The sequence below is a fragment of the Pseudomonas sp. AC355 genome (genome assembly GCF_979258205.1).
Window position 1 is genome coordinate 1,414,865 of sequence record NZ_OZ409843.1, and the last position, 459,773, is coordinate 1,874,637.

Consider the following 459,773-nt stretch of genomic DNA (forward strand, 5'->3'; position numbering starts at 1 on the left):
CCATGCGTTGGATCTGCTCAGTTGGATTTCCCCCCGTGCCGGCCAGTTAGAGTTGCACGGAATTCAGGGCGTGCGCTCCGACTTTTCAATCTCGGGCACCAATGTGCTCGACAGCGTACAGCTCACTGCAAGCATGGGCGAGGCGCGGGTTACAGGCTTCAGCAGCTTCGTAAATATCGTCCGCCAACGAACCGTGGATTTCAGTTTCGTGGACCACCGCTCGCAATTGATCCATGCGCGGCTGGTGCTCGACACACCGTGCTGGGACCACGACCAATTACGAATCTGGACGCGTAATGCCGACGGATCTGAAGCTCTTCTGCACGCGTTCACCACCGCTCCCGACACGCCGGGACTGGAGACCCTGCACAAGCTGTCGAGGTTGTGTCTGCAAGCCGTGCGCGCTGTGAGCATGAAGGAACCTCCGCGACAAGGCTTTGCAGATTTGAGCACCGCCCTGGCTCTCCAGCGCTTGCTCAACACCATAGAAATCGAAGCGAAAACGGCTCCGCCGGCCCGATATGTCCGCGGCGGTGAACGCGCGTTGCTGGCTGAAGACAGCAACCTCGAAATTCTTGGCTGAACATATTTTCAAGGAGCAAGACGATGTGTGGAATAGCAGGTTGGCTTTCGTACGGCCAAAACATGGAAACACAGCGGACCACCCTACAACGCATGACCGACACCATGGCCCGACGCGGTCCGGATGCCGGTGGGCTATGGATCGACGGGCCAGTAGGCCTTGGTCACCGCCGTTTGTCAGTCATTGATCTGGAAGGTGGTCGCCAGCCGATGGTAGCGATCCATGGTGGTCCCCATGAAGTAGCCGCCATCACCTACAGTGGCGAGGCCTACAACTACCGCGTGCTGCGCGCGGAGTTGCAACGCCTTGGGCATCGCTTCGAAAGTGTCAGTGATACTGAGGTAGTACTACGGGCATACGTCGAATGGGGCGAAGCCTTCGTCGAGCGACTCAACGGCATGTATGCATTTGCCATCTGGGATCGGCGTACGCAGGAGCTGCTGCTGATTCGGGACCGGATGGGCGTCAAGCCTTTGTATTACTACCCGACCCAGGATGGCGTTATCTTCGGCTCTGAACCGAAGGCATTGCTCGCCAATCCGCTCGTGCCACGCAAAGTGCGTGCAGATGGCCTGCGCGAAATATTGGAAATGGTAAAGACGCCAGGTCACGCCGTCTTTGACGGTATGCGTGAAGTTTTGCCAGGCGAGATCGTGCGCGTTAACCGACAGGGTCTGAGCCGACGCCAATACTGGAAACTGGAAGCGCGCGAGCACAGCGATTCGCTGGACAGCACCATTCGCCATACCCGTGACTTACTCGAAGACATCATCGACATCCAGATCGTCGCTGACGTACCACTGTGCAGCCTACTGTCCGGCGGGCTCGACTCATCAATCATCACTGCATTGGCCTCCAAAAAACTCCAGGCTGCCGGAAAGGAGAACATCCGCTCTTTCTCTGTCGACTTCACCGAGCATGGCAACGGATTCACTGGCGATGCGGTACGCGGCACACCCGATGCACCTTTTGTGCGCGACTTGGTAGAGAAGATTCATTCCAGCCATCAGGAGATCATCCTCAACAGTGGCGAGTTGGCCGATCCAGCGTTACGCGCTCAGATTGTCAGGGCATTAGATCTGCCGCCAGCTTTCTGGGGTGACATGTGGCCGTCGCTCTACCGGCTATTCGAGGAGGTACGCAAGCACTCGACCGTTGCTCTCTCTGGTGAGAGTGCAGACGAGGTATTCGGCGGCTATCGCTGGTTTCACGACCCAGAAGCTATTCAGGCGGACACATTTCCTTGGCTGACTTCGGTGACCGGCAAGTACTTTGACGGCAAACCCTTGTTCGACCCAAGCCTTCTGCACCGTCTGGACATGGGGAGTTTCCTGCGTGACAGCTACGCCCAGGCTATCGCAGAAGCCCCGGTACTACCCGGGGAAAGCGCGCAGGACGTACGCATGAGACAGATGAGCTACGTAAACCTGACCCGGTTCGTACAGACCCTGCTCGACCGAAAGGACCGTATGAGCATGGCCGTCGGCCTTGAGGTAAGGGTGCCCTTCTGTGATCACCGTCTCGTGGAGTATGCCTTCAACATCCCTTGGGCGATGAAAGCCTTCGATGGTCGAGAAAAGAGCATTTTGCGTGCTGCGACACGCGACCTGCTGCCCGCATCAATCAGCGATCGCGTTAAGAGCCCCTATCCCTCAACTCAAGACCCTGCTTATGAACTGGCGCTTCGTGAAGCGCTCGCCGCTGTTCACGCTAACCGCAACGCACCGGTGACGCCGCTGCTTGACGATGCGCAGGTTCAGAGAGCGTTGGCCAAGCCGCTAGGCACCATCTCTCCCATGTACGAACGCATGGGCATGGAGCTGGCGGTCGGCCTCAATACCTGGCTAACCGAGTACGAGGTCAGCCTCGAACTCTAGCCCCGAACCGGTTACGGCTCTGGACGGGGCCGTAGCCACTCCTTTTGAGTCCAAGTGCGCCACGTGGCGCTATCGAGTATGAGTATGCCTACTCCGAACCAGTCACCCATTTATCTCATCGCCTTGGGGGCTTTCGCCCTCGGAATGGCTTCCTATGTCACCGCCGGCTTGATCCCGATGATCGAGGATTCCTTTGCGGTCTCCGTTGCGGTTGCGGCCCAGTTGGTCACGTCGTTTACCCTGGCTTACGGCCTAGGCTCACCGATATTTGTGGCGTTGACGCCACCACACCGCCAACGCACCGGCCTGTTGGTTGCACTGGGCATTTTTGTGATCGCTAACGTAGCAAGCGCGCTGTCTGAGAATTTCACCGTGCTGATGATCTGGCGCGCGGTTGCGGGGATCGGCGCAGGCGTCTACCTAGCAATGGGGATTGGGGCGGCCGCAGCAGTCTCCACTCCGGAGCGGCGCGGTAAGGCAATCGCCATCATCATGGGCGGTATGGCAAGCGGCGTCGTGCTCGGCGTCCCCCTCAGCCTGCTCATCGCCGAACGACTGGGATGGGAAGCCGCGCTCTGGCTGGTCAGCGTTCTTGGACTAATCGCTTTCATCGGCTTGCTACTGAAACTCCCTGCCCTGCCCGCGGCAGCATCCAGTTCCTTGAGTCAGAAGTTCGCGATCCTGGGAGATGGCCACGTGGCAGTCATCTTGCTGGTTTCGCTGCTGGCGGCCATTGCTAGTCTGGGCATGTACACCTTCATCGCACCGTTGCTGGCTGACCCGAACTACGGGGCAGTTCGTTCAATCACGCCCTATCTGTGGGTGTGGGGAATCGGTGGTGTATTAGGCAGCTTCCTAGTCGGACCGTTGGTAGACCGTTTCAAAGGATCATTGCTCACCTTTGCCATCATGGTGATCCTGGCTGTCTCGCTGTTTGTACTCCCCTTCGCGGCCGCGCTGAGTTCCTGGCTGGTGATGCTGCCAATTGTGATATGGGGGGCAGTCGGCTGGGCCCTGCAAGTACCGCAAAACAATGAGCTCATTCTGGCGCGCCAAGCACACGGCGATGACAACCTCGCGATTGCTCTGAATGAGTCAGCGCTATATCTCGGCAGCGCGATTGGCGCAGCAGCAGGCGGCTTTGTATTGCTCCTGCAAATGCCAACCTGGACGCTGGCCGCATGCGCCGGTGCGGTCGCTAGCTTGGGCGCCCTGCTGCAAATCATCAATCTACGCCGGCGCAGCAGTGTCGTGGCCGGCGTGCACCCTCATCAAAGCTGATAAACCATAAAGGAGGTTTGGCCGTGGAGCTGCGCCATCTTCGCTGTTTCATCGCCGTCGCAGAGGAATTGCACTTCGCTCGCGCAGCCGCGCGTCTGCACATCGAGCAGTCTCCACTCTCTAGGATCATCAAGGAGTTGGAGTATCGCCTTGGCGTGCAGCTGTTCGAGCGTACGACACGTCGCACGCGGCTGACCTGGGCTGGAGAAGTATTACTCGAAGAGGCTCGACGCATTTTTGCAGTTGTCGAGCAGGCTCAGGCTAGCGTCAAAAGTGCAGCGGCGGGTTTTCGAGGCCGAATTCGCGTTGCACTGTCTGACGGTATCCCCCAGACCCGACTCGCGGCACTGTTGGCGCAGTGCCGCGAGGAGGAGCCAGAGGTTGAGATCTGTCTGTCCGAAGTCGCTGTCAGCGAGCAGCTCAAAGGACTCGATGACGGACTTTTTGACGTGGGCTTGGCGCAGTACGAAGAGGTTGGTGAGGGGCTAATTGCCGAGCCAGTGTGGTTCGATCCTGTGGTTGTGACCGTACCCTCTCGTCACCCGTTGCTGACCTACAAGCGCATTCCATTAGAAGAGGTCGTGCGATACCCATTAGTGCTCTGTGATCCCAAGGTCTGCGAAGGATTCTGGAACCAGCTGCAGCGAATACTGGCAACAGTCGACACCCAGCTAACCATTGCTGATCAGGTGCCTACCCTGGATCTGATGATGGCCTTGGTGGCTGCCGGGTATGGACTTGGTTTCTCCAGTCAGGCTCGTATCACTGAGCTCAATAACCCTGACGTTGTTGCTCGGCCCCTTGCTGGTTGCCCCGCGCTGCTGACCACATACCTGATCAGGCCCCGGAGGGAGCCAGCCGAGCAGCTAGCTCGCTTCATCGACCGAATCAACCCGACTGAAACTCAAACCCTACTGGGTTCAAACCTCCCGCAACAGGAGATCGCCTGATGAACAAAATCCCGCTGTTAGCGCTTACGTTTATGTTAATCGCATGCGAGAAGCCACTACCGTTCGAGTCGGCGGAAGTGCTTGCGGAGAATCGTGAGCGCCTCGAGGAGCTAAACCAACTCTGTAAGGGAGACCGCGACAGAGTGGGCAACGCTCAGTGCAACGAAGTCACCAAAGCTCAGCATATTCGCTTCATGGGTAAGGGGACGCCCTATACGCCCTACCCGGTAGAACTCTTTGGCAACAAGACCGAAGCTGGCTCTACCAACAAGGCTAACCAAAACTGATCGGTAGATGAACATCGCATCAACCAAGTGAAGATGGGGCCTTGGCTGAGGCCAGCTACGAAGTAGCCGATGACCCTATCGCCGTGGCAGAGAGGTCAATTCAGCAGGCAGTTCGCGCCCTTGTTGAAATTCAGTTCAAAAGAGAAATGTGTGCGGTGAAAATGAGCGAATGACAACGATACGCACAGGACTCCGCTCCCTTTTTCGAGCAGGTCGAAAAAGGCTCTGAGGTAGTGCGGGGATCGGCCAGAGGCGGTCGTCAGACATCTAAGAAATCAGGGGTGATCAACAAAGCAGACTTCGGCTGGTGATGAAGGCATTCACATTTTCGAGAAAGGAGTCTTCATGGGTTTGGTATCTCAATTGCTCGAACCCAAAAATTGGTCGAAGATGCGCTACATCAGCTACAACCCATCCATCGTGCGGATGTGCGCCGCGAGCTGCGTTACGCATGATGTCAAACATTGAGATTGAAATGGAGAAGGTATTGTTGGAGGCAGCCGCCTGCTTGGATCGTCGCGCGGCAATGGGGTCTACCATCGCAATGGTTGTCTTTGTCGTCACACTGATTTGCTGGTCGCTGGCCGTGCCGTTCTTTTTTCTTCCTCACCTGCCCTCAAGTAACTTGACCACTGTCTTGATTCTATTGGCATTGGGTGTGATCACAAGCGGAGGCATCACCTTAGGCGCGGTTAAGGCAGTTGGCGGGGAGGTTTTGGAACTCCGCGACGTGATCGGCGAATTTTCGAAGGACAGGATCAACATTGGGAACGAGTGGGTCAAGGCAGCGACGGACTTCCGTAAGGTCAAAGTGAGCAGATACAAAGGTGGTTGCATGTACGTCGTTCTGCTTGACATAAACGGGGGGAGCTGCGGATTTTTCCATCAGGCAAAGACGCACCCCCGCTAATGTATAAAGTTGAATACTGTCGCCTTTGCGAGCGAATTCGCTCTATTTTCACCAACCTGTGACCGCCGATTTGCTTGTGTATGACGCAGGCTGCCTAATACGCGGTGAATCGCCCTTGATTTGTAGACGGCAGCTGACCGCTTTTGGCCGATTGCAGCCGGTGACGACGGGCAGCTACTGGTCAACAGCAGCCATTCATGAGCGACCGATCCTGGCGACAACAGCTGAGTTTAGAAATTGAGTCAATTAAGAAAAACGCTGAGCAGATGTTCCGCCTAATCCATTAATCAGGCTGTCATGTCGCGGTTTGTGGCAACTATCTCCTCGTGCGTAAACTGACTATCGGGAGCCATAAATGTTGTGATCAGTGCGTCGCGGTTTTGCGGTGCTCTTGCCCTGTCTGCTGCGCACAAGGCCACTTTGAGCTCTGGCAAGGTCAATTCGGTACAGTAGGCTGGTGTCCCTGGTTGCTGGCGCCATGAGTTTTCAAGGCTACCCGCGGCAAGCGCGACAAAGCCTGTATCTTCAACAAGATTCTGGGCTATTGCCTCAGCGTGAGGGTCATTCCCGGCTACAGGTATAGCGATGCGTGTTGACGCCCCGGCTGGTTGGCCAGATTGGGCAAGAGTCGCTGCGAGGGCTGCGTTCCAAGCCTTGATGACTGGGCGTCCAATCTGTTCGCTGACCCAAACGCTCTCGGGCTTGCCTTCGTCCACTTCTTTGATCACCCCGTCTCGCCCAGGATAATAATTGGACGTATCAATAACGACGACCTTTGCGGGAATATGACTTAGGGTTTTTCGCAGCTCCGGGTACTTTGCGAAAGGGACGGAGAGGATAACGGCATCCACATCGGACACAGCCTCTTCTTTGATCACCGCTTGCACACCGATTTCATCGGCAAGGTTCTGAATGGTCTGGGGACTCTTAGAGTTTGCCAATTTTACTTCGTGGCCGCATGCAGCGAGCTTACGAGCAAGGGTAGCGCCAATGTTACCTGCGCCAATAATTCCGATTTTCATATCAATAACCTCCTCACCCAACATCATTCACGTTTCAGCTTGGCTGATGCAGGAATGGACTGTATGTGTGTTTGACTTAGCGTTTCAGGAATGAAAAGTAACGCTGTCGGTAATAGGGACTCGATCCATATGCATGCGATTCCCTGGAGCAGTTTCATCCGGGTATCCGAATGACATTCCGAACAGCAGTTTCATCTGTTCAGATATGCCTAGCACCTCTCGGATGGTATCGGCATAGAAACCCAGCGAGGTTTGCGGAATGCCGCCTAGCCCTCGGGCAGCAAGCGACAGCAGGAAGGTTTGCCCATACATGCCAATATCGCCAGCAGTTCGAACGTTGTCACCAAACACAGGCATGAATAAAAAAGCAGCCTGAGGGGCACCAAAAAAGGACAAATTCAAAGCCGCTGCTCGTCGCCGCCCCTCCTTGTCCTCACGCATAACGTTCATGGCGTCATAGTAAGCTTTGCCCTGTGCATTCTTGCGATCCCTATAAGGGCCATAAAATGCACTCATATCAAACGAAAAGTCAGGCGTGAACTCCCCAGCATCGTTTTTCGCGTGAAGTATTTGTGAGAGCTCTGCCAACTTCTGGCTACGGACGATATGAACGTCCCATGGCTGGGTATTGCAATTAGAGGGCGTGCACTGGGCATCTTTCAGAACATCCTGAACGACCTGATCAGGAACAACGGTCTTTAAAAAACCACGAAAAGACCGCCGGGTACGGGCCGTCCTTTGAAACGACAGTGTTTCATCAAGTGCTGTATCAGCATCGAATCTAACCATTGAAGTCATCATGAGTCATCTCCGAGCAGATATGAATTTTTAGTCAGAAACGGGATGAGCGAGCGCATCAAGGGTGTGGCGAAGATCATCAATACTCTGATCATCAAGCTTGCAAGCTGACTTGATTTTGCTAGTGACTCCCCGGATGTCTGCTTCCAGCAGGCGGCTATCAGCCGTTAGTTCGATCATCACGCGGCGCTCGTCGGCGGTATCGCGTGTGCGCGTGACGAGCCCGGCAACCTCAAGCCGTTTCAGCAATGGCGTTATCGTTCCAGCATCCATTGCCAGACGCGTTCCGAGTGCCCCTACTGAAAGCAGCGAGCCGTTTAGAAGTTCCAGAATGACCAGGTACTGAGGGAACGTCAGGCCCAGCGGCTCGAGAAGGGGCTTGTGTAATCGCACCATGCGATTCGCAGCCGCATAAAGCGAAAAAGACAGCTGGGTACCAACCCGCTTACGGCCAGGAGTCATTAGATAGCTCACTATTGTATAGTGCACTATACAATCTAGAGAAATGTCCCCTATGTCAACCTGCTGCGCCATCAACCTACCGGTGGTTTGTACCCGGCAAGCATTTTTAATACCTCATCATGTGAACCGCTCGCTTCGGCAAAACGTAATGGCTTGGCGCGCTCGACGACGAGTTCGCGTGGGGTCGGAGATATCTCTAGTAGCTCGCAGATTTCGTCCAGAAACTCTTCCAAACGCATCGCGTGCTCGTCGTTTTCTTGTCCAAGCAAAGTGGTACGGACACCCGGCGGCGCAAGCTCGATAACCTCTACTGATGTGGCCTCCAACTGCACGCGAAGACTTTGAGTAAACGAATGAACTGCCGCTTTGGTTGCGCTGTAGGTCGGTGTTGCAGGCAGCGGGACGAATGCCAAGGCAGAACTGACATTGATGATCGTGGCGCTGGGTTGCTTGGTCAGCTGAGGTGTAAACGCGTACGCCATGCGAATTGTGCCAAGTAAGTTCGTGGTCACGATATCTTCGGCTGTGCTCAGGTTTTGCGGATCAGTCAGATCCTCCCAATGCATGATGCCAGCGTTGTTTATGAGAACGTTCAGGTCAGGGTGACTGATCGCAAGCGCTTCGCTGTTGCGCTGGATGGATTGTGGATCGCAGACGTCCAGCAATACGGATTCAATGCCTGGATGTTCCGTCACGATCTTGTCGAGCAATGCCTTGCGGCGACCCGCGATGATGACTTTGTTGCCAGCTTTGTGAAGCCTCAGGGCCAGGCCGAGACCTATACCCGAAGTACCGCCAGTAAGCAGAATCGTGTTGCCAGTGCCGTTCATAGTAAACTCCCGTAAGGATGCTTAAGCGGACAAATGTCCACTTGCAAAATTTAGCGGACAGCTGTCCGCTTTACAATGCTACGGAGGAAAATTTTTTACTCATGAATGACGACGTGGTGATGCGCTCTGACGCAAAAAAAAACCGCGAGCGGATACTGGAGGCGGCGGTGGTAGAGCTGACTATCGATCCTGCGGTTGCCCTGAGCACCATTGCGAAGAAAGCCGGGGTGGGACAAGGAACGTTCTATCGCCACTTCGCGACTAGAGAGAGCCTGGTATTCGAGGTTTATCAATTCGAAATGCAGCAAGTGGCGTCCTTGGCTGAACAGTTGCTCGCCGCAAAACCACCCAAGCAGGCACTGAGAGAATGGATGGACTGCCTCGCTGAATATGCGATGACAAAGGCAGGGCTGGCGACCGCGATACGGCAAGCCGCCTCTACTTACGAGTTTCCAGGGAAGTCGGGATACGCCCCAGTTCAGGCAGCAGCGGAGTTGCTTTTGAGGGCCAACGAAAAGGCGGGGACGATTCGTAGCGGCGTAACTAACGACGACTTCTTTCTGGCCATTGCCGGCATATGGCAGATAGATTCCCAAGGCGAATGGCGCTCTCGTCTTGCCAGATTGATGACGCTGGTTATGGATGGTCTATGCGCGGGTAGCCCGGAAAGCTTGAAGCAGAAAAACGCTTAATTTCACTAGGTTTTTCATCGGGCCATCCCAGTGGTGAGCATCTCTGCAACTGCAAAACCTATGGCTGCTTTAACCTGTGAAAACGTCGAGACGATCAGGCAAAACCTGCATCGTGATCGTCGCTGATTGCTAACCAACCTGACGCCTGGCTAGACCTGAATCGGCTACTGCAGCCCAGCCCAGAACGCCTCTGCATAGGGGCTCAACGGAGCAACGGGCCGTGTAAGATGAATCTCCAGCGGAATATCCCAGCTCTGATCCAAAGCACGATGCAGCCGCCCATCCAAGGTCTCCTGCTCGGTGAGACTTTTGGGCAGCCAGGCGACCCCTTTGTTCTCCAGAGCCATTGACATCAGAACTGCCGCCAAATGGCTGCTAAAGAGTGGCTTGAGGTGCAGGAACTCCTCTTTTCCTTGAAGCCTGTGCGAAACGATACGCCCCAGCCCTGATTCATCGGTGTATGCCAGGTAAGGCAATGATGCCGGCGAGGAGTCGAAATTCGCGGATCCTCCTGCCAAGGGAAGGAGAGTGTCGCGACCAATTTCCTTACTGACGAACTGGTCTGCAGGTAACCGTGGGGGAACATCCGAGTGGCGGTGGCAGAGTAAAAACTGCACTTGGCCATGCACCAACATTTGCTCGCAAGTAGCCATGCTGTGGGAGTCCAACCGAACGGCTTCAATCGGTGCTCCTTTTTCCGCGCTTCTGATCCAGCGCGGAAAGAAGGTGAACGACAATGAATGAGTTGCCGCAAATTGAAGCGTTTTAGCCGCCGTACCAGCGACTTCTTGAGCCTCGGCTCTGATCCGATAGAGCCTGCTGGCAGCATCCTGCGCGCTGGCCAGAATATGCCTGCCAGCTTCGGTCAACGTGGCGCCCTGAGGGGTACGGATGAAAAGATCGACCCCGATCCAATTCTCCAATGAGCGTATTCGCCGGCTAAATGCTGGCTGAGTGATGTGTCGAGCATCAGCGGCACGGACGAAGCTGCCGTACTCGGCCAACGCTTCAAAGTCTTCCAACCAAACAAGTTCCATAGGGCAATGCCGTCTCAGCATAGGGCGCGGCATTAATAGCATTGGGCGCGCTTCCTCGCCAAGTTTACCTTGGCCGCGTCAACAACAAGAGGAACGCGCCATGCGCATCGTAGACATCCGCGAAAAAACCGTTTCCATTGCCTCGCCTATTGCCAACGCCTACATCGATTTCTCCAAAATGACCTGCTCGGTTGTTGCGGTCATTACCGACGTCATTCGTGATGGCAAGCCAGTCATCGGCTATGGCTTTAACTCCAACGGCCGCTACGGCCAAGGCGCGTTGATGCGGGATCGTTTCCTGGCCCGCATTAGCGAAGCGGATCCAGAATCGCTGATCGACAAAGAGAACAATAACCTCGACCCGTTCGCCATCTGGAAAACCCTGATGACCAACGAAAAGCCGGGTGGCCATGGCGAGCGTTCAGTAGCTGTTGGGACCATCGATATGGCTGTATGGGATGCCGTCGCCAAGATCGAAGGCAAGCCTTTGTATCGCCTGCTGGCTGACCGTTATCGTGATGGTGTTGCCGACGACAAGGTATGGGTTTACGCGGCGGGCGGTTATTACTATCCCGGCAAAGACCAGTCCAAGCTCAAGGCAGAGATGCAGAGCTATCTGGATCGCGGCTACGACGTCGTAAAAATGAAGATCGGGGCCGTGCCTCTGGATGAAGACATCCGTCGCATCGAGGCCGTACTCGAAGTCGTTGGTGACGGCCGTCGCCTGGCCGTTGATGCCAACGGTCGCTTCGATCTGAAAACCGCCATCGCTTACGCCGAGGCCATCAAGAAGTACAACCTGTTCTGGTACGAAGAGATCGGTGACCCGCTCGACTACGCCTTGCAGGCCGAGATGGCTAATCACTACGACCTGCCGATGGCCACTGGTGAAAACCTGTTCTCACACCAGGATGCTCGCAACTTGCTGCGTCACGGCGGTATGCGCCCTGATCGCGATTTCGTGCAGTTCGACTGCGCACTCTCTTACGGCCTGGTGGAATACATGCGCACCCTGGACGTAATGAAAGAACTGGGCTGGTCGTCGCGCCGCGTAGTGCCGCACGGCGGTCACCAGATGTCGCTGAACATCGCTGCTGGTTTGCACCTGGGCGGCAACGAGTCCTATCCAGATGTGTTCCAGCCATTCGGCGGTTTTGCAGATGGCATCAAGGTAGAGAACGGCTATGTCGGTCTGCCTGATGTACCGGGCGTAGGCTTCGAAGCCAAGTCCGCACTGTATGCCGTCATGCGTGAACTCGGCGAAGGCTAAGTTCCGCCAACGAATGCCCCGCCACGTTCGGGGCATTCGTGCATCTGGCGTCAGCCCTGATGCCAGCCACAACGCCCATCACAAGAATAAATGAGGTGCACTCGTGGAAACGTCCAAATCACGCTGGTACAGCCAGCTCTATGTACAGGTGCTCATCGGCATCGTCATCGGCGCTTTGATCGGTTACCTGGAGCCGCAATTCGGCGCCAAGCTGCAACCATTTGCTGATGGATTCATCAAGCTCATCAAGATGCTGCTAGCCCCGATCATTTTCGGCACCGTTGTAGTCGGCATCGCCAAAATGGGCAGCATCAAGGAAGTCGGTCGAATCGGCGTAAAAGCCCTGATCTACTTCGAGATTCTATCGACCATCGCACTGGTGCTTGGGCTGATCGTGGTCAACGTCGTGAAGCCTGGCGTTGGCATGAACATCAACGCCGAAAACCTCGACGGCAGTGCCGTCAGCAAATACAGCCAGGCGGCCAGTGAGCAAGGCGGCATGGTCGACTTCTTCCTCAACATCATTCCGCAGACCTTCGTCGGCGCTTTTTCCCAAGGCATCATGCTGCAGGTCATCCTGCTTTCCGTGCTGATGGGCGTCGCCCTCGTGCAGATGGGCGAGACGAGCCGGCCACTGATCAACACGATCGATCTGTTCCTGCAGGGGCTGTTCAAGATCGTTGCAATGGTCATGCGCCTGGCACCACTTGGCGCCGGTGCCGGCATGGCATTCACAATCGGCAAGTACGGCATCGGTACGCTGCTTTCTCTGGGGCAATTGCTGGTGGCGCTGTACGTGACCACGCTGCTATTCATCGTGGTGATTCTCGGTGCGGTAGCGCGATGGTCGGGGCTGCCGATGATGCAGTTTCTTCGCTACTTCAAGGATGAAATTCTGATCACTCTGGGCACCTGCTCGACCGAAGCAGTGCTGCCAAGAATGATGGCCAAACTGGAGAAGCTCGGCTGCAAGAAATCGGTAGTCGGCATGGTGCTCCCAACCGGCTACACCTTCAACGCTGACGGCACCTGCATCTATCTGACAATGGCTGCAATCTTCATCGCCCAGGCGACCAATACCCCACTGACCTTTATGGATCAGATGATTCTTCTGGGGGTGTTCCTGCTCACCTCGAAAGGCTCGGCCGGCGTTGCTGGAGCAGGTTTCGTAACATTGGCGGCAACCCTGACCACGATCCACTCCATTCCCCTGGTGGGCTTGGTGCTGCTCTTGGGCATAGACCGCTTCCTCAACGAAGCTCGGGCGGTCACCAACTTGATTGGTAACGGCATCGGCACCATCGCCATTGCCAAGTGGGATGGATCATTTGACAAGTCCGTTGCTGATCGCGAAATCGCGGCGATGGATGAACAGAGAGCGTCCACCCGCAAAAGCATAGTGGCGCCAAAGTAGGTGCTCAATACTGCCGGTCGCTCTGCTTCTACGGGAGCCTGGGCGCCCGGCAGTTCTTATATCCCGGGGGCTCCCCCACAAAACCGCTAAAGGCGATGGAGCAGACAGATGGCTCAAAGATCCCACTCCGAGTTGCGCAAGGAATTTCGCGACTTGCTCAACGGTAGCGTTTGCTTCAACGCCGCCTCGGTGTTCGATCCGATTTCGGTGCGTATGGCGACAGACCTCGGTTATAAAGTCAGCATCCTGGGTGGCTCAGTCGCCTCTCTTCAGGTGTTGGGTGCACCCGACCTCTCGCTCATCACCCTCGATGAATTCGCCGAGCAGGCATCTCGTGTCGGCCGCGCGAGTCAGATTCCTGTGATAGCTGATGCGGATCACGGCTATGGCAATGCGCTCAACGTCATGCGCACTGTCACAGAACTGCAAAAAGCGGGCGTAGCGGCGCTCACGCTCGAAGATACCCTGCTACCCAAGCAGTACGGCACGCAGATGGGTACGTTGATTGACCTGGAAGAGGCGGCAGCAAAGATTTACGCCGCCCGCTTCGCCCGGTCGGACGACGCCCTAAGCATCATCGCGCGCACCGATGCAGCGGCAACAACGCTCGAGGACTCTATCCAGCGGACGACTGCGTATCAGGCAGCCGGCGCTGATGCGATCTGCTTTGTCGGGGTCAAAGAATTCAAGCACCTCAAAGCGCTGACAGAACACCTGACACTGCCGATCATTCTGATCACCTACGGCAACGCAGAGCTCAACGATTTTGAAAGGCTGAGCGACGCGAATGTCCGCGTGGTGGTAAATGGTCATAAGCCTTATATGGCCACCATAAAAGCGGCCTATGACGCGCTGCGCATAGAATGCGGCCAGGAAAGTCAGGATCTCTCAATCCAGCAATTGCTCTCGAAGTACACCCTGTCGGAGAGCTACAGCGAGTGGGTGAAGACTTACCTGAAAGCAGGACTCGGTAGCCAATGAACTAATGGCCCATTGAGAACCCTGAATTGTCCCTAGTTTCGAGGTACCGCTCTAACTTCAATGGAGGTCTAATAAGCTGCCGAGGACGGTTCGCTTATGGCCGGTCACGGACAGCTGCAATTCGCCAGAGGTTGGGCCGCTTGTGATTGGTATGGCACAACCAACAACGCAGCCGCAGGCATGATGTTCCCCAGTATGCTGCTGGCCATAGCATTCATCATGACCCAACTGATGCGCTTATCAGGATGACGAGCAAATGGTTGACATAGCAGCGCAGTCCTGAGAACGCAACGACCTTGCAGGCACTCGTCATGCCCAACCACCGCAAGGTGGCTGGGCATTTTTGCATTAGAAGAAAAGCGCCTGACACCTTCATAGCGCTTCATGGCTGGCAGAGACTGATGAGAATCGATTGAACGACAACAAGCCGACCATTAAAGTGACCGGCCTGACCGAGGCAGCCACTCCCGATGAATACGGCACAACTGATCATTCCCAGGCTTGTCGAGCTACTCACGCAGGAGCAGTTGCCGGTGGGCACACACCTCGCTGCACAGAAAATCGCCGACCGCCTGAATGTCTCTCGCTCGCCAGTGAACGATGCACTGCAGTCACTCTGCGAAACCGGCCTGCTAGTCAGGATGAAAAACCGCGGATACTTCCTCGCTCAGGATCCTGCCAGCTATGGCCTTGGCGTCGAAGCGCCAACACCCGATTTGCTCGGACAGACCTATTTCACGCTGGCAGACGACCTGCTCACGGGGAAACTGCCGATGACTGCTTCTGAAGTAGCGTTGAAGGCCCGCTACCAGCTGACCGGTGCCCAGTTGCAGACACTGTTGACGCGTATCTCTAACGAAGGCTGGGTAAATCGCAAGCCAGGTTACGGTTGGGAATTCTCATCAATGATGACGACCCCAGACAGCCTGCTTCAATCCTACCGGATGCGCCTTGCGCTTGAGCCTGCTGCCCTGCTTGAACCTGGCTACCACCTCGACCAGTCGATCATCGAACGCTGCCGCGCAGTTGAGCTGGATTTGATCAATGGCGGCATCAACACTGCCAGCGCTGATCAGTTGCATGATCGTGGAGTGCGCTTCCATGAAGCGCTAGTAGAGGCCTCTGGTAACTCGTTTTTTATCGATACGATTAAGCGAGTCAACAAGGTGCGCCGTCTTCTTTCCTATCGCTCGATGAAGAACCGCACCCGTTATATTGAGCACTGCGAACAGCATTTGGAGATTCTATCGCTGCTCGAGAGAAATAAGACGCAGCAGGCTTCCAACGCGTTGCGCGCCCATCTGCAGGCCACGCTGAGAAACCTTAGCGACATCAACGATATTTTGCGGCCCGAGAACGGTTAGCCTCAGGCCGGCTGTTCATTTCATGGCTGAGCAGGTGCCACCGACGCACCCTGGATAGCATGCCGCTCCAGCGCCTGCTCAACGAAACCCGAGACCTTCATCTCTTCCACGAAAGCGGCCAGGAACTGGTGCGCTTCCTCACCACGGCTGCGCGGCAGCCCCATGGCCTGGCGAATCACCATGAAACGCCCTGGCAGCAGCCTTACACCACCGAGGCGCGCCGCATCGACCTCCAGCTGCTGACGTACGCCGGCTGCGATCTCATGACCGTGGGCGAGAAAATGCTCGACCACCGCTGGCGATGTAGGCGCACGCTCAATGGTCGCTTGCTGCAGCTCGCGGCTCAGGTATAGGTCGTAGGCACTGCCCTTACCGACGGTCACCCGATGCCCTGCACGATCCACTTCATCGTTGCTCTGCAACGGCGAGTCGGTGGAGACCAGATAGGCGCCCTCGATCATCACGTAGGCATCGGTGAAAGCGATGTGCTCGCCACGCTTCGGGTCGATCGCGAAGAAACCGAAATCGGCCTGCTCGGCCTCGACCGCCTCTACCGACTTGCCGGCGGCATCCCACACAACCAGCTCGAGCTCAAGCCCCAGGAGGGCGGCAAGCGCGTGGGCGAGGTCGACGGAAATCCCACAAGGCTCGCCATTCACAGTATTGCGCCCGGCGAGAATGGGGTTACCGAGATTGATCGACGCACGCAGGCGGCCCGTAGGGGCAAAAGCATTTAACAGCGAGGGAGAAAGGCTCATTGCAATGTCTCTCGAATACTCAATGGGGAATGAAATCAGCCCCGTAAACGGGGCCGATCAACGATGTCACGCTTCGCTCAGTCTCTCAGCTTGTGCCAAGGTCTTTTTCAGGATGGTGGGGATTACCCCGCCCTCGCGCAACAACTCAACTTCCAACTGGGTCTCTACCGCGGCGGTGGCCTGCAGTTCGACACGTTCACCATTACTTCTGATGATGGTCACCGCAATCGGGCAACGCGGCTGCACCTCTTGCGCCTCCACGTGGATGCGGTCGCCGGCCTTGATCTGCAGTACATCCGGGCCATGGCCTGCCGGTAAACGCAACGGCAGTACGCCCATGCCAATCAGATTCGAACGGTGAATACGCTCGAAGCTGAGCGCAAGCACCGCGCGGATGCCGAGCAGGCGCTGCCCTTTGGCAGCCCAGTCACGGGAGGATCCGGTGCCGTAGCGCTCACCCGCCACCAGCACGATGGATTCACCTTCGTCGCGGTAGCGCTGCGCCACATCCCAGATAGGCATCAACTGCCCGGACGGCGCATGCAGGGTATGGGCGACTGGCGCGTCGGGCACCAACAGGTTGACCATCGACTTGCTGTGGAACGCAGCCCTCAGCATGACCTCCCAATTGCCGCGCCGCGAGGCGAACACGTTTAAATCATCACGGGAATCGCCCCGTTCGACCAGAAAATCTGCGACTAGGCTGTTCGGCGGAATCGCACTGGCCGGAGAAATGTGATCCGTGGTGATGTCGTCACCCAGCACCAACAATGGCGAGGCCGTGTAGTCGCCAAGCTGAGAGCCGTACTGTAGCGATGCGAAAGGTGGCCTGCGCAGTGTGGTCGAGGCCTCTTCCCACGGGAAAAGCGGGCTATCACCGACTTTGAGCTGGTGCCAGAGAGGATTGAGCTGCGCCTGCTCAAAGCAGCGTTTGAAGTCGGTCGGCTCCAGGGACAGAGCCAGCGCCTCGGTGATTTCCTGATGAGTGGGCCACAACTGCTCAAGAAATACCGGCTGACCGTCGGCCGTGTGGCTGACCGGCTCGTTGGCCAGATTACGAGTGGCATCGCCTGCCAGGGCATAAGCCACCACCAGCGGTGGCGACATCAAAAAGCCAAGATCCAGATCCGGATGGATGCGCCCGGTGAAATTGCGATTGCCGGAGAGCATGGCCACCGGGTGGATACGCCCGGCCTTGGCCTCTTCGACGATCACCTTGGGCAGCGGGCCTGGGTTGCCGATGCAGGTGGTGCAGCCATATCCGACAATATTGAAACCTGTGGCCGTCAGGTCATCGAGAAAGCCGCCCCGTTCGAGATAAGCAGCTGCCGCTGGAGAACCCGGGCCCAGCGAGGTTTTAACCCAGGCTGGCACCTTCAGGCCCAGTGCCCTGGCCTTGCGCGAAACCAGCGCTGCAGCAATCAGCAATGCCGGGGCGGAGGTATTGGTGCAACTGGTGATGGCCGCGATCGCCACTGGATGCGGCGGCATGTCTGACGGGCCGGTGGGCTGGAAACTCAGTTTGGCGAGGGCTGCCGGAATATCCGAGTAGGCCATCAGATCCTGCGGGCGGCGCGGGCCGGCGGCATGCATGCCGATGCTGTCCAAGTCTATGTGCAGCAGCTTGGTGTAGCGAGGCCGAGCCTCTGGATTGAACCACAGGCCGGTGCGCTGCATATAGACCCGCACCAGTTCGATGGCCTGCTCGCTGCGGCCGGTCTGGCGCAAGTAGTCGAGGGTGTGTTCGTCGACGGGAAAGTAGCCGGTGGTGGCACCATATTCCGGCGCCATATTGGCGACGACCGAACGCTCGCCAGCCGTCAGTGTTGACAATCCCGGGCCGAAGTACTCGACGAACTCGCCGGATACGCCCATGCCGCGCAGTAGGTGTGTGGCGGTCAACGCCAGGTCGGTAGCCAGCACACCAGGGCGAAGACGACCGGTCAGCTCGACACCGATTACATCGGGAATGCGCAGCATGGTCGGCATGCCAAACATCACTGTCTGCGCCTCTAGACCACCCACACCCCAGCCCAGAACACCGATGCCATTGATCATCGGTGTGTGGCTGTCGGTGCCGATCATCATGTCAGGCATCACCCAGCTTTCGCCATTGATCTCGCTGGTGCACACCACCGTAGCCAGTTGCTCGAGGTTGATGGTGTGCATGATCCCCGTGCCAGGCGGGTTGATGCGTACGCCATCGAGCGAGCGCGAGGCCCAACGCAGAAAGCGATAGCGTTCCTGGTTACGGCGGATTTCGTGACTCATGTTGACGTCAGCCGCATCCGGGCGGCCATAGACCTCCACCGCCAGCGAGTGGTCGATGGACACGTCGACCGGCAGCATCGGATTGAGCAATGAAGGATTAGCCCCCGCCTCTGCCAGCTCATCGCGCATCGCAGCAATGTCAACCAACGCAGGGGTACTGGTGGTGTCGTGCATCAGCACGCGCGCGGGGCGAAAAGCGATTTCAGATTCGCTGCTGCCGTTTTCCAACCAATCGAAGATGGCCTGGACGTAGGTATCGCGCTCAGCCCCTTCAGTGTTGCGTACCACGTTCTCCAACATCAGGCGTAGCACGACTGGCAACTGCCCCAGGCGCTCTTCACAGACTGCAGGCAAATCGATGAACCGATAGCGTTCCTGGCCGATCGCTAACTGCTCGCTGGGATAGTTCTTAATATTTTTCATAGATACCCAGATTACATTTTTCATGCTAGAAATGTAATTGTATTGAGGTTGAAAGCAGACAGCAACCGCCTGCTATCAGCCCGATAAACGAATGCTCATTGAAAGGAAACGCTGCCTGTGAGGGCAAAAATGCCGCGGCACGCTGGAAGCCAAAGGCCTTTGAGCAGCGCTAAACAATAAGAATCCACTGGAGAAATCCGATGACATCCTCGCTCATCGCTCTACCGGTCGGTCAGTCGACTGCCGACCAGCCGCCACCCGCAGTTCTCGCTAGTCGACTGAAAAGCCCCCTACACGTAGTCGCCCTATTCACCTGAAATTTCCAGGAGGACTTCACATGTCCAAACGTATCGCGTTCGTCACCGGCGGAATGGGTGGTATCGGCACCGCCGTATGCCAGCGGCTGCACAAGGATGGTTTTGTCGTGGTTGCGGGCTGCGGCCCCGACTCGCCGATCAAAGATGAGTGGCTGAAGAAAAACAGGAAGCAGGGTTTCGACTTCATCGCAAGCGAAGGGAACGTGGCGGACTGGGACTCCACGGTTGAGGCGTTTGACAAGGTTCGCAAGGACGTCGGCCCAATTGACGTGCTGGTCAACAATGCCGGTACTGCCTGCAACGTAGTGTTCCGCGACATGAGTCCCAATGACTGGGAAACCGTCATTGATACCAACCTCAACTCGCTGTTCAACGTCACCAAGCAGGTGGTCGACGGCATGGTTTCGCGGCGCTGGGGGCGAATCATCAATATCTCGACGGTGAATGCCCAGCTCGGACACATCGGCCAGGTCAACTATGCCACCGCCAAGTCCTCCATCCGCGGCTTTACCCGCGCGCTGGCCAGGGAGGTCGCGCACCGTGGCGTCACCGTAAACACGGTTTCACCCGGCTACATCGGCACCGAACGCCTCAAGTCCATCACCCACACCCAGCTGATGGACAAGATCGTCGAGGACATCCCCATGAAGCGCCTCGGTAGGCCAGAAGAGATAGCGGCGATGTGCGCCTGGCTCGCATCAGACGAGTCCTCTTTCGCCACCGGCGCGGATTTCGCGATCAACGGCGGACTGCACATGACGTGACGCGCCACGCGTCCCACTGTGCTTCAACGACAAGAACAAAACTGATCAGGAGATAGCAATGCTGTCATTCTTCGGCTACGGCATGATCGTGGTTTTCATGACATTGATCATGACCAAGCGCCTCGCGCCCTTGGTGGCCATGACCATCATCCCCATCGTCTTCGCCATGATGGCCGGCTTTACCGGCGACATGGGCACTATGATGATCGAGGGGTTACGCAAGGTTGCACCAACGGCCGTCATGGTCATGTTCGCCATCCTGTATTTCGGCATGATGTTCGACACCGGCCTGTTCGACCCCATCATCAGAACGTTCATCCGCCTCATCAAAGGCGATCCCGCCAAGGCCGTGGTGTTCGCCACCCTGCTCGCCGGCATGGTCTCGCTGGACGGTGATGGATCAACCACCTACATGATCACGCTCACGGCGATGCTGCCGCTATTCAGGCGGCTGGGGCTCAACCCCCTGATTTTGCCCTGCGTAGTGATACTCGCGGCCAGCGTGACCAACCTGCTGCCCTGGGGCGGCCCACTAGCTCGTGCGGCGGCCGCGCTGCAGGTAGAAACTACCGAGCTGTTCCTGCCGCTGATCCCTTCGATGATCATCAGCTTCGGCGGTGTTGTGCTGCTCGCCTTCTATCTAGGCATACAGGAGCGTCGGCGTCTCGGCATCTTGAAAATGCCGGGTAACGGCAATGGCCGTTATGCGCAAGGAGCCGACGAAGACATGTCGGATCTGCTCACACTGAGCGCTGAAAACGCAGAGCTGCGCCGACCAAAGATGTTCTGGCTGAACGCCGTACTGACCCTGGCACTAATGACCTGCCTGGTGATCGAGCTGTTGCCGCTGCCCATTCTGTTTATGGTGGCGTTCTCCATTGCGTTGGTCATCAACTATCCGGGGATCGATGATCAGCGCCGACGCATCGCAGCCCATGCACCAACCGCCCTCAACCAGATCGCAATCTTTCTGGCGGCAGGCATCTTCGCTGGCATCCTGTCTGGAACGGGGATGGTGAAAGCCATGTCGGACACGCTGCTTTGGGCACTGCCAGAAAGCTGGGGCGCTTATCTCGCGCCGATCACGGCGCTACTTAGCATTCCCGGCACGTTCTTCATGTCCAACGACGCGTTCTACTACGGAGTGCTGCCGGTACTTGCACAGGCCGCCGAGGTGTACGGTATTTCCGCAGCCGAAATCGGCCGCGCCTCGATGGTCGGCCAACCCGTGCATCTACTGAGCCCGCTGGTAGCGTCCACTTACCTGCTTGTTGGCCTTGCGGGAGTCGAATTCAGCGACCATCAGAAGTACACCTTCAAGTGGTCGCTGGCGCTGTCGCTGCTGATCATGGTGTCGTCGATGCTTCTGGGCCTGTTCCCGCTCTACTCGGTAGCGGAATAGGTCGAAGCCAGCCTAAGCAAGAAGCAGCTGCGGCTGTCTGCCAGCTGCTTACAACGCCCCGGCTACCGGGGCGTTGTTAACTCTAGCTCTCGTAAGACTGGTGGCTGGGGAAATTAGATCACCACAGCCTCTCACATTCGCCTCATGCGGGAGGCGGCTAGTGAGGACTCCCACCATGCTCTCGTGCCTGCTTGATATCTCTCGAGGGGGGCGCACCGAAACGCCGTGCATACTCGCGGCTGAATTGCGCGACGCTTTCGTAGCCGACCCTCAGCGCAGCGGTGTTCACATCGACCCTGTCGGTCAACATCAGGCTGCGCGCGGCTTGCAGCCGTAGAGATTTTTGATACTGAACCGGGCTGGTGCCTGTCAGCTTGCGAAAGTTGTGATGCAGCGTAGAGCTGGCCATTCCCGATCGCTCGGCGAGATCGGCAACGTGCAGCGGTTTGTCGTAGTGATGTTTAAGCCATTCAATGGCTCTGACGATGCCCTTGTCTCGATAACCGTCGCGAGTGACGCTGCGCAACCACTGCCCCGCGCCACCGAGCAGCAGCCGAACGCAGATCTCGCGCTTGACGAGATCCGACATCAAGCCAGCTTCGAGCGGCCGCTCGGTCAGTGTGCAGAGTCGTGAGAAAGCGTCGAGCATCTCACCCGACGCTGCACCCGATGCAAATCCCCGCGCCTCGGAAGCCGCTTCCTGCCGTGGTGTTTCCAGGGTCTGGATTACCTCATTGAGCATGGAAAGATCGAGCTTCAACACAACGGACAGATAAGGTGTTTGCTCGCTAGCTGCAGTCACTCGAGCCAACGTGGGTATGTCCACCGAGGTAACGAAAAACACCCCCTGACTGAACTCGGAGGCCTCCTCACCGAACGTGATCTCCTTCGCGCCCTGCAGAATGATGGCCACGCAGGGCTCGTAAATGCAGTACGTGGGCGTACCCAGTTCGGCCATTCGATAAAAGGTCAGGCCTGGAATCGATGTCGTGCAAACCTCGTTCAAGCCTATCTGCCGGGTGACTTTTTCGATAAGCCCCCGCAGTGCCTGGGCGCGTTCGTTGAGCTGAGCGGATTCGCTCGAGGTAGGGGAATGCACGTGCCCGAAATCGAACTGCGAGAAGGAACCGCTCGTCATCACATGCGCCCCTGTTAACGGATTTTTCGAGTCTGCTGAGAGTGCGTGGCCAGCACAAGCGTATCGGCAGGATTGTGCAAAAGATGAGGCGCATTAGGGTCACCCGGCCACCCCTCGTTGCTCTAATTTCTAGCACCAATACCGGCTTCGATAAATCCGTGGACACTCAGTCGCGAAAGGAAATTTGGATGGACAGACGAGATTTTCTTACCTATTCGGCGGCTGGCGCCGTTGCGGCTGCTCTGCTGCCGGCCTCGAGCGTCGGGAGCTCGGCGGTTCCAGCAACCGTGCCCACCTCCCTGACCGAGCGCGGAAGCGTGATGCGTACGCAGGGGCAGCTCGTACGTGCTGACCTGCCCGTCAATTCGCCTTCGCACGCGATGAGATACATGACGTCTCAGCGCTTTGGTATGGGCGGGACGCAGATCGGCAATATCTTCGCGCCGATCAGCGACGAGCAGGCGGACGTAGTTCTGCAGGCGGCCTGGGGCGCTGGCGTCAGGCTCTACGATACCTCGCCCTTCTACGGGTTTGGCTTGAGCGAATACCGCCTGGGCCGCTTTCTGCGCGGCAAGTCACCAGACGACTACGTGGTGTCCACCAAGGTCGGTCGCGTACTCACGGCTGCGGGTGGTCAGCGGGCAGACCATGCCATCTGGAAGTCTCCCGCTCCGTTCAACTATCGGTATGACTACACCGCAGCAGGTACACGACGCTCCGTGGAGGACAGCTTGCAACGCCTTGGGTTGCCCCGTATCGATATCGTCTTCATTCATGACGTATCACCAGATAACACCGAGCTGGAGGGCGGCTGGGAAGCGGCGTATCGAATCGCCCGCACGGGGGCGATGGTCGAGCTTGAAAAGATGCGTGAAGAGGGCCTCATCAAGGCATGGGGCTTCGGCGTCAATACACCTAACGCCGTGGTACAGGCACTGACTAGTGATGACCCGACGCCAGACATCGTGCTGCTTGCCTGCCAGTATTCACTCTTGGATCACAGCGATGCGCTGCAAAGCACCTTTCCAGCATTGCAAAAGAAAGGCACCAGCGTCGTGGTTGGAACACCACTGAATGATGGATTTCTGGGCGGTCGCAGCCGCTACAACTTCAGCGTGGATCTACCTGCCGGTGCGGTGGAAAAGCGCGCGCAGATCATGGCGGTTGCTAGCCGACATGGCATTGATATCCATACCGCCGCCCTACAGTTCGCAGCGGCGCATCCGCAAGTGTCCGCGATCATTCCAGGTGCACGTTCGCCGGGGCAGATAGTTTCCAATGTCCAGGCGATGAAAGTTGGTATTCCGGCAGCCTTCTGGGACGAACTGAAGGGTCAGAGCTTGATCGATGCCCAAGCACCGGTACCGTCCTGATTCGTATTATTGGCGAGCTCGTGGCATAACGCATTCGAAGGCGCTCATCAGCGAAGCATCACGAGCGAATCGCAGCGGTAGCGTAAGGGACACAGTGCGAGCGGAAGAACACCTGAAACGGCCCTCCATCGCCAATTAGGAGAAGTGGAGGGCATTTCAAGGATCTACGGAAAGCTGCTCTCTACGTGAGGCACAGTCGCTGCGTTACCTATTGGCTATCGGAGATCTTCTGAGCGAAGTTCACATCGAAGTAATCTCGCCACGCAACGATCTGATCGCCGTCAAGCTCAAGTATGCCCATTACCTTGGTTGCTCCGATCTCGCTGCCATCAGCGCGCTCGAACCGGTCGAGTCGTTCGGTGAGCACTCTGTTGCCGTCTGCAGCGATGGCGAGCATTTCAAAACGTACGGTCGCGATACCTGATGCCTTCTCTAGTGCATCAATGAATGCAATCGCTTCGTCGATACCGGTAGTGGTGGCGACACCTTCATTGACCCAAACGGTACTGGGTGTGAACCACTGCTGGATGGCAACTCTGCCGCCATTCTCGGGATAAGCGGCAAAGAAAGCGGTGACATTTTCGATCGGTGTAGGCATGACGGCCTCCTTTGAATTGATGCGACTGTTGCTACAGCAGCTGCCCTCCGGAAATGTCAAAAATCGTCCCGTTGGCCCAAGCCATGTCATCGGACAGGATGGCGGCTACAGCACCACCGATATCGTCCGGCAGACCGACACGGCCAAGCGCGATGCCTTGTGCCACGTATGCGTTCACCTCCTTGTTGTCACGTACTGCACCACCGCCGAAGTCGGTTGCGATAGCGCCAGGGGCAATTGCATTGACCCGAATTTGCCGCGAGCCAAGCTCTACGGCCAGATAACGGGTCAGAACTTCGATCGCGGCCTTTACTGCCGCATACACGCTGTAGCCCGGCAGAGTAAAACGCACGAAGCCGGAGGATACGTTCAGGATGCGACCACCATCTTCCACGATCGGTAACAGCTTCTGGGTCAGAAAAATTGGCCCACGAAGGTGAGTGGCAACCAGTGACTCGAACTGGCCTTCGGTCGCGTCAACGAAGTTCGAAAAGAGCCCATTGCCGGCATTGTTGATGAGGAAGTCGAAGCGCTCACGGCCGAAGTCGTTCTTCAGCGTATTGGTCACTGAACTCACGAAAGCGGGATAGCTGCCGGTCTCGGTGATGTCGAGCGGCAGAATCGCGGCTTTGCTGCCCAAAGCTTCTATCTCTTGTTTCAGCGTCTCGGCCTCCGCAGAGCCGCTGCGATAGGTGCCGATTATATGGACGCCGCGCCTGGCGAGGTGAAGCGCTATGTTGCGGCCAAGGCCCCGGCTGGCGCCGGTGATGAGTGCGATCTGATTGGTCATGGGATATCTCTGCTAGGTTGGGCGCGCCTTGCGGCGCTTTCTTGACCTGCCCAAGATAGGTAATGACCAGCCTGTAACCCACGCCCAATAGGCTCAATTCATTGCCTGATTGTCTCAACCGTCTTGCGTAGCGTCTGGCCATCAGCATAATCGGCCCATGAACGACGATCTTGCCCCGCACCTCAATATCGCCCTGCGCCACGCGCCACCGGGTTTGACCATCACGCCGATCCCGCGTGTGGATATCTGCGTGGGCCAAGGCTCGACAGACAAGGCGCCCTGTCTGTATCGCTCGATGATTTGCTTCATCCTGCAAGGCTCCAAGCGCGTTGCGATCAACGACAACCTGCTGAGCTACGACAGCGAGCAATATCTCATCAGCGCCCTGGATCTGCCTTTGATCGGGCAAATTATCGATGCTCAAGGAGGGCAGCCCTACGTGGCGATATCGCTCGTGCTGGATCCGGCCATATTGGCTGAACTGGCCGCGGCGATGCCGCCGGTACGCGAGAGCGAGCAAAAAGGCATTGGCATCGCGATAAACCCAATGACCGCTTCGCTTCGCGACACATTACTTCGCTTGCTGTCGTTGCTCGACACACCTGACGACATCTCGATTCTCGGCCCCATGGTCGAACGGGAATTGCTCTATCGTCTCTTGCAGGAACCGCAGGGAAGGCTGCTGCGGCAGATCGCTCAACCTGAGGGCGCTCTGGGTGGCATCCGGCGGGCCGTTGCCTGGATCAGGGATCATTACAATACCCGGCTTCGCATCGAGGCGTTGTGCGATGCAAGCGGTATGAGCCGGGCGAGCCTGCATCGCCATTTTCTGTCGATGACCGGCCTCAGTCCTGTCCAGTATCAGAAACAGCTCAGATTGCAGGAAGCTCGTCAGCTCTTGCTTGCTGGCGAACATCGCGCGGCTGATGTGGCGTTTGCCGTCGGCTATGAAAGTGCGTCGCAGTTCAGCCGCGAATATCTACGCCAATTCGGCGCATCGCCTGCACGCGACGTGCGAGATATCCGGCAGGCAATAGGCAATTCAATCAGGGTGTAGATGGCAACCACCAAACGTCTCTATAGCAAAGGCCGGGCCGCTGGGCATCTATATTTGGACGAGGTACCGATACCACACAGGAGCCGCAACTTCCGCTTTTGGCCGATTGCAGCCGGTGACGACGGGAGGCTACCGGCCGATTTTGTTGAAAAAGTCGGCCTTGGTTACCACGGCAGAAAAGTTGGCGCCTGAGATTGAAATCCTAAAATTCGGCAGAGGTTTGTGGGCTCAGATTTAACGTAGCGACGCGCAGAAAAGGCATTTTCATCGGTCACTATTGGGGCAGTTTAGGCAACGCGACTTTTTCAACAGAATCGGCCAGAAGCGGTCAGTGAGTAGTTAGAGGCGCCCTTACCCTGCTTGGCCTAGATCTGATTAGCCAAAACTGCAGAACTTAATTTTCCAGGCGGCAACTGCAACCGTAAGCGTGTCAGGTTCGCCTCGTCATCCACTTCCAACTCCAAGCTGCCTTGCTGGGCCTCCGCTAGTAACTTTGCTGAGTAGGTGCCCAGCCCCGTACCGCTAGATTTGCCATGGCTCGCGTACTTTTCGAAGAACCGTGACCGAAATGCCACGGGTACCGCTGGCTGGTTCTCCATTACCAATTCAACATGGTCGGAGGGTGTCAATATGAGCCGCACGCGGCTTTTCTCGGGGGCCGCCTCACAGGCATTCTTCAGCAGGTTGTTTAGTAGCGAAAAGCACAGTAATTCGTCTCCGCTAGCTAGCACTGGTGTCGATTCGTTGGTGTTTTCCGCCAATACTTCAATTGTTAGTTTTTTTGCCTGGTAGGTCAGCCTGGCCGAGTCGCATAGGCGCCTTACTAGAGGCAGCAGTTCGACCGCGACCGGCTTCAGTTCGAAACGACCGGTCTCGATCTTGTAAATGTCGCCAGCCATGTCGATCATTCCTAGCAGGTTCTGGCCATCGGTTTCTAGGCTGTGCAGCATCTGCGACTGGCGCGGCAGCAGGTTGCCCCCTTCAAGCAGGCCGCGGGCCAAGCCGAGAATATTGCACAGAGGCGCTTTCAGATCATGGCGTGAAATACTGCTGGCCTCCTCGCGCAAGCGCTCCAGCTCCAGCATGGTGTCGTACTCCTGTTGCAGATCGTTGCGTTGCTCTACCAGGCGTAACAGATTGACCACCCGAAGATGTAGCGACGTGGGATCAACCGGCTTACTGACAAAATCCACTGCGCCCAGCTCAAGCCCACGCAGCTGTGCTGCCGGATCGCTCATGGCCGTGATGAAAATGACCGGGATGCGGCTAGCGTTGGGATGGCTGCGTAGGTGCTGGGCCAGTTCGAAACCGTCCATATTCGGCATCATCACATCCAGAAGAACTAGGTCTGGCGGGGACTCAGAAGTACAGATGGCTAATGCACTGCGTCCGTCGCGCGCAGCCAATACGCGATACTCGTTCTGAAACAGCCCAGCAATCAGTGCTAGGTTGTCCGGTACGTCATCGACCACCAGCAGCGTGGGACGACGCTCCTCAACTTTTGGCTCTTGGGCCGGTTCAGCATTCACTGGTGGCGAATGCAGCCGAGGACGGTGACTCATGGCACGCGTTACGCGCTGCGAAAGGTCATTGGCGGTATAGGGTTTGATCAGTATGTTGCTGACACCGGCAGCGATGGCCTCGGTAATTTGGGAGCGAGAGCTCTCTGCGGTAATCATGATGAAGGGAAGCATGGCCAACTTGGGGTCACTGCGTACCCTGCGCAACAAAGTGAGGCCATCCATGACCGGCATGTTCCAGTCAGAAAGAATCACGTTTACCTTACGCGCTTTTAGTACTGCGAGGGCCTCTGCACCATTGGTAGCAGTGAGGATGTGTCGTGCCCCTAGACGCTCCAATTGGCTACTATTGACCCTGCGCATGGTGTCGGCATCGTCGACGACTAAGAATACGGTATCGGCGGTGATCATAATGCGTAGGGCTCCAATTCGGCGGATCGGGAAACGCCAGTCAGGCGCCTGTTGCTGACTCGCCCTGCAACAACGCCAGGGCTCGGTCAAAGTCAAATAGCTCAACCTGTTGAGCCACTAGCGCAAGGCGCTTAGCCATGAGCTGATCAAGCGGCTGTCGGCGCAGCTCCTCAAGAACCGTCACGGCAGCCGTGTCGCTCTCACCCAGCAAACGCGCTAGTAAGGTCAGTTCCCGCTCCAACTCAGCGTCGTTACACCGAACAGCGTTCTCCGGGCTCGCAGGGCCATTGCCCAGAGCGGTTAAGGCCGCCAGGATCGGCGCCAGGCATCGCTGCACCTCGGCCACTAAACTGCGAATTGTCAGCTCCTGATCGCCGGACTGGCAGGCTCCCTCAAGCGCGCCTGCAGCCTGGGCCACAGTCTTGGCGCCAATATTACCGGCGGTGCCCCGCAGGCTATGGGCGAGTCGGCCGGCAGCGCTGGTGTCCGGATCGGTTAAGGCCGCTTGGAACTGCTCAACGAAGCCAGTTTGGGTATCACGGAATTTTCGCAACAGGCGCAGGTAGAGATCACGACGCCCCATACAGGTGCTCAAGCCGGCCGCGATGTCGATGCCCTCGATATGCTGCGGCAGGTCGTCCAAAGCCGGCTCCGGCAATGACGGTGCCGGCTCATGGCGAGAAGTCTTGGGATGGATCCACTTGGCCAGAGTGGCGAACATGCCGTCGACGTTCAGTGGTTTGGATATGTGGTCGTTCATACCACAGGCCAGCGCACGCTCGCGATCACCCTCCATCGCGTTGGCAGTCATAGCCAGTACCGGTAATTCCGAGAAACGTGCCTGCTCACGGATTCTGCGAGTGGCGGTATAGCCGTCCATTACCGGCATCTGGCAGTCCATCAGCACACCGTCGAAGTCGGCATCGGCAACCAGGATGTCCAGAGCTTCCTGGCCATGGCGCGCCAGGCGCAACTGTATCCCAGCGCTCTCCAGCAGCTCCCACGCGAGCTCCTGGTTCAGCTCATTGTCCTCCACCAGCAGCAGCCGTGCGCCGCGTAGTCCGGCAACAGTATTGGCACTCTGCTCGGAACGCTCGCTCGTCCGGGTCTCACCCTGGGGCTCCCGGCCCAACACTGCGCCGATGGCTTCGAGCAATGACGATGGGGTAACCGGCTTGGTCAGCACAATTGGCAGTTGGATGCCCTGCCGCTCGGCCTCATCGCGGGCGTCGTCACGGCCGAACGCGGTAACCATGATCACTGACGGCGTGAGGCGCAGGTTGCCAGAACGCATTCGGCTCACCGTTTCCATGCCGTCCATACCAGGCATCCGCCAGTCCATCAGCACTAAGTCGTAAGGCAGCTCGCGCGCCTCGGCATCGGCCAATAGACGAAGGGCCATACTGCCGTTCTCGGCGACATCTACCTCTAGGCCGAAGCTGCGCGCCATACCCGATAGGATTTCGCGGGCGCTGGCGTTGTCGTCCACCACCAGAACACGCATACCCGGCAATTCGTCTGCCCTGAACATGCGCCGTGGCTGTACACCATGTTGTATGCCTAGGCGCACCTGAAAATGGAAGGTAGAGCCCAGTCCCGGCACGCTCTCCACCCAGATTCGTCCTTGCATCAGCTCCACCAGCTTCTTCGAAATGGACAGACCTAACCCGGTGCCTCCGTACTTGCGTGTGGTCGAACTGTCGGCTTGGCTGAACGACTGGAACATTCGCTCGCACTGCTCGGGCGTCATACCGATACCGGTATCACGCACCCAGAAATGCAGCTCAACCTGCTCGTCGTTCACACCAATCTGCTCTGCGCCGACCACAATCTCACCGCACTCGGTGAACTTGGCGGCATTGTTGCCCAGATTGATAAGCACCTGTCCCAGGCGCAGGGGATCGCCAACCAGCGCAGTAGTCAATTCCGGTTGGGTATGGAACAGCAACTCCAGCCCCTTGTCTTCGGCCTTCAGGCCGACCATGCTCGCGAAGCTGTCGAGTACGTCCTCCAGACGGAAAGGAATGTGCTCAAGGCTCATCCTGCCCGCCTCGATCTTGGAGAAGTCGAGGATGTCATTGATGATGCCTAGCAGATTCTCCGCCGAGCGATGCACCTTCTCGATGTAGTTGCGCTGTCTGCTGTCCAGTTCGGTGCGCAGCGCCAGGTGGCTCATGCCGATGATGGCATTCATCGGAGTACGAATTTCATGGCTCATATTGGCGAGGAACTCGCTCTTGGCTCGAGTGGCCTCCTCAGCCACCGCCCGCGCCTCGACCAGTTCGGTGATGTCGATGTTGACACCGGTCGCACGCAGTGGCGTGCCGTCCGCGGCACGAGTGAAACGGCTGAGCGACTTGAAGGTGCGTACCGCGCCGTCGTTCCGCCGTACGATGCGGAAGTCCAGTTCAAAGCGGTCGACACCGCTGATAATCGCCTCCGCGTAAGAGGCATCAGCAGCTTCTGCATCATCGGGATGTAGCATTGCATTCCAGTGCGCCATGGTCCCACCGAATTCGCCAGCTTTGAGCCCGAACATATGCTCCAACTGAGGCGTCCAGTAGTCGTGACCAGTAACCAAATCAACGTCGAACAGGCCAATGTCACCCGCCTCCTGAGCCAGGCTCAAGCGGTCACTTGCCGTGCGCAGCTTGGTTTCCATCGCACGGCGCTCACTGACGTCACGCACCGATGCGCAGACGCAAATACCACGCCCCTCGAGGCTAGGCAGATGGGAGAGGCCAATCTCCACCGAAAATTGGCTGCCGTCTTTGCGCACGCCGCGCAGGTCATCTAAGTTACCGCCCATCTGACGCGTGGTGCCGCTAGCGATGAAACCGTCCCGCAAACCAACATGCCGTTCGCGAGCAGCATGCGGCACCAACCGCTCGACAAAAGCCCCGATTAGCTCGCCGTGTTCATAGCCAAATAGAACGTCGAGTTGCGGATTGGTCATCATGATGCGGCCGTCGGCACCCAGTACCAACATGCCGTCAGGCGACGCCTCAATGATGCCGCGATACCAGGCCTCGGTCGCTCGCAGTGCTGCCTGCTGGGCCTCCAACTCCTGAGCCTGGCGCTCCAGCTGCTGCGCTTGATTTCCCATCTCGTCTGCTTGGCGACGCGTCTCTTGCAGCAATGCCTGAGCGGCTTCGCTACGTTCCATGATCGCCAACGCACCAGCCAACCTAGGCAGCACCTCCTGCAGCAGCAGTTCCTCGTCCTCGTCCAGAGGATGGAACCCGGCTAGCTCCAGCACGCCGAGTAGGCGCTCGCCACGCATTATCGGCTGTACCAGTAGATGGCTGACTCGAGCCTCGCCCAATTGGGAACGCACATGCCAAAAGGATTTTGGAAGATCGTTGAGCTGACGCGGTTGGTGATCACGGGCACATTGGCCTACAAGCCCTTCTCCGAGCTCCACCTCTACGTACGGCGGGCTCTGGCCATCCAGGGCGTAGCCTCCTAGCAATCGCAGCTGTGAAGCGCCCTGATAGAGGACATACAGCGCCCCCTGACACATGCCCAACTGCGGGACTATGCGGCTGAAGAAGGCCTGGGCCAGATCCTGCGGCGTTTCCGCTTGCTGTAGGTCGATCTGCAGCAAGGAAGCGTGCCCCTTGATCCAGCGCTGACGCTCAAGCTGACGCGACTCAAGCTGGAGCTTGGCTATGGCACGCGCCAAGTCGCCGGTCTCGTTTTGCAGGTTTGTATGGGGAATCTGCTGATCAAGCTTGCCGGAGGCCAGCTCGTCCACCGCAACGCGTACCCGGTTGAGAGGCAGGCGAATCGATCGGCTCACCAACCACGCAAGTATTAGTGCCAGCGTTGAACCACCCAGCAACAGTGCGTAAGTGACATTGCTGCTGCGCACTGCATAATCGGCGAGGTATTTCGCCGTATCGTGGATATCGGCGCTCTTATTTTCCGCCACACGATCCAACAGCGCGTCACTTTCCATCTCTAGATCGATGAACTCCTGGCTATTGAGCACAGCCATGGCCTGGCCCATATAGCCGCGACCTACCAGCGCGAGCGCATCATCACCGCTGTCCAGCAGGCGTTGCAGGGAAGCCTCGAACTCAGCCAAGCCGTTCAGGCTAGTCTGTCGGCGCAGGGTGGGGCGTGCCTGAGTTACAGCCTCCTGCAAGCGCTTCTGCGCATCGTGCATGTGGGTCAATGCAGCTATACGAATTTCCGCATTGTTGGTGCCGACCGCTCTTTGCAGGGCCTGCATCACATGAGGCAACTGCACCCGGGCCTCCTGCACCAGTTCTATCCCCACCAAGTCTTGCTGATACAGCTGCTGCATCTCGTGCTTAAGAGAGTTCTGAGTACGTAAGCTCTGCACACCAAGCAATAGGATCATCGCGAGCAGCGTGGTGAAGCCAATCAGCAGCTTGCGCCCCAGTGGAAGACGTTCCAGCAGGTCGAATAATCGGGTCATTTATCGTCTCTTCGCAGGGCTGCACTGTACTCAAGGCTGCTGGGCAATGCTCTCTAGCGTTGCCAGCTGCTTGGCCATGTCTTGGTCGGTATCAGAGAAGCGCTCGGATATTTCCCGAAAGCGCTCTGCGTTAGCCACAAAGACGTCGCAGATATCTGGATCGAAATGCGAGCCGCGCCCTTCGCGAATGATGCCGACTGCCTGCTCATGGGGCATACCTGGCTTGTACACGCGACGGCTGATCAGGGCGTCGTACACGTCCGCTACAGCCATTAAGCGGGCGCTGATAGGAATATCGTCTGCGGCCAGCCCCTCTGGATAGCCACTGCCGTCCCATTTTTCCTGGTGGCTGTATGCGATTTCCTTGGCAAGACGTAAAAAATCAACCTTCACTCCCAGCTGATTCTCGGCATGCTGGATGGCGTCGCGCCCCAATGTGGTGTGAGTCTTCATTACCTCGAATTCTTCCGGGGTGAAGCGCCCAGGTTTGAGCAAAATGTGATCAGGGATTCCGATCTTGCCGATGTCATGCAAAGGCGCAGACTTGAACAGCAGCCTAATGGTGTCCTCATCAAGAAACTGCCGAAATCGTGGATGTTCGCGCAGCAAATCCGCCAATAAACGGATGTAGTGCTGAGTACGGCGGATATGGTTGCCGGTCTCGTTATCACGGGTCTCGGCAAGCGAAGCCATTGCATGGATGGTGACGTCCTGAATAGCCATCACCTCACGGGTACGCCGCTGCACCTCCTGCTCAAGAAAATCGTTCTGATCGCGCAGGAAGTCGGCAGCCGCCTTGACCTTGAGTTGAGTATCGACTCTTGCCAGAACTAACGGTGGGCTGATCGGCTTGGTTATGTAGTCGACAGCACCCATCTCAAGGCCGAGGATCTCATCCTCTATGGTGGCCATGGCGGTAAGGAAGATGATTGGAATACCGCAAGTTCGCGGGGAATTCTTTAGGCGCTCTGCCACCTCGTAGCCGGACAGCCCAGGCATCATTATGTCGAGCAAAATCAGATCCGGTAACGGGTCGTTTTCAAGAATACGCAACGCCTTCTCGCCGCTATTGGCTGCTTTGATGCGGTAACGATCCTTGAGCAGATCGACCATTAGCATCAGATTGTCGGGGGTGTCGTCGACCACCAGGACGGTAGTTGGCTGAGGAATATCGTGCAGGCTATCCATGGGGTTTCGGCTCCCTTGCCAATCGAGGAGAGCTCAAAAAAGCCGCTCCGTTTTTGGGAGCGTAGCCGAGAAATATGCAATCGTTACTACGCTCCGCCGCTTCTAAATAACTTTAGTCGCAGATGTCTGACGTCCGCTTCTTACCGAGGCTGTGTAAAAACGTTTTAGAGCAATTTTGACGATCAGAGCCAGAACGAGAAATGCTTTTCTATACAGCAAAAAACGCAGCGGCCAGAACAGTTCGTGATCACTGAGCAAACAAGGTCTGCTCTCGCGACCTGGATACATCAAGCCCAGCTCCGTAGCGAGGGCTGCCTTTTTCCGAGCACGTTACATGCCTCCGACCATCTATCAACTCGCCAATACGCTTGTATTGTAAAAAGCTGGGTGAAAGCTATTGGCCTTGATCCGGCCATGTATGGCACTCACACCATGAGACGTACGAAGGCATCACTGATCTATCGCAGGACGAAGAACCTGCGGTTGGTTCAACTGCTGAACGGCCATACGAAGCTGGAGAGCACTGTTCGATATCTAGGGATTGAGGTCGATGATGCCTTGGAGATTGCTGAACAGCCCGAAGTTTGACTATGCAAAGCGACGGTCGAAGCCAGACCGTCGCTAACCCGGCCAGAAGCAGTCATTGCCTCGCCTTAGGAGATAATGCGCTGATCGCAATTCGGCAGGTACCCAAGAAAGCGAATAGGCTCTGGGGGCGACACTGATCGGTCGCCCTGATCAAGAAGCCAGTACCCCACGTCATGCCACGCCCCATGCTTGTATCCCACCTGGGGGAATGTGCCGATATGCCGGAAACCTAGCCGCTCATGAATCCCGACGCTCCCTGCATTTGGCAGTGCAATTCCCGCATAGACGGAACGGCAGCCCATCCCCTTGAGCATCGATAATAAGGTTGCGTACAGCCGCCGCCCCACCCCCTTACGGCGCGCGTTTTCAGCGATGTACACCGTCACATCGGCGGCCCAGCGGTACGCTGCTCGGGCACGGTGTTGGCTGGCGTAGGCATAGCCGATCACGACTCCTTCTTGTTCAGCCACCAAGTAGGGATAGGTCTCAAGGGTCGCAAGTATCCGCCCGCGCATTTCCTCTACTGAAGGCGGCACCTCTTCGAACGAGATAGCGGTGCCGAGCACCACAGGGGCATAGATGGCCTGAATTGCTTCGGCATCGGCTGCGGATGCCACCCTCACATTGATCATGATCCGGCACCTCAGATTGAACGTTGGTTAACGCGGGCAGATAGCTGCTCAGCCGATTCCTTGCGCTCGGAATAACGATCCACGAGGAAGTCTTTCTGATCACGCAACATAAGGGTGAACCTCATCAGCTCTTCCATCACGTCGACCACGCGGTCGTAGTAGGCAGATGGCTTCATTCGATCATCCTCGCCGAACTCCATGTAGGCCTTGGGCACCGAGGACTGATTAGGGATGGTGAACATCCTCATCCATCGACCCAGAACGCGCAGCTGGTTGACCACGTTGAACGACTGCGAGCCACCGCATACCTGCATAACGGCGAGTGTCTTGCCCTGGCTGGGCCTGACCGCACCCAGCGCGAGCGGAATCCAGTCAATCTGCGTCTTGAATACAGCGGACATGGCGCCGTGTCGCTCCGGTGAGCACCAGACCTGTCCCTCAGACCACATCACAAGATCACGTAGCTCCTGCACCTTGGGATGCTCAACCGGCGCGTCATCAGGCAGCGGAAGGCCCGATGGATCGAAGATGCGGGTTTCTGCGCCAAAGTGCTGAAGTAGCCGCGCAGCTTCTTCGACCAACAGCCGGCTGAAACTGCGCTCGCGGGTGGAGCCATGGAGCAACAGGATTCGCGGCTTGTGCTGACTGGGTTCGATGCGTTTGGAGAACTGGCCGATCAGGTCGTGTTTGACGTTGGGGAGTTCAACGGTCATGGATGGATTCCTCAGAGTTGGCCAATACGATCCAGCTCGCGCTTCAGCTCGTCACGGCTCAAGGCTCCAAAAGGCAATTCTAGGAAGGCGCGACAACGCCGTTCAATCTGCGCAAGCGTCGCACTGAAGGCTGCTGAAATCTCGGTTTCGTCGCCCTGCACATCTGAAGGATCTTCCAGCCCCCAATGCGTTTTGAGCGCCGGGCCGAAATACACAGGGCATGCCTCACCAGCCGCCTTGTCGCAGACGGTGATGACGATATCGGGCGGGCTCGCCTCGAAAGCGTCGTTACCCTTGCTGCTCAAGCCTGCGGTAGAGATAACTGCCTCTTTCAGCGTTTGCAGACTGCGCGGCAATACTTGCCCCTTGGGAAAACTACCGGCACTCACAGCCTCGAATCCCTGGGGCGCGATGTGGTTGAACATCGCTTCAGAGAGGATGCTCCGGCAACTGTTGGCCGTGCACATGAATAGAACTCGCATGCTAACTCCTACCGCCATTGGCGGGCTCAAAGGCTCAACCGCAAGGCGAGCGCAGAAAGGGTGATGAGCAGAACGGGGAAAGTGAGCAAGGTGCCAACCTTGAAGTAGTACCCCCAGGTGATTCGGATGCCTTTACGTTGAAGGACATGCAGCCACAGCAAGGTGGCCAAGCTACCGATGGGCGTGATCTTCGGGCCAAGATCGCAGCCGATCACGTTCGCGTAGATCATCGCCTCGCGTACTAAGCCCGAGGTGGCGCTCGCATTGATGGACAGCGCACCGATTAGTACGCTGGGCATGTTGTTCATGACCGATGACAGCAGGGCTGATAGCAGCCCGGTGCCGAGCGCTGCGGCCCAGACGCCATGCTCGCCAAGTCGGTTGAGTACGGCTGTGAGGTGGCTGGTGAGACCTGCATTACTCAGCCCGTAGACGACCAGGTACATGCCCAGCGAGAAGACCACGATTTGCCAAGGCGCCTCACGCAGTACCCGGCGAGTCGAGATCACATGTCCTTTGGATGCAACCGCAAACAGGATCGCTGCACATACAGCAGCGACTGCGCTGATTGGCACGCCTATCGGCTCCAGCGCAAATAGGCCGAGCAGCAGCAGCCCGAGCACCCACCAGCCACAGATGAAGGTGCTGCGGTCTCGCACCGCGGATCGAGGATCTTTCAGATCGGCCAACGAGTAAGTGGCTGGCACCTCACGGCGGAAGTACAGGAAAAGCACCAGCAGCGTCGATGCCACGCTGGCCACGGTGACCGGCACCATGACGGAGGCATATTCGGCAAAGCCCAGTTTGAAGAAGTCAGCAGAAACGATGTTGACCAGATTGGAGACCACCAGCGGCATACTCGCGGTGTCTGCAATGAAGCCTGCAGCCATGACAAATGCCAGTGTGGCGCCCGCCGAAAAACGCAGTGCCACCAAAAGCGAAATGACGATGGGGGTGAGGATTAGCGCGGCACCGTCATTAGCGAATAACGCTGAAACCGCTGCTCCCAGCAACACTGTAAATGCAAAGAGGCGCCGTCCGTTGCCATTCGCCCAACGAGCAACGTGCAAGGCCGCCCACTCGAAGAAACCTGCCTCGTCCAGCAACAGGCTAATGATGATGATCGCGATGAATGTTGCGGTCGCGTTCCATACCACCGCCCAGACAGTCGGGATGTCCTGAAACGATACCGCACCAACCAGCAGGGCCAGGGCGGCACCGACAGTGGCGCTCCAGCCAACGCCTAAGCCGCGTGGCTGCCAGATGACCAGGATAAGGGTGAAGACAAATACAGCAGCTGCGACGACCATCTCAAAGGCTCTCGGCAAGAACTAGCAGCAACTGGTGGCACGCTCGGGGCGTCCATTCATCTTGCTCAGGCGGGCCGTGCTGTCGCCCAGCCACGCAGCGTTGCCTTCTGACGTAATGCGAAGCACGTCTTTGAACCACTCTGGAAGACTGGGATTAAGCCGGTAATACACCCATTGTCCCTGCCGGCGATCAAGCATCAGGCCGGCTGTCCGGAGCTGCGCCAAGTGACGGCTGATCTTGGACTGGTTATCTTCCAGGGCACACATCAACTCGCAGACACAGAGCTCTCCGTGCTCAGAGATTAGGAGGGTGGTACGAGCGCGGGTCTCGTCTGCGAGGCACTTGAAGGCTTCGGGTGGGGTCAGCATGGCGACTCGTATAAATGGAAAACCGAATATGCGTATATCCACATGTTACATTGATCGCATTGCTAGTGCCATAAACGATTTTTTGAAGAGCGCGTAACAGCCTGAAATGCTGTTTGATTGAGGTTCGCATGTCCCCGAGATATAGTTCTGTTGATTGGCGTGTGCTGCGTGCGCCCGGGATTAGCCCCGTATACGGAGAACGATTAGTCGTTTTCCGTGAGGCTTTCCAGAGACATGCAGCAGTCCCAATTTTCATGGCAACGCCCCGCTTCTCTGAAGATCCGCTGGGCACGTCCTGCCAACTCAACACTCCGCATTCCTACCGCTGACCAGCGTATTTCCTGGCCAGTGCTTAGCTGTGTCCGCCGTTTAACGGCTGCGTGCTCTGTGCGATACAGCGCCAGTTTTCATTCGCTAAAGGAGAACCCTGCATGACCCAATCGTCATCCCCCCTAAGGCAGTCGGCGCTCAAGCGCTTTCTGGCCAGCGAGGCAGCCGGTGGCGTACTGCTAATGATCGCAGCCGCAGCCGCCGTGATTGTTGCCAACAGTCCCTGGGCCAGCACCTACCTGCATCTTCTCCACGTTGAAACAGGCCCTACGCTCAGCGACAAGCTTGGCCCTATGACACTACACCTGTGGATCAATGACGGCCTAATGGCCATCTTCTTCCTGCTGGTTGGCCTGGAAATCAAGCGCGAGCTGGTAGATGGGCGCCTATCTTCCTGGGAGCAGCGCCGATTACCGGCTTTGCCAGCTCTGATGGGTATGGCAGTACCGGCAGTGATCTATCTGACGCTAACCCAGGGCGACCCTCTGTTGACTAATGGCTGGGCCATTCCTGCCGCTACCGACATCGCTTTCGCCATCGGCGCCCTGGCTCTACTAGGGCCCCATGCACCGCTATCCCTCAAGCTGATGCTGGTTTCCGTGGCCATCATCGATGACATGGGCGCAGTGGCCATCATCGCAATCTTCTACACATCCTCAATCAACCTCATGGCGCTGCTCGCAGCAGCAGTGATCATCGGCGTGTTGTTCGTGCTCAATCGCATGCGAGTGATGGTGCTATGGCCGTATCTGATCGGCCTGGCCCTGCTTTGGTACGTGACGCTTCTCTCAGGAGTGCATGCCACCATTGCAGGCGTCGTGGGCGCGTTCCTGATTCCCTACATACCTACACCTGGAGAACCGGACGCCGCTGACTCGCCCTTACACCGTTTGGAGCATGGCATCGCACCATGGGTAGGCTTCTTAATCGTCCCCGCCTTCGGCTTCGTCAACGCAGGCGTCTCCTTCGCAGGCCTTTCCATGGCGGACGTCATCGCGCCGCTGCCGCTCGGCATCGCAGCAGGGCTGTTCATCGGCAAGCAACTAGGGGTGTTCGGCGGCGTTCTGCTGGCGGTGAAGTCAGGGCTGGCGGCCAAGCCGCGCGGCTGCACTTGGCTGCAGATCTATGCCATATCGATGCTCTGCGGGATTGGCTTCACCATGAGCCTCTTCATCAGCGGGCTAGCTTTCCCAGGCCACCCCGAGTTCGTCGAAGAATCCAAAATCGGCATCATGCTGGGCTCGCTGCTATCCGCCGCTGTGGCCTGCCTGATCTTGCGATTTGCACCCAAAGCGCAAGATCAGTTGCAGGAGGAACAGCAGCAGAAAATTGAGATTCGCCAGGATGGGGACGTCCAGCGGATGTGATCCCGCTGCCAAAAAGGCCTGTCGCAGACGGGTCTTTTTTAGCGGGTTCTACGAAAGTTTGGTAGCGCCATAATAGCCGGCGAAGCTCATCAGCAACGAGCCCAGCACGTGTGTGGTTATGGTGACCGCCGCCCACCCTAAGCGCTCTTGCTAAAGCATGAACATCACTTCGGCAGAAGACGCGGAAAAAGTCGTCAGCCCACCACAGAACCCCGTGGTGAGCAGGAACTTCCACGCTGGGTCAAGGTTCGGAAAGCGGCCAAAGAACGCCATCGCCATTCCGATGATGAATCCGCCGATCAGGTTGACCAGCAGGGTGCCCAGCGGGAGGTTCGGAAACAGATGGTTGAGCTTCATCGACAAAACCCAACGGCCAACACAGCCGAGAGATCCGCCAATGATGACGGCAAGTAGAGAGCTATACATAGAGGCTTTCCAGAAGAGGAGTTGATACTGGAAAGAGCGCAATAGCCTACGGCCCTTTCCAGGGTTCGTAGGCATCATTAGCCAGAGGCGGTTAAGGAGGAATGCCATCTCCTGAGCTAGATCTTAATCTCAAATACACGCTAGATAAAGCGTCGCCAATGTCCACTTTTGGCCGGTAGTAGCCGTACGGAACTGGCAGCAATCCACCAATACCTGCGTATTTCCCCCTGTTTAACGGGCCAAAGGTAGCCCTGCGTAGGGGACCAATCGAAGCCGGCATTGCTAGCCATTCAGAGGTCTCGAGATGGGTGCATGACAATTAACCTAATTGCTTACAGATGAACGCTCCGGCGCACCTGGTTTTAGCGACCTCGCGAGTTCAGTTCCTAATCTTTCCTTTACGCTCTGAATCGTCCCCGAAACGGTCTTTGACCCTGCCCCTCGCAGCACCGAATCTCACGCCCACGGCACCCTTAGGTGCCGTGGATATCGCAAAGGAGATGAGGTTCGGCAATGCGAGGCACGACGGTACTGTACGGCCAGGTACTGATAGTTTTGGGCATCACCCTTGCGGGGGTGTGGATCGCAACCCAGTGGACGGCCTCCCAACTGGGTCACCAGCCACGCCTGGGATCGGCATGGTTCGAACTGGGTGACATCCCCATCTACCATCCGTGGCGATTGCTGGAGTGGTGGTTCTTCTTTGATGCCTACGCACCGGAAATCTTCAATGCCGGCGGTGCCATAGCGGCCAGTAGCAGCTTGCTGGCTCTGGCCGTTGCCATCGTCATGGCCATCTGGCGTGCGCGTCAGGCCGGTCGTGTCACCACCTACGGCACTGCCCGCTGGGCCGACGCGGATGAGGTGCGAGAGGCTGGGCTAAGCCAGTCGGCCGGGGTATTCCTCGGGCTATTCGAGCAAACCTACTTGCGTCATGAAGGTCCTGAGCATGTATTGGCTTTCGCCCCAACCCGCTCAGGTAAAGGCGTGGGACTGGTAGTTCCTACTCTGCTTTCCTGGCCGGCGTCCGCGGTCATCCACGATATCAAAGGCGAGAACTGGAGTCTGACTGCAGGGTGGCGTTCACGCTTTTCACACTGCCTGCTATTCAACCCAACAGATCCGGCATCAGCCGCCTACAACCCTCTCCTCGAAGTTCGCCGCGGCACCCACGAGGTGCGCGATGTACAGAACATTGCCGACGTACTGGTCGACCCTGAAGGTGCACTAGAACGCCGAAACCATTGGGAGAAAACCAGCCACGCGCTGCTGGTCGGCGCCATCTTGCACGTGCTCTACGCAGAGCAGGACAAGACACTCCGCGGCGTGGCCAACTTTCTTTCCGATCCAGCCTGTCCATTCGAAGTGACCCTGCACAAGATGATGGTCACCCCGCACCTGGAAAATGCACCACATCCGATCGTTGCGTCTGCAGCACGGGAGGTTCTGAACAAGAGTGAAAATGAGCGCTCGGGTGTATTGTCCACGGCGATGTCCTTTCTCGGTCTCTACCGAGACCCGACCGTTGCACAGGTCACATCACGCTGCGATTGGCGGATCGCAGATCTAATTTCCGCCGAGCACCCGGTGTCGCTGTATCTGGTCGTCCCCCCATCCGATATTAGCCGTACGAAGCCGCTCATACGCCTGCTCCTCAATCAGATCGGACGGCGACTGACCGAGTCGCTCGAAGCTAATAACAGCCTCGCACGTCGGCACAAGCTGCTGCTCATGCTCGACGAGTTTCCGGCTCTGGGTCGCTTGGACTTCTTCGAATCTGCGCTCGCCTTCATGGCCGGCTATGGGCTGCGTGCATTCCTGATTGCCCAGTCGCTCAACCAGATCGACAAGGCCTACGGCCAAAACCACTCGATTCTGGACAACTGCCATGTTCGGGTGACGTTTGCGACCAACGATGAGCGCACCGCAAAGCGCATTTCCGAAACCTTGGGTACCGCAACAGAGCTGCGCCTTCAACGCAACTACGCCGGCCACCGTCTAGCCCCCTGGCTGGGCCATTTGATGGTGTCCCGTCAGGAGACAGCCAGACCCTTGTTGACGCCTGGGGAAGTGATGCAGCTTCCAGCCGAAGAGTCCGTCGTGATGCTCGCAGGCCATGCGCCGATACGGGCCAAGAAGTTGCGCTACTTCACCGATGACAACTTTCAAACGCGCGTGCTGCCGGCACCTCAATTGGAGCCTGGACGATATGCCGATGCACCTACACCTCGTGCTGATGACTGGAGCAATTTGCAGCTGCCCGAGGCGCAAGAGGCCCAGCCGATCGGCGACTCCACCCGCTTGGCGCCAGTCGAAGGCAGCCACCTGGATTACCAGCACGACCTGATCGAATCACGCCAGCTGCAGGCTTCGGCTGACGTCTCCAGTGATCTTTTCCTTCTCGATGAAGACGACATGCCTTGTGCATTCCCATGCCAGCCAGATCCAGACTTTCAACGTTCGGCAAGGCTGGCTGCCCTTGATCCTGACGATGGAGTTGCCTTATGAGTCGCGCCCGTTTGAACCTATTCATTCAGCCCGAGCATGCAAAACGCCTCAATGAACTCGCGATCAAAAAGGGCGTATCCAAGTCCTCGATCGTGGCCACTGCCCTCGCCTCCTGGCTTGCGCCCCAGGCTGGCGAGCAGCGTGACACGGCCATAGACAAACGACTGGATCGTCTGTCACGACAATTCGAACGCCTGGAACGCGATCAGAACATTCTCGTTGAAACCATGGCGCTCTACATCCGCTACTACCTGACGGTCAGCACACCGGTGCCCGAGGCACACCTGGAGGCAGCACGTGCACAGGGCAAGCTGCGCTTCGCTCAGTTCGTAGAGCAATTGGGCCGTCACCTTCAGCGAGGCCGCAGTCTGGTCACAGACCTGCAAACGGCTGAGCCTCAGAGCACTCATCACCATGGCGGTAATCATCAATGAGCAGCGCAGCCTTCTCCGTAGCGGCTGCCGCTGAAGCCTCACTGGATCGCCGCACCCGCATGCTGCGTACCGCGATGGGCCCGCTGATCGCTGCCGCGCTCGATGACCCCGACGTGGTTGAAGTGATGCTCAATCCCGACGGGGTGCTCTGGTCAGATCGACTTACCCAGGGGCGCGTCCGTCTGGGCACGCTGCCCCCTGAGGATGGTGAACGGATCATTCGCTTGGTGGCTGCGCACGTTGGCGCCGAAGCACACCGTACAAAGCCATTGCTCAGCGCTGAACTGCCAGAGACGGGTGAGCGATTCGAAGGCGTCCTCCCCCCGTGGCAAGTGCCCCAACCTTCGCCTTGCGCAAACGCTCCTGCGGCGTCATCTCCCTGGGGCAGTACGTAGCTGATGGAATACTCAGTTGCGATCAAGCGCAGTACCTGCAGGCAGCGGTGCGCGACCGGCAAAACATTCTGGTCGCAGGTGGTACGGGTACCGGCAAGACGACGCTCGCCAACGCCCTGCTCGAGGAAGTTGTCAGCACCAATGATCGCGTCCTGGTGCTTGAAGACACCATCGAACTGCAGTGCCCAGTCCATGACCACGTTGCTCTGCGAACGAAACCCGGACTCGTATCCATGGCGGATCTGGTGCGGAGCACGCTGCGCTTGCGACCTGACCGGGTCGTGGTGGGTGAGGTGCGCGGAGGTGAAGCGCTGGATCTGATAAAGGCCTGGGGAACTGGCCACCCGGGTGGTATCGCAACCATCCATGCCGGCTCTGCTCAAGGTGCCCTGCTTCGTCTCGAGCAACTGATTCTCGAGGTTGCGCTCACAGCGCCCCGCGCGTTGATCGCCGAGACGGTCAACCTGGTGGTTTTCCTGTCCGGCCGCGGGCGAAGCCGGCACGTCCAGCAGATTGCCCGTGTCATGGGACACGACAGCCACGGTTACCAGCTCGCGTCCATCGACACCCTACTTCGTACCCGTGATAGCCAGGGAGAACGGTCATGACACGTCTCTTCGCTCATGCTCGCCAGCGCATCTTTCACGCCTTGCTGGGAGCCATGATCTACCTCAGTCTGCCAGCAATAGCCCTTGCTGCCGGGTCAGGCATGCCGTGGGAAGGGCCGCTGCAGTCAATCCTCGATTCGGTACAGGGGCCTGTCGCGCGAATCATCGCGGTGATCATCATCATCGCCACGGGGCTGGCCCTTGCGTTCGGCGATACCAGCGGCGGGTTTCGCAAACTGATCCAGATCGTTTTCGGCCTCTCGATCGCCTTCGCGGCTTCGTCGTTCTTTCTCAGCTTCTTCAGCTTTGCAGGGGGAGCGACGGTATGAACGGTGAACGTATGACCGGCCTCGAAGTGCCGCTGCACCGCTCATTGTCCGAGCCAATCCTGCTCGGCGGCGCACCACGCAATGTCGCGATCCTCAACGGCACACTAGCAGCGGTGGTAGGCCTGGGCCTGCAGCTATGGATTCCTGGCTTGGTGCTATGGGTCGTCAGCCATTCGCTTGCGGTCTGGGGCGCGCGGCTGGATCCCCAGTTTCTGCCGGTCTTCGCAAGGCACATCAAGCAGCGCGCGTTGCTGGACGTGTGAGTGCAAGACGATGATGAATCTCTCCGAATTCCAGCGCCGCCCCGCCCAACTTGCGGACTGGTTACCTTGGGCAGGACTCATAGCCCCTGGCGTCGTATTGAACAAGGACGGCGCGTTTCAACGCACCCTACGTTTTCGTGGCCCCGATATGGACAGCGCTACACAGGGTGAGCTGCTGGCCCTTTCAGCTCGACTGAACAATGCGTTGCGCCGGCTTGGCTCAGGCTGGGCGCTGTTCATCGACGCTGAGCGTCTCGCGGCGAGCGATTACCCCCAGAGCTCGTTTCCCGATGCTCTGTCCTGGCTGGTTGACCACGAGCGCCGGGCAGCATTTGAAGCGCAAGGCAGCCACTTCGAAAGCGCCTATCACCTGACGCTGCTGTATTTGGCGCCGGAAGAAACGCACTCGCGCGCGGCTGGCTTGTTGTTCGAACGGCAGACTCAGCAGCGTGTTGACTGGCGCGAACAGTTGGCAGGTTTCATCGCCGAGAGCGATCGCTTCTTCGATTTGCTGGACGGCGTGATGCCGGAACTCGCCTGGCTCAGTGACAGCCAGACACTGACTTATCTGCATGCGACCATTTCGACACATCGCCAACGACTGGCGGTTCCCGACGTCCCGTTCCACCTTGATGCCTTACTGGCCGACAGCCCCCTGACCACAGGCCTCCAGCCGCGGTTGGGCGATCAGCATCTGCGCGTACTGTCTGTACGCGGTTTTCCATCGACGACCTGGCCTGGGGTGCTCGACGAGTTGAACCGCCTGGGCTTCGCCTATCGATGGGCGACCCGCTTCATCTGTTTGGAAAAGGATGAGGCCGAACGGGAGCTGGTTCGTCTGCGCCGCCAGTGGTTCGCCAAACGCAAAGGGGTCTTGGCGCTGCTGCGCGAAGCCATCTTTCAGCAGGAGAGCCCGCTGGTCGATAACGACGCGGCCAACAAGGCAGGCGATGCTGACGCGGCCTTGCAGGAACTTGGGGAAGACCACGTTGCGTTCGGCTACGTCACCACCACCGTAACGGTCATGGACGAGGACGCTCAGCTCGCGGATCAAAAGCTACGGCTGGTCGAGCGCGTGATTCAGGGTCGCGGCTTCGTGACCATTGCCGAGAGCCTCAATTCGGTTGAGGCCTGGCTGTCATCGATACCCGGCAACGCCTACGCCAATGTCCGGCAACCGCTGATTTCAACGTTGAATCTGGCACACCTGATGCCGGTCTCGGCAGTCTGGGCCGAACCGGTACGTAATGAGCATCTGGATGGGCCGCCACTGATGATCACCCGCACCGCTGGTGCGACGCCCTTCAGGTTGGTAAATCATGTCGGTGATGTGGGCCATACGTTGGTCGTGGGCCCCACCGGCATGGGCAAGTCGGTGCTGTTGGCCACGCTCGCCCTGCAGTTCCGTCGATACGCAGGCTCGCAACTCTTGATGTTCGACATGGGCCGCTCCCTGCGAGCGACCGTACTGGGCATGGGGGGTGAGCACTACGCGCTGAGCAACGATGCAGGCCTGGCCTTCCAGCCTCTGGCGCATATAGATCAGGCCGGACACCGGGCCTGGGCCGCCGAATGGCTGGCGGCGCGATTTCTCAAAGAAGGCGTAGCCATCAATCCAGAGCAGAAGTCAGCGCTCTGGACAGCGCTGGACAGCTTGGCCGGCGCGCCTGAGGCCCAACGCACGCTGACTGGACTGTCGGTGTTGCTGCAAGACAACAATCTGCGCCAAGCCCTGCAGCCGTACGTCCTGGGCGGAGCCCACGGCCAGCTACTGGACGCGGATAGTGATCGTCTCGGCTGCGCCGATGTGCAGTGCTTTGAGATGGAGGAACTGATGCACAGCGAGGCGGCGGTGGCCGCTGTGCTGAGCTATCTGTTCAAGCGGTTCGAGCATCGATTCGACGGCTCGCCAACGCTTCTGATCCTCGACGAAGCCTGGTTGTTTCTTGATGAGCCGCTGTTCGCCGCGCGCATTCGTGAGTGGCTCAAGACCCTGCGCAAGAAGAACGTCTCGGTGATCTTCGCGACACAGTCGCTCGCGGATATCAAGGACTCCACTATCGCGACAGCAATCATCGAGAGCTGTGCCAGTCGCATCTTCTTACCGAATCCCCAAGCTCGAGAGCCTCAGATCCGCACCATCTACCAGGGCTTCGGACTTAACGAGCGGCAGATCGACATCGTTGCCGAGGCAACGCCCAAACGTGAGTACTACTACCAGTCCCGCCTGGGCAATCGCTTGTTCGATCTGGATCTGGGCCCCTTAGCGCTGGCCTTCGCTGCCTCTGCCAGCCCGGCACAGCAACATGAAATGGATCGGATCCAGCAGGACGCCCAGTCCCCGGACTTCGCTGAAGCATGGCTTCGGCATTGCGGCCTGGATTGGGCCGGCGACTTGTTCGCTCATCATTCCCAAGTAAGCACGGAGTACACGTCATGAGATGCCTAACCCGCCGTTTTCAACGCGCCGCTCTGCTGGTGACTGCCCTGCTCGGCTCAGTGTCGAGCCAGGCCATGACAGTGGTCGATCCTGCCAACCTGATTCAAAACACACTCACTGCAGTGCGCACGCTGGAGATGATCAACAACCAGATCAGCGAGTTGCAGAATCAGTCCCAGATGCTCAAGAACCAGGCCCGCAATCTGTCACGCCTCGATTACAACGCGATGGATCAGTTGGCTGCGAGCTTGGCCAACACCGAGCGCCTGATCAGCCGGGCACAGGGGCTGGCGTATGAAATTAAACGCCTGGATCAGGAGTTCTCGCGCCTCTACCCAAACCAGTACTCAGCCGACAACAGCAGTGAAGAGCTTGCCCTTGAAACGAGAGAACGCTGGAAGAAGGGGCTCGACAGTCTTCAGACCGCGATGCGCGTGCAGGCGCAGGTGCGGCAAAATCTTGGGCAGGATGAAGCCACTCTCGCCAATCTCGTGAATCAGAGCCAATCCGCCGAAGGAGCGCTGCAAGCTTCTCAGGCGACCAACCAGTTGCTGGCCCTGCAGGCCAAGCAGTCCATTCAGTCCCAGCAGCTGCAGATCACCCAGAACCGGGCTGTTGCCACCGAGCTTGCACGTCAGGCCGCCGCGCAAGAGAAAGCACGCGAGCTAAGCCGCCGGTTCATGGGGAGCGGGACGCCCTATACCCCTCACCCCGTCCAGTTCTACCGGTAGTGAGCTGCGTTATGAAGGCCCCAACGCTACTGCTGTATCTGGTCGCTTTGACAGCGTGCAGGTACGACCACTCGCCGACTGCAAAGCCTGAGGATCCCGTGGATCGTTTCTACTGCGGCTGCGCCCCGGACGGCGAGTTCCTGGATGCAAGCGAGCTGCCGGACATTCCACCGAGCTTCGATGAGGTCGTGCCATGAATGACGTCAGCGTGATTGACCGATTTCTCGACGTGTTCGCTCAGTACATTGACTCAGGCTTCGGCCTGCTCGGTGATGAGGTCGCATTTCTTACGCTGACCCTCGTGGCGATCGACATGACGCTGGCGGGACTGTTCTGGGCCATGGGCGGTGAAGACGTAAGCGCCAAATTGATCCGCAAGACGCTCTACGTGGGCGCCTTCGCCTTCATCATCGGCAACTTCAATGCCCTGGCGAAAATCGTCTTCAACTCCTTTGCGGGACTGGGCCTTCTTGCCTCAGGGTCTGCGCTGAGCCAAGACGAGTTCCTGCAACCGGGGCGGCTTGCAGCGACTGGCGTTGAAGCCGGAGCACCACTGCTGGAGGAGATCAGCCGACTGAGCGGCTTCCCGGAGGTGTTCAGCAATATCCACAGCATCCTGGTGCTGTTCCTGGCGTGGCTGGTGGTCATCATCAGCTTCTTCTTTCTGGCCATTCAGCTGTTCGTCACGCTGATCGAATTCAAGCTGACCACCCTCGCCGGCTTTGTTCTGGTGCCATTCGCCCTGTGGAACAAGACGGCATTTCTTGCTGAGAAGGTGCTCGGCAACGTAGTCGCCTCCGGTATCAAGGTTCTGGTGCTGGCGGTGATCGTCGGCATCGGTACTGGGTTGTTTGCCGAATTTCAGGCTGTCCCCGATGAACCCTCCATCGATAACGCGCTGGTGATCATGCTCGCTTCGCTGGCGTTGTTCGGCCTGGGTATTTTCGGGCCTGGGATTGCCACGGGATTGGTCTCCGGAGCACCACAACTGAGTGCTGGTTCGGTCGCCGGTACCGCACTCGGAGCAGCAGGGATGGCAGCAGGCGCAGCAGCTATGGCGTCCGGTGTGGGCGGCGCTGTAATGGCAGGCGCTCGAATGACTTCAGTAGCCGGCCGCAAGGCGATGAGTGCTTCGAACTCCCTCACGGGGGCATCTATTAGCTCATCTGCGGCGCAGTTGAATGCTGGTTCCGGATCATCGGCAGCCGCCACCACTCAGCCTGACTGGGCGAGGCGCCTGCAACGCCGACAGCAGCTTTCACAGGCAGCTACCACCGTTGCCCACACCCTGCGTGGCGGCGACGGCGGCGGCTCCTCATCGGGTCCGGTTGTACGCGACCCATCGAATTCGTGAAGGAGGACACGGATGCGATTCAAACGTCCAGGGGTTCGCTACAGCGACACCCCAATACCCGTAACCCCTTACCAGAGAGCCGGACAAGCCTGGGATCTGCGTATGGGTAGCAGCCTGGCGCAGGCCCGGAATTGGCGCCTCATGGCATTCGGCTGCCTGAGCTTGTCGTTGGTGATGGCGTCAGGACTCGTCTGGCTTTCCCTGCAGTCGCGGGTGACGCCCTACGTCGTGGAAGTCGACACGCTCGGGCAGGTACGCGCTGTTGGTGAAGCCACCAGTCCCTACCAGCCCCAGGACGCCCAGATTGCCCATCATCTGGCGCGGTTTATCGGACTGGTCCGCTCTCTTTCCATCGACCCGGTGGTCGTGCGGCAAAACTGGCTGGAGGCCTATCACTTCACCACCGACCGAGGCGCTGCAACCCTCAATGACTATGCCCGAAGCAACGATCCATTCACGCGGGTCGGCAAGGAATCGGTAGCCGTCGAAGTGACCAGCGTCGTGCGTGCCAGCAATGAAACGTTCCAGGTGCGCTGGGTCGAACGCCGCTACGTGAATGGGGCCCCGGCCGGGTCAGAACGCTGGACGGCAATGATTTCGCTAGTGCTGCAGCGTCCCCGCACGGAGGAAAAACTGCGGCGTAACCCGCTGGGCATTTATGTAAACGGGCTGTCTTGGAGCCGAGAACTGGACACCTCGGAAGGAGTGAAGAAACCATGAAAATGTCTTCGAGCCTCTGCCTTCTAGTCGTACTGATGACGCTGTTATCAGGCTGTGCGGGCCCTCAGAAGCCACCCAGAATTGTGCTGGACGAGCCCGTTGAAGCTAAACGAATACCGGATCCGCCTAAGCCTGTTGAAGTCGTGGAAGTACCCAAACCTCTTGCGCTACCGGCGCAGCTCAAGCCGCTGCCGGAAGCCGGCAAACGCAAGCCGGCAAACGAGCCAGTCGACGAAAAAGCCCGAGTCTCGCGTGCCAACCGGGACGCACGGGTGGCGCCTACGCAGGAAGGCTACATCAACGCCATCCAAGTCTGGCCTTACTCGGATGGGGCGCTGTACCAGGTGTATACCAGCCCCGGTCGGGTGACCGCGATCAACCTGCAGGTTGGAGAGGAACTGGTAACCGTTGCAGCTGGGGACACCGTACGCTGGATCCTAGGTGATACGGCTACAGGCCAAGGCGATAGCCTACGCGTCAACGTATTGATCAAGCCGACCCGCACTGGTCTCAAGACCAACCTGGTGATCACCACAACGCGGCGCACGTACCTGATCGAGCTGACCTCGACCGAGCAGGCGTGGATGGCATCAGTATCCTGGGATTACCCAAAGGATCAGATGCTGGCTCTGCAACGTCGCGCCGGCGAAGCCAAGGTCGCCGAGCCTCTGGATACAGGCCTTGCACTGGAGCGCCTGCGCTTTCGTTATGCAATCAGTGGTGATGATCCAACGTGGAAACCACTGCGCGCATTCGATGATGGTAGCAAGGTGTATATCCAGTTCCCGGCGGGCATTTCCAACACCGATCTTCCACCACTTTTCGTGATCGGCGCCGAGGGCGATGGGCAGCTGATGAACTACCGCTTCCGCTCTCCGTATTACATCGTGGATCGGCTTTTTGGCGCCGCCGAGCTCCGGCTGGGCGCAGACAAAGGCGACATCGTGCGCATCGAGCGCAACGATGGGGTGGCACGGGGAAACTGAGCCATGACCGACGAGATCAACCAGCCCTCCCCCTCGTTGCCACCGAAGGAATCACCCGAGTCTCTCGAGCTGCGCGCACAGCCAAGGCCGATCACTCGCCTGAATCCGCGCGTGCTTGCCGCGATCATCGGCGGCCTATCAGCCACAGTGCTGGGCGCGATGCTTTGGTCGCTGCAGCCCCAACAGCAGCGCAAGAACCAGGAGCAGAACGAGCTGTACAACGTTGACCGGGTGGCACGCTCAGAATCGCTCGAACAATTGCCTGCGGATTACTCGCAGTTACCGCCGACGCCCGTGACTCCGACAGACGTGCCTCAATTGGGCCCACCACTGCCAGGCGACCTTGGTGCCCCCATCTTGAAAGCCGAACAACGCACCCACGGCTATGAGTACGACCACACGGCGGCCGACAACGCTGAGGCGGAGCGTCTAGCGAGACTGAAGGAGGCCGAGGAAGCAGCATTGTCGTCGGTATTCTTTCAGACCAACAGATCGGGTGGATTGGGTGGTGCATCGGCTGACCCTCAGCACACTACGCCGAGTGGTTTGGCCTCAATAAGTACCGGCTCAGCTACAGGGTCATCGGTGCATGGCAGGGACAAGCGGACTCTCAGTAAATCCGTAAATACAGAAATCAGTAAGTCCGGTTTGCTGCAAGAACCCGCCTCGCCCTACCAGGTGATGGCCGGCACGCTCATCGCTGCGGCACTTGTCACCGGTATCAAGTCAGACCTGCCAGGTGATGTGATTGCAACCGTCACTGAGCCGGTCTACGACAGCGCAACAGGGCAGCACGTACTGATACCACAGGGCTCGCGCTTACTCGGCCGTTACAACAGCCAAGTCAGCTATGGACAGAGTCGCGTACAGGTCGTGTGGCAACGCGTAATCCTACCCGACACCTCCTCGTTCGAGCTCGACGACTTGGTCGGCAGCGATGCCGCCGGGTATGCAGGCCTCGAAGACGGCGTCGACTGGCACTGGGACAGGCTCGTCGCGGGCGCTGCGATGACCAGCTTGCTGGGCGTGGGCGCCGAACTCGCCGCTCCTGGAAATCGAAACGACGGTGACCGGATCATCATTGCAGGGCGCGATAGCCTTCAGGACACGGTGAACCAGGTCGGTCAGGAAGTCACTCGGCGCAATCTCGACATACAGCCCACCCTCACCCAGCGGCAAGGCCTGCCGCTGCGCGTGATCGTCAACCGCGATCTGGTACTGCGCCCCTATCAACCCTTGTTCACCCAGCAGAGGAACCGCAATGAGTAACGCCAAGCTGCGCCTCGGCCCACTACCGAAGACCGAGAGCCTGAAACTGACATTCACCTGCCCTGCGAGCCTGAAGTGCGACCTGGAACGCTACGCACAGATGCATGCCCAGACCTACGGTGAACCCGTTGATGTGCTCGCGTTGATCCCACATATGCTCGAAACATTCATGGCAAGAGACCGAGCGTTCCGGAAAACAAGCTCTCGAGCAATTCGCAGCAGTTGATCACGACGGTTGCATTTCGCGCCCTAGATTGCCAGGGGAAACATCCATCTCGCGGTTGAAAACCGTGACCTAATACATCACACTTTAGCCATGATCATTAGCTTTCGTCACAAAGGTCTACGCATTTTTTTTGAAACAGGCTCCACCAAAGGCATCCGAGCCGACCACGCCAAAAGGCTGGCTCGGATGCTCAGTTTTATGGATAGAGCCTGTGCGCCTGCGGATCTGGATATACCGGGTTGGCGGTTGCATCCCCTCAAAGGGGAAATGGAAGAGTTTTGGTCACTCACCGTCAACGGTAACTGGCGAGTGATCTTTCGTTTTGAGGGCAGCGACATAGAACTCGTCGACTACCTCGATTACCACTGAACAGGAGGGCTTAATCATGGCCATGTTCAACCCACCGCACCCCGGTGAAACGTTGCTCGAGGACGTGCTCCCCGAACTTGATATCAGCATTGCGGAGCTTGCGAGACGGCTTGGCTTTGCACGTGAAACGCTGTCGCGGATCCTGCATGGCCGCGCGCCTATCAGTCCGGATCTCGCAGTTCGCTTGGAGCTGGCGGGTATCGGCAAGGCTCGCACTTGGCTTAGCGTGCAGACCGACTATGACCTCTGGCAAGCCCTGCATCGAGAGCAGCCTCCGATCGAGCGGTTCGCAGCGATTGCTTAGACGTTTTGACCACGCCCAGTTCGTAAAGCCCGGCTTCGCTCGCATCGCACGCTGGACATCGCCTTAGACGATGCACTTACTAACATCGATTGTTCTGCTCACAGGCCGCTTGTAAAGCCCCTGCGTCCGGAAAGGCTGGTAACGAATGTGAGTGTGGATCTTCGTCAAAAGGACACTCGTACTAAGTTGTTCTGAATGAATTAAAAAATCAGTAGCCCTCAAATCGGTCTCCGCCTTAGATCCATCCAGGACGTAAAGACAATGGATCATATTTGAACCAATAAATACCTAAATCACATATAATTGATCAGATGTGAACCATTAAATAAGGTTGTCCATTGGCTCTAACCCATTCTCTGCTCGCTCCAGGCGAACTGGCCCAGAAGATTGGTGCCAACGCCCGAGAAGCGCGACTCGCACAAAACCTCTCCCGCAAATCCTTGGCGAAGATGGCGGGTGTGTCCGAATCGACCATCAAGCGATTTGAGTCCAATGGGCAGATCACCCTTGATGCTCTGGTGCTCATCGCTACAGCACTTGGTGCCACACGCCAAATCGCTGACCTGTTCAAGCATGAGCGGCCTGTCTCGCTTGAAGAAATAAAACAAACAGGACGTACCCGGGGGCGCCAATGAAATCCATCAACGTCGTAGAGGTATTGCTCGCAGGCACACCGGCCCGGCGCAAAGTCCATACGAGTTGAACCAGGTTACGTGGATCCCAAGCGACGCAGTTGCTGTGCCAATGCGAACTCTTGGTGTGTCTTAATCTGATGGAAAGGTGGCAGCAAGTTTTACCCGATAAGAGTGAGATCCATACAGCGTCGCGGGCCATACCCGTTTTACAAACCTGTGGTCAGGTAGCTGATATCGATGTGCTTTACCGAGACGTCAGAGCACAACTTTCAGACATTGCCGAGGGTTGTACAAGGAAAATCCCGTCGTCCCTTTCTACGCCAGGCTGCGACACAGCCGGTTTTCATTCAACGATCTGCCCCATAGGCTAAAGGCACCAAACCGCTTGTAGGAAGGAGCAATGAAAACCCTCTTACTTTTGATGGCTCAGTACGACGGTCAAGCCGTGATACCAATCGACTGGGTATGCAGAGACTTTCTCGGTCTTTCAGTCGACAAGTTCAAGCGCAAGCGCCTTATGGGTGAAATCGATCTTCCTGTGATGAGGCTTGGCACCAGCTCGCAGAAGGCCAACCTGGCCGTGCACCTAGAAGATCTCGCTGCCTACATCGATAGGCAGCGAGAAGCTGCACTCAAAGAGCAGAATCAGTTGGGGGTGCGGCGGCGCCTCGCCTGAAGCTTAACCCCTGGGGCGGATGTAGCTTCAGGGGTTACGACCCTGATTCCGAGTTCTACGGGAGCCTCAACAATCTTGTCCAACCAGCCCCAGCCCTCGTAAGGATCACCCACCCCCTTCAGATGCGTATAGCGGCGCATGGCATTCCAATCGCGGTGGCCCGATACACTGGCAACTCGCGGAATGTCCCAACCCATTTCAAAAAGCCGACTCACCCCATCATGGCGCAGATCGTGGAAACGCAGATCCTTGATCGCCAGGAAGTGGCAGGCACGGGTGAACGCTGCAGAAATCGAAGTTGAGTCATAAGGGAATATCTCACGGCAGGCCTTGGGCATGCTCTGAACGATTCTCCAGGCCTCATCCGGGAGATGGCACCAGACGTCATTACCAATTTTCTGGCCAGGGTTTTTCATGTCTCGAATGAGCACAGCCTGCCGCCGAGCATCCAGATCCTCCCAGCGGATCCGAGTAATTTCTTCCTGCCTGCGTGTCGAGAAAATTGCGAACGCCAGGACCTTGGCCATATTGATGGAGCGTGGTCTGCGCCGTTGAATATCAAAGAAGTGGTTGAGTAGCTTATCCAATTCGTCCTGGGTCGGCCTACGGTCACGCTCTTTACTGCGGCTGACCATTCCCAGCTTCCGGAGCACCTTTCGGGCATCGGGCATGGCTGTGGCATCGATGAGATAGCCCCAAGCGGGTTTGGCCACTGAGAGCACGGCGCCAACATGCGCAAGATCGTTACCGACGGTCTGCGCCTGAACGCTGCCGCCGTGTTCACTCATCCGCCACTGCGCATATTCAACCAATTTCTGGCTTGTTAAGTCGGCACCAGCCACATCACCCAACCAAGATTCACTAACTGCCTTCAAGGTCGCCCGCTTGGTTTTCCCAAGTGGGCGGATTCGCTCGTACTCATCCAGGTAGCGATCAATGATCGTTTTCAGAGGGACATCCTCGCCCTTGGTTCGATCCAGAGCGCCCGGTGACCCAAGCTCCGCCTCCCGACGAGTCAACCATGCACGTGCTACGGCCTTACGATCGAAGGTCTGGGTTTCTTGATAGACTACGGCCCCGTTGCGACGCAGCCGAATCTGCGCCGTGTACGTGGGTTTACCGTTTTTTTTAACGCGCTGAGTGATGGTTCCCAAGTTGCCTCCCACCAGTGCTACAAAAAAAATCTCAGTGCTACATTTTAGCACTGAAGGCCAAAAAACGGCCAAAAATAGCCTTTTTTAGCACTGAAACGACATGAGCCAATGCCTTCAGAATTAGCCTCAAATCCAGTAAATACGGGCGCTCAGCCCTCCCGCCGCTTTTCCGTGGCGCCGATGATGGATTGGACGGATCATCATTGCCGCTACTTTCTGCGCCAGCTGTCGCAGCACGCGCTGCTGTATACCGAAATGGTCACCACTGGCGCGTTGCTGCATGGCGATACCCGCCGATTTCTGCAGTACGACGAAACCGAGCACCCGCTCGCGCTGCAGCTGGGCGGCAGCAATCCGGCCGATCTGGCGGCCTGTGCGCGGCTTGCCGAGCAGGCGGGCTACGACGAGGTAAACCTGAATGTCGGCTGCCCCAGTGACCGGGTGCAGAACAACATGATCGGCGCCTGCCTGATGGCCCATCCGGCGCTGGTGGCCGAGTGCGTCAAGGCGATGCGCGATGCGGTGAGCATTCCCGTGACGGTCAAGCATCGTATCGGCATCGACGGGCGTGACAGTTACGAGGCGCTTTGCGATTTCATCAGCCAGGTGCGTGACGCCGGTTGCCGCAGTTTCACGGTGCACGCACGGATCGCCATTCTTTCCGGCCTGTCGCCCAAGGAGAACCGTGAAGTGCCGCCGCTGCGCTACGACATCGCCGCGCAGCTGAAACAGGACTTCCCCGAGCTGGAGCTGGTGCTCAACGGCGGGATCAAGACCCTGCAGGCCTGCCAGGAGCACCTCGAGACCTTCGATGGCGTGATGCTTGGCCGTGAGGCGTACCACAACCCTTACCTGCTGGCCGAGGTCGACGGGCAGTTGTTCGGTAGCGAACGGCCACCCATCAGCCGGCATGAAGCCATGCAGGTCATGCGCCCCTATATCGAACGGCACATGGCTGCCGGCGGCCTGATGCACCACGTCACCCGCCATATGCTCGGCCTGGCGCAGGGCTTTCCAGGGGCTCGCCGCTTCCGCCAGTTGCTTTCTGCGGACATCCACAAGAGCGATCAGCCGCTGGCCATTTTCGACCAGGCTGCCGAACTTCTACAGGGCCGCTAACGGGTCGCCGAAAGCGACCTGTTGTGCCACCAGTTGAGCACTACATGATGCTCAGGTAAGGTCATGGCACCGCGAATCGACAAGGCCCCGCCATGACCTCCAAGCTGGATCAACTCAAGCAATTCACCACCGTGGTTGCCGACACCGGTGACATCGACGCTATCGCCCGCCTCAAGCCGGTGGACGCCACCACCAACCCTTCCCTGCTGCTCAAGGCTGCCGCCCTGCCGCGTTATGCCGAGCTGCTCAAGCAGGCGGTCAGTGCCAGCAAGGGCGATGTCGATCTGGCCAGCGACCGTTTCGGCGTGACCGTTGGACGGGAAATTCTGCAGGTAATTCCGGGGCGCATCTCCACCGAGGTGGACGCCCGTCTGTCCTTCGACACCCAGGCGACCCTGGCCCGTGCCCGGCGCTTGGTAGAGCTGTATGAAGAAGCCGGCGTCACCCGCGAGCGCATCCTGATCAAGATTGCCTCCACCTGGGAAGGCATCCGCGCTGCCGAGCAGCTGGAAAAGGCTGGCGTGCAGACCAACCTCACCCTGCTCTTCTCCTTCGCGCAAGCGCGCGCCTGCGCCGATGCCGGCGCCTTCCTGATCTCGCCGTTCGTGGGCCGTATCTACGACTGGTACAAGAAGGCCGAAGGCCGCGATTACATCGGTGCCGAAGATCCGGGCGTGCAGTCCGTGGCGCGCATCTACGACTACTACAAGGCCAACGGCCACAAGACCGTGGTCATGGGTGCCAGCTTCCGCAACATCAGCCAGATCGAACAGCTGGCCGGCTGCGATCGCCTGACCATCAGCCCGGAGCTGTTGCAGCAACTGGCCGACGACAATGGCCCGCTGCAGCGCAAGCTCAGCGCGGAGATTTCCGGGCAGAGCGAAACGCACATCGGCGAGAGCCAGTTCCGCTGGGAAATGAACGAAGACGCCATGGCCACCGAGAAACTCGCGGAAGGCATCCGCCAGTTCGCCCGTGATCAGGAAAAACTGGAAAAGCTGCTGACAGCCAACATCTGAGCCTGAAATGAAAACGGGGCGCCGACTCTATCGGCGCCCCGCTCTCGGCAGCAATCAGCGGTCAGGGATGCTGTTCGAGGGCGCTGACCAGGTCATGGAAGGCCGCGCGGTTCGATTCGTTCAAGCCCATCAGAATCCGGTGCGCTTCCAGCACGCGAGCACGCACCACGTCCTCCGACTGATCCTGCGACGGCAGATCGGCCAGACAGTCCGGGCACTCGTAGGGCTGGTTGATGATGTTGAACACCTGATCGAAGCCCATCGACTGCAACAGACGGGTGATGTCGGCGTGGGTGGTCACCACCGTTGGCAGCAGCCCAACCTTCTGCCGCGACAGAATCGATAGCTTGGCCAACAGCCCTAGTGTGGTGCTGTCGATACTGCGCGTTTCCGTCAGGTCGATGACGATGGCGGAGAAATTCAGCGCGGTGAAAATCTTTTCGATCGTGGAGTCCAGCGCCGAACACAAGGTCAGGCGCACTTCACCGATGAACTTCAGGACGAAGGTTCCGTCCTGCTCGGCAAACTGGATTCTACCGGGGCTTATCCCAGGATTCATGCAAGGTTCCTGCTTAACACCAGCAAGGCGATATCATCCGGCATCTCCGCCAGATTGGCCAGTCCAAACACGCTGCGCAACCCGTCCAGGGTTCCACCTGCTTCGCTCACCAGTTTCGGCAGCAAGGCTTCTTTTTCCTGCAGGGTGTCGCCGTCCAGCAAATCGAGAATGCCGTCCGACAACAGAGTCAGGCTGAACGATTCCGGAAGGTCGATCACCAGATCGGTGTAATCGGCTTCCTTGAACAGGCCGACGGGCAAACCACGGCCTTCCAGATAATGGGCTTCGCCGCCGCTGTACATCACGGGCAGCGGCAGATGGCCGCCGATGCTGTAGGTCAGGCGATTGTGCTCTTCGTCGATCACCCCGCCCAGCATGGTCACGTGCTTGCCCAGTTTGCAGTTGATCAGACCACGGTTGATGTGGCCGAGTACGTCCGACGGCTTGAACTCCGGCAACAGGCCATTGCGCCGCGACTCGTAGAGCAGGCGCGTGGTCATGAACTTGAGCAGCACGGTGACGAATGCCGAAGAGGCGCCGTGACCGGAAACGTCCGCCAGATAGAACGCAACACGCCGCTCGTCAACACGGAAGTAATCGACGAAATCGCCCGAGAGGTAGAGCGAGGGAATGATCTGATGGGCGAACGACAGCCCTTCGTTTTCCCAGGGCGTGACGGGCAGCATGTTCATCTGCACCTGGCGCCCGGCGTTCTGGTCTTCCTGCAGCAGGTGCAGGCTGGCCTGCAGCTCGCGGTTGGCGGTTTCCAGCTTTTCCCGGTAGCGCTCGTTCTCCTGGCGCAGATGCACGCGATCCAGCGCACGGCGTACCGAGTGCTCGAGCACGGCGAGGTCTTCGAGAGGCTTGATCAGGTAATCGGCGGCACCGAGGCGCAAGGCTTCGACCACGTCGGTCATCACCCCGGCACCGGAAACCACGATGATCGGCGCGGAGATTTCCAGGGCATTGATCCGACGGATAAGCTCGAGACCATCGACCTGGGGCATGCGCAGGTCGCAAATGACCAGATCCGGCCGTTCGCGCTCGAACACTTCGAGACCTTGCGAGCCGTTGCCGGCGAGCAGGATGTTGAAGCCGCTGTCTTCCAAGTAGGCTGCAATACTGGCGCGGACGACTTCGTCGTCATCGATCAGCAGCAACGTGGCACTGGTTTTGTGCATGGGGTGTCCAGGCAAACTGCGCCGGGGATGGTTAGCGTAAACGCAGCCAACAACCTGCGCGGGTACACGGTTCGCGTCAAGGCGCAGACGGTACTCCCATCCTCAACACGATTCAACAGGCGCCGTTCGCGACCGAGCGACTTTACACCTGAAATCAGTGAGGGTTATAAGAACCGCAGCAGAGCCCTACCACAATGAGGATAGCTTGATGAGCCAAAGTGATCGTGATTACGAGGAAAAGCGCGATTACATTCGCATGCGCCTGGAAACCCAGGTGACGCTCCACCATGGCGGTCAGGCAATCCCGGCATTGTGCCGCGATCTGTCGAGCACTGGCATGCAGCTCGAGGCGCAGTGCCACGTGCAGGTTGGAGATAAGGTGCGCGTGTTGATCCCTTCCGGGCACGACGAACTGAAGGGGCTGGAAACCGAAGCGGAAGTGGTGCGGGTGACCAACCAGGAAGGTGGCCGACAGATTCTCGGTCTGGCCGTGATATCGATGAACTGAAACACGCTGTAACGCGATGGAGCCCGCCTCCATCGCGTCGTTACGCCTTCTGCCTTCGAGCGCGACTAGCCGGCTCTCGACATCAGCGCCTTGCCATCAAAAATCGTCTTCCACCTCACCGTCACGCACGCGGAACTCACGGTTCTGCAGATAGGCGTTACGGATGAAGATGTACTTGTCGCCACTGATCATGCGCTCGGCATCCAGCAGGCTGGCACGGGTGTCGACCACGTTGATGCCACGGGTGACGTTACGGCTCGGCACGTGATCCATATAGGGATAAGGGGTCAGCAAGCTGTCCGGGATCTTGCTCGGCGCATCGCGCAGCGAGCTCGGCCCGAGCAGCGGCAGTACCAGATACGGGCCGCTGCCAACGCCCCAGGCGCCGAGCGTCTGGCCGAAGTCTTCATCGCTGCGCTGCAACCCCATGCGGCTGGCCACGTCGAAGAAGCCGAGAGCGCCGATGGTGGTGTTCAGCAGCAAACGGCTGGTATCCACGCCAGCGTCGTGAGCCTTGCCCTGCAGCAGGTTGTTGGCCAGGTTGCCGACATCGCCCACGTTGCGGAACACGTTGTGCACACCGGTCTCGAGGAATTGCGGCGTGACGGCCTGATAGCCTTGAGCCAGGGGTTTGAGGGCGTAGGTATCGACGGTATCGTTGAAGCGGAAGACGGGGCGGTTGAACGACTCCCAAGGGTCTTCCGTCGCCGCCTGACTTGCGAGCGGCAGCACCATCAGGCCGGCACAGGCCAGCATTCGCCCAAAGCTCCCGATCAAATCCGATCCAATCACACGCATTACTGTTCTCCTAGGCTAATGAGCACGGTCTCTCCGGCAGCAGCGGCGTAGTATAAAGCCGCGAGCGGGCAATAGGCAGAGCACCGATGCCCGGCCACCCTACCCGACCCTGAGCCACTTCACATCACTGACGTTTGCCGGGCGTCGGGCCGCTCACTGCCGTCACGCCATCGTCATATTGGCTTGTCATGGTAAGCGCGATAATAGCCAGGGAACGACATCGCATGCCGCAGCCAGCGCTCTCCGCAGTTACCCCCTCCTTCACCGCCGTGCTGTTCGGTCTGTCCGGCTGCCTGGTTGATTTCGGCGCGCGCAGCGCGTCGTTGGTCGGCACTCGCCACCTGACGCTGATCCGTGAAGCTGGCGGCCCGACGCGTGCATTCGAAGCCGCCAGCCCGCGGGAGCTGGAGAGCTGCGCCGAGCCGACGCCTGGCGCTCTGGCAACCCTGCGCAGCCTGCGTGAACAACGCGTGCCCTGCGCCTGGCTGGACGAACTTCCCGAAACCCTCGCCATGAAACTGACGAGCCAGCTACCCGAATGGCTGGTGGCCTCTCCAGCCTGCTCGCAGCGCAGCTGGCCTGCCCCTGATGCCTGCTGGCAGGCGTTGAGCACGCTGCAGATCGATCGTCTGGATGGTTGCGTACTGGTCAGCGGTGAACCTCGCCTGCTGCAGGCGGGCCTGAATGCGGGCTTGTGGACGGTCGGCCTGGCCGCCTGCGGATCCCTGGGCGGCCATGCCCTCTGCGACTGGGAAATACTCGACGCAATGCAACGTGATCGCCTGCGCGCCGATGCGACCCTGGCGCTGTACCGGCTCGGCGCCCATTCAGTGATCGATCAGTTGACCGACCTGCCCGCGTGCCTGGACGATCTGCAGATTCGCCGCAGCAAGGGCGAAAAACCCTAGCGATGGCATTGCGTCAGATCAGGCGCAATGGCGCAGGCGGGATTATCCTGAAGACGAAGTAATGACCTTTCGTCATGACGCACGGTCAATTGTCTTGCCTATCAAGAAAGGGAGAATCTCCATGCCTGCGAACCATCTGCAGCAGCAACTGGAAGAGCTGCACAAGCAACTGGCGCAGAATCCGCCGGTAAACGAGGAAGACCGCGAGTCGCTTTCGCTGCTGGCTCGTGACATCGAACTGCAGCTGGCGGCTCAACCAGTGACCACACCTGATGCCTCGCTGGTCGATAGCGTCAATCTAGCCGTGGAGCGCTTCGAAGTGAGCCATCCAACCCTGGCTGGAAGCCTGCGCAATATCATGCAGAGCCTCGCCAACATGGGTATCTGACGCCAACGCCGCAAATAAAAAACCAGCCTCTTCAGGCTGGTTTTTTATTAATTGCTTACTGCCTGACCAGGCGCCGATTATCCGGCAACTGCGCCAACGTGGTTCGGTAGGGATTGATATCCAACCCACCGCGGCGCACATACCGTGCATAGACGGTCAGGTACTCGGGCTGCAGCAAGCGCTGCAAATCCAGAAAGATGCGTTCCACACACTGCTCGTGGAAATCGGCGTGCTGACGGAAACTGACCAGATACGCCAGCAGGCTCGCCGGCTCCAGCGCGGCGCCGCGGTACTCGACCACCACGCTGCCCCAATCAGGCTGACCAGTTACCGGGCAATTGGACTTGAGCAGATGGCTGTGCAGGCTCTCTTCGACGATACGTGACGTATCGCAAGCCAACAGCTCGGGACGGGGAGCCTGGTAATCGCTGATACTGATGTCCAGGTCGTCGATGCAGGTTCCCGGCAGAACCGCCAGACCTTCCTGCGCCACCTCGTTCAGGCTGCGCACCCGCACACCCACGGGCTTGCCGGCCGTGGCCGACAGATCACTCTCCAGCACGCTCACCAACTCGGCCTCACTGGCGAACACCGACTGATTCAGCGAGTTGAGGTAGAGCTTGAAGGATTTCGACTCGATGATGTTCGGCGAGTCGGCGGCAATGCTGAACTCACCGATCGCCACCACCGGCTTGCCGGACGGCAGCAGCCAGGACAGCTCGAAGCAGTTCCAGTAATCCACGCCACGATACGGCAGGGTGTCTGCGCTCAAACCGAGTTCGGCCCACTTGGCCGCTCGCGGGATGGGAAACAGCAGTTCGGGCGAATAGGTGGCGATGTACTCGCTGCTCTTGCCTAGCGGCGAATGTTCCACGGAATGCATGACGGTTTACCTGCAAGGCAATGGGTGCGGCGGCTTGATCGCCGCCGTACAGGAATGGATGGGCCGATCAGCCCAGCTCGGCAACCAGCTTGGCCAACGCGGCAGCCGGATCGGCGGCCTGGCTGATCGGGCGACCGATCACCAGATAATCCGAGCCGGCGTCCAGTGCCTGACGCGGCGTGAGAATGCGGCGCTGATCGTCCTGCGCGCTGCCGGCTGGACGGATACCCGGCGTGACCAACTGCAGCGCCGGTTGCGCTGCCTTGAGCGCAGGCGCTTCGAGGGCCGAGCACACCAGGCCATCCATACCTGCTTTCTGTGCCAGCGCAGCCAGGCGCAGCACCTGTTCCTGAGGCTCGATATCCAGGCCGATACCAGCCAGATCCTCACGTTCCATACTGGTCAGCACGGTCACGCCGATCAGCAGCGGTACCGGGCCGTTGAACGCATCCAGCGTCTCGCGGCAGGCGCTCATCATGCGCAGGCCACCGGAGCAATGCACATTGACCATCCACACGCCCATTTCTGCGGCAGCCTTGACGGCCATGGCAGTCGTGTTGGGGATGTCATGGAATTTCAGATCGAGGAACACATCAAAGCCGCGCTCGCGCAGCGTGGCGACGATATCCGACGCACAACTGGTAAACAGCTCCTTGCCCACCTTGACCCGGCACAGCTTGGGATCGAGCTGATCGGCAAGCGCTAGCGCAGCCTCTCGGGTCGGGAAATCCAGGGCGACGATGATCGGGGTCTGACAAACGGACATGGGGCAATTCTCGAGCGAGCCAAATTCGGCGCGTATTGTAGCGCAAGCTGCCGCCAATTGGCGCTGTACTGCCATTGCAACAGCACAGCGCCCTTGCCACCCATCACGCGCGACAATCGCCAGCACAGACGACGAAAGCCCTACTTTCCAAGCGGGTCATGCCAGAACGGCTGGCCGACTTCGCGCAGTATTTCGCCACGATTCAAGCCCAGGTCTTTCAGTGCGGCATCACTCAACATAGCCAGTTGCCGCCGCTCACGCGCCAGCTGCCGCCAACGCAGAATACGGGCCATCAGGCGAACCAGCCGAGGCGCTAATTGCCATTCCAGCCGTTTTGTAACACCACAATCTGCACATGCCTTGTGACTGTTCATCTGATCGCACTCCGGTTGAATTGGCGTCAGTCTCCAACTGGCGTTACGATCAATCCAACGAATGTTTCTTATGCATTACATCTCGGAGATTGATGGATGGCGCACTACCCCACGATTGACAGTGAATTGCTGCGCACCCTTGTCGCCATTGCCGATCACGGTGGTTTCACACGAGCAGCCGAAGTGGTTAATCGTACGCAATCGGCAGTCAGCATGCAGATGAAACGCCTGGAAGAGGACGTGATTGGTCGAGCACTGTTCCTACGCGAGGGACGCCAGGTAACCCTGACAGCAGAAGGCGAAGTCCTGCTGGGCTACGCGCGACGCATTCTGCAACTGCACACCGAAGTGCTCAGTACGCTGCGCGAGCCGCATATGGTTGGCAGCCTGCGCATCGGCACACCGGATGACTATGTTATGCGGTTCATGCAGGGCATCCTGAAGCGCTTCGCACAAACCTACCCACTGGTGCAGGTCGAGATGCATTGCGAGCCCTCGTTCGCACTGCTGCAACGCCAGGATCTTGATCTGACTATTGTCACCCGTGAGCCCGGGATGGAAGTCGGCCAACTGCTGCGCCAGGAACATCTGGTCTGGGCTCAGGCGGCTGACGCGCATTTGCACGAACTCGACTCGCTGCCTCTGGCAATGTTCAACAGCCAGTGTTTCTGCCGATCATGGGCGTGCAATGCACTGGATGCGCAGTCACGCAATTATCGTATCGCCTACAGCAGCCCCAGCCTTTCGGCAATCATGGCCGCAGTAAGCGCCGGACTGGCGATCACCGCACAACTGCACAGCTTGGTAACCCCGGATCTACGCATTATCGGTAGCGCTGAAGGCATGCCAGAGCTGCCAATGGCCAGCGTGATGCTGCTGCGCAACGAGAAAACCCGCTCCCCTGCTAGCGAGGCCCTGGCTGAGCAGGTGGTAGAGGGTTTCAGGCTTTGATGCCGAGCATCAACGCGCAGACCAACAGGAACGCGGTGAACAGCATGCGTAACTGGCGCTCCGGCAAGGCATGGGCCAGCCGCACGCCCCAACTGATGCTGAGCAGCCCACCGATCGCCAGGGGAATGGCCAGAATCCAGTCGACATGACCATGTAAGGCGTAGGTCGCCAGGGTCACGCCGGTGCTGGGCGCTGCCAGGGCAAGCGACAAACCTTGCGCCACCACCTGGGAGGTACCGAACACACTGGTGAGAATCGGCGTAGCAATAACCGCCCCGCCCACACCGAACAATCCGCCAAGCAGGCCGGAACCGCTACCCAGCACCGCCAGCCACGGCCACGGGTGGCGCAACTGGCCGGAGGCCGCTGGCGGCCGCAGGAACATGCGCAGCAGGTTGTAGAAGGCCAGCGCCACCAGAAACGCGACGAACGCGATGCGCATCGACTCGGGGTCAAGATTGACGGCCCAGCCCGCGCCGAACAGCGCGCACACGAAGCTGCTCAGGGCCAGCGCCAAGGCGTGGCGCAGATCGATCCGGTTGCGCTGGTGGTAGCGCCACAGCGCCAGCAGCACGTTGGGCACCACCATTACCAACGCAGTGCCCTGGGCCAACTGCTGATCCAACCCAAACAGCACCCCGAGCACCGGAATCGCGATCAAGCCCCCACCGATACCGAACAGCCCGCCGATGGTGCCCAGCAGCAAGCCAAGTACGATATTGAGAGCGAATGCGAGCAGATCCATGGGGCAGTCCTTGAGCGAGGTGTGCGCATCGTACCCGCTGCTGATTGGCGGGGTAACGCATAGCCCGGCATAATGGCTGTGCGAGTCACGCAAAGCGGGAAAATCGATGAATCCAGATGCCCTGACCGACCAACTCAGCCTGTTCCTCGACGTGCTGGAGAGCGGCAGCTTCTCCGCTGCAGCCAGGCTGCATCCCCTTACGCCCTCCGCGGTGTCACGACGCATCGATGCGCTGGAGCGCTCGCTCGACTGCAGCCTGTTCAGCCGCAGCACCCACGCGGTGCGCGCAACGCCTGCGGGCCTGGCCTTTGCTGAACGGGCCAGAAGGATTCTCGCCGAGCTGCACCTGGCGCGCGCCGAAGCGGTATCGCTGAGCAGCGCCCCCGAAGGCCTGATCCGTATCGATGCCCCTGCCCCGTTCGGCCGCCGCCACCTGGCCCCGGCTATTGCCGACTTCCTGACCGCCTACCCGGGGCTCGACGTGCAACTGCGGCTGATCGACAGCTTCATCGACCTGCACGGCGCTCACCTGGGCGAAGTGGATCTGGTGCTGCGCATCGGGCCGCTGGCCGACACACGCTTGGTCGCCACGCCACTGGCACCGATGGTACGCGTGGTCTGTGCAAGCCCGGCCTACCTGGAACGCCATGGCGTGCCGCGTACACCTGCCGAGTTGCTGGAGCACGACGGCCTGGACTGGGATGGCCTGGCACCCGCGTATGCCTGGCGCTTCGAGCACCAGGGCAAGCTGGCGATGTTCCGCCCCCGGCGCCTGCGCATGACTGCCAACAATGCCGAAACCCTGGTGTTCAGTCTGCTCGCCGGCCTCGGCGTGGCGCATCTGCCCACCTGGCTGGTCAGTGAATACCTGGCCCGCGGCGAACTGGTCGCGCTGTTTTGCGAGAACGGCCTACCGCCCCCGGAACCCAGCGGCATCTATGCCTTGCGGCTGGAGCGCGATACCGACTCTCGCAGCCGCCTGCTGCTGGAGTTTCTGAAGAACCGCTTCGGGCCGATTCCGCCCTGGGACATTCCCCTGCAAAGCAGCTTGCAGCGCGGCGCCGGCAACTGACGCAAAAAACGCGGCCGAAGCCGCGTTTTCACGATTGCTGGTGTTACGCCCAGCGGCTGGCGCTGGACACCCGGCTCAGAAGAAGCCCAGCGGATTGATGTCGTAGCTGATCAGCAGGTTCTTGGTCTGCTGATAGTGGTCGAGCATCATCTTGTGGGTTTCGCGCCCGACCCCGGACTTTTTGTAGCCGCCAAAGGCAGCGTGCGCCGGGTACAGGTGGTAGCAGTTGGTCCATACGCGGCCGGCCTTGATGCCGCGCCCCATGCGGTAGGCGCGGTTGATGTCGCGCGTCCACACGCCGGCGCCCAGGCCGAACTCGGTGTCGTTGGCGATGGCCAGGGCTTCGGCTTCGTCCTTGAAGGTGGTCACGCCGACCACCGGGCCGAAGATTTCCTCCTGGAACACGCGCATCTTGTTGGTGCCCTTGAGCAGGGTTGGCTGGATGTAATAACCGCTGGCCAGGTCGCCCTCGAGTTTTTCGGTGGCGCCGCCGGTGAGCAGCTCGGCACCTTCCTGCTGGGCGATCTCCAGGTAGCTGAGGATCTTGTCGTACTGCTGCTGCGAAGCCTGAGCGCCAACCATGGTCTCGGTATCCAAAGGGTTGCCGCGCTTGATGGCCTTGATCTTCTTCATCACCTCGACCATGAACGGCTCGAAGATCGACTCCTGCACCAGCGCGCGGGACGGGCAGGTACACACCTCGCCCTGGTTGAAGAAGGCCAGCACCAGACCCTCGGCGGCCTTCTCGATGAACGTCGGCTCGGCCTGCATGATGTCTTCGAAGAACACGTTCGGCGACTTGCCGCCCAGCTCCACGGTGCTTGGGATGATGTTGGCGGCGGCGCATTTCATGATGTGCGAGCCGACCGGGGTGGAACCGGTGAAGGCGATCTTAGCGATGCGCGTGCTGGTGGCCAGCGCTTCGCCGGCTTCACGACCATAACCCTGAACGATGTTGAGCACGCCCGGCGGCAGCAGATCACCGACCACTTCGGCGAACAAGGTGATCGACAGCGGCGTCTGCTCGGCGGGCTTGAGTACCACGCAGTTGCCGGCAGCCAGCGCCGGAGCCAGCTTCCACGCGGCCATCAACAGCGGGAAGTTCCAGGGGATGATCTGCCCGACCACACCCAGCGGTTCGTGGAAGTGATAGGAGGCGGTGTGTTCGTTGATCTCTGCCGCGCTGCCTTCCTGGGCGCGGATGCAGCCAGCGAAGTAACGGAAGTGATCGGCGGCTAGCGGCACGTCGGCGTTCAGCGTTTCGCGCACGGCCTTGCCGTTGTCCCAGGTTTCCGCGACGGCGAGCAGTTCGAGGTTGGCTTCGATACGGTCGGCAATCTTCAGCAGAACCAGCGCGCGATCCTGCACCGAGGTTTTGCCCCAGGCATCGGCGGCGGCATGGGCGGCGTCCAGGGCCTTGTCGATGTCCTTGGCGTCGGAGCGAGGGAATTCACCGATCACCGAGGCATCCACCGGGCTGGTGTTGGTGAAGTACTGGCCACCGACCGGGGCGACGAATTCGCCACCGATGTAGTTGCCGTAGCGCGGTTTGAGGGTGATGACGGCGCCTGCGGTACCGGGTTTGGCATAAATCATGTGAGTTACCTCTACTTTTTATGGATGCCTGTCCTCTGAGGCGAGAGACAAGTCTTGGTTCGATTCGAATGGCGCTTGGCGCGCCGAACGGACTTCGGCGGATGCCGATAATCGGGCAGTTTCCGCAGAGAGGCGCGGCAGAGCACGCAGTTGCCTGGCGCTATCAGGGTAGACGCTCGCTACGGCTTTCGCCGCGGCGTACCTTTGGGAAGATTCAGTGAACATTGCGCCAATCCAGCCAGTCACCTGTTCACAGTAAGAAGTCTAGGAGACGGCAATGAAAAAGCTCACGGGATCGGCACTTTTGCTCGCTGCCTTGTTCGTCACCGGCGTGCAGGCTGACGACGGTGGCCCGTCGCTGCAGGAGCAGCGCCAGCAGATCGGCGATGACATGATTCGTAACCGCACCGGTGCACCTCCGACCAGCGCAGACAGCATCAACCAGCCAGCCACCGATCAGAATCAGCAGCAACAGCCCAACCAGATACCCGACCAGCAGGCACCGCGTAGTACGGTCAACTCACCGGCCAGACAGAATCGCTCTGCAGAACCAGCGGGCAACACGACCAATGAGCGACAGCCGTCGAACCAGACACCCGGTGTGCGGGCAAGTGATGGGCAGAACTCGCCGCCGATTCAAGGTGGCTCGGTAAACACGCCAGCCACGCCGAGTGCACCAGGAGCCGCTGGCAGCTCAGGTGGATCGGCAACAGGCGGAGCGAGCAATTAGGCGAGAATCCGCCAAACCGAGCGCATTTCTGGCGAATCAGGGGCGGGAAATCGCCACCTAACTCACAGAAATGTGACAAACATATTGATACAGATCACTAGTTCATTGACCTGCACCCTTTCCGGCATCGGTTTTGCTTACTGCCCGCCGCCTGCGACGAAAGCGCGCACTTCAAGGTAAATCACCCGGCGTTTCAAAAAATCACCGGGACTGACCGGTTTCGCAGAACGGAACCTGGCAGCACGCAACAGGCGATGCAGCTTCGCTACCCAAGGCTGTACCAGAGTCGGTCGTGCCGTCATGCAATCACATTAATGAAATGGTCTGTCTAATGAAAAAACTCCTGCTGTCCCTACTGTGCTTGAGCGCGCTCGGCTGCGCCAAGCAGCCCGAACCGGAAAAATCCGTGGACGTCCTGCTGATCGGCGGGGGCATCATGAGCGCAAGCCTCGGCACTTATCTCAACGAGCTGGAGCCGACCTGGAAGATCGACCTTTACGAGCGCCTGCCTCAGGTCGCCAGTGAAAGCTCCAATCCGTGGAACAACGCCGGTACTGGTCACTCGGCCCTTGCCGAGCTGAACTACACCCCGGAAAAGGCCGATGGCAGCATCGACATCAGCAAGGCCGTGGCGATCAACGAGTCGTTCGAGATTTCCAAGCAGTTCTGGGCCTATCAGGTCGATCAGGGCGTTCTGAACAATCCGAAGTCGTTCATCAACAACGTGGCGCACATGAGCTTCGTGTGGGGCGACAAGAACACCGAGTTCCTGAAGAAGCGTTATGACGCACTGCAGCACAGCTCGCTGTTCCGCAACATGGAGTTCTCCAACGATCCTGCGCAGATCGAGCAGTGGATTCCGCTGGTAATGGAAGGCCGTCAGCCCGGCGAAAAACTCGCCGCCACCCGCGTGCAGACCGGCACCGACGTGAACTTCGGCGAGATCACCAATCAGCTGCTCGATTCGCTGTCGCAGAAGAACGATGTGTTCAACGTCCATGTGCAGCAAGAAGTCCGCGACATCACTCGCGCCGACGACGGTACTTGGAACGTCACCATGGCCGACCTGGCCAACGACGAGAAGCTGAGCACCGTCAACGCCAAGTTCGTGTTCATCGGTGCCGGTGGTGGCGCCCTCAAGCTGCTGCAGAAGTCCGGTATTCCGGAAGCTGACGGCTATGCCGGCTTCCCGGTTGGTGGCTCCTTCCTGGTGACCCGCAATCCAGAAGTGGCAGCTCGTCACCAGGCCAAGGTCTATGGCCTGGCTTCGGTCGGTTCTCCGCCCATGTCGGTTCCGCATCTGGATACCCGCGTCATCGATGGCGAGAAAGTCATCCTGTTCGGGCCATTCGCGACCTTCTCCACCAAGTACCTGAAGAACGGTTCGCTGCTGGACATGTTCGGCACCATCACCACCCACAATATCTCGCCGATGGTCAATGCGGGCATCGACAACTTCTCGCTCAGCACCTATTTGGTCGGTCAGCTGATGCTCAGCCAGGAAGACCGCATGCACTCGCTGCGTGAGTACTTCCCGGAAGCTCAGGACAAGGACTGGGAACTGGTACAGGCCGGTCAACGCGTACAGATCATCAAGAAAGACCCTGAACTGGGCGGTATTCTGCAGTTCGGTACCGAAGTGGTCAGCTCCGAAGACGGCTCCATCGCAGCCCTGCTCGGCGCTTCGCCAGGCGCGTCCACCGCTGCGCCGATCATGCTTCACTTGATGGAAAAAACCTTCAAGGACAAGATCAAGACTCCGGAATGGCAGGCCAAGCTGAAGGAGATCATCCCCTCCTACGGCCAGACCCTGAACAACAACCTGGAACTGACCAACAAGACCCGTGCCTGGAGCAGCGAGCGTCTACAACTGACCTACGTCGAGGTCAAGCCGGAGCAGCAACAGGCTGAAGAGCCAGCCGAGGTCGAGGCGCCAGCCGAAGCCCAGTAATCCCCCTGAACGAGCGCCTCCACGCAAGGCGCCCTGCAGAAACGACAACGGCCCATCAAGGGCCGTTGTCGTTTCTGCGATTCACTCAAGCTAAGCGCGCCGGCTTGAACTTCAGGCTCACGCCAGTTCGGCGCTACGCCCGTTGGCGATGAAGCGCAGCATCCATTCACCGACCGTACGCCCGTGGTGGTCTTCGTGCAGGCTGTCCACGGCCACGCGGTACACCGACTCGCCAATGTGTTGCTGGCGGATATCGAGCAATGCGCGCGAGTACTCGGGCACGAACTCCGGATGCCCCTGGAAGCACAGTACCTGATCGCCGATGCGGTAGGCAGCGTGTGCACAGAAAGGGCTGGATGCCAGCAAAGTTGCGTTTTCCGGCAGGCGGGTTACCTGATCCTGATGGCTGATCAGCAAGGTCACCTCATCCAGCAATGGCGTCATCCACTCCGGTTGCTCGGCCAGTTGATAACGATGGATACCCACACCCCAGCCACCACTCGCACGCTCGGCCTTACCGCCAAGCAGCAGCGCCAGCAACTGGTGACCGAAACAGATACCGAGCAGCTTGTCACCGGCCTGATAACGCTCGAGCAAGTAAGCCTTGAGGGTCTCGATCCACGGATCGGTGGCGAATGAGTCGGCCTTGCTACCGGTGACCAGATAGGCATCGAAACGCGAGCCAGCCGGCGGATAGTCGCCGTTCATCACGTTGAATACGTGAAAGCTGGCAGCGATGGCCTGGCCGGCGAAAAGACGTTCGAACATCCTGCCGTAGCCCTGATACTGATCGACCAGCTCGGGGCGCAGGATGTCGGTTTCCAGAATGCAGATCTGCAACGACATGGGCGGTACCTGAAAAGAATGATGACGCCACTAAAGCGTGCCTGCGCCCGCCGATCAAGGCAAGAGGCCGAGTGCCGTTATCAGCGCCCTGTCAGCAACCTCAACTGCCATACAGACGAATCGCTGAGCGCAAACAGTTTTCCTGAACCACAAGCGCAGCGACACACTCTAAGCTTCAACGCCTGAAAACGGGCGTAATCTTCCCGAAGAAAAGGAGTTTTACGATGCTCAAGAAGACCCTGACTGCCCTCACCGCTGCCGCTGCCCTGAGTGCCGGTTTCGCCATGGCCGATCGTCCTGGCGCTGACTGGATCAGCATCGAGCAAGCCCTGAGCAGTGCCAAGCAGGCTGGCTTCACCCAGGTTCACAAGATCGAAGCTGACGACGCCGGTTACTGGGAAGGCGAAGGCATCAAGCAGGACAACAAACTGTACGAATTCCGTATCGACGGCAAGTCGGGCAAGGTCATCCGCGAGCAGTTGGACAATTAAGCTGCCGCAGCATGGAAAACCGGCCTGATGGCCGGTTTTTTGTAGGTCAGCCGTTCGATTCCAAGCATCCTGACGAACGGTAAATATCGATTTTCAGAGAAACATCGAGCCGCGCGCCCTCTGGCGCAGGGGTATGCGAAAGAAACAAAGGGTTCCATAACTGTGCGGCACTCTCCGGCACTATGTTAGGAACCAACTGATATAAAAAAACAGAACATCCGCTCTACAGTGAAGACATGCACCGCCGGGTCTTGCCGGGGTGATTACTGGGGACGCGGCACTCACCGGCCCACACGACAACAATCAAAAAAGGTAACGGCCATGTTCAAGACGCCCAAATTCCGTCAAGCCGGACTTATCCTCTTTGCAACTGCGGTGCTGTTGATCCTGCCCAACATGAGCAGAATGATCGGTTGATACGCGGTCAGTTAACCAGCGGCATCCACCAGGCCAGAATCAGCGGCAGCAAGCCGACTGCCAGTACGGTCGAGCACATCACCAGACTGGCAACCTGTTCGGGCGAGCGATTGGCACGCACCGCGAACAGATAGTTGAATACCGCGACCGGCATCGCCGATTGCACCACCAGCACGGCGTGAGTCAGCGGCTCCAGCGCCAGCGCGGCGCCGATCCCCCAGCCAACCCCTGCCCCCAACAGAATGCGCAACCCACCCAGCACAAGCCCGGAACCCAGGTGATGCAGGCGAATGCTCGCCAGCGAAACGCCAAGGGTCAGCAGCATCAATGGAATCGACATACCGCCCAGCAGGCTGACGGTATTGTCCAGCCAGAGTGGCAGTTGCAGATCGAAGAAGATCATCGGCAGCGCCAGCAGCAGGCTGATCATGATCGGGTTACGCAGCAGATCGCGAACCGACGCCGCATTGCCCGACAACGCGATGCCCACGCTGAACTGAAAGATCGACAGGGTCAGAAAGAAGGCCACGGCCAACGCCAGACCGTGCTCGCCGAAGGCGTAGAGGCTGATCGGCAGCCCCATGTTGCCGGTATTGGGAAACAGGAAGGCAGGTACCAGCACCTTCCACTCCTGCCTGAACAGCCTGCTGCACAGCCAGCCAAACAGCCCCATGCAGCCGGTCACCAGCACGCAGCCCAGGGCCATGCTGGTGAACGCGGAGGGGTCGAGGTCGGCACGGCTCAGCGTCGCCAGCACCAGGCTCGGCGTGCCGATGGTCAGCACCAGCCGAGCGATGAATTCCGTGGGGTAGCTCTGGCCACTACGGGCCCAGGCGTAGCCAATGCCGGAGACGATGACCACGGGTGCCAATACAGCGAACAGCTCGGCCAACATGGCCATTCCCCTTGGGCAAAGGGTGCATCCTAGAAGCGATGAGCGACTCATCGCAAGTCGTACAAGTGCTGATCGACATCAGCATCGCGCTAGTAGGCCGCGATGCTGCGAAGCACGACCACGGATCGAAGGAGCAGGCCGGCAATCAGCCCCCTGCCCTCACGCCATCACTGCTCCTGAGCGAGGATCAGCGGTTCCACGTCGACCCGCGCCATCATCCGCTCACCACCGCCGCCACGGCGCATGCCGCGTACCGGGCAGGCATCGAGGTAATCCAGCCCCACCGCCAGTTTCAGGTGGCGCTCTGGCCGTGCCAGGCAGTTGGTCACATCGAAGCTGTACCAGGCGCCGTCCAGCCAGGCTTCGGCCCAGGCATGGCTGGCCAGGTGATCGCGACTATCGGTGAACAGGTAACCGGACACATAGCGCGCCGGGATACCCAGGCTGCGCGCACAAGCGATGAAGGCGTGGGCATGATCCTGGCAGACACCTTGGCGGCCAGCGAAGGCCTGCGCAGCGCTGGTTTCCACCTCAGTGACGCCCGGCAGGTAGCTGATATGGCCATTGAGGCCATGCATCAGATCGATCAGCGCACTGCGGTCACGCCGACGCGCGCACTGCACGGCGGCAAAATTACGCAACGCCTCGTCGGCTTCAGTCAGCCGTGTGAAACGCAGGAATGGAAAGGCAGACTGGCTTTCGTGTTCGGCGTCGCTGGACTCGTCAATTTCGACTTGGCCGCGGGCGCCGATGACGATCGATTCGTGAGGTTCGTCCAGCGTCAGCACGTGCAGAATGTTGCCATACGGGTCTCGTTGCGCCCGTACCGGGCGGGGCAGATCCAGCTGCCAGCTGAGTACCTGCTGGCGTTCGCTGTCGTGGGGCGTGAGGCGCAGGTACTGAATGCTGGCACGAACCTGATCTTCGTAGTGATAGGTGGTGTTATGACGAATGGACAGTCTCATGCGACCTCCAGATAGGACGTGTGAATGACGCGACCGAGATCGTGGACCTGCCCGATGAAATCGGTCAGCCAGGCGTGCAGGCCCTCTTCGAGTACCTCGTCGATGCTGGTGTAGCGCAACCGTGCGTCGAGTTCGGCGGCCAGGCGCTGTGCCGGTCGGCCGTTCTCTCCAGGCAGGTTGGCGAGCATCAGGTACAGCTCGTCCATGCAGGCGCGCAGTGAACGTGGCACCTCGGGACGCAACAACAGCAGTTCGGACACTTTGCGGGCGCTCGGAGAGCCCCGGTAAACCTCGGCGAATGCCTCGAACGATGACAGGGCGCGCAGCAGCGCGCTCCACTGGTAGTAGCTATGCGCGGGTCGGCCGTCCACCTCGTCGATGTCCTCGCCGAGCAGCTCGTAGCGCGAATCGAGCAAGCGCAAGGTGTTGTCGGCGCGCTCGATGAAGGTGCCGAGGCGGATAAAGCGATAGGCTTCGCCGCGTACGATGGTGCCGAAAGTAGCGCCGCGGAACAGGTGCGAACGCTCCTTGACCCACTCGCAGAAGCGGTTGATGCCGTAACGCCCGAGGCCCTGATCGGCGATGCCGCGGATCTCCAGCCAGGTTGCGTTGATGTTCTCCCACATGTCCGCGGTGATGCGCCCACGTACAGCATGAGCATTGCTGCGCGCTGCACCCAGGCAGCTGTAGATACTGGCCGGGTTCTGCGCATCCAGCGCAAAGAAATGCAGCATGCGCTCGGCATGCAGGGCACCGTGGCGCTCCTGATACTCTTCCAGCGTGCCGGTGATCAGCAGCGGCATCGCCAGCTCGTCCAGCCCGTCGCGGCGGCCGTCCTGGGGCATCAGCGACAGCGAATAGCTGCCATCGAGCATCCGCGCGAGGTTTTCGGCACGCTCCAGGTAGCGGGACATCCAATACAGATCGGAGGCAGTTCTCGATAGCATGCTCAGTCCTCCACTATCCAGGTGTCCTTGGTACCGCCGCCTTGCGACGAGTTCACCACCAGCGACCCCTCACGCAGGGCCACACGGGTCAGCCCACCGGGCACCAGGCGGGTTTCCTTGCCGGATAGGACAAAAGGGCGCAAATCGATGTGTCGCGGCGCAATGCCGTTCTCGACGAAGGTTGGGCAGGTCGACAGGCACAGGGTCGGCTGCGCGATATACGCCTCCGGCCGGGCGATCAGGCGCAGGCGGAACGCTTCGATCTCCGCCTTGCTGGCAGCCGGCCCGACGAGCATGCCGTAACCACCGGAACCCTGCGTTTCCTTGACCACCAGATCCTTGAGGTTGGCCAGCACGTGGGACAGCTCGCTGGGCTTGCGGCATTGCCAGGTCGGTACGTTCTTGAGGATCGGTTCTTCATCGAGGTAGAAGCGGATCATCTCGCCGACGTAGGGGTAGATCGACTTGTCGTCGGCCACACCCGTACCAATGGCGTTGGCCAGCACCACGTTGCCGGAACGGTAGGTAGACAACAGGCCGGGCACGCCGAGCATCGAGTCGGGGTTGAAGGCCAGCGGATCGAGGTACGCATCGTCGAGGCGGCGATACACCACGTCGACCTGTCTGGCGCCCGAGGTAGTGCGCATGAACAGTTTGTCGTCACGCACGAATAGATCAGCGCCCTCCACCAGTTCAACGCCCATTTCACGGGCCAGAAAAGCGTGTTCGAAATAGGCGCTGTTGAAACGCCCCGGCGTCAGCACCACCACCGTCGGGTTATCCAGCGGGCTGGAAGTCTTCAGGGTGTCGAGCAGCAGGCTCGGGTAATGGTCGATGGGGGCGATGCGTTGGTTGGCGAATAGCTCGGGGAACAGGCGCATCATCATCTTGCGGTCTTCGAGCATGTAGCTGACACCGCTGGGCGTGCGCAGGTTGTCCTCAAGCACGTAGTAAGTGCCATCGCCATCACGCACCAGGTCGACGCCAGCGATGTGCGCATACAGGTCGCGGTGCAGGTTCAGCCCCTGCATCGCCATCTGATAGCCCTCGTTGGCCAGCACCTGTTCAGCAGGAATCAGCCCCGCTTTGATGATGCGCTGATCATGATAGAGATCAGCGAGAAACATGTTCAGCGCCTGCACGCGCTGGATGCAGCCACGCTCGACGATCCGCCACTCGCTGGCGGGAATGCTACGCGGAATGATGTCGAAAGGAATCAGTCGCTCGGTGCCTTGATCGTCACCGTAAAGCGTGAAAGTGATACCGGCGCGGTGAAAAAGAAGATCCGCCTCGCGGCGCCGTTGAGCCAGCAACTCTTTCGGCGTATCCGCCAGCCAGCGGGCAAAAGCTTGGTAATGCGGACGACATGCGCCATCCGCCAGGTGCATCTCATCATAAAAGGTGCGGGCCATGCCGTACTCCTTGCCACCCGTGTCAACCTATACGCTGCAAACGTCGAGCCAGCGCGTTTATTCCTTTAAAATCAATGACATAAATTTAAAACAAAACCCTATCGCACCACTTTGACGCACATTGATGCTCACTGGCTGGCGGGTGTGCTCCATAGCGTTGCACGGCCTGGGCGCAAGCGGTACTCGAGCATCCGCCTTCGGCAGCCGCGCCTCATGAAAACGTAGACAGGCGAGACGGCAAAGCATTGCACTTTTATCTCATGCCCTTCCGTCCTGAAAAACCATCGCGAGAGAAACATCGGCGTCGCCAGACGATCCCAGAATCAGGTGCCGTGTTTTGATGCGGCTGACAATTAACGTCCTTGAACAAGGAGCGCCCGATGAACAGCAGCCTCGTACCTCCCTACATCCTCGACCGTATCATCGGTCACGGCACCGAACGTCAACGCGACTGTGCGCGCAGCACGCTCAATCATGTCAATTCATTGCGGCATAACAACGGAGCGCCGCAGCTCGCCACCCGGCAAGCCGAAAGCAGCGCCGCGCAAGCAGGACAGCCGCAACGCAGCATTCACGATGCCGGGCAAGACATGCGCCTGCCCGGTGAGCTGAGCCGCAGCGAAGGTCAGGCCGCAACAGGCGACGTGGCGGTAGACGAAGCTTACGAGGCACTGGGCGCGACCTATACTTTCTTCTGGGCGGCACTGGGACGCCACTCCATCGATGGCAAGGGCTTCCCGCTGGTAGGTACCGTGCATTATGGACAGGCTTACGAGAACGCCTTCTGGAACGGCGAGCAGATGGTCTTCGGTGACGGCGACGGCGAGATCTTCAACCGCTTCACCATCGCGATGGACGTGGTCGCACATGAGCTGACCCACGGCGTCATCGACAGCGAAGCCGCCCTCGCCTACGTCAACCAGTCCGGTGCGTTGAACGAATCGCTGTCCGACGTGTTCGGCATTCTCACCAAGCAGTACAGCCTGCAGCAGACCGCTGAACAGTCGGACTGGATCATCGGCGCGGGTCTGCTGACCGACGCGGTGAACGGCCAGGGCCTGCGCTCCATGTCGGCGCCAGGCAGCGCTTACGATGACCCGCTGCTCGGCAAGGATCCACAGCCAGCGCACATGCGTGATTTCGTCGAAACACGTGAAGACAACGGCGGCGTCCACATCAACTCCGGGATTCCCAACCGGGCCTTTCACTTGGCAGCTGTCGCCCTCGGCGGCTTCGCCTGGGAAAAGGCCGGCCTCATCTGGTACGACACGCTGTGCGACAGGCGCTTGAGCAACGACGCTTCGTTCGTGGACTTCGCCAGCCTCTGCGTGGATCGAGCTAAGCAGCGCTATGGTCAGGGTTCCCAGGAAGCGATCGCCGTGATCAAGGCCTGGAGCGACGTTGGCGTCGAGGCCGCATCATGAAAAAACTGCCGGAACTGGGTAACAGCGCCGTCGTGCGCATTTCCCGTCAGGGGGGCTTCGCGGCGATCAGTGCACTGAGCCGCCCGCGGGAAATCGATTTCGCCCAATGCGACCCCGCCCAGCGCGGGCAGGTCTGCTCCGTGCTGGAGAACTGCCTATCGGTGGCGAGAGCCGAAGTTGGCAAGGGCGACCAGCGTTTCTATCGCATAGAACTGCAGGTAGCACGTCAGCAAGAGCCAGGCGAACTGGTGCTGCAGATCCCCGAAGAGCAGGCTCCTCGGGGTCTGGTAAGACTGTGGGAGAAAGGTGCTTGAGAGACCTGGCAGCGGGACGCTGCCAGGAGTTTGCCGAACGAATCGATAGACGCGGGCTTCAGCCCCTGAGAGTGTCGGCCTTGAGCTCCTGGGTGACGCCCCAGCCGTCCAGCTTGCCACCCAGGGGTGCTACCACCGCCTGCATGTCCTGCTCGAAATCATCGATACCTGCATAGGTGACATGCATCACCTTGCTCACCTGCAGGTGCCAACCGCCCTCGTCACGCTCGGTCACCAGAGCGTGCAGCGACTCGCCACGAAAATTTCGTGTCGCCTTCATTGCATTGTTTTCATCGGGGAAAATTGCGTAAAACTCGATGGGATGGACACTGGCAAAATCGAACCCCCCTTGCTTCATCCGACCTAGAACGCCACCACTGACATCATCGTGCAAGACTGTGCTCATAACGTTGATCTCCATCAGGTGAAAGGTTGGATCGCCGAACCAACGGCTCCCATGTGCCTGGTCTGATTGGTCGGCGCGGACCGTAGCGATTGATCCTGTTACTGAGGATAGACCGCTCAGCAGCTCGCGTCGTTCTGTCGCAGCACCATGCTATACCCATTTATGACACCCATGCCCGTTTTGCAGGTGTGTTTCGAACAGGGATCGCCGTGCTGCCTCCACGGGCCAGACACACGAGGTATCAATCATGAGTACGCTACAGTGCACCCACCGCGACCACTACATCAGTGCCGAGGTCATGGAACACCCGGGCATTCCAACCCCATGGGCCGGCGGCTGCCGGATCACTGCACCGGACGGACGTACCACGCGGCGCATGGCGCTGCCGATGAACGGAGCCTTCCTTGAGGATCTGAACAAGGCCCAGCACGCCTCGATCGCACACGGCAAATGGCTGGTCGATCAGTATCTCGATAAAGAACGGGATCTTTTTCCCGATAGCGCGGCCAAACATCACGCAGCATGAGGCCGTATCGAATGGCCCGCATACGCAGCGGGCCATTCCATTTCCTAGCTAAAGCGCGCAAGCGCCCATTCCAGCCGGTCTCATGCCCAGATAGATTCTGGCCGCCCCTGCGGTCGCTCCCATTCGAGACGAAGGTTGGATTTCATGGCGAAACACACGCTTTTCATTTCTACAGTTTTGATGACCAGCATTCTGGCGCTGACTGCCTGCAGCGACGCCGACAAGATACCCGCCAAGACCGCCTCCGCCACACAGAGCAGCCCGCCAAAGCTGCAGGAAAAAACGGATCTCAGTCCATTCGCCGGTTTTGCCAGCGCTCGCTTCGGTAGTGATGAGGCGGCGGTACGTGCGGCCTGGAAAGGTTCTCTGCGTGAAGGCGGCGGTACCTCCGACACCTGTCGTCAGCTGTTCCAGGATCCGCGCCCTGCCAACGGTTTTGGCACTTCGTTCATGTTGGATAACGGGCTTTTCGTGCGTTATGACATCGATACGCGCGAACGCAAGGCACCACGCGGCCTGCAGGTCGGTAGCAGCGCCCAGCAGATCCGCGCGACCTTTCCCGGCCACTTCGAAGAGCAGCCACACAAGTACGTGAAGGGTGCCAGCAACTTTATCGTCAAGCCGTTCATCGACAGTGAAGCGCGGCTGGTTTTCGAGACCGACCCCAATGGCCTGGTGACCCGCTGGCGTATCGGCATGCCGCCGGCCGTGTTCTACGTGGAAGGCTGTAGCTGAAGTGACAATCGGGCGAGACGCTGATCTCGCCCTGCCCTCGCAGCACCGATGAAAACCAACGCATCGGGAACCCGAGCGTTTGGATGGCGGACAGTCCCCTAGATCGATGGCGTAGCTACCATTCGCCGGCAAGCCGGCTCCTACAGGATCGCGTGCCCCCCCCTCCCCGTAGGAGCCCGCTTGCGGGCGATTCGGTAGCAGGCGTTCAGCACAATTGCTGGCGTGAGCACCCATCGTGCAGGCGCCTAGCTACTGTAGGAGCCGCGCCCCCGCAGCGAATAGCGGCCACACCGCAGATCTTCAGTATGGCCACCATCAGGTTCGCGCCGGGGCGACGCGCTTATAGGGTTGGCGTCAGCAGGCTACGGCTTGTCAGGCATGCCATCTTCCACGCCAGCGGTGTTATCCAGCAGGCTCTTGGTGGCGGTCTGCAGGAAACCCTCGAGGCGCTTCTGCAGCAGCTCGTCGACCGGCCCTTCGATGCGCTCGGCGGTCGGCTTGGCACCCAGGCTGTAGCGATACAGGCGCGGCTCGAAGTCCTTGGGCTGCACCAGTACTTTGTCGGTGGTGACGATGGCCACCGTCTGGTCGCCGCCCGATGGTTTGATCACGCCAATGCCACCGTCGCCTTCCGGCAGGTTGAGCAGGTCACGCCCCCAGCACTGGTGACGCACCTCGCCGCCCAGGCGACCCATGATGGTCGGCACGATGTCGACCTGGGTGCCCACGGTATGGCTGACCTTGCCGAACTTCTCCTGAATGCCCGGCGCGATCAGCAACAACGGCACGTTGAAACGCTGCAGATCCATCTCGGTGACCTGATCGAAACCACCGAAGCCATGGTCACCCACCACCACGAACAGGGTTTCCTTGAAGTACGGCTCCTTGCGCGCCTTCTCGAAGAACTGCCCCAGAGCCCAATCCGAATAACGCATCGCCGTACGGTGCAGGTTCTCCTTGCCATCGATCAGCACCGGCTCAACCGGCAGATCCTTGGGCAAGGCGTAAGGCGTGTGGTTGGAGAGGGTCTGCAACAGCGCATAGAACGGCTTGTCTCCATAGTTGGTCTTCAGCTCCAAGGCACCGCGATCAAACATGTCCTGATCGGATACGCCCCAGGTTGGATCCATGAACACCGGATCGACGAAATCCTCACGGCCAATGAAGTCAGTCATGCCCTGGTTGCTGAAGAAGCCGGACTGGTTGTCCCACTGGAAATTGCCGTTATAGACATACAGGTTGTCGAAGCCGCGGCCACCCAGCAGTTGCGGCAGCCCGGAGAACTTGTGGGCGCCTTCCGGCGTGCGCATCAGGTACTCGAAGCCCGGTAGATTGGGGAAGCAGGCCATGGTGGCGAACATGCCCTGATGGGTATGAGTGCCATTGGAGAAGAAGCGGTCGAACAGCAGCCCTTCCTGGCTCAGCTTGTCGAAGTAAGGGGTGATGTTACCCGGCGCGCCGAGTGCACCGACGGAGTGCCCGGCGAAGCTTTCCATCAGAATGACCACCACATTGCGGATCGGCAGCGTGCCGTCGGCGGGCGGCGTGTAGACGCGACGCATCGCGGCGCTATCGGCGTCGACCAGCTTGTCGTCCGGGGTCAGCAACATGTCGCGGGTGACCTGACGGGCCTGGTCGTCTTCCATGGTCGGCTGCCAGGTGTTGTCGCGGTGCGGGCCGAAGGTAGCCTGAGCAGCGGTGAACAGGGTCAGGGTACCGTTGAGCCCCAACTGGTTGGCGAACATCGATTCGGTGGTATAGGCATCGCCCCAACGCAGCGGCGGGCCCTGGCGCAAGTGGCCACGGGCCGCGATCACCGCGATCAGCAGGCACAGGAAGAACACCGAAACGCGCCAGTACCAGGCCACCTTCGGACGTGCGACCACAGCGCCATGCGGCGCTTTTGTGCGGCTGGCACGGTCGAACAAGGTGAACATCCACCACAACAGGCCGGTGATGACGAACCAGGCGATCAGGTAACGGGCAACCGGAAAACCGTTCCAGAGCATGCTCATCACGGTGGCCTGGTCTTCCTGCAGGTACTGGAATACCAGGCTGTTCAGACGCTGGTGAAATTCCTTGTAGAAGTCCAGCTCGGCCAGGCCGAGAAACAGCGTGATGCTGGCGAAGACCGTCAGCCAGACGCGCTGCCAGACGCGCGCAAGCATCGCGCGGGTGCTCAGCAAGGCGATCAGCAACGGCGCGCAGGCATAAACCACCACACGCAGGTCGAAACGCAGGCCGTTGTAGAAGGCCTCGGCAAACTCTGCAACCGGCGTATCGCCGATCAGGTCGCGGTTGTAGGCCAGCAACGCGGCGCGCAGACTGGTGTACATCACCAGCAACGCCAAGGCGCTGAACAGGGTAAAAAGCAACTGGCTACGTAATGGCTGAAAGGAATGCGAGGCGCTAGGAGGGGTGCCCTGAACTGCTGTAGGGGTCATGTTCAATCATCCACAAAAGACTTATTCCGCCCAGCTCGCCGCAGATAACAGCGACTGGTGCCGCACGAGTGTGTTCGTGTGGATGTGAAAATTTTGTCGATAAGGATTCTCAGCGAACCTGCAGCTCTGTTTGAAAGTCATTTGCACGCTGACAAGATACCGCCCCGGGGTTATCGTCAGCGCCATGACACCGAGCCAAACCATCAGCCTCCCGTATCTCGCGCCCTGGAACTGGCAGCAGTTCCATGAGCACTTCAAGTTACGGGCGATACCTGGACAGGAGCTTCTGGGCGATCGCGACTACTGCCGCAGTTTTCGCCTGGCTGACGTTACCGGCTGGTTCCGGGTCAGCGCCCTGCCCGACCAGAACGCGCTTGAGCTGGCTTACAGCACCTCGGCCGAAGCCTGCCTGCCGCAACTGACCCTGCGCGTGCGACGGATGTTCGATCTGGATGCTGACCCGGCCATCATCGCCGCCCACTTCGCGGCAGATCAGCACCTTGCACCGATGCTCGCGCGCAATCCAGGCCTGCGCTTGCCCACCGCTTTCGATGCCTTCGAACAGGCCGTGCGGGCCATCGTCGGTCAGCAGGTCACGGTCAAGGCGGCGGTAACAATCACCGGGCGTCTGGTCAGCCGACTCGGCGAATCGCTGGCAGACGCACCAGCCGGTATCGACCGCCTGTTCCCGACACCCGCCGCCATCGCTGCTGCCAACCTCGACGCCATCGGCATGCCCGGCAAGCGCGTGCAGACCCTGCAGCACTTCGCCGCCCAGGTCGCCAGCGGCGAGTTGCGCCTGGACATCAGCCAGGGCGCGAGCGAGCTGATCGCGCGGCTTTGTGCTCTACCCGGCATCGGCCCCTGGACCGCCGAATACATCGCCTTGCGCGCGTTCGGCGACGCGGATGCCTTTCCCGCCAGTGACCTGGGCCTGCTGAAGGCGCCGATCTGGGGAGCAGGAGGTATCACCGCTCGCCAGTTGCAGGCCCATGCAGAGGCCTGGCGCCCCTGGAGGGCTTATGCCGCGGCCCATCTCTGGCAAGACTATTCAGGAGGCTGAAGATGTTCTATCGCTACCAGGAAAGCCCCATCGGCCGCCTGTTCATGGTTGGTGACGGCGCCGGCCTGCAGCAATTGCTCATGGACGTGGAACGCACGCCCTGGCAGATCGGCGATGACTGGCGCGAGGCTGGCTCGGAGCTGGATGAAGCCAGCCGCCAGCTCGACGAATACTTCAGTGGCCGTCGGCAGCGCTTCGAGTTACTGCTCAACCCTCAGGGCACGCCGTTTCAGCAGTTGGTGTGGCGCGCCTTGCAGCAAATCCCCTACGGCCGCATCGACAGCTACAGCGCACTGGCCCAACGCATTGACAGACCCAGGGCAGTACGCGCCGTCGGTACCGCCAACGGCGCCAACCCGATCTGCATCATCATCCCCTGCCACCGCGTCATCGGCCGCGATGGTAGCCTGACCGGCTTTGCCGGCGGCCTGCCACGTAAACAACTGCTGCTGGAGCTGGAGGGCGCAGTGCCGCGACCACAGGCCTCGCTGTTCGACTAGAACGACTCAGTCTTCCAGGCGCGGAAAAGAGGCGGCGATGGGATCGCCACTGGGCTTGTCAGCAGCGCCGCTACCGGACGACAGGCGCACAAGCGCGCAATGGGGAAACTCACCCAGATCGAACCAATGAGGCATACCGACGGGCACCGAAACCAGCGCGTTTCGCTCACCCAGCAGCGCATACACGTAGTCGTCGACATGCAGACTCAGCAGCCCCTGCCCGCCCAGGAACAGGTAAAGCTGCGCGCCGTCGGAGATGATTTCCTGGGGCGGCTCGGCGGGATTTTCGCCTTCCTTGGGCCAGCGGCGCTGGTCGATGCTGATCACGTCCACGTGCCCCAGATCGTGATCGCGCTTGAGCTGCTGCAACGGGCTGTCCAGCGCAGCCAGGATGTCGTCCGCCGAAGTACCGGGCTGCAGCTTGACGTCGAGATCGGCCAACCTGAAATCGATGCCGGCGGCGGCCAGGGTGCTGCTGATGTCCTCAGCGTGGCCCAATATCTTGTTGGGAATACCGGGACTGGACTGATGATGAACGCTCAGGCGGCTCATGGAGGAAATCCTTTAATAAGTGCTCGCTACCCTGTGGGCAGCTTGATTTGACCAGCGATCAGAGTCGCGCCGGATCGGCCGTGCGTCTGGCCATGATAACGGCTGCAGCCAGTGCGGCCAGCCCCGCCAACGCGAATGTCCACTGCGGGCCCAGACCATTCCAGCTGTAACCGGCATACAAAGCACCCAGGGCACCGCCAATTCCGGCCAGCGACGCGTATAGCGCTTGCCCCTGCCCTTGCTGACGTGCGCCAAAACTGCGCTGCACGAAGGCGATGGCAGCAGCGTGGAAACTGCCGAATGTTGCCGCATGCAGAACCTGGGCGAACAACAGCACCGGCAAATCATCAGCAAGAAAACCCATCAACAGCCAACGCAGCGCGGCAATGGCGAAGCTGGCGACCAGCACTTGGCGCAGGCTGAAATGCTTGAGCAGACGCGCCATGACCATGAACATCAGCACCTCGGCGACCACTCCCAGCGCCCAGAGCATACCGATCAGCCCGCGGCTATAGCCGAGTTGCTCCAGATGGATGCTGAGGAAGGTGTAGTACGGCCCGTGGGACAGCTGCATCAGCGCTACACATAGATAGAAGGCCAGCACACCGGGCTGCTTGAGTTGCTGCAGAAAGCCGCCGCGGCTCGCCGATTGCGACGACACCAGTGGCTGTGCGTCTGGCACCCAGAAGCTGCTCAGGGCGATGCCAGTGATGATCAGCAGCAACGCCCAAGGATAAACGTCCAGGCTGAACCAGTCGAAGGCCTTGCCCAACCCAACCACGCTGAGGATGAAACCGATCGAGCCCCACAGGCGGATCTGCGTATAGCGCGCCGACTGCTCGCGCAGATGGGCCAGGGTGATAACCTCGAACTGCGGCAGCACCGCGTGCCAGAAGAACGCATGCAAGGCCATCACCATGGCCAGCCAGGCGTAACTCTGGCTGACGAAGATCAGGCTCAGGCTGAGCAGCGTACACAACGCACCGAGGCGAACGATCAACAAGCGCCTGCCGCTGTAATCGCCCAGCCAGCCCCACAGGTTCGGCGCGATGCAACGCATCAGCATGGGGATGGCCACCAGCTCGCCGATCCGCGCTGGCGAGAAGCCCAGATGGGCGAAGTACAGGCCAAGGAAAGGCGCGGTGGCGCCCAGCAGCGCGAAATAGAACAGGTAGAAGCCGGACAGGCGCCAGTAAGGGACTGCCGGAGTCAATCCCGAACATCCTTGCTATCGAAGAATTGTCGGATCAGTGCACTGCTTGCACCCGGTTCACGCAGCGTGACCACCGTACCGTTTTCATCCACGGTGAAATGCCCCCTGAAGGCCTCCGGCATCGCTTCGTACTGCCGGTTGACCTGCTCGAGGGTATCGCGCAAGCAGGCGTAGCCATAAAGCTCGACCAGATACGGCAACGCGTTGCGCCCCCTGAGTAGTTCGTACTCCTGATAGTTGTAGGGCGTGGACTGCTGTCTTTTAGCCAAGGTCTGGCGAAAGCCTTCAAGCAATCGCTGCAGCTGGCCCTCTTCGGAGCGGCGCGCCAGGCCACGAAGGGCATAGACCTTCATGTCCAGGTAGCGCTCCTTTCGATAGGCCAGGGCGAAAAAGTCTTCGAGCGCCTGAAAATCAAAGTCATATAACAGCCTGAGTATCTGCTTGCGCACATCGAGCTGTTTGCTGCTGGTGTAGAGCGCAACGAGGTACGCAGCGCCCTCCTCGTCGATCTGGGCCGGCTCCAGCGTGAACAACGCATCACGAACCTCCGAGATGCGTTTGCCGGTAACGCTGCGTAGCACCTCGGGAAATTCGCTCATGCCGCCCTCACCTGCATGACGCCGGGACGCGAGCTCACAGCTGCGGCAGCACCGGCGTATTCACGCGCACATCGGCGTTCTGACCGCGATGGCGCAGCAGGTGATCCATCAGCACGATGGCCATCATCGCCTCGGCGATCGGCGTGGCGCGGATGCCTACGCACGGATCATGACGTCCCTTGGTGATCACATCCGCCGGGTTGCCGTCGATATCGATGGAGCGACCTGGCGTGGTGATGCTGGACGTCGGCTTGAGGGCCAGATGAGCGACGATCGGCTGGCCGCTGGAAATACCGCCAAGAATGCCGCCGGCGTTGTTGGATAGGAAGCCTTCGGGAGTCAGCTCGTCACGGTGCTCGGTACCGCGCTGCGCCACCGAGGCGAAACCAGCACCGATTTCGACACCCTTGACCGCGTTGATGCTCATCAGCGCGTGGGCCAGTTCGGCGTCCAGGCGGTCGAAGATCGGCTCGCCGAGCCCCGGCATGACGCCCTCCGCGACCACGGTGATCTTCGCACCGACCGAATCCTGGTCGCGGCGCAGCTGATCCATGTAGGCCTCCAGCTCTGGCACCTTGTCCGGATCGGGACTGAAGAAGGCGTTCTGCTCGACCGAATCCCAGGTCTTGAACGGAATTTCGATAGGGCCGAGCTGGCTCATGTAGCCGCGAATCACGATGCCCTGGCTGGCCAGGTACTTCTTGGCGATGGCACCTGCAGCCACGCGCATGGCGGTTTCCCGTGCCGAGCTGCGGCCACCGCCGCGGTAGTCGCGAACGCCGTACTTGTGGTGGTAGGTGTAGTCGGCATGGGCCGGGCGAAACAGATCCTTGATCGCCGAGTAGTCCTTGGACTTCTGGTCGGTGTTACGGATCAGCAGGCCGATGGAGCAACCCGTGGTCTTGCCTTCGAATACGCCGGAGAGGATTTCCACCTCGTCGGCTTCCTGGCGCTGGGTGGTGTGGCGGCTGGTACCCGGCTTGCGGCGGTCGAGGTCGCGCTGCAGGTCGTCCAGGGAAATCTCCAGCCCGGGCGGGCATCCGTCGACGATGGCGACCAGCGCAGGGCCGTGGCTCTCGCCTGCCGTGGTGACGGTGAACAGCTTGCCGAAGGTATTGCCGGACATTGCGCGAGGCTCCACATCAGTTCGATCAGCAGCCTGCGTCTAAAAGGCAGGCCCAAGAGGAAAGCCGCTGAGTATACTCCGTCGCACCTGCGGAGATCACCCGCGAGCGAACCTTTGGCCATTTGCCAGCGTCCAACGAATCCCATTACAGACACGTTCTCATCATGCTGCGAGCCCTGCTTTTGACCCTATCTCTCTTCACCGGCCTGGTTCAGGCTGCCCCCATTCTGCGTGAACAGGTCAGCCTGGATACCGGCCAGGGCGTGCTGCATGGCTCGCTGGTGCTGCCGCAACGTACCGAGGCCGTACCGGTGGTGCTGCTGGTGGCCGGCTCGGGGCCGACCGACCGTAACGGCAACAATCCGGGTGGCGGGCATAACGATGCGCATCGCAAGCTGGCCCAGGCGTTGGCTCAGCAAGGCATCGCCAGCGTGCGTTACGACAAGCGCGGCATCGCCGCCAGCTTTGCTGCGACGCCGCACGAACGCGACCTGAGCGTGGAGCGCTACGTCGCCGACGTGGTTGCCTGGAGCCACAAGCTGCATGAGGACAAGCGCTTCAGCCAGGTGATTCTGGTCGGCCATAGCGAAGGCGCGCTGATCGCCAGCCTGGCAGCCCCTGAATCCGATGCCGCTGCACTGGTGTCGATTGCCGGCAGCGCGCGCCCCATAGACCAACTGCTTCAGGAGCAACTGCGCGACCGTTTACCGCCGCGCCTGCGCGCCGAGAGCGATGCCTTGCTGGTCGCCCTGCGCGAGGGTCGTCAGGTTGCAGAAGTGTCGGACGAGCTGACCGTGCTGTACCGCACCAGCGTGCAGCCCTACCTGATTTCGCTGTTCCGGCAGAATCCGGCTGCCGCCTTTGCCAAGGTGCGCGTACCGGCACTGATCATCCAGGGGGATCACGACATCCAGGTCAGCGTGCAAGACGCCGAAGCGCTGCATGCCGCGAACCCGGCCGCCGAGCTGCAGATCATCACCGGCATGAACCATGTGCTGCGCATCGTGCCGATGGACTTCGAGGCGCAACTGGCCTCCTACGACAACCCTGATCTGCCGCTGGCCCGTGCCCTCACCGCCCGTATCGCCAGTTTCATTCAGGGCTTGCCGCCTGTAGAAACCAGCGTCGCTGCCGATACCCACTAAGCCGACGCTCAACTTCGCGGCGGTTTTTTGAGGAATGCCCCATGACCGACAGCGAAACGCCAGCCGTCGCCGCACCTGAAGAGGAACAGGCCGAGTCGTCCCATCCGTGGGCCACGCTCGGCCCGGAGCACTTTCGCCTGTTGCGCCTGGCGCCCCTGCCCATCGACCGCCATACCGGGGCGCGGCCGCTGCGTTTCGTGCAGCTGGGCCGGGTCGAACGGCACAGCAAGGAACAGAGTCTGCTGCGCCTAACCCTGCAATTGCCGGGGCAGAAGGTGCGCAAGGAACAGAACGTACTGGAACTGTGGCTCGACCACCGCGCCAAGGAAGCCCGTTTCGGCCCGGACAGCGGCCTGAGCCTGGAGCCGCAGAACCGCGGCCTTGGCCGTTTTCTGCTGGCTCAGGCAGCCGCCTGGGCCAAACAGCACTGCGCCCATTACACCCTTGAAAGCGGCCCACTACCGAGCCGCGACGCGCTGAGCGAAGAGGCCCGTGCACGCCGCGATCATTGCCTGAAGGCCCAGGGCTTCGCCGTTGACTATCAGGACGGTCAGCTCAAGGCGCATTACAGCGCATCGCGCCTCAGCGCGCTGCACAGCGACTGGAATGGCGAAAAGGTCAGGTTCATCGAACAGCTGGACGCCGCACAGATGCTTCAGCAGGCGGATCAGAATCTGCACGAGCAGGATGTGCAACTGCGCAAGCAGCATGAGCGCCTGGAGCAGCTCAAGCGCGAGGACGGCGGCCTGCGCTTCACCATCGCCTGCCTGGTAGCCTTCGCCCTGTTCCAGGCGGGCCTGCTGATCTGGATCGCGACGCACTAGAAACGCCACAGCCGACGCGCATCTGTAGTGAACGGCAGGCCACAAAAAAGGCCGTTACCCCAAAGGGTAACGGCCTTTTTCATTGCAACTGAAGCGTGATGATCAAACCCGGAAGTGGCTGACCATCTGCTGCAACTGGCTACCCAGGCGGGCCAGCTCGACACTCGACGCAGCGGTTTCTTCACTGGCTGCGGCAGTCTGCTCGGAGATGTCGCGCACGTTGATCACGCTGCGGCTGATCTCCTCAGCCACCGCACTTTGCTGCTCGGCAGCGGCGGCGATCTGCTGGTTCATCGACTGGATGTTGGACACCGTGCGGGTGATGCTTTCCAGCGAGCCACCGGCCTTGCGGGTCAGCTCCACCGTGCTGTCAGTCAGGTCGCGGCTGCTCTGCATGATGTTGGCCACCTGTTGAGTGCCCTGCTGCAGGCCGGCAACCAGGCCCTCGATCTCTTCGGTGGACTTCTGGGTACGTTGCGCCAGGCCACGCACTTCATCGGCGACCACCGCAAAACCACGGCCTGCTTCACCAGCACGAGCGGCTTCGATAGCGGCGTTGAGTGCCAGCAGATTGGTCTGCTCGGCCACCGCCTTGATCACGTCCATCACGCTGCCAATCTTGTTGCTTTCCTTCTGCAGATGGCTCATCGCCTCGGTGGAGCGCGTCACTTCGGCAGCCAGGCGCTCGATCTGCGCGATGGCTTCGGCCACTACGCGATCACCTTGTGCGGCCTCGCGGTCGGCGTCCGATGCGGCGCGGGATGCGTCGGCGGCGTTGCGCGCGACTTCCTGCACAGTGGCGGACATTTCGTGCATCGCGGTGGCGACCTGGTCGGTCTCGACCTTCTGGCTGTTGACGCCGGCGCTGGTCTGCTCGGTGACTGCCGACAATTCCTCGGCAGCGCTGGCGATCTGGGTAACGCCGTCACGGATGCCACCAATCAGATCACGCAGGGTGGTGCCCATACGCTGGATGCCCTGCTGCAGCACGCCGATTTCGTCACGACGAGTTACGTGCAGGGTCTGGCTCAGGTCACCACCGGCGATGCGCTCGACCGCGACCAGGGTTTCCTGCAGCGGACGGGTGATCTGCCGGGTGATCAACCAGGCGGCGAGAATACCGACCAGCAACGCCAGCACGGTTGTGCTCAATTGCAGGGTGCGGGCAGACGCCGTTTCACTGTCACGACGCTCCAGTTGAATCGCGGTGAGCTCCTTGCTGATTTTGACGATTTCGTAACCTTCTTCGGTCAGCTCCTTGCGCGCCACGGCGATGGTCTCGGTCGCGGTCTTGAACGCCATGACCGCTGCAAGGTAGTTGTCCAGCCCGGTAGCGACCAGGCTGACACGCTGGGAATGCTCGGTTGAGAACGCCTGACGGAATTGATCGAGATCCTTGATGGTGGTCTCGATCTGGGTGATAGCGGTACGTTCGGCGTCCGCATTGGGGGCGCCGGTGTAGCCGCGTACCTGGTAACGCACCAGTTGCCAGTCTTCCTTGGCCTTGGTGATCGCCTGGAACTGGGCAGCGCGGGTTTCATCGTAAGGCGGCAGGTTCAATACGGCGGTATTGATCTCGTCAATCGCCTGACCGGCAGTCACTGCATTGCGGGTCATTTCCTGGCGCGCGTCATTGCTCGCACGGTAGCCGCTGCGCATCTTGTTCAGCGACAGCTGATAGGCGTCGATCTGCGCGCCCTGGGCTTGCAGCAAGCGGACGTTGTCGGGGCTCTTGAAGCTCGACAGTACCTGGGCATGCTGGGCCTTGAAGCCATCGAGGGATTTCTGCACGGTCTCGGCGACGGTTTCGTCGCCGTTCGCCAGCATGTACTGCAGGCGAGTCACACGCAGTTCGGTCAGCGTGTCGTTCAAACGCGCAATGTCCGACGTCCAGTCACTGCGCTGAATCAAGCTGCCCAGACTGGTCCATCCAGCAAGAGCAAGTACACAGGTAAGGGCCAGCACGAGGCCAAAACCCAAGGCAAGTTTCAAAGTTACGCTGATGTTCGCGAACCAGCTGTTCATAGTGTTCTCCGACCTTTTTAAGGGGGTTAAGCAGCTGGAGATTTATTCTTGGACCAGTCTGAAAATTTAAGCGGCACGCATTCTATCGGCGGCAAAATAAATAACTAGAGCGGCACCATGCAGATGGTGAAGCCAAAAAGATAAAAACCTAGTCACACACTAGGTTATTGAGCATGAATTTTTTATTTATCAGATAGATAGATTGAATATCTGGCGGTGAGTCAGTTTTTTATCCGTGACATCAGGCCGCAGATCAGCCCTGGTTCAGGCGCCAAACAGCACCGTCCAGCGCACCATAGATCACCCGCCCTGGCGTCGCATTGATCGCCATGCCACCGGTAAATTCACCAAAGGCCGGCAGCAGCGTGATGCTCTGCTCGACGCTGAAGCACGGCATGCGCACGCGGTCACGCCCCCGGCCGCGTAGCACGAACACTGGATGCAGATGCCCGGCCAGCACATGCAGGCCGGGGCAATCCAGGGGCTCATGACAGAGCGCGAAAGGCCCCATGCGCCAGGGCTCGCTGACCACCTCGATGGCCAGATCAGCCGGTGGATCACCGGCGCTACGATCATGGTTGCCACGTATCAGCACGATCTGCAGCGCGTCATGTCGTTTGCGCCACGCCTGTAATGCCGTCAAGGTCGTGCCGGCTCGCGCCGGGCGTGCATGCAGAAGATCGCCCAGAAATACCAGGCGGCGAACCGGGTAGCTCGCCAGCAGGTCATCCAGCCGCTGCAGATTGCGAGCCGTGGTGCCCCGCGGCACCGGCTGCCCAAGGGTGCGATAGGTGGCGGCCTTGCCGAGATGTGCATCGGCGATCAGCAGGGTCTGCTCGGTGGGCCAGTAGATCGCCTTATCCGCCAGCAACCACAGCGTTTCACCGGCGATCTCTACGGCAAGGTGAGGCGTCCCGCTCATGCCTCACTGCCCTTGGACTTGCGGCGCGGACGGCCATCCTTGCGCTGGCGTTCGCCACGACGTATGGCTGGCTCGACCTCGATCAGCGGTTTAGCGACAACCTGCCCGCCCGGCCCTGCGGCACGCTCCAGTTCGCCGAGCATACGGGCGATGCGGTCGGCGAGCTTTTCAGAGCTGTGTCGCTCGCGAAAACGCTCGACCATCAGCGGAAAGGCCAGCGGGGTCGCGCGACGCAGCTCATGCAAATTCAGACGCGCCGCGCGCATATCGGCCAGGGTGCGCTGCAGTTGCCTGACATCCAGCTCCTGGCTGAGGACTTCATCGTGTGCCTGGGTCAGCAGCAGGTTGTCCGGGTCGTACTGGCGGAACACGTCGAAGAACAATCCGCTGGAGGCCTGTACCTGGCGCAGGCTCTTGCCCGCGCCAGGGTAGCCGCCGAACACCAGGCCGGCGATGCGGGCGATCTCGCGAAAACGCCGCTGGGCCAGCTCGCTGGCGTTGAGGCTGGCGAGCACGTCGTGCAGCAGGTCGTGATCGTCGAACAGATCAGTGCCGAGCAGCCCTGCCCAATCAACCTCGCTGGCACACAGCAGCTCCAGGCCATAGTCGTTGACAGCAATCGAGAAACTCAGCGGCTGTCGCTGGCCTAGGCGCCAGGCCAGCAGACTGGCCAGTCCCAGGTGCACGTTGCGCCCGGCGAAGGGATACAGGAACAGGTGCCAGCCTTCCCGCGAGTGCAGGGTTTCGGCCAGCAAGGTGCCTGGCGCCGGTAACGCGGACCACTGCGCCTGCACCTCCAGCAGCGGTCGCAGCATGCGCATTTCCGGGCCATCGAAACGGCCCTGCGCCGCCTCACCGAAACGCACCACCACGGCTTCGGCCAACGCACTGGAGAGCGGCATACGTCCGCCATTCCAGCGCGGCACGCTGGCCTTGCTGGAATTGCTGCGGCGTACATAGGCCGTCATGTTTTCCACCCGCACCAACTCCAGGGGCCGCCCGCCGAACAGAAACACGTCGCCCGGATGCAAACGGGCTATGAAGCCTTCCTCGACGCTACCGAGCGAACCACCGCCGCCGCCTTTGCTCCACCATTTCACGGTAACGCTGGCGTCGCTGACGATGGTGCCCACGCTCATCCGATGGCGGCGCGCCAGACGTGGGCTAGGCACTCGCCAAACGCCCTCTTCGTCCGGTTCCACGCGCTGATAATCGGGATAGGCACTGAGCGACTCCCCACCCTGCCGCACGAATGCCAGGGCCCAGCGCCACTGGGCATAGTCAAGGTCGCGATACGCCCAGGTGCTGCGTATCTCTTGCAGCAAATCATCCGGACGAAAACCGCCACCCAGGGCCACGCTGACCAGATGCTGAACCATTACATCCAGCGGCTGGTGGGGGGATTCACGTGCTTCGATACGCCCGGCTGCGACGGCGTCTTGCACGGCAATGGCTTCGATCAATTCAAGGCCGTGAGTGGGAACAAGAGTAATCCGAGAGGTACGCCCCGGCGCATGACCGGAACGCCCAGCGCGTTGCAGCAGACGGGCGACACCCTTGGCCGATCCGATCTGCAGAACCCGCTCGACAGGCAGGAAATCGACTCCCAGATCCAGGCTGGAAGTACAGACCACCGCTTTCAGCTTGCCCTGCTTGAGCCCTGCCTCGACCCAATCACGGACTTCCCGGGCCAGCGAGCCATGGTGCAACGCGATCAATCCAGCCCAGTCCGGTCGCGCGTCGAGCAATGCCTGATACCAGAGTTCGGACTGCGAACGGGTGTTGGTAAACACCAGGGTGACGCTACTGCTTTCCAGCTCCTCGACGACCTGAGGCAGCAGCCGCAGGCCCAAGTGCCCGGCCCAGGGAAAGCGCTCCATCGCCGCCGGCAGCAGCGTATCGATCTGCGGCCTGGCGCCCTGCTCACCGCGCACCAGACGACCGTCGCCGTCAGGTAGCAGCACCTCCATGGCATGGGGCTGGTTGCCGAGGGTGGCCGACAGCCCCCAGACGATCAGTTGCGGGTTCCACTGGCGCAGTCGCGCCAGCGCCAGTTGCAGTTGCACACCGCGCTTGTTGCCGAGCAGCTCGTGCCACTCATCCACCACCAGCATGCCGACATGGGCGAACTGCGCCTTGGCGTCAGCACCGGTAAGTAACAGCGTCAGGCTTTCGGGCGTGGTCACCAGCGCGGTGGGCAGACGGCGTGCCTGACGCTGCCGTTCGGCGCTGCCGGTATCGCCGGTGCGCATGCCCAGCGTCCAGGGTATTTCCAGGCCATCGAGCGGCGCTTGCAGGGCACGTTGCGTGTCAGCGGCCAGCGCACGCATTGGCGTGATCCACAACACGGTAAGAGGCGCAGCCGGTGGCGCGCGCTTGCCACTGGCAGGCTTCTTGGCAGCATTCTTGCCCGCGAATCGATTGATAGCAGCCAACCACAAGGCATAGGTTTTACCCGCACCAGTCGAGGCATGCAGCAGGCCGCTCTGCCCATCGGTCACTGCCTGCCAAACTTCCTTCTGAAAGTCGAATGCCTTCCAGCCATTGCGCCGCAGCCAGCTACTGGCCAGGCTCATTGCAGCAATTCCTGCAGCAGCGCCAGGGTATCGGCCTCCTCCACCGTCTTGTCATGACGCCAGCGCAACATGCGCGAAAAACGCACGGCGATGCCGCTCTTGTGGCGGGGGGAACGGGCGATGCCTTCGAAACCCAGTTCGAACACCAGGCTCGGCGTGACGCTACGCACGGGGCCGAACTTCTCCACGGTGGTCTTGCGCACGATGGCGTCGACCTTGCGCATTTCCTCGTCGGTCAACCCGGAGTAGGCCTTGGCGAACGGCACCAGTCGGCGTTCGGGGTCACCCGGCGCGCCGTCCCATACGGCGAAGGTGTAATCGCTGTACAGGCTGGCACGCCGGCCATGGCCACGCTGGGCGTAGATCAGCACGGCATCGACGCTCAGGGGGTCGATCTTCCACTTCCACCAGACGCCGACGTCCTTGCTGCGCCCTACCCCGTAAGCCGACTCCCGCGCCTTGAGCATCATCCCTTCCACGCCCAGCGCCCGTGAGCCCTCGCGCTGCTCGGCCAGGGCCTGCCAGCTCTCGCCATGCAGCAGCGGCGACGGCATCAGCCGTGGGCTCGCGCAATTGGCGACCACCTGCTCCAACTGAGCGCGGCGCTCGTGTTGCGGGCGGCTGCGCCAGTCGTCGCCCTGCCACTCCAGCAGGTCGTAAGCCAGTACGGCGACTGGTACCTCCTCGAGCAGCTTGCGGCTCAGGGTTTTACGACCGATGCGCTGCTGCAACAGGGCGAAGGGCTGAATGCCGTATTGCTCGAGCTGTTCCTCGACCTGATCGTTGAGACGCTCGGCAGATTGCTCGGCAGCATGGGCCATCAGCTCGCCCTGCCGAGCGGTGGCCTCCGGGGCGTGGCGCCAGACCACCAGTTCGCCATCGACGACAGTGCCGTCCGGTAGCGATGCCGCTAGCTCCTGAAGTTCGGGGAAGCGCTCACTGATCAGCTCTTCACCCCGTGACCACACCCATAATTGGCCGTCACGCTTGACCAGTTGCGCCCGAATGCCGTCCCACTTCCATTCGATCAGCCAGTCGGCGGGCGAACCCAGGCTGGCGTCGAACTCCTCCAGCGGGCGCTGCAGCGGATGGGCGAGAAAGAAAGGGTACGGCTGGCCACCGCGCTGAGCGTGTTCGTCATCCGACTCGGCAGCGATCAGCCGCTCGTAGGAGGCGGCCGTGGGCCGGTGCGACAAGTCGGTATAGCCGACCAGACGCTGAGCCACGCGCTTGGCATCGACATCGGCAATGGCAGCCAATGCGCGGGTGACCAGAAGCTTGGAGACACCGACACGAAAGGCGCCGGTGATGAGTTTGATGCTGACCATCAGCGATGGCGCATCGAGCTGAGCCCACAATGCGTCGAGGCGCATCGCCAATTCGTCCGTTGGCAGTCCGCGCAACGGCAGCAGTTTTTCTTCCACCCAGACGGCCAGCCCGTCCTGGGAGGTCGAGGTCGCTTCAGGCAGCAGCAGCGCGATGGTTTCCGCCAGATCGCCGACCGCCGAATAGCTTTCTTCGAAGAGCCACGCTGACAGGCCGGCCCGCTGCATGGCCAGTTCGCGCAACTGCCGTGACGGCACCAGCTGCCGTGGCCTACCGCCGGCGAGAAAGTACACCGCCCAGGCGGCGTCTGCAGGTTCGGCGTCACGCAGGTAATCCTGCAGCGCCGCCAGTTTGGCGTTGCTCGAGGTGGTGGCATCGAGGCGCGCATACAGCTGCGCGAAGGCGATCACGGGGCAGGCTCCGCTGCTGCGTCGTCTTCCTCGCCATACTCGGTATCGAACGCCTGGGCATCCAGACCCTGCTCACGCAAGTGACGAACCAGAATGTTCACCGAACCGTGAGTGACCATGACCCGCTCGGCCCCGGTCTGCTCGATGGCCCACAGCAGGCCAGGCCAGTCGGCGTGATCGGAGAGCACGAAACCGCGATCGACACCACGCCGCCGACGGGTGCCACGCAACAACATCCAGCCGCTGGCGAAGGCATCGCTGTAGTCACCGAAACGCCGTATCCAGGTGCTGCCACCCGCCGAAGGTGGCGCCAGGATCAACGCCTGGCGCAGTAGCGGATCGCCCTTGGGCACCTCGCCGGCATAGCGCGTTTCCGGCAGGTAAACCCCGGCATCGCGATAGACCTGATGCAACGGCTCCATGGAGCCATGGCCCAGGATCGGCCCGATGCTCGCGTCGATACCGTGGAGGATGCGTTGCGCCTTGCCGAACGCATAGCAGAACAGCACGCTGGCCCGGCCGGCTTCGCGATTCTGCCGCCACCAGTCATTGATGCCGGCGAATATCTGCGCCTGAGGCTGCCAGCGGTAGATCGGCAGGCCGAAAGTGGATTCGGTGATAAAGGTGTGGCAGCGCACCGGCTCGAAGGGATCGCAGGTGCCGTCTGGCTCGACCTTGTAATCGCCAGAGGCGACCCAGACTTCGCCGCGGTATTCGAGGCGTACCTGGGCCGAGCCCAGCACGTGGCCGGCAGGATGAAAGCTGAGGGTGACGCCGTGATGGTCGATGGTCTCGCCATAGGCCAGGGTCTGCAGGTTGATATCGCGCCCCAGGCGGGTGCGCAGAATACCTTCACCCGGAGCGGCCGCCAGATAATGGGCGCTGCCTCCGCGGGCATGGTCACCGTGGCCGTGGGTGATGACAGCGCGCTCTACCGGACGCCAAGGGTCGATGTAGAAGTCTCCGGGAGGACAATACAGGCCTTCTGGCCGTGCAATCACCAGATCCAAGCAGGCGACCTCCGGAAATGGAAAGACGGGAGTAAAAGGTGTGCACCGGGAAGTAGCCAGAGCCATCAGCGGCAGTCGCCGCCGACGGCGATGCCTGCGTCAGTTCAGTGACGCAGGCGCTGGCTCATATGTAGCCGAGTAGCAGCAGCACCAGCACGATGACCAGCACCAGCCCAAGCCCACCCGTGGGACCGTAGCCCCAGCTGCGGCTGTGCGGCCATGCCGGAATGGCACCAACCAGCATAAGGATCAGAATGATCAGCAGTATGGTTCCCAAGCCCATGGCTATCTCCTTGCGTATCTGTCGGCGAACCACTCGACGTGGTGCGCCTGGCATCAGAAGCCTGTGCAGGCATCCGTTCGGATGCAGGGCATGGCGCTGCGGCGAAGCCAGCGTCTGGCAGAGCGCTCGTCGCAGCGCCATGCCCTACACCTTTTACGACTTGGCACGGAAACGGAAAGTGCAAACTTTAAATCGGCGCCATGACTGCGGTGCGGCAACAACCGTTAGCGCCGAGGTCGATGCTCCTGCGAGATTGCGCCAGACAATCATATTGCAGGCACCGCAATACTGTAGGAGCTGCGCCGCCCGCGACGAATCGTCAGGGCAACATCAAAACCGCAGTACGGCCACTATCGTTCGCGCCGAGGTCGACGCTCCTGCGAGATTGCGGCGCAGGTTGACTATTCGGACAGAGCGAAGCGTGCAGCGCGTTCAATCAGCTCGGCATCGGGCCGCACGCCGGTGTACAGGGCGAACTGCTCGACGGCCTGCAGGACGATCACCTCACCACCGGTGATGACCGACTTGCCCAGCGAACGGGCCAGACGAATCAATGGGGTTTCCACCGGCACGGCGACCACATCGAAGACCCACTGCGCAGCGGCAACGGCGCGCTCATCGAAGGCCAGTTGCTCGGCCTCCGCGCCACGCATGCCCAGCGGCGTGACGTTGACCAGCAGATCGGCCGGCTTATCGCCCAGCGTCTCACACCAACTCATCCCGCACTGTTCTGCCAGCGCCCTGCCCGCTGCTTCGTTGCGGGCAACGATGAGGCCATTACCAAAGCCGCTGTCACGCAATGCGCAGGCCACAGCCTTGGCCATACCACCATTGCCGCGCAGGGCGTAACGGCTGCTCTTGGGTACGCCGTGTTGCGCGAGCAGATGCACCACGGCGCTGTAATCGGTGTTGTAGCCCGTCAGGTGGCCGTCATCCGCGACGATGGTGTTGACCGACTGCAGCGTCGCTGCCGACTCGTGCAGGGCATCGAGGTGTTCGATGCAAGCTTCCTTGAACGGCATCGACACCGCGCAGCCGCGTACGCCCAGCGCGCGGATACCGCCGATGGCAGCCGGCAGGTCGGTGGTGGTGAACGCCTTGTACAGATAATCCAGTTGCAGCTCCTGATACAGATAGTTCTGGAAGCGCGTACCGAAATTCCCCGGCCGTCCGGAAAGCGACATGCACAGGCGGGTGTCCTTGCTGATGCTGAGTGTCATGCAAACAACCTCAGAGCTGGCTCAAAGTCTGCTACGCGCTTGCATGGCTCCAGCACGAGAGACGTTGGCCTGGCGCTTAGAAAATGTAATCGGTGGTCAGGAAGTTCGACGAACGCTGACGGATGATCTCGCTGACCAGCGCCTTGTTATCGTCCGTGAAACGGGTCGCCACCAGGGTGCGGATCGAGAAGGTACGCAGGGCGTCATGTACCGACAGCGTACCTTCGGCGGAATCCTTGCGACCGTTGAACGGGAAGGTATCCGGGCCGCGCTGGCACTGGGCGTTGATGTTGATGCGCCCGACCTGATTGGCGAAGGCATCGACCAGGCGACCAATCTGCTGCGCATCGTTGCCGAACAGGCTCAGTTGCTGACCGAAATCCGACTGCAGCACGTAGTCGATCACCTGCTCGACATCGCGATACGGCACCACCGGCACCAGCGGGCCGAACTGCTCTTCGCCGTACAGGCGCATCTCTGGCGTCACTGGGCAAAGCAGCGCCGGAAAGAAGAAACTCTTGCGGCTCTCACCACCACCCGGATTGATGATCTTCGCGCCTTTGGCGACGGCATCGGCCATCACCGTTTTCAGGTACTCGACCTTGCCCGGCTCAGGCAACGGCGTCAGCGCGACCCCCGCCTCCCAGGGCATGCCGGGCTTGAGTTTGGCCAGGCCGGCGCTGAATTTATCGAGGAATGGCTGCAGCACATCTTCGTGAACGAAGAGAATCTTCAGTGCCGTACAGCGCTGACCGTTGAACGACAGGGCCCCCGTCAGCGCCTCGCTCACCGCATTGTCCAGATCGACATCGGCCAGCACGATGCCCGGATTCTTGGCGTCCAGGCCCAGTGCCGCGCGCAGGCGATGGGGCTTGGGGTGCAATTTCTTCAGATCACTGGCGCCCTTGTGGGTACCGATGAAGGCGAACACGTCGACCTTGCCACTCTCCATCAGGGCGCTGACCGTTTCGCGCCCGCGGCCGTAGATGATGTTGATAACGCCAGGTGGGAAGCTGTCGCGGAACGCTTCCAGCAACGGGCGCATCAGCAACACGCCGAACTTGGCCGGTTTGAACACCACAGTGTTGCCCATGATCAGCGCCGGAATCAGCGTGGTGAAGGTTTCGTTCAGCGGGTAATTGTACGGCCCCATGCACAGCGCTACACCCAGGGGCACGCGGCGAATCTGCCCCAGGGTGCCCTGCTCCAGTTCGAAACGGCTGGAGCGACGATCCAGCTCTTTGAGCGCACCGATGGTGTCGACGATGTAATCGCAAGTACGGTCGAACTCTTTTTCGGAGTCCTTGAGGTTCTTGCCGATCTCCCACATCAGCAGCTTGACCACCGCAGTACGCTGCTCGCGCATACGGGCCAGAAAGGCTTCGACATGGGCGATGCGCTCGGCGACTCGCAGGTTGGGCCACTGCCCCTGACCATGATCGTAGGCTGCGACGGCGGCATCCAGCGCGGCCAGGGCCGCATCAGCGTCGAGCAGTGGTGTACTGCCGAGCACCACCTGGCGCTCGCCATCGTCCTCGGCGAGATGGATCGGGCTGCGTACTTGCGCCAGCGGCCCCTGCCAGTGGCGCAACTCGCCACCAACCAGGTATTCACGCTGCTCGACCGGGGCATCGGGGCGGTAGGCTTCGGGGATATCGTGCAGACGGGGGAACAGCGCAGCGGGGTCGAATGGACGGGACATGAGAGCTCCTAAGCGGAGGAAGCCCGGCCCCACGGCGCGGGCTACAACGAGATGAATTGGCTCAGTTCAGCAGCGCCAGGGCGTCGGCGCTCGCCTGGCGTACCTTGTCCCAGCCAGCGGAGCTGTCCAGCATCCAGCTGCCGCCGACGCACATCACGTTGGGCAGGGCCATGTAACGCTGCATGTTATCGGGGCTGACGCCGCCAGTCGGGCAGAAGCGGATGTCTCCGAATGGGCCACTGAGCGCCTTGAGCGCAGCGGTTCCGCCACAAATTTCCGCAGGGAACAGCTTGAAGCGGCGATAGCCCAGGGCGTAACCGACCATGATCTCCGAGGCACTGGCGACACCGGGCAGTAGCGGTATCGGACTGTCCAGTGCCGCACGCAGCAGTTCGTCGGTAGAGCCTGGGCTGACGATGAACTGGGCACCGGCCTCCTCCACCGATTCCAGCATGCGGCGATCCAGCACCGTACCGGCGCCAACGCACAGATGCGGGCGTTCTTCGCGCAGGCGGCGGATGGCGGTCAGGCCGTGCACCGAGCGCAGAGTGATTTCCAGCACCTGCAGGCCGCCGGCATCCAGGGCATCGGCCAACGGCAGAATGTCTTCCTCGCGGGCGATGGTGATCACCGGCATGATCCGCGCCCGTGCGCAGAGTGCATCGATGCTGGCAATCTTTTCAGCCATGGTGGGGGCTGGGCGATTGATGGCGTGTGTCATGTCTTTTGATCCTTTTGGCCTACGGGCACCAGTAAATTTCTAAAGGCGCGCCAAGAAACGCGCTGATCGGCATTTTTTTCTGATCACGGTGTTCTAGCGCCTGCTCCAGCACGCGCAACTTTCCCTCTCCCTCAATCGACAACAACTGCAGTCGAGCGGCCTTGAGCAGCGGCAGCGTGAGGGTCAGGCGCTGGTGTGGCACCGCTGGAGCGAGCATCGGCAAGCAGCGGCGTGAGCCATCTGCCTGCAGCGCTTGATCGAGATTGGGGCTGTTAGGGAACAGCGAAGCGGTATGCCCGTCGGTGCCCATGCCCAGTACCAGCACGTCGATGGGCGGCAGGTCGTTCAACGCCTGTTCGGTGAGCGTCGCCGCCTCTTCGAGGCTGCCCGCGCTGTGGTACAGGCCGAGCAGTCGCGCTTCGGCGGCTGGCCCCTGAAGCAAGTGCCGACGCACCAGTGCCTCGTTGCTGTCTTTGTGGGCAACCGGCACCCAGCGTTCGTCGGCCAGGCTTACCAGCACCTTGTTCCAGGGCAAGGACTGCTGCGCCAGCGCCTTTAAGAAGACGATCGGGCTACGCCCGCCCGACAGCACCAGCGTAGCGCTGCCATGGCTGTCGATGGCATCGCGCAGCGCGCCGGCCACTCGGTCGGCCAGAGCTTGGGCCAAGTGCTGCGAATTGTCGTGGCTGCGGGCAACCACGCCCGCGGGGAATTCGAGGTCAGAGATCGCCATACCAGGCCCTCCCGTCGCGAGTGATCAGGGCGATGGAGCTCATCGGCCCCCAGCTACCGGCGACGTACGGCTTGGGTGGGTCGCCAAGTTTTTTCCAGCCGGCGATCAACTGATCGCACCACTGCCAGGCGTGTTCGATTTCATCTTTGCGCACGAACAGGTTCTGGTTGCCACGCATGACCTCCAGCAGCAGCCGTTCATAGGCATCGGGAATGCGTGAGCTGCCATAGGTTGCCGAGAAATTCAGTTGCAACGGGCCGCTGCGTAGCTGCATACCCTTGTCCAGTCCCTGATCCTTGGTCATCACCTGCAGAGAAATACTCTCGTCCGGCTGCAGGCGGATGATCAGCTTGTTGCCTATCAACTGCCGCTGCTCGGGAGCGAAGATGTAGTGCGGCGGTTCCTTGAAATGAATGACGATCTGCGACAGCTTCTGCGCCATGCGCTTGCCGGTGCGCAGGTAGAACGGCACCCCGGCCCAGCGCCAATTGCGTATGTCGGCACGCAGGGCGACGAAGGTTTCGGTGTCGCTATGGGCGTTGGAGTTTTCTTCCTCCAGATAGCCCGGCACCGGCTTGCCATCGCTGGTTCCGCCCACGTACTGGCCACGCACCACATGACGGGAAAGCTGCTCGGCGTTCATCGGTTCGAGCGCCTTGAGCACCTTGACCTTCTCGTCACGGATGGCATCCGCCGAGAGATCGCCAGGTGGATCCATGGCGATCAGGCAGAGCAGCTGCAACAGGTGGTTCTGGATCATGTCGCGCAGCTGGCCGGCCTTGTCGAAATAGCCCCAACGGCCTTCGATACCGACCTTCTCCGCCACGGTGATTTCCACGTGGGTGATGTGGTTCTGGTTCCACTGGGTCTCGAACAGGCTGTTGGCGAAGCGCAGGGCGATCAGGTTCTGCACCGTCTCCTTGCCCAGGTAATGGTCGATCCGATAAACCTGGGTTTCCGGAAAGTAGGCCGCCACCGCATCATTGACCGCACGGGACGATTCCAGATCGTGGCCGATGGGCTTCTCCAGCACCACGCGGGTGCCTTCGGCCAGACCGACCGCGGCGAGGTTGGCGCAGATGCCGCCATACACGGAAGCGGGCGTGGCGAAATAGGCGATCAGCTGACGCCCGCTACCGACCGCTTCGGCCAGCTGCGGGTAAGCATCAGGTGGCAGGAATTCCATGCTCAGGTAGCGCAGGCGTGCCTGGAAACGCTGCATCACTGCCTCGTCCAGTTCCTTGGCGGGCAGGTAGCGGCGCAGGTGGCTGTCGATGGCGCTCAGGTGCGTGGCGGGATCACCGCCCTCGCGCGCCAGGGCAAGCAGCTGGGTATCCTCGTGCAACAGCCCGGCGCGATCGAGCTGATAGAGGGCAGGAAATAGTTTACGCAGTGCCAGGTCGCCCAGGGCGCCGAACAGAGCGAAGGTACAAGGCTCAACGGGAATCACGGACATGATCTTTTTTCTTCTATCAAGTTACCCTATTGATAGCGGTTAACCGCCAATTTCGCAACTGGAAATGTAGTAATAAAAACAACATTTTTATAGACTGCGGCTTGCTGATAGCCAGTAGACAAGAGCAGGCATAGGATTAACCCGATATTTCATCGGACAAGGATAATAATGGATCGCGTGCGCAATCTTCTCGAACAGATCCAGGGCCGCCTCGACAGCCTCAACAAGGCCGAGCGCAAGGTAGCCGAAGTGATACTGCACAACCCACAGCAGGCCACCCGATTAAGCATCGCCGCCCTCGCCCAGGCCGCCCAGGTCAGCGAACCCACGGTGAACCGCTTCTGTCGCTCGTTCGGCGTCAACGGCTACCCCGAACTGAAAATGCAGCTTGCACAGAGCCTGGCCAGCGGCGCGGCATACGTCAGCCGTGCCGTAGAAGCCGACGACGGCCCCGAGGCCTACACCCGCAAGATATTCGGCAGCGCTATCGCCTCGCTGGACAGCGCCTGCCAGAGCCTCGACCCGAACCTGATCAGCCGCGCCGTCGACCTGTTGATCCAGGCCAGGCAGATCCATTTCTTCGGCCTTGGCGCATCGGCGCCGGTGGCCCTCGATGCCCAGCACAAGTTCTTCCGCTTCAACCTCGCGGTGTCCGCCCACGCCGATGTACTGATGCAACGAATGCTGGCTTCGGTGGCCCATACCGGCGATCTGTTTGTGATCATTTCCTACACCGGCCGCACCCGCGAACTGGTCGAGGTGGCGCGCCTGGCGCGGGAAAATGGCGCCTCGGTGCTCGGTCTCACCGCCGCAGGCTCGCCGCTGGCACAAGCCTGCAGCCTGAGCGTGCATATCCCGCTGCCCGAAGACACCGACATCTACATGCCGATGACCTCGCGGATCATTCAGCTCACCGTGCTCGACGTGCTGGCAACCGGCATGACCCTGCGCCGTGGTGCGGATTTCCAGCCGCACCTGCGCAAGATCAAGGAAAGTCTCAACGCCAGCCGTTATCCGGCCAGCGAAGATCAAGGGTGAGCGACATGGCGCCATTCGTAGGGTGAATGGAGCGGCGCTAAACCGCGACCGCCGACCCACATCAAGTCCAGAGCGCCGCGTAACCCACCACGCGGTCGACCCTGATACCGAATGGTGGGCTACGGCGCCCAAGAATCTGGTCGCTCCCAATGATAACGACCAGCGCCTCCACCCACCCTACGAGCCTGCAAGCTAGCGTTGCGCGACTGCGAAATCGTAGTCAGCTTTTACTTGCGGCTTGTCGCTTGCAACTCGAAGCTTTACTTCCACCAGTACTCCACCTGAACCCCGAAATTGGAGCCATTGCGTGCGCTGCCGAAAGCGCCGGTGTCGGACAGTGCCGAGCCTTCCGCCAACAAATTCGCCGCTTCCTGCGCGGCGCGGTTCCAGCTGGCGTAGGTGTAGTAGAGGCGGACTTCCGGGCGCTCGAAGAAACCAGGGCCGGCCGGCGACCAAGTCGGTGCGACGGTGAACTTGGTCAGCTTGCGGGTGCCGCCGGAGGCGTCCACCTGGTCATGGCCGATCTCGCCGACCAGTTTGAACTGCTGCGTGAAGGCATAGCTAGTACGCCCACCCACCGACCACCAGTCCTGATCCTCTCCGTCATCACGCTTGTCCTTCTGGTAAACGGCCTGAACCTGTCCACCCAGACGCGGCGTCACCTGGAAGTCGAAAAACTCGACGACACGCCAGCTCTTGGCGCCACCATCGAGCGTCGGATCGCCGGTGTAGCCCAGGCCGGTTCCTGGCCCCTCGCCATATTGCAGCGCAAGCTTGTTGTCGCCTCCGAGGCCGAGGAAGTTCTTCTGCACGTGCTGCCCGGTCACCGACCAGCCGCTGTTCGCATCTTCAACGGAAGATGCCTTGTCGATGTAGCTGACCCCCACCTCGATCTCGCCGCCCGGGTTGGTCACGAAGCCGCCGACGTTGAAGTCGTGGCGGTTGATGTATTCCTTCTGGTCGTAGCTGTCCTTGCGCGAGAACACGTAGCTGTACTTGTAATCACCGATCTTCATTTCGTCGATACCGAAACCGGTGGCGCTCTGGTTCCAGTAGTAGAAGTCGGAGATATGAATATCGTTTCGCTTGTAGAAACGGCGCCCGGCCCACAACGAACCGCCATTGAGCGCCGGCATGTTGCTCCATTCGGCGTACATCTGGTTCATCCGCGCGGTACCACGATCACCAGTGAATTTCGGCGTGTGGCCATACTCGTTGAAGAGCTGCGCCATGCCCTCGATGCTCAGCACCGAGCCATCGTCCAGGCTGAACAGATCCTGGCGCAGATCCAGCTCGGCGTAGTGTTCGCACTCGTTGCCCAGGCGATACTTGGAGCGCGCCCCCGGCAATTGGAAGCATGACTGTCGGCCATTGCCGTCGGCAGTACCGGCACCGCTGCGCACGTAGCCGGTGAACTCCAGCGCCATTCCCGTGGCCGGTAGCGTCAGGGAACCCAACGCCATGGCCAGACCGAAACCCGTCGATCGTTTCATACCCTCTCCTGCTGTTTTTATTGTTGTTACCGCTTCATTTGCCGGCATCAGGACAACCGAGGCCATGACGGCACTCGCGAGACCGACTCCTTTTCAACGATTCTTTAACTGGGTGACATTGCTCTGTGGAGCGATATGGGCTTGCGGGCGTACGCGCTCGCCGCTGTCGGCGTCGAACAGCAGTACCCGCGAGGCGTCGATCTGCAACTCGATGCTTTGGCCGATCTCCGGCGCCTGATCCGGCGCCAGGCGGCAGCACAGCTTGGCGTCATTGACGCTGACGAAGACCAGAGTGTCCGGCCCGGTGGGTTCGGTGACCTCGACCACGGCAGGCAATGAAGCCTCCTGCCCTTGCTCGCTGGCCGGCTGAATCTGTTCGGGGCGGATACCGAGCAGCAATTTGCGTTGCTCGACACCCTCGGGCAGATGGCCGAGCTGCAATTCGCAGCTACCGGACGACGAAGTCAGCGTCGCCCACACCTGGCCGGCGCGGCGCTGCAATTGCACGGGCACGAAGTTCATGGGCGGCGAGCCGATGAAACTGGCCACGAACAGGTTGGACGGATCGTTGTAGATCTGTTGCGGCGTGCCGAATTGCTGGATCACGCCCTCCTTCATTACCGCCACCTTGTCGCCGAGGGTCATGGCCTCGATCTGGTCGTGGGTGACGTAGACCGTGGTGGTTTTCAGGCGCTGGTGCATCAGCTTGATTTCGGTGCGCATCTCCACCCGCAACTTGGCGTCGAGGTTGGACAGCGGCTCGTCGAACAGATAAATCTTCGGCCGTCGCGCCAGCGCACGGCCCATGGCCACACGTTGCTGCTGGCCACCGGAAAGCTGCCCCGGCTTGCGTTTGAGCAGATGCTCGATCTGCAGCAGTTTGGCGACCCGCGCCACTTCCTCGTCGATGGCCGCCGGGGCCATCTTGCGCATCTTCAGGCCGAAGGCGATGTTGTCGCGCACGCTCATGGTCGGGTACAGCGCGTAGGACTGGAACACCATGGCGATGTCACGATCCTTGGGGCTCATGCCGCTGATGTCGGCGTCATCGACCAGAATCGCGCCGTTGCTGATGCTCTCCAGCCCGGCGATGCAGTTCATCAGGGTGGACTTCCCGCAACCCGAGGGGCCGACCAGAATCAGGAACTCCCCGGCATCGATCTTCAGGTCGATGCTCTTGAGCGTGTCCGTCAGGCCACTGCCGTAGGACTTGTTGACGTTGCGCAATTCGAGCGTTGCCATTTACTTCTCTCCATTTTGAAAGCGTCGCGAGCGAAGGTCAGGCAAGGCGGAGTCAGGTGAGGAAGCGGAATTTAGGCCGCTAAATGAGCATTCCGAACCTGAATCCAACGCCGCATGACCGAGCGCAGTAGCTTTCAACCCTTTACCGCGCCGGCCGTGAGGCCACGCAGGAAGTACTTGCCCGCCACGATGTACACCAGCAGGGTCGGTAGCCCGGCGATCATCGCCGCGGCCATGTCCACGTTGTATTCCTTGGCCCCTGTGCTGGTATTCACCAGGTTGTTGAGGGCCACGGTGATCGGCTGGGAGTCGCCACTGGCGAACACCACACCAAAGAGAAAGTCGTTCCAGATCTGGGTGAACTGCCAGATCAGGCAGACCATGATGATCGGCAGCGACATGGGCAGCAGGATGCGTCCGAAGATGGTGAAGAAGCCCGCGCCATCGAGGCGCGCCGCCTTGACCAGCGCATCCGGCACGCTGACGTAGAAGTTGCGGAAGAACAGCGTGGTGAAGGCGATGCCGTAGACCACGTGGATCAGAACCAGGCCCGTGGTGGTATTGGCCAGGCCGAACTTGCCGAGGGTGAACGAGGCTGGCAGCAACACCGTCTGGAACGGCAGGAAGCAGCCGAACAGCAACAGACCGAAGAACAGCTGTGAGCCGCGAAAGCGCCACATCGACAGCACGTAACCATTCAGGGCGCCGACCGCAGTGGAAATCAGCACCGCGGGCACGGCGATCTTCACCGAGTTCCAGAAGTAGCCGCCGACCACGTCCCAGGCCTTGACCCAGCCGATCAGGGTGAACGCATCAGGCCAGGACAGCAGGTTGCCAGCACGCACGTCCTCGGGGGTCTTGAAGCTGGTCAGCAGCATCACGATCAGCGGCACCAGGTACAGCGCCGCGGCGAACAGCAAGGTGGCGTAGATCGCCACACGGCTTGGGCTGAAGGCTCTAGTCATGGCCGTTTGCCCCGCAGTTCCGAGTAGAGATAGGGCACCAGAATCGCCAGGATCGCGCCGAGCATCATCATCGCGCTGGCCGAGCCGATGCCCATCTGGCCGCGGCTGAAGGTGAAGTTGTACATGAACATCGCCGGCAGATCGGACGAGTAACCGGGGCCGCCCGCGGTCATCGCCGCCACCAGGTCGAAGCTCTTGATGGCGATGTGGGCGAGGATCATCACGGCACTGAAAAACACCGGCCGCAGGCTCGGCAGGACGATGCGCAGGTAGATGGTCGGCAGGCTCGCGCCGTCTACCTGAGCCGCACGGATGATCGATTGATCGACGCTGCGCAGCCCGGCCAGGAACAACGCCATGACGAAGCCCGAGGCCTGCCACACGGCGGCGATCACCAGGCAGTAGACGACCCGATCCTGATCCACCAGCCAGTCCAGGCGAAAGCCTTCCCAGCCCCAGTCGCGCAGCATCTTGTCCAGCCCCAGGCCGGGGTTGAGCAGCCATTTCCAGGCGGTACCGGTGACGATCATCGACAGCGCCATGGGGTACAGGTAGATGGTGCGGATGAAGCCTTCGCGGCGAATGCGCTGATCCAGCAGCACGGCGAGCAACACGCCGATGACCAGGCTGATGCCGATGAACATGCCGCCGAACACCATCAGGTTCTTGCTTGCCACCCACCAGCGGTCGTTGTCCATCAGCCGCACGTATTGCTGCAGGCCGACCCACTTGTAGCTGGGCATGAAGCTGGAATTGGTGAACGACAGCACCAGCGTCCAGAGGATGTAGCCGTAGAAGCCGACCAGCACCACCAACATGCTCGGCGCCAGCACCAGCTTGGGCAGCCAGCGCTGCAGCGCGTCGAAGGGTGAAGCCTTGCCGATTACCGTCGTGACACTCATCGGGCATTACCAGTGTGGAGATGAAATTCGGGTCGAACGCCGCCTGCGACTGGGCCGAGGCCTGGTCGAAGGAGGCTTTGCTGATTGGGAAATGGGCCGGTTAACCGGCCCGGATCAACCTATTGGGCGGATTTGATCGCCGCGTTGATCTGCGCGCCGGCCTTGCTCGGGTCGGCGTTCTTGTCACTCATGAAGTTGGTGACCACATCGAAGATCGCCCCCTGCACCGCCAGGTTGGTGGCCATGCTGTGGGCCATGCTCGGCTCCAGCTTGCCGCTCTTGTCGGCCGCCTGGAAATCCTTCATGGAAGCCTGGGCGCAGCTGTCGAACTTGCTCATGTCGAGGTCGGAGCGTACTGGGATCGAACCCTTGTTCTCGTTGAACACGTACTGGAATTCGGGCTCCAGAGCGATACGCGCCAGGGCGTGCTGGGCGGCGATATCGCCTTCCTTCTTGAGCTTGAACATGGCCATGGAGTCGATGTTGTAGGTGTAGCTGCCGGCTGTGCCTGGCATCGGCACACACTGGTAATCCTTACCCGCGACCTTGCCGGCGGCCGTCCACTCGCTCTTCGCCCAGTCCCCCATGATCTGCATCCCGGCCTTGCCATCGATGAGTTCGGCAGTTGCCAGGTTCCAGTCACGGCCCGCGCGGTTGTCGTCCATGTAGGTGGAGAGTTTTTTCAGCGCGGTGAACACTTCGGTCATCTGCGGGCTGGTGAGGGTCGCTTCGTCGTTCTCGACGAATGCCTTGTGGTAGCCCTCGGCGCCCATGATGCCAAGCACCAGGCCTTCGAATACGGTGCTGTCCTGCCACGGCTGACCGCCATGGGCCAGGGGCACGAAACCGGCGGCCTTGAGTTTGTCGCCTGCGGCATAGAGTTCATCGAGGGTGGTCGGTGCCTTGTCGATCCCGGCCTTCTTGAATACTTCGGGGTTGATCCACAGCCAGTTGACGCGATGGATGTTCACCGGCACGGCGACGTAATGGCCGTCGTACTTCATGGTGTTGGAGACGGTTTTCGACAGCAGGCCATCCCAGTTGTTGGCCTTGGCGACGTCATCCAGCGGCGCGAGCAGATCCAGCGCGCCCCACTCCTGCAGATCCGGCCCCTTGATCTGCGCGGCACCGGGCGGGTTGCCGGACACCACACGGGTCTTCAGCACGGTCATCGCGGCAGAACCTGCGCCACCGGCCACGGCACTATCCTTCCAGGTGTAACCGTCTTTCTCGACCAGCTCACGCAGAACCTTCACGGCCGCAGCCTCGCCGCCGGACGTCCACCAGTGCACGACTTCGACCGTACCTTTGGAGTCGGCTGCCAGGGCAGTGAGTGGCAATAGCGAGGCGAGAGAAACGGCAGTAGCGAGACGAGTGATCGCGTTCATCGAAGTACCTTTCTTGTTGTTAGAAGCAAGTCGTGGCGCTTGCGTTGGATGCAGTGTAATCAGGCTTTGCCGGCAGCCAGGTAACGAAGGGACGTGCGAATGTCACCACCTCGTTACATCGCCAGCAATGCCGTGGCCAGGCTCGGTGCCAACGGCAATCGCGGCAGCAAAACGGCCTGGTAAGCGTGATAGAGATCGGGCTTTCCAGGCCAGATACTGGCCGCTGGCTGGTTGTCGCTGTCGAGTTCGTGATGCCAGCTGCCATTTTGCAGGTCGATGAAATGGCTGCAGGTGAATTCCCAGAAGCGTCGATACCACTGTTCGTAGAGGGGGTCACCAGTGCGTCGCAGCAACGCCGCGGCAGCAGCACTGGCCTCGGCTTGAACCCAGTGCAGCCGCGCCCGTACCACCGGCCGCCCCAGCCAGTCGAGGTTGTAGACCAGCCCAGGCGCGCCATCGGCATGCCAGGCATCGCGGCACGCACTGGCGAACAGCCCACGGGCATCCTCCAGCAGCCAGTCTGGCGCGTCGAGTCCGGCTCGGATCAACGCTGCCTCGAGGTGCAGCAGCAAACGCGCCCACTCGAAACTGTGGCCTGGCGTGCTGCCATAGGGCCGGAACGGGTCTGCACGGTTATCGGCGTTGTATTCAGGTTGGGCCTGCCACTGCCGGTCGAAATGCTCGATCACCATATAGCCACGGGAAGCGGCATGCTCGTGGATCAGGCGCTCGACGATGCGCAGCGCGCGCTGCAGCCAGAGGGCATCCCCGGTGACATCTGCCAGGGCGAGAAACGCCTCGGTGGCGTGCATGTTGCTGTTGGCGCCGCGATAGGCCTCTTCCTGTGACCAATCGCTGCTGAAGCTTTCACGCAGCGCACCCTCCTCCTCGCTCCAGAAATGCCGTTCGAGGATGTTGATCGCCTCGCCCAGCAACGCCTCGGCTGCAGGCCTGCGGGCAGCCTGCGCGGAGCTGGCGGCCAAGGCCACGAAGGCATGCAGGTAGGCGGACTTGTCACCCCTGCGACTGGCATCGGCAAACCAGCCGCCAGCCTGTGCGTCACGCAAGGCGCCCTGTAACGCAGCGATGCCGTGGTCGACCAGATGGACATAGCCGGGCACGCCCTGGATGTGCGCCAAGGCAAAACAGTGGGTCATCCGGGTGGTGTGAATCAGCTCGGCGCTGGCGCCCGCCGGCAGGCGACCATTGGAGTCCAGAGCAGCGAAGCCCTGCTCGACACAAGAAGCGGCGGCGAACGGCAACAGGCGCATGCCTTCAGCGTTCAGCCAGGCCCGGTGAGCCGGTTGCACCAGCCAGCTATCGGAGGGCAATGCAGGTGTTTTCATTGTTGTTATTCCATGTAAACGAGGGGGCTAACTAGCCGTAGCCTGGGTTGAGCGCAGCGATACCCGGGAACTGCAGCCACCCGTGTTACGCCTTCGGCTGACCCAGGCTACAAAAGCCAATTGCCAGCATCAGTGGCGCATCCGCCCACAAATCGTTAAAGAGTCTACTGGCAGCTGCGTCTTGCCCAGGTAACGAAGGCTGGTCGCTTTGTCACCGCCTGGTGACATTCAATCCGGCGAACGTGGCAGTTGTAGCGTCACTCGCAAGCCGCCCTCTCGCAGATTCTGCAGGCTCACCTCACCGCCGTGGCTGTGGGCGATATTGCGCGCGATGCCCAGCCCCAGGCCGTAGCCCTGCTGCTGCCCGGCCAGACGGAAGTGCGGTTCGAACACCTGTTCCAGACGCTGTTCGGGAACGCCAGGCCCTTCATCGTCGACATGCAGCACATAGGCGCCCTCGTCATCCTCGACGTGCAGATGAGCCGTGTGGCCGTACTTGAGGGCGTTGTCGATCAGGTTGCCGATGCAGCGCCGCAGGGCCAGGGGCTTGCCCGGATAGAGCGCCTTGGCTTCGCCATGCAGCGTCACCCGACCGTTGCCGGCCGGAGCCAGACAGGGCTCGACCAGACAGTGCAGCAGAAGGTTGAGATCTACGGGCTCGATGTTTTCGTGGATGTCGGTGTCCTTGACGCACTGCAGTGCGCCCTTGACCAGCAGCTCCAGCTCGTCGAGATCGCGGCCGAACTTGGTCTGCAACGTCTCGTCGTCGAGCAGCTCGACGCGCAGACGCAGCCGCGTGATCGGTGTGCGCAGATCATGGGAAATGGCGCTGAACAGTTGAGCCCGCTCGGTCAGGTAGCGGCTGATGCGCTCGCGCATGGCATTGAACGCGCGGCCCACCTCGACCACCTCTCGGCCGCCTCCTTCCAGCACCGGCTCGACGTCGGCGCCCAGGGACATATGCCGAGCGGCTCTCGCCAGACGCTTGAGCGGTCGACTCTGCCAATGCACCAGAATGCCAATGAACAGGAGCAGGAAACCGCTGCTGAGCAGGATGAACCACAGCTGCTGAGTCGGCAGCACCGGCTCCTCGAGGCTGGTATAGGGTTCCGGCAGCAGCGAGGCGATGTACAACCACTCGCCGGGCGCCATCTGGATCTGCGTGACCAGCACTGGCGGATTGACCGGTTCCAGGGTCAACGCGTAATGCGCCCAGGAACGTGGCAACTCGTCGAGCTTCAGGCCGCCATTGAAGATGCGCAGATCATCCGGGCTGACGAAGGTCACAGAAATGTCCACGCTGTTGCCAAGCGACTCGCGCAGCACCTCGCTCACCGCCTGGGTCACTGCCTGCTTGCGCGGCGTGATCGGCAGCAGATGCATCGACAAGGGCCGGTCATTGAGGCTGACGACGAAACGCGTGCCGCCCATGCTGCGCAGCTGATCGAGCACCATCGGCCGGTAGGCGACCGGCAGCGAACGAAAGTAACGGACGCTGGCCGACATCGAGTGGGCCAGACTGCGCGCCGTGGTCACCAGCCCTTCGAGCTGCGTCGCGCGTAACTGGGACAGCCAGATGGCGCTGGACAGTGTCTGGGCGACCAGCACCGAGAGCAGGGTCAGCAACAACATGCGCCCCAGCAACGAACGCGGAATCGGCAGCAGCCGACGCCAGTCAGTGCGCATTGCCGGCCTGGGCGGTGACGGCAGCGGCCAGTTGGTAACCACTGCCACGCACGGTGCGGATCAGACGCGGGGGTTTGTCGGTGTCCCGTAGGCGCTGGCGCAGACGGCTCACGGCCATGTCGACGATGCGCTCCAGCGGCATCATCTCGCGACCGCGGGTGGCGTTGCCGATGGTGTCGCGGTCGAGGATTTGCTGCGGGTGATCAAGAAACAGCTTGAGCAGCGCAAAGTCGGCGCCGGACAACAGCACCTCTTCGCCATCGAGGTGGAACAGCCTATGACTGACCATATCCAGGCGCCATTCGTCGAAGGCCAGCACGTCCGTTACGCGTTCCTGGGAAAAGTGCACGCGGCGCAGCAGCGCCTTGATACGCGCCAGCAGTTCACGGGGGCTGAACGGTTTGCCGAGGTAATCGTCAGCGCCCAGCTCGAGGCCGATGACCCGATCGGTCTCGTCGGAGCTGGCAGTCAGCATGATGATCGGCACCTGGGCGAAACGCTGGTGCCCACGCGTCCAGCGGCACAGGCTGAAGCCGTCTTCGTCGGGCAGCATGACGTCGAGAATCACCAGATCCGCGCCACCTTCGCACAGCGCCTGACGGAAGCTGGCGCCATCCCCCACGGCATGTACCTGCAGGCCGGCACGCCCCAGGTAGGTTTGCAGCAGTTCACGAATCTCCTGGTCGTCGTCGACCAGCAGGATGGATTTTCCAGCTCTCACATCGATAATCCTTATTGTTGTTATCAGCGATGCTTGGACACGCTATTTGTCTGCTAACTCCGTAGGAGGTGTTGCTGTGCAGCCACCCCTGCGCCTACCAGGCCAGGGTATTCGGCAGTCACCAGCCAGACCGGCAGGCCCTCGAAATAATCGCTCATGCAGCCTTTGTCTCGCAGGCTGCGGGAGAAGCCGCTGGCCATGAAGAAGTCGGCGAAACGCGGCACCATGCCGCCAGCGATGAATACACCGCCACGGGCGCCCAACGTCAGCACATTGTTGCCGGCGACGCGACCGAGCAGACAGCAGAACAGCTCCAGCACTTCGACCGCCAACGGCTCGCCTTCCAGCGCAGCGCTAGTCACCTGCACTGCACTCTGCAGCGAAGCGGGCTGGTCGTCCACCGCACAGGCAGCGCGGTATAACGCCAACAGCCCATTACCACTGAGCGCGCCAGCCTCGGCGCTGACGTGACCGAGCTGGCGATGCAACGCCTGCCAGATCAGCGCCTCGCGGGCGCTGCCGACCGGCAAGTCGACGTGGCCGCCCTCGCCCGGCAGCGCATGCCAGCTGCCGTCCGGCAAGGCCAGCAAGGTACCGACGCCCAGGCCGGTGCCGGCGCCAATCACCACCGCCGGTCGCTGCGGCTGCGCCACGCCAGGGCAGACGGTGATGTACTCATCGTCCTGCAGGCGGGTCATGCCCAGGGCCATGGCGGAGAAGTCGTTGATCAGCAGCAGCTTGCTCACACGCAGTTCGGCGCAGAACGCTGCGCGGTCGATGCGCCACGGGTTGTTGGTGAAGCGAAACGGATCGACCTCGACCGGGCCGGCACAGGCCAGGCAGATAGTTTCCACTTCGCCGAGCGCCAGGCCTTCGGCCGCCATATAGGCCTGGATGGCCTGCTCGACGGTGGCGTGATCGGCGGTGGCCGATACGCGCACCGACTCCAGGCGTTCGTCGCGCCAAAGAGCGAAGCGCGCGTTGGTGCCACCAATGTCGCCAACCAGCGCCAGACTCATCGTAGCGAATCCAGTTCGGCGGTGAAGGCGCTGGCGCCCTCTTCTGCCGGGCTGAACGCGGCACGCATGAAGGCGAACAGCTCACGGCCGCAACCAACACCAGTGCCTTGCGGGCGCGGCGCAGAATCGCGGGCAGCCCATTCGATCTCGTCGACCAGAATCTGCAAACGGCCTTCCACGCCGTCGACGCGAATCACGTCACCGTCGCGCACCCGAGCCAGCGGCCCGCCGTCCCAGGCTTCCGGGCTGACGTGAATGGCTGCCGGCACTTTGCCGGAAGCACCGGACATACGTCCGTCGGTGACCAGCGCCACCTTGAAGCCGCGATCCTGGAGGATGCCCAGATACGGCGTGAGCTTGTGCAGCTCCGGCATGCCATTGGCCTTGGGGCCCTGAAAGCGCACCACAGCGATGAAATCGCGCTCCAGCTCGCCGGCCTTGAAGGCTTCGGCCAGGTCGACCTGGGTCTCGAATACCCGCGCCGGGGCTTCGACCACCTGATGCTCCGGTGCCACCGCCGATACCTTGGCCACGCCGTTGCCGAGGTTACCCTTGAGCACGCGCAGCCCGCCTTCCGGCGAGAAGGCTTCCGGCACGCTACGCAGGATATTGCGATCCAGACTCTGCTCCGGGCCCTGACGCCACACCAGGCCGTTGTCGCCGAGGAAAGGCTCCTGGGTGTAGCGCGACAGCCCATGCCCGGCAACGGTGTAGACGTCCTCGTGCAGCAGGCCGGCTTCGAGCAGCGTACGCACCATGAACGGCACGCCGCCGCAGGCATGGAAGTGGTTCACGTCGGCCTGTCCATTGGGGTAGACCTTGGCCAGCGTCGGGGTAACGGCGGACAGGTCGGCCATGTCCTGCCAGGTCAATTGAATACCGGCGGCGCGGGCGAAGGCTGGAATGTGCAGCGTGTGATTGGTCGAGCCGCCCGTGGCGTTGAGCGCCACCACCGAGTTGACGATGGCCTTCTCGTCGATGATCCGGCACAGCGGCGTGTACTCGCCGCCCTGACGGGTCAGGCGCACTACCTGATGCGCGGCCTCTGCAGTCAACGCGTCACGCAGCGGCGTGTACGGGTTGACGAAGGAAGAGCCCGGCAGGTGCAGGCCCATGATTTCCATCACCACCTGATTGGTGTTGGCAGTGCCATAAAAGGTGCAGGTACCGGGGCTGTGGTAGGACTTCATCTCCGACTCCAGCAGCTCCTCGCGGGTCGCCTTGCCTTCGGCGTAGAGCTGGCGGACTTCGGCCTTTTCCTTGTTGGGAATGCCCGAGGGCATCGGCCCGCCTGGCACGAAGATCATCGGCAGGTGGCCGAAACGCAGGGCGCCGATCATCAGCCCCGGGACGATCTTGTCGCAGATGCCCAGCAGCATCGCCGCATCGAACATGTTGTGCGACAGCGCCACGGCGGTGGACATGGCGATCACCTCGCGGCTCGCCAGGCTCAACTCCATACCCGGTTCGCCTTGGGTCACGCCGTCGCACATCGCCGGCACGCCGCCCGCCACCTGCCCGACCGAGCCGACGGCGCGCAGCGCCTGCTTGATCAGTTCGGGGTAGTGTTCGTAGGGCTGGTGGGCGGACAGCATGTCGTTGTAGGCAGTAACGATGCCGACGTTGGCCTCGTTCATCAGCCGCAACCGCTGCTTGTCTTCGCTGGAACCACAGCCGGCAACGCCGTGGGCGAAGTTGGCGCATTGCAGCGCACCGCGGTGTGGGCCTTCACTATCGGCGGCGGCCATTTGCGCCAGGTAGCGTTCGCGAGTCGCGCGGCTGCGGGCGATCAGGCGGTCGGTTACCTCGAGAATGCGGGGATGCATGGTGTCGACTCCAGGCTAACAGGTAGCAATTCGAATTGTATTTTTATCAAAATACTGACAGCTAAAACGCTTGATTTCTACTTTCATGAGAATAATCTTGTTTTTAAAACAACATATAAGGATCAGCGCTCATGACATTGCGAATTGCCATCAATGGTTTCGGTCGCATCGGCCGTAACGTCCTCCGTGCACTCTATACCCAGAGCTACCGCGAAAACCTGCAAGTCGTCGCGATCAACGATCTGGGTGACAGTGCAATCAATGCGCACCTTCTCAAATACGACAGCGTACACGGCATTTTCGATGCGTCCGTCGAGGTCGACGGGCAGAACCTGATCATCAATGGCGATCGCATTGCCGTCAGCGCGATCCGCAACCCGGCGGATCTGCCCTGGAAGGATCTCGACGTCGACGTGGTGTTCGAGTGCACCGGCCTGTTCACCGACCGCGACAAGGCCGCCGCACACCTGACTGCCGGCGCGCGCAAGGTGATCATCTCCGCACCCGCCAAAGGCGCTGACGCCACGGTGGTCTACGGCGTCAATCACGACAGCCTGCGCGCCAGCCATCAGATCATCTCCAACGCCTCCTGCACCACCAACTGCCTGGCGCCGGTCGCCCAGGTGCTGCAGCGCGAGCTGGGCATCGAGAGCGGGCTGATGACCACCATCCACGCCTACACCAACGACCAGAACCTGTCCGACGTTTACCACAGCGACCCGTTCCGCGCGCGCTCGGCCACGCAGTCGATGATTCCCACCAAGACCGGTGCGGCCGAAGCCGTCGGCCTGGTGCTGCCGGAGCTGGCGGGTCGCCTGACCGGCATGGCGGTACGGGTGCCGGTGATCAACGTCTCGCTGGTCGACCTGACGGTGCAGGTGCAGCGCGACACCAGCGCCGAGGAAATCAACGCCCTGCTGCGCGCGGCCAGCCAGCAATCGCCGGTACTGGGCTACAACGAACTGCCGCTGGTGTCCTGCGACTTCAACCACAACCCGCTGTCGTCGATCTTCGACGCCAATCACACCAAGGTGAACGGCCGGCTGGTCAAGGTACTGGCCTGGTACGACAACGAGTGGGGCTTCTCCAACCGCATGCTCGACACCTGCCTGGCCGCCCACGCGGCCAAATAAGGCAGCGCTCACCAGTGCGGCGAGGCATCGAAGCGGATTACGCTCGGTAAATCGCCGTGAGCGGATTACAATTGCCGCCCGCTTGAACCTCAATGCCGGCCACTGACGCCAGATCGCTCTGGTCGGCGTCGCCAGCCGCGCCGGCAGGCAGCAGGTACATTGTCATCCGAACATCACTGGAAGCCGCATGGACTCTAGACGTAACACTCTCGAACAGCATTACACCGCGATCCTCGGCCAACTCGGCGAAGACGTCTCCCGCGAAGGCCTGCTCGACACGCCCAAGCGCGCCGCCAAGGCCATGCAATACCTCTGCAACGGCTATGAGAAGACCCTGGAAGAAGTCACCAACGGTGCGCTATTCAGCTCCGACGCCAGCGAGATGGTGGTGGTGAAGAATATCGAGCTGTATTCGCTGTGCGAGCATCACTTGCTGCCCTTCATCGGCAAGGCCCATGTCGCCTACATCCCCAATGGCAAGGTGCTGGGTCTCTCCAAGGTCGCGCGCATCGTCGACATGTACGCCCGCCGCCTGCAGATCCAGGAAAGCCTCAGCCGGCAGATCGCCGAGGCAGTCCAGCAGGTTACCGGTGCCCTTGGCGTGGCGGTGGTTATCGAAGCGAAGCACATGTGCATGATGATGCGCGGCGTGGAAAAGCAGAACTCCTCCATGGTTACCTCGGTGATGCTTGGCGAGTTCCGCGAAAACGCCGCGACCCGCAGCGAATTCCTTAGTCTGGTCAATAGCTGAGAGCAAACGATTCAGTGCCTCGAACGCTAGTGGCGTCACCGCGATATCGGCGGCGCCTGCACCATTCGCCGCGGGGTCGCGGCTCCTACCAATTGGGTGAGCGCACCTTCCCTGTAGGAGCGTCGACCTCGGCGCGAAACGACGGTGGCGTCACCGCGATATCGGCATCGCCCACACCATTCGCCGTGCGGTCGCGGCCCCTAGATGCCCCTGATAACCCGCCTCAGGTTTTCTCCACGAACTGCAGCTCGGCCAGCCGCGCGTACAGCGGGTTGCTGGCGACCAGTTCAGCATGCTTGTCCAAGGCAACCAGTTGCCCCTGATCGAACACGGCGATGCGATCCGCACTCTTCACCGTGGCCAGGCGATGGGCGATTACCAGGGTGGTGCGGCCACGCATCAGCTCAGGCAGCGCCTGCTGGATCAGGTGTTCACTCTCGGCATCGAGGGCGCTGGTGGCTTCATCCAGCAGCAGAATCGGCGCATCCACCAGCAACGCACGAGCAATCGCCAGGCGCTGACGCTGCCCACCTGACAGGCCCAGCCCGGCATCGCCCAAGTGGGTCTGGTAGCCCTGCGGCAATCGCTCGATAAACTCATGGGCATGGGCCGCACGGGCAGCGGCTTCGACTTCTGCGCTGCTGGCATCCAGACGCCCGTAGCGGATGTTGTCTTCCACGCTGCCGAAGAACAGCGCCGGGTGCTGGGAGACCAGCGCGAAGTTCTCGCGCAGCACCTGGGGGTCGAGCCGCTCGATCGGCAGGCCATCGACCAGGATTCTCCCCTGCTGCGGGTCGTAGAAGCGCAGCAGCAGATCGAACAGCGTTGACTTGCCCGCCCCGGAAGGCCCGACGATGGCCAGGGTTTCTCCGGGCACGACAGTCAGATCGATGTCCTGCAAGGCGAGGCTGTGCGGGCGGGTCGGGTAGGCAAAGGACAACTTCCGTACCTCGATGCGCCCCTGCACGGGCTGCACCGGAATCAGGGCACCTTCGATCGGCGCATGGATCTCGTTGCGCGCGCGCAGCAATTCGCTGATGCGCTCGGCGGCGCCGGCGGCACGCTGCAACTCGCCGATCACTTCGCTGAGGGTGCCGAACGAGGAGCCGACGATCAGGCTGTAGAACACGAACGCAGCCAGCTCACCGCCGCTGATGCGCCCGGCGATCACGTCCATGCCACCAACCCAGAGCATCACCCCGACGGCGCCGAGCACCAGCACGATCACCACAGTAATCAGCCAGGCACGCTGAGCCACGCGTTTTCGCGCCGTGTCGAATGCGGCCTCGGCGGACAGGCTGAAACGGCGGCGATCTTCGGCCTGGTGGTTGTAGGCCTGCACCGTCTTGATCTGCCCGAGCACTTCACTGACGTAACTGCCGACATCGGCGATGCGATCCTGACTGAGCCGCGACAATTCCCGGACGCGGCGGCCGAACAGCAGAATCGGCGCAACCACAAGCGGCAACGCAGCGAGCACGATGGCGCTCAACTTGGGGTTGGTGATGACCAGCAGGATCATGCCGCCAACCATCAGGATCAGGTTGCGCAACGCCATCGACAGCGACGAACCGATCACCGATTGCAGCAGCGTAGTGTCGGCCGTCAGCCGCGATTGGATCTCCGAGCTGCGGTTATGCGCATAGAACCCCGGATGCAAGCCGATCAGGTGATCGAATACCCGCTTGCGGATATCCGCCACTACCCGCTCGCCGAGCCAGGACACCAGATAGAAACGCGTGTAGGTGCCGACCGCCAGGGCCAGCACCAGCACGAAGAACAGCAGGATCGAGTGGCGCAGCGCTTCCGGCGATTGCGTGGCCAGCCCCTGGTTCACCAGCAGTTTGATGCCCTGCCCCATGGACAAGGTAATGGCTGCGGTAAACAGCAACGCCAGCAGCGCGCCGGCCACGCGCCCACGATAGGGGGCGATAAACGCCCACGACATGCGCAAGGCCTCACGGTGGCGAGAAGACAAAAACAGGTTCATGGCGGGCTCGAAGGCTGATGGCAGAAGGGCTCTAGCCCATCAGATGGGGCCGCGAGCTGCAAACATCAAGCGCTGGGGCTGATCTTGGCGGCAGCCTGCTGTTGAAATTAATATATGGAACTCAATTCCAAAAATAATCATAAGCCGCCAGGAGCCTAAAAATGCCCGCCGCAACCCCCGCCCCGCTCCCTCAAGAATGCGACCTGTTGGTGGTCGGCTCCGGCGCCGCCGGGCTGGCTGCCGCAGTGACCGCCGCCTGGCACGGCCAGAAGGTCGTGCTGGTGGAAAAGGACGCGGTATTCGGTGGCGCCACCGCCTGGTCCGGTGGCTGGGCCTGGGTACCCCGCAATCCGCTGGCGCGTCGGGCCGGGATTGAAGAAGACATCGAGCAGCCGCTCACTTACCTGCGTCACGAACTTGGCGAGCACTTCGATGGCCAACGTGTCGAGGCCTTTCTCGAAGCCTGCCCGCATATGGTGGCGTTCTTCGAACGGCATACGGCCCTGCAATTCGCCGATGGCAACGCGATTCCCGATATGCACGGTGATACGCCGGGTGCCGCCACGGGCGGCCATCAGGTGATTGCGGCCCCTTACGATGCACGTGAGGTGCTCGACCTGCTGCCGCGCCTGCGCAAGACCATGCAGGAAACCTCGTTCATGGGCATGCCGATCATGGCGGGTGCCGATCTGGCCGCCTTCCTCAGCATGACCCGCTCGCCAAAATCGCTGTGGCACGTGATCCGGCGTTTCAGCGCTCACCTCTACCACCTGGCCCGCTACGGCCGCGCCATGCATCTGGTCAACGGCGTCGCACTGGTCGCACGGCTGGCGCGCTCAGCCGCCGACCTTGGCGTACAGTTGATCGATTCGGCGCCGGTGGTTCGTCTGCATCAGCAGGAGGGCCGAGTCACTGGCGCCACGATCCTGCGCAAGGATGACGAGCACTTCATCAGTGCCCGCGCGGTGGTTCTCGCCGCTGGTGGCTTTCCCAACGACCCACTGCGTCGCCAGCAGCTGTTTCCCCGCGACGCCAGCGGCCAGGACAACTTGGCGCTGCCTCCCGCATCCTGCTCGGGCGATGGGCTGCGCCTAGGCGAAGCACTGGGCGCCCAGGTCGACACCCGGCTGAAGTCGCCCGTCGCCTGGGCACCAGTTTCCAGAGTGCCGCGCGGCGACGGTAGCAGCGGCCACTTTCCGCACATCATCGAGCGTGGCAAGCCGGGTATCATCGGCGTGCTGGCCAATGGCAAACGCTTCGTCAACGAGGCTCACGGCTACTACGACTACGTTTCGGCCATGGTCAAGCAGGTGCCGGATGGGCAGGAAGTCTGTTCCTGGCTGATCTGCGACCATCGCTTCCAACGCCGCTATGGCCTGGGCTTCGCCCGCCCGGCTCCCGTGCCGCTGTGGTCGGCACTGCGCAGTGGCTACCTGCAGCGCGCTGCCAGCGTAGAACGACTGGCGCTGCAATGCGGTATCGATCCGGTTGCCCTGTCGACCACGGTGGCAACCTTCAATCAGCACGCACGCGCTGGCGACGATCCCGAGTTCGGCCGCGGCAGCACCGCGTTCAATCGCAAGCAGGGTGACCCGCTGCATCCGGGGCCGAACCCCTGCGTCGCGCCAATCGAACAGGGCCCCTTCTATGCAGTCAAAGTACAACCTGGCTGCTTCGGCACGTTCGCCGGCCTGAAGACCGACGCATCGGCCCGCGTCCTCGACGCCGAAGGCCTGCCGATCAGCGGCTTGTACGCTGCTGGCGCGGACATGGCCAGCGTGTTCGGAGGCCACTACCCCTCAGGCGGCATCAACCTGGGGCCCGCCCTCACCTTCGGCTACGTCGCCGCGCGCCATGCTGCTGGCATCAGCGCCTACGAATAGTCACTCGTTGTCATCAGGAGTATTCACATGCAGGCCATCCGCAATCGCTACCAACTGAACATGCCGAAACTGGGGCTGGGCACCTGGCCCATGCGCGACGACGAATGTACCCGCGCGGTGCATCAAGCCCTGCAGATCGGCTACCGACATATCGACACCGCCACGGCCTACGAGAACGAAGCGGCAGTCGGCAAAGCGCTGGCAGAGACAGAGGTCGCCCGCGAGAAAATCCACCTGACCACCAAGGTCTGGTGGGACAAGCTGCAGCCCGATGCCATCCGCGCCTCGCTCGCCGATAGCCTGCAGGCGCTGCGCACCGAGTACGTCGACCTGTTCCTGATCCACTGGCCAGGCAACGCCGGAAGCCTCAAAGGCGATGACCTGCACCGCGCTCTGGACACCCTGGCGGCGCTACGTGACGAAGGCAAGACGCTGAACATCGGCGTCGCCAATTTCCCGCTGCCGCTGCTGCGTCAGAGCATCGAGGAGTTCAAGGCCCCAATCGCCGCGATTCAGGTGGAATACCACGTGCTGCTCGATCAGCAACCGATGCTCGACTACGCCCGCGAACACAACCTGGCGTTCACCGCCTACTGCCCGCTGGCACGGGGCGAAGCCGCGCAATTGCCGGAAATCCGCCAGATTGCCGCCAAGCACGGCGTGTTCCCCAGCCAGGTGGTACTGCAATGGCTGCTCGCCCAGGACAACGTGGCGGCGATCCCCAAGGCCAGCGGCGTAGAAAACCAGCGGGCCAACCTGGCCGCTCTGGATATCCGCCTCGACGACGAAGACCGCGCGCTGATCGCCAGCCTGCCCAAAGACCGTCGCCTGGTCAGCCCAGACTTCGCACCGCAGTGGTAAGCCGATAAGCAAAAGCCCCGCGTCTGCGGGGCTTTTGCGTAGCCTGGGTCGAGCGAAGCGATACCCGGGAAATACTCGAATCGCCTGGTGGAAGAAAACAGCATCTTCCACCCTACGGAAACTTGCCTACCCTTTGTTCAGCGACTCCACGCCAACTTCGTCCCACAGCTCTTCCGCGAGATGGAAGGTCGCGTTGGCCGCGGGGATGCCGCAGTAGATCGCGCTCTGCATGATCAACTCCTTGAGTTCCTCGCGGGTCACGCCATTATTCTTGGCAGCCTTGAGGTGCAGTTTCAATTCACCTTCGCGGTTCATGCCGATCAGCATGGCGATGGTGATCAGGCTGCGGGTATGGCGTGGCAAGCCCGGACGCGTCCAGATATCACCCCAGGCATGCCGGGTAATCATTTCCTGAAACTCTTCGTTGAACGGCGTCAGCTTTTCCAGGCTGCGGTCGACGTGGGTATCACCCAGCACCGCGCGGCGCACCTGCATGCCGGCTTCGTAGCGTTGTTTCTCGTCCATCGGTAACTCCGGTCTCTAGAGTGGATCGGGGCGCCTCGCTCACACCCCATCGATCCAGCATTCAGGCTGGATCAGTAGCGGGCAGTCATTTGGCTTGCAGAAAATCCAGCACACGCCGGGTGAACAGTTCGCCTGCCTGCACGCTGGAGAGGTGCGCGGCGTCGAACTCGACCAGCTCCGCTCCGGCGATACGTTCCTGCATGAAGCGGCCGTGCTCCGGTGTGGTCACCGCATCGCCAGTACCGCAGACGATCAGGGTCGGCGTCTTGATCGCAGCGATCTGCTCACGGTAATCGGCATCACGCACCGCCGCGCAGTTGGCCGCATAGCCCTGGGGCGAGGTCTGCGCCAGCATGGTGACGATGGGATCGACCTTCTCCGGATGCTCGGCAGCGAACGGCGGCGTGAACCAGCGCTCGATGGAGGCATCCCGTAAATCGCGCATGGCCTTCTCGCCGCCCTTGAGCACGGTGTCGATGCGGGTGCTCCAGATCTCATCGCTACCAATCTTGGCGGCGGTGTTGCACAGCACCAGACGCTGCAGGCGCTCGCCGGCGTTGATGCCAAACCACTGACCGATCAAACCGCCCATGGACAGGCCGCAGAAATGCACCTTGCCGATGTTCAGCGCGTCGAGCAGCGCCAGGACGTCACGGCCGTTCTGTTCGATGCTGTAGAAGCCCGAGCTGACCAGCGACTGGCCATGACCACGAGTGTCGTAACGCAGCACGCGAAAATGCTCGGTGAACGCCGGGATCTGCGCGTCCCACATATGAAGGTTGGTGCCCAGGGAATTGGACAGCACCAGCACTGGCGCTTCCGCCGGGCCTTCGAGTTTGTAGTTCAGGTCGCCATCGGCGAGGGATACCACAGGCATGACAATCTCCTAACAGGAAGCGGTTGTTTGACTTTGTGCCACGGCACGTTCGACCCAGCGGCGCGCCTGGCCCAGGTAATGCGCAGGGTCGAGCAGGCGATCCAATTCTTCTGCGGACAGCTGGGCAGTGACCTCGGCATTGGCGCCAAGCACCTCACGCAGATGAGCGCCCTCCTTCACCGCCTGTTTGCAGCACTGCTCGACCAGATGGTGAGCCGCGTCACGACCGATGCGTTGCGCCAGGGCGATGCTCACCGCTTCGGCCAGTACGAGGCCACGGGTCAGGTCGAGGTTGCGCGCCATACGCTCGGCATCCACCTCGAGCCCCGGCACGACGAGCAGCGCTTGCTGCAGGGCACCGGACACCAGGCAGCAGAGCTCCGGCAGGGTTTCCCACTCGGCATGCCACAGGCCGAGGCTGCGCTCGTGCTCCTGGGGCATGGCCGCGAACATGGTGGCGACCAGGCCGGGCGCGCGGGTGGCGGCGCCGATCAGCACCGCGGCGCTGACCGGGTTGCGCTTGTGCGGCATGGTCGAGGAGCCGCCCTTGCCCGGCGCAGAGGGTTCGAACAACTCGCCGGCTTCGGTCTGCATCAGCAGGCTGAGGTCGCGGCCCAACTTGCCCAGGCTGCCGGCGATCATGCCGAGCAGGCTGGCGAACTCGACCAGACGATCGCGCTGGGTGTGCCAGGGCTGCTCCGGCAGTTGCAGGCCCAGCTCAACCGCCAGCGCTTCAGCCACCGGCCAGGCCTTGTCGCCCAGCGCCGCCAGGCTGCCGGACGCGCCACCGAATTGCAGGCACAGCAGGCGCGGCTTGATCTCCGCGAGGCGCTGGCGATGGCGGTCGACCGCCCCCAGCCACCCGGCGATCTTCATTCCGAGGGTCACCGGCGTGGCGTGCTGCAGCCAGGTGCGCCCGGCCATGGGGGTCGCCGCATGCCGCTCGGCCTGTTCGGCCAGCAGTCGGCTCAGGGCGTCGAGGTCGTTTTCCAGCAGCACGATGGCGGCGCGCAGTTGCAGCACCAAGCCGCTGTCCATCGCGTCCTGACTGGTGGCGCCAAGATGAACGTAGCGCTCGGCCTCTTCACTCTGCGCAGCGATGCGTTTGCCCAGCGCCTTGACCAGCGGAATCGCCGAGTTGCCGGCGCTGCCGATGGCGATGGCCAGGGCGTCGAAATCATAGAGTTCAGCCCTGCAGGCAGCCTCGATATCGGCGACCACTGCCGCAGGAATCACGCCGACCGCAGCCTCGGCCCTGGCCAGCGCCGCCTCGAAGTCGAGCATGCCCTGCACGCGGCCATGGTCGCTGAACACCTCGCGCATCGGCGCACTGGTGAAGTAGGCATCGAACAACTGGCTGCAGGGCCTTGAACTCATACTGCTGAAACTCCGTGGTCAATGATCATGGTGTAGGTAACTGGCCTGGCGCGGCAGACGCAAGCTGACCAGAAAGGCCAGCACCATCATGCCCGACACGTACCAGTAGAAGGTCTGCTCCAGGCCAATGGACTTCAGGCCCAAGGCCACGTATTCGGCAGACCCGCCGAACAGCGCATTGGCTACCGCGTAAGCCAGGCCAACGCCCAGGGCACGCACTTCCGGCGGGAACATCTCGGCCTTAACCAGGCCGCTTATCGAGGTATACAGGCTGACGATGGCCAGGGCCACAATGATCAGCAGGAAAGCCATCACCGGGCTGTGCACGGTCTGCAGCAGCGCCAGGATCGGCCAGGTGAAGATCGCCCCCAGGGCACCGAACCAGAGCATTGAGGTGCGCCGACCGATGCGGTCGGACAAGGCGCCGAACAGCGGCTGCATGATCATGAACAGAAACAGCGCAGCGGTCATGATGCCGCTGGCGGTCTTGGCGCTCATGCCTGCCGAATTGACCAGGTACTTCTGCATGTAGGTGGTGAAGGTATAGAAGATCAGCGAGCCACCGGCGGTATAGCCAAGCACGGTGAAGAACGCAGCTTTGTGGTGCTTGAACAGGTAGGCGATGCTGCCCGACTCCTTGTTGCCGATCTGATCCTTCTTGGCGGTCTCGTCCAGCGAACGGCGCAGGTAGAAGGCCACCACCGCAGCCAGCGCACCGATCACGAACGGGATGCGCCAGCCCCAGGCACGCAGCTCATCTTCAGTGAGCAGTTGCTGCAGGATCACTACCACCAGCACGGCCAGCAATTGCCCGCCGATCAGGGTGACGTACTGGAACGACGCGAAGAAGCCGCGCTGGCCCTTGAGCGCCACTTCGCTCATGTAGGTCGCCGTGGTGCCGTACTCCCCGCCCACCGACAGCCCCTGGAACAAGCGCGCCAGCAACAGCAGCAGCGGTGCCATAGCGCCGATGCTGTCATAGGTCGGCATGAAGGCGATGGCCAGCGACCCCAGGCACATCATCAGCACGGAGATCATCATCGAGACCTTGCGGCCGTACTTGTCAGCAACTCGGCCGAACACCCAGCCACCGATTGGGCGCATCAGAAAGCCGGCGGCGAATACACCCGCGGTGTTGAGCAACTGGACGGTGGGGTCGTCGGACGGAAAGAAGGCCGGCGCGAAGTAGATCGCGCAGAAGGCATACACGTAGAAGTCGAACCACTCGACCAGGTTGCCGGAGGAAGCGCCAACAATGGCGAAGATGCGCTTGCGGCGCTCTTCCGGGCTGTAGTTCGGGGCTTCGTACACCGTGCTGGCATCAGAACTCATCATGGATACTCACTGGTAAGGAACGGGACGGTTCCATACTCCGACTTATATGTAACCAAATGATTCGAGCATTATTGTCCGGCTGGTTGCTTACCACGGTATCGGACACAGCAGCGTGGAGCCCTGTCCGATACCGAAGCAAACAAACTCTGGGACCTATAGGCATATCGCCGGATTGTTAGCGGTCGTCGATTTTGGTGGGCTAAAGCCCACCCTATGAAAGACAAGCACCCGACGTAACCGTAGGGTGGGCTTCAGCCCACCAATCAGCGCATAAGCAAAGCCATATTGGCCGATCTACACGTTTCTAGACGCGCTCGATGGCCAACGCCAGGCCCTGGCCGACCCCCACGCACATGGTTGCCAGGCCGAGCTTGCCACCGGTCTTTTCCAGGTGGTGAACGGCAGTCAGCACCAGGCGGTTTCCGCTCATGCCCAGTGGGTGGCCAAGAGCGATGGCGCCGCCATTCGGGTTGACCTTGGAGCTGTCGTCCGGCAGGCCGAGGTCACGGGTGACCGCCAGGCCCTGGGCGGCGAACGCCTCGTTCAGCTCGATCACGTCGAAGGCGTTGATATCCAGGTTCAGGCGGGTCAGCAGCTTGCGTACCGCCGGCACCGGGCCGACGCCCATGACCCGAGGAGCCACGCCACCGCTGGCCATACCGAGCACCTTGGCGCGGGCCTTGAGACCATATTTCTGCACCGCTTCGGCAGACGCCAGAATCATCGCAGACGCCCCGTCGTTTAGGCCCGAGGCATTGCCTGCGGTCACCGTCTTGCCTGGGCCATTGACCGGCTTGAGCTTGGCCAGCGCCTCGGCGGTGGTATCGGCGCGAGGGTGTTCATCGGCGTCGACGATGCTCTCGCCCTTTTTGGTCTTGATCACCACGGGCACGATTTCCTCGGCGTAGTAACCACTTTGCTGCGCCACTGCGGCGCGCTGCTGGCTGCGCAGACCGAAAGCGTCCTGATCGGCACGGCTTACGCCGTAATCCTCGGCCACGTTGTCACCGGTCACCGGCATCGGGTCGACGCCGTAACGCTCCTTCATCGCCGGGTTGACGAAACGCCAGCCCAGGGTGGTGTCCTCCAGCTTCTGGCCACGGCCAAAGGCGCTGTCGGCCTTGCCCATCACGTATGGCGCGCGGGTCATCGACTCGACGCCGGCAGCGATGGCCAGCTCCATTTCGCCCGAAGCGATGGCGCGGAAAGCAGCGCCCACCGCTTCCATGCCTGAGGCGCAGAGGCGGTTGAGGGTCACGCCAGGCACCGTCTCCGGCAGGCCAGCGAGCAGCAGCGCCATACGGGCAACGTTGCGGTTGTCCTCCCCCGACTGATTAGCGCAGCCCATGAACACTTCATCGACCGCCGACCAGTCGACCTGCGGATTACGTTCGATCAGTGCCTTCAGTGGAATGGCTGCCAGGTCGTCGGCACGCACGGCGGACAGTCCGCCATTGAGCCGACCGATCGGCGTGCGCACGGCATCGCAGATGAATACGTCGCGAGTCATTCGTCACTCCCCTTCTGCCCATGTGCAGCGGCGGTACGTGCTTCGAGATCGCGCAGCGCGGCCAGTTCTTCGGCTTTTGGCGCTTCGGTGGTGGTCAGGTTGTCGGCGAAACGGATCTGCCAGCCGGTATTCTCGACCACCTGCTCGCGGGTCACGCCCGGATGCAGGGAGGTGACGATGAATTCGTTGCTGCCCGCTTCCGGCTCCATGATGCACAGGTCGGTGATGATCGCTACCGGACCATCGCCTGGCAGGCCAAGACGCTTGCGGTGATCGCCGCCTTCGCCATGGCCGACCGAGGTGATGAACGCCAGCTTGTCGACGAAGGTGCGATGACCCTGCTTGAGGATGATCAGCACCTTCTTCGCGCTGCCAGCGATCTCGGGCGCACCACCAGCACCCGGCAGACGCACTTTCGGCGCATGGTAATCACCGATCACCGTGGTGTTGATGTTGCCGAACTTGTCGACCTGAGCCGCGCCGAGGAAGCCGACATCAATACGGCCGCCCTGCAGCCAGTAGCGAAAGATCTCGCCAGTCGGCACAACGGTATCGGCAGTCTCGGCCAGCTCGCCATCACCGATGGACAGCGGCAGCACGGTGGGCTTGGCGCCGATCGGGCCGGACTCGTAAATCAGTACCACTTCCGGCGCATGGGTCAAACGCGCCAGGTTGGCGGCCTTGGAAGGCAGGCCGATGCCGACGAAGCACACGCTGCCGTTACCGAGGCGGCGCGCGGCGGCCACGGTCATCATTTCATTGGTGTTGAAGTCGCTCATCACTTGGCCTCCCCGTTAACCTTCGCCTGGTACTGCGCAAAATCCTCGGTGCCATGGATGTATTCATCGATCCAGGCTGTGAAGGTTTCACGGTCGCGAGCAATGGCATCCCAGGCCTGATAGAAGCGGTTGTCACGCTCGTAGTAGCCGTGGGCATAGGACGGATGAGCACCGCCAGGCACCACGCAGACCGCAGTCAGTGCCCAGGTCGGCAGTACGCAGGCGTTCATCGGCGCCTGCAAGTCGTCGACGATTTCCTCGACGGTGACGATGCAGCGCTTGGCAGCCAGAGCGGCCTCTTTCTGCACGCCGAGAATGCCCTGAATCAGCACATTACCCTTGCGATCGGCCTTCTGCGCGTGGATGACGGTTACGTCAGGACGCACGCTCGGTACGGTGGCCAGGCTCTCGCCGGTGTACGGGCATTCGATGAATTTGATTTCCGGGTTGACCTTGACCAGATCCGAGCCTTGATAACCGCGCAGCACGGCGAACGGCAGGTTGGACGCGCCGGCGACATAGGCGTTGGCCATGGCGGCGTGGCTGTGCTCACTGATTTCCAGTTTGTGCGGCCAGTGCTTCTCGACGGCGTCGCGCAGGCGGTGCAGGGAGCCGACCCCCGGATTGCCCCCCAGGAGAAGATCAGGCGCTTGGCGCAACCCGCACCGATCAGCAGGTCATAGACCAGATCCGGCGTCATGCGCACCAGAGTCAGGTCTTTCTTGCCCTGACGGATCAGTTCGTGGGAAGCCGCGGTGGGAATCAGATGTGTGAAGCCTTCGAGGGCGATGGTGTCACCATCGTGAACGAAGCGCTCAACCGCCTCGCGCAGGGAGAGAATTTCAGCCATGGTCGTTCTCGTCTTATTGCTCTGGAAACCGTGGGGCGGCTATTGCGCCGTGTGGATACAAAGGTACCCAGCCCATAGCGAGCTAACAATCCGATAATCGATTAGACGTTCGATAATCGAACGAAACTTGCCTGGGGTTTAATCGCTCCTATGATCCAACCGGCAGATGCGTCGCCCAGCTATCCGTGAGCGCCCATGGCGTACCAGGCGCGACTCCCTCAGCGGTTGCGCCTGTAGGTCTCGGAAGGCAGTTCGCCAAAGCAGCGACGATAGGATTCGGCAAACCGCCCCAGGTGCAGGAAGCCATGATCCAGAGCGATTTCAGTCACGCTGCGCACCTTGCACGCTGGATCGAGCAATTTAGCGTGAATGCGCTCCAGCTTTCGCTGGCGAATGTAGTCCTTGGGCGTGATGCCGGCATGGCGTTCGAACAGTGCATACAGTGAGCGCTCGCTGACTCGAGCGACGGCCAGCAACTGATCGACACCAATGTCCTGAGTCAAATGCTGTTCGATGTACTCCACGACTTGTTCGAACGAAGTGGCCTGGGTCTGCGGCTGAACCCGTTGCACGTTATTGTCCAGCAGGGCCAGCAGCTTGCTGGCGACGATACGCACGTAATGCTCCTGCACCTGAGGCATGCTGGCAGCCGCTTCGGCCTCCTCGCAGATCAGCATCAGTAGGCTGGCAAAGCCCTCCAGCTCACGCATGTCATGTCGTGCCGCACTGAAGCGGATACCACTTTCCGGCAACATCCAGCGTTGCTCCAGACAAGTATTTTCGAACAGGCTGACCGGCAGTTTGACGATGAATTTTTCGCAGTCCGCCGAATAGGTGAGATCCACCGGATCGTCCGGGTTGATCAGCAGCAGTTCGCCCGGCACATAGAAATGCTCCTGATCGCGACATTGCGAGCGGCAGTGTCCCTTGAGCAGAATTTGCAGGTGGTAGATGGTCTCCAGCGCTGGCGAGGTGACCCGCACGCTGCCGCCATAGCTGATGCGGCACAGGTCGAGGCTGGAAAACTTGCGATGGCTGAGGCTCGCCTCGGGAAATCCGCGGGTGGGCAGGCGTATGCAATGGGCACCCACATGCTGATTGACGTAATCCGACACCGAATAGGGGTCGGCGCGTTCAAACACGCTGCTGCGCTCGCTCAGCAATGAGTTGCTCATCATCAGGCCTCTTGTTTCTCTTTATTTTTCTTAGAGGGGCTGACCGCCGGCGACCGGCAATCCGCTAATCACTCGGCGATTCTAACCATCCCCCGGTGCCGCGATACAACGGCGAGACAAAGGGTTACATCTTGCAGGCCAGGCGGGGTGAAACGGCTATCCAAGCGTGTCAGCCAAACGCGATTACCCCCTGTCGCAGGGGGTAACGCTGGCTCGCCAGGCTTCAGGCTGGGCCTGATTAGCTACTTCAAACCTCCAGCGCCCGCACTCGCTCGTGGCGTTGCTGGGCCTTGGGCTCGGCGGTGGACTGCAGGGTGAAATCAAATTCGATTTCGGCGAAGCGCCCTTCCACACCATGGATCTTGGCACGCGCGGCGTCATCGAAGAAGTCGATTCGGGCGATCAGCTCATCACGGGTGGCGTAGGCGAAGTCGTCGTGCAGGTACTTGTCGCCATCCAGGTTGATCTGGGTGGTGAGGTGACGATGGCCCTGCGCCGAAATGAAGAAGTGCACGTGCGCCGGACGCTGGCCATGGCGACCTAGCTGGTCGAGCAGTTGCTGGGTCGGGCCATCGGGCGGGCAGCCATAGCCGGAAGGTACGATGCTGCGGAAACGATAGCGGCCTTCGGCGTCGGTCTCGATGCGGCGGCGCAGGTTGAACTCCGATTGCGTAGGGTCGAAGTACGAGTAGGTACCACCGGTGTTGGCGTGCCATACGTCGACGATAGCGCCAGCCAGCGGCTTGCCATCGGTGTCGAACACCCGGCCCTGCATGAACAGCGGCGTGCCTGCGTCCTTGCCGTCGTCCAGACGGGCTTCGCCCTTGCTCAGCGGCGCGCCAGCCACGTACAGCGGGCCTTCGATGGTGCGCGGTGTGCCGCCGGTGTGGCCGGCCTGCTCGTCTTCGGCGTCCATCAGCATGTCGAGGTAATGCTCGATACCCAGCCCCGCGACCACCAGACCCGCTTCCTGGCGAGAGCCGAGCTCGTTGAGGTAGTTCACTGCTTTCCAGAACTCTTCCGGGGTGATCTGCAGGTCTTCGATGATCTTCGCCGTGTCGTTCAGTACACGGTGAATCACCGTTTTCATGCGGGCGTTGCCGCCGTCATTGGTGAAGCCGGCGGCTTCCTCGAAGAACTTCTGCACTTCAACGGTCTGGGCGATACGAACGGTCATGGCGTTTTTCCTCATCTTGTTATTGTCTGGATCGGATCAGGCGAGCGAATGGCGCCGATCAGCGATCGTCATCGTGGATCGAGGATGGGTGGCGACACAGCGCCATGACCTCGATGTCCATGTACGGGTACAGCGGCAATTGCATCAGCGTGTCATGCAAAGCCTGGGCATCGGCCACGTCGAAAATGCTGACATTGGCGTAAAGCCCGGCGATGCGCCAGAGGTGACGCCAGGTGCCGTCGCGCTGCAGGCGCTGGGCCAACTCCTTCTCGTCAGCCTTGAGACACGCGGTCTGCTCGGCGGGCATGTCGGTCGGCAGTTTTACGGTCATGCGTACGTGAAACAGCATGGCTAGCTCCTTTGGGATTCAGGTTCAGCGGCGGCAGAAACGCTGCAGGCGCTCTTCGTCGAGCTCCACGCCAAGGCCGGGCGTGGTCGGAATTTTCAGTTCGAAATCGCGGTACACCGGCACGTTGACCAAAATGTCCTCGGTCAGCAGCAGCGGGCCGAACAGCTCGGTGTGCCATTCCAGCTTGCTCAGCGTGGCGAAGGCATGGGCCGAGGCCAAGGTGCCGACGCTGCCTTCGAGCATGGTGCCGCCGTACAGGGCGATACCCGCCGCTTCGGCGATATAGGCGCTGCGCAGCACGGCACGCGGGCCACCATTCTTGGCGATCTTCAGGGCGAACACCGGTGCGGCGCCGCCACGGGCCAGATTGAAGCTGTCTTCCACGCTTTCGATGGCTTCGTCGGCCATGATTGGCGTCGGGCTGCGGGCACTGACGCGCGCCTGGGCCTGCACATCCTGGCGGGCAATCGGTTGCTCGATCAGGTCGACGCCGGCATCACCGAGCGCCTGGCAGGCACGAATGGCCACTGCCTCGCTCCACGCCTGGTTGACGTCTACCCGCACGCTGGCCCGGTCGCCCAATGCGCGCTTGATCGCCGCCACGTGGGCGATATCCAGCGCTGCATCGCGGCTGCCGATCTTCAGCTTGAAAATCCGGTGGCGACGCAGGTCGAGCATGCGCTCGGCTTCGTCGATGTCCTTGGTGGTATCACCGCTGGCCAGCGTCCAGGCGACTTCCAGGCCGTCACGCACCCGACCACCAAGCAGCTCGGCAACCGGCAGACCAAGGCGCTTGCCCTGGGCATCGAGCAACGCGGTTTCCACTGCCGAGCGAGCAAAAGTGTTGGCGCGCACGCTGCGGTCGATGCGCAGCATGGCGGCGTTGATGTTGCCAGCCGGCTGGCCGATCAGCAGCGGTGCGAAGTAGGTATCGATGTTGGTCTTGATGCTTTCCGGGCTTTCCCCGGCATAGGCCAGGCCACCAATGGTGGTGGCTTCACCGACGCCTTCGATGCCATCACTGCAGCGCAGACGCAGAATCACCAGGGTCTGGTGCTGCATGGTGTGCATGGCCAGCTTGTGCGGGCGAATGGTCGGCAGGTCGACGATCAGGGTCTCGAGGCTTTCGATCAGCGGGAGGCTCATGGGCGGTGATCCGTGTGCAAGGGGCAACGGGCAGGCGCCAGCGAAGCGATGCGCTGGGGCGCCTCGTTCACGAGGCCGGACGGCAGCAGAGGAGCAGAAGAACAAAGGATGCGAGTGAGCACGAGCATATCCTTCAGGTTTTATTTTTGTCTGGGCACAGATTGACCTCAGCAAATCAGGCAGTCCAATATTGAATCGGTCTGGTTTCATACCTTGGAGGTATCATGGAGCTGCGCCACTTGCGTTACTTCCGCGTGCTCGCGGAAACCCTGAATTTCACCCGCGCAGCCGAACGCCTGCATATCGCTCAGCCGCCGCTGAGCCGACAGATTCAGCAATTGGAGGACGAGCTGGGCGTGGCGTTGATCGAGCGCGGCAGGCCGTTGCGCCTGACCGAGGCCGGGCGGTTCTTCTATGAACATTCCGTGCAGTTGCTCGAGCAGTTGGGACGCGTCAGCGATGACACCCGACGTATCGCCGAAGGGCAACGCCGCTGGTTCGGTATCGGCTTCGCGCCGTCGACCCTGTATGGCGCGCTGCCAGAGCTGATCCGCCAGCTGCGTGCTGAAGCGGCCATCGAACTGGGGTTGTCCGAGCTGACCACCTTGCCCCAGGTGGAAGCGCTCAAACGCGGCCGTATCGATATCGGCTTCGGGCGCATTCATATCGAGGATCCGGCCATCGTCCAGGAAGTGATTCGCCAGGACCCATTGGTCGCCGCCCTGCCCGCCGGCCACCGACTGCTGGCCGCTCCGGCTTCGCTGGAGGAACTGGCACGCGAACCCTTCGTGCTTTACCCAGCGTCACCTAGACCCAGCTACGCCGACCACGTACTCGCCCTGTTCGCCCGTAACGGCCTGAAGATTCGCGTGGCACAAATGACCAACGAGCTGCAGACGGCCATTGGCCTGGTAGCAGCCGGCATCGGCATCAGCCTGGTGCCAGCCTCAGTGCAGCGCCTGCACCGCGATGACATCGGCTACACGCCGCTGCTAGACGCAACGGCTACCTCGCCGATCGTGATCAGCTACCGCAAGGACGACGACTCACCGCTGCTCAAACGCTGCCTGAAGCTGGTGAAGAATCTGGACAGCGAGTAAGAGCGATTGACGCACCGAGCCCTTCAGCACAGCCGTAATGGCCACTAAGCAACCCGCTGTGGGAGCGCGCGGGGACGCCTAGTCCATGCGCGCGAAAAATCGCGGGCTTGGCCCGCTCCCATGGGTACTGCAAAGAGGCCGATTTTGCGTACCCCTGTTGATCTTGAGGGATTGCCGGCCGCTAGTTGCAGGTACTCAGAGCAATGTCCAGGTGTACGAAAGGATCAAACGGTTCTCGTCGATATCGCTGCGATAGTTGGAGCGTGCCTCGACGTTACGCACGCGCACGCCCACCCCTTTGAGCACCCCGCTCTGCACCACGTAGCCGATATCCAGATCGCGCTCGCGATCCTTGCCTTCGAAGCCACGGCCGGTGTCGACATTATTGCCGCGGATATAGCGCACCGTGGTGGTCAGGCCGGGTACGCCGAGCGCGGCAAAGTCGTAGTCATAACGCGCCTGCCAGGAGCGCTCGTCGGTGTAGGCGAACTCGTAAGTCGGCACCTCGTTGCCCAACGGCGTGACGTTGGCGAATACCCGCGGGAACGGGTTGTCGCCGAACATCGCCTGGTAGCCGACATAAAAGGTATGCCCGCCATGCTTGGCCGAAATCAGCGAGTAGAACGCCTGGTTGTCGATATCGCCGAGCAGCCGGTCACCGTCTTCCTGGCTGTCGAAATAACCAAGGTTGGCGCCCAACGTCCAGGAGCCCATTGGCTCGCTGTGCTTGAGGCCGGCGAAGCGCTGGTTGTAGATGTCCTCGAGTTGCGCGAACCACAGGCTGGCGGTGGTGCGTTTGTCGTTGAAGGCGTAGTCGGCGCCCACATAGTTGAACGCATCACTGCTGACCTGGCGCTGCGGCACGTGGCCGAGCATGGCCTGCAGTTTGTCGTCGCCAGCCTCGTTGCGCAGGCTGGTGGAGCGCAAGTGGCCGCCCTGCAGGGTCAGGCCGTCGATCTCACGCGACACCAGCGAGGCGCCCTGGTAACTCGGCGGCAGCAGGCGAATATCGCTGAAGGTCAGCACCGGCAGGTTGGGTTGCAGTTCACCGACGCGCAGTTCGGTCTGCGAAAGGCGGGCCTTCAGCGCTACCCCCAAACGACTGTATTCATCGGCCGCCTCGCCGTTGTCGCGCACCGGCAATAGCCCGGTATTGACCCGATCACGACTGCTGTCGAGCTTGATACCGAGCAGCCCCTGGGCGTCCAGGCCGAAGCCGAGCACGCCGGGCGTGTAGCCGGACTTGAAGTCGAGGATGAAGCCCTGGGCCCACTCCTCGGCCTTAGATTGCCGGTTGGCGCCGACGATGTCGGAAAAATCCCGGCTGAAGTAGTAGTTACGAGCCTGCAACGTGGCGCTGGCGCCGTCGACGAAGCCCTCGTTGGCGGCCTGCACGGCAACCGGCAGGCTCAGAACGCTCAGGGAAAATACGCACAAGGTAGTTGGATGCTTACTCATGGTTGCTCTGCTCTTGTTGTTATTGCATGGGTACAGCGGCGCCCCACGCCAAACAGCGCGGAGAGCCGGATCAGGGAAATCGGGGTTCAGCGCGTCGCTTGGTCGGGCCTTGAGCGCACTGCCTGCTCGGCGCCGGGCGCGGTTTTATGGGCCAGCAGCCAATGAGCGAACAGCCCGAAGATCAGCCCCCAGAAAGCCGCCGACAGACCGAGAAAGGACATCCCCGAGGCAGTGACCAGAAAGGCCACCAGCGCCGCTTCGCGCTCTTGCGGTACCGCCATGGCGCCAGCCAGAGAGGCCGCGATGGCAGCAAATAGGGCAAGCCCTGCCAGTGCCGCCACCAATGCCTGGGGAAAGGCGGTGAACAGGCTGACCAGCGTTGCACCGAACAGGCCGAACAGCAGGTAGAACAGGCCACCCACCACACCGGCCACATAGCGGCGCTCAGGCCACTCATGGGCTTCACGGCCAGTACAGATCGCCGCGGTAATTGCCCCCAGCGCCAGGCCATGGCAGGCAAACGGCGCCAGCAGCAAGCTGCCCAGACCGCAGCCTGCCAGCAATGGCCGCGCCGGCACCTGGCCGTAACCGCTGCTGCGCAGCAAGGCCATGCCAGGTATGAATTGCCCGGTCAGCGCCACCACGGCCAGCGGCACGCCGATGTTGAGCATCGCCATAGGGGAAAACTCCGGGGTGATCCACACCGGCGTGGCCAGGCCGATCACCCAGGCATCGGCACTGAGCTCGCCACGGCCGATCACCAGGCCGACGCCGACCAGCAACACCGCCAGCACCGCGTAGCGCGGCGATACGCGCTTGCACACCAGGTAGGTGACGAACATCGCCAGCACCAGCAACGGCTGCTCCTGCAGCGAGGTGAACAGCGCACTGCCGAAGCTGAACAGAATGCCCGCCAGCATCGCTGCACACACCGACAGCGGCAGCCGCGCGACCAATTTGTCGAAGGCGCCGCTTAGGCCCACCACCAGCACGATCAGGTTGGCGACCAGATAGGCGCCCACCGCTTCGCCGAGGCTCACCTGCGGCAACAGGCTGACCAGCAACGCCGAGCCCGGCGCTGACCAGGCGATCACCACCGGCGCCCGGTAGCGTAGGCTGAGCACGATGCCAAGCACACCGCTGCCGATACTGATCGCCCAGATCCATGACGACAGCACCTCGGCTGGCAAGCCTGCCGTGCGAGCGGCCTGGAAGATGATCACCAGTGGCCCGGCATAGGAAATAACCGTGGCGATAAAGCCGGCGACCAGCGCCGACAGCGACATGTCCTTGAACAGCTTCATTGCATCGCTCCGTCAAGCGGGCGGCCGCAGCCGCTCCCCGCCGCTCTGCAGATGCAGAGAGACGGAGAAGGGTCAGGGTGCGGGTGGATATGGCGCTCAGGCCTTGCTGGGTTGCAGGCTGAGCTTGTCGACACTGGCGCTGTTCAGGGCGAACACCAGCATGGCCAGGGCCGCGATGGCGCCAGGGATGGCAAAGGCCATGAAGTTCAGTTGCAACGGCAGCTCGATGCCCATCAGCGCGCCACCGAGCAGCGGGCCGACGATCGCGCCGTTACGGCCGATGCCCGAGGCCCAGCCAAGGCCGGTGGAGCGGATCGACAGGCCGTAGAGCTGGGCAGTGCCGGCGTACAGCAGGATCTGCGTGCCGATGGTGGTCGCCCCGGCGATGAAGATCAACAGGTACAGCATCAGCGTCGGACTCTTGAAGCCAAGCAGGCTGATCGACACGGCAGCGGCGATGAAGAAGCCGACCTTGACCTTGGTCAGGTTGAAGCGGTCACCCAGCCAGCCGCCGAGAATCGCCCCGGCCATGCCACCAAAGTTCAGGGCCAGCAGGAACGACAGGCTCGAGCCCAGGCTGTAACCGGCGTTGGCCATCAGTTTCGGCAGCCAGGAACTCAGTGCGTAGACCATCAGCAGGCAGCAGAAGAACGCCACCCAGATCGACAGGGTGCGCACCGCCAAACCGTTGCGAAACAGCTCCAGCACGGAGACGCCGCCGCCCTTGCGCTCATTGATGTTCAGATGCACATCGGCACCCAGCGCCTGGGCAGGGGCGAGACGATTTAGCAAGGCGCGGGCCTTGTCATGCTCGCCCCGGCGCACCAGAAAGCCGATCGACTCCGGCAGGTAGTAGAGAATCACCGGCAACAGCAGCAGTGGCAGCGCGGCAGCGAAGAACATCGACTCCCAGCCGAAGCGCGGCAGCATGAAGATGCCGACGCCGGCCGACAGCATGCCGCCGAGCGAATAGCCACTGAACATCACCGCGACCAGGGTGCTGCGCATTTTCTTCGGCGCGTACTCGTTCATCAGCGCCACCGCATTGGGCATCAGACCGCCACAGCCAAGGCCGGCGATGAAGCGGCAGATGCCGAACTCGGTCGGGTTGCTGGCAAAGCCGTTGACGATGGTCGCCACGCTGAATAGCGCGAAGCAGATGGCGATGCCCTTCTTGCGGCCGATCTTGTCGGCCAGGCTGCCGAACAGCAGCGCGCCGAACATCATGCCGAACAGCGCGTAGCTGCCCAGTGCGCCGGCCTGCAGAGGCGTGAGCCCCCACTCCTTCATGATCACCGGCAGCACCACGCCATAGATGAACAGGTCGTAGCCGTCGAAGATCAGCAGCAACCCGCACAGGCACATCACCAGCCAGTGAAAGGAATTGAAACGGGCATTGTCGATTACGTCGTTGACGTCGATGTTACGCATGGCATGGGTCTCTTATTGTTGTTGTGAAGCCGTGGCCGGCGTTGCCGTCCTGTTGAAATCGTGTAAAGCCGTTAGCCCAGATCACCGCCACCGACCGGCAAGGTCACGCCGGTGATGTAAGACGCCTCGTCGGAGGCCAGAAACAGGATCGCGCCGACCTGCTCATCCAGCGTGCCGTAGCGCTTCATCAGGCTGCTCTCTAGGGTCTGATCGACTATCTGCCCATACCAGGTCTTTTCCTGCTCGCTCTGCTCGGCGCTGTTACGCGGGATGCGCCGTGGCGGCGCCTCGGTGCCGCCCGGGGCAGTCGCGTTGACGCGAATACCCCGCCGGGCATTCTCGAACGCCAGGCAGGCGGTCAACGCGTTGACGCCACCCTTGGCCGCGCCGTAGGGCACGCGATTGAGGCTGCGCGTGGCGATGGAGGAGACGTTGACGATGGCACCACAGCCCTGCTCCAGCATCACCGGCAACGCGGCGTGACAGCACCATAAGGTCGGGAACAGCGAACGGCGCACCTCAGCCTCGATTTCCTCTTCGCGGTAATGCTCGAAAGGCTTCGCCCAGATGGTGCCGCCCACGTTGTTGATCAGGATGTCCAGGCGGCCAAAACGCTCGACGGCCTGCTTCACCACCTGCTGACAGTCGCCATAGCGCTCCAGGTCAGCGGTCAGGGTCAGCAGCTCGGCGCCCTGCCCCAACTCGCTCCGCAGTTCATGAACCAGCTCGGCACGATCAACCGCGACGATGCGCGCGCCTTCGGCAGCCAGGCGCTCGACCACCCGCCGACCGATCCCCTGCGCTGCTCCGGTGACCAATGCCATCTTGTTGTCGAATCGCTTGTGCATGGCGCTCTCCTCAGGCCGACAGGGCTTGTCGATCGGTACTGACCACCTGGGTCGGGGTGAATTTCTCGTAATGGAAACTCGCTGGCGTGACGCCCTGCTCGTTGAAGTGAGCGCGCACGGCATCGACCATCGGCGGCGGCCCGCACAGGTACACGTCGACATCGCCGTCGTTGAGCATCGCCGCGCTCATGTGCTGAGTGACGTAGCCCTTGCGCGGGTGTTGGGACTGCGCTTCGGCCACGCAGGTGATGAACACCAGGGCCGGCAAACGCTCGGCCAAAGCCTGCAAGCGCTCGACCAGTACCAGATCGAGATCCCGGGTCACCCCGTAAATCAGGCTGATTGGCTGCTCACAGCCGCGCTCGGCCAGCACTTCGAGCATCGACAGAAATGGCGCAAGCCCGGTGCCGCCAGCCAGCAACAGCAGCGGACGACGCACCTCGCGCAGGTAGAAGGTGCCCAGCGGCCCGGTGAACTGCAGGCGCTCGCCTGGCTGCGCCTGATCCAGGTAGGCGCTCATCAGCCCGCCCGGCACGCGCTTGATCAGAAAACCGAAGCGCGACTCACCGGGCTTGTTGCTGAACGAATACGCACGGGTCTGAGTACCGCCAGGTACGCCGATATTCACGTACTGCCCCGGCAGGAAGCTCGGCGCCGCTGCGCCGCTGGCAATATCGAACGCGACCTCCAGGGCCGCATCGGCGTGCGGGGTGATCGATACCAGTTCGCCTTCGAAGCTGCCCGTGCCGGTCTTGCAGGCAGTGGATGGCACGGGCACGGCGATCACGCAATCCGAAGCTGGCACCATCTGGCAGGTCAGCACCAGGCGTTGCTCGGCTTCGTCTTCGCTGAGGGCGTCCTCGATGTAGTCCTCCCCCTGGTCATACTCGCCGTTCTCGCAGCGGCACTTGCAGGTGCCGCACACGCCGTCGGAGCAATCCATGGGCAAATTGATGCGGTTACGATAGGCCGCATCCAGCACCTTTTCGTTGGCCTTGCAGTCGATGAAGCGTGTAACCCCATCTTCGAAATTCAGGGCGATGGTGTACGTCATGGCAATACCTCGGCGCTGCCACCGGGCACAGAAGCTAAGCGGCAGCGCATCGACTCAGATGTGGTAGATGTCGAGAACCTGGTGCACGTAATCGTTCTTGAGCACCACTTTCTTGCGGGTGATCAACGGCTGATCGCCACGCATGTCCAGGTGGTAGAACGAGGTGCCGAAGTAGACATCGGTGCTCTTGTAGCGATGGCTCAGGGTCTGCCAGTTGAAGCGCACCTGAACCTGCTCGGTGCTCTCCTCGAGCACCTCCAGGTTGGCGATGAAGTGCGCGGTGCGCGGCTCGGGCGTGCTGGCACTGGAGCGCTCGGTCTTGATGCGGAACACCCGATCCTCCAACCCCTCGCGGCTGGGGTAATAGATCAACGAGATCTCCCGCTGCGGGTCTTCGGTCAACCCGTCGTTATCGTCCCAGGCCGGCATCCAGAACACCGCCTTGCTCGAATAGCACTCCAGCCATTCATCCCACTGACGGTCGTCGAGCAGACGCGCTTCGCGGTAGATGAAGTCGAGGATCAGCTGGCGATTGGCGCTCATGCTACGTCCTCCGCGTCGGTGGCGATCAGGTTGGCGCGCTCGCTGGCGATGGCCTTCTGCATTGCTTGCGCCCAGTAGGCGTGCTGGCGCACGAACAGCCCTTCGTCCTCGGATTTCACGCCACTTAGCAGCGGCTGCATGCCCATGGCTTTGGCGTTGTCGTCGGCGCCTTCGATCCAGTGGCTGGCGCCACGACTGAGGTCGTTCCACTGCGCCGCCTGGCCGGCGTAACCGGTCTGGCAGGCGCGAAACTCTTCCAGATCGTCGGGCGTACCCATGCCGGTGACGTTGAAGAAGTCTTCGTACTGACGGATACGCAGCGCACGGGCCTGATCGCTCTCGCCCTTGGGTGCGAAGCAGTAGATGGTCACTTCGGTCTTATCGACGGCGATTGGCCGCACCACACGAATCTGCGTGGAGAACTGATCCATCAGATACACGTTCGGGTACAGGCACAGGTTGCGGGTCTGCCCGACGATGATATCGGCGCGGGTGTCGCCGAACTTGGCGGCCAGGGCCTCACGGTGCTCGAACACCGGGCGCACGTCCGGGTTGATCAGCCGCGTCCACAACAGGATGTGGCCATACTCGTAGGCATAGAAACCGCCGACGCTTTTCGACCAGCCGTTGGCATCCACGGTACGGGTGCCTTCGGCTTCATAATTGCGACGCTGCATGGTCGCCGAGTAATTCCAGTGCACAGAACTGACGTGGTAACCATCGGCGCCATTCTCGATCTGCAGCTTCCAGTTGCCATCGTAGAAATACGACGAGTTGCCGCGCAGCACTTCGATGCCGTCCGGCGCCTGATCGACGATCTGGTCGATGATCACTCGGGTTTCGCCCAGGTAGTCTTCCAGCGCCGGAACTGCCTCGCTGAGGCTGCCAAACAAGAAGCCACGGTAACTCTGGAAACGCGCCAGGCGCGTGAGGTCATGGGAGCCTTCGCAGTCGAAGCTCTCCGGGTAGCCGCCGGTCTTTGCGTCTTTCACCTTGAGCAGTTTGCCGGCGTTGCTGAAGGTGCCGAACCGTGGAATGGGCAGGTGAACGAGCCCTTGTTGCCCTGCTTGCGCCGGCACAGAACGGCACCACGATGCGCACAGGCGTTGATCAAGCCATGCAGCTCGCCCTGCTTGTCGCGGGTGATGACGATGGGCTGACGGCCAATATGGGTGGTGAAGTAATCGTTGATCTCGGGAATCTGGCTCTCGTGGGCCAGGTAGACCCAGCCGCTCTCGAAGACGTGCTTCATCTCCAGTTCGAACAGGTCGGGGTCGGTAAAAACATCGCGTCGGCAACGGAAGATCCCCTTGGCAGGATCCTCCTGGACGGATTCGGCAAGCTGCCGGGCAAGGCGTTCGAATGTGCCGGTCATGGGTCGTACCCTCCGTTGTTCTTGTATCAGGCATAGCCAGATTAAGAGTGGGTACGAGGCGGCAATAGCCGTTTACTGCAGATCGCTATCCAGATACTGCAAAGGCCCACTTGCAGCGTGCTTCAGACTCAAAGGAGCATTTTCTACGGGCACAAAAAAGGGCGACCGAAGTCGCCCTTTTTCTGGATTACCTGAACTTAGTTCTGGTTTTCCATTTGCGCACGAATCAGATCACCAATGGTGGTCGGACCGGAAGTTTCAACTTCCTGCTTGCTACGCATTTCCTTGATTGCTTCTTTCTCGTCTTCAACGTCTTTCGACTTGATCGACAAGCTGATCAGGCGGCTCTTGCGATCCACGCTGATGATCTTGGCTTCAACTTCTTCGCCTTCTTTCAGAACGTTACGCGCGTCTTCAACGCGGTCACGGCTGATTTCGGAGGCTTTCAGTGTCGCTTCGATGCCTTCGGCCAGGGTGATGATAGCGCCCTTGGCGTCAACTTCTTTGACGATACCGCGAATGATGGTGCCTTTGTCGTTAACAGCAACGTAGTCGGAGAACGGATCTTCTTCCAGTTGCTTGATGCCCAGGGAGATGCGCTCACGCTCTGGGTCAACAGACAGGATGACGGTTTCCAGCTCGTCGCCCTTCTTGAAACGACGTACGGCTTCTTCGCCAACTTCGTTCCAGGAGATGTCGGACAGGTGAACCAGGCCGTCGATGCCGCCGTCCAGACCAATGAAGATACCGAAATCGGTGATCGACTTGATGGTGCCGGAAATCTTGTCACCCTTGTTGAACTGACCGGAGAAGTCTTCCCATGGGTTGGTTTTGCACTGCTTGATACCCAGGGAGATACGACGACGCTCTTCGTCGATGTCCAGAACCATGACTTCCACTTCGTCGCCAACCTGAACGACTTTCGACGGGTGGATATTCTTGTTGGTCCAGTCCATTTCGGAAACGTGTACCAGGCCTTCCACGCCTTCTTCCAGCTCTGCGAAGCAGCCGTAGTCGGTCAGGTTGGTCACACGCGCAACAACGCGGGTGCTTTCCGGGTAACGAGCTTTGATAGCAACCCATGGGTCTTCGCCCAGTTGCTTCAGGCCCAGGGAAACACGGTTACGCTCGCGATCGTACTTCAGAACCTTGACATCGATCTCGTCGCCAACGTTGACGATCTCGGACGGGTGCTTGATACGCTTCCAGGCCATGTCGGTGATGTGCAGCAGGCCATCGACGCCACCCAGATCCACGAATGCGCCGTAGTCGGTGAGGTTCTTGACGATACCTTTGACCTGTTGGCCTTCCTGCAGCGATTCCAGCAGCGCTTCGCGCTCGGCACTGTTTTCGGCTTCCAGGACGCTACGACGGGAAACGACAACGTTGTTGCGCTTCTGGTCGAGTTTGATGACTTTGAATTCGAGTTCTTTGCCTTCCAGGTGAGTGGTATCACGCACCGGACGGACATCAACCAAGGAACCTGGCAGGAACGCACGGATGCCGTTAACGTCGACAGTGAAGCCGCCTTTAACCTTACCGTTGATAACGCCCTTGACCACTTCCTCAGCGGCGAAAGCTGCTTCCAGGACGATCCAGCACTCGGCACGCTTGGCTTTTTCGCGGGACAGCTTGGTTTCACCGAAGCCATCTTCAACCGCGTCCAGCGCAACGTGAACTTCGTCACCGACCTTGATGGTCAGCTCGCCTTGTTCATTGAAGAACTGCTCCAGAGGGATAACGCCCTCGGATTTCAGGCCAGCGTGAACGGTAACCCAGTCGCCGTCGATGTCGACCACGATGCCAGTGATGATGGCACCCGGCTGCATGTCCAGGGTTTTCAGGCTTTCTTCAAAAAGTTCTGCAAAGCTTTCGCTCATGTTGATTCCTGTTGGATCGGGCGGGGATTCGCCCTGCTCCGCATTCCAGACAATGCGGGTTTATTCATATAAAAGAAGGCCTACGGGACTAGGACTGGTATCCCCGTATGCCTCCCCTGCGAGCCGAAAATGGCTCTTTTCAACCGGCGAGGTCGCGATTGGCGACTTCGCTCAGAATTTTTTCAAGCACCTGCTCGATGGACAATTCGGTGGAATCCAGCTGGATCGCGTCGGCTGCCGGCTTGAGCGGAGCCACCGCACGCTGGGTATCGCGCTCATCGCGCGCCCGAATCTCATCAAGAAGACTCGCGAGGTTAACATCATCGCCCTTCGCCTTCAACTGCAGGTAACGTCGATTGGCACGCTCCTCGGCGCTGGCGGTCAGGAAAACCTTCAGCGGCGCCTCTGGAAAGACCACGGTTCCCATGTCACGACCATCGGCCACCAGGCCCGGCGCTTCGTTGAAGGCGCGCTGACGCTGCAGCAGCGCATCGCGCACCGCTGGCAGTGCCGCGACCTGGGACGCACCGGCACCGATCTGCTCGTTACGGATAGCGTCGGTCACCTCCTCGCCTTCGAGGATGATGCGCTGCGGCTTGCCGTCACCGGCAGCGAGAAACTGCACATCGAGGTGCGCAGCCAGCAACTTCAGTGATTCCTCGTTGCTCAGGTCGACGCCGTGGTTGCGTGCGGAGAACGCCAGCAGGCGATACAGCGCGCCGGAATCCAGCAGGTTCCAGCCCAGTTGCTTGGCCAGCAGACCAGCAACCGTGCCCTTTCCCGAGCCACTCGGCCCGTCGATAGTGATGATCGGCGCATTGAGGCTCATTGCTGCCCCTCCACTGCCACGCGCATGCCAACCTGTTCCGCCAGGGCGAGGAAGTTGGGGAACGAGGTAGCGACGTTGGCGCAGTCGTGGATATGGATTGGCGCCGTGGCGCGCAGCGAAGCGACACTGAAGGCCATCGCGATACGGTGATCGCCATGGCTGTGCACCACGCCACCACCGATCTGACCACCCTCGATGATGATGCCACCTGGGGTCGGCTCGCACTTCACGCCCAGACTGATCAGACCATCAGCCATAACCTGGATGCGGTCGGATTCCTTGACGCGTAGCTCTTCGGCGCCACGCAGGATGGTACGGCCTTCGGCGCAGGCCGCAGCGACGAACAGCACCGGGAATTCGTCGATGGCCAATGGCACCAGATTCTCGGGAATCTCGATACCCTTGAGCTTGGCACCACGCACACGCAGGTCTGCAACCGGCTCGCCGCCGACCTCACGCTGGTTTTCCAAGGTGATGTCACCGCCCATCAGACGCAGGATGTCGATGACGCCAGTACGGGTTGGGTTGATGCCGACATGCTCGAGCACCAGTTCAGCATCCGGGGCAATGGAAGCTGCCACCAGGAAGAACGCTGCCGAGGAAATGTCCGCAGGCACTTCGATGCGCGTGGCGGTGAGTTTGCCACCGGCCTGCAGGGAAGCCACCGGCCCGTTGGACTCGACGGCATAACCGAAGCCGCGCAGCATGCGCTCGGTGTGGTCACGGGTCGGCGCCGGCTCGGTGACGGTGGTCACGCCCTCGGCGTACAGGCCAGCCAGCAGCAGGCAGGACTTAACCTGAGCACTGGCCATCGGCAAGGTGTAGGTCAGCGCCTTGAGTTTTTGGCCACCACGGATGGTCAGTGGCGGACGACCGTCCGGGCCGGTTTCGACCACGGCGCCCATTTCACGCAGCGGATTGGCCACGCGATTCATCGGACGCCTGGACAGCGACGCATCACCGGTCATGGTCACGTCGAATGGCTGACCCGCCAGCAGGCCGGACAGCAGACGCATGGAGGTGCCGGAGTTGCCCACGTAGATCGGGCCGGGTGGCGCCTTCAGGCCGTGCAGGCCAACGCCATGGACGGTCACGCGGCCATGGTGCGGCCCTTCGATGACCACGCCCATGTCGCGGAACGCTTGCAGGGTCGCCAGGGCGTCTTCGCCCTCGAGAAAGCCTTCGACTTCGGTAGTGCCTTCGGCCAGCGAGCCGAGCATGATCGAGCGGTGGGAGATGGACTTGTCGCCTGGAACGCGGATACGCCCACGGACATTGCCACCAGGATTAGCCAGGAAAACCAGATCGTTCGAGTGCATAGCGTCCACATAGGCCCGACGGGCCAGTATTTTGCTGAAATGTTCGCGGGCCACACGGGCGCGAGTGAATACGCCCAGCAGATGATGCCCGTCCCCTGCGTCGACCGCGTCGCGCAAGGCGTCGAGGTCGTCGCGAAATACATCCAGAGTGCGCAGCACCGCCTCGCGGTTGGCGAGGAAGATGTCATGCCACATGACCGGATCACTGCCAGCGATTCTCGTGAAATCGCGGAAGCCGCCGGCAGCGTAGCGGAAAATTTCCAGATTCTCGTTGCGTTTGGCCAGCGAGTCGACCAGACCAAAGGCCAGCAGATGCGGCAAGTGGCTGGTGGCGGCGAGTACCTGATCATGGTGCTCGACCTGCATGTGCTCGACGTCAGCCCCCAGCTCGCGCCACAACTGATCGATCCGTTGCAGGGCCAGCGCATCGGTCTGCGCCAGCGGCGTGAGGATCACCTTGTGACGCTTGAACAGCTCGCCGTTGGCTGCCTCGACGCCACTCTGCTCGGAGCCGGCAATCGGATGGCCCGGCACGAAGCGTGCCGGCACACCACCGAAGACAGCGTCTGCAGCGCGCACCACATTGCCTTTGGCGCTACCGGCGTCGGTCAGCACGGCATCACCCAGATCCAGCTTGGCCAACTCACCGAGCAAACGCTCCATAGCCAGGATAGGGACGGCCAACATGATCACGTCAGCGCCCTGACAAGCGGCAGCCAACTGCTCCTCGCAGCGATCGACCACGCCCAGCTCGACAGCCATACGGCGCGCCTGCGGATCCAGATCGACGCCAACCACCTCGCGACACACACCACGGACGCGCAGGCCCTTGGCAAAGGAGCCGCCGATCAGCCCTAGCCCGACCACGACCAGGCGTTCAACCAGCGGCTTGGTCATCGGCGTCTTGCGTTCGGTCACGCGTTAAGCACCTTACGCAGCGCTTCCAGGAAGCGGGTGTTCTCAGCAGGCAAGCCGATGGACACGCGCAAGTGGTTGGGCATGCCGTAGCTGGCTACCGGCCGCACTATCACCCCTTCGCGCAACAGACCCTGATCGATCGCAGCGGTATCACGGCCAAAGTCGATGGCCAGGAAGTTGGCCTTGGACGGAATCCAGCCCAAACCCAGCTCGCGGCAACCTTCCTGCATTTGCAGCATGCCTGCGGCGTTGATTTCACGGCTGCGCGCCAGGTAGTCGGTGTCGTCGAACGCTGCACAGGCGGCGGCCAGCGCGAAGCTGTTGACGTTGAACGGTTGACGCACACGGTTCAGCACATCGGCGACCTGGGCCGAACTAAGCCCGTAACCAACGCGCAGCGACGCCAGGCCGTAGGCCTTGGAGAAAGTGCGCGAGACCAGCAGATTGGGGTGACCAGCGAGGAAGTCGAGGCCGTTGGGAAGCTCGTCGCCATCCGCATATTCGATGTAAGCCTCGTCCAGCACCACAAGCACGTTTTCTGGAACGCCGGCGAGGAAGTCGCGCAACGCCTGAGTGCTGAACCAGGTACCGGTCGGGTTATTGGGGTTGGCGATGAACACTACACGAGTATTGGCATCGATGGCCGCCAGCATAGCCGGCAGGTCATGACCGAACGCTTTGGCCGGCACCACCTTACTCTGGGCACCGACGGCCTGCGTGGCGATCGGGTACACGGCGAACGCGTGCTCGCTGAACACGGCATTCAGGCCCGGAGCCAGGTAAGCACGAGCAACTAACTCAAGGATGTCGTTGGAGCCGTTACCCAGAGTCACCTGAGCGGTGGAGACACCACAACGCTCGGCCAGCAGGGTCTTCAGGGTGAAGCCATTACCGTCGGGGTAGCGAGTCAGCTCGTCCAGTTCAGCACGAATTGCAGCCAGCGCCTTCGGGCTTGGGCCGAGCGGGTTCTCGTTGCTGGCCAGCTTGACGATGCTGGCCGGATCCATGTTCAGCTCACGGGCCAACTCGTCGACCGGCTTGCCTGGCACGTAGGGGGAAAGTTTCTGCACGCCTGGCTGGGCCAGGGAGATGAAATCACAGCTCATAAACGGGCCTCAGGCTGCAGGCCCCAGGCTACGGGTACAAGCCTGATTCCGCCTGTAGCCCGCAACCTGCGGCCTGGAGCCGCAGTTAAAGTACTGCTTTGGGGTAGGAGCCCAGCACTTTGAGCGCCACGGCTTCCTGATTGATTTTTTCCAGCACGTCCTTGATCAGCGGGTCGCGGTGGTGGCCGACGAAATCGATGAAAAAAGCATAGGTCCACTTGCCACTGCGCGACGGGCGGGTTTCGATGCGTGTCAGGTCGATACCGTTCTGATGGAATGGCACCAACAACTCGTGCAGTGCGCCCGGCTTGTTGCGCATGGAGACGATCACCGAGGTCTTGTCGTCGCCCGTCGGCGGGACTTCCTGGTTGCCGATGATCAGGAAGCGCGTGGAGTTATCCGGGCGATCCTCGATCTTCTCGGCAAGCCGGGTCAGGTCGTACAGATTGGCTGCCATATCACCAGCAATGGCCGCCGAATTCCATTCACTCTTCACTCGGCGCGCGGCATCGGCGTTGCTGGAAACCGCCACGCGCTCGACGTTCGGATAATGCGCATCCAACCACTTACGACACTGCGCCAGAGATTGGGCATGGGAATAGATGCGGGTAATCCGGTCGGTCTTGGTGGCGTCGCCGACCAGCAAATGATGGTGGATACGCAGCTCCACTTCGCCACAGATCACCAGGTCGTGTTCGAGGAAGCTGTCGAGGGTGTGGTTGACCGCACCTTCGGTGGAGTTCTCCACCGGCACGACACCGAAGTTGACCGCACCAGCCACCACTTCGCGGAATACCTCATCGATGGCAGCCATCGGCTGGCTGATCACCGCGTGACCAAAATGCTTCATCGCCGCGGCCTGAGAGAAAGTGCCTTCCGGCCCCAGGTACGCGACTTTCAGCGGGTTTTCCAGAGCCAGACACGAAGACATGATCTCGCGGAACAGTCGTGCCATTTCCTCGTTGCCGAGCGGGCCACGATTGCGTTCCATGACCCGCTTGAGCACCTGCGCTTCACGCTCGGGACGATAGAACACCGGCACTTCGCCGACCGGCAAAGCCGCCATCTTCACGCGCGCCACTTCTTCGGCACAACGCGCGCGGTCACTGATCAGCTCGAGAATTTTCTCATCGAGGCTGTCGATGCGTACGCGCAGAGCCTGCAATGCCTGATCCGAGGCTACATCCGTCATCAGCCGTGCTCCTTCTCGAACTCCGCCATGTAAGCGACCAGCGCCTCGACAGCATCCAGGCCCACGGCGTTATAGATGGAGGCACGCATGCCACCCACCGAACGGTGGCCCTTGAGGTTGAGCAGACCACGGGCGTCGGCACCGGCCAGGAATGGCTTGTCCAGACGCTCATCAGCCAGACGGAACGGCACGTTCATCCACGAACGGGCATTGCTGGCAATCGGGTTGCTGTAAAACTCGCTGGCGTCGATCACGCCGTACAGCAGCTCCTTCTTGGCCTTGTTGCGCTGTTCCATGGCAGCCACACCGCCCTGCTCTTTCAGCCACTCGAACACCAGGCCGGACAGGTACCAGGAGAAGGTCGCCGGCGTGTTGTACATCGAGCCGTTGTCGGCAGCGATCTTGTAATTGAGCATGGTCGGGCAGGCACTGCGCGCACGGCCGAGCAGGTCTTCACGAATGATCGCCACCACCAGGCCGCTGGGGCCGATGTTCTTCTGGGCGCCGGCGTAGATCAGGCCGAACTTGGAGATATCAATTTCACGCGAAAGGATATCGGACGACATGTCGACCACCAGCGGTAAGTCGCCGGTCTCGGGAATCCAGTCGAACTGCAGGCCGCCGATGGTTTCGTTGCTGGCGTAATGCAGGTAGGCGGCGTCCTTGGACAGCTGCCACTCGTTCTGCCCGGGAATGGCGAAATAATCGTAGGCCTTGGCGCTGGCAGCGACGTTTACGTTGCCGTAGCGTCGGGCTTCCTCGATGCTCTTCTTCGACCAGATACCGGTATCGATGTAATCGGCGGTACCGTCTTCAGGCAACAGATTGAGCGGGATTTCCGCGAACTGCTGGCTGGCCCCGCCTTGCAGGAACAGCACCTTGTAGTCGGAGGGAATGGTCAGCAGATCGCGCAGATCCTGCTCGGCCTTTTCAGCGATGGCCGTGTATTCGTCGCTGCGGTGGCTCATCTCCATGACGGACAGGCCTTTGCCCTGCCAGTCGAGAAGTTCGGCCTGGGCACGCAGCAGAACGGCTTCGGGAAGCGCGGCCGGGCCGGCGCAGAAGTTAAAGGCTCGCTTGCTCACAATTCACTCTCGCTTGACTGTCTGGTTACAGCACTACATCTATCTGGCGAAATGCTGCCTGCAGCACCGTGGTGCTGCAGGCAAAGCGGCGCGCTTACGCGTCGCGCTCTTCCCCTTGCTCGTCGCCCTCTGCTGCCGGCTCTTCGCCAACAACGGCGTCATCGGCTTCATCGATTTCGGCGACGACGATAGGATTGCCCTCTTCGTCCAGCGCCTCTTCGATGTCCTCTTCGGACGGCTCCTGCACACGCTCCAGGCCAACCAGTTTCTCGTCCTTGGCCAGTTTTATCAGGGTCACACCCTGGGTGTTACGGCCGGAACTGGAGACTTCGTCGACGCGGGTTCGCACCAGAGTGCCCTGGTCGGAAATCAGCATGATTTCTTCGCCGTCCTGCACCTGGATGGCGCCGATCAGCTTGCCGTTACGCTCCTTGGTGATCATACCGATCACACCCTGGCCGCCACGACCGCGACGCGGGAACTTGCTCAGCGCGGTGCGCTTGCCGAAACCGCGCTCGGAGGCAGTGAGGATCTGTGCGCCCGACTCGGGAATCAGCATGGAGATCAGGCTCTGATCCTTGCCGATACGCATGCCGCGGATACCACGGGCGCCACGGCCCATAACACGCACCACGCCTTCGGCGAAACGGATCACCTTGCCGGCACTGGAGAACAGCATGACTTCCTTGGCACCGTCGGTAATGGCGGCTGCGATCAGGGTGTCACCTTCTTTCAGCTTCAGCGCAATCAGGCCGTTGGAGCGTGGGCGGCTGAACTGCACCAGCGGGGTCTTCTTCACAGTACCGAAAGCGGTGGCCATAAAGATGTAGGCACCCGTCGGCTCGGCCACCAGCTCGGCGGTCTCGCCTTCGACTTCCTCTATCTCGGCCGCTTCAGCGACTTCTTCGGCCTCGACCACTTCGCCTTCGATCACCGCATCATCGCCGTCATCCAGCTCGTCATCGGCGCCACCGCTCTGCTGTTGCAGAGCTTCGAGGTCGATCTGCAGCATGGTGGTGATGTACTCACCTTCGTCCAGCGGCAGCAGGTTGACCAGTGGGCGACCGCGAGCGGCACGGGACGCTTCGGGAATTTCGTAAGTCTTGAGCCAATACACCTTGCCCTTGCTGGAGAACAGCAGCAGCGTGGCGTGGCTGTTGGCAACCAGCAGGTGAGCGATGTAGTCCTCATCCTTGATGCCGGTCGCCGACTTGCCCTTGCCGCCGCGGCGCTGCGCCTGGTACGAGGTCAGTGGCTGGGTCTTGGCATAGCCACCACGGGAAATGGTCACTACACGCTCTTCTTCGGGAATCATGTCGCCGAGGGTCAGATCTAGACGCGAATCGAGGATCTCGGTACGGCGCTTGTCGCCGAACTCGGCCTTGACCGCTTCCAGCTCCTCACGAATCACTTCCATCAGGCGTACAGCGCTGGTGAGGATGCGGATCAGCTCGCCGATCTGGGTGAGAATTTCCTGGTATTCGGCCAGCAGCTTCTCGTGCTCCAGGCCGGTCAGGCGGTGCAGGCGCAGGTCTAGAATGGCCTGGGCCTGTTCCGGCGACAGGTAATACTTGCCGTCGCGCAGACCGAACTGCGGCTCGAGGGTCTCCGGGCGGCAGGAGTCGGCGCCAGCGCGCTCGACCATGGCTTCCACGGCGGTTGACTCCCACGCAGTGGAGATCAGTGCTTCCTTGGCTTCGGAAGGCGTCGGCGAGGCCTTGATCAAGGCGATGACCGGATCGATGTTGGACAGCGCGACGGCCTGACCTTCAAGGATATGGCCACGCTCACGCGCTTTACGCAGCTCGAACACGGTGCGCCTGGTCACCACTTCACGACGGTGCAGGACGAAGGCGTCAAGCATGTCCTTGAGGTTGAGGATCTTCGGCTGGCCGTCGATCAGTGCCACCACGTTGATGCCGAACACGCTCTGCATCTGGGTCTGGGCGTAGAGATTATTGAGAATCACCTCAGGCACTTCGCCACGGCGCAACTCGATGACCACGCGCATACCGTCCTTGTCGGACTCGTCGCGCAGCTCAGTGATGCCTTCGATTTTCTTCTCTTTAACCAGCTCGGCGATCTTCTCGATCAGGCGCGCTTTGTTCAACTGATACGGCAGTTCGGTGACGACGATCTGCTGACGACCGCCAACCTTGTCGATATCTTCGATCTCGGCACGCGCACGGATATAGATGCGCCCACGGCCAGTACGATACGCCTCGATGATGCCAGCGCGACCGTTGATGATTGCCGCAGTCGGGAAGTCTGGGCCGGGGATGTACTGCATCAGGTCATCGACCGTCAGCTCCGGGTTGTCGATCAGCGCCAGGCAGCCGTCGATGACTTCACTCAGGTTGTGCGGCGGGATGTTGGTCGCCATGCCCACGGCGATACCGCTGGAACCGTTGACCAGCAGGTTGGGGATCTTGGTCGGCATGACCGCTGGGATCTGCTCGGTACCGTCGTAGTTGGGTACCCAGTCGACGGTTTCCTTGTGCAGGTCGGCCAGCAGCTCGTGGGCCAGCTTGGTCATGCGCACTTCGGTGTATCGCATGGCCGCGGCGTTGTCGCCGTCCACGGAACCGAAGTTACCCTGACCATCGACCAGCAGGTAACGCAGCGAGAATGGCTGAGCCATACGGACGATGGTGTCGTAAACGGCGGTATCACCGTGCGGGTGATATTTACCGATCACGTCACCGACCACACGGGCGGATTTCTTGTACGCCTTGTTCCAGTCGTTACCCAGCTCGCTCATAGCGAACAGCACCCGACGGTGCACGGGCTTCAAGCCATCGCGTGCATCCGGCAAGGCACGCCCGACGATCACGCTCATCGCGTAGTCGAGGTAGGACTGCTTCAGTTCGTCTTCGATGTTGACCGGGAGGATTTCTTTGGCCAGTTCGCCCATGAGTAGCCTGGTTCCTTTTTCTGGTGAAATTCCACCCCTCCATATGGATTGGGGCAGAGCGCGTTGCTATGGCCTCAGGCCAGCAACGACTCACGGCAAATCAATACGTTATGCCATGTATTCGAACGGTGACGGCGACCGCTGGCGGTGCCCCTGAAAACTGCCGGAGCTTACCACAAAGCATGCCTCGCACCTATCCCTGAAGGCGCATGAAGCCAGGGGATCAGTGCAGGCGCTTGCGAGACATCAATTGGGCGATCTTGGCGGCGTCCGGACGCTCGATCACGCCCTTCTCGGTCACCAGGAAATCCACCAGATCGGCGGGTGTCACGTCGAAACGCGGCTCAACCTCGTCCACACCAGCCACCTGATCGCTCTGCGGATAGGCAAGCGGCGCATGGCCGAGCTCGTGAAAAGACTCTTCGCCGCTCTCGGCCTGCAGGTCGATGACGCCACTGGGTGCCACCACCATCAGCCGCACGCCGTGATGCATGGCAGCCACCGCCAGTTGATAGGTGCCAATCAGCGCAAGGGCGTCTCCGTTGGCGGCAATCCGCTCGGAACCGACGATGGCCCAGGTGATGCCGCGCTCTTTCATGAGATGGGCCAGCGCGGCATCCGCACTGAGCACTACGGCGATGCCCTCTTCGCGCAGCTCCCAGGCCGCCAGCCGAGCGCCCTGCAACAATGGCCGACTTTCACCCAGGTAACAGCGCTCCAGCAGACCTTCGAGCTGAGCGCCACGGATCACCGCCAGCGCCGTACCAAAACCACCGCTGCTCATCGCCCCTGCGCAGCCAATGCTGAGCAGGTTCTGGGAATTGCCCTGAAAGCCGCGAATAAGCTCCACGCCCAGCTGCGCCATCACCAGGCTGGCCTCGCGATCACGCTGATGGATGCCGTGGGCCTCGTCTTCCAGCACCTGCAGCGGCTCCGCACCAGGCCGCGCGCGCGCCAGCCGATCGTGCATCTGCTGCACTAGACGCTCGCCGTCGAGGACATTCAGACCCGCGCCAGACAGGCACTGAACATCGGCCTGCAGCCCGGCGTGCCAGTCGCCCCCTTCATCGGCGCGCTGGCGAGCGCCCAGCACCAGGGCATAGGCACTGCAAATGGCCACGGCAGAAGCGCCCTGCACCGCGCCACCAGCCAACATCTCGACCACCGCAGAGACCGAATGGCAGGCATGCCAGACCTGTTCACCAGGCAGGCGGCGTTGATCGAGCACATGCAGAGCACCCTCGCGCCAGACAAAGCCCACGACCTGCTCGGCAGCCAGCAAACGCTCGCGCATTACCCACTCCATCCTCGAAAGCCGGCCAGTATACGCCGCAGCAGAGGCCAGCCGCACCCGCGCAGAGCGCCGGGCACCTTCAAGACCGGGACATTCCTCTATAGACTCGGCGTTTTCACTGACGGAACCCACCCATGGCCGACGCCCCGCTCGACCTTTTGCTGCTGCCCACCTGGCTCGTGCCGGTCGAGCCTGCGGGCGTGGTACTGCATGATCATGGCCTGGGCATTCGCGACGGCAAGATCGCGCTGATCGCGCCACGTGCCGAGGCCTTGCGGCGCGGCGCCACGGAAATCCGCGAGCTGCCCGGGCGCCTGCTGACACCGGGCCTGGTCAACGCCCACGGCCATGCAGCGATGACGCTGTTTCGCGGCCTGGCCGACGATCTGCCACTGATGACCTGGCTGGAAAAGCACATCTGGCCGGCAGAAGCCAAGTGGGTCGACGAGCAGTTCGTTCAGGACGGCACCGAACTGGCGATTGCCGAGCAGATAAAAAGTGGCATCAGCTGTTTCGCCGATATGTACTTCTTTCCGGAGATGGCCTGCGAGCGGGTGCACGCCAGCGGCATGCGCGCACAGATCAGCATTCCCGTGTTGGATTTCGCCATCCCCGGCGCCCGTGACGCCGACGAGGCGCTGCGCAAGGGCGTGACACTGTTCGATGAAATGAAGCACCACTCGCGCCTGAGCGTCGCCTTCGGCCCTCACGCGCCCTATACGGTCAGTGACGCAAACCTCGAAAAGCTGCGCATCCTCGCCGAAGAGCTGGACGCCGGCATTCATATGCACGTGCACGAAACCGCCTTCGAAGTGCAGCAGAGCCTCGAACAGCATGGTGAACGCCCGCTGGCCCGCCTGAACCGCCTCGGCCTGCTCGGCCCGCGCTTCCAGGCCGTGCACATGACCCAGATCGATGACGACGATATCGCCCTGCTGGTCGCCACCAACAGCAGCGTGATCCACTGCCCGGAATCCAACCTCAAGCTGGCCAGCGGCTTCTGCCCGGTCGAGAAGCTCTGGCAGGCCGGCGTCAATGTCGCCATCGGTACCGACGGTGCCGCCAGCAACAATGACCTCGATCTGCTCGGCGAAACCCGCACTGCCGCGCTGCTGGCCAAGGCGGTAGCCGGCTCGGCCAGCGCCCTGGACGCCCACCGCGCACTGCGCATGGCGACCCTCAATGGCGCCCGCGCCCTGGGCCTGGATGCTGAGATCGGTTCGCTGGAGCTTGGCAAGGCCGCCGACATCGTCGCCTTCGACTTGCGCGGCCTGGCCCAGCAACCGGTCTACGATCCCGTTTCGCAGTTGATCTACGCCACCTCCCGAGACTGCGTCGAGCACCTCTGGGTCGCCGGCAAGCCGCTGCTCGAAGACCGCAGGCTGACGCGCCTGGACGAAGAACGCATCATTGCGACCACGCGACAGTGGGGAGCGAAAATAGCCGGGCGTCCGACCCATTGATCACAAACTACGGCAAACTGTCACACGTCAGAGGCCAGCAGCGCGCCGAGCAAAGCTGGCAACATGCACGCACTGCGCGTCATGTCATACGCATTCGCTTTATTCAGGGAATACCATGAGCAACGTCGACCAAGCTGAAATCGCCAAATTCGAAGCCCTCGCCCATCGCTGGTGGGACCGGGAGAGCGAGTTCAAGCCCTTGCACGAGATCAACCCACTGCGCGTCAACTGGATCGACGAACGTGCGGGCCTGGCAGGCAAGAAGGTGCTCGACGTTGGCTGCGGTGGCGGCATTCTCAGCGAGGCCATGGCGCAACGTGGCGCCACGGTGACCGGCATCGACATGGGCGAAGCGCCGCTGGCGGTGGCCCGCTTGCACCAGCTGGAATCAGGCGTGGAAGTCGATTACCGGCAGATCACCGCCGAAGCCATGGCCGAAGAGATGCCCGGCCAGTTCGACGTGGTCACCTGCCTGGAGATGCTCGAGCACGTGCCCGACCCGTCCTCGGTGATTCGCGCCTGCCACAAACTGGTCAAGCCCGGCGGCCAGGTGTTCTTTTCCACCATCAACCGCAACCCCAAGGCTTACCTGTTCGCGGTGATTGGCGCCGAATACATTCTGCGCCTGCTGCCGCGCGGCACCCATGACTTCAAGAAATTCATCCGTCCATCGGAACTGGGCGCCTGGAGCCGCGACGCCGGCCTGCAGGTCAAGGACATCATCGGCCTGACCTACAACCCGCTGACCAAGCACTACAAGCTGGCCAACGATGTAGACGTCAACTACATGGTGCACACCAGCAAGGCAGATTGATTCTGCCGGGCAGCCAGCGCACGCCCACTCGGGCCGTACGCTGGCTGACCTCAACGCCCTGCGCTCATTCGACCGACTTGGCCAGCGGCGGCTCTATCGCCAACGCCTGAACCCAATCCACGCACGCCTGAATCGCCAGGGCCACATCGCCCACCTCGACGGCTTCAGCCGGATGATGGCTGACACCTCCCGCACAACGTACGAACAGCATGCCGACCGGCCAATGCTCGGCCATGGCGATCGCGTCATGGCCTGCACCACTGGGCAGCGACAGGCTGCGCCCCTGAACCTCGGTCAATACCCGCGCCAGGGAAGCCTGCATGGCGTAATCGCAACGGGTCGCCGGTATGCCGTAGTACTGGCTCGCATGGAACTGCAGCCCGCGCTGCCGGGCAATCGCCTCACCCTGGCTCAGCAGGTCGTCGAGCAAATCCGCCAATGCCTGATCCTCTGGGCCACGCACGTCCAGGGTCAGGGCGACCTCACCGGGAATCACATTGACCGCACCAGGGTGGCACTGCAGGCTGCCCACCGTGGCCACCAACTGCGGGTCACGCTGCATGGTCTGCGCCTCGATGTAGACCATCCACTGCGCCGCAGCAGCCAGGGCGTCCTTGCGATGACTCATCGGCACGGTACCGGCATGGCCGGCCATACCGACGAAGCGGCAATTCAGGCGGCGCGCACCATTGATGGCCGTCACCACGCCCAGCGCCAGCTCTTCGCGTTCCAGGCACGGGCCCTGCTCGATATGCAGTTCTAGATAGGCGGCGAAGTCATCTGCTTTGCGGGCTGCGCTGGGGATCTGCGCCGCATCCAGGCCAACAGCGGTCATTGCCTGGGCGACACTGACACCATTGGCATCTGCCTGATCGACCCAGTCTTGCGGCCAGCTGCCGGTCAGGCCGCGGCTACCCAGCAGAGTGATACCGAAGCGCGTGCCCTCTTCGTCGGCGAAACCGGCGATCTCGATGGCCAGCGGCAGACGTATGCCGCGGTCATGAAAGTGCTGCACGGTCTCGATGGCGACGACCACGCCGAGCATGCCGTCGTAGCGACCGGCGTTGCGCACGGTATCCAGGTGCGAGCCGAGCAATAATGCCTGCGCGCCAGCACTCTGACCTTCGTAGCGCCCGCAGATATTGCCAACGGCGTCCTGCCAGACGCGCATGCCGGCTGCCTGCATCCACTCGCCCACCAACGCGTTGGCACGCAGGTGTTCTGTCGACAGGTACACACGGGTCAGGCAATCGGCAGACTCGCTGATCGCCGCCAGCTCGTCGCAACGTGCCATGACCCGGGCACCCGCGCTGCTTGCCGCCAGCTTTTCCAGGGTGCTCATCAGCAGCGCTCGCGGTAGTGATCCCAGGCCGCCTGCATCGCAGCGCCCTGGGTCGTACGCAGGCCGAGACGGTTGAGTACCGCCTCCAGTGCGCTGAGGGTCTGCATCACGCAGTCCTTGCGGGCGTTGTAGCCCATGGTGCCGATGCGCCAGACCTTGCCAGCCAGCGGCCCGAACGAAGTACCGATCTCGATACCGAAGTCCTCGAGCATCAGTTTGCGCACCTGGTCGCCATTGACCGCCTCGGGAATCACCACGCCAAGGACGTTGTTCATCTTGTATTCGAGGTTACCGAAGGTCTCCAGGCCCATGCCCTGGATGCCCTTGAGCAGAGCATCACCATGCAGCTTGTGACGGGCGATCCCCACGTCCAGACCTTCCTCGCCAATCACCCGTGCGCACTCGCGGGCACCGAACAGCGCCGAGGTGGCTTCGGTGTGATGGTTGAGGCGCTCGGGGCCCCAGTAATCGAGGATCATGCCGAGGTCGAAATAGTTGGAGTAGATCATCTCGTCGTCGCCGTCCTGATGGGCAGCGGTACGGATGCCGGCCTCCACGCAGGCGCGGCGACGAATCATCTCCACCATGCGCGCACTGAGGGTGATCGGCGCGGTGCCGGATGGCCCGCCAAGGCACTTCTGCAGACCGGCGGACACCGCATCCAGCCCCCAGGCATCGGTTTCCAGCAGGTTGCCGCCCAGCGACGCGGTAGCGTCGGTATAGAACAGCACGCCATGGCGCCGGCAGATGTCGCCCAGCTCGGCCAGTGGCTGCAACATGGTGGTCGACGTATCGCCCTGCACGGTCAGCAGCAGCCGTGGTTTCACCTGCTTAATGGCATCCTCGAGCTGCTGTGGGGTGAACACTTCACCCCAAGGCACCTCGATGGTGTGAACGTCGGCACGGCAACGCCGGGCGATTTCGCAGAGCAGGTGGCCGAAGCGACCGAACACCGGCACCAGCACCTTGTCGCCAGGGCGAATCGCCGAGACCAGAATGGCCTCGATGCCGGCTCGCGAGGTACCGTCGATGACCAGAGTTGCAGCGTTGGCGGTACGAAAGACGCCGCGATACAGCGCCATCACCTCGTTCATATAGTGGGTCATGGCCGGGTCGTACTGGCCGATCAGTTGGCTGGACATGGCGCGCAGCACACGGGGATCAGCATTGATCGGGCCCGGCCCCATCAACAGGCGCTGGGGCGGATTCACTGGCAGGAAAGTCGTGTTCATCTGGGATTTCTCGTTCTAAAGACGCTCAGTTCAGTCCACGCACGGACGAAATGAATTGCTTGAGTTCGGCGCTCTGCGGATTGGCGAACAGCTCGCGGCTGGGGCCTTGCTCCCACACGCGCCCCTGGTGCATGAACACCACGCGGTCGCCAACTTCCTGGGCGAAGTTCATTTCGTGGGTGACCAGAATCAGCGTCATGCCCTCCTTCGCCAGTTGCTCCAGCACCTTGAGCACTTCGCCGACCAGCTCGGGATCGAGGGCCGAAGTGATCTCGTCGCACAGCAGCACCTTGGGCGACATGGCCAGCGCACGGGCGATGGCGACCCGCTGCTGCTGGCCGCCTGAGAGGTTGGCCGGGTAATAGTCCATGCGATCACCCAGGCCGACCTTTTCCAGCATCTGCGCGGCCAGCTCGCGGCACTGGGCATCGCTCTTCTTCAGTACCCGACGTGGCGCCAGCATGACGTTTTCACGGGCGGTCATGTGCGGGAACAGGTTGAAGTTCTGGAACACCATGCCGACCGAACGGCTGATCTCCCGCGCTTGGGAATCACGGTCGGTGACGGTCATGCCGCCGAGCTTGATGCTGCCGTCCTGATAGCCTTCGAGGCCATTGATGCAGCGCAGCAAGGTGCTTTTCCCCGAGCCGCTGCGACCTATGATCGACACCACCTCACCCACCTCGATATCGAGATCGACACCTTTGAGTACGTGGTTGTCGCCGTAGTACTTCTGTACCTGATCAATGGTGATGAGCGGCATTGAATTTCTTCTCCAGATACTGGCTGTAACGCGACAGCGGATAACACATGAGGAAGTAGCCCAGCGCCACCAGACCGAACACCTTGAAAGGCTCGTAGGTGACGTTATTGAGAATGGTGCCGGCCTTGGTCAGCTCGACGAAACCGATGATCGACGCGAGCGCCGTGCCCTTCACGACCTGCACGGCGAAGCCCACAGTCGGCGCGATACCGATGCGCAGCGCCTGGGGCAGGATGACGCGAAACAGGGTCTGACCGAAATCCAGCCCCAGGCAGCGGCAGGCTTCCCATTGGCCCTTGGGCAGCGCACGGATACTGCCGTGCCAGATATCCACCAGAAATGCACTGGTATAGAGCGTCAGCGCCACCGAGGCAGCCGTCCAGGGCGATACGTCGATGCCTAGCAGTGCCACGCCGAAGAACGCCAGGAACAGCTGCATCAGCAGCGGCGTACCCTGGAACAGCTCGGTGTAGCCGCGAATCAGCCAGTGCGGCCAAACGCGCTTGGACAAGCGCGCCATGACCAGAGGAATTGCCACCAGGGTGCCGCCGATGAATGCAGTGAGGGACAGCAGAACGGTTCAGCGCGCGGCCAGGAGCAGATTGCGCAGGATGTCCCAGTCGGTGAAGGTGGTCATCATGGCTGATCTCCAAACCATTTGCGGCCGGCAGCAAGCAACAGCTGACGCATCGCGATGGACAGCGCCAGGTACATCAACGTGGTCACCAGATAGACCTCGAAGCTCAGGAAGGTGCGTGACTGGATCAGGTTGGCGGCGAAGGTCAGCTCCTCATGGGACACCTGGGAAACCACGGACGAGCCGAGCATGACGATGATGCACTGGCTGACCAGTGCCGGATAAATGCGTTTGAGCGACGGCGGCAAGACCACCTGAACGAAGGTTTGCGTGCGACTCAGCCCCAATACGCGCCCCGCCTCCCACTGCCCACGGGGCGTGACTTGGATGCCGGCGCGGATGATCTCGGTGCTGTAAGCCCCCAGATTGATCAACATGGCCAGCAGCGCAGCCTCGCCCGCCGTCAGTTTCAAACCCAGGGCCGGCAAGCCGAAGACAATGAAGAACAGCTGCACCACGAACGGCGTGTTGCGGATCAGCTCGACATAGACGCCCCACACGCGGCTGAGAATGCTCGGACGGCCGCTGCGCAGTGCAGCGCCCAGGATGCCCAGGGCCACGCCGCCCACGGTCGCCATCACCGTGAGCTGGATGGTCACCCAGAGGCCGGAAAGCAACTCCGGCCAGTAGGGCCACAGGGCAGAAAAATTCAGCTGCGCCATCATCGCGAAATCCTTATGCGCCCAGGTTCGCCGGCAGCGGCGCCTTCAGCCACTCTTCGGACAGACCGTTGAGCGTGCCATCGGTCTTGGCCTGCTCGATCAGCGCGTCGACCTTGGCCTTCAGCGCGGCTTCGCCTTTGCGCAGGCCGATGTAGCAAGGCGAATCCTTGAGCATGAATTTGGCGACGGGCGCCCGATCGGCGTTCTGACGCTCGATGGCGGCAACCACCAGGTTGCCGGTGGCAACGAACTCGACCTGCCCGGAGAGATACGCGGACAAGGTGGTGTTGTTGTCTTCGTAGCGCTTCACCTGTGCACCACTCGGTGCCACCTCGGTCAGCACCATGTCTTCGACGGCTCCACGGGTGACGCCAATCGATTTGCCAGCGAGCTCCTCGGCGTTCTGCAGGGCCTTGTCCTTGGCGCCGAAGACGCCGAGAAAGAACGGCGCGTAGGCAGCGCTGAAATCAATCACCTGCTCGCGCTCGGCATTCTTGCCAAGGCTTGAGATAACCAGATCGACCTTGTTGGTCTGCAGATACGGAACACGGTTGGCGCTGGTCACGGGCACCAGTTGCAACTTAAGTTTCATTTCCTTGGCCAGATACTTGGCCATGTCGATGTCATAGCCCTGGGGCTGCAGATCGGTGCCCACGGAACCGAAGGGTGGGAAATCCTGCGGCACGGCAATGCGGATCACACCGCGCTTCTCGATCTCCTGCAGCTGATCCGCCAGCGCAGTGGTGGCCTGAGTCAGCAGCAGACCGGCAGCCAGTATCGCGATCAATCCTTTCTTCATTTTCGTCACCCGTTAACGTCAGCCATGAAACGAAAGATTCGTTATCCATGATTCTGCAACCAACGTGCCACGGCGTTTCAGGCTGTCGATTTTTTCTACGCTCATCCCTACTTCTGCAGATAAAGCCGCGCATGACGTGCTTTGTGAGGAGATAAGCCGTAGTGAGGTCGACGAGTAACGAGCAAACAGAATGCCTTCCTCGCCAGAGATGCGCCACAAAAAAGGGCGCCAAAACGGCGCCCGAATCGATTTAACGCACCAGTAAAGGGCGCTAGCGCTGTTCCAGTTCATCAAGTCGCCCATAAAGTGCGGCAATCTGATGAATTCTCTGCCGCCCCTCGGTCAGTTGCTCATGCAGCACGGCATTGACCAGCAGGTTGATCAGGCTGTTGGCGCCCGCATAGCTGTCGAAGGCCGACACGCTGTCCAGCGGCGTGCACAGCTGCCACCGGGCCAGCTCAATGATCCCCTGGGCCTGCGGCTCGCAGATGACCAACGTCGGAACCTGCTGCAACTGCAGGGCCTGCAGCAGCGGGCGGATTATCCGCGGACGGCGCCGGAAGGCCAGCACCACCACCATATCCTCGGCGGTCAGATCCACCAGTTCCTCAGACAGCGTCTGCCCAGGCTGGGGCAGCAACTGAACGCCACTACGGATTTGCAGCAGCTGCTGGCGCAGATGCAACGCCACCGGAAAGGCGTTACGCATGCCGATGACGAAAACCCGCCTGCTGCTACCCAGTGCCTGCACCACTTCGGTGAACTGCGCGGCATCGATAGCGCCCACCCATTGGGTAAGGTTGGCCATCTCCTGCTTGTAGTGCCGGGCCAGCAAGGTGTTGCCCTGCACCACATCGCGGCTGTCGGCGACCGGCATGCCACTTTGGCGCAGCGTGCGCTGTTCCTCGCGCATGTCCTTGTATTTTTCATAGCCCAGGCGCTTGAACAGCCGGCTCACGGTCGCCTTGGAGACGCCGGCAAGGCGAGCCAACTCGGCGCTGTTGTAGCTGACCAGATCGTCGTAATGGTCGAGCACGAAGTCAGCGATTCGCTGCTCCTGGGGCGCGAGCTGCGAATAATGGCTGCGCAGACGTTCATCGAGTTGATTCATGGTGGCGCCTTGTAACTTTCGTTTCATTCAGCCGATCATATAGGAAGTCACCCGCCTGCTTGAAGTCGCAACGCAGAAACTCGTCAACCCGCGCCCGGAGGCTGTGCCGCTGCCTCCGAGAGGAGATCACCATGACACAGATCACGCCCGACTGGGCAGCGTACGTCGCGCAGATGGAACAGGTTCTGACCCTCGAATTGGACGACGCCCGCCGCCATGAATTGCTCACCCAGTTCAGCCGCATCGCGGCAATGGCCAAGCCGCTGATGGATTACCCGCTCGACGACCGCCTGGAAGTCGCGGGAGTCTACAAAGCATGAATCCAGCACTCCTATCAATTGCCCAGCTGCGCAATGCCCTGGCGTCTGGCGAGCTCAGCGCTCGTGAAATTGCCGAACACAGCCTGCAGGCTATCGAACGACACAACCCGGCGATCAACGCCTGGACGCAAATCACCCAGCAACGTATGAAAGACGAAGCAGACGCCCTCGACCGTCTGCGTCGCCAGGGCTCGCCCCTGCCCGCCCTGGCGGCTGTGCCCTACGCGGTGAAGAACCTGTTCGACGTGGCAGGCTTCCCGACTCTGGCCGGAGCGCGCCTGTTCCAGAGTCGCCCAGCAGCAATTGTCGACGCCTGGGCGGTACGCCAGTTGGCAGCCAGCGGCGGCCTGCTGTCGGGCATGCTGAACATGGATGCTTACGCCTATGGCTTCACCACGGAAAACACCCACTTCGGCGCAACCCGCAACCCCCACGATCTCTCCCGCATCGCGGGAGGTTCTTCCGGCGGCTCGGCAGCCGCCGTCGCGGCCGGACTGGTGAATTTCTCACTGGGCAGCGACACCAACGGCTCCATCCGCGTACCGGCCTCGCTGTGCGGGATATTCGGGCTGAAGCCCACCTTCGGCCGCTTGTCGCGCAGCGGCTCACACCCGTTCGTGGGCAGCCTCGACCACATCGGCCCGCTGGCACGCAGCAGCCGCGATCTGGCCGAGGTTTACGACGTGCTGCAAGGCCATGACCCGCAAGACGGCTTTCAGGCCACGCAGGATCGCCAGCCAGTATCAGCGCTGCTGAACCGCGATCTGGACGGCCTGCGCTTCGGCGTGTTGGGTGGTTACTTCCAGCAGTGGTGCGACGACAGTGCTCGCGATGCCGTGGCCCAAGTAGCCAAGGCCCTCAATGCCAGCGAAGAAGTCATCCTCGCAGAGGCCGAACTGGCACGCACCGCGGCGTTCATCATCAGCGCATCGGAAGGCGGCAACAGCTACCTGCCGGCGCTGCGCAGCTCGCCGGAGTCCTTCGAGCCGCTGTCACGGGAGCGCCTGCTGGCCGGCGCGATGATCCCCGCTGCCTGGTATGTGCAGGCGCAACGCTTCCGCCGCCATTTCCGGCAGCAGGTACTGCCGCTGTTCGATGGCGTCGATGTGTTGATCGCACCGGCGACACCGACCACTGCGACGCCCATCGGTCAGGAAACCATGCGTATCAACGGTACCGATCTGCCGACCCGCGCGAGCATGGGCATGCTGGCTCAACCGATCTCCTTCCTGGGCCTGCCGGTGGTCAGCGTGCCGCTGCGTACAGCGGGTGGCCTGCCGATCGGCGTGCAACTGATCGCCGCCCCGTTCAAGGAAGAAGCTTGCCTGCGTGCCGCCAGCGCGCTCGAGCGTGTGGGCATCGCCCACGCCGCCCCTGCCAACCAGGAGTAACTCGATGAATACTGAACAGATAGATCTGCCGGACGTTCTGGCGGAGGTCACCCATGCCTTCCAGCGCTACGAAAAAGCCCTGGTCGGCAACGATATCGGGGTGCTGGACGAGTTGTTCTGGCACGACGAACGCACGGTACGCCTGGGCGCCGGCGAGAATCTCTACGGCATCAGCGAAATCCGCGAGTTTCGCTCTGCGCGGCCTGCGGCGGGGCTGTACCGCGAACTGAGGAACACGGTCATCACCACCTACGGCGACAGCTTCGCGGTGTGCAGCACCGAGTTCACCCGTGAAGGCAGCGACAGGATCGGCCGCCAGCAGCAGAGCTGGGTGAAGCTGGCCGGCAACTGGCGCATCGTGGCCGCGCAGGTCAGCCTGATGAGCTGAGCGGCTGCACGCTGCGACAAAGTGACATACAGTGGGAGTGACTGTGCAGCCCAATCAGGCTTCGGAAACTGGCAACATGCTGCTTTAGCCTGTTGCCTCATGCCACGCGGGCAACACCTCAACGCTAGACTCGAATCCCCAAGGAGGCCTGATGCGCTTGCGCGCGGTTCTTTTCGACATGGATGGCACGCTGCTCGACAGCGCGCCGGATTTCATCGCCATCTGCCAGACCATGCGCGCCGAGCGCGGCCTGCCGCCGGTGAATGAGAAGCTGATTCGCGATCACGTCTCGGGCGGCGCCCGGGCGATGATCCTCAATGCATTCGACATCGCCCCTGCCAGTGACGGCTTCGAAGCGCTGCGCCTGGAGTTTCTCGAGCGCTATCAGGATCACTGTGCTGTGTTTACCCGTCCCTACGACGGCATCGAGACGCTGCTCGAAGATATCGAGCGCGCCAAGCTGATCTGGGGCGTGGTGACCAACAAGCCACTGCGCTTCGCCGAGCCGATCATGCAGCGCCTCGGGCTAGCCGAACGCTCCTCGATACTCATCTGCCCTGATCACGTGACCCGCAGCAAGCCGGATCCCGAGCCGATGATTCTCGCCTGCTCGACCCTCAAGCTCGATCCGGCCAGCGTGCTGTTCGTCGGCGACGATCTGCGCGACATCGAGTCCGGCCGCGACGCCGGCACCAAGACCGCAGCGGTGACCTACGGCTATATCCACCCTGACGACAACCCGCGTCACTGGGGCGCAGACGTTGTAGTCGACCACCCACTGGAACTGCGCAAGGTGCTCGATCAGGCATTGTGTAGCTGCTGACAGCGCAAGGCGTTCCATTGATCGCGATCAGCAGCCAATCACCCGCCGTTGTTTAGGATGAGCCCGCCGCACCGTCGGCGAGTCTTCTGTCCGCCAACTTACAACCAGAAATCTGAAGGACTCCCGCCATGTTCGATTACAGCGCCCGCCCTGACTTGCTCAAGGATCGTGTGATTTTGGTCACCGGAGCAGGACGTGGAATTGGCGCAGCGGCGGCGCGTACCTATGCGGCTCATGGCGCCACCGTACTGCTGCTCGGCAAGAGCGAAGACAACCTGGCGCGCACCTACGACGCCATCGAGCAGGCAGGCCATGCAAAGCCGGTGGTCATACCATTCGATCTGGAAAGCGCCCTGCCGCATCAGTACGACGAGCTGGCGGCCATGGTCGAGAAGGAGTTCGGCAAACTCGACGGCCTGCTGCACAACGCCTCGATCATCGGCCCGCGTACGCCGCTGGAGCAGTTGTCCGGCGAGAATTTCATGCGCGTCATGCAGGTCAACGTCAACGCGATGTTCATGCTGACCAGCACGCTGCTGCCGCTGCTCAAGCTGTCTACCGATGCCTCGGTGGTGTTCACCTCCAGCAGCGTGGGCCGCAAGGGTCGGGCGTACTGGGGCGCCTATGCTGTATCCAAGTTCGCCACTGAAGGACTGATGCAGGTGATGGCTGACGAGGTCGACGGCATAACCGCGATTCGCGCCAACAGCGTCAATCCGGGCGGTACCCGCACAGACATGCGCGCTCAGGCTTACCCGGGCGAGAACCCGGAAAGCAAACCGCTGCCCGAGGCCATCATGCCGGTCTATCTGTACCTGATGGGCCCCGATAGCAAGGGCATCAATGGCCAGGCTTTCGACGCGCAATAGCGCGAAAGCGAACCGTGCTTCCAAGAACACAGTGTGCAGCCTTCGAGGCGGTACACGGCGCTTCAGGTAGAAGGGGTTATACCTACTCCCCCGATATCGCTGCGCTCAACCCAGCTACGTCTGGTCTTTGTTTACAGGGAGACTCTTGTGGGAACGGGCTTGAACAGTCCTGCTCCCCAAATCTGCAGCCTAGGTTACGCTTTCCTAACCCAGGCAACAGAAGCACTTCAGGACATGCGTAGGGTGGAAGACGCTCCATCCTTCCACCACGGGCCCACCACCACGCCAAGGCCATACGGTTGCGTCTTCCGTAGCCTGGGTCGAGCGCAGCAACACCCAGGATGCCCATTAAAGCTCAAGCCTCGCTGTGCAATCGATCGTTGTAGGAGGCGGCTTGCCGGCGAAGCTCGTGCCCGTGGCTCGCCGACTCCTACGCTCGACCTGCTGCAGCGGTCTTTTTCCTTCGCCGCAAAGACGAAACCCCAGACCTCTGTCGAGATCTGGGGTTTCTAGTAGAAGCTTGACGATGACCTACTCTCACATGGGGAAACCCCACACTACCATCGGCGATGCATCGTTTCACTACTGAGTTCGGGATGGGATCAGGTGGTTCCAATGCTCTATGGTCGTCAAGCAATCCGGTTGGGGAGTCGATGTTTAGGTCGCTTCCCCGAATTGGGTATGTGATATCAGTTGGTATTGCGTGTTCTTTTACAAATTTTCGGCATTACTGTCGACTTCTACCGTCTAACAGCCAAATTGTTTGGGTGTTATATGGTCAAGCCTCACGGGCAATTAGTACTGGTTAGCTCAACGCCTCACAACGCTTACACACCCAGCCTATCAACGTCGTAGTCTTCGACGGCCCTTTAGGGAACTCAAGGTTCCAGTGAGATCTCATCTTGAGGCAAGTTTCCCGCTTAGATGCTTTCAGCGGTTATCTTTCCCGAACATAGCTACCCGGCAATGCCACTGGCGTGACAACCGGAACACCAGAGGTTCGTCCACTCCGGTCCTCTCGTACTAGGAGCAGCCCCTCTCAAATCTCAAACGTCCACGGCAGATAGGGACCGAACTGTCTCACGACGTTCTAAACCCAGCTCGCGTACCACTTTAAATGGCGAACAGCCATACCCTTGGGACCGGCTTCAGCCCCAGGATGTGATGAGCCGACATCGAGGTGCCAAACACCGCCGTCGATATGAACTCTTGGGCGGTATCAGCCTGTTATCCCCGGAGTACCTTTTATCCGTTGAGCGATGGCCCTTCCATACAGAACCACCGGATCACTAAGACCTACTTTCGTACCTGCTCGACGTGTCTGTCTCGCAGTCAAGCGCGCTTTTGCCTTTATACTCTACGACCGATTTCCGACCGGTCTGAGCGCACCTTCGTACTCCTCCGTTACTCTTTAGGAGGAGACCGCCCCAGTCAAACTACCCACCATACACTGTCCTCGATCCGGATAACCGAACCAGAGTTAGAACCTCAAGGTTGCCAGGGTGGTATTTCAAGGTTGGCTCCATGAGAACTAGCGTCCCCACTTCAAAGCCTCCCACCTATCCTACACAAGCAAGCTCAAAGTCCAGTGCAAAGCTATAGTAAAGGTTCACGGGGTCTTTCCGTCTAGCCGCGGATACACTGCATCTTCACAGCGATTTCAATTTCACTGAGTCTCGGGTGGAGACAGCGCCGCCATCGTTACGCCATTCGTGCAGGTCGGAACTTACCCGACAAGGAATTTCGCTACCTTAGGACCGTTATAGTTACGGCCGCCGTTTACCGGGGCTTCGATCAAGAGCTTCGCGTTAGCTAACCCCATCAATTAACCTTCCGGCACCGGGCAGGCGTCACACCCTATACGTCCACTTTCGTGTTTGCAGAGTGCTGTGTTTTTAATAAACAGTCGCAGCGGCCTGGTATCTTCGACCGGCATGTGCTTACGGGGTAAACCCTTCACACTCACCGGCGCACCTTCTCCCGAAGTTACGGTGCCATTTTGCCTAGTTCCTTCACCCGAGTTCTCTCAAGCGCCTTGGTATTCTCTACCTAACCACCTGTGTCGGTTTGGGGTACGGTTCCTAATTACCTGAAGCTTAGAAGCTTTTCCTGGAAGCATGGCATCAACCACTTCATCGTCCTAAAGGACAACTCGTCATCAGCTCTCGGCCTTGATCTCCCGGATTTACCTAAGAAATCAGCCTACCACCTTAAACACGGACAACCAACGCCGTGCTGGCCTAGCCTTCTCCGTCCCTCCATCGCAGTAATTAGAAGTACGGGAATATTAACCCGTTTCCCATCGACTACGCATTTCTGCCTCGCCTTAGGGGCCGACTCACCCTGCGTCGATTAACGTTGCGCAGGAAACCTTGGTCTTTCGGCGTGGGAGTTTTTCACTCCCATTGTCGTTACTCATGTCAGCATTCGCACTTCTGATACCTCCAGCAAGCTTCTCAACTCACCTTCACAGGCTTACAGAACGCTCCTCTACCGCTCATCCTAAGATGAACCCGTAGCTTCGGTGTATGGTTTGAGCCCCGTTACATCTTCCGCGCAGGCCGACTCGACTAGTGAGCTATTACGCTTTCTTTAAAGGGTGGCTGCTTCTAAGCCAACCTCCTAGCTGTCTAAGCCTTCCCACATCGTTTCCCACTTAACCATAACTTTGGGACCTTAGCTGACGGTCTGGGTTGTTTCCCTTTTCACGACGGACGTTAGCACCCGCCGTGTGTCTCCCGTGCTGACACTTGCTGGTATTCGGAGTTTGCATCGGTTTGGTAAGTCGGGATGACCCCCTAGCCGAAACAGTGCTCTACCCCCAGCAGTGATACACGAGGCGCTACCTAAATAGCTTTCGAGGAGAACCAGCTATCTCCGAGCTTGATTAGCCTTTCACTCCGATCCACAGGTCATCCGCTAACTTTTCAACGGTAGTCGGTTCGGTCATCCAGTTAGTGTTACCCAACCTTCAACCTGCCCATGGATAGATCGCCCGGTTTCGGGTCTATACCCAGCGACTAAACGCCCTATTAAGACTCGCTTTCGCTACGCCTCCCCTATTCGGTTAAGCTCGCCACTGAATATAAGTCGCTGACCCATTATACAAAAGGTACGCAGTCACCCAACAAAGTAGGCTCCCACTGCTTGTACGCATACGGTTTCAGGATCTATTTCACTCCCCTCTCCGGGGTTCTTTTCGCCTTTCCCTCACGGTACTAGTTCACTATCGGTCAGTCAGTAGTATTTAGCCTTGGAGGATGGCTCCCCCATATTCAGACAAAGTTTCTCGTGCTCCGTCCTACTCGATTTCATTGAAAAGAGATTTTCGTGTACGGGGCTATCACCCACTACGGCGGAACTTTCCAGAACCTTCCACTAATCTCTAATCAACTTAAGGGCTAGTCCCCGTTCGCTCGCCACTACTAAGGGAATCTCGGTTGATTTCTTTTCCTCAGGGTACTTAGATGTTTCAGTTCCCCTGGTTCGCCTCATGCACCTATGTATTCAGTGCATGATACCCAGCTTATGCTAGGTGGGTTCCCCCATTCAGAGATCTCCGGATCAAAGTCTGTTTGCCGACTCCCCGGAGCTTATCGCAGGCTACAACGTCTTTCATCGCCTCTGACTGCCAAGGCATCCACCGTATGCGCTTCTTCACTTGACCATATAACCCCAAGCAATCTGGTTACTGCCTATAACGTGAAGACGACATTCGCCGAAAATTTGCACTTGAGAACAACGCAAATTTTACCTTGACCAAATTAATTACCAGTGAAAGTAATTAATCAGTCACTTCTATCACATACCCAAATTTTTAAAGAACGATTTTTCTGACTGGTCAAAGACCAGAAATCAACACTCATCTGCCTAAACAGGAATGCTCATTTCTGAACTCTATTCACATCAACGTCGAAGGCTGTAAATGGTGGAGCCAAGCGGGATCGAACCGCTGACCTCCTGCGTGCAAGGCAGGCGCTCTCCCAGCTGAGCTATGGCCCCAATACTTCCAAGGCCTGCACCCTCAACAATTGGTGGGTCTGGGCAGATTCGAACTGCCGACCTCACCCTTATCAGGGGTGCGCTCTAACCAACTGAGCTACAGACCCAATCGTCTTTCGCAATGAATCAAGCAATTCGTGTGGGTGCTTATGAATAAGCTGGGATCTTTCGATTAAGGAGGTGATCCAGCCGCAGGTTCCCCTACGGCTACCTTGTTACGACTTCACCCCAGTCATGAATCACACCGTGGTAACCGTCCCCCCGAAGGTTAGACTAGCTACTTCTGGTGCAACCCACTCCCATGGTGTGACGGGCGGTGTGTACAAGGCCCGGGAACGTATTCACCGTGACATTCTGATTCACGATTACTAGCGATTCCGACTTCACGCAGTCGAGTTGCAGACTGCGATCCGGACTACGATCGGTTTTATGGGATTAGCTCCACCTCGCGGCTTGGCAACCCTTTGTACCGACCATTGTAGCACGTGTGTAGCCCAGGCCGTAAGGGCCATGATGACTTGACGTCATCCCCACCTTCCTCCGGTTTGTCACCGGCAGTCTCCTTAGAGTTCCCACCATTACGTGCTGGTAACTAAGGACAAGGGTTGCGCTCGTTACGGGACTTAACCCAACATCTCACGACACGAGCTGACGACAGCCATGCAGCACCTGTGTCTGAGTTCCCGAAGGCACCAATCCATCTCTGGAAAGTTCTCAGCATGTCAAGGCCTGGTAAGGTTCTTCGCGTTGCTTCGAATTAAACCACATGCTCCACCGCTTGTGCGGGCCCCCGTCAATTCATTTGAGTTTTAACCTTGCGGCCGTACTCCCCAGGCGGTCAACTTAATGCGTTAGCTGCGCCACTAAGTCCTCAAGGAACCCAACGGCTAGTTGACATCGTTTACGGCGTGGACTACCAGGGTATCTAATCCTGTTTGCTCCCCACGCTTTCGCACCTCAGTGTCAGTATCAGTCCAGGTGGTCGCCTTCGCCACTGGTGTTCCTTCCTATATCTACGCATTTCACCGCTACACAGGAAATTCCACCACCCTCTACCGTACTCTAGCTTGCCAGTTTTGGATGCAGTTCCCAGGTTGAGCCCGGGGCTTTCACATCCAACTTAACAAACCACCTACGCGCGCTTTACGCCCAGTAATTCCGATTAACGCTTGCACCCTCTGTATTACCGCGGCTGCTGGCACAGAGTTAGCCGGTGCTTATTCTGTCGGTAACGTCAAAACAGCAAAGTATTAATTTACTGCCCTTCCTCCCAACTTAAAGTGCTTTACAATCCGAAGACCTTCTTCACACACGCGGCATGGCTGGATCAGGCTTTCGCCCATTGTCCAATATTCCCCACTGCTGCCTCCCGTAGGAGTCTGGACCGTGTCTCAGTTCCAGTGTGACTGATCATCCTCTCAGACCAGTTACGGATCGTCGCCTTGGTGAGCCTTTACCTCACCAACTAGCTAATCCGACCTAGGCTCATCTATTAGCGCAAGGCCCGAAGGTCCCCTGCTTTCTCCCGTAGGACGTATGCGGTATTAGCGTTCCTTTCGAAACGTTGTCCCCCACTAATAGGCAGATTCCTAGGCATTACTCACCCGTCCGCCGCTGAATCAGGGAGCAAGCTCCCGTCAACCGCTCGACTTGCATGTGTTAGGCCTGCCGCCAGCGTTCAATCTGAGCCATGATCAAACTCTTCAGTTCAATACTGCATGGGTTTTGAGAAAACCCTAAACTTGGCTCAGCAATCGCAGACTCTTCATTTAAGAAGAAAAAACTCTCTATTACGAGTGTTTACCTGTGATGCTGATAATCTTGCGATCCTCAGTCTTAGCTCACAAGCACCCACACGAATTGCTTGATTCAATTGTTAAAGAACGTTTGGTTAAGTCTTTCGTCTCAACCGAGGCGCGCATCTTACAGCAGCCTCATTTCCTGTCAAGCTGTTTTTGAAGAACTTTTTCTTTCTTCTCAACACCTTGCAGCGCCCAACCAGATCATCTTCTCTCCAGCGGGAGGCGCATTCTACAGCGTTACAAACCGCTGTCAACACCCTCTTTACCGCCTTCGATCAAACCTGATCGAACCATCAACAGAGCCACTCAAACCACCCTGTCGATGCCGGCGCATTCTACTCGAATTCGCCGTCCGTGCAACCCTTATTCCCTTCTAACTTCCTGATTAACAAGGAGTTTTCAGATCAGGCTGCGCCGGAAGTGGTGCGCATTATAGGCAGCCAGAATCTCAGGTCAACCGTTTATTTCAGGTTTTTTACGTAAATAGCCAAAGCGCGATAATCGAACGCTTTGTCCCGGCTATCTATACGACTGGATTGACCTAATTAACCAGTTAGTACATTTTTAACGGAGCTTTATTAGCGATCCCACAATAACAACAGGAAGCACCATGCCTCCCATCATCCTTATCCTCAATGGTCCGAACCTAAACATGCTCGGTACCCGTGAGCCAGACACCTATGGCCACGAGACCCTGGCCGACATCTCCCGCCTCTGCGCCGACACTGCCGAACCGCTCGGCTTGGCTACCGAGTTTCGTCAGACCAACCACGAAGCCGAACTCATCGACTGGATCCACAAGGCCCGCGGCCGCTGTGCAGGCATCGTGATCAATCCTGCCGCCTGGACGCACACGTCAGTGGCCATCCGCGACGCACTGGTCGCCAGCGAACTGCCGGTAATAGAGGTGCATCTATCCAACGTGCATAAACGTGAAGCCTTCCGCCACCACTCCTTCGTCTCATCGATCGCCCTCGGCGTGATCTGCGGCCTGGGCAGCGGGGGCTATCGCGCAGCACTGCAACACTTCAGCCAACTCATTAAAGGATGATGCACCCATGACCACCCATACACCGAGCATCCTCGCCGGCCTCATCGGTGCAGGCATCCAGGCTTCGCGCACACCCGCCATGCACGAGCATGAAGGCGACGCCCAGGGCATTCGCTACTTATATAGGCTGATCGACCTGGATCAGTTGCAACTCGACAGCAGCGCCCTCACCGATCTGTTGAGCGCAGCCGAACGCATGAGCTTCACCGGGCTCAACATCACGTTCCCCTGCAAGCAGGCGATCATTCCGCTGCTCGACGAACTCTCCGACGAGGCCCGAGGCATTGGCGCGGTGAATACCGTGGTCTTCAAGGACGGCAAACGGATCGGCCACAACACCGACTGCCTGGGTTTTTCGGAAGGTTTCCGACGCGGTCTCGGTGACGTGAAACGCGGCCAGGTGGTACAGATGGGTGCCGGCGGCGCAGGTGCCGCAGTGGCTCACGCACTATTAAGTGAAGGCGTCGAGCAGTTGACCATTTTCGACGTCGAGCTCGAACGCGCCCAGGCGCTGGCTGCCAATCTCAACGAGCACTTCGGCTCACCACGCGCTCAGGCCGGCAGCGACCTGGCTTCTGCAGTGGCAAGCGCCGATGGCCTGGTCAACACCACCCCGATGGGCATGGCCAAGCTTCCGGGCATGCCCATTCCCAAGGCGCTGCTTCGCCCAGCTCTGTGGGTAGCCGAAATCGTTTACTTCCCACTAGAAACCGAGCTGCTTCGTGAAGCCAGAGCCATTGGCTGCAGAACCCTGGACGGCGGCAACATGGCGGTATTTCAGGCGGTGAAAGCATTCGAACTGTTCAGCGGCGTTGAAGCGGACGCGCAACGCATGCTCGACCACTTCCACAGCATGAACAGTTGATCACTACGGGCCGGCCATAAATGATGGCCGGCCCCCGTTCAGCGAGTGATATAGCGCAACACCGCTTCGCAGATCATGTTCTTGTGACGCAGCTTGACCTGCTCATCCGGTAGATCGATCTGGAAGATCTCCCCGAACGTATGCCGGTTGGATACGCGATAGAAGCAGAACGAGCTGATCAGCATATGCACGTCCAGCGTATCCAGCCCTTCGCGGAACAGCCCTTCCTTCTCTCCCCGCTTAAGCGTTTCGCCTAGCGTCAACAGCACCACATTGCTCATCCGGCGGATTTCCGGTGACTGCTTGACGTACTCGCCGTAGTGGATGTTCTCGATACTGACGATGCGCACGAAATCCGAGTTGCGATCATGGTGGTCGAAAGTGAATTCGACCAGCCGGCGGATTGCATCAGGTGGCGGCAGTTCATCGAGATGCAGACGTCGTTCGGTGCTGCGTATATCGCCATACAGCTTGGAGAGTACTTCGACGTAAAGCTGTTCCTTGCTGCCGAAGTAGTAATAGATCATGCGTTTGGAAGTGGCCGTGCGCTCTGCGATAGCGTCGACACGAGCACCTGAAAGTCCCTGCTGTACGAACTCGGTAATAGCGGCCTGCAGGATGTTCTCCCGGGTCTTTTCCGGGTTGTTCTTACGTGGTTTGCGGGTCGCCGTGGCCAGTTCTTCGGCCGCAGGCTCAAGGGTAACGGTCATAGAGGTACTCATCGTGGCCTTTCTTATTGTTCATCCTGCACATGGACGGCGGGTAAAGGCTACAGCCGATACCCGCGTCTGAACATACAGGTCAGAGCTTCGCCTGACGCACGCTACCACTGCGCGATTTGGCCATTGCCGCAAGGCGGACAGCAACGTTGGCGGCACCATAGCCGACATAGCCATTCTTGCGCTGGATGATTTCGAAGAAGAAACGCTCTTCGAATGCCTCGGTATAGACGTGGAACAGCTCGCCGCCCTGGGCGTCACGGTCATAGAGCACGTTGTAATACGCCAGTTCGCTGAGGAACTCGTCGTCGAAGTCGAAGCGTGCGGCCAGATCGTCGTAGTAGTTGAGCGGAATGTCCAACAGAGGAACGCCTGCTTCCTTGGCCCGCGCCACTTCCTTGAAGATGTCTTCACAGGAAAACGCAATGTGATGCACGCCTGAACCGCGGTAGCTGGAAAGTGCGTGAGCGATGGCGGTGTTGCGGTTCTCGGAGATGTTCAGCGGCAGGCGCACCGAACTGCAGCGGCTACGCAACGCGCGGCTTTTCACCAGGCCGTAGGGGTCGGGCAGAACGACTTCGTCATCGGCCTCGAAGTCCAGAAGGCTCTTGTAGAACAGCACCCAGCTGTCCAGGTTGTCAGCCGGCAGCGCCAGCGCCATGTGGTCGATGCGCTCCAGGCTGCCGGTTTGCACGGCGCTTGGATCGAGCTTGAAGTCGCTGTCGTAAATGCTCTGCCCGGCTTCGGCCTGATCGACCAGATAGATGAGGCTGCCATCGGGGGCACGCATCGCCGGAATTTCCCGCTCGTTCGGCCCGACCAGCCCACGATAAGGATGGCCACGATAATCGCGAGCGCGCTGTAGTGCCGACGCACCGTCCTTGACCTTCAATGCGGTGGCACACAGAGACGGGCCGTGGGCTTCGAAGAATCCATGCGCAAAGGAGTACGGCTCGGCATTGAGGACGATATTGATGTCGCCCTGGCGCAACAGGCTGACGTCCTTGGAGCGGTGCTCGCCGGCCTTGGCGAAGCCCAGCCGCTCGAGCCAGCCCGAAAGCTTGGCACCGGCCGCTTCGTCGACCGCGAACTCGAGGAATTCGACGCCGTGATAGCGACTGGCTGGCGGCGTGGAGAAGAGCATATCGAGGTTCGGTGCCTGCTCGTCTGCGGCCAGCAGTTGACGGGTTTTCTCTTCGAGATAGAGCAGCGAGCGCAAGCCGTCCACGGCGTTAGCGCGCGGCGGCGCGGCGCGGAAACCGTCGTTGAAGATTTCCAGCGACAGCGGGCCGTTGTAGCCGGTGCGAATGATCGGCGCGAGGAAGCCCGGCAGGTCGAATTCGCCCTGGCCAGGGAAGCAACGGAAATGGCGGCTCCACTCCAGCACGTCCATCGCCAGGATCGGCGCATCGGCCATTTGCACGAAAAATATCTTGTCACCCGGAATATCGGCGATCGCCGCTGGATCACCTTTCAGCGACAAGGTGTGAAAGCTGTCGAGGATGACACCGACGGCAGAATGGTCAGCCTGGCGTACCAGGTTCCATACCTGCTGGTAGGTATTAACGTGGCGGCCCCAGGCCAATGCTTCGTAGCCAATACGCAGGCCACGTGCGCCAGCGCGCTCACCCAGTAAGCGCAAGTCGTCGACCAGGATTTCCTCGTCACCGAGCGAATCCGCAGCGACGTTACTGCACACCAGCACCAGGTCGGTGCCGAGCTCCTGCATCAGATCGAACTTGCGCTCGGCGCGGTCAAGATTGCGCTGCAGACGATCACGGCGGCAACCTTCGAAATCGCGAAATGGCTGGAACAACGTGATCGCGATGCCAAGGTCGGCGCACATCTTGCGCACGTCGCGCGGGCTACCCGCGTAGTACAGCAGGTCGTTCTCGAAAATCTCCACACCGTCGAAGCCCGCAGCCGCAACGGCCTCGAGTTTTTCCGGCAGGGTTCCGCTCAGGGAAACAGTGGCAATCGAGCGATGCATACTTCAGCTCCTTGTAAATAACGATCTCTGCGGATCGCGTGGTGGCCTCGGCCAAGCTCCAGCAAGCGTAGTCGACGAGACGTTGTGTACGTCGTTCTACCAGCCGGTAACTCGATTTTTCGGGGGCTGCAGCGATTATTCGCGCGCACACGGGAGGCGGCAATTCAAAGTGTACGAACCAGTTAGTATTCTGTGCGTTTATCGAACATAAGGCCGTTAATCGAATTGACGGCCTTTCTTCATTTGCAACACCATATTTCTCACCGCGGCGCTGTCACATCCAGGCGCAGATCACTCAAGCGGCCGTGCATCACCCATAACAATTTCAATAAGAGTACGACCATGCTCACTTCCCACTCCTTGCGTACCCGCATAACATTCGCACGCTTTTTGGCTGGCACTCGGCCAACAGCAGCTCCCGCGCACGTCCGACCCTGACCAGCGACACTCCGCTCGATAATCCTGACAGCGGGCTGACCAAGCCAATCCAAGGCCGGTCGCCTAAGCCGGTGTTCGATCCGCACTCATCCTGACGGTTCGTTCAGCGCTCTAATAACAACGGAGACAATGATGGCTAAGCCCTCGAGTTCACAAGCCAAGAAAGCTACAGCCAGCGGCTGGGTCGGTTCCGCGCTGGAGTACTACGACTTCTTCATCTACGCCCAGGCGGCAGCTCTGATCTTCCCGCAGATTTTCTTCCCCAACACCGACCCGAAGATGGCCATCGTTGCCTCGCTGGCAACCTACGGCGTGGGTTATCTGGCGCGCCCGGTCGGTGCTTTCGTCCTTGGTCACTGGGGTGACACCCGTGGCCGCAAGAACGTGCTGCTGCTGTGCATGTTCCTGATGGGCATCTCGACCATGGCCGTTGGCCTGCTGCCGACCTATCACGACATCGGCTTCCTGGCTCCGGCCCTGCTGGTGGTGCTGCGCCTGATCCAGGGCTTCGCCGTCGCGGGTGAAATTTCCGGGGCGAGCTCGATGATTCTCGAACATGCGCCATTCGGACGACGAGGTTTCTACGCCAGCTTCACCCTGCAGGGTGTACAGGCTGGACAAGTACTTGCCGCTGCCGTGTTCCTGCCATTGGCGTACTTCATGCCGTCCGAGGCGTTCAACGACTGGGGCTGGCGTATCCCGTTCCTGCTAAGCGCCTTCGTACTGCTGGCGGGTTTCATCATCCGCCGCGAAGTCCATGAGACCCCGGCCTTCGTCAATGAAGAGAACAAGCAGAAGATCGCCAAGTCGCCGATCTCCGAAGCGTTCAGCACCAGCTGGAGAACCATGTTCCTGGTCATGGTGATGGCGTTGATGAACGTGATCCCGGTAGTGGCAACCATCTTTGGTGCGGCTTATGCGGTGCAACCGGCGTATGGAATCGGCTTCGACAAGAGCGTGTATCTGTGGATTCCGGTGGTGGGCAATATCGTCGCGGTGCTGGTGATTCCCTTCGTCGGCAACCTGTCCGACAAGATCGGCCGCCGCCCGACCATGATCACCGGTGCACTGGGTTCCGGCCTGCTGGCCTTCGGTTACCTGTACGCCATCAGCATCAGTAACGTGCCGCTGGCCTTCATCATGTCGCTGCTGATGTGGGGCGTTGTGTACCAGGGCTACAACGCGGTGTTCCCAAGCTTCTACCCGGAGCTGTTCCAAACCCGCTACCGCGTATCGGCTATGGCCATCGCGCAGAACGTCGGCACCATGCTGACGGCTATGCTGCCAGCAGTGTTCGCCCTGCTCGCACCGCCCGGCTCGGACAACATTCCGATGCTGATCGGTGGCCTGGCATTCGGCATCACCTGCCTGTGCGCCATCGCTGCATTCATCGCCCCGGAAACCTACCGGATTCCGATGGCCGACCTGGGCAAGCCAGGCGCCAAGCCGATGGACAAGGAAGAATACGAAGCTGCACGCAAGAACAGCTTCAATAACACCGACCACTGAGTCGATTGCCCCGCGCAAAACAAGAAGGCCCGCAAGGGCCTTCTTCATTTCATGCAGGCCAAAATAGTCTGCGTGCCCTACCCACTCAACGCTTTCTACGCTGCTGGTACGCGGCGGCCAAGCCGCTCAGGCAGATGATGGCGATACCAACCTTGGCACTGGTTTCCGGATCATGACCGAAAATCACCAGGCCAAGCAGGCCAGCAAAGACGATCTGGCAGTAGCCGAACGGTGCCAGCAGTGCCGGGGCGGCGTGACGAAACGCCTTGGTCAGCATCAGATGAGCAAACATGCCGCAAGCACCCAGTGCCAACATAAGTGGCAAATGGCGCCACTCGGGCAGTTGCCAGAAGAATGGCACCAGGCAGCTCATCAGCAAAGTATTGAGCAATCCGGTGAAGAAGTTGCTGGTCGTCGGCGTGTCGTACTGGCTGAGCATGCGCGTCAGCAACTGATAGGCCGCGAAACAGGTCGCGGAACAAAGTGGCAGCAGGATCGCCGGCGTGAACAGTTCGCCGCCTGGATGGACGATGATCAGCACCCCACCGAACCCGACCAGCACGGCAGCCCACTGACCACGGCTGACCCGCTCGTTGAGTAACGGCACCGACAGCGCGGTGACCATCAGCGGAGCGAGAAAGTTGACCGCCGTCGCCTCAGCCAGCGGGATATACAGCAGCCCCGTGGTGAAGAACAGACTGCAGCCCAGCAGACAGATAGCCCGCAGCGCCTGTAGGCCGGGTCGCTTGCTACGCAGCACGCGCAGGCCGGATTGTGGCAGGAAGATGCCGGCCATCAGCAGCGTGTGCACGACATAGCGCGCCCACACCACCATGACCACCGGGTAGATGCCAGACAGGTATTTCGACAGCGCGTCATGGCTGGCGAACAGGAAAGTCGCCAGCACCACCAGGCCGATGCCTTTGAGCGGATGGTTGACGCCTGAAAGCGAACTCGGGGTACTCATGCGGACTCTCGTGATTCAGCAGACATCATCATATTCGGTAGCTGACTAACTATTTAGCCAGTCCTGCACCCGCTCACCGACCTACCTCTGACGCGGTCGATCTCAGTATGGGCTATGGGTGGGATGGCAACCGTGCCAGTAACGCCCGTGTTTTGTCGATAGCCGCCTGCGCCCGCGACTCAGCGCTGACGCCCTGCTCCAGCAAATGCCGCGTGGGGATTTCAAGACTCAATGGAACAGTTGCCGGTAGACAACGCAACAGTCCCGCCAGGTCACAATCTCCGTCACCGGGGAAACGTCGTTCGTTGCGCGCCTGGCGCAGAATCTCCGCCATGTCATCGGGCCGCGGCCCGGCGACGTCGCACAGTTGGGCATAACGAAGACGCGATGGTTCCACCAACAGCAAATCCTCCAGGCGCGAAGCCGAGCGGTCGAAATGAAAGGCGTCGACCAGCACACAGCCATTGTCACGCCCGGCGCGCTGCATGATCCGCACGGCCTGTTGCAGGTTGGCGACGTCCGTCCAGGGCATGAACTCCAGATGAGGGTGCAGACCGTAGGATGCCGCGCGATCGCACAGTTCGGCGAAGTTGTCGGTCAACCGCGCTTCGTCGGGGTCGTTGCCGGCCACCAGCACTTCGCTCGCACCAAATTCACCACCGGCTTCGAGCACCGCCTCGAAATCGCTACAGCGGGTTTGCGGCTTTAACCGCAGGATCTCGATATCCAGCACCTGCACACCGGTATCACGCAGACGCTTGAGTGTCTGCCTGCGTAGCTCGAGGTCGGCGAGCAACGGAAAATGGTGCTCCTCCTCGGTCGCCGGAATCAGCCGCAGCCCGACATGACTGTATCCGGTACGGGCTGCCACCTCGACCATCTCTGGCGGAGACAGCTCCAGAACGGTAAGACTGGCCAGGGAAAAGATGCGCTCGTGGTTGTTCATGGACGTTCTCTCGGCGGCGGCGAACCGCATTGATCTGGAATGCGCTCAGAAGCGCTCGGGCGTGCAGGCACTGGCATCACAAGCGGCCCGGCAGATGGCTTCGTAAAGAGCCAGAGTGCGACCGGCATCGGCGGCACTCACCAGTGGCTGCTCCTCGCCGCGGGCAACGGCAATGAAATGCACGAGTTGTCGGCGCAGCGCCTCATCGACACCGAAGGGCTGCTCCTGCGTTTGCAGCGGCTCGTGCCAGCCAGCGCCCACCGTGCCGTACGACCAATATTTGAGCTGGGGAATGCTCAGTGCACCGCCGGTACCGGCAAGCAGGTAACACGGCTGATCAGGCTGCCTGGGGTACACCGGATTCTCGCCGGCGGTGAGTTCCCAGCTCCAGGGCGCCGCTACCGCATCGGAGCCGGTCAGGCTGCCCAGCGCGCCATTGGCGAAGCGCAGGATCACCGCCGCGCTGTCCTCATTGGCGAAGCCGCGCACCGCACTGCTGGTGATGGCCTGCACCTGCTCCACTTCACCACAGAGGTGGCGCAACAGGTCGAGGTCGTGAATCAGATTGGTCAGCAGCATGCCGGCGCCGGGCTCGCGGCGCCAGGCAACGTCGTAATAACTGTCTGGTTTCTGTAGCTGCCATAGCGCCGTCACCGTGGTCAGCCGCCCCAGAGCGCCGTCCTGCAGCAGTTGGCGGGCTTTGGTGATCAACGGATTGTGGCGACGATGGTGGCCAACCAGCACCGGCACACCACTGTTCTCGACTGCCTCCACCAGCTCGCGCACTTCGGTCAGGCTTACTCCGACCGGTTTCTCCAGCAGTACCGGCAGGCCCGCTTCGATGCAGCGCAAGGCAGTAGACACGTGCGCAGCGTTGGGGTTGGCGACGATCACCGCCTGGGCCAGGCGCCGGTCGAGCAGGGTTTGCAGGTCGCTGAAACAGGGTACGTCGAACTCCTGCGCCAGCTGCGCAGCCTGAGGCCCCGGATCGACGATGGCGCAGAGCGTTGCCTCAGGTAATTGACGCAAATGATGGAGATGTTGCCGGCCCATGATTCCGGCGCCGATCAGGGCGATGCGCAGTGGCGGTTTCAAGACACGAGTCCTTTTCTGATTATTTTGGATAAGCCTATCGCTCACCGAAATAATTTAGAACCCGGTTCCACTATTAATCAACACCCACCTCACTCACGGGGCGTTAATCGAACGCTATCGCTGCATGCTCACACGAACAGCCCCGACGCCTGGCTGGCAGCGCACAGCTCTGCAGCGAACTCGATCAGGCTCGGCGCCAGTTCTTCCATGCGTTCGACCGGCATGCGCGCGCTCGGCCCGGCAATGCTCAGCACGCCGATCACACCGGCATGCTGCGGGTGAGTGATCACCGCCGCCAGCGCACAGGTGCCGAGCGAGGATGTTTCCACCACAGCGGCATAACCCCGTTCACGTGCTTGATGCACATAGCCCAGCAATTGTTCATCGCTATGCGGCGCGTTGGGCCCGAACTCCGCGTCTTCGGCGATCTGCTGTCGCGCCACCAGCGCCAGCGCTTCGACGTCCGTCATGCTGGCCAGCCAGGCGTGGCCAGAAGCGGTATAGCGCAGCGGTGCGTCACGCCCCATGTCCGGGTCATAACGCAAACCAGAGCGAGCGCCCTGGGATTTGGCGATCCAGGTCTGTCGCTCCCCCTCGATCACGCCCAGGCGTACCAGTTCGCCGCTTTCTCGTGCCAGACGATCAAGAAGCGGCTGCACGATGTCCGCACCACTGCTGGCCAGGTAACGAAATCCCAAGGCAACCAATTTGGTCGACAACCTATAACGGCTGCTCTGTGCGTCTTGCCGCACGTACCCGAGGCGCACCAGCTCGGTGAGCATGCGGTGCGTGGCGCTTTTGGGAATCTGCAGTTGCTCGGCCAATGTCTGCATTGGCACGTCGCCGGCGCCCGCCAGTGTTTCCAGCAGGTTCAATGCCCTTTCTATCTGGCTACCGGCCATAGTGGGATCCTTTGATGATTTTGCGCGATTCTAAAAGACATTCCCGTGGATACGGAACCGCTGCGATTCGCAGACCTGAGCCAGCCAAGCCATCGCCAGGCCCAAGGGTTGGCTGTGCCGTGCAACACAGGCCATAATCACGACGCAATATTTGTACTAACTGGTTCGTTCTTGTTCGGTAACCGAACGACAACACCTTTTGTGAATTGAAATAGACGGGATCACCGCACAGTATGCGATCCACGTCTTACGGAGTTTCCGCGCTAAAGTCGGCAACCCTATAAAAAGCACAAACGCTGAACCTATAAATATAAAAAGGTCGCCCTCCATGCCACAGCTCTTCACTGTGTTTGTCCGTGCGCAACAAATGACCCTACGGGCCATCCGCACACTTGCCAACTCGCCTGGCGAAGATTGGTCATCGCTTTCTCCCGCCGCTATCAATCTGCTCATGCCCATCGCACCCTGCCGGCCCGACACCGTGCAGTCGAGGCCTACCGACGCTCGTATCTGATTCAGATACGCCCCCCCAACGTGGGCAGCATGAACTGCTTCTGGAGTGACCTATGACCACATCGAAAAAAGTACCGGTGGGTGAACGCACCTTCTGTGTGCTGCTGGTGATTTTCAGCATCGCCGTGCTGTATCAGGCCTACCTGATTTCCGGTTTTTCCTCGATCAGCTCGCCGGGTGCCTTTCCCCTCGGGGCCGGTGCAGTGCTGCTGATCGCCGCACTACGCGTGCTCTACGAGCTACGTGGCAAACCGACTCAGGGAGAAGGCTGGGCGGCGTCGGCGAAACGCTTCAGCCACGAACATTTCCCGCGACACATCGTCGTCTTCACCCTGCTTTCGGTGCTTTATCTGGCCGCAATCCAGTGGGCAAGCTTCTACATCAGCACCTTCGTATTTCTGATGCTCTGCATCGTTTATCTGCGGCGTGGCAAGGTGCTCTCGGCGCTACTGGCCAGTAGCATCTCGGTGTTGGCCATCTACCTCCTGTTCACCCTGGCGTTCAGCGTCTACCTGCCCTGAGATAAGACTTCCATGAGCGATACTTTTTCTTACCTGTTGATGGCCTGGATGGACCCCAACCTCCTGATGCTGACGGCCCTCGGTACCTTCGCCGGCATCTACATCGGCGCCATTCCCGGTCTGTCGGTAACCATGGCGGTCTCTATCCTGGTGTCCTTCACCTTCTCATGGGATGTGAATGACGCTTTGGCGCTGATCGTCGGCATTTTCATCGGTGGCGTTTATGGCGGCTCACGTAGCGCTATCCTATTGAACATTCCTGGCGAGCCTTCATCCGTGGCAACCTCCTTCGACGGCTACCCATTGGCCAAGCGAGGTGAAGCCGGGCGCGCCATTGGCCTGAGCACCGTGATGTCGGTGATCGGCGGGATTGCCGGCACCGTGGTACTGGCCTGTGCGGCACCGGTTCTCGGTGAACTGGCACTAAAATTCGCCCCACGCGACTACTTCCTGATCGCGGCCATCGGCCTGATGCTGGTTGGCAGCTTGGCCGAAGGCAGTCTGGCCAAAGGCATCTTCGCGGTTGCCCTGGGCGCGATCATCGGCATGGTCGGTATGGATCCGGTCACCGCTCAGGGACGCTTCACCATGGGTCAGATAGATCTGATGGGCGGCATCCACTACGTGGTAGTGATGATTGGCCTGTTTGGTGTAGCCGAGGCGCTCTATCAACTGCACAACCTTAACACCGCAGTGGTCAAGCAGAACGTCAGCAAGATCATTCCGCCGATCGCGATGATCCTCAAGTTTCTGCCGCTGTCGCTACGCACCTCGGCCATCGGTGTAATGGTAGGGGCATTGCCTGGTGTAGGTGGCGATATTGCCGCATTGATGGCTTACGACCACGCCAAGCGTACCGTGAAGAATCCAGAAACCCCTTTTGGCGAAGGCGCCTACGAAGGTCTAGTCGCTGCGGAAACCGCAAACAGCGCAGCAGTAGGCAGCGCCTACGTACCGATGCTGACGCTGGGTATGCCGGGTGATGCGGTAACCGCGGTGATCATCGGTGCGCTGGTTATCCACGGCCTCAACCCCGGCCCGATGCTGATGGTGGAAAACCCGCACATTTTCTGGTTCACCGTCGGCAACCTGGCGCTGGCCAATATCTTCCTGCTGATTTTCGGCATGATGGGCATCAAGCTGTTCGCCAAAGTCGTCGAACTGCCCAAAGCCGTGCTGATTCCATTGATTCTGGTGCTCTGCACCGTCGGCTCCTACTCGCTGAACAGCAGCATGACCGAGGTCTATTGGATGTTCGGTTTCGGCGTACTCGGCTACTTCCTCAAAGCGTTTGGTTTCCAGATGGGGCCAATCATCCTCGGCGTCATTCTCGGCCCCCTGATGGATACCTCTTACCGCCAAGCTATGGCTTCGGTAGGCGACAATCCGCAAGAGCTGCTCATGGAGATGGTCAGCAGCCCGGTTTCACTGATTCTCAGCGCTGCCCTGCTGCTGGTGCTACTCAGCAACACCCCATTGCTCGGCTGGCTCAAACGCAAACGCAAGGCCGCATCGGTTCAACCCTGATACACCGCGTCACGCATGCCCGGAAACGGATATATAAAAACAACCAATGGAGAGTCTCCAACATGCTTAAGCAACTACTTACTGGCGTCGCATTTTCCCTTAGCGCCCTGACGCTTGCCCTGCCCGCCTATGCCGATTACCCGGAGCGCAGCATTCAGGCAGTGATTCCCTGGGGTGCTGGCGGCGCCACGGACAACGTGATGCGTAGCCTCTCACCCTACGTGGAGAAAGAGCTGGGTACCAAGCTGATTCTCAACAACCGCCCTGGCGGCACCGCAGTAATTGGCAGCAGCTATGTGCTGCAGCAAAAACCTACCGGCTACACCCTGCTGCTGGGCGCCGAAAACCCACAGCTGTATCCGGTGCTTGGCCTGGCCAAGTTCGACTACAGCGACTTCTACCCGGTCAACATCATTGGCCAGAACGTCGTGGTGATCGCTACCAACGCCGACAGCCCGTTCAACTCCATGGCCGACCTGCTGGCTGCGGCCAAGGAAAAGCCAGACACTCTGCGCATGGGCTCCACCGGCGCCGGCGGCCTGCCAAGCACCGTTCACGCCATGGTCAATGCCGTTGGCGAACTGAAAGTGCGTGAAGTGACCTTCGGTGGCGATGGCCCCGGCATTACCGCATTGATGGGCAAACACATCGACTTCATGCCGCTGAGTCTGGCTGCGGCACAGGAGCTGGTACGTTCCGGCAAACTCAAGGCACTGGCTGTACTGGCTGCCGAAGAGGTGCCTGAGCTGCCTGGCGTCGAGCCGATCACCAAAGCCCTGCCAGAGATTGGTGAGTACCTGCCGTGGGGCCCGTTCTGGGGCGCCTTCGTGCACAAGGACACACCGGATGACATCAAGCAGAAACTGGTCGAAGCCTACGGCAAAGCCGTTGCCAATGAAGAGTTCCAGGGCTTCCTGAAGAACTACGGCGCACAAAGCCTGAACCTCAACGGCGCCGAAGCCGAGCAGTTCCTCAAGCGCTGGCAGTCGGTTACCGCCTGGTCGATGTACAAGGCCAAGGCTATCGAGATCTCGCCAGATAGCGTTGGCATCCCGAAACCCTAAGCAGTTCGACCGGGCGGTCTACACGCCGCCCGGTCACTCTAACGCTGTACGCGAAAGACCTTGGGTGCAACGCCCGTTTCGCGTTTGAAGAACCTGGAAAAGTACGCCGGCTCGGAAAAGCCCAGGCTGTCAGACACCTGATGGACGTTCATATTGGTGTACACCAGGCAGCGCTTGGCCTCCAGCACCAGCCGCTGATTGATCATCTGCAATGCGGACTGCCCCGCCAAACGTCGACACAGCGCATTGAGATGCGCCGCGCTGATGCCCAATGCCTGGGCATATCGCTCGATCGACCAATGCTGACGCAGCTGCGCCTCGAGTAACGTGGTGAAAGCGTCGACATGCTCTCGCCCCCGATCGCGCTCCGGGCTCTGGGGTTTGGCCATGGCCAGCCAGCGGCGATGCAGCGCCACCAGCAGCAAGGTGATCAAAGCCTGCAGTCGCAGATCCCGCCCTGCAGCATGAAGTGCGTACTCCTCGGCGATCGCCTCGAACATGCCATGCAGCTCATCCACCCCATCGTTCAGCGCGTAGCACACGGAACGCTTCATCAGCTGACTGTCCAGCCCCAGGCTTATCTGCTCAACCAGCGGCTGAGCCAGGCTCAGCACATAGCCCTGGGTATCCTGGGAGAAACGAAAGCCATGGACGCTCAGGGCAGGCACCAACAGCAACGTTGGCGTGGCCACCCGGTGAATGCTGCCCTCCACTTCCAGTTCCGCGCAGCCCGCCTGAATGAACAGCAGCTGAACCAGATCGCCATGCCGGTGGGGCTTGATTTCCCAGCCGTGCAAACGACTGCGCTCGGGAATCGACTCGCAGTGAATCAAGTCCGGGGTCGGCCAGGCAGTGGTTTCCCCGTACAGCTTGAATATCGGCACCTGTACCTCGGAACGCTTCAGCATGCGGCCTCCTTCAACCACGAAAAATCCATGAATTCACTCCGATAGTGCCTTCAAAGCCTGCTGCTATCTACCAAAAATACAAACGTGCCCAAGCCTGGTTTCGTATCGACGAAACCAGGTCGGCAGGCGCCGAGCCACAGGAGAACAATAATGAAAACACAAGTCGCCATTATCGGCGCCGGTCCCTCAGGGCTGCTGTTGGGCCAACTGCTGAGCAATGCTGGTATAGACAATCTGATCGTCGAACGGCAAAGCCCCGACTACGTACTAGGGCGCATCCGAGCAGGAGTGCTGGAACAGGGCATGGTCGACCTGCTGCGCGAAGCCGGAGTTGCCGAACGTCTGGATCGCGAGGGCCTGGTACACGATGGCTTCGAGCTCGCCTTCAACGGCCGCTGCGAACACATCGACCTCAAGGGGCTGACCGGTGGCAAGAGCGTCACGGTCTACGGCCAGACCGAAGTGACCCGCGACCTGATGCAGGCCAGGCAAGCCAACGGCGCCGTTACCCTTTACGAGGTCGGCGACGTCGAGCCCAAGGATATGGACACCGATCAGCCTTACCTGACCTTCACACACCAGGGTCAGCCTGTGCGCCTGGACTGCGATTACATCGCCGGCTGCGACGGCTTCCACGGTGTATCCCGGCAATCCATTCCGGCGCATAAGCTAAAGGAGTTCGAGCGGGTCTATCCCTTCGGCTGGCTCGGCATTCTGGCTGACACACCGCCGGTCAATGACGAACTGATCTACGCCAATCACCCCCGCGGGTTTGCCCTGTGCAGCATGCGCTCTGCCACCCGCACCCGTTATTACCTCCAGGTAGGGGCCGACGAGCGAGTCGAGGACTGGTCAGACCAACGTTTCTGGGACGAACTGAAAACCCGCCTGCCCGAGGCCGTCGCACAGCGCCTGGTAACCGGCCCGTCGATCGAGAAAAGCATCGCGCCGCTGCGCAGCTTCGTGGTCGAGCCCATGCAATACGGACGCCTGTTTCTGCTTGGCGACGCCGCCCACATCGTGCCGCCCACCGGTGCCAAAGGCCTGAACCTGGCCGCCAGTGACGTCAACACGCTGTATCGCATTCTGCTCAAGGTCTATCGCGAGGATCGCCCGGAGGCCATCGAGCAATACTCGGCAATTTGCCTACGGCGCATCTGGAAGGCCGAACGCTTCTCCTGGTGGATGACCTCGATGCTGCATCGTTTCCCCGATACCGATGATTTCAGCCGGCGAATGCAGGAAACCGAGCTCGACTACTTTGTTTCTTCGGAAGCGGGCCGCCGAACCATTGCCGAGAACTACGTCGGCCTGCCGTATGAAGACGTGAGCTAGACGGGCACCGCCTGCTTTTCACCGCGACGTTTGCCCTTGCATGCAATTCGTTCGTTAATCGCCCATTAAGACGATTAGCGAATTGAACCAAAACGTTCGACCTCGCAACATGGCGGCAGCGAGCCATGGAGGACGGGATCGAGCGGGCTGAGAGGCCACCCAAGCGTTACCCAGTTGCCACCCATCAAAAATAAGAAAAGGAATACGCAATGCTCAAGCTTTCAAAAGCTCTCATGACTCTATTGGCCGCCAGCGCGATCAGCTTCCAGGTACACGCAGACGAAGCCGAAGTAACGCTCAAGATTCATCACTTCCTGCCTGCTCATTCGGTGACCCAGGCCGACTTCCTCAAACCCTGGGCCGAGAAAGTTACCCAGGAATCCAACGGCCGCATCCAATTTCAGTTCTATCCGTCCATGCAACTGGGCGGCACTCCGCCGCAGCTGTTCGACCAGGCCCGCGATGGCGTCGCCGATATCGTCTGGACCCTGCCAGGCTACACCAGCGGCCGCTTCCCCCTGGCGTCGGCCTTCGAACTGCCGTTCATGAGCCGCTCCTCCGAAGCCAGCAGCCAAGCTATGTGGGACTTCCTCGAAGCTCACGGGCAAAAGGAGTTCACCGGTGTCCACCTGCTGGCAACGCACCTGACCGATGGTGCCCTGCTGCACACCGTGAAAAAGCCGATCCGCACCCTGGCGGACTTCCGTGGCCTGAAACTGCGCTCGGCCAACCGCGTGTCGACCAAACTGATCTCGATGCTCGGCGCTACACCCGTCGCCATGCCGGTGCCACAAGTACCGGAGGCCCTGTCCAAAGGTGTGGTCGATGGTGCGGTACTGCCTTGGGATGTGGTGCCGGCACTGAAGCTGCATGAGCTGGTCAAATACCACACCGAAATGGCGCCCGGCCAGCCGGCGCTGATGCACACCGCCCTGATACTGGCGATGAACCCCGCCAAGTACGCCAGCCTGCCCGATGACCTGCGCCAGATCATCGACAACAACAGCGGCCGCGAGTTGTCGCGCCAAGCCGGCCACATCTGGGACACCAACGTGATTGCCACCGGCCACGAGTTGGCCGAGTCGCGCGGCAACGAGATCTACGTACTGCCCGCCGAGGAACAGGCCAAGTGGGTCGCCATCGGTAGCAAGCTGGATCAGGACTGGATCAAGGAAGTGGAAAGCAAGGGCAACGAGAACGGTGCAGCGCTGCTGCAAGAAGTCCGCGAACGGGTAGAGAGCTACAACGCCAAATTGGCCAATTGAGTCCATCCCGTCGTTGTCTTGGCCGGTGCAGGCGCACCGGCCCTTGCGGAGTTTCCTCATGATCGAAAACCATGCGTCCCCGGAGCAGGCTCATCGCACTCGGCCGCTAGGCCAACTGCTGGATACACTGACCCGACTCCTGGCGTTGGCAGGTGGTCTGGTACTGGTGGCCATCACCCTGCTATCGGCCTACAGCATCACCATGCGCAGCTTGTTCGATACGCCATTGCTCGGCGACGTGGAACTGGTACAGATGGGCTGCGGCATTGCCGTGGTCAGTTTCCTGCCGCTCTGTCAGTTACGTCGGGCCAATGTCATTGTCGACGCCTTCACCCTGAAATCATCCCCTGCCGTACGCCGCGTCCTGGACACCCTGGGCTGCCTGTTGATGGCTGCCTGCGCAACCGTGCTCGCCTGGCGCTCGCTGGTCGGCACGCTCGATACATACAGCAACGGCGAAGAGTCGATCATCATGGGCATCCCTATGTGGTGGTCGATGACCCCATTCGCACCGGCCTTTACCTTGCTGGCGATTGTCTCGTTGTATACCGCCTGGCTGGACTTCCACGGTGAAGGGGATCCGTCATGAGCAGCGTTGCACTGGGCGGGATTTTCCTGATTTTTCTCCTGATCCTGCTGGCCATACGCATACCGATCGCCATCGCCATGATGCTTACCGGCATCGCCGGTTACATCTCGATCAGCGGCCTGGATCCGCTACTCAACTACCTGAAGACCGTCGCCTATGCGCGCTACACGGTCTATGACCTGTCGGTGATTCCGCTATTTTTGCTAATGGGGCAGTTCGCCTCACGCGGTGGCCTGGCCACTGGCCTGTTTCGTGCGGCGGCGGCCATGGTTGGTCACTGGCGGGGTGGCCTGGCGATTTCCGCTATCGGCTCCTGCGCCGGGTTTGGCGCGGTATGTGGCTCCTCCGTCGCCACCGCGGCGACCATGGGCCAAGTGGCACTGCCGGAACTGCGCCGCTACAAGTACTCCAACTCGCTGGCTGTGGGTTGCCTGGCTGCTGGTGGCACCCTGGGTATTCTGATTCCGCCCTCCGTGGTGTTGGTTATCTATGCCATCCTGGCCCAGCAGAATATCTCCACGCTGTTCATGGCCGCCTTTGTCCCCGGCATTCTCGCCGTCATCGGCTACATGATCGCCATCGCTATCTACGTGCGCCTATACCCCGATTCTGGCCCGGCGCAAGAACGTGCGACGTGGAAGCAACGGCTGGTCGCGCAGAAAGGCGTGTGGCCCGTACTGCTGATCTTCCTGGTGGTACTCGGTGGTATCTATGGTGGCTGGTTCACCCCCACCGAAGCCGCGGCAATTGGCACCGTAGGCACTGGTTTCTTCGCTTTCACCCTGGGCAAGATGAAGCTCGGTGAGTTCAAGGAGGTGTTACTCGGCACCGCTATCACCACCGCCATGATTTTCATGATCCTGCTCGGTGCTGACGTGATGAATGCCTTCCTGGCGCTTTCACAATTGCCCAACGCGGTCGCCGAACTGATTTCTGGCGCAGGCCTGCCACCGTTCCTGGTGCTGGCCGGGATCCTGATCCTGTACCTGATTCTCGGCTGCGTGATGGACACCATGTCGATGATCCTGCTGACCATTCCGATCTTCTTCCCAGTCATCATGGGGCTGGATTTCTATGGTCTGGACGCGACGGAAAAGGCCATCTGGTTCGGCATCCTCGCCCTGATGGTGGTGGAAATCGGCATGGTCACCCCGCCATTGGGCATGAACGTCTACGTGATCGCCAGCATGGCTCGCGACATTCCCATGCGTGATGCGTTCATGGGCATCGTGCCGTTCCTGATTTCGGACATCCTGCGCGTCATCATTCTCGTGCTGTTTCCGTCAATAACCCTGTGCCTGGTTCGCTGGCTGACTTGACGAAACTATTTCTCTCCACCCCACCGTGGGAGCGGTGGGTAACGTTCACAACACCAAAGGAAAACAACAATGAAAATCATCGCCGCACTACCACCTAGCCTCATCGCACTGGCTATCGCAGCAAGCGCCCTGCCAATGGCCGCCCAGGCCGAAGGCTTCGTTGAAGATGCCAAGGTCACCCTCGGCCTGCGCAACTACTACTTCAACCGCGACTATCTGAACGGCACCGATCCGGTGATCCGCGGCGAGCGTCAAGGCCAGGCCGAAGGCTGGACCCAGAGCTTCATTCTCGATGCCCGCTCCGGCTACACCGCCGGCACCATCGGCGTTGGTCTCGACGTGCTGGGCCTGTACAGCATCAAGCTGGACGGCAACCGCGGCGCCGCCAACACCCAACTGATGCCGATCCACGGTGATGGCCAGGCCGCTGACAACTTCGGCCGCACCGCCGTTGCTGCCAAGGCCAAGCTCTCCAAGACCGAACTGAAAGTCGGTGAGTGGTTCGCCGTACTGCCAATTCTGCGTGCGGACGATGGTCGTTCCCTGCCGCAGACCTTCCAGGGTGCGCAACTCACCTCCAGCGAAATCGACGGCCTGACCCTGTATGGCGGTCAGTTCTGGAAGAACAGCCAGCGTAACGACGCCAGCCGTGAGGACATCTCCTACAACGGTATCGCCGGCGATGATTTCAACTTCGGTGGTGGTGAATTCAAATTCAACGGCAACAACACCATGGTCGGCGTCTGGCACGCACGACTGGAAGACATCTACCAACAAAGCTACCTGCAACTGACCCACAGCCAACCGGTGGGTGACTGGGTACTGGGCGCCAACCTCGGTTATGTAGATGGCAAGGACGAAGGCGCTGCCAAAGCAGGCAAGCTGGACAACAAGGTCTATCAGGGCAGCTTCTCCGCCAAGACCGGCAGCAACACCTTCACCGTGGCGTACCAGAAGCTCAACGGTTCCACCAAGTTCATGCGCGTCGACGGCGCCAGCGGCGGCACCCTGGTCAACGACGGCTTCACCAACAGCTACGACGCGCCGAACGAGCGCTCCTGGCAGGTGCGTCATGACTTCAACTTCGCCGGTGTCGGCGTTCCGGGCCTGACCCTGATGAACCGCTACGTCAGCGGCGACAGCATCCACGCAGCCGATGGCCGCAAGGATGGCGAAGAGTGGGGCCGCGAATCCGAACTGGCCTACACCGTCCAGGACGGCACCCTGAAGAACCTCAGCGTGCGCTGGCGTAACTCCGACGTCCGTCGTGACGTTGGCCAGGATCTTCACGAAAACCGCCTGATCTTCAACTACCCGCTGTCGATCCTGTAAGGCTTACACCGCATCGCTTTACTCCAGTGTCATGGCATATTTGGCCCGTCCTCGTGACGGGCTTTTTTATGCGCAGGCGCACACGGCGTCAGCAGTCACTGCTCGACTGTTCCTGCAAAGGAAACAAAGGCGACGGACACACGAAAACGCCACTGCGGCATGTACCGAGCGTCGAAGAAAATATTCAAAAGATAGACGACCTGAGCAGGTCTTGAAATGGAGGCAACCCTACCAGCCACACCCCGGCACACAATGTTCCCGCTGTGGCTGCTTCCTTCCGGATCTGACCAGGTTCACGGGTAATCGTTGCGGGGAACCGGCAGGGCCACCATAACGCTGCTCACCTTGCAGTGAGCCGGCGCCATTGTACCGGCTTGCGGCGAACTTACAACTGCTTCAAGCACTTAGCGCTAATGCCAGCGACTAGACGCGAAAGCGCCCCACCAATCGGGCAAGGTCGTTGGACAGCTCGGACAAGCGCTGGCTGGCCGCGGTGCTCTGTTGCGAGGTATGCGCTGCCTCGTTGGAAAGCTCGCGAATATCGCTGATGTTGCGGGCGATTTCCTCGGTAACGCTGCTCTGCTCCTCGCAGGCGGTGGCGATCTGCGCGGCCATGTCGTTGATGCGCTGCAGCGAATCTCCGGTATCGCTCAATGCCTGATCGACACCGGCAGCCTGTTCGACGCTTTCGCGCGCTTTGACGCTGCCCGCGTGGGTAGCTTTGACGGCATTCTGCACGCCGCCCTGTAAACGCTGAATCATCTCCTGGATGTCCTTGGTGGACTCCTGAGTGCGAGCGGCCAGTGCACGCACTTCATCAGCGACCACCGCAAAACCGCGACCCTGTTCGCCGGCACGGGCAGCTTCGATAGCGGCATTAAGGGCCAGCAGGTTGGTCTGTTCGGCGATGCCACGGATCACCGCCAGCACCTCACCGATCTTGCCTGCTTCCTGCTCGAGGGCCTGGATGCTGTCCGAGGCGCTTTCCACCTCGTGCGCCAGTTGCCGAATCGACTGGATGGTCGCCCCGACCACCCGCGCGCCGTCGCGGGACTGGGTTTCTGCGTTGCGTACCGCATCCGCCGCGCCTTGAGCACTGCGCGCCACTTCATGCACCGCGGCACTCATCTCGGTAGCCGCCGTGCTGACCTGATCCACCGCCGCATGCTCACTGTTGATCAGGCGATCATTCGCACTCGCCATGCCAGCCAGGCTCTGCGCAGAGCTTGCGACTTCCCCAGTCACGCGACCTACTTCGCTGATCAGCGGCTGCAGCTTGTCGAGAAAGCGGTTGAACGCCTGACTCAGGCGCCCCAGCTCATCGCGTGAGGTCACCTCCAGGCGCACCCGCAGATCCCCATCGCCATCGGCCAACTGCTCGATGCGGGTGAGCAATCGGTGCAGCGGCCGGGTGATAAGCGCAGGGAAACCGATGATCAGCAACAAGCAAACCAGCAACCCACAGATCACCACCGCTCCCTGCTGCAAGGCCAGGCGTTCGCCATGGGCAATGGCGGCAACGCCCAGCCCATTGGCGGCCTGATCCTCCAGCTCACCGAGCTTGTCGATCACATCACGCATGGCATCGAACTGCGCCTCGCTGTCACCAAAGCTGAGTCGCGACGCGGCAGCAGGATCGGTAGCAGCCAACTGCACGACCTGCGCAGCCGTGCGCTCCCAACTGGTAAAGGCACGTTCGAAATCCGCGACCAATCGCAGCGCCTCGTCGCCTGGCTGCATCTGCGCATAAGCCTTGACCCGGTCGGCGGCCTGCTTAACGTTGTCCACCTGTGACTTGCGAAGGTCAGCTACATGATTCTCAGCGACCTCGCCCAACAGGCTGCGCTCAGCGACCAATGCCTGGTAAAGGTCACGATCAGCATTGAGGAGCAGACTGACGCCCGGCAGATAGCGGTGGGTCAGGCGATTGCTGGAGTCGACGACCTGGCCGATGCCCCACATGCCCAGCGCGCCCATCAGCAGCAGTAACAGGGCCAGAAAGATGATCGGCAGAGCGATCTTCGAACGAAACCCGAGATCAGCGAGCAAGCGCAGCATGGCAACCCCCGAACAGCTATGGACTGGTTCTGGTACGTCGTTTCCAGCAGCATAGCTGCAATCCGCCTCACCGCGCAGGCACACAGCCAGCATCGCACCGCTCTCACCCGAAAACGCAGGTAAACCGAAAAACTGTGGCGGATGCCCGTAATTGAGCACTGCCACGGGAATTTACCGTGAGCAGGTAGGTCACAATGAAGCCTGATTGACCGGGAAAACCGCCCAGTCGATCGCCTATGATGCGCGGGCATTAATCAATGCCACACTTTTTCATCCCCAAGGAGCAACCACATGGCCATTACCAAAGACCAATTGATCGGTGACATCGCAGAAGCCATCGACACGCCGAAGACCACCGTCCGTGCGGCGCTTGATCAACTCAGCGAGATCGTCAGCGACGCCTTGGAAAATGGTGGTGAAATCACCCTGCCAGGTATCGGCAAACTGAAGGTCAGCGAGCGCCCTGCCCGCACCGGCCGCAACCCGCAGACTGGCAAAGCCATCGAAATCGCTGCCAAGAAAGTAGTGAAGTTCGTACCGGCCAAGGCCCTGACCGACGCGGTCAACTGATCTATCGGCGGGGCGTCACCAGGCGCCCCGCTGCATCCCCGCAACACGCCCCTCTCGATAAGACTGAACCCACGCCGACCTGTCGCCTCAAACGACGACATCCGTCAGACGCAGGTTCGCCATGCCCGCCGACCGCGAACTCACCTTCCGTGCACTGTTTTCAGGTGTGCTGCTTGGCGCCTTGCTGACGCCTTCGAATATCTATTCCGGCCTGAAGATCGGCTGGTCGTTCAACATGTCGATCATCGCCCTGCTGGTCAGCTACGGGATCTGGCAGAGCCTGGTGCGTTGGCGCCTGGGCACCGCCTGGAGCATGCGCGAAAGCAACATCAACCAGACCACGGCATCGGCTGCCGCGTCGATCATCTCCGGTGGGCTGGTCGCGCCGATACCGGCCTATACCCTGCTGACCGGCCAGCAACTGCCCACGCTGCCATTGGTGGCCTGGGTGTTCTCGGTGAGTTTTCTGGGTATCTGGGTGGCCTGGTACCTGCGCCGTAGCATGGTCGAAGACACGCGGCTGCGCTTTCCCGAAGCGGTCGCCACCCTGGAAACCATGCAGCAGGTCTACAACCATGGCCGTGACGCGCTGCAGCGTCTCTACGTGCTGGGCGCGGCGGCGTTGCTCGGCGGTCTGGTCAAGTGGGCCGATACGCTCCTGGCGCTACCGCGCTGGTCGCCATCGGCGAGCCTGGAACGGCTTACCTTCAGCCTCGACCCCTCTCCTCTGCTGATCGGCTTTGGCGGCATCATCGGTATTCGCGTCAGTCTTTCCCTGCTGCTCGGTGCAGTTATCGCCTGGGGTGGCCTGGCGCCCTGGTTGCTCGGCAGCGGCCTGGTGCCCATCGCAGAAGACGCCAGCGGCCCGCAATTCGGCCCCTTGGTGGAGTGGCTGTTGTGGCCCGGCGTGACATTGCTGGTGTGCGCCACGCTCACCTCCCTGGCGGTGCGTTACCGCATCAGCCGGCGCTTGGCCAAAGCGGTGCCCGACAGCAACAGCAGGCAGGCACCGGAAAAGCTGCCGTTGGTCATGCTCGCACTGGCATCACTGCTGGTGGTCACGTTGCAGGTACTGCTGTTCGATATCGACCCGCTGATGGCGCTGCTCAGCGTACCGCTGGCGGTCGCCCTCGCCTGCATGGCGGCGCGGGTGGTGGGTGCCACGGGTATTCCACCAATTGGCGCCACGGGCCAATTGTCCCAGCTGACCTTTGGCCTCATCGCTCCCGGGCAGGTCGGGGTTAATCTGATGGCCGCCAATACCGCTGGAGGTGCTGCCGGGCAATGCACCGATCTGCTCAATGACTTCCGGGTTGGCCATGCCATCGGTGCCAAACCCTACAACCAGCTGATCGCCCAGTGCCTGGGCATCTTCGTCGGCAGCATCGTCGGCGTGCTGGTCTATCAGATTCTGATTCCCGACCCGCAGGCCATGCTGATTACCGAGCAATGGCCCGCTCCGGCCGTGGCGACCTGGAAAGCGGTAGCCGAAGTGCTGGGCTACGGCCTCGACTCGATCGACAGCAGCATTCGCTGGGCCATGCTGGTCGGCGCCCTCTGCGGCGTGCTGTTCGGCATATTGGAAGCCAGCTTGCCCGTGCAATCGACCTTTGCCCGCCTGCTGCCGAGTTCGGCGGCATTCGGCCTGGCGTTCATCATCCCCGCCTCCATCTCGCTGATGATGGCACTGGGCGCCCTGCTCGCCTGGGTGATTCAGTCACGCTGGAGGAGCCTGGGCGAACGCTTCACCATCGCCGCAGCGGCCGGCCTGGTGGCCGGGGAAAGCATCGTCGGTGTTGGTGCGTCGTTCTGGATGATGTTTGCGGGTGGCTGAGGTTTGATGCCGGGATCGCCGGCTAGCCGGCTCGTAAACAAGCCATACACCGTAGGACCCCGCTTGCGGGCGAGAACGATTGCGGCCATCACGCAGAACCTAGGCATGACCGCCATTCGCCGGCAAGCCGGCTCCTACACGGTCGCGGCACCCTGCATCGTATTTGTAGGAGCCCCGCCCCCGGGGCGAATTGTGGGCATATCTCGGTAGCGAGGTTACCCGAGCCATTCGCCGCGAGGTCGCGGCTCCTACAGTCCGTTACGCCACGCGCACGTTGGCCCGTAGCCTGGCGTTGAGCGAAGCGATACCCAGGGGCCTTCCCAGGTGTCGCTGCGCTCTACCCAGGCTACGAGAAGCAACGGATAAGGGTGATGGGGATTAGCTGTCGCTACGAAATCACTCGGTGCCGATGCCAAAATCCGCCAGCCTGGCGATAAAGGTCTGCTCATCGAGCACGGCAACGTTCAGCTCGGTAGCCTTGGCCAGTTTCGAGCCGGCACCGGGGCCGGCGACCACGCAGGTGGTCTTTGCCGATACCGAGCCAGCGACCTTGGCGCCCAGGGCTTCCAGCTTGTCCTTGGCGATATCGCGGCTCATCACTTCCAGACTGCCGGTGAGCACCCAGGTCTGGCCAGCCAGCGGCAGGCCTTCGACCACCTTTTTCTCGCTTTCCCAGTGCATGCCGAAATCACGCAATTGCGCTTCGATGGCGCGTGCGCGCTCGGCATTTTCCGCCTTGGCGAAGAACTCCCGCACCGATTGCTTGGCCTTCTCGTTGAGCCCCTTCATGGCACTCAGGTCGAGCCAGTCAGCAGCGATCACACCGTCGAGGCTCTTGAAGCGCTCGGCCAGGTTCTTCGCGCCGGTCACTGCAACGAAGGGAATATTCAGCTTGTCGAGCAGCCCGCCCAGCGTCGTGCTGGCCGCGAACTCAGCGGACAGTTCGCCCTGATCCTGAAGTTCCAGGCCACGCTCGAGAAGGTGCTTGATGACGGTCTGGTTGTGCTCGTCCTCGAAGAAGCTGTGAATCTCGTGGGCGACCTCCAGGCCAACATCCGGCAGGTAGGTCAGCACCTCGGGCAGCGCCTGGGTGACGCGTTCCAGCGAGCCCAGAGAGCGGGCTAGCACCTTGGCGGTTTCCTCGCCGACATCGGGAATGCCCAGCGCATAGATGAAGCGTGCCAGGCTCGGTCGCTTGCTGTCGGCGATGGCATCGAGCAGCTTGCGGCTGGACACCTCGGCGAAGCCTTCGAGACCAACGATCTGTTCGAACTGCAGGGTGTAGAGATCGGCTGGCGAGCCTACCAGGCCTTCGTCCACCAGTTGCTCGGCGCTTTTCTCACCCAGGCCTTCGATGTCCATGGCGCGACGCGAGACGAAATGGATGATCGCCTGCTTGAGCTGAGCCGCGCAGGCCAGGCGCCCAACGCAGCGATACACCGCACCCTCGCTGATCGTTTCACGGCCCTTGCTGCGCTTAATCAACTGGGTACGCTCCACCGCCGAGCCGCACACCGGGCATTGTTCAGGCACGGCGATCGGGCGGGCATTTTCAGGACGGCGCTCGGTGACGACCTGCATCACCTGCGGGATCACGTCCCCCGCGCGGCGGATGATCACCGTATCGCCGATCATCACACCGAGGCGCGCAACCTCGTCCATATTGTGCAGCGTTGCGTTGGAAACCGTCACCCCAGCCACCTTGACCGGCTTGAGACGCGCGACGGGCGTCACGGCACCGGTGCGGCCGACCTGGAATTCCACGTCGAGCAGCTCGGTCAGCTCCTCCATGGCGGGAAACTTGTGGGCGATGGCCCAGTGCGGGGTACGCGCGCGGAAGCCTAGCTGTTGCTGATCTTCGATGTTGTTGACCTTGAACACCACGCCGTCGATGTCATAGGCAAGGCCCATGCGCCGCTCACCGATATCGCGGTAATAGGCCAGGCAGTCTTCGACCCCCTTGGCCAGCTTCAACTCGGGGCTGATGGGAATGCCCCAGGTCTTCAGGCGCTGCAGCATGCCGACCTGAGTCGTGGCCGGCTCGGCGCTGTGCTGGCCAAGGCCATAGCAGCAGAACTCCAGCGGGCGGCTGGCGGTGATCTTCGAGTCCAGCTGGCGCAGGCTGCCAGCCGCGGCATTGCGCGGGTTGGCGAAAGTCTTGCCGCCAATCTCGGCCTGGCTGGCATTCAGTCGCTCAAAGCCTGCGCGGGAAATGAACACCTCACCACGCACCTCCAGCACATCCGGCCAGCCGCTGCCCTGCAACTTGAGTGGCACGTTGCGGATGGTGCGCACGTTGACGCTGATGTCTTCACCGGTGGTGCCATCCCCTCGGGTAGCGCCGCGCACCAGCTTGCCATCGCGATACAGCAGACTCACCGCCAGGCCGTCGAGCTTGGGCTCGCAGCTGTATTCGACGTCCACGCCACCACCGAACAGATCACCGCCCTGCAGACCAAGACCGCTCTGCACGCTGCGATCGAAAGCCCGCAGATCGTCTTCCTCGAAGGCGTTACCGAGGCTGAGCATCGGCACTTCATGCCGCACCTCACCAAAGGCGCTGAGCGCCTCGCCACCCACACGCTGGGTCGGCGAATCCGGCGTCACCAGCTCCGGGTGCTCGGTTTCGAGCGCTTGCAGCTCACGGAACAGTCGATCGTACTCGGCATCCGGCACGCTTGGCTCGTCGAGCACGTAATAGCGGTAGTTGTGCACATCCAGTTCGGTGCGCAGTTCGAGGATGCGTTGGGCGGAGTCTTTCATGCAGTAGTTCTCGACAAGGTACGGCGGCAGCGCAGAAATGAAAAACCCCAAGCCAAGCGCGTGGCTTGTAGCTTGGGGCTTGCAGCTAAAAGCTGCCGTTTAGCGTTTTTGCGTCAACAGTCGGCGCTCGTATTCGACGATGCGCTGACGGTAGTGTTCGATGGTTTGTGCGGTGAGCACACTGCGCTGATCGTCTTTCAGCTCGCCGTTGAGCTCGTGAGCCAGTTTGCGCGCCGCGGCGACCATCACGTCGAAGGCCTGCTTGGGATGACGCGGGCCTGGCAGGCCGAGGAAGAAGCTCACCGCACGGGTGCTGAAACCTTCGATGTCGTCCAGATCGAACGTGCCCGGCTTGAGCGCATTGGCCATGGAGAACAGCACTTCGCCATTGCCAGCCATGCTTTCGTGGCGGTGGAAGATGTCCATCTCGCCAAAACGCAGGCCACTTTCCAAAATGTTCTGCAGCAGTGCACGGACCTTTGAAGCCCTGCTCATCGCGGGAAATAACGTTGATAACCAGCACTTCGTCAACCGGCGCCTGATCCTTGCTCACGGTTTTGGCGGACAGGCTGTCGCGACCGCTGTCTTCGTCGCCGACTGGCGTCAGCAACATCGGCACTGGCTCGTCAGCGGCCAGATCCAGATCGCCCTGGCGCGGCTCGCCACGGCGACGGCTGTTAACGTCGCGCGCACTCAGCGAGGGCAGATCGTCCTCGTCCAGCGATGGCTCGTTATTGCGCTCGATCACCCGGGGTGGGCTGAGCAGGTCGGGATCACCGTCCTCATCAGGCAAGTTGGATACGCTGCGATCCAGCCGAAACTTCAGCTTGCCCTTGCCACCGCGCATCCGCCGCCACCCATCGAAGAGGATGCCTGTGATGACGATGATACCGATGATGATCAGCCACTCGCGTAGACCGAATTCCATGAAATGTCCTGACCCCTAAAGCAAAAATTGATGAAAAAAGGCGTCCTGGCCCGTCTTGATGACCTTGAAACGTGGCGCCAACTCCATGTTCTGAATGGCGTTTTCCCACGTGCAACAAAAGTGGGCGTTAAGCTAGCACGACGAAAGACAACTTTACACCGGCAAACACTGTAAAACCGCCGCTCTCGGCAGTTTTTACGCAACAGAATCTGTGTGGCGACGCCTCAGCTATCCACCATCGCCAACGCTTCCTCGACATCCACCGCCACCAGTCGCGAGCAACCGGGCTCGTGCATGGTCACGCCCATCAATTGATCGGCCATTTCCATGGCGATCTTATTGTGGGTGATGTAGATGAACTGCACGGTTGCCGACATCTCCTTGACCAGCCGCGCGTACCGCCCAACGTTGGCATCGTCCAGCGGTGCATCCACCTCGTCGAGCATGCAGAACGGAGCCGGATTGAGCTGGAAGATGGAAAATACTAGCGCCAACGCCGTCAATGCCTTCTCGCCGCCGGACAGCAAATGGATGGTGCTGTTCTTCTTGCCCGGCGGGCGCGCCATGATGGTCACCCCGGTATCGAGTAGATCTTCGCCGGTGAGTTCCAAATATGCGCTGCCGCCACCGAAAACTTTCGGGAAAAGCGCCTGCAGCCCGGCGTTGATCTGGTCGAAGGTTTCCTTGAAACGGTTGCGAGTTTCCCGGTCGATCTTGCGGATGACGTTTTCCAGGGTCTCCAACGCTTCGACCAGGTCGGCATTCTGAGCATCCAGATAGCGCTTGCGCTCGGATTGCTGCTGGTACTCCTCGATGGCCGCCAGGTTGATCGCGCCGAGGCGCTGGATACGTGCGGCCATCTGCTCCAGCGTCTGCTCCCAGGCGCTCTCGCTGGCACCTTCCGGCAAGCTGGCGAGCACGCCGTGCAGGTCGTAGCTGTCTTCCAGCAACTGATCCTGCAAGGCCTTGCGGCGCACGTTCAGCGACTGCCACTCCAGACGCTGCTGCTCCAGTTGGCCACGCAGCAACTGCGACTGCTGCTCGGCCTGGGTACGGCGCTTTTCGGCATCACGCAGCTCGCGATCGGCATCTTCAAGTGCCAGCCGTGCCAAACGCAGCTCTTCCTCGACACTCATGCGTCGCTCGAGCAGTTCCTCGAGTTTCATGCGCAGCTCTTCCAGCGGAGCTGCACCCTCTTCCAGATTCAGATCAAGCTGTTCGCGCTTTTCATGCAGGCGCTCGGATTGCAGTTCGAGGCGTTCGAGCGCCTGGCGAGTAGAGTCGTGCTGGGCGCGCAGCGAACCCAGCCGCACGGCCAACTGGTGAGCGTGATCCTTGTGCTGGCGGGCGTCCTGGCGCACCCGATCGAGCCGTTCGCGCAAGGCGTCGCGGCTGGCCAATAGGCTTTCGCGCTGCTCGTTGTCGAGGGCCATGCTGTCCAGCGCATCCTGCAGGTGCAGGCGCGATTCGCCGAGTTGCTCATGCTCCAGAGCACGCTGCTCGGCAAGCTCGTTTTGCTCGGCCTCGATACGCTGGCGACGCAGCAGCAGTTGTTCGGCTTTGGCCTGACCGGCAGATAGCTGAGCGTTCAGTTCGCTCAGACGACGCGCCAGATCCTGCAACTGGCGACGCTGCTGTTCGCGTAATTCTTCTTCATCACGCTGACGCTCGCGCAACGCCTGCAAGCGTTCATCGAGCAGCGCCAGTGCGGCCTCACGCTCTTCGCGCTCCAGGCCCAGGCTTTCCAGTTCCTGCCCACGCGCGAGCACGCCGCTCTGCGCCTCGCTGGCACGGCGTACGCGCAGAAAATGCCGACCGACCCAGTAACCGTCGCGGCTGACCAGGCTTTCACCAGAGGCCAGCCCGGCGCGCTCGGCCAGTGCCTGATCGAGGCTCTCGACCGGGCGCACGCGGCCCAGCCAGGGGGCCAGATCGACCGGCGATTCGATCTTGTCCAGGAGGCTGCCGGGAAGGCGCTGACCATCGCTGCCGGTCGACACCAGGCGCAGTTCGCCCTGGTTCAGGGAGGAAAAGTCCAGGCCGCTGAAATCGTCCTGCAGCACGGCCTGCAGGTCGGCGCCGAGCACGGTTTCCACGGCCAGTTCCCAGCCGGCTTCCACACGCAGACCTTCTGCCAAGCGTGGGCGCTTGTCCAGGCCATGTTCGCGCAACCACTCTGCCGCGCCGGTGCCGGGGTCCAGCGCAGCCTGTTGCAGCGCTTCCAGAGAAGCCAGGCGGCCATTCAGGCGCTGCAGTTCACCCTGAGCCTGCTGCTGGGCCTGGCCTGCCTGCTGAAGGTCTTCGCGGAGCTGTTGCAGACCGTCTGCCTGCTCGGCTTCCTGCTCCTGCAACTGTTGCAGATCCAGTTCACCGACGGCGATCTGCTCGCCCAACTCGATGATCGCCGCATCTTCGGGGTCGGCGGCCAACTGCTGCAGCTCGTCGACCAGGCGGCGCTGGCGCTCGCTGAGGCGTTCCAGGCTGTGTTCCAGCTGCTGGATGCGCGACTGCTGCACTTCCGCCTGGCGACGGGGCTCGGCGCTGCGCTGATTGAAGCCGTCCCACTGTTCCTGCCAGCCGTGCATGCCAGCTTCAGCTTCTTCCAGAGCGACGGCAGACTCTTCGGCTGCGGCGGCAGTAATTTCCTGCTCCGGCTCGAGCATGGCCAGTTCTTCGCCCAAGGTCGCCAGTAAAGTGCGGTCATGGCCCAGGTGCGATTCGGTTTCCAGGCGCGTGCGCTCGGCTTCGCGCAGGTCGTCCTGTAACTGGCGCAGGCGCTGCTGGCCGTGCTGAATGCTCTGCTCGACACGGGCAATATCGCCGCCCACCGAATAGAAACGCCCCTGCACCAGGTTGAAACCTTCGGATAGTTCGTGATGACCGTCACGCAGGCGTTCAATGCTGGCGTCAGCATTGCGCTGCTCGGCAACCAGAGCCTCGAAACCAACTTCCTGGTTGCCGATCACCGCTTCGCGCTGGCCAACCTGTTCGTTCAACGCCTGCCAGCGCAACGCGGTGAGCTGGGCTTTGAGCTGGCGCTCTTCGGCTTTGTATTCCTGATACTTTTCTGCCGCCTGGGCCTGGCGATGCAAGCGTTCGAGCTGCCGTTCCAGCTCATCGCGCAGGTCGCTCAGACGCGCCAGGTTTTCGTGGGTACGGCGGATGCGGTTCTCGGTCTCGCGGCGGCGCTCCTTGTACTTGGAGATGCCCGCGGCTTCCTCGATGAAATTGCGCAACTCTTCCGGCTTGGCCTCGATCAGCTTGCTGATCATGCCCTGCTCGATGATCGAGTAGCTGCGCGGCCCCAGGCCGGTGCCGAGGAAGATGTCGGTGATGTCGCGACGGCGGCACTTCACGCCGTTGAGGAAATAGGTGTTCTGGCTGTCGCGGGTCACCCGGCGGCGAATGGAGATTTCCGCGAAGGCCGCGTACTCGCCGGTCAGGGTGCCGTCGGAGTTGTCGAAGATCAGCTCGATGCTGGCCTGGGTCACCGGTTTGCGGGTGTTGGAGCCGTTGAAGATGACGTCGGTCATCGACTCGCCACGCAGGTTCTTCGCCGAGCTCTCGCCCATCACCCAGCGCACGGCATCGATGATATTGGACTTGCCGCAACCGTTTGGCCCGACGACCGCCGCCATGTTGCTCGGGAAATTCACCGTGGTCGGGTCGACGAAGGACTTGAAGCCCGCCAGCTTTATGGACTTCAGGCGCATGCTGGCAAGCCCGCCGTCACGGCAACCAAACAGAGGATCAAGTCAGCGGCGCACAGCGTCATGTAAGTCCTTGAGGCGCAATGCTTTCGAGTGCGTAAAACTGGCCAATCGCCAGAAGGGCCGGGGAGTTTAGCACAGCAGCGCAGGTTGGCTGCGTGCTTGCCCATACATATACGGAACGCCCCATCACCGGCAGCGATCCAATCGCCAAACCAGTGACATTGTCCGGGCGCCCGCCTTGGCTTTCCATCCCCTCCTCGCGAGATTCATCATGCCGACATACGCATGCGCAGCCAAACTGGATCGTTTGAATTTCTTCCTGGCTGATGTACGCGACGGGCTGGGGCCTTACCTGGCGATCTACCTGTTGTCGGTGCATGACTGGAAGGCAGGCGACATCGGCCTGGTAATGGCGCTCGGCGGGCTGGCCGGACTGGCCTCGCAGATACCAGCTGGCGCGCTGGTCGACTGGGCCAAAGACAAGCGCGTGCTGATCGTCATGGCGGCGGCATTGGTGACGCTGTCCTGCCTGGTAGCGCTGTGGCAACCGGGTTTTACCTGGATCGTCATCAGCCAGGTGGCAGCCGGCATGGCCTCCTCGGTTTTTGCCCCCGCGCTGGCCGGCATCACCCTGGGTATCGTCGGCCCGAAAGCGTTTACCCGGCGCATAGCCCGCAACGAATCCTTCAACCATGCAGGCAATGCCACTGCGGCCCTGCTCGCCGGTGCCTTCGCCTACCTATGGGGCCCAGCGGCGGTGTTTTACCTGATGACCGGCATGGCACTGCTGAGCATGATTTCGGCCCTCGGCATTCCTCCAAACGCCATCGATGCCGACCAGGCACGCGGACGGCAAGCCGGCGCAGCGCTAACCCCCTTGCGCCACTTGCTGAGCCAGCCACCGCTGGTTCTACTGGCGCTGAGCTGCGCCCTGTTCCATCTGGCGAACGCCGCCATGCTGCCCTTGGTCGGTCAGAAACTGGCCCTGGCCAACCCGGATCTGGCCACCACGCTTATCTCGGCCTGCATCGTCGCCGCCCAGCTGGTGATGATCCCTGCTGCCATGCTGGTCGGTGCCCGCGCTGACAGCTGGGGCCGCAAGCCGCTGCTGATGGCCGGTTTTCTGATCCTGCCGATCCGTGGCGTGCTGTACACGCTCAGCGATGACCCGATCTGGCTGGTCTCGGTACAACTGCTCGACGGCATCGGTGCAGGGCTGTTCGGCGCGCTCATCCCTCTTATGGTGCGCGATCTGACCCAGGGCAGCGGCCACTTCAACATCAGCCTGACCGCGGTGAGCCTAGTGTTCGGCATCGGCGCGGCGCTGAGCAACGGCCTGGCCGGCTACGTGGCAGAAGCTGGCGGGTACGACAGCGCCTTTCTGGTGCTTGCGGCGGTTGCCGGCTGTGCAGCCCTGCTGCTGATGTTCCTGCCGGAAACACTGCGTAAGGCCGAGTCGGCGACGCAATCGGTGGATCTATCCCCGCGCGCGGCGTCCTGAGCCCGCCTCCGCCGACATTCTTGTCGGCGGAGGCGTTGTCCCGCAAAATCCCCTTTCACCCCGGCGAGCGCCCCCGCTCAGTACGCTCGGCCCTGCAGGCTTTCGCCTGCGCGCGATGCCAAGCCCTGCTCCACCAGATTGCAATCGAGGCCCCATGTCCAACGTCACCCACGCCTACCGCGGCGCCATTCTGCACAGCCTGGCCGATCCGGCCGAAGTCGGTATCGAGGCGTCCTACGCCCACTTCGAGGACGGTATTCTGCTGGTGGAAGACGGCAAGATCAGCGAGGTTGGCCATGCTGCCGATCTGTTGCCGCGTCTGGCTGACGTTGCGCTGACCCATTATGAAAACGCGCTGATTACTCCCGGCTTTATCGATACCCATATCCACTATCCGCAGACCGGAATGATCGGCGCCTATGGTGAGCAACTGCTCGACTGGCTGAACACCTACACCTTTCCTACGGAAATGCGCTTCGCCGACAAGGCCCACGCCGATGAGGTGGCGGGCGTGTTCCTAAAAGAGCTGCTGCGCAACGGCACCACTACCGCACTGGTATTCGGCAGCGTGCACAAGCAATCGGTGGATGCACTCTTCGAAGCGGCACAAGCGCTGAACCTGCGCATGATCGCCGGCAAGGTGCTGATGGATCGCAATGCCCCCGAGGCGCTGACCGATACCGTCGAGTCAGGCTATGCCGACAGCCGTGAACTGATCGAACGCTGGCACGGCAAAGGCCGTCTGCACTATGCGGTGACGCCGCGCTTCGCGCCGACCAGCACGCCGGAACAACTGGCCATGGCCGGGCGCCTGCTGCGCGAATACCCGGATCTGTATCTGCACACCCACCTCTCGGAGAATCGCCAGGAGATCGAGTGGGTCAAGGAACTGTTTCCGGAAAACAGCGGCTACCTGGATGTCTACGACAAGCACCAATTGACCGGGCCGCGCTCGGTATTCGCTCACTCGGTGCATCTGTGCGACGCGGAATGCGAGCGTCTGGCGCAAACCGGCTCGGCGGTCGCCTTCTGCCCGACCTCCAACCTGTTTCTCGGCAGCGGCCTGTTCGACTTGCGGCGCATGGAACAGCACAAGGTACGCGTCGGCCTGGGCACCGACATCGGCGCCGGCACCAGCTTTTCGCAGCTGCGTTCGCTGAGCGAGGCGTACAAAATCATGCAGTTGCAGGGGCAGAAGCTCGACCCGTTCAAGTCGCTGTACCTGGCGACGCTGGGCAGCGCCCGGGCGCTGTATCTGGACGAGCGCATCGGCAACTTCGCAACAGGCAAGGAAGCGGATTTCGTGGTGCTCGATTACCAGGCCACGCCGCTGATCGACTACCGCCTCAAGCAGAGCAACACCTTGGCCGAACGGTTGTTCGCCCTGATTACCCTGGGTGACGACCGGGTAATCAAGGAAACCTTCGCCGCCGGGCAGAGCGTGCACAGCCGCGATAGCTGATTGCGAGCTCCGGCGTTAGGCGGAAAGCATCGCCGGCAAACCGGCTCCTACGCGATCGCATGGACTGTAGGAGCCCGCTTGCGGGCGATGCGACCGCAGGTGTTCAGCTAGCTTGGCAGCATGGCCGCCAATCGCCGGCAAGCCGGCTCCTACGGGGCAGTGACGTAATCCTGGGAAGGACTACGCACCGATCACCGATACCGGGTAGATGGCGGTGAAGGCGCCGTCGTCCACGCTCAGGGTTCGGCAATCGACGCCGTATACGGCCGCCAAATGCGCCGGGGTGAGCATTTCTTCGGTGGTGCCGCAGCCGTGTACACGGCCGTCGCGGATCATCAGTGCATCGTCGGCATAGCGGCTGGCCAGGTTCATGTCGTGGAAGATCGCCAGGGTGACGATGCCTTCGCGGCGGGTGTAGGCGCTCACCGCGTCGAGCATGTGCAGCTGGTTGGCCAGATCCAGCGCCGAGGTCGGTTCGTCGAGCAGCAGCAGGCGCGGGCTACGCACCAAGGCCAGGGCCAGGGAGATCATCTGCCGCTCGCCACCCGATAACTGCCCCGGCTGCTGCTCGGCGAAACGTTGCAGGCCCAGCAGCTCGAGCACTTCACTGGCCCGTCGCTGGCTGTCCCGCTGGGTGGCCCAGCCGCGTGCACCGCCGTGCTGAGCCAGAAGCAGCAGCTCGTAGGTAGACAGGCGCACGTCGAGGTGGGTCAGATCCTGGGCCACGTAACCAATCAGCCGCGCCCGTAGCGCCGGCTCCAGACCGATCAGTTGCGTGCCATCGATGGTCGCCGAGCCTTCGGCACGCAGCAGACCGCACAGACCTTTCATGAACGTCGACTTGCCCGCACCGTTGGCCCCGAGCAGGGCCAGGGTACGGCCCGCTTCGGCACGTACGGCGAAGTCGTGGATGATCGGCCGGCCGCCAAGGGAAACACGGTAATCCTGACTGACAAAACTCATCGGGACGTCAGCCTCCGGTCACGCAAGATCAGAATGATGAAAAACGGCAGGCCGATCAGCGAGGTAACCATGCCGATCGGCAGCACGGCGCCAGGCACGATCAGCTTGCTCGCCAAGGACGCCAGGGTGACGAAGATGATGCCGCAGGCCAGCGTCACGCCGATGGTGAAGCGCTGATCCTCGCCGACCAGCAAGCGCGCCACATGGGGAGCGACCAGGCCGACGAAACCGATGATGCCGACCACCGAGGTCACGGCACCAGCCAGTAGCGCCGCCAGCACCAGCATCAAGGTGCGCACGCGCTTGACGCGAATCCCGAACACCACCGCCTGCTCGCCGAAGCTACGCAAGGCAGTCAGTGCCCAGGCCTGCATCAGCACCAACGGTAACGCCACCAGCGCGATGGCAGCGCACAACGCGACCTTGCTCCAGGTCACGTGCAGCAAAGAGCCCATTAGCCAGAACACGATGCTCTGCAACTGATCGACGCTGGATACGTACTGCACCAGACCAAGCAGCGAGCTGAACACGAAATGCACCGCAATACCCAGCAGGGTGATGGCCTGCAGACCGATCTGCCCGCGGGTCAGCAGCAGGATCACGCCGACGGTGAGTAACGAGAACAGGAAGGCGTTGGCCGTCACCACCATCTCGGCACCGAAACCCGGCAGCCATTGCGCCAGGGACAGGTTGAAGGTCAGCGCCAGCGCTGCGCCGAACCCGGCAGCCGAAGAAATGCCCAGGGTGAAAGGCTCGGCCAGCGGGTTGTCGAGCACCGTCTGCATGATCAGCCCGGCCAGCGCCAGGCAGGTGCCGGCCAGCACCGCCATCAGCGTCATCGGCATGCGCAGTTCCCAGAGAATGACCCGCGTGGAGGCGTCCACTCGATCCGGGGTGAACAGGCCTTGCACCGCATCGGCGAAACTCAGCGTGCCCGAGCCCACCACCAGATCGGCGATGAAGGCGACCAGCGCCACCAGCAACAGGCCCACGAGCAGCAGGCTGCGCTGCCAGACTGCCTTGGCATAACGCTGCTGATAACCGTCGGCAGGCAGCTCGCCCACGGCAGAATCACTCACCGGCAGGCGCCTGACCGAAGAGGATCGCCGGCACTTGGCCAAGGCCAGTCATGCCCAGCAAGGTGCGGGTGCTCGCCGCCGGGTCGAGCCGTTCGGCAGCCTGCGGATAGAAAGCCTGGGCCAGGTACTCGACGGACAGGATGTTCCAGCTGCTGGCGTAAAACTGGTGGTAGACGCCGTACACGCGGTTTTGCTGAGTGGCCTGCAACTGGGCCATGCCCGGACGCTGCAGCAGACGCTGCAGGGAACTGTCGATGGCGGCCTGATCGACCGTAGGGCCGAAGCCGAACGGTGGCGAGATCGAGGTGTTGCCCGGGAACTGGGTGCCGCTCATCACGTAGACGTCGGGCTTCTTGCTGATCACCGTTTCCAGTGTCACGTCACCGGTGGCGCCGGGCAGCAACTGGCTACCCAGGTTGTCACCGCCAGCGGCCTGTACCAGCTTGCCCCAGTACACGTCGCCATGGGTGAAGCAGCAACTGGTGGCGCCGCCCTGCCCGGCCTTGGCTTCGACGAACACCAGCGGGCGCTTACCCTGCTCGGTGATCAGGCGATCAACCAGCGCCAGCCGCGCTTTGTAGAAATCCAGATACTCGGTGGCACGGGCTTCACGGTCGAGCACCTTGCCGAGCAGCGCCACGCTGCGCTGGCTATTGGTGACCGGATCGAGATCGCTGTCGATGTAGATCACCGGAATTTTCAGCGCCGAGAGTTTGCGTTCGACACCCGCACCTTCAAGGGATTTGCGTGCGCGCAGCTGGAACACCAGCAGATCCGGCTTGCCGGCGACCACGGCTTCCAGGTTCATGTCACCGTCGTCACCGAACTGCATGTCCACGGCTTGCCCGGAACTCTTTGGCCATTGCTTCTGGAAAACCTGCCAGGTGTTGGGATCGGATCGCTTGATGATGTTGTTCCACACCGCGATGCGCTTGAAGGGATCTTCACGGTCGAGCAATGCCAGGCTGAACAGGTCGCGGCCGTCCTGCAGCACGATGCGCTGGGGTTCGTGCTCGATGGTCACCTGGCGGCCGGCGAGATCGGTCACGGTGAGCGGATAGTCGGTGGCATGCGCAGCGGCACTGAGCAGCAGGCAGAGAGCGGCCGTGAGACGGACGAGAGGCGCGGGGATTTTCATGGAGGGACAAACCTTTTACTGCGCGATGGAGCAGGCGGTGAACGCCAGCAGCGGGAAAACGGAAATATAGCGTAACAAAGGCTCAGGCCAGCGTCATTAAGAACTATTCTCGATGAACACATTGGTCGTCATTGCGCTGCTAGCTGTACCTGTCGACCGCCACCTGGCTGAGGTACTGTTTCCTGCAAGCGCCGGAACATCCGGCCTGACTTGCCGAGACCGACAATGCCTTTGGAAACCTGGCTGCTGTTCAGCGGCGCCGCCCTGCTGGTGATCATCATTCCTGGCCCGCTGTCACTGCTGATGGTCAGCAATAGCCTCAATCACGGCCTGCGCCGTTCAGTGCCGTCCATCACCGGTGGCTTGCTGGCATCCATCTGCCTGCTGAGTGCTTCATCGCTCGGGCTGGGTGCCCTGCTGCTGGCATCGGAACAGGTATTCAGCCTGCTGAAGATCGTCGGCGCGCTGTACCTTTTCTATCTCGCCTGGCACAGCTGGCGGGCTTCCAGGGAGGCGGCTCAGCCGGTACGCGATGCCAGCGCACCGATAGCGCCATCGACCCGCGGGATGTTCTGGAAAGCTTTCGGCCTGGGCGCCAGCAACCCGAAGGACATCCTGTTCTTTGCTGCCTTTCTGCCGCAGTTCATCAGCGCATCGCAGCCGCTGTTCGATCAGTTGCTGGTGTTGATCGCCACCTGGGCGACGCTGGATCTGGCCTGCAAACTGTTCTACGCCCTGAGTGCACGAGGGGCAGCCCGTTATTTGCGCAGCGGCCAGGGTCAGGTGTGGTTCAACCGAGTCAGTGCCGGGTTGTTCGGGGCAGCAGGAAGCGCGGCGCTGCTGAGTCGCTGAGCACTTTCGATCAGGTCGCCGGAATGGCGGGCATAAAAAAGGATGCCCGGGGGCATCCTTCTTTCAACGACTGCAGATCAGCTGGCGCGTGCGGCATCACGCAGCGACTTGACCTGATCGTGGTTGCGCTGCACACCTTGCAGCTGCTTTTCCAGAACGCTGCGCACGTTGGCTGGCAGGTCTTTCTCCAGCGCTTCACGGTAGTTCTTCAGCGCCACGTCTTCGCCGCGCTCGCACTCGTTGAGGATGGCTTCTTCGCTCTTGCCAGTGACCAGCGACTTCAGGTCGACCCAGCCACGGTGCAGGGCACCCGCCACGCTCGAACTGGTTTCCGGATCACCGCCCAAGCCACGAACCAGTTGCTGCAGCTCGGCAGCAGCAGTGGCGCAGTCGTGCGAACGTTGGGTGAAGAAGCTTTTGAGACGCGGCTCTTTCACGTCCTCGGCACACTCGCTGAAGCCCTTCTCACCATCTTTGCTGGTTTCGATCAGGTCGTTCAGTACCGAAATAACGTCTTTGTTATCCACTTTGAATCTCCTCGTAGCTTCAGAAATTAGCCCTGTATGGGCCGCTCCCTTAAGTGGAGTGAGCGCTCGTTGCGGAGGTTCAGGGCAATTTCCAGCGGGGTGCATCGACTGGCATCGAGCAGCTGCAAGCAAAGGCCCGTGCGGCCTGGGCGCGAACCGCTCGTCTGGAGGGCAGGTTCTCAGCCGCCGGTCATGCTCATGAAACGAATCACCTGCACCTGCTCATCGGTCTCGAAGTGGTGGCGTTCAGGCTTGAGCTGCAGGGCCTCGAGCAGCGCGTCGCGCAGCCGCTCGCTGTTGCCGGGGTGGGCGCGCATCAAGGTGCGCAGATCCAGGGCATTGTCATGCCCCAGGCAGAGCACCAGCTTGCCCTCGGCGGTAACCCGCACGCGGTTGCAGTCGCCGCAGAAGTTGTTGCTGTGCGGCGAAATGAACCCGACCCGAGTATCGCTACCGCTGACCTGCCAGTAACGCGACGGGCCGCCGGTGACATGGCTGCTGCGTACCAGCGAGTAACGCTCTTCGATGCGCTCGCGCACCACCTCGCTGGAGCAGAAGGTCTGCTCACGCTGATGGCTGACCACGCTGCCCAGGGGCATCTCTTCGATGAAGCTGATGTCCAGGCCGCGGGCCATGGCGTACTCGACCAGGCCAAGCACTTCGTCATCATTGCGCCCTGTCTGCACCACGCTGTTCAGCTTGATGCGCTTGAAGCCCGCGGCCACCGCGGCGTCGATGCCGGCCAGTACCTGATCGAGCATGTCACGACGAGTAAAGCCGGCGAAGCGCTCGCGCTGCAGGGAGTCGAGGCTGACGTTGAGGCGGGTGACGCCGGCCGCACGCAGGTCGCCCGCCATGTGCGAAAGCTGCGAACCATTGGTAGTGATCGATAGATCCTCAAGCTCCGGGCGCTCGCCAAGGCGACGCAACAGGCTGAGCAGATTCTTGCGCACCAGCGGTTCGCCGCCCGTGATGCGGATGCGTTTGACACCCAGGCCGATGAACGCGTCGGCCACGGTGTACAGCTCCTCCAGGGTGAGGATCTGCGCACGCGGGGCGAAGACCATGTCTTCGCTCATGCAGTAGGTGCAGCGAAAATCGCAGCGATCGGTCACCGAGAGTCGCAGGTAGGTAATGCGCCGGCCGAAGGGATCGACCAACTGCGTCGTGTTCATGCGTCCCATCTCCCGGCCCTTGGGCCAGTTATTCATGGCTGCCACGGGAATGGCAGTGCGCAGCAAACCTAAGGCTGCAAGAAGGTGCCTAGTTTACCACGCCTACCGGGCCACCGCGCCGATCACAGGTTCACGAACTGACGGGCCGGATAACTATATATCCACGTATCCCGCGGCATAACAAACTGCACTAAAGCAGCTCGGGAAATTTGCTGAAACAGCTGCACCTGACCCTCGAGCGCTCAGGGCCCTCCAAGCTGGACACCGTGCAGATGGAACGAGATCAAAACAATGAGTGAAAGCAAACAAACCCACGGTGCGGTTATCGCCGCACGTATCGGCCTATTCCTCGGCCCCGTTTTGCTGTTGGCCTGCCTATTCAGCGGACCACCGTCCGGCCTGAACCAGGAAGCCTGGATGACCGTCGGCCTTGTTGGCTTGATGGGTACCTGGTGGGCCACCGAGGCGATTCCCATCCCGGCCACCGCTCTGCTACCGATTCCGCTGATTCCGTTACTGGGCATTGGCAGCACGCAAGAAGCCACATCACCATATGCCAACCCGACCATATTCCTGTTTCTCGGCGGCTTTCTACTGGGCCTAGGCATGCAGCGCTGGAACCTGCACAAACGCTTGGCGCTGCGTACGCTGGCAGCGGTGGGCAACCAGCCGGCACGCCAAGTTGGCGGGTTCATGTTGGCCACGGCACTGGTGGCCATGTGGGTCAGCAATACCGCCACGGCAATCATGATGCTGCCCATCGGCATGTCCGTCATCGCCATGCTCACGCAGCAGGGTGACGAACGCGAGCATGAGCGGTTCGCCACGGCGCTACTCCTGGGGATTGCCTACGCAGCCAGCATCGGCGGCATCTCCACGCTGATCGGCACACCACCCAATGCGCTGCTGGCGGCGTTCCTGAGCGAGAACCATGACGTGCAGATTGGCTTCGGCCAGTGGATGCTGATCGGCGTACCCGTAGCGACCTGCGTACTGCTCTTCACCTGGTGGTGGCTGACCCGCGGTGGCTTCAACCTGGAAGGCGACAGCCGCTCGGTGCTGGACAAGGAGCTGAGCGAGCTGGGTGCCTGGTCTGCGGGAGAGAAGCGCGTGGCTCTGGTATTCGCGTGCACGGCTGCCGCCTGGGTCACCCAGCCGCTGCTCTCGCAGTATGTCGAGGTCATCGACGACACCCTTATCGGTATGATTGGGGCCGTATCGCTATTTTTGATTCCCGCTCAGCGCGAAGGATCGAAGCGTATTTTCCTGATGGACTGGGAAACAGCCAATAAGGTGCCTTGGGGCATTCTGCTGCTGTTCGGCGGCGGCTTGTCGCTGGCCGCAGCAATCACTTCGACAGGTCTGGCGACCTGGATCGGTGAAGGCCTGAAAAATATTGGCACGCTGCATCTACTGCTGATCATCGGTGTGGTCACGCTGATCATCAACCTGCTGACTGAAATAGCCTCCAATACCGCCACAGCTGCCGCATTCCTGCCACTGGTCGCTGCGCTGGCAGTCTCTCAGGGGTTACCACCGGAACTGCTGGCTATACCGGCCACCATTGCGGCCAGTTGCGCATTCATGATGCCCGTCGCGACACCACCCAACGCCTTGGTATTTGGCACAGGGATGATACGCATCCAGTCGATGATCAAGACCGGTTTCGTTATCAACCTGTTCAGCGTGGTCATTGTGACCACGCTTTGCTATCTGCTGATTGGGCTGATCTGGAGCCACTGACAGCCAGGGCAGAGCCTCAGCCGCGCTCAGTAGGCGCCGAGGTCAGCTCGAAGGGGCTGTTGCTGCGCCGCTGGTTGCGATCTTCGCGCGGCGTGGCGCCAAAGAAGTTGCGGTAGGCGCTGGAGAAATGCGGCCCCGAGGAGAAACCGCAAGACAAGCCAATCTGAATGATCGATTTGCTGGTCTGCATCAGCAGTTGCCGCGCCTTGTTCAGGCGCAGCTCCAGGTAATACTGGCTGGGTACGCGATTGAGGTACTGCTTGAAGATGCGCTCGAGCTGCCGACGCGACACGCACACATGCTGGGCAATTTCGTCGGTGGTCAGCGGCTCCTCGATATTGGCCTCCATCAGCAGCACCGCCTGGGTGAGCTTGGGGTGGCTGGAGCCAAGGCGATTCTGCAACGGAATGCGCTGACGCTCCCCGCCCTCACGGATGCGCTCGACCACCAGCTCTTCAGACACCGCACCGGCCAGCTCGGCACCGTGATCACGGGCCAGCAGGGCCAGCAGCATGTCCATCACCGCCATGCCGCCGCAGGCGGTGAGGCGATCACGATCCCAATCGAACAGGTGGCTGGTGGCAATCACCTTGGGAAAGCGCTCGGCAAAGTCGTCCTGCCAACGCCAGTGCACCGACGCGCGATAACCGTCGAGCAAGCCGAGTTGCGCAAGCGGATAAACCCCCGCAGACACTGCGCCGATACAGCAGCCATTGCGCGCCACTTGCTTGAGGGCTGCAGCTAACGCCGGTGCTACGGCAGCCGGCGGCTCATCGGCAAGCAGGAACAACTTGCGATAACCGTCCAAATTGCCGACCCAAGGGCTGCCCGGCAGGCGCCAGGCGCCCTCGACAGGCTCTTCGGCCTGCAGGAACGACACCTCGTAAACCACTTCCGGATGGACGCGCTGAGCGACGCTCAGGGCCTCTTCCGCCAGCGCCAGAGTCAAAGGCTTGGTGGAAGGCCAAAGCAGGAAGCCGATTCGGTGGGCAGTCATGATGGGCAGGTCGGACTCTGAAGGCAGTGAAAGGTTGAGGCGTGCAGGGATGATAACCCCAACTACTTGAGACTACCGCTGAGGAACTGTTGCAGACGTTGAGATTGCGGATTGGCCAGCACCTCACGCGGGTCGCCCTGCTCTTCCACCACGCCCTGATGCAGGAACAGCAACCCGTTGGAGACTTCGCGGGCAAAGCCCATCTCGTGGGTGACCACCACCATGGTACGCCCCTCGCTGGCCAGATCACGCATCACCTTCAACACATCGCCGACCAGCTCCGGGTCAAGCGCCGAGGTGGGCTCGTCGAACAACATGACTTCCGGCTCCATCGCCAGCGCACGGGCAATCGCCACGCGCTGCTGCTCGCCACCGGACATGTGCGCCGGATAGGCTTCCTTGCGATGCGCCACGCCAACCTTGTGCAGGTAGTGCTCGGCCTTCTCGCGGGCTTCGGCCTTGCTCATGCCCAACACGTGCACTGGTGCCTCCATGACGTTTTCCAGCACGTTCATGTGCGACCACAGGTTGAAGTGCTGAAACACCATGGCCAAACGCGAGCGCAGGCGCTGCAACTGCTTGTCGTCGGCGGCGCGCAGGGCGCCGTCCTTGCCGGGCACCAGTTTGAGCGCCTCGCCATTGAGCAGGATCTGCCCGGCGTGGGGCTGCTCGAGCAGGTTGATGCAACGCAGGAAGGTGCTCTTGCCGGAGCCACTGGAGCCGATGATGCTGATCACGTCGCCGGCCTTGGCAGCCAGCGACACGCCCTTGAGCACCTCGTGGCTGCCGTAGCGCTTGTGCAGATCCTTCACTTCGAGCTTGTACATGCTTTCCACTCTCTTGAGCCGCTACTTCGTAAAATGGTCGATCAGCTGCGCCGCGGTGCCAGGTAGGCCAGCCAGCGGCGCTCGGCCAGCTTGAACAGGCGCACCAGAATGAAGGTCAGGCACAGATAGAACAGGCCGGCGGTGATGAACGCCTCGAACGGCAGGTAATACTGGGAACTGACCGTACGCGCCGCACCGGTGATGTCGATCAGCGTGACGATGGACGCCAGGCTGGTGGTGTGCAGCATCATGATCACTTCGTTGCTGTACTGCGGCAGCGCGCGGCGCAGCGCCGAGGGCAACAGGATGCGGCGGTACAACTTGACCCGCGACATGCCCATCGCCTTGGCCGCCTCGATCTCACCATGGGGCGTGGTCTTGAGGCTGCCAGCGAGAATCTCGGCACTGTACGCGCTGGTATTGATGGCAAACGCTAGGCAAGCGCAGAAAGTCGCGTTGGACAGGTACGGCCACAACACGCTTTCACGCACCGCTTCGAACTGGGCCAGGCCGTAATAGACCAGAAACAGCTGCACCAGCATCGGCGTACCGCGGATTACGTAGGTGTAGAGCCAGGCCGGGCCATTGATCCAGAGCGAACGCGAGGTACGCATCAGCGCCAGCGGCACGGCAGCCAGCAAACCGAAGAACAGCGCAATGGCCAGCAGCTTGAGGGTGACCAGCACGCCGCCGAAATACAGCGGCAGGCTGTCCCAGATGACGGTGTAATCGAAGATCATCGTTCGCCCCTCACAGTTCGGCGGCCTTGGTGCCGACCGAGTAGCGTTTTTCCAGATAACGCAGGGCCAGCAACGAGACACTGGTGATCAGCAGATACAGGCCGGCCACCGCCAGGTAGAAGGTAAAGGGCTCGCGCGTGGCATCGGCGGCGCTCTTGGCCTTGAACATCATGTCCTGCAGGCCAACCACCGAGATCAGCGCCGTCGCCTTGGTCAGCACCAACCAGTTATTGGTGAAACCGGGAATGGCGAAACGGATCATCTGCGGCACCAGAATGCGCAGGAACACCTGCAGGCCGCTCATCCCATAAGCCGCCCCCGCCTCCGCCTGTCCCTTGGGAATGGCCATGAATGCGCCGCGGAAGGTCTCCGACAGGTAGGCGCCGAAGATGAAGCCCATGGTGAACACACCGGCGACGAAGGGATTGATGTCGATGTACTCGTCATAGCCGAGCATCGGCATCACCCGGTTCACCAGATCCTGGCCGCCGTAGAAAATCAGCAGAATCAGCACCAGATCGGGAATGCCGCGGATCACCGTCGAATAGGTCTCACCGAGCACTGCCAGCCAGCGCACCGGCGACAGCCGAAAGGCTGCGCCAATCAGGCCGAGCACGATCGCCACAGCCATCGAGGTCAATGCCAGGATCAGGGTGAGCCAGGCGCCATCGAGAATGGACGAGCCGTAGCCGTTGAGCATCCGCTTACCTCATGGGCGCGCCATCGGGCGCCGGAAATGCAACGCAAAAGTGGCACACGCCGATAACAGTCAGCGTGTGCCACCCTTCAACAAGAAATCACGATCTCGCGAGCTAGAGCCTGCTTAAACACTGCAGACCCATGCCCAGCAGAGCGTGGTCTTACTTGCCGTAGACGTCGAAGCTGAAGTACTTGTCCTGAACGGCTTTGTACTTGCCGTTTTCGCGGATGGCCAGGATCGCGGCGCTGATCTTCTCGGCCAGCGCCTTGTCACCCTTGCGCACGGCGATGCCCTGGCCTTCGCCGAAGTATTTCTCTTCGGTGAAATCCGGGCCCACGAAAGCGAAGCCCTTGCCAGCGTCAGTCTTGAGGAAGCCGTCTTCGATGTTCACCGAGTCGGCGATGGTGCCATCCAGGCGGCCGGCGCTGAGGTCCAGGAACACTTCGTTCTGCGAGCTGTAACGTACGATCTCGGCACCAGCAGGGACGAAAACGTCGGTGGCGTAGCGGTCATACACGGAGGAACGCTGTACGCCGATCTTCTTGCCCTTGAGGTCGTTGGCCACGTCGTTCATCACCGCACCGCTCTTCATCGCCAGCTTGGCGGGAGTGGCGTAGTACTTGCCGGTGAAGTCCACGGCGCGCTTGCGCTCTTCGGTGATGGACATCGACGACAGCACCGCGTCGAACTTGCGGACTTTCAGTGCGGGGATCAGGCCGTCGAACTCCTGCTCGATCCACTTGCACTCGACCTTCATCTCTTCACACAGAGCGACACCGATGTCGTAATCGAAGCCGGTGATGTTGCCGTCGGGAGTCTTGTAGGCGAACGGCGGGTAAGCCGCTTCGATACCGATACGCAGCGCCTTGGCCTCCTGGGCCATGGTCAGCGGCGAGAGCAGGGATAGTGCCAACGCGCCGAGCAGTGCGATCTTTTTCATGAGGAAAAACTCCTGACATGGATGGGGTTTCGCTGGCCCGAAGCGGATCGCCGGGGCCATGGAGAAGTGACGTCGCCAGCGTAGCGCAGGGCTGCAGGCGTCGCACGGAAGTGCGGCATTCTAGCGATAGCGCGGCAGGTGATATTTCCTAGATGCGACAACTAATTACAGATGAAAGTGAGCGCCGACGCGACCATCTTGACAGAATAAAAATAGGCGAGATCAGATTTCGCCCGACATTCAACCCGAGAGCAGCTCTGCGATCCTGTTGCTGGCTCTCGTTGCGTCACCAAGGACAGTGAACGGTAGCCCAATACAAAACGCCCCACGCGGCAGTACCGGCGCAGAGCGTTTTGCATTCAGGGCTGGATCAGATCAGGCACATGCAGTCTGCATCGATTTGTGGGTGTCGATCAGGTGCTGCACCACGCCCGGATCGGCCAGGGTGGAGATGTCGCCAAGAGAGTCATACTCGGCCGTGGCGATCTTGCGCAGGATGCGGCGCATGATCTTGCCCGAGCGAGTCTTCGGCAGGCCAGGCGCCCACTGAATCACGTCCGGCGTGGCGATCGGCCCGATTTCCTTGCGAACCCAGGTCTTGAGCTCCTGACGCAACTGCTCGGACGGTTCCTGCCCCTGATTTAGTGTCACGTAGACGTAGATGCCCTGCCCCTTGATGTCGTGCGGTACACCAACCACCGCTGCCTCAGCGACTTTCGGGTGGGCGACCATAGCGCTTTCCACTTCCGCCGTGCCCATGCGGTGCCCGGAAACGTTGAGCACATCATCGACACGACCGGTGATCCACCAGTAGCCGTCTTCGTCACGACGTGCGCCGTCGCCGGTGAAGTACATGCCCTTGAAGGTCTTGAAGTAGGTATCGACAAAACGATCATGGTCGCCGTACAGGCTGCGCGACTGACCCGGCCAGGAATCGAGAATCACCAGATTGCCTTCGGCAGCGCCCTCGATGATGTTGCCCAGGTTGTCCACCAGTGCCGGCACAACACCAAAGAACGGACGCGTCGCAGAACCCGGCTTGAGTGCGGTGGCGCCAGGCAACGGGGTGATCATGAAACCGCCGGTCTCGGTCTGCCACCAGGTGTCGACGATCGGGCAGCGCGACTGGCCGACCTTCTCGTAGTACCAGTTCCAGGCTTCCGGGTTGATCGGCTCGCCCACCGAACCGAGCAGGCGCAGGCTGGAGCCATCGGCACCTTCAACGGCAGCGGTGCCCTGGGCCATCATGGCGCGGATCGCGGTCGGCGCGGTGTAGAGGATGTTGACCTTGTGCTTGTCGATGATCTTCGACACGCGGGTCACGTCCGGGTAGTTGGGGATGCCTTCGAACAGCAGCGTGGTCGCGCCGTTGGCCAACGGGCCATAGACGATGTAGCTGTGGCCGGTAACCCAACCCACGTCGGCGGTGCACCAGTAAATCTCGCCCGGTTTGTAGTCGAACACGCGCTCATGGGTCAGCGCGGCGTACAACAGGTAACCACCGGTGGTGTGCAAAACGCCCTTGGGCTTGCCGGTAGAACCGGAGGTATAGAGGATGAACAGCGCTTCCTCGGCGCCCATTTCCTTCGGCGCGCAGACACTGCCTGCGACCTTCATCAGATCCTCGAACCAGATGTCGCGGTGCTGGTTCCACTTGATCTCGGAACCCGTGCGCTTGACCACGATGACCTTCTGGATGCTGCGTGTCTCAGGGTTGGTCAGGGCATCGTCGACGTTGGCCTTCAGTGGGACTTTCTTGCCGCCGCGCAGGCCCTCATCCGCGGTTATTACCACCTTGGAGGCGCAGTCGATGATGCGACCGGCCAGGGCATCCGGAGAGAAACCACCAAACACCACGGAGTGGATCGCGCCAATACGGGCGCACGCCAGCATGGCCACCACGGCTTCCGGGATCATCGGCATGTAGATGGTCACCACGTCGCCACGGTGTACGTCCTGGCCACGCAGGGCGTTGGCGAGCTTGCACACTTGTTCGTGCAACTGCCGGTAGGTAATTTCCTTGTGCTCGGACGGATCGTCACCTTCCCAGATGATCGCGATCGTATCGCCGCGCTCTTCCAGATGGCGATCCAGGCAGTTGTAGGAAACGTTCAGGGTGCCGTCGGCGAACCACTTGATATCGACGTGGTGATCGTCGAACGAGGTCTGCTTGACCTTGGTGAAGGGCTTGATCCAGTCGAGACGCTGAGCCTGCTCACGCCAGAAGCCATCCGGGTTGATCACGGACTGCTGGTACATGGCTTTGTAGGTGGCTTCGTCGGTCAACGAATTGGCCGCCACCTCGGGGCTCACGGGATACAGGGACGCAGCGCTCATTGATTCACCTCGGTTATTGATGTTGTTCTTCTATAAGCGCATTTGTAACCATCCCCCCCCTTCACAACCATTCGACCATGGTCTTACCGCCGCTAGACCTTGGTCGCAACTCGCACACCAAGCTGGCGAATGAACGCCAAGACATCAGATGACAGACCTCTGCAAACAATTCGAGACGCAGCGGACATTCTTGTCGTACAACTTTCGCTAAGCTTGCGAAAGCACCCCGGATCAAGGATCGCCATGCCCTTCTCCACCCTTCGCTCTCGCGGACGCGTTCGGCGCCTGAGTACCTCACTGGGCGTGGCGGCGCTACCGCTGCTGCTCGGCATTCCGCTGATGTACTGGCAGGCCGAGACGCTATTGGTGGATCGTGCAGAGAAGAGCGCGATGGATGCCCAGGCGCAGCTGGAAGTCGTACTCGACAATGCGGCTCAGGCTGCCGGTGCGGTGATCGAACTCTCGGCTCGCCCCTGTGCAGAAGTGGAATCCCAACTTCGTCGTCAGGTAACCGCCAGCCCCTTTGCCCGCTCGGTCAATCTGGTGCATGACGGCATCATCTATTGCACCTCGCTGATGGGGCCTTACGATATTGCCGAAGAACCTGCCGCCTACATCGGCGGCCGCTTGCGCCTGATGTCCGGCAACACGGTCACACCGGAACGCGCCCTGTTGGTTTACCGCCAGAGCGGCGATAACGGTGGTGTGCTCATCGGCATCGACGGTCAACATCTGAACAACCTGCTGCAGGTCAATGGCCAGGAAGTCCCCCTGCAGCTAACGGTCGGCGCCAACTGGATGACCGCCGATGGCATCGTCAGTCAGACCGCAGTGACGCAGTACACCGACTATCCCTTCAGTACCGCATCGTCGCGCTATCCGTTCAAGGTACTCGCCAGCTACCCGACCGGCGCCTCGCTGCAGTACATGCGTGCGCATTATCTGCCGCAGTTCCTGCTGTTCCTGGTGCTGGGGGCGCTGGCCGGCACCGCGACCTACCGTTTCAGCCTGCGTTCGGCGTCCCCCAGCGGCGAGCTGCAGCGCGCCCTGGAGGCGGGTGAATTCATTCCCTACTACCAGCCACTGGTGGACGCTCGTAACGGCTGCTGGGATGGCGTGGAAGTGCTGATGCGCTGGCAGCATCCCAGAGAAGGCCTGGTGCCTCCGGATCAGTTCATTCCCCTGGCCGAGCGTGTGGGCCTGATCGTGCCCATGACCAGCGCGCTGATGAAACAGGTGCGCGAAGATTTCACTAGCCGAGCAGACGACTTGCCGCCGGGCTTTCATATCGGCATCAACATCACCGCGGCGCACTGCCAGACCCTGCACCTGCTGGAAGAATGCCGCGACTTTCTGGCGGCCTTTCCTGCCGGACGCATCAACCTGGTACTGGAGCTCACCGAGCGCCAGATGATTACGTCCACCGCCGTGACTGAGCAACTGTTCGCTGAACTGCGCAAGCTGGGCGTGCGCATCGCCATCGATGATTTCGGCACCGGCCACTCCAGCCTCGCCTACCTGCGCGAGTTCCGCGTCGACTACCTGAAGATCGACCGCAGCTTCGTTTCCATGATCGGCTCAGACGCTCTGTCACGGCATCTCCTCGACAACATCCTCGACCTGGCGGTGCGCCTGGAGCTCGGTCTGGTCGCCGAGGGGGTGGAAACCGCTGAACAGAGTGAGTACCTCAGCCAGCGCGGCGTGCAGTTCCTGCAGGGCTATCTGTTCGCCAAGCCAATGCCTGCAGAAGCCCTGTTCAGCAAACTGGCAACCCCACCTGAGCGTTCCTGATCCTGCGCAAAAAAGAACCCGGCGCAAAGGCCGGGTTGAGGAAAACAATGACTGGCTCAGCGCGACCTACATGCCCAGGAAGTTCGGCAAACCGAGCGAAATGAACGGCACGTAGGTGACCAGGAGCAGGAACGCCAGCATCACCAGCAGCCACGGCGATACCGCGCGCACTACACGGGTCAGCGGCATGCCGGTCACCGCCGAGGTGACGAACAGGTTGAGTCCAGTTGGTGGCGTGATCAGGCCGATCTCCATGTTCACCACCATGATGATGCCCAGGTGGATCGGGTCGATGCCCAGCTGCATGGCGATCGGGAACAGGATCGGCGCCAGAATCAGGATGATCGCCGACGGCTCCATGAAGGTACCGGCGATCAGCAGCACGATGTTCACCACGATCAGGAACTCGATCGGGCTGAAGCCCTGCTCGACGACCCAGGCAGTGATCGACTGCGGAATCTGCTCGGTGGTCAGCACGTGGGCGAACAGCATGGCGTTGGCGATGATGAACATCAGCACCACGCTCAGCTTGCCGGCCTCGATGATCACCTTCGGGCACTCGCGCACCGTCATGTCCTTGTAGACGAAGATCGCTACGAAGGCGGCATACACGGCGGCCACCGCGGCGGCTTCAGTCGGCGTGAACATACCCGAGTAGATACCGCCGAGGATGATCACGATGAGCATCAAACCCCAGCCCGCTTTGCGGCCAGCGGTGAGGATTTCCTTGAACGAGGCGCGCGGCAGCGACGGCATGTTCTGCACGCGTGCCATGATGTAGATGACCACCATCAGCACCAGGCCGAGCAGCAGGCCCGGCACCACGCCGGCCATGAACAGCTTGCCCACCGAGGTTTCGGTCGCGGTGGCGTAGACCACCATGACGATCGACGGCGGAATCAGGATGCCCAGGGTGCCGGCGTTACAGACGATACCGGCCGCAAAATCCTGCTTGTAGCCCGAACGCACCATACCGGCGATCACGATCGAACCGACCGCTGCTACCGTGGCAGGCGACGAGCCGCTCAGTGCGGCGAACAGCATGCACGCGAGGATCGCGGCGATGGCCAGGCCGCCCTTGATGTGACCGACGCAGGCGTTGGCGAAATCGATCAGCCGACGGGCCACGCCGCCGCTGGTCATGAACGCGCCGGAGAGCAGGAAGAACGGAATCGCCAGCAGGGTGTAATGCTCGCTGGTCTCGAACAGCTTGATCGCCAGCGAACGCACCGAGTCGTTACTGAAGAACAGAATGGTCATGGCCCCGGACAAACCCAGGGAAATCGCCACGGGAATGCCGATGAACATCAGCACGAACAGGGCGACGAACAGGAAGGCAATGGTCATTTGGTGGTCTCCGCCTTGTCTTGTTCAGCCAGCTTGACGGCGTCATCCACTTCGCTGTGCAGGCCCAGACCTTGCTGTTTGCCCTGCAGGACGCGGATGAAAATCTGTAGAAAGCGCAGGAACATCAGGGTGAAGCCGATCGGTACGATCATCACGATGTGCCATTGCTGAACACCGAAACGATCCAGATCCTCGGCACCGGTGCCGACGCTGTACAGCACAGCGACCCACTGCTCGCTGGAATACGCCATCAGGGCGCAGTAGCCCAGGCAGATAATCAGCGCGAGGATGGCCATCAGCCGCTGATTGGCGGGGTTGAACTGGCGCACCAGCAGGTCGACGCCGATGTGCGCGCCGATGCGCACACCCCAAGCCAGGCCGACGAAGATCAGCCAGCCGAACATGGCCTTGGTCAGGGCCACGCTCCAGGTCATTTCCTGGGCGACATACAGGATGCCGTCACCGATGCTGAACATCGCATCGTTGGCGAAGGGCAGCGAATCGCCCAGGGAATAGAAAACACCGTACAGGTTGTTGAATACCACGTACGAGAAGGTGACCAGGGTCATCGCCGCGAGAAGAAACGCAACCGCGATTTCCTCGAGCCGATCCCACAGGCGCTGCAAAGCATTCATCAGCGGTCTCCCAGAGAGGGTTGTTGTAATTGTTTTGGCAAGCCGACTCTAACCCCGACGTTAGCGGGCAGATATTCATGATTAGTAAACGCGGCCTTCGGTCTTGGCGAATAGCTCACGCCGGACGGCGCTCAGTGCTGTCGACGCGCCAGGATCGGCAAGATCAAGGCGAAAGCGGCCGGTGGATGCAAAGCTTTCTTTTTGTAGGAGGGGCTTTAGCCGCGAGCTCTTTACACCTAGCTAAGCAAAATCGAGGCTAAAGCCTCTCCCACAAAAGCTCTGCTCACTGGCCGCTTCCGCCTTCTAGCAGCCTTCAAACATCGCAAAACTCACACCTGCTCGGAGATTTCGATCAGGTTCAGATCGGGGTCACGCAGGTACACCGAACGGATAGGCCCCGTGGCGCCAGTGCGCATCACCGGCCCTTCGATGATCGGCCAGACGACTCGCTGCAGGTGCGCGATCACCTCATCCAGGGGCTGGCTGGCGATGAAGCACAGATCCAGCGCACCCGGTACCGGCAAATGAGCTTTGGGCTCGAACTCCTGGCCACGCACGTGCAGGTTGATCTTCTGATTGCCGAAGCAGAACGCCTTGCGACCATTGCCAAAGGTCTCCAGGCGCATGCCCAGCACCTCGACGTAGAAATGCGTGGCCGCGTCGGCGTCGGTAGCGGTCAGTACCAGATGATCCAGGTGGTCGAGCATGCCAGCCTCCTTATTCAGTCGTTTGCCTATTGCGCTGCAGCGTTAGCCGCCTGAGCGGCTTCGATCAGGTCGCTGCCGATTTTGCCTTCGTATTCTTTCCAGACGGGACGCATCACCTCGCGCCACTGCTGGCGTTCTTCGTCAGTGAGCACGATCAGTTCGCGCTTTCCATCGGCGAGAATCTGCTGCTTGTCCTTCTCGTTGAGTGCCAACGCCTGACGATTCACATCAGCCGTGACCTCGTCGATGATGCTTTTCAGTTCGCCACGCACATCCTCTGGCAGGCCGTTCCAGAACTTGGCATTGGTGATCAACATGTAGTTACCGACCGCATGGTTGGACTCGATCATGTACTGCTGCACCTCGTAGTGGCGCTGGCTGTAGATGTTCGACCAGGGATTGTCGGAGGCGTTGATCACACCGGTCTGCAGGCCCTGATAGATCTCGGCGAAAGCCATCTTGCGTGGTACGGCGCGCAGTGCACTGATCTGTGCGGCCTGCAGATCCGACGGCTGCACGCGGAACTTCATGCCCCGGGCATCGCTCGGCACATGCAGCGGTTTGTTGGCGGTGAACTGGCGCATGCCGTTGAGCCAGTAGGCCAGGCCAAGAATGCCGTTTTTCTCGAAGCTGTGCAGCAGCTCCTGGCCCTTCGGCGATTGCTCGAACCGCTGCGAAGCGGCGGCGTTGTCGAAGAGGAACATCAGGTCGAAGATCTGCACGCGCGGCTGGTACTTCTCCAGCTTCACCGGCGCGGGAGCCAGCAACTGCACGTCGCCGAGCAGCAGGGCTTCCATCTCCTTGCCATCACCAAACAACGACGAGTTGGGGTACACCTCAACCCGTGCCTTGCCAGCCAAGCGCTCCTTGACCAGCTTTTGCAGCATCAACGCGCCCTGCCCCTTGGGGGTTTGATCAGAGGCTACGTGGGCGAACTTGATGACGACTTCTTCGGCCTGCACGGCAGCGCCGAAAGCCATGGCGGTGGAAAGCAGCACGCAGGACAAGCTGCGGCGAAGTACGCGGGACATGAGGCGATCTCCTGTTGTTGTTAGTTCGGAGGGTCTATGCCCTGCCGGATGCCTTTGTTCATGGCGAACTCTACTGCAGCGCCGGCGAGTACTACATTCTTGATTGGCCAAGCCTGCCTTCGCCGTTGCCGAAGGCAAGATGATCGACCATCTGCCGCGCGATAAGGGACAGGTTGTCGTACTGGCGCACGCAAATGTTCAGTTCACGAATTGCCCAGGCATCTTCGATCTCCACCGCACGTACCGCCATACCCGGCAGATAGGTGCGCACCGCCTGCTCGGGGAGGATGCCGATACCCATGCCGGTGTGGATCATCCGGCAGATCGCCTCGAAGCTGCGAACCTGGATACGCACCCGCAAATGCGCACCGACCTGCTGCGCCGCCTCGCTGATCAACGTGTGCAGCGACGCTTCCTTCTGCAGGCCGATGTAGTCGTAGCCCACCGTCTCAAGCAACGTTACCCGCTCGCGCAGTGCCAAGGGGTGATCGCTCGGCACCACCAGTACCAGCCGATCACTCCGATAAGGAAACACCTGCACACCGTCGGCCTGGACGTGACCGGCGAAGATACCGATATCGGTCAAGCCTTCGCGCACAGCATGGATGATCTCGGTGCTGACGCGCTCCTCCAGGTCGATGCGGATCTGCGGATGCAGGGCGGTGAAGGCGCTGAGATCTTCGGGCAGAAAGGCGATCACCGCCGAGGTATTGGCGTGAATGCGTACATGGCCGTTGATGCCTTCGCTGAATTCGCTGAGATCAGCCTGCATGTGCTGGATATTGTCCAGCAGGTTGCGCGCGTGATGCAGCAGCGCATCGCCGGCCGGCGTCAACGCGACGCCCTTGGGCTGGCGATATAGCAAGGGCGTGCGCAGGTGCGCCTCAAGGTCGCTGATGCGTTTGCTCACCGCCGCCAGCGCCAGGTGTTCGCGCTCGGCGGCGCGGGTCAGGCTACGCTCATCGGCAATGGCCACGAACAGTTTGAGGGTCAGAAAATCCACGCGCATGGCAGACTCCGCTTCGTGATTGGCGAAAGACTCACTGCCGCGGCGGCTGCCACGGAGGGTTGGCCACACCATAGGTCTTCGTGAGACGCGAAGCCAGACTTGGCGATTGATTGATTGCGGCGATAAACGCCATGGGCGATGCTCGCCACCATCAACCCAAGTCATCGGGAATTCGCACATGTCTGCCGACTCAACCGTTTCACCCATGGCCCTGGCCGGGCTCAAGGTCATCGAGATGGGCCAACTGATCGCGGGGCCCTTCGCCAGCAAGATGCTCGGCGAATTCGGCGCCGAGGTGATCAAGATCGAGCCACCAGGCATCGGTGATCCACTGCGCAAATGGCGCAAGATCAAGGACGGCACCTCACTCTGGTGGCACGTGCAGTCGCGCAACAAGCAGTCGCTGACGCTAAACCTCAAGGAAGCCGAAGGCCAGGACATCGTCCGTCGCCTGGTCGCCGAAGCCGACATTCTGGTCGAGAACTTTCGCCCAGGTACCCTTGAAGCCTGGGGGCTGGGCTGGGACGAACTGGTCAAGATCAACCCACGGCTAATCATGCTGCGCATCTCCGGCTACGGGCAGACAGGCCCCTACCGCGACCTGCCGGGCTTCGGCGTAATCGGCGAAGCCATGGGCGGCCTGCGCCACTTGTCCGGCTACCCCGGCCAGGCGCCGGTGCGGGTCGGCGTGAGCATCGGCGATTCCCTGTCGTCGCTCTATGGGGTAATCGGCGTACTGCTCGCCCTGCAGGAGCGCAACCGCAGCGGCCAGGGCCAGCAGATCGACGTCGCCCTGTACGAATCGGTGTTCGCCATGATGGAAAGTCTGGTGCCCGAATACGACGCCTTTGGCTACGTGCGGGAACCGGCCGGCAGCGCCCTGCCCGGTATCACACCCTCCAACTCCTACCCGTGCAACGACGGAAGTTACGTGCTGATCGCCGGCAATGGCGACAGCATCTACAAGCGTCTGATGAACCTGATCGGCCGCACTGATCTAGCCGACGATCCACGCCTGGCGCAGAACGACGGGCGCAGCCAGCACGCCGAGATGATCGATGCCGCCATCGGCGAATGGACAGCCCAGCGCGGCCGCGATGAGGTGATCGAAGCGCTCAAGGGCGCCCGCGTACCAGCGGGCTATCCCTACACCGCCGCCGATATCGTCAGCGACCCGCATTACCTGGCGCGGCAGATGATCGAGACCGTGCAGACCAGTGCCGGCCCGCTGAAAGTGCCGGGCGTGCTGCCGAAACTCAGCCGCACACCGGGCCGCATCGGCGAAGGCGGCCCGCAGCTCGGTGAACACACCGATGACGTCTTGGCCGGCTTGGGCCTGAGCGACGAGCAGGTCAAGGGTCTGCGCGAGCGCGGGATCATATAAGGCACCCATCCAGATAGCTCCCACGCTCCGCGTGGGAGCTCAGCCCAGGACGCTCCGCGTCCGCACCCAAGAGCAGCCGACGCAGAGCGTCGCCAGATGCATTCCCACGCAGAGCGTGGGAACGATCAACGCGGACGGTTCGACGCCTCGACGTGAGGAACGATCAGCCGTGATACCGGTAGCCGGAACCCGACACAACCAGGACTTCCCCATGACCAAACACCTTTATATCCAGGACGTCGCCACCCGTGACGGCTTCCAGATCGAAGCGGCCTTCGTGCCGACCGAAGCCAAGATCGCCCTCATCGACAAGTTATCGAAGACCGGCCTGGCAAAGATCGAAGTAACCTCGTTCACCTCGCCCAAGGCGATTCCCAACCTGCGCGACGCCGAAGAAGTGATGCGCGGCATTCAGCGTGTCGACGGCGTGGAATACACCGTGCTGGTACCCAACGTGCGCGGCTGCGAACGGGCGCTGTCGTGCCAGGTGGACGAGATCAACCTGGTGATGTCGGCCAGCGACACCCACGGCCTGGCCAACCTGCGCATGACGCCGGAACAGTCCCTGGCCCAGTTTTGCGAGATCATCGAAGCCACTCGCGGCAGTGGCGTGTTCATCAACGCCTCGCTGTCGACCACCTTCGGCTGTCCGTTCGAGGGCGCAGTACCCGAAGCGCGAGTATACGAACTGACCCAGCGCCTGCTCGACCTTGGCGTGCAAGGCGTGACCCTGTGCGACACCACCGGCATGGCCGATCCCGCCCAGGTCGAACGCATCTGTCGCGAGTCGCTGCAGCGCTGGCCCGAGGCGGTGTTCACCGCGCATTTCCACAATACCCGGGGCATGGGCCTGGCCAACGCCCTCGCGGCGCTGAATGCAGGCATCGACCGCTTCGATGCATCCCTCGGCGGCCTCGGTGGCTGCCCTTACGCGCCAGGCGCCAGCGGCAATATCTGCACGGAAGATCTGGTGCACATGTTCCAGCGCATGGGCCTGGATACCGGCGTCGACCTCAATGCGCTGCTGACGGCGGCGGCCACTCTGCCCGAGCTGATAGGCCATGACGTACCAGGCGCGATCCTAAAGGCCGGTACTTCAGAACGCCGTTATCCGAAACCGAAATGGATGAGCGAAGCGAGCGCCTGAACTGGCGACCGTAGCCTGCGGTTGAGCGAAGCGATACCAAAGGAACTGCTCCCGGGTATCGCTTCGCTCAACACCGGGCTACTTCAATGCCCGCCGCCCGACTCCGCCGCGCCCTTGGCTGAGAACGGCGGCTTGGCTAGCCAGATGATCAGGATCAGGCCAAAGAACAGCCAGCCCATCAACGTGAAGTAATCCACGGTCGAGAGCATGTAGGCCTGACTCTCCACCACCCGATCGATCTGCAGGTAGGCCGATTGCGACGCGCCGCCGAGCTGTTCCAGATACTGGTGCGTGGCCGGGTCGTAGGGCGTGACGTGTTCGGTCAGTTGCGCGTGGTGATAAATCTCGCGGCGATGCCAGATCCAGGTGGTCAGCGACGAGGCGAAGCTGCCGCCCAGCACACGCAGGAAGGTAGCCAGACCGGAGCCATCGGCGATGTCCTTCGGCGGCAGGCTGGAGAGCAGAATGCTGGTGGTGGGCATGAAGAACAGCGCGATACCCAGGCCCATGAACACCTGCACCTCGGCGATATGCCGATAGTCCACCTCGGTGTTGAACGAGGCCCGCATGAAGCACGACGCGCCAATCACCAGAAACGATCCGCCAGCCAGCAGGCGCAGGTCGAACTTGTGCGCGTACTTGCCCACCAGCGGCGACAGGAACAGCGGCAGGATGCCGATCGGCGCCGCCGCGAGCCCTGCCCAGATCGGCGTGTAGCCCAACTGGGTCTGCAGCCACTGCGGCAGTAGCAGGTTGATGCCGAAAAACCCGGAGTAACCGAGTACCAGCGCCAGGGTGCCGAAGGTGAAGTTGCGGTACATGAACAGGCGCAGGTTGATGATCGGATGCTGATCGGTCAGCTCCCAGATCACCAGCGCCACCAGCGAAACCACCGACACGGCCGTACCGATCTGGATGAAGGTCGACTCGAACCAGTCCAGGTCGTTGCCCTTGTCGAGCACCACCTGCAGCATGCCGACGCCCAGCACCAGCAACGCCAGGCCAATGTAGTCGATGGGCTGGTGGACGATGGTTTCCGGCCGTTTGCGCAACTGCGCCCAGACCACGAAGGTGGCCAGAATGCCGATCGGTATGTTGATGAAGAAAATCCACGGCCAGCTGTAACTGTCAGTGATCCAGCCACCGGCAATCGGCCCGATGATCGGTGCGACCACCGTGACCATTGCCAGCAGCGCCAACGCCATACCTCGCTTGGCGCTGGGAAAGATCGCCAGCAGCAGCGTCTGCGCCATCGGATACAGCGGCCCGGCGACCAGCCCCTGCAGGGCGCGGAACACCACCAGTTCGGGCATCGAACGGGCGATGCCGCAGAGAAACGAGGTGATCACGAACAGCACCACCGCGGCGAGGAATAGCTTCACCTCGCCAAAGCGCCGCGCCAGCCAGCCGGTCAGCGGCAAGGCGATGGCGTTGCACACGGCGAACGAGGTAATGACCCAGGTGCCCTGCTCCGAACTGACACCCAGATTGCCGGAAATGGTTGGCAAGGCGACGTTGGCGATGGTGGTGTCGAGCACCTGCATGAAGGTCGCCAGGGAGATGCCGATGGTGGCCAGCAGCATGCTGGCCGGGCGAAAGTTGGCGTCGCTCATGTCAGCCCTGCTTCGCCTGAGTGGCGGTCTCGGTCTGAGGGCCATTTGCGTGAATGATCTGCTCGATCAGCGCATCGGCCTCGACCAGCGGCGCGTCGTAAACAGCGGTGCTGAAACGCGCCTCACTCGGCGTCTGGGTGGACAGCTGGGCACCGCCCTGGTCATGCAGATCCACGGTTACCGCGGTGGACAGGCCGATACGCAGCGGATGGCTCTGCAGCGCTTCTTCATCCAGCCGGATGCGCACGGGCAGGCGCTGCACGATCTTGATCCAGTTACCACTGGCGTTCTGCGCCGGCAGCAGGGAGAACGCACTGCCGGTGCCTACGCCGAGGCTCTCGACGTGGCCCTGATAGGTCACTTCATCACCATACAGATCGGCCTCGACGGTCACCGGCTGGCCGATGCGCATCTCGCGCAGCTGGGTTTCCTTGAAGTTGGCGTCGATCCAGATTTCATGTAATGGCACCACGGCCATCAACGCGGCGCCAGGCTGAATGCGGCTGCCAACCTGCACCGAACGCTGAGCCACATAGCCACTGACCGGCGCCACCAAGGTGCTGCGGGCATTATTGAGGAAGGCCTGGCGAAGTTGTGCGGCGGCACTTTTCACGTCCGGGTGAGAGGCGATCACGGTGTCATCGACCAGCGCCTGGTTGGTATCCAATTGCTGCTGGGCGGAGGTCAGCGCGCTCTGGGCGCTGCTCAGGGTGTCCTGAGCGTGGGCCAGTTCCTCGCGGGAAATCGCCCCATTACGGGCCAATGTCACACGGCGTTGGTAGTCAGCCTTGGCGCGCTGCACATCGATCTTGCGCGAAGCCACCTGGGCCTTGTAGCTGTCGACATTGCTGAACAGCCCGCGCACCTGACGCACCGTACGCGCCAGGTTGGCCTCGGCGCTCTGCTGGGCCACTTCGGTGTCGGCCGGATCCAGCCACACCAGCGGCTGACCGGCTTCGACATAGTCACCATCATCCACGGCGATGCGCGTCACCGTGCCGGTGATCTGCGGAGTGATCTGCACCAGGTTGCCGCCGACATAGGCGTCGTCGGTTTCTTCATAGAAGCGGCCGTACAGCTCGTGGTAGGCGAAGATCGCCGCGCTGCATAGCACGACGATCACGCCGAGGCCCAGCAGCAGGCGTTTGCGCTTGCCCGAATTGGGGGCAGCGGGAGTGGCTTGAGATTCGGTCATGGCGAGTACTCAGCGTGCGGAAGTGGATGACGGAGCGGCAGCGTCGAAGCCACCACCCAGGGCCTGCATCAGCAGCACCGAAGCGTCGATACGCTCGGCACGCAGATTGGCCAGTTGACGTTCGCTCTGCAGCAGTTGCTGCTCGACGCTCAGCGCATCGAGGTAATTGCCGATGCCATCGGCATAGCGCTGCATGGCGATGTCGTAGGAACTGCGGGCGATGTCACGGGCCCGTTGTTGCTGCTCGATCTGCTGTTCGAGGGAACGGATGCGGCTGATGCCATCGCCGATATCGCCCAGGGCGCCAACCAGGGTCTGGTTGTACTGGGCCACGGCCACGTCGTAATCGGCGTTGCGCCCAGCCAGCGCGGCGCGCCGGGCGCCACCGTCGAAGATCGGCAGGCTGAGAGCCGGGCCAACGCTGAAGAAGCGGCTGGCGCCACCGAACATGGCATCGCCGAGCAGCGACTTGCTGCCCGCGGCAACGCTCAGGTTGAGGTTGGGATAGAAGTCGGCCTTGCTGGCATCGATGTCGCGGGTAGCTGCCTCGACACGCCAGCGCGCGGCGACCAGATCAGGGCGACGACCGAGCAACTCGGCCGGCACGTTGGCTGGCAGGCTGACCGCCGTGGGGGCGATCAGTTGCGGCCGGGGCAGCGTGGCACCGCGATCCGGACCCTGGCCGAGCATCACGGCCAGGCGGATGCGCGCGCTGTCCACCTGCTGGGTGGCGGCGGTTAGGCTGGCTTCGGCGGCGGCTTCCAGGCTCTGGGTCTGTTGCAACTGGTACTCGCTGTCGAGGCCGGCATCGACGCGGCTGCGGGCCAGGTCGAGCATGTCGCGGCTGCGCTTGAGATCCTGCTCGGCAAGATCCTGAGTGGCGTAGGCCAGGCCGAGGTCGTTGTAGGCGCGGGTGACGTCGGCGGCCAGGGTCAGGCGCGCACCCTGGCGATCCACCTCACTGGCACGGGCACGGCCCAGCGCCGCTTCCCAGGCGGCACGCTCGCCACCCCACAGATCGAAATGGTAGCCACCCTCCAGCGACAGGCTGCGCAAGGTGCCGTAACGCCCACCCTGCCCGCTGGGGTCGTCGACCCGGGCGGAGCGTGAGCGGGTGACGTTAGCATTGGCGTCCAGGGTCGGCTGGCGCTGCGCATCGGCAGCCAGCACTGCAGCGTTGGCCTGGCGGGCACGGGCATCGGCGACCTGCAGATCCGGGTTGCTGCGCAGAGCCTCTTCGATCAGCCCACTCAACTGCGGATCGCCCAGGCGAGTCCACCAGTCACCCGCCGGCCAGGCTGCTGGCGACAGGTTTCCGGTAAAAGTCTGCCCCTGCAGGCTGGCGGCATCCAGGGTATGACCTTCGGTGTGCAGGCCCTCCTGCGAGGCACAGGCGGCCAGCAGCAAAGCGCTGAAAATCAGGGTCAGTGGGGTACGCAACGGCATGATGTTCATCATTCTCCTGGCACGTGCGGCAACGCATCGGCGGCCATCAGCATTTTTTTCAACAGGCGTTGGAATTCGTCGAGCTCGGTGCGGCTCAGGCAGCCGGTCAGCTCATTGGTGGCATCCGCGGCGATCTGCGGCACCCGCACGCCAAGGGCATTGCCCGCCTCGGTGAGCGTGAGGCGTACCTGGCGGCGATCCTCAACACTGCGCTCCCGGGTCAGCAGGCCCTTCTGCTCAAGGCGATCGAGCATGCGGGTCATCGCCCCGCTGTCGAGGCTGAGCAGACGGACCAGATCGGCGGGCGTGCTGGCGCGGCTCTGGCTGATCAGCAGCACCACCTTGAACTGCGCGGCAGTCACGCCGTGGTCCACCAGATGGCGCTCCAGCATGCGGTCCTTGAGCTGATTGATCAGCGCAATGAGATGGCCGGGTGAGTGCTGTAGCGAAAACCGCTCGCGGTCGAAATGTGGCATCGGGAATTACCTGCCCAGGCAGTGAATGCCATGCAGATTACTGCCCAGGCAGCGAATAGCCCAATTACATTTCGTAATACTTGTTATCAATTTCAGAAATACTTTGAAATATTCAGAGGTTTTGAAAGGACTGCCTGGGGCTGTGTGGGTTCAGGGGATTTGTGGGGGAATGATGAATGCGGGGGGAGATTGGAGGGACTTGCAACAGGAGCGATTGCCCTGGGTATCGCAGGCTCAACCCAGGCTACGGTCGGGTAGCCCGGCGTCGAGCGAAGCGACACCCGGGATCAGTGGCAGATGCGACTCAGCTGAGCCGCTGCGCATTTCAATGGCCGTCCTCATTCTACAAAGGTGCAGAAAGCCTCTAGGGGCAGGCGCTCGCTGACCAGCCGATTGACCGGCGCGTCGGGGTCGGCATAGCCCACCGCGATGGCGCAATGCAGCATGTGCTCGGCAGGCATCGACAGAAAACGCTCGACACTCAGGTGATAGCGCGCCCAGCAGGCCTGCGGGCAGCTGTCCAGGCCGTGCTCCTTGAGCAGCAGCATCAAGCTCTGCTGATACATGCCCAAGTCCGCCCATTGCCCCGGCCCCATGCAACGGTCGACCGAGAAAAACAGTACACAGGGTGCCTCGAAGAAGCGGAAGTTGCGGGCGAACCAGTCCAGACGCGCAGCTTTGTCTTCACGGCCGATGCCGAGCAACGCATACATCTGCTCGCCCACCTCGAATCGCGAGGTGCGATAAGGCTCCTGCAGCGGCTGCGGGTACACCGGATAATCCGCAGGGTCGGGTTGTGGGTCGTCCTCCAGCCGCAAGGCAATGTGCTGACGGAAACGCTCCAGCGCCTCGCCCTGCAGCACATGGATGCGCCAGGGCTGCAGGTTGCCACTGGAGGGTGCGCGGGCCGCCTGCTCGAGCAATTCGCGCAACAACTCAGTTGCCACCGGGCGATCCAAAAAGGCGCGTGTGCTGCGCCGCTCACGCAGCGCCTGGCTGACGTTCATCCGCTCTCCTCGCATGTAATAAATGCCCCATCAAAACAAAGGCCGCCTCCTGATGGAAGCGGCCTTGGGTGCTGCCTCTACGTTCGCCAGCCAATCACTGCACCTGGTTGGACGCCTCGGCCGCCTTGATCAGGTCGGCGCCAATATCGCTTTCGAATTTCTTCCACACCGGGCGCATGGCTTCACGCCATTGTTCGCGCTGCTCGGGCGTCAGCTCGATGATCTCGCTGGTGCCCGCCTTGACGATGGCGGCACGGGCTTCCTTGTTGAGGTCATCGGCCTGACGGTTCACCTCGGCAGTCACCTCGACCATGATCTTGTCTAGCTCGCTGCGGACATCCTCCGGCAGGCCGTTCCAGAACTTGGTATTGGTGATCACCATGTAATCGATCAGGCCATGGTTGGATTCGGTGAAGAACGGCTGCACCTCATGCACTTTCTGGCTGAAGTAGTTCGACCAGGTGTTCTCGGTGCCGTTGACCACCCCGGTCTGCAGGCCCTGATAGACCTCAGCGAAGCTCATCTTGCGCGGCGCGGCACGCAGGGCTTTGAACTGCTCGTCGAGAACAGCTGAGGCTTGAACACGGAATTTCAGACCGCGTGCATCCTTGGGCTCGTGCATCGCCTTATTGGCCGACAGCTGCTTCAGACCATTGTGCCAATACGCCAGGCCAGTGATCCCCTTGCCTTCCATGCTGGTCAGCAGCGCCTTGCCTTCGGCGCTACCCTGGAAACGGTCGACAGCCTCCATGTTATCGAACAGGAACGGCAGGTCGAAAATCTGGATCGGCTTGGCGTAATGCTCGAACTTGGCCAGCGAAGGCGCCAGCAACTGCACGTCTCCGAGCAGCAGCGCTTCCATCTCCTTGCCATCACCGAACAGCGAGGAGTTCGGGTAAACCTCGACTTTGACCCGCCCTGGCAGGCGCTCTTCGGCCAGCTTCTTGAACAGCAGAGCACCCTGCCCCTTCGGCGTGTGATCAGCGACCACGTGGGCGAACTTGATACTAATCGGGTCGGCGGCATGTGAGACGCCGGCGATAGAAACGGCAACAGCGCAGACCAGCGCCTTGAGAGAAAGCTTGAGCATTGAGTGACCTCATCTTGTTTTTGTTGGTAGGTAGAACTCTGTTTACAACCGCAACTGCTTTGGCGGAATTCAGCATTGTGCAAAGGCGCATTCGGCATCGCCGAACGCTGGCCTGGAAACGCTAGCCGGACGAGCCGGCATGCTCGACGATGCGTCTTGCCCGGCCGACCACCGGTGCGTCGACCATCTGCCCATCGACCACGAAAACACCGTCGCCACCCTCGCCGGCCTGCAGCACCCGGCGCGCCCAGGCCAGTTCCTCGGCCGAAGGCGCCAGCGCCCGATGTACCACGGCGATCTGGCTGGGATGGATGCACAGCAGCCCACCAAAACCCATGTCGCGAGCATCGCGGCTGGCGCGGTCGAGGCCGACCTGATCCTGAATCGCCGGGAACACGCTATCCAGCGGCGCGGCCAGCCCAGCCAGGCGGCTGTGCAGCAGAATCGTGTAACGGGCCTGATCGAGAATGCGCTCGGCCGCCGCCGTGCCGCTGTTCAGGCCCAGATCGAGCCCCAGATCCAGGCCGCCGAACGACAGCCGCTCGACACCTGACGCAGCGGCGATGGCTGGCAGATCATGCAGACCACGGGCACTTTCGATGATCGGCCATACCGGTTTGCCCGCGTCGGCGACACGCGCTACCTGCGCTGCGCTTTCCACCTTGGGCAGCAGCACGCCGACAACGCCGCGCTGGCGACGGCACAGCGCGATATCCTCGGCATGACCAGGGTGTTCGGGCGAATTGATGCGCACCAGCAGACGCGCCTCGGGATTGTCGCTCAGGAAGCTGTCCAGGTTGCCTCGGGCCTCGACCTTGAGGCTTTCCTGCACGGCATCTTCGAGGTCGACGATCACCACATCAGCGCCACTGGCCAACGCCTTGGGAATCCGCTCGGGCCGCGAAGCGGGAACGAACAGTGCGGAACGAACTATCTGTGCGGTCATTGCATCGATCCTTTTCAACAGTTCTAGATCGCGCCCTGCTGGCGCAGACGCTGGACATCCGTCGTGGCATAACCCAGCTCTGCCAACAAGGCTTCGGTGTGCTCGCCCAACGCGGGCACTGCATCCATTCGCGGCGTGAAGGCGCTGTTGCTACCGGGTGGCAGCAGCGCGGGCAGGCTGCCTGCCGGGCTGTCCACCTGGCGCCAGCGGTCGCGGGCCTTGAGCTGCGGGTGGGCCCAAACACCGGCCATGTCATTGACGTGGGCGTTGGCGATCTGCGCCTGTTCCAGCCGTTCGATCACCTGTTCGGCACTGAGCACGGCGAAGGTGCCAACGATGATCGAGCGCAGTGCCTCACGATTGGCCGAACGCCTGGAGTTCGCCGAGAAACGCTCATCGGTCGCCAGTTCAGGCTGCAGCAGCACCCGCTCGCAGAACGCCTGCCATTCGCGCTCGTTCTGCAGGCCGAGCATCACCGTGCCGCCGTCGCCAGCGGGGAATGGGCCGTAGGGATAGATGGTCGAGTGGGCGGCCCCGGCACGTGGCGGCGGCGTGGCACCGTCGTACGCGTAATACAGGGGATAACCCATCCACTCGACCAGGCTCTCGAGCATGCTCACATCGATGCGGCTGCCCAGACCGGTTCTGCCACGCAGCAGCAGAGCGGTAAGAATGTTGCTGTAGGCATACATGCCGGCGGCGATATCGGCGATGGAGCAGCCGGCCTTGGCCAATTGATCGTCGCCTGCCCCGCCGGTGACCGACAGGAAGCCGCCCTCGCTCTGGATCAGCAGGTCGTAGGCCTTCTTCTTCTCATAGCTGCCGCCTTCGCCGTAACCGGAGATGTCGCAGACGATCAGCTTCGGGAAGCGCGCATGCAGCGCCTCGAACGACAGCCCCATGCGCGCCGCCGCGCCCGGTGCGAGGTTCTGTACCAGCACGTCGGCCTTTTCCAGCAAGCTGTCGAGCACCTCGCTGGCGTCGTCCTGTTTGAGGTCGAGGGTCAGGCTTTCCTTGGAACGGTTGGTTCACACGAAATGCGACGCCAGGCCATTGACCCGCTCGTCGTAACCGCGCGCGAAATCACCACTGCCGGGGCGCTCGACCTTGATCACCCGAGCGCCCATGTCGGCGAGCTGACGAGTGCAGAACGGCGCCGCGATGGCATGTTCCAGACTGACCACGGTGATGCCATCGAGCGGACGCGGTTGTTGTACGTCGTTCATATCCGTTTCCTCGCTCAGGCCAGGTTGCTCAGATCATTGGTGTCACGCAGGCGCCAGACCTTGGCGATCAGCTCGCCGGCATCAACGCTGCTGCGCTTGCCGGCGAATGCCAGCAGACGGCGGAACTTGTCTTCCAGCTCGGCGCGGCTGAGGGTGTTGCCCGGGTCGCCCTTGGGCTCGTCAATGGCGCCGCGCAAGGTGCGGCCGTCGGTGGTAACCACCTCGACCCGACCCAACCAGCGCGCCGGATAAGCGCCATCCACCTCGGGGTCGAGGCGCATGCTGACCTTGTCCCTGAATTCGCTGACGTCAGCATCGCTGAGCGACAGGTTCTCGAACTCGGTGAGCTGCGCCTTGCCATGCACCGCGATCAGGCCCAGCACGGTGCCCATGGAAAACTTGGCCTGATGCACGGTCTGCGGCACCACAACACGCCCCAGCACATCGATGGCGCCCTGGTGCACATGGGTGATCACCTGGGCGATGTCGCCATGTCGCAGGCCTTCGCGCTGCATCAGTTCCAGCAGCGCATCGGCAGCCGGGTGGGTGTGGCGGCAGGAGGCGTGGAACTTGAACGAGGTTTCTGCCAGTGCCCAGCGGCTGCCGAGACGATCCGATAGCTTGCTCGGGTTGGCATCGCTGGACATCCCGGCAGCCATGCCCTGCTCGCCCTCGAGAATGTTCTGTGCGCCGGTCAGGCCCTGCTCGGTGAAGTACGCAGCCAGCAGGCCATCGGCAGCGGCCTTGGCGGTGTGCAATTGCTTGGAGTCGGCAGCGTCGCGCAGGAACTCCCAGAGCCCGGCGGCCTGGGTGCCGGCATTGCCGAGCAGGTGGACGAACTGCTGTTTATCGAAGTTCAGTAGCTTGCCCACCGCCACGGCAGCGGCCAGGGTGCCAACCGTGGCTGTGGTGTGGAAGATGCGGTAATGGGAGCGACCGAGGAATTCACCGATGCGAATGCCCGCCTCGTAGCCGGCCACCGAGGCCAGCAACAGCTCGCGGCCGGACTTGCCCAAATCCTGCGCGGCCGCCAGGGCCGCCGGGAATACCACGGTGGCCGGGTGCAGCACCGAACTGTTGTGCAGGTCATCCTGCTCGACCAGATGGGAAGATGCGCCGTTGACCAGTGCCGCAAAGTACGCCGAAGTGCCGCGGCCGTTGACCAGAATGCGCGCCGGGCCATCGGCCGGGCCCATCTTCTGCGCGTAGGCTTCGAATAGCGGAATCGGCCGCGCGCCTTCACTGGCAAGTGCCGACCCGAGCCAATCGAGGAACAGGTCTTCGGTACGATCCAGCACCTGCGCGGGGATCTGCTCGTAACGGAGATCGGCTAGAAATGCAGCGAGCTGCTGAGTATGGGTGCTCATGGCAAGCTCCTTAGAAACTGCGCGGCAGCTCGAGCAAGTGCTCGGCCACGTAGGACATGATCAGGTTGGTAGAGATCGGCGCCACCTGGTACAGGCGGGTCTCGCGGAACTTGCGTTCGACGTCGTATTCATTGGCGAAGCCGAAGCCGCCATGGGTCTGCAGACAGGCATTCGCCGCTGCCCAGGAAGCCTCCGCTGCCAGGTACTTGGCCATGTTGGCGCTGGCCCCGGCGTTCTCGCCGCGGTCGTACTGTTCGCAGGCGCGCCAGCGCATCAGGTCGGCGGCCTCCACTTCGATATGGGCCTTGGCAATGGGGAACTGCACGCCCTGGTTCTGGCCAATCGGGCGGCCGAAGACCACGCGATCACGGGCGTAAGCACTGGCCTTCTCGATGAACCAGCGACCATCGCCGATGCACTCGGCAGCGATCAGCGTGCGCTCGGCATTCAGGCCGTCGAGGATGTAGCGGAAGCCCTTGCCCTCCTCGCCGATCAAACTGCTGGCAGGGATTTCCAGGTTGTCGAAGAACAGCTCGTTGGTCTCGTGGTTGACCATGTTGGCGATTGGCTGCACGGTCAGGCCGTTGCCGATGGCGTCGCGTAGGTCGACCAGGAAGATCGACATGCCTTCGGATTTCTTCTTCACCTCGGCGAGCGGCGTGGTGCGCGCCAGCAGGATCATCAGGTCGGAATGCTGGATGCGCGAGATCCACACCTTCTGGCCGTTGATCACGTACTTGTCGCCCTGGCGCACGGCGGTGGTCTTGATCTTGGTGGTGTCGGTGCCGGTGGTGGGCTCGGTCACGCCCATGGACTGCAGGCGCAGCTCGCCGCTGGCCAGCTTCGGCAGGTAGTAGTTTTTCTGCTCGTCGCTGCCGTGACGCAGCAGGGTGAACATGTTGTACATCTGCCCGTGCACCGTGCCGGAGTTACCGCCACAACGATTCACTTCCTCGAGAATCACCGAGGCTTCGGCCAGGCCCAGGCCAGAGCCGCCGTATTGTTCCGGAATCATCGCCGACAGCCAGCCGGCTTCGGTCATGGCCGCCACGAAGGCTTCCGGGAAGCCCTTCTCTTCGTCGATCTTGCGCCAGTACTCGGCAGGGAATTCGGCACACAGACCGCGTACGCCTTCGCGGATGAAATTCAGTTCTTCGTTCTGTTCCGGGGTCATCTTGATTCCTCGATTCTTGTTGTTGTCGCGGCCGATATGGGTAGATCGGTGATGCGCGATCCACCCTAGGCAGGTGCAATCATTCGAATTCCACGTCGGCCTGCTGGGCCATGCCGGCTTCGTTGCCAGCCCACAACTGCGCCTTGCCCGGAGCGCTGATCCGCCCTGCCACTTCGAAGGGCTGCGGCGCGACCAGCGGGCGCAGGCCGCGATAGGCGAAGCGACGCAGGCGGGTCTGTGGGTTGGCGCGGCAGAACGCGCGCAGGTTAAGCGTGGCGATCAGCGGGCCATGCACCACCAGCCCGGCATAGCCTTCGGTGTTGGTGACATAGGGCCAGTCGTAATGAATGCGATGACCGTTGAAGGTCACCGCGCTGTAGCGGAACAGCAGTGTCGGGCTGGGCACCACGCCTTCGCGCCAGTCACCATTCGGCAGCGCCTCGCCGGCGCCACTCTTGGGCGGGCTGGGCTCGCGGTAGACGATGTCCTGCTCTTCGCGGATCGCCAGTTCGCCGTCCTGCAGGTAGTCATGCTGCACGGTGACGAACAGCAGCGCGCCAGTGCGGCCGTGCTTTTCTTCGATGTGCTTGATGGTCGACACGCGGGTCGCCTCTCCGCCGACACGCAGCGCGGCGATGAACTCGACGCGACCGCCCGCCCACATGCGGTTGCGATTGTCGGCCGGGGGCAGGAAGCCACCGCGTGCCGGGTGACCGTCCCCGCCCAAGCCGCTTTCGGCGATGGGGTCTTGAAAGAATGCCCAGTGCCAGAGCGGCGGCAGGGCTTCGCCGTGAGCGGGCGTGTCTTCGCCCAGGGTCGCGGCGATGCGCTTGACCAGGTTGCGGCTCAGTTGATCGTGGGATTCTTCGGTGCGGCCGATCCAGGCGGAAAAAGCAGAGTCGCTCATGGTGGGTTCCAGCTGTCTTTTTTATGTGCGACCAGCATGCAATCCACTTATCGTTCTGTGAATTTGCATTTGCATAAACCGGCGTTCGGTTATGCTGAACACCGCTTCCGCTGCCTGAACAGGATCACCATGCACTTCGATCTGCCGGATTTGCGTCTTTTCATCCACATCGCCGAGTCGCCCAGCCTGACCCAGGGCGCACGCCGTGCCTCACTGTCGCCCGCAGCAGCCAGCGCGCGTATCAAGGCGCTGGAAGGCCAGCTCGACACCCGCCTGTTGTACCGCGACAGCCGTGGCGTGGAGCTGACACCCTCCGGCCAGCGCCTGCTGCAGCACGCGCGGTTGATCATGCGCCAGGTCGATTACCTGAAAAGCGAGTTCACAGAATACGGCAGTGATTCAGCCGGGCATATCCGCATCTTCGCCAACACGACGGCAGTGACCGAGTTCCTGCCAGAAGTACTGGCTGGCTTCCTTGCCGAGCGCCCCGGCGTGACGGTGGATCTGCAGGAGCGCCTGAGCCGCGATATCGTCCGCGGCGTGCTCGACGGCGGCGCCGACCTGGGCATCATCGCAGGGCCGGTGGAAGCCGCTGGCCTGCAGGTGCTGCATTTCAGCACCGACCGCCTGGTGCTGGTGGTGCCGGACAACCACCCCCTGGCCGGCCGCGATCAGGTCAGCTTGCGCGATACCCTGCAGTACCAGCACATCGGCCTGCACGACGGCAGCACGCTGCTGACCTTCTTGCGTGAACACGTGGAAACCCTGGGCGGCACGCTATCGCTGCGCATCCAGATGTCCAGCTTCGAAGCCATCTGCCGCATGGTGGAAGCCAACGTCGGCATCGGCATCATCCCCGAGTCCGCTGCCAGCCGACACCGTCGCACCATGAAGCTGCACACCATCGAGCTGAACGAGGCCTGGGCCGTGCGCGAACGCAGCATGCTGGTACGCGACCTCGAAGCCCTGCCGGGCAGCGTGCGTGCGTTGATCGCCACGTTGCTGCCGGAGACTGCAACCACCTAAACCGCCCGTGGTAAACATCACGCAGCGAACGGCGGCGCCAAGAAGCGAAGCTCATCACACCGGTGATCGGCATAGCTGGCAAAATGCCTTGACCACCAATAGAATCGCGGCCGCAGGAAGCACTCCGCACCCATATCTGGGTTAGCGTCATGGATCGACTCATAAAATGGTTCGCGCAGCCGTCGCGAATTCGTCCCATGCGTTATTACTCGTGAAAGTGTTCGGCAGCTTCCTGTCCGTTACAGGCTTTGCCCTGCCCATTTTTTCACGAGATTCGTATGAACAAGATCATCACCGCCAGCCTTGCAGGCATGCTCGTGCTGCTCGCCGGTTGCGCCACCGAAAGCTCGCGCACCCTGGAAGTCGCCAAGGTCAACACTGCCACCAGCCAGTACAACGGCCCGCGCAGCCCGATCGCCGTCGGCAAGTTCGATAACCGTTCCAGCTATCTGCGCGGCATTTTCAGCGACAGCGTCGACCGCCTTGGCGGGCAGGCCAAAACCATCCTGATCACCCACCTGCAGCAGTCGAACCGCTTCAATGTGCTCGACCGCGACAACCTGGCAGAGCTGCAGCAGGAGTCGGGTTTCTCCAAACAGGCTCAACAGGTGAAAGGCGCCAACTTCGTGGTCACCGGTGACGTCACCGAATTCGGCCGCAAGGAAGTCGGCGACCACCAGCTGTTCGGTATTCTCGGCCGCGGCAAACAGCAGATCGCCTATGCCAAGGTGAACCTCAATATCGTCGACGTCACCACTTCCGAAGTGGTCTATTCCACCCAGGGCGCCGGCGAGTACAGCCTGTCGAACCGTGAAGTCATCGGCTTCGGCGGCACCGCCAGTTACGACTCGACGCTCAATGGCAAGGTACTCGACCTGGCGATTCGTGAAGCCGTGAACAACCTGGTCAGCGGTGTCGACAGCGGCGCCTGGCGCCCGGTCAAGTGAGCGCGGAGAACTCGACCATGAAACTCGCCCGTACTCCCCTTCTGCTGGCAGCCCTGCTCGCCGTTGCAACGCTGGGCGGCTGCGCCCAGCAGCCCAAATCGCTGTACTACTGGGATGGCTATCAGCAGCAGGTTTATCAGCGCTTCGAGAACACCACCGGCCCCGAAGAGCAAATTGCCGCCCTTGAAGCCAGCGTGCAGAAAGCCCGCGCGGCGGATCGCACTCTGCCGCCAGGCTTCCATGCCCATCTCGGCATGCTGTACGCGGAGATTGGCAAGCCCGATCAGGTGCGCCAGCAGTTCGAAACCGAGAAGGCCCTGTTCCCCGAGTCCGCTCAGTACATGGACTTCCTGATGCGCAATATCGCCAAGTGATCGACATGTCTCTACTGAACTCAATCAGAACACTCGCGGCGCTGGCCGTGCTCGCGCTGCTGGCCGGCTGCGCCACCAAGCAGCCCTATGACTACAGCGCCTTCAAGGAAAGTAGCCCGGCCTCCATTCTGGTACTGCCTCCGGTCAACAAATCGCCGGATATCAAAGCGTCCTTCAGCGTCTACTCGCTGATCACCGCGCCTTTGAGCGAGGCGGGCTACTACGTGCTGCCCGTCGCGGTGGTCAACGAGACGTTCAAACAGAACGGCATGCTCAACGCCGAGGAAATCCGCGAAGTCTCGCCGCAGAAGCTGTACGAAATTTTCGGCGCCGACACGGTACTGTACATCGACGTGACCGAGTACGGCAGCAGCTACAAGGTGATCAGCAGCGAAGTGGCAGTTGCCGCCAGCGCTACGCTGGTCGACCTGCGTACCGGCAAGGAACTGTGGAAAGGCATCGCCCGCGCCAGCACTGCGGAGCAACAGCAGAACAGCGGCGGCGGCCTTGCGGGCATCCTCATCACCGCGCTGGTCAATCAGGTGATGAACAGCCTGAATGATCGTGGCCATGAGATCGCAGGCATCACCAGCGCCCGCCTGCTGAGCAGCAACCCGGTCAACGGCATTCTGCCTGGCCCGCGCGCGCGGCCCGTCAGCGCTCGCTGAAGCCCGCCAGACGAGCCCGGATCACCGGGCTCATTTTATTTCTGCCTACTCCTTGCCCACCCCATGCTCCCGCAACTTGTTGGCGATGGTGGTGTGGGACACGCCCAGGCGTTTGCCGAGCAAGCGGCTGCTCGGAAATTCACCGTGCAGGCGCTCCAATACGGCTTTCTCGAAACGCCCGACGATGGCGTCCAGCCCACCTTCCAGCGAGAAGTCACCCAGCGGCTGCGCCGCGCCATAACCTGGCAGGCGAATGTGCTCGGGCTTGACCATCGCGCCCTCGCACAGCGATACCGCCTGAAATAGCACGTTCTCCAGTTGTCGGACGTTGCCCGGCCAGTGGTAGCGCCCCAGCTTGTCCAGCGCGGCAGGTGCCAGGCCGGGCAGCGGGCAGCCGATCTGCCGGCTGGCGCGGTCGAGAAAATGCTCGGCCAAAGGCTGCAGGCCGTCGAGGCATTCGCGTAGCGGCGGGATGTGCAGGCTGAGCACGTTGAGCCGGTGATAGAGATCTTCGCGAAACTCGCCACGGGCGCAGAGTTCGGACAGATCGACCTGGGTGGCGCAGGTCACCCGCACATCCAGGTACACCTCCTCGTCACTGCCGACGCGGCGGAAGCAACCGTCCTGCAGAAAGCGCAGCAGCTTGGCCTGCAAACGCGGGCTCATTTCGCCGACACCATCGAGAAACAGGGTGCCGCCTGCGGTCAGCTCCAGCAGGCCCAGCTTGCCCTCGGCACGGGCCCCCTCGAAGGCACCGGGGCCGTAACCGAACAGTTCGGTCTCGGCCATCGACTCTGGCAGGCCGGCACAGTTGAGCGCCATGAACGGCGATTGCCCCCGTGGGCTAGCCAGGTGACAGGCGCGAGCCAGCAGCTCCTTGCCGGTACCGGTTTCGCCCTCGATCAACAGCGGTGCATCCAGCGGCGCCATGCGCCGCGCCTCACGCACCACGGCCGCCATCACTCTGGAGCTCTGGAAGATGCTGTCGAAACCGCGCAGTTCCTGCTTGCGCACCTGGTAGATCCGCTCACCAACGCGGTCGGCACGGTGCAAGGTCAGCACCGCGCCGGCCATGGCCTCGCTATCGTCGTGCTCGCTTTGCAGCGGTGCGATGTCGGCGAGAAACACGTCACCGCAGACCTTGACCCGCAGACCATTGATACGCGAGCGATTGGCCCGCACCAGCTCCGGCAGGTCGAAATCCTCGGCGTAGCGCGACAGTGGGATACCCGGCACCTCGTCCACCCGCACGCCGAGCAACTGAGCAGCAGCACGGTTGGCGGCGACGATGCTGCCGCCCATGTCGACGGACAGCACCGGAAACTCCAGGGCGCCAAGCAAGGCGTTGAGTTCCAGATGGCGACGCTCACTGGGCATCAGGCCCACGCGCTTGACGCCGAACACGCCGGTGATGGCCTCGAACTTGGCGCGCAGGGCCTGGAACTGCAGATTGATCAGGTTGGGGCAATGCAGGTAGATGGCGTTGCCCTGCTCGCCACCGACCTCACCACGTGCGACGTTGATGCCGTAGTCGACCAGCAGTTCGAGGATGTCGCGCAGGATACCAACACGGTTCTGGCAATGGATCTTGATACGCATGACGGCCGCTCTTGTTATTTTCGTCAAGGTTTCTTGCCAGTCTAGTGGATCCGCTCGAGCCCACCACAAGGGTTTGCGCGAAACGTAATCCTTTCTTTACGAAAACCTCGGTCATGGCCCTCAAGCAGGTCGCGCACGCCCCTCGCACAACCCTCAGCCTGCGCCATGCTTACGACAGGCAACGCACCGCAGGGTGGGTAAGCCATGACCAGATCGGGTTGTGCGAGGGAGATCACCAGATGAAAGCCAGCCAGTACGTCGCCAGGCAGCCTGACGCGAGCGGCTTTATCCACTATGACGAGGTCGAGCACCGCACCTGGCAGACGCTGATCAAGCGCCAGCTCGCGGTGATCGAGTCACGAGCCTGCCTGCCCTATCTCGATGGCCTCGACAGGCTCGCCCTGCCCCATGATCGAATTCCGCAACTGCCTGACATCAACCGTGTACTACGCGCCGCGACCGGCTGGCAGGTGGCGCAGGTACCAGCGCTGATTCCCTTTCAACGCTTCTTCGAACTGCTCGCCAATCAGCAGTTTCCGGTGGCTACCTTCATTCGCACTGAAGCGCAGCTGGACTACTTGCAGGAGCCGGACATCTTCCACGAGATATTCGGCCACTGCCCGTTGTTCACCAACCCCTGGTTCGCCGAGTTCACCCACACCTACGGCCGCCTGGGCCTGGCCGCCAGCCCTCAGGAGCGGGTGTTTCTCGCCCGCCTATACTGGATGACCATCGAATTTGGGCTGGTGGATACCCCGGCGGGCAAGCGCATCTATGGCGGCGGCATTCTCTCCTCGCCCAAGGAAGCGGTGTACTGTCTGTCCGCAGAGCCCGAACACCTGCAGTTCGATCCTGTCGAAACCATGCGTACGCCCTACCGCATCGACATCCTGCAGCCGCTGTATTTCGTCCTGCCGGATCTGCAACGGCTGTTCGCCCTGGCCCAGGAAGACATCATGGGCCATGTTCAGGAGGCGATGCGCCTGGGCCTGCACGAACCGAAGTTTCCGCCCAAGGCGGCTTGATGGGGCAGATAACAATTTGGATCGTAGGAGCCCGCTTGCGGGCGATGATTGACGGTAGAGCGATCGCCCACAAGCGGGCTCCTACACGATGTTCAATTCGCATAGTCCTGACTACATATCAGCGGAGCCATTTATGACCGATCTATCCAAAGCCACCTGCGAAGCCTGCAGCGCCGATGCACCCAAGGTCAGCGAAGCCGAGCTGGCGGAGCTGCTGCGGCAGATTCCCGACTGGAACATCGAGGTTCGCGACGGCGTGATGCAGCTCGAAAGGGCCTACGCCTTTCGCACCTTCAAACATGCGCTGGCCTTCACCAACGCAGTGGGCGAAATCGCCGAAACGGAGAACCATCACCCTGCCCTGCTGACCGAATGGGGCAAGGTCACCGTGACCTGGTGGAGCCACTCGATCAAGGGCCTGCACCGCAACGATTTCATCATGGCGGCGCGCACCGACGAGTTGGCCAAGGGCGCCGATGGGCGCAAATGAAATGCCCCGTAAACGGGAAAAAGTCGATCCTTCGCGCACCGCGCTGGTGCCTTTCACTCCCCAGAAAAACACAAAGACCGTTCGTCGGCAAAAATAATCTTTATATTTCAAACACCTAGATAACCATCGCAAAGATCACTGGCGCGCTTCATGCTTGCTATCACTGGCATAGTCCCCTAGGGTTGTTCGCCATGTGGTCCTTGATTTCCCCTATCAGCTCGTTGCTGGGTGGGGTCGCATTACTCCTCCTTGGCAACGGTTTGCTCAACACTCTACTGACTCTGCGTGGCGTCGCCGAAGGCTACTCCACCGGAATGCTCGGACTGATCATGTCCGGGTACTTCGTCGGTTTTCTCCTCGGCACCTGGCTGGCGATTCCGCTGGTTCGTCGCGTTGGGCATATCCGTGCATTCTCCTTTTGCGCCGCCCTCGCCGCGATCACCGCGCTGCTCCATGTGTTGATCGTCGACCCCTGGGTATGGCTTGGCTTGCGGGTGCTCTACGGCCTGGCACTGGTCAGCCTGTACATGGTCATAGAGAGTTGGCTCAACGCTCAGGTGCCCAACGATAAACGCGGGCAGATGTTCGCGGTTTACATGGCGGTCAACCTGGGTGCCCTGGCTGCTGCTCAGCAGTTGCTGAACCTGGCCGATCCCGGTGAGTTCCTGCTCTTCGCCCTGGCGGCAATGCTGATCAGCGCGGCGCTGATGCCCATCACCCTGACGCGCCAGCCGCAGCCAAGCGTACCGGATACCTTGCACACAAACCTGCGCGCCATCGTCGGCATCGCCCCACTGTCGATTGCCGCGGCCGGCCTCTCGGGGCTAGCACTTGGTGCGTTCTGGGGGATGGCGCCGGTGTATGCCAGCCTCAATGGTTTCGATGCGTCGGGGGTCGGCCTGATGATGAGCGCGACTATTCTCGGTGGCGCCTTGCTGCAACTGCCAATCGGCCGCTTCTCCGACAGCCATGATCGGCGCTGGGTGCTGTTCTGGGTAGTCAGCGCCGCGGTGGTCGTCGCACTGCTGATGAGCCTGTTGCCTGCCGGGCGCACGCTGCTGGCGCTGATGTTCATCTTCGGTGGACTGTCGTTCGCCATCTATCCCATCGCCGTGGCGCAACTGATCGACCAGTTGCACAGCGACGAGATTCTTTCCGGTTCCAGCAGCCTGCTGATGATCAACGGCGTCGGCTCCGTATGCGGGCCGCTGCTCGCCGGCATACTGATGCAATACACCGGCGCTGCCGCACTGCCGCTGTATTTCGCTGCAACCCTGGGGCTGCTGGCGGCCTACACCTTCTATCGCCTGCGCCACGTCAGCGACCTGGTCGCCGGTGAGCAGGCACACTTCGTACCGATGCTACGCACCAGCCATACCGTACTGGAGCTGATGCCCGACGCCCCACCGTCGGACGATGAAAACGACCCGGACAACGGTAACCAAGGTGACGAGCAGGAGCCCGCCACCGCTTCATCGTAGGCAAACGCCTACAGAACAGAGGCACCTCAAGGTGCCCGCTTTGCTCGTCGGCTGATGTCGGCGCGTCACTGCACCACTCATGGACAGGGAGACAGCGCATGCTACTTGCAACCGATCTTGATGGAACCTTTCTCGCCGGTGATCCCGAGGATCGCCTGAGCCTTTACCAGACAATCGCCGCTCACCCGGAAATTCAGTTGGCCTACGTAACGGGTCGCAGCCTGGAAGCGGTATTGCCGCTATTGGCCGACCCGACCTTGCCACAACCGGACTTTATCATCGCCGACGTCGGCGCCACCTTCGTACACGGCGACACCCTGCAACCGATCCAGCGCCTGCAAGGCCAGGTCGATGCTCTCTGGCCGGGCGAGAGCCTGGTCGCTCAAGCCCTGGAAGGCTTCGAGCTGGAGCGCCAGGACGTACCGCAAGCGCGCCGCTGCTCGTACTTCTGCACGCCCGAGCAAGCGGCCGATCCAGCCCTGCTGGCAGCGGCAGAAAAGCTAGGTTGCGATCTGCTCTACTCCGCGGATCGCTACCTGGACTTTCTGCCCAAAGGCGTGAACAAAGGCTCCAGCCTCAAGGCCCTGGTCGACTGGCTGGGCATCGAGGCCGGTCAAGTACTTGCCTGCGGCGATACGCTCAATGATTTGAACATGCTCGACGGCACTTACAAGGGCGTCTGCGTCGGCGAGTCGGAGCCCAACCTGATCAAGGCCACCGAGCATCAATCCTGGATTCTGCAGGCGGATCGCTCAGGTTGCGGCGGTATTCTGCAGGCCTTCGTGCATTTCGGCTTCCTCGGCGAACATGGCATTGCTGCGGAAAAACGCAGCGCCACCAAACCAGGCCGCGCCGAACTGGTGATGGTCTATCACCGCCTGCCTTACGAAGAACACCGCGTGGACGGCAAGGTACAGCGCCGCCGCCCGACCTCGCCCAACGGCATCATCCCGACCCTGATGAGTTTCTTCGGTGACTCGCGCCCTGGCTCCTGGGTCGCCTGGGCGGTCGACGAGGAAGGCGACGAGCCGTTCGAAACCCACACCACCGTAGACGCCGAGCGCTATCCGAAACTAACCGCCGCACGGGTGGCGCTGAGCAAGGAAGAAGTCGACATCTTCTACAAGCGCTTCTCCAAGGAAGCCTTCTGGCCGACCCTGCACACCTTCTGGGAGCGCGCACGCTTCGACGAGGGTGACTGGCAGGTGTTTCTCAAGGTCAACCGTGCCTTTGCCGAGCGCACCGCCAAGGAAGCCGCGGAAGGCGCTATCGTCTGGCTGCACGACTACAACCTGTGGATGGTGCCGGGCTACCTGCGCGAATTGCGCCCGGATCTGCGCATCGCCTTCTTCCACCACACCTACTTCCCATCGGCCGACGTGTTCAACGTGCTGCCGTGGCGCCGGCAGATCATCGGCAGCCTGTTGCAGTGCGACTACATCGGCTTCCATATCCCGCGCCAAGTGGAGAACTTTGTCGACGTAGCGCGTGGCGTCACGCCGCTGCAGACCGTCAGCCGGCAGAACTGCGCGCCACGCTTCATCACCTACGGCTGCGCTGTGGGGCTGGAGCGCATGACCACTGCCGTGGACACCGGCAGCCGCGTAGTCAAGCTTGGTGCTCACCCGGTCGGTCTGGATATCGATCGCGTGCGCAATGCCTTGGCGCAGGAAAGAACCCGCGAGCAGATGGCCAACCTGCGCAGCGAGCTGAGTGGCATCAAATTGGTACTGTCGGTCGAGCGCCTGGATTACACCAAGGGCATTCTTGAAAAACTCCAGGCCTACGAGCGACTGCTGGCCGACAACCCGGAGCTGCACAAGAAGATCACCCTGGTCAGCATCTGCGTGCCGGCGGCCCGCGAAATGACCATTTACGACGAGCTGCAATCGCAGATCGAACAGGCGGTGGGGCGCATCAACGGCCGCTTCGCGCGGATCGGCTGGACGCCCGTGCAGTTCTTCTTCCGCAGCTTCCCGTTCGACGAAGTGGTGGCTTGGTACGCCATGGCCGATGTCATGTGGATCACGCCGTTGCGCGACGGCCTCAACCTGGTGGCCAAGGAATTCGTCGCCACCCAGGGCCTGCTCGAAGGCCAGGGCGTGCTGGCGCTGTCCGAGTTTGCCGGCGCTGCAGCGGAGCTCAAGGGCGCGCTACTGACCAACCCCCACGACACCGCCGACCTGGCGCAAACCTGCTACCTGGCGCTGAACATGCCCAAGGCCGAAGCCCGTGCCCGGATGCGCGAGCTGTTCGATATCGTCAACTACAACGATATCCGTCGCTGGGGCGACGAGTTCCTCGCCGGCGTCGCCGAGCCATCGGCAGAAGAGGAAAATGTCCTGCGCCTGGCGACTGGTTAAACACCAGTAGCCTGGCGTTGAGCGAAGCGATACCCCGGGGAGCATTCGGCCTGCCGACAACTCGCTCCTGCGCATCGCTTCGCTCAGCAGCAGGCTACGGTCAGCTGTCGTGACGAACTGCTATGCTGCGCGCCATTGCAAGTACGAGACGCGCAGCATGAAAGACATCCTGATCATCGGCATCGGCGCCGGTGACCCTGACTACCTCACCACGCAAGCGATCAAGGCGCTCAATCGCGCCGACGTGTTCTTCATCCTCGACAAGGGTGAAGCCAAGGACAAGCTGATCGCCCTGCGCCGCCTGATCCTCGATCGCTATATCGAGCCTGGTCGCCCTTATCGAATCCTCGAAGCGACCAACCCGGAACGCGAACGCGATGTGGCCAACTATGACGCGAGCATCGACAGCCTCAACCGTGACAAGCAGGCGGTGTTCGAGCAGCTGATCAACCAGTTGCAGGAAGGCGAAACCGGCGCATTCCTGGTCTGGGGCGACCCGTCGCTCTACGACAGTACCATCCGCATTCTAGATGGCGTGATCACGGGCGGCATGCGCCTTGATTACGAGGTGATCCCCGGCATCACCAGCGTTCAGGCGCTTACCGCGCGCCACCGCATTCCTCTGAACCAGATCGGCCGTGCCGTACAGATCACCACTGGTCGACGCCTACGCGAAGGCTGGCCAGAGGGCGTGGACAGCGTGGTGGTGATGCTCGACGCACAGGACAGCTACCGCCATGTGATTAGCGAAAATCTACATATCTACTGGGGCGCCTACGTCGGCACGCCGGACGAGATTCTTATCGCCGGCAAGCTCGCCGATGTCGCCGAGCGCATCGCGCATACCCGCGCAGCTGCCCGCGAGGCCAACGGCTGGATCATGGACAGCTACCTGCTGCGCCGTGGCGGGCGCGAGGCCTGATCGCAGACTCGAGGATATCGGCCGTCTGCTGCCTGTCGCCTGGCTGTTCGACCGCTACAAGGCGGTAGCCGCCGTTCGTTGTGGGGCGCCAATTGGTGGGCTGAAGCCCACCCTACAGCCGTGCATCTAACCGTAGGGTGGGCTTCAGCCCACCAAATCGAACGGCCGCTTGCGCCACGTAGCGGCCGGTCAGGCGACTTTTGTTTCGAGCTGGCCGATCAAGAACATCGCCTCAGAGACGCTCGCGAAACAGCGCTTGATGTTCGCGGCACTGCTCGGCTGAGAGCATGAACACGCCATGGCCGCCACGGGCGAAGTCCAGCCAGGCGAAATCCACTTCGGGATACAGCGCCTCGACGTGCACTTGGCTGTTGCCCACTTCGACCATCAGCAGGCCTTTATCGGTCAGGTGATCGGCCGCTTCGGCCAGCATCCGGCGTACCAGATCCAGCCCGTCATCACCGCAGGCCAGACCCATTTCCGGCTCGTGCTGATACTCAGCCGGCATGTCGGCGAAATCTTCGGCATCCACATAGGGTGGGTTGGAGACGATCAGATCGAAGCGCTGCCCCGGCAGCCCGGCGAAGCCGTCGCCCTGCACGGTATACACCCGCTCATCGAGGCCATGGCGCTCGATATTGCGGTTGGCCACCTCCAGCGCCTCGTAGGACAGATCGCCAAGCACCACTTCGGCATCGAGGAACTCATAAGCGCAGGCGATACCAATACAGCCCGAGCCCGTGCACAGGTCGAGAATCCGCGCCGGTTCACCAGACAGCCAGGGGCTGAAACGTTGCTCGATCAGCTCGGCGATAGGCGAGCGCGGCACCAGCACGCGCTCATCGACGATAAAAGGCAAGCCACAGAACCACGCCTCGCCAAGCAGGTAGGCGGTGGGTACACGGTCTTCTATGCGCCGCTGCAGCAAAGCGTGCAGGTGCTGCTGCTCGTCCTCCTCGAGGCGGCAATCCAGGTAGCTGTCAGCGATTTCCCAGGGCAGATGCAGGGCGCCGAGCACCAACTGCCGCGCCTCATCCCAGGCATTGTCGGTGCCATGCCCGAAGAACAGCTCCTCTGCCTGAAAACGGCTCACGGCCCAGCGGATGTAATCGCGCAGCGTGCGCAGGCGGGTGTTCAGGGCTGGGCGGGCATCGGTCACAACGTGGCTCCGGGCAAAAGGCGTTAGTTTAGCAGGCCTACCCTGGCAATCCAGCGCTGCCAGGCGCCTGTTCGATGGGCAGGCCCGCGCTTGTGCTCGGAAGCTGAAACGATTCACTTGGGTTACCGAGACCGCTGCGCTGCAATACAACCAACAGAGAGGTTCACAGCAGCGTCATAGAGGCGGACAATATGCACCGTTAACCGCGCCAGCAAGGAGTCGTACATGTCGTCCCACCCGCAAACGTTCTATCAGCTCACTGGTCGTGGCCATGCGCCTGCCAACCTGAGCAATGCGACTCTGCTGGTCATCGATGCCCAGGAAGAATATCGCAGTGGTGTGGTGCAGTTGCCTGGCCTGGATGCAGCCTTGGCGGAAATCGCCAAACTGCTGGATGCCGTACGTGCCCAGGGCGGTGCCATCGTTCACGTCAAGCACCTGGGCATCCCTGGTGGCCTGCTGGATCCCCGCGGCCCACGTGGCGACCATCTCCCGGAAGTGGCACCACTGCCGGGCGAGATCGTCCTTGAGAAGCGCATGCCGAACGCTTTCTCCGGTACCGACCTGCACGAGAAGCTGCAGTCCCTCGGTCATCTCGATCTGATCGTCTGCGGGTTCATGACCCATTCCAGCATCAGCACCACCATTCGCGCCACCAAGGATTACGGTTACCGCTGTACCGTGGTCGACGCCGCCTGCGCCACCCGTGATCTACCGACGCCAGATGGCAAAGTGATCAGCGCCGCCGAGATGCATCGCATCGAAATGATCGCCCTGGCCGACAACTTCGCGGCCTGGGTTCCGGACGCCAGCGCACTGCTGTAAGCCCGCTTCAAATGCGTCGCCTGGCGCCGCATTGGTTTGAACCCGCCTTACTCCTGCCAGTCATAGCGAAAAGATCCCTCGAGGAAATGTCGCCCCATGAAGCAATCAGACGGTTTCAATGCCCGCCGCCTACGCCCGAAAAACTCGGGCAACTGGCGCTTGCAGGTTGCCGCAGCCGTTGCGGCCCTGTGTGCGACGTTCGGTATTCTGTTGGCCATGGCGGGTACCGCAACGCTATTGGGCAGGCCGCAGATACTTGGCAACCTGAATGACTCCACCAGCAATGCCGGCGCCATACTGGCACTTGGCCTGGTCTTGCTTTACGGCGGTGTAGTGGGTTGGCGCAAATGCCGCCGCCGTATACGCCATCGCAAGGCTGACCTGGCCATGTCGCCACACCTGATGAAGAAACGCGACTGACCTGCCCTTCTCCGCTTGGTAAACTTGTCGCCCCCTGCGGAGGCTCCGATGCAAGACGATGACTTTTCCCTGTTCAAGGCACAGCTGCAAGGCGTGAAGCCGATCAAGCACGATCGCGCCGACACCGGTAAGCCGAAGAGCGACCGTGCCCGCCTGGCCACCCTGCGCCAGGCAGCGACCCTGCGCACGGACACCATCAAGGTGGATGGTCTGTCCGATCAGTTCGTCATCGATGTCGGCCCTGAGGATGCGCTGTACTGGGCCGGCAACGGCGTGCAAGACGGCCAGATGCGCAAACTCAAGCTCGGCCAGATCCCTTTCGACGGCAGCCTCGACTTGCATGGCATGAGTGTGGAGAAAGCCCGCGACACTCTCTGGGAGTTTCTCGCCGAAGCGACCAAGCTGGAGGTTCGCTGCGTACGCGTGACCCACGGCAAGGCGGTACGCACCGACGGGCGCAGGCCAATGATCAAGAGCCATGTGAACACCTGGCTGCGTCAACACCCGCAAGTGCTGGGCTTCACTTCCTGCATCGCCAAGCATGGTGGAACCGGCGCGGTCTACGTGATGCTCAAGCGCATCATGATGGATGGCCGCGACGAGTAAGGTTAGCGTCACACCGGAGCAAATCATCTAGAGTTGCCGCTGCACACCCCGCTAATAAGTAAGGTGCCCGCGATAAACGGCAGGCACAAAAAACCCGGCGCGAAGGCCGGGTTTTTCATCACATCGCAAACCTGACGATCAGACCGGCGCCTTGGCGCGGGACTTGTACTCGCCGGTGCGGGTGTCGATCTCGATCCAGTCACCGATTTCGCAGAAATCAGCCACTTTCACTTCAGTGCCGTTGCTCAGCTTGGCTGGCTTCATCACCTTGCCGGAAGTGTCGCCACGGGCGGAACCTTCGGTGTAGGTCAGCTGACGCACGATAGTGGTCGGCAAGTCGACGGAGATCACTTTGCCTTCGAAGAACACGGCTTCGCAGACGTCGTTCATGCCTTCTTCAATGAACGGCAGAACGCTTTCCAGGTCTTCGGCGCGCAGCTCGTAGGAGTTGTATTCCGGATCCATGAAAACGTAGTCGTCGCCGCTGATGTAGGACAGGTTCACTTCCTTGCGCTCAAGGATGACCGGTTCCATCTTGTCGTCGGCTTTGTAGACGGTTTCAGTCTTCGAGCCGTTCATCAGGTTTTTCAGCTTCATCTTCACGATGGCGCTGTTACGACCGGACTTGGTGAACTCGGCCTTTTGGATCAGCCATGGCTGGCCATCGATCAGGGCCACGCTGTTAGGCTTCATTTCTTGTGCGGTTTTCATACGAATATCCGGATCTGAATGGATTTACAAAATTCGAGGCCGCGTATCATAGCCAATTTCGGTAAAACTGCACCAGCGCCGCGGCAAGATCTGCACGTACCGCCTGGCACTTCGCCCACTCCCGGGCATGGGTGGCCAGCTCATCGCTGCACCGCAGCCAAGCGTTCCAGCCATCATTCATTGGCGCACCAGCATTCCAGGCTCGCCACACGGTCCGCAGCGCTGCGCTGGCTTCGGCAGAAAGGCCTTGGCAGTACAATGCCATGAAAGCCTCCAGCTTATCCCAGTGCGCGCCCTCCTCCTGAGGATAGATGTGCCAGACGAGCGGTCGACCGGCCCACTGCGCGCGCACGAAGGAATCCTCGCCGCGCACCAGATTCAGGTCGCAGCACCAGAGCAGCGCGTCGTACTGATCCTGCTGCATGAAAGGCAGCACCTGAGCACTCAGCGCACCACGCCTCACCACTGAGCCAACGTCGACAGGCTGCCCCAGCCAGTGCTGCAGGCCCCCGAGAATCCGACCTTCGGGCACCAGTAGATGGCTGGGGGTAGCATCGCTCGCCAAGGCATCCAGCCAACCGGGCAACGAGGCGTTCTCGTAGGCAAACAGGGAAATCAGCCGCGCGTCAGAGGCCGGGCGCACGCCCATCGACTCGAGGAAGCGCTCACGGGCGCCAGCGTCCTGCTGCAGCACGTCACGGGCGCCGAGCAGATCGCCCTCGCGCAGCAACCCACCGGTACCCGCGGTAAAACCGGGAAAGAAGAAGAACTTCTGTAGGCCATTGCTCTGCATCGACGGCAGCCCATGACAGCCCTCGACCCAATCCTCAGCACTCAAATACTCCAGGTTGAGCCAGAGAGTCCGCGCGGAGCATGCAACCATCGCGGCCACATACTGGCTAGGCAACTCACAGGCAAAAGCCTCGATAACCACATCTGCCGGCTCGACCACTTGCCAGATCTGCTCCCAACGACGCACCTCGACACCACACAAATGCTGGCAGGCTGATTTGGCATCCGCTTGCGGACAAATACGCGCGAGCGCGGCCAAGTCATCGACCCACAGACGCACCTCAGCGCCCTGCTCGGCGACCAACCGCCGCGCCAACCGCCAGGCCACCCCGATATCGCCGTAGTTGTCCACGACCCTACAGAAAACATCCCACTTCACTGCCACATTCCCACTCAAAAAGAGGTATCCACACGTCAAATGTTCGCACTGCAGGCCACGCTATTTACCGTGGGCAGCGGCTAGCCGTTACTGCAGGCGACTCACAGTGGCGCGCATCGTCGAGCGCCATTCTACGATGCTCTGAGGATCTTGATCCTAGTACCCCAGAGCCATTCTGAGCCCCCATACAGACCTGCCCAATGAAAAAGCCCGACACTAGGCCGGGCTTCTGATTAGCGCGCCGCGTTACTTCGACTTTGCAGCCTGGATCGACTTGTTACCGCTCGATTTATTACCAGGGGACTCATCCGCGTCCTTGTGCTTGCTACTGGCAGCAGCAGAACCTTTATTTTGTCCGCTCTTTTCATCGTCGCGTTGCTGTGCCTTGGATTGCTCGGCAGGCTTTGACTTATCCTTGTCGTGATGCGCCCCTTGCGAACTATTCTTGGCGCCGCCGTTTGCAGAGCTCTTGGATTTATCCTGAGCACCTTCGGTACTTTTCACGTTCATGACAGTTACCTCGAGAGAGGCCAAAAATTTGGCCTCATAGAATCCGAGAGGCCGAAATCCTAGAGGTTCAGGCTATACAGTGACCGCCTGACGGATATGCACACCTCTCCCCCCGATCACCTGCAGGACGCTTTGCGGCTGACCCACTGAACGACGAAGAGCCATTAACATGACGTACGGCTTAGCGTACGACGAGAGCATCCCCAGGAGGCCAATCATCATGCAACCACTCACTGCCGGCGAAGCACGCAGCAACCTGTATGGCTTGATGGATCAGTCCACAGAATCCCATCAGCCGATTCTGATCTTGGGCAAGCGCAGCAACTCCGTGCTGATATCGGCTGATGATTGGGAAGCCATCCAGGAAACGCTGTACCTGCTGTCCGTTCCTGGTATGCGCGAATCCATCAAGGAAGGCATGGAAGAGCCGGTAGACGACTGCGCTACCCTCCGACACCAAGAGCATGGCCGGCCTGGTTTTCAGGATGATGGAATTCAGATCGGACTAAAGCGGCCATAAGCGGACTGGAAAACGCGCTTTTGCCCTAGAAATGTCCTAACCCTCAGAAGCCAGAAACACAAAACCCCCGTAATCGCTAGGATTCACGGGGGTTTGCGTTGATTCGAAAGTGGCGGTGAAGAAGGGATTCGAACCCTTGATACGATTTCTCGTATACACACTTTCCAGGCGTGCTCCTTCAACCGCTCGGACACTTCACCGGATCTCGCCAGACATGCTGTCTGTCGAGGCGCGCTAATGTAATCGAACGGTTGCCCAAAGGCAAAACTTTTTTAGAAGATTCATGTGGTTAAGCCACAACAAGTGGCAGCCCGCTCCAGCAAGTGCAAGGGCTCAACGGCGGCTTACCAATCTGCGGTGACAGGTATGGATGAGATTGTCGGCAATGCTGATCGGCCCAATCCATCATCGGCACTACGTTGCAAGTGGGATCTTCCCTTCACTCGCCCGGGCAGCTTGGCCCTGAACACTGACTTGTCGGTCATCCTTCGCGCTTTACCTGACCTCGTCCGATGGGTAACGTCAGCCGCATATCCAGAACAAGGAGTCGACCATGAGCGACCTGATCAGCTACCAACTCGATGACGGCATCGCCACCCTGACCTTGAGCAACGGCAAGGTGAATGCCATTTCTCCTGCGCTGATCGAGGCCTTCAATGCAGCCCTGGATCGCGCCACCCAGGACAAGGCCATCGTAATCCTCACCGGGCAGCCGGGCATTCTTTCCGGGGGTTACGACCTGAAGGTAATGACCTCCGGCCCGCAGAATGCCATCGACCTGGTAGCCGCGGGTTCGACCCTGGCGCGGCGCATGCTCGCTCATCCTTATCCGATCATCGTCGCCTGCCCGGGCCACGCGGTAGCCAAAGGTGCGTTCCTGCTGCTTTCCAGTGATTACCGCATCGGTGTCGAGGGCGCCTTCAGCATCGGCCTCAACGAAGTACAGATCGGCATGACCATGCACCATGTCGGTATTGAGCTAGCCCGTGATCGCCTGCGCAAATCCGCGTTCCATCGCTCGGTAATCAATGGCGAGATGTTCGATCCGCAGAGCGCAGTGGATGCCGGTTTCCTCGACAAGGTGGTGCCCGCCGAGCAGTTGCTCGCCACCGCCCTAGCCGTGGCGGTGCAGTTCAAGAAGATCAACATGAACGCCCACCGCAAGACCAAGCTCAAGGTACGTGCCGCGCTGCTGGAAACACTCGACAAGTCTATCGAGCTGGATAAGCAGCACGCCTTGTAAGGTTCATGCATGCAGCCTCATGGGCTGTATGCATGAATGCTGGCAATCACTGGTAATGGCCTGGCAATTGCCCAAAGCCTGGGCCACCTCTACACTGCGCGACCTTTTTCGAGTGGGTCGCACCTATGCTTTTCGTACTGCGCATGCTGATGATGAGCGTGCATTTCATCATCGCAGGCATTCTCGGATTGCTATTGGGCCTATGCAGGCCCTTCCACCCGGATAACAGCCGCCTCTGCGCGCGCTTCTATTCTCTACCGGCACTGCGGCTGTTACGCATTCGGGTAGAGACCGATACACGCAACCTTGCTGAACACAGCAAACCCTGCGTGATCATCGCCAATCACCAGTCCAACTATGACCTGTATGTCATCGGCCGCGTGGTACCCAGGCGCACGGTGAGCATTGGCAAGAAGAGCCTTAAATGGGTGCCGCTGTTCGGTCAGTTGTACTGGCTGGCGGGTAATGTGCTGATCGACCGTGGCAATGCGCACAAAGCCAAGCGCTCGATGCTGGCCACCACCCATACGCTGCAGCACGAAAACACCTCGATCTGGGTATTTCCCGAAGGCACCCGCAATGGCGGCGGTGAACTGTTGCCCTTCAAGCGGGGCGCCTTCCAGATGGCCGTCAACGCGGGCGTACCGATCATCCCCGTATGTGCCAGCAGCTATGTGCGAAGCCTGCGCCTGAATAGCTGGAACAGTGGCAAGGTGATGATCCGTTCACTGCCCGAGATTCCCACTGCAGGCTTGAGCATGGATGACCTGCCTCAATTGATCGAAACCTGCCGTACACGCATGCAGGCTTGTATCGATTCGATGGATGCCGAGCTGGCTCGCACCTGAGAGCCTGTTCAAAGGTGCTGAGCGAGTTGAGATAAGCAGGTAAGCTGCAGCGAACAGGTTACGCACGGGGCCAACCATGGGCGAAGTCGTCGCAGCAGCCGTTTACAGCAAGGGCCGCAAGGTCAGCGATATCCATCTCGACGAAGGCCGCGATTGGGCAAGCAAGCCCGAGCACTTCGTGTGGATCGGCTTGCACGATCCTGGCAGCGAAGAGCTCGGCAACCTGCAGCGGCAGTTCAATCTGCATGAACTGGCCCTGGAAGACGCGCTGCAACGACACACCCGCCCCAAGCTCGAGACCTTCGGCGACGCGCTGTTTCTGGTGCTTTATTCGCCGGTGCAGGTCGGCGACGAACTGACCTTCGTGGAAACTCAGTTATTCGCCGGCAAGGGCTACGTGATCAGCGCCCGCTACGGCGAATCCGCGCCCTATTCAAGGGTGCGCCAGCGCTGCGAGGCACGGCCGCTGCTGCTTGAACACGGTGAAGACTTCGTGCTCTACGCCCTGCTCAGCTTCATCATCGAAAATTACCGACCGTTGATGGATATCTATTACGCCGAGCTGGAGCAGCTCGAACAGACGGTGCTGGAATGCGCCATGACCCATACCGAGGTGGTGCGCATTCAGCAACTGCGCCGCGACCTGTTGCGCCTGCGCCGCAATATTGGCCCGTTAGCGGAGATCTGCCAGGAGCTGCAACACCTGGACTTCCCCTTCATCGACAAGAACATGCGGCCGTACTTCCGTGACGTCGCCATCCACGTCAATCGCCTGCTCGAAGACCTTACCAACCTGCGCGAGATGGCCGATCACGCCATCGAGATTGGCCTGCTGCTGGAGTCGTCCCGGCAAAGCGTGGTGCAACGCAAGTTCGCCGCCTGGGCAGCCATACTGGCCTTCCCCACAGCCGTCGCCGGCATCTATGGCATGAACTTCCACAACATGCCCGAGCTCACCTGGCAGTACGGCTATTTCGCAGTCCTGGGTGTGATCGGCGCAGGCTGCGTAGGCCTGTACGCCAGCTTCCGGCATTACGGCTGGCTGTAGACGGCAAAGCGCAATATCCCTGCTACCTGAAGCCGCCAACCGTAGGAGCCGGCTTGCCGGCGATCAGCGTTCACCAGGAGTTCGCACTTCGTGAGACGATCGATTCGCGCCGAGGGCAACGCACCTACAAGCGGGCTCTCTTGCAGGTTCAGGTAAGGGGCCGGGCATACAGCCCCCTACCTCGCCTCGCTTACTGGCGCATGCCGCGCCCGCTGACCAGCAAACGCACACACAGTACATAGAGCACAGCCGTGGCGACCAACATGAAGCCGATGGCGGTGCCGATGCGGATGTCAGATACGCCGAGAATGCCGTAACGGAAGGCGTTGACCATGTGCAGCACCGGGTTGGCCATCGACACAGTCTGCCAGAACGGCGGCAGCAGGGTGATCGAATAGAACACGCCGCCCAGGTAGGTCAGCGGCGTCAGCACGAAAGTCGGGATGATCGATATATCGTCGAAGTTGCGCGCGAACACCGCGTTGACGAAGCCGCCCAGCGAGAAGATCGTCGCCGTCAGCAGTACCACCAGCACCGTCAACCCCAGGTGGTGCACCTGCAGATGGGTGAAGAACAGCGACAGCATCGTCACGATCACACCGACCGCCAGCCCGCGTAGCACGCCTCCAGTGACGTAACCGATAAGGATGGTGTGCGGCGACACCGGGGAGACCATCAACTCCTCCACCGAGCGCTGGAACTTGCTGCCGAAGAAACTCGACACCACGTTGCCATAGGCGTTGGTGATCACCGACATCATGATCAGCCCCGGCACAATGTACTCCATGTAAGTGAAGCCACCCATGTCACCGATCTGCCGACCGATCAGATTGCCGAAGATAACGAAATACAGAACCATGGTGATCGCCGGGGGCAGCAGCGTCTGCGGCCAGATACGCATGAAGCGACGCACTTCGCGGTAGACGATGGTGCGCAACGCCACGATGTTGGCGTTGAACTCGGACTGCTCATGACTCATACGGCCACCTTCGACAGGTTCTTCTCGACCAGGGACACGAACAGTTCCTCCAGGCGGTTGCTCTTGTTACGCAGGCTCAGCACCTCGATGTTGTGTGCCGACAATTGCCGGAACAGCTCGGTGACGCCCTGGCTTTTGTCCACCTGCACTTCGAGGGTGTGGTGGTCGACCAGCTTGGCGGGATAGCCGACAAGCTGCGGGACGGCAGCCAGGTCGTGCTTCAGATCCAGCAAGAAGGTCTCGACATGCAGTTTGCCCAGCAGCGCTTTCATGCTGGTGTTCTCGACGATCCGCCCGTGGTCGATGATGCCGATGTTGCGGCACAACTGCTCGGCCTCTTCCAGGTAGTGGGTGGTGAGAATGATGGTGATGCCCTGCTTGTTGAGATCGGTGAGGAAGCTCCACATCGAGCGCCGCAGTTCGATGTCGACACCCGCAGTCGGCTCGTCGAGGATCAGCAGCCGCGGCTGGTGCACCAGCGCCCGGGCGATCATCAGCCGGCGCTTCATACCGCCGGACAGCTCCCGCGAGGCCACGTCGCGCTTGTCCCACAAGCCCAGCTGGTTGAGGTACTGCTCGGCACGCTCCTTGGCCAGTCGCGCAGGAATACCGTAGTAACCGGCCTGGGTCACGACGATGTCGAAGACCTTCTCGAACTGGTTGAAGTTGAATTCCTGGGGCACCACGCCGATGCAGCGCTTGAGCGCGGCAGGCTGGGCGTCCAGGTCATGGCCGAACACGTTGACCGTGCCACTGGACTTGTTCACCAGCGTCGAGAGGATGCCGATGGTGGTGGATTTACCCGCACCGTTAGGGCCAAGCAAGGCAAAGAAATCACCTTCGGCCACATCGAGGTCGAGACCGTGCAAGGCCTGGAAGCCGTTGCCGTAGGTTTTGGTCAGCTGCCGGATCGACAGAGCAGTACTCATAAAGGATACGCACGCATGAAAAATGACAGGATTTAGATGGGGGTATTGTCGAACTATTACAACGAAATATCAGGGGGAATCAGTTCAGCTCGGTCATCACCGCACACTGATAGGCCGGTCGTTCGCGCAGCCGCGCATACCAGGCCTGCAGGTTGGGCTGTGGCGGTCGTTCGATGGGCATCTCGAACCAGGCGTAGATGAAGCTACCAAGGGGAATGTCGCCCATGCCGAAAGCGTCGCCGGATAGATAGTCATGCTCGCCTAGCGCCTGCTCAGGCAGTGTGAGAAGTTCGATGCAGCGCAAACGTGCAGCCTCGATCGCCGCCAGATCGCGCTGCTCGACCGGGGTACGCAAGGTGCCCCAGAACAAATCGCGGAAAGCACCCGCAAAGGTGGAAGTCGCCCAGTCCATCCATTTGTCACCCATCGCACGACTTGCAGGATCTGCCCGATAGAGCGTGCCCGGTGCGTAGGCTGCCGCCAGGTAACGCACAATGCTGTTGGACTCCCAGAGCACCAGGCCACCATCCTCGAGCACGGGCACCTGCCCGTTGGGATTGCGCGCCAGGAACTCGGGCTGATCGACCACCCCGAACGCACCGCCGGCATCCAGACGTTGATAGCCGACGCCGGCCTCCTCCGCACACCACAGCGCCTTGCGCACATTGGTGGAATTCTTGCGGCCCCATATTTTCAGCATCGCCAATCGTCCTTATTAGAAGCCCATGAGCCGAAACGCTGACAACCCTACCACTCTGCTCAGAAGAAGAAAGCCAGACATACTGATGTTGGCTATCGACCTCGTTCATGTAGCACGCGTACGGGCCATTCATGAGCTGACCAACAGGTCATCCGCAGACGCAATTTGTTAGCCGAACTACGCGGCCCCGGCAGGGGTCACTATCGTGAACGCAACAGGTCGTGACCACCCGGAAGTGATCTGTAACGCCCCTGTCGGCAGCCTCTGCGCTTGCCGACTACGATTATGGCGTCGGTAGTCGTTCTGCCATCGCCATCATGGAGGATTTTGCATGCTCGCTGTCTGGTTGCTCGTTCTGGTTATCGGTACGGCCTTCTTGGCCCACCGCCGCACGGCGCCCCTACCCGCCCTGGCAATCGTTGCCGCCTACCTGCTCGTCATGGGCGCCTACAGCCACGCGCCGGGCTGGCTGATGGTGATCTTCTGGCTGCTCTGGCTGGCGGTCGCCTTGCCCCTGGCGCTACCGGAGCTGCGCCGCAAGCACTTCACCGCACCGCTGTTTGCCTGGTTCCAGAAGGTGCTGCCGCCGATGTCGGCCACCGAGAAGGACGCCATCGAGGCAGGCACCGTATGGTGGGATGGCGAGCTGTTCAGCGGCCGCCCCGACTGGGATAAGCTGCTGGCCTACCCGAAAGCCAAGCTGACCGCCGAGGAGCAGGCCTTCATCGACGGCCCGACCGAAGAGCTGTGCGCCATGGTCAGCGAGTGGGAAATCGGCCAGCGCATGGATCTGCCGCCTGAAGCCTGGGCGCACATCAAGCAGCATGGCTTCTTCGCCCTGATCATTCCCAAGGAATACGGCGGCAAGGGTTTTTCTGCCTACGCCCACTCCCAAGTGGCCATGAAGCTGGCCACCCGCAGCGGTGACCTCGCCTCCACCGTGATGGTGCCCAACTCCCTCGGCCCGGCCGAATTGCTGCTGCATTACGGCACAGAAGAGCAGCGCAACCATTACCTGCCGCGCTTGGCCCGTGGCGACGATATCCCCTGCTTCGCCCTGACCGGCCCGCTGGCGGGTTCCGACGCGGGCGCCATGCCCGATAGCGGTGTGATCTGCAAAGGCCAGTGGAACGGCGAGGAAGTCGTCGGCCTGCGGCTGAATTGGGAAAAGCGCTACATCACCCTCGGCCCGGTAGCGACACTGCTTGGCGTGGCTTTCAAGGCTTATGACCCGGAACACCTGCTCGGCGACAAGGAAGAGCTGGGCATCAGCCTGGCACTGATTCCCACCGACACCCCCGGAGTCGAAATCGGCCGCCGCCACCTACCATTGGGCGCCGCCTTCATGAACGGCCCCAACTCCGGCAAGGATGTATTCGTGCCATTGGAATACCTGATCGGCGGGCCGGACTACCTCGGCAAGGGCTGGATGATGTTGATGAACTGCCTGTCGGTAGGTCGCTCCATCTCCCTGCCCGCCGTCGGCACCGGCGCCGCCAAGTACACCAGCCTGGTCACCGGCCAGTACAGCCAGGTGCGCGAACAGTTCAACGTGCCGCTGTCGGCCTTCGAAGGCATTCAGGAAGCCCTCGCTCGCATTGGCGGCAACGCCTGGCTGATGGATAGCGCACGCATCCTCACCGCCAATGCGGTGGATCTGGGCGAGAAGCCGTCGGTACTTTCGGCGATCCTTAAGTATCACCTGACCGAGCGTGGCCGCGAGTGCATCACCCACGCCATGGACGTGCACGGCGGCAAGGGCATCATCATGGGCCCGAGCAACTACCTGGGCCGCTCCTGGCAAGGAGCACCGATCTTCATCACGGTCGAGGGCGCCAACATCCTGTCGCGCAACCTGATGATCTTCGGCCAGGGGGCAATCCGCTGCCATCCTTACGTACTCAAGGAAATGGCCCTGGCCAATCGTGAGGATCGCGATCAGGCGCTGGTGGAGTTCGACGACCTGCTGATGCAACACATCGGTTTTGCCGTCAGCAACGCCGCCAGCACACTGATTCTCAGCCTCAGCCTGGGCATGCTCGGCAAGGTGCCGGGCGACCGTATCAGCCGCCCTTACTTCCGCGCGCTGAACCGCCTGAGCGCCGCCTTCGCGATGCTTGCCGACCTCAGCATGATGCTGCTGGGCGGTGAACTGAAGCGTCGCGAGCGCCTTTCGGCACGCCTGGGTGACGTACTCAGCCATTTGTATCTGGCCTCTGCGGCTCTCAAGCGTTATCACGACCAGGACTACCCGGAGCACGTCCGCCCGCTGCTGCATTGGGCGCTCGAGGAGAGCCTGGGCAAGGCCGAGACCGCCATCGACAATTTGCTCAGCAACTTCCCCAACCGCTTGCTGGGAAGTGCCCTGCGCGTGCTGGTTTTCCCCTTCGGCCGTCGCCACCAGGGCCCGGACGATCACCTCGACGCACAGGTCGCGGCGATCATCGGCCGCAATGCGGGCGACCCGGCACTCGAAGAACTGCTCGAAGGCTGCTTCCGCCCAAGCGCCACGGACGACCCGGTTGGCGCCCTGCAACACGCCTTCAATCTGCTGCAGGAAGCTCAGCCGCTACAGAAGAAGCTGCACAAGGCCGTCAAGGCCGGGCAGGTTCGGGAAACGCCGGGGCAGAACGAGATCGAAACGGCAGTGGCTGCCGGCGTACTCACCGCCGAGGAAGGCCAGCAGCTGCAACGAGCTGAGGTTGCCCGTCGCGTGGTGATCGATGTCGATGACTTCAGCAAGGAAGAGCTGCTGCCGAGCGAGGGCAAGGTCAGGTAGTCCTTACTGCAGGCACGACAGCGGGCGCCGTGGACTTTATACTCCGGCGCCCGTTTTACTTTCAGGATCACCGGACATGGCCAACACCCATCTCGATCACCACATCGCACTGCTCAACCACCTGCGCACCATTCTGGTCGCCCTGGGCGAAGCCGAGCAGATTCTCGATGACAGCCATGCCAACTTTCTCGAGCGCTATGACGAGCTGCTGGCCGAGCTGCCAGTAGATTTCGAACGCAGCCAGTACCTGGGTCAGGATCTGATCAGCCAGATTTTCCAGCGCTACCCGCAGATCGCCCACCTGGTGCCCCGCGACCTGCTGTGGTTCTTCGGCGGCGACTGCCTGCACTTCATGCCGGACGAAGAGATCGAGCTGTACCAGCAACTCGACGAGCGCCGCTTCTACGCCGAAGAAAACGACGAACCGTTCGACTGGAATCAGGAAAAGCAGCTGCTGGCGATGCCGACACCAAGCAGCCGCCACTGACGAAAAAGCCCGCCAGCACTCAACCCGTGCTGGCAGGCCTCGAAACACCAAAAGGCAGACACGAAAAAGCCGCTCAACGAGCGGCTTTTTCGTTTATTTGGAGCGGGAAACGAGACTCGAACTCGCGACCCCGACCTTGGCAAGGTCGTGCTCTACCAACTGAGCTATTCCCGCATTTACAACAAATTGGCGTCCCCTAGGGGACTCGAACCCCTGTTACCGCCGTGAAAGGGCGGTGTCCTAGGCCACTAGACGAAGGGGCCCTTGAACTTTTTTACAACGATTCAGCTGCCAAGCTGAATCAATAATCTGGAGCGGGAAACGAGACTCGAACTCGCGACCCCGACCTTGGCAAGGTCGTGCTCTACCAACTGAGCTATTCCCGCATATGTTGCTTCCACTTCATTTCCGAAGTGGCGTCCCCTAGGGGACTCGAACCCCTGTTACCGCCGTGAAAGGGCGGTGTCCTAGGCCACTAGACGAAGGGGACGTTGCCCGGAATTTCCGGCTTCCGCGCTGTGCCTTTCGGCATTCCCTTGGAAGTGGCGCGCATTCTATGGAGCCTTTTAACGGTCGTCAACCTCTCAAATAATATTTTTTAAAATCAACGACTTCACCCTGGATTTCAGCAGTTCGGCGAGAAACCTGAAAGTTCACTAAACAGAGCCCTAAAGGGCCATGGCACAAGACCTGAACATGAACACTCCACTGGCGGCTGGCTGGCTCTTTGCCATGCCGATGATCAAGAGCCTCCTCACAACTTAGCAAATGTCGGCATGAAGAGTGCGTGATCAAATGCAATCGCCGCTAGGAGGCGCCCCAACTAAGCACTACACTCGTGCGAAAATGGCGTTTGAGAGGTTAAAGCGATGTCCTCGCTCGTGATCACCCTGGCGATAATCGGCGGCATCATCCTCTTGGTGCTGATTGCCTATCTGAATCAATTGGCCGAAAACAACAAGCGCAAGAAGGCACGCCTTAAAGCTGATCTAGCCGAGCGCTACCGTCGTATCGCCGATCTCAACGAGCAGTTCGCCGGGCAATTCATGACGCCGGAGCTCAAGCTGTTGCTCAGCCGTCTGCAGTTACACTTCGCCGAACGCCTGCTGGAAGTCGATAAGCAGGATGCCGCCTACGCAGCCATGGCCCAGGAACTGCGCAAATTTATCGGCCAGGGCGAGGCCATCCCGGTTCGCAATGCCCCCTTCCCGGTGACCGACGACGAACGGGCGAAACAGGTTCGCGCTCAACTGGAAATGCTGCACGGCCAGATCAGCAAAGCAGCACAGACCGGCCTGCTGCCTGTCGATGAAGCCAAACAATGGGCGCAGCAGATACGCCATATGCTGGCTCAGCTTTATATAGAGCTTTATGGCAACCAGGCCCGGCATGCGCTGCAGCAGCAACAGATCGGCCACGCCCGCCTCGCACTGGAGCGTGGCGTGCAGTTCCTGCAAAAGCAGAGCGACGTGGCGCGCTATCAGGCGCCGCTGGCGCAGTTCCAGAAACAACTCGCGCAGGTCAACGCCATGCTGGTCAATCCAGGACAACAGGCCGTCGATGAATCCAGCGAACTCAACGAGGGACTGAAGTCGCTGGAAGGTGATGGGGACTGGAAGAAGAAGGCGATATACGACTAGTGCTGTTGCCGTTTCAACGCAAACCGCGTTGTTGAAACGGCAACAGACGCCGGATCTCAGCAATCACTCGCGCGCAGCAGCACGGCGGCGAGGCCTTCGATTCCTCGTTGATCAACCTCGCTGAACCGCCCAAGCAGCGGACTATCCAGATCCAGCACGCCAATCAGCCGGCCATCCTTGATTAGCGGGATGACCAATTCACTGTTGGACGCACTGTCGCAAGCGATATGCCCGGCGAAAGCATGCACGTCCTCCACCCGCTGGGTTTGCAACGACGCTGCCGCGGCGCCACAAACACCGCGCCCAAACGGAATGCGTACGCAGGCGACTTTGCCCTGGAACGGCCCGAGCACCAGCTCATCGTCCTTGACTAGATAGAAACCGGCCCAATTGAGCCCTTCCAGCTCGTGAAAGACAAAAGCGCTGAACTGCGCAGCATTGGCAATGAAATCGCGCTCGCCGCTCAACAGTGACTCGAGCTGGGCAGTCAGCAACGGATAACCGTCGAGGCCCGTACCGCTTTCACTCAAATCGATCATCGCGACGTCTCCAGCAGTTGCAGGCCCACCCACTGGCGGGCGAATTGATAGGCACAGCGGCCGTTACGATTACCCCGCCCCGTCGCCCAGCGCACGGCAAGCTTTTCCAGATCCTCGCTCCACTGCCACTGCAGATCCGCCTCTGCTGCCTGCACGTCGATCCAGTGGCGCACCACATCCAGGTAATGCTGCTGGGTGAAGGGGTAGAAGGACAGCCACAGGCCAAAGCGATCCGACAAGGCGATCTTGTCCTCGACTGCCTCGTTCGGGTGCAGTTCGCCATCGACCATCTTGGTATTGGCGTTGTCACTCTCACGCTCCGGCACCAGGTGGCGGCGGTTGGAGGTGGCGTACAGCAGCACGTTCTCCGGCGAACGCTCAAGGGAGCCGTCGAGCACACTCTTGAGCACCCGGTAATCGCCCTCTCCCGCCTCGAACGACAGATCATCGCAGAACAGGATGAAACGCTGCGGCAGCTTCATCAGCTGTTCCACAACGCGCGGCAGATCGGCCAAGTGGTCACGCTCGATTTCGATCAGCCGCAAGCCGGCACCTGCATGCTCGGCCAGCAGCGCACGCACCAGCGACGATTTACCAGTACCCCGGGCGCCCCACAGTAACGCGTGGTTGGCAGGCATGCCCTGAACGAACTGGCGGGTATTGCGCGCCAGCTGCTCGCGCTGGGTGTCGACACCGATCAAGTCACTCAGGCTCATGTCCAGGCTCACTTTCAGCGGCTGCAGATAGCCACTGCGCCCCTCACGCTGCCAGCGCGCGGCCAGACATTGCTGCCAATCGAGCGGCTCGCGAATCGCAGGCAGCAGCGGCTCCAGGCGTGTCAGAACACTGTCGGCACGCTGGAGAAAATCAAGCAAACGGGAATCCACGGTCAGGCCCTCGAATCATCAGTATGTTGAGGCGGGTGTGCCGAAAAGCAGGCCATATCGACTATGCTTGGACAGCGATCGGAACGAGACAGCGCCTTATATGGAAATACCACTGACACAGCGGCTGTCATTCAAACAGGCTGGCGTTACCGTCCTGGTGGCGTTCATCATCGGAACGCTGCTCAGCCTGGTGCAGATAGGCGTCGATTATGCCAGTGAAGACGCCGCCATCAACCGCGAGATTCGTGCGCTGATGGAGATCAGCCACAATCCTGCCGCACGTATCGCCTACAACATCGACGCCGAGCTGGCCCAGGAATTGGTCGCCGGCCTGCTGCGCTCGCCCGCCGTGACCGGCGCACGCATCGTCGACAGCAATGGCGAGTCCCTGGCCAGCACCACGCAGCCAGCGGCGGAAAGCAACTATCGAATCTTCAGCGACTTCTTGTTCGGCAACAGCCGCCATTTCGAAACTCGCCTGTCAGTCGAGCATGCGCCTGACGAGCAACTGGGCATGCTGCAACTGGACATCGACACCTACGCATTCGGCAGCAACTTCCTCAAACGCGCGATGTTGACCCTGGTCAATGGCTTCGCCCGCAGCCTGCTGCTCTCGGTGATTCTGCTGGTGCTGTTCTATTTCATGCTGACCAAGCCACTGAACCAGGTGGTCCAGTCAATCGCCAGCCGCGACCTGCGCACCCCGGATCGCACCCGCCTGCCCTGCCCGCCCGGCCACGAGCGCGACGAAATCGGTGTCTTGGTAGCAGTTGCCAACAACCAGCTCGCCAGTATTTCCACAGAGATCGAACAACGACGCAACGCCGAGGATCGACTAACCGACTACCTCGGCGAGCTGGAAGCCATCGTTTCAGCCCGCACAGTGGAGCTCAAGGCCGCCAACAGTCGCCTCAGCCGCTCCAATGAAGAACTGCAGCAAGCCCGCCACGACGCCCTGGCCATGGCTCAGGCACGCTCCATATTTCTAGCCAACATGAGCCATGAGATCCGTACCCCGCTGAACGGCTTGCTGGGTATGCTGGCGTTGTCTCTGGAAGGCACGCTGAGCAGCGAGCAGCGCCAGCAGCTGTCGATCGCTCATGACTCCGGCAAGGTGCTGGTCGATCTGCTCAACGATATTCTCGATCTATCAAAATTCGAGGCAGGACAACTGGAGCTGGAGAACATCGCCTTCGACCTCGGCACGCTGGTCGAAGGCACCGCCAGCCTGCTGTCGCAAAACGCCCTGCCCGGCGTCGAGTTAACGTGCCTGATTGACCCGCAATTGCCGTCGCAGATGCTTGGCGACCCGACACGGGTGCGGCAGATCGTCAGCAACTTGCTGTCCAATGCCCTGAAATTCACCCGCGAGGGCCGCGTTGATATCCGTATTCGTGCCGAGTCGAATCAGGTCCGTATTGAAGTCTGCGATACCGGCATCGGTATTGCGGAAGATGCACAGGCACGTATTTTTCATCCCTTTACCCAGGCAGGCGCGGACATTACTCGTCAGTTCGGCGGCACCGGCCTAGGCCTGGCACTGACACGCCGTCTTTGTGAGGCCATGCATGGCCAACTGGAATTGCTCTCTACGCCTGGTAGCGGCAGCCGTTTCAGCGCGATATTGCCGTTACCAAGCTTACAAGCGGCTCCTCCCCCCCACGGCTGGCGGGACGAGTACTGGCCATCTGTAGCGCCAACACTGGCTTGGCCGAATTGCTCCCCATGCAGATCAACCGCTGGGGCTTGGGTTACCAGCGCCTGGACAGTGCCCATCAGGCCAGCGACATCGATGCCGACGTACTGATCAGCGATTGCCCGACCTGCATGGAACGTCTGCGTCAGCAGACCACCACACCGATCATTCTGGTCACTGCTTACGGCAGTTTCCTCGATACCGAACAAGCACTTGCCCTGGCACCATTGGAACAGGTAGCCAGGCCACTCACCCGCCATCACCTGCTGCAGGCGCTGGGCCGCGCTTTACAGCAGCCGTCAGAGAACGCGAGCGGGCCACAGGTACGCGCAACAACACCCCGTAAGCAAGCACGTGTGCTGCTGGTCGAAGACAATCCGGTCAACCAGTTGGTGGCCAAAGGCATGCTCGGCAAGCAGGGCCTGGAAGTAACGCTGGCCAACAACGGTGAGCAGGCGCTGGAGCGACTGCAGGAAGAACCTGTCGACTTGGTACTGATGGACTGCAATATGCCCGTGATGGACGGTTACGAAGCTAGCAGACGCATACGCGCCAACCCGGCGTGGCAGCATCTACCCATCATTGCCCTTACCGCCAATGCGCTTTCCGAAGAGCGCGAACGTTGTTTGGCGGCGGGCATGAGCGATTACCTAGCGAAACCCTTCCGCCGCGAAGAGCTACTCGCCCTGCTCGATCAATGGTTGCCGAGCTAGCGTCTGCTCCCGCCTCAGTTGCGAGCACATCCTAGCCCCTCACATAACACTCAGAGGCTGCGCATGCGCTGTAGAAGCCCATCCAACTGCATGCGTAGTGGCTCCAGTTCCTGGCTATCGACCCCATGCTCACAGAGCAATTCTCGCTTCAATGCAGGCACCAGGGCCTGCAACTGACGACCAGCAGCGGTAAGGCCCAGATGCACTTCACGCTCATCTTGCGCACAACGCTGACGCTCAACCAGACCCGCGTGCTGCAAACGTTTGAGCAATGGCGTCAGGGTGCCCGAGTCGAGGAGCAGACGCTCCCCCAGCGCCTTCACGGTCGGCTGCGCAGGCGGCGTTTCATCCCACTCCCAGAGCACCAACATGGCCAGGTACTGGGGGTAGGTCAGTTGCAGCCTGTCGAGCATCGGCTTGTAGGCACGCACCACCATGCGGGATGCGGCATACAGCTTGAAGCACAGATGCTGGTCAAGTTTCAGATCAGCCATTGAGCATCGCTTCGATAGCGGCACTCAGTGCCTGGGGCTTGGTGGTGGGTGCATAGCGCGTCACCTTGCGGCCATCGCCACTGATCAGGAACTTGGTGAAATTCCACTTGATGCGCTGCGTGCCTAACAGGCCGGGCGCCTCGCGCTTGAGTTGCACGTAAAGCGGATGCGCACCGTCGCCATTCACCTCGATCTTGCGGAACAGCGGGAAACTGACCCCGAAATTCAGCTCGCAGAAGCTGGAGATCGCCTTGTCGTCGCCCGGCTCCTGCTTGCCGAACTGATTACAGGGAAAGCCCAGCACTACCAGCCCCTTGTCTGCGTACTGCTTCCAGAGGTTTTCCAGCCCTTGATACTGCGGAGTGAATCCGCACTGGCTGGCGGTATTGACCACCAGAATAGCCTTGGCGCCGAAGTCCGCCAGATTCTTACGCTCGCCACTGATGGTAATGCAGGGTATCGCCAACAGATCTTGACTCATGGGTGCGGGCTCGCTGAGTAATGGAGCCAAAAGAATAGTTAGCAACTGAATTGCACACAATTCAATTGATCAAAAATAAGGCCCGCTATAAGCGGGCCGAATGATGATCACTCGCACAGCTGCGCTCGACGCCTAGCGCGGCACGTGCTTGAGCGACACCGAATTGATGCAATAGCGCTGTCCAGTTGGCCGTGGGCCATCAGGAAATACGTGACCCAGGTGAGCATCACAGTTGCTGCAGCGCACTTCGACACGGTGCATACCATGGCTGAAGTCTTCTAGCTCGGTGATGACATCGGCATTCAGCGGTTGGAAATAGCTTGGCCATCCACAGCCGGAATCGAACTTGGCATCGGAGTCGAACAATGGCGTGCCGCAGCACACGCATTCATAAACACCCGGCTCTTTGCTGTCGTGATATTCCCCGGTGAACGGACGCTCCGTACCGCCCAGGCGGCAGATATTGAACTGAGTGTCCGACAACTCCTCACGCCAGGTTTCCAGTGGTTTTTCGAGTTTGCTCACAGGCCGTCCTCCTCAGGATAAAAAAGCCCTATCTGTATCTTTGCCCGACTCAGGCTGACACGTATGATTCGACACCTCAACCCGCCACGGCTCGCCGCCGCCTCGGCCCGCTGAAGGCCGCACCTCTTCGATTCGGGATTCTTCACCATGCAGGTCAGCAAATCCAACAAGCTCGCCAACGTCTGCTACGACATTCGCGGCCCGGTGCTCAAGCACGCCAAGCGACTGGAAGAGGAAGGCCAGCGCATCCTCAAGCTGAACATCGGTAACCCGGCGCCGTTCGGCTTCGAAGCCCCCGAGGAAATCCTCCAGGACGTCATCCGCAACCTGCCCATGGCCCAAGGCTACAGCGACTCCAAAGGCCTGTTCAGTGCGCGCAAGGCGGTGATGCAGTACTACCAGCAAAAGCAGGTGGAAGGCGTCGGCATCGAAGACGTTTACCTGGGCAACGGTGTATCCGAGCTGATCGTCATGGCCATGCAGGCCCTGCTCAACAACGGCGACGAAGTGCTGATTCCCGCCCCTGATTACCCGTTGTGGACGGCTGCCGTGGCACTCTCCGGCGGCAATCCGGTGCACTACCTGTGCGATGAACAGGCCGGTTGGTTCCCCGACATCGCTGACATGCGCGCCAAGATCACCCCGAATACCAAGGCCCTGGTACTGATCAACCCGAACAACCCCACGGGCGCGGTGTACTCCCGGGAAGTGCTGCTGGAGATCGTAGAACTGGCACGCCAGCACAATCTGGTACTGTTCTCCGACGAAATCTACGACAAGATTCTCTACGACGACGCCGTGCATATCTGCACCGCATCCCTGGCCCCGGACGTGCTCTGCCTGACCTTCAACGGTCTGTCGAAGTCCTACCGAGTGGCCGGCTTCCGTTCGGGCTGGGTGGCCATCTCCGGCCCCAAGCACCGCGCGAGCAGTTATATCGAAGGCCTGGATATTCTCGCCAACATGCGCCTGTGTGCCAACGTACCCAGCCAGCATGCAATCCAGACCGCCCTCGGCGGCTACCAGAGCATCAACGACCTGGTACTGCCCAACGGCCGCCTGCTGGAACAACGTAACCGCACCTGGGAACTGCTCAACGACATTCCGGGTGTCAGCTGCGTCAAACCCATGGGCGCGCTGTACGCCTTCCCGAAGATCGACCCGAAGGTCTGCCCGATCCACAACGACGAGAAGTTCGTGCTCGACCTGCTGCTCTCCGAGAAATTGCTGGTGGTACAGGGCACCGCGTTCAACTGGCCGTGGCCGGATCACTTCCGAGTGGTCACCCTGCCCCGCGTCGATGACCTCGAACTTGCCATCGGACGTATCGGTAGTTTTCTCAAGACCTATCGCCAGTAACCACGCTACCGGCTCACGGGCGCCTGCCCAGGCATCCGTGAGGCCGCCAACCTTACAAGACTGAGCCCATGGATCTGCAGATCGACGACTTTTACAAGGACGCAGCCAGTAGCCTGCTGATGCTGTATCAGGTGTTCCCGCGCAAGGCTGCGCTGTATGTGGAAGACTTGATCGGCCGCGAAGAGCCTGACGAGTTCGGCCTGCCGAGCAAACGCCATCAAGCTTGCCTGGGCACACTGCTATGGCTAGCCGATGAAGGCTATCTGCGCTACGAGTCCACCATTGGCTATGACGCCCTGGATCAGGCCGTACTGAGCGAAAAAGGCTTTCTGCGTTTGTCGCGCGGTATCGCGCGCGCCCTACCGGATGGCGAGACGCCACCACCAGCGGTGAGTCGAGTGCAGGCCACATTGGCCTTTCAACTGCGCGAAGCGTTGGCTCAGCAACATGGTGAACGGATTGCGCGACTGACCCGACACCTGTTCGAACAACGCTCTGCGGAACATCGCCTGTAATCCCCACACCACTCAGTTATCTGCGATAAACGCGGTTTTTCTCGGTGGGGATTGAAATAAACCAGAAAATCCCAATCTAAGCACTGCCAGCGTTGCGCAGCAGAGTGCTCACGCCGTGGCCATGCGACACAGTTTGAAATAGTCACTCGGTTGAATAGCCACAGGGCGAGCCCTTATATAGCCGCCATATTGAGCCTGTATTTCCCGTGAGGAGTCGTTTCACACCATGATGCGCATTATGTTGTTCCTGGCAACCAACTTGGCAGTACTGGTCATCGCCAGCATTACCCTCAAACTGCTGGGGGTTGATCGCTTTACCGGCCAGAATCACGGCAGCCTGCTGATCTTCTGCGCCGTCTTTGGTTTTGCCGGCTCGCTGATCTCGCTCTTCCTGTCCAAATGGATGGCGAAGATGAGCACCGGCACCGAGATCATTACTCAACCACGCACCCGCCACGAACAGTGGCTGCTGCAGACCGTCGAAGAGCTGTCCCGCGAGGCCGGCATCAAGATGCCGGAAGTGGGTATCTTCCCGGCCTACGAGTCCAACGCCTTCGCTACCGGCTGGAACAAGAACGACGCATTGGTCGCCGTCAGCCAGGGCCTGCTCGAGCGCTTCTCGCCCGATGAAGTGAAAGCCGTACTAGCCCACGAAATCGGCCACGTGGCCAATGGCGACATGGTTACCCTGGCGTTGATCCAGGGCGTGGTGAACACCTTCGTGATGTTCTTCGCCCGTATCTTCGGCAACTTCGTCGACAAGGCGATCCTCAAGAACGAAGGCGGTCACGGTATCGGTTACTTCGTGGCGACCATCTTCGCCGAGCTGGTACTGGGCATCCTGGCCAGCATCATCGTCATGTGGTTCTCGCGCAAACGCGAGTACAAGGCAGACGAAGCCGGCGCTCGACTGGCTGGCACTGGCGCCATGATCGCTGCACTGCAGCGCCTGCGTGCCGAACAGGGCGTGCCAGTGCAGATGCCTGACAGCCTGACCGCTTTCGGCATCAACGGTGGTCTCAAAAACGGCTTGGCCGGCCTGCTGATGACCCACCCGAAGCTGGAAGATCGCATCGAAGCTCTGCGCCGCCTAGGCTGATAGCGACATGAACGAAAAAGGCGACCGCGAGGTCGCCTTTTTCGTATCTGTCATCCCTGCAGGGGATTTTCGATCAACCGTTCAGAGCAGCCGCAACCGATAAGCACGCTCATCCATGCGAGTGAGGCCACGGGCCCGGAATCGCTCTTCCATCGCGTCCTGGCTTTCCAGCAGCTCGCTATCCCAGACACTGCCGAATCCGCCTCGCACCTCAGCATCGCAGACGGAAAAGGGTGGCCCATCCATGAGGGCCTGATCGTAATCCAGGGTTACCAGCAAGCCCTTACTGCCCGCAGGCATTACGCACTGCAGGTGCCGGACATAACGCTCGCGCATCGCAGGCGGCAGGGCAATCAGGGCTGCGCGGTCGTAGAACAGCGCACAATCTGCGAGCTGCTCGCTACCGAGCGCGAAGAAATCACCACAGTACAACTCGATCCGTCCGTGCCGGTAAACTTTAAATGCACCTTCCTGGCTGACCGATGCTTCCAGTCTCTGCTCTTTAAAAAATGCCTCGACGGCGGTTTGTGTCAGTTCCACACCGATCACTCGATGACCGCGCTCGGCCAACCAGACCATATCCAGGCTTTTGCCGCACAAAGGCACCAGCACCCGAGCGCTATCCGCTGCCGCAAAGCTTGGCCAGTATCGCTGCAGGAACAGGTTGACCTCAGTGGCATGAAAACCGATCTGATTATTCTGCCAGCGCGTTTGCCAGAACGTTTCCTGCATGATGCCCCCATCAAACAATCGATAAATCAGATAATAACAGCCATCAAATAGCCGTTGTTCAGCCAGTCTAGCTGATAGATCATCTCTCTACCTTCAGGAGGTCATCATGCTACCCAGTCTGTTCATTTCCCATGGTTCACCCATGCTCGCCCTGCAGCCCGGCGCCAGCGGCGTGGCCCTCACCCGTCTTGCCGCGGATCTGCCGAAACCACGCGCCATCGTGCTGGTATCGGCACACTGGGAGAGCACCGAACTGCTGGTGATGAGCGCGGCCCAGCCACAGACCTGGCACGACTTCGGCGGCTTTCCTCCGGAGCTCTATCAGGTGCAATACCCCGCGCCCGGCAACCCGCAACTGGCAGAAGACATTGTGCAGCGCCTGAAAACAGCCGGCCTTCCCGCCCGTGCCGATGAGCGCCGGCCGTTCGATCATGGCTGCTGGGTTCCGCTGTCGCTGATGTATCCGCAAGCGGACATCCCAGTGGTGCAGGTGTCGCTGCCCAGCCACCAAGGCGCAGCCCTGCAGCTCCAGGTTGGCAAGGCTCTGGCCGGGCTGCGCGAGCAGAATGTCCTGCTGCTCGGCTCCGGTAGCATCACCCATAACCTCGGCGAGCTGGACTGGCGTGCCGCCCCGGAAAAGGCGACGTCCTGGGCCGCGGAGTTTCGCGACTGGGTGGTAGACAAGCTGCAGAGTGACGATCTAGAGGCGCTGCTCGACTACCGCCAGCAGGCGCCCCACGCTCGCCGCAACCACCCCAGCGAGGAGCATCTGCTACCGCTGTTCTTCGCCCGCGGTGCCGGCGGCACCTGCCGGATCGAACACCAGGGCTTCACCCTCGGGGCGCTGGGCATGGATATCTACAGCTTCGCCTAGCAGGTAGTTGAAAGCGTCGGCGATGGCAACTGAGGCAGTCATTTAACCGCTGCTAAAGGCAAAAGCGCTGCAGGGTACTGAGCAAAATCTGCACCTTGGTGATCGACTCCTGATACTCGGTCTGCCAGACCGAGTCGGCGACGATGCCACCGCCCCCCCAGCAACTGATCGTGCCGTCCTTGGCCAACAAGCTACGGATGGCGATAGAACTGTCCATCTCACCGCGCACATCCAGGTACAGCAGCGAACCGCAATACAGACCACGCCGCGCTGGCTCCAGCTCATCGATGATCTGCATTGCCCTGATCTTCGGCGCTCCCGTTATGGAACCGCCGGGAAAGGCCCCCAGCAGCAGATCCAGCGCGTCTTTATCAGCGGCCAGTTCGCCGGTCACTGCGCTGACCAGATGATGCACGTTCGGGTAACTCTCCAACGCAAACAGTTCGGGTACGCGTATCGAACCAATCGTGCAACTGCGGCCTAAATCGTTGCGCAGCAGATCAACGATCATCAGGTTCTCGGCGCGATCCTTGGGACTACCGAGCAATGCACGGGCGTTGTCGGCATCTTCCTGCTCGTTGCGTCCACGGGGCTGAGTCCCTTTGATCGGCCGGGTTTCCACCTGCCCCTTGCTGACCTGAATGAACCGCTCTGGCGAGAGGCTCAGCACCGCACCACCATCTGCCAGCGTCAGGTAGCCGGAAAACGGCGTCGGGCAGGCCTCACGCAGCGCGCAGTAGGCTTGCCAGGGCTCGCCCTGATAAGCGGCTCGAAAGCGCTGGGCGAAATTGACCTGGTAGCAATCACCGGAAGCGATGTAAGCATGAATGCGGGCGATGGCGCTGGCGTAGGCATCCGCTTCGATATCGGCCTGGAAGGGCCCAAGCAAGGCGAATGGCGCATCTTCCGCTACTACCGAGGGCGCTCCCTGGAACAGAGAGAGCAAACGCGCCTGCTCGCTGCTGGAGAGCGATGGGTGAAATACCAGCTGGCTGGTCTGTGCCAGGTGGTCGCTGATCAGTGCCCAGGCGTACAGACCGAATACGGCATCGCCCAGACCCAGGTCGTCCCTGGCCTGCTCGGGCAGCACTTCGATGCGACGACCGAAATCGTAGCCGAGGTAACCCAGCAGGCCACCTGCGAACGGCAGCTCAAAGCCGACCGGCAGCTCGGCCTCGCCCAGCGCAGCCAAGCCCTCGCGCAAACGCGCGAAAAAGTTGGCGCCTGACTCGCCTTCCTGCGGGCTAAGGGTCGCCTGGGGCCAAGCGCTGAGCAGGTCGTAGCGCCCACGCGTGGCCGTCGGCCGCCCGGAATCCAGCAGCACCGCACCCGGTGCCTGGCGCACCCGCTCGAAATAAGCGGCAGGATCGGCCTGATAAGGCAGGGAATGGACAAGACAGGTAGACATTCAACACATCGCACAAACAAGGACGGCCGATTGTAGAGCCGCAGAAGGGATCGTCCTAGAGCTGTCGCCGCTTCGAGCGCCTGAGTGGACGATTTTTCAGTCACCGAAAACGACTCGGGGGAGCCAATGGCTCCCCCGAGTGTTACAGCATCGCTGATCAGTCTTCGCGATAACGGCGCAGCTTCAACGGCTTACCGGCAACGCGAGTGTCCTTGAGCTTGCCCAGCAGGTTCTCAAGACCTTCTTCTGGCAGTTCCACCAGGCTGAAGCTCTCGCGGATCTGGATGCGGCCGATGGCCTCACGAGCCAGACCACCCTCATTGAGGATTGCACCCAGCAGGTTTTTGGCAGCGATGCCATCACGCGCACCCAGCGCGGTACGGCAACGAGCACGGCCTTCGCCCAGCGGCATTGGCGCACGACGTTCGCGGTATTCACCACGCTCAGCAGTACTACGCTCACTGCTGCCGCGCTCACCATCACGCTCACGGCGCTCACGCGGAGCACCACCAGCGCCCGGCACGAGCGGCTGCTCGCGCTCAACACTGGCCAAGTCCAATGGCTGACCATTGGTGGCTTTTTTCAACAGCGCGGCGGCCAGGGCACGCAGGCTGCAACCGATATCAGCGGTCAGGCGATCAAGCAGCTCACCGTGGCTGGCTTCGGCATCAGCGACCAGCGGCGACAGGCTATTGGTCAACTTCTTGATACGCGCGTCCAGAACTTGCTGGGCGTTCGGCAGCTTGGCCTCGCCAACCTTCTGGCCGGTCACGCGTTCAATCACTTGCAGCATGCGGCGCTCACGCGGCGTCACCAGCAGCAGCGCACGGCCATCGCGACCGGCACGGCCGGTACGACCGATACGGTGCACGTAAGACTCAGGGTCGTACGGCATGTCGACGTTGAATACGTGAGTGATGCGCGGCACGTCGATACCACGGGCAGCGACGTCGGTGGCAACAACGATGTCCAGACGACCATCCTTGAGGGACTCGATCACGCGCTCGCGCTGGTTCTGGGCGATGTCACCGTTCAGCGCAGCAGCCTTGTAGCCCTTGGCTTCCAGCGCAGCGGCCAGATCCAGGGTCGCTTGCTTGGTGCGCACGAAGGCGATCAGTGCATCGAACTCCTCGACTTCCAGCAGACGCAATACGGCGTTGGTCTTCTGATCGGCATGGATCATCAGATGCGTCTGCTCGATACGCGAGACGGTCTGAGTCTTGGTGGCGATCTTGATGTGCTGCGGATCGCGCAGATGCTTCTCGGCAATGGCGCGAATCGAATGCGGCAGAGTTGCAGAAAACAGTACGCTCTGGCGGCTTTTCGGCATGGCTTCGAAGATCACTTCGAGGTCATCCATAAAGCCCAACTTGAGCATTTCGTCCGCTTCGTCGAGCACTAGGTACTGAATGGTCGACAGTACTTTTTCGTCGCGACGCAGATGGTCGACCAAGCGACCCGGCGTGGCCACGATAACCTGAGCGCCCTGGCGGATGGCTTTGAGCTGCGGGCCCATTGGCGCGCCGCCGTAGACAGCCACTACGTTCAGGCCAGGCATCTGCTTGGAGTAGGTCTCAAACGCGGTGGCAACCTGCAGGGCCAGCTCACGGGTTGGCGCGAGGATCAGCGCTTGTGGCTCACGCTTGCTCGGGTCTATTTTCGACAGCAACGGCAGAGCAAAGGCTGCAGTTTTACCAGTACCGGTCTGTGCCTGGCCGATCATGTCCTGACCGGAAAGAATGACCGGAATGGCCTGAGACTGAATGGGCGACGGCTCTTCGTAACCGACAGCGAGCACAGCAGCGAGAATATTAGGGTGAAGTCCGAGTGCGGCGAAGCCGCCGATTTCCTGGGTCATGGGTCTGCCTCTAGTGCATCCGCAAAGACCCATGTTCCAAAGCTGCACATGCCATGTACGGACCTTGTGGGTCACCCTGGCAGCCTGGTCGGCGGGGATTTGCGAAAACGTGGTGGAAAGTGAATCGTCAAGATAGCCCGCTTGGCGGACTGGCTGCCGGAAATAGCTTCCCGGCGAATTGCACAACTTGAACGTGGCCATGAATTGGCCGGCGCGCACTATACCGGAATTTCCAGACGAATGTGTTGTTTTTACAACAATAAAGCCGCTCTTCAGCTAGACGCCAGCCATCCGCGACATTGTGCCGCAGCCTTGCTGCCGGACTGATCGACCGGTCAGGCCCGGCTTGCCAACTGAGCTTCGATCGCCGCCTTGTCGACGACCGACCAGACCTCGGCGATCTTGCCAGCGCGGAACGCATAAAAAACGTTTTCGCTGAAGGCGACTTTGCGGCCATTCACCGGCAGATCGAGAAACCGGCCTTTCGGCGAGCAGTGAAAATCCAGGCGGCTGGCAACGACTGACTCTTCGCAGGTCAGCAGGCGAATATTGAAGCGCAGGTCAGGAATCTCGCGAAAGTCTCGCTCAAGCATTTCGCGGTAACCGGACAAGCCCAAACGCCGGCCATTGTGAATCGCATCGTCATGAACGAAATTTCCCAGATTTGCCCAATCCTGAAGATTGAGGCAATCGATATAAGCGCGATATATCACGCGAAGATCTTGCTCGCTCATGGCATCGCTCCGTCAACATGGTTCTAGGGGCTGACCAGCTTTCAGTGCACCTCACGTTGCAGCGAAACCTGATCAGCCTCTGAAAAGACATTGCAGATGCTGGTTAATTCCGGCCTCAACTGGCCATGCGCACGGCATTGATCAACGGCAGCAGCGAATAACCGAGCCGCCCCGCCAAAGCTTCAGCGCGGCGGCTTACAGCCTCGCGATCAAAGCGCTGATCGAGTTCGGCAGGCACTAGCACCACCACGTTGCCCTCCACCACCGGGCACTCCCAGTAATGACGGTGGTAAAGCCCGCGCAGCAGCGCCGCGCCCAAGGGCTTGCCATCCTCACCTGCCCATTGGTTGATGATCAGCCAACCACACGGATTGAGCTTGGCTCGGCATTCATCGAGAAAGCGCCAAGCCAGGTGGCCAACACCGGGGCCGGTATCGGTATAGAGGTCGACGAAGATCAGATCCGCAGTTTCCGCACTCGGCAACAGCTCCATGGCATCGCCAATGCGTATGGTCAGCCGCGGATCGTCTTCCAGCCCCAGATACTCCATGGCCAGGCGCGGCACGTCAGGACGTAGCTCGATGGTCTCGACATCCTCGAGCGGCAGGAACTTCAGACACGCCTGGGTCAGGTTGCCGGCGCCAAGACCGAGGAACAGCGCAGTCTCCGGGGCTTCATGGCACAGCGCCCCCGCGAACATGGCACGGGTGTAGTCATACTCCAGCCAACTCGGGTCGGCGGTGAATACGCAGCTCTGCTCGATCGACTCACCGAACTCGAGAAAACGGTATTCGCCAATCTCCACAACACGGATCACGCCAAAGTCATCGTGCACCTCAGCCAGTACCACCTCTTCCTTCATGTCCTCCACCGGGGGCAAACCAGGCATGCGCAGATTCTCCACCATCGCGTTCCCCGGCTCAGGCCGGGCTGAGACCGATTGTCGATGATGCACAGCGTTCAGGTCACGCGCTAAATGCCCGGCAATAGCGCGAACGGGCATGCATTGAGGCCCACAGGGATCGGTTACCATGGCTGACCGTCAAATAAGAGATGCCGCCATGAGTCAGCCTTGGAGCCCCGACAGCTGGAGAAGCAAACCGATCCAGCAACAACCCCTCTATCCAGATGCCGCCAAGCTGAGTCAGGTCGAACAGAGTTTGGCCAGTTTTCCGCCACTGGTGTTCGCCGGAGAGGCACGGGAGCTGCGCAAGCAGTTTGCCGAGGTTACCCAAGGCCGGGCATTTCTGCTGCAGGGCGGCGACTGCGCGGAAAGCTTCGCCGAGTTCAGCGCGGCGAAGATCCGCGACACCTTCAAGGTATTGCTGCAGATGGCAATCGTCATGACCTTTGCTGCCGGCTGCCCGGTGGTGAAAGTCGGGCGCATGGCCGGCCAGTTCGCCAAGCCGCGCTCGGCCAATGATGAAACCATCGACGGCGTCACCCTGCCCGCCTACCGCGGCGATATCGTCAACGGAATCGGCTTCGACCCGGCCAGCAGGGCGCCCGATCCCCAGCGTCTGTTGCAGGCCTACCACCAGTCCACCGCCTCGCTGAACCTGTTGCGCGCCTTCGCCCAGGGTGGCTTTGCCGACCTGCACCAAGTGCATCGCTGGAACCTCGATTTCATCGCCAACTCGGCATTGGCGCAGAAGTATCACCAGTTGGCCGACCGCATCGACGAAACGCTGGCATTCATGCGCGCCTGCGGAATGGACAGCGCAGCCCAGGTCCGCGAAACCAGCTTTTTCACCGCCCACGAAGCACTGCTGCTCAACTACGAAGAAGCCTTCGTGCGGCGAGACAGCCTCACCGGCGACTTCTACGACTGCTCAGCACACATGCTGTGGATCGGCGATCGTACTCGCCAGGTGGACGGCGCCCACGTCGAGTTCCTGCGTGGAGTGGGCAATCCCATCGGCGTGAAGGTTGGCCCGAGCATGACCGACGAGGACTTGATCCGCCTGATCGATATCCTCAATCCGGACAACGATCCGGGGCGCCTCAATCTGATCGTACGTATGGGCGCCGACAAGGTCGAAGCCGGCCTGCCACGACTGATCCGCACCGTGCAGCGCGAAGGCCGTCAGGTGCTGTGGAGCAGCGACCCGATGCACGGCAACACCATCAAGGCCTCGAGTGGCTACAAAACCCGTGATTTCGCGCAGATCCTCGCCGAAGTTCGGCAGTTCTTTGCCGTACATCATGCCGAAGGGACTTACGCTGGCGGCATACACATCGAAATGACCGGCCAGGACGTTACCGAGTGCATCGGCGGCGCCAAGCCGATCACCGAAGCAGGCCTGTCCGACCGCTACCACACTCACTGCGACCCGCGGATGAATGCCGATCAGTCCCTGGAACTGGCGTTCATGATTGCCGAAACCCTGAAGCAGGTGCGCCGTTAGGACGGGATAAGCGACGGTGGATCAGGCTGCAATGATTCACCCTCATCAGCCTGCCGGGCTCACATGCACTTCCCTGCTTTAACCTGAACGAAGCCAACCGACCAACGGTCTTCTGTAAAGAGCCGATCAACACCGACCTTATCAAGGCTCACCTATCCATAGAAGGAGTCGTATATGCCCTGGTATGCCTGGTTGATTCTGATTGTGGCAATCGGCTCCATTGTCGGTGGCCTGCTTATGCTACGTGACACGGCGAAGAAACTGCCGCTCAGTGAAGATCAGCTGAAACGCATCCATGAGCGCAACGTCGAGCAGGATGCCAAAGACGCTCAGGATCGCTGATCGTCCTCGAGCAACCTAGGTCACTGCCCTGTAAACTGCGCCTCCGATCAGGAGGCGCAATGCCCTTATCTCTCCGACTGCTATTGCCGGTTTCCACCCTCGCGACGGGTGTGATCCTGGGCTTCATCGAGCCAGTGGGATTGCTCGTCGCCTGCCTGTTCATCACCCTGGTGCTTGTTGCTGACCGTCTGCCCGCGCGGATCTGGTATGCATTGGTGCTGATCGCCAGCCTACTACTGGCAGCGCACCTGCTGCCCGGCTTCGAACCCTGGATTATTAGGGAGCCCGAGCGGGTCAGCAGCGACGCGCCGCCCTATCTGCTGCGGCTGTCGTGGGACAAACTGCTGGTGGGTTGCACCCTGCTCGCCTGGTGGCTTGGCTTGCCCTCACAACAAGGCGACAAACCGATGCTGGCCATGCAGGTATATGTGGCGACACTGCTCACAGTGCCCACTCTGGCACTGCTGCTGGGAGTCGTGGCCTGGCAGCCGAAGTGGCCCGACATGCTCTGGCCCTGGCTGATCGTCAATGTGGGGGTGGCCGTGCTGGCGGAGGAGTTGCTGTTTCGTGGTCTGCTGCAGCGGTGCCTGGTCGAATGGCTCGGCACCTGGCAGGGAATTCTCTGCGCGTCCCTGCTGTTCGGCGCCGCACATATTCCGTTCAGCCCATGGTTCGCGGTAGTGGCGGCCATCGCCGGGGTCGGCTACGGCCTGGCATTTCATCTGACTGGCCGGCTGAGCGTCGCCATCACCCTGCATGGGCTGGTCAACCTGCTGCATTTCACGCTGCTGAGCTACCCGATACGTCTCGGCTGATTGCTATGGCTTGAAACCGAGACGTGGGGCGACTCAGTACGTGCAGTCCTGGTTAACGGCGAAACTCGAAATGCAGCTCTGCACCTTCGACCGAATTGGAAAACTCGGTGCCGGCCTCCCCGGTCAGCAGCTTGCCGCTGAGCTGGAAGGGGTTGAGCGAAGGTTTCTTCTCTTCAAAGAACGCCGGCAGGATTGGCGGTAGCCCATCCTCGGCAGCCCGGTTTTCGGCGTCGAGCTGGGCGGCCAGTTCTTTTGGCAGACTCAAATCCAGCTTGGTCTTGGGTGGAGCCTGCACGACTTTCTGTGGTTTTTTCTCGGGCTTGGCCCGTTCTGCGGTCTTTTTGGCGGGCGCAGCAGGCTCAGCTTTCTCTACCGCCTCTGCGGCAGGCGGAGGTGCAACCTCTTTGGCCGCGGCCTCGGCAGGCTGCTTGGCGGGCTCGGCTGGCTTGCTCGCAGGCTGGCTGGTGGTAACCGCCGGCTCACTGTTCTTACGCGGCGTCTCCCCGCCCTGCTCATCGGAGCCACAAGCGCTCAGCAGCACGGCAAAGAGTATTGGCAATAGGTAACGCGTCGAGGTCATCGGGGCAGTTCACGCAGTTGCGTTAAAAACTCATTCTAAAACGCCTGAAAAATAACGCCAGCCGGGCTGCCCGAATGGCAGCACCGCCTGTCGATCCATAGCGGTGCGTCAGGGTTGCGGCAAACGCATCAGCTCGGCCTCGACGTCCAGATCGGGATGTTGCTCCCTTAAGCCCTCGACCCGCTGCTCGGCCTCTTCCCCCTCGCCGCGCGCCCGCAGATCGGCGATCTCACGCAGCGCGTTCAACACATTGCCCGGCAGTGGCGCCGTCTTGGCCGCCATGCGCGCGACGATCTTTGGCGCCTCGGCCGCTTCGGCCATTACCGAACTCGCCGCAGGGCTTGGCGGCGCCTGCAATGCCATCGGTGCAGGAGCCTGGCGCTGCATCGCTGCTGGCGGCGCGTCATAGGCAGGCGGTACCTGCTCGAGGGTTTTAAGGCTCAGGCCAAGCCCCAACCCGAGCACCGCCAGACAGCCAAAGGCTGCCGACCAGCGCCCGCGCCCGGATGCGCCAGCCAACCAGCCCAGCAAACGCTGCCAGGCACTCTGCGCCTGCGGCTCTTGTGGCCTCGAGGCCTCGGCGGCGGCAGCCAGAATGCGGGTATCCAGCGCGGACGATGGCTGCTCACGATCGCACTGGCGCACGTGCCGCAGCAGAGCCTCGTCGCGCTCGAGATCGCGCGGATGATCGTTCATGGTGATACCTCTTCGGTCACGCTGAGCAGGCGACGCAATTTCTGCATCGCATAGCGCAGGCGACTTTTTACCGTTTCTGCCGGCGTGTGGGTCAGCTCGGCAATCTCGTGCAGCTCCAGATCGGCATGGGCGCGCAACAGAAAAACTTCGCGCTGCTCCGCAGGCAGGTCATCGAGTGCAGCCTGGATCCGCGCCTGATCCTGGCTAAGACTGAGTTGCTGCTCAGGATCAGGATCGCCACTGGCCTGGTCATGCAACTGCTCGTCGAACACGTCCTCATGCTGCTGACGCTTGCCATGCTTGCGCCAGTGGTCAATCAGGCGGTTGCGGGCGATCTGGTAGAGCCAGGTCTTGAACAGCACCGCCGCCTCGCGCTGCAGGGACTCACTGCGGATCAGGCTCATCCAGGTGTCCTGGAATACCTCTTCGGCGACCGCATGGTCGCCACACAAACCGAGCAGAAATCGAAACAGGCCAAGGCGATGCCGCTCGTAGAGTTGCGTAAAGGCAGCGGCATCGCCGGCCCGGTAGCGACGCAACAGCTCGGCATCGCCGGGCTCGACGGCAGTTGGGGGATTGGCGGTCACACTCAGTCGACTCCGGTAGCGCGGGAATCGCCAGTTTGCAGGCTTTGCGCCAGTTCCACCAGTTGCACGAACTCATTGCGCAGACCAAAAGGATCGTCGCCACGGCTGCCCCGCGCCAGCGCCACCGTAGCAGCCCAATCGAAGTTTGCGGTGTAGCGCCCTCCGCTCAGTTGCTGGGCGAAGGCTGCCACGGAGGCCGCGAAGCGCAGGTCTTCACTGGCTTTGCTGATTGCCGCGTAGGACGCAGGCGCATGGATGGCGGTCTCCAGCAGACGGCTGCTGTTCTGCTCGGGCGTCTTGTAACGAATGCGCAGCCAGGCCAGTTCGCTATCGCCCGAGGTCGCTTGCGCCGCCTGACGATAGCGCAGCGGCTCCAACCAGCCCTGGTTGCCGACCGGCACGATCTCGTACAGCGCGGTCACGCTGTGCCCGGCACCGATGTCGCCGGCATCGACCTTGTCGTTGCTGAAGTCTTCACGCTTCAGCGCGCGGTTCTCGTAACCGAGCAGACGGTACTCACTGACCTGGGCAGGGTTGAATTCGACCTGAACCTTCACATCCCGGGCGACCGTGGCCAGGGTCGAGCTGAGCTGCTCGACCAGCACCTTGCGCGCCTCGCGCAGGTTATCGATGTAGGCGTAATTGCCATCGCCAGCATCGGCCAATTGCTCCATGAGTCGCTCGTTGTAATTGCCCGTACCGAAACCCAGGGTGGTCAGCGAGATACCGCTCTTGCGCTTGTCGGCAGCGAGCGCCTTGAGGCTCTCGAAGTCGCTGATGCCGACATTGAAATCACCATCGGTGGCCAGCAGGATGCGATTGATGCCGCCTTTGATGAAGCCCTTCTGCGCCTGCTGGTAGGCGAGCTGGATGCCCGACTCCCCCGCCGTCGAACCGCCAGCCCGCAACTGCTCGATAGCCGCGCGGATATCCGCTTTGCGCGAGCCCGACGTCGGCTCCAGCACCACACTGGAGTCACCGGCATAGACCACCAACGACACGCGATCCTGAGCACGCAACTGGTCGACCAGCAGCTTCAGGGTGCTCTGCACCAGCGGCAGGCCATCTGGGCGATCCATCGAACCGGATACGTCGACCAGGAACACCAGGTTGGCGGCCGGCAACTCGGCGACCTGCAGGTCGGACGCCTTGATGCCGATGCGCAGCAGGCGGCTCTGCGGGTTCCAGGGCGTCACCGCCAGCTCGCTGCCGACCCCGAACGGCGCGTTGCCGCTGGGCACCGGATAGGCATAGGGAAAGTAATTGACCAGCTCCTCGAGGCGCACCGCTTCGGCCGGTGGTAACCGCCCCTCGTTCATAAACCGCCGTACATTGGCGTAGCTGCCGGTATCCACGTCGATGCTGAAGGTCGACACCGGTGCCTCGGCAACCGACTGCACGGGATTGGCGGTCAGGCGCTGGTACTGCTCGCGACTGGCTTCGGTGACTGCCGCATAGGCATGATCAGCGGCGATTGGCGCGGCCATGCGCGTCATCATCGGTGCGGGACGAACCTGTTTCTGGATCGATGCAGCTTCAGTGGCAACCGGTGGCTCGCTGCGCGACGCCTCGGCAGCATCGTCATGACTGGCAGTGCAGGCAGCCAAAGACAGCACAACGCTGCCAGCAAGGCCACACAACAGAGGTTGGGGAATCATTTTCATGGTGCATCTCCTAGATAAAAAGAGTCGCTCTGATCCAGTAGACGCAGGCACCCCGCGTTTCGGGTTAACCGGGGCTCGTATGAAAGATCGCCGAACGCAGATACTTGCGCACGCAATCTAGGGTCTGTTGACGTTTCAGCGCGAGCCGCGTTGCTGCGAGAAATCTCGCCAGGCTAGGCGGAGGACGCAGGGAATTGTTGTTCCCTTGCCAAGTCCTCCAACGACGCATGGCGAGATTTCCCGCGCAACCCGCAGGGCCGGGCTCGTTTTGCCGAGATGCTGCGTTTCTCGGTGGCTCATTTGGCCAGCCAAATTTCGCACCTCGTGCCTTGCCTCGCGACAAAACGGGCTCCGGCGCGGCCGTGCGTGAAACCTCAACAGACCCTAAGATGGGGCGCCGCTAAAAAAGTGGCTTATCGAAAAAAGTTGCTGGGGGGCGTACCGAATTGCTTCTTGAACATGCTGGTGAACGCGCTTGGGCTTTCGTAGCCAAGCTCGCCAGCGATATTGATGATCTTCTCGCCCCCGGCAATTCGCTCCAGAGCGAGAAGCAGGCGAGCCTGCTGACGCCACTGACCAAAGGTCATCATCGTGCCTTTTTGAAATAGCCGCTGAATGGTTTTTTCATCCAGGTTCAGCCGAGCACTCCATTCGGATAGCGTGGAAGCGTCTCCGGGATCCGCCTGCAGGGTCGAACAGATAACCGTGATGCGTGGATCAGTTGGCTGCGGCAGATGTAGCGGCAGCGTCGGCAAGACTGCCAGCTCATCCAGAATCAGGCTCATCACTCTCGCCTCGCGCGAGTTCTGCAGGTACGGCTCCGCTATGTAGACAGAAGCCTTGATCAGTTCACTCAGAAGGGGAGAAATGCTCACGGCCCTGGTTTCGGTTGGCAAATCCGTCAGTTCATCAGGTCGTACGAAAACGCTGCGCATCTTTACAGGCCCTACGCAGCGAACCTCGTGAGTTTCTCCACTTGGCATCCAGAGGCCTCGACTCGGCGGCACAATCCATTGGCCCAATGCCGAGCGCACGACCATGACCCCCTGAATGGCGTAAATCAGCTGATGCTTGTTATGGCAATGAGGCGCGATATGCCAATCGCTCGGGTAATCGGTAGCGCTGCACCTGACCCGCCAATCCACGGCATCGATCTCACTAACGAGCTCATTCAGTAACTTGATCATTTCGCCCTTTTTGAGACAGTTATATCCCCATTCCCGCGAGACAGACATTTTCATCGCGCCTAGGATAGCGCCGAACCCTGAAATCCAGCAGCGCATTTCCGTCGGGCAGACTGCCTGCCGAGCACGCTGCTTTGTCTGGAAGCGTCTCGTATGTCGATCAGCTCCACTTCCCCTGCAACTGCACCCAGCTCAGTCGCTGAACAGGCCAGCCCTCTGGTCATGCGCGTGATCGGCGCCTGCGCCCTCGCGCACCTGATCAATGATCTGATTCAGGCAGTACTGCCGTCGATCTACCCCATACTCAAGGCCAATTATGGGCTGACCTTCACCCAGGTCGGCCTGATTACTCTGGTATTCCAGCTCACCGCTTCGCTGTTGCAGCCCTGGGTTGGCTATCACACTGATCGCCACCCCAAACCCTGGTTGCTGCCCGCCGGTTCGCTATGCACCCTGGTTGGCATTTTGCTACTGGCCTTCGTGGGCAGCTTTCCGGCAATTTTGCTGGCCTCGGCTCTGGTCGGCATTGGTTCCTCGACCTTCCACCCGGAGGCCTCGCGGATTGCACGGCTGGCTTCAGGCGGCCGCTTCGGCCTGGCGCAGTCGACCTTTCAGGTGGGTGGCAACACGGGCAGCGCCTTCGGCCCATTACTGGCAGCCGCCATCGTCATTCCATACGGCCAGGGCCACGTGGCCTGGTTCGGCCTGTTCGCCGTATTCGCGATACTGGTGCTCTATGGCCTGAGCCGCTGGTACCGCAATCACCTCAACCTATTCAGACTCAAGCAAGGTGGCCAGGCAACTCATGGGCTGTCGAAGCGGCGGGTAACTGCAGCCTTGGTGGTGTTGGCGCTGCTGGTATTTTCCAAGTACTTCTACATGTCCGGCTTCACCAGTTTCTTCACCTTCTACCTGATCGAGAAATTCGGCGTCTCCATCGCCAGCTCTCAGTTGTATCTGTTCCTGTTTCTCGGCTCGGTCGCTGCGGGCACTTTCTTCGGCGGACCGATTGGCGATAAGGTCGGGCGTAAAAAAGTGATCTGGTTTTCAATTCTCGGCGCAGCGCCCTTCACCTTGGTGCTGCCCCACGTCGACCTGTTCTGGACCGGCGTACTTAGCATGATCATCGGCTTCATTCTCGCCTCGGCCTTTTCGGCCATCGTGGTCTTCGCCCAAGAGCTGATGCCCGGCAACGTCGGCATGATCGCGGGCCTGTTCTTCGGCCTGATGTTCGGGTTCGGCGGTATCGGCGGCGCATTCCTGGGCTATCTGGCGGATATCCACGGTATCGAATACGTATTTTTCCTGTGCTCGTTCCTGCCGTTACTGGGAATCCTGACGATTCTGCTGCCTTCTACGCGAGCGAGTAGCGGCGCCTGAACAGGCCTCACCGGTTATGCATAAGGTAGGCCTCTAGAACCCGCTGGTCGCCGCCTCCTGACAGAGCTGACTGGCCAGCATGCCCAGGGTCATCAGCGCGCGCTCCGCTTCGCGATTCCACGGGATACCGCAGTTGAGGCGCACACAGTGGTTGAACTGCTCGGTGTTACTGAAGATCAACCCCGGCGCGATGCTGATGCCCTGCTGCAAAGCACTGACATGCAGATCCTTGGTGTTGACCCGCGCGGGCAGGCTGACCCAGAGGATAAAACCGCCATTGGGCCGAGTGATCTGCGTGCCTTCGGGAAAATACTGCTGCACAGCCAACTGAAAGGCGCTTAGGTTCTTGCGGTATTCCTGACGGATATGCCGCAGGTGGCGGTCATAGCCACCATTCTCCAGATACGCTGCCACGGCCATCTGGGTGACGCTGCACGCCGAGTGGGTGGTGAACATCTGCAGCCGTTGGACTTCGTCGTGATACTTGCCAGCGATAATCCAGCCAATCCGTACGCCCGGTGACAAGGTCTTGGAAAAGCTCGAGCAGTACACCACACGCCCTTCCAGATCCCCGGCCTTGAGCGCCTTGGTACGCCCCTGCTCGAACATCAGCTCACCGTAGATATCGTCTTCGACAATCTGGATATCGAAGTCGCTGGCCAGGCGCAGCAGCTGTTTCTGCCGGGCCTCGGGAATGGTGCCGCCCAGTGGGTTACTCAAGCGCGCGGTCAGCACCAGCGCCTTGATCGGCCACTGGCTGGCAGCCAGTTGCAGAGCCTCGACGCTGATCCCGGTGGTTGGATCACTGGGGATTTCGATGACCTTGAGACCGAGCAAATCGGCCAGTTGCAGCAGGCCATAATAGGTCGGCGATTCGGTGGCGATCAGGTCGCCGGGGCGCGTCAGCACACGCAGCGACATCTGCAGCGCATCAACGCAACCGTGGGTAATCACCACTTCCGAAGGATCGACCAATACGCCTGCATCGCGCATACGGATCGCCACCTGCCGGCGCAGTGGCTCGAAACCTGGGCTGAACATGTAGCTGAAGGCGCGTGGACTCTGAAAGCGGGTGACCTTGGCAAGTTGCTGATGCAGCGATCGAACTGGAAGGTAGTCGACGTGAGGAACCGCAGCACCGAGCGGAAACACACCCTCGCGGCGCGCTTCGCCGAGCACCTGATTGATGATACTGCTACGCGTCACCAGGCCGGGTCGCTCGACCCGAGCGATATCAGGGGTATCGGCGGTCAGCGCTGGCGTCTGATGGACATAGAAGCCGGACTGCGGCCGCGCACGGATCAGGCCAAGGTCTTCCAGGTTGGCATAAGCCTGCAACACCGTGGCGTGGCTGACGCTGAGCTGAGCACTCATTTTGCGCACCGAAGGCACCCGCTCGCCGGGCTGATAGACGCCACGACGGATATCGTCCGCCAGCTGCTGAGCGATACGCTGATAGAGCAACAGATTGGTCATGGCTGTCTCATCCCGGTACTGAACCATAACAGTACTCCAAGTGAATGTTTCTGTACCGGTACAGCCCTGAAATATCTCGACGATACAGCCGCTTGTGACAGCCCAAAGAGTGAACGCCAGAGATGGCAGGCCATAAAAAACCCCGCCCTGAAGTACAGTGACGGGGTTCCTGGCCGGCAGACTTAGCGAGTGCTGCCTAAACGCCCCTGCTCATCGGAGAACACGATTTCGACCCGGCGGTTCTGCGCACGGCCCTTGGATGAGGCGTTTTCCGCGACCGGGAAGCTCTCGCCAAAGCCTTGTACCTCAATACGTTTGGCATCCACACCCAGATCGATCAGCGCATCGGCGACGGTCTGCGCGCGGGTTTTGGACAAGAGCAGATTTTCCTCGCGCTTGCCGCTGCTGTCGCTGTAGCCCTCGATACGCACGATGCGCCGCGGGTTCAATTGCAGAAACTGCACCAACTTCAACACGGTACGGTTGGCGTTGGTTTTGAGACGTACATCACCGGCATCAAACAGCACGTCACCAAGAGTCATCACCAAGCCGCGGTCCGTCTGCGCGGTTGCCAGACTAACGATCTGCTCCTCAAGCCAGGCGTTCTGTTCTTGTACGCTGGTCAGCTTGGCTTCGCGCAATGCCAATTGCAGGCGCTGGCGCTCAAGCTCTAACCTGGCCGCGCGCTCCTGATCCATGGCGAGTTGAGCATGTTCACGAGCGATCTCGCTGTAACGCTGGCTCAGGTAAGCGTAGTGAGCCACATCGTCGGCGCTGCCCCAATAGCCGGACAACCGTTCGGCACGCCCCAAAGACTCGCCCGCACGGATGACGTCCTTAGGGGCGCTACGCAGCACTTGAGGATCCTCCTTGACTGCCTGAAAGCTGGCTCGGGCAGCCTCCAACGTAGCGCTATGTTCGTCATTGAGCCCGGCACAACCCGCCAGGGAAATACCGAGCAGCACCACGGCGCATGCGCGCAACCGGCTCATGGCATCGCTCCGAGTTGATTGCGCAGCCGTTCGTTATGGCGATTCAACTCCACAAGTTGCGCCTGACTGCGTAGCGTCAGCACGCGAGCCTCGGCCAGACGGGCATCGAGCTCGGCCTGTTCAGCCTGAATACGCGCGGCGCGATACGCCTTATCGTCCATGGCGGTACGCGCCTGGGCAAGTTTGTCTTCCGCTTGGACCAACTCGGCGACAGTCTCGCCGGCTGCAACGGTACGAGCCTGCTCGACCACCTGCTCAGTCAGACGCATCTGCTCACTGGGAGCTGGATCGCTGGCACAGCCCTGAAGTAACAGCAGCGCCAGAGCGGCGCCGGTATATCGATAGATCACAAATTCGTCCTACTGATTCGGAACACTGGCGGACGCTTGCGGCTGTTGTTCCTTCCAGCGCTGCAAGTTGCGTTGCAGAAGGGTTTGCGGCATGCCAGCGGCGGTAAATTCTGTCATTTTCTTGGCCAACTGTCCGCGCAACCAGGCATCGTTACAGGCGGAGTTATGCGACAGCGCCAAATGCAGCCCTTCACTGGAAACCGGCGGCTCGAGCACCTGCAGGTCATCCTGCAAACCCAAAGACGAGGCTAGCGCCTGCCCCGGATAGCGCTCATAAAGCACATAATCGGTACGGCCAAGCAGCAGCTTCTGGAAGGCCTGGGTCAGGCTAGAGACACCTTCGAGGGTGAGATTGTTCTTGGCATAGGCATCGAACGTCTGCCCGAAGCTGTTATTGACCAGAGTATCGCCCGTGCGGCCCTGCAGATCAGCCCAACTGGCGTACGGAAAGTCGCTGCCCTTTCGTACCCAGACCACGCTTGGTGTAGACAAAAACGCCGGGTGAACGAAGTCCATACTTTCCAGGCGTGGCACGGTCAAGAAGGCACCGGCCAGCATATCGATACGCCCACTACGCACGTCTTCCTGTGCCCGCGACCATGGCCCGGCGTAGACGACCTCGATACCAACGCCAAGCTCTTCGGAAACCGCCTTGAGCAGATCGACGGTAGCCCCAATCAGTTGTCCTGGGTTCTGGGGGTCACGCCACAGATAGGGCGGGTATTCAGGATTACCGGTAGCGATCAGCCGCTCGCACTTGCCGGCGGCCTGCACGCCACTCGACAGCATCAATCCGGCGAGCAACCACAACCCTGACCTGACTAAACCTCGCTCAAGCATTGGCACTCTCTCGATTCAAATACCGGCCAGCCATCCACCGGCGGAAGATTCATGACATGCTAGCTCATTACGCCTCCGATAATCAGTGATAGACGCAGCATGAAGAAAATCATTCTGATGGTATTCGCCCTGCTGGCCAGCGCTGCAGCGGTAATCCTTTACCTGTCACCGGCCGCACAGCTGGCGAGTTACCAGCACGTCGAGCAATGGCGCGCCGGGCTGCATGAGCGCCGCACCAGCGTAAACGACTTGGACATCAGCTACTACGAGGGCGGCCCACAGAGCGCCGAAACCGTGCTGCTGGTACACGGCTTCGGTGCCGACAAAAGTACCTGGCTATGGTTCGCTCGGGAGCTTACCGAGCGCTATCACGTCATCATCGTCGATCTACCCGGTTTCGGCGCCAGTAGCAGGCCACATGGCAGCTACGATGTCGGCACCCAAAGCGAACGCCTGGCTGCGTTCATCGATGCACTGTCGATAAGGCGACTGCATCTGGTCGGCCACTCCATGGGCGGGCATATCGCGGCGTTATACGCGGCCCGTTACCCGCAGCAAGTCACTAGCCTTGCCCTGATGGCCAATGCCGGCATCAATGCGCCGCAGCGCAGCGCCTTCTTTCAGCGTCTGGAAGAACACGGCGACAATCCTCTTCTGATAGAAAGCACGCCGCAGTTCGATCAGCTCCTCGACTGGCTATTCATCGCACCGCCACAACTGCCAGAGCGTATCCACCAGTACCTGGCGCAACGTGCCGTCGACGACAGCGCGCATCAGCGGCAGATTTTCGAGCATCTGCGGCAACGCTACCTGCCCCTGGAACCCGAGTTGCCACGGATCAGCGCCCCAACGCTGCTGCTCTGGGGGGACCAAGATCGCATCCTGGACGTATCCAGCATCGAGGTGATGAAGCCGCTGCTCACCAACGCAAGCGTGGTGATAATGAAAAACTGCGGCCACGCGCCGATGCTTGAGCGGCCGGAGGAAACAGCAGCACAATACCTCCGCTTCGTCGACGCATTGAAGCAGCATGAGCCAGAACAGACCATCCAGAGCAGAGCACCTGCCGCGTGACGCCCCCTCAACCCCAAGATGATCGCAACCAATAAAAAACCCGCTCACTGAGCGGGTTTTTCGTTACTGCAAAAGCGGGATCAAACCAGCTTTTCCAGCTCCGGTACGGCTTCGAACAGGTCGGCTACCAGGCCATAGTCGGCAACCTGGAAGATTGGTGCTTCCTCGTCCTTGTTGATCGCGACGATCACCTTGGAGTCCTTCATGCCAGCCAGATGCTGGATGGCACCGCTGATGCCGACCGCGATGTACAGCTGCGGGGCGACGATCTTGCCGGTCTGGCCGACCTGCATGTCGTTCGGCACGAAACCGGCGTCGACCGCAGCACGGGAAGCGCCGACCGCTGCACCGAGCTTGTCGGCCAGGGTGTACAGGTGCTTGAAGTTGTCGCCGTTCTGCATGCCGCGACCACCGGAGACCACGATCTTGGCAGCAGTCAGTTCTGGACGGTCGGACTTCGCCAGTTCTTCACCGACGAACGCTGACTTGCCGGAATCGCCGCCCGCCGAAACGTTTTCGATGGCAGCGGAACCACCCTCGGCCGCCACGGCGTCGAAACCGGTGGCGCGCACGGTGATCACTTTCACGGCAGCGGAGGATTGCACGGTAGCGATGGCGTTACCGGCATAGATCGGACGCTTGAAGGTGTCCGGGCTTTCCACGGAGACGATCTCGGAGATCTGATCGACATCCAGCTGCGCAGCGACGCGCGGCAGAATGTTCTTACCATTGCTGGTAGCGGCAGCCAGAATGTGGCTGTAGGCATTACCCAACTCGACCACCAGCGGCGCGACGTTTTCCGGCAACTGGTGAGCGAATGCAGCGTTGTCGGCAACCAGTACCTTGGCGACGCCTGCGATCTTGGCGGCAGCTTCAGCAGCAGCGGCAACGCCCTGGCCGGCAACCAGTACGTGGATGTCACCACCGATGGCTTGGGCAGCAGCAACGGTGTTCAGGGTCGCTGGTGCCAGCGCGGAATTGGTGTGTTCAGCGATAACCAGGATAGTCATTTAGATCACCTTCGCTTCGGTTTTCAGTTTCTCGACCAGTTCGGCAACCGACTTGACCTTGATACCCGCACCGCGTGCAGCTGGCGCTTCGACCTTGATGGTCTTGACGGTAGAGGCAGTGGAAACGCCCAGTGCGTCAGGGGTCAGGGTTTCCAGCGGCTTCTTCTTGGCCTTCATGATGTTCGGCAGCGAAGCGTAGCGCGGCTCGTTAAGACGCAAGTCGGTGGTGACGATGGCCGGCAGATTCAGCGCGACGGTTTGCAGACCGCCGTCGATCTCACGGGTGACGTTGACCTTGTCGCCGCTGACTTCTACCTTGGAGGCGAAGGTGCCCTGGGCGTAGCCGGTCAACGCAGCCAGCATCTGGCCGGTCTGGTTGTTGTCGCTGTCGATGGCTTGCTTGCCGAGGATGACAAGCTGCGGCTGCTCCTTGTCGACCACTGCCTTGAGCAGCTTGGCGACCGCCAGGGAATTCAGCTCTTCGGCCGACTCGACCAGAATGGCGCGATCGGCGCCCAGTGCCAGAGCGGTACGCAGTTGCTCCTGCGCCTGGGTCGGGCCGATGGAGACGACCACGATTTCGCTGGCGACGCCCTTCTCTTTCAGGCGCACGGCCTCTTCAACGGCGATTTCGCAGAAAGGGTTCATCGACATCTTGACGTTGGCAAGATCGACGCCACTGTTGTCCGGTTTGACGCGAACCTTGACGTTGTAATCGACCACTCGTTTGACAGCTACAAGAACCTTCATGGATTCCTCGTTACTCTCCGGTGAATAGGAATGTCGCCAGAAGCGAGCATGCGGGTGATGCAGACAAGCAGACACCATAGCTCAGGCGGCGAGCGCAAAACCGCCCGTATCTTGACCGTCACACCTGGCTCGGTCAATACGCCCTGGCTGCGAGCCATTCGTGTTGTAGCCCGATTCTAGCAGGCCTACAGAAAATTCAAACAAACGTTTGTATTGGCCCTAATCGAGGCTGGCTATATACTGCGCGAGCGTGCCTTGGGAAGGTTGCTGGCTCGCCATGAAAAATTAGAGAGCCCTGATGAGGAGATAGCCCGTGGAACGCGAATTTATGGAGTTCGACGTCGTCATCGTCGGCGCCGGCCCTGCCGGCCTGTCCGCCGCTTGTCGCCTGAAGCAGAAGGCCGCCGAGGCTGGCCAGGAAATCAGCGTCTGCGTGGTAGAGAAAGGCTCCGAAGTGGGCGCCCACATCCTTTCCGGCGCGGTCTTCGAACCGCGAGCCCTGAACGAACTGTTCCCCGACTGGAAGGAACTGGGCGCGCCGCTGAATACGCCGGTCAAAGGCGACGACATCTACGTGCTGAAAGATGCCGACAGCTCCGTCAAGGTTCCGGGCTTCTTCGTGCCCAAGACCATGCACAACGAAGGCAACTATATCATCTCCCTCGGCAATCTGTGCCGTTGGCTGGCCCAGCAGGCGGAGAATCTCGGCGTGGAAATCTACCCGGGCTTCGCCGCTCAGGAAGCGCTGATCGATGAAAGCGGCGTGGTGCGCGGCATCGTCACAGGCGACCTGGGTGTCGACCGTGAAGGCAACCCGAAGGAAGGCTATTACACCCCAGGCATGGAACTGCGCGCCAAGTACACGCTGTTCGCCGAAGGCTGCCGTGGCCACCTTGGCAAGCAACTGATCAGCACGTTTGATCTGGCCAGCGAAGCCGACGCCCAGCACTACGGTATTGGTCTCAAGGAAATCTGGGATATCGACCCAAGCAAGCATCAGCAAGGCCTCGTGGTGCACACTGCTGGCTGGCCGCTGGATGTTTTAGGTACGGAAAACACCGGCGGATCCTTCCTCTATCATTTGGAGAACAACCAGGTAGTAGTCGGTCTGATCGTCGACCTCTCCTACTCCAACCCATATCTGTCGCCCTTCGATGAGTTCCAGCGCCTCAAACACCACCCGGTATTCAAGCAATATCTTGAAGGTGGCAAGCGCGTTTCCTATGGTGCTCGCGCCCTCAGCAAGGGCGGGCTCAACGCACTGCCGAAAATGGTTTTCCCCGGTGGCGCGCTGATTGGCTGTGACCTCGGCACCATGAACGTGGCCAAGATAAAGGGCAGCCACACTGCGATGAAGTCCGGCATGCTAGCCGCTGAAGCGATTGCCGAAGCGCTGGCGGCTGGCCGCGAAGGCGGTGATGAACTGCGTAACTATGTCGACGCATTCAAGGCAAGCTGGCTATACGATGAACTGTTCCGCAGCCGCAATTTCGGGGCAGCCATCCATAAGTTCGGCGCGGTGGTTGGCGGCGGCATCAATTGGCTCGACCAGAACTTCTTCGGTGGCAAGATCCCATTTACCCTGCATGACAACAAGCCGGATTACGCCTGCCTCAAGCCTGCGGCACAGAGCAAGAAGATCGATTACCCGAAACCGGACGGCAAGCTCAGCTTCGACAAACTGAGTTCGGTGTTTCTCTCCAACACCAACCACGAAGAGGAGCAGCCCTGCCACCTCAAGCTGGCCGACCCGAGCATTCCGATCGACAAGAACCTGCCGCTGTATGACGAGCCGGCGCAGCGCTACTGCCCGGCCGGCGTGTACGAAGTGGTCGCCAATGACGATGGCAGCAAACGCTTCCAGATCAACGCGCAGAACTGCGTGCACTGCAAGACCTGCGACATCAAGGACCCGGCCCAGAACATCACCTGGGTGGCGCCGGAAGGGACTGGCGGGCCTAACTATCCCAACATGTAAGTGCTGAACTGAAAAAGGCTCCCTTGGGAGCCTTTTTCATGGGCGCTATTCCAGCGGCCCGATAGGAAAGAACACGCCACCACTCCACACGCCCAGCCAGGGCTGGCCGTCGATTTCACGAGTTTGCGCCAGCTCGACCAACTGGTAGAAAACGTTGCGATGGATCAGCGCTTCCAAGTTGGCCCGCACGTTCACATAGGGCGATGGCTCCTGTGTCTGCGCATCCAGTTCTACCCGCAATGGATGCTCGGCACCCGCCTCGACCTCGTCGCCGACATTGTTGACGAAGCGCAGCACCTGCCCTTCACCCTTCCCCGACACCTGCACGGAGACCGCCACGAAAGGCGCGTCATCAACCTTGATGCCGACCTTTTCTACCGGCGTGACCAGAAAGTAATCGTCGCCATCACGGCGAATGATCGTCGAGAACAGCCGTACCATGGCTGGCCGACCAATGGGCGTGCCCATGTAGAACCATGAGCCGTCGCGGGCGATACGCATGTCGATATCGCCACAGAAATCCGGATTCCACAGGTGCACGGGCGGCATGCCCTTGCTGCCTGCTGGCGGAATCTGCGCCAGCAGATCACCGGTTTTGTCGCCCTCGCTCATCACACCTCCGAGGTTTGCTTAGCGGCTGAAACCCAGAAGTGTACGCGCATAATCCTCAAGCGGCGCCCGGATCAGGTCTTCAGGCCTGGCGTCGTAGAACGTCAGGAATCCGCCACGACTGCGAATCCGCGCAGTGTCCACCAGATAACGGGTATTGGTCTCGATCAGCATCAGCTGCAGCACGCTGCGGTCGGTACCGAGCCGATCGAAAGCCTCCTGATCTTCCCACTCCTCCATGGTGCCGATACGGTCATCGGCATAGGCGAATCGGGTGTAGAGCAGATAGTGGGCACCGGCGGCGCGGGCCTCACCCAGCGCCTCGTCCAGGCCGACGGGGGCTCTGGCGCGGCGTACCATGGGGAAGTATTCGACGAAGCCGCGGAATGCTTCCTCGGCCACTACGTTGGGCCGTGGGTATGCGTGTTTGCCACTTGGCGCGAAGTGGCCCTGGGCAATGTAGATGAACGAATCACCCTGCAGCCGCCAGGACGCCGAACGCCGTACCTTGCTGTGATCCAGCACGCCCGCATCGCGCAGGTGGTAAGTGGCGCCATCGGCCATGTCGCTGACATTCATGCAGCCAGCCAGGCTCAGCAATATGGCCAGGGCGAACAGATTACGCATGTGAACTCTCCCGACACCGGCGACGGAAAACCGGCGAATGACTGCTCCAAGCAGGTTTCGCGCCAGTCGGCTTACTCGCAGCCAGAATCGGGTCGCACGTGTCAGGCGGGAGGCGTCTCGCTGTCGCGCTTGCGCTTGTTGCCCATGCGCACGCCGATATCCATAAGGAACTGGAAGAAGCCTTCCTGATCTTCCAGCACATTGCTCCAGAACGGCGAGTGATAAAGCGCCACGGCCCCATGCACCAACGCCCAGGCAGCGCAGTAGTGGAAGTACGGTGGCACGTCTTCGAGCTTGCCCTCGCTGATGCGGCCCTTGATCAGCTGGGTAAGCCGTTCGAAGTTGGAGGCACGAATGCTGTGCAGCTGCTCGACCAGCTCGGGCACCTGATTGCCCTTGACCACCTTCTCTTCGAGGCGGTCGAACAACCGGTAGCGTTGCGGGTCACGCATGCGGAATTCGAAGTAGGCCCGCGACAGTGCTTCCTTGTCACGGTCAATATCGGACGAATGCAGCAACTCGTTCAGATCACGCTCGTAGTCGAGCATCAGCCGCAGGTAGATCTCCGCCTTCGACTTGAAATGCTTGTAGATGGTGCCTTTGCCGATACCCACGGCGTCAGCAATCATCTCCACAGTCACGCTGTCCTCGCCCTGCTCGAGGAAGAGTTTCAGGGCAATGTCGAGAATCTCCTGCTCGCGGCGGCGAAACTCACGGATCTTGCGGGGTTCTTTCTGCATAAGGAAATGACAAGGTCGGAATTCAAGTCCGGTATTATGCCTAACTAACGCCAAATTGCACGGATCACGCGCTCATGAATGCCATCATCGACGAGTTTCCCCAACCGGCTGACCTCTACTACCTGAACCACGCTGCAGTCGCACCCTGGCCGGCACGCACCGCACGGGCCGTAGAGCGCTTCGCCCGCGAGAACATCAGCACTGGCGCGCGTGATTATCCGCAATGGCTGGAAACAGAACGTCGCCTGCGTGAACGCCTGGCACGCCTGCTCAACGCGCCCTCGCGAGCCGACATCGCGCTGCTCAAGAACACTTCGGAAGCCCTGTCGTTCGTGGCTTTCGGCCTGGACTGGCGCGACGGTGACCAGATCATCATCAGCACCGAGGAATTCCCTTCCAACCGCATCGTCTGGGAAGCACTGCGCCCGCAGGGCGTTGAAGTCGTTCAAGTCAACCTGCAGGACGGCGATGCCGAAAGCGCCCTGCTCGCCGCCTGCACGCCACGCACCCGCCTGATGGCCATCAGTGCGGTGCAGTACGCCAGCGGCTTGCGCCTGGATCTGCAACGCCTGGGGGCCGGCTGTGAGCAGCGCGGCGTTCTGCTCTGCATCGATGCCATCCAGCAGTTGGGCGCCATGAGCATGGACGTGCAGAGCAGCCGCTGCGCCTTTGCCATGGCCGACGGCCACAAGTGGCTGCTTGGCCCGGAAGGCCTGGGCGTGTTCTATTGCCGACAGGATCTGCGCGAGCAACTGACTCTGCACGAATATGGCTGGCACATGCTCGAGCACGCCGGCGACTATGACCGTGATGACTGGCGGCCGGCCCGCAGCGCCAGACGCTTCGAATGCGGTAGCCCCAACATGCTCGGCGCCATGGCGCTGGAAGCGAGCCTATCACTGCTTGAAGAGGTCGGCATGCCGAGTGTCGAACAGGCCGTGCATGAGCGCGTGCAGTGGCTGCTCGACGGCCTACAGGGCATCCCCGGTGTACAAATGCGCAGCGTAATCGAGCGCGAGAAGCGCGCCGGTATTCTCACATTTTCCCTGGACGGCTGGGACAATCGGGCCCTGCACGAGCGCCTCAAGAGCGAACAGATCATCTGCGCCCAGCGCGGGGGTGGCATCCGTCTGTCGCCACACTTTTACACCGAACCACGGGTCATCGAACACACCCTGAAGCGGCTGCAGCACCTCGCCACCAAATGAGCACTCAGCAACGAGAAACGTATTCCAAATCCGTTTAAACCGGGAGTGGACGTCTACCATACATGACCAATACTCAAGGTACCGGCGCGGCATATCCCCCAAATGTTGCGGCGGCCGAAGTGCCGAGGATCGCGCACTTCGCTTGGCTCCTAATGGTCTTGACCCGGATTCCGTCCCGAAGCCGGGTTTTTTTTGACCTACATTACCTAACGTCCCAAGACGCCTGTTCAAAGGGGCCATTGCACGCAATGCCACAATCGCCCCCAGCTTTTTTGATAGCCAACCGCAGACTCCTCAAGCGCTTGACTCAGAAGGTGCTCAGGCCACACGAGCCAGGGGGAACAGCCGCTTGAAGTTCTCGCCCGTTTGTCGCGCCAGCTCTTCGTAACTGACGCCACGCAGCACCGCCAAGTACTCGGCGACATCGCGCACATATTCCGGCAGGTTGGGCTTGCCACGGTGCGGGATCGGCGCCAGATAAGGTGAATCGGTTTCTACCAGCAAACGATCCGCCGGCACCTGACGGGCGACTTCGCGCAATGCATCAGCATTGCGAAAGGTGACGATGCCGGACAGGGAAATATAGAAACCGATATCCAGCGCCGCCTTGGCCATTTCCCAATCCTCGGTAAAGCAGTGCAGCACACCAGCCTGTGGCAATGCCGCCTCACGCAGCAATGCAAGGGTATCGGCGCGGGCTTCGCGGGTGTGCACGATCACTGGTTTTCCGGTGATCTGCGCGGCCTGCAGATGCAGGCGGAAAGCCTCCTGCTGCAACTGGGCGGCTTCCGGCTCGTAGTGGTAATCAAGACCCGTCTCGCCAATGGCGACCACACCAGGGTGATCCATCTCGGCAAGCAGCCAGTCCAGTGCCGGCGCGTTTCCGGCGTCGAGATCGAGCGGGTGGATGCCAACCGAGCAATCGACATCGGCATAACGCTGCGCCAGATCACGAACAGTGGCCGCGTTATCGGCGCTCACGCCAATACATAGAAAATGGCCAACACCGCGTGCGCGTGCGGCGGCCAGCGCTTCGTCCAGGGAACCGCCGCGAGCGGTCAGATCGAGACGATCAAGATGGCAGTGGGAATCGATGAGCATGGGGTAAAGCCTCCAACGGCAAACATCGAGCCGCAAGCAAGTCGATGCTTACTTGTCGCTCGCGGCTGGTGGCTTGCAGTGATTACATTGTATGGGTGGGGCGATCGGACTTGAGGGCGCCGGCCAGGTAAGTCTCGATCTTGTTGCGGGCAGTGTTGTCGCCCTCGTTGAACTGCACGCCCACACCTGCGGCGCGGTTGCCTTGGGCGCCCTTCGGGGTGATCCATACGACCTTGCCGGCGACCGGGATCTTTTCCGGCTCGTCCATCAGGTTGAGGAGCATGAACACCTCATCGCCGAGTCTGTAGCTTTTGTTCGTGGGGATGAACAGGCCGCCGTTCTTGATGAAGGGCATGTAGGCGGCATAAAGCACAGATTTGTCCTTGATGGTCAGGGACAGAATGCCGTTACGGGGCCCCAGATTCGGTGGCAAGCTCATGCGTGATTCCTGATGTCGTGACGTGGGGTCGATTCTAGCCCGGTCCAGGCAGGCTTGCCCACTGAACCAGCAAGGCTTCGAGAAGCAGCACACGATTAAGGTTGGCCTTGCCCAACACTTTCTGACGCTGTTGCAGCAACCACTCCTGAATCTGCAGCACTTTAGCCTGCGGCGTCTTCTGCGCCAGGTATTGCACGACCTTGCCCATATCTGCCGGGCCAAGGCCTTGTTCATCCTGCGTCAGTTGGTAACGCAGAATCAGATGAGCCCAGCCGCAGAACCAGTCGAACAACAACGGCAAGGGCACCGTGCTCCAGCTCTCGGCCAGCTGACTGGCGGAAATCTGCTGTTTGTGCAGCTTTTTCACACCCTCGGCAACCAGCGCACGCTGCTCGCGCACACCTTGCGCCTGCAACCTTACCGCCGCCAGTGGCGAACCGGCGGCCAGGTACAGCAGCTCACGAATGTCCTGCTCGCCACTGTCAGGCAGCGCCTCGCTCAGCCACTGCAGGCTCATCGCCTCGCTTGGCAAGGGGCACGCCTGCTGCACGCATCGACTCTTGATGGTCGGCAGCAGGCGGCTTGGCTGATGACTGATCAACAACAGTACCGTGTTGCCAGATGGCTCCTCCAAACTCTTGAGCAGCGCGTTGGCAGCATTCAGGTTCATCGCTTCGGTGGGTTCGATCAGGATCACCTTGCGCCCACCCAATTGAGCGGTCTGTACAACAAAGTTGACCAGTGCACGCACTTGATCGACCTTGATCGGCTTATCGAACTCTTCCGGCTCGAGCACGTAGTTATCTGGGTGACTGCCCGCCGCGAGCAAATGGCAGGATTTGCAGTGGCCGCAGGCTTGCTGCGCCTCTGGCGACTTGCACAGCAAAAGCGCCATCAAACGCTCGGCGAGCGCGCGCTTGCCAATGCCTGCGGGGCCGTGCAGCAGGTAGGCATGAGCGTGCTGGGTCCGCCCGGCCAGTTGCTGCCAGAGCTCGGTCTGCCAGGGATAGACATCAGCCACGCTGCAGCTCCAGCAATTGTGGCAGCAGTGCATCGAGATCACGCTGCACGGCCTCGAGTGACTGGGCGGCATCGATAATGCGATAGCGCGCCGGCTCGGCCTTGGCCCGTTGCAGGTAGGTGCTGCGCACCGCCTCGAAGAACTCGCGGCCTTCCTGCTCGAAGCGATCCAGACGACCGCGGGCTGCCGCGCGCGCCAGGCCGACCTCGACCGGCAGATCGAACACCAGGGTCAGATCCGGACGCAGCGTGCCCTGGACGAAGTTTTCCAACTGGGCAATGCGCTCGACATCCAGGCCGCGACCGCCACCCTGATAGGCGTAAGTCGCGTCAGTAAACCGATCACAAAGAACCACTTCACCACGCTGCAGCGCCGGCACGATCACCTGGGCGAGATGCTGAGCGCGCGCGGCGAATACCAGCAACAGCTCGGTATCGCTGGCCATGGGCTCATCGCTGGGCGCCAGGAGCAGCTCGCGTACTCGCTCGGCCAGTGGCGTACCGCCGGGTTCACGGGTCAGCAGCACATCGATCCCCTGCTCGCGCAGCAGCGCCGCCAGGTACTCTCGATTGGTGCTCTTGCCGGCGCCCTCAGGGCCTTCCAGGGTGATAAACAAGCCGCTCACTGGTTGTCCTTATCGCTATCGCTGTTGCGGGGAATCGGCGCCGGGCTGGAACGGTAGTCCGCACGGCGCTTCAACTGGTATTCACGGACGGCACGGTTGTGTGCGTCGAGGGTTTCCGAAAAGACGTGACTGCCATCACCACGGGCAACGAAGTACAAGCTCTTGCCTGGCTGCGGATGCAACGCCGCATGGATCGCCTCACGGCCGACCAGAGCGATCGGCGTCGGCGGCATGCCGTCGATGGTATAGGTGTTGTAGGGCGTCGGCTCACGCAAATGAGCGCGCGTGATGCGCCCTTGGTAGCGCTCACCAAGGCCGAAGATCACCGTCGGATCGGTTTGCAAGCGCATACCGATAGCCAGACGCCGCACGAACACGCCGGCAATCTCCCCGCGCTCCTCGGGAACACCGGTTTCCTTCTCGATCATCGAAGCCATGATCAGCGCCTCGTATGCATCCTTGTACGGCAGCGATTTGGAGCGGCCTTCCCACTCCTCGTCGAGTACCAACTGCAACCGCTTATGGGCCTGTTTGAGTAGATCCAGGTCGCTCATGCCGCGCACATAGCGGTAGGTATCAGGGAAGAAGCGCCCTTCGGGGTTGAGCCCAGGCTGGCCGAGCTTGGCCATCAGTTCAGCATCGCTCAGCTCGCTCAGGGTCAGTTCCAACTTGTCCTGACGCGCCAAGGCTGCACGCACCTGACGAAAGCTCCAGCCTTCGACCAGCGTCAGACTGTATTGCACCACTTCGCCGCGGCGCCACAGATCGAGCAGGTCGCGTGCCCGCAGGTCAGGCGTCAGACGGTACTCACCGCTGTGCAGCGGCTGGCCCTGCAGGTTGAAGCGCCAGTACAGGCGCAGCCAAAAAGCACCGTCGATCACACCATCGGCTTCCAAACGGTTGAGCACGCCGCCAGGGGTAGCGCCCGCCGGCACCTCGATCAGGCGTTCCTCGCGGAGCACCAGGGGCTGCTCGAGGGCGCGGTGCTGTTGCCAGGCAGCAAAGCCCAGAGTCAGGGCAGCCAGTACCACAGCAATTTCCAGCACCAACAGTAATTTGCGAATCACGAATCAGCAGTCCAGTAGATGACGGGCAATGGCCTGCAGTTTACGGGTGAGAGGCCCGACCGACCAGTGACGGTCTTGCAACTCACGAACCGGCCATACGCCGTACAGGCTGTTGCAGAGAAAGACTTCGTCTGCGGCCAGCAGTTCGTGCAATTCGATATCGCGTGCCTGACAGGCAATCCCCAGGGCTTGCGCCTGCTCCAGTAGCTCGGCACGCATCACACCCGCAACACCGCAGCGCGACAGTTCAGGCGTCGACAGCACACCATCACGCACCAGAAACAGGTTGCTGAACACGCCCTCGACCACGCGCCCCGACACATCGCGCATCAATCCTTCAGCAAACTCGCCACCCTGCCACTCGGCACGGCCCAGCACTTGCTCCAGGCGATTGAGGTGCTTGAGACCGGCCAGCAGCGGCTGCTCGGCCAGGCGTGTTTCACAGGGGAATAGGCGGATGCCGCTCTCGCCATGCTGCGGCGAGTATGCCGGCATGGCGCCAGCCTGAAGAATGCGCCGCGGCGCTCCGGCAGAAGGGGCGTACCCCCGCTGGCCGTCACCACGGGTAACGATCAGCTTGGCAACGCCCTGCCCCAGCTCGGCGCAGAAGGCAGACAGCTCGCGACGTAACTGAGCTGCATCCAGGTCGATACGCAATCGCGCACAACCCGCAGTAACCCGCGCCAGGTGACGCTCAAGCAGCACGGGCTGACCGCCCCTTACTGCGATGGTTTCGAACAGGCCATCACCGTAAGCCAGACCACGATCCACCAGAGGCAGCGTCGTGGCCGGCTGACCGTCGACCCAACTGAACATCAATCGGCGTACCGACGGAATACCAGTGAGCCGTTGGTTCCACCAAATCCGAAGGAATTGGACAGCGCCACTTCTATCGGCATCTTGCGCGCTTCGTGAGGCACGAAGTCCAGGTCACAACCCTCGTCCGGCTCATCCAGATTGATGGTCGGCGGCGCTACCTGATCACGCAGCGCCAACACGCAGAAGATGGCCTCCACCGCACCGGCTGCGCCGAGCAAGTGGCCGGTCATCGACTTGGTCGAGCTTACTGCAACGGAGTGAGCGTGCTCACCGAACACCGACTTGATCGCCGATACTTCGGCCTTGTCGCCAGCCGAGGTGGAGGTGCCGTGGGCATTGATGTACTGCACGTCAGAAGGTTGTATGCCGGCATCGCGCAACGCGTTAGTCATACAGCGGGCAGCACCGGCACCGTCTTCGGGCGGAGAGGTCATGTGGAAGGCATCGCCGCTCATGCCGAAACCGATCAGTTCGGCATAGATGGTGGCACCACGCGCCTTAGCGTGCTCCAGCTCTTCGAGTACCAGCGCACCAGCGCCATCGGACAGGACGAAACCGTCACGCCCCTTATCCCAAGGACGACTGGCCTTGGTCGGCTCGTCGTTGCGGGTGGACAAGGCTCGTGCAGCACCAAAGCCCCCCATGCCCAGGCCGCAGGCAGCCATCTCGGCACCGCCAGCGATCATCACGTCGGCCTCGCCATAGGCAATGTTGCGAGCAGCCATACCAATACAGTGGGTACCGGTCGTGCAAGCGGTGGCGATAGCATAGTTAGGCCCCTGCAGACCGAGGTGGATCGACAGGAAACCGGAAATCATATTAATGATCGAGCCTGGCACGAAGAACGGCGAAATTCGCCGTGGCCCCTGCTCAAGCAGCGATTTGCAGTTGTTCTCGATGTTGGTCAGGCCGCCGATTCCGGAGCCCATCGCCACACCGATGCGATCACGGTTGGCATCGGTAATTTCCAGGCCGCTATCACGCGCTGCCTGAAAGCTTGCCGCCAGACCGTACTGAATAAATAGATCGAGCTTGCGCGCCTCTTTGGCGGACAGATACGGCTCGACATCGAAATTCTTTACCGAACCACCAAAGCGAGTGGAATAGGCAGAAAGATCCATGTGTTCGATCAGGCCGATGCCACTACGGCCGGCCAGAATGCCCTGCCAGCTGCTCGGCACATCGTTACCCAGCGGCGACAACATGCCCATACCGGTAACCACGACGCGTCTACGCGACACAGCAATCTCCTCTTAATCAGGTTTTTCGACGCCTTGATGCACCTGGCAAGCCATTGCACAGGCAGATTGATCATCCGGCGATTGGCTCGAGGTGCAATTTCACCCGAACAGACAAACGCCATCGGCGCTTCTCTTGCGGCTACAGCGAACCGTCAAAGAAAAGCCGCACGCCTTTACAGACGTGCGGCTTTTCCAATTCGGGAAACGACGAACTACTTACTGCGCGTGCGTAGTAACGTAGTCGATTGCTTCCTGAACGGTGGTGATCTTCTCGGCTTGTTCGTCCGGGATCTCGGTCTCGAATTCTTCTTCGAGAGCCATCACCAGCTCAACGGTGTCAAGAGAGTCGGCACCCAGGTCTTCAACGAAAGAAGCGCTGTTGGTTACTTCTTCTTCTTTCACGCCCAGTTGCTCGGCAACGATTTTCTTGACGCGTTCTTCGATGGTGCTCACGTGTTGTCACTCCTATTGGACAAATCCAGCCAGCTGGTTGTGCCGGCAAGTGTATAGAAAGGGTTTTCGGCTTTTCAAGCTGAAAGCCGATGGCAGCCACGGAAATACCTCAACGACCCTTCATGCAAACCAGCAATTTTGCTACCAAGTTTGTATCGAATCGAAGACGTTCGCCGATGGCATCGCCCGTATTCAGCTCATGTACATCCCGCCGTTCACAGGGATAGTAGCCCCTGTGACGTAAGCTGCACCATCGGAAGCAAGGAAAGAAACCACGTTGGCGATCTCTTGTGCCTGCCCCAAACGGCCCAGCGGAATCTGTGTCAGCAGCGCTTCACGCTGTGCTTCCGGCAATTCACGGGTCATATCGGTATCGATGAAACCCGGTGCCACCGCATTCACGGTAATCGAACGCGAACCAACCTCACGAGCCAGCGCACGACCGAAACCTTCGAGGCCAGCCTTGGCCGCTGCATAGTTCACTTGGCCAGCGTTGCCCATGGCACCCACCACCGAACCGATGTTGATGATACGCCCGAAACGCGCCTTGGTCATACCGCGAAGTACTGCCTTCGACAAACGATAGAGGCTGTTGAGGTTGGTATCAATGACGTCATACCACTCATCGTTCTTCATGCGCAGCATGAGGTTATCGCGGGTGATGCCAGCATTATTGACCAGAATCAGCACCTGACCGAAGTCTTTCTGGATCTTTTCCAGAGTGGCCACAACAGATTCGTCGTTGCTCACGTTGAGCATCAGGCCAGTGCCTTCGATGCCGTTTTCCTTGAGGATCGCAGCGATGCGCTCGGCCCCCGCCTCGGACGTAGCGGTGCCGATGACCACAGCGCCCTGACGACCCAGCTCCAGGGCAATCGCCTGACCAATACCGCGGCTTGCGCCAGTGACCAGTGCAACCTTACCTTGCAGACTCATAGAATTCTCCTTTGTTCAGGACTGTACGGCGGCCAGTGCGGCACGCGCAGCGGCAAAAGCTTCAGGGGTGTCGAGGTTGTGCGTGTTGACGCCCTTTACACAGCGCTTGTTCAAACCCGAAAGCACCTTACCCGGGCCACACTCGACCAAGTCGGTAACGCCCTGCTCGCTAAGGCGAACCATCGACTCGACCCAGCGCACCGGGCTGTACAGCTGAGCCAGCAGGTCGCGCTTGAGGGTGTCCAGATCGGCCACTACAGCTGCACTGACGTTCTGCACCAGCGGAATCTGTGGGGCTTGCCAGGCGATGGCGGCGACGGACTCGGCGAAGCGCTCGGCAGCCGGGCGCATCATCTCGCAGTGTGACGGCACACTGACCGGCAACGGCAGTGCACGCTTGGCGCCACGCGCCTTGCAGGCCTCGACGGCGCGAGCCACGGCTGCGGCAGAACCGGCGATGACCACCTGGCCCGGCGCGTTGTAGTTCACTGCACTGACCACGTCGCCCTGAGCCGCTTCGGCGCAGGCAGCTTGCACGTCGGCATCTTCCAGACCGATGATCGCCGCCATGCCGCCCTGCCCGGCCGGCACTGCCTGTTGCATCAGCTGGCCACGCAGCTCGACCAGCTTCACAGCCTCGGAGAAACCGATGGAGCCGGCAGCGACCAGCGCGCTGTACTCACCCAGGCTGTGCCCGGCGACGAACGCAGGGCGCGCACCACCTTCGGCCAGCCACAGACGCCACAAGGCGATGGAGGCAGCCAGGATTGCGGGCTGGGTCTTGTCGGTCTGATTGAGCTGCTCTTCCGGGCCTTGCTGGGTCAGTGCCCACAGGTCATAGCCCAAGGCGCTCGAAGCTTCGCCGAAGGTATCGAGGATCAGCGCGTGCTCTGCGCCGTGTCCGGCCAACATGGTCAGCGCTTGCGAGCCCTGACCGGGAAAGACGAATGCGAGGGATGCAGACATGGAACGGTTCCCTTAGTGATCTTCTCGTCGAAAAATTAACGCTTACCCTCGGCAAGCGCTGTAAAACTGACATTTTGGATGGCTGCCCATCCTAAGCGGTCACATATTACGGATTAAGTGCTCGATCCGACCACTCAGTCGCTGCGGCAAATCTTCCTGCACATCGGTCATTGCCCGGCGAATGGCGCTCTTTATACCATCCGGCCCGGCACTGCCGTGACTCTTCACCACGACGCCCTGCAGGCCGAGAAAACTCGCGCCGTTGTGCCGCGCAGGCGCCAACTCACTGCGCAGACGCCGCAACAGTGGCAACGCCAACAGGCCGGCGACGCGCCCCAGCAGCGTGCTGCGAAACAGCGCTTCGAGCCGCGACACAATCATGGTCACCAGCCCTTCGCTGGACTTCAACAGAACGTTGCCGACAAAACCATCGCACACCAGCACATCGGCATCGCCGTTATACAGCCCGTCGCCTTCGACGAAGCCGATATAGTTAAGCCCCTCAATACCCTCGAGCAACGCAGCAGCCTGCTTGACCTGCTGATTACCCTTGGTTTCCTCGCTGCCAACGTTGAGCAGACCGACACGCGGCGACGCCATGCCCTGCACCTCGGCAGCCACCGACCCCATGATCGCGAACTGACAAAGATGCTCGGCTGTGCAGTCGACGTTGGCGCCAAGATCCAGCAGATAACAGACACCGTTGCGATTGGGGATTGCCGCGATCATCGCCGGACGGTCGATGCCCGGCAGAGTTTTAAGCACATGCCGTGACAATGCCATTAAAGCACCGGTATTACCGGCACTCACGCAGGCGTGAGCGCGCCTGTCGCGCACCATCTCGAGCGCCACACGCATGGAAGAATCCGGTTTGCCACGCAAGGCCTGAGACGGACGCTCACCCATATCGATGGATTCGGCAGCGTGCTCGATTTGCAGGCGAGAACGATCGACACCGGGAATACCAGCGATCAGATTTTCTATAAGAGAGGCTTGGCCGACGAGAACCAGGTGCAGCGAGGGGAATTCAGCCAGACAGGCGATGCTGGCCGGAACAATGCAGTGGGGACCGAAGTCCCCACCCATTGCATCAATCGCGATGATCGGAGCGGACAAGATTTACTCGTCAGCGCCCTTGTCGATCACTTTGCGACCACGGTAAACACCTTCCGGCGATACGTGGTGACGCAGGTGAACTTCACCGGTGCTCTTCTCTACGGACAGAGCGTTACCCTCGAGCGCGTCATGCGAACGACGCATGTCACGGGCGGAACGGGATTTTTTGTTCTGCTGAACAGCCATACTAGTAAACTCCTAAACGTTTGGGTCACGCTTTAACTGTGCCAATACACTGAACGGGTTGGACCGCGTCACCCCGTCCTCGCTCGATTCGGGCTCATCAAGGCCCGCCGGCTGCTGGCAATCTTTCGGGTCATGTGCCGGCACGATGGGCAAAGCGAGCAACAGCTCATCTTCGACCAAGGCCAACAGATCCAGAGGATCCTCACCCATTTCCAGTACGTCATAGCCTTGCGGCACGGACTGGGTATTCGCGCCTTCTTTCACCACAGCGTAATGACACTCGCTGAGGATCGGTAAGGTGACCTGATCCAGACAACGCTGGCAAACCATCTTGACTTCGACCTCAAGCTGGCTGTGTATGACCACAGCATGGCGCTCGTCACGCTCGAAAGAAAACTTCGCGCGCACGTTACCGCCATTATCGGCAAGAGGGTCGCAGAGCCTCAACAAATCGGCTAGCGGTAACTCACCCTGGAGGGTGGCACCACGATCGGCGAGTTTGCGTGGATCAACGTGAGGTGGAATCGGGCCATTTGACATAGGCGCCGCATTCTATGGATGCAACCATGCGCTGTCAAAGGAAATTCTGCCTGTCCAGCACCTTTGCCGACAGCTAGAATTCTGCGCCCGTTCCGCACAAGGTCAACGCCGATGTCATCTCTGGTTCTCGCCTCCAGCTCACCCTACCGCCGCGAGCTGCTGAGCCGTCTGCGCCAGCCCTTCGAATGTGCTGCGCCAAGTATCGATGAATCGCGCCGGCCCGACGAGTCCGCCGAGGCGCTGGTGCGTCGTCTGGCCAGGGAGAAAGCCCAGGCGCTGGCCGGGCGTTTCGCTTCGCACTTAATCATCGGTTCCGACCAGGTCGCCGTGCTCGATGGGCAGATACTTGGCAAGCCGCACGATTATAAGCGCGCCCACGCACAACTCAGCGCAGCCAGCGGCAAGAGCGTCAGCTTTCTTACCGGCCTCGTGCTGCTCGACAGCCGCGACGGTTCCTGCCAAGTCGATTGCGTTCCTTATACGGTGCATTTTCGCACCCTGAGCGCCGAGCAGATAGAGCGCTATCTGAAAGCCGAAGAACCCTACGACTGCGCCGGCAGCTTCAAGGCCGAAGGCTTGGGTATCAGCCTGTTCCGCAGCACCGAGGGCACTGACGTCAACAGCCTGATCGGATTGCCACTGATCCGCTTGATCGAGATGCTGGATGTTGCCGGCGTACAGGTGCCCTGAAATGCTTTCTTACAACTACTGAAACGCCTCGCCACGCCCTCTTTCGCTCCTCCACAAATACCGGCATTGCGCCAGCTCAAGGCTTTCAGAGCGGCGCGAATGCTGGAGCGTCGGCCTGCCTGCAATTGCATCTAAGCTAATTCCTTTAAATTATTGGCTTCGTATTTTTTAGATCGCCTAGTTTGCCTCTACCGGATCACCGGACACCCTGCTGAACCCAGACCGTCCCGTGACCCGCCTCAATCAGTGGCTGGCCACGCCATTGATGAGGCTTACCATGTCATTGCTCCGTCCCGCACTGCTCGCCGCCAGCCTGTTGCTCGCCCTGCCCCAGGCTCACGCTGAAAACCTGCGCATCGGCTACCAAAAGTCTTCGACCCTGATCAGCATCCTGAAAAGTCAGGGCACGCTGGAGAAGGCGCTGGCCGATCAGGACGTGACCATCAGTTGGCACGAATTCCCCAGTGGCCAGCCGCTGCTGGAGTCGCTGAACGTCGGCAATATCGACCTGTCCGCGGACGTCGCCGATACCGTGCCGGTGTTCGCCCAGGCAGCCGGCGCCGAGCTCACCTACTTTGCCCAGGAAGCCCCCTCGCCGGGTGCTCAGGCGGTGATCGTTCGTGAAGACTCGCCGATCAAGACCCTGGCCGACCTCAAGGGCAAGCGAGTCGCCGTCACCAAAGCCGCCGGCAGCCATTACCTGCTGATCGCCGCATTGGCCAAGGCTGGCCTCAAGTTCAGCGATATCCAGCCCGCCTACCTGACACCCGCCGACGGCCGCGCCGCCTTCGAGAACAAGCGCGTGGATGCCTGGGTAACCTGGGAACCCTTCCTCAGCGGCGCCCAGCAACAACTGCCGACCCGCACCCTGGCCGATGGCGAAGGCCTGGCCGACTACCAACGCTATTACCTGACCAGCACCCGCTTCGCCAAAGCTAACCCCAAGGTGCTGGAAACCGTATTCGCCGAACTGGAAAAGACCGGCGACTGGGTGCGCAGCAACCCTCGTGAGGCCGCCGAACTGCTTGGCCCGCTGTGGGGCAACCTGGATCCGGCCATCGTCGAGAAAGCCAACGCACGCCGCAGCTACCAGGTTCGTGCGGTACAGCCTGGCAGCCTGAAAGAGCAGCAGAAGATCGCCGACGCCTTCTACAAGGAAGGCCTGCTGCCAGCGCCGGTCGACGCCGTAGACGTCGCCACCTGGGCGCCAGAGAAGCGCTGACCCCAAGGGCGCATTACAGGGAGGGCCAGGACGATCAATAAGAACTGCCGAAGACACCGACCCAACAACGCCTATTGCATCAGATGAAAAGGAGCCTCACATGCACATTCGTTCCCTGTTCGGCGCTGGCGTAATCGCCGTCGTCAGCCTGCTGTCCGCGCCCACCTGGGCGGCCAGCGAATTTCTGGTCACCACTGACTGGCTGGAGAAGAACCTCGACAATCCGAAGGTACGCATCATCGAAGTCAGCGTGGTGCCTGGCATCTATGAGCGCGGCCATATCCCAGGCGCGGTCAACCTGGCCTGGCACAGCGACCTGGTCGACCCGGTTAAGCGTGACATCGCCAGCCAGGAGGCTCTGCAGAGCCTGCTGCGCAAATCCGGTGTCTCGGACGACACCACCACCATTCTCTATGGCGACAACAACAACTGGTTCGCCGCCTGGGGTGCCTGGGTGTTCGATGTCTACGGCGTGGAGAACGTGAAGCTGCTCGATGGCGGGCGGGTCAAATGGGAAGCGGAAAAACGCACCCTGAGCAACCGCGCCAGCAGCGCGGGCAACGGCAACGTCACCCTCAAAGCTGCTAACAAGGAGCTGCGCGCCTTCCTGCCGGACGTCCTGGCGGTCGCGGAAAAACGCAGCGACGAACAACTGGTGGATATCCGTTCCGCCGACGAATACAACGGCAAGGTCTTCGCCCCTCAGGGCGTTCAGGAACTGGCCGTGCGCGCTGGTCACGTACCGGGCGCCGTCAACGTTCCGTGGGGCCAGGCAGTCGCTGCCGACGGCACCTTCAAGTCCGCCGAAGAGCTGAAGAAAGTCTATGCAGCCGTGGGCATCGACGGCAGCAAGCCGATCATCACCTACTGCCGTATCGGCGAGCGCTCCAGCCACACCTGGTTCGCCCTGAAGAAAATCCTCGGCTACGACGTACGCAACTACGACGGTTCCTGGACCGAATACGGCAATGCCGTCGGCGTACCGGTGGTCAACGTCGCCGGCACGGTCTGGGGCGGCAAGTAACCCTCGGGAAACACCTTTTGACGGGGCGGACGCGCCAGGCATGGCGTCCGCCCCTTTTTTATGGCCTGCCATCCCTGGCGGCCACCCTGCGGGCCGTCGCAAGCGACGTTAAAAATCGCTCCCGGCGATTTTTTATGGGCGCCCTCGACGGATCCCGTAGCCCGGCGTTGAGCGAAGCGATACCCCGGATCTGCCGCGATCATTACCTGCCCGATTCCACCCAACGGACAACCGTCAATGGAGCGACCTTCCATGCCCATCTTGCGCACCTGCAGCGCCACCCTGATTCTGTTCGCCCTGGCCATAGCCACCTGGTTACTGGCCACGCCAAGCAACGAAGGGCGGGCCTTGAGCTTTTCCCTGTTGGCAGGCGGCCTGTTCGGCGTGCTGCTGCAACGTTCGCGCTTCTGCTTCTTCTGCGTCAGCCGCGACTTCATCGAACGCCGTGATCCGCGCGGGCTGCTCGGCATTCTCGCCGCCCTGGCGGTCGGCACCCTGGGTTATCACGCGGCCTTCGGCGCCTTCCTGCCGGATCCTGCCAGCGGCCGACTGCCGCCGGATGCTCATATCGGCCCACTGAGCTGGGTATTGGCGTTGGGTGCCACCCTGTTTGGCCTGGGCATGGCGATTTCCGGGTCATGCATCAGCGCCCACCTGTACCGCTTGGGCGAAGGCGCCCTGGCTTCGGTGCTGGCACTGCTCGGTGCACTGATCGGCTTCTTTCTCGGTTTCCTGTCCTGGAACACCCTGTACCTGGCAAGCATCCAGGAGGCCCCGGTGATCTGGCTGCCGGCTCAGCTCGGTTACGGCGGCTCGTTGCTGCTGCAACTGGCGGTGCTTGGCGGCCTGGCACATTTGCTGCTGCGTTACCGCAAGGGTGAAGAGCCCGGACAACCGAGCAGCAGCCTGCGCCAGTTGTTATTCGGCGCACGCTGGCCGACCTGGGTCGGTGGCATCCTGATCGGCACGCTGGCCCTGGCGGCTTACCTGCGCGTTGGCCCGCTGGGCGTCACCGCCGAGCTTGGCAGCCTGTCGCGCACCGCCGCCAATGGCCTGGGCTGGCTGCCCGAACGCCTGGAAGGTTTGGACGGTTTTTCCGGCTGCGCGACCGTGGTGAAGGAAACCCTGCTGTCGAACAATGGCCTGTTCATCCTCGGCCTGGTCTTCGCCGCCTGGGCCAGCGCCCTGCTCGCCGGTGATTGCGTACCGCGCTGGCCAGGCGCACGGGAAGCCCTGCGCAACTTCGTCGGCGGCATATTGCTCGGTCTGGGCGGCATGCTTGCCCTCGGCTGCACCGTCGGCACCCTGCTCTCCGGCATCATGGCCGGCGCCGCCTCCGGCTGGCTGTTCGCCGTGTTCTGCTTCGTCGGCCTGATCGCCGGGCTGCGCCTGCGCAGGGTGATTGGCTAGAGATGACTCTTGGAGCATGAACCGTAGGGTGGCGCTTTAGCCCACCAAAGCCATTCAACACCGACGGTGGCTGGTGGCTGGTGGCTGGTGGCTGGTGGCTCAGAGCATGCGGTTCGGGGCTTTGGGCTGTGGGTGTTGTTGGTGGTGGGCTTAAGCCCCACCCTACTCGCTGTTGGTGGGTTATGTGCTCAACCGCTCCCATAGCCCGCTGCGGCGTTCGACGCGGCGCCCGATGGCGGTTTCGAATACGCCGGCGCGGCTTTCGATGAGGCTGAAGCAGTCCCGGGCGCGGGTGATGCCGGTGTAGACCAGCTCCTTGGTCAGCACCGGGTTGAGGTTATCCGGCAGTACCAGGGCGCAATGGGCGAACTCCGAGCCCTGGGATTTGTGCACGGTCATGGCGAACACGGTTTCCACAGCGCCGAGGCGGCTGGGCAGGATCGAGCGCAGGCTGCCCGACCCGTCATTGCGCGGGAACACCACGCGCAAGGCCGAGCGCAACGGGCCGCCCGCCTCCAGCGCCGGCTCGGGCAAGCGCAGGGCGATGCCGATATCGCCATTCATCAAGCCCAGCCCGTAGTCGTTGCGCGTGACCAGCACCGGCCGGCCTTCGTACCAGCCATGCTCCTGTTCGATCAGCCCACGCTGCAGCAGCGCATGGGCGATGCGCCCGTTGAGCGCCTCGACGCCCCAAGAGCCCTTGCGTACTGCACACAGCAGTTGAAAACGATCAAACGCCGCCAGCACCCTCGCGGCCCAGGCATCCCAGCGCTCCTCTCCATCGGAAAGCCCAGGGCGCTGATCACGGAGAATGCTCAGGTAGTCGGCGTAGCCCACCGGGCGTTGCTCGCCACCTGGCAAACCATCGAGCAGCAAGCGTTCGAAGGCACGATCCTGCTCACCCGCCAGGCGTAGCTGGTGCAGATCCCCGCCACCGGCGGCCAGCACCTCGCGTGCCTCCATCGCAGCACCACGATTCACCGCCAAGGCCAGACGCCCGATACCGGAACCACCGGCGAAGCGCCGGGAATGGCGGAGCATAACGATGTGCTGCGACAGCGCCCGCTCTCCCGTCAGCAGTTGCGCATCATCAATCCGCTCGCCCGTCTGCCGTGCCAGCCACTCGCCGGTCGCATGGCTGTAACCGCCTGCCTCGGCATCACGGCACAAATCACCGAGCACCGCGCCCGCCTCCACCGACGCCAGCTGGTCCTTGTCGCCGAGCAGGATCAGTCGCGCATGCTTCGGCAGCGCATCGAGCAGATTGGCCATCATTTCCAGGTCGATCATAGAGGCTTCGTCGACCACCAGCACATCCAGCGGCAGCGGGTTGGCGGCTTGATGACGGAAATGCCGACTGTCCGGCCGACTGCCCAACAGACGGTGCAGGGTGGTGACCGTCTTGGGGATCTGCTCGCGCACCGTTTCGCTGACGGGCAGCGTCGCCACTTGCGCACCGATGGACTCGGTCAGCCGCGCCGCCGCCTTGCCGGTAGGCGCCGCGAGGCTCAGGCGCAACGGTGCGCCCTGATCCAGCGCGGCCGCCTGCAGCAGGGCCAGCAGGCGTACCACAGTAGTGGTCTTGCCCGTGCCGGGGCCGCCGGTGATCAGCGTGAAGCGCCCCCGTGCCGCCAGGGCGCAGGCCAGTTTCTGCCAGTCGGTGAGGCGCTGACCGCCCAGCTCCAAGGGCTCGGGAAACAGCACTGCCAGGCGCTGAGCAAGATCGGCCGGCGCATCCGCCGGGGCCTGCAAGCGCTCGCCGATATCAGCAGCGACGCTGCGCTCGTAATCCCAGTAACGGCGCAGGTACAGGCAGGTGCCGCGTAGCACCAGCGGCGCGACCTCATCCTCGGCATCATGCAGCAGCGCGCTGTTCGCGCAGGCCGCCAGCCAGGCATCGGTACTCAGACCGGCCAGCACTTCGGAAGGCAGCAGGCTGACGCCCTCGGCGTCCTCGCCTTCCGGCGGCAGCGACAGCGCCGAATCCGGATCGGCCAGGGTGGTCTGCAGGTCGAGGCACACATGCCCCTGGCCCAGTTGATGGCTGGCCAGCGCCGCTGCCAGCAGCAGCAAGGGCGATGCCTCGGGATCGAGTTCGGCGAAGAAATGCGCCAGGGTACGATCCAGCTCGCGCAGCCAGCCGCGCTCGCTCCAGGCGGCCAGCAGGGCGAACAGACCGTCACGATTGTCGAGCATCGGCGTCATGCCAGTACCTCCACGGGCTCGCCGAGAAACAGCGCGTCCAGTTTTTCGATCAGCGCCCGCTCCGGCCGCGCCAAATATTGCCCGGCCCCCGGCGCGCGCAGGAACAGGTACAGCGCGCCGCCCATGTGCCGGTCGTAGTCGTAATCGGCCAGGCGCAGCCGCAAGTGGCGATGCAGCGCCAGCACGTACAGCACGTACTGCAGATCATAACGGTGGCTGGCCACGGCAGCGCTCATGGCCTCAGCGGTATAGGCCTGCTCGTCGGCGCCCAGCCAGTTGGACTTGTAGTCGACCACGTAGTAACGGCCCTCATGCTCGAACACCAGGTCGATAAAGCCCTTGAACATGCCATTCAAGGTATCCGGGCTCAGTTGCGGGCGCGCCACGCCGGGCATTTCAGAGCGTTGCACCAGCGCATCCAGACGCAGCACGTCGACCCGGCGGGCCTCGAACCAGAACTCCAGCTCCGCCTGGTACTCGCCCAGGGTCGCCAGGCTCACCGATTGGCCGTTACCCAGCGCCATGGGCTGCACCAGCAGGCCCTGCAGCCACAGCCACAGCGGCTCGATCCAGGTTTCCAGGCCGCGTCGCTGACAACGCCGCGCCAGGTGCTCACGCAGCACGTCCGGCGCCGCCGCCATCTCCGCGAAGCCTTCCGCCGCAGCGATTTCCAGCAGGCCATGGAGGAAGGTGCCGGGGTTCGGCCCGCGCGGAAAACGGTGTAGCCCCTGGGCGGAGACCGGAATCTGCTCCAGCGCCAGTGCCGGGCGCTCGTCGTCACTGGCGATCTGCACGGCCGAGCTGTCCGGAGACACGTCGTCGTGGCGATCCACCGTACTGGCCTCGCCCTCCTCCATGCGCAAGGCACTGTAGGAGGCGATCCACCAATGCTCGGCAGCACGGCGTGATGGCGTGCGCCACTGCGGCTCGAAGCCGTCGGCATCCTGCGCGCGGTATTGCTGATCACTGGCCTCGGGGGCCGGCAGCGCCACGCAGCGCGGCGGATCGGCCAGCGGGCTTAGCCAGTCGATCAGTTGCGCGCTTTGCGCCAGGGGCTGCCCGCCGCCGAGCAGATAACCAAGGGCGCACTGGTGCAGGCGCGAGGTCTTGGCGGTGCCGATCTTCAAGTCCGCGATACCCAGCCAGCAGGCGTGCTGGGCGCGGGTCAGTGCCACGTAGAGCAGACGCAGGTCTTCACCCAGGCGCTCCTGCTCGGCCTGGGCCAGGCTGGCCTCGTCGGGTTTGAGCAGCAGACGGCGACGCTCGCCGTCGTGCACCTGCACCGGTTTCTTGTCGTCCAGCGGGCGGAAGGAACAGATGAAGGGCAGGAACACCAGCGGGTATTCCAGGCCCTTGGATTTGTGGATGGTCACTACGCGCACCAGCGCATCGTCGCTTTCCAGGCGCAGCACCTGCTCCTCGGCAGCCTGACCACGCCCCGCCAGGGACTCGCCAAGATGATGGATCAGCGCCAGCTCGCCGTCCAGTTCGGCGGCGGCCAGCTGTAGCAGCTCGGCCAGGTGCAGCAGATTGGTCAACACCCGCTCGCCGTCAGGGCGGCTCATCAGCCGCTGTGGCAGGCCGAAATCCTGCAGCAACTGGCGCAACATCGGCAGCACGCCCTGGCGCTGCCAGCGCTGGCGGTAACCACGAAATTGCATGACCCGCGCCTCCCAGAAGCGCTCGTCGAGGTTCAGCTGTTCCAGCTCGGTGAGGCTCAGGCCTAGGGTCGAACTGGCCAGTGCCGCACGCAGCGGGCGATCCTGATCGGGCTCGGCGCAGGCGCGCAGCCACAGCAACAGGTCATGGGCTTCCACGGTGTCGAACACCGAATCCTTGTCCGACAGGTAAACGCTGCGTACGCCCCGCGCGGCCAGCTCGCCACGAATCGCCTGGGCTTCCTTGAAGTCGCGTACCAGCACGGCGATATCGCTGGGCCGCAGCGCCGTCAGCTCCCCGCCCTTGAGAAAACCGGCGCGCTGCTGCTGGCCAAGCACCAGCAGGCGGACGATCTCTGCCGCGGCGCTGCCGGCCAGGGCGTCCAGATAACGCCCCTTGGCGACCGCCTCGTCGCTGGGCAGGTGCCAGAGGTTGAGCGCCGGCTGTGCCTCGCCCTCGACCGTCCAGACTTCCTTGCGCCCTTGAGCGCCGACCGCAATGAACGGCAGGTCGTCACGCAACAGAAAGGCGCCCTGCCCGTCCTCACGGGACTCAGCCAGGTGGAACAGCCCGTTGACCGCCTCGACCATGTGCTCGCTGGAGCGGAAGTTGGTGTCCAGGTTGTAGTGCCGCCCGGCAGTGGCACGCCGTGCACGCAGGTAGGTGTGGATGTCCGCGCCGCGGAAGGAATAGATGGCCTGCTTGGGGTCGCCGATCATGAACAGGCCGCAGTCGTCGCGATTCGCCTCCACCTGATACAGGGTGTCGAAGATGCGGTACTGCAACGGATCGGTGTCCTGGAATTCATCGATCAGCGCCACCGGGAACTGCTGACGAATCACCTCGGCCAGGCGTGGGCCGCTGTCGCCCTGCAGGGCGTCGTCCAGGCGGGTGAGCATGTCGTCGAAGCCCATCTCGGCGCGCTGGCGTTTCTCGCGGTCGAAGCGCTGGCGAATCCAGGCGGCGGCGTGGCGCAGCGCAGCGTCGCCGGGTGCGGGCAGCCCGTCGAGCTGCGCCTTGAGCGCGGCCATGGCATCCAGTGCCGGATGCGCAGGCGGCGCCCCAACCTTCCAGGCCTCGGCCAGGCCGTCCGGAGTCAACCGCGTGAAGCCGGTGCCGATATCCAGCACCTCATCATCGCCCAGTGCCCAGGCGCGCAGCTTCTCGAACCAGGGTGTGTAGAAACGCGCTTGCAGCTTTCTGGCATCGACCTGCTTCTCGGCTGCCGCCTGCTCGAGCAGGCCCTGCAACTCGTCGGCCCAGGCTGCCCAGGGTTGCTTGAGAGCGATCAGCGCGCGCTGACGCTCCAGCAGAGTGCCGTCCAGCAAATCGCCGAGCGCCAAGGCGGCGCCATTATCGCCTTCGCCAAGCAACGGGCGGATGCGCAGGCCCAGCTCATCCGGCGCGCCCCAGTTCTCCGCCACCCATTCGAGGGCAAGGCCCTGCAGCGGGTAGCAGTGCTGGCGCCAGTAGTCGCGCACCACCTCGGCGAGCAGCTCACTGTGGTCGGTTTCCAGGGTCTGGCTGAACAGGCTGCCGCTGTCGAAGGCGTGCTCGCGCAGCATGCGCTGGCACCAGCCGTGAATGGTCGACACCGCCGCCTCGTCCATCCACTGCGCCGCCAGCTCCAGGCGCCGAGCGCACTCGGGCCATTGGGCGGAGGCGAAGTCGGCCTTAAGAGTGGTGAGCAAGGCGTCGCCTTCGGCATCACCGCGAAACACCGTGGCCGCCTGCACCAGGCGCGCACGGATACGGTCACGCAATTCACGGGTGGCGGCGTCGGTGAAGGTCACCACCAGAATCTGCGGCGGCAGCAGCGGCTCGCGAAAGGCGGCTTCACCGCCATGCTGGAGGATCAGGCGCAGGTACAGCGCCGAGATGGTGTAGGTCTTGCCGGTACCGGCGCTGGCCTCGATCAAGCGGCTGCCGTGCAGCGGAAAACGCAGCGCCAAGGGGCGTGTAGGCTGGCTCATGGCTGGTCGTCCTTGAGTTCGGCAATGTCTGCATCGAGCAATGACTTGTAGAGCACGGCGCCCCAGTGGGCGAACTGACCGTTTTGCAGCAGGGCGTCGAAGCCCGGGTACTGCCGAGCCAGGCTGGCGCTCTGCTGCACTTCACCCGTGACCAGGTGGCCGCCTTCGTAGACCTTGCGTGCTGCGTCTATGGCCTTGTCCTCATCCTCGTCTTTATCGAGCTGGGCGAACCAGGCCGCGACCGTTCTGATCGCCACCGGCAGCGGTGCCTGCATGCCCTCGGCATAGGCTTCCAGCCACTGGCGCAGGATGCGCTCGCCCTCGGCCCGAGCCAGCGGCTCGAAGGCCAGGCGCACGTCTTCGGCGACCAGCAGGGTGGTGAGTGGATGCCCACAGGCCGCGGCCACCACATGGCTGACCCACGGCCTGAGCAGGCGGTGCCACTTCAGCGAGCGATCCTTGCGCTTCAGGCCCCCCGCTTGCAGTTCCAGGCGGGCCAGAGCGTCGCCGGCACTGCGCAGTTCGCCGAGCCAGTCTTCGAGTTCCAGGCCGGCATGGGCGAAGCTCAGGCGAATAGGCGAAGGCAAACGATCGGGCCAGCGCGCCAGCAGAGCCTCGTAGCCGCGTAGCTGCTCAGGCATCGGCTCGAGCAATTGCGCGCGCAGACGATCACCGAAGCCCGCCACCGGCAACAGACCGCTGCGCTGAATGCGCCGCGCGGCCCGCGTCAGGGCCGCGTCGACACCTTGGTTCTCTTGCAGCGCCAAGGCTGCAGCCTGCAGCAGCTCCTGCTGGATCTGGTGACGCTGCAAGCCATCCAGGGCGAAGGGTTCGCTATCCAGCTCGGCCTGCTCGGTTTCGTCCAGATGCACCTTGAGGCGCACGGTGAAGAAGTGCTTCACCGGGTCGCGCAGAAAGCGCTGCAGTTTTTCCAGATTGAGCGCGGCATCCGCCAGGTAAGCACCCAGTGGCTGCTCGAGCGGCTGGGCCACAGGTGCACGGTGCGACGCAGCCCACTCGTGCACATAGCTGAACAGCGGCCCGCTGCCGGAAAAGTAACGGCGGCTGAAGGGTTGCAGCGGGTGTTCAGTGGTCAGGGCGTGGAGCAGATCGCCGTCGTCCGCCAGGCGCCAGGCGCTGGCCAGGTGGTCGCGCAACTGGCCGACCAGTACCGAAGGCGGTCGCTCGGTGTTGTCGCGAATGCTGCGCCCGACCCAACTGATGTACAGGCGCTCGCGCACCGCCAGCAGCGCTTCGAGCAGCAGGTAGCGATCGTCTTCACGGCGCGAGCGGTCGCCGGGGCGGTAATCGCCGCCCATCAGGTCGAAGTCCAGCGGCGCCTGGCTGCGCGGGTAGTCGCCATCATTCATGCCCAGCAGGCAGAGGTGACGAAACGGGATGGCGCGCATCGGCATCAGCGTGCAAACGTTCACCGCGCCCGCCAGGAAGCGCTGGCTGAGGCCGCCCTGATCCAATCCGCCCAGCCAGGCTTCACGAACCACGGCCAGCGGCAGGGCTTCTTCCAGAGTGGCCGCATCGCAGAGTTCCAGCCAGCTTTCCAGCGCATCCTGGGCCTGGTTGCGCAGTACCTCGTCGCGCTCGTCCTGGGGCAGGAAGAAGTCGTCCAGCAGTGCTCGCAGACGCTCGCCCCAGGTCACCGGCAGCAGCGTCTCGGCGAGGCTGTCGCAATGCGTTTCCAGCACGTCCAGCAGGCGCGTCAGCGGGCCGATCAGCGCGGCATCCAGGCCGCCGATCTCGTCATAGGGCTCGATGCCCGCGCGCGCGCCGGCACCGCCCACGGCGTAGCCGAGCAGCATGCGGCGCAGGCCGAAGCGCCAACTGTTCTGCTCCAACCCGGCCCCCAGGCCAAGGCCTTCGCGTTGCTCGGCATCCAGCCCCCAGCGCACGCCAGCGCCCTCCAGCCAGCGGCGCAACACCGACAGCTGATCTTCGGGGATGGCGAAACGGGCGCGCACCGCGGCCACGTCCAGCAGGTCGAGAATCTCGCTGACGCTGAAGCGGCTGTCCGGCAGACGCAGCAGATGCTCCAGGGCGATCACCAGCGGCTCCTTGCCGCGCAGCCCCTGATCCGCCAGGGTGAAGGGAATGAAGCGCGGATCGTCACTGGCAAACTGGCCGAACACCGCGCGGATCTGCGCCGCATAGCTGTTCACATCGGGCACCATGACGATGATGTCCCGCGGGCGCAGCGTCGGATCCGCGCTGAACGCCGCCAGCAGATGATCGTGCAGCACCTCCACCTCACGCTGGGCGCTATGGGCGACCTGGAAGCGCAAAGACTGATCCTCTACTGGGTCGACAGCGGGCCAATGCGTGCGGCTCTCTTCTACCGGGCGCAGGTCGAGAATGTCGCTTTGCAATTGGCCGAGCAGCGTGCTCTCGTCCGTTGTGCTGAACAGATCGATGCGCTCGAAATGCTCGCGGTAGCGCTGCGGCTCGTCGTACTGATCCAGCAGGTTGATGTAGTCGCGGCCCTGCTTGCCCCAGGATGCCAACAGCGGCTGGCCATGCTGATGCAGCTCCACCGCGTCGAACAGCCCCAATTGGCCGACTTGCCCAGCCTGCCCGCCCGACTTGCGCTTGTGCCGACGATACTCGTGGCGCAGCAGATCCTTGTCTTCGACGATATCGCCCCAGTGGTGCTGCGAGGGATTCTGTACGTAGAGCATCACCTGGCTGAAGCGTGCCATGGCCGCCAGCGCCTCAAGCATCTGCGCCGGCAGCGAAGAGATACCGAAAACAGTAACCCGGCGTGGCAGGCCACGGGGCGGCGCATCCAGCTCGGCCAGTTTGGCGACGAAACGCGGATGCACGCCCGCGCGGCTCTGGGACAGGTGCTCATCACCGACATCCGCCAGCAACGTGCGCCACAACAGCGGTTGCCACAGCGCGCTTTGGTCGAGCTGACGCACACCACCACGGGCCGTGCGCAACTGATCGTGCCCTGCGGCCCAGTCCGCCAGCCAGTCGGCGCGGTACACCTGGTACTGGTCGAACAGGTCGGCCAGGCGCTCGGCCAACTGATGGCGCTTGCGCAGGTCGGCATCGTCCGCCAGAAAGCGCCGCAACGGCGCGAAACAGGGCTCGCCCAACAGGCTCGGCAGCAGGCGCATCAGCCGCCAGGTCAGCGGTGCCTTGTCCAGCGGCGACTGCTGCGGAATCGCCTCGCTGCCCAGCACGCTGCGGTACGCCTGCCAGAGAAAGCGTGCCGGCAGGCTCACATCCGTGGCCGCCGCAATGCCGCAGCCCTCCTGTTCGGCCAGGGCCAGCTTGAGCCACTGGGCGATGCCGTTGCTCTGCACCAGCAGCACTTCGTTCTCCAGCGGCCGCAACGGATACATGCGCATCCACTCCACCGCCAACGCCCTCAGTTCCTCGAGGCGATTGCCATGGATCACGATCAGACCGGGGTTCAGCGCCGACATGGATGTGGTTCCCGAGTGTGCAGAATCAGACGGCGAATGATGACAGAGCGAAGCGCCGACGTGTGACACACAGGCCGCGTGATCGGCTAAAAATCGGCGGCGACTTTCAGCGAGACGCCACCCCGCACCGAGCAACAGGCCCAACGACTGTGCGCTCCTGCTCAAAAAACACGGCTGGCCTGCGAAATGTGGCCGATTGCCAAAGGATTTTGTGTCCGCCGCTTACGGACGACTGTCTAGCGTTCAGACATCAACATGGCCTGGCAGGTAGCCGGGCCGCGAGTAAGGGGAAGGACGTTGGAAAAGAATATAGGCGCCACGTACATGAAGCAGGGCGTTATCGCCGGATTGGTATTGATAGTACTGATCGCGGTTGTCAGCAGCTTCTATACCGTCGACGAAAAAGAACGTGCAGTGGTGCTGCGCAACGGTGCCTTCATCGAAGTCGCTGACCCCGGCCTGCACTGGAAAATCCCCTTCATCGACAGCGCGAAAGCCATCTCCGTGCAGAACAACGCCACCAAGTGGGACAAGCTGCAGGCCTACAGCCGTGACCAGCAGGCCGCGACGCTGTCGGTCTCGGTCAGCTGGCACGTGCCGGCTGGCGAAGTGGCTGCGGTCTACAAGGGTTACGCCGATCTGGACGGCCTGCTGGCCAGGGCCATCAGCCGCCATGTGCCGACTCAGGTCGAAAACGTCTTCGGTCAATACACCGCCGTCAACGCCGTACAGCAGCGTGGCAAGCTGGTCACCGATATCGCGGCCGCCATCAAGGGCGCGATCAGCGGTCCGGTGGTGATCGACAGCGTACAGGTCGAGAACATCGACTTTAGCGATGCCTATGAAAAGTCCATCGAAGAACGCATGCGCGCCGAAGTCGCGGTAAAAACCCGCGAACAGCAACTGGCTACCGAACAGATCCAGGCGCAGATCGTCGTCACCCAGGCCCAGGCAAAAGCCGATTCGGCTCTTGCCGCCGCTCGCGCCGAGGCGGAAAGCATCCAGCTACGTGGCGAGGCAGAAGCCAAGGCGATTGATGCACGCGCTCGTGCCCTGGGCAGCAACCCGGGCCTGGTCGAATTGACTAAGGCCGAGCGTTGGGACGGCGTATTGCCGACCACCGTACTGCCAAGCGGTACCCTGCCGTTTATCGAAGCCAGGAAGTAACGCCCTACCGCTGCGATTGGTAACCACAGACAGAAGGGCCTTTAGAGGCCCTTCTGTTCATCCGCACATCGCCGGCTACGAGTTCCTTCCCGGAGCGGCGCCAGCAAGGTATCGAACACCTGCAATCTGCTTCGGCCCGGCGTACATCACCGCTTCACAACGGAAAAGGCCGCTACCCGGGTGTCGGACAGCGGCCTTTTTCACAGTGCCTGGCGTCGAAAACCGCCAGGGCGCTATACGCGGAAGTGGCTGACCATCATCTGCAACTGATTACCCAGGCGCGCCAGCTCGATGCTCGATGCCGCGGTCTCCTCACTGGCCTCGGCGGTCTGCTCGGAGATGTCGCGCACGTTGACCACGCTGCGGCTGATCTCCTCGGCCACCGCGCCCTGTTGCTCGGCGGCCGCGGCGATCTGCTGGTTCATCGCCTGGATGTTGGACACCTTGCGGGTAATCATCCCCAGCGCGTCACCGGCCTTGCGGGTCAGCGCCACGCTGCTGTCGGTCAGCTCGCGACTGCCATGCATGATGTTTGCAACTTGCTGAGTGCCCTGCTGCAAGCCGGCGATCAGGCCTTCGATCTCTTCGGTGGACTTCTGCGTACGCTGAGCCAGCCCGCGCACCTCGTCAGCCACCACAGCGAACCCGCGCCCTGCTTCACCGGCACGCGCCGCCTCGATGGCAGCATTCAGCGCCAGCAGGTTGGTCTGCTCGGCAACCGCCTTGATCACGTCCATCACGCCGCCGATCTTCTTGCTCTCGCTTTGCAACTCGCTCATGGCATCGGTAGAACGCGTGACTTCCGCGGCAAGGCGATCGATCTGCGCGATAGCTTGCGCCACTACACGATCACCCTCGCCGGCCTCATGATCCGCATCGGACGCCGCCTGGGAAGCCTCGGCAGCACTGCGCGCCACCTCCTGCACAGTGGCCGACATCTCCTGCATGGCCGTGGCCACCTGATCGGTTTCCACCTTTTGACTGTTGACCCCGGCGCTGGTCTGCTCGGTCACGGCCGAGAGTTCCTCGGCGGCGCTGGCAATCTGCGTAACACCGTCACGAATGCCGCCAATCAGCTCACGCAAGGTGCTGCCCATCCGCTGGATGCCCTGCTGCACCACACCGAGCTCGTCACGACGGCTGACCTGCAGGGTGTGGGTGAGATCACCACTGGTGATGCGCTCCACCGCTTCGAGGGTTTCCTGCAGGGGCCGGGTAATCTGTCGAGTGATCAGCCAGGCGGCGAAGATGCCCACCAGCAGGGCCAGCAGCGTGGCACCGATCATCATGCGGTTGGCAAAGGCGGAATCACTGTCTCGCAGCGTAACCTGCATCGCCAGCAGCGCATCGCTGCCCTTGACGATCTCCTGTACCTGAGCAGTCATGGCATCGCGCAACTGCAATCGCTCGGCGGTTGCCGTGCGATAGGTGCCCAGCAGATTGCGGTAGGCGGTGACCGTGGCCTCGAGTTGCTGGACCTGCTCGCGGTAGTCGCTGGCGAATACCGCGCTCAGAGCGCCGAGCCCCTGATCGAGCCGGTCGATCTGCTGGTTCAGCGCCTGCTCGGTGCGCTCATTCGCATCAGCGGTGTAGTTCACCACGCGGTAGCGCAGGTTCTGCACATCATCCTTGGTCCGGGCGATAGCCTGATAACGCGCAAAACCCGCTTCGTCACCAGCGGCAGTGCGTGACACTTCGTCGATGACGCGATCGATCAACTCGCCGGCCCGATCCGCCAGGTCGACCATTTCGGCACGGGTCTTGTTGGCGGTGTCATAAGCACCACGCGTTTTATCGAAGGCTTGCTGGTATTGTCCCATCAACTCCACCTGCTGCTTGATCAGGCGAACGTTCTCCGGGTTCTGAAAGTGCGGCAACATTTCCTGCTGCCGCTGAACGAGCGTGCGAATACGCTGCTGCACCTTCTCGGCGTCAGCGGGAACACCGTTGCTGAGCAGGTACTGCAGGCGCGCGATGCGCAGATCGGTCAGGGTGTGGGCCAGGTCATTGACGTCCGTCATCCGCTCGCTGCGTTGCACCACGCTGCCCAGGCTAGTCCAACCGACGATGGCCAGGGCCATGGTCAACAAGAGCACAAGGCCAAATCCCAAGGCCAGTTTCATGGTGACACTGATATTGCCAAACCACGTATTCATGGATTGCTCCAACTGCATATTCATATGATGAGGAAACTGGAGACTTATTCTTGTTGAACCAGCCCGCACTCCAAGCGCGGTTCTGAGGCGGCATCCCAGCCGGTGTCGCGATGATTCACCCATCGAACTGACGATGCAGTGATGCTCGCCAAGCGAGCGATATCACTTTGATATTGCACAGACGTAGCACAGCGCGGCTTGGTTCAACCTGATTTGTGTAAGCGATACTCGAATAGCGCTTTCCAGATAGGTCGCTGGCTTAAGAGCGGGTATGCAGACCGCTACGTTACGGGCACCCGGCAGGATGTTTGAGAGGTGAAAAACCACTCAGGCGGGAGGGCAAATGCCAGTCTCAGTAATTCGACCCAAACGCAGGTTTTCAGGTCTTAAAGACATCGGCATAGCGTGGCGGAGCAAACAATGAGCGCGTTCGATTGGCAGCGTATGCTGTTGGGTGACTTTCCCTTCCTGTTTCTGGGAGAAGTGGCGTTCCGTGCAGCCTTCGCCTTCATTGTGGTTTTTCTATTCCTGAAGGTAAGCGGCCGACGCGGCATTCGTCAGTTGTCGCTGTTCGAACTGGTGGTGATCCTCACACTTGGCTCGGCCGCCGGCGACGTGTCGTTCTACGAGGATGTTCCGCTGCTACCAGTGGCCATGGTCTTCGCGACACTGCTCGTGCTTTACCGCGTGATCGTTGTAGCGATGAGCCACAGCGAGCGCTTCTCGGACTGGATGGAAGGCAAACCGGTCACCATCATCAAGGACGGGCTGTACGAACTTAACAGCCTGGATCACCTGAACATCTCACCCGAAGAGTTCTTCATGGAGTTGCGTCAGCAAGGCGTCGAACACCTTGGCCAGGTGCGCCTCGGCATCCTGGAAACCGATGGAGACGTAAGTCTCTACTTCTACCCGCCAGAAACCGTCAAAGCCGGCCTATCGGTGCTACCGCCCGAGCACCGTGCCGAGTACCAGAAAGTGCCCGCAGACAACCTCTACGCCTGCGTCCGCTGCGGCCACACGCAACCCCTCAAAAGCCAACAGCAGACCACCTGCCCACGGTGCAACCAAGGCATCTGGTCGCTCGCACTGAGCAACCAGCGACTCCGTTGATGCAAGTAGGCACGAAAATGGTTAGCGCCGACCTCGTCACGGCGTAGCAGCAGGGTTGCTAGATAGATGCTGATACAAGCGAACAGCAGCACTGCTGCCTGCGCAAGCATCTCCAGCAAACCGGTAGCGTGGGCAATATCACCACCAGCCACATGGCGGCGAAAAGCCCGGCTCAATAGCCGGGCTCCCTTTACCAAAAGCTCCAAGGTTGCCATCTGAAAACCTGCGAGCTAGAGTGCGCCGGTCACGGTCTATCCCGTGGCCGGGTGTGACAACCTGAAAAACCAAGACGCGGTGCGTCGTAATTGCTTAGCCGGTATCCATTACCGTGCTACTGCATTTCTATGGCGGGCCGTACGGGGCAGGCTTCGGCCTGGCCGGTTCCCTTGGTTTCCGGTTTGTCACCCCCGTACGGTTCGTCACCATAACCGCGTGACAACGGCGGTGGCGGCTCCTTAATCAAACCAGGGAGCATAAGGAAAATGCGCCATCCAGCTTTTACGCCAGGGCACCACCCTGCTCGCCCATACGGCCCACTGACCTCCCTCCTGGAGGTGCCCCATGGCTAACCCGTTCGGCCGTGTACTCAGCTTCCCCAAACGCCCAAGCCCTATTTCGGGGACTAACTTCCAAACTCGCAACGCCCAAGCCGATGCAGAACTGCGTGCCGCGCTTCTCCGTGAGCTATTCGAAGAACTCGCCCGAAAGGAACGAGAACGACCGGACTCGCTAAGGGTAAAAATGGCCTGCATGGCAGCACAGGAGCTACTCGACGAACTCACAGTGCTCTATCGTCGCGCGCTATCGGAAACGCGGGGAGGAAACGGCCATGGCTAGAGGCACGACCACAACCCTGCCCTTCAATGATGGCCATCCAGGCCTGACAATCGCCTGGGCCAAGGATTGCCGCCCCGCCTTTCAACAAGGCGTACGCGCCGCCGAAAGCTGGCTAAACGGCAAACGGAACAATTGGCTGTGGGCAGGACTGATCGTTGAAAGGGACGAACTGCCCGACGAGAGCGAACGTATGGCCTTCGAGGTGGCATTTATCAGTCGGATTCAGCAGAGGTTGGAGGGTACGGGCTGAGTTACACGCTGCGAAGAGTGAGCGTCAAAGCATATGCGGGAAAACTGCATATGCTTTGACGTTAAAGACAAACTGCCGCGCCCTAAAAAGTATTTTTTGGATGGCTGCTGCCTCACTCCTCAGCGAAGTAATCGCTATCGATCTGCTTCACTTCGTATACCTGCTTAACACTCACGCCCAGGTTATTCTCAACCATCAAACGAGCCAGTTCCGCGCCATCGATAAGTACCACTTTGATATCTAACCCTAATGCCGCATCACGAGCGCCAGGGGAGAAATCGGACGTGGTGATGAAAACGCCCTTGCGCGCCCGCTTACGGGTCAAGGCGCCGATGAACTTGTCGATTTCCGGACGATGGACTGTGTTATTCCAACGCTTGGCCTGCAGGTAAATGACATCAAGACCGAGTTTGTCCTCCTTGATGATGCCGTCAATTCCATCGTCATTAGTTGCCTGAGTCGCTTTGCCGGCCTCCTTGCGCGAGCCACCGTAACCCATGGCGATCATCAGCTCGACCACCAGTTTTTCGAAAAAGCCCGGTGTGCCCGCTTTGACCTGAGCCAGCACATCATCAGCAAGCGCCCTTACAAGCTCCTGATGAGCACTGGCCAATTGTTCATCAGGCGTTGCATCCATTGAGTCGGGTACTGGTAATGCTGGCACTTCAACGCTTTGAGCCTTGGCTGTATGGAACTCCACAAACTCAGGGAACTGCTTCAACCAACTAATCGTGATCCGCTCTGGGCCATTAGCCAAAGCATCTAGCCCGCGAGATGTTATCTGTGTCATGCCTTTAGCCGGAATGGTCAGTAATCCCGCCTTGTGCAAATAGGTTCTGGCCCATCCAATACGGTTGTTAATGAATGTCTGACCTGAAGGCACACGCTCCTTGCGTTCCTCTTCAGAGAGAGAGAACACCACCGCAATACAGTCACGCAGTTCATTAAGAGATAGCGGTGCTCCATTCTGCAAAATCACTAGCAGCGGGCGCATCACACTTTGAAAATCCGGAATTGCCATCGTTATTCCCTAACCGTGTTGGCTACTTAAACGCTGCGTCGATGGTCATCATCATGCCCCGTCGCGGACTTCAGCATCTTCAAAATCACCAGTGCAAAAGCCCGGCTCTTGGTTTCATTATCCAGCACTTCCAGCGATAGCTTCTCATGGTCAGTCATAGCATCGAGTACGGTGTCGAGCACTCGCTTGGGGAACAGGCCGTGCATCACTTGCTCAACCGAGTGGTTGTTCACCTGGGCCATTACATCGTCCTGACGGCCGATGCGCTGAGCAATACCAGTGAGGAACTGCAGCTGATCCTCATCGCTCACTTCTGCGCCGAAGATGTCATTGAGCGCATTGATGATCTCGGATAGACGCTTCTTCTCTGGATCGTGAGGCTTGCCACTACCAACGTCACTGCTGGGTTTGAGGGTGTATTCGCCCTCTCCTTCGCTGAGGCGTAACTGGTGCTCGGCGCGCTTGCTCAGACGGTAATGGCTCAGTTGCAGCTCGCCCACATCCACATCCTCTTGTTGCAGGCGATCCACGCGCAACAGCGGGTGCAGGTGCTTGGCATACACACAGAGCTGCTCCAGTTCGCGATCCTCATAAGGCACGATCTGCGAAAGGAACTCGTACAGGCGCACAAAGCTTTGCAGGTTTTTGCGGAACAGATCGAGCTGGTCGATCTGCTCGCCTGCTTCTTTCAACGCATGCTCGGCCTTTTTTAGGCCGGCGCTATCGCCGTTGGCTTCAGCAGTGCGTTTGAAGTCCAGCGCTTGCTGGCGCGACTCCACTGAGAAGGCATAGCGCTTGGCAAAGCGCTCCTTGGCGGGTGTGCAGTAATAACTGAGCTTACTGGCCGACGCCTTCGGATCGAAGAACGCTAGAGCGAACGCCTCGACTTCCTGCCAGTGATAGATTCCTTCCGCATCCAGCTTCTTCTGCAAGTCGTAGATGATCTGCGGGTCGGTGACATCACTCAGCTCGGCCCTGGTGTAATACGGCAGGAAGGCATCGAGAATGTCCTGCGGCGTGTTGAAGAAGTCGAGGATAAACGTCTGCTTCGCTGGGAACGTACGGTTAAGCCGCGACAGAGTTTGTACACAGTCCACGCCCTGCAGCTTCTTGTCCACGTACATGGCGCAAAGCTTGGGCTGATCGAAGCCGGTCTGGTACTTGTTGGCCGCAATCATCACGTTGAAATCTTGGGTGTCGAAGGCGTCCGCCAAGTCGCGGCCATTCAGGCCGGCGTTGAGTAGGCTGCTGCTTTCCGTCACTTCCTCGGGAATCACTTCGTCTGCCAACACACTGCCAGAGAACGCTACCAATGGGTGCACATCGCCGTAGCCCATATGCTGTACATAGGCCTTTAGGGCCAACTGATAACGCACCGCTTCCTGGCGACTACTGGTCACCACCATCGCTTTGGACTGGCCGTTGAGCAGATGAAGAATGTTGGCGCGAAAGTGCTCGACGATGATTTCGACCTTTCTGTCGATGTTGTACGGATGCAGGCGCACCCAGCGTGCCAGCTTCATGCGCGCTTTTTTCGAATCCACCTCTTCGTCTTCGCCATCCGGGTGGGCGATCTTCCAGGCGGTGCTGTAGGTGGTGTAGTTACGCAGCACATCGAGGATAAAGCCTTCCTCGATGGCCTGGCGCATGGAGTACAGGTGGAAGGCTTCCGGCTTGTTGCTGGCACTTGGTGGCAGCGTTGGGTCGGGCACGCGGCCGAATAGTTCGAGGGTCTTGGCCTTGGGCGTGGCGGTGAAGGCGTAATAGCTGATGTGCTCGTTGGGCTGACGCGCCTGCACGGCCGCGCCCAGCAGGTCTTCGGCACTGATTTCCTCGGACTCAACCGCATCGTTGCCAAGAATCTGCTTCAGCTTGCTGGCAGAGGAGCCGGTCTGCGAGGAATGCGCTTCATCGGCAATCACCGCATAGCGCCCCGAAGCGAGCTTGGGGTACTTCTCCAGCGCGTCGAACAGTGCCGGGAAGGTCTGAATGGTGACGATGATGATGCGCGTCTGCTCAGCCAGCGCTTCGGCCAGTTGCTCAGACTTGCTCTGGTTGCCTACGTCGCGGGTGATCGGTCGCACGACGCCCTGGGCGTGCTCGAACTGATAGATGGTGTTCTGCAATTGGCTGTCCAGCACAGTGCGGTCGGTGACCACGATGACCGAGCTAAACAGTCGCTGTCCGTCGGCGCTGTACATCGAGGCGAGCTGGTGGGCTGTCCAGGCGATGGAGTTGGACTTTCCAGAGCCGGCGCTGTGCTGGATCAGGTAACGCTTGCCCGGCCCTTCTGCGTTGGTGGTCTCGATCAGCTGGTTGACCACATCCCACTGGTGGTAGCGCGGGAAGATCATCGTTTCCTTGGTGGTCAGCGTGCCGTCGAAGCCCTCGCTGGTTTTCTTGTCCAGGTGCAGGAAACGCCCAAGCACCTTGAGCCAGGCATCCGGCCGGAACAGCCGTTGCCACAAGTAGCCGGTGGCGTACTGGCTGTCGTCGGGCGGAGGCGGGTTGCCCGCGCCGCCTTCCGCGCTGCCAAGGTTGAACGGCAGGAAGAAGGTATCCTTACCCGCCAGCTTGGTGGTCATCGCCACCTCGTTCTGGCCCACGGCAAAGTGCACCAGCGCGCCACGCTTGAAGGTCAGCAGCGGCTCGGGTTTGCGCGTGAGCAGGTCTTTTACCGGCCGGTCGTAGCGGTACTGACGCTTGGCGTTTTCCACGCTCTGCTTGAACTCGCTTTTCAGCTCCAGCGTGGCGGTGGGGATGCCGTTGACGAACAGCACAAGATCCAGCCGTGGGTTATAGCTCTGCCCGCCGCTAGCGGCATCACGCGCATGCGGCGAATAAGACACCTCCGGCACTACGCGCAGGCGGTTGCACTGGTAGCGCTTGAGAGTGTCCGGGTTCATGCCATGGTCGGGATGGAAGCTGCACAGCTCCACCTTCACCGCTGGCAGCTTGAAGCCATGGCGTAGCACATCCAGGGTGCCGCTCTGCTCCAGCTCGCGCACCAGCTTTTGCACCAGCACATCATCCGGGTTGTTCGGGTTGGCCTTGGCGAACTTGTCCCAACGCTCGGGCCAGGCGTCCTTGAAGTAACCGAGCACGTCTTCGGTATACAGCGCCGTGCGGCGGTCATAGCCGCTGGCGGTGCCGACCAGCCAGCCTTGGGCAGCTAGGGCGTTGATGATGTCTTGTTGAAACTGAGCTTCCTTGCTGTCCGCCATTACACGGCCTCTTCTACTAATTCGGGAGTTGGCGCACTGGCCGGTGGCTGCCAGCCGCGTACGTCGATTTTGCCGGTGACGGCGGCGGAGATTAGGGCGGATCGGCGCTCTTGGAGAAGATCTACTGCCGAAGTGGCCTGGCTCACTAGCTTGTTAAAATTGGAATCATAACTTTTAACAAAAGCGACTACAGGATGTTGAGCATCTAACGGTGGCAATACCAAAGGCAAGTCACCAAGGATGACCATGTTCAACCCTTCCATTGTCGAGCCTTGCGACTCCTCCCTCAGCCTACTTTGATATCGCAAACTCATAAGCAATATCTTTACAAATTCCGGAACGACCTTACTTGATGCAAATTTATAACGGACAAGCCTGGGATTAATTATTCCAACCTCAACCCCTACAGGTACTACAGACACCCTCCCGATTGTGCCCATTACGGAGACAAGTACATCTCCGGGACACACAACATAACGCTGCATCTCACTGAATTTTTCCTCGGAGATGTAATAGTCACCTATAGAGAAGTCATCCGATATGACTTGCTGCTGGCCGTAAACTCTATAGCCAGAGTCGGTATACATGGCTTTGGTTAGCGAAGCGCCGTAAGGCCCAGCAACCTTCTCCTCGACGAGAAATTTCAGGGGAGACACCGCCCAATGTGCCGGCACCTCGCCTAGCCACTCCACGCCAGAGTCTTTCATCGGCACCGTGGGGTCGAGGCCTTTGGTGACGGCGTGAGAGATCACGGCCTGGCGCTTTTCCTTGAGCAGCTCGATCAGGCGCTGCTGCTCTTCGATCAGCGCGTCGATGCGGGCGGTTTCGTGGTCGAGGAAGCGGGCAATTTTGGTTTGTTCTGGCAAGCCTGGAATCGCCAATCGATAATTACCAATCTGACCTTCATTCAAAGATGGCACGGCCCCAGGATTTGCAATTAAATCAAACCGGACGGTACCCATTGAGTAAAGAGCAAACTGATTCGAAACTCTTCCCGTTAAGACAATAAGCCCCATCATATTGTTATCAAGACAGGCTTCTGCGCTGATTGTTCTTAACCGCCCGAGCAGCAATGCAGCGCCAACCTTAGCAAAGACAATTGTCCCTTTCGGAAAAATATAGGCCCCAAGCTCTTTCGCAGTTTCGCGAGTAATAGTGTTTTCGCTTGTTCGCAGAACACCGTCGCTATCCGCAGACGCCAGAGCATTAACTTTGTGAAAGTCCAACTCATGCGAATCAACACCCTGTTTATCATGAGGGAAACCGGCGCCTCCTTTAAGCCATCCGACCCATTTCACAGGTAATACATTCCAGTGCTCGGGCACATCCCCGAGCCACTCCACGCCCGAATCTTTGTACGCCAGATACGCTGGGAAACTACTCGGGCTATCCATGCCCTCGCTCTGGGGGCCAACGGCTGCGCCGCTGTTCAAATTTGCTCCCGACAAATTTGTCATGCCGACAGCCCCTCAATCATCTGCTTGATGCGGTCGGTGCAGGCTTTTAGGTCGCGGTCGATCTCGGCAAGCGGGCGCGGCGGCTGGAACACATAAAAGTGGCGGTTAAACGGAATCTCGAAGCCGACAATACCGACATCGCCGTCCAGCGCGTCGGCTTTGCTTTCGTCGATCCAGGCATCCGGCACATGGGGGATGACTTCGCGCTGAAAGTAGTCGTACACCGATTCGCCCAACGGCACGTTCTCGTTATCGCGCAGGCCGGCGTCGGCTTCGGGCTGGCCTTTGGTGGTGCAGATATCCGCCTCGGGGTCGCGCTCGCTCAGAGCGCTCATCAGGGCTTTGAGTTCCGGCGTACTTAGGTTGACGCTGTGCGCGGTGAGGGCTTTTTTCAACAGCTTGCTGAACTGCTCGCGGTTGCGGTGCAGCAAGCTGGCGTCCATCGCTTGCAGGGCGGCCAATAGGTGCTGCTGAGCGGCGCTGTCGAGCTTCTGCAGGGATTTTTCTTCCAGCACTTTGCCGATGCGTTCGGCGTTGGTTTGGAAGTTCAGGCGTAGCGGGCGTTCGACGGTGATACGGCGGTAGCCGAAGGCGTCGATGGGGAAGATTTTGCTCTGCGCGGTTGCCTCGAAGCTGCCATACAGGCGCACCAGCTCGCTGATTTGATCCTCGGTGATGTACTGGCGCTTGCTACCCAGCGATTTGCGCATTTTGGCGTAGTGCTGGCTGCCGTCGATCAACTGCACCTTGCCCTGGCGCGCAGCGGCCTTGTGGTTACTGAGTATCCACACATAGGTGGCGATTCCGGTGTTGTAGAACATGTCGGTGGGCAACGCGACGATGGCTTCGACCAGATCGTTCTGCAGCAGGTAGCGGCGAATCTCCGACTCCCCCGAACCCGCGCCGCCGGTAAACAGCGGCGAGCCGTTGAGGATGATGCCGATGCGCGAGCCACCGTCACGCGGGTCACGCATCTTGCTGACCAGGTGCAGGAGGAACAGCAACGAACCATCAGACACACGCGGCAGGCCGGGGCCGAAGCGGCCGTCGAAGCCCTTCACCGAGTGCTCGTCGGTGATCTGCTTCTGCACCTTCTTCCATTCCACGCCGAACGGCGGGTTGCTCAGCATAAAATCAAAGCACTTGTCGGCCAACTGGTCGTTGGACAGGGTGTTGCCGAGCTTGATGCTGGCCACGTCCTGGCCCTTGATCAGCATGTCCGCCTTGCAGATGGCGTAGGACTCCGGGTTGAGTTCCTGGCCGTGCAGCGACACGCTGACCTTCTCGCTGATGGACTGGATGTACTCATCACCCTCAGACAGAAAGCCGCCGGTGCCAGCGGTTGGGTCGTAGATGGTGACGATGCTATTGGGCGCGAGCTTGCCATCCTGCCCGGTGATCACCAGCGAGGTAGTGAGGTGCACGATATCGCGCGGTGTGAAGTGCTCCCCGGCGGTTTCGTTGGAGCTTTCCGCGAACTTGCGGATCAGTTCTTCAAAGATGATGCCCATGCCGAAGTTAGTGATGCGGTCGGGGCTCAGATCGGTCGCGGCGAAGCGCTGCACCACCTGATACAGCAGGTTGGCGGCTTCCAGCTGCTGAACAAAATCTTCAAAGTGAAAGTGCTCGAAGATCTCGCGGGCGTCCTTGCTGAACGCCTGCACATAGCTCATCAGGTCAGCGGCAGTCTGGGTATCGGACAGCGTTCCAAGAGTCAGCGGCGAGGCGTTGAAGAACTGCTGGCCAGCAGCGCGCAGCAGGATCATCTCGCGCACGGTGTCCGGACGGCCTTCCTGGGCAAAGGTCTGCTTGATCACCTCATCCTTGGTCGGTGCAAGCACGCACTCCATCCGGCGCAACAGGGTGAACGGCAGGATGATGCGGCCGTACTGGGATTGCTTGAAGTCACCGCGCAGCAGATCGGCAATGGACGAAAGAAACGCGGCCGTCTGGGAATGATTTTCCATGTTCACGCAACAACTCCTTGGGGAGGAATTAAAAAGCCGGGAGTTTAACTTGTTGAGCTGGCTGTATGTCATGAGATAAGAGGCCTCCCCTACAGCACGCTAGGCCGATATAAGGGTGTTACGGCGGAGGCCCAGGCGATAAAGCGATTACCTACTGTGGCGTGACAGCCTGCAACGCCCAAGGCAAATCAAAAAACGCACAAACAAAAAAGCCCGATCATTTCTGATCGAGCTTTGATGTTGGGATTATTTGGTCGGGACGGAGTGATTCGAACACTCGACCCCTTGCACCCCATGCAAGTGCGCTACCGGGCTGCGCTACGCCCCGACTGGTGTTGCAGGTGCCTTTGGCGTTAGCCGAAAGCGGGAGGAACTATAAACTAAGCATATGAATTACGGAAGGTTTTTCTTCGCGAAAATCATTTGCGCAGGACGAGGAGAACATCTTCCAGCTCGGCGATCATCTGCTTGATGAGCTGCTTGTACTGGGTGTTGTCGTCCTTGGCTTCGTCGCCGGTCAGGCGCAGTCGTGCACCGCCGATGGTGAAACCCTGGTCGTACAACAAGGCACGGATCTGGCGGATCATCAGCACATCCTGGCGCTGATAATACCGACGATTGCCGCGACGCTTTACCGGGTTGAGCTGCGGAAACTCCTGCTCCCAATAACGAAGCACGTGCGGTTTCACCGCACAGAGTTCACTGACCTCGCCGATGGTGAAGTACCGCTTGCCGGGTATGACAGGCAGTTCGTCGTTATGACTTGGTTCCAGCATAAGCTTCAACTCTGGCTTTAAGCTTCTGGCCGGGGCGGAAAGTCACTACACGGCGGGCCGTGATAGGGATTTCCTCCCCTGTTTTTGGATTACGACCGGGGCGCTGACGCTTATCGCGCAGATCGAAGTTACCGAAGCCTGAGAGCTTCACCTGCTCATTGAGTTCCAAGGCCTGGCGGATTTCTTCGAAGAAGAGTTCCACCAGTTCCTTGGCTTCTCGCTTGTTCAGGCCCAGTTCATCGTACAGACGTTCGGCCATCTCAGCTTTCGTCAGTGCCCCCATACGCTAGTTCCTTAACGTGGCGTTGAACCTTTGTTCCAGGGAGGTGAGGATATTCTGGGTTGCGCTGCTCACCTCATCGTCATTCAGAGTGCGCGATGGATGCTGCCAGGTCAAGCCAACGGCGAGGCTTTTTCTAAGCGGATCAATGCCTTTACCGTGATAAACATCAAACAACCTGAGGTCGGTCAGCCATTCACCAGCCTGCTCACGAATATCGGCCAGCAGATGCTGGGCCGGTACTTCGCGATCTACCAGCAAAGCCAGGTCGCGGCGCACTTCGGGGAAGCGCGACAGCTCTTTGAATGCCGGCATGCGGCCCTGGGTGATTTCACTCAGCACCAGCTCGAACAGGAATAGCGGCTGATCGAGGCCGAGGGTCTTGGCCAGCTCCGGGTGGATGGCCCCCACGTAGCCGACCAGGCGCCCTTCCCGCTCGATGCGTGCGGTCTGGCCCGGATGCAGGGCACTGTGCTCGCCCGGCACGAAGCTGAAGCTGCCGATGTCGCCGGCTGCAGCCAGGAGGGCTTCGACGTCTGCCTTGACATCAAAGAAGTCCACGCCGTCACGGCCGTGGGCCCAGCTCTCCGGCAGACGGCTGCCGGTGATCACGCCAGCGAGCATCGGCTCTTGGTTGAGTTCGTCCAGTTGGCCAACGAAACGCAGGCCGCTTTCGAACAGGCGCACGCGCGGCTGCTGGCGGTTGAGGTTGTGCTCCACGGCCTTTACCAGCCCCGGCCACAGCGAGGCGCGCATGGCGGCCATGTCGGCGGAAATCGGGTTGGCCAGGGTCAGCGGCTGCACGCCCGGGCTGAACAGCTCGAACAGTTTGGGATCAATGAAGCTGTAGGTGATCGCTTCCTGGTAACCGCGGGCCACCAGCAGGCGACGCAGCACCGGCAAGTCAGCCACGGCCTCGGCCTTGGTCTGCGGCGCCAGGCGCGCTTGCGGGTAACGCACCGGCAGGCGGTTGTAGCCGTACAGGCGGGCCAGCTCTTCGATCAGGTCGACTTCCAGGCTGATGTCGAAGCGGTGGCTCGGTACCTTGACCTGCCACTGCCCTGCCCCTTGGGCTTCGATACCCAGGCCCAGTGCACCGAGCAGTTTGACGATCAGTTCGTCGTCGAGCTTGAGGCCGAGCATCTGCTCGACGCGCTCGGCACGCAGGCTGATCGGTGCGATGTTCGGCAACTGCGCTTCAGCTACCGCTTCGATGATCGGGCCGGCTTCACCGCCGACGATTTCCAGCAGCAGCGACGTGGCGCGCTCCATGGCTTCGCGAGCAAGCTGCCAGTCCACGCCACGCTCGAAGCGGTGCGAGGAGTCGGTGTGCAGGCCGTAGGAACGGGCCTTGCCAGCGACGGCGATGGTGTCGAAGAAGGCGCTTTCGAGGAACAGGTCGCGGGTGCTGTCGCTGACGCCGCTGTGCTCGCCGCCCATCACGCCGGCGATGGCCAAGGCGCGTTCATGGTCGGCGATGACCAGGGTGTCGGCGCGCAGGGTGACTTCCTGGCCGTCGAGCAGTACCAGCTTCTCGCCCTCTTCGGCCATGCGCACACGAATGCCGCCCTGGATCACGTCGAGGTCGAAGGCGTGCATCGGCTGGCCGAGTTCGAGCATCACGTAGTTGGTGATGTCGACGGCGGCGTCGATGCTGCGTACGTCGGCGCGGCGCAGGCGCTCGACCATCCAGCGCGGGGTCGGCCTGGACAGGTCGACGTTGCGCACCACGCGGCCCAGGTAACGCGGGCACGCCTGGGTGGCGATCACCTCGACCGGGCGCACTTCGTCGTGGGCCGGGGCGACTGTAGCAACCTGCGGGCGGGTTACCGGCACGTCGTACAGGGCGCCGACTTCACGGGCCAGACCGGCCAGCGACAGGCAGTCACCGCGGTTGGGGGTGAGGTCGACTTCGATGCTGACGTCGTTGAGTTCGAAGTACTCGCGGATGTCCTGGCCAACCGGCGCATCGGCCGGCAGCTCGAGCAGGCCGTCGTTGTCTTCGCTGATCTGCAGCTCGGAAGCCGAGCAGAGCATGCCGTTGGACTCGACGCCGCGCAGCTTGGCCTTCTTGATCTTGAAGTCGCCGGGCAGTTCGGCGCCGATCATGGCGAACGGAATCTTCAGGCCGGGGCGCACGTTGGGCGCGCCGCACACGACCTGGAAGGTTTCGCTGCCGTTGCTGACCTGGCACACGCGCAGTTTGTCGGCGTCTGGATGCTGCTCGGTGCTCAGCACCTCGCCCACGATCACGCCGCTGAAGGCGCCGGCCACCGGGCTGACGCTGTCGACTTCGAGGCCGGCCATGGAGAGGCGCGCGACCAGTTCGTCACGGGAAACCTGCGGGCTTACCCAGCTGCGCAGCCACTGTTCACTGAATTTCATACTGTCTGTTCTCCTGATCCGATTCGATTACAAAATGCGAGAGGTGCTAGCGAAATTGCGCCAGGAACCGCAGATCGTTATCGAAGAACAGCCGTAAGTCGTTCACCCCGTAGCGCAGCATGGCCAGGCGCTCGACGCCCATGCCGAAGGCGAAGCCAGAGTATTTTTCCGGGTCGATGCCGGACATGCGCAGCACGTTCGGATGCACCATGCCGCAGCCCATCACTTCCAGCCAGCCGGTCTGCTTGCACACACGGCAGCCTTTGCCGCTGCACATCACGCACTGCATGTCGACTTCGGCCGATGGCTCGGTGAACGGGAAGAAGGAAGGACGGAAACGCACGCCAAGGGGCTTCTCGAAGAACACGCGGAGGAATTCCTCGATGGTGCCCTTGAGGTCAGCGAAGCTCACACCCTCGTCGACCAGCAGGCCTTCGACCTGGTGGAACATCGGCGAGTGGGTGATATCGGAATCGCAACGGTACACGCGGCCCGGGCAGACGATACGAATCGGCGGCTGCTGGGACTCCATGGTGCGTACCTGTACCGGCGAGGTATGGGTGCGCAGCAGCATGTTGGCGTTGAAATAGAAGGTGTCGTGCATGGCACGAGCCGGGTGGTGGCCCGGAATGTTGAGCGCCTCGAAGTTGTGGTAGTCGTTCTCCACTTCGGGGCCTTCGGCGATACCGTAACCAATGTGCGTAAAGAATTGCTCGACGCGCTCCAGGGTACGGGTAACCGGGTGCAGACCACCCGATGCCTGGCCACGGCCCGGCAGGGTGACATCGATACGTTCAGCGGCGAGCTTGGCGCTCAGCGCGGCCGATTCGAGAATATCCTTGCGGCTGTTGAGGGCGTCCTGGACGCGCTCCTTGGCCGAGTTGATCAGAGCGCCCGCCTTGGGACGTTCTTCGGCAGACAGGTTGCCCAGAGTCTTCATCACCTGGGTCAGTTCGCCCTTCTTGCCCAGATAGTGAACCCGCAGTTGCTCCAGGGCGTTCACATCGTCGGTGTGGCTGACGGCCTCAAGCGCTTGCGAGACCAGCACATCCAGATTTTCCATTTACAGACTCCAGATACGAAACAGGGGAAGAGCTTGAAGGCTCTTCCCCTATTGGTGACGTTTAGCACCGGGCCGAAACCCGGTGATTGTCGGGGACTTAAGCCAGTACGGCTTTCGCTTTCTCGACAATCGCAGCAAACGCCGCTTTTTCGTTCACTGCCAGATCAGCCAGAACCTTACGGTCGATTTCGATCGACGCTTTTTTCAGGCCAGCGATGAAACGGCTGTAGGACAGACCGTTGACGCGAGCACCAGCGTTGATACGAGCGATCCACAGAGCGCGGAACTGACGTTTTTTCTGACGACGGTCACGGTAGGCATATTGACCGGCCTTGATGACAGCCTGCTTGGCAACACGGAATACGCGCGAACGTGCGCCGTAGTAGCCTTTAGCGAGTTTCAGAATTTTTTTGTGACGAGCACGAGCGATAACGCCACGTTTAACACGAGCCATGAGTTATTTCCTCTATCTTGACCGAGATTAACGAACGCGCAGCATGCGCGCGACCTTTGCAACGTCAGACGGATGCACCATGGTGCTACCGCGCAGGTGACGCTTACGTTTGGTCGACATCTTGGTCAGGATGTGGCTCTTGAAAGCGTGTTTGTGCTTGAAGCCGGTGGCGGTTTTCAGGAAACGCTTAGCCGCACCGCTTTTGGTTTTCATCTTTGGCATGTTCGGATACTCCGCATTTAGTTGATATAGATAACCATAAGGCCTGCCGTGCCCTGGAGGTTACTTCTTGCGTTTGGGAGCGATGACCATCATCAGTTGGCGTCCTTCCATCTTAGGATGCTGTTCGACGGTACCGTGTTCGGCGAGGTCAGCTTCGACCCGCTTCAACAGTTCCATACCCAGCTCCTGGTGGGCCATCTCACGACCACGGAATCTCAAAGAGATCTTGGCCTTGTCCCCTTCCATCAGGAAACGTACCAGGTTGCGAAGTTTTACCTGGTAATCCCCATCTTCCGTCCCTGGACGAAACTTGATTTCTTTAATCTGCTGCTGGTGCTGGTTCTTCTTGGCAATCGCTGCCTGCTTCTTCTTTTCGAAGAGGTGCTTGCCGTAATCCATGATCCGGCAAACCGGCGGCAATGCATCAGCAGAAATTTCCACCAGATCCAGCTTGGCGTCTTCGGCTATTTTAAGCGCTTCTTCAATAGAGACGATGCCAATCTGCTCGCCTTCAGCGCCAATTAACCGAACCTCGCGTGCCGAGATATTCTCGTTGATCGGGGCCTTCGGTGCAGCTCGTTTATCTTGTCTCATTTCACGCTTAATAATAATTACTCCAAATCTTGGCGACCGCGCCGGGAAACCGCTTGTGCGAGCAACTCATTGAATTGGGCGACGGGCATGGAGCCCAGGTCAGCACCTTCACGGGTACGCACAGCGACAGTTTGCGTCTCGACTTCGCGATCCCCGATGACTAGCAGGTAGGGGCACCTTGAGCAAAGTATGCTCGCGGATTTTAAAGCCTATCTTCTCGTTCCTCAAGTCGGACTTGGCACGATAGCCGCTTTGAGTGAGTGATTTTTCCACTTCGAGGGCAAAATCGGCCTGTTTATCGGTGATATTCATGATCACTGCCTGGGTTGGCGCCAGCCATGCCGGAAAGGCACCCTCGTAGTGTTCGATGAGAATTCCGATGAAACGCTCGAAGGAACCGAGAATCGCGCGGTGCAGCATGACCGGGATCTTGCGGCTGTTGTCTTCGGAAACGTAGCTCGCTTCCAGACGCTGCGGCATGTTCGGGTCGTACTGCAGGGTGCCGCACTGCCAGGCACGGCCGAGGCAGTCGAGCAGGGTGAATTCGATCTTCGGACCGTAGAATGCACCTTCGCCCGGCAGGTATTCCCACGGCAGGCCAGCGTCATTCAGGGCGTCGGCCAGGGCTTTCTCGGCGCGATCCCAGAAGGCGTCGTCGCCAACACGCTTGGGCGGACGAGTGGATAGCTTCATCTTGATGTCGCTGAAGCCGAAGTCCGAATAGACCTGCAGAGTCAGCTTGATGAAATCGGCCGCTTCTTTCTTCACCTGTTCTTCGGTGCAGAAGATGTGCGCGTCGTCCTGAGTGAAGCCACGTACACGCATGATGCCGTGCAGGGCGCCGGATGCTTCGTTGCGGTGGCAAGAACCGAACTCGGCCAAACGCAGCGGCAGCTCGCGGTAGCTCTTCAGGCCCTGATTGAAGATCTGCACGTGGCACGGGCAGTTCATGGGCTTGATGGCGTAGTCGCGGCTTTCCGACTCGGTGGTGAACATGTTGTCGGCGTAGTTGCCCCAGTGCCCGGACTTCTCCCACAGCACACGGTCGACGACCTGCGGGGTACGGACTTCCTGGTAACCGTTTTCACGCTGCACACCACGCATGTACTGCTCGAGCACCTGGTAGATGGTCCAGCCATTGGGGTGCCAGAACACCATGCCCGGCGCTTCTTCCTGGGTATGGAAGAGATCGAGGCGCTTGCCGATCTTGCGGTGATCGCGCTTCTCGGCTTCTTCGATGCGCTGGATGTACGCCGCCAACTGCTTCTTGTCAGCCCAGGCAGTGCCGTAGATGCGCTGCAGCTGCTCGTTCTTGGCATCGCCACGCCAGTAGGCGCCGGACAGCTTGGTCAGCTTGAATGCCTTGAGGAAGCGAGTGTTAGGCACGTGCGGGCCGCGGCACATGTCCACGTACTCTTCGTGGTAGTACAGGCCCATGGCCTGCTCGTTCGGCATGTCTTCAACGAGGCGCAGCTTGTAGTCTTCGCTGCGCGAGGTGAACACGTCGATGACTTCAGCGCGCGGCGTTACTTTCTTGATGACGTCGTAGTCCTTGTCGATCAGCTCTTTCATGCGCGCTTCGATGGCGGTGACGTCATCGGGCGTGAAGGGGCGTTCGTAGGCGATGTCGTAATAGAAGCCATCGTCGATCACCGGGCCGATAACCATGCGTGCAGTCGGGTACAACTGCTTGACTGCATGGCCGATCAAGTGAGCACAGGAGTGGCGAATGATTTCTACGCCCTCCGCATCCTTGGGCGTGATGATCTGCAGGGTCGCATCGGCTTCGATCAGGTCACAGGCGTCAACCAGACGGCCATCGACCTTGCCAGCGACGGTGGCTTTGGCCAGGCCGGCACCAATGGATTGAGCCACCTCGAGTACGGATACCGGATGATCGAACGAACGCTGACTGCCGTCGGGAAGAGTAATGATAGGCATGGCGCTTCCTCTCCTAGTGGTGACCTCTACCAAAGGCCACATGGGTTGGGATGAGCCAGTAAGCGATCCATTGGCGTACCTGCCATACAGAGGCAGGAGCTGTTAGGCCAGCCAAGGAACCACAATCACTGGAAGGTGTAAAACGGTGGATGCTTGCAGAATCACGGACACCTGACAAGGCGCCCTAGAAAGCCTGGGAGAATCTCCCCAAATCGCGAACAGCACCCCGAAAGGCAACAACCAGGAATCGCGATCAAAAAAAATGGCCGCCGAAGCGACCATTTAAAATTTGGTAGGCACAATTGGATTCGAACCAACGACCCCCACCATGTCAAGGTGGTGCTCTAACCAACTGAGCTATGTGCCTGCTGTGGGTGCGCATTTTACGTAGGCACGCTAAAGAGTCAATACCCTTTTTCGCTAACTGACTAAAAAAATTGAGTTTTTTGGATTTGAGGTGTGTAGCCACCCTGCCCTCGCCGCCGTAACGCCAGCTCTTATTCCTGGGTATCGCTTCGCTCAACCCAGGCTAAGATGATGCGCATCGCCCTCGTAGGGTGGAAAACGCTTTTCTATTCCAGCACTGGGACAGCAATTGATCGTTCCTCACGCTCAGCGTGGGGATGCATCCTGGGACGCTCTGCGTCCCAGCGAGCCGGGAAGCGGGCGCGGAGCGCCCAAGCCGATGCTCCCACGCTGGAGCGTGGGAGCAATCAATCAACCTGACGGTGGGCGCAAAGAGCGCCAGCTCAGCTACGCGCGCCCATCCACCCTACAAGAGACAGTTCACGTGCGGTATGCACCAACCCCATACAAAACGGCGCTCTCGAGCGCCGTTTTGTTTTGCCAGATGGGTTACTGAGCCGGGCACGCGGTGGGGGCGGTGCACTGGCCTGATGCGGTGCCCTGCTTGCCGATTACCGTGAAGCGCTTGTCGTCCGGAGCGATGCGTTGGGCGCATTGGCGGGCGCTGGTAGCTTCGGTTTTGCAGCCGCGTTCGTCGAGCACCTGAGACAGGTTGAACCAGCCCGGAGCGAAGTCCGGCTGGCGGCTGACGCTTTCTCGTAACGCTGCTTCGGCACCGCGCAGATCACCGCCGGCGTAACGGCTATTGGCCAGGGCGAACCAGCCTACGGCCTGCTCCGGCCAGCGTTGGGTGGCGGTGCGATAGGCGTGCTGGGCGACATCCTTGCGGCCAACTTCTTCCAAGTCAGCGGCGGCCTTGAGCCATACGGTCGGCTCGGCGGTCGCGGGCAAAGTATCTGGCGGCATGGTCACTACGGCCCAGCGGCTGCCTCGCGCCCAGGTCTTGTCGAACGCGGCGAAGTCGGTCACCCAGCGGCGAGTGGTGCCAGAGCGCAGAATCAGCGTCTGCTCACGACGGTCGTAACCCACCACTACCGCGAAGTGCCACTGCGGGTACCAGTCGAAGGCCAGGTTCTGCAGCACCAGCACCGGGTTGCCGGCAGCCACTTCGGCCAGCAACGCGTCGAGCCTGGGCTTGAGAGGGTAAACGAGTAGATCGTGAGAACGCGCCGCTGCGACCATCTCCACCTGCAGGCTGCCTTCGCGGCCAGGAATGTAAACCTGATCCTGCAGGAAACCTGGGGTGGTCAGCACACCGCGCTGATTGAGCATGGTCGCCAAAGCGGCGGGGCCACACTGATAAGCGGTCTGCGGATAGAAGGGAACGCTGCTGAGCTCGACCCGCTCAGGCAGGCGCTCAGTCTCCGGTAAAAGTACCGGAGATCTGGCGCACGCGCTGAGCAGGACGATCAGAAGTGAAGCGAGGAGCGGTCTTAGCGATTTATGCATTTCACGAAACTGAAGAGGTCTGTGGCGCAGAGCATATCGGTGATGATGAAGATCACCAAGAACAACACAATGATGCCGACCACACCCGCACCAGCCGGGGCTTCGGAGAGCTGTGCATTGAATTGCGACAGTTCGGCGCTGGTCAGGTTGTTGATGCGGTTTTCCACCTGATCACGCTCGACGCCCATGGCGAGCAGCTTTTCCTTGACCTGCTGATCGTCGAGCATCGACAGCAGCTGCTGACGGTCGACCTGCTGTTGCTGCTCGGTGAGCACTTCACCCGTACCGATCATCGCGGCATTGGCGAGTGGAACCTGGGCGATCATCAGGACATGGAACACTGCCAACATGGCAGCCAGACGACGAAAGAACGGGGACTTGGTCATTTTGGTATCTCCTTATCAACCATCATCCTAGACCCGTGTGGCACTCGGCCAGTTCCACCTATATATACGACTACTTCGACATGTGCTGCAGCCCAGGTAATCCGTGCACTCGGCCCGCGCCCGGCGCCAGCGAAAACCAGCCCGAATCACCCTGTATTTCACGCCTTTGCAAGCACGTGAAACTCACAGCGTCTGGCCCAACTCGCTGCTCAGGTAATCAAGAAAACAGGTGATGCGCGACGTCAGTGCGGTGTTGCGGTAGTACACGGCATGGATCGGCTGGCGAACCTCGACGGTGTGCTCCGCGAGGATTTGCACCAGCTCGCCCGAAGCACGGTCGCGGTGGGTCATGAAGTCCGCCAGGCAAACTATCCCTGCACCGCTCAAGGCCAGTTGGCGCAGCGTCTCGCCACTAGAGGCCTGCAGGCTGGGCTCGATGGCGTAGCGGTCGCCGTGTTCATGGCGCAGCGGCCACTGGTTGAGGCTCTCCGGCTGGGTGAAGCCGAGCAGGCTGTGCTCGTGCAGCGCCTCGACACTACTCGGCACGCCCCGCTCCTGTAGATAGACCGGGCTGGCTAGCACGCGGATGCGATTGCTGCCCAGCGGCCGGGCATGCAGGGTGGAGTCGCGCAGCGGGCCGATGCGGATGGCCACGTCGGTGCGCTGCTCGATCAGGTCGATGATTTCATCGCTGCTGTGCAGCTCCAGCTGGATATTCGGGTAGCGCTCGCGAAAGCCTTTTACCAGCGGCACCACCGCATGCAGCACGAACGGCGCAGCGGCGTTGACGCGCAGGCGCCCTGCCGGCGTCTGCCTGCGCACGCGCATCTGCTCCTCGGCCTCCTCGACACTGGCCACAATGCGCCGCGCCTGGGCGAGAAAGGCATGGCCCTCCTCGGTCAGTTCCAGGCGCCGGGTGGTGCGCTGCAGGAGCGTTACATCGAGCTTTTCTTCCAGCCGGCTGAGGGCACGGCTGATGCCCGAAGCGGTCTGCCCCAACTGCTGCGCGGCGGCGCTGATGGAGCCGCTGGCCACCACGGTACTGAAGGCGAGAAGTTCGTCGAGGGTGGTTTTCATGGCGACCATTCGTGATTGCGGCGCAAATATGTTCTGCATGAAACGCGGTTTTTCCGCATAAGTCCACGGCACATACTGGTTCACGAATCCAGCGCAACAACCCTTGGGCATCGCTGTCAGCTACAGACAGCTGTCCATTCAACAGGAGACTTACATGCCACAGATTCCCGCCCTCGGCCTCGGCACCTTCCGCCTCAAGGATCAGCAAGTCATTGATTCGGTACGCACCGGCCTTGAGCTTGGCTACCGGCATATCGACACCGCACAGATCTACGGCAACGAAGCCGAAGTGGGCCAGGCCATCGCCGAAAGCGGCGTGCCGCGCAGCGAACTGTTCGTCACCACCAAGATCTGGACCGACAACCTGGGCGCCGACAAGCTGATCCCCAGCCTGGAGGAAAGCCTGCGCAAGCTGCGCCTCGATCAGGTCGACCTGACTCTGATCCATTGGCCCTCCCCCAATGACGAACTGCAGGTGGCCGAATACATGGCAGCCCTGCTGGAGGCCAAGGCTGCTGGCCTGACTGCGCTGATCGGTGTGTCCAACTTCACCAACGCGCATCTTCAACAGGCAATGGAGGTGGTCGGCGCTGACCAGATCGCCACCCACCAGGTGGAAATCCACCCGTTCCTGCAGAACCACAAGGTGGTGGAGTTCGCCCAGGAACACGGCGTGCACCTGACCGCCTACATGCCACTGGCCTACGGCAAGGTGATGAGCGATCCGGTGATTCAGGACATCGCCGCCAAACACGCCGCCAATCCAGCACAGGTCGCACTGGCCTGGGCGCTGCAGCAGGGTTTCGCGGTGATTCCGTCATCCACCAAACGGGCCAACCTGGATAGCAACCTGGGCGCATTGAAGCTGACACTCAACGAACAGGACATGGCAGCCATCGCCAAACTGGAGCGCGGTGAGCGACTGGCCAACCCGGGGTTTGCGCCGCACTGGGATTAAAAGTCGACCTTGCCCCTGCCCGCTTTGATCGCCCCGCGCTTGGTCTTGCCTTCCAGCCGACGCTTCTTGGAGCCGAGGGTCGGTTTGGTCGGGCGGCGGGCTTTTTCGGTTTTACCTGCAGAACGGATCAGTTCGGACAGGCGTTCCAGGGCGTCAGCGCGGTTCTGTTCCTGAGTACGATATTGCTGCGCCTTGATGATCACCACGCCATCGGCAGTGATGCGGCTGTCACGCAGGGCCAGCAGCCGCTCTTTGTAGAACGGCGGCAAGGACGACGCCTGGCTGTCGAAGCGCAGGTGCATGGCGCTGGACACCTTGTTGACGTTCTGCCCGCCCGCGCCCTGGGCGCGGATGGCGGTGAGTTCGACTTCGTCGTCAGGCAGATGGATGCTGTTGGAAATGACCAGCATGGGGGTTCCGGCAATGAGCTGAGCCGCGCAGCATAACGCCGGAGCGTCGCCAGGCACCAGCGCTCGCGGCCAACGGCACAGCTCAGGCTCGCTGCCGGAACGGCGCTAGAAACTGCTGGGCGCGGGCCGTTTGCGGGGCACTGAAGAAGGCTTCCGGCAAGCCGCTTTCAACGATGTGGCCGCCATCCATGAAGATGATTCGGCTGGCGACCTGCCGGGCGAACTCCATTTCATGGGTGACGATCACCATGGTCGCGCCCTCGGCGGCCAGATCGCGCATCACCTCCAACACCTCGCCGACCAGCATCGGGTCGAGGGCGCTGGTGGGTTCGTCGAACAACAGCACGTCCGGCTTCATGGCCAGCGCACGGGCAATGCCGACCCGCTGTTTCTGCCCGCCCGAGAGCCGCGACGGGAACATGTTGGCCTTGTCGGCAAGCCCGACTTTGGCGAGCAGCGCCATGGCTTCGTCATGCACCTCCTTGCGGTTGCGCTTCTGCACGTGCACCGGGGCTTCCATGATGTTGCCCAGTACGGTCAGGTGCGGCCACAGGGCGAAGTGCTGGAACACCATACCGATGCGCGAGCGCATCTGCGCCAGTTCGGCATCGCCGATCCGGGCGCCGCCCTTGTGCGCACCGAAACGCTTGGAATTGAGACGGATGCTGCCGGCGTCCGGCGTCTCCAGCCAGTTGATACAGCGCAACAGGGTCGACTTGCCACAGCCCGACGGCCCGAGCAGGCAAAGCACTTCGCCACGCTCCAAATCCAGGGACACATCCGCCAGTACGCGGTTGGCACCAAAGGACTTGGACACGCCCTGCACCTGCAGCACCTTGGTCGTTGCGGACGTATCCACGTTGTTCATAAGACTGCTCATGCGCGGCGCACCTCGGCGTAACGGGTAAATAGGTTGGTGAGCAATTCGATGGCCAGACAGATCACCCAGTACATCAACACCGCTGACAGAAAGCTGGCGAAGGGAATGAAGTAGGTCGACTGAATGGCGTTGATCGCCGCCGTCAGCTCGGTCACGGCGATAATTCCCAGAAAGGCGCTGTCCTTGACGATCTGGATCATCTGGTTGCCGATCATCGGTGTCGCGCGCAGCAGCACGGGCGGCATGATGATGCGCCGCAGCAAGCCGAAGCCGTGGAAGCCGAATGCCCTGCCCGCCTCGATGGTGTCGTGGGGCAGATCCTTCCAGGCGCCCTTGAGGATGATCGCCATGTAGGCGGTGTTGTAGATGATCAACGCGACGATGCCCGACACCCAGTTGCTCAGCTGGATACCCCCCGATGGCAGCCCGAAATAGATCAGGTACACCAGCAGCAGGAACGGCGTGCAGCGCATGCACTCGCAGTAGAACGAAGCGCTGCGGCCAATGAACACGCGGTTCGACATCAGCAGCGGCGTGAGCAGAATCCCCAGCAACAGCGAGACGCTGCCGGCGATCAGGATGAACACCAGGGTGTTCATGAAGCCTTCCAGAATGGACGGATAGTGCTGCCAGACTGTGATGAAATCGCTGAGGTTCATACGGCGGCCTCCTGACCCTGGACGTTGCGCTCCAGGCGACGCTGCAGCCTGACCAGCAGAAAGATGATCGCCACGTACAGGCACAGCCCGACCAGCAACGGCGGCAATGGGTCATAGGTTCTCGCTCCCACGCGCTGGGCTGCACGGGTAATCTCGACCATGCCGATCACCGCGATGGCCGGGCTGGACTTCACCAACATGGTCATCTCGTTGACCAGCCCAGGCAGGCTCGACTGCCAGACCTGGGGCAGCACAATGCGCATCACCCGCATGCGCCGGGGCATGCCGAAGGCCAGCGCCGCGTCGTACTGCTGGCGATCGAAGGCCAGCAAGGCCGCGCGCCATATCTCGCAGTTGAATGCAGCGGCGGTGACCGAAAGGGAAATCAGTGCGGCGAGCAGCGGGCTCAGCGAAATGCCGAACTGCGGCAGGCCGAAGTACACCAGCAGAATCAGGGTCACCGCAGGGCAGGATCTGATAATGCTGACGTAGACGAAAGCCAGTTGCCGGGCTACCGGGATCCGGGCCCAGCGCACCAGCGCCAGGCCCAGCCCCAGAGGAATGCCAATCACGATTCCTACCAGCGACACACCCACCGTGGCAAAGGCACCCTGCAGGATGCTCCAGTAGTCGTATGCATTCATGATGGCTTATCAGTTCACGTTAAGCGGCATGTTCTCGAAGCGCACGCCCAACCATTTTTCCTGCAGGCGATACATCTCACCGCTTTCACGGATTTTCAGCAGCGCGTTGTTGATCACCTCAAGTACGCCATCGTTGCCTTTCTTAACGGCCCAGGCTTTGTGGCCAGGCTCGCCGATCGGCTGCCCCAGTTCGAACACATCGCCACGCTCCTTGACCAGCGCACGCAAGGTCAGATCGGTATTGACCACCGCATCGATACGGCCTTGGGCCAGATCCTGATAAGCCTCGGGATAGCCGTGGTACTCCATGATTTTCTTCACGCCCTCGCCTTTACTGGCCTTGAGCTTGGCGTCGAACGCCTTGAGTTCGGCCAGGAAGGCACTACCGGTTTCAGCGCCGACCACCTTGCCGATCAGATCTTCGGCGGTCTTGATCGAGCTGCCCTTCTTAACCCCGTAGTAGGTCGCCGATTCAGCCGTTGGCGTGGTGTAGTCGAAGCTCTGCTTGCGTTCGGCGGTGACCATGACCGCAGACAGCGCCATGTCGAACTTGCCGCTGGTGACGCCAGAAAGAATCCCGGCCCAGGGCATGATCTGCTGACGCAGTTCCAGGCCGGTTTCCTTCTCTACCAGATCCTTGAGTTCGTTGTCGTAGCCGGTCGACTTGCCGTTCTCCATGAATTCGAAGGGACGGTAGTCATCTTCGGTGGCGACCACGACGTAGCCCCGAGCCTTCACCTCTTCAGCGGTCATGGCCTGGCTGATGGATACGGCGCCGATGGTGGTCGCCAGTGCCAGCGCGATAGCCGAAAGAGATTTACCAACGTGCCCCTTGGCAACAGCCGTGGAGCAAATAAGGTCGCGAATTGCTGACATGCTGACTTCCTTCTAGTTATTGACGTTGACATCAATGCGGGCACGCAAAACCACGGCCGGCGCAGCACAAGGGTCAAAGCAAGTGGCATGCCATTTATTTTTTACTCTTAATAATCAAATAGTTAATTAATTTTCAGGTTTTTTATAACTGGATCATGTGCATTGTTCGCCCCAACAGCGCTCGCGATATGGGTGGTATGCCACTTAAATGGGCGAGGCTTCATTCAGGCAAGTCCCCTGCCTGCAGTCACGTTCTGCTCGAGGCGAAGGCAGGCTTGCGCTCTGGCTGCGCATGAGCCCATTCGAGGGCGTATCACGCCTGCATCAAAACAAGGCACAAATAGGTGGCATACCCCACTTTAGTTCGTAAAGGGCAATTTAGATTCGCCGCCAGCACTCATAAAGAGTGGTATACCCCTCTATAAATAAATTAATAAAACTATATTTATCAATATCTTGAGATTTCCATAGAAATGGATATGGGGTAAATGGCACAGCCGTTGCACCCACTTGGGCATACCTCAACGCAGTGTTGGGTTCGCGACTAGTAGAAGGTGAAGAACAATGGCTGATGTAATCCTCAAAGGTGGTTACCTGATCGACCCCGCCCAGGGCTACGACGGGAATTTCGACATCGCCATCAGCAATGGTCGTATCAAGGCGATCACCGCGCCTGGCGCTGCCGGTGCGGCAACCACGGTGATCGATGTCAGCGGCAAGCTGGTTACGCCCGGCCTGATTGACACCCACGGCCACGTCTTCGAATACGTGACTGGCCGCTTCGGCCTGGATGCCGACCTCGCAGGCGTGCATTCGGGGGTGACCACCCTGATCGACCAGGGCGGCCCATCGTGCATGACGCTGCCGGCGTTCCGCGAGCATGTGGTCAAGGCCAAGAAAACCCGCGTATTCGCCTACCTGTCGGCCTACCTGGTCGGCGGCCTGGAGGGTCATTTCTACCCCAGCCTGTATACCCCGGAGTGCGTGGACGTCGACGCGACCGTACGCGCGGCGCTGGCCAATACCGACATCATCAAGGGCTTCAAGGCCCACGCCGAATTGGGCGGCTTCGAACGCTGGGGCAGCGATGTGATGGCGATGAGCGCGGAGATCTCCCGGCGCGCCGGCATGCCGCTGTACATTCACTTCGGCCAGCTGTGGCCAAGCCCAGGAGACCCGAGCCCGGTGCATCCCGACTCGATCCTCGCCGATGTGGTGCCGATGCTCAAAGCTGGCGATATCCTCGCCCACCCGTTCTCCCGTCATCCGGGCGGTGTGGTCAGCGCCGACGGCAAGCTGCACCCCTTCATGACCCTGGCCAGGGACATGGGGCTGAAGGTGGATGTCGGTCACGGCTCGCACTTCAGCTTCCAGTGCGCGCGCATCGTTCTCGATGGCGGCGTGATTCCCGACACCCTCGGTGCCGACATGCACGGCTACAACACCCTGGTACCCGCGCCGCCGGGCACACCGAAAGAGCACTCGGATACCGAGCACATGTTCTTCGGCAAACAGCGCTTCTCCATGGCCTCGGCGATGACCAGCATGCTGGCCCTGGGCTTGCCCATCAACCACGTGGTGGCCATGGCCACCTGCAACCCGGTGGAGGTGTTCGGCCTGCCGAAAGACCTCGGCACCCTGGCCATCGGCAACCCGGCCGACATCAGCGTGCTCAACGATGAGCGTGGGCGCTTCCAGTTGAAGGACAACGAAGGCACCGCCGCCTACAGCGACCGCCTGCTGACACCGGCGTTCTGCCTGAAAGACGGTGAACGCTTCGACGCCGTCGCCTCGATCCTGCCGCCCTATTCCAGCTTTGCGGCCTGAGTGAACACAGGGATCGCTCGCAAGCGCAGAGCTGGCGTAGACCCCAATCCTGTTGGAGCGTCGCCCCAACGCGAAGCGATAGCGGTCACACCGCACCATCTGCGTCGGCGCATATTCGCCCCGGGGTCGGGGCTCCTACAGCATGGAGGTGATTGCAGACCTCACCCTGTAGGAGTGTCGCCCCGGCGCGAAGCGATAGCGGCCATACCGCATGATCCGTGTCGGCGCATATTCGCCCCGAGGTCGGGACTCCTACAACATGGAGGTGATTGCAGACATCAGCCTGTAGGAGCGTCGCCCCGGCGCGAAGCGATAGCGGCCACACCGCACCATCTGCGTCGGCGCATATTCGCCCCGGGGTCGGGGCTCCTACATGGCGACTGGCGATAATGCGCTGGGGTCGCATGAATCACCTGTTATCTTTCATCGCTCACTGTCAGGAACATGCCCATGAAGCTTGCCAACGGAATGATCACCGATGATCCGATCCGCCTTGCCGCCACCGGTTCGGGCCCGCTCGACGGTCTGAGCTTCGCAGTCAAGGATGTCATGGCAATCGCCGGCCACCGCACCGGCTGCGGTCACCCGCTGTGGCGTGATAGCCACTCGCCTGCGCAAACCACTTCACCGCTGATCGACCAACTGCTGGCCGCGGGCGCCACGCTGACGGGCAAGACTCACACCGACGAGCTGACCTACAGCCTGGCCGGCAGCAACGTCCACTACGGCACACCCCCCAACCCCACCGTGCCAGGTGCGACGGCGGGTGGTTCGTCGAGCGGGTCGGCATCGGTGGTGGCCGCAGGCCTGGTGGATTTCGCCATGGGCAGCGATACCGGTGGCTCGATCCGTATTCCAGCCAGCTACTGCGGCATTTACGGGCTGCGCCCCAGCCACGGTGCACTCGACTACGCACATTGCGCGCAACTGGCACGCAGCTTCGACTGCCTGGGCTGGTTCGCCCGCGATGGCGAAACCCTGGAACGGGTCGGCAAGGTGCTGTTGCCCACGAGTGAACCTCGCCTACGCCGTGTGCTGCTGGTCAACAACGTGCGTGAGGAGGCTGGCGAAGCGGTGCTGGCGCAATTCAACAGCTGGCTGACCCTGTCGCGCCTGCCGCTGCCCTGTGATGGTTGGCAGGCACTGCCGTCGCTGGCCGACTTCGCCAACGATTTCCGCACCTTGCAGGCCTTCGAAGCCTGGCAGGAATACGGCAACTGGATCAGCCAGCACCAGCCGCAGTTCGGCCCAGGGGTGAAAGAGCGCTTCGCCAATGCCAGCCGCGTCAGTGTGGCGGATGCTACCGCTGCGCAGAAACGCCTCGGCATATTGCGTGCAGAGCTGGATGCCCTGCTCGGCGATGACGGCGTGCTGTGCTTGCCCACTGCACCCAGCCCGGCGATCGCCCTGACGGCCAGCGACGAGCAGGTCGAGCAGATTCGCCTGGCGACCCAGCGGATGACCGCCATCGCCGGCGTCGGCGGGTTACCCCAGGTGTCCGTGCCGCTGTTGCAGACCGCTGACGGCCCGGTGGGCGTTTCGCTGATCGGCCCGCGTGGCAGTGACCGTGCGCTGCTTGCCCTGGCACGTCAGTTGAGCTGACACCGCGATCAGCTATCCGCTTTCGCAGGCTGTAGCCGCAACGGGGCGCTTTTGACCTCGTTGCTGGCCTCCACCAGGCGGATCAATTGAAGCATGAACAGGTCGCGCTCTTCGGCCGGCAGCGCCTCCAGCGTACGGTCATGGGCGCGCTGCACGGCATCGTTCATTTTGGTCACCAGCGTTTTGCCCTTGCGGGTCAACTTCACCAGCTTGACGCGCTTGTCCTTCTCGCTCTGCCGGCGCAACAGCAAGCCACGCGCCTCGAGACGGGGAATCACCTCGGCAACGCTGGTGCGCTCGAGGCCGATGGCCTGGGCAATGGTGTTCTGATCCAACTCGCCCAATATGCCCAACGAACTGAGCAGGCTGTATTGCACCGGCGTAATGTCTTGGCCTCGGGTTTCCTCCTGGAACAGGCTGCAATGCACCTGGTGCAGACGGCGTATCAAAAAACCAGGTCGACCCAACAGGCTCGAGCGACTGACGGCCTCATCGACCATGGCTTTTACTTCTTGGTTGTCCATATTGCGCTCCGTAGCTCCCAGCTACTCACTGATGATTGAACAGTTGCGTCGCTACGCTCGCACAGCTCACCGCTATCGGCAGCGCCATCCACGTCGCCACTCGAATCGCCGACGACATCGCCAGCCGATGATATCCCCAGCACGAATCATGCCTCCAGATAAGGAGGTTTCTTGTTCGCATTCGCGTCGCCAGGCTAGCACACCCGCCCACATAAGTGGCATACCACTCAAATTGCGCACATTTATATGGCAGCCCGCCACTCCCCGCTGCCACTACGGGGCATGCAGGAAAGTCGGCTCATTAGGCCACGCCTGGGTTGCAGCCGCATAGAAAAAACGTGGCATACCTCTTGCTTTTCATTGGCCATTGGAAACATTCGCGCACTGCGACTTTTCATCCCAGCGCTTTGCCGGCCTGGAATCCTTATGTGCAGGAACGGAGTTCGACCCATGAATTGCAAAGAGCATCTCAACAACCTGGACGCCCCGCTGGCACCCGCCCTGCTCAATGACTGGCACGTGGTGGCCAGCAGCGAGGAAGTGGTAGAGGGCACGCTGTATCCGTCCACCCTGTTCGACCGTGATCTGGTGATCTGGCGGGACTCCAAGGGCCAGGCCTATGTCTGGGAAGACCTGTGCATTCATCGCGGCGCGCGCCTGTCCAAAGGCTTCATCGCATCCGACAAGGTGATCTGCCCGTACCACGGCTGGAACTACGACGGCAGCGCGCAGTGCACGCTGATTCCGGCATCGCCCAACGAAACGCCGATGAAAAAGGCCAAGGCCATCGCCCACCATGTGAAGGAGGCCTACGGTTTCATCTGGACCTGCCTGGGTGAGCCGGCACAGGATATCGCCGCCTTTCCCGAATGGCTCGACGACAGCTACAAGAAAGTCGTCTGCGGGCCGTACGAGTTCAAGTCCGGTTATCGCGCGCTGGAGAACTTCATCGACCCGACGCATTTCCCCTTCGTGCATGCCGGCGTCAACGGTCTGATGGACGCACCGGACCCCATCGGCCAGTACCAGGTGTGGGAAGAGGATGGCGTGCTGGCCACCTCGGAAGTCCAGGTCACCCAGCCCTATGGCGACCCGCGCCAGGTGCCTGTCATCGCCTACTACGCCTACAAGTGCCTGCGCCCGGGCGTGGCCTACTTCAAAAAGCGCCTGATCATCTCCGATCCGTTGCGCGCCCACGAGGGTAACGAGAACGACCGTTTTTGCACCTTCTTCACCATGCAGCAGGTCAGCGAGACGCGCAGCATCGTGCGCATCTGCTGCGCCATGAACTTCGACCCGATGCCCAGCGATGAAGACGTACGCCGCCGTCAGGATCTGGTCTACGCCCAGGACAGCGCGATCGTTGACACCCAGCGCCCCGAACGCATCCCCACCGACCTGCGCCAGGAGCTGCACCACAGCACCGACCTGCTCGGCATGAAGTACCGATCCTGGCTGCGCGGCATGGGTATCAACTATGGCACCGTCTGAAACGCTCGCGCCGACGTTCCGCCTCACGGCCATGCGCTACGGGGCACGGGACATCGTGCTCTACGAATTCCAGCCACTGGACGGCCTGGCTCTAGCGCCAGTACAGGCCGGCGCCCACCTGGACATCGTGCTGCCCAACGAGCAGATCCGCTCGTACTCGCTGCTCACCCCGCTGTGCGATGCCGAGCGCTATGTGGTGGCGGTCAAGCGCGACGCCAACGGCCTGGGCGGCTCGCGCTGGCTACACGACCAGGCGCGGGTCGGGCAGACCTTCGTCCTGCAGCCACCACGCAACCACTTCGCGCTCGCCGATGGCGATGCTTCGGTGCTGCTGCTTGCCGGTGGTATCGGCATTACCCCGCTGTTCTCGATGCTCGCGGAACTGCGCAGTGCCGGCCGCAGGGTGCATCTGCACTACTGGAGCAGGTCTGCCGAGCAGACGCTGTTCCACAACGCACTGGAGCGCAGCGATGACGTGACCCTGCATTTCTCCGGCACTGCGGGGCGCAAGTCCCTTGCCAATATCCTCGCTGCTGTCGATCCACGCACCGAGATCTATTGCTGCGGCCCGCTGCGCATGCTCGCCGACCTCGAGACGCTGAGCGCCGCCCATGGACTGGAGCACGTGCGCGTGGAGCGCTTCCAGGGCGCCAGCCCACCGGCCACAGCTAGCGAAACCTTCACCGTGGTGCTCGCGCGTTCGGGCACCGAAGTGCAGGTCTGCAAGGGCGAAACCATCCTCGGCGCGCTGCTCGAGGCCGGTGCCGATGTCATGTACTCCTGCGAGCAAGGCATCTGCGGTGCCTGCGAAGTGAAGGTCGTGGAAGGCGATCCGCTGCACGCGGACTCGGTGTACTCCGCCGAGGAACATGCTCAGCGCGGCAGCATGATGATCTGCTGCTCCAGCAGTAACAGCGCCCGGCTGGTGCTGGATATCTAGAAACTCCAACGAGCGAGCGTGCCCCATGACCGATCTGGCAGCCTCCGATCTCCAGCCTGCGCTGGAAAAGCTGTATGCCGTACGCCCCGTCTGGCAACGGGTGGTCAGCGCCGCCGAGGCCATCGGCCTGGCCGACAGAACCCTGCTGCACGCCGGGCCGCCCTTTCGTCTCGGTGAGCAACCGAGCGCGCCGGTCTTGTCATCCGCAGTGCTCTGCTGCCTGCACGAGGGCTGGGCCGACAGCGAGGCTGCAGCGCAATACCTGATCACCAGCGGTGAAGTGCGCCTCGAATCGGCACAGGATTTCAATGTGGTGACGCCACTGGCCGCGGTGATTTCACCGACTACCATGCTGGTCGAGGTGGTCGATGCCGCCGGGATCAACCCGCGCCCCTGCTGGTCGATCCTGGGCAGTGGCCGGGGGCCACAGATCCGTTTCGGCACGCGCCAGCAGGCGGTAATAGAACGTCTGGCCTGGCGCGATGGCGAGCTTGCCCGGGCATTGCAGAGCGCCCTGGCCGCCGGCCCCATCGATCTGCTTCCGCTAGCAGTCATCGGGCTGCAGCGCGGTGACGACCTGCACAGCGTCACCAGCGGTGCCAGCCGGGCACTGCAGGAACGCTTGCTGCCGCTACTGGAAGGTGCAGACGAGGTCGAGCGGATGCTCGATGAAACACCGCTGTTCTTCCTGACGCTGTGGATGGCCGCCTGCCATTTGCTGCTCGACACGCTGTGCGATGAGCCCACGGCACGATCGCTGCTGGTGGGGCTGGCCGGCAACGGTATCGAGGTCGGCATCAGGCTAGCTGGCGACCCCACTCGTTGGCGCACGGCCGCAGCCCACACGCCACAAGGGCCGCGCCTGAAAGTGGGTGAAGAGCCGATCAGCCCGATGCTCGGCGACAGCGGCGTGATCGATGCCGCCGGCTTCGGTGCCCAGGCCTGGCACCACGCCACCGGTGTCGCCGCCGATATGGCCGGCTGGCTGCCGGGGCGCCCGGCTGGCGCACCGCACTGGCAGGTAGGCCAGCACCCGCTGTTCGCCCCCTTCGGCCTGGGAGCCGCTATCGACATCGAGCGGATCGACCCTCGCGCACGCTTGCCGAACGTGGCTATCGCCATGCTCGATGCCCGGGGCGAGGCCGGCCTGCTCGGGCGCGGCGTATGCCAGACACCGGCACGCCTGTACGGGTCGCCTGCAGCCGATGAGCCGGAGTTGAACGATCCTCTGGTACTCGCCCAGGTCAGCGCGGCCTTCGAACGTTACGAACAGGCATTGGTCAGCAACGACATCGCCACACTGGACGAGCTGTTCTGGCAGAGCCCGCAAACGGTTCGCTACGGCGCCACGGAAAACCTCTACGGCAGCGCCGCGATCCGCGCGTTTCGTGATGGCCGGCCGGCGGCCGGGCTGTCGCGGCGAATCATCGAGCGCTCGATAACCAGCTTCGGCAACGACAGTGCCGTCACTCATATCGCTTTCAGCCGTGCGGGCAATCCCCGTACCGGCCGCCAGACTCAGACCTGGATTCGCATCGCAGGCGCCTGGCGGATCGTGTCCGCCCATGTCAGCAACATGGATTAGCGCCTCTATCGGCTGAAACCTTTGCTTGAAATTTGCCGATACAAGGTGCGAGACGCTCAAGTAACGTAGTCGACCGCGCAGGCATTTCAGAGAAGACCATGGACTCGATTACCCAAGCCGTACTCGGCGCCAGCATTCAGGGCGCTCTGCTGGGGCGTTGGCAAGGGCGCAAGGCGCTGCTGTACGGCGCCGTGCTGGGCACCTTGCCGGATCTGGATGTGGTCATCGACTATGGCGACTCGGTGGCGGCGATGACCTACCACCGGGGCTTCAGCCATTCGCTGTTCGTGCTCACTGGTTTTGCCCTGCTGCTGACATGGCTGCTACGACAGTGGCGACCACACCCTGGTTATTCGGCGCAGCGGCTGTTCCTGGCAATCTGGCTGGTACTGATCACCCATCCGCTGCTCGATGCCTTCACCAGTTACGGCACGCAACTGCTCTGGCCGCTGACACCAACGCCCGCGGCCTGGTCGAGCATCTTCATCATCGATCCGATCTACAGCCTGCCGCTGCTTGGCGCGGTGATCTATGGGCTGATCAGCGGCCTGAAAGATCGGGCCAACCCGGTGGTGAATTGGGCGCTGGCGTTTTCTACCGTTTACCTGGCCTCGACCCTGGGCGGCAAATACATGGCCGAACACCGGGTGGAGCAAGAGCTGGCCCGTCAGGGCATCGAGGCCAAAGCCATCTTCAGCTCGCCGACGCCGTTCAATACGCTGCTGTGGCGAGTCATCGTGATCGAGGGTGAGGACTACCACGAAGCGCTGGTGGGCTGGTTCGACAGTGCGCCACCGGTATTGGAACGAATGCCTCGCGGTGCCTCGCTCGGGAAGGCGCTGGATGATTCGCCGTCTCACCAACGGCTGCAATGGTTCACGGATGACATACTGCGCTACGACAGGCTCGGCGACCACCTGGTGGTGACCGATATTCGCCTGGGCATGACCGGCTTCCACCCGTTCCGCTTCGATTTCGCCCATTGGCAGGACAACGCCTGGCAGGTGCAGCCTTATATCAATCGTTGGCCGGCAGAACGGGGTGACATGCAGCGCCTTGCCCTGCTCTGGCAGCGCATCTGGCAACCTTCGACGCCCGTGCCACTGGCGCTCTGGGCCAGCGAGCTGAGCCAGTACCCGCAGGGCGAGCGCTCACCCGCCGATACCGATCTGGCCCCAGGCCGCAAAGCCGCCAGCTCCGCAAACGACAAGAAAGACCCGGCGCTATAAACCGTAGCCTGGGTTGAGCGCAGCGATACCCGGGAAACCCTCTCCCAGGTATCACGGGCTCAGATTCGGAACTGCCGCACCAGGCCCTGCAGCTCGACGCCAAGACGGGCCAGTTCGGCACTCGATGCAGCGGTTTGTTGGCTGGCGCTGGCACTCTGCTCGCCGATGTCACGTACTCGCGTAACGCTCTCGCTGATGGTTTCCGCCACCGCGCTCTGCTCTTCCGCCGCCGCGGCGATCTGCTGGTTCATCTGCTCGATGGTACTCACCGCCTGGGTGATGCGGCCAAGTGCCTCCCCTGCCTCGCCTGCCAGGCTCACGGTTCGTTGAGTCAACGCCCGGCTGCCTTCCATCTGGGTCGCGGCGCCACCGGCCAGACGCTGCAGATTGGCGATCAGGTTTTCGATTTCCTGGGTCGAGTCATGGGTGCGTCGCGCCAGGGCTCGCACTTCATCGGCCACCACGGCGAAACCGCGCCCTTGGTCGCCAGCGCGGGCGGCCTCGATGGCGGCGTTGAGCGCCAGCAGGTTGGTCTGCTCGGCAACCGCGCGGATCACCTCGAGCACGCTGCCGATACGACCGCTTTCCTGATTCAGCTCCTGCATGGCTTCGGCCGACTGCTCGACCTCCTGGGCCAGCTTGCCGATCTGGCTGATCGCCTGCTGCACCACCTGATTGCCCTGCTGAGCTTCACGATCCGCATCTGCAGCGGCCAGCGATGCCTGCTCGGCGTTCTGCGCGACTTCCTGCACGGTGGCGGCCATCTGGTGCATGGCGGTAGCAGTCTGCTCGGTTTCGACCTTCTGGTTCTGCACGCCGGCGCTGGTCTGAGCGGTGATCGCCGAGAGCTGCTCGGCTGCCGCGGCGATCTGCCCAACACCGCCGCCAATCCGCCCGACCAGATCGCGCAGGCTACGGGTCATGCCCTGCATGGCTTCGAGCAGTTGACCGAGTTCATCGTGGCGATTAAGCGGCAAATCCTGACTGAGGTCACCGCCGGCGATACGCTGGGCGAAGGCCACCGTCTGGCGCAGCGGCGCGACGATGGAACGGCTGATACTCAGCGCCGCGAACAGGCCGATCAACACGGCCGCGCCGCCCATGCTGCCAAGCAGCAACATGGCGCTACGGCTGTCATCGGTCATGCTCTGCTCTTCGACGTTCTTGGCCTGCTCGGCCAGCGCCAGCACCTGGTCGGCTTGCTGGAGCATGGCTGCATCAGTGGCTTTGCTTTGTTCGTAGAGCGCCTGGAAATTGGTGAACGCCTGCTGATAAGTACTGAGCGCCACCAGAGCAGCCTCGATCGCGCGCTTCTGATCGTCATTGAGCCACACCATCAGGCCGCTGGCTGAAGATTGCAGGTCGTAACTGACGAAGTTCCAGTCTTCCAGCGCAGCCGGCGAACCATCAATGATGAACTGGCTTTCGTGGCCGCGCAGTTCGAGCATGCGCTTGCTGAGGTTGGAGGCGGTTTCCGCCAGGGTCAGTGGGTCGCTGCCCCGCAGTTGGTCGCCACCCAGACGTAACTCACGCACGGCATCGTACATACCCAGTTCGATCATCTCGAACTGGCTGCGCGCTTCCTGGGCCGCTTCGCCCATCTGGGTACGGGCCTCGCTGGCGCGAGCCTGCTGCTGCACGCTGGCATCGAACTGCTGCAGGTAATCAGCAGTGGCGGTATCCATGGCCTGCAGGCGCTCGCGTTCGGCGGGGGTGGCACTGGCGATCTGCTCGGCCAGGCCGGCACGCACCTTGGCGAGCTGCTCACGCATACGCTGCGCATCGGCTTCGCTGTGGCTGATGGCGTAGTCGCGCTCCATACGCCGCGCACCGAGTATCTGCGCGTCGATGGTCGACAGCCCGAGGGACTGAGCGTGCCCCTGCATCACCGCCTGCACGGCGACGAAACCACTGCCGGTCACGGCAACGGTCAGCAACAGCACCAGGCCAAAGCCCATCAGAAGTTTCTTGCCTACGGAAAGGTCGACGAACAGTCGAGTGGCAGAATGCAACATCTAAGCGGCTCCATTTATTTTTATAAATTGCAGTGCTCGAGCGCCGTTACTTCGACGCTACTCATGGCTTCAGAAAGGTAATCGGCCACGCGGCGCAAAGCCTTAACAAAAAGGCAGCGCCATTAAGTTGCCACTATACCTTCAGGTTCACTGAGAGGTTTGCTGTAGCGCAACAAAAGGTTGCAGCACGGCAACAGATGGCACAAATGACACCCGCAGCGTTGTGCTGCGGGTGTCGCAGATGGCGGCCCCGTTGGTTACCGAGCGAGCCGACGCTGGCGCAGCTGGAAGCAGCCCCAGATGAACAGCAACCAGAACGGAATGGCGAACACCGACATGCGAATGCCCGGAATGAATAGCATCACACCAAGGATGAACAGCACGAACGCCAGGCACAGGTAGTTGGCGAAGGGAAACCAGAAGGCCTTGAACGACGGCTCGACGCCCTTGGCCTGCATGGCCTTGCGGAATTTGATGTGGGCCAGACTGATCATCGCCCAGTTGATCACCAGCGCGGCGACCACCAGGGACATCAGCAGCTCCAGTGCGCTCTTCGGTACCAGGTAGTTGACCACCACGCAGATCAGCGTGAAGGCTGCCGAGAAGAAGATCGCCAGTACCGGCACACCGCGCTTGTCGACCTTGAGCAGCGATTTGGGCGCATTGCCCTGCTCTGCCAGGCCATAGAGCATGCGGCTGTTGCAGTACACGCCGCTGTTGTAGACCGACAGCGCCGCGGTGAGCACCACGAAGTTGAGGATGTGCGCGGCGGTGTCGCTACCGATCAGCGAGAAGATCTGCACGAAGGGGCTGCTGCCGTAGGAGTCGCCACCGGCGGTGAGGGTCGCCACCAGATCGTCCCAGGGATGCAGCGACAGCAGTACGGTCAGCGCGCCGATGTAGAAGATCAGGATGCGATAGACCACCTGGTTGATCGCCTTGGGGATCACCGTTTTCGGCTGATCGGCTTCGGCCGCGGTGATGCCCACCAGCTCCAGGCCGCCGAAGGAGAACATGATGATGGCCATCATCATCACCAGCCCCGAGATACCGTTGGGGAAGAAACCACCGTGGCTCCACAGGTTACTGACCGATGCCTGCTCGCCGCCTGCGCCGCTGAACAGCAGGTAGCAACCGAGCAGGATCATGCCGATGATCGCCACCACCTTGATGATCGAGAACCAGAACTCGGCCTCGCCGAACACTCGCACATTGGTCAGGTTGATGGCATTGATGGCGACGAAGAACACCGCCGCAGTGGCCCAGGTCGGCACGTCTGGCCACCAGTACTGCACGTACTTGCCCACTGCAGTGAGCTCGGCCATGCCGACCAGCACGTAGAGCACCCAGTAGTTCCAGCCCGACAGGAAGCCCGCGAACGGCCCCCAGTAGGCGTGGGCGAAGTGGCTGAAGGAGCCGGCCACGGGCTCTTCGACGATCATTTCGCCGAGCTGGCGCATGATCAGGAAGGCGATGAAACCGCCAATCGCATAGCCAAGGATCATCGATGGTTCGGCCGACGCCATGACCCCGGCCGAGCCGAGGAACAGGCCGGTGCCGATGGCGCCACCCAGGGCGATCAATTGAATATGACGGTTCTTCAGGCCCCGCTTGAGCTGGCCTGTCTGGAGCATTTCGCTTGGCATCTGTCACCTGTGGGTGATCGACCGTGACGGGATCGAACCCGCTCGGCTCGTGGCCTGGCGGAATGGCTTGGTTTTCTCGTCGATCACTGCGCGTCGGGCTGGGCATCCGGTGCGGCTTGCTGGAATGCCTCGAGGGCCTCACAGCGTGCGGTCAGAGCGAGGATGCGAGGATACGCATCGAGGTCACAGTCGAAACGGCGCGCATTGTACACCTGTGGAACCAAACAGGCTTCCAGATAGCCGGGCCGCTTGCCCAGGGAAAATGTTTCACCGTACGCCACCAGGCCCTGCTCCACGGCAGCTAGGCCCTGAGCCACCCAGTGCCGGTACCAGACGTTTTTTTCCTCCTCGGAGACGCCCAACTCACGCTCGAGATACTGCAGCACCCGCAGGTTATCGAGCGGATGCACCTCGCAGGCGATGTGCAGCGCCAGCGCCCTGACCGCCGCGCGCTGGGCCGGGTCACCAGGCAGGATCGCCGGCACCGGAAAGATCTCGTCGAGGTATTCGAGAATCGCCAGGGACTGGGCGATCCGCACGCCACCGTTCTCCTCATCCACCAGCAGCGGCACCAGGCCCTGGGGGTTCAGCGCCCGGTAGGCATCGCCGTGCTGCTCACCACCGTCGCGAACCAGATGCACCGGCACGTGCCGGTAAGCGAGGCCCTTCAGGTTGAGTGCAATACGCACCCGGTAAGCGGCGCTGGAGCGCCAGTAGCCGTATAGCGTCAGCATGCCGGGCTCCTTAACATGACCTGGGGGAGCGGCCTTAGCCGCGATCAATCTTGAACGTGCCATCGCCATCGCGGCTAAAGCCGCTCCCACGCATCAGGAGCGTCGTAGCACTTCACTAGATCGATGCGCACCCGTTGCGTCGACCCTAAGTCAGGGTGCGGGCTACCTTCGAAACACCACCTCGTGGGAGCGGCTTCAGCCGCGATCAGCCTTGAAGGCGCCGATAGCATCGCGGTTCAGTAAACTTCGTAGCGTTCTACCACTTGGTCGATGGCGCCAAAGATACTAGCCCCGGCGGCGTCGAACATCTCGATGCGCACCCGGTCACCGAACTTGAGAAACGGGGTTTTCGCCTCGCCGTGTTCGAGCACTTCCAGCATGCGTTTCTCGGCCAGGCAGCTGGAGCCGGCACTGCGGTCGTAATTGGAGACGGTGCCCGAGCCGATGATGGTGCCGCTGCCCAGGGGGCGGGTACGCGCGGCGTGGGCAATCAGCGTAGGAAAGTCGAAGGTCATGTCGGTGCCGGCATCAGGCTGGCCGAACAGCTGGTCGTTGATGTGCGACACCAGCGGCCGATGTACCCGCCCCTCGCGCCAGCTCTCGCCCAGCTCGTCCGGGGTGACCGCCACCGGTGAGAAACTCGACGATGGCTTGCTCTGGTAGAAGCCGAAGCCCTTGGCCAGCTCGCCGGGAATCAGGTTGCGCAGCGACACGTCGTTGACCAGCAGCAGCAACTGTACATGCCCGAGTGCCTGGGCAGGCGTGACACCCATCGGTACGTCGTCAGTGATCACCGCCAGTTCGGCTTCCAGATCGATACCCCAGGCTTCGTCACCCAGGCGGATCGGCGCGTGGGGCGGGATGAAGGCATCCGAACCGCCCTGGTACATCAGCGGCTCGTGCCAGAACGACTCGGGCATCTCGGCACCACGGGCCTTGCGCACCAGCTCGACATGATTGACGTAGGCACTGCCATCGGCCCAGTGATAGGCGCGCGGCAGCGGGCTGTGGCAATCGCGCTGGTCGAAGTCGAACGCGGCGGCCTCCAGGCCATCATTGAGACGCTGGTAGACCGCCTCCAGCTGTGCCCGCACGCTCGCCCATTGATCCAGGGCGGCCTGCAGCGTGTGGGTGATCTGCGGCACGCGAACGGCACGTGACAGATCGCGGGAGACGACCACCAGCACGCCATCACGGCCCTGGTTCAGTGATGCCAGTTTCATCAGGACTCCTTGCCCGGCGCACGCCAGGAATTCACGTACTCGGCAACGTCCACCGCAGCGGCGGCGTCAGCCACCTCCAGGGCACGACGCGTGTCGATCATCACCGCCACCTCATCGGTGAAGGTGGCTGGGTCGGTCTGCGCCTTCTTCAGGGCCTTGGGGTGCGGGCCATGGGGGAAGCCACAGGGATGCAGGGTGACCATCCCCGCTTCGATATTGTCACGGCTGAAGAAATTGCCGCGGTGATAGAACAGCACTTCGTCGTAGTCATCGTTGTTGTGGAAGAACGGCACCTTGAGCGCGCCAGGGTCGGACTCCACCGGCCGTGGTGTGAAGGTGCAGACCACGAAACCATTGGCCACGAAGGTGGTGTGTACCGACGGTGGCAGGTGGTAGCGATGGCTCGCCAGCGGCCGGATATCCCGCCAGTTGAGGCGCACCACGGTGTTGTCGCCGTGCCAGCCCACCACATCCAGCGGGTTGTAGGGGTAGGTCACGGTGCTGATCTGGTTGCGCCGCTTGATGCGGATCTGCCAGCTGCGTTCGTCCTGCTGGGCCCTGAAGGCATCATCGATATGTGGGTAATCGAGCACCGCCGGATCGAAGATCGCCTGAGGCCCGAGCAGCCCCTTGTCGGGAACCTGATAGGCGCCATCGGTGTTTTCGATCAGCAGGAAATGGCTGGGCGCTGTCGGCTCGATGCGCCAGGCGGTGCCACGGGGAATCACCAGATAATCGCCATCGCGATACTCCAGGTGCCCGAAATCACAGTAGAAGTGCCCTGCGCCGTCATGCACGAACAGCAGTTCGTCGCCATCGCTGTTGCGCACCAGGTGGTTCATGGCGCCGGCGGTCTTCCACACGCGCAAGCGAATGTCGGCGTTATGCAGGGTCAGCGGCGCCTGCAGCGGACAGTCGTGCTCGCTGGCAATCCGGTTGAAGTCGAAGGCATGGGGCCGCAGCGGGCCCTGCCAGTCGACCCAGCCGGTGGGCGGATGCTTGTGATGCAGATGGGTCACAGGGCCGAAGAAACCCTCGCGGCCCATCTCCCGCTCGTAGGTCTCGCTCGGCAAGTCACAGTGAGCCTGGCGCGAGTGCTCGCCTTCACGCAGGGGAAAGCTGATCCATTTGCGGCTCATGGCTTCACTCCTCGCTGATCACACCACGACGCAACTGATCCTCTTCGATGGATTCGAACAGGGCCTTGAAATTGCCCTCGCCGAAGCCCTGATTGCCCTTGCGCTGGATGATCTCGAAGAAGATCGGACCGATCACCGTATTGGTGAAGATCTGCAGCAGAATGCCGTCGTCACCTGGCGCACCGTCGATCAGCAGGCTTAGGTCACGCAGCACGTCCAGCGGCTCGCCATGCCCGGCCACGCGCTGGTCGACCTTCTCGTAATAGGTGTCCGGCGTGCTCATGAACGCCACGCCGTTGGCCTGCAGCTTGCGCACGGTGGCGTAGATGTCGTCGGTGGACAGCGCGATATGCTGGATACCCTCACCGTGGTACTCGCGGATGAATTCCTCGATCTGCGACTTGTCGTCCGCCGACTCGTTGATGGGAATGCGGATCTTGCCGCAGGGCGCGGTCATGGCCCGGGAAACCAGGCCGGTGAGCTTGCCTTCGATATCGAAATAGCGGATCTCGCGAAACCCGGCGATGCGCTCGTAGAAGCTGAACCAGACGTCCATCTGCCCGCGCTTCACGTTGTGGGTGAGGTGGTCGATCATCTGCAGGCCGACGGCGTTGTCGTCCGGGCCGCGACCTTCGATGAACTCGAAGTCCACGTCGTAGATGCTTTGTTCGCCGTAACGATCAACCAGATACAGCAGCGAGCCGCCGATACCCTCGACGCAAGGAATATTCAACTCACCGAAGTTGGCGTGGCTACCGACCAGCGTAGCGCCCTGCTCCTTCACGTAGGCGGCAGCCTGGGCGGCGTTGCGAACCCGGAAGGCCATGGCACAGGCGCTCGGCCCGTGCTTCTCGGCAAAGGCGTGCACATGGCCAGTCGGGCTGCCATTGAGAACGAAATTGACGCCGTGCTGCTGGAACAGCCACACCTGCTTGCTGCGGTGCTTGGCCGTTTCGGTGAAGCCCATGGCGGTGAATAGCTGGCGCAGTTGCTCGATGCCTTCAGGCGTAGGGGCGGTGAATTCGACGAACTCGAAACCGTCGGTTCCGATGGGGTTGTGCTGTTCGATTCTGGACACGGCGTTCATGGGTTGTCCTCGTTGTCGTTATGGCTTCATGACAGTCGAGGCGAGAGCCTGGGGCAAGGCCTCCAGATGGGATGCAGTGCGACTATAGGACTAGGCCGTGGCAACGGATCGATACATCACATGGGCGCGGGCCAATATTCACTGCTTTCAGAGCGACAGATCTCCCCCACTCGTAAACCTTTCTTTACAGCATGGTCGATTTGGCTGCCGACGGGATGATGGCCGAATGACAGGCAGATAACCGTAAACGCTGCCAGAATGACAACCATCCAAGACGAGCCAACAACGAGGCCGCTATGAGCAGTGAAACGCCTTCCGAAGCCGAGAGCACCGCCGCGTTCGATCTCACGCCTGATAGCGATGAGGTGCGCCTGGCCAAGCTGGAAAAGGCCAACCGCCTCAACCGCCTGCTGATCTTCGGCTTGGCGCTGCTGCTGTTCATCGTGCTCTCCAGCCTGGCCACCTCGGCGGTGGTGAAGATGCTCGCTGACGAGCCCCCCCTTTCGACCCCGCTGCATTCGCCGCCGTCCAGCAGCGTGCCGAAGCGCTGGAAAAGGAATTGGCCAGCCTCAAAGAGGATCAAAAACGCCAGGATGCCCTACTGAAACTGGCTGCCACCCCGCCGCCCGCGGCGCCAGCTGCCGCGGCGCCAGCGGCACCGCCGTCCCAGGACATCGCCGCGCTGAAACTTATGGGCCGCACCCTGCTGGGTCAGGAGCAGAGCTTCCAGCAGAGCCTGCAGGCCCTGAAGAACGGCATGCGCGACCTGGCCGACATGATCCCCGGCTCGCGCAGCTGGCTGGATGATTACAACGAAGAACTCGACAAGGCCGTCAACGCCAGCGTGCAACGCACCAAGGCGATCCAGCAATGGGGCAGTAAACTGCAACACGAGTAGAGAACGTTATCGGTAGCTCGGCGGATCGCCGCAAATGATGCGGTCAGGCCACAATCGTTTCGCGCCGAGGGCGACGCTCCTACAGGGCTGGCGGCAACCGCACAGCCTGCAGACAGCTCAGTAGTGTAGGAGCCCGCTTGCGGGCGAATCGTCTTGCCAACGCCGATCTTGCGATATGGCCGCTCTTGCATCGCCCGCAAGCGGGCTCCCACGCCGTACTGGGTTAGCCCGCCTAGTGCTGCAGATTGCCGTACAGCTTGGCGTACAGGCCGCCGTCGGCGATCAGTTGGCGGTGGTCACCATCTTCGGCGACGCTGCCGCCATCGAATACCAGTACCCGATCAGCCTGCTTAACCGCGCTCAGGCGGTGGGCGATGATCAGCGTGGTGCGGCCGCTGAGAAACTGCGCCAGGGCTTCGTGCAGGGCGTATTCGGTAGCGGCATCCAGTGCCGAGGTAGCTTCATCGAGAATCACTACCTTGGGTTCGGCAAGCACCATCCGTGCGATGGCCAGGCGTTGCCGCTGGCCTCCGGAGAGGCGCACCCCAGAACGACCCACAACAGTATCCAGGCCCTGCGGCAACTGGCGAATGGTCTGTGCCAACTGGGCAATGGTCAACGCGTGCCAGCAGGCTTCGTCACTGCGCTCGCGGCCCATGCACAGGTTGGCACGCACCGTATCGTTGAACAGAGCCGGATGCTGCAACACCACCGCCACATGCTCACGAATGACCGGCAGACCGATCTCCTCCTGGCTGCTGCCACCAAAGCGAATGATCCCCGCCTGCGGCGTGTACAAGCCCAGCAGCAGTTGCACCAGGGTGCTCTTGCCGCCGCCGCTGGCACCGACGATGGCGACCTTTTCTCCTGGCGCGATGGACATATTCAGCCCACTGAGCACTGGCTCTTCACCGTAGGAGAAGGTCAGCTCACGGATATCGATACCCACCGTTTCACGGCCCTTGAACGGATCGGCGCCACCGACATAGTCCGGTTCGTCGCGACGTGCCAGCAACTGGTTGATGCGGGTCAGCGCACCACCGGCGGCATAGAAGGCGTACTGCAGGCTGAGCAATTGCTCCACCGGACCGATCATGAACCACAGGTAGCTGAATACCGCGAGCATCTGGCCGATGGACAGGTCGGAGAACAGCACGGTGAGCATGGTCGCGGCGCGAAACACGTCAATGCCGAACTGGAATAGCAGGCCGCTGGCGCGGTTCGAGGCATCGGTCTTCCACTGCGAGGCGATGGCGTAATCACGTACCTCACGGGCACGCCCACCCAGGCGACCGAGAAAAAAGCCCTGGCGGTTACCGGCACGCACTTCCTGGATCGAATCCAGCGTTTCCGTCAGCGCCTGGGTGAACCGAGAGGTGCTGTCGTTCTCGAGTTTTTTCAGGTGTTTGACGCGCTTGCCCAATTGCACCGTGGCGTAAATCACCAGGGGATTGAACAGCAGAATCAGCAGCGCCAGCTTCCAGTGCATCCACAGCAAGATCCCCGAGGTGCCGGCCAGGGTCAGCACGCCGACCAGGAAGCGACTCAGGGTCTCGCCGATGAATTTGTCGAGGGTGTCGAGATCGGTGACCAAATGCGTGGTCACCGTGCCGCCGCCGAGGCTTTCGTACTCGGCGAGAGAAATACGCTTGAGCCGCTCGATCAGACGGATACGGATGCGATAGACGATGTCCTTGGAGAGCCGCGCGAACAGTCGCGCCTGCACCACGTTGAAAATCAGCGCACAGCCGCGTAGCACGAACGTCAGCGCCAGCATCAAAAAAATGTAGCCCACCGCCGTTTGCCAGGCGTCGGGCAGAAAGTTGTCCATCACCTTGAGCGCGGTATTGCCGTCACCTAACAGGACTTCATCGACCAGCAATGGCAGCAGCAAGGGGATTGGCACGCTGCACAGGGTCGCCAGCACGGCGACTAGATTGGCGAGGATCAGCGCTCGCTTGTGGCGCAAGGCCAGGCGACGGATTTCCGCCCAGCTCAGGCGATCAACCATCGATGGCATGCTCCAGCCAGCGCGCGAGCAGTGGCGACAGGGCGTCGAGTGGCTGATAGCCGTTGGTGAGTAATGCCAGGCGCCCGCCCTTCTCGGCCAGCAAGGTCGGGAAACCGGAGATGCCGAGATCTTGTGCCCAGCTGAAATCCGCGGCAGTGGCCTTGTGCTGTTCTTCGCTGTCGAAGGCTTCGGCGAATTCGATGCGCGGAATACCAACCTCTTCGGCCAAGCGCACCAGGGTCGTTGCCTGGGTCACGTCCGCACCTTCCTGGTAGAAGGCCTGCTGAATGCGGCGCGCCATTGGCCAGGCACTCTGCGGGTCGAGGCCACGCACGGTGACCACCGCTCGGCAAGCCGCCTCGGTGTCGTAACGCATGCCCTCGGGCAGCCCGGCATCAAAGTTGAATAGCTGACCAGTGCTGGCATTGACCGCCTGCCAGTAGCCCAGGTAACGCACCCGCGCGGCGGCATCGATGGCCACCTGATCACGGCGCAGACCGCCAAGCACCAGTTCCATCGGCACACCGCGCTCGGCGGCCTGGGCTGCCAGCGCTTCGACCACCGGCGCGAAGCCCCAGCACCAGGAGCACATCGGATCCATTACATAGAGTAGGCGCGCGTGCATCCTCAGGCCTCGTGTTTTTGGCGGGGGTTGTTGCCCAGAGGATGGGGCTGATTGCGCACTTTCGCCAGTTCGATCTGGCGCTGGCGTTCACGGGCTCCCTCGCGGGTCTTCTCCGGCAGCGTGTCCCAACAGTGCGGGCAACTCACGCCTGGGCTGAAGTATTCAGAGGCGCGATCCTCGACCGAGATCGGCGTACGGCAAGCGTGACACTGGTCGTAGTCGCCTTCGCTGAGGTCATGACGCACGGTGACGCGGTTGTCGAAGACGAAGCAGTCGCCCTGCCAGCGGGTTTCTTCCTGAGGCACTTCTTCCAGGTATTTGAGGATGCCGCCCTTGAGGTGGTAAACCTCCTCGAAGCCTTCGTTGAGCATGTAGCTGGAGGCCTTCTCGCAGCGGATGCCACCGGTGCAGAACATCGCCACCTTCTTGTGCTTGCTGGGGTCGAAGTGCTCGCGGATGTAGGCCGGAAACTCGCGGAAGGATTTAGTCTGCGGGTCGATGGCGCCTTCGAAGGTGCCGATAGATACCTCGTAATCGTTGCGGGTGTCGATCAACAGCACTTCGGGGTCGGCGATCAGCGCGTTCCAGTCCTGAGGCTCAACGTAGGTACCAACACGCTGGTTAGGATCGACGCCCGGAACACCGAGGGTGACGATTTCCTTTTTCAGTTTGACCTTGGAACGGTAGAACGGCTGCTCGGCGCAGTACGACTCCTTGTGATCGACATCGGCCAGACGCGGATCGAGGGCGAACCAGGCGAACAGGCCGTCGATGCCTTCACGGCTGCCGGAAACGGTACCGTTGATGCCCTCTTCGGCGAGCAGCAGCGTGCCCTTGATGCCATTGGCGACCAAGGTGTCGAGCAAGGGTTGGCGCAGCGCCTCATAGTCCGGCAGGGAAACGAACTTGTAGAGCGCCGCCACGACGATATTGTTGGTCATGTCACTGTCCTTCAGTAGTCGCCCTCGCAAAGGGCGGACTGGGTACGAAATGGGAAACCACTGCCGCAAATCGCTCGCCACAGCCTCTGGCGTTGCCGGAGTATGGGCTGGATTGGAAATGGGCCGGCTAGTTTACTGGTGTTGACCGCTCAGGTGTAGGGCGACGCGCAATGGGCTGCACCAAGCGCGCCACTGCCAGATAGTACGTGGCCAACGGAAATGATCCCGATCGACTCGAACGCTGATGGGCAGGACGCTGCCTTACCCTGCACAGACGATCAGTAAGCTACCTTTGCAGGTGCACCTGTTTTTCGTCGCCAGTTACCGTCGTCGATCAGCACCAGCATCGACCTGAGTCGATCAAGCAGATTCAAGGAGCCTCACATGACCCGCCTCACCGCCAAGGACTTTCATCCCGAGCTGCTGGAGCTCTACGATTATTACGTACACGGTCGGATCAGCCGCCGTGACTTTCTCGACCGCGCGACCCGATTCGCCGTCGGTGGCATTACTGCAGCCACCCTGCTCGCCTCCCTGAGCCCGGATTACGCCATGGCCGAGCAGGTCAAATTCACCGATCCGGACATCGTCGCCGATTACCTTCACTACTCCTCGCCCAATGGCACCGGCCAGGTGCGGGCCTACCTAGTTCGCCCGGCCAATGCCAAGGGGCCTGTGCCTGGCGTGGTGGTGGTACACGAGAATCGTGGCCTGAACCCCTATATCGAGGATGTCGCGAGGCGTGTCGCCAAGGCTGGTTTCATGGCTCTGGCGCCGGATGGCCTGAGTTCGGTGGGCGGCTACCCAGGCAATGACGAGAAAGGTCGCGAGTTGCAACAACAGGTCGACCCGGAAAAGCTGATGAACGATTTTTTCGCCGCGATCGAGTATCTGCAGGCCAGCGATCAGACTACCGACAAGATCGCCATCACCGGCTTCTGCTATGGCGGTGGAGTATCCAATGCGGCTGCGGTGGCCTACCCGGAACTGGCTGCGGCAGTGCCCTTCTATGGCCGCCAGGCAAAACCCGAAGACGTCACTCGGATCAAGGCGCCCCTGTTGCTGCATTTCGCCGAGACAGACCCGAACGTCAACGCCACCTGGCCGGCTTATGAGGCGGCACTCAAGGCTGCCGGCAAGACCTACGAGGCGCACATTTACCCCGGTACCAATCACGGTTTCCACAACGATTCGACACCACGCTACGACGAAGCCGCTGCTGAACTCGCCTGGGAGCGCAGCATTGCCTGGTTCAAACGCTACCTGACCTGAATCGAACCTTACGTCCATTGATTTACTGGCCTGCACAAGGTCGAGGAGCAGTCATGAAAGCCATGATCATTCGCGCACCCGGCGGGCTGCAGCGCATCGAAGCCCGCGAAATCGCCGATCCCGGGCAACCCCAGGCAGGTCAGATCCGCGTGGCCTTGCACGCCAGCTCGCTGAATTTTCACGACCTGCTGGTGGCCAACGGCAGCATTCCTACAGCGGATGGCCGGATACTCATGGCCGACGGGGCCGGCGTGGTCGAAGCCGTGGGCGAAGGAGTCAGTGAGTTTCAGGTCGGCGACCCAGTGGTTTCCGGCTTTTTCCCACAATGGCCGGACGGCGACGTATTCGCCCCGGTCAGCAACTTCGCCGGCACGCCGGGCGATGGTATCGACGGTTTCGCGACCCAGTACGCGGTACGCGCCGCCACCGCCTTCACCCATGCGCCGCGTGGCTGGAGCCATGCCGAAGCGGCGACCATCACCACTGCGGGGCTGACCGCGTGGCGAGCCCTAGTCGTCGATGGCGGACTGAAAGCCGGTGACAGCGTACTGATTCTGGGCAGCGGCGGCGTGTCCATCGCGGCCCTGCAGATCGCCAGGATGATGGGCGCCTCGGTGATCGCCACCTCCTCGTCCGACGAGAAGCTCGAGCGGCTGCGCCAGCTCGGCGCCGATCACACTATCAACTATCGAAAGACGCCGGACTGGGGCAAACAGGTACTGGAGCTGACCGGTGAACGTGGCGTCGATCAGGTCGTCGAAGTCGGCGGGCCAGGCACCCTGGCGCAATCGATCAGCGCCGTGCGCGTGGGCGGTCATATCGCCTTGATCGGCGTGCTGACCGGACGCCAGGGCGAAGTGCCGACTTCGTTACTGATGGCCAAGCAGGTGCGCCTGCAGGGCCTGATCGTCGGCAGCCGTCGCCATCAGCAGGACTACATCCGCGCGCTGGAACAGTCCGGCGTACGCCCGATCATCGACCGCAGCTTCGCTCTGGAAAATCTCGCAGACGCCTTTCGGCTGCAGGAAAGTGGCGGCCATTTCGGCAAGATCGTGGTCGAGTGGTAACAGCGTTACCGGAACGTCCGCGTAGGGTGGGCCGGGCGGCGATCCGCTTCAGCCCATCATTCACAACGCAGCCAGAACTGAAAACCTGCGAACCGCACCCGGCGACTATGGCGCTGAACGGCCTTGTGGTCGGTGAAGCGCTAACCACTCTGCACAATGGATCAATGGTCGTGCTTGCTGCCACCGCGGCAGGTCGGCGAGTCCGGGGCGATACCCTGAGCGGCCCATTCCTGAGGGGTGTAGGTATGCAGCGCCAGGGCATGCACCTGGCTCATCAGATCGCCTAGCACGCCGTACACTTTTTGATGGCGCTTGACGGCGTTGAGGCCATCGAACTGCGGGCTGACGATTACAGCCTTGTAATGGGTTTCCAAACCGCGGCTGTGCATATGGCTCTCGTCCAGCACGTCAAGATGCTCAGGTTGCAAAGCCGCGAAAGCGGTCTGGAGGTGTTCAATTTTGGACATCGATTGCTCCGCGAGGGAAAACCGTGGCCGGCCAGTGCCGACCACGGCGGATATCAGGGCTTCTTGGCGCCCAGTTCAGTGCCCATGTCCGACAGCAGCTTGTTCACCGACGGTACCGCGCTTTCCAGCTTGGCCTGTGTGATCTGAGCCGACTGCGCGGTCAGTGCCGGCATTTTCTGCAGTACCTTCTGACCCAGTGGCGACTGGTAGAAAGCGATCAGATCCTTGAGCTCCTGCTCGTTGAAGTTGCTGGTGTATAGCTTGACCATATCGGGCTTGAGCTTGTCCCAGCCGACAGCCTTGTCCAGCTCGGCGTTGGCCTTGGCCTGGTAGGTTTCCAGCACCGCCTGCTTGCTTTCCGGGGCCTTGGCCTCGGCGAAACGCTGGGCGAACATCTGCTGAACCTGGGCGTACACCGGAACGGCGAGCTTGTCGGCGTGGGCGAGCTGCAGGAAGCGCTCGGCATCGGCGGCATGGCTGCGGGCATCGGCCAGCACCTGGGTGCTGCCGACAGCCAGCAGAGCGGCAATGCAGAGTGCGGGGATACGGGACATCGGGGTACTCCTGATCACGAGGGTGAGGTGCTTTGACCGACTGTCGCGCATTTTGTGCCGCGTCCACTTGCCTCTCAAGCCTTTTCGCACAGGTGAACGATCTTGGCCTGGCTATCAAGAGCTCATGACTATCGCTAAATGCCTATTGGCGCACCCTTCCAGCAAGGTCCAGAAATGCCAGTACTTGCTTGCCAACGAGCAACGCCTGCATGCTCGGCGACTGACTAGTGCACACATGGACGTGCCTGATGAATAGCCCTTTCGTTCTACCACCGCCAATTCCGTTGTGTGACCCGCAAGGTCGCTTCAACCCGGATGCAGCCGGCTGGTCGTCGCAACCTCGGGTCGACTGCTCCCTGCCGGGCAACCTGGGGCGCCGCAAGCGCTGGAACCACTGGAGCATCAATACACCTGACTGGACGCTGTCGCTGATTCAGGCCGATCTCGATTACGTCGGCTACGGCGCTGTCTATTTTCTCGACCTGAACAGCGGCCACAATGTGGCCCACAGCCAACTGAGCCTGTTCGGCCGCGGTTGCAGCCTGCCGGATACGCCACAGGGCAGCCATGCCTTCAACCACCCCCGCCTGCAGATTCATTTCAACGAATACCCTGGCCGCGTTCGCCTGACCGCCACCTCGACGAATATCGGCGGCATGCCCCTGCATCTGGCACTGGATATACAGCGCCCCGCCCATTTGGAATCGGTGAATTTGGTCATACCGCTCGGCAAGAAAAGCTTTCATGCTACTTGCCGACAAGTCGGCCTGCCGGCCAGCGGCAGTATTCACTTAGGTGATCGTGAATATCACTGCGCCAGCGGCCAGAGCTTCGCGTCGATGGATTTCGGCCGCGGTGTCTGGCCACTCAACAGCCATTGGACGCGCGCCGCATTTGCCGCACCAGGCGGCATCGGCGGCAATTTCGGCGCGGGCTGGACGGATCACAGTGGCCTGTCGGAGAACGCCCTGTGGTTTGGTGGACTCTTGCTGCACCTCGATCAAGCCGTACAGATGCGCCAGGTTCAGACAAACCCGCTGGCACCCTGGCACCTATGCACCGACGATGACCAGGTCGACCTCACCTTCACGCCGCGGCAGGTTCATATCGCCAAGCCACGGTTAGGCCTGCTGTACGCCGATACCCAGCAGTGGTTCGGCCACTACGACGGCATGCTCCGCGACGCCCAGGGCGAGCGCGTGCCCGTAAAGGCTGCGCAGGGCTGGATAGGCGCGACACAAACACGCTGGTAAACGACTGGAAGTGGAACGTGTAGCCGTTGTCGCAGCCTAAACTGCCTGAACAGCAACGGAGAGCCCCCTCATGAGTCGCACCGAAACCGACAGCATCGGCCCCATCGACGTCCCCGAAGAAGCCTACTGGGGCGCCCAGACCCAACGATCGCGAGTCAACTTCGCGATTGGCGAGGAACGCATGCCCATCGCTGTGGTGCGTTCGCTCGCTTTGATCAAGAAAGCCGCTGCGCGCATCAACGACCGTATCGGCGACCTGCCGCCGGAGATCGCTCGGCTGATCGAGCAGGCTGCCGACGAGGTGATTGCCGGCCAGCACGACGAGCAATTTCCGCTGGTGGTCTGGCAGACCGGCAGCGGCACCCAGAGCAACATGAACGTCAATGAAGTGATCGCCGGACGTGCCAACGAGCTGGCCGGCAACCCGCGTGGCGGCAAGAGCCCCGTGCACCCCAACGATCATGTCAATCGCGCCCAGAGCTCCAATGACTGCTTCCCGACCGCCATGCACATCGCCGCGGTCGGCGCGGTGCAACGCGACCTGTTACCCGCCATCGGCGAGCTGTCCGAAGCGCTGGCTGATCAGGCCGCGCGCCACAGCCGCCTGGTGAAGACCGGCCGTACGCACATGATGGACGCCACGCCCATCACCTTCGGCCAGGAGCTGTCGGCTTTCGTCGCCCAGCTGGAATACTCGGAACAGGCGATCCGCGCTGCGCTGCCAGCGGTCTGTGAGCTGGCCCAGGGTGGTACGGCAGTTGGCACCGGGCTGAACTCGCCATCCGGTTTCGGCGAAGCGATCGCCGCCGAACTGGCCGCATTGAGCGGCCTGCCGTTGCGCAGCGCACCGAACAAGTTTGCCGCCCTCGCCGGCCACGAGCCGCTGGCAGCCCTTTCCGGCGCCCTAAAAACCCTGGCCACCACGCTGATGAAGATCGCCAATGACCTGCGCCTGCTCGGCTCCGGGCCCCGCGGCGGCTTTGCCGAAGTGCGCCTGCCGGCCAACGAGCCCGGCAGCTCGATCATGCCCGGCAAGGTCAACCCGACCCAGTGCGAAGCGCTGTCCATGCTCGCCTGCCAGGTGATGGGCAACGACGTGACCATCGGCTTCGCGGCCAGCCAGGGTCACCTGCAACTCAACGTCTACAAACCGGTGATCATCCATAACGTATTGCAGTCGATTCGCCTGCTGGCCGACGGCTGTCGCAACTTCCGTGAACACTGTATCGTCGGGATGCAACCTGATGAGCAGCGCATGGCGGAGCACCTGGAACGTGGCCTGATGCTGGTCACTGCCCTGAATCCGCATATCGGTTACGACAAGGCCGCCGAGATCGCCAAGAAGGCTTATCAGGACGGCACCACCCTGCGTGAAGCAGCGTTGGCGCTGGGTCATCTGACCGCGGAACAGTTCGACGCCTGGGTTCGCCCGGAAACCATGCTGGAGGCAGGGCAACATGACTGAAACCGCCAAGAGCGGCGCCACCCCACTCGAGGGTGATGGCAAGCGCATCCTGATGATCATCGGCACGCCGAAAAGCGACAGCCTGTGCCATTCGCTGGCCGAGGCCTACGCCCTTGGCGCGCGTACCGAAGGCCACGTGGTGCGGCAGATTCATCTGGGGGCGATCAGCTTCGATCCGGTGCTGCACGAAGGCTATACGCAGAGCCAGACCCTGGAGCCGGATCTGCTCGAAGCCCAGCGACAGATTCATTGGGCCCAGCATCTGGTATTCGTTTACCCGGTCTGGTGGGGCGGCTTGCCAGCGCTGCTCAAGGGCTTTTTCGATCGCGTGCTGCTGCCCGGTTTTGCCTTCAAGTACCGCAGTGACTCGCAGCTGTGGGACAAACTGCTCAGCGGCCGCACCGCCGACCTGCTGGTGACCCAGGACACGCCAAGCTGGTACTTCCGCTGGATCTACGGCGCCCCGGCTCACCGTCAGATGAAGCGCACCATTCTCGGTTTCTGCGGCATCAAGACCCGCCGCCTGGCGGAGTTCTCACCCGTGCGCCCCTCTTCGGAAACCCAGCGCCAGAACTGGCTGCGCCGCGCCGAACAGCTCGGTAGCCAGGTATAGAGCCGGAAACGGACACTCGAGTTGGTGGGCTGAAGCACACCCTACCGCCCTAGGATTGAGCCATGTAGGGTGGGCTTCAGCGGATCGCCGCCCGGCCTACCACCTTGTCGCATCACCGCCATGACGGGCAAGCGCTCAGGCTGGCGTGACGTGGATGAACATCAGCGCCACGCTGATGGTGACGAACGACAGCACGGTGGCAACCAATAGAGTCGCACTGCAGCGATCCTCCAGGCCGAAGCGCTGACCGAGGATCGGGAAGATGCTCATCATCGGTGAGCAGGCGAACAACACCCCGACTGCCTTCATGACCGGATCCACGCCGGGCACCAGCATGAACGCGCAAAGCACCGCCAGTGGATGGAAAATCAGCTTGCCGGTGGATATCCACGCGGCGTCGATCCACACGCCGCGTGCCTTCATGCCGAACAGCCCGGCACCAATCACGAACAGTGCCAGCGGCGCCGAAACCCCAGCCAGCATGTCGATGGGTTTGAGCAGCAATGGCGGAATCTCGATACCCAGCAGCGACACGCACAGCCCGATGACGATCCCGATGATCACCGGGTTTCTCAGCAGTCGCCCGAAGGTCATGCGCAGTACGGTCAGCCAGCCACCGCCCTGCTGCTTGCCCGCCTCGGCCAGCACCAGCGCCAGCGGAATCAGCAGCAGGTTCTCGACCAGCATGCCCATGGCCATGCCCAATACCGCAGGTGAACCGATGGCCGCAGCCACCAGCGGATAGCCGATGAAGCCGCTGTTGGATACCGACATGCCCATGGCATTGATCGCCGAGCCAGACAGATCATCGCGGCGCACCCAACGCGACACGCAGAACGCTGCGGCGAAGGCCACGCAGGAACCGACGGTGTAAGCCAGCAGATAGCCGGGAATCATGGTCTGTTGAATTGGCGAAGTGCCCAGGGTCTTGATCAGCAGCGCCGGCATGGCAAAGGTGATCACGAACGCACCGATGCCGCGAACCTGTTCGCGGCTGAGCACAGCGCTCATGGCGGCGGCATAGCCAAGCCCGATCAGCAGAAAGATCGGCGCGGTTATCTGGAAGATTTGCAGCACGGTTTCAGAATTCCTTATCGCTAACACTGCCAACATCGTGGCCGGCGCGCTCAATCACGCAGAGCTCACGCGCTTGCAGCTGGCTCAGCCGGCTTCGGGTACGCCCGAAGTCCTGATGAGCCGAGCCGCGACACAGCCGCTCCAGGCTGGACTCGCTGCACAGCAGCAGAGTCGCGCCGGCATCGTACGCGATATCGATCAGGTTGATGAACCGCTGACAGGCATCGGTGGGTTGCGAATCCAGGGTCGGCACCCCCGTCAGCGCAATACGCGGGTAGCGTTGCAGCAGCCAGAGGAAGTCCGCAGTGGAATGGGCGTTGCCGCACAGCTCGGAGAACTCCAGCCAGGCGCGGCTGGGAGCCAGTGCCCTTACCTGCAGTGGATAATGGTTGACGGTCAGCGACTGGTCGCGCTGCGCCTCGTCATCCAGCGCCAGCCACTTTTCCAGGTACGCCAGGCCGCCCGCCGATTGTGGCCAGAGGTATTCACCCCAGCGCTGCCCGCCACCGGGCAGTTCGCGGTAATCGATACCGGCGTCCAGCGCCAGCACGGTGAAGCGCTTTTCGATCATGTTGATCGCCGGCGTGAAGCGCTGGCGGTACAACGGATTGGGGCACAGGCCCGCGGGCGCATAGTTGGAGGTCATGACCAGGCCGACGCCCTCCTCGACCAGCACATCGAGCAGGCGCCGCAGGAGCATGGCATCGCCGATGTCATGCACGTGGAATTCGTCGAAGCACAGCAGGCGGATGTCCTGCGCCAGCGCGCGGATCGCCAGCACCAGAGGATCGGGGTGGCCGGCGAATGCCTTCATGCGCTCCTGCAATTCCTGCAGGAACGCATGGAAATGCACACGGCGCTTGGCGGCGAAGGGTACGGCGGCGAAGAAGGCATCCATGACGAAGCTCTTGCCGCGGCCTACGCCGCCCCACAGGTAAACCCCGGCGGCGGGTTTGCGCAGCCAGCCACGACGCCCCGCGCACCAGCCTTGCAGCCACTGCGCCAGGGTATCGATTGCTCGCTGCTGCTCGGTATCGGCACGAAAGCTGCGGGCTTCGAGTGCCGCCGTGAACCCCTGATGGATACGCTCGTCGATCTGCTCGACGGACGTATCCAGCCCTCTGTCAGAAATCAAAAAACACCGTTTCGCCGTCCCCCTGAATGCGGATATCAAATCGGTAGGCCGGCTTGCCGTCAACCTCGCAGCGTTTGGCGACCAGGGTTTCACGGCGCGATGGCTGCTCGATCAGATTGAGCACCGGATCCTTGCCGTTGGCCTCGGCTTCATCGTCGAAGTAGATGCGCGTGTGCAGGTGGATGTTGATGCCCCGGGCGAACAGCGAGACGTTGACATGCGGCGCCATCGGCACCCCGGCGGCGGCGTTGACCACGCCGGGCTTGATGGTCTGCACCGTCCATTCGCTGCCGGCATCGAAGGTGGTCGCAGTGCGACCGAAACCGTTGAAGGGTTTGTCCAGATCGTACTCGGTGTCGTAATGGCCCTGATGGTCGGCTTGCCAGAGTTCCAGAAAGGCGTCACGCACCAGATGGCCGTTGCCATCGTAGACGTGGCCGATCAGGGTGATGTGCTCGCCCGACGCACCAGGCTGAGCCATCTGGTTCCAGATTTCCTGCTCGCGGGTCGGGTTGCCGGCGGCGGCCAGCGCCAGGCCGATATGAACGTAAGGGCCGGCTGTTTGCGAAGCGGTTTCGCGCAAGAGTTCGACAGGCATGACAGGCTCCTCAGCAGTTCTCGAAGTGGGTCTTGCGCTGGCCGCGCAGCACGATGTCGAAGCGGTAGGCCAGGCAATCCATGGGGTTGGCCATGCTCATGTCGAGCTTGGCGATCAGCGTCTGTACCGCGTCCGGGTTGGCGATGGCCTTGACGATCGGGCACAGCAGGATCAGCGGATCCCCTTCGAAATACAGCTGGGTGATCAATTTGGTCGAAATCGACGGGCCACTGATCGAGAAGTGAATGTGCGCAGGGCGCCAGTCATTGGGGCCGTTGCGCCATGGGTACGGGCCCGGCTTGACGGTGCGAAAGCTGTAATTGCCTTCACTGTCGGTCAGGGCGCGGCCTACACCGCCGAAGTTCGGATCCAGCGGCGCCAGATAGCGGTCGTTCTTGTGGCGGTAACGGCCACCGGCATTGGCCTGCCACATTTCCACGAAGGTATGCGGAATCGGCTTGCCGTACTGATCCATCACCCGCCCGCAGACCAGGATGCGCTCGCCTACCGGCAGACCGCCATTGTTGAAGTTGAGCAGCAGATCGTTGTCGTACTTGCCCATTTTCAGATGGGTGAAGTCCGGCCCGGTGGTTTCCGAAATGGATTGCGGAATACTCACCAGCGCCTGACGCGGCGAACGCGGTATGGAGGTCTTGTAATCGGGGGTGAAGGCTTTGGGGTGCCAGTTACGATCACGAATGATGAAACGGCTATTGTCCTCAACAGGCATGACAGGCTCCGGTTATTGAAATTATGGAGTCGACCCGTTGACCGTGCTCAGACTTGGCCGACGGTACGGGCTCTGCGAAGTATGGTCGCGCGGATAGAGCATGGCGCCTATTGAAAACAGCGCGCCCATCCATAACCAATAGGTTATGGGTAAGACTGGCGATATTGGCAACCCTGGAGCCCCATGGCGATGCATTGGTGGTAGCAGGAGGCTCGCGTGGATACACCTTAACCAGCCAATCGAACGAGACCAAGATATTGCTACCAGGACAATGACCCGCATGCGGCGTCTGGTGCGATAGGCTGCACCCATTCGTACAAATCACGAGGATCATTCGATGAGAGCTTTTCAGATAGGAACCCAGAACGGCCTGGACGCACTAACCCTTACCACTCGCCCTGAGCCCATTGCGGCACTGGGTGAGGTGATCGTGGCTCCGCGCATGGTAAGTCTCATCAGCCGAGACGTGCAGATCCTGCGCGGGATCTATGGCCCCAAGCAGACCCCGAAGCGGATTCCCACCTCGGAAGGTGTCGGTGACGTGATCGCGATTGGCGAGGGCGTGACCAACGTCAAGCCTGGCGACCGTGTTGTTTGCGGGCATTTTCCAGACTGGCTGGAGGGCGAGTTCCGCCCTACCGTGTTCAGCCACGACATTGGCGTCACTCACGACGGGTGGCTGGCCGAACGGATTGTGCTGCCTGCCACGTCGCTCATCCGAGTACCGGACAGCCTGGCAGACAAGGACGTAGCGACTCTGGCCTCAGCCGGCCTGACGGCATGGAATGCGCTCGTGGAGGTGTGCAAGGTGAAACCAGGCGAGCTCGTGCTCTGCCTGGGTACGGGCGGTGTCGCACTGGCAGCGCTACAGATCGCCAAACTTCACGGTGCGCGAGTAGCGATCACGTCTTCCAGCGACGAAAAGCTGGGCATCGTTCGCCAGCTCGGTGCCGACATTACCGTAAATTACCGTAAGAATCCTGACTGGGCTCCACAGCTCATGGCCCAGAACAATGACACGGGAGCCGATATCATCATCGAAACTGGCGGCCAGGATACCCTGGGCCAATCCATAGCAGCAGCAGCCGCCAACGGCCGTATTGCGGTGATAGGCGTAACGCCTGGGCAGAACTCACCAATCCCTGACTACCTGTCTCTGATCATCAAGAACGTGACGATCAGAGGTATCGCCAACGGCAACCGCAAAATGTTCGTCGACCTGATCCGGGCTGTCGAAGCAAACAGGATCGAAACCTTGGTGAACAAGACCTTCCGGTTTGAAGACGCCCCCGATGCTTATGCGTATTTCGCTGCCGCGAAGCATGTAGGAAAGGTAGTGATTGCGTTCGAATGACTCACCCCTGCAACGGTTTGGCCATGCCGAGCGTCTGTCGAGCATACGCAGTGCTTGGCAGTGCTGCCGTACGCGCAAACAGATCCGCCTCAGAGAAGGCGGTCTCGGTACTCCGCTGCCAGTTCACGTAATGTATCGCAGCACCACTGCGCAGCCAGTGGCAGTGGCAGTGCCGCATTGCTGCAGATACCAACCGAACCACCGGGCTCGCGAATGCCCAGAGAAAGCTCCGCCAGTTCGCCGCTTTGCAGATCCAGGCGCACGGCGTCCAGCGGCGCGACCCAGACCGCGTCGCTGCATTGCACGTAACGCCGACTGAGAGCCGGCGAGAGGGTTTCCAGACGTTGTCGAGGCTGCGGCACCCCGCATTGCACGAACAGGCTGTCGGCATAGCGGCGGATGGTGGTGCCGGCCAACGGCAGCACCAGTGGATAATCACCCAACTGCGCCAGGCCTTCGTCGCCCAGGGCCAGCAGAGGGTGCCCCGGACGCACCACCAGACTCATCGACTCGCTATATAGATGCTCGAAGGTCAGGCCCTGGATCTCCGGGCTGTCGGTCATGCGCCCGACCACCAGGTCGAGCTCGCCGACGCGTAGCTGTGACAGCAGATAGGCGCTCGGCCCAGTGGCGACACTGATCACCAGCGCGGCGTGACGCTCATGGAGGCGCCGCACCACCTCCGGGATCAGCAGGCTCTCGACGGTCGACAACACGCCAACGCGCACATGGCCAGCGTCGTGCTCACCTCCGCGCAGGCTCGCCACGCCATCGCGCAGCGCCTGCACGCAAGGCCCGGCATAGCGCATGAACGCCAGACCGGCAGCCGTCAGGCTGACGCCGCCCTTGCCGCGTTCGAACAGCACCGCAGTGAGAATCTCCTCCAGTTCCTTGAGCGTCTTGGACACTGCTGGCTGGCTGATCGCCAGGCTATCGGCAGCTTTGGCGAAACTGCGCTGGCGGGCGATTTCGAGAAAGCAGGTCAGGTGGCGGAATTTGATGCGGTTATCGAGGTTCATGGCCATGGCGGTGCTGTTGAGGGCTGCGCCACAGTACCAGAATGCCTCGTACGGACGCCTCTCGAACGGGCAGGCGTTCACGATTTTCAACAGCGTGCGGCAGCAGGCGTATGTACTACGTCGCAGTGACCAGAAAATGCAGGCTGAAAGCCAAGAAAAATGGCAAAACTTCAGCCCTTCTGCGACAGACAGCATTCGACTGCAAACAGTCCACTCTTAATTACGACAGGGAATATTGAACACTTAAAGATCCATATGCGTTTTAACGTCGATAGTTGTTCAAACGATCAAACTAAAGTGCCAGCATCTCATCACTTCCTCCCTCATCTTAGTTGCCCAACTCTCAACAAGACCGATACAGGCCATCGAAAACTCGGGACGATAGAATTCAACATGACCGCCTGTCGCCCTGATACGGCCAAAAACCTGAAAAGCGCCTCCCTGAGCGACTTACGGGCAGCTGAAAGCTCCAACCAGACGTGTCTATCACAGTCGAAAACCAATCACTTACGCCGTAATCGCAGCGAAAACCTGCTGCTTTTCATTAGTTCCCTGCTGCCCGGCTCGACATTGAAAATAGTCGAAACTTCTTCTTTCCTACCTAGGTCATGAACTACGTGGGAATTAATAATTAGAAAGCAGCTTTTCCTCCGGCCCCGACACGGGATTCAACTGGAACGACATGCGGCATATTCCCGTTAGTGTGCAAGCGAAAGAAACAGTTACGGGTCAAGGACAGAATCGATCGGAGGTGGTTATGGGAAACGCTGTCGTGGCAACACGGTTTGATCAGGCTTTATCGATAGAGATGCCACTCAAGCCGCAGAGCAAAATCACCAATTTGCATGCAGTCAAGAAGAAAGTCCTCTTTGTAAGTTCCGAGCTCGCCGACCTGATCAAGGTGGGCGGCCTGGGTGACGTGTCAGCCTCGCTGCCACGCGCCATGAGCACCAATCACGACGTCCGGGTATTGATCCCCGGCTACCGTCAGGTGCTGGAAAGTGGTCACGCCATTCGAGACGTAGGCAGCGTTCCCGGCCATGCCGCCCTGCCCCCGGCCCGCGTCGGCTGCATGACCCTACCCGACGGCCTGATCGTCTATGTACTGATCTGCCCCGAACTCTATGACCGTGACGGTACGCCCTACGCCGACAGCCACGGCCGTGACTGGCAGGACAATCACATCCGCTTTGCCCGTCTGGGCCTGGCTGCCGCTGAAATCGCTGCCGGCACCGCGTGCCTCAGTTGGTGCCCCGAGGTGGTTCACGCCAACGACTGGCCCGCTGCGCTGACGCCGGCCTACATGACCTGGCGCGGCCAGAACACACCCACCGTATTCACCATTCACAACCTTGCCTATCAGGGCCTGTGCAGCCTGGAGTGCAGCCCGGAACTGGGCTTGCCCTCCTCGGCTTGCGGCCATCAGGGTATGGAGTTCTACGGCAAGCTGTCGTTCCTCAAGGCAGGCCTGGTCTACTCGGATCACGTGACCACGGTGAGCGAAAACTACGCCCGCGAGATCACTACCCAGGAATTCGGCTGTGGCCTGGAAGGCATGCTGCAGTTCAAGGTGCAGCTCAACCAGTTGAGCGGCATCCCCAATGGCATCGACGAGAGCTGGGACTCGTTGAACGACCCGCATCTGGTACAGGGCTTCGAGGCCCACGACTGGGAGAGCAAACGGGTCAACACCCGCCACGTCGAGAAGATGTTCGGCCTGGAGCAGAGCGATGGCCCGCTGTTCGCCGTGGTGTCGCGCCTGGTGCAGCAGAAAGGCATCGACCTGACCCTGGAAATCGCTGACACCATCGTTGCCGAAGGTGGCCGCATCGCCATCATCGGCCAAGGCGAAGAACACCTGGAAAACGCAGTGCGGGAACTCGCCCGCCGTCACCCAGGCCGAGTTGGCGCCAATGTTGGCTTCAACGAAACGGACGCGCGCTGCATGTTTGCGGGTAGCGACTTCCTGCTCATGCCGTCGCGCTTCGAGCCGTGCGGCCTCAGCCAGATGTATGCCCAGCGCTTCGGCTCGCTGCCGATTGCCCGCGCTACCGGCGGCCTGGCCGACACCATCGAAGATGGCGTCAGTGGCTTCCTGTTCAACGAAACCAGCAGCGAAAGTTATCTGGAAGCGGTACGCCGGGCCATGGCCGTGCACCGCAACCCGGAACTGCTCAACGCCATGCGCGCCCGCGCAATGGCATCACCGCTGTACTGGACACAGTCGGTGGAACCCTATGCGGCGCTGTACCGCAAGCTGCTGGCCGCGAAGATGTCGGGTGGGAAATTGGCGTGATGGTTGAGAAATTCCGACGACATGGCGCCTGGCTGGACGAACATGGTCACACCCATTTCGCCCTCTGGGCACCAGACGCAAAGAGCGTGGCAGTAGAACTGCAAGACCATCAGCGACACGCAATGACCGCCAGCGAAGACGGCTGGTTCACGGCAACGCTACCGGTAGGTGCCGGTAGCGATTACCGCTACCTGATCGACGAATATCTGCTGGTACCCGACCCCGCGTCGCGCTGGCAGGCTAATGATGTGCATGGCCCGAGCCGAGTGGACGCACCAGACCAATACAATTGGCGTACGGCCAACTGGCAGGGTCGCCCCTGGCAGGAGACGGTGCTCTACGAACTGCACGTCGGCACCCTCGGCGGATATAAAGGCGTGCAAGAAAGGCTGCAGGCGCTGAGCGATCTGGGCATCACCGCCATCGAATTGATGCCGTTGGGCGAATTTCCCGGTGGCCGCAACTGGGGTTACGACGGGGTTCTGCCCTTCGCTCCGGACTCTTCCTACGGCACTCCCAACGAACTGCGCGCACTGATCGACCATGCTCACCAGTTGGGCTTGATGGTCTTCGTCGATGTGGTCTACAACCACTTCGGCCCCGACGGCAATTACCTCGGGCAGTACGCCAGCGGCTTCTTCCGTGAGGACGTCCACACGCCCTGGGGCCCTGCCATCGACTTCCGCCGCCACGAAGTGCGCGACTACTTCATCGAAAACGCCCTGATGTGGGTACAGGACTATCGCATCGACGGCCTGCGCCTGGATGCCGTGCATGCCATCGGCGAGCGCGACTTCCTGCTCGAACTGGCCGAGCGTCTGCACGGCTCGATAGCCAGCAGGCGCCATCTGCACCTGGTGCTGGAAAACGAGAACAACGACGCCGAGCTGCTGCAGCGTGGTTTCGTCGCCCAGTGGAACGACGACGGCCACAACGTGCTGCACCACCTGCTCACCGGCGAGCACGAAGGCTATTACGCCGACTTCGCCGAGGACGCCACTCACAAGCTTGCACGCTGCCTGCGCGAGGGCTTCATCTACCAGGGTGAAACCACCCGCCACGGCACTGCCCGCGGTAGCAGCAGCGGGCACCTGCCACCCAGCGCCTTCGTGCTGTTTCTGCAGAATCACGATCAGGTCGGCAACCGTGCCCTTGGCGAACGCTTGCCGAGCCTGGCCAATGGCGATGCGCTGAAGAGCGCCACCGCTCTACTGCTGCTCAGCCCGATGATTCCCCTGCTGTTCATGGGCGAGGAATGGGGCAGCGAACAGCCGTTCCAGTTCTTCACCTCGCACAACGACGAGTTGGGCGAAGCGGTACGCAAAGGCCGGCAGAACGAGTTTCGCGAATTCTCCAGGTTCTCCGGTCAGGAAATTCCCGCCCCGAATGAAGTCAGTACATTCGAGACGTCCACCCCCGATCAGCAAACCCGCGAAACTGCTTCCGGCAAAGCCTGGCTGGCCTTCTACCGTGAACTGTTGAGCCTGCGCCGCGAGCACATCGTGCCGCGCCTGCCGGGTAGCCAGGCCCTTGAGAGCCGGGTACTGGGCGACGCCGCAGTGGCTGCCAGCTGGCAGTTGGGTGATGGGCAAATTCTGCGCATCGACCTGAACCTGAGCGATGCCGAAGTGGCCGCAGGTTCCCACGCGGGCGCCAGTACGCTGTTCGCCTATCGCGCGGACAAGGATAGCGACCACCTGCCGCCACGCAGCATTCGGGTTCTACTGGAGGGCGCAGCATGAGCGATGCACGCCTTGCAGAACTGAGCCATGCCGCGGGCCTGAGCGTCGACTGGATCGATGCCGATGGTCGCCAGCAATCGGTTACCCCGGAAAACCAGCGACGCCTGCTCGAAGCACTGGGTTATGCGGTGCAGGACAGCGAGCAGATCGAGGCCAGCCTTGCTGAACTGCAACAGCGTCAGGACAGCCTGGCGCTTGGGCCGCTGGTGACGCTGGATCAGCAGGAAACACTAGATCTGACCCGCTACTTTCCGCCTGGCACTCCCTACGAAATCGAGCTGGAACAGGGCGAGCGTCTGGAAGGCCGTCTGGATGACAGCTGCCGGCTGCCAGTCATCGGCATCACCGGCTATCACCAGTTGCGCATCGCCAGCGGTGCAGTGACCCTGGCGGTCGCTCCACCGGCCTGCCCAAGCGTGGCTCAGTTGGCAAAGCGCGAAAACGCCAAAATCTGGGGGCTGAGTGCCCAGTTGTACTCGCTGCGGCGCCCCAACGATGGTGGCCTGGGCGACACCCAGGCACTCGAGTCGCTGGTTCGCAGTGCAGCCAAGCGTGGCGCCGATGCGGTGGCGATCAGCCCAATGCATGCCATGTTCAGCGCCAATCTACACACCTACAGCCCCTACTCGCCCTCCAGCCGCTTGTTCTTCAACGTGCTGCATGCGGCGCCGGGCAGCATTCTCGGCGAAGACGCGCTGCAGCAGGCGATTCGTGGTTGTGGTCTCGGCGAGGAACTGGCGCGCCTGGAAAGCCTCGAGCTGATCGACTGGCCGGGTGTGGCCGGCAGCCGTATGCGTATCCTGCGTCAGTTGCATGCCGACTTCCGCTCCAGCGCTCACCCGCTGCGCGACGACTTCGAGGACTTTCGTCGCGAAGCCGGCGACGCCCTGCGTCAGCACTGCCGCTTCGAAGCATTGCGCGGTTTCATGGATCTCAACGGGCTACCGGTGGACTGGCGCGTATGGCCCGAGCAGTACCGTGACCCTGCCAACGAAGCCGTCGAGCAGTTCTGCGAGGGCCATCAGGAAGAAGTCGAATTCCACGCCTTCGCCCAATGGCTGATCGCCCGTTGCCTCGACCGTGCCCAAGACAGCGCCCGTGAGGCTGGCATGGCGGTCGGCCTGATCGCCGACCTGGCAGTGGGTGCAGATGCAGCCGGCAGCCAGGCCTGGGCTCGCCAGGCCGAACTGCTGCAGGCGGTGAGCGTCGGCGCGCCGCCGGACATCCTCAACCGCTCGGGGCAGAACTGGGGCGTTTCCGCTTTCTCACCCAGCGGCCTGCAACGCAACGGCTTCCGCGCTTACATCGAAATGCTGCGTGCCAATCTGGCCCATGCCGGCGGCATGCGCATCGACCACGTGATGAGCATGCGCCGCCTGTGGGTGATCCCCGAAGGGGCGGATTCCGGTGCCGGTGCCTACCTCAATTATCCGTCCAAGGATCTGCTGCGCCTGCTGTGCCTCGAGGCCGAGCGCCACGGGGCGCTGATCATCGGCGAAGACCTGGGCACCGTGCCCGATGGCCTGCGTGAAGAACTGGCGCAGCGCAACATCCTCGGCATGCGCGTGCTGCTGTTCGAGCAAAGCAATGGTCGCTTCAACGCGCCGGCGCACTGGCCGCGGGATGCCCTGGCCACCACCACTACCCACGATTTGCCGAGTATCCGCGGCTGGCTTGCCTCCCGCGACATCCATTGGCGCCAGGCCGCTGGCCACCGTAGTGACGACTACACCAGACAGGATCACGACTTGCGCGCTCACGAAACCCAGGCACTGCACCAGGCCTTGCACGAGCACGGACACGCTACCGCAGACCACATGGACGACACCCAGCAACTGGACGCCAGCATCGCCTTCATCGGCAGCACACCGGCGCCGCTGGTGCTGCTGCCACTTGAAGATGCCATGGCCGCCACCGAGCAGCCCAACCTGCCGGGCCCGGGCGAGGAACACCCGAACTGGCGGCGACGCTGGTCGGAAGATGCCGACGGCATGCTCGACGATGCGGCGGTCAGTCACCGCCTGCAGCGCCTGCAGTGGGCACGCAATCTGGTCGAGGGCACACGCCATGACTGATTTGCGCGCCAGCGTTCGCCTGCAGTTCCACAAGGGCTTCACCCTCGAAGACGCAGTGCCCCTGGTCGATTACTTCGCGCGCCTGGGCATCAGCCACATCTATGCCTCGCCTCTGCTGACTGCGCGGCCAGGTTCGATGCACGGCTATGACGTGGTCGACCCGACCCGCATCAACCCGGAGCTTGGCGGCGAAGCGGCCCTGCAACGCCTGGTGACTGCCCTGCGCACCAAGGGCATGGGCCTGATCCTCGACATCGTGTCCAACCATATGGCCGTGGGCGGCGACGCCAACCCCTGGTGGCTGGACGTTCTGGAATGGGGCATCAGCAGCCCCCACGCCAAGTTCTTCGACATCCACTGGCAGTCCCATGACCCGCTACTGCGCGGTCAACTGCTGGTGCCCTTCCTGCGCAGCGACTATGGCGAAGTCCTGGCTGCCGGCGAAATCGAGCTGCACTTCGATGCCGAACGGGGCCTGCTTTACGCCAAGCACTACGATCACCGCTTTCCGCTCAACCCGCCGACCTATGGCGACGTGCTGCAGCACAGCGGGCATGCCGAACTGCAGGCACTGGGCAAGCGCTTCGCGGCGCTGGATGACAGCCAGGACGGCCAACACCAGGCGCGCACCCTGTTCCGCGAGTTGGTTGCCCTAGCCAGCAAGTCAGATGGCGCAATCGATCGCGCCATCGCCAGCCTGCGGCCAAGCGAAGAACAGGGTTTCGAGCCGCTGCACCAACTGCTCGAGCGCCAGCACTATCGCCTGGCCAGCTGGCGCACCGCGGCGGACGACATCAACTGGCGGCGCTTCTTCGACATCAACGAGCTGGGCGGCCTCAAGGTCGAACGCCACGAAGTATTCGAAGCGACCCACGCGAAGATCTTCGAGATGATCGAGAAGGGTCTGGTAGACGGCCTGCGTATCGACCACGTCGATGGCCTGGCCAACCCGCGTGCTTACTGCCGCAAGCTGCGCCGTCGCGTCGAGCGCCTGCTGCCGCAGCGCCCGGCCGAACTGCGTGGCAGTCGCTTCCCGATCTACGTCGAGAAGATTCTTGGCGAGGGCGAACAACTGCCTCGCGACTGGGGTGTCGATGGCACTACCGGCTACGAATTCATGAACCAGGTTTCCCTGCTGCAGCACGATCCTCAGGGCGAGGCCGTGCTGGCACAGCTGTGGAGTGAGACCAGCAGCCGTGGCGTCGACTTCATGGAAGAAGTACGGCAGGCCCGCCAACTGGTGCTGACCACCTCTCTGGCCGGCGATCTCGAGGCGCTGGCTCAAGGTCTGCTGCTGATCGCCAGGGATGATATCGCTACCCGTGACCTGACCCTGGGCGCCATCCGCCGGGCCCTGCTGGAACTGATCGTGCACTTCCCGGTGTATCGCACCTACGTCTCCGCTGCAGGGCGCAGTGCCAGCGATCAGGCGGTATTCGACCAGGCCCTGGTAGGCGCGCGCAGCACCCTGGCCGAAGCCGACTGGCCGCTGCTCGAACACCTCGACAACTGGCTCGGCGGTCAGGTGCTTTCCGAGCTGCCACCGAGCCCGCAGCGCAAGCTCTGGACAAAGATGATCGAGCGCTTCCAGCAGCTCACCTCCCCCGCCGCCGCCAAGGCGGTGGAAGACACGGCTTGCTACCGCAGCGCCGTGCTGCTGTCGCGCAATGATGTGGGTTTCGACCCGCAACAGTTCAGCGCGCCGCTGGAAGCCTTCCATGCAGGTTGCCTGGAACGCGCACGGCACTTTCCAGCCAACCTGCTGACCACCGCGACCCATGACCACAAGCGCGGCGAAGACACCCGCGCCCGGCTAGCGGTGCTCAGCGAGCGCGCAGAATGGTTCGCCGAACGCTGCGGACACTGGCGCGAGCTGGCGGCACCGCTGCGCAAGGAGCTCGATGACGGCAGCGCACCGTCGCCAGGCGATGAGCTGATGCTCTTGCAGATTCTCCTGGCCTGCTGGCCGCTGGATCTGCAGGCGGATGACTCCCAGGGCCTGCAGGCCCTCGCCGAGCGGGTCACCGCCTGGCAGGAAAAGGCCGTTCGCGAGGCCAAGCTGCGCAGCACCTGGAGCAACCCGAACGGCGACTACGAAAGTGCCTGCCGGGACTATCTACAGAAGCTACTGGGCAGCGGGCAAGGCAGGCAGCTGCGTGAAGAGATCCGCGCCGCCGCCGTGCGGATCGCGCCCGCCGGTGCCCTCAACAGCCTGGCCCAGAGCCTGCTGCGCATGAGCGTGCCAGGCGTGCCCGACCTGTATCAGGGCTGCGAGTTCTGGGACTTCTCTCTGGTCGATCCGGACAACCGCCGCCCAGTGGATTTCGCCGCTCGCCAGCAGACGCTGGACGCCAACGCGTCGCTTGCCGAGACGCTGCCGCACTGGCACGACGGCCAGGTCAAGCAGGCGCTGATCGCCGCGACCCTGACCGCCCGCAAACAACATCAGCGACTGTTCGCCAAAGGCGACTATCAGCCGCTCACCGTAACGGGTCGCCATGCCAGCAAGGTGCTCGCCTTCCTGCGCAGTCATGGCGACGCCCACGCTTTGGTGGTCGTGCCGCGCCTGGCCGCATCACTACTGGGCGATAGCCAGACCCCGCTGATTGCCCATGACCAATGGGGCGACACTCGTATCGCCCTGCCTCCGGCTCTGTCCGACAAGGCTTTGCACAGCGCCTTCTCCTCTGCCGACCTGTTACCGAGCGACGGCCATATCGCGGTACGCGACGTACTGCGCGATGTCCCCGTCAATCTGCTGATCGTCCCGACCCATTCTCAGGAGTCACACCCATGAGCGCAAAAGAAGAACGCATCCGTGAATTCGCCTACCAGATCTGGGAGTCCGAAGGAAAACCCAGCGGCCAGGCCAAACGCCATTGGGAAATGGCCACCAAGCTCGCCGACGCCGAGCAGACGCCCGCCAAGGCCACCACCAAGGGCATGAGCAAGCCGAAAGCTGCCTCCACCGAGCCCAAGCCTGCCGCGCCGATCAAGCCACGGGCCAGCAAGACCGCACCGGCCGCAGCCGAGAAACCGGCTGTGCTGAAACCGGCCAAGGCGCCGGCCAAAGCCAAGCCGACCACGGCAAAGCCCACCCCCAAGAAACCCAAGGCCTGACACCAGGAGCCACCCAGAATGAGTCAACCACGCTCGCGTATTACCGAAGGTCACCCCTTTCCGTTGGGGTCGACCTGGGATGGTTTGGGCGTCAACTTCGCGCTCTTCTCGGCTCACGCCACCAAGGTCGAGCTGTGCATCTTCGATCCGGACGGTCTGGAAGAGATCGAGCGCATCGAATTGCCGGAGTACAGTGACGAAATCTGGCACGGCTACCTGCCCGATGCACATCCGGGGCTGATCTACGGTTACCGGGTTTACGGCCCTTACGAGCCGGAATCCGGACACCGTTTCAACCCCAACAAACTGCTGATCGACCCCTACGCCAAGCAGTTGGTTGGCGAACTGAAGTGGTCGGAAGCGCTGTTCGGCTACGAGATCGGCCACCCCGATGGCGACCTCAGCTTCGACGAGCGTGACAGTGCGCCCTTCGTGCCCAAGTGCAAGGTCGTCGACCCGGCTTACACCTGGGGCAAACACCGCAACCATCGCGTCGACTGGGACAAGACGGTGCTTTACGAAGCCCATCTGCGCGGTCTGACCATGCGTCACCCGTCGGTGGCCGAAGAAAAGCGCGGCACCTTCGCCGGGCTGATGAACGCCGACGTGATCAAGCACATCCGCAAACTGGGTGTTTCCTCGGTGGAGTTGCTACCCGTGCATGCCTTCGTCAATGACCAGCATCTGCTGGAAAAAGGCATGAACAACTATTGGGGTTACAACAGCATCGGCTTCTTCGCGCCTCATCCGCGCTACCTGGCCAGTGGGCACATCAACGAATTCAAGGAGATGGCTGCGCACCTGCACGACGCCGGCCTCGAGCTGATTCTCGACGTGGTCTACAACCACACCGCCGAAGGCAACGAACTGGGCCCTACCCTGTCCATGCGCGGCATCGACAACGCCAGCTATTACCGGTTGATGCCCGACGACAAGCGTTACTACATCAACGATTCCGGCACTGGCAACACCCTGGATCTGAGCCACCCCTGCGTGCTGCAGATGGTCACCGACTCGCTGCGCTACTGGGCCAAGGAAATGGGCGTGGACGGTTTCCGCTTCGACCTGGCGACCATTCTCGCCCGTGCCCACGACGGTTACGACGAGCGCCACAGCTTCCTGGTCGCCTGTCGCCAGGATCCGGTGCTGAGCAAGGTCAAGCTGATCGCCGAGCCGTGGGACTGCGGCCCGGGTGGCTATCAGGTCGGTGGGTTCCCACCGGGCTGGGCGGAGTGGAACGACAAGTTCCGTGACAACGTACGGGGCTTCTGGAAAGGCGACGAAGGTCAGTTGGCCGAGCTCGCCAGCCGCCTCACCGCGTCCGGCGACCTGTACAACCAGCGTGGTCGACGTCCGTTCACGTCGGTGAATTTTATCACCGCTCACGACGGTTTCACCCTCAATGACCTCGTGTCGTACAACGACAAGCACAACGAGGACAACGACGAGAACAACCAGGACGGCAGCAACAACAACCTGTCCTGGAACCACGGCGTCGAGGGGCCGACCGACGACGAGGAAATCAACGACCTGCGCCAACGCCAGATGCGCAATTTCATGGCCACCCTGCTGCTCGCCCAGGGCACACCGATGTTGGTGGCCGGTGACGAATTCGCCCGTACCCAGCACGGCAACAACAACGCCTACTGCCAGGACAGCGAAATCGGCTGGATCGACTGGAACCTCGGTGAACAGGGCAAGCAACTGCAAGCCTTCGTCAGCCGCCTGATCAAGCTGCGCATGAGCTACCCAATCCTGCGTCGTGGCCGCTTCTTCGTCGGTGCCTACAACGAAGAACTGGGGGTCAAGGACGTCACCTGGCTGGCCCCCCATGGCGAAGAGATGAGCGAAGAGAACTGGCACGACCCGAACGCCCGCTGCCTGGGCATGTTGCTCGATGGCCGCGCGCAGCCGACCGGCATTCGCCGCAGCGGCGCCGATGCGACCCTGCTGTTGGTGGTCAACGCGCATCACGATGTGGTGAATTTCCACCTGCCAGAGGTTGCCCAGGGCAGCCACTGGACCTGCATGCTCGATACCAACCGAGCCGACGAGCCGGAACACGAAGTATTCCAGTTCGGCGACGAGTTCACCGTGACTCATCGCTCCCTGGTGCTCTTCGAGCTGCACAAGGAAAAGCAGGAATGAAGCCCGGCGGCGGCTCTCCCGTGGATCGCCTCGACGTTCTGCTGGACGAGCTGCCGCTTGCTGCACCGATCCAACCCGAGGCCCTCGCCCATGCGTTGCAAACGCTGTGTCGCGCGGGCCTCGACCAATTACCGCAGCCCGGCGGTGGCCATACCCTGCAACGTTGGCAGGCGTTGGCCACGGTCGCTGCACACGATCTGAGCCTGTGCAAACTTTACGAAGGGCACACGGACGCCCTGGCGATCATGCAGCACTTCGCGGCACAGACGCCGCCCACCGACAGTACCTGGGGCATGTGGGCCGCCGAACCGCCCCAGGCCCGCGTCGAGCTGCATGCCGAGCACAGCGATGGCCGTGTTCGTCTGCATGGGCGCAAGGCCTGGTGCTCGGGCGCCAAGGTGCTCAGCCATGGGCTACTAACCGCCTGGAATGCCAATGGCGAGCAGCAACTGGTGGCCGTCGCGCTGGCCCAGCCAGGCGTCAGCGTCGGTAGTGAAGGCTGGCAGGCAATCGGCATGCAGGCCACGCAAAGCGTGGAGGTGTGCTTCAAGGATGCATACGGTTACTGCGTGGGCCCGCCCGGTGGCTACCTCCAGCGCCCGGGTTTCTGGCAGGGCGGCGCCGGTATCGCCGCCTGCTGGTATGGCTCAGCGCAATTGATCGGCGAGGCGCTGCGCAAGCACTGTGCGCGCCACGATGAACCTCACGCCCTCGCCCACCTCGGCGAGGTGGACAACGCCCTGCTCGCGGCGGCAAGCGCATTGCGCGACTGCGCCCGCTGGATCGACGCCAACCCGCAGGCGAGCGCCGAATTACCGGTGCGCCGGGTACGGGCTTCGTGCGAAAGCGCTGTCGACAACGTGATTCGCCACGTGGGCCGCGCACTGGGCGCCGCCCCGTATTGCCGTGACGGCACGCTCGCAAGGCATCTTGCCGATCTGCCGGTGTACCTGCGACAGAGCCATGCAGAACGCGACCTGGCCGATCTCGGCAAGCTCGCAGCGCAACAACGATCAGGGAGCTGGGCGCTATGAAAGCCAATCCAATTCAAGGACAAGGCACCTCGCCACAAGCGTGGAAAGCTTCACGGCACCTGGCTCAGGTAGCCGATATCGACTGCACAGAGCTGGTACCGGAAGGGTCACGGGCGGTCATCATTTCCCCTCATCCGGATGATGAAATCCTCGGTTGCGGCGGCTTGCTGCAACTGCTGGCGCACGAGCAACGCCACGTCTTACTGATATCGGTTACCGATGGCGGTGCCAGCCACCAGGGCTCACATTACTGGACGCCGCAACGGCTGAGCATCGTCCGCCCGCAAGAGAGCGCCGACGCGCTGAAGCGCCTGGGTCTGCCGCTCGACCACCTGCAATGGGTTCACGGGGGGTTTCCTGATACCGGCGTAGCCGCTCGGGAAAACGAGCTGCGCGACTTTCTCAGCATCTATCTGCAACCCAGCGACGTAGTGTTCTCCACCTGGAGTGAAGATGGTCACAGCGATCATGAAGCCGTAGGCCGTGCCTCCAGGGCAGCAGCACTGGCCTGTGGAGCACGAATGCACGAGGTACCGGTGTGGGCCTGGCACTGGGCCACACCGGAAGACCTGCGCATCCCGTGGGATCGGGCCCGCAAGCTACAGCTGGATAAGCAGCTTCAGGCGCGCAAGCGTCACGCGATACAAGCATTTGCCAGCCAGTTGTACAGCGATCCGGACACGGGCCACGAGCCGGTACTGTCGGCGATTACCGTGGAGCGTCTGCAGCAACCGTTCGAGGTGGTGTTCTTATGAGCGTCGCAGATAACTATTTCGAAAAGCTCTACAAGGGCAGCCAGGATCCCTGGTCATTCCGCGAGCGCTGGTACGAGCAGCGCAAGCGCAACCTGACGCTCGCCGCGCTGCCGCGCAACCACTACGGCAGTATCTTCGAACCGGGTTGCGCCAATGGCGAACTCAGCGCGCGCCTGGCCGAGCGCTGTACTCATCTGCTGTGCAGCGACACCTCGGCAATTGCGCTGGAACTCGCTCGCAACCGCCTGGCACATCGCAGTAACGTGCGCCTGCTGCAGACCCGCCTGCCCGGACAGTGGCCGGATGAAAGTTTCGACCTGATCGTGCTCAGCGAGTTGTGTTACTACCTCGACAAGGACGATCTTGATCGTCTGATCGAACGGGCTCGAACGTCCCTCAATCAGGGCGGCAACCTGCTGGCCTGCCATTGGCGCTGGCCGATCGACGAATGCCCGCAGAACGGTGATCAGGTACACGAGCGCATCCACCAGGCGTTGGGCCTGCCACGCCTTCTGCGCCATGAAGACGCCGACATGGTGCTTGAGGTATGGGGGACTGAGCCGACATCGGTTGCACAGCGTGAGGGACTGGCCCCCACCACGGGTGAAGAGTTACCAGCATGATCGGCGTCGTCATTCCTGCCCATAACGAAGAGCGGTCACTCGACCAGTGCCTCGATGCGGTGCTGACTGCCGCCGCTCACCCCGAGTTGAAGACAGCTGTTCGCGTCCTGGTCGTGCTCGACAGCTGCACCGATGGATCAGCCAGTGTCGTCGCCAATTACCCGGTCGATACTCTCACCCTTGAGGCACAGAACGTAGGCCTGGCGCGGGCTGCAGGTATCGAGTGGTTGCTGTCCCACGGCGCCACCTGGATCGCCTGCTCGGATGCCGACAGCCGCGTTGCGCCGGACTGGCTGGTACGTCAGTTGAGCCTTAATGCCGACATGGTATGCGGCACCGTGCAGGTCGCCGAATGGGGCGACCTTGGTCTGGACGTGCAGGCGCGCTACCAAAGCGCCTACCAGGCCCGCGACGGACATCGGCATATCCACGGTGCCAATCTATCGTTCAGCGCCGCCTGCTACCGCCGCGCCGGCGGCTTCAAGGCCATCCCGGTCGATGAAGACGTGCAACTGGTAGCGGCTTTCGAACGCATCGGCGCACATATCGCCTGGAGTAGCTTGCCGCAGGTATACACCAGTGCGCGGCTGGATTGCCGCACCCGCGGCGGCTTCGGTGACTACCTCAAGTCGCTGCTGTAGTCGCGAATGGGCCCAGGCCCCCACCCCATTCACTCAGTAAAAACCTTGAACCGCTCCCGCTTCCCCCCAGTCGGAATTTAACGATGCCTGGCACGCGTCCGGCTGCCCGGCGCGATGTTTACAGCCACCTCGACAACGACTTCAAGGTGCGCGCTCTGCGACACCGACACGTGCTTACCGAAGTACGACCTGACTGGGGCACGGCCTAACGCCCCCAGCAGGTCGCCAGGAGCTGCATGATTATGACCACCCACCAACCGGCACCGAGCGATTTAGCCACCGCGGTACATTCGCTGAAGATTCTCACGGTCAATACCCACAAGGGGTTCACCGCCCTGAATCGGCGCTTCATCCTGCCGGAGCTGCGCGATGCGGTACGTACGCTGTCGGCGGACATGGTGTTCCTGCAGGAGGTGCACGGTACCCACGAGCACCACGCCAAGCGCTACGAAGACTGGCCACCGACGCCGCAGTACGAGTTTCTGGCGGACAGCATGTGGCCGCAGTTCGCCTATGGCCGCAACGCCGTCTACCCCCACGGTGACCACGGCAACGCGCTGCTGTCGAAATTTCCCATCCTGCGCCACGAGAATCTGGATATCTCCATCGGCACTCAGGAGCAGCGCGGCTTGCTGCACTCGGTGCTCGACGTGCCGGGTCACGCCGAAGTGCACGCCATCTGCGTACACCTGGGGTTGCGGGAAGTCCATCGCAAGCAGCAACTCGGCCTGCTCTGCGAGGTGCTCGACAACCTACCGAGCGATGCACCGGTGATCGTCGCCGGCGACTTCAACGACTGGCGCAAACGCGCCGATGGGCTGCTGGCCGCCAGCGGTCTGAAGGAAGCCTTCGTCAGCGAACATGGCATGCCGGCCAGGAGCTTCCCTGCGCGCTGGCCGCTGCTGTGCCTGGATCGCATCTACGTGCGTAACGCAACGACTCACAACCCGCAGGTGCTGTCGACTCGCCCCTGGTCACACCTGTCGGATCATGCACCGTTGGCTGTGGAGATACGGCTATGAAGTACGACTGGCGTGATGGCAACCAGGTCGATTTGCTGATCAACGGCGAAGATTTCTTTCCTGCCGTGTTCGAAAGCATCCGCAACGCCCAGCGCGAGGTACTGCTGGAAACCTTCATCATCTTCGAAGACAAGGTCGGCATGGAGCTGCAGGAAGCGTTGATCGCTGCCGCACACAACGGCGCCCGCGTGGAGATCACCGTGGATGGCTACGGTACCGCCGACCTGTCGAAAGAATACGTCGCGGCCCTGGTCGCGGCCGGCGTGCGCGTGCACATGTTCGATCCGGGCAAGCGCCTGATGGGCATGCGTACCAACCTGTTCCGCCGCCTGCACCGCAAGATCGTGGTGATCGACAGCGAGCTGGCCTACATCGGCGGCATCAATTTCGGCGTCGATCACCTCATCGCGAGTGGGCCGATGGCCAAACAGGACTACGCGGTTCGTGTACGCGGCCCTATCGTTGCTGATCTGCACGCCGCCAGCGAACGCCTGCTGGAGGCACGCGACGACCGTGAAGTAGCCCTGCGCCGCAGCAATCAGCCCACCCAGCACCGGCATGCCGGCAACAGCCGGATGCTGATGGCCATCCGCGACAATGGCGACGACACCAACACTATCGAACAGCACTACCTGGACGCCGTGCGCAACGCCCAGCATCGCCTGGTGGTGGCCAACGCCTATTTCTTTCCGGGCTACCGCCTGCTGCGCGAACTGCGCAATGCAGCGCGGCGTGGGGTAAAGGTCACCCTGATTCTTCAGGGCCAGCCGGACATGCCGCTGGTGCGCCTGTGCTCGCGACTGACCTACAACTACCTGCTGCGCGACGGCGTGACCATCTACGAATACTGCCAGCGCCCGCTGCACGGCAAGGTTGCGCTGGCCGATCACGAATGGTCGACCGTGGGCTCCAGCAACCTGGACCCACTGAGCCTGTCGCTGAACCTGGAGGCCAACGTGATCGTCCGTGACCCGGCCCTCAACCGCCGCCTATACGAGCACCTGATGGAACTGGCCACCTCAAGCTGCAAATCGGTGCCGCTCAAGCGGGTGATGCGCGGTTACTGGTGGCGCGCACCGCTGATCTTCATGTGCTTCCACTTCCTGCGCCACTTTCCGGCCATCGCCGGCTGGTTCCCGGCCCACTCGCCACGGCTCAAGCTGCTGCAACCAAAAGTCGAAGCACCGCAGTGCGGCACCTTGCAGGTCGACCAGGAGAAAGTCTCGTGAGCAAGCCCGACGACAAGCAAGGCAAACCCGTCTGGCGCTGGGCCAAGCGCCTGCTCACGGTGTGCCTGTTCATCCTGGTGCCGGTGTTGCTGTTCATGCTGATCAAGAACCTCGACTGGCAGGAAGTCAGCGAGGCGCTGCGCGGCTACAGCAGCGGCATTCTGCTCGCCGCCGTTGGCGTATCGGCACTGAGCTATGCCGTCTACTCGAGCTTCGACCTGATCGGCCGCGCCTATACCGGCCACACACTACCGGCAAGGCAGATCCTGCCGCTGACCTTCGTCTGCTACGCCTTCACCCTCAACCTCAGTTCCTGGGTCGGCGGCGTCGCCCTGCGCTACCGCCTGTATTCGCGTCTGGGGCTCAAGGTGTCGACCATCACCCGCGTACTGAGCATGAGCCTGATCACCAACTGGCTGGGCTACATTCTGCTCGCCGGCGTGGTGTTCACGTTCGGCCTGCTCAAGCTGCCGGAAGGCTGGGCCATCGGCGCCACCGGTTTACGCATCATCGGCCTGGGCCTGCTCGTTGCAGGCGTCGGCTACCTGCTGGCCTGCCAATTTTCCAAACGCCGCACCTGGAGCGTCCGCGGTCATGAGCTGACCCTGCCCGCACTGCCCATGGCCCTGCTGCAGGCCGGCCTGGGTGCGCTGAACTGGTCGCTGATGGCGCTGATCATCTACCTGTTGCTGCCAGCAGAAGCCTTCTACCCGATGATTCTCGGCATTCTGATGATCAGCAGCATCGCCGGGGTGATCACCCATATCCCTGCCGGGCTGGGGGTCATTGAGGCCGTGTTCATCGCCCTGCTGCAGCACGAAATGTCCAAGGGCAGCATCGTCGCCGCGCTGATCGGCTACCGGGCGATCTACTTCCTGCTGCCACTGGCCGTCGCCTGCGTGGTGTACCTGGTGCTGGAAAAACGCGCGAAGACGCTGCGCCAGAACGGCCAGGATGGTGCATCCGCAGAGGCCACGGGTTCAACCGCCAGCCACCAATAGCGGCCGCAGTGCCGCCACCAACGCCGGCGAGGCGCGATATAGTGGCACATGCCCGCGCAGCAATACCTGCGCGGTGCGCCGATAGGCCGCACTGCTGACCTGCAGCTTACCGTCGTGCTCACGGGCCACCACCGTGGTGGCAAGAATGCCCGCCGGGTTTTCGATGGCCACCTCGATATCGGCGAATTCGCCCGACGGCACTGCGAGCCCCTCGGCGACCTGCCAGGCCACCGAACCCGGAATCAATGCCGCCGCAGCTAAACAGCAACCACCGGAAACCGCCATCGAGGCATGCAATGCCTGGGGCGTGAAGTAGCGCACCGACAGGTTACCGTCTCCCTGGGGTGGCCCAACGATACAAACCTTGGGCTGGGTTTCGCTGCGCGCCAGTTCATCGGCCGTCATCAGCTCACCATCACGGCGGCGCAGTTTCATCCGCAATCCTGCCTCGACCCAAACACGGCGCAAGTCGGCCATAAAGGCCTGATCGTTTTGCAGCTCGCTCAGCGGCTCGTGGGCGGTCTTGCCGAAATCGCTGGCCAGGGCGATGACCATCGGCACTGCCACATCGACACAGGACACCGCACGCCCGTCGATCTGCTCGACCACCTGACCGGTCGGTAGCAACTGCCCGGTCTTGGCGCCCACGGGGTCATGCAGAAACAGATCGACCGAGGGAAACTCACCGCTGACACCGGGAATCGACGCGCTGACCAGCGCACCTTCGGCAGTACGCCCGATGCGCCCGGTGCTGATCACTCCAGTATTGCTGTTGCGAATGCTGATATCGCGGCTCTCGCCCGCCGCCGCATCGACTAGCCCGACATCCAACGCCCAGAGTGGCAGTGCGCTGGATAGGTTGCCGCAATTCACGCTCCAGTCGATGGCGGCGTGGTCACTGGCCAGTTGCGCCAGGGTGCTGACCAATCGCTCGCCGTCGCTGCTCGTTTCCCAGTCGACGAAGAACACCTTGTTGCTGGTCGGGGCGCCACGGCCCAGGCCGGTGATCTGTCGATTGCCGGGCTGCGAGCCACTCAGGGGCACGCCCATCAGATGGCGCAGCAGTTCCTCACGCAACGCCGGATCCGCAGGCGCGAACGGCTCCCAGATCACCAGCCCGGTAGACGTCCCGCCGCGCATATGGTGCACCGGAAACTCGAGCAGGCCCTCACGCAGGCGGGGTTGGAATTCGGCAGACTGCAACATCCGCATCGACACGTCCTCGTGTTTGGGTGGGGCGGTCATGGTAGCCGCATCGGGCGGATCATGCAGAGGGCGACTTAGCCAGGTAGCCTCCAGGCACCGCGCAAGGCCTGCAGCGCCTCGCCGATAGCCTTTTCCGGCACCGCCGCGAAGCCGAGCACCAAGCCGGCGCGCTGATCCGGCGGCGTATCGCCCTCGGGTAACCACTGCACGCTGAGCGGGTTGATCTCCACCCCTACGCCAGCCGCGCGAGCGATCAACTCTCGCTCTCGCGCCAGGCTTTCGCAGCGCACGCTCAGGTGCAGACCGGCGTGCACATCGGGCAAAGGCGCACAACCCGGCAGAGACTCCGGCCAGCCCGCCAGCAGCGCATCCCGACGGGCACGCGCGGCATTGCGCATGCGGCGGATATGCCGCTGGAAATGCCCGGCTGCGATGAACTCAGCCATTACCGCCTGGGTGCCGATTTCCGAGTGGCGCATATCCACTGCACGACGCCGGGCGAAGGCAGCAGCCAGACGGGGTGGCAGTACCAGATAGCCGAGCCGTAGCGCCGGAAAGGCGATCTTGCAGAAGGTGCCGACGTAGAGCACACGCTGCCCACGATCCAGTGCGGCCAACGGCGCCAGCGGCGTGCCGCTGTAACGGTATTCGCCGTCGTAATCGTCCTCGATGATCCAGGCGTCGTTACGCTCGGCCCAGTCGAGCAGCGCAAGGCGCCTGGGCAGCGACAGCGTCACCCCGGTCGGATACTGGTGCGAAGGCGTGACATAGGCCAGCCTACACGGCCCTGCCCGCTCCAGCGCCGCGACATCCAGGCCGTCAGCATCGACGGCAATACCGCGCAGCTGCGCACCGGCAACACTGAAAGCATGACCCGCGGCACGGTAACCCGGATCTTCGACGGCCACCGGATCGCCCGGCCCGACCAGTAATTGCGCGCACAGGCTGATCGCCTGCTGTGCACCGCAGGTGACGATGATCTGCGCCGGATCGCACTGCAGGCCCCGGCTGCTTCGCAGGTAGGCGGCGATTAGCTCGCGCAGTTGCGGGTCACCCGCCGGATCACCATAGCCCAGCCGTGCCGGTGACGGCCTGCGCCAGAAACGCGCTGACAGCCGCGCCCAGGTCTCGAACGGAAACAGATCGAAAGCCGGCACGCCAACCCGAAAAGCCCGCGGCGCACCGGATAACGGCGCCGGCAGATGGTGCTCGTCGAGCAGTTGCAGCGCGGCGCTGCTGGCCGCCCCCGGCGCTTCGCTGACTGGCGGCTCCGCTACTGCGGCAATGGCAGCCACATAGGTGCCATCGCCAACCCGGCCCTCCACGTAGCCTTCGGCATAGAGCTGATCCAGCGCACGGTTCACCGTATTGCGGGATACGCCCAGGCGCTCGGCCAATTGCCGGCTGGCGGGCAGTCGCGTGCCGCCAGGCAAACGGCCATCGAGCACACGTTCGCGCAGGGCCTGGTAGAGCTGTCGGGACAATCCCTTGCCGGGCTGCAGACGCAGACCGGAAAGGTCGACCGGCAAAGGAGCTGTAGATGCCATCGATTGGCCCCATGAAAGTCATTGAAAATGGATCTTACAACAGACCAATAGCAGTTTTAGCATAAGCGCATCCACTGATTGGAATGCCCCATGTATTTACCTTCCGCTTTCCGCCAGAACGACCTCGCCGCCCTGCACCGGGAGATTGCCGGCTGCCGCTTGGCTACTCTGATCAGCCATGGCGAGAACGGCCTGCAAGCCAGCCACCTACCCTTGCTGCTACGCCCCGAAGAAGGCCCGTACGGCACACTGTACGGCCACTTGGCGCGGGCCAATCCGCACTGGCGGGTACTGGCCGAAGGTGGTGAAGCGCTGGTGATTTTCAACAGCGCCGATGCCTATATCAGCCCGTCCTGGTACCCGGCCAAGGCCGAGCACGGCAAGGTGGTGCCCACCTGGAATTACATCGCAGTGCATGCCTACGGCCAGGCTGCGGTTTTCGATGACGGCGAACGCCTGCTGAGCCTGCTCGACGAACTCACCGCCCGTCACGAGAACCCGCGCCCGCAACCCTGGGCACTGAACGATGCACCCCAGGAGTACATCGCCGGCATGCTGCGCGCCATCGTCGGCTTCGCGCTGCCCATCGAGCGCCTGGAAGGCAAATGGAAGCTCGGCCAGAACCGCAGCGAAGCGGATCGCCAGGGTGTGCATGACGGCCTCAGCGCCAGTGCTGATCCCCGCGACCGCGCCCTGGCGCAGCGTATGAATGACTAATCACCGAGGAGACCTGGATCATGGAAATACGCGCAATCACTGCTGACGACCAGGCTGCCTGGTCGCCGCTCTGGCAAGGCTATCTACGCTTCTACGGGCAGCAGATGCCCGAGGCCACCACAGCCCTGACCTGGCAACGCTTTCTCGCTGACGACGAGCCGATGCATGCGGCCCTCGCCTGGCACGAAGGGCGAGCCATCGGCCTGGTGCACTGGATCTTCCACCGCTCCTGCTGGACGACCGGCGACTACTGTTACCTACAGGATCTGTTCGTCGACGAAAGCGTGCGCGGCAGCGGCGCCGGACGCGGGCTGATCGAACATGTCTACGCCCAGGCCAAGCTGGCCGGCGCTTCACGGGTGCACTGGCTGACCCATGAAAGCAACACCACCGCGATGCAGCTCTACGATCACATCGCCGAGCGCTCCGGCTTCGTGCAATACCGCAAGCAGCTGTAATCAGGAACCCAGACCATGACCAACGACACCCTGCTCGACTGGAAACCCGTTTCGCCGCCACCTCGCAGCGCCATTGATGGCCGCTACGTGCGCCTGGAACCGCTGGACGCTACAGCGCATAGCGATGATCTCTGGCAAGCCCTGCAGGGCCCGGACAGCGACCCTGCCCTGTGGAATTACCTGCCCTACGGCCCGTTCGCCGAGCGCGCCGGGTTCGATGCCTGGCTGCAGGAAAAGCAAAGCACCAGCGACCCGCTGTTCTTCAGTGTGATCGACAAGACCACTGGACGTGCCGTTGGGCTACTCAGTTTTCTGCGTATCACGCCGGTCGACGGCTGTATCGAAATCGGCCATATCGCTTTTGGCCGCGCCATGCAGCGCTCGCCCGCCTCCACCGAGGCGATCTGGCTGCTGATGAGTCTGGCGATGGACGACCTAGGCAATCGGCGCCTGGAGTGGAAATGCAATGCACGCAACGCCCGCTCGCTGCGCGCCGCTGAGCGTCTGGGTTTCGTTCACGAGGGGTTATTCCGTCAGCACGCCGTGATCAAGGGACAGAACCGCGATACCGCCTGGTTCTCGATCATCGACAGCGAATGGCCGCAATGCCGCGACGCCTTTGTGCGCTGGTTGTCACCCAACAATTTCGATGAGCAAGGCAAGCAGCGTCAGCGCCTGGAAGCATTGCGTATTCGGTAGTTGAAATCTCGGGCGATACGATCGCGGCGACACAGCACGAACGGCACCGTGCTCACAATTCGCCGCGGGGTCGCGGCTCCTACACGGGGTCGTGAGATCACCGCAAATCCGGTAGGAGCGTCGCCCTCCGCGCGATGGGGTGGTAGCCATACCGCAACAACGCGTCATGGCCACCATTCGCCGGCAAGCCGGATCCTACAAAGAAGTCGCGTCATGGAGGAGGTTTAGAGCGGCGCGCCGAGCCAGGCGGAGATCAGCAACAGCAGCGCCATGGCCTGATTGAAGCGAGTCATGGCCTGGGCCGAGGTGAACAGTTTGGCAACACCACGTCCGAGCAATGCCCAACAGCCCAGGCATGGCAAAGCGATAGCCAGGAAGATCGCCGCCAGCAGAGTTACGCGCATGGCCTGCCCGGGGCCAGGTGTGGCGAACACGCTGACCACCGCCAAAGCCATCATCCAGGTCTTGGGGTTGACCAGTTGCAGTGCCGCACCGGCGAACAGGCCAAGCCGCTGCTCGCCTGGCTGCGCATCGTCTGCGTTCAACGCGGTAGCCGGGCTGCTGAAGATGCGCCACGCCAGGTAGCTCAGCCACAACACGCCGAACCAGGCCATTGCCCATTGCAGGCGTGGGTGCTGTTGCAGCAATTCGCCGAGCCCAAGCCCGACTGCCACCACGATTGCCGCAGACCCCACACAGGCGCCGAGCACCAGCGGCAGGGTCGCCGCTACGCCGTAACGGGCGCTGCTGCCAAGCACCAGCACATTGGTCGGCCCCGGGGTGATCGACGCGACGAAAGCGAACAGCATGAAGGGCAACAACTGAGTCATGACAGGCTCCAGACAAACCGAGCGCTGATCATGAGTCGGGCAGCGTCAGGCGTCTGGAAGGTTTGAGCAACGACGCTGGTAATGGGCCGGGGTCATGCCGTAGGCACGCCGGAACCAGCGCCCGAGGTGACTCTGATCGGCGAAACCAAGTACCGCCGCCACCTGCACCGGCGGTTCGCCACGGGCCAGCATATGCCTCGCCCGGGCCAGGCGCAGTTGCACCAGATAGGCATGTGGCGCCAGGCCAAAAGCTGCCTTGAAGGCGCGGCTGAGGCGAAAGCGATCGACCCCACAGGCGGCGGCCAGGTCATCGAGACCAATGTCGCGAGTATGCTGATCATGCAGGAAATCCCGCGCACGCTGCGCAACCAACGGCAGGCGCGGATCCGGATCGAGGCGCCGACGCCAGTGCAGCTGTTCGGTCAGACGCATCAGGAGGGCGTCCAGTGCGCTCTGCCTGACCATGCGCATCTCCTGGCGATGCAGCGCGGCAAAAGCCTCGCCGACCGCCGCGAGCAGGCGCGGCTCACTGGCCAGGATGGCGCTGAAGCCGGGCAAGCAATCGGCCGGCGCCTGTTCGAACAGGCTGCGCAGCTCGCGTTCCAGCCACTGGGCATCGAGATACAGCATCGAGTAAGTGAAGCCTTCCGGCTCCGGTGCATGGCCGTCATGAAGCTCGCCCGGCTCGAGTAGAAACACCTGACCGGCGAGGCTACTGTTCAGTTGCTTGCGGCAGTGAAACTGCTGCACGCCCTGTTCGGTGAAACCGACCAGATAAGCGTCATGCCAATGGGGATCGTAGGCATGCCCGCGAAAATGCGCGCGGATGGTCTCGATACCGGTGTCTTCATCCTGGGCCAGGTCGACCCAACTCTGCGCGCTCATGCTTGCTCCAGCGCCACGCTCTGCGGAGCTTGCATGCTAACCGACCCGTTAGACGCTTTCTGGAAGTTTTGTGCAGCCGGTTATCGAGCCCGCGCCATGCAGCGTTGATGACGGGTGTCGACACGCTCGGCGAACCAGGCGGTGGTCAGCCGGCGGGTAATCTTCGGGCTTTTCAGCACGATGCCTGGCAGCACCGCCCGCGGCAGCGACATGCCTTCTGCCTCATCAGCCAGAGCGAAGACCCGCTCGTACAGGCGGCTTTCTTCGAACTCCAGGGTATCGCCCTCCTCCAGCGCCCGGCGGATCGCCCGATCGCTCATGTCCAGGCGTTTGCCAAGAGAACGCACGGCCAGTTCGGTGGAGCCAGGCTTGCTTGTGCCGTGAATGATCAGATCGCCGTCCAGCGCCAGCGGAATACCCGAGGCGATGGTGACCGCATGCTGAAAGGCCGCGTTGCGGCTGGCGTACCAGCCGGCATTGAAGTCAGCGAAACGATAAAGGGGTTTCGGGTAGCTGGCCGGATAGCCCAGCAGATGGGCGATACCGAAGTACATGCCGCCACGGCGGCTGAACACCTCGCGGCGAATCGAGCCATCGGGTGGATAGGGATAACCTTCGGCATTGGCCTGGGCGAAGGCGATGCTGACCTGCATCGGCCCACCGGTACGTACTGGATTGAGAGTGCCGAACAGCTGCCGACCGAGCGGCACCATGCCGGTAAAGTCATCGAAAATGGCGCTCAGCTGCTTCTCCGTGCGCACGCTGTTCAGGCGTTGCTGATAGGTCTTACCTGTGGGCGACTCGATATTCAGCGCGGCATTCACCACGAACCCCGGAATATGCAGGCTGGCAGCGCGACGGTCGATCTCCACCCGGGCGATCTTCGCCAGGCCAGGTACCTGCGGGTCGGCAGTGAACGTCGATTCCTGCTCCGTCACCGCCAGCACTGCGCAAATGTTCTCGGTGCTCGGCGGGATCTCCTGAGCAGCGAACGCCGCATAGATATCGGCTGCCCAGCCCTCGCGGTCTGGCGTATTTACCGGCATCAGGCGGACGATCTGTGCGCGTACCTCGGCCGGTCTTGGCGCGGGCACCTGCGGCTGACTGGAACAGCCGGCCAACAGCAGGATCAGCAGCGCACAGGGTGTACGCAGGAACGATGACTTCACCCGGACAATCCTCGGATAGCAATGACCCTGCTGAGACAACGCCAGCCCCCAGCCTATCCACGATAATTTCAGCCGATTCAATGCCTGCTACGTCCGACCAGACGCGCCTGCATCTCGGTCGCTCGATCCTGCCGACCGGACACCTGATACAAGTTGAGCAAGTCCTCGAGCGTTTCGGTGATCGCCGGGTCACGCTGATTCAGCGCTGCCTGGCGAATCTCCAGAGCCCGCAACAGCAGCGGCTCGGCCTTGGCATAATCGCCCTGCACGCCATAGAGCCCGGCCAGATTGCTCAGCGCCACGGCGACCTGTGGATGCTGCAAGCCATACAGTCGCTCGTCCATGGCCAGGGCGCGGCGCATCAATACATCGGCTTCTGGGTAACGCCCCTGACGGGCATACAGACCCGCGAGATTATTGAGGCTGAGGGACAGCTGTGGATGGTCACCGCCAAGACGCTGCTCGCGAATGGCCAGCGCGCGTCGGTAATGCGGCTCGGCTTCGACGTAGCGGCCCTGCGCTTCCATGAGCAGGCCGACGTTATTGAGCACGCCCGCCACTGCGAGATCGGATGCCCCCAGTGCTTTCTCGAAGTTGCTCAGGGCGCGACCGTAGGCCTTCTCGGCCTCGGCGTAGCGACCCTGGGATGTGTACAACAAAGCCAGATTGTTGAGACTCTCGGCCACGTAGGGGCTGTCCGCGCCAAGCTTGTGCTCACGGATGTTAAGGGCGCGGAGGTAATAACCCTCGGCTTCGGCGTACTGGTCACGGGCATCGTGAACCTTGCCCAGATTGATCAGCGCCGCAGCCACGCCGAGATCATCCGCTCCCAGGGCCTTCTCACGAATGCTCAGGGCACGCTGGTAAAGCGGCAGCGCTTCGTCGAAACGCCCAAGGCTCGCATACACGCTCGCCAGCGTATCGAGGCTGTCGGCGATGACCCGTTCACCAGCGCCAGCCTTAAGCTCTGCCAGGGCCAGGGCCTGACGCGCGGGTTCGATAGCACGTTGGTACTGCCCGGCCTGAAACAGCTCCCGAATCTGGGCATCCAACAGCGCCCGGCGCTCGTCATCCCCGGCTGCGAATGCATCGACCGAAACGGTCAATAGCAGCGCCAGAAAACTCGCTCGCATCTTCTTCATCCCTGAATAAGCAGCCATCGTTGAACCGTCTCATAGGAAAAGCAGCGGAAAAAGCAGTTCGAACCGGGACACAAACGCAGCGGTCTACAAATAACCTATGGCCCGAATCAACGGACCTGCGGACACGGAGCAAGTTCCGCTCCAGGATCGGCATGAGCAAGGAGATCCACCCATGGTTACCCATTACAAGACCGACGGTCACTTGGCCTGCGGCACCCACGGCGAGAACGTCACCTCCAGCAAAGAGCTGAACCGGGTGAAGTGCCGCAACTGCCGTAACACCGAAGTCTACAAGCAGGCCCGTCGTGACACTCGCAATGCCAGCCGACGCGCTGCCCGCAAGGCCAAGAGCAATCAGCCTCGTACCGACTGGCGCTCGTCCTGGCAGCAACGCCTTACCGAGCTGCCGGGCACCCACCGCTTGCCGCGCGGCTTCGCTGGGCAGCCCTACGTCTAGGGTTCAGCGTAAGTCAGGCTGATAGCAGAAGGGGTGGATCGGTTACCGATCCACCCCTTCTGCGTTAGTGCGGTTTGATCACCAGCGTGGCGAGCGGCGGCAGATCCAGCAGCAGCGACTGTGGCTGGCCATGGCTGGCGAGCGCTTCAGTCAGCAACGCGCCCTGGCTGCCAGCATTCGAGCCTGCATAACGCTCGGCATCACTGTTGAGCAGCACATGCCAGCTGCCCTCTTTCGGCACACCGACACGATAGCCATTACGCGGCTCGGGCGTGAAGTTGTGCACCACCAGCAGCGGCGCTCCCGTTTCGTCCTGACGCAACCAGGCGAACACGCTGTTGCTGGCGTCATCACCGATCAGCCAGGCGAAGCCTTCGGCCTGGCCGTCCATGCGATGCAGCGCCGGCTCATGGCGGTACAAACCATTGAGGTCGCTGACCAGTTGCTGCACGCCCTTGTGCTCGCCATAACGCAGCAGATACCAGTCCAGTTCACGGTCGTGGTTCCACTCGCGCCACTGGCCGAACTCGCAGCCCATGAACAGCAGTTTCTTGCCCGGATGGCTCCACATGAAGCTCAGGTACAGGCGCAGGTTGGCGAACTTCTGCCAGCGATCACCGGGCATCTTGTCGAGCAGTGAGTGCTTGCCGTGCACCACTTCGTCATGGGAAATCGGCAACACGAAATGCTCGGAAAACGCGTACAGCAGGCCGAACGTCATTTGGTGGTGATGATGCTGACGGTGCAGCGGGTCTTCGGCAATGTACTTGAGGCTGTCGTGCATCCAGCCCATGTTCCACTTGTAGGCGAAACCCAGGCCGCCCTCCTGAGTGGGACGGCTGACGCCAGGCCAGGCGGTCGACTCTTCGGCAATCACCAGGGCACCAGGTACTTCCTGGGCGACTACGTCGTTGAGATGCCGGAGGAAATCGATGCTCTCCAGGTTCTCACGCCCGCCATGGCGGTTGGGAATCCACTCGCCTTGCTTGCGTGAGTAGTCGCGATACAGCATCGAGGCCACCGCATCCACCCGCAGACCATCGATGTGATAAGCGCGCAACCAGTGCAGCGCCGAGGCCAGCATGAAACCATGCACTTCGGTGCGACCGAGGTTGTAGATATAGGTATCCCAATCCTGGTGGAAGCCTTCGAACGGGTGCGCGTACTCATACAGCGCCGTGCCATCGAACTGGCCGAGACCGTGGGCGTCGGTAGGGAAATGCGCCGGTACCCAGTCGAGAATCACGCCGATGCCGGCCTGGTGACAGGCGTCGACGAACGCGGCGAAATCCGCCGGGCTGCCATAACGCGAAGTGGGGGCGAACTGGGAAAGCAGCTGATAGCCCCAGGAACCGCCGAACGGGTGCTCCATGATCGGCATCAGTTCGATATGGGTAAAGCCCAGTTGCTGCACGTAAGGAATCAGCTGCTCGCCGAGCTCTTTCCAGCTCAGCACGCGGCCGTCTTCACCGCCCTCTTTGCGCCATGAGCCGGCATGCACTTCATAGATCGACATCGGCGCCTGATAACCCTGTTGCGCCTGGCGTTGCTGCATCCAGTCGCCATCGCGCCAGTCGAATTCCAGCGGCGCGGAGACCACCGAACCGGTAGCCGGTGGCAGCTCGCTGGCCAGCGCCATGGGATCCGCCTTTAGCGGCAGCAGGCCTTCGCGGCCGAGGATCTCGAACTTGTAGACTTCGCCTGGGCCGAGGCGCGGCACGAACAGCTCCCAGACTCCGCTCGGCTGGCGCAGGCGCATCGGGTGGCGACGGCCATCCCAGCCATTGAAGCTGCCGACCACCGACACTCGGCGGGCATTCGGCGCCCACACGGAGAAGCGCACGCCCTGCACGCCTTCATGGGTCGTCAGCTGGGCACCAAGGCTCTTGCCAAGTTCGCGATGGTTACCCTCGGCGAACAGATACAGATCCATTTCGCCGAGCAGTTGCCCAAAGGCATACGGGTCTTCGGTTTCCTGGACGCCGGAGCTCCAGTTGATACGGTAGCGATAAGGCACGCGCTGCTCGACACGAATGCTGAACAACCCCGGTACGCTCGATTGCTCCAGCGAGCCGAGGGTTTCGCCACTGACGGCGTGGATCAGCTCGACACCCAGGGCACCAGGCAAATAGGTACGAATCGTCAGACCGTGAGCGAACTCGTGTGGGCCCAGAATCGAAAACGGGTCGCCGTGCTCACCCCTGATCAGTGACTCAATGGCGGCGCGGTCGATACCTGCCACCTGCTGATCGGTTTCTCCATAACTCATCGTTTACCGCTCCCCAAAAGATATTTGGTCAGCTCTATCAGCCCTTGTACCGGAACCTCCAGCCAATCAGGGCGATAGCGCGCTTCATACAAAATTTCGTAGGCCGCCTTCTCGATGCAGAACAGCGCCAGCGCTGCTACTTCGCCTTCGCGGTCGTGCCAGGCATGGGGCAGATCCGCGGCGGCCAGGCGATAGGCTTCGTTGAAAGCCGTTCTGGCCTGGCTGCGATAGAGCCCGGCGATATGCTGGCGTGCGTGCTCCGCTTCTGGCGTCACATCGGCGCTCTGGGCGCTGCGCATGGCCATAGCGGCAGCGTAGTCGAAGGAGCGCAGCATGCCGGCAACATCTTTGAGCGGGCTGTAGAACGCCCGGCGCTCATCCAGGGTGCGGGTCGGCTCGCCTTCGAAGTCGATCAGGTAGGCGTCGCCCTGCACCACCAGCACTTGGCCAAGATGCAGATCTCCGTGCACGCGCATGCGGATACCGCCCGCCGAACGCCGCGCCAGATCGTCCACCAGGGCGATGATCTGCTCGTGCCGCACAGCCAGCCAATCAGCCTGGTTGGCGGCTTCACCAGTGAGCTCCCCTCGCCCTTCGGCCACCAACATCAACGCCTCACGCACTTGGCCTGCGATGCTTTGCGACCACTCGGCCACATCGGCCTCGCTGGTTTCTTGGTAACCAAAATCCGGGTTATCGCTGGCCTGACCGAGGGCCATGTGCATTTCCCCCAGGCGCCGCCCCAGGAGCCCGGCAAAGGCGTCCAGTTCGGCCAGCGCGGTGTATTGGTTTTCCTGCGGCGAGTGACCGCCGGCCAGCTCATCGCGGATCGCCCGCTCCAGGTTGTTCTGCGTCCATTGCCAGGCATCGCCCTGATTGTTCAGGTAGCCCTGCAGGATCATCAACGTATGGGGTACGCCCTGCTCATCAACCCTGCGAACCTCACCCAGCAATGGGGCGATGTGCTCGAAGCCGGCGGCTGTCAGGTAGCCACCTATTTCCGCTTCCGGGTGGATACCGGGCAGCACACGGCGAATCAGCTTGAGTACCGCCTGCTCGGCGATGATCGCCGAGCTATTGGACTGCTCGGCGGAGATCAGTTGCACCTCGGCTTCGGCAAGATCGCCCAGGGCTTGCAGATGTGGTGTGGGCACGAACTGGATCTCGCTGCCCTGCCAACCCAACACGTTGCTTTCTCGCAGATGGCCCACCACCTGGCGGACGAAACCCTTGAGGGTAAAACCGTCGGTCAGCAGGCCAACCTGGCGGCCGCGACGCAATCGCGCCAGGGCCAGTTGCTGGGGCACGCTGCTGCCCGCCTCATGCTCACCGACGAAACCTAGCGGCAGTTGATACTGCTCACTGCTGCCCGATTCGCGGCTGACCTGCACTTCGCTGAGCACGTACAGTTCATCCGGCTCACCAAAGGGGATGGCGTAGAGCAATTCGACCTGGCGCAGATCCTCGCCCTGCCCTGAGAACCAGCGGCGTTTGGGCAGATAGGCCGGCAGCGACTCCTGCTCCAGGGTCGTGCGCGCTGGCGGCTGCAGCAGTTCGTCGAGTTCTTTCTTGATCACCAAAGTGGTCAGCTCCGGCAGGCGATCAACCGGTGGTACGTGCCAGCTGGGCATTTGCGCCTCCTCGGCGAGCAGGAACCAGTAAAAGCCATACGGCGGTAGCGTGAGCAGGTAATTGAGTTGGCCGACGGGCGGGAACGACGAGCCGCCGACCATTTCTACCGGCACCTTGCCCTCGTGAGCCGATAGATCCAGCTCCACCGCCTGAGCTGCACGTGACAAGTTGGCCACGCAGAGGATCAGTTCCGGGTTGCCCTCGAGATCGGTGGCTTCGCGCACATAGGCCAGCACCCGGCGATTGTTCGGCGTCAGCATTTTCAGCGTGCCGCGACCAAAGGCCTTGTGCTGCTTGCGGATGGTCAGCATGCGCCGCGTCCAGTTGAGCAGCGAATGAGGATCGCGAGACTGGGTTTCGACGTTGATACTCTGAAAGCCGTACAGCGGATCCATCACCGGCGGCAGCACCAGGCTGGCCGGGTCGGCACGGGAAAATCCGCCGTTGCGATCCGGTGACCATTGCATCGGTGTGCGCACGCCATCGCGGTCGCCAAGAAAGATGTTGTCGCCCATGCCGATCTCGTCGCCGTAGTACAGCGTGGGCGTACCAGGCATGGACAGCAGCAGGCTGTTGAGCAATTCAACGCGGCGGCGGTCGCGCTCCACCAACGGTGCCAGGCGGCGACGAATACCCAGATTGATACGCGCACGGCGGTCGGCTGCGTAGTAGTTCCACAGGTAGTCGCGTTCCTCGTCGGTGACCATTTCCAGGGTCAGCTCATCGTGGTTACGCAGGAAGATCGCCCACTGGCAATTGTCGGGAATTTCCGGCGTCTGGCGCAGAATATCGGTGATCGGGAAGCGGTCTTCCTGGGCGATGGCCATGTACATGCGTGGCATCAGCGGGAAGTGGAAGGCCATGTGGCATTCGTCGCCGGGGCCGCCATCCTGGCCACCGAAATACAGCTGGGTGTCTTCGGGCCATTGATTGGCTTCGGCGAGCAGCATGCGATCCGGGTACTTGGCGTCCAGTTCGGCACGAATTTTCTTCAGCACCCCATGGGTTTCCGGCAAGTTCTCGTTATTGGTGCCGTCGCGCTCGATCAGATACGGGATGGCATCCAGGCGCAAACCGTCGACGCCCATGTCCAGCCAGAAGCGCATCACCGCCAGCACTTCCTTGAGCACCTGCGGGTTGTCAAAATTCAGATCCGGCTGGTGCGAATAGAAGCGGTGCCAGTAGTACTGCCCGGCTTCGGCGTCCCACGTCCAGTTGGATTTCTCGGTATCGAGGAAGATGATCCGCGTGCCGTCATATTTCTGGTCGCTGTCTGACCACACGTAGAAGTCCCGAGCCTTGCTGCCGGGTTTGGCGGCACGCGCGCGCTGGAACCAGGGGTGCTGATCCGAGGTGTGGTTGATCACCAGTTCGGTAATCACCCGCAGGCCGCGCTTATGGGCTTCGCTGATGAAACGCCGCGCGTCGGCCATGGTGCCGTAGTCCGGGTGCACGTCGCGGTATTCGGAAATGTCGTAGCCATCATCGCGGCGTGGCGACGGATAGAACGGCAGTAACCACAGCGTGTTGACGCCAAGATCGGCGATGTAATCGAGCTTGGCGATCAAGCCGGCGAAATCACCGATGCCATCATTATTGGCATCGAAGAACGACTTGATGTGCACCTGATAAATGATCGCGTCCTTGTACCACTGCGGGTCATTGAGGAACGTTCCGCGCTGGGTTTTGCGTGCCATCGGATGCCTCCTCTCAGCTCGCAACGCGGATGCGCCAGATACCAAACGGCTGGTGCCACGGCTCGATGCGCATCTGCTGCACCTTGCCGTACCACTGCCAGGTATGGCCGGTCATCAAATCCTCACCCTGGGTGGTGGCATCGTCGTCCAGGCCCAGCTCCCAGAGTGGCAACTCGAAGTGCGCTTCCTGGGCGTTGTGCGGGTCAAGGCTGATGGCCACGAGAATGAAGTTTTCTCGATCCGCGGTGCGCTTGCCGAAATACAGGATGTTGTCGTTCCAGCAGGTAAAGGCCTTGAAACCCAGGTGCGTCTGCAAGGCCGGGTTCTGGCGGCGAATGCGGTTGAGTTGAGCGATTTCAGCGACGATATTGCCCGGTGCCTGATAATCGCGAACGCGGATCTCGTACTTCTCCGAATCCAGATACTCCTCTTTGCCTGGCACCGGCAGGGCTTCGCAGATCTCGAAGCCTGAATACATACCCCACAGCCCGGATCCCATGGTCGCCAGCGCGGCGCGAATCAGAAAGCCTGCGCGACCGTTGTGGTGCAGAAAGAAGGGATTGATGTCCGGCGTATTGACGAAGAAGTTCGGGCGGTAGCAATCGCGCCACGGCGCCTCGTTGAGCTCGGTCAGGTAGGTTTCCAGTTCGGCCTTGGTGTTGCGCCAGGTGAAATAGGTATAGCTCTGGGTGAAGCCCAGCTTGCCGAGGCGCGCCATCATCGCGGGGCGGGTGAACGCTTCGGCGAGGAACATCACCTGCGGGTGGCTCTTGCGAATATCGGCGATCAGCCATTCCCAGAATGGCAGCGGCTTGGTGTGCGGGTTGTCGACGCGGAACTGGTACACGCCCAGTTCGACCCAAGTGCGCACCACGTCACGCAGCGCCAGCCATAGCTCAGGCACGGCGTCCTTGGCATAGAAGTCGACGTTGACGATATCTTCGTACTTCTTCGGTGGGTTTTCCGCATGGCGGATGCTGCCGTCCGGGCGCCAGCTGAACCAGCCCGGATGCTCCTGCAGCCACGGGTGATCCGGCGAGCACTGGATAGCGAAATCCAGGGCAATCTCCAGATCATGTTCACGAGCCGCGTCGACCAGGGCGATGAAATCTTCACGGGTGCCAAGCTGTGGGTGAATGGCGTCATGCCCGCCCTCATGGCTACCGATGGCGTACGGGCTGCCAGGGTCGTCCGGGCCAGCCGTTAGTGAATTGTTGCGACCCTTGCGGTGCGCAGTGCCGATAGGATGGATCGGCGGGAAGTACAGCACATCGAAGCCCATGGCCTGGATCGCCGGAAGACGTTTGATGACATCGAGAAGGGTGCCATGGCGCTTGGGATCGTCGGTTTCCGAACGGGGGAACAGCTCGTACCAGCTGGCAAAGCGTGCCATCGGGCGCTCCACATCCAGCAGATAGATGGCGCTGCGGGTACGGTGCGGATGACCTTCGGCACGGCGTACCAGCGCCTGGGTATCCAGCGCCAGCAACAGCGCCACGCGCTCGTCGAGGCTCTGCAACTCGAGCAACTCATCGACCAGTGCCTGCAAGGTCACGCCCAGATCGCCCTCCGCGCGCTCGGCAGCCTGACGCAGTAACTGCTCGCCTTCCTGCAATTCCAGATTGATGATCACCCCGGCACCAAACTTCTTCGACAGCTCGTAACAGTAACTGGCGTAGATGTCCCACCAGGCTTCGATGAGGAACTCCGTCTCACCGACCCGCAGTGGGGTGATCTGCGCCTGCCAGCGGTCGTTGCCTATGAATTCCAGCGGCTCACGGTGCCAATCCTCGGCACCGACGTCGCGCCACAGCACCTCGCCCGCGAGCTTATCGTGACCATCGGCGAAGATCAGCGCACTGACCGTCACCTGATCTCCGGCTATCGCCTTGACGGCGAAGCGCCCCTGCTCGATCTGCGGCTCCACCGCCTCGATGGCCAGACGCGGCAGCTCGAGCGCCTGTTCGAGCGACAAGTGGCCATGATTCAAACGGACAGGTTCTTGCAAATAAGGGGTTTGCAGATGAGCAGACGGCATCGAAACGGGCTCCTCACGCCTGACAGGCGTATAAGCTGTTGCCCATGGCATAGGCCATGGGCCGTACGCGAAAGTGCGTACCTTAATGCGAGTTTGCCGCGACGTCCGGGGGCGTTTCAGGAGCTGCTGCACATCGGCCTGCTACTTCAAAAAGGCTCTAGCGTGCGAGGTCATGAAAAGCTCCGAGGCACCGTGACCTGTCTATCTCCGAACCTGGCGACTTCGGCAAAGTTCAGAGTTTCCGAGGGGCTTCAATCGGCTGAGAAAGCGACTATCACAACGCCACCAGGGCACATCGTCAGCGAGATTCACCCACAGAGCACGAGCGGCAGCGGTGACTGACTAGAGCCGTGGAAAATACCGATAGCGCAAGAATGCGCAGCTCTGGCTGCCAGGGAAAGGGAGGACGTCGCTACAGTGCGACGCCATCGCGGTAGATCACGCTGCCATCGATGGTGATATCGCGGATCTGGCGCAGCATGTTATCAGCAGCAGTTTCCGCTTCGTTCTCGCAGATACTGCCGGGAGCAGCCACCCAGAGCATCTGCACGGCAGCACCGGCGCACTTGGGTTGGTACTCGATCAGGCCAACGTATTGCTGGCCATCCTTCATGGCATCCGTCCAGGCAATGCATCCCTTGAAGTTTCTGAACATTCCAGACTCCACTTCTGTCTCGAGGCCTCCGGATGCGGGCCTATTTGCTAAGAGCGCATACAGGCCCAAGCGTTCCAGTGGTTTCAGCGAGGGCGTCTCTCCAGCCAGGTGATGAAGTGCGGCACGGTGTTGAAGATGAACAGCACCAGCAGCGTGCCCAGCACAGCAGTCGCCTCGCGCCCCATACCGACGGTGATACCAATGGCAGCGGTCAGCCAAATGCCGGCAGCGGTGGTCAGGCCCTTCACCTCGGCCATGGAGTCACCCTTGATGATGGTGCCGGCACACAGAAAACCAATACCCGCAACCAACCCCTGAATCACCCGGCTCATGGCATCGCTCTCGGCGCCCATCTGCGCAGGCACCAACACAAATAGTGCAGAGCCCATGGCTACCAGCATGTGCGTACGGATACCGGCCGCCTTGCCACTGGCTTCCCGCTCCAACCCCAGCAAGCCACCCAACAGCGCAGCCAACAGCAGACGCAGGGTGACCTGGGTGAACTGCTCGGGCGTGCTCAAATCGGAAAATTCGTTGGCCAGAGTGGCCAGTACTTCGTCCCAGAAACTCAAGGTGATCGCTCCCAGCCTGCACGGATCCGCATGAACGCACTGCCACAGCCGAGGCGCTGTTGGCGCTTCGCTATCGACCTTGCCGGGGGCGATAGGTTTGGCTTTTTTGTGGGCTGACCGTTTGGCGAAAAACCTGAACGGGGGTGAACCCAGCCCAGTCTGTTTGGTTATCTGCGGCGTGACTTCAACCCCACCACGACGCTCGACGACAGGAGGTTCAAATGTCCAGTAATCATTACTTTCTCGTCAGCTACAAGCTGGGTAACCAGAAGAAATCGATCGAGGTTCAGGCCGTTGCACCAGCTCTGACGCCCGAGCAGGCACGGCACCATATTGAATCGCTGCACAGCAGTGAGCTGCCGAACGAAATCACCGACATCGACGTCAAGCCGCTGGGCGATACCGGCGATCAAGAACCTGGCCATGCTCGCCAGAGCTGAGCACGCATCATGAGCGACACGAACGTGATCGAGAAAATTGCCCTGTACGGCGCACCCGACCGGATCACCGATGCTCTGCTGGAGGCCATGGCGAGTAAAGGCCTGCAGGTCGTCGTGATCGTCGATGACCCCACCGATATTGCCGCGCGGCCGAAACTGAGCGCCAAGAGCGGCAACCCCTTCGACGCCACCAGCGTGGCGCGCAGCGTTGCCGGAGTCGATGCGGTGATCGCGGTGCTGAGCAGCCGACAACTACGTGCCGGCTGCGACGCCAACGGCTTCGTACGAACCTACGACGCCATCATCGCACTGCTGGAGGGCTTGCCTACCGCACGGGTGCAGCGTCTGCTGCTGATCGGAGACCACAGCTGGCTGGATGATGCAGCCCATCTACCGGGCGAGCAGGTGGAGCACCTGCAACACAGTCTGCACAAATCACCACTGGCCTGGACGCTGGTGGATGCGCCTGCCCATCGTCAGAGCGACGGCCTGGCTGCCGCTCGCGAGGGCGACCACACAACAATCATCACCCTGCAACATTATGCCTGCAGCGTGATAGACCAATGCCTAATGGGGACGAGCGTCAATCAACGCATCCGCGTCGACTCTCGCCCACAGGCCGAGGAGGCACAATGAGTACCGAAAGCTACATCCTGTTGATGATCTCGGGCTGGCTGTTGGTATCGGCCGCCATGCTCTGGGGCATGCTGCGCCTGGTCAATCGCTACCAGCTCGAAGCCCAGCTTGCCGAGGAATTCCCTCCTCTGCCCACCTCGCCAACCAACCAATCCTGGCGTCGCCAGCACGCACCGCGCCGTGCGCGACTGCGTGAACGCGCCTATCGGACTTATCAGCAGCATCAGCACGCGCTCACCAGCTAGGTACAGGCATTGTGGGAGCCGCGACCCCGCGGCGAATGGTGGCCATATTTCGTTTTTCGGTATGGCCGCCATTGCATCGCATCAAGGTCGACGCTCCTACCTTGAGGACATGGCCATAACCAGGTCACGGCACCACCAGCGGCGCGGCGCATTTTTCTCCAAACAATTGCGCTTTTCCACGCAAAAGAAAACGCCCGTCTCGTTACCGATGACGGGCGCCTGTTCATTACATCTGCACCGCTCAGTCGCCGATGCCCCCGACCTTCCAGATGTCCTTGGCGTATTCGCGGATGGTGCGATCCGAAGAGAACCAGCCGGTGCGTGCAGTATTGAGCACCGCTGCCTGCCACCAGCGATCCGGGGTGCGCCACAGCATGTCGACCTTGCGCTGCGCGTCCCAGTAAGACTGAAAGTCGGCACACACCAGGAAGCGGTCGTGGGCCAGCAGGCCATCGATCAGGCCGACATAGCGACCGGGGTCGTCCGGTGAGAACACCCCAGAGCGAATGGCTTCCAGGGCGCCAGCCAGGCGCTCGGAGGCGGCCACTTCCGCGCTCATGTTCAGGTCACGACGCGAACGCGCCGCCACCTGTTGAGCGGTCATGCCGAAGATGAACATGTTCTCGCGACCGATCTGCTCGGACATCTCCACGTTGGCGCCATCCAGGGTACCGATGGTCAGCGAGCCGTTGAGGGCGAACTTCATGTTGCTGGTACCGGAGGCTTCCAGCCCTGCCGTGGAAATCTGCTCGGACAGATCGGCCGCCGGGATGATTACCTCGGCCAGGCTGACGTTGTAGTTGGGGATGAACACCACCTTGAGCAAACCGCGCAGGGTCGGATCCACGTTGATGGTACGGCTGATGTCGTTGGCCAGCTTGATGATCAGTTTGGCCTGGTGATAACTGGCCGCAGCCTTGCCGGCGAAAATCTTCACCCGCGGCGCCCAGTCGGTGGCCGGGTCGTTACGCATCGCCTGGTAGAGCGCCACGGTGTGCAGCAGGTTAAGCAGCTGACGCTTGTATTCGTGGATGCGCTTGACCTGCACATCGAAGATCGCCTGGGTATCCAGGCTGATGCCCATACGTTCGCGTATCAGCTCGGCGAGTTCGCGCTTGGCGTGCTGACGCTGAGCAGCGAACTGCTTGCGAAATGAGGCCTTGGCCGCGAATGGCTCGAGCTTGCGCAGGCTGGTTTCCGGAGTGTCTAGCAACTCGTCGCCCACAGCGCCGACCAGCAGCTCGGTCAGTTGCGGGTTGGACTGGTACAGCCAGCGGCGGAAGGTAACGCCATTGGTCTTGTTGTTGATGCGATCCGGATACAGGCGATGGAAATCGCTGAATACGCTCTTGCGCATCAAGTTGGTGTGCAGCGCCGATACCCCGTTGATGCTGTGCGAGCCAAGGAATGCCAAGTTGCCCATGCGCACACGTCGGCCATGCTCTTCATCGATCAGCGAGACGGAGCGCAGCAGGTCAAAATCGTGGATATCTTTGGCCCGCAGCGAATCGATGTGATAAGCGTTGATCAGGTAGATGATCTGCATATGCCGCGGCAGCAGTCGCTCCATCAGCGACACCGGCCAGGTTTCCAGCGCTTCGGGTAACAACGTATGGTTGGTGTAAGACAGCGTGGCGACGGTGAGCTTCCAGGCCTCGGCCCACTCCAGACGATACTCATCAACGAGCAGACGCATCAGCTCGGCGACGGCAATCGCCGGATGGGTGTCGTTGAGCTGGATAGCAACGCGGTCAGGCAGCGAGTGAATGTCGAGATTGAGCTCCAGGTGCCGGGCGATCAGATCCTGCAGCGAAGCGGAAACGAAAAAGAACTCCTGACGCAGGCGTAACTCCTGGCCCGCTTCGGTGCTATCTGCCGGGTACAGCACACGGGAAATACTCTCAGCCTTGACCACATCCGCGACGGCACCGAAGTGATCGCCCGCGTTGAAGCGCTCCAGCTTGAGGTTCTCCTCAGCACGGGCGCGCCACAGACGCAGGGTATTGACGCTGGAATGGCGCCAACCGACCACCGGCGTGTCGTAGGCGATGGCACGTATCTGTTCGTTGGGCAGCCATTCGTGACGAGGCACTTCGCCAGAGCCGGCGAGGTTGGCAACGCTGCCACCGAAACCGATGCGGTAGCTCACTTCAGGGCGTTCGAACTCCCAGGGGTTACCAAAATCCAGCCAGGTTTCGGTGTGTTCCTGCTGCCAGCCATCAACCACCACCTGGCGGAACAAGCCATGCTCGTAACGGATGCCATAACCGTGAGCGGCAATATTGAGCGACGCCATGCTTTCCATGAAGCAGGCGGCCAGACGGCCCAGGCCACCGTTACCCAGCGCGGCATCCGGTTCCATATCGCGGATCTGTTCGAAATCAACGCCCAGCTGCGAAAGCGCCTCGCGGGCGGTGTCGAGCAGGCCGAGATTGCTGAGGTTGTCGACCAGCAGACGGCCGATCAGAAATTCCAGTGAGAGGTAATAGACCCGCTTCTGCTCCTGGCGGTCTACCTGTAGCGAGGCATCCTCCCAGTGATCGACCAGATGATCACGGGCCGCCAGAGCGACGGCTTCGAACCAGTCGTGGTCAAAGGCATTGCCCGGATCCTTGCCGACCGCATATCTGAGCTTGGCCAGGATCAGTTGTTTGAAAGTTTCGACGTGGTCTGTTGCTTTCGCTGCTTCCTCGGCCATCACAGGTTCACTCCCTGAATCAGTTATAGACGTGACCGTTGTGGCCTTCGTCGGCACCGCTATTGGCGGCGAACAACATGGAGTCGGCGGTTGGTGCGTTCTTCAGGCCTTCGTAGGTGATGCCGCCGGCGCGAGCCTGCAGGAAAGCTTTCTTGGCTTCCCACAGTGCTTCTTCGCGAATGCCATCGAGCAGATCATGGCCGGTCAGGGTCAAGCCATTGGCGATGGCGACTGGCGCCCCATTCCACGGGTGATGCTGGGAACACTCGATGAGATTGGCCTGACACATCAAATGAATATGGTAGCTGACGGCTTCGGCAGAGTGCTGGCCGACGTCCTGCGGGTAGAAATGATGCCCGGTTTCCAGTGACTCGATCTGCAACAGCAGCTCACGGATCAGTTCCCAATCTCGTTTCATCGTCACTCTCCTCATGAATTTGTCAGTGGCTGTCAGGCGCATTCCAGAGCCTGGGGGCGCCTTGTCACAAAAGTACTTATCAATGAGTGCCACGCGCGCGGCAGAGTTCAACCCATAGGTGTATTTGCCGACGACCACTCATCTATCGTCATGAACTCACCCCGGTCAGCGCGTTTCACAAAATGACTGGCCGCGTGCCGGTCTCTGATTCATGACGCTCGAGGAGACTCCCATGCCAAGCGGAAGTAAAGACAAGTACACCGTAGCCCAGAAACGCAAGGCTGCTGCAATCGAAGCCACTTATGAAGAACGTGGCGTGCCCACGGACGAAGCCCGTGCTCGCGCCTGGGCGACCGTGAACAAGCAATCCGGAGGCGGCGAACGCGCCGGGGGTTCCGGACGCACGATCAGTGCTCAAGAGAAAGCCAAGGCCCGCCAGGACTCCGCCCGCCAAGCAGTAGCGACGCGCCGCGGCGAGGTGCGCCCCGACCGCCCACTGGAAAGCCAGAGCAAACAGGAATTGCTACATCTGGCGCGCGCCAGGCAGATAGCCGGCCGCTCGAGCATGCGCAAGGCTGAGCTGATCAGCGCCCTGAAGAAAGCCTCTTGATAAGCAAGCCTCTTGCAACGGAGTAGCAGCATGACCGAGCAGACCGAACACAACAACGCGATCAACCTGGCGCCTATGGAGCGGGTGATTTCCATCGCTGGCGGCGTGATGCTGATACGCAAGGGGTTGGCCGTGCGCGGAGTCATCGGCCTGGTGGACATAGCCGCGGGCGCTCTGGGCTTGTTTCGCGGCGTGACCGGCATCTGTCCGGCGAAGCGCCGCATGGCCGCCAAGGCCTCAGCAGCAACCGTGAAGCGGCTACCGGCGCCGCAAAGGTTGCTCGGTTAGCGTGCCCCCTGACGGACGTGCCGAGAGCACGTCCGCTTTGATCCGCTGTGGCTATTCAGCGATAGGAGCAGATCATCGCCAGAAACTGGTTTTCCGTGCTGGTGCCGTGGGGCGCGGCTTCGTCCCAGAGCAGCAGTTCACCATTGTAATAGGCAAAATACAGCGCGCCTTGCTGCTCGTCGCGGCTGGCGAACCCGCATACGGCGAGATCATCGCCAGCCGCGCTGGCAGCGGTGCCGAACAATGACTCGAAGCTGATGCCGCTCGGGTCGATGGCGGTGAACAGGCTGACTTTGGCTGCCTCAATGTCGGTACCGGAAGGCGTCACCATTACGCGTGTCGGGTTGATCTTGCCGGCTACAGGTACCTGAGGCACAGGCGGCTTGGTGTGGCTGCAACCCGCCAGTATCAGTGCGGCGGCGAGACCGGCCATCGAGGTTTTCATGCGCGTCACTCCCGTGAGATCTGATCAAGGCTACTCACCAGCGTCCCAGGTGCGTTGCAGAACGAAGGTCAGCGGTGCGGCATTGTATGCTGGATGCCTGCATGCTGGCCTGTGCTGGGTCATGCAATCGTCTTCGGTTTCCTGGCCCGAAGCAGCTTAATCGCGCCGAAGTTGCAGGCCCCGGCTAGTATCGGCGCGGTTGGCACGATAAATTGCGCCATCCGCCCTGCCCCTGATTCCGGAGCCTTCATGACCACCGACGACACCTGCGCCGATCTGCTGCTCGACAATCAGGTGTGCTTCGCCCTGCACTCGACCTCGCTGGCGATGACCAAGGTCTACAAGCCGCTGCTCAAGAAGCTCGCGCTGACCTACCCGCAGTACCTGGCCATGCTGGTGCTGTGGGAGCGCGACGGCATCACGGTGGGCGAAATCAGTGCCCGGCTGCTGACCGACCCGGGGTCGCTCACGCCATTGCTCAAACGCCTGGAAGCCGAGGGCCTGCTCACCCGCACCCGCAGCAGCAGCGACGAGCGCGTGGTGCACCTGCAGCTCACCGACAAGGGCCGAGCCCTGCATGATGAAGCTCGGCAGATTCCCGGCTGCATCATCAACGCCAGCGCACAGACCGCCAAACGCCTGGCCAGTCTGACCGCCGAACTCACCGCACTGCGCAAGCAGTTGCAGGAAAGTCTCTGACCCCAGCGCCTGGGTTGCCTGCCTGCGTGGCAGGTCTACACTCAGCTTCGTCTACTGGCCACGGATTCGGGCTCTAGAGCCCGATACGGTGAGCCGCAAAAAAAATCTTGCGCGCCAACTAAATCAGGAATAGAGTCCGCCTCAAGCAAATAACTTGCGCGCAAATGTTTACCACACAAATTAAAACCACGAACTGAGGACTTCCATCATGTCTATCGAAACCGTTGCCTACCGCGCCTACGCTGAAGCCACTGGCGGTCGTGAAGGCCGTGCCATTTCCTCCGACGGCGTACTCGATGTAGCACTTACTACGCCGAAAGAACTGGGTGGCGCTGGCGGCCAGGGCACCAACCCGGAACAGCTGTTCGCGGCTGGCTACTCGGCCTGCTTCCTCGGCGCGATCAAATTCGTAGGCGCCCGTGACAAGCACAAGGTTTCGCCGGACAGTTGGGTCGAAGGCATCGTCGGCATCGGTGCAGTGCCTACCGGTTTCGCCATCGAAGTAGAACTGAAGATCACCCTGCCGGGCCTGGATCGTGAAGAAGCCAAAGCGCTGATCGACAAAGCACACATCGTTTGCCCTTACTCGAACGCCACCCAGGGCAACATCGACGTGACCCTGACGCTGGTCGAGTGATCACCGCGCTAAGCACATGCTGCTAAACGACAACGCCCCGGATAATTCCGGGGCGTTGTCGTTTCAGGGCTCAGGCAGCGCGGCTCTCCAGATGCTGGATAGCCCCACTACGCCAGGCACTGTCCAGCACCTCCTGCAGCAATGGTGCACCGAAGTAACGATCCAGATCGGTAGATGACTGCCAACTGCCATGCAATTGCCAGCGCTGCCCGTCCTTCTCTAACTCGAATGCCACGCAGCCTTTCAGGCCACGTACCGGTTCCAGTAGGTCACGCAGGTAGCCGCCTAATTCCTCGCAGCGGCCAGGTGTAGCTTCAAGCACGGTGATGTGGGTCTGCATGAGCGTGTCTCTCCTCACGATATGAGTGGCGGCGCCCAGCAGTGGCGCCGACACTTTTTAGGGCACCTCTAAAAACGTAGATGGTTTTTAGAGGTGCACTTTCAGTGGATGCTTGCAGTGGGGCGCACCACCAGTTCGCTGACGTCGACGTCCGCCGGTTGCTCAATGGCGTAGGCCACGGCACGGGCGATGGCATCGGGGGTAATGGCGATCTTGCGGAACTCGCGCATGGCCTCACGGGCGCCCTCGTCGGAAATGCTCTCGGCCAGCTCGGACTCGACCACGCCGGGCGATACCAGGGTGACGCGAATGTCACCGCCCACTTCCTGGCGCAGGCCATCACTGATCGCCCGCACCGCGTACTTGGTGGCGCAGTACACCGCTGCCGTCGGTGACACGCGGTAGGCACCAATGGATGCCACATTGATGACCTGCCCGCTGCGCTGCCCCTGCATGATCGGCAGCACCGCGGCGATGCCGTGCAGCACACCGCGGATATTGACGTCGATCATACGGTTCCACTCGTCGATCTTGAGCGCCTCGATCATCGACAGGGGCATCACGCCAGCGTTGTTGATCAGCACGTCGACGCGGCCATATTCGGCCATTGCGGCGTCCACAAAGGCTTGAACGTCGGCGGCATCGGTGACGTCCAGACGGCGGGCTATGGCCTGGCCACCGGCAGCGCCGATCTCTTCGACCAGTTGCTGCAAGCGCTCGACACGGCGTGCGCCGAGTACTACCCGAGCGCCCTTCTCTGCCAGTAAGCGAGCGCAGCCTTCGCCGATTCCGCTGCTGGCGCCAGTGATCAGTACGACTTTTTCTTGGATATTGGACATGACGAGATCCTCTGGTGAGTGCGGCTCACTGCGCCGCGATAGCTACAGAGGTTAGGGCTCAGGGTGATTTGGCGTTAGTCGATTACTGGAACATTCTTGCCCAATCCTGCAGAAAGGGAGATCAGAGTAATTACCCCGCTCCCGTGAGAGCTGGCGTGCAGCTGTGAAATTGCCTATTTCTCTCATATGCTTGCCCATTCCTGTGGACTACGCCTGCCGCGCAGGACGTCTGGGCAATTCCCGGATAATCTGCGCCCAGAATCAGGAGTGACCCCATGATGCAACCCGATCAGCTCGATGAACTGGCCGCCCGGCAACTCGAACTTGCCAATCTGATCAAGCGCAAAGCGCCCGGCGAAGGCATGCACGACACCCTTATCGAAGGCTTGAGCCTCGCCTACACGGCAGCGCCCAGCCTGCCGATGCCGACGCTCTACCGCCCGTGCCTGTGCATCATTGCCCAGGGCCGCAAGGAGATTCGTCTCGGTGCGGAGCAGTACTTCTACGACCCGCTGAACTACCTGGTGGCCTCGGTGACCCTGCCGGTTACTGGCCAGGTCGTCGAAGCGACACCCGAACTGCCGTACCTGAGCCTGAAACTGGACATCGACCCGGCGATGATCAGCAGCCTGCTCGCCGAGGCGGGCCCGATTGGTCTGCCAAACCCCGGCCCCAACCGCGCGCTGTTCGTCGACCGCCTTGATCCGTCGATGCTCGATGCGGTGATCCGCCTGCTGCGCCTGCTCGACACTCCGCGCGATGCCGCCATGCTGGCGCCACTGGCGCTGCGCGAAATTTTCTATCGCCTGTTGCGCAGCCCCCAGGGTCAGCGCCTGCGCGAACTGGTCATGGCCGATAGCCAGAGCCATCGCATTGCCCGGGCGATCGAATGGATCAACCAGCATTACGACAAACCGCTGCGCATCGAGGAGCTGGCCCGCGAGGTCAACCTCAGCGCCTCGACCCTGCATCACCGCTTCAAGGCAGTCACCGCCCTGAGCCCGCTGCAGTACCAGAAGCAACTGCGCCTGCAGGAAGCTCGCCGGCTGATGTTCAGCGAAGGCCTGGAAGCGGCTTCGGCCAGTTTCCGCGTCGGCTACGAAAGCCCCTCGCAGTTCAGCCGTGAATACAGCCGCCTGTTCGGCGCGCCACCACTGCGCGACATGCACAGATTGCGCAATGCAGGCTGATCGCAGAAACGAAAAAGCGCGTCGCCGATCTGGGTCGGTGACGCGCTTTTTACATCTGCCCTAGAACCTTTGCGTAAGGGTTGCGGTAACGCTGCGCTCCTCGCCCAGATAGCAGGCCGCTGCCGAATAGCAGGATGCCACGTAGTACTCGTCGGTGAGGTTGTTGGCGGTGAGCCGCAGCGAGGTTCCACGTAGCCCGACCTGGGTCAGGTCATAGCCGACGGACGCATCGAACAGGGTGTAGGACGGCACCTCGAAGTCGTTCAGCTCGCTGCCCTTGCTCTTGCCCACGTAACGCGCACCGGCGCCAACCGTCACGCCGGCGAGCGCCCCGTCGGTGAAGCTGTAGTCCGCCCACAGCGTGGCCATCTGCTCGGGGGTCTGCGGTGGGTTATTGCCCTTGGCATCCACCACGCCCGTGCCGCTGTTGACGAAATAGGACTTGCTGTAGGAAACGTCCGCGTAGGTATAGCTGGCCATCAGCTGCAGATTGTCGATGGGCCGGAAACGCGCCTCGAGCTCGACGCCTTTGGACTCGATCCCGCCCACGCCCTTGTAGAAGCTGTCGGTGACCAGGCTGTTTTCCTTGGCGTAGAGGTTTTCCATTTCCAGATTGAAGAACGACAGGGTGTAGAGGTCGTCGGTGCCGGGCGGCTGGAACTTGATACCGGCCTCCCACTGCTCGCCCGTGGTCGGGTCGAGAATCTGCGCCCCGCTGGAGTAGTTGGACGTCGGGTTGAACGAGGTCGAATAGCTGACGTAGGGCGACACGCCATTGTCGAAGGCGTAGAGCACGCCGGCATGGCCGCTGAGCTTCTCGCCCTGGCTGTCGTTCTGGCCGTTGATCTCATCGTCGATGGACACGTCGTACCAATCCTGACGCAGGCCCAGGGACAGGTTCCAGTTGTCGATCTCGATCAAGTCCTGCACGTACAGACCTGTCTGTTTCTGCCGGCGCAGAGCGTCGGTCACCGGGGTGATGGCAGTCAGGCCATTGTTGTCGTAGACCGGATCGAACACGTCGATGGGCGTGACCGAACCTGGCGGCTGCAGTATCGAACCGTCACGCTGGTCGGCGATCTTGTTCTTCGAGTACTGATAATCCAGGCCCAGCACCACGGTGTGCAGGGCGGCGCCAGTGGCGAATTCGGCCTGCAGCATGTTGTCGACGATCCACGCATGCAGACGCTCCTGGCCGCCGCTGTAGCCACGGTACAGCTCGTTGCTGGTGTCACTCAGGTAACCCGAACCCCAGATCTGGCTGTTCGACACCCGCGCATCCACATAACGGAAATTCTGTCGGGCACTCCAGGTGTCATCGAAACGATGCTCCAGCTCATAACCGACCATCTGCTGGGTTCGGGTGAACTCCTCGACGGCCGGGTCGCCCTCGAAGAAGCTGCTGGAAATGCGCTGGCCATTGCGTTTGTGCAGCGTACCGGAGGCCGGCAGGCTGCCGTGGTAGCCGCCGTTGGGATCGTCCTGCAGGTAGACGTAGAGCGTCATGAAGGTGTCTTCACTGAGATTCAGCGCCAGGCTGGGCATCAGCGCATAGCGAGTCTCGGTAACGTGATCGGCCTGGGAGTCGGCATCCTTGGCCAGCCCGACCACGCGATAGGCGATGTTCTCGTTCAACGGCCCGGTGACATCGAAACCCAGTGACTTGCGGTTGTTGTTGCCATAGGAGATATCGACCCGCCCGGCCTGGGTGAACTCGGGACGCTTGGTGCTGATGGCTGCCAGGCCACCGGGATTACTGCGGCCATAGAGCACCGAGGACGGCCCCTTGAGCACGTCGATGCGCTCGATGAAGTACGGATCGATCTGCAGGCTGCTGTAGGAGCCGGGATCGCCCATGGACTTCAGGCCATCGATGATAATGTTGTCCACCGAACCATCGTTGATCCCGCGGATCGCCAGGTAGTCGTAACGGTGCGTATTGCCATAGGGGTTGGTGAGCACGCCCGGGGTGTAGCGCATCGCATCGGCAGCGCTGGCGGCGCCCTGTTTCTCGATCTGCTCGCGGGTGACCACCGAAACGCTCTGCGAGGTTTTCAGCAGCTCCTTGCTGGTCTTGGTCGATACGCTGCTGTGGGTGGCGTTATAGCCGTCCATGCTGCCCAGCGCATTGCCGAGGGCGAAGGCACGGACGGCGGTGCTCTCCAGTTCGAGGGAGCCTGCGCTGGCTTGGCTGGCAGCCTGCAGCGAGTAACCGCCATTGCCGTCCGTGGTGGCCTGCAGGCCACTGCCCTGCAGTAAGCGGGAGAACCCCTCGTCGATGCCAAACTCGCCCTGCAGGCCGGGGCTCTGCTTGCCTTCGGTAAGGCGTGCATCCACCGACAACAGCACACCCGTCTCGGCCGCGAAACGGCTTAGTGCCGCCGACAGCGGGCCGGCGGGAATCTGGTAGCTGCGAGCGCTCTGCTGGTAGCTGTCAGCCTCGACGACCTGGGCATGGCCAAGCAGCGGCGACAATGCCGCCAGCGTCAGTGTGGCAAGGCGAATGGAGCGCCGCAGACAGGTCGGCGCGAAGCGGTGACTCGAGCACATGGGACTTCCTCATTGCAGGGGCCGCGCATGACACGCAAGGGCCGGATGCACTGAAGCCAAGCGAAACTAAAAAAGGGGAACCACTGATTGCGATTTTTTTGCGAAGGACGCGAAAACGCCGCACAGCACAAGTTCTTCAGGCCTCTAGCGGTTCGAGCGTCACCCACCATGGCAGGCGGCGATTGACGCGTATCGGCAGGCTGCCCTGCAGCGCGTCGAGAATGCGCCCGGTGTCGCCCAGCGGATAGGCGCCAACCAATCGCAGATCAGCCACCCGCGGATCGCAGGCGAGATAGCCCGGTACGTGCTCGGCCAGTTCCTCGATGAAATCGTCCAGCCGGCGGTTATCGGCCAGCAGCACGCCGCGGCTCCAGGCCTCGCGGGCGCGATCCACCGGCTCGCCCGCAGCGATGCCATCAGGGCCGATACGCGCTTGGTTGCCTGCCTGCAGAACAACCGGCGCAGCGCCATTGCCGGGCTCGATACGCACCGCGCCGGCGAACACGCTGAGCTGGGTGAAGCCATGGCCCTCACGCACGCCGAAACGGGTGCCCAGTGCCTGCAGTCGCCCGTACGCGGCCTGCACCAACAACGGACGCGAATCTTGGGCCGTCTCGATCAACACCTCGCCCTGGAACAGACGCAGCAGGCGGGCGGACGCGCTGTAGTCGATATCCACTGCGGTACGGCTGCTGAGCCACAGGTGGGTGCCATCGGCCAGACGCGTATCGCGGATCTCGCCGGTTCCGGTTCGTTCGCTGGCGACCCAGGCGCGCCATGGACGCCCCTGCCCCGCCACCGTCAGCACGCCGGCTGCGCCCAGCAGTGCGAACAGGCCAAGCACCTGGCGGCGGCTACGGCCTGTGCTGCGCAGCGCTTGGCCGGCAGCCTGGCGGCGGGTATCGGTGGGCAGTCGGGTGAACTGGCCACTGATCGCCTCGACTCGCTGCCAGGCCACCGCATGCTCGGGCCGCGCCGCCAGCCACTGCCGCCAGGCCTGCTGCTGATGGTCACTGACAGGGGGATCGGCCAGTACCGCAAACCACTCGGCGGCTTCCTGCAGGGTTCGGTGATCGGCGTTCATGGCTCAGCCCTCGGCCAGCAGCAGGCACTGCAGCATCGCCTGGGCCATGTACTTCTTCACCATGCGCTCGGAAACCTGCAGGCGCAGGGCGATGGCTGCGTAGGTCAGCCCGTCCAGTTGCGACAGCAGAAACGCCTCGCGCACCTTGCTCGGCAGGCGCAGTAGCATGGCGTCGATGGCCAGCAGGGTTTCGATGATCAGCTCGGCCGCTTCCGGCGAGGGAGCATGCTGCTCCGGCTGCAAGGCCAGGGCTTCGAGGTAGGCACGCTCGATCGCCTGGCGCCGCCAGTGATTGACCAACAGCGAATGGGCGATGGTCGACAGATAGGCCCGCGGCTCACGCAGCGCTGGCAGTTCGCGCTCTTTGCTGAGCACACGCAGGAAGGTGTCTTGCGCCAAGTCTGCCGCATTCTCCGCGCAGCCCAGCCGCCTACGCAGCCAGCCGTTCAACCAGCAGCTGTGCTCGCGATACAACTGTTGCAGGGACTGCTGAGAGGAAACAAGCGACATCGAGCACACCATGACCGCACCTGGACAAGGCATGAATGGTAATGCTTCTCAGAAGCAAATTACAGGAATTCGTGGTTTGCTGGCCGGCCGTCTGGGTTGAAAATAGCGACACCCATGGGACGATTTCCCGGGTATCGCTTCGCTCAACCCAGGCTACGGCGACATAGAGATCGTGAAGTGATATCAGATGTTGATCGGCCGGCGACCAGCCAGGGCATGGGCCAGAGTGCCGCCGTCCACCAGCTCCAGCTCGCCACCGAGCGGCATGCCGTGGGCGATGCGCGAAGCCACCAGGCCTTTGCCGGCCAGCAGCTGGGCGATGTAGTGGGCGGTCGCTTCGCCTTCCACAGTCGGGTTGGTCGCCAGAATCACTTCACTGAACTGGCCGGCCTCGATGCGCTTCAGCAGCTCGGGAATACCGATGGCCTCCGGGCCCAGCCCGTCGAGCGGCGAGAGATGGCCCTTGAGCACGAAATAACGCCCGCGGAAACCGGTGTGCTCCACGGCGTACACATCCATCGGCCCTTCAACCACACAGAGCAGGCTGTCGTCCCGGCGCGGGTCGAGGCAAATCTGGCAGAGCTCTTCTTCACTGAGGCTGCGACAGGATTTGCAGTAACCGACACCGTCCATGGCCTGGTTCAGCGCCTGGGCCAGCCGTACGGCGCCGTTGCGGTCGCGTTCGAGCAACTGCAGGGCCATGCGCTGGGCAGTCTTCTGGCCGACGCCGGGCAGGACGCGCAGGGAATCGATCAGTTGGCGGATCAGGGGGCTGAAGCTCATGGTGCGAGGCTCGACGATGAAAGCGGAGAGATAGGGGAAAGCGTTGTTACGGAGGCTTCACGGCGGTAGCAGTCGTGCGATTCGGTGGGCTAAAGCCCACCCTACCTATGCGCGCGGGCCGTAGGGTGGGCTTTAGCCCACCAAAATCGACTGCTTTAGAACGGCATCTTGAAGCCGGGCGGCAGCTGCATGCCGGAGGTCATACCGGACATCTTGTCCTGGCTGTTGGCTTCGATCTTGCGCACCGCGTCGTTGACGGCAGCGGCGATCAGGTCTTCGAGGATTTCCTTATCTTCCTGCATCAGGCTGTCGTCGAGACTGACGCGCTTGACGTCATGGCGACCGGTCATCACCACGCTGACCAGACCAGCACCGGATTGACCGGTTACCTCGGCATTGGCCAACTCTTCCTGCATCTTCTGCATTTTTTCTTGCATCTGCTGTGCCTGCTTCATCAGGCCGGCCATGCCACCTTTCATCATGATGTTGTCCTCGGTAGTCAGGGATTAACGACGGTATCGACGGGTTCAATGCTGCCCGCGCGCACGGAGGCGGCGAACTGGGAAATCATCTGCTGGATCAGTGGATCGTTGTGGATCGAGGCCTCGGCATCACGCTGGCGGTTAGCGCGCTTGAGCGCTGCTGCCTGGGCGGGTGTCTCCTGCTCAGGCTTGATCAATTCGATACTCAGTTGCAGCTCACGGCCATGGTAGGCATTGAGCGAATCGTTCAGGCGCCGCTGCTGGGTCGCGTTGAACAGTGCACTGTGGGCAGGATCCAGGTGCAGCAACCATTTGTCACCCTCGACGGCGATCAGGCTGCAGTTGGCGGCGATGCTGCCCGTCATGCCGCTCAGGCCCAGCTTCGGGAACAACTCGAGCCAGTCTGCCGCCAGGCCGGTGGCCGGCAGTGACGCCAGCTCGGGCTCGGCTTCCGGCTGCTCGTCGGCGAGTACATCGGCAAAATCGTAATCCAGATTCTCGGCATCCATCGCCACGTAGTCGTAGTCACCGGGTGGCGGCTCGTCATCGCTGTCGGGTGGATTCAGATCGTTGCTGTCGATCACCGGCACGTCGGCCAGCTCCGGAACGGGCAGTGCCGCCTCCGGCTCGGGTTGCGCAACCTTGGCCGGCTCTTCTGCCTTCGGTTCTGGCTGGGCCTGCACGGCGGCAGGCGGCTGAGGCGCTTCGCTGACCGGTGCTACGGGCTCGACGACCTTGGCCTCGACCGGAGCCTCCTCCCACGGCGGCGTTACCACGGGCGCCGGGGCAGCAAGGGCCACGGGCGCAGTTGCCGCTGGCGGGACGGGCGCTGGCTCGACAACAGGCTCTGCTGCTGGCTGCACCACTGCGGCCGGCGCAGGCTGGCTAGCGGCGACCGGAATCTGCGGCGCAGCACTGACAACAGGGGTCGACGCAGCAGATGCTACGTCGGCCACCGGAGTTGTCTGGGGATCAGCCTTGGCCTGGCTGATCCCCAGTGGCTTTAGCGCCACCCTCGGGGCAGCGCCCTCGCCCGCTGGCCTGAATGCCAACATGCGTAGCAGCACCATCTCGAAGCCGCCACGCGGATCCGGCGCCAGCGGCAGGTCGCGTCGGCCGATCAGGCCCATCTGGTAATAGAACTGCACGTCTTCGGCCGGCAGTGCCTGGGCCAGGCCGAGAACCCGGTCGCGGTCGCCCTGGCCGTTATCCACGGCATCCGGCAGCGCCTGGGCGATGGCCACGCGGTGCAGCACATTGAGCATTTCCGCCAGCACGCCACTCCAGTCCGGGCCTTGTTCGGCGAGCTGGCGCACCGCTTCGATCACACCACGGGCGTCACCTTCGATCAGCGCATGCAGCACGCCGTACACCTGACCATGGTCGAGGGTACCGAGCATGGCGCGCACATCGGCAGCGAGCACCTTGCCTTCACCAAAGGCGATGGCCTGGTCGGTCAGGCTCATGGCGTCGCGCATGGAACCGTCGGCCGCACGGCCGAGCAGCCACAGGGCGTCGTCTTCGAAAGGAATGTTCTCGGCACCCAGAACATGGGTGAGGTGTTCGACCACGCGCTCTGGCGGCATGTTCTTCAGGGAGAACTGCAGGCAGCGCGACAGCACAGTAACCGGCAACTTCTGCGGATCGGTGGTGGCGAGCAGGAATTTGACGTGGGGTGGCGGTTCCTCAAGCGTCTTGAGCAAGGCGTTGAAGGAACTGGTGGAGAGCATGTGCACTTCGTCGATCAGGTAGACCTTGAAGCGCCCGCGGCTCGGCGAGTACTGCACGTTGTCGAGCAGCTCGCGGGTGTCCTCCACCTTGGTGCGGCTGGCGGCGTCCACTTCGATAAGGTCGACGAAACGGCCTTCATCGATCTCCCGGCACACCGAACAGGTGCCGCACGGGGTGGAGCTGATGCCGGTTTCGCAGTTCAGGCACTTGGCGATGATCCGCGCGATGGTGGTCTTGCCCACGCCCCGCGTACCCGTAAATAGGTAGGCATGATGCAGGCGCTGGCTGTCGAGTGCGTTGATCAGTGCCTTCAGCACATGGGTCTGCCCGACCATTTCGCGAAACGACCGCGGGCGCCATTTGCGTGCAAGAACCTGATAACTCATTGAAAACCGTCGCCAGAGGAAAGCAAAAGAGGACTAATGCTAGCTCAAATAGGCCTATCAGTGCGACGCCGATCGGCGGACATGAAAAAGACTGCAATCAGGGCTGGCTAAATTTTATACAGCCACGTATAGTCCGTCCCGTTCGTACCACGCTGCAAGTCATTCGGCCTTATGGCCTTCTCGATGGTTTCCTGGCAATCGGCATCCAAAGGATGCACGCACAACTGCCAAGACCCCCTCCGCTGACTGATCTGGCCGTCCCGCTCACGCGCAGACCGTCGCCAGCCTTCCGAAGTACAGACCCGCTCTAGCTTTCACCTCACTATATAGGTGGAACTTAAAAGCGCGCAGTCCGCTCCGATAATCAATCCCATTGGCCCAAGCCAGTGCCCGGAGCCCTCTCTTATGGCGCGATTATGTGCCCGTAGTTTCAGGAAACACCCGATTATGAATACCAACCAACAAATCCAGACCGCTATCCATACCCTGTCCAACGCTTTCGCCCCGCTTGCCTGCCATATCCTGGCAACCCGCAAGGGCAGCTTCAGCTTCACAGTCGTGGATCACACCGGTGTCGCGCAGCACAGCCAACGCCTTTACCCCGGCCAATATTGCGACGATTCCCTGAAAGGCGTGATCGAACGCACCCGCAAGGCGCTGCGTCGCTGATCCAATCAGTGAATTTGCAAACAACGTCACTATTAAGGGAGCGAAATAGTAGCCATCGTCGAACTAAATGAATCCTAGTTACTCATAGGTATTCATACTTCAACTGGAGTTCGTCAATGGAAAATAGTAATCGACAGCTTGTCGACCAGCTATTCGCCCCCCTACGCGCCACCTTCAGTCGGCCTCGCCCGGACGGCAGCATCGTTCTCTCCCTGATCGATGAAGCCGATACCACCGCCTACAGCCGGGTGCTGCAGAAGCTGCAGCTGAACGACTCGAACGCTTTCGCCCAAAGCCTCGAAGACATCCGCCTCGAGCTCGCCGTCAGAGCCGGCAACATTCCGGCCGAAATGCGCAAGATGCTCAAGGAACAGGACAGCGTAATCAGCTACCACCACGCCTGATACGTGTCCGCAACAAAGCCCCGCAGCCCTGACAGGCGCGGGGCTTTGTCGTTTTTGGGCTTAGCCCGGTGCGAAGCGGTAATGACCAATGACGGGAAAGCGAAACAGAATGGCCTCCTCACGGGTACCGGCGCCGATGTTGTGCAGGATCAACGGTTCGCCCGCAGCGGAGAGACGATCGGAAACGATACCGATATGCGTCAGACCGCGCCCCAGATCCCAGGTGACGATATCGCCCGAGCGATAATCGCGGGCATCCCGACTGACCTGCTGCCCCATGCCCTGGCGTTGGAACCAGGTCATCAGATTGGGCACGCGGCGATGGTCGATATTGCGATCCGGGCGGCTCAGCCCCCAGTGCTTCGGATAGGCGGAGAAATTCGCGGCCATGTCCACATGCACCGCTTGCTGCAGATCCAGGCCTTGCAGACGCAACGCGCGGATCACCACGTCAGTGCAGACACCGGTTTCCATCGGCACATCACCGCCAGGATAGTCGATGCGCCGGTAAGCGGGATCGTAGGACAGAGTCACGCCAACCTGCTCGCGAGCCCCACTCACCAACTTCGCCGGTTCCACGGCAAGTACGTGCAGGCTCAGCAGCCAACCCAACAGCAACAACGATGATCTCAGCACTCCATGCTCTCCCTTCAAAGCCAAAACCGTTCGACGGACTCTCTTCTTTATCCGGTAATTTTTTGCGACAGTATGGCTGGGCAAAGTTGAAGCCATATTGGGATGCCCCCCATCGCCAGATAACGTCGCCAAGCATAGATGCCGGTAGACAGCGCGAACACCTGATGAGGAAACCACAATGAGCAGCCCTGACGAGCAACACACCAATCAAGCCAGTGCACAGTCGGAAACCAGCCATGGCGCCGTGATCGACCCTCGCGGCCGGGAAATACCGATCACCGAAAGCATGATCCAGCAAGCCTGCAACGAGCTGGACGAACAGTGGTTCAAGCCCAAGGATGAAAACCCTTCCTGACCACCCAGGCTGTTAACCAGCGCTGATCACGCGCGCGCCCAGCGCCGTGATCAGCGCTTGCAGTCGCTCGTCACTGCCGAGCAGCTCGACATCTAGCCCCTCTATTTCGCGCCGCATCGGATACTGCTTGCGCAGCAGATCGAAGCCGGCCTTGCGCGCCTGCACGTCAGCGACCAGGCTGCGGCGCAGGTCGGCATCATCACGACGCGGGTCATAGACCGCTCGACACAGCGTCGCCAGTGCCCAGGCAGGATCACTGCCAGCGCCGATACTGAGGCGCGGTAGCCAGCGCTCGGGCGTCAGAGCATCCAGCGTAAATTGCGGCGAGATGCCCTGATACTCGCAGAACGCATCATAGATCTGCGCAGTGCCACGCAGCTTGCCGTCCAGGCTGTAACCAGCGATGTGCGGCGTGGCGATATGGCACAGCGCAGCCAGGGCCGGCTCCACCAGTGGCTCGCCTTCCCAGACATCCAGCACCACGTGCAGATCGGCCCCTTGCTGCAGATGCTCGCGCAACGCGGCGGTATCCACCACTGCACCACGACTGGCGTTGATCAGCCAGGCGCCGGGACGCAGCGCCTGCAAGCGCTGCGCCTCGATCAGATGCCGAGTGGCGAACTCACCTTCGTGCGTCAACGGCGTATGCAGGCTGATCACGTCGCACTGCTCGATGATCTGCTGCAGGTCGACGAAATCCCCACCTTCGGCGCGCTCACGCAGCGGATCGCAGACCAGCACCCGCCAGCCCAGAGCACGCAGCACGCGCACCAGCCGCTCGCCGACCTGGCCGGCGCCGACCACACCGTAAGTGCGCTGCGTCAGGTCGCTGCCCAGGCGCTCGGCAAGCACCAGAAGGCTACCGAGCACGTAGTCCACCACGCCGCGTGCGTTGCAGCCCGGCGCGCTGCTCCAGGCGATACCGGCCTCGGCGAAATACCCAAGATCCAGATGATCGGTGCCGATGGTGCAGGTGCCCACGAAGTGCACCTGGCTGCCCTCCAACAGTGCGCGGTCGACGTTGGTCACTGAGCGCACCAACAGCAGCTCAGCCTCACCGAGGGCGGCACGGTCGATGGCACGACCAGGGAAGCGACGAATCTCGCCAAAACCAGCGAAGAACTCATCGAGCAAGGGAATGTTTTCGTCGGCAACTATGCGCATGGAGATCTCCGCAATCAGGCAGGCATTCTAACCGGATGCACCGCCCGGTCTCTGCACGAAAAACATCTGCGCTTCGGCTGTGCGGCGCTGAAACAGTTTCCCGGCGCCTTTCCTGACCGATCCGTCAACGCGTAGACTGTGCGGTTTTCCACGGATCACGGAACCCCGATGCCTGCCCTTTCCCGCCTGCAGCGCGTACGCACCGAGTTGCGCACGCTGCTGGCCCTGGCTACCCCGATCATCATCGCGCAACTGGCGTACACCTCCATCGGCTTCGTTGATACGGTGATGTCCGGGCGTTTCAGCGCCCGCGATCTGGCGGCGGTGGCGCTGGGCAATTCGATCTGGGTGCCGGTATTCCTGCTGATGACCGGTATTCTGCTGGCCACCACCCCCAAGGTGGCGCAACGCTTTGGTGCCGGGCAGCATGGGGAGATCGGCCCACTGGTGCGCCAGGCACTGTGGCTGGCCCTCGTGGTGGGCTGTATGGCAGGCGCCGTGCTGTGGAACGCCGAGTTCGTGCTACGGCTGATGAAGGTCGACCCGGATCTGATCGAGCCGGCCATGGGCTACCTGCACGGCGTGGCGTTCGGCTTTCCCTGCGTAGCACTGTTCCATGTGCTGCGCTGCTATAGCGACGGCCTGGGCCGTACCCGCCCAGCCATGGTGGTGGGCTTGTTCGGGCTACTGCTGAACATCCCCCTGAACTACGTGCTCATCTACGGCAAGCTTGGTTTGCCGCCACTGGGCAGCGTCGGCTGCGGCTGGGCCACAGCGATGGTGATGCTGTTCATGCTGCTGGGCATGATCTGGTGGATTCGCCGTGCACCGGCCTATAACGACACCACACCGCTGCAGCGCTTCGAGCGGCCGAGTTGGCCGCTGATCAAGCGCCTGCTGGGTATCGGATTGCCGATCGGCATCTCGGTGTTCGCCGAATCGAGCATCTTCGCGGTGATTGCGCTCTTGATCGGCGGGCTGGGCGCCACGGTGGTCGCCGGGCATCAGATTGCCCTGAACTTCGCCTCGCTGGTGTTCATGATCCCCTACTCCATTGGCATGGCCGCCACGGTGCGCGTGGGCCAGGCCCTGGGCCGCGGCGAGCCGCGTGAGGCACGCTTCGCTGCCGGGGTGAGCATGGTGACCGCACTGGCCTACGCCTGCGTGTCGGCCAGTTGCATGCTGCTGATGCGCGAGCAAATCGCGCAGATCTATACCCCAGCGCCGGAGGTGATCGCTCTGGCCGCCAGCCTGATCGTCTACGCCGCTCTGTTTCAGTTCTCCGATGCCCTGCAGGTCACTGCCGCAGGCGCACTGCGCGGCTATCAGGACACCCGCGCGACCATGATCATGACCCTGTTCGCCTACTGGGGCATCGGTTTGCCTGTGGGCTACATCCTGGGCCTGACCGACCTGTTCGGCCCAGCCAGCGGCCCAGCGGGGTTATGGGAAGGGTTGATTGTTGGCCTGACCTGCGCCGCCCTGATGCTGACCCTACGCCTGAAAAGCAGCGCCAAGCGGCGGATTTGGCTGGTCGAAGCGCCGGAGCGTGAAGGCGGCCAAGCGTGAATTGGCAGCAAGAAGGCGGGAACGGACGTTCGCGATCTCGTGGGAGGGGCTTTAGCCGCGAGCTCTTTACGCCTAGCTAGGCAAAATCGAGGCTAAAGCCTCTCCCACAAAAGCTCTGCTCACCGTCCGCTTTCGCCTTGAACCACTCAATCAACCTTCTTGCGAATCCAGTACAGATAGGTATCGGCGTCCTGCGCCTGCTCGACCAGTTCGTGGCCGAGAAACACGCAGAACTTGGGAATATCACGGCGCGTCGAGGGATCGGTGGCAATGACCTTGAGCAAACCGCCAGCCGGCAAATCGCGCACCTTGTTGTGCAGCATCATCACCGGCTCCGGACAAAACAGCCCGGTGGCGTCGAGGGTGTCATCGGGGGTGGTATCAAGCATCACGGGCTCCGCAGCAATTCGAATCGTTGCTCAGTAAGGGGCAGCTTATTTATCCAGCCGGCGCAGGTGACAGGTCACTTCCTCGCGGTCGTGATACAGCTGCTTGCAGGCAATGGAGACCTTGACCTTGCGCGCGGCCAGGCCGTCGGCAATGCGCTCGAGTAAACGGCGCACCTCGGCGTAGCGCTGCTTCATCGGTAATTTGAGGTTGACCACCGCTTCACGGCAATGCCCCTCGCCGATCCAGGTTTCCAGCAGCGCGGCACTGCGCGCAGGCTTCTCGACGATGTCGCAGACCATCCAGTCCACCGGCTGTTTGGGCTTCCAGGTGAAGCCATCGACCATCAGATGCTGCACCAGGCCTGTATCCATCAGGCTCTCGGCCATCGGACCGTTGTCGATAGCGGTCACCAGCATGCCACGGCGCACCAGTTGATAGGTCCAGCCACCGGGCGCGGCACCGAGGTCGACGCCGGTCATCTCGTCTGACAAGCGCTCATCCCACTGCTCGCGGGGAATAAAGGTGTGCCAGGCTTCTTCGAGCTTCAAGGTCGAACGGCTTGGTGCTTCCCGAGGAAACTTGAGGCGCGGAATGCCCATGGGCCAGATTGCCGAGTTGTGCGCCTCGGCCATGCCAAGGAACACTTCACGGCCACTCTTGAAGGTCAGCAGCAGGCGTGGCGCCCGGGCGTTCTCCACCAGCTTGCCGGCGGCCGTCAGGGCCTTGCGCAGCGGGCCTTCGAACTTCTTGCAGAAGCCGGACAGCTCCTTGCCATCGTTGGTGTCCAGCACCTCCAGCCACAGGCTGCCGAAGGCCGGCAACGGCGCCAGCTGCTCGAGCAGCACGCTGATGCGATCCTTCTCGGGTAGCTCCATGAAGCGCCCCCGCGCCCACTGACGGATAAAGATCAGCTGGCTGAAACGCAGCCCCTTCATCAGCCGCTCAGCGCCCTCCTCGTCACTGCAGATGAACTCCGCACAGGCGGTATTCGGCTTGGCCTTGGCATAACCAGGCACATCGAGAAGCGCCGCATGTTCGGAGATTTCCGAACACACCTCGTTCTCGAAACCGGGGCGGCAGTGCAGTAACAAAGTATTCATCAGGGCTCTCCTTGGGCCGCGCATGATAGCGAAAACTGGAACCCGCGGCGCCTGCCCCCTGTCCAGTGAACAGAATCCCGGCATTTACCGGCCCGCCGCACAGGCGTTTTCACGCCAGGCGCAAGACCGGACGACGGCTCATCGCAAGCCGTAAGGGAACCAGTGCGCAGAGTCGGAGAGAACCTCTGCCAAAACCAGAACGGCTTGTACCGTGCAAGCCACAAGGAGATGCACGATGCCTTCCATCGATAGCCTGAACTGCCGCCGCACACTGGACGTGGACGGCAAATCCTACGACTACTTCAGCCTGCCAGACGCAGCCAAGCAGCTCGGCAACATCGACGATTTGCCGGTGTCGCTCAAGGTGCTGCTGGAAAACCTGCTGCGCTGGGAAGACGACAAAACCGTCACCCGCGACGACCTGCAGGCCATGAGTGACTGGCTGCAGAAACGCAGCTCCGACCGCGAGATCCAGTACCGCCCAGCCCGCGTATTGATGCAGGACTTTACCGGCGTACCGGCTGTGGTCGATCTGGCCGCCATGCGCGACGCCATGGCCAAGGCCGGCGGCGATCCGCAGAAGATCAACCCACTGTCGCCGGTTGACCTGGTCATCGACCATTCGGTGATGGTCGACAAGTTCGCCACGCCAGCGGCGTTCGGCGAAAACGTCGAGATCGAAATGCAACGCAACGGCGAGCGCTACGCGTTCCTGCGCTGGGGCCAGAGTGCCTTCGACAACTTCAGCGTGGTACCGCCAGGCACCGGCATCTGTCACCAGGTCAACCTGGAGTACCTTGGCCGCACCGTGTGGACAAAGGACGAAGACGGCGTGACTTTCGCCTACCCTGACACCCTGGTCGGCACCGACTCGCACACCACCATGATCAACGGCCTTGGCGTACTCGGCTGGGGCGTGGGCGGCATCGAAGCGGAAGCGGCGATGCTCGGCCAACCGGTGTCAATGCTGATTCCCGAAGTGATCGGCTTCAAGCTAACCGGCAAGCTCAAGGAAGGCATCACCGCCACCGACCTGGTGCTGACCGTCACCCAGATGCTGCGCAAGAAAGGCGTGGTCGGTAAATTCGTCGAGTTCTACGGCGACGGCCTCGCCGAACTGCCCCTGGCAGACCGCGCCACCATCGCCAACATGGCACCGGAATATGGCGCCACCTGCGGTTTCTTCCCGGTCGACGAGATCACCCTCGGCTACCTGCGTCTGTCCGGTCGACCCGAGGAAACCGTGAAACTGGTCGAGGCCTATTCCAAGGCCCAGGGCATGTGGCGCAACGCCGGTACCGAGCCGGTATTCACCGACAGCCTGGCGCTGGACATGGGCGAGGTGGAAGCCAGCCTGGCCGGCCCGAAACGCCCTCAGGATCGCGTCGCCCTGCCAAATGTCAGCCAGGCCTTCGATGACTTCCTTGGCCTGCAGCTCAAACCCAGCGGCAAGGAAGAAGGCCGCCTGGAGAGCGAAGGCGGCGGTGGCGTGGCCGTCGGCAATGCCGCGCAGAACGAAATCCACTACGAGATGGACGGCAAGCGTCATCCGCTCAGCGACGGCGCCGTGGTGATCGCGGCGATCACTTCCTGCACAAACACCTCCAACCCGAGCGTGATGATGGCCGCCGGCCTCTTGGCCAAGAAGGCCGTGGAAAAAGGCCTGCAGCGCAAACCCTGGGTCAAGAGTTCGCTGGCTCCAGGCTCCAAGGTAGTGACCGAGTACTTCGCCGCGGCGGGGCTGACCGAGTACCTCGACAAGCTCGGTTTCGATCTGGTCGGCTACGGCTGCACCACTTGCATCGGCAACTCCGGCCCGCTGCCCGACCCGATCGAGAAGGCCATTCAGGATCATGACCTGACCGTGGCCTCGGTGCTGTCCGGCAACCGCAACTTCGAGGGTCGCGTGCACCCATTGGTGAAAACCAACTGGCTGGCCTCGCCACCCCTGGTAGTCGCCTATGCCCTGGCCGGCAGCGTGCGGATCAATATCGCCGAAGAGCCGCTGGGCGAAGACCGCGACGGCAAACCGGTATACCTGCGCGATATCTGGCCGAGCCAGAAGGAAATCGCCGAGGCGGTGCAGAAGGTCAGCACCGCCATGTTCCGCAAGGAATACGCCGAAGTGTTCGCCGGTGACGAGCAGTGGCAGGCCATCGCCGTGCCCGAAGCCGACACCTACACCTGGCAGAACGACTCCACCTACATCCAGCACCCGCCGTTCTTCGAGGCCATCGACCAGGCGCCACCGGCTATTACCGACATCGCCAACGCACGCATCCTCGCGCTGCTCGGCGACTCGGTGACCACCGACCACATCTCGCCTGCCGGCAACATCAAGACCGACAGCCCTGCTGGCCGCTATCTACGCGAGCAAGGCGTGGAGCCGCGTGACTTCAACTCCTACGGCTCGCGTCGCGGCAACCACGAAGTGATGATGCGCGGCACCTTCGCCAATATCCGCATCCGCAACGAGATGCTCGATGGCGAAGAGGGTGGCAACACCCTGCACGTGCCCAGCGGCGAGAAGCTGGCCATCTATGACGCGTCCATGCGCTATCAAGAGGAAGGCACGCCGCTGGTAGTGATTGCCGGCAAGGAATATGGCACCGGCTCGAGCCGCGACTGGGCCGCCAAGGGCACCAACCTGCTGGGTGTGAAAGCGGTGATCGCCGAAAGCTTCGAGCGCATCCACCGCTCCAACCTGGTGGGCATGGGTGTGCTGCCGCTGCAGTTCACCGACGGCGCCGACCGCAAGAGCCTGGGCCTGACCGGCAAGGAAACCCTGGCCATCAAGGGCCTGGACGGCGTCGAGGTACGCCCGCACATGCCGCTGACCCTGGAAATCACCGGTGAAGACGGCAAGCAGCGCAGCGTCGAACTGCTCTGCCGTATCGATACCCTCAACGAAGTGGAGTACTTCAAGGCAGGCGGCATTCTGCACTACGTGCTGCGCCAATTGATCGCTGGCTGATAGCAATAAAACGGGCGCCGCAGCGATGCGGCGCCCGCTGCTATCCGTAGCCTGGGTGGAGCGAGGCGACACCCGGGGATGCGCTCTCACAGACCACTATCGATCTCACATCCCCCGTCTTCCGCCCTCCTCGTACGCCGATGTTCCCGCCCGCCTGCCAACACCATTACACCAATGGACTGCCGTTATACCGGCGTCAAAATGTGATCCACCTCAAAATCCGGTTACACTCCTAGCCCTGCCGCGCGTACGCGATAAATCAAAAATCATCAGGGTAGATGCCATGCGTAACAATCAGCCGATCACCGGGAACGAGCGGACGTTTCCGGCGCAACAGCGTCTGATCTCGACGACAGATCTCAAGGGCCAGATCACCTATTGCAACGACGCCTTCGTCGACATCAGCGGTTTCTCACGAGACGAACTGATCCGCGCGCCCCACAACCTGGTGCGCCACCCTGATGTACCGCCTGCCGTGTTCGAGCATATGTGGAACACCCTGAAGGCCGGCCGGCCGTGGATGGGCATCGTCAAGAACCGCTGCAAGAACGGCGACCACTACTGGGTCAACGCCTACGTGGTGCCAGTTCTCGATGACGGCAAAGTCACCGGCTACGAGTCGGTGCGCACCAAACCCACCGCCGAGCAGGTTCAACGCGCCCAGTTGCTTTACGCGCGCATCAACGCTGGCAAGGCTGCCATACCGAGCCGCGACCGTTGGCTACCGGTGCTGCAGAACTGGCTGCCGTTCATTCTGGTCAGCCAGGTCGGTTTCCTGGTCGGCGCGTGGCTGGACAGCACCTGGGGCTTCATCGCCGCCGCCGCGCTGTCGATCCCGCTCGGCCTGCTGGGTCTGGCCTGGCAGACCCGTGGTATCAAACGCCTGCTGAAACTAGCCGAGCAAAGCACCTCCGACCCGCTGATCGCGCAAATGTACACCGACAGCCGTGGCGTGGAGGGTCGCCTGGAACTGTCCATCCTCAGCCAGGAAGCACGCCTGAAAACCTGCCTCACCCGCCTGCAGGACAGCGCCGAAAACCTCGCCAAACAAGCTA

402 protein-coding genes, 9 tRNA genes, 3 rRNA genes, 1 other RNA gene, 13 pseudogenes and 1 riboswitch (2 of these 429 running past the window's edge) are annotated in these 459,773 nt (G+C 61.2%); of the genes and pseudogenes, 168 read left to right on the forward strand and 260 right to left on the reverse strand.

From position 1 onward, the window contains the following. From ACZ0AI_RS06725 to ACZ0AI_RS06750, 6 genes are all read left to right on the forward strand, one after another. A protein-coding gene (locus tag ACZ0AI_RS06725; RefSeq protein ID WP_463565086.1) for a Gfo/Idh/MocA family oxidoreductase crosses the window boundary here: on the forward strand, nt 1-583 show its 3' portion. 488 nt of this gene lie to the left of the window's left edge; only the last 583 of its 1,071 coding nucleotides appear in the window; the start codon falls outside the window, past its left edge; its stop codon occupies nt 581-583. 23 nt (nt 584-606) lie between these two features. Further along, nucleotides 607-2,460: an asparagine synthase (glutamine-hydrolyzing) gene (asnB, locus tag ACZ0AI_RS06730; protein ID WP_463565087.1), complete on the forward strand. Its 1,854-nt coding sequence runs from the start codon at nt 607-609 to the stop codon at nt 2,458-2,460. A gap of 84 nt (nt 2,461-2,544) precedes the next feature. Beyond that, a complete protein-coding gene (locus ACZ0AI_RS06735; protein WP_463565088.1) occupies nt 2,545-3,741 on the forward strand; it encodes an MFS transporter in 1,197 nt (398 codons plus the stop codon). A gap of 23 nt (nt 3,742-3,764) precedes the next feature. Then, nucleotides 3,765-4,691 (forward strand): LysR family transcriptional regulator, encoded by a 927-nt coding sequence (locus ACZ0AI_RS06740; protein WP_463565089.1) that lies wholly within the window; start codon nt 3,765-3,767, stop codon nt 4,689-4,691. Next, nucleotides 4,691-4,978: a hypothetical protein gene (locus ACZ0AI_RS06745; RefSeq protein WP_463565090.1), complete on the forward strand. Its 288-nt coding sequence runs from the start codon at nt 4,691-4,693 to the stop codon at nt 4,976-4,978. Before ACZ0AI_RS06740 ends, ACZ0AI_RS06745 begins: the two co-directional genes overlap by 1 nt. Before the next feature lie 475 nt (nt 4,979-5,453). Further along, a complete protein-coding gene (locus ACZ0AI_RS06750) occupies nt 5,454-5,888 on the forward strand; it encodes a hypothetical protein (protein ID WP_463565091.1) in 435 nt (144 codons plus the stop codon). A gap of 287 nt (nt 5,889-6,175) precedes the next feature. On the opposite strand, the gene ACZ0AI_RS06755 is transcribed toward ACZ0AI_RS06750, so the two are convergent. From ACZ0AI_RS06755 to ACZ0AI_RS06770, 4 genes are all read right to left on the reverse strand, one after another. Beyond that, a complete protein-coding gene (locus ACZ0AI_RS06755) occupies nt 6,176-6,934 on the reverse strand; it encodes an NADPH-dependent F420 reductase (RefSeq protein ID WP_463566063.1) in 759 nt (252 codons plus the stop codon). A gap of 60 nt (nt 6,935-6,994) precedes the next feature. After that, complete coding sequence (locus ACZ0AI_RS06760; protein ID WP_463565092.1) at nt 6,995-7,711, reverse strand: nitroreductase; 717 nt, start codon at nt 7,709-7,711, stop codon at nt 6,995-6,997. 27 nt (nt 7,712-7,738) lie between these two features. After that, nucleotides 7,739-8,170, reverse strand: a complete 432-nt coding sequence (locus ACZ0AI_RS06765) for a MarR family winged helix-turn-helix transcriptional regulator (protein ID WP_463565093.1) — start codon at nt 8,168-8,170, stop codon at nt 7,739-7,741. Nucleotides 8,171-8,241: 71 nt separating this feature from the next. After that, on the reverse strand, nt 8,242-9,000 hold the full coding sequence (locus ACZ0AI_RS06770; RefSeq protein WP_463565094.1) for an SDR family oxidoreductase: 759 nt from the start codon (nt 8,998-9,000) through the stop codon (nt 8,242-8,244). 101 nt (nt 9,001-9,101) lie between these two features. Here ACZ0AI_RS06770 and ACZ0AI_RS06775 point away from each other — a divergent pair, with 101 nt between their 5' ends. Next, nucleotides 9,102-9,692, forward strand: a complete 591-nt coding sequence (locus tag ACZ0AI_RS06775; RefSeq protein ID WP_463565095.1) for a TetR/AcrR family transcriptional regulator — start codon at nt 9,102-9,104, stop codon at nt 9,690-9,692. A 164-nt stretch (nt 9,693-9,856) separates the two neighbouring features. On the opposite strand, the gene ACZ0AI_RS06780 is transcribed toward ACZ0AI_RS06775, so the two are convergent. Further along, nucleotides 9,857-10,729, reverse strand: a complete 873-nt coding sequence (locus tag ACZ0AI_RS06780) for a LysR family transcriptional regulator (RefSeq protein WP_463565096.1) — start codon at nt 10,727-10,729, stop codon at nt 9,857-9,859. A gap of 100 nt (nt 10,730-10,829) precedes the next feature. On the opposite strand from ACZ0AI_RS06780, the gene ACZ0AI_RS06785 reads away from it, so the two are divergent. From ACZ0AI_RS06785 to ACZ0AI_RS06800, 4 genes are all read left to right on the forward strand, one after another. Further along, nucleotides 10,830-11,999, forward strand: a complete 1,170-nt coding sequence (locus ACZ0AI_RS06785; protein WP_463565097.1) for a mandelate racemase/muconate lactonizing enzyme family protein — start codon at nt 10,830-10,832, stop codon at nt 11,997-11,999. Between the two features lie 103 nt (nt 12,000-12,102). Next, the gene (dctA, locus tag ACZ0AI_RS06790) at nt 12,103-13,413 is read left to right on the forward strand and encodes a C4-dicarboxylate transporter DctA (protein ID WP_463565098.1); all 1,311 of its coding nucleotides are present in this window, start codon (nt 12,103-12,105) and stop codon (nt 13,411-13,413) included. Between the two features lie 108 nt (nt 13,414-13,521). Further along, nucleotides 13,522-14,394: an isocitrate lyase/PEP mutase family protein gene (locus tag ACZ0AI_RS06795; protein ID WP_463565099.1), complete on the forward strand. Its 873-nt coding sequence runs from the start codon at nt 13,522-13,524 to the stop codon at nt 14,392-14,394. 470 nt (nt 14,395-14,864) lie between these two features. Then, nucleotides 14,865-15,758: a GntR family transcriptional regulator gene (locus tag ACZ0AI_RS06800; protein WP_463565100.1), complete on the forward strand. Its 894-nt coding sequence runs from the start codon at nt 14,865-14,867 to the stop codon at nt 15,756-15,758. Nucleotides 15,759-15,778: 20 nt separating this feature from the next. Here the strand turns inward: ACZ0AI_RS06800 and ACZ0AI_RS06805 are convergent, their stop codons facing one another. Next, nucleotides 15,779-16,516, reverse strand: a complete 738-nt coding sequence (locus tag ACZ0AI_RS06805; RefSeq protein WP_463565101.1) for a transporter substrate-binding domain-containing protein — start codon at nt 16,514-16,516, stop codon at nt 15,779-15,781. A 66-nt stretch (nt 16,517-16,582) separates the two neighbouring features. Further along, on the reverse strand, nt 16,583-19,210 hold the full coding sequence (gene acnA / locus ACZ0AI_RS06810; protein WP_463565102.1) for an aconitate hydratase AcnA: 2,628 nt from the start codon (nt 19,208-19,210) through the stop codon (nt 16,583-16,585). 337 nt (nt 19,211-19,547) lie between these two features. On the opposite strand from acnA (ACZ0AI_RS06810), the gene phbB reads away from it, so the two are divergent. Both phbB and ACZ0AI_RS06820 read left to right on the forward strand, forming a co-directional pair. Beyond that, nucleotides 19,548-20,291, forward strand: a complete 744-nt coding sequence (gene phbB / locus ACZ0AI_RS06815; protein WP_463565103.1) for an acetoacetyl-CoA reductase — start codon at nt 19,548-19,550, stop codon at nt 20,289-20,291. Nucleotides 20,292-20,349: 58 nt separating this feature from the next. After that, nucleotides 20,350-21,693 carry a CitMHS family transporter gene (locus ACZ0AI_RS06820; RefSeq protein ID WP_463565104.1) on the forward strand — a complete coding sequence of 448 codons (1,344 nt, stop codon included), beginning with the start codon at nt 20,350-20,352 and terminating at the stop codon, nt 21,691-21,693. A gap of 157 nt (nt 21,694-21,850) precedes the next feature. Here the strand turns inward: ACZ0AI_RS06820 and ACZ0AI_RS06825 are convergent, their stop codons facing one another. Then, on the reverse strand, nt 21,851-22,831 hold the full coding sequence (locus tag ACZ0AI_RS06825; RefSeq protein ID WP_463565105.1) for an AraC family transcriptional regulator: 981 nt from the start codon (nt 22,829-22,831) through the stop codon (nt 21,851-21,853). Between the two features lie 188 nt (nt 22,832-23,019). On the opposite strand from ACZ0AI_RS06825, the gene ACZ0AI_RS06830 reads away from it, so the two are divergent. After that, nucleotides 23,020-24,204 carry an aldo/keto reductase gene (locus ACZ0AI_RS06830; RefSeq protein ID WP_463566064.1) on the forward strand — a complete coding sequence of 395 codons (1,185 nt, stop codon included), beginning with the start codon at nt 23,020-23,022 and terminating at the stop codon, nt 24,202-24,204. Nucleotides 24,205-24,412: 208 nt separating this feature from the next. Here ACZ0AI_RS06830 and ACZ0AI_RS06835 read toward each other — a convergent pair whose 3' ends face one another. Both ACZ0AI_RS06835 and ACZ0AI_RS06840 read right to left on the reverse strand, forming a co-directional pair. Beyond that, nucleotides 24,413-24,802 carry a limonene-1,2-epoxide hydrolase family protein gene (locus ACZ0AI_RS06835; RefSeq protein ID WP_463565106.1) on the reverse strand — a complete coding sequence of 130 codons (390 nt, stop codon included), beginning with the start codon at nt 24,800-24,802 and terminating at the stop codon, nt 24,413-24,415. Between the two features lie 31 nt (nt 24,803-24,833). Beyond that, entirely contained in the window at nt 24,834-25,592 is a 759-nt protein-coding gene (locus tag ACZ0AI_RS06840) for an SDR family NAD(P)-dependent oxidoreductase (RefSeq protein ID WP_463565107.1), read from the reverse strand. A gap of 157 nt (nt 25,593-25,749) precedes the next feature. Between ACZ0AI_RS06840 and ACZ0AI_RS06845 the strand changes: the two genes are divergently transcribed. Further along, nucleotides 25,750-26,649, forward strand: a complete 900-nt coding sequence (locus ACZ0AI_RS06845; protein WP_463565108.1) for an AraC family transcriptional regulator — start codon at nt 25,750-25,752, stop codon at nt 26,647-26,649. Nucleotides 26,650-27,014: 365 nt separating this feature from the next. Here ACZ0AI_RS06845 and ACZ0AI_RS06850 read toward each other — a convergent pair whose 3' ends face one another. From ACZ0AI_RS06850 to ACZ0AI_RS06860, 3 genes are read right to left on the reverse strand one after another with little or no spacing between them, the layout of a single operon-like run. Beyond that, the gene (locus ACZ0AI_RS06850; protein WP_463565109.1) at nt 27,015-28,580 is read right to left on the reverse strand and encodes an ATP-binding response regulator; all 1,566 of its coding nucleotides are present in this window, start codon (nt 28,578-28,580) and stop codon (nt 27,015-27,017) included. A gap of 40 nt (nt 28,581-28,620) precedes the next feature. Further along, nucleotides 28,621-33,027: a response regulator gene (locus tag ACZ0AI_RS06855; RefSeq protein ID WP_463565110.1), complete on the reverse strand. Its 4,407-nt coding sequence runs from the start codon at nt 33,025-33,027 to the stop codon at nt 28,621-28,623. Nucleotides 33,028-33,057: 30 nt separating this feature from the next. After that, nucleotides 33,058-34,215 (reverse strand): response regulator, encoded by a 1,158-nt coding sequence (locus ACZ0AI_RS06860; RefSeq protein WP_111461845.1) that lies wholly within the window; start codon nt 34,213-34,215, stop codon nt 33,058-33,060. Between the two features lie 198 nt (nt 34,216-34,413). Here ACZ0AI_RS06860 and ACZ0AI_RS06865 point away from each other — a divergent pair. Further along, nucleotides 34,414-34,803, forward strand: a pseudogene (locus tag ACZ0AI_RS06865) (tyrosine-type recombinase/integrase); the annotation flags it as partial. Between the two features lie 65 nt (nt 34,804-34,868). On the opposite strand, the gene ACZ0AI_RS06870 reads toward ACZ0AI_RS06865, so the two are convergent. The 5 genes from ACZ0AI_RS06870 to ACZ0AI_RS06890 are packed head-to-tail and all read right to left on the reverse strand — an operon-like array spanning nt 34,869 to nt 38,309. Continuing rightward, a complete protein-coding gene (locus ACZ0AI_RS06870; RefSeq protein WP_463565111.1) occupies nt 34,869-35,435 on the reverse strand; it encodes an arsinothricin resistance N-acetyltransferase ArsN1 family B in 567 nt (188 codons plus the stop codon). Between the two features lie 11 nt (nt 35,436-35,446). Next, entirely contained in the window at nt 35,447-36,148 is a 702-nt protein-coding gene (gene arsH / locus ACZ0AI_RS06875) for an arsenical resistance protein ArsH (protein ID WP_463565112.1), read from the reverse strand. A gap of 11 nt (nt 36,149-36,159) precedes the next feature. Beyond that, on the reverse strand, nt 36,160-36,630 hold the full coding sequence (locus ACZ0AI_RS06880; protein ID WP_463565113.1) for an arsenate reductase ArsC: 471 nt from the start codon (nt 36,628-36,630) through the stop codon (nt 36,160-36,162). A gap of 26 nt (nt 36,631-36,656) precedes the next feature. Continuing rightward, the gene (locus tag ACZ0AI_RS06885) at nt 36,657-37,940 is read right to left on the reverse strand and encodes an arsenic transporter (protein ID WP_463565114.1); all 1,284 of its coding nucleotides are present in this window, start codon (nt 37,938-37,940) and stop codon (nt 36,657-36,659) included. A 21-nt stretch (nt 37,941-37,961) separates the two neighbouring features. Then, nucleotides 37,962-38,309: a metalloregulator ArsR/SmtB family transcription factor gene (locus tag ACZ0AI_RS06890; protein ID WP_463565115.1), complete on the reverse strand. Its 348-nt coding sequence runs from the start codon at nt 38,307-38,309 to the stop codon at nt 37,962-37,964. Between the two features lie 431 nt (nt 38,310-38,740). Between ACZ0AI_RS06890 and nhaA the strand changes: the two genes are divergently transcribed. Beyond that, entirely contained in the window at nt 38,741-40,006 is a 1,266-nt protein-coding gene (gene nhaA / locus ACZ0AI_RS06895; protein ID WP_179538597.1) for a Na+/H+ antiporter NhaA, read from the forward strand. Nucleotides 40,007-40,054: 48 nt separating this feature from the next. On the opposite strand, the pseudogene crcB reads toward nhaA, so the two are convergent. Next, nucleotides 40,055-40,432, reverse strand: a pseudogene (gene crcB / locus ACZ0AI_RS06900) (fluoride efflux transporter CrcB). Nucleotides 40,433-40,493: 61 nt separating this feature from the next. Further along, nucleotides 40,494-40,553, reverse strand: a riboswitch (Fluoride riboswitch). Nucleotides 40,554-40,945: 392 nt separating this feature from the next. Here crcB and ACZ0AI_RS06905 point away from each other — a divergent pair. The 16 genes and pseudogenes from ACZ0AI_RS06905 to ACZ0AI_RS06980 all read left to right on the forward strand — a co-directional run bounded on the left by ACZ0AI_RS06905 (nt 40,946) and on the right by ACZ0AI_RS06980 (nt 54,679). Continuing rightward, entirely contained in the window at nt 40,946-42,940 is a 1,995-nt protein-coding gene (locus tag ACZ0AI_RS06905; protein ID WP_463565116.1) for a conjugal transfer protein TraG, read from the forward strand. After that, the gene (locus ACZ0AI_RS06910) at nt 42,937-43,374 is read left to right on the forward strand and encodes a ribbon-helix-helix domain-containing protein (protein ID WP_463565117.1); all 438 of its coding nucleotides are present in this window, start codon (nt 42,937-42,939) and stop codon (nt 43,372-43,374) included. Before ACZ0AI_RS06905 ends, ACZ0AI_RS06910 begins: the two co-directional genes overlap by 4 nt. Beyond that, nucleotides 43,371-44,326, forward strand: a pseudogene (gene trbB / locus ACZ0AI_RS06915) (P-type conjugative transfer ATPase TrbB); the annotation flags it as partial. The gene ACZ0AI_RS06910 and the pseudogene trbB, both read left to right, overlap by 4 nt. A gap of 47 nt (nt 44,327-44,373) precedes the next feature. Next, a complete protein-coding gene (locus ACZ0AI_RS06920) occupies nt 44,374-44,706 on the forward strand; it encodes a TrbC/VirB2 family type IV secretion system protein (protein ID WP_463565118.1) in 333 nt (110 codons plus the stop codon). Beyond that, nucleotides 44,703-44,969, forward strand: a complete 267-nt coding sequence (locus tag ACZ0AI_RS06925) for a VirB3 family type IV secretion system protein (protein ID WP_463565119.1) — start codon at nt 44,703-44,705, stop codon at nt 44,967-44,969. The genes ACZ0AI_RS06920 and ACZ0AI_RS06925 overlap by 4 nt, the downstream gene beginning before the upstream one ends. A gap of 10 nt (nt 44,970-44,979) precedes the next feature. Further along, nucleotides 44,980-47,409, forward strand: coding sequence for a conjugal transfer protein TrbE (gene trbE, locus ACZ0AI_RS06930; protein WP_463565120.1), 2,430 nt, complete (start codon nt 44,980-44,982; stop codon nt 47,407-47,409). Further along, complete coding sequence (gene trbJ, locus ACZ0AI_RS06935; protein WP_463566065.1) at nt 47,406-48,140, forward strand: P-type conjugative transfer protein TrbJ; 735 nt, start codon at nt 47,406-47,408, stop codon at nt 48,138-48,140. Before trbE ends, trbJ begins: the two co-directional genes overlap by 4 nt. Before the next feature lie 193 nt (nt 48,141-48,333). Beyond that, on the forward strand, nt 48,334-49,494 hold the full coding sequence (gene trbL / locus ACZ0AI_RS06940) for a P-type conjugative transfer protein TrbL (RefSeq protein ID WP_463565121.1): 1,161 nt from the start codon (nt 48,334-48,336) through the stop codon (nt 49,492-49,494). A 12-nt stretch (nt 49,495-49,506) separates the two neighbouring features. Then, nucleotides 49,507-50,214, forward strand: coding sequence for a conjugal transfer protein TrbF (gene trbF, locus ACZ0AI_RS06945; protein ID WP_042554144.1), 708 nt, complete (start codon nt 49,507-49,509; stop codon nt 50,212-50,214). Beyond that, nucleotides 50,211-51,200, forward strand: a complete 990-nt coding sequence (trbG, locus tag ACZ0AI_RS06950) for a P-type conjugative transfer protein TrbG (RefSeq protein ID WP_042554143.1) — start codon at nt 50,211-50,213, stop codon at nt 51,198-51,200. Before trbF ends, trbG begins: the two co-directional genes overlap by 4 nt. Before the next feature lie 3 nt (nt 51,201-51,203). Next, nucleotides 51,204-52,469 (forward strand): TraB/TrbI/VirB10 family type IV secretion system protein, encoded by a 1,266-nt coding sequence (locus ACZ0AI_RS06955; RefSeq protein ID WP_042554142.1) that lies wholly within the window; start codon nt 51,204-51,206, stop codon nt 52,467-52,469. Then, nucleotides 52,462-52,695 (forward strand): DUF2274 domain-containing protein, encoded by a 234-nt coding sequence (locus tag ACZ0AI_RS06960; protein WP_042554141.1) that lies wholly within the window; start codon nt 52,462-52,464, stop codon nt 52,693-52,695. The genes ACZ0AI_RS06955 and ACZ0AI_RS06960 overlap by 8 nt, the downstream gene beginning before the upstream one ends. 90 nt (nt 52,696-52,785) lie before the next feature. Continuing rightward, on the forward strand, nt 52,786-53,064 hold the full coding sequence (locus ACZ0AI_RS06965) for a type II toxin-antitoxin system RelE/ParE family toxin (RefSeq protein ID WP_463565122.1): 279 nt from the start codon (nt 52,786-52,788) through the stop codon (nt 53,062-53,064). A gap of 16 nt (nt 53,065-53,080) precedes the next feature. Beyond that, nucleotides 53,081-53,368: a HigA family addiction module antitoxin gene (locus tag ACZ0AI_RS06970; protein WP_042554139.1), complete on the forward strand. Its 288-nt coding sequence runs from the start codon at nt 53,081-53,083 to the stop codon at nt 53,366-53,368. Between the two features lie 338 nt (nt 53,369-53,706). Beyond that, nucleotides 53,707-54,003, forward strand: a complete 297-nt coding sequence (locus tag ACZ0AI_RS06975; RefSeq protein ID WP_082045793.1) for a helix-turn-helix domain-containing protein — start codon at nt 53,707-53,709, stop codon at nt 54,001-54,003. 400 nt (nt 54,004-54,403) lie between these two features. After that, nucleotides 54,404-54,679: a pyocin activator PrtN family protein gene (locus tag ACZ0AI_RS06980; RefSeq protein WP_042554137.1), complete on the forward strand. Its 276-nt coding sequence runs from the start codon at nt 54,404-54,406 to the stop codon at nt 54,677-54,679. On the opposite strand, the gene ACZ0AI_RS06985 is transcribed toward ACZ0AI_RS06980, so the two are convergent. Further along, nucleotides 54,649-55,833 (reverse strand): tyrosine-type recombinase/integrase, encoded by a 1,185-nt coding sequence (locus ACZ0AI_RS06985; protein WP_463565123.1) that lies wholly within the window; start codon nt 55,831-55,833, stop codon nt 54,649-54,651. The genes ACZ0AI_RS06980 and ACZ0AI_RS06985 overlap by 31 nt on opposite strands. Before the next feature lie 108 nt (nt 55,834-55,941). Here ACZ0AI_RS06985 and dusA point away from each other — a divergent pair, with 108 nt between their 5' ends. Both dusA and tal read left to right on the forward strand, forming a co-directional pair. Then, a complete protein-coding gene (gene dusA, locus ACZ0AI_RS06990; protein WP_463565124.1) occupies nt 55,942-56,952 on the forward strand; it encodes a tRNA dihydrouridine(20/20a) synthase DusA in 1,011 nt (336 codons plus the stop codon). A gap of 92 nt (nt 56,953-57,044) precedes the next feature. Continuing rightward, entirely contained in the window at nt 57,045-57,971 is a 927-nt protein-coding gene (gene tal, locus ACZ0AI_RS06995) for a transaldolase (protein WP_463565125.1), read from the forward strand. A gap of 61 nt (nt 57,972-58,032) precedes the next feature. Here tal and rssC read toward each other — a convergent pair whose 3' ends face one another. Both rssC and rssB read right to left on the reverse strand, forming a co-directional pair. Beyond that, nucleotides 58,033-58,518, reverse strand: coding sequence for an anti-sigma factor antagonist RssC (gene rssC, locus ACZ0AI_RS07000; RefSeq protein WP_042554198.1), 486 nt, complete (start codon nt 58,516-58,518; stop codon nt 58,033-58,035). An 8-nt stretch (nt 58,519-58,526) separates the two neighbouring features. Then, nucleotides 58,527-59,711 (reverse strand): two-component system response regulator RssB, encoded by a 1,185-nt coding sequence (gene rssB / locus ACZ0AI_RS07005; RefSeq protein ID WP_463565126.1) that lies wholly within the window; start codon nt 59,709-59,711, stop codon nt 58,527-58,529. A 208-nt stretch (nt 59,712-59,919) separates the two neighbouring features. Here rssB and ACZ0AI_RS07010 point away from each other — a divergent pair, with 208 nt between their 5' ends. Then, the gene (locus ACZ0AI_RS07010; protein WP_463565127.1) at nt 59,920-60,219 is read left to right on the forward strand and encodes a PilZ domain-containing protein; all 300 of its coding nucleotides are present in this window, start codon (nt 59,920-59,922) and stop codon (nt 60,217-60,219) included. Nucleotides 60,220-60,315: 96 nt separating this feature from the next. On the opposite strand, the gene ACZ0AI_RS07015 is transcribed toward ACZ0AI_RS07010, so the two are convergent. Further along, a complete protein-coding gene (locus ACZ0AI_RS07015; protein ID WP_463565128.1) occupies nt 60,316-61,017 on the reverse strand; it encodes an MlaA family lipoprotein in 702 nt (233 codons plus the stop codon). Between the two features lie 224 nt (nt 61,018-61,241). Here ACZ0AI_RS07015 and ACZ0AI_RS07020 point away from each other — a divergent pair, with 224 nt between their 5' ends. Further along, complete coding sequence (locus ACZ0AI_RS07020) at nt 61,242-61,925, forward strand: HAD family phosphatase (RefSeq protein WP_463565129.1); 684 nt, start codon at nt 61,242-61,244, stop codon at nt 61,923-61,925. A gap of 121 nt (nt 61,926-62,046) precedes the next feature. Beyond that, nucleotides 62,047-62,313, forward strand: a complete 267-nt coding sequence (locus tag ACZ0AI_RS07025; protein WP_225831990.1) for a DUF4404 family protein — start codon at nt 62,047-62,049, stop codon at nt 62,311-62,313. Nucleotides 62,314-62,368: 55 nt separating this feature from the next. On the opposite strand, the gene queF is transcribed toward ACZ0AI_RS07025, so the two are convergent. The 3 genes from queF to ACZ0AI_RS07040 all read right to left on the reverse strand — a co-directional run bounded on the left by queF (nt 62,369) and on the right by ACZ0AI_RS07040 (nt 64,336). After that, nucleotides 62,369-63,196 (reverse strand): NADPH-dependent 7-cyano-7-deazaguanine reductase QueF, encoded by an 828-nt coding sequence (gene queF, locus ACZ0AI_RS07030; protein ID WP_463565130.1) that lies wholly within the window; start codon nt 63,194-63,196, stop codon nt 62,369-62,371. Between the two features lie 67 nt (nt 63,197-63,263). Continuing rightward, nucleotides 63,264-63,962 (reverse strand): orotidine-5'-phosphate decarboxylase, encoded by a 699-nt coding sequence (gene pyrF / locus ACZ0AI_RS07035; RefSeq protein WP_225831986.1) that lies wholly within the window; start codon nt 63,960-63,962, stop codon nt 63,264-63,266. Nucleotides 63,963-64,102: 140 nt separating this feature from the next. Next, nucleotides 64,103-64,336 carry a DUF1127 domain-containing protein gene (locus tag ACZ0AI_RS07040; protein WP_225831983.1) on the reverse strand — a complete coding sequence of 78 codons (234 nt, stop codon included), beginning with the start codon at nt 64,334-64,336 and terminating at the stop codon, nt 64,103-64,105. Nucleotides 64,337-64,432: 96 nt separating this feature from the next. Here ACZ0AI_RS07040 and ACZ0AI_RS07045 point away from each other — a divergent pair, with 96 nt between their 5' ends. Then, on the forward strand, nt 64,433-65,287 hold the full coding sequence (locus ACZ0AI_RS07045) for a LysR substrate-binding domain-containing protein (protein WP_463565131.1): 855 nt from the start codon (nt 64,433-64,435) through the stop codon (nt 65,285-65,287). Here the strand turns inward: ACZ0AI_RS07045 and ACZ0AI_RS07050 are convergent. Beyond that, entirely contained in the window at nt 65,277-66,032 is a 756-nt protein-coding gene (locus tag ACZ0AI_RS07050; protein ID WP_463565132.1) for a sulfite exporter TauE/SafE family protein, read from the reverse strand. The two genes, ACZ0AI_RS07045 and ACZ0AI_RS07050, sit on opposite strands and share 11 nt — an antisense overlap. Nucleotides 66,033-66,138: 106 nt before the next feature. On the opposite strand from ACZ0AI_RS07050, the gene ACZ0AI_RS07055 reads away from it, so the two are divergent. After that, nucleotides 66,139-67,104 (forward strand): LysR family transcriptional regulator, encoded by a 966-nt coding sequence (locus tag ACZ0AI_RS07055; protein ID WP_463565133.1) that lies wholly within the window; start codon nt 66,139-66,141, stop codon nt 67,102-67,104. 75 nt (nt 67,105-67,179) lie between these two features. On the opposite strand, the gene exaC is transcribed toward ACZ0AI_RS07055, so the two are convergent. Further along, the gene (gene exaC, locus ACZ0AI_RS07060) at nt 67,180-68,700 is read right to left on the reverse strand and encodes an acetaldehyde dehydrogenase ExaC (RefSeq protein WP_463565134.1); all 1,521 of its coding nucleotides are present in this window, start codon (nt 68,698-68,700) and stop codon (nt 67,180-67,182) included. Between the two features lie 277 nt (nt 68,701-68,977). On the opposite strand from exaC, the gene ACZ0AI_RS07065 reads away from it, so the two are divergent. Both ACZ0AI_RS07065 and mqo read left to right on the forward strand, forming a co-directional pair. After that, entirely contained in the window at nt 68,978-69,430 is a 453-nt protein-coding gene (locus ACZ0AI_RS07065) for a hypothetical protein (protein ID WP_463565135.1), read from the forward strand. A 331-nt stretch (nt 69,431-69,761) separates the two neighbouring features. Beyond that, complete coding sequence (gene mqo, locus ACZ0AI_RS07070) at nt 69,762-71,381, forward strand: malate dehydrogenase (quinone) (RefSeq protein ID WP_463565136.1); 1,620 nt, start codon at nt 69,762-69,764, stop codon at nt 71,379-71,381. 117 nt (nt 71,382-71,498) lie between these two features. Here the strand turns inward: mqo and ACZ0AI_RS07075 are convergent, their stop codons facing one another. After that, nucleotides 71,499-72,227, reverse strand: a complete 729-nt coding sequence (locus ACZ0AI_RS07075) for an amidotransferase (RefSeq protein WP_463565137.1) — start codon at nt 72,225-72,227, stop codon at nt 71,499-71,501. Nucleotides 72,228-72,451: 224 nt separating this feature from the next. Between ACZ0AI_RS07075 and ACZ0AI_RS07080 the strand changes: the two genes are divergently transcribed. Beyond that, a complete protein-coding gene (locus ACZ0AI_RS07080; protein ID WP_463565138.1) occupies nt 72,452-72,718 on the forward strand; it encodes a PepSY domain-containing protein in 267 nt (88 codons plus the stop codon). Nucleotides 72,719-73,142: 424 nt separating this feature from the next. Here ACZ0AI_RS07080 and ACZ0AI_RS07085 read toward each other — a convergent pair whose 3' ends face one another. From ACZ0AI_RS07085 to ACZ0AI_RS07100, 4 genes are all read right to left on the reverse strand, one after another. Beyond that, nucleotides 73,143-74,030, reverse strand: coding sequence for an AEC family transporter (locus ACZ0AI_RS07085; protein ID WP_463565139.1), 888 nt, complete (start codon nt 74,028-74,030; stop codon nt 73,143-73,145). A 167-nt stretch (nt 74,031-74,197) separates the two neighbouring features. Next, nucleotides 74,198-74,995, reverse strand: a complete 798-nt coding sequence (locus tag ACZ0AI_RS07090) for a transglutaminase family protein (protein ID WP_463565140.1) — start codon at nt 74,993-74,995, stop codon at nt 74,198-74,200. Then, nucleotides 74,992-75,942 carry an alpha-E domain-containing protein gene (locus ACZ0AI_RS07095; RefSeq protein WP_225831962.1) on the reverse strand — a complete coding sequence of 317 codons (951 nt, stop codon included), beginning with the start codon at nt 75,940-75,942 and terminating at the stop codon, nt 74,992-74,994. The genes ACZ0AI_RS07090 and ACZ0AI_RS07095 overlap by 4 nt, the downstream gene beginning before the upstream one ends. A gap of 2 nt (nt 75,943-75,944) precedes the next feature. Continuing rightward, a complete protein-coding gene (locus tag ACZ0AI_RS07100) occupies nt 75,945-77,354 on the reverse strand; it encodes a circularly permuted type 2 ATP-grasp protein (RefSeq protein ID WP_463565141.1) in 1,410 nt (469 codons plus the stop codon). A 380-nt stretch (nt 77,355-77,734) separates the two neighbouring features. Here ACZ0AI_RS07100 and ACZ0AI_RS07105 point away from each other — a divergent pair, with 380 nt between their 5' ends. Continuing rightward, nucleotides 77,735-78,778 (forward strand): M4 family metallopeptidase, encoded by a 1,044-nt coding sequence (locus tag ACZ0AI_RS07105; RefSeq protein ID WP_463565142.1) that lies wholly within the window; start codon nt 77,735-77,737, stop codon nt 78,776-78,778. Further along, complete coding sequence (locus ACZ0AI_RS07110; protein WP_463565143.1) at nt 78,775-79,092, forward strand: protealysin inhibitor emfourin; 318 nt, start codon at nt 78,775-78,777, stop codon at nt 79,090-79,092. Before ACZ0AI_RS07105 ends, ACZ0AI_RS07110 begins: the two co-directional genes overlap by 4 nt. Before the next feature lie 58 nt (nt 79,093-79,150). Here the strand turns inward: ACZ0AI_RS07110 and ACZ0AI_RS07115 are convergent, their stop codons facing one another. Beyond that, nucleotides 79,151-79,498, reverse strand: coding sequence for a ribonuclease E inhibitor RraB (locus tag ACZ0AI_RS07115; RefSeq protein ID WP_463565144.1), 348 nt, complete (start codon nt 79,496-79,498; stop codon nt 79,151-79,153). 247 nt (nt 79,499-79,745) lie between these two features. Between ACZ0AI_RS07115 and ACZ0AI_RS07120 the strand changes: the two genes are divergently transcribed. Both ACZ0AI_RS07120 and ACZ0AI_RS07125 read left to right on the forward strand, forming a co-directional pair. Further along, nucleotides 79,746-80,024, forward strand: coding sequence for a hypothetical protein (locus tag ACZ0AI_RS07120; RefSeq protein ID WP_463565145.1), 279 nt, complete (start codon nt 79,746-79,748; stop codon nt 80,022-80,024). A gap of 180 nt (nt 80,025-80,204) precedes the next feature. Then, nucleotides 80,205-80,759, forward strand: a complete 555-nt coding sequence (locus tag ACZ0AI_RS07125; protein ID WP_225831953.1) for a hypothetical protein — start codon at nt 80,205-80,207, stop codon at nt 80,757-80,759. 362 nt (nt 80,760-81,121) lie between these two features. On the opposite strand, the gene ACZ0AI_RS07130 is transcribed toward ACZ0AI_RS07125, so the two are convergent. Further along, nucleotides 81,122-83,203, reverse strand: coding sequence for an LTA synthase family protein (locus ACZ0AI_RS07130; protein WP_463565146.1), 2,082 nt, complete (start codon nt 83,201-83,203; stop codon nt 81,122-81,124). Nucleotides 83,204-83,387: 184 nt separating this feature from the next. On the opposite strand from ACZ0AI_RS07130, the gene ACZ0AI_RS07135 reads away from it, so the two are divergent. Together ACZ0AI_RS07135 and ACZ0AI_RS07140 are read left to right on the forward strand one after the other, a co-directional pair. Continuing rightward, on the forward strand, nt 83,388-84,266 hold the full coding sequence (locus tag ACZ0AI_RS07135; protein ID WP_463565147.1) for a DNA-3-methyladenine glycosylase family protein: 879 nt from the start codon (nt 83,388-83,390) through the stop codon (nt 84,264-84,266). 2 nt (nt 84,267-84,268) lie between these two features. Then, complete coding sequence (locus tag ACZ0AI_RS07140; protein ID WP_463565148.1) at nt 84,269-84,766, forward strand: methylated-DNA--[protein]-cysteine S-methyltransferase; 498 nt, start codon at nt 84,269-84,271, stop codon at nt 84,764-84,766. A 6-nt stretch (nt 84,767-84,772) separates the two neighbouring features. Here the strand turns inward: ACZ0AI_RS07140 and ACZ0AI_RS07145 are convergent, their stop codons facing one another. The 4 genes from ACZ0AI_RS07145 to aroC are packed head-to-tail and all read right to left on the reverse strand — an operon-like array spanning nt 84,773 to nt 88,256. Beyond that, a complete protein-coding gene (locus tag ACZ0AI_RS07145) occupies nt 84,773-85,318 on the reverse strand; it encodes an acireductone dioxygenase (RefSeq protein ID WP_463565149.1) in 546 nt (181 codons plus the stop codon). 58 nt (nt 85,319-85,376) lie between these two features. Beyond that, complete coding sequence (locus ACZ0AI_RS07150; RefSeq protein ID WP_463565150.1) at nt 85,377-86,531, reverse strand: MFS transporter; 1,155 nt, start codon at nt 86,529-86,531, stop codon at nt 85,377-85,379. Next, the gene (locus ACZ0AI_RS07155) at nt 86,528-87,130 is read right to left on the reverse strand and encodes a hypothetical protein (RefSeq protein ID WP_463565151.1); all 603 of its coding nucleotides are present in this window, start codon (nt 87,128-87,130) and stop codon (nt 86,528-86,530) included. Before ACZ0AI_RS07155 ends, ACZ0AI_RS07150 begins: the two co-directional genes overlap by 4 nt. Nucleotides 87,131-87,164: 34 nt before the next feature. Further along, entirely contained in the window at nt 87,165-88,256 is a 1,092-nt protein-coding gene (aroC, locus tag ACZ0AI_RS07160; protein ID WP_463565152.1) for a chorismate synthase, read from the reverse strand. Between the two features lie 164 nt (nt 88,257-88,420). Here aroC and ACZ0AI_RS07165 point away from each other — a divergent pair, with 164 nt between their 5' ends. Next, nucleotides 88,421-89,401 (forward strand): alpha/beta hydrolase family protein, encoded by a 981-nt coding sequence (locus ACZ0AI_RS07165; RefSeq protein ID WP_463565153.1) that lies wholly within the window; start codon nt 88,421-88,423, stop codon nt 89,399-89,401. Nucleotides 89,402-89,442: 41 nt separating this feature from the next. Then, nucleotides 89,443-90,225: a hypothetical protein gene (locus ACZ0AI_RS07170; RefSeq protein WP_463565154.1), complete on the forward strand. Its 783-nt coding sequence runs from the start codon at nt 89,443-89,445 to the stop codon at nt 90,223-90,225. 102 nt (nt 90,226-90,327) lie between these two features. On the opposite strand, the gene ACZ0AI_RS07175 is transcribed toward ACZ0AI_RS07170, so the two are convergent. From ACZ0AI_RS07175 to zwf, 12 genes and pseudogenes are all read right to left on the reverse strand, one after another. Then, complete coding sequence (locus ACZ0AI_RS07175) at nt 90,328-91,191, reverse strand: methyl-accepting chemotaxis protein (RefSeq protein WP_463566066.1); 864 nt, start codon at nt 91,189-91,191, stop codon at nt 90,328-90,330. Continuing rightward, nucleotides 91,183-92,250: pseudogene (locus ACZ0AI_RS07180) on the reverse strand (methyl-accepting chemotaxis protein); the annotation flags it as partial. The pseudogene ACZ0AI_RS07180 and the gene ACZ0AI_RS07175, both read right to left, overlap by 9 nt. Nucleotides 92,251-92,503: 253 nt before the next feature. Next, a complete protein-coding gene (pdeM, locus tag ACZ0AI_RS07185; RefSeq protein ID WP_463565155.1) occupies nt 92,504-93,172 on the reverse strand; it encodes a ligase-associated DNA damage response endonuclease PdeM in 669 nt (222 codons plus the stop codon). Then, nucleotides 93,169-95,748, reverse strand: coding sequence for a ligase-associated DNA damage response DEXH box helicase (locus ACZ0AI_RS07190; protein WP_463565156.1), 2,580 nt, complete (start codon nt 95,746-95,748; stop codon nt 93,169-93,171). Before ACZ0AI_RS07190 ends, pdeM begins: the two co-directional genes overlap by 4 nt. Next, nucleotides 95,745-97,484, reverse strand: a complete 1,740-nt coding sequence (locus ACZ0AI_RS07195) for an ATP-dependent DNA ligase (RefSeq protein WP_463566264.1) — start codon at nt 97,482-97,484, stop codon at nt 95,745-95,747. The genes ACZ0AI_RS07190 and ACZ0AI_RS07195 overlap by 4 nt, the downstream gene beginning before the upstream one ends. Next, complete coding sequence (locus ACZ0AI_RS07200) at nt 97,481-98,494, reverse strand: ligase-associated DNA damage response exonuclease (protein ID WP_463565158.1); 1,014 nt, start codon at nt 98,492-98,494, stop codon at nt 97,481-97,483. The genes ACZ0AI_RS07195 and ACZ0AI_RS07200 overlap by 4 nt, the downstream gene beginning before the upstream one ends. Before the next feature lie 124 nt (nt 98,495-98,618). Further along, on the reverse strand, nt 98,619-98,777 hold the full coding sequence (locus ACZ0AI_RS07205; protein ID WP_070883450.1) for a DUF3309 family protein: 159 nt from the start codon (nt 98,775-98,777) through the stop codon (nt 98,619-98,621). 401 nt (nt 98,778-99,178) lie between these two features. Further along, nucleotides 99,179-99,997, reverse strand: coding sequence for a shikimate 5-dehydrogenase (locus tag ACZ0AI_RS07210; RefSeq protein WP_463565159.1), 819 nt, complete (start codon nt 99,995-99,997; stop codon nt 99,179-99,181). A 76-nt stretch (nt 99,998-100,073) separates the two neighbouring features. Beyond that, nucleotides 100,074-101,699, reverse strand: a complete 1,626-nt coding sequence (locus ACZ0AI_RS07215) for an NADP-dependent glyceraldehyde-3-phosphate dehydrogenase (RefSeq protein WP_463565160.1) — start codon at nt 101,697-101,699, stop codon at nt 100,074-100,076. A 61-nt stretch (nt 101,700-101,760) separates the two neighbouring features. After that, nucleotides 101,761-102,420 (reverse strand): bifunctional 4-hydroxy-2-oxoglutarate aldolase/2-dehydro-3-deoxy-phosphogluconate aldolase, encoded by a 660-nt coding sequence (locus tag ACZ0AI_RS07220; protein WP_463565161.1) that lies wholly within the window; start codon nt 102,418-102,420, stop codon nt 101,761-101,763. A 19-nt stretch (nt 102,421-102,439) separates the two neighbouring features. Continuing rightward, entirely contained in the window at nt 102,440-103,153 is a 714-nt protein-coding gene (pgl, locus tag ACZ0AI_RS07225) for a 6-phosphogluconolactonase (RefSeq protein ID WP_463565162.1), read from the reverse strand. Beyond that, nucleotides 103,140-104,609, reverse strand: a complete 1,470-nt coding sequence (gene zwf, locus ACZ0AI_RS07230; RefSeq protein ID WP_463565163.1) for a glucose-6-phosphate dehydrogenase — start codon at nt 104,607-104,609, stop codon at nt 103,140-103,142. The genes pgl and zwf overlap by 14 nt, the downstream gene beginning before the upstream one ends. 177 nt (nt 104,610-104,786) lie before the next feature. Here zwf and ACZ0AI_RS07235 point away from each other — a divergent pair, with 177 nt between their 5' ends. Beyond that, nucleotides 104,787-105,647, forward strand: a complete 861-nt coding sequence (locus ACZ0AI_RS07235; RefSeq protein WP_463566067.1) for a MurR/RpiR family transcriptional regulator — start codon at nt 104,787-104,789, stop codon at nt 105,645-105,647. 260 nt (nt 105,648-105,907) lie between these two features. On the opposite strand, the gene ACZ0AI_RS07240 is transcribed toward ACZ0AI_RS07235, so the two are convergent. The 10 genes from ACZ0AI_RS07240 to edd form a co-directional block, all read right to left on the reverse strand. Continuing rightward, entirely contained in the window at nt 105,908-107,140 is a 1,233-nt protein-coding gene (locus ACZ0AI_RS07240) for a carbohydrate porin (protein ID WP_463565164.1), read from the reverse strand. Between the two features lie 93 nt (nt 107,141-107,233). Further along, nucleotides 107,234-108,382 (reverse strand): ABC transporter ATP-binding protein, encoded by a 1,149-nt coding sequence (locus tag ACZ0AI_RS07245; RefSeq protein ID WP_463565165.1) that lies wholly within the window; start codon nt 108,380-108,382, stop codon nt 107,234-107,236. Nucleotides 108,383-108,516: 134 nt separating this feature from the next. Next, nucleotides 108,517-109,347, reverse strand: a complete 831-nt coding sequence (locus ACZ0AI_RS07250) for a carbohydrate ABC transporter permease (protein WP_042554091.1) — start codon at nt 109,345-109,347, stop codon at nt 108,517-108,519. Next, the gene (locus ACZ0AI_RS07255; protein WP_463565166.1) at nt 109,344-110,249 is read right to left on the reverse strand and encodes a carbohydrate ABC transporter permease; all 906 of its coding nucleotides are present in this window, start codon (nt 110,247-110,249) and stop codon (nt 109,344-109,346) included. Before ACZ0AI_RS07255 ends, ACZ0AI_RS07250 begins: the two co-directional genes overlap by 4 nt. 119 nt (nt 110,250-110,368) lie before the next feature. Further along, complete coding sequence (locus ACZ0AI_RS07260; protein WP_463565167.1) at nt 110,369-111,637, reverse strand: ABC transporter substrate-binding protein; 1,269 nt, start codon at nt 111,635-111,637, stop codon at nt 110,369-110,371. A gap of 113 nt (nt 111,638-111,750) precedes the next feature. Beyond that, entirely contained in the window at nt 111,751-112,983 is a 1,233-nt protein-coding gene (locus ACZ0AI_RS07265; RefSeq protein WP_463565168.1) for a D-mannose isomerase, read from the reverse strand. A 228-nt stretch (nt 112,984-113,211) separates the two neighbouring features. Next, entirely contained in the window at nt 113,212-114,669 is a 1,458-nt protein-coding gene (locus ACZ0AI_RS07270) for an ATP-binding protein (protein WP_463565169.1), read from the reverse strand. Beyond that, entirely contained in the window at nt 114,659-115,390 is a 732-nt protein-coding gene (locus ACZ0AI_RS07275; protein ID WP_463565170.1) for a response regulator, read from the reverse strand. Before ACZ0AI_RS07275 ends, ACZ0AI_RS07270 begins: the two co-directional genes overlap by 11 nt. Before the next feature lie 53 nt (nt 115,391-115,443). Beyond that, nucleotides 115,444-116,409: a glucokinase gene (locus ACZ0AI_RS07280; RefSeq protein ID WP_463565171.1), complete on the reverse strand. Its 966-nt coding sequence runs from the start codon at nt 116,407-116,409 to the stop codon at nt 115,444-115,446. After that, nucleotides 116,406-118,235 (reverse strand): phosphogluconate dehydratase, encoded by a 1,830-nt coding sequence (gene edd / locus ACZ0AI_RS07285; RefSeq protein WP_463565172.1) that lies wholly within the window; start codon nt 118,233-118,235, stop codon nt 116,406-116,408. Before edd ends, ACZ0AI_RS07280 begins: the two co-directional genes overlap by 4 nt. A gap of 131 nt (nt 118,236-118,366) precedes the next feature. Here edd and gap point away from each other — a divergent pair, with 131 nt between their 5' ends. Together gap and folE are read left to right on the forward strand one after the other, a co-directional pair. Then, nucleotides 118,367-119,368, forward strand: a complete 1,002-nt coding sequence (gap, locus tag ACZ0AI_RS07290; protein WP_463565173.1) for a type I glyceraldehyde-3-phosphate dehydrogenase — start codon at nt 118,367-118,369, stop codon at nt 119,366-119,368. Nucleotides 119,369-119,555: 187 nt separating this feature from the next. Further along, nucleotides 119,556-120,119 carry a GTP cyclohydrolase I FolE gene (gene folE / locus ACZ0AI_RS07295; RefSeq protein WP_463565174.1) on the forward strand — a complete coding sequence of 188 codons (564 nt, stop codon included), beginning with the start codon at nt 119,556-119,558 and terminating at the stop codon, nt 120,117-120,119. 223 nt (nt 120,120-120,342) lie between these two features. Here folE and ACZ0AI_RS07300 read toward each other — a convergent pair whose 3' ends face one another. After that, on the reverse strand, nt 120,343-122,109 hold the full coding sequence (locus tag ACZ0AI_RS07300) for an ABC transporter transmembrane domain-containing protein (protein WP_463565175.1): 1,767 nt from the start codon (nt 122,107-122,109) through the stop codon (nt 120,343-120,345). A gap of 161 nt (nt 122,110-122,270) precedes the next feature. On the opposite strand from ACZ0AI_RS07300, the gene ACZ0AI_RS07305 reads away from it, so the two are divergent. Further along, complete coding sequence (locus ACZ0AI_RS07305) at nt 122,271-123,992, forward strand: FAD-dependent oxidoreductase (RefSeq protein ID WP_463565176.1); 1,722 nt, start codon at nt 122,271-122,273, stop codon at nt 123,990-123,992. 27 nt (nt 123,993-124,019) lie between these two features. Next, the gene (locus tag ACZ0AI_RS07310; protein ID WP_463565177.1) at nt 124,020-124,853 is read left to right on the forward strand and encodes an aldo/keto reductase; all 834 of its coding nucleotides are present in this window, start codon (nt 124,020-124,022) and stop codon (nt 124,851-124,853) included. 126 nt (nt 124,854-124,979) lie between these two features. Here ACZ0AI_RS07310 and pcaC read toward each other — a convergent pair whose 3' ends face one another. The 11 genes and pseudogenes from pcaC to ACZ0AI_RS07365 form a co-directional block, all read right to left on the reverse strand. Further along, nucleotides 124,980-125,378 (reverse strand): 4-carboxymuconolactone decarboxylase, encoded by a 399-nt coding sequence (gene pcaC, locus ACZ0AI_RS07315; RefSeq protein WP_463565178.1) that lies wholly within the window; start codon nt 125,376-125,378, stop codon nt 124,980-124,982. An 85-nt stretch (nt 125,379-125,463) separates the two neighbouring features. Then, on the reverse strand, nt 125,464-126,255 hold the full coding sequence (gene pcaD, locus ACZ0AI_RS07320; RefSeq protein WP_463565179.1) for a 3-oxoadipate enol-lactonase: 792 nt from the start codon (nt 126,253-126,255) through the stop codon (nt 125,464-125,466). A 9-nt stretch (nt 126,256-126,264) separates the two neighbouring features. Beyond that, entirely contained in the window at nt 126,265-127,632 is a 1,368-nt protein-coding gene (locus ACZ0AI_RS07325) for a 3-carboxy-cis,cis-muconate cycloisomerase (protein WP_463565180.1), read from the reverse strand. A gap of 18 nt (nt 127,633-127,650) precedes the next feature. Continuing rightward, entirely contained in the window at nt 127,651-128,964 is a 1,314-nt protein-coding gene (locus ACZ0AI_RS07330; protein ID WP_463566068.1) for an MFS family transporter, read from the reverse strand. Nucleotides 128,965-129,271: 307 nt separating this feature from the next. Then, nucleotides 129,272-130,477 carry a 3-oxoadipyl-CoA thiolase gene (gene pcaF, locus ACZ0AI_RS07335; protein ID WP_463565181.1) on the reverse strand — a complete coding sequence of 402 codons (1,206 nt, stop codon included), beginning with the start codon at nt 130,475-130,477 and terminating at the stop codon, nt 129,272-129,274. Next, nucleotides 130,474-131,256 (reverse strand): CoA-transferase subunit beta, encoded by a 783-nt coding sequence (locus ACZ0AI_RS07340; protein WP_463565182.1) that lies wholly within the window; start codon nt 131,254-131,256, stop codon nt 130,474-130,476. Before ACZ0AI_RS07340 ends, pcaF begins: the two co-directional genes overlap by 4 nt. Continuing rightward, nucleotides 131,256-132,106, reverse strand: a pseudogene (locus ACZ0AI_RS07345) (CoA transferase subunit A). Before ACZ0AI_RS07345 ends, ACZ0AI_RS07340 begins: the two are co-directional and overlap by 1 nt. Before the next feature lie 218 nt (nt 132,107-132,324). Further along, entirely contained in the window at nt 132,325-133,281 is a 957-nt protein-coding gene (locus tag ACZ0AI_RS07350) for an AraC family transcriptional regulator (RefSeq protein ID WP_463565183.1), read from the reverse strand. 247 nt (nt 133,282-133,528) lie between these two features. Next, nucleotides 133,529-134,458 (reverse strand): catechol 1,2-dioxygenase, encoded by a 930-nt coding sequence (gene catA / locus ACZ0AI_RS07355; RefSeq protein ID WP_463565184.1) that lies wholly within the window; start codon nt 134,456-134,458, stop codon nt 133,529-133,531. A 58-nt stretch (nt 134,459-134,516) separates the two neighbouring features. Beyond that, complete coding sequence (gene catC, locus ACZ0AI_RS07360; protein ID WP_463565185.1) at nt 134,517-134,807, reverse strand: muconolactone Delta-isomerase; 291 nt, start codon at nt 134,805-134,807, stop codon at nt 134,517-134,519. A 24-nt stretch (nt 134,808-134,831) separates the two neighbouring features. Continuing rightward, nucleotides 134,832-135,953 (reverse strand): muconate cycloisomerase family protein, encoded by a 1,122-nt coding sequence (locus ACZ0AI_RS07365; RefSeq protein WP_463565186.1) that lies wholly within the window; start codon nt 135,951-135,953, stop codon nt 134,832-134,834. Nucleotides 135,954-136,177: 224 nt separating this feature from the next. Here ACZ0AI_RS07365 and ACZ0AI_RS07370 point away from each other — a divergent pair, with 224 nt between their 5' ends. Then, complete coding sequence (locus ACZ0AI_RS07370) at nt 136,178-137,053, forward strand: LysR family transcriptional regulator (protein ID WP_463565187.1); 876 nt, start codon at nt 136,178-136,180, stop codon at nt 137,051-137,053. Nucleotides 137,054-137,248: 195 nt separating this feature from the next. Here ACZ0AI_RS07370 and ACZ0AI_RS07375 read toward each other — a convergent pair whose 3' ends face one another. From ACZ0AI_RS07375 to ACZ0AI_RS07445, 15 genes and pseudogenes are all read right to left on the reverse strand, one after another. Beyond that, nucleotides 137,249-138,511 carry an OprD family porin gene (locus ACZ0AI_RS07375; RefSeq protein ID WP_463565188.1) on the reverse strand — a complete coding sequence of 421 codons (1,263 nt, stop codon included), beginning with the start codon at nt 138,509-138,511 and terminating at the stop codon, nt 137,249-137,251. Between the two features lie 86 nt (nt 138,512-138,597). After that, the gene (locus ACZ0AI_RS07380) at nt 138,598-139,815 is read right to left on the reverse strand and encodes a benzoate/H(+) symporter BenE family transporter (protein ID WP_463565189.1); all 1,218 of its coding nucleotides are present in this window, start codon (nt 139,813-139,815) and stop codon (nt 138,598-138,600) included. 96 nt (nt 139,816-139,911) lie between these two features. Continuing rightward, the gene (locus ACZ0AI_RS07385; RefSeq protein WP_463565190.1) at nt 139,912-141,246 is read right to left on the reverse strand and encodes an MFS transporter; all 1,335 of its coding nucleotides are present in this window, start codon (nt 141,244-141,246) and stop codon (nt 139,912-139,914) included. Between the two features lie 71 nt (nt 141,247-141,317). Further along, nucleotides 141,318-142,094 carry a 1,6-dihydroxycyclohexa-2,4-diene-1-carboxylate dehydrogenase gene (locus tag ACZ0AI_RS07390; protein WP_463565191.1) on the reverse strand — a complete coding sequence of 259 codons (777 nt, stop codon included), beginning with the start codon at nt 142,092-142,094 and terminating at the stop codon, nt 141,318-141,320. Nucleotides 142,095-142,104: 10 nt separating this feature from the next. Then, entirely contained in the window at nt 142,105-143,148 is a 1,044-nt protein-coding gene (gene benC, locus ACZ0AI_RS07395; protein ID WP_463565192.1) for a benzoate 1,2-dioxygenase electron transfer component BenC, read from the reverse strand. Between the two features lie 54 nt (nt 143,149-143,202). Then, on the reverse strand, nt 143,203-143,691 hold the full coding sequence (benB, locus tag ACZ0AI_RS07400; protein ID WP_463565193.1) for a benzoate 1,2-dioxygenase small subunit: 489 nt from the start codon (nt 143,689-143,691) through the stop codon (nt 143,203-143,205). Continuing rightward, nucleotides 143,688-145,066: pseudogene (locus ACZ0AI_RS07405) on the reverse strand (Rieske 2Fe-2S domain-containing protein). The gene benB and the pseudogene ACZ0AI_RS07405 overlap by 4 nt, the downstream one beginning before the upstream one ends. 197 nt (nt 145,067-145,263) lie before the next feature. Beyond that, nucleotides 145,264-146,946, reverse strand: coding sequence for a 30S ribosomal protein S1 (gene rpsA, locus ACZ0AI_RS07410; RefSeq protein ID WP_225832838.1), 1,683 nt, complete (start codon nt 146,944-146,946; stop codon nt 145,264-145,266). A 139-nt stretch (nt 146,947-147,085) separates the two neighbouring features. Beyond that, the gene (gene cmk / locus ACZ0AI_RS07415; RefSeq protein WP_463565194.1) at nt 147,086-147,775 is read right to left on the reverse strand and encodes a (d)CMP kinase; all 690 of its coding nucleotides are present in this window, start codon (nt 147,773-147,775) and stop codon (nt 147,086-147,088) included. Beyond that, a complete protein-coding gene (locus tag ACZ0AI_RS07420; protein ID WP_463566069.1) occupies nt 147,772-149,991 on the reverse strand; it encodes a bifunctional prephenate dehydrogenase/3-phosphoshikimate 1-carboxyvinyltransferase in 2,220 nt (739 codons plus the stop codon). Before ACZ0AI_RS07420 ends, cmk begins: the two co-directional genes overlap by 4 nt. A 17-nt stretch (nt 149,992-150,008) precedes the next feature. Continuing rightward, nucleotides 150,009-151,118, reverse strand: a complete 1,110-nt coding sequence (hisC, locus tag ACZ0AI_RS07425; protein ID WP_463565195.1) for a histidinol-phosphate transaminase — start codon at nt 151,116-151,118, stop codon at nt 150,009-150,011. 85 nt (nt 151,119-151,203) lie between these two features. Beyond that, on the reverse strand, nt 151,204-152,310 hold the full coding sequence (gene pheA / locus ACZ0AI_RS07430) for a prephenate dehydratase (RefSeq protein ID WP_463565196.1): 1,107 nt from the start codon (nt 152,308-152,310) through the stop codon (nt 151,204-151,206). Further along, on the reverse strand, nt 152,310-153,395 hold the full coding sequence (gene serC / locus ACZ0AI_RS07435) for a 3-phosphoserine/phosphohydroxythreonine transaminase (RefSeq protein WP_463565197.1): 1,086 nt from the start codon (nt 153,393-153,395) through the stop codon (nt 152,310-152,312). Before serC ends, pheA begins: the two co-directional genes overlap by 1 nt. A gap of 94 nt (nt 153,396-153,489) precedes the next feature. Then, nucleotides 153,490-156,309, reverse strand: a complete 2,820-nt coding sequence (gyrA, locus tag ACZ0AI_RS07440) for a DNA gyrase subunit A (RefSeq protein WP_463565198.1) — start codon at nt 156,307-156,309, stop codon at nt 153,490-153,492. 223 nt (nt 156,310-156,532) lie between these two features. After that, complete coding sequence (locus ACZ0AI_RS07445; RefSeq protein WP_463565199.1) at nt 156,533-157,603, reverse strand: s-methyl-5-thioribose-1-phosphate isomerase; 1,071 nt, start codon at nt 157,601-157,603, stop codon at nt 156,533-156,535. Between the two features lie 134 nt (nt 157,604-157,737). Here ACZ0AI_RS07445 and ACZ0AI_RS07450 point away from each other — a divergent pair, with 134 nt between their 5' ends. Both ACZ0AI_RS07450 and ubiG read left to right on the forward strand, forming a co-directional pair. Beyond that, a complete protein-coding gene (locus ACZ0AI_RS07450) occupies nt 157,738-159,066 on the forward strand; it encodes a TRZ/ATZ family hydrolase (RefSeq protein ID WP_463565200.1) in 1,329 nt (442 codons plus the stop codon). A 115-nt stretch (nt 159,067-159,181) separates the two neighbouring features. Next, nucleotides 159,182-159,880, forward strand: coding sequence for a bifunctional 2-polyprenyl-6-hydroxyphenol methylase/3-demethylubiquinol 3-O-methyltransferase UbiG (gene ubiG / locus ACZ0AI_RS07455; protein WP_463565201.1), 699 nt, complete (start codon nt 159,182-159,184; stop codon nt 159,878-159,880). Between the two features lie 64 nt (nt 159,881-159,944). On the opposite strand, the gene hpxK is transcribed toward ubiG, so the two are convergent. From hpxK to ACZ0AI_RS07490, 7 genes are all read right to left on the reverse strand, one after another. Then, on the reverse strand, nt 159,945-161,222 hold the full coding sequence (gene hpxK / locus ACZ0AI_RS07460) for an allantoate amidohydrolase (protein WP_463565202.1): 1,278 nt from the start codon (nt 161,220-161,222) through the stop codon (nt 159,945-159,947). Beyond that, nucleotides 161,222-162,454 (reverse strand): pyridoxal-phosphate-dependent aminotransferase family protein, encoded by a 1,233-nt coding sequence (locus ACZ0AI_RS07465; protein WP_463565203.1) that lies wholly within the window; start codon nt 162,452-162,454, stop codon nt 161,222-161,224. Before ACZ0AI_RS07465 ends, hpxK begins: the two co-directional genes overlap by 1 nt. Nucleotides 162,455-162,479: 25 nt before the next feature. Further along, on the reverse strand, nt 162,480-163,217 hold the full coding sequence (locus ACZ0AI_RS07470; protein ID WP_225832870.1) for an amino acid ABC transporter ATP-binding protein: 738 nt from the start codon (nt 163,215-163,217) through the stop codon (nt 162,480-162,482). Further along, on the reverse strand, nt 163,198-163,791 hold the full coding sequence (locus ACZ0AI_RS07475; RefSeq protein ID WP_463566070.1) for an amino acid ABC transporter permease: 594 nt from the start codon (nt 163,789-163,791) through the stop codon (nt 163,198-163,200). The genes ACZ0AI_RS07470 and ACZ0AI_RS07475 overlap by 20 nt, the downstream gene beginning before the upstream one ends. Before the next feature lie 62 nt (nt 163,792-163,853). Continuing rightward, nucleotides 163,854-164,519: an amino acid ABC transporter permease gene (locus ACZ0AI_RS07480; protein ID WP_463565204.1), complete on the reverse strand. Its 666-nt coding sequence runs from the start codon at nt 164,517-164,519 to the stop codon at nt 163,854-163,856. 10 nt (nt 164,520-164,529) lie between these two features. Then, the gene (locus tag ACZ0AI_RS07485; protein WP_442964017.1) at nt 164,530-165,324 is read right to left on the reverse strand and encodes a transporter substrate-binding domain-containing protein; all 795 of its coding nucleotides are present in this window, start codon (nt 165,322-165,324) and stop codon (nt 164,530-164,532) included. A gap of 262 nt (nt 165,325-165,586) precedes the next feature. After that, nucleotides 165,587-166,426, reverse strand: coding sequence for a MurR/RpiR family transcriptional regulator (locus ACZ0AI_RS07490; RefSeq protein ID WP_463565205.1), 840 nt, complete (start codon nt 166,424-166,426; stop codon nt 165,587-165,589). A gap of 131 nt (nt 166,427-166,557) precedes the next feature. Between ACZ0AI_RS07490 and hpxX the strand changes: the two genes are divergently transcribed. The 5 genes from hpxX (at nt 166,558) to ACZ0AI_RS07515 (ending at nt 170,217) form a co-directional block, all read left to right on the forward strand. Then, nucleotides 166,558-166,746 carry an oxalurate catabolism protein HpxX gene (hpxX, locus tag ACZ0AI_RS07495; protein ID WP_463565206.1) on the forward strand — a complete coding sequence of 63 codons (189 nt, stop codon included), beginning with the start codon at nt 166,558-166,560 and terminating at the stop codon, nt 166,744-166,746. Further along, nucleotides 166,743-168,137, forward strand: coding sequence for an AtzE family amidohydrolase (locus tag ACZ0AI_RS07500; protein WP_463565207.1), 1,395 nt, complete (start codon nt 166,743-166,745; stop codon nt 168,135-168,137). The genes hpxX and ACZ0AI_RS07500 overlap by 4 nt, the downstream gene beginning before the upstream one ends. 4 nt (nt 168,138-168,141) lie before the next feature. After that, nucleotides 168,142-168,525: an oxalurate catabolism protein HpxZ gene (hpxZ, locus tag ACZ0AI_RS07505; RefSeq protein WP_463565208.1), complete on the forward strand. Its 384-nt coding sequence runs from the start codon at nt 168,142-168,144 to the stop codon at nt 168,523-168,525. 151 nt (nt 168,526-168,676) lie between these two features. Next, nucleotides 168,677-169,348, forward strand: a complete 672-nt coding sequence (gene mupP, locus ACZ0AI_RS07510; RefSeq protein ID WP_463565209.1) for an N-acetylmuramic acid 6-phosphate phosphatase MupP — start codon at nt 168,677-168,679, stop codon at nt 169,346-169,348. A gap of 128 nt (nt 169,349-169,476) precedes the next feature. Next, complete coding sequence (locus ACZ0AI_RS07515) at nt 169,477-170,217, forward strand: YciK family oxidoreductase (protein WP_463565210.1); 741 nt, start codon at nt 169,477-169,479, stop codon at nt 170,215-170,217. A gap of 518 nt (nt 170,218-170,735) precedes the next feature. Here ACZ0AI_RS07515 and rrf read toward each other — a convergent pair. The 5 genes from rrf to ACZ0AI_RS07540 all read right to left on the reverse strand — a co-directional run bounded on the left by rrf (nt 170,736) and on the right by ACZ0AI_RS07540 (nt 175,929). After that, nucleotides 170,736-170,851, reverse strand: a 5S ribosomal RNA gene (gene rrf / locus ACZ0AI_RS07520). Nucleotides 170,852-170,991: 140 nt separating this feature from the next. Then, nucleotides 170,992-173,884: ribosomal RNA gene (locus tag ACZ0AI_RS07525) — 23S ribosomal RNA — on the reverse strand. Nucleotides 173,885-174,143: 259 nt separating this feature from the next. Then, nucleotides 174,144-174,219 (reverse strand) — tRNA-Ala (locus ACZ0AI_RS07530). A gap of 30 nt (nt 174,220-174,249) precedes the next feature. Continuing rightward, nucleotides 174,250-174,326: transfer RNA gene (locus tag ACZ0AI_RS07535), tRNA-Ile, on the reverse strand. A 66-nt stretch (nt 174,327-174,392) separates the two neighbouring features. Further along, a 16S ribosomal RNA gene (locus tag ACZ0AI_RS07540) occupies nt 174,393-175,929 on the reverse strand. The 16S, 23S and 5S rRNA genes sit together here with 2 tRNA genes alongside, the layout of an rRNA operon. 702 nt (nt 175,930-176,631) lie before the next feature. Between ACZ0AI_RS07540 and aroQ the strand changes: the two genes are divergently transcribed. After that, a complete protein-coding gene (aroQ, locus tag ACZ0AI_RS07545; protein ID WP_463565211.1) occupies nt 176,632-177,072 on the forward strand; it encodes a type II 3-dehydroquinate dehydratase in 441 nt (146 codons plus the stop codon). Between the two features lie 7 nt (nt 177,073-177,079). Next, entirely contained in the window at nt 177,080-177,937 is an 858-nt protein-coding gene (locus ACZ0AI_RS07550) for a shikimate dehydrogenase (RefSeq protein ID WP_463565212.1), read from the forward strand. Between the two features lie 38 nt (nt 177,938-177,975). On the opposite strand, the gene ACZ0AI_RS07555 is transcribed toward ACZ0AI_RS07550, so the two are convergent. Both ACZ0AI_RS07555 and quiC read right to left on the reverse strand, forming a co-directional pair. Beyond that, nucleotides 177,976-178,647, reverse strand: a complete 672-nt coding sequence (locus tag ACZ0AI_RS07555; RefSeq protein ID WP_463565213.1) for a TetR/AcrR family transcriptional regulator — start codon at nt 178,645-178,647, stop codon at nt 177,976-177,978. Between the two features lie 91 nt (nt 178,648-178,738). After that, nucleotides 178,739-180,646, reverse strand: a complete 1,908-nt coding sequence (gene quiC, locus ACZ0AI_RS07560; protein WP_463565214.1) for a 3-dehydroshikimate dehydratase QuiC — start codon at nt 180,644-180,646, stop codon at nt 178,739-178,741. Nucleotides 180,647-181,216: 570 nt separating this feature from the next. Here quiC and ACZ0AI_RS07565 point away from each other — a divergent pair. Next, nucleotides 181,217-182,593 (forward strand): MFS transporter, encoded by a 1,377-nt coding sequence (locus ACZ0AI_RS07565; RefSeq protein ID WP_463565215.1) that lies wholly within the window; start codon nt 181,217-181,219, stop codon nt 182,591-182,593. Nucleotides 182,594-182,678: 85 nt separating this feature from the next. On the opposite strand, the gene ACZ0AI_RS07570 is transcribed toward ACZ0AI_RS07565, so the two are convergent. The 4 genes from ACZ0AI_RS07570 to ACZ0AI_RS07585 all read right to left on the reverse strand — a co-directional run bounded on the left by ACZ0AI_RS07570 (nt 182,679) and on the right by ACZ0AI_RS07585 (nt 186,503). Further along, nucleotides 182,679-183,560 (reverse strand): DMT family transporter, encoded by an 882-nt coding sequence (locus ACZ0AI_RS07570; protein WP_463565216.1) that lies wholly within the window; start codon nt 183,558-183,560, stop codon nt 182,679-182,681. Nucleotides 183,561-183,672: 112 nt separating this feature from the next. Then, nucleotides 183,673-184,506: a sugar phosphate isomerase/epimerase family protein gene (locus tag ACZ0AI_RS07575; RefSeq protein WP_463565217.1), complete on the reverse strand. Its 834-nt coding sequence runs from the start codon at nt 184,504-184,506 to the stop codon at nt 183,673-183,675. A 45-nt stretch (nt 184,507-184,551) separates the two neighbouring features. Then, complete coding sequence (locus tag ACZ0AI_RS07580; protein ID WP_463565218.1) at nt 184,552-185,601, reverse strand: Gfo/Idh/MocA family protein; 1,050 nt, start codon at nt 185,599-185,601, stop codon at nt 184,552-184,554. A gap of 128 nt (nt 185,602-185,729) precedes the next feature. Next, entirely contained in the window at nt 185,730-186,503 is a 774-nt protein-coding gene (locus ACZ0AI_RS07585) for an IclR family transcriptional regulator (protein WP_463565219.1), read from the reverse strand. A 566-nt stretch (nt 186,504-187,069) separates the two neighbouring features. On the opposite strand from ACZ0AI_RS07585, the gene ACZ0AI_RS07590 reads away from it, so the two are divergent. From ACZ0AI_RS07590 to ACZ0AI_RS07600, 3 genes are all read left to right on the forward strand, one after another. After that, the gene (locus ACZ0AI_RS07590) at nt 187,070-187,537 is read left to right on the forward strand and encodes a tripartite tricarboxylate transporter TctB family protein (protein WP_463565220.1); all 468 of its coding nucleotides are present in this window, start codon (nt 187,070-187,072) and stop codon (nt 187,535-187,537) included. Between the two features lie 12 nt (nt 187,538-187,549). Further along, complete coding sequence (locus tag ACZ0AI_RS07595; RefSeq protein WP_463565221.1) at nt 187,550-189,064, forward strand: tripartite tricarboxylate transporter permease; 1,515 nt, start codon at nt 187,550-187,552, stop codon at nt 189,062-189,064. 62 nt (nt 189,065-189,126) lie between these two features. Beyond that, nucleotides 189,127-190,128, forward strand: a complete 1,002-nt coding sequence (locus tag ACZ0AI_RS07600) for a tripartite tricarboxylate transporter substrate binding protein (RefSeq protein WP_463565222.1) — start codon at nt 189,127-189,129, stop codon at nt 190,126-190,128. A 38-nt stretch (nt 190,129-190,166) separates the two neighbouring features. Here ACZ0AI_RS07600 and ACZ0AI_RS07605 read toward each other — a convergent pair whose 3' ends face one another. After that, nucleotides 190,167-191,036, reverse strand: coding sequence for a helix-turn-helix domain-containing protein (locus ACZ0AI_RS07605; RefSeq protein ID WP_463565223.1), 870 nt, complete (start codon nt 191,034-191,036; stop codon nt 190,167-190,169). A gap of 150 nt (nt 191,037-191,186) precedes the next feature. On the opposite strand from ACZ0AI_RS07605, the gene pobA reads away from it, so the two are divergent. The 5 genes from pobA (at nt 191,187) to ACZ0AI_RS07630 (ending at nt 196,876) form a co-directional block, all read left to right on the forward strand. Continuing rightward, a complete protein-coding gene (pobA, locus tag ACZ0AI_RS07610) occupies nt 191,187-192,371 on the forward strand; it encodes a 4-hydroxybenzoate 3-monooxygenase (RefSeq protein ID WP_463565224.1) in 1,185 nt (394 codons plus the stop codon). A 209-nt stretch (nt 192,372-192,580) separates the two neighbouring features. Beyond that, nucleotides 192,581-193,636, forward strand: a complete 1,056-nt coding sequence (locus ACZ0AI_RS07615; RefSeq protein WP_463565225.1) for a TRAP transporter substrate-binding protein — start codon at nt 192,581-192,583, stop codon at nt 193,634-193,636. A gap of 58 nt (nt 193,637-193,694) precedes the next feature. Further along, a complete protein-coding gene (locus ACZ0AI_RS07620; protein ID WP_463565226.1) occupies nt 193,695-194,225 on the forward strand; it encodes a TRAP transporter small permease in 531 nt (176 codons plus the stop codon). After that, nucleotides 194,222-195,544 (forward strand): TRAP transporter large permease, encoded by a 1,323-nt coding sequence (locus ACZ0AI_RS07625; protein ID WP_463565227.1) that lies wholly within the window; start codon nt 194,222-194,224, stop codon nt 195,542-195,544. The genes ACZ0AI_RS07620 and ACZ0AI_RS07625 overlap by 4 nt, the downstream gene beginning before the upstream one ends. A gap of 69 nt (nt 195,545-195,613) precedes the next feature. Next, nucleotides 195,614-196,876: an OprD family porin gene (locus tag ACZ0AI_RS07630; protein ID WP_463565228.1), complete on the forward strand. Its 1,263-nt coding sequence runs from the start codon at nt 195,614-195,616 to the stop codon at nt 196,874-196,876. 226 nt (nt 196,877-197,102) lie between these two features. Here the strand turns inward: ACZ0AI_RS07630 and ffs are convergent. Then, an RNA gene (gene ffs, locus ACZ0AI_RS07635) (signal recognition particle sRNA small type) lies at nt 197,103-197,198 on the reverse strand. A gap of 101 nt (nt 197,199-197,299) precedes the next feature. Then, nucleotides 197,300-198,934 (reverse strand): methyl-accepting chemotaxis protein, encoded by a 1,635-nt coding sequence (locus ACZ0AI_RS07640; RefSeq protein WP_463565229.1) that lies wholly within the window; start codon nt 198,932-198,934, stop codon nt 197,300-197,302. Nucleotides 198,935-199,225: 291 nt separating this feature from the next. On the opposite strand from ACZ0AI_RS07640, the gene ACZ0AI_RS07645 reads away from it, so the two are divergent. Next, entirely contained in the window at nt 199,226-199,504 is a 279-nt protein-coding gene (locus ACZ0AI_RS07645) for an HU family DNA-binding protein (RefSeq protein WP_013791713.1), read from the forward strand. A 121-nt stretch (nt 199,505-199,625) separates the two neighbouring features. Further along, nucleotides 199,626-201,338 carry an OPT family oligopeptide transporter gene (locus ACZ0AI_RS07650; RefSeq protein ID WP_463565230.1) on the forward strand — a complete coding sequence of 571 codons (1,713 nt, stop codon included), beginning with the start codon at nt 199,626-199,628 and terminating at the stop codon, nt 201,336-201,338. A gap of 396 nt (nt 201,339-201,734) precedes the next feature. On the opposite strand, the gene ligA is transcribed toward ACZ0AI_RS07650, so the two are convergent. The 3 genes and pseudogenes from ligA to smc form a co-directional block, all read right to left on the reverse strand. Beyond that, nucleotides 201,735-204,101, reverse strand: coding sequence for an NAD-dependent DNA ligase LigA (gene ligA / locus ACZ0AI_RS07655; protein ID WP_463565231.1), 2,367 nt, complete (start codon nt 204,099-204,101; stop codon nt 201,735-201,737). Between the two features lie 99 nt (nt 204,102-204,200). Beyond that, nucleotides 204,201-205,029: pseudogene (gene zipA, locus ACZ0AI_RS07660) on the reverse strand (cell division protein ZipA). 224 nt (nt 205,030-205,253) lie between these two features. Beyond that, complete coding sequence (gene smc / locus ACZ0AI_RS07665) at nt 205,254-208,742, reverse strand: chromosome segregation protein SMC (protein ID WP_463565233.1); 3,489 nt, start codon at nt 208,740-208,742, stop codon at nt 205,254-205,256. A gap of 271 nt (nt 208,743-209,013) precedes the next feature. Between smc and ACZ0AI_RS07670 the strand changes: the two genes are divergently transcribed. Both ACZ0AI_RS07670 and guaD read left to right on the forward strand, forming a co-directional pair. After that, nucleotides 209,014-210,243 (forward strand): MFS transporter, encoded by a 1,230-nt coding sequence (locus tag ACZ0AI_RS07670; RefSeq protein WP_463565234.1) that lies wholly within the window; start codon nt 209,014-209,016, stop codon nt 210,241-210,243. A 154-nt stretch (nt 210,244-210,397) separates the two neighbouring features. Continuing rightward, a complete protein-coding gene (gene guaD / locus ACZ0AI_RS07675) occupies nt 210,398-211,705 on the forward strand; it encodes a guanine deaminase (RefSeq protein ID WP_463565235.1) in 1,308 nt (435 codons plus the stop codon). 180 nt (nt 211,706-211,885) lie between these two features. On the opposite strand, the gene ACZ0AI_RS07680 is transcribed toward guaD, so the two are convergent. From ACZ0AI_RS07680 to ACZ0AI_RS07690, 3 genes are read right to left on the reverse strand one after another with little or no spacing between them, the layout of a single operon-like run. Next, nucleotides 211,886-212,668 carry an ABC transporter ATP-binding protein gene (locus ACZ0AI_RS07680; RefSeq protein WP_463565236.1) on the reverse strand — a complete coding sequence of 261 codons (783 nt, stop codon included), beginning with the start codon at nt 212,666-212,668 and terminating at the stop codon, nt 211,886-211,888. Then, nucleotides 212,665-213,747 (reverse strand): FecCD family ABC transporter permease, encoded by a 1,083-nt coding sequence (locus ACZ0AI_RS07685; protein WP_463565237.1) that lies wholly within the window; start codon nt 213,745-213,747, stop codon nt 212,665-212,667. Before ACZ0AI_RS07685 ends, ACZ0AI_RS07680 begins: the two co-directional genes overlap by 4 nt. Then, nucleotides 213,740-214,885: an ABC transporter substrate-binding protein gene (locus tag ACZ0AI_RS07690; RefSeq protein ID WP_463565238.1), complete on the reverse strand. Its 1,146-nt coding sequence runs from the start codon at nt 214,883-214,885 to the stop codon at nt 213,740-213,742. The genes ACZ0AI_RS07685 and ACZ0AI_RS07690 overlap by 8 nt, the downstream gene beginning before the upstream one ends. A gap of 225 nt (nt 214,886-215,110) precedes the next feature. On the opposite strand from ACZ0AI_RS07690, the gene ACZ0AI_RS07695 reads away from it, so the two are divergent. Further along, nucleotides 215,111-215,737, forward strand: coding sequence for a LysE family translocator (locus tag ACZ0AI_RS07695; RefSeq protein WP_463565239.1), 627 nt, complete (start codon nt 215,111-215,113; stop codon nt 215,735-215,737). Nucleotides 215,738-215,814: 77 nt separating this feature from the next. Here the strand turns inward: ACZ0AI_RS07695 and ACZ0AI_RS07700 are convergent, their stop codons facing one another. Both ACZ0AI_RS07700 and moaA read right to left on the reverse strand, forming a co-directional pair. Beyond that, a complete protein-coding gene (locus ACZ0AI_RS07700; RefSeq protein WP_225832976.1) occupies nt 215,815-216,264 on the reverse strand; it encodes a PA2169 family four-helix-bundle protein in 450 nt (149 codons plus the stop codon). 179 nt (nt 216,265-216,443) lie between these two features. Further along, nucleotides 216,444-217,439 carry a GTP 3',8-cyclase MoaA gene (gene moaA / locus ACZ0AI_RS07705; RefSeq protein ID WP_042553208.1) on the reverse strand — a complete coding sequence of 332 codons (996 nt, stop codon included), beginning with the start codon at nt 217,437-217,439 and terminating at the stop codon, nt 216,444-216,446. Nucleotides 217,440-217,730: 291 nt separating this feature from the next. Between moaA and ACZ0AI_RS07710 the strand changes: the two genes are divergently transcribed. Next, complete coding sequence (locus ACZ0AI_RS07710) at nt 217,731-219,182, forward strand: SLC13 family permease (RefSeq protein ID WP_463565240.1); 1,452 nt, start codon at nt 217,731-217,733, stop codon at nt 219,180-219,182. A gap of 16 nt (nt 219,183-219,198) precedes the next feature. Here ACZ0AI_RS07710 and argR read toward each other — a convergent pair whose 3' ends face one another. The 6 genes from argR to acs form a co-directional block, all read right to left on the reverse strand. Beyond that, entirely contained in the window at nt 219,199-220,179 is a 981-nt protein-coding gene (gene argR, locus ACZ0AI_RS07715) for a transcriptional regulator ArgR (protein ID WP_463565241.1), read from the reverse strand. A 62-nt stretch (nt 220,180-220,241) separates the two neighbouring features. Beyond that, the gene (locus tag ACZ0AI_RS07720; RefSeq protein ID WP_463565242.1) at nt 220,242-221,006 is read right to left on the reverse strand and encodes an ABC transporter ATP-binding protein; all 765 of its coding nucleotides are present in this window, start codon (nt 221,004-221,006) and stop codon (nt 220,242-220,244) included. A gap of 41 nt (nt 221,007-221,047) precedes the next feature. After that, the gene (locus ACZ0AI_RS07725) at nt 221,048-221,746 is read right to left on the reverse strand and encodes an ABC transporter permease (RefSeq protein ID WP_463565243.1); all 699 of its coding nucleotides are present in this window, start codon (nt 221,744-221,746) and stop codon (nt 221,048-221,050) included. Between the two features lie 10 nt (nt 221,747-221,756). Next, nucleotides 221,757-222,446 carry an ABC transporter permease gene (locus ACZ0AI_RS07730; RefSeq protein ID WP_463565244.1) on the reverse strand — a complete coding sequence of 230 codons (690 nt, stop codon included), beginning with the start codon at nt 222,444-222,446 and terminating at the stop codon, nt 221,757-221,759. A 160-nt stretch (nt 222,447-222,606) separates the two neighbouring features. Then, nucleotides 222,607-223,386, reverse strand: a complete 780-nt coding sequence (locus ACZ0AI_RS07735) for an ABC transporter substrate-binding protein (protein ID WP_463565245.1) — start codon at nt 223,384-223,386, stop codon at nt 222,607-222,609. A 375-nt stretch (nt 223,387-223,761) separates the two neighbouring features. After that, nucleotides 223,762-225,723, reverse strand: a complete 1,962-nt coding sequence (gene acs / locus ACZ0AI_RS07740; protein ID WP_463565246.1) for an acetate--CoA ligase — start codon at nt 225,721-225,723, stop codon at nt 223,762-223,764. Between the two features lie 243 nt (nt 225,724-225,966). Here acs and ACZ0AI_RS07745 point away from each other — a divergent pair, with 243 nt between their 5' ends. Further along, nucleotides 225,967-227,514: an EAL domain-containing protein gene (locus ACZ0AI_RS07745; protein ID WP_463565247.1), complete on the forward strand. Its 1,548-nt coding sequence runs from the start codon at nt 225,967-225,969 to the stop codon at nt 227,512-227,514. A 66-nt stretch (nt 227,515-227,580) separates the two neighbouring features. On the opposite strand, the gene dctM is transcribed toward ACZ0AI_RS07745, so the two are convergent. The 5 genes from dctM to ACZ0AI_RS07770 form a co-directional block, all read right to left on the reverse strand. Further along, nucleotides 227,581-228,861, reverse strand: coding sequence for a C4-dicarboxylate TRAP transporter large permease protein DctM (gene dctM / locus ACZ0AI_RS07750; RefSeq protein WP_463565248.1), 1,281 nt, complete (start codon nt 228,859-228,861; stop codon nt 227,581-227,583). Further along, nucleotides 228,858-229,496 carry a TRAP transporter small permease gene (locus ACZ0AI_RS07755; protein ID WP_463565249.1) on the reverse strand — a complete coding sequence of 213 codons (639 nt, stop codon included), beginning with the start codon at nt 229,494-229,496 and terminating at the stop codon, nt 228,858-228,860. Before ACZ0AI_RS07755 ends, dctM begins: the two co-directional genes overlap by 4 nt. A 329-nt stretch (nt 229,497-229,825) precedes the next feature. Then, nucleotides 229,826-230,203: a VOC family protein gene (locus tag ACZ0AI_RS07760; RefSeq protein ID WP_463565250.1), complete on the reverse strand. Its 378-nt coding sequence runs from the start codon at nt 230,201-230,203 to the stop codon at nt 229,826-229,828. Nucleotides 230,204-230,229: 26 nt separating this feature from the next. Then, nucleotides 230,230-231,234, reverse strand: coding sequence for a DctP family TRAP transporter solute-binding subunit (locus ACZ0AI_RS07765; RefSeq protein WP_463565251.1), 1,005 nt, complete (start codon nt 231,232-231,234; stop codon nt 230,230-230,232). 91 nt (nt 231,235-231,325) lie between these two features. Then, nucleotides 231,326-232,243 (reverse strand): LysR family transcriptional regulator, encoded by a 918-nt coding sequence (locus tag ACZ0AI_RS07770; RefSeq protein ID WP_463565252.1) that lies wholly within the window; start codon nt 232,241-232,243, stop codon nt 231,326-231,328. A gap of 178 nt (nt 232,244-232,421) precedes the next feature. Between ACZ0AI_RS07770 and ACZ0AI_RS07775 the strand changes: the two genes are divergently transcribed. Together ACZ0AI_RS07775 and ACZ0AI_RS07780 are read left to right on the forward strand one after the other, a co-directional pair. Next, nucleotides 232,422-233,627, forward strand: a complete 1,206-nt coding sequence (locus ACZ0AI_RS07775) for a CaiB/BaiF CoA transferase family protein (protein WP_463565253.1) — start codon at nt 232,422-232,424, stop codon at nt 233,625-233,627. A 211-nt stretch (nt 233,628-233,838) separates the two neighbouring features. Further along, nucleotides 233,839-234,774, forward strand: a complete 936-nt coding sequence (locus tag ACZ0AI_RS07780; RefSeq protein WP_463565254.1) for a hydroxymethylglutaryl-CoA lyase — start codon at nt 233,839-233,841, stop codon at nt 234,772-234,774. 83 nt (nt 234,775-234,857) lie between these two features. On the opposite strand, the gene ACZ0AI_RS07785 is transcribed toward ACZ0AI_RS07780, so the two are convergent. The 11 genes and pseudogenes from ACZ0AI_RS07785 to ACZ0AI_RS07835 form a co-directional block, all read right to left on the reverse strand. Further along, nucleotides 234,858-236,387: a DHA2 family efflux MFS transporter permease subunit gene (locus ACZ0AI_RS07785; protein ID WP_463565255.1), complete on the reverse strand. Its 1,530-nt coding sequence runs from the start codon at nt 236,385-236,387 to the stop codon at nt 234,858-234,860. A 1-nt stretch (nt 236,388) separates the two neighbouring features. Beyond that, entirely contained in the window at nt 236,389-237,582 is a 1,194-nt protein-coding gene (locus tag ACZ0AI_RS07790) for an efflux RND transporter periplasmic adaptor subunit (RefSeq protein WP_463565256.1), read from the reverse strand. A gap of 9 nt (nt 237,583-237,591) precedes the next feature. Further along, on the reverse strand, nt 237,592-239,037 hold the full coding sequence (locus ACZ0AI_RS07795) for an efflux transporter outer membrane subunit (RefSeq protein WP_463565257.1): 1,446 nt from the start codon (nt 239,035-239,037) through the stop codon (nt 237,592-237,594). Then, nucleotides 239,037-239,504 carry a MarR family winged helix-turn-helix transcriptional regulator gene (locus ACZ0AI_RS07800; protein WP_463565258.1) on the reverse strand — a complete coding sequence of 156 codons (468 nt, stop codon included), beginning with the start codon at nt 239,502-239,504 and terminating at the stop codon, nt 239,037-239,039. The genes ACZ0AI_RS07795 and ACZ0AI_RS07800 overlap by 1 nt, the downstream gene beginning before the upstream one ends. Before the next feature lie 338 nt (nt 239,505-239,842). After that, nucleotides 239,843-240,511, reverse strand: coding sequence for a nitroreductase (locus ACZ0AI_RS07805; protein ID WP_463565259.1), 669 nt, complete (start codon nt 240,509-240,511; stop codon nt 239,843-239,845). A 94-nt stretch (nt 240,512-240,605) separates the two neighbouring features. Then, on the reverse strand, nt 240,606-241,601 hold the full coding sequence (locus tag ACZ0AI_RS07810; RefSeq protein ID WP_463565260.1) for a TRAP transporter substrate-binding protein: 996 nt from the start codon (nt 241,599-241,601) through the stop codon (nt 240,606-240,608). Nucleotides 241,602-241,722: 121 nt separating this feature from the next. Beyond that, nucleotides 241,723-242,547, reverse strand: a complete 825-nt coding sequence (locus tag ACZ0AI_RS07815; protein ID WP_463565261.1) for an HpcH/HpaI aldolase/citrate lyase family protein — start codon at nt 242,545-242,547, stop codon at nt 241,723-241,725. Nucleotides 242,548-242,570: 23 nt separating this feature from the next. Then, nucleotides 242,571-243,773 (reverse strand): annotated as a pseudogene (locus ACZ0AI_RS07820) (CaiB/BaiF CoA transferase family protein). A gap of 14 nt (nt 243,774-243,787) precedes the next feature. Then, the gene (locus tag ACZ0AI_RS07825) at nt 243,788-245,140 is read right to left on the reverse strand and encodes an MmgE/PrpD family protein (protein WP_463565262.1); all 1,353 of its coding nucleotides are present in this window, start codon (nt 245,138-245,140) and stop codon (nt 243,788-243,790) included. 10 nt (nt 245,141-245,150) lie between these two features. Beyond that, a complete protein-coding gene (locus ACZ0AI_RS07830; protein WP_225833048.1) occupies nt 245,151-246,314 on the reverse strand; it encodes an acyl-CoA dehydrogenase family protein in 1,164 nt (387 codons plus the stop codon). A gap of 79 nt (nt 246,315-246,393) precedes the next feature. Next, a complete protein-coding gene (locus ACZ0AI_RS07835; protein WP_463565263.1) occupies nt 246,394-247,221 on the reverse strand; it encodes an HTD2 family dehydratase in 828 nt (275 codons plus the stop codon). 129 nt (nt 247,222-247,350) lie between these two features. Between ACZ0AI_RS07835 and ACZ0AI_RS07840 the strand changes: the two genes are divergently transcribed. The 4 genes from ACZ0AI_RS07840 to ACZ0AI_RS07855 all read left to right on the forward strand — a co-directional run bounded on the left by ACZ0AI_RS07840 (nt 247,351) and on the right by ACZ0AI_RS07855 (nt 250,236). Next, entirely contained in the window at nt 247,351-248,247 is an 897-nt protein-coding gene (locus tag ACZ0AI_RS07840) for a LysR substrate-binding domain-containing protein (RefSeq protein ID WP_463565264.1), read from the forward strand. 278 nt (nt 248,248-248,525) lie between these two features. After that, nucleotides 248,526-249,194, forward strand: coding sequence for a CsgG/HfaB family protein (locus ACZ0AI_RS07845; RefSeq protein ID WP_463565265.1), 669 nt, complete (start codon nt 248,526-248,528; stop codon nt 249,192-249,194). Nucleotides 249,195-249,211: 17 nt separating this feature from the next. Next, nucleotides 249,212-249,568 (forward strand): DUF4810 domain-containing protein, encoded by a 357-nt coding sequence (locus ACZ0AI_RS07850; RefSeq protein WP_463565266.1) that lies wholly within the window; start codon nt 249,212-249,214, stop codon nt 249,566-249,568. 5 nt (nt 249,569-249,573) lie between these two features. Beyond that, complete coding sequence (locus tag ACZ0AI_RS07855) at nt 249,574-250,236, forward strand: DUF799 domain-containing protein (protein WP_463565267.1); 663 nt, start codon at nt 249,574-249,576, stop codon at nt 250,234-250,236. 45 nt (nt 250,237-250,281) lie between these two features. Here ACZ0AI_RS07855 and ACZ0AI_RS07860 read toward each other — a convergent pair whose 3' ends face one another. Further along, nucleotides 250,282-251,835 carry a sigma-54-dependent transcriptional regulator gene (locus tag ACZ0AI_RS07860; protein ID WP_463565268.1) on the reverse strand — a complete coding sequence of 518 codons (1,554 nt, stop codon included), beginning with the start codon at nt 251,833-251,835 and terminating at the stop codon, nt 250,282-250,284. Between the two features lie 239 nt (nt 251,836-252,074). Between ACZ0AI_RS07860 and phhA the strand changes: the two genes are divergently transcribed. From phhA to cobF, 5 genes are all read left to right on the forward strand, one after another. Beyond that, nucleotides 252,075-252,860 carry a phenylalanine 4-monooxygenase gene (phhA, locus tag ACZ0AI_RS07865; RefSeq protein ID WP_463565269.1) on the forward strand — a complete coding sequence of 262 codons (786 nt, stop codon included), beginning with the start codon at nt 252,075-252,077 and terminating at the stop codon, nt 252,858-252,860. Nucleotides 252,861-252,993: 133 nt separating this feature from the next. Continuing rightward, nucleotides 252,994-253,350 (forward strand): 4a-hydroxytetrahydrobiopterin dehydratase, encoded by a 357-nt coding sequence (locus ACZ0AI_RS07870; protein ID WP_463565270.1) that lies wholly within the window; start codon nt 252,994-252,996, stop codon nt 253,348-253,350. Nucleotides 253,351-253,541: 191 nt separating this feature from the next. Beyond that, complete coding sequence (locus ACZ0AI_RS07875) at nt 253,542-254,831, forward strand: MFS transporter (protein ID WP_463565271.1); 1,290 nt, start codon at nt 253,542-253,544, stop codon at nt 254,829-254,831. 98 nt (nt 254,832-254,929) lie between these two features. Further along, nucleotides 254,930-257,194 (forward strand): glucosylglycerol-phosphate synthase, encoded by a 2,265-nt coding sequence (gene ggpS, locus ACZ0AI_RS07880; protein ID WP_463565272.1) that lies wholly within the window; start codon nt 254,930-254,932, stop codon nt 257,192-257,194. 157 nt (nt 257,195-257,351) lie between these two features. Beyond that, on the forward strand, nt 257,352-258,116 hold the full coding sequence (gene cobF, locus ACZ0AI_RS07885) for a precorrin-6A synthase (deacetylating) (RefSeq protein WP_463565273.1): 765 nt from the start codon (nt 257,352-257,354) through the stop codon (nt 258,114-258,116). A gap of 232 nt (nt 258,117-258,348) precedes the next feature. On the opposite strand, the gene prmB is transcribed toward cobF, so the two are convergent. Next, nucleotides 258,349-259,254, reverse strand: a complete 906-nt coding sequence (prmB, locus tag ACZ0AI_RS07890) for a 50S ribosomal protein L3 N(5)-glutamine methyltransferase (RefSeq protein WP_463566071.1) — start codon at nt 259,252-259,254, stop codon at nt 258,349-258,351. Nucleotides 259,255-259,500: 246 nt separating this feature from the next. On the opposite strand from prmB, the gene ACZ0AI_RS07895 reads away from it, so the two are divergent. The 3 genes from ACZ0AI_RS07895 (at nt 259,501) to ACZ0AI_RS07905 (ending at nt 261,126) form a co-directional block, all read left to right on the forward strand. After that, a complete protein-coding gene (locus tag ACZ0AI_RS07895; protein WP_463565274.1) occupies nt 259,501-260,100 on the forward strand; it encodes a cysteine hydrolase family protein in 600 nt (199 codons plus the stop codon). Nucleotides 260,101-260,196: 96 nt separating this feature from the next. After that, on the forward strand, nt 260,197-260,520 hold the full coding sequence (locus ACZ0AI_RS07900) for a hypothetical protein (RefSeq protein WP_463565275.1): 324 nt from the start codon (nt 260,197-260,199) through the stop codon (nt 260,518-260,520). Nucleotides 260,521-260,568: 48 nt separating this feature from the next. Then, nucleotides 260,569-261,126, forward strand: a complete 558-nt coding sequence (locus tag ACZ0AI_RS07905) for a Smr/MutS family protein (RefSeq protein ID WP_463565276.1) — start codon at nt 260,569-260,571, stop codon at nt 261,124-261,126. A gap of 138 nt (nt 261,127-261,264) precedes the next feature. Here the strand turns inward: ACZ0AI_RS07905 and efp are convergent, their stop codons facing one another. From efp to ACZ0AI_RS07920, 3 genes are all read right to left on the reverse strand, one after another. After that, on the reverse strand, nt 261,265-261,837 hold the full coding sequence (gene efp, locus ACZ0AI_RS07910) for an elongation factor P (protein WP_225833091.1): 573 nt from the start codon (nt 261,835-261,837) through the stop codon (nt 261,265-261,267). 46 nt (nt 261,838-261,883) lie between these two features. Next, on the reverse strand, nt 261,884-263,014 hold the full coding sequence (earP, locus tag ACZ0AI_RS07915) for an elongation factor P maturation arginine rhamnosyltransferase EarP (protein WP_463566072.1): 1,131 nt from the start codon (nt 263,012-263,014) through the stop codon (nt 261,884-261,886). Nucleotides 263,015-263,254: 240 nt separating this feature from the next. Beyond that, nucleotides 263,255-263,518 carry a hypothetical protein gene (locus ACZ0AI_RS07920; protein ID WP_463565277.1) on the reverse strand — a complete coding sequence of 88 codons (264 nt, stop codon included), beginning with the start codon at nt 263,516-263,518 and terminating at the stop codon, nt 263,255-263,257. A gap of 220 nt (nt 263,519-263,738) precedes the next feature. On the opposite strand from ACZ0AI_RS07920, the pseudogene ACZ0AI_RS07925 reads away from it, so the two are divergent. Continuing rightward, nucleotides 263,739-263,960, forward strand: a pseudogene (locus ACZ0AI_RS07925) (type II toxin-antitoxin system Phd/YefM family antitoxin); the annotation flags it as partial. Between the two features lie 188 nt (nt 263,961-264,148). On the opposite strand, the gene ACZ0AI_RS07930 reads toward ACZ0AI_RS07925, so the two are convergent. Continuing rightward, nucleotides 264,149-264,238 (reverse strand) — tRNA-Ser (locus ACZ0AI_RS07930). A 353-nt stretch (nt 264,239-264,591) separates the two neighbouring features. Between ACZ0AI_RS07930 and ACZ0AI_RS07935 the strand changes: the two genes are divergently transcribed. The 3 genes from ACZ0AI_RS07935 (at nt 264,592) to ACZ0AI_RS07945 (ending at nt 267,177) form a co-directional block, all read left to right on the forward strand. Beyond that, nucleotides 264,592-265,281: a crotonase/enoyl-CoA hydratase family protein gene (locus tag ACZ0AI_RS07935; RefSeq protein ID WP_463565278.1), complete on the forward strand. Its 690-nt coding sequence runs from the start codon at nt 264,592-264,594 to the stop codon at nt 265,279-265,281. 125 nt (nt 265,282-265,406) lie between these two features. Next, the gene (locus ACZ0AI_RS07940; protein ID WP_225833104.1) at nt 265,407-266,129 is read left to right on the forward strand and encodes a lysophospholipid acyltransferase family protein; all 723 of its coding nucleotides are present in this window, start codon (nt 265,407-265,409) and stop codon (nt 266,127-266,129) included. 76 nt (nt 266,130-266,205) lie between these two features. After that, the gene (locus tag ACZ0AI_RS07945) at nt 266,206-267,177 is read left to right on the forward strand and encodes a magnesium and cobalt transport protein CorA (protein ID WP_225833107.1); all 972 of its coding nucleotides are present in this window, start codon (nt 266,206-266,208) and stop codon (nt 267,175-267,177) included. Nucleotides 267,178-267,367: 190 nt separating this feature from the next. Here the strand turns inward: ACZ0AI_RS07945 and ACZ0AI_RS07950 are convergent, their stop codons facing one another. The 3 genes from ACZ0AI_RS07950 to ACZ0AI_RS07960 all read right to left on the reverse strand — a co-directional run bounded on the left by ACZ0AI_RS07950 (nt 267,368) and on the right by ACZ0AI_RS07960 (nt 269,785). Next, on the reverse strand, nt 267,368-268,156 hold the full coding sequence (locus ACZ0AI_RS07950; RefSeq protein WP_463565279.1) for an ABC transporter permease: 789 nt from the start codon (nt 268,154-268,156) through the stop codon (nt 267,368-267,370). Beyond that, nucleotides 268,153-269,085, reverse strand: a complete 933-nt coding sequence (locus ACZ0AI_RS07955; protein WP_463565280.1) for an ABC transporter ATP-binding protein — start codon at nt 269,083-269,085, stop codon at nt 268,153-268,155. Before ACZ0AI_RS07955 ends, ACZ0AI_RS07950 begins: the two co-directional genes overlap by 4 nt. A 79-nt stretch (nt 269,086-269,164) precedes the next feature. After that, nucleotides 269,165-269,785, reverse strand: a complete 621-nt coding sequence (locus ACZ0AI_RS07960) for a glutathione S-transferase family protein (protein WP_463565281.1) — start codon at nt 269,783-269,785, stop codon at nt 269,165-269,167. Nucleotides 269,786-270,116: 331 nt separating this feature from the next. Here ACZ0AI_RS07960 and ACZ0AI_RS07965 point away from each other — a divergent pair, with 331 nt between their 5' ends. Together ACZ0AI_RS07965 and ACZ0AI_RS07970 are read left to right on the forward strand one after the other, a co-directional pair. Beyond that, complete coding sequence (locus ACZ0AI_RS07965) at nt 270,117-272,564, forward strand: acyl-CoA dehydrogenase (protein ID WP_463565282.1); 2,448 nt, start codon at nt 270,117-270,119, stop codon at nt 272,562-272,564. A 76-nt stretch (nt 272,565-272,640) separates the two neighbouring features. After that, the gene (locus tag ACZ0AI_RS07970; protein WP_463565283.1) at nt 272,641-273,051 is read left to right on the forward strand and encodes a PA2817 family protein; all 411 of its coding nucleotides are present in this window, start codon (nt 272,641-272,643) and stop codon (nt 273,049-273,051) included. A gap of 98 nt (nt 273,052-273,149) precedes the next feature. On the opposite strand, the gene ACZ0AI_RS07975 is transcribed toward ACZ0AI_RS07970, so the two are convergent. The 4 genes from ACZ0AI_RS07975 to ACZ0AI_RS07990 all read right to left on the reverse strand — a co-directional run bounded on the left by ACZ0AI_RS07975 (nt 273,150) and on the right by ACZ0AI_RS07990 (nt 273,541). Beyond that, nucleotides 273,150-273,225: transfer RNA gene (locus ACZ0AI_RS07975), tRNA-Gly, on the reverse strand. 13 nt (nt 273,226-273,238) lie between these two features. Beyond that, nucleotides 273,239-273,314 (reverse strand) — tRNA-Glu (locus tag ACZ0AI_RS07980). 47 nt (nt 273,315-273,361) lie between these two features. Continuing rightward, nucleotides 273,362-273,437: transfer RNA gene (locus ACZ0AI_RS07985), tRNA-Gly, on the reverse strand. A gap of 28 nt (nt 273,438-273,465) precedes the next feature. Continuing rightward, nucleotides 273,466-273,541, reverse strand: a tRNA-Glu gene (locus ACZ0AI_RS07990). A gap of 379 nt (nt 273,542-273,920) precedes the next feature. Between ACZ0AI_RS07990 and ACZ0AI_RS07995 the strand changes: the two genes are divergently transcribed. Then, entirely contained in the window at nt 273,921-274,691 is a 771-nt protein-coding gene (locus ACZ0AI_RS07995; protein WP_463565284.1) for a hypothetical protein, read from the forward strand. Nucleotides 274,692-274,747: 56 nt separating this feature from the next. Here the strand turns inward: ACZ0AI_RS07995 and ACZ0AI_RS08000 are convergent, their stop codons facing one another. Together ACZ0AI_RS08000 and ACZ0AI_RS08005 are read right to left on the reverse strand one after the other, a co-directional pair. After that, entirely contained in the window at nt 274,748-275,230 is a 483-nt protein-coding gene (locus tag ACZ0AI_RS08000) for a GAF domain-containing protein (protein WP_463565285.1), read from the reverse strand. After that, the gene (locus ACZ0AI_RS08005; RefSeq protein ID WP_463565286.1) at nt 275,227-276,117 is read right to left on the reverse strand and encodes an ATP-binding protein; all 891 of its coding nucleotides are present in this window, start codon (nt 276,115-276,117) and stop codon (nt 275,227-275,229) included. The genes ACZ0AI_RS08000 and ACZ0AI_RS08005 overlap by 4 nt, the downstream gene beginning before the upstream one ends. A 100-nt stretch (nt 276,118-276,217) precedes the next feature. Between ACZ0AI_RS08005 and ACZ0AI_RS08010 the strand changes: the two are divergent. Continuing rightward, nucleotides 276,218-278,526 (forward strand): annotated as a pseudogene (locus ACZ0AI_RS08010) (hybrid sensor histidine kinase/response regulator). A gap of 50 nt (nt 278,527-278,576) precedes the next feature. Here ACZ0AI_RS08010 and ACZ0AI_RS08015 read toward each other — a convergent pair. From ACZ0AI_RS08015 to msrB, 3 genes are all read right to left on the reverse strand, one after another. Beyond that, nucleotides 278,577-279,020 carry a MarR family winged helix-turn-helix transcriptional regulator gene (locus ACZ0AI_RS08015; RefSeq protein WP_463565287.1) on the reverse strand — a complete coding sequence of 148 codons (444 nt, stop codon included), beginning with the start codon at nt 279,018-279,020 and terminating at the stop codon, nt 278,577-278,579. Then, nucleotides 279,013-279,501: a glutathione peroxidase gene (locus ACZ0AI_RS08020; protein WP_463565288.1), complete on the reverse strand. Its 489-nt coding sequence runs from the start codon at nt 279,499-279,501 to the stop codon at nt 279,013-279,015. Before ACZ0AI_RS08020 ends, ACZ0AI_RS08015 begins: the two co-directional genes overlap by 8 nt. A 132-nt stretch (nt 279,502-279,633) precedes the next feature. Beyond that, complete coding sequence (msrB, locus tag ACZ0AI_RS08025) at nt 279,634-280,026, reverse strand: peptide-methionine (R)-S-oxide reductase MsrB (protein ID WP_463565289.1); 393 nt, start codon at nt 280,024-280,026, stop codon at nt 279,634-279,636. Nucleotides 280,027-280,173: 147 nt separating this feature from the next. Between msrB and ACZ0AI_RS08030 the strand changes: the two genes are divergently transcribed. From ACZ0AI_RS08030 to htpX, 3 genes are all read left to right on the forward strand, one after another. Continuing rightward, a complete protein-coding gene (locus ACZ0AI_RS08030; RefSeq protein WP_463565290.1) occupies nt 280,174-281,385 on the forward strand; it encodes a pyridoxal phosphate-dependent aminotransferase in 1,212 nt (403 codons plus the stop codon). A 68-nt stretch (nt 281,386-281,453) separates the two neighbouring features. Beyond that, the gene (locus ACZ0AI_RS08035; protein WP_225833130.1) at nt 281,454-281,900 is read left to right on the forward strand and encodes a hypothetical protein; all 447 of its coding nucleotides are present in this window, start codon (nt 281,454-281,456) and stop codon (nt 281,898-281,900) included. A 226-nt stretch (nt 281,901-282,126) separates the two neighbouring features. Then, nucleotides 282,127-282,999, forward strand: a complete 873-nt coding sequence (htpX, locus tag ACZ0AI_RS08040; RefSeq protein ID WP_042556667.1) for a protease HtpX — start codon at nt 282,127-282,129, stop codon at nt 282,997-282,999. A gap of 81 nt (nt 283,000-283,080) precedes the next feature. Here the strand turns inward: htpX and ACZ0AI_RS08045 are convergent, their stop codons facing one another. Continuing rightward, entirely contained in the window at nt 283,081-283,731 is a 651-nt protein-coding gene (locus tag ACZ0AI_RS08045; RefSeq protein ID WP_463565291.1) for a thiopurine S-methyltransferase, read from the reverse strand. A 106-nt stretch (nt 283,732-283,837) separates the two neighbouring features. On the opposite strand from ACZ0AI_RS08045, the gene ACZ0AI_RS08050 reads away from it, so the two are divergent. Beyond that, nucleotides 283,838-284,605 (forward strand): DODA-type extradiol aromatic ring-opening family dioxygenase, encoded by a 768-nt coding sequence (locus ACZ0AI_RS08050; RefSeq protein WP_463565292.1) that lies wholly within the window; start codon nt 283,838-283,840, stop codon nt 284,603-284,605. A 52-nt stretch (nt 284,606-284,657) separates the two neighbouring features. Here ACZ0AI_RS08050 and pabB read toward each other — a convergent pair whose 3' ends face one another. The 4 genes from pabB to ACZ0AI_RS08070 form a co-directional block, all read right to left on the reverse strand. Beyond that, nucleotides 284,658-286,013: an aminodeoxychorismate synthase component I gene (gene pabB, locus ACZ0AI_RS08055; RefSeq protein ID WP_463565293.1), complete on the reverse strand. Its 1,356-nt coding sequence runs from the start codon at nt 286,011-286,013 to the stop codon at nt 284,658-284,660. Between the two features lie 157 nt (nt 286,014-286,170). Next, nucleotides 286,171-287,904, reverse strand: a complete 1,734-nt coding sequence (locus tag ACZ0AI_RS08060) for a DEAD/DEAH box helicase (protein WP_463565294.1) — start codon at nt 287,902-287,904, stop codon at nt 286,171-286,173. Nucleotides 287,905-288,206: 302 nt separating this feature from the next. Further along, complete coding sequence (locus tag ACZ0AI_RS08065) at nt 288,207-288,605, reverse strand: ester cyclase (protein ID WP_463565295.1); 399 nt, start codon at nt 288,603-288,605, stop codon at nt 288,207-288,209. Between the two features lie 115 nt (nt 288,606-288,720). Then, nucleotides 288,721-289,494 (reverse strand): spermidine synthase, encoded by a 774-nt coding sequence (locus tag ACZ0AI_RS08070; protein ID WP_463565296.1) that lies wholly within the window; start codon nt 289,492-289,494, stop codon nt 288,721-288,723. A gap of 172 nt (nt 289,495-289,666) precedes the next feature. On the opposite strand from ACZ0AI_RS08070, the gene ACZ0AI_RS08075 reads away from it, so the two are divergent. The 3 genes from ACZ0AI_RS08075 (at nt 289,667) to ACZ0AI_RS08085 (ending at nt 292,170) form a co-directional block, all read left to right on the forward strand. Beyond that, nucleotides 289,667-291,013, forward strand: a complete 1,347-nt coding sequence (locus ACZ0AI_RS08075) for a class II 3-deoxy-7-phosphoheptulonate synthase (protein WP_463565297.1) — start codon at nt 289,667-289,669, stop codon at nt 291,011-291,013. 174 nt (nt 291,014-291,187) lie between these two features. Continuing rightward, entirely contained in the window at nt 291,188-291,355 is a 168-nt protein-coding gene (locus ACZ0AI_RS08080) for a DUF2897 family protein (protein ID WP_463565298.1), read from the forward strand. Between the two features lie 59 nt (nt 291,356-291,414). Then, the gene (locus tag ACZ0AI_RS08085; protein WP_463565299.1) at nt 291,415-292,170 is read left to right on the forward strand and encodes a lysostaphin resistance A-like protein; all 756 of its coding nucleotides are present in this window, start codon (nt 291,415-291,417) and stop codon (nt 292,168-292,170) included. A 52-nt stretch (nt 292,171-292,222) separates the two neighbouring features. Here the strand turns inward: ACZ0AI_RS08085 and ACZ0AI_RS08090 are convergent, their stop codons facing one another. The 5 genes from ACZ0AI_RS08090 to ACZ0AI_RS08110 form a co-directional block, all read right to left on the reverse strand. Beyond that, nucleotides 292,223-292,750 carry a hypothetical protein gene (locus tag ACZ0AI_RS08090; protein ID WP_463565300.1) on the reverse strand — a complete coding sequence of 176 codons (528 nt, stop codon included), beginning with the start codon at nt 292,748-292,750 and terminating at the stop codon, nt 292,223-292,225. Nucleotides 292,751-292,858: 108 nt separating this feature from the next. Then, complete coding sequence (locus ACZ0AI_RS08095; protein WP_463565301.1) at nt 292,859-293,446, reverse strand: hypothetical protein; 588 nt, start codon at nt 293,444-293,446, stop codon at nt 292,859-292,861. Beyond that, the gene (locus tag ACZ0AI_RS08100) at nt 293,443-294,039 is read right to left on the reverse strand and encodes an RNA polymerase sigma factor (RefSeq protein ID WP_463566073.1); all 597 of its coding nucleotides are present in this window, start codon (nt 294,037-294,039) and stop codon (nt 293,443-293,445) included. Before ACZ0AI_RS08100 ends, ACZ0AI_RS08095 begins: the two co-directional genes overlap by 4 nt. Next, a complete protein-coding gene (locus ACZ0AI_RS08105) occupies nt 294,036-295,697 on the reverse strand; it encodes a vWA domain-containing protein (RefSeq protein ID WP_463565302.1) in 1,662 nt (553 codons plus the stop codon). The genes ACZ0AI_RS08100 and ACZ0AI_RS08105 overlap by 4 nt, the downstream gene beginning before the upstream one ends. A gap of 413 nt (nt 295,698-296,110) precedes the next feature. Continuing rightward, nucleotides 296,111-296,932 (reverse strand): AraC family transcriptional regulator, encoded by an 822-nt coding sequence (locus tag ACZ0AI_RS08110; protein WP_463565303.1) that lies wholly within the window; start codon nt 296,930-296,932, stop codon nt 296,111-296,113. A gap of 102 nt (nt 296,933-297,034) precedes the next feature. On the opposite strand from ACZ0AI_RS08110, the gene ACZ0AI_RS08115 reads away from it, so the two are divergent. Then, a complete protein-coding gene (locus ACZ0AI_RS08115) occupies nt 297,035-298,261 on the forward strand; it encodes an MFS transporter (protein WP_463565304.1) in 1,227 nt (408 codons plus the stop codon). Nucleotides 298,262-298,294: 33 nt separating this feature from the next. Here ACZ0AI_RS08115 and ACZ0AI_RS08120 read toward each other — a convergent pair whose 3' ends face one another. From ACZ0AI_RS08120 to ACZ0AI_RS08135, 4 genes are all read right to left on the reverse strand, one after another. Beyond that, nucleotides 298,295-299,737, reverse strand: a complete 1,443-nt coding sequence (locus ACZ0AI_RS08120; protein WP_463565305.1) for an aminotransferase-like domain-containing protein — start codon at nt 299,735-299,737, stop codon at nt 298,295-298,297. A 182-nt stretch (nt 299,738-299,919) separates the two neighbouring features. Continuing rightward, nucleotides 299,920-300,729 carry an OmpA family protein gene (locus ACZ0AI_RS08125; protein ID WP_463565306.1) on the reverse strand — a complete coding sequence of 270 codons (810 nt, stop codon included), beginning with the start codon at nt 300,727-300,729 and terminating at the stop codon, nt 299,920-299,922. Next, nucleotides 300,726-300,998 carry a DUF4398 domain-containing protein gene (locus ACZ0AI_RS08130; protein ID WP_463566074.1) on the reverse strand — a complete coding sequence of 91 codons (273 nt, stop codon included), beginning with the start codon at nt 300,996-300,998 and terminating at the stop codon, nt 300,726-300,728. Before ACZ0AI_RS08130 ends, ACZ0AI_RS08125 begins: the two co-directional genes overlap by 4 nt. A gap of 90 nt (nt 300,999-301,088) precedes the next feature. Further along, nucleotides 301,089-301,919 (reverse strand): substrate-binding periplasmic protein, encoded by an 831-nt coding sequence (locus ACZ0AI_RS08135; protein ID WP_463565307.1) that lies wholly within the window; start codon nt 301,917-301,919, stop codon nt 301,089-301,091. A gap of 99 nt (nt 301,920-302,018) precedes the next feature. On the opposite strand from ACZ0AI_RS08135, the gene ACZ0AI_RS08140 reads away from it, so the two are divergent. After that, nucleotides 302,019-302,993 carry an alpha/beta fold hydrolase gene (locus ACZ0AI_RS08140; RefSeq protein ID WP_463569976.1) on the forward strand — a complete coding sequence of 325 codons (975 nt, stop codon included), beginning with the start codon at nt 302,019-302,021 and terminating at the stop codon, nt 302,991-302,993. Nucleotides 302,994-303,073: 80 nt separating this feature from the next. Here ACZ0AI_RS08140 and ACZ0AI_RS08145 read toward each other — a convergent pair whose 3' ends face one another. After that, entirely contained in the window at nt 303,074-304,003 is a 930-nt protein-coding gene (locus ACZ0AI_RS08145; protein WP_463565309.1) for an electron transfer flavoprotein subunit alpha/FixB family protein, read from the reverse strand. Then, the gene (locus ACZ0AI_RS08150) at nt 304,004-304,753 is read right to left on the reverse strand and encodes an electron transfer flavoprotein subunit beta/FixA family protein (protein ID WP_225833181.1); all 750 of its coding nucleotides are present in this window, start codon (nt 304,751-304,753) and stop codon (nt 304,004-304,006) included. Between the two features lie 313 nt (nt 304,754-305,066). Here ACZ0AI_RS08150 and ACZ0AI_RS08155 point away from each other — a divergent pair, with 313 nt between their 5' ends. Next, complete coding sequence (locus ACZ0AI_RS08155; RefSeq protein WP_463565310.1) at nt 305,067-306,731, forward strand: electron transfer flavoprotein-ubiquinone oxidoreductase; 1,665 nt, start codon at nt 305,067-305,069, stop codon at nt 306,729-306,731. 45 nt (nt 306,732-306,776) lie between these two features. Here ACZ0AI_RS08155 and ACZ0AI_RS08160 read toward each other — a convergent pair whose 3' ends face one another. The 3 genes from ACZ0AI_RS08160 to ACZ0AI_RS08170 form a co-directional block, all read right to left on the reverse strand. Beyond that, nucleotides 306,777-307,343 (reverse strand): DUF1285 domain-containing protein, encoded by a 567-nt coding sequence (locus tag ACZ0AI_RS08160; RefSeq protein WP_463565311.1) that lies wholly within the window; start codon nt 307,341-307,343, stop codon nt 306,777-306,779. 18 nt (nt 307,344-307,361) lie between these two features. Beyond that, nucleotides 307,362-307,967 (reverse strand): DUF4823 domain-containing protein, encoded by a 606-nt coding sequence (locus ACZ0AI_RS08165; protein WP_463565312.1) that lies wholly within the window; start codon nt 307,965-307,967, stop codon nt 307,362-307,364. Between the two features lie 101 nt (nt 307,968-308,068). Then, entirely contained in the window at nt 308,069-308,707 is a 639-nt protein-coding gene (locus ACZ0AI_RS08170; RefSeq protein ID WP_225833189.1) for a TetR/AcrR family transcriptional regulator, read from the reverse strand. Between the two features lie 74 nt (nt 308,708-308,781). Between ACZ0AI_RS08170 and ACZ0AI_RS08175 the strand changes: the two genes are divergently transcribed. Continuing rightward, nucleotides 308,782-309,915 carry an aminotransferase class V-fold PLP-dependent enzyme gene (locus tag ACZ0AI_RS08175; RefSeq protein WP_463565313.1) on the forward strand — a complete coding sequence of 378 codons (1,134 nt, stop codon included), beginning with the start codon at nt 308,782-308,784 and terminating at the stop codon, nt 309,913-309,915. Nucleotides 309,916-310,233: 318 nt separating this feature from the next. On the opposite strand, the gene ACZ0AI_RS08180 is transcribed toward ACZ0AI_RS08175, so the two are convergent. The 13 genes from ACZ0AI_RS08180 to ACZ0AI_RS08240 all read right to left on the reverse strand — a co-directional run bounded on the left by ACZ0AI_RS08180 (nt 310,234) and on the right by ACZ0AI_RS08240 (nt 320,425). Then, nucleotides 310,234-311,016, reverse strand: coding sequence for a TatD family hydrolase (locus ACZ0AI_RS08180; RefSeq protein ID WP_463565314.1), 783 nt, complete (start codon nt 311,014-311,016; stop codon nt 310,234-310,236). 82 nt (nt 311,017-311,098) lie between these two features. Then, the gene (locus ACZ0AI_RS08185) at nt 311,099-311,455 is read right to left on the reverse strand and encodes a PilZ domain-containing protein (RefSeq protein ID WP_225833197.1); all 357 of its coding nucleotides are present in this window, start codon (nt 311,453-311,455) and stop codon (nt 311,099-311,101) included. Nucleotides 311,456-311,489: 34 nt separating this feature from the next. Then, nucleotides 311,490-312,476 (reverse strand): DNA polymerase III subunit delta', encoded by a 987-nt coding sequence (locus ACZ0AI_RS08190; protein WP_463565315.1) that lies wholly within the window; start codon nt 312,474-312,476, stop codon nt 311,490-311,492. Continuing rightward, a complete protein-coding gene (tmk, locus tag ACZ0AI_RS08195) occupies nt 312,469-313,101 on the reverse strand; it encodes a dTMP kinase (protein ID WP_463565316.1) in 633 nt (210 codons plus the stop codon). The genes ACZ0AI_RS08190 and tmk overlap by 8 nt, the downstream gene beginning before the upstream one ends. Continuing rightward, nucleotides 313,098-314,168 carry an endolytic transglycosylase MltG gene (mltG, locus tag ACZ0AI_RS08200; RefSeq protein WP_463565317.1) on the reverse strand — a complete coding sequence of 357 codons (1,071 nt, stop codon included), beginning with the start codon at nt 314,166-314,168 and terminating at the stop codon, nt 313,098-313,100. The genes tmk and mltG overlap by 4 nt, the downstream gene beginning before the upstream one ends. A 3-nt stretch (nt 314,169-314,171) precedes the next feature. Then, nucleotides 314,172-314,984 carry an aminodeoxychorismate lyase gene (gene pabC, locus ACZ0AI_RS08205; protein WP_463565318.1) on the reverse strand — a complete coding sequence of 271 codons (813 nt, stop codon included), beginning with the start codon at nt 314,982-314,984 and terminating at the stop codon, nt 314,172-314,174. Beyond that, entirely contained in the window at nt 314,984-316,228 is a 1,245-nt protein-coding gene (fabF, locus tag ACZ0AI_RS08210; protein WP_463565319.1) for a beta-ketoacyl-ACP synthase II, read from the reverse strand. Before fabF ends, pabC begins: the two co-directional genes overlap by 1 nt. Nucleotides 316,229-316,444: 216 nt before the next feature. After that, nucleotides 316,445-316,681 (reverse strand): acyl carrier protein, encoded by a 237-nt coding sequence (gene acpP / locus ACZ0AI_RS08215; protein WP_225833212.1) that lies wholly within the window; start codon nt 316,679-316,681, stop codon nt 316,445-316,447. 192 nt (nt 316,682-316,873) lie between these two features. Then, nucleotides 316,874-317,617, reverse strand: a complete 744-nt coding sequence (gene fabG, locus ACZ0AI_RS08220; protein WP_463565320.1) for a 3-oxoacyl-ACP reductase FabG — start codon at nt 317,615-317,617, stop codon at nt 316,874-316,876. Nucleotides 317,618-317,632: 15 nt separating this feature from the next. Beyond that, on the reverse strand, nt 317,633-318,583 hold the full coding sequence (gene fabD / locus ACZ0AI_RS08225; RefSeq protein WP_463565321.1) for an ACP S-malonyltransferase: 951 nt from the start codon (nt 318,581-318,583) through the stop codon (nt 317,633-317,635). Between the two features lie 99 nt (nt 318,584-318,682). After that, on the reverse strand, nt 318,683-319,699 hold the full coding sequence (gene plsX / locus ACZ0AI_RS08230) for a phosphate acyltransferase PlsX (protein ID WP_463565322.1): 1,017 nt from the start codon (nt 319,697-319,699) through the stop codon (nt 318,683-318,685). A gap of 3 nt (nt 319,700-319,702) precedes the next feature. Then, nucleotides 319,703-319,885 (reverse strand): 50S ribosomal protein L32, encoded by a 183-nt coding sequence (gene rpmF, locus ACZ0AI_RS08235; RefSeq protein WP_025167420.1) that lies wholly within the window; start codon nt 319,883-319,885, stop codon nt 319,703-319,705. 12 nt (nt 319,886-319,897) lie between these two features. Beyond that, nucleotides 319,898-320,425: a YceD family protein gene (locus tag ACZ0AI_RS08240; protein ID WP_225833221.1), complete on the reverse strand. Its 528-nt coding sequence runs from the start codon at nt 320,423-320,425 to the stop codon at nt 319,898-319,900. A gap of 111 nt (nt 320,426-320,536) precedes the next feature. On the opposite strand from ACZ0AI_RS08240, the gene ACZ0AI_RS08245 reads away from it, so the two are divergent. From ACZ0AI_RS08245 to ACZ0AI_RS08260, 4 genes are all read left to right on the forward strand, one after another. Next, nucleotides 320,537-321,115: a Maf family protein gene (locus ACZ0AI_RS08245; RefSeq protein ID WP_463565323.1), complete on the forward strand. Its 579-nt coding sequence runs from the start codon at nt 320,537-320,539 to the stop codon at nt 321,113-321,115. A 277-nt stretch (nt 321,116-321,392) separates the two neighbouring features. Then, entirely contained in the window at nt 321,393-322,337 is a 945-nt protein-coding gene (locus ACZ0AI_RS08250) for an aliphatic sulfonate ABC transporter substrate-binding protein (RefSeq protein ID WP_463565324.1), read from the forward strand. Nucleotides 322,338-322,437: 100 nt separating this feature from the next. Next, nucleotides 322,438-323,361: a sulfurtransferase gene (locus tag ACZ0AI_RS08255; protein WP_463565325.1), complete on the forward strand. Its 924-nt coding sequence runs from the start codon at nt 322,438-322,440 to the stop codon at nt 323,359-323,361. Between the two features lie 252 nt (nt 323,362-323,613). Next, nucleotides 323,614-324,771 (forward strand): YeeE/YedE family protein, encoded by a 1,158-nt coding sequence (locus ACZ0AI_RS08260; RefSeq protein WP_463565326.1) that lies wholly within the window; start codon nt 323,614-323,616, stop codon nt 324,769-324,771. Between the two features lie 180 nt (nt 324,772-324,951). On the opposite strand, the gene recD is transcribed toward ACZ0AI_RS08260, so the two are convergent. The 3 genes from recD to recC are packed head-to-tail and all read right to left on the reverse strand — an operon-like array spanning nt 324,952 to nt 334,054. Continuing rightward, entirely contained in the window at nt 324,952-326,976 is a 2,025-nt protein-coding gene (gene recD, locus ACZ0AI_RS08265) for an exodeoxyribonuclease V subunit alpha (protein WP_463565327.1), read from the reverse strand. Continuing rightward, on the reverse strand, nt 326,973-330,608 hold the full coding sequence (gene recB / locus ACZ0AI_RS08270) for an exodeoxyribonuclease V subunit beta (RefSeq protein WP_463565328.1): 3,636 nt from the start codon (nt 330,606-330,608) through the stop codon (nt 326,973-326,975). Before recB ends, recD begins: the two co-directional genes overlap by 4 nt. Continuing rightward, nucleotides 330,605-334,054: an exodeoxyribonuclease V subunit gamma gene (recC, locus tag ACZ0AI_RS08275; protein ID WP_463565329.1), complete on the reverse strand. Its 3,450-nt coding sequence runs from the start codon at nt 334,052-334,054 to the stop codon at nt 330,605-330,607. The genes recB and recC overlap by 4 nt, the downstream gene beginning before the upstream one ends. A 324-nt stretch (nt 334,055-334,378) precedes the next feature. Between recC and ACZ0AI_RS08280 the strand changes: the two genes are divergently transcribed. Continuing rightward, on the forward strand, nt 334,379-335,221 hold the full coding sequence (locus ACZ0AI_RS08280; protein ID WP_225839771.1) for a prohibitin family protein: 843 nt from the start codon (nt 334,379-334,381) through the stop codon (nt 335,219-335,221). A gap of 233 nt (nt 335,222-335,454) precedes the next feature. Here the strand turns inward: ACZ0AI_RS08280 and ACZ0AI_RS08285 are convergent, their stop codons facing one another. Further along, on the reverse strand, nt 335,455-336,318 hold the full coding sequence (locus ACZ0AI_RS08285) for a methyl-accepting chemotaxis protein (RefSeq protein WP_463570117.1): 864 nt from the start codon (nt 336,316-336,318) through the stop codon (nt 335,455-335,457). Next, nucleotides 336,310-337,500, reverse strand: a pseudogene (locus ACZ0AI_RS08290) (methyl-accepting chemotaxis protein); the annotation flags it as partial. The pseudogene ACZ0AI_RS08290 and the gene ACZ0AI_RS08285, both read right to left, overlap by 9 nt. Nucleotides 337,501-337,797: 297 nt before the next feature. Here ACZ0AI_RS08290 and ACZ0AI_RS08295 point away from each other — a divergent pair. Next, nucleotides 337,798-338,490 (forward strand): DUF421 domain-containing protein, encoded by a 693-nt coding sequence (locus tag ACZ0AI_RS08295; protein WP_463565330.1) that lies wholly within the window; start codon nt 337,798-337,800, stop codon nt 338,488-338,490. An 829-nt stretch (nt 338,491-339,319) separates the two neighbouring features. After that, a complete protein-coding gene (locus ACZ0AI_RS08300; protein WP_463565331.1) occupies nt 339,320-339,577 on the forward strand; it encodes a LasR-specific antiactivator QslA in 258 nt (85 codons plus the stop codon). 112 nt (nt 339,578-339,689) lie between these two features. Here ACZ0AI_RS08300 and ACZ0AI_RS08305 read toward each other — a convergent pair whose 3' ends face one another. The 17 genes and pseudogenes from ACZ0AI_RS08305 to ACZ0AI_RS08385 all read right to left on the reverse strand — a co-directional run bounded on the left by ACZ0AI_RS08305 (nt 339,690) and on the right by ACZ0AI_RS08385 (nt 358,239). Next, nucleotides 339,690-340,598: a restriction endonuclease gene (locus ACZ0AI_RS08305; protein ID WP_463565332.1), complete on the reverse strand. Its 909-nt coding sequence runs from the start codon at nt 340,596-340,598 to the stop codon at nt 339,690-339,692. Between the two features lie 26 nt (nt 340,599-340,624). Further along, nucleotides 340,625-343,822, reverse strand: a complete 3,198-nt coding sequence (locus tag ACZ0AI_RS08310; RefSeq protein ID WP_463565333.1) for a type I restriction endonuclease subunit R — start codon at nt 343,820-343,822, stop codon at nt 340,625-340,627. Further along, nucleotides 343,822-345,216 carry a restriction endonuclease subunit S gene (locus ACZ0AI_RS08315; RefSeq protein WP_463566075.1) on the reverse strand — a complete coding sequence of 465 codons (1,395 nt, stop codon included), beginning with the start codon at nt 345,214-345,216 and terminating at the stop codon, nt 343,822-343,824. The genes ACZ0AI_RS08310 and ACZ0AI_RS08315 overlap by 1 nt, the downstream gene beginning before the upstream one ends. Nucleotides 345,217-345,275: 59 nt before the next feature. Further along, nucleotides 345,276-347,252, reverse strand: coding sequence for a type I restriction-modification system subunit M (locus tag ACZ0AI_RS08320; protein WP_463569978.1), 1,977 nt, complete (start codon nt 347,250-347,252; stop codon nt 345,276-345,278). Between the two features lie 245 nt (nt 347,253-347,497). Beyond that, nucleotides 347,498-347,574: transfer RNA gene (locus tag ACZ0AI_RS08325), tRNA-Pro, on the reverse strand. 91 nt (nt 347,575-347,665) lie between these two features. Further along, nucleotides 347,666-348,022 carry a MerR family transcriptional regulator gene (locus ACZ0AI_RS08330; RefSeq protein WP_463565335.1) on the reverse strand — a complete coding sequence of 119 codons (357 nt, stop codon included), beginning with the start codon at nt 348,020-348,022 and terminating at the stop codon, nt 347,666-347,668. Further along, a complete protein-coding gene (ihfA, locus tag ACZ0AI_RS08335; RefSeq protein WP_013791841.1) occupies nt 348,003-348,305 on the reverse strand; it encodes an integration host factor subunit alpha in 303 nt (100 codons plus the stop codon). Before ihfA ends, ACZ0AI_RS08330 begins: the two co-directional genes overlap by 20 nt. Before the next feature lie 3 nt (nt 348,306-348,308). Further along, nucleotides 348,309-350,687: a phenylalanine--tRNA ligase subunit beta gene (gene pheT, locus ACZ0AI_RS08340; RefSeq protein WP_463565336.1), complete on the reverse strand. Its 2,379-nt coding sequence runs from the start codon at nt 350,685-350,687 to the stop codon at nt 348,309-348,311. Nucleotides 350,688-350,733: 46 nt separating this feature from the next. Further along, entirely contained in the window at nt 350,734-351,750 is a 1,017-nt protein-coding gene (gene pheS, locus ACZ0AI_RS08345; protein WP_463565337.1) for a phenylalanine--tRNA ligase subunit alpha, read from the reverse strand. Nucleotides 351,751-351,847: 97 nt separating this feature from the next. Beyond that, on the reverse strand, nt 351,848-352,204 hold the full coding sequence (gene rplT / locus ACZ0AI_RS08350; protein ID WP_225833270.1) for a 50S ribosomal protein L20: 357 nt from the start codon (nt 352,202-352,204) through the stop codon (nt 351,848-351,850). A gap of 27 nt (nt 352,205-352,231) precedes the next feature. Next, nucleotides 352,232-352,426, reverse strand: coding sequence for a 50S ribosomal protein L35 (gene rpmI / locus ACZ0AI_RS08355; RefSeq protein ID WP_042552869.1), 195 nt, complete (start codon nt 352,424-352,426; stop codon nt 352,232-352,234). A gap of 60 nt (nt 352,427-352,486) precedes the next feature. Next, nucleotides 352,487-353,038 carry a translation initiation factor IF-3 gene (infC, locus tag ACZ0AI_RS08360; protein WP_225839773.1) on the reverse strand — a complete coding sequence of 184 codons (552 nt, stop codon included), beginning with the start codon at nt 353,036-353,038 and terminating at the stop codon, nt 352,487-352,489. Next, nucleotides 353,038-354,961, reverse strand: a pseudogene (gene thrS, locus ACZ0AI_RS08365) (threonine--tRNA ligase). Before thrS ends, infC begins: the two are co-directional and overlap by 1 nt. Before the next feature lie 290 nt (nt 354,962-355,251). After that, nucleotides 355,252-355,328 (reverse strand) — tRNA-Val (locus tag ACZ0AI_RS08370). Between the two features lie 488 nt (nt 355,329-355,816). Next, nucleotides 355,817-356,776 (reverse strand): PA2778 family cysteine peptidase, encoded by a 960-nt coding sequence (locus ACZ0AI_RS08375; RefSeq protein ID WP_463565338.1) that lies wholly within the window; start codon nt 356,774-356,776, stop codon nt 355,817-355,819. Then, complete coding sequence (locus ACZ0AI_RS08380) at nt 356,761-357,162, reverse strand: PA2779 family protein (protein WP_042552865.1); 402 nt, start codon at nt 357,160-357,162, stop codon at nt 356,761-356,763. The genes ACZ0AI_RS08375 and ACZ0AI_RS08380 overlap by 16 nt, the downstream gene beginning before the upstream one ends. A 183-nt stretch (nt 357,163-357,345) precedes the next feature. Next, complete coding sequence (locus ACZ0AI_RS08385) at nt 357,346-358,239, reverse strand: LysR substrate-binding domain-containing protein (RefSeq protein WP_463565339.1); 894 nt, start codon at nt 358,237-358,239, stop codon at nt 357,346-357,348. A gap of 154 nt (nt 358,240-358,393) precedes the next feature. Here ACZ0AI_RS08385 and dkgB point away from each other — a divergent pair, with 154 nt between their 5' ends. Next, entirely contained in the window at nt 358,394-359,197 is an 804-nt protein-coding gene (dkgB, locus tag ACZ0AI_RS08390; protein WP_463565340.1) for a 2,5-didehydrogluconate reductase DkgB, read from the forward strand. Here dkgB and arfB read toward each other — a convergent pair. The 5 genes from arfB to ACZ0AI_RS08415 all read right to left on the reverse strand — a co-directional run bounded on the left by arfB (nt 359,194) and on the right by ACZ0AI_RS08415 (nt 362,666). Then, a complete protein-coding gene (gene arfB / locus ACZ0AI_RS08395; protein WP_225833281.1) occupies nt 359,194-359,607 on the reverse strand; it encodes an alternative ribosome rescue aminoacyl-tRNA hydrolase ArfB in 414 nt (137 codons plus the stop codon). The two genes, dkgB and arfB, sit on opposite strands and share 4 nt — an antisense overlap. Before the next feature lie 82 nt (nt 359,608-359,689). Next, on the reverse strand, nt 359,690-360,487 hold the full coding sequence (locus ACZ0AI_RS08400) for an amino acid ABC transporter ATP-binding protein (RefSeq protein ID WP_463565341.1): 798 nt from the start codon (nt 360,485-360,487) through the stop codon (nt 359,690-359,692). Beyond that, the gene (locus ACZ0AI_RS08405; RefSeq protein ID WP_225833283.1) at nt 360,484-361,146 is read right to left on the reverse strand and encodes an amino acid ABC transporter permease; all 663 of its coding nucleotides are present in this window, start codon (nt 361,144-361,146) and stop codon (nt 360,484-360,486) included. Before ACZ0AI_RS08405 ends, ACZ0AI_RS08400 begins: the two co-directional genes overlap by 4 nt. Then, on the reverse strand, nt 361,143-361,790 hold the full coding sequence (locus tag ACZ0AI_RS08410; RefSeq protein WP_225833285.1) for an amino acid ABC transporter permease: 648 nt from the start codon (nt 361,788-361,790) through the stop codon (nt 361,143-361,145). The genes ACZ0AI_RS08405 and ACZ0AI_RS08410 overlap by 4 nt, the downstream gene beginning before the upstream one ends. Before the next feature lie 9 nt (nt 361,791-361,799). Then, nucleotides 361,800-362,666 (reverse strand): transporter substrate-binding domain-containing protein, encoded by an 867-nt coding sequence (locus tag ACZ0AI_RS08415; protein ID WP_225833287.1) that lies wholly within the window; start codon nt 362,664-362,666, stop codon nt 361,800-361,802. 564 nt (nt 362,667-363,230) lie between these two features. Between ACZ0AI_RS08415 and ACZ0AI_RS08420 the strand changes: the two genes are divergently transcribed. Together ACZ0AI_RS08420 and ACZ0AI_RS08425 are read left to right on the forward strand one after the other, a co-directional pair. Then, nucleotides 363,231-364,493, forward strand: coding sequence for an amidohydrolase/deacetylase family metallohydrolase (locus ACZ0AI_RS08420; protein WP_463565342.1), 1,263 nt, complete (start codon nt 363,231-363,233; stop codon nt 364,491-364,493). Between the two features lie 450 nt (nt 364,494-364,943). Next, entirely contained in the window at nt 364,944-366,095 is a 1,152-nt protein-coding gene (locus tag ACZ0AI_RS08425; RefSeq protein WP_463565343.1) for an amidase, read from the forward strand. An 8-nt stretch (nt 366,096-366,103) separates the two neighbouring features. On the opposite strand, the gene ACZ0AI_RS08430 is transcribed toward ACZ0AI_RS08425, so the two are convergent. Further along, nucleotides 366,104-366,619, reverse strand: coding sequence for a MarR family winged helix-turn-helix transcriptional regulator (locus tag ACZ0AI_RS08430; RefSeq protein WP_463565344.1), 516 nt, complete (start codon nt 366,617-366,619; stop codon nt 366,104-366,106). A gap of 450 nt (nt 366,620-367,069) precedes the next feature. Here ACZ0AI_RS08430 and ACZ0AI_RS08435 point away from each other — a divergent pair, with 450 nt between their 5' ends. The 4 genes from ACZ0AI_RS08435 to ACZ0AI_RS08450 all read left to right on the forward strand — a co-directional run bounded on the left by ACZ0AI_RS08435 (nt 367,070) and on the right by ACZ0AI_RS08450 (nt 371,864). Beyond that, a complete protein-coding gene (locus ACZ0AI_RS08435; RefSeq protein WP_463569981.1) occupies nt 367,070-368,110 on the forward strand; it encodes a Rieske 2Fe-2S domain-containing protein in 1,041 nt (346 codons plus the stop codon). Beyond that, entirely contained in the window at nt 368,097-369,050 is a 954-nt protein-coding gene (locus ACZ0AI_RS08440; protein WP_463565347.1) for a PDR/VanB family oxidoreductase, read from the forward strand. Before ACZ0AI_RS08435 ends, ACZ0AI_RS08440 begins: the two co-directional genes overlap by 14 nt. A gap of 25 nt (nt 369,051-369,075) precedes the next feature. Beyond that, nucleotides 369,076-370,635 (forward strand): oxalurate catabolism protein HpxZ, encoded by a 1,560-nt coding sequence (hpxZ, locus tag ACZ0AI_RS08445; protein WP_463565348.1) that lies wholly within the window; start codon nt 369,076-369,078, stop codon nt 370,633-370,635. Between the two features lie 98 nt (nt 370,636-370,733). Further along, the gene (locus ACZ0AI_RS08450) at nt 370,734-371,864 is read left to right on the forward strand and encodes a metal-dependent hydrolase (RefSeq protein WP_463565349.1); all 1,131 of its coding nucleotides are present in this window, start codon (nt 370,734-370,736) and stop codon (nt 371,862-371,864) included. Nucleotides 371,865-371,923: 59 nt separating this feature from the next. On the opposite strand, the gene ACZ0AI_RS08455 is transcribed toward ACZ0AI_RS08450, so the two are convergent. From ACZ0AI_RS08455 to hppD, 7 genes and pseudogenes are all read right to left on the reverse strand, one after another. Beyond that, nucleotides 371,924-372,796 carry a methyl-accepting chemotaxis protein gene (locus tag ACZ0AI_RS08455; RefSeq protein ID WP_463566076.1) on the reverse strand — a complete coding sequence of 291 codons (873 nt, stop codon included), beginning with the start codon at nt 372,794-372,796 and terminating at the stop codon, nt 371,924-371,926. Continuing rightward, a pseudogene (locus tag ACZ0AI_RS08460) lies at nt 372,779-373,879 on the reverse strand (HAMP domain-containing protein); the annotation flags it as partial. The gene ACZ0AI_RS08455 and the pseudogene ACZ0AI_RS08460, both read right to left, overlap by 18 nt. Nucleotides 373,880-374,136: 257 nt before the next feature. Then, nucleotides 374,137-375,525 carry an amino acid permease gene (locus ACZ0AI_RS08465; protein ID WP_463565350.1) on the reverse strand — a complete coding sequence of 463 codons (1,389 nt, stop codon included), beginning with the start codon at nt 375,523-375,525 and terminating at the stop codon, nt 374,137-374,139. A gap of 83 nt (nt 375,526-375,608) precedes the next feature. Beyond that, nucleotides 375,609-376,259, reverse strand: a complete 651-nt coding sequence (gene maiA / locus ACZ0AI_RS08470) for a maleylacetoacetate isomerase (RefSeq protein WP_463565351.1) — start codon at nt 376,257-376,259, stop codon at nt 375,609-375,611. Between the two features lie 236 nt (nt 376,260-376,495). Continuing rightward, entirely contained in the window at nt 376,496-377,482 is a 987-nt protein-coding gene (locus ACZ0AI_RS08475) for a fumarylacetoacetate hydrolase family protein (RefSeq protein ID WP_463565352.1), read from the reverse strand. Continuing rightward, on the reverse strand, nt 377,482-378,621 hold the full coding sequence (locus ACZ0AI_RS08480; RefSeq protein ID WP_463565353.1) for a homogentisate 1,2-dioxygenase: 1,140 nt from the start codon (nt 378,619-378,621) through the stop codon (nt 377,482-377,484). The genes ACZ0AI_RS08475 and ACZ0AI_RS08480 overlap by 1 nt, the downstream gene beginning before the upstream one ends. 4 nt (nt 378,622-378,625) lie before the next feature. Beyond that, on the reverse strand, nt 378,626-379,708 hold the full coding sequence (gene hppD / locus ACZ0AI_RS08485; protein ID WP_463565354.1) for a 4-hydroxyphenylpyruvate dioxygenase: 1,083 nt from the start codon (nt 379,706-379,708) through the stop codon (nt 378,626-378,628). Between the two features lie 296 nt (nt 379,709-380,004). Here hppD and ACZ0AI_RS08490 point away from each other — a divergent pair, with 296 nt between their 5' ends. Next, complete coding sequence (locus tag ACZ0AI_RS08490) at nt 380,005-380,313, forward strand: hypothetical protein (RefSeq protein WP_463566114.1); 309 nt, start codon at nt 380,005-380,007, stop codon at nt 380,311-380,313. Beyond that, nucleotides 380,268-380,606 (forward strand): hypothetical protein, encoded by a 339-nt coding sequence (locus tag ACZ0AI_RS08495; RefSeq protein WP_463565356.1) that lies wholly within the window; start codon nt 380,268-380,270, stop codon nt 380,604-380,606. Before ACZ0AI_RS08490 ends, ACZ0AI_RS08495 begins: the two co-directional genes overlap by 46 nt. Before the next feature lie 232 nt (nt 380,607-380,838). Here ACZ0AI_RS08495 and ACZ0AI_RS08500 read toward each other — a convergent pair whose 3' ends face one another. From ACZ0AI_RS08500 to trhO, 3 genes are read right to left on the reverse strand one after another with little or no spacing between them, the layout of a single operon-like run. Further along, nucleotides 380,839-382,617 (reverse strand): ABC transporter ATP-binding protein, encoded by a 1,779-nt coding sequence (locus ACZ0AI_RS08500; RefSeq protein ID WP_463565357.1) that lies wholly within the window; start codon nt 382,615-382,617, stop codon nt 380,839-380,841. Further along, nucleotides 382,610-383,242, reverse strand: a complete 633-nt coding sequence (locus ACZ0AI_RS08505; RefSeq protein WP_463565358.1) for a DsbA family protein — start codon at nt 383,240-383,242, stop codon at nt 382,610-382,612. The genes ACZ0AI_RS08500 and ACZ0AI_RS08505 overlap by 8 nt, the downstream gene beginning before the upstream one ends. A gap of 2 nt (nt 383,243-383,244) precedes the next feature. After that, nucleotides 383,245-384,183, reverse strand: a complete 939-nt coding sequence (gene trhO, locus ACZ0AI_RS08510) for an oxygen-dependent tRNA uridine(34) hydroxylase TrhO (protein ID WP_463565359.1) — start codon at nt 384,181-384,183, stop codon at nt 383,245-383,247. 384 nt (nt 384,184-384,567) lie between these two features. On the opposite strand from trhO, the gene yghX reads away from it, so the two are divergent. Continuing rightward, nucleotides 384,568-385,455 (forward strand): YghX family hydrolase, encoded by an 888-nt coding sequence (gene yghX, locus ACZ0AI_RS08515; protein ID WP_463565360.1) that lies wholly within the window; start codon nt 384,568-384,570, stop codon nt 385,453-385,455. Nucleotides 385,456-385,508: 53 nt separating this feature from the next. Beyond that, on the forward strand, nt 385,509-386,522 hold the full coding sequence (locus tag ACZ0AI_RS08520; RefSeq protein ID WP_463565361.1) for a zinc-dependent alcohol dehydrogenase family protein: 1,014 nt from the start codon (nt 385,509-385,511) through the stop codon (nt 386,520-386,522). A 161-nt stretch (nt 386,523-386,683) separates the two neighbouring features. On the opposite strand, the gene ACZ0AI_RS08525 is transcribed toward ACZ0AI_RS08520, so the two are convergent. Next, nucleotides 386,684-386,989, reverse strand: a complete 306-nt coding sequence (locus ACZ0AI_RS08525) for a BolA family protein (protein ID WP_225833328.1) — start codon at nt 386,987-386,989, stop codon at nt 386,684-386,686. A 53-nt stretch (nt 386,990-387,042) separates the two neighbouring features. Beyond that, nucleotides 387,043-387,543 (reverse strand): DUF2059 domain-containing protein, encoded by a 501-nt coding sequence (locus ACZ0AI_RS08530; RefSeq protein ID WP_463565362.1) that lies wholly within the window; start codon nt 387,541-387,543, stop codon nt 387,043-387,045. A gap of 248 nt (nt 387,544-387,791) precedes the next feature. On the opposite strand from ACZ0AI_RS08530, the gene ACZ0AI_RS08535 reads away from it, so the two are divergent. From ACZ0AI_RS08535 to ACZ0AI_RS08545, 3 genes are all read left to right on the forward strand, one after another. Further along, entirely contained in the window at nt 387,792-388,796 is a 1,005-nt protein-coding gene (locus ACZ0AI_RS08535; RefSeq protein WP_463565363.1) for a DUF2804 domain-containing protein, read from the forward strand. A gap of 70 nt (nt 388,797-388,866) precedes the next feature. Continuing rightward, nucleotides 388,867-390,261 carry a class II fumarate hydratase gene (locus ACZ0AI_RS08540; protein WP_463565364.1) on the forward strand — a complete coding sequence of 465 codons (1,395 nt, stop codon included), beginning with the start codon at nt 388,867-388,869 and terminating at the stop codon, nt 390,259-390,261. Beyond that, a complete protein-coding gene (locus ACZ0AI_RS08545) occupies nt 390,254-390,874 on the forward strand; it encodes an NAD(P)H-dependent oxidoreductase (protein ID WP_463565365.1) in 621 nt (206 codons plus the stop codon). Before ACZ0AI_RS08540 ends, ACZ0AI_RS08545 begins: the two co-directional genes overlap by 8 nt. A 135-nt stretch (nt 390,875-391,009) precedes the next feature. Here the strand turns inward: ACZ0AI_RS08545 and ACZ0AI_RS08550 are convergent, their stop codons facing one another. The 4 genes from ACZ0AI_RS08550 to pcaH are packed head-to-tail and all read right to left on the reverse strand — an operon-like array spanning nt 391,010 to nt 394,414. Further along, nucleotides 391,010-391,951, reverse strand: coding sequence for an AEC family transporter (locus ACZ0AI_RS08550; protein WP_225833337.1), 942 nt, complete (start codon nt 391,949-391,951; stop codon nt 391,010-391,012). Between the two features lie 4 nt (nt 391,952-391,955). Further along, on the reverse strand, nt 391,956-393,086 hold the full coding sequence (gene zapE, locus ACZ0AI_RS08555) for a cell division protein ZapE (RefSeq protein ID WP_463565366.1): 1,131 nt from the start codon (nt 393,084-393,086) through the stop codon (nt 391,956-391,958). Next, nucleotides 393,076-393,684, reverse strand: coding sequence for a protocatechuate 3,4-dioxygenase subunit alpha (gene pcaG, locus ACZ0AI_RS08560; RefSeq protein WP_463565367.1), 609 nt, complete (start codon nt 393,682-393,684; stop codon nt 393,076-393,078). Before pcaG ends, zapE begins: the two co-directional genes overlap by 11 nt. Before the next feature lie 10 nt (nt 393,685-393,694). Beyond that, complete coding sequence (pcaH, locus tag ACZ0AI_RS08565) at nt 393,695-394,414, reverse strand: protocatechuate 3,4-dioxygenase subunit beta (RefSeq protein ID WP_463565368.1); 720 nt, start codon at nt 394,412-394,414, stop codon at nt 393,695-393,697. Between the two features lie 337 nt (nt 394,415-394,751). Here pcaH and ACZ0AI_RS08570 point away from each other — a divergent pair, with 337 nt between their 5' ends. Then, a complete protein-coding gene (locus ACZ0AI_RS08570) occupies nt 394,752-395,768 on the forward strand; it encodes a zinc-dependent alcohol dehydrogenase family protein (RefSeq protein WP_463565369.1) in 1,017 nt (338 codons plus the stop codon). A gap of 89 nt (nt 395,769-395,857) precedes the next feature. On the opposite strand, the gene pcaQ is transcribed toward ACZ0AI_RS08570, so the two are convergent. Next, a complete protein-coding gene (pcaQ, locus tag ACZ0AI_RS08575; protein WP_463566077.1) occupies nt 395,858-396,787 on the reverse strand; it encodes a pca operon transcription factor PcaQ in 930 nt (309 codons plus the stop codon). Between the two features lie 808 nt (nt 396,788-397,595). Between pcaQ and glgA the strand changes: the two genes are divergently transcribed. The 13 genes from glgA (at nt 397,596) to ACZ0AI_RS08640 (ending at nt 414,473) form a co-directional block, all read left to right on the forward strand. Then, nucleotides 397,596-399,083 carry a glycogen synthase GlgA gene (glgA, locus tag ACZ0AI_RS08580; protein ID WP_463566078.1) on the forward strand — a complete coding sequence of 496 codons (1,488 nt, stop codon included), beginning with the start codon at nt 397,596-397,598 and terminating at the stop codon, nt 399,081-399,083. Next, nucleotides 399,083-400,825 (forward strand): malto-oligosyltrehalose trehalohydrolase, encoded by a 1,743-nt coding sequence (treZ, locus tag ACZ0AI_RS08585; RefSeq protein ID WP_463565370.1) that lies wholly within the window; start codon nt 399,083-399,085, stop codon nt 400,823-400,825. Before glgA ends, treZ begins: the two co-directional genes overlap by 1 nt. Then, entirely contained in the window at nt 400,822-402,900 is a 2,079-nt protein-coding gene (gene malQ / locus ACZ0AI_RS08590) for a 4-alpha-glucanotransferase (protein WP_463565371.1), read from the forward strand. Before treZ ends, malQ begins: the two co-directional genes overlap by 4 nt. Next, nucleotides 402,893-405,697, forward strand: coding sequence for a malto-oligosyltrehalose synthase (locus ACZ0AI_RS08595; protein WP_463565372.1), 2,805 nt, complete (start codon nt 402,893-402,895; stop codon nt 405,695-405,697). The genes malQ and ACZ0AI_RS08595 overlap by 8 nt, the downstream gene beginning before the upstream one ends. After that, entirely contained in the window at nt 405,694-406,020 is a 327-nt protein-coding gene (locus tag ACZ0AI_RS08600) for a DUF2934 domain-containing protein (protein WP_463565373.1), read from the forward strand. The genes ACZ0AI_RS08595 and ACZ0AI_RS08600 overlap by 4 nt, the downstream gene beginning before the upstream one ends. 18 nt (nt 406,021-406,038) lie before the next feature. Beyond that, nucleotides 406,039-408,168: a glycogen debranching protein GlgX gene (gene glgX / locus ACZ0AI_RS08605; protein ID WP_463565374.1), complete on the forward strand. Its 2,130-nt coding sequence runs from the start codon at nt 406,039-406,041 to the stop codon at nt 408,166-408,168. After that, the gene (locus ACZ0AI_RS08610) at nt 408,165-409,202 is read left to right on the forward strand and encodes an acyl-CoA dehydrogenase (RefSeq protein ID WP_463565375.1); all 1,038 of its coding nucleotides are present in this window, start codon (nt 408,165-408,167) and stop codon (nt 409,200-409,202) included. Before glgX ends, ACZ0AI_RS08610 begins: the two co-directional genes overlap by 4 nt. Further along, the gene (locus ACZ0AI_RS08615; RefSeq protein WP_463565376.1) at nt 409,199-409,957 is read left to right on the forward strand and encodes a PIG-L deacetylase family protein; all 759 of its coding nucleotides are present in this window, start codon (nt 409,199-409,201) and stop codon (nt 409,955-409,957) included. Before ACZ0AI_RS08610 ends, ACZ0AI_RS08615 begins: the two co-directional genes overlap by 4 nt. Then, the gene (locus tag ACZ0AI_RS08620) at nt 409,954-410,580 is read left to right on the forward strand and encodes a class I SAM-dependent DNA methyltransferase (protein ID WP_463565377.1); all 627 of its coding nucleotides are present in this window, start codon (nt 409,954-409,956) and stop codon (nt 410,578-410,580) included. Before ACZ0AI_RS08615 ends, ACZ0AI_RS08620 begins: the two co-directional genes overlap by 4 nt. Next, a complete protein-coding gene (locus ACZ0AI_RS08625) occupies nt 410,577-411,221 on the forward strand; it encodes a glycosyltransferase family 2 protein (RefSeq protein ID WP_463565378.1) in 645 nt (214 codons plus the stop codon). The genes ACZ0AI_RS08620 and ACZ0AI_RS08625 overlap by 4 nt, the downstream gene beginning before the upstream one ends. 242 nt (nt 411,222-411,463) lie before the next feature. Continuing rightward, entirely contained in the window at nt 411,464-412,243 is a 780-nt protein-coding gene (locus tag ACZ0AI_RS08630) for an endonuclease/exonuclease/phosphatase family protein (RefSeq protein ID WP_463565379.1), read from the forward strand. Then, nucleotides 412,240-413,472, forward strand: coding sequence for a cardiolipin synthase ClsB (clsB, locus tag ACZ0AI_RS08635; RefSeq protein WP_463565380.1), 1,233 nt, complete (start codon nt 412,240-412,242; stop codon nt 413,470-413,472). The genes ACZ0AI_RS08630 and clsB overlap by 4 nt, the downstream gene beginning before the upstream one ends. Next, nucleotides 413,469-414,473 carry a lysylphosphatidylglycerol synthase domain-containing protein gene (locus tag ACZ0AI_RS08640; protein WP_463565381.1) on the forward strand — a complete coding sequence of 335 codons (1,005 nt, stop codon included), beginning with the start codon at nt 413,469-413,471 and terminating at the stop codon, nt 414,471-414,473. Before clsB ends, ACZ0AI_RS08640 begins: the two co-directional genes overlap by 4 nt. On the opposite strand, the gene ACZ0AI_RS08645 is transcribed toward ACZ0AI_RS08640, so the two are convergent. Together ACZ0AI_RS08645 and pdxR are read right to left on the reverse strand one after the other, a co-directional pair. After that, nucleotides 414,453-415,718: a PrpF domain-containing protein gene (locus ACZ0AI_RS08645; RefSeq protein ID WP_463565382.1), complete on the reverse strand. Its 1,266-nt coding sequence runs from the start codon at nt 415,716-415,718 to the stop codon at nt 414,453-414,455. The two genes, ACZ0AI_RS08640 and ACZ0AI_RS08645, sit on opposite strands and share 21 nt — an antisense overlap. A gap of 35 nt (nt 415,719-415,753) precedes the next feature. Then, nucleotides 415,754-417,226 carry a MocR-like pyridoxine biosynthesis transcription factor PdxR gene (gene pdxR / locus ACZ0AI_RS08650; protein ID WP_463565383.1) on the reverse strand — a complete coding sequence of 491 codons (1,473 nt, stop codon included), beginning with the start codon at nt 417,224-417,226 and terminating at the stop codon, nt 415,754-415,756. Between the two features lie 90 nt (nt 417,227-417,316). Between pdxR and ACZ0AI_RS08655 the strand changes: the two genes are divergently transcribed. The 3 genes from ACZ0AI_RS08655 to ACZ0AI_RS08665 are packed head-to-tail and all read left to right on the forward strand — an operon-like array spanning nt 417,317 to nt 419,100. Next, entirely contained in the window at nt 417,317-417,943 is a 627-nt protein-coding gene (locus ACZ0AI_RS08655; protein WP_463565384.1) for an FMN-binding negative transcriptional regulator, read from the forward strand. 20 nt (nt 417,944-417,963) lie between these two features. After that, entirely contained in the window at nt 417,964-418,401 is a 438-nt protein-coding gene (locus tag ACZ0AI_RS08660) for a GNAT family N-acetyltransferase (RefSeq protein WP_463565385.1), read from the forward strand. Between the two features lie 15 nt (nt 418,402-418,416). After that, nucleotides 418,417-419,100, forward strand: coding sequence for a GNAT family N-acetyltransferase (locus ACZ0AI_RS08665; RefSeq protein WP_463565386.1), 684 nt, complete (start codon nt 418,417-418,419; stop codon nt 419,098-419,100). Between the two features lie 224 nt (nt 419,101-419,324). Here the strand turns inward: ACZ0AI_RS08665 and ACZ0AI_RS08670 are convergent, their stop codons facing one another. The 4 genes from ACZ0AI_RS08670 to ACZ0AI_RS08685 all read right to left on the reverse strand — a co-directional run bounded on the left by ACZ0AI_RS08670 (nt 419,325) and on the right by ACZ0AI_RS08685 (nt 423,117). Then, on the reverse strand, nt 419,325-419,930 hold the full coding sequence (locus ACZ0AI_RS08670; RefSeq protein WP_463565387.1) for a LysE family translocator: 606 nt from the start codon (nt 419,928-419,930) through the stop codon (nt 419,325-419,327). A gap of 45 nt (nt 419,931-419,975) precedes the next feature. Beyond that, on the reverse strand, nt 419,976-420,815 hold the full coding sequence (locus tag ACZ0AI_RS08675) for an AraC family transcriptional regulator (protein ID WP_463565388.1): 840 nt from the start codon (nt 420,813-420,815) through the stop codon (nt 419,976-419,978). Between the two features lie 80 nt (nt 420,816-420,895). Continuing rightward, on the reverse strand, nt 420,896-421,984 hold the full coding sequence (locus ACZ0AI_RS08680) for a DUF1615 domain-containing protein (RefSeq protein WP_463565389.1): 1,089 nt from the start codon (nt 421,982-421,984) through the stop codon (nt 420,896-420,898). A gap of 77 nt (nt 421,985-422,061) precedes the next feature. Next, on the reverse strand, nt 422,062-423,117 hold the full coding sequence (locus ACZ0AI_RS08685; RefSeq protein ID WP_463565390.1) for a tetratricopeptide repeat protein: 1,056 nt from the start codon (nt 423,115-423,117) through the stop codon (nt 422,062-422,064). A 181-nt stretch (nt 423,118-423,298) separates the two neighbouring features. On the opposite strand from ACZ0AI_RS08685, the gene ACZ0AI_RS08690 reads away from it, so the two are divergent. Continuing rightward, nucleotides 423,299-423,583, forward strand: a complete 285-nt coding sequence (locus ACZ0AI_RS08690) for a hypothetical protein (protein WP_463565391.1) — start codon at nt 423,299-423,301, stop codon at nt 423,581-423,583. Nucleotides 423,584-423,647: 64 nt separating this feature from the next. Here ACZ0AI_RS08690 and glgB read toward each other — a convergent pair whose 3' ends face one another. The 5 genes from glgB to ACZ0AI_RS08715 form a co-directional block, all read right to left on the reverse strand. Then, nucleotides 423,648-425,852 (reverse strand): 1,4-alpha-glucan branching protein GlgB, encoded by a 2,205-nt coding sequence (glgB, locus tag ACZ0AI_RS08695; protein WP_463565392.1) that lies wholly within the window; start codon nt 425,850-425,852, stop codon nt 423,648-423,650. Beyond that, on the reverse strand, nt 425,849-429,181 hold the full coding sequence (gene treS, locus ACZ0AI_RS08700) for a maltose alpha-D-glucosyltransferase (protein WP_463565393.1): 3,333 nt from the start codon (nt 429,179-429,181) through the stop codon (nt 425,849-425,851). The genes glgB and treS overlap by 4 nt, the downstream gene beginning before the upstream one ends. A gap of 13 nt (nt 429,182-429,194) precedes the next feature. Then, complete coding sequence (locus tag ACZ0AI_RS08705; RefSeq protein ID WP_463565394.1) at nt 429,195-431,219, reverse strand: alpha-1,4-glucan--maltose-1-phosphate maltosyltransferase; 2,025 nt, start codon at nt 431,217-431,219, stop codon at nt 429,195-429,197. Between the two features lie 412 nt (nt 431,220-431,631). Beyond that, entirely contained in the window at nt 431,632-431,874 is a 243-nt protein-coding gene (locus ACZ0AI_RS08710) for a hypothetical protein (RefSeq protein ID WP_463565395.1), read from the reverse strand. 83 nt (nt 431,875-431,957) lie between these two features. Continuing rightward, nucleotides 431,958-432,446 carry an MgtC/SapB family protein gene (locus ACZ0AI_RS08715; RefSeq protein ID WP_463565396.1) on the reverse strand — a complete coding sequence of 163 codons (489 nt, stop codon included), beginning with the start codon at nt 432,444-432,446 and terminating at the stop codon, nt 431,958-431,960. 221 nt (nt 432,447-432,667) lie between these two features. Between ACZ0AI_RS08715 and ACZ0AI_RS08720 the strand changes: the two genes are divergently transcribed. The 3 genes from ACZ0AI_RS08720 to ACZ0AI_RS08730 are packed head-to-tail and all read left to right on the forward strand — an operon-like array spanning nt 432,668 to nt 433,767. Further along, nucleotides 432,668-432,886, forward strand: a complete 219-nt coding sequence (locus tag ACZ0AI_RS08720; RefSeq protein WP_463565397.1) for a hypothetical protein — start codon at nt 432,668-432,670, stop codon at nt 432,884-432,886. Between the two features lie 9 nt (nt 432,887-432,895). Then, nucleotides 432,896-433,522 (forward strand): NAD(P)H-binding protein, encoded by a 627-nt coding sequence (locus tag ACZ0AI_RS08725; RefSeq protein WP_463565398.1) that lies wholly within the window; start codon nt 432,896-432,898, stop codon nt 433,520-433,522. Further along, nucleotides 433,519-433,767 carry a hypothetical protein gene (locus tag ACZ0AI_RS08730; protein ID WP_463565399.1) on the forward strand — a complete coding sequence of 83 codons (249 nt, stop codon included), beginning with the start codon at nt 433,519-433,521 and terminating at the stop codon, nt 433,765-433,767. The genes ACZ0AI_RS08725 and ACZ0AI_RS08730 overlap by 4 nt, the downstream gene beginning before the upstream one ends. Nucleotides 433,768-434,008: 241 nt before the next feature. Here the strand turns inward: ACZ0AI_RS08730 and ACZ0AI_RS08735 are convergent, their stop codons facing one another. Both ACZ0AI_RS08735 and ACZ0AI_RS08740 read right to left on the reverse strand, forming a co-directional pair. Beyond that, a complete protein-coding gene (locus ACZ0AI_RS08735) occupies nt 434,009-436,465 on the reverse strand; it encodes a glycogen/starch/alpha-glucan phosphorylase (RefSeq protein ID WP_463565400.1) in 2,457 nt (818 codons plus the stop codon). Nucleotides 436,466-436,484: 19 nt separating this feature from the next. Continuing rightward, a complete protein-coding gene (locus ACZ0AI_RS08740; protein WP_463565401.1) occupies nt 436,485-436,883 on the reverse strand; it encodes a DUF2513 domain-containing protein in 399 nt (132 codons plus the stop codon). Nucleotides 436,884-437,115: 232 nt separating this feature from the next. Here ACZ0AI_RS08740 and ACZ0AI_RS08745 point away from each other — a divergent pair, with 232 nt between their 5' ends. Continuing rightward, entirely contained in the window at nt 437,116-437,493 is a 378-nt protein-coding gene (locus ACZ0AI_RS08745; RefSeq protein ID WP_463565402.1) for a Rho termination factor N-terminal domain-containing protein, read from the forward strand. A 30-nt stretch (nt 437,494-437,523) separates the two neighbouring features. Then, a complete protein-coding gene (locus ACZ0AI_RS08750) occupies nt 437,524-437,781 on the forward strand; it encodes a hypothetical protein (RefSeq protein WP_463565403.1) in 258 nt (85 codons plus the stop codon). Between the two features lie 55 nt (nt 437,782-437,836). Here ACZ0AI_RS08750 and ACZ0AI_RS08755 read toward each other — a convergent pair whose 3' ends face one another. After that, entirely contained in the window at nt 437,837-438,226 is a 390-nt protein-coding gene (locus tag ACZ0AI_RS08755) for a hypothetical protein (protein ID WP_463565404.1), read from the reverse strand. A 249-nt stretch (nt 438,227-438,475) separates the two neighbouring features. Between ACZ0AI_RS08755 and ACZ0AI_RS08760 the strand changes: the two genes are divergently transcribed. Then, nucleotides 438,476-438,925 (forward strand): MarR family winged helix-turn-helix transcriptional regulator, encoded by a 450-nt coding sequence (locus ACZ0AI_RS08760; RefSeq protein WP_463565405.1) that lies wholly within the window; start codon nt 438,476-438,478, stop codon nt 438,923-438,925. Nucleotides 438,926-439,133: 208 nt separating this feature from the next. Next, on the forward strand, nt 439,134-439,562 hold the full coding sequence (locus ACZ0AI_RS08765; protein WP_463565406.1) for an organic hydroperoxide resistance protein: 429 nt from the start codon (nt 439,134-439,136) through the stop codon (nt 439,560-439,562). Nucleotides 439,563-439,632: 70 nt separating this feature from the next. On the opposite strand, the gene ACZ0AI_RS08770 is transcribed toward ACZ0AI_RS08765, so the two are convergent. Together ACZ0AI_RS08770 and ACZ0AI_RS08775 are read right to left on the reverse strand one after the other, a co-directional pair. Beyond that, a complete protein-coding gene (locus ACZ0AI_RS08770) occupies nt 439,633-439,902 on the reverse strand; it encodes a putative quinol monooxygenase (protein WP_463565407.1) in 270 nt (89 codons plus the stop codon). A gap of 101 nt (nt 439,903-440,003) precedes the next feature. Beyond that, nucleotides 440,004-440,741 carry an SDR family oxidoreductase gene (locus tag ACZ0AI_RS08775; RefSeq protein ID WP_463565408.1) on the reverse strand — a complete coding sequence of 246 codons (738 nt, stop codon included), beginning with the start codon at nt 440,739-440,741 and terminating at the stop codon, nt 440,004-440,006. A gap of 278 nt (nt 440,742-441,019) precedes the next feature. On the opposite strand from ACZ0AI_RS08775, the gene ACZ0AI_RS08780 reads away from it, so the two are divergent. Then, nucleotides 441,020-441,931: an AraC family transcriptional regulator gene (locus tag ACZ0AI_RS08780; RefSeq protein ID WP_463566079.1), complete on the forward strand. Its 912-nt coding sequence runs from the start codon at nt 441,020-441,022 to the stop codon at nt 441,929-441,931. A 60-nt stretch (nt 441,932-441,991) separates the two neighbouring features. Here ACZ0AI_RS08780 and ACZ0AI_RS08785 read toward each other — a convergent pair whose 3' ends face one another. The 6 genes from ACZ0AI_RS08785 to dnaX all read right to left on the reverse strand — a co-directional run bounded on the left by ACZ0AI_RS08785 (nt 441,992) and on the right by dnaX (nt 449,457). Beyond that, complete coding sequence (locus ACZ0AI_RS08785; protein WP_463565409.1) at nt 441,992-444,481, reverse strand: TonB-dependent siderophore receptor; 2,490 nt, start codon at nt 444,479-444,481, stop codon at nt 441,992-441,994. A 136-nt stretch (nt 444,482-444,617) separates the two neighbouring features. Then, nucleotides 444,618-445,565, reverse strand: a complete 948-nt coding sequence (locus tag ACZ0AI_RS08790; protein ID WP_463565410.1) for a FecR domain-containing protein — start codon at nt 445,563-445,565, stop codon at nt 444,618-444,620. Nucleotides 445,566-445,568: 3 nt separating this feature from the next. Continuing rightward, entirely contained in the window at nt 445,569-446,075 is a 507-nt protein-coding gene (locus ACZ0AI_RS08795; protein ID WP_463565411.1) for a sigma-70 family RNA polymerase sigma factor, read from the reverse strand. A gap of 183 nt (nt 446,076-446,258) precedes the next feature. After that, nucleotides 446,259-446,858, reverse strand: a complete 600-nt coding sequence (gene recR / locus ACZ0AI_RS08800; RefSeq protein WP_463565412.1) for a recombination mediator RecR — start codon at nt 446,856-446,858, stop codon at nt 446,259-446,261. A 155-nt stretch (nt 446,859-447,013) separates the two neighbouring features. After that, nucleotides 447,014-447,340 (reverse strand): YbaB/EbfC family nucleoid-associated protein, encoded by a 327-nt coding sequence (locus ACZ0AI_RS08805; RefSeq protein ID WP_042555660.1) that lies wholly within the window; start codon nt 447,338-447,340, stop codon nt 447,014-447,016. 17 nt (nt 447,341-447,357) lie between these two features. Further along, nucleotides 447,358-449,457, reverse strand: coding sequence for a DNA polymerase III subunit gamma/tau (dnaX, locus tag ACZ0AI_RS08810; protein WP_463565413.1), 2,100 nt, complete (start codon nt 449,455-449,457; stop codon nt 447,358-447,360). A gap of 447 nt (nt 449,458-449,904) precedes the next feature. On the opposite strand from dnaX, the gene ACZ0AI_RS08815 reads away from it, so the two are divergent. Both ACZ0AI_RS08815 and ACZ0AI_RS08820 read left to right on the forward strand, forming a co-directional pair. Beyond that, nucleotides 449,905-450,126: a hypothetical protein gene (locus tag ACZ0AI_RS08815; RefSeq protein ID WP_225833431.1), complete on the forward strand. Its 222-nt coding sequence runs from the start codon at nt 449,905-449,907 to the stop codon at nt 450,124-450,126. 116 nt (nt 450,127-450,242) lie between these two features. Further along, the gene (locus ACZ0AI_RS08820) at nt 450,243-450,530 is read left to right on the forward strand and encodes a DUF3509 domain-containing protein (protein ID WP_042555657.1); all 288 of its coding nucleotides are present in this window, start codon (nt 450,243-450,245) and stop codon (nt 450,528-450,530) included. A 60-nt stretch (nt 450,531-450,590) separates the two neighbouring features. On the opposite strand, the gene ACZ0AI_RS08825 is transcribed toward ACZ0AI_RS08820, so the two are convergent. Then, nucleotides 450,591-451,163 (reverse strand): DUF1287 domain-containing protein, encoded by a 573-nt coding sequence (locus ACZ0AI_RS08825; protein ID WP_463566080.1) that lies wholly within the window; start codon nt 451,161-451,163, stop codon nt 450,591-450,593. A 181-nt stretch (nt 451,164-451,344) separates the two neighbouring features. Between ACZ0AI_RS08825 and ACZ0AI_RS08830 the strand changes: the two genes are divergently transcribed. Then, the gene (locus ACZ0AI_RS08830) at nt 451,345-451,521 is read left to right on the forward strand and encodes a PA1571 family protein (RefSeq protein WP_463565414.1); all 177 of its coding nucleotides are present in this window, start codon (nt 451,345-451,347) and stop codon (nt 451,519-451,521) included. Nucleotides 451,522-451,533: 12 nt separating this feature from the next. On the opposite strand, the gene pdxB is transcribed toward ACZ0AI_RS08830, so the two are convergent. After that, entirely contained in the window at nt 451,534-452,685 is a 1,152-nt protein-coding gene (gene pdxB, locus ACZ0AI_RS08835) for a 4-phosphoerythronate dehydrogenase PdxB (RefSeq protein WP_463565415.1), read from the reverse strand. A 168-nt stretch (nt 452,686-452,853) separates the two neighbouring features. Here pdxB and ACZ0AI_RS08840 point away from each other — a divergent pair, with 168 nt between their 5' ends. Next, entirely contained in the window at nt 452,854-454,254 is a 1,401-nt protein-coding gene (locus tag ACZ0AI_RS08840; protein ID WP_463565416.1) for an MATE family efflux transporter, read from the forward strand. A 146-nt stretch (nt 454,255-454,400) separates the two neighbouring features. On the opposite strand, the gene tusA is transcribed toward ACZ0AI_RS08840, so the two are convergent. Both tusA and rlmM read right to left on the reverse strand, forming a co-directional pair. Then, a complete protein-coding gene (gene tusA, locus ACZ0AI_RS08845; RefSeq protein ID WP_225833439.1) occupies nt 454,401-454,643 on the reverse strand; it encodes a sulfurtransferase TusA in 243 nt (80 codons plus the stop codon). 45 nt (nt 454,644-454,688) lie between these two features. Next, nucleotides 454,689-455,744: a 23S rRNA (cytidine(2498)-2'-O)-methyltransferase RlmM gene (gene rlmM / locus ACZ0AI_RS08850; RefSeq protein WP_463565417.1), complete on the reverse strand. Its 1,056-nt coding sequence runs from the start codon at nt 455,742-455,744 to the stop codon at nt 454,689-454,691. A gap of 235 nt (nt 455,745-455,979) precedes the next feature. On the opposite strand from rlmM, the gene acnA (ACZ0AI_RS08855) reads away from it, so the two are divergent. After that, the gene (gene acnA, locus ACZ0AI_RS08855; protein WP_463565418.1) at nt 455,980-458,718 is read left to right on the forward strand and encodes an aconitate hydratase AcnA; all 2,739 of its coding nucleotides are present in this window, start codon (nt 455,980-455,982) and stop codon (nt 458,716-458,718) included. A gap of 283 nt (nt 458,719-459,001) precedes the next feature. Further along, nucleotides 459,002-459,773: the 5' end (the start) of a methyl-accepting chemotaxis protein gene (locus ACZ0AI_RS08860; RefSeq protein ID WP_463565419.1), read on the forward strand. Its footprint extends 794 nt past the window's final position; the window shows 772 of its 1,566 coding nt (coding positions 1-772); the start codon lies at nt 459,002-459,004; its stop codon lies off the right edge, out of view.

Coding starts and splice junctions, on each gene's coding strand:
- asnB (WP_463565087.1), top strand. CDS start 607: ATGTGTGGAATAGCAGGTTGGCTTTCGTACGGCCAAAACATGGAAACA.
- ACZ0AI_RS06735 (WP_463565088.1), top strand. CDS start 2,545: ATGCCTACTCCGAACCAGTCACCCATTTATCTCATCGCCTTGGGGGCT.
- ACZ0AI_RS06745 (WP_463565090.1), top strand. CDS start 4,691: ATGAACAAAATCCCGCTGTTAGCGCTTACGTTTATGTTAATCGCATGC.
- ACZ0AI_RS06750 (WP_463565091.1), top strand. CDS start 5,454: ATGGAGAAGGTATTGTTGGAGGCAGCCGCCTGCTTGGATCGTCGCGCG.
- ACZ0AI_RS06755 (WP_463566063.1), bottom strand. CDS start 6,934: ATGTTGGGTGAGGAGGTTATTGATATGAAAATCGGAATTATTGGCGCA.
- ACZ0AI_RS06760 (WP_463565092.1), bottom strand. CDS start 7,711: ATGATGACTTCAATGGTTAGATTCGATGCTGATACAGCACTTGATGAA.
- ACZ0AI_RS06765 (WP_463565093.1), bottom strand. CDS start 8,170: ATGACTCCTGGCCGTAAGCGGGTTGGTACCCAGCTGTCTTTTTCGCTT.
- ACZ0AI_RS06770 (WP_463565094.1), bottom strand. CDS start 9,000: ATGAACGGCACTGGCAACACGATTCTGCTTACTGGCGGTACTTCGGGT.
- ACZ0AI_RS06775 (WP_463565095.1), top strand. CDS start 9,102: ATGAATGACGACGTGGTGATGCGCTCTGACGCAAAAAAAAACCGCGAG.
- ACZ0AI_RS06780 (WP_463565096.1), bottom strand. CDS start 10,729: ATGGAACTTGTTTGGTTGGAAGACTTTGAAGCGTTGGCCGAGTACGGC.
- ACZ0AI_RS06785 (WP_463565097.1), top strand. CDS start 10,830: ATGCGCATCGTAGACATCCGCGAAAAAACCGTTTCCATTGCCTCGCCT.
- ACZ0AI_RS06795 (WP_463565099.1), top strand. CDS start 13,522: ATGGCTCAAAGATCCCACTCCGAGTTGCGCAAGGAATTTCGCGACTTG.
- ACZ0AI_RS06800 (WP_463565100.1), top strand. CDS start 14,865: ATGAATACGGCACAACTGATCATTCCCAGGCTTGTCGAGCTACTCACG.
- ACZ0AI_RS06805 (WP_463565101.1), bottom strand. CDS start 16,516: ATGAGCCTTTCTCCCTCGCTGTTAAATGCTTTTGCCCCTACGGGCCGC.
- acnA (WP_463565102.1), bottom strand. CDS start 19,210: ATGAAAAATATTAAGAACTATCCCAGCGAGCAGTTAGCGATCGGCCAG.
- phbB (WP_463565103.1), top strand. CDS start 19,548: ATGTCCAAACGTATCGCGTTCGTCACCGGCGGAATGGGTGGTATCGGC.
- ACZ0AI_RS06820 (WP_463565104.1), top strand. CDS start 20,350: ATGCTGTCATTCTTCGGCTACGGCATGATCGTGGTTTTCATGACATTG.
- ACZ0AI_RS06825 (WP_463565105.1), bottom strand. CDS start 22,831: ATGACGAGCGGTTCCTTCTCGCAGTTCGATTTCGGGCACGTGCATTCC.
- ACZ0AI_RS06830 (WP_463566064.1), top strand. CDS start 23,020: ATGGACAGACGAGATTTTCTTACCTATTCGGCGGCTGGCGCCGTTGCG.
- ACZ0AI_RS06835 (WP_463565106.1), bottom strand. CDS start 24,802: ATGCCTACACCGATCGAAAATGTCACCGCTTTCTTTGCCGCTTATCCC.
- ACZ0AI_RS06840 (WP_463565107.1), bottom strand. CDS start 25,592: ATGACCAATCAGATCGCACTCATCACCGGCGCCAGCCGGGGCCTTGGC.
- ACZ0AI_RS06845 (WP_463565108.1), top strand. CDS start 25,750: ATGAACGACGATCTTGCCCCGCACCTCAATATCGCCCTGCGCCACGCG.
- ACZ0AI_RS06850 (WP_463565109.1), bottom strand. CDS start 28,580: ATGATCACCGCCGATACCGTATTCTTAGTCGTCGACGATGCCGACACC.
- ACZ0AI_RS06855 (WP_463565110.1), bottom strand. CDS start 33,027: ATGACCCGATTATTCGACCTGCTGGAACGTCTTCCACTGGGGCGCAAG.
- ACZ0AI_RS06860 (WP_111461845.1), bottom strand. CDS start 34,215: ATGGATAGCCTGCACGATATTCCTCAGCCAACTACCGTCCTGGTGGTC.
- ACZ0AI_RS06870 (WP_463565111.1), bottom strand. CDS start 35,435: ATGATCAATGTGAGGGTGGCATCCGCAGCCGATGCCGAAGCAATTCAG.
- arsH (WP_463565112.1), bottom strand. CDS start 36,148: ATGACCGTTGAACTCCCCAACGTCAAACACGACCTGATCGGCCAGTTC.
- ACZ0AI_RS06880 (WP_463565113.1), bottom strand. CDS start 36,630: ATGCGAGTTCTATTCATGTGCACGGCCAACAGTTGCCGGAGCATCCTC.
- ACZ0AI_RS06885 (WP_463565114.1), bottom strand. CDS start 37,940: ATGGTCGTCGCAGCTGCTGTATTTGTCTTCACCCTTATCCTGGTCATC.
- ACZ0AI_RS06890 (WP_463565115.1), bottom strand. CDS start 38,309: ATGCTGACCCCACCCGAAGCCTTCAAGTGCCTCGCAGACGAGACCCGC.
- nhaA (WP_179538597.1), top strand. CDS start 38,741: ATGACCCAATCGTCATCCCCCCTAAGGCAGTCGGCGCTCAAGCGCTTT.
- ACZ0AI_RS06905 (WP_463565116.1), top strand. CDS start 40,946: ATGCGAGGCACGACGGTACTGTACGGCCAGGTACTGATAGTTTTGGGC.
- ACZ0AI_RS06910 (WP_463565117.1), top strand. CDS start 42,937: ATGAGTCGCGCCCGTTTGAACCTATTCATTCAGCCCGAGCATGCAAAA.
- ACZ0AI_RS06920 (WP_463565118.1), top strand. CDS start 44,374: ATGACACGTCTCTTCGCTCATGCTCGCCAGCGCATCTTTCACGCCTTG.
- ACZ0AI_RS06925 (WP_463565119.1), top strand. CDS start 44,703: ATGAACGGTGAACGTATGACCGGCCTCGAAGTGCCGCTGCACCGCTCA.
- trbE (WP_463565120.1), top strand. CDS start 44,980: ATGATGAATCTCTCCGAATTCCAGCGCCGCCCCGCCCAACTTGCGGAC.
- trbJ (WP_463566065.1), top strand. CDS start 47,406: ATGAGATGCCTAACCCGCCGTTTTCAACGCGCCGCTCTGCTGGTGACT.
- trbL (WP_463565121.1), top strand. CDS start 48,334: ATGAATGACGTCAGCGTGATTGACCGATTTCTCGACGTGTTCGCTCAG.
- trbF (WP_042554144.1), top strand. CDS start 49,507: ATGCGATTCAAACGTCCAGGGGTTCGCTACAGCGACACCCCAATACCC.
- trbG (WP_042554143.1), top strand. CDS start 50,211: ATGAAAATGTCTTCGAGCCTCTGCCTTCTAGTCGTACTGATGACGCTG.
- ACZ0AI_RS06955 (WP_042554142.1), top strand. CDS start 51,204: ATGACCGACGAGATCAACCAGCCCTCCCCCTCGTTGCCACCGAAGGAA.
- ACZ0AI_RS06960 (WP_042554141.1), top strand. CDS start 52,462: ATGAGTAACGCCAAGCTGCGCCTCGGCCCACTACCGAAGACCGAGAGC.
- ACZ0AI_RS06965 (WP_463565122.1), top strand. CDS start 52,786: ATGATCATTAGCTTTCGTCACAAAGGTCTACGCATTTTTTTTGAAACA.
- ACZ0AI_RS06970 (WP_042554139.1), top strand. CDS start 53,081: ATGGCCATGTTCAACCCACCGCACCCCGGTGAAACGTTGCTCGAGGAC.
- ACZ0AI_RS06980 (WP_042554137.1), top strand. CDS start 54,404: ATGAAAACCCTCTTACTTTTGATGGCTCAGTACGACGGTCAAGCCGTG.
- dusA (WP_463565124.1), top strand. CDS start 55,942: ATGCCTTCAGAATTAGCCTCAAATCCAGTAAATACGGGCGCTCAGCCC.
- tal (WP_463565125.1), top strand. CDS start 57,045: ATGACCTCCAAGCTGGATCAACTCAAGCAATTCACCACCGTGGTTGCC.
- rssB (WP_463565126.1), bottom strand. CDS start 59,711: ATGCACAAAACCAGTGCCACGTTGCTGCTGATCGATGACGACGAAGTC.
- ACZ0AI_RS07010 (WP_463565127.1), top strand. CDS start 59,920: ATGAGCCAAAGTGATCGTGATTACGAGGAAAAGCGCGATTACATTCGC.
- ACZ0AI_RS07015 (WP_463565128.1), bottom strand. CDS start 61,017: ATGCGTGTGATTGGATCGGATTTGATCGGGAGCTTTGGGCGAATGCTG.
- ACZ0AI_RS07020 (WP_463565129.1), top strand. CDS start 61,242: ATGCCGCAGCCAGCGCTCTCCGCAGTTACCCCCTCCTTCACCGCCGTG.
- ACZ0AI_RS07025 (WP_225831990.1), top strand. CDS start 62,047: ATGCCTGCGAACCATCTGCAGCAGCAACTGGAAGAGCTGCACAAGCAA.
- queF (WP_463565130.1), bottom strand. CDS start 63,196: ATGCATTCCGTGGAACATTCGCCGCTAGGCAAGAGCAGCGAGTACATC.
- pyrF (WP_225831986.1), bottom strand. CDS start 63,962: ATGTCCGTTTGTCAGACCCCGATCATCGTCGCCCTGGATTTCCCGACC.
- ACZ0AI_RS07040 (WP_225831983.1), bottom strand. CDS start 64,336: ATGAACAGTCACAAGGCATGTGCAGATTGTGGTGTTACAAAACGGCTG.
- ACZ0AI_RS07045 (WP_463565131.1), top strand. CDS start 64,433: ATGGCGCACTACCCCACGATTGACAGTGAATTGCTGCGCACCCTTGTC.
- ACZ0AI_RS07050 (WP_463565132.1), bottom strand. CDS start 66,032: ATGGATCTGCTCGCATTCGCTCTCAATATCGTACTTGGCTTGCTGCTG.
- ACZ0AI_RS07055 (WP_463565133.1), top strand. CDS start 66,139: ATGAATCCAGATGCCCTGACCGACCAACTCAGCCTGTTCCTCGACGTG.
- exaC (WP_463565134.1), bottom strand. CDS start 68,700: ATGATTTATGCCAAACCCGGTACCGCAGGCGCCGTCATCACCCTCAAA.
- ACZ0AI_RS07065 (WP_463565135.1), top strand. CDS start 68,978: ATGAAAAAGCTCACGGGATCGGCACTTTTGCTCGCTGCCTTGTTCGTC.
- mqo (WP_463565136.1), top strand. CDS start 69,762: ATGAAAAAACTCCTGCTGTCCCTACTGTGCTTGAGCGCGCTCGGCTGC.
- ACZ0AI_RS07075 (WP_463565137.1), bottom strand. CDS start 72,227: ATGTCGTTGCAGATCTGCATTCTGGAAACCGACATCCTGCGCCCCGAG.
- ACZ0AI_RS07080 (WP_463565138.1), top strand. CDS start 72,452: ATGCTCAAGAAGACCCTGACTGCCCTCACCGCTGCCGCTGCCCTGAGT.
- ACZ0AI_RS07085 (WP_463565139.1), bottom strand. CDS start 74,030: ATGTTGGCCGAGCTGTTCGCTGTATTGGCACCCGTGGTCATCGTCTCC.
- ACZ0AI_RS07090 (WP_463565140.1), bottom strand. CDS start 74,995: ATGAGACTGTCCATTCGTCATAACACCACCTATCACTACGAAGATCAG.
- ACZ0AI_RS07095 (WP_225831962.1), bottom strand. CDS start 75,942: ATGCTATCGAGAACTGCCTCCGATCTGTATTGGATGTCCCGCTACCTG.
- ACZ0AI_RS07100 (WP_463565141.1), bottom strand. CDS start 77,354: ATGGCCCGCACCTTTTATGATGAGATGCACCTGGCGGATGGCGCATGT.
- ACZ0AI_RS07105 (WP_463565142.1), top strand. CDS start 77,735: ATGAACAGCAGCCTCGTACCTCCCTACATCCTCGACCGTATCATCGGT.
- ACZ0AI_RS07110 (WP_463565143.1), top strand. CDS start 78,775: ATGAAAAAACTGCCGGAACTGGGTAACAGCGCCGTCGTGCGCATTTCC.
- ACZ0AI_RS07115 (WP_463565144.1), bottom strand. CDS start 79,498: ATGAGCACAGTCTTGCACGATGATGTCAGTGGTGGCGTTCTAGGTCGG.
- ACZ0AI_RS07120 (WP_463565145.1), top strand. CDS start 79,746: ATGAGTACGCTACAGTGCACCCACCGCGACCACTACATCAGTGCCGAG.
- ACZ0AI_RS07125 (WP_225831953.1), top strand. CDS start 80,205: ATGACCAGCATTCTGGCGCTGACTGCCTGCAGCGACGCCGACAAGATA.
- ACZ0AI_RS07130 (WP_463565146.1), bottom strand. CDS start 83,203: ATGACCCCTACAGCAGTTCAGGGCACCCCTCCTAGCGCCTCGCATTCC.
- ACZ0AI_RS07135 (WP_463565147.1), top strand. CDS start 83,388: ATGACACCGAGCCAAACCATCAGCCTCCCGTATCTCGCGCCCTGGAAC.
- ACZ0AI_RS07140 (WP_463565148.1), top strand. CDS start 84,269: ATGTTCTATCGCTACCAGGAAAGCCCCATCGGCCGCCTGTTCATGGTT.
- ACZ0AI_RS07145 (WP_463565149.1), bottom strand. CDS start 85,318: ATGAGCCGCCTGAGCGTTCATCATCAGTCCAGTCCCGGTATTCCCAAC.
- ACZ0AI_RS07155 (WP_463565151.1), bottom strand. CDS start 87,130: ATGAGCGAATTTCCCGAGGTGCTACGCAGCGTTACCGGCAAACGCATC.
- aroC (WP_463565152.1), bottom strand. CDS start 88,256: ATGTCCGGCAATACCTTCGGCAAGCTGTTCACCGTCACCACGGCAGGC.
- ACZ0AI_RS07165 (WP_463565153.1), top strand. CDS start 88,421: ATGCTGCGAGCCCTGCTTTTGACCCTATCTCTCTTCACCGGCCTGGTT.
- ACZ0AI_RS07170 (WP_463565154.1), top strand. CDS start 89,443: ATGACCGACAGCGAAACGCCAGCCGTCGCCGCACCTGAAGAGGAACAG.
- ACZ0AI_RS07175 (WP_463566066.1), bottom strand. CDS start 91,191: ATGGGCACCACCCTGCGTGATCTGATTGGTGGCATCCGTGACGGCGTT.
- pdeM (WP_463565155.1), bottom strand. CDS start 93,172: ATGAGCGGGACGCCTCACCTTGCCGTAGAGATCGCCGGTGAAACGCTG.
- ACZ0AI_RS07190 (WP_463565156.1), bottom strand. CDS start 95,748: ATGAGCCTGGCCAGTAGCTGGCTGCGGCGCAATGGCTGGAAGGCATTC.
- ACZ0AI_RS07205 (WP_070883450.1), bottom strand. CDS start 98,777: ATGGGCTTGGGAACCATACTGCTGATCATTCTGATCCTTATGCTGGTT.
- ACZ0AI_RS07210 (WP_463565159.1), bottom strand. CDS start 99,997: ATGACACTCAGCATCAGCAAGGACACCCGCCTGTGCATGTCGCTTTCC.
- ACZ0AI_RS07215 (WP_463565160.1), bottom strand. CDS start 101,699: ATGTCCCGTCCATTCGACCCCGCTGCGCTGTTCCCCCGTCTGCACGAT.
- ACZ0AI_RS07220 (WP_463565161.1), bottom strand. CDS start 102,420: ATGACACACGCCATCAATCGCCCAGCCCCCACCATGGCTGAAAAGATT.
- pgl (WP_463565162.1), bottom strand. CDS start 103,153: ATGGCGATCTCTGACCTCGAATTCCCCGCGGGCGTGGTTGCCCGCAGC.
- zwf (WP_463565163.1), bottom strand. CDS start 104,609: ATGTCCGTGATTCCCGTTGAGCCTTGTACCTTCGCTCTGTTCGGCGCC.
- ACZ0AI_RS07240 (WP_463565164.1), bottom strand. CDS start 107,140: ATGAAACGATCGACGGGTTTCGGTCTGGCCATGGCGTTGGGTTCCCTG.
- ACZ0AI_RS07245 (WP_463565165.1), bottom strand. CDS start 108,382: ATGGCAACGCTCGAATTGCGCAACGTCAACAAGTCCTACGGCAGTGGC.
- ACZ0AI_RS07250 (WP_042554091.1), bottom strand. CDS start 109,347: ATGACTAGAGCCTTCAGCCCAAGCCGTGTGGCGATCTACGCCACCTTG.
- ACZ0AI_RS07255 (WP_463565166.1), bottom strand. CDS start 110,249: ATGAGTGTCACGACGGTAATCGGCAAGGCTTCACCCTTCGACGCGCTG.
- ACZ0AI_RS07260 (WP_463565167.1), bottom strand. CDS start 111,637: ATGAACGCGATCACTCGTCTCGCTACTGCCGTTTCTCTCGCCTCGCTA.
- ACZ0AI_RS07265 (WP_463565168.1), bottom strand. CDS start 112,983: ATGAAAACACCTGCATTGCCCTCCGATAGCTGGCTGGTGCAACCGGCT.
- ACZ0AI_RS07270 (WP_463565169.1), bottom strand. CDS start 114,669: ATGCGCACTGACTGGCGTCGGCTGCTGCCGATTCCGCGTTCGTTGCTG.
- ACZ0AI_RS07280 (WP_463565171.1), bottom strand. CDS start 116,409: ATGAGTCTGGCGCTGGTTGGCGACATTGGTGGCACCAACGCGCGCTTC.
- edd (WP_463565172.1), bottom strand. CDS start 118,235: ATGCATCCCCGCATTCTCGAGGTAACCGACCGCCTGATCGCCCGCAGC.
- gap (WP_463565173.1), top strand. CDS start 118,367: ATGACATTGCGAATTGCCATCAATGGTTTCGGTCGCATCGGCCGTAAC.
- folE (WP_463565174.1), top strand. CDS start 119,556: ATGGACTCTAGACGTAACACTCTCGAACAGCATTACACCGCGATCCTC.
- ACZ0AI_RS07300 (WP_463565175.1), bottom strand. CDS start 122,109: ATGAACCTGTTTTTGTCTTCTCGCCACCGTGAGGCCTTGCGCATGTCG.
- ACZ0AI_RS07305 (WP_463565176.1), top strand. CDS start 122,271: ATGCCCGCCGCAACCCCCGCCCCGCTCCCTCAAGAATGCGACCTGTTG.
- ACZ0AI_RS07310 (WP_463565177.1), top strand. CDS start 124,020: ATGCAGGCCATCCGCAATCGCTACCAACTGAACATGCCGAAACTGGGG.
- pcaC (WP_463565178.1), bottom strand. CDS start 125,378: ATGGACGAGAAACAACGCTACGAAGCCGGCATGCAGGTGCGCCGCGCG.
- pcaD (WP_463565179.1), bottom strand. CDS start 126,255: ATGCCTGTGGTATCCCTCGCCGATGGCGACCTGAACTACAAACTCGAA.
- ACZ0AI_RS07325 (WP_463565180.1), bottom strand. CDS start 127,632: ATGAGTTCAAGGCCCTGCAGCCAGTTGTTCGATGCCTACTTCACCAGT.
- ACZ0AI_RS07330 (WP_463566068.1), bottom strand. CDS start 128,964: ATGAGTTCTGATGCCAGCACGGTGTACGAAGCCCCGAACTACAGCCCG.
- pcaF (WP_463565181.1), bottom strand. CDS start 130,477: ATGACTCGCGACGTATTCATCTGCGATGCCGTGCGCACGCCGATCGGT.
- ACZ0AI_RS07340 (WP_463565182.1), bottom strand. CDS start 131,256: ATGAGCGACTTCAACACCAATGAAATGATGACCGTGGCCGCCGCGCGC.
- ACZ0AI_RS07350 (WP_463565183.1), bottom strand. CDS start 133,281: ATGAGCAACTCATTGCTGAGCGAGCGCAGCAGCGTGTTTGAACGCGCC.
- catA (WP_463565184.1), bottom strand. CDS start 134,458: ATGACCGTTCGTATCGCCCAGACCGTTGAAGTGCAGAAGTTCTTCGAG.
- catC (WP_463565185.1), bottom strand. CDS start 134,807: ATGCTGTTTCACGTACGCATGACCGTAAAACTGCCGACCGACATGCCC.
- ACZ0AI_RS07365 (WP_463565186.1), bottom strand. CDS start 135,953: ATGAGCCTCCCGCTGATCGAAAGCCTCGAGACCCTGATCGTCGACCTG.
- ACZ0AI_RS07370 (WP_463565187.1), top strand. CDS start 136,178: ATGGAGCTGCGCCACTTGCGTTACTTCCGCGTGCTCGCGGAAACCCTG.
- ACZ0AI_RS07375 (WP_463565188.1), bottom strand. CDS start 138,511: ATGAGTAAGCATCCAACTACCTTGTGCGTATTTTCCCTGAGCGTTCTG.
- ACZ0AI_RS07380 (WP_463565189.1), bottom strand. CDS start 139,815: ATGAAGCTGTTCAAGGACATGTCGCTGTCGGCGCTGGTCGCCGGCTTT.
- ACZ0AI_RS07385 (WP_463565190.1), bottom strand. CDS start 141,246: ATGCGTAACATCGACGTCAACGACGTAATCGACAATGCCCGTTTCAAT.
- ACZ0AI_RS07390 (WP_463565191.1), bottom strand. CDS start 142,094: ATGCACAAGCGATTCGACAACAAGATGGCATTGGTCACCGGAGCAGCG.
- benC (WP_463565192.1), bottom strand. CDS start 143,148: ATGACGTACACCATCGCCCTGAATTTCGAAGATGGGGTTACACGCTTC.
- benB (WP_463565193.1), bottom strand. CDS start 143,691: ATGAGCGCCAATCGCCAGCTGATCCTCGACTTCATCTACCGCGAAGCG.
- rpsA (WP_225832838.1), bottom strand. CDS start 146,946: ATGAGCGAAAGCTTTGCAGAACTTTTTGAAGAAAGCCTGAAAACCCTG.
- cmk (WP_463565194.1), bottom strand. CDS start 147,775: ATGAGCCTCAATGCGCCGATCATCACTATCGACGGGCCGAGTGGCTCG.
- ACZ0AI_RS07420 (WP_463566069.1), bottom strand. CDS start 149,991: ATGACCAAGCCGCTGGTTGAACGCCTGGTCGTGGTCGGGCTAGGGCTG.
- hisC (WP_463565195.1), bottom strand. CDS start 151,118: ATGAGCTGTGATTTCATCTCCCTGGCCCAGCCAGGCGTGCAGAAACTT.
- pheA (WP_463565196.1), bottom strand. CDS start 152,310: ATGACGGATGTAGCCTCGGATCAGGCATTGCAGGCTCTGCGCGTACGC.
- gyrA (WP_463565198.1), bottom strand. CDS start 156,309: ATGGGCGAACTGGCCAAAGAAATCCTCCCGGTCAACATCGAAGACGAA.
- ACZ0AI_RS07445 (WP_463565199.1), bottom strand. CDS start 157,603: ATGCGCGAGCGTTTGCTGGCTGCCGAGCAGGTCGTGGGCTTTGTCTGG.
- ACZ0AI_RS07450 (WP_463565200.1), top strand. CDS start 157,738: ATGGCCGACGCCCCGCTCGACCTTTTGCTGCTGCCCACCTGGCTCGTG.
- ubiG (WP_463565201.1), top strand. CDS start 159,182: ATGAGCAACGTCGACCAAGCTGAAATCGCCAAATTCGAAGCCCTCGCC.
- hpxK (WP_463565202.1), bottom strand. CDS start 161,222: ATGAGCACCCTGGAAAAGCTGGCGGCAAGCAGCGCGGGTGCCCGGGTC.
- ACZ0AI_RS07465 (WP_463565203.1), bottom strand. CDS start 162,454: ATGAACACGACTTTCCTGCCAGTGAATCCGCCCCAGCGCCTGTTGATG.
- ACZ0AI_RS07470 (WP_225832870.1), bottom strand. CDS start 163,217: ATGCCGCTCATCACCATTGATCAGGTACAGAAGTACTACGGCGACAAC.
- ACZ0AI_RS07480 (WP_463565204.1), bottom strand. CDS start 164,519: ATGATGGCGCAGCTGAATTTTTCTGCCCTGTGGCCCTACTGGCCGGAG.
- ACZ0AI_RS07490 (WP_463565205.1), bottom strand. CDS start 166,426: ATGAATCAACTCGATGAACGTCTGCGCAGCCATTATTCGCAGCTCGCG.
- hpxX (WP_463565206.1), top strand. CDS start 166,558: ATGACACAGATCACGCCCGACTGGGCAGCGTACGTCGCGCAGATGGAA.
- ACZ0AI_RS07500 (WP_463565207.1), top strand. CDS start 166,743: ATGAATCCAGCACTCCTATCAATTGCCCAGCTGCGCAATGCCCTGGCG.
- hpxZ (WP_463565208.1), top strand. CDS start 168,142: ATGAATACTGAACAGATAGATCTGCCGGACGTTCTGGCGGAGGTCACC.
- mupP (WP_463565209.1), top strand. CDS start 168,677: ATGCGCTTGCGCGCGGTTCTTTTCGACATGGATGGCACGCTGCTCGAC.
- ACZ0AI_RS07515 (WP_463565210.1), top strand. CDS start 169,477: ATGTTCGATTACAGCGCCCGCCCTGACTTGCTCAAGGATCGTGTGATT.
- aroQ (WP_463565211.1), top strand. CDS start 176,632: ATGCCTCCCATCATCCTTATCCTCAATGGTCCGAACCTAAACATGCTC.
- ACZ0AI_RS07550 (WP_463565212.1), top strand. CDS start 177,080: ATGACCACCCATACACCGAGCATCCTCGCCGGCCTCATCGGTGCAGGC.
- ACZ0AI_RS07555 (WP_463565213.1), bottom strand. CDS start 178,647: ATGACCGTTACCCTTGAGCCTGCGGCCGAAGAACTGGCCACGGCGACC.
- quiC (WP_463565214.1), bottom strand. CDS start 180,646: ATGCATCGCTCGATTGCCACTGTTTCCCTGAGCGGAACCCTGCCGGAA.
- ACZ0AI_RS07565 (WP_463565215.1), top strand. CDS start 181,217: ATGGCTAAGCCCTCGAGTTCACAAGCCAAGAAAGCTACAGCCAGCGGC.
- ACZ0AI_RS07570 (WP_463565216.1), bottom strand. CDS start 183,560: ATGAGTACCCCGAGTTCGCTTTCAGGCGTCAACCATCCGCTCAAAGGC.
- ACZ0AI_RS07575 (WP_463565217.1), bottom strand. CDS start 184,506: ATGAACAACCACGAGCGCATCTTTTCCCTGGCCAGTCTTACCGTTCTG.
- ACZ0AI_RS07585 (WP_463565219.1), bottom strand. CDS start 186,503: ATGGCCGGTAGCCAGATAGAAAGGGCATTGAACCTGCTGGAAACACTG.
- ACZ0AI_RS07590 (WP_463565220.1), top strand. CDS start 187,070: ATGACCACATCGAAAAAAGTACCGGTGGGTGAACGCACCTTCTGTGTG.
- ACZ0AI_RS07595 (WP_463565221.1), top strand. CDS start 187,550: ATGAGCGATACTTTTTCTTACCTGTTGATGGCCTGGATGGACCCCAAC.
- ACZ0AI_RS07600 (WP_463565222.1), top strand. CDS start 189,127: ATGCTTAAGCAACTACTTACTGGCGTCGCATTTTCCCTTAGCGCCCTG.
- ACZ0AI_RS07605 (WP_463565223.1), bottom strand. CDS start 191,036: ATGCTGAAGCGTTCCGAGGTACAGGTGCCGATATTCAAGCTGTACGGG.
- pobA (WP_463565224.1), top strand. CDS start 191,187: ATGAAAACACAAGTCGCCATTATCGGCGCCGGTCCCTCAGGGCTGCTG.
- ACZ0AI_RS07615 (WP_463565225.1), top strand. CDS start 192,581: ATGCTCAAGCTTTCAAAAGCTCTCATGACTCTATTGGCCGCCAGCGCG.
- ACZ0AI_RS07620 (WP_463565226.1), top strand. CDS start 193,695: ATGATCGAAAACCATGCGTCCCCGGAGCAGGCTCATCGCACTCGGCCG.
- ACZ0AI_RS07625 (WP_463565227.1), top strand. CDS start 194,222: ATGAGCAGCGTTGCACTGGGCGGGATTTTCCTGATTTTTCTCCTGATC.
- ACZ0AI_RS07630 (WP_463565228.1), top strand. CDS start 195,614: ATGAAAATCATCGCCGCACTACCACCTAGCCTCATCGCACTGGCTATC.
- ACZ0AI_RS07640 (WP_463565229.1), bottom strand. CDS start 198,934: ATGCTGCGCTTGCTCGCTGATCTCGGGTTTCGTTCGAAGATCGCTCTG.
- ACZ0AI_RS07645 (WP_013791713.1), top strand. CDS start 199,226: ATGGCCATTACCAAAGACCAATTGATCGGTGACATCGCAGAAGCCATC.
- ACZ0AI_RS07650 (WP_463565230.1), top strand. CDS start 199,626: ATGCCCGCCGACCGCGAACTCACCTTCCGTGCACTGTTTTCAGGTGTG.
- ligA (WP_463565231.1), bottom strand. CDS start 204,101: ATGAAAGACTCCGCCCAACGCATCCTCGAACTGCGCACCGAACTGGAT.
- smc (WP_463565233.1), bottom strand. CDS start 208,742: ATGCGCCTGAAGTCCATAAAGCTGGCGGGCTTCAAGTCCTTCGTCGAC.
- ACZ0AI_RS07670 (WP_463565234.1), top strand. CDS start 209,014: ATGCCGACATACGCATGCGCAGCCAAACTGGATCGTTTGAATTTCTTC.
- guaD (WP_463565235.1), top strand. CDS start 210,398: ATGTCCAACGTCACCCACGCCTACCGCGGCGCCATTCTGCACAGCCTG.
- ACZ0AI_RS07680 (WP_463565236.1), bottom strand. CDS start 212,668: ATGAGTTTTGTCAGTCAGGATTACCGTGTTTCCCTTGGCGGCCGGCCG.
- ACZ0AI_RS07690 (WP_463565238.1), bottom strand. CDS start 214,885: ATGAAAATCCCCGCGCCTCTCGTCCGTCTCACGGCCGCTCTCTGCCTG.
- ACZ0AI_RS07695 (WP_463565239.1), top strand. CDS start 215,111: ATGCCTTTGGAAACCTGGCTGCTGTTCAGCGGCGCCGCCCTGCTGGTG.
- moaA (WP_042553208.1), bottom strand. CDS start 217,439: ATGAACACGACGCAGTTGGTCGATCCCTTCGGCCGGCGCATTACCTAC.
- ACZ0AI_RS07710 (WP_463565240.1), top strand. CDS start 217,731: ATGAGTGAAAGCAAACAAACCCACGGTGCGGTTATCGCCGCACGTATC.
- argR (WP_463565241.1), bottom strand. CDS start 220,179: ATGACTGCCCACCGAATCGGCTTCCTGCTTTGGCCTTCCACCAAGCCT.
- ACZ0AI_RS07720 (WP_463565242.1), bottom strand. CDS start 221,006: ATGTACAAGCTCGAAGTGAAGGATCTGCACAAGCGCTACGGCAGCCAC.
- ACZ0AI_RS07725 (WP_463565243.1), bottom strand. CDS start 221,746: ATGATCTTCGATTACACCGTCATCTGGGACAGCCTGCCGCTGTATTTC.
- ACZ0AI_RS07730 (WP_463565244.1), bottom strand. CDS start 222,446: ATGCTCAACGGCTACGGCTCGTCCATTCTCGATGGCGCCTGGCTCACC.
- ACZ0AI_RS07735 (WP_463565245.1), bottom strand. CDS start 223,386: ATGAAAAAGATCGCACTGCTCGGCGCGTTGGCACTATCCCTGCTCTCG.
- acs (WP_463565246.1), bottom strand. CDS start 225,723: ATGAGCGCTGCGTCCCTGTATCCCGTGAGCCCCGAGGTGGCGGCCAAT.
- ACZ0AI_RS07745 (WP_463565247.1), top strand. CDS start 225,967: ATGCCCTTCTCCACCCTTCGCTCTCGCGGACGCGTTCGGCGCCTGAGT.
- dctM (WP_463565248.1), bottom strand. CDS start 228,861: ATGACCATTGCCTTCCTGTTCGTCGCCCTGTTCGTGCTGATGTTCATC.
- ACZ0AI_RS07755 (WP_463565249.1), bottom strand. CDS start 229,496: ATGAATGCTTTGCAGCGCCTGTGGGATCGGCTCGAGGAAATCGCGGTT.
- ACZ0AI_RS07760 (WP_463565250.1), bottom strand. CDS start 230,203: ATGCTCGACCACCTGGATCATCTGGTACTGACCGCTACCGACGCCGAC.
- ACZ0AI_RS07765 (WP_463565251.1), bottom strand. CDS start 231,234: ATGTCCCGCGTACTTCGCCGCAGCTTGTCCTGCGTGCTGCTTTCCACC.
- ACZ0AI_RS07770 (WP_463565252.1), bottom strand. CDS start 232,243: ATGCGCGTGGATTTTCTGACCCTCAAACTGTTCGTGGCCATTGCCGAT.
- ACZ0AI_RS07775 (WP_463565253.1), top strand. CDS start 232,422: ATGTCTGCCGACTCAACCGTTTCACCCATGGCCCTGGCCGGGCTCAAG.
- ACZ0AI_RS07780 (WP_463565254.1), top strand. CDS start 233,839: ATGACCAAACACCTTTATATCCAGGACGTCGCCACCCGTGACGGCTTC.
- ACZ0AI_RS07785 (WP_463565255.1), bottom strand. CDS start 236,387: ATGAGCGACGCCAACTTTCGCCCGGCCAGCATGCTGCTGGCCACCATC.
- ACZ0AI_RS07790 (WP_463565256.1), bottom strand. CDS start 237,582: ATGACCGAATCTCAAGCCACTCCCGCTGCCCCCAATTCGGGCAAGCGC.
- ACZ0AI_RS07795 (WP_463565257.1), bottom strand. CDS start 239,037: ATGAACATCATGCCGTTGCGTACCCCACTGACCCTGATTTTCAGCGCT.
- ACZ0AI_RS07800 (WP_463565258.1), bottom strand. CDS start 239,504: ATGCCACATTTCGACCGCGAGCGGTTTTCGCTACAGCACTCACCCGGC.
- ACZ0AI_RS07805 (WP_463565259.1), bottom strand. CDS start 240,511: ATGAACGTCAGCCAGGCGCTGCGTGAGCGGCGCAGCACACGCGCCTTT.
- ACZ0AI_RS07810 (WP_463565260.1), bottom strand. CDS start 241,601: ATGCTCAAGCTTTCTCTCAAGGCGCTGGTCTGCGCTGTTGCCGTTTCT.
- ACZ0AI_RS07815 (WP_463565261.1), bottom strand. CDS start 242,547: ATGACCGCACAGATAGTTCGTTCCGCACTGTTCGTTCCCGCTTCGCGG.
- ACZ0AI_RS07825 (WP_463565262.1), bottom strand. CDS start 245,140: ATGAGCACCCATACTCAGCAGCTCGCTGCATTTCTAGCCGATCTCCGT.
- ACZ0AI_RS07830 (WP_225833048.1), bottom strand. CDS start 246,314: ATGACCCCGGAACAGAACGAAGAACTGAATTTCATCCGCGAAGGCGTA.
- ACZ0AI_RS07835 (WP_463565263.1), bottom strand. CDS start 247,221: ATGAGCGACTCTGCTTTTTCCGCCTGGATCGGCCGCACCGAAGAATCC.
- ACZ0AI_RS07840 (WP_463565264.1), top strand. CDS start 247,351: ATGCACTTCGATCTGCCGGATTTGCGTCTTTTCATCCACATCGCCGAG.
- ACZ0AI_RS07845 (WP_463565265.1), top strand. CDS start 248,526: ATGAACAAGATCATCACCGCCAGCCTTGCAGGCATGCTCGTGCTGCTC.
- ACZ0AI_RS07850 (WP_463565266.1), top strand. CDS start 249,212: ATGAAACTCGCCCGTACTCCCCTTCTGCTGGCAGCCCTGCTCGCCGTT.
- ACZ0AI_RS07855 (WP_463565267.1), top strand. CDS start 249,574: ATGTCTCTACTGAACTCAATCAGAACACTCGCGGCGCTGGCCGTGCTC.
- ACZ0AI_RS07860 (WP_463565268.1), bottom strand. CDS start 251,835: ATGCGTATCAAGATCCATTGCCAGAACCGTGTTGGTATCCTGCGCGAC.
- phhA (WP_463565269.1), top strand. CDS start 252,075: ATGAAAGCCAGCCAGTACGTCGCCAGGCAGCCTGACGCGAGCGGCTTT.
- ACZ0AI_RS07870 (WP_463565270.1), top strand. CDS start 252,994: ATGACCGATCTATCCAAAGCCACCTGCGAAGCCTGCAGCGCCGATGCA.
- ACZ0AI_RS07875 (WP_463565271.1), top strand. CDS start 253,542: ATGTGGTCCTTGATTTCCCCTATCAGCTCGTTGCTGGGTGGGGTCGCA.
- ggpS (WP_463565272.1), top strand. CDS start 254,930: ATGCTACTTGCAACCGATCTTGATGGAACCTTTCTCGCCGGTGATCCC.
- cobF (WP_463565273.1), top strand. CDS start 257,352: ATGAAAGACATCCTGATCATCGGCATCGGCGCCGGTGACCCTGACTAC.
- ACZ0AI_RS07895 (WP_463565274.1), top strand. CDS start 259,501: ATGTCGTCCCACCCGCAAACGTTCTATCAGCTCACTGGTCGTGGCCAT.
- ACZ0AI_RS07900 (WP_463565275.1), top strand. CDS start 260,197: ATGAAGCAATCAGACGGTTTCAATGCCCGCCGCCTACGCCCGAAAAAC.
- ACZ0AI_RS07905 (WP_463565276.1), top strand. CDS start 260,569: ATGCAAGACGATGACTTTTCCCTGTTCAAGGCACAGCTGCAAGGCGTG.
- efp (WP_225833091.1), bottom strand. CDS start 261,837: ATGAAAACCGCACAAGAAATGAAGCCTAACAGCGTGGCCCTGATCGAT.
- ACZ0AI_RS07920 (WP_463565277.1), bottom strand. CDS start 263,518: ATGAACGTGAAAAGTACCGAAGGTGCTCAGGATAAATCCAAGAGCTCT.
- ACZ0AI_RS07935 (WP_463565278.1), top strand. CDS start 264,592: ATGAGCGACCTGATCAGCTACCAACTCGATGACGGCATCGCCACCCTG.
- ACZ0AI_RS07940 (WP_225833104.1), top strand. CDS start 265,407: ATGCTTTTCGTACTGCGCATGCTGATGATGAGCGTGCATTTCATCATC.
- ACZ0AI_RS07945 (WP_225833107.1), top strand. CDS start 266,206: ATGGGCGAAGTCGTCGCAGCAGCCGTTTACAGCAAGGGCCGCAAGGTC.
- ACZ0AI_RS07950 (WP_463565279.1), bottom strand. CDS start 268,156: ATGAGTCATGAGCAGTCCGAGTTCAACGCCAACATCGTGGCGTTGCGC.
- ACZ0AI_RS07955 (WP_463565280.1), bottom strand. CDS start 269,085: ATGAGTACTGCTCTGTCGATCCGGCAGCTGACCAAAACCTACGGCAAC.
- ACZ0AI_RS07960 (WP_463565281.1), bottom strand. CDS start 269,785: ATGCTGAAAATATGGGGCCGCAAGAATTCCACCAATGTGCGCAAGGCG.
- ACZ0AI_RS07965 (WP_463565282.1), top strand. CDS start 270,117: ATGCTCGCTGTCTGGTTGCTCGTTCTGGTTATCGGTACGGCCTTCTTG.
- ACZ0AI_RS07970 (WP_463565283.1), top strand. CDS start 272,641: ATGGCCAACACCCATCTCGATCACCACATCGCACTGCTCAACCACCTG.
- ACZ0AI_RS07995 (WP_463565284.1), top strand. CDS start 273,921: ATGTCCTCGCTCGTGATCACCCTGGCGATAATCGGCGGCATCATCCTC.
- ACZ0AI_RS08000 (WP_463565285.1), bottom strand. CDS start 275,230: ATGATCGATTTGAGTGAAAGCGGTACGGGCCTCGACGGTTATCCGTTG.
- ACZ0AI_RS08015 (WP_463565287.1), bottom strand. CDS start 279,020: ATGGCTGATCTGAAACTTGACCAGCATCTGTGCTTCAAGCTGTATGCC.
- ACZ0AI_RS08020 (WP_463565288.1), bottom strand. CDS start 279,501: ATGAGTCAAGATCTGTTGGCGATACCCTGCATTACCATCAGTGGCGAG.
- ACZ0AI_RS08030 (WP_463565290.1), top strand. CDS start 280,174: ATGCAGGTCAGCAAATCCAACAAGCTCGCCAACGTCTGCTACGACATT.
- ACZ0AI_RS08035 (WP_225833130.1), top strand. CDS start 281,454: ATGGATCTGCAGATCGACGACTTTTACAAGGACGCAGCCAGTAGCCTG.
- htpX (WP_042556667.1), top strand. CDS start 282,127: ATGATGCGCATTATGTTGTTCCTGGCAACCAACTTGGCAGTACTGGTC.
- ACZ0AI_RS08045 (WP_463565291.1), bottom strand. CDS start 283,731: ATGCAGGAAACGTTCTGGCAAACGCGCTGGCAGAATAATCAGATCGGT.
- ACZ0AI_RS08050 (WP_463565292.1), top strand. CDS start 283,838: ATGCTACCCAGTCTGTTCATTTCCCATGGTTCACCCATGCTCGCCCTG.
- pabB (WP_463565293.1), bottom strand. CDS start 286,013: ATGTCTACCTGTCTTGTCCATTCCCTGCCTTATCAGGCCGATCCTGCC.
- ACZ0AI_RS08060 (WP_463565294.1), bottom strand. CDS start 287,904: ATGGGTCTTTGCGGATGCACTAGAGGCAGACCCATGACCCAGGAAATC.
- ACZ0AI_RS08065 (WP_463565295.1), bottom strand. CDS start 288,605: ATGAGCGAGCAAGATCTTCGCGTGATATATCGCGCTTATATCGATTGC.
- ACZ0AI_RS08070 (WP_463565296.1), bottom strand. CDS start 289,494: ATGCCTGGTTTGCCCCCGGTGGAGGACATGAAGGAAGAGGTGGTACTG.
- ACZ0AI_RS08075 (WP_463565297.1), top strand. CDS start 289,667: ATGAGTCAGCCTTGGAGCCCCGACAGCTGGAGAAGCAAACCGATCCAG.
- ACZ0AI_RS08080 (WP_463565298.1), top strand. CDS start 291,188: ATGCCCTGGTATGCCTGGTTGATTCTGATTGTGGCAATCGGCTCCATT.
- ACZ0AI_RS08085 (WP_463565299.1), top strand. CDS start 291,415: ATGCCCTTATCTCTCCGACTGCTATTGCCGGTTTCCACCCTCGCGACG.
- ACZ0AI_RS08090 (WP_463565300.1), bottom strand. CDS start 292,750: ATGACCTCGACGCGTTACCTATTGCCAATACTCTTTGCCGTGCTGCTG.
- ACZ0AI_RS08095 (WP_463565301.1), bottom strand. CDS start 293,446: ATGAACGATCATCCGCGCGATCTCGAGCGCGACGAGGCTCTGCTGCGG.
- ACZ0AI_RS08105 (WP_463565302.1), bottom strand. CDS start 295,697: ATGAAAATGATTCCCCAACCTCTGTTGTGTGGCCTTGCTGGCAGCGTT.
- ACZ0AI_RS08110 (WP_463565303.1), bottom strand. CDS start 296,932: ATGTCTGTCTCGCGGGAATGGGGATATAACTGTCTCAAAAAGGGCGAA.
- ACZ0AI_RS08115 (WP_463565304.1), top strand. CDS start 297,035: ATGTCGATCAGCTCCACTTCCCCTGCAACTGCACCCAGCTCAGTCGCT.
- ACZ0AI_RS08120 (WP_463565305.1), bottom strand. CDS start 299,737: ATGACCAATCTGTTGCTCTATCAGCGTATCGCTCAGCAGCTGGCGGAC.
- ACZ0AI_RS08125 (WP_463565306.1), bottom strand. CDS start 300,729: ATGAGCCGGTTGCGCGCATGCGCCGTGGTGCTGCTCGGTATTTCCCTG.
- ACZ0AI_RS08130 (WP_463566074.1), bottom strand. CDS start 300,998: ATGCGTCTGACTGAGCAGGTGGTCGAGCAGGCTCGTACCGTTGCAGCC.
- ACZ0AI_RS08135 (WP_463565307.1), bottom strand. CDS start 301,919: ATGCTTGAGCGAGGTTTAGTCAGGTCAGGGTTGTGGTTGCTCGCCGGA.
- ACZ0AI_RS08140 (WP_463569976.1), top strand. CDS start 302,019: ATGAAGAAAATCATTCTGATGGTATTCGCCCTGCTGGCCAGCGCTGCA.
- ACZ0AI_RS08145 (WP_463565309.1), bottom strand. CDS start 304,003: ATGACTATCCTGGTTATCGCTGAACACACCAATTCCGCGCTGGCACCA.
- ACZ0AI_RS08150 (WP_225833181.1), bottom strand. CDS start 304,753: ATGAAGGTTCTTGTAGCTGTCAAACGAGTGGTCGATTACAACGTCAAG.
- ACZ0AI_RS08160 (WP_463565311.1), bottom strand. CDS start 307,343: ATGAGCGAGGGCGACAAAACCGGTGATCTGCTGGCGCAGATTCCGCCA.
- ACZ0AI_RS08165 (WP_463565312.1), bottom strand. CDS start 307,967: ATGCGTAATCTGTTCGCCCTGGCCATATTGCTGAGCCTGGCTGGCTGC.
- ACZ0AI_RS08170 (WP_225833189.1), bottom strand. CDS start 308,707: ATGCAGAAAGAACCCCGCAAGATCCGTGAGTTTCGCCGCCGCGAGCAG.
- ACZ0AI_RS08175 (WP_463565313.1), top strand. CDS start 308,782: ATGAATGCCATCATCGACGAGTTTCCCCAACCGGCTGACCTCTACTAC.
- ACZ0AI_RS08180 (WP_463565314.1), bottom strand. CDS start 311,016: ATGCTCATCGATTCCCACTGCCATCTTGATCGTCTCGATCTGACCGCT.
- ACZ0AI_RS08185 (WP_225833197.1), bottom strand. CDS start 311,455: ATGAGCTTGCCACCGAATCTGGGGCCCCGTAACGGCATTCTGTCCCTG.
- pabC (WP_463565318.1), bottom strand. CDS start 314,984: ATGTTCAGTTGGGTCGACGGTCAGCCGGCCACGACGCTGCCTCTGGTG.
- fabG (WP_463565320.1), bottom strand. CDS start 317,617: ATGAGTCTGCAAGGTAAGGTTGCACTGGTCACTGGCGCAAGCCGCGGT.
- fabD (WP_463565321.1), bottom strand. CDS start 318,583: ATGTCTGCATCCCTCGCATTCGTCTTTCCCGGTCAGGGCTCGCAAGCG.
- rpmF (WP_025167420.1), bottom strand. CDS start 319,885: ATGGCTGTTCAGCAGAACAAAAAATCCCGTTCCGCCCGTGACATGCGT.
- ACZ0AI_RS08240 (WP_225833221.1), bottom strand. CDS start 320,425: ATGTCAAATGGCCCGATTCCACCTCACGTTGATCCACGCAAACTCGCC.
- ACZ0AI_RS08245 (WP_463565323.1), top strand. CDS start 320,537: ATGTCATCTCTGGTTCTCGCCTCCAGCTCACCCTACCGCCGCGAGCTG.
- ACZ0AI_RS08250 (WP_463565324.1), top strand. CDS start 321,393: ATGTCATTGCTCCGTCCCGCACTGCTCGCCGCCAGCCTGTTGCTCGCC.
- ACZ0AI_RS08255 (WP_463565325.1), top strand. CDS start 322,438: ATGCACATTCGTTCCCTGTTCGGCGCTGGCGTAATCGCCGTCGTCAGC.
- ACZ0AI_RS08260 (WP_463565326.1), top strand. CDS start 323,614: ATGCCCATCTTGCGCACCTGCAGCGCCACCCTGATTCTGTTCGCCCTG.
- recD (WP_463565327.1), bottom strand. CDS start 326,976: ATGACGCCGATGCTCGACAATCGTGACGGTCTGTTCGCCCTGCTGGCC.
- recB (WP_463565328.1), bottom strand. CDS start 330,608: ATGAGCCAGCCTACACGCCCCTTGGCGCTGCGTTTTCCGCTGCACGGC.
- recC (WP_463565329.1), bottom strand. CDS start 334,054: ATGTCGGCGCTGAACCCCGGTCTGATCGTGATCCATGGCAATCGCCTC.
- ACZ0AI_RS08280 (WP_225839771.1), top strand. CDS start 334,379: ATGAAGCAGGGCGTTATCGCCGGATTGGTATTGATAGTACTGATCGCG.
- ACZ0AI_RS08285 (WP_463570117.1), bottom strand. CDS start 336,318: ATGGGCAGCACCTTGCGTGAGCTGATTGGCGGCATTCGTGACGGTGTT.
- ACZ0AI_RS08295 (WP_463565330.1), top strand. CDS start 337,798: ATGAGCGCGTTCGATTGGCAGCGTATGCTGTTGGGTGACTTTCCCTTC.
- ACZ0AI_RS08300 (WP_463565331.1), top strand. CDS start 339,320: ATGGCTAGAGGCACGACCACAACCCTGCCCTTCAATGATGGCCATCCA.
- ACZ0AI_RS08305 (WP_463565332.1), bottom strand. CDS start 340,598: ATGGCAATTCCGGATTTTCAAAGTGTGATGCGCCCGCTGCTAGTGATT.
- ACZ0AI_RS08310 (WP_463565333.1), bottom strand. CDS start 343,822: ATGGCGGACAGCAAGGAAGCTCAGTTTCAACAAGACATCATCAACGCC.
- ACZ0AI_RS08315 (WP_463566075.1), bottom strand. CDS start 345,216: ATGGATAGCCCGAGTAGTTTCCCAGCGTATCTGGCGTACAAAGATTCG.
- ACZ0AI_RS08330 (WP_463565335.1), bottom strand. CDS start 348,022: ATGCTGGAACCAAGTCATAACGACGAACTGCCTGTCATACCCGGCAAG.
- ihfA (WP_013791841.1), bottom strand. CDS start 348,305: ATGGGGGCACTGACGAAAGCTGAGATGGCCGAACGTCTGTACGATGAA.
- pheT (WP_463565336.1), bottom strand. CDS start 350,687: ATGAAATTCAGTGAACAGTGGCTGCGCAGCTGGGTAAGCCCGCAGGTT.
- pheS (WP_463565337.1), bottom strand. CDS start 351,750: ATGGAAAATCTGGATGTGCTGGTCTCGCAAGCGCTTGAGGCCGTCAGC.
- rplT (WP_225833270.1), bottom strand. CDS start 352,204: ATGGCTCGTGTTAAACGTGGCGTTATCGCTCGTGCTCGTCACAAAAAA.
- rpmI (WP_042552869.1), bottom strand. CDS start 352,426: ATGCCAAAGATGAAAACCAAAAGCGGTGCGGCTAAGCGTTTCCTGAAA.
- ACZ0AI_RS08375 (WP_463565338.1), bottom strand. CDS start 356,776: ATGCATAAATCGCTAAGACCGCTCCTCGCTTCACTTCTGATCGTCCTG.
- ACZ0AI_RS08380 (WP_042552865.1), bottom strand. CDS start 357,162: ATGACCAAGTCCCCGTTCTTTCGTCGTCTGGCTGCCATGTTGGCAGTG.
- ACZ0AI_RS08385 (WP_463565339.1), bottom strand. CDS start 358,239: ATGAAAACCACCCTCGACGAACTTCTCGCCTTCAGTACCGTGGTGGCC.
- dkgB (WP_463565340.1), top strand. CDS start 358,394: ATGCCACAGATTCCCGCCCTCGGCCTCGGCACCTTCCGCCTCAAGGAT.
- arfB (WP_225833281.1), bottom strand. CDS start 359,607: ATGCTGGTCATTTCCAACAGCATCCATCTGCCTGACGACGAAGTCGAA.
- ACZ0AI_RS08400 (WP_463565341.1), bottom strand. CDS start 360,487: ATGAGCAGTCTTATGAACAACGTGGATACGTCCGCAACGACCAAGGTG.
- ACZ0AI_RS08405 (WP_225833283.1), bottom strand. CDS start 361,146: ATGAACCTCAGCGATTTCATCACAGTCTGGCAGCACTATCCGTCCATT.
- ACZ0AI_RS08410 (WP_225833285.1), bottom strand. CDS start 361,790: ATGAATGCATACGACTACTGGAGCATCCTGCAGGGTGCCTTTGCCACG.
- ACZ0AI_RS08415 (WP_225833287.1), bottom strand. CDS start 362,666: ATGTCAGCAATTCGCGACCTTATTTGCTCCACGGCTGTTGCCAAGGGG.
- ACZ0AI_RS08420 (WP_463565342.1), top strand. CDS start 363,231: ATGGCTGATGTAATCCTCAAAGGTGGTTACCTGATCGACCCCGCCCAG.
- ACZ0AI_RS08425 (WP_463565343.1), top strand. CDS start 364,944: ATGAAGCTTGCCAACGGAATGATCACCGATGATCCGATCCGCCTTGCC.
- ACZ0AI_RS08430 (WP_463565344.1), bottom strand. CDS start 366,619: ATGGACAACCAAGAAGTAAAAGCCATGGTCGATGAGGCCGTCAGTCGC.
- ACZ0AI_RS08435 (WP_463569981.1), top strand. CDS start 367,070: ATGAATTGCAAAGAGCATCTCAACAACCTGGACGCCCCGCTGGCACCC.
- ACZ0AI_RS08440 (WP_463565347.1), top strand. CDS start 368,097: ATGGCACCGTCTGAAACGCTCGCGCCGACGTTCCGCCTCACGGCCATG.
- hpxZ (WP_463565348.1), top strand. CDS start 369,076: ATGACCGATCTGGCAGCCTCCGATCTCCAGCCTGCGCTGGAAAAGCTG.
- ACZ0AI_RS08450 (WP_463565349.1), top strand. CDS start 370,734: ATGGACTCGATTACCCAAGCCGTACTCGGCGCCAGCATTCAGGGCGCT.
- ACZ0AI_RS08455 (WP_463566076.1), bottom strand. CDS start 372,796: ATGCAGGGCATGACCCGTAGCCTGCGCGATCTGGTCGGGCGGATTGGC.
- ACZ0AI_RS08465 (WP_463565350.1), bottom strand. CDS start 375,525: ATGCCAAGCGAAATGCTCCAGACAGGCCAGCTCAAGCGGGGCCTGAAG.
- maiA (WP_463565351.1), bottom strand. CDS start 376,259: ATGCTGACGCTATACGGCTACTGGCGCTCCAGCGCCGCTTACCGGGTG.
- ACZ0AI_RS08475 (WP_463565352.1), bottom strand. CDS start 377,482: ATGAAACTGGCATCACTGAACCAGGGCCGTGATGGCGTGCTGGTGGTC.
- ACZ0AI_RS08480 (WP_463565353.1), bottom strand. CDS start 378,621: ATGAGCCGCAAATGGATCAGCTTTCCCCTGCGTGAAGGCGAGCACTCG.
- hppD (WP_463565354.1), bottom strand. CDS start 379,708: ATGAACGCCGTGTCCAGAATCGAACAGCACAACCCCATCGGAACCGAC.
- ACZ0AI_RS08490 (WP_463566114.1), top strand. CDS start 380,005: ATGAGCAGTGAAACGCCTTCCGAAGCCGAGAGCACCGCCGCGTTCGAT.
- ACZ0AI_RS08500 (WP_463565357.1), bottom strand. CDS start 382,617: ATGGTTGATCGCCTGAGCTGGGCGGAAATCCGTCGCCTGGCCTTGCGC.
- ACZ0AI_RS08505 (WP_463565358.1), bottom strand. CDS start 383,242: ATGCACGCGCGCCTACTCTATGTAATGGATCCGATGTGCTCCTGGTGC.
- trhO (WP_463565359.1), bottom strand. CDS start 384,183: ATGACCAACAATATCGTCGTGGCGGCGCTCTACAAGTTCGTTTCCCTG.
- yghX (WP_463565360.1), top strand. CDS start 384,568: ATGACCCGCCTCACCGCCAAGGACTTTCATCCCGAGCTGCTGGAGCTC.
- ACZ0AI_RS08520 (WP_463565361.1), top strand. CDS start 385,509: ATGAAAGCCATGATCATTCGCGCACCCGGCGGGCTGCAGCGCATCGAA.
- ACZ0AI_RS08525 (WP_225833328.1), bottom strand. CDS start 386,989: ATGTCCAAAATTGAACACCTCCAGACCGCTTTCGCGGCTTTGCAACCT.
- ACZ0AI_RS08530 (WP_463565362.1), bottom strand. CDS start 387,543: ATGTCCCGTATCCCCGCACTCTGCATTGCCGCTCTGCTGGCTGTCGGC.
- ACZ0AI_RS08535 (WP_463565363.1), top strand. CDS start 387,792: ATGAATAGCCCTTTCGTTCTACCACCGCCAATTCCGTTGTGTGACCCG.
- ACZ0AI_RS08540 (WP_463565364.1), top strand. CDS start 388,867: ATGAGTCGCACCGAAACCGACAGCATCGGCCCCATCGACGTCCCCGAA.
- ACZ0AI_RS08545 (WP_463565365.1), top strand. CDS start 390,254: ATGACTGAAACCGCCAAGAGCGGCGCCACCCCACTCGAGGGTGATGGC.
- pcaG (WP_463565367.1), bottom strand. CDS start 393,684: ATGCCTGTCGAACTCTTGCGCGAAACCGCTTCGCAAACAGCCGGCCCT.
- pcaH (WP_463565368.1), bottom strand. CDS start 394,414: ATGCCTGTTGAGGACAATAGCCGTTTCATCATTCGTGATCGTAACTGG.
- ACZ0AI_RS08570 (WP_463565369.1), top strand. CDS start 394,752: ATGAGAGCTTTTCAGATAGGAACCCAGAACGGCCTGGACGCACTAACC.
- pcaQ (WP_463566077.1), bottom strand. CDS start 396,787: ATGAACCTCGATAACCGCATCAAATTCCGCCACCTGACCTGCTTTCTC.
- glgA (WP_463566078.1), top strand. CDS start 397,596: ATGCCACTCAAGCCGCAGAGCAAAATCACCAATTTGCATGCAGTCAAG.
- treZ (WP_463565370.1), top strand. CDS start 399,083: ATGGTTGAGAAATTCCGACGACATGGCGCCTGGCTGGACGAACATGGT.
- malQ (WP_463565371.1), top strand. CDS start 400,822: ATGAGCGATGCACGCCTTGCAGAACTGAGCCATGCCGCGGGCCTGAGC.
- ACZ0AI_RS08595 (WP_463565372.1), top strand. CDS start 402,893: ATGACTGATTTGCGCGCCAGCGTTCGCCTGCAGTTCCACAAGGGCTTC.
- ACZ0AI_RS08600 (WP_463565373.1), top strand. CDS start 405,694: ATGAGCGCAAAAGAAGAACGCATCCGTGAATTCGCCTACCAGATCTGG.
- glgX (WP_463565374.1), top strand. CDS start 406,039: ATGAGTCAACCACGCTCGCGTATTACCGAAGGTCACCCCTTTCCGTTG.
- ACZ0AI_RS08610 (WP_463565375.1), top strand. CDS start 408,165: ATGAAGCCCGGCGGCGGCTCTCCCGTGGATCGCCTCGACGTTCTGCTG.
- ACZ0AI_RS08615 (WP_463565376.1), top strand. CDS start 409,199: ATGAAAGCCAATCCAATTCAAGGACAAGGCACCTCGCCACAAGCGTGG.
- ACZ0AI_RS08620 (WP_463565377.1), top strand. CDS start 409,954: ATGAGCGTCGCAGATAACTATTTCGAAAAGCTCTACAAGGGCAGCCAG.
- ACZ0AI_RS08625 (WP_463565378.1), top strand. CDS start 410,577: ATGATCGGCGTCGTCATTCCTGCCCATAACGAAGAGCGGTCACTCGAC.
- ACZ0AI_RS08630 (WP_463565379.1), top strand. CDS start 411,464: ATGACCACCCACCAACCGGCACCGAGCGATTTAGCCACCGCGGTACAT.
- clsB (WP_463565380.1), top strand. CDS start 412,240: ATGAAGTACGACTGGCGTGATGGCAACCAGGTCGATTTGCTGATCAAC.
- ACZ0AI_RS08645 (WP_463565382.1), bottom strand. CDS start 415,718: ATGACCGCCCCACCCAAACACGAGGACGTGTCGATGCGGATGTTGCAG.
- pdxR (WP_463565383.1), bottom strand. CDS start 417,226: ATGGCATCTACAGCTCCTTTGCCGGTCGACCTTTCCGGTCTGCGTCTG.
- ACZ0AI_RS08655 (WP_463565384.1), top strand. CDS start 417,317: ATGTATTTACCTTCCGCTTTCCGCCAGAACGACCTCGCCGCCCTGCAC.
- ACZ0AI_RS08660 (WP_463565385.1), top strand. CDS start 417,964: ATGGAAATACGCGCAATCACTGCTGACGACCAGGCTGCCTGGTCGCCG.
- ACZ0AI_RS08665 (WP_463565386.1), top strand. CDS start 418,417: ATGACCAACGACACCCTGCTCGACTGGAAACCCGTTTCGCCGCCACCT.
- ACZ0AI_RS08670 (WP_463565387.1), bottom strand. CDS start 419,930: ATGACTCAGTTGTTGCCCTTCATGCTGTTCGCTTTCGTCGCGTCGATC.
- ACZ0AI_RS08675 (WP_463565388.1), bottom strand. CDS start 420,815: ATGAGCGCGCAGAGTTGGGTCGACCTGGCCCAGGATGAAGACACCGGT.
- ACZ0AI_RS08685 (WP_463565390.1), bottom strand. CDS start 423,117: ATGCGAGCGAGTTTTCTGGCGCTGCTATTGACCGTTTCGGTCGATGCA.
- ACZ0AI_RS08690 (WP_463565391.1), top strand. CDS start 423,299: ATGGTTACCCATTACAAGACCGACGGTCACTTGGCCTGCGGCACCCAC.
- glgB (WP_463565392.1), bottom strand. CDS start 425,852: ATGAGTTATGGAGAAACCGATCAGCAGGTGGCAGGTATCGACCGCGCC.
- treS (WP_463565393.1), bottom strand. CDS start 429,181: ATGGCACGCAAAACCCAGCGCGGAACGTTCCTCAATGACCCGCAGTGG.
- ACZ0AI_RS08705 (WP_463565394.1), bottom strand. CDS start 431,219: ATGCCGTCTGCTCATCTGCAAACCCCTTATTTGCAAGAACCTGTCCGT.
- ACZ0AI_RS08710 (WP_463565395.1), bottom strand. CDS start 431,874: ATGTTCAGAAACTTCAAGGGATGCATTGCCTGGACGGATGCCATGAAG.
- ACZ0AI_RS08720 (WP_463565397.1), top strand. CDS start 432,668: ATGTCCAGTAATCATTACTTTCTCGTCAGCTACAAGCTGGGTAACCAG.
- ACZ0AI_RS08725 (WP_463565398.1), top strand. CDS start 432,896: ATGAGCGACACGAACGTGATCGAGAAAATTGCCCTGTACGGCGCACCC.
- ACZ0AI_RS08730 (WP_463565399.1), top strand. CDS start 433,519: ATGAGTACCGAAAGCTACATCCTGTTGATGATCTCGGGCTGGCTGTTG.
- ACZ0AI_RS08735 (WP_463565400.1), bottom strand. CDS start 436,465: ATGGCCGAGGAAGCAGCGAAAGCAACAGACCACGTCGAAACTTTCAAA.
- ACZ0AI_RS08740 (WP_463565401.1), bottom strand. CDS start 436,883: ATGAAACGAGATTGGGAACTGATCCGTGAGCTGCTGTTGCAGATCGAG.
- ACZ0AI_RS08745 (WP_463565402.1), top strand. CDS start 437,116: ATGCCAAGCGGAAGTAAAGACAAGTACACCGTAGCCCAGAAACGCAAG.
- ACZ0AI_RS08750 (WP_463565403.1), top strand. CDS start 437,524: ATGACCGAGCAGACCGAACACAACAACGCGATCAACCTGGCGCCTATG.
- ACZ0AI_RS08755 (WP_463565404.1), bottom strand. CDS start 438,226: ATGAAAACCTCGATGGCCGGTCTCGCCGCCGCACTGATACTGGCGGGT.
- ACZ0AI_RS08760 (WP_463565405.1), top strand. CDS start 438,476: ATGACCACCGACGACACCTGCGCCGATCTGCTGCTCGACAATCAGGTG.
- ACZ0AI_RS08765 (WP_463565406.1), top strand. CDS start 439,134: ATGTCTATCGAAACCGTTGCCTACCGCGCCTACGCTGAAGCCACTGGC.
- ACZ0AI_RS08770 (WP_463565407.1), bottom strand. CDS start 439,902: ATGCAGACCCACATCACCGTGCTTGAAGCTACACCTGGCCGCTGCGAG.
- ACZ0AI_RS08775 (WP_463565408.1), bottom strand. CDS start 440,741: ATGTCCAATATCCAAGAAAAAGTCGTACTGATCACTGGCGCCAGCAGC.
- ACZ0AI_RS08780 (WP_463566079.1), top strand. CDS start 441,020: ATGCAACCCGATCAGCTCGATGAACTGGCCGCCCGGCAACTCGAACTT.
- ACZ0AI_RS08785 (WP_463565409.1), bottom strand. CDS start 444,481: ATGTGCTCGAGTCACCGCTTCGCGCCGACCTGTCTGCGGCGCTCCATT.
- ACZ0AI_RS08790 (WP_463565410.1), bottom strand. CDS start 445,565: ATGAACGCCGATCACCGAACCCTGCAGGAAGCCGCCGAGTGGTTTGCG.
- ACZ0AI_RS08795 (WP_463565411.1), bottom strand. CDS start 446,075: ATGTCGCTTGTTTCCTCTCAGCAGTCCCTGCAACAGTTGTATCGCGAG.
- recR (WP_463565412.1), bottom strand. CDS start 446,858: ATGAGCTTCAGCCCCCTGATCCGCCAACTGATCGATTCCCTGCGCGTC.
- ACZ0AI_RS08805 (WP_042555660.1), bottom strand. CDS start 447,340: ATGATGAAAGGTGGCATGGCCGGCCTGATGAAGCAGGCACAGCAGATG.
- dnaX (WP_463565413.1), bottom strand. CDS start 449,457: ATGAGTTATCAGGTTCTTGCACGCAAATGGCGCCCGCGGTCGTTTCGC.
- ACZ0AI_RS08815 (WP_225833431.1), top strand. CDS start 449,905: ATGAATACCAACCAACAAATCCAGACCGCTATCCATACCCTGTCCAAC.
- ACZ0AI_RS08820 (WP_042555657.1), top strand. CDS start 450,243: ATGGAAAATAGTAATCGACAGCTTGTCGACCAGCTATTCGCCCCCCTA.
- ACZ0AI_RS08830 (WP_463565414.1), top strand. CDS start 451,345: ATGAGCAGCCCTGACGAGCAACACACCAATCAAGCCAGTGCACAGTCG.
- pdxB (WP_463565415.1), bottom strand. CDS start 452,685: ATGCGCATAGTTGCCGACGAAAACATTCCCTTGCTCGATGAGTTCTTC.
- ACZ0AI_RS08840 (WP_463565416.1), top strand. CDS start 452,854: ATGCCTGCCCTTTCCCGCCTGCAGCGCGTACGCACCGAGTTGCGCACG.
- tusA (WP_225833439.1), bottom strand. CDS start 454,643: ATGCTTGATACCACCCCCGATGACACCCTCGACGCCACCGGGCTGTTT.
- rlmM (WP_463565417.1), bottom strand. CDS start 455,744: ATGAATACTTTGTTACTGCACTGCCGCCCCGGTTTCGAGAACGAGGTG.
- acnA (WP_463565418.1), top strand. CDS start 455,980: ATGCCTTCCATCGATAGCCTGAACTGCCGCCGCACACTGGACGTGGAC.